352 protein-coding genes, 2 tRNA genes, 1 pseudogene and 1 other annotated feature (1 of these 356 running past the window's edge) are annotated in these 396,883 nt (G+C 44.4%); of the genes and pseudogenes, 174 read left to right on the top strand and 181 right to left on the bottom strand.

Going from position 1 to position 396,883, the window contains the following annotated elements:
* Positions 1 to 183 precede the first annotated feature (183 nt).
* The 14 genes from AC0J2X_RS07700 (at position 184) to AC0J2X_RS07635 (ending at position 8,620) form a co-directional block, all read left to right on the top strand.
* On the top strand, positions 184 to 909 hold the full coding sequence (locus tag AC0J2X_RS07700; RefSeq protein WP_156086480.1) for a hypothetical protein: 726 nt from the start codon (positions 184 to 186) through the stop codon (positions 907 to 909).
* 463 nt (positions 910 to 1,372) lie between these two features.
* Positions 1,373 to 1,879 (top strand): hypothetical protein, encoded by a 507-nt coding sequence (locus tag AC0J2X_RS07695; protein WP_472995922.1) that lies wholly within the window; start codon positions 1,373 to 1,375, stop codon positions 1,877 to 1,879.
* Positions 1,880 to 2,013: 134 nt separating this feature from the next.
* Positions 2,014 to 2,469 (top strand): hypothetical protein, encoded by a 456-nt coding sequence (locus tag AC0J2X_RS07690; protein WP_370244719.1) that lies wholly within the window; start codon positions 2,014 to 2,016, stop codon positions 2,467 to 2,469.
* Between the two features lie 108 nt (positions 2,470 to 2,577).
* Complete coding sequence (locus AC0J2X_RS07685; RefSeq protein ID WP_472995921.1) at positions 2,578 to 2,967, top strand: hypothetical protein; 390 nt, start codon at positions 2,578 to 2,580, stop codon at positions 2,965 to 2,967.
* Positions 2,968 to 3,103: 136 nt separating this feature from the next.
* Entirely contained in the window at positions 3,104 to 3,418 is a 315-nt protein-coding gene (locus tag AC0J2X_RS07680; protein ID WP_472995920.1) for a hypothetical protein, read from the top strand.
* Between the two features lie 132 nt (positions 3,419 to 3,550).
* Positions 3,551 to 3,976 carry a hypothetical protein gene (locus tag AC0J2X_RS07675; protein WP_472995919.1) on the top strand — a complete coding sequence of 142 codons (426 nt, stop codon included), beginning with the start codon at positions 3,551 to 3,553 and terminating at the stop codon, positions 3,974 to 3,976.
* Between the two features lie 108 nt (positions 3,977 to 4,084).
* Positions 4,085 to 4,513: a hypothetical protein gene (locus AC0J2X_RS07670; protein WP_472995918.1), complete on the top strand. Its 429-nt coding sequence runs from the start codon at positions 4,085 to 4,087 to the stop codon at positions 4,511 to 4,513.
* 428 nt (positions 4,514 to 4,941) lie between these two features.
* Entirely contained in the window at positions 4,942 to 5,631 is a 690-nt protein-coding gene (locus AC0J2X_RS07665; protein WP_472995917.1) for a hypothetical protein, read from the top strand.
* A 128-nt stretch (positions 5,632 to 5,759) separates the two neighbouring features.
* Positions 5,760 to 6,650 (top strand): hypothetical protein, encoded by an 891-nt coding sequence (locus AC0J2X_RS07660; RefSeq protein WP_472995916.1) that lies wholly within the window; start codon positions 5,760 to 5,762, stop codon positions 6,648 to 6,650.
* Positions 6,651 to 6,758: 108 nt separating this feature from the next.
* Positions 6,759 to 7,154, top strand: coding sequence for an energy transducer TonB (locus tag AC0J2X_RS07655; protein WP_472995915.1), 396 nt, complete (start codon positions 6,759 to 6,761; stop codon positions 7,152 to 7,154).
* A gap of 115 nt (positions 7,155 to 7,269) precedes the next feature.
* Positions 7,270 to 7,620: a hypothetical protein gene (locus AC0J2X_RS07650; RefSeq protein ID WP_472995914.1), complete on the top strand. Its 351-nt coding sequence runs from the start codon at positions 7,270 to 7,272 to the stop codon at positions 7,618 to 7,620.
* A gap of 129 nt (positions 7,621 to 7,749) precedes the next feature.
* The gene (locus tag AC0J2X_RS07645) at positions 7,750 to 7,971 is read left to right on the top strand and encodes a hypothetical protein (RefSeq protein ID WP_472995913.1); all 222 of its coding nucleotides are present in this window, start codon (positions 7,750 to 7,752) and stop codon (positions 7,969 to 7,971) included.
* A gap of 181 nt (positions 7,972 to 8,152) precedes the next feature.
* The gene (locus AC0J2X_RS07640) at positions 8,153 to 8,371 is read left to right on the top strand and encodes an addiction module protein (protein ID WP_472995912.1); all 219 of its coding nucleotides are present in this window, start codon (positions 8,153 to 8,155) and stop codon (positions 8,369 to 8,371) included.
* Positions 8,372 to 8,374: 3 nt separating this feature from the next.
* Complete coding sequence (locus tag AC0J2X_RS07635) at positions 8,375 to 8,620, top strand: type II toxin-antitoxin system RelE/ParE family toxin (protein WP_462557923.1); 246 nt, start codon at positions 8,375 to 8,377, stop codon at positions 8,618 to 8,620.
* 3 nt (positions 8,621 to 8,623) lie between these two features.
* Here the strand turns inward: AC0J2X_RS07635 and AC0J2X_RS07630 are convergent, their stop codons facing one another.
* Positions 8,624 to 8,749 carry a hypothetical protein gene (locus tag AC0J2X_RS07630; RefSeq protein ID WP_462557925.1) on the bottom strand — a complete coding sequence of 42 codons (126 nt, stop codon included), beginning with the start codon at positions 8,747 to 8,749 and terminating at the stop codon, positions 8,624 to 8,626.
* 944 nt (positions 8,750 to 9,693) lie between these two features.
* Between AC0J2X_RS07630 and AC0J2X_RS07625 the strand changes: the two genes are divergently transcribed.
* The 9 genes from AC0J2X_RS07625 (at position 9,694) to AC0J2X_RS07585 (ending at position 15,339) form a co-directional block, all read left to right on the top strand.
* Positions 9,694 to 10,044: a hypothetical protein gene (locus AC0J2X_RS07625; protein ID WP_278711973.1), complete on the top strand. Its 351-nt coding sequence runs from the start codon at positions 9,694 to 9,696 to the stop codon at positions 10,042 to 10,044.
* Between the two features lie 67 nt (positions 10,045 to 10,111).
* On the top strand, positions 10,112 to 10,522 hold the full coding sequence (locus AC0J2X_RS07620; RefSeq protein WP_156078438.1) for a thiol-disulfide oxidoreductase DCC family protein: 411 nt from the start codon (positions 10,112 to 10,114) through the stop codon (positions 10,520 to 10,522).
* 117 nt (positions 10,523 to 10,639) lie between these two features.
* The gene (locus AC0J2X_RS07615) at positions 10,640 to 11,005 is read left to right on the top strand and encodes a DUF7674 family protein (RefSeq protein WP_156078439.1); all 366 of its coding nucleotides are present in this window, start codon (positions 10,640 to 10,642) and stop codon (positions 11,003 to 11,005) included.
* 635 nt (positions 11,006 to 11,640) lie between these two features.
* A complete protein-coding gene (locus AC0J2X_RS07610; protein ID WP_278711972.1) occupies positions 11,641 to 12,093 on the top strand; it encodes a DUF3291 domain-containing protein in 453 nt (150 codons plus the stop codon).
* A gap of 162 nt (positions 12,094 to 12,255) precedes the next feature.
* Positions 12,256 to 12,525: a hypothetical protein gene (locus AC0J2X_RS07605; protein ID WP_014949705.1), complete on the top strand. Its 270-nt coding sequence runs from the start codon at positions 12,256 to 12,258 to the stop codon at positions 12,523 to 12,525.
* Between the two features lie 392 nt (positions 12,526 to 12,917).
* Positions 12,918 to 13,772, top strand: coding sequence for an acyl-CoA thioester hydrolase/BAAT C-terminal domain-containing protein (locus AC0J2X_RS07600; protein WP_278711971.1), 855 nt, complete (start codon positions 12,918 to 12,920; stop codon positions 13,770 to 13,772).
* 26 nt (positions 13,773 to 13,798) lie between these two features.
* Complete coding sequence (locus AC0J2X_RS07595) at positions 13,799 to 14,167, top strand: MmcQ/YjbR family DNA-binding protein (RefSeq protein WP_278711970.1); 369 nt, start codon at positions 13,799 to 13,801, stop codon at positions 14,165 to 14,167.
* Positions 14,168 to 14,180: 13 nt separating this feature from the next.
* Positions 14,181 to 14,558 carry a DUF3703 domain-containing protein gene (locus tag AC0J2X_RS07590; RefSeq protein WP_014949709.1) on the top strand — a complete coding sequence of 126 codons (378 nt, stop codon included), beginning with the start codon at positions 14,181 to 14,183 and terminating at the stop codon, positions 14,556 to 14,558.
* A complete protein-coding gene (locus AC0J2X_RS07585; RefSeq protein ID WP_014976718.1) occupies positions 14,548 to 15,339 on the top strand; it encodes a PhzF family phenazine biosynthesis protein in 792 nt (263 codons plus the stop codon). Before AC0J2X_RS07590 ends, AC0J2X_RS07585 begins: the two co-directional genes overlap by 11 nt.
* A 157-nt stretch (positions 15,340 to 15,496) precedes the next feature.
* Here AC0J2X_RS07585 and ggt read toward each other — a convergent pair whose 3' ends face one another.
* On the bottom strand, positions 15,497 to 17,254 hold the full coding sequence (gene ggt / locus AC0J2X_RS07580) for a gamma-glutamyltransferase (RefSeq protein WP_278711969.1): 1,758 nt from the start codon (positions 17,252 to 17,254) through the stop codon (positions 15,497 to 15,499).
* A gap of 14 nt (positions 17,255 to 17,268) precedes the next feature.
* Positions 17,269 to 18,033 carry an enoyl-CoA hydratase gene (locus AC0J2X_RS07575; protein ID WP_278711968.1) on the bottom strand — a complete coding sequence of 255 codons (765 nt, stop codon included), beginning with the start codon at positions 18,031 to 18,033 and terminating at the stop codon, positions 17,269 to 17,271.
* A gap of 111 nt (positions 18,034 to 18,144) precedes the next feature.
* On the opposite strand from AC0J2X_RS07575, the gene rrtA reads away from it, so the two are divergent.
* A complete protein-coding gene (gene rrtA / locus AC0J2X_RS07570; protein ID WP_278711967.1) occupies positions 18,145 to 18,735 on the top strand; it encodes a rhombosortase in 591 nt (196 codons plus the stop codon).
* A gap of 201 nt (positions 18,736 to 18,936) precedes the next feature.
* On the opposite strand, the gene AC0J2X_RS07565 is transcribed toward rrtA, so the two are convergent.
* Complete coding sequence (locus AC0J2X_RS07565) at positions 18,937 to 21,432, bottom strand: S9 family peptidase (RefSeq protein WP_278711966.1); 2,496 nt, start codon at positions 21,430 to 21,432, stop codon at positions 18,937 to 18,939.
* Positions 21,433 to 21,609: 177 nt separating this feature from the next.
* Here AC0J2X_RS07565 and AC0J2X_RS07560 point away from each other — a divergent pair, with 177 nt between their 5' ends.
* Entirely contained in the window at positions 21,610 to 22,164 is a 555-nt protein-coding gene (locus AC0J2X_RS07560; protein WP_014949715.1) for a glutathione peroxidase, read from the top strand.
* A 170-nt stretch (positions 22,165 to 22,334) separates the two neighbouring features.
* Here AC0J2X_RS07560 and AC0J2X_RS07555 read toward each other — a convergent pair whose 3' ends face one another.
* Positions 22,335 to 22,937: an FMN-dependent NADH-azoreductase gene (locus tag AC0J2X_RS07555; protein ID WP_278711965.1), complete on the bottom strand. Its 603-nt coding sequence runs from the start codon at positions 22,935 to 22,937 to the stop codon at positions 22,335 to 22,337.
* Positions 22,938 to 23,176: 239 nt separating this feature from the next.
* Here AC0J2X_RS07555 and AC0J2X_RS07550 point away from each other — a divergent pair, with 239 nt between their 5' ends.
* Entirely contained in the window at positions 23,177 to 25,642 is a 2,466-nt protein-coding gene (locus AC0J2X_RS07550; RefSeq protein ID WP_278711964.1) for a CHRD domain-containing protein, read from the top strand.
* Positions 25,643 to 25,752: 110 nt separating this feature from the next.
* Here AC0J2X_RS07550 and AC0J2X_RS07545 read toward each other — a convergent pair whose 3' ends face one another.
* Both AC0J2X_RS07545 and AC0J2X_RS07540 read right to left on the bottom strand, forming a co-directional pair.
* A complete protein-coding gene (locus tag AC0J2X_RS07545; protein ID WP_039225530.1) occupies positions 25,753 to 26,994 on the bottom strand; it encodes a cystathionine gamma-synthase family protein in 1,242 nt (413 codons plus the stop codon).
* Positions 26,995 to 27,091: 97 nt separating this feature from the next.
* The gene (locus tag AC0J2X_RS07540; protein WP_039236099.1) at positions 27,092 to 27,727 is read right to left on the bottom strand and encodes a 1-acyl-sn-glycerol-3-phosphate acyltransferase; all 636 of its coding nucleotides are present in this window, start codon (positions 27,725 to 27,727) and stop codon (positions 27,092 to 27,094) included.
* 241 nt (positions 27,728 to 27,968) lie between these two features.
* Between AC0J2X_RS07540 and AC0J2X_RS07535 the strand changes: the two genes are divergently transcribed.
* The 4 genes from AC0J2X_RS07535 to AC0J2X_RS07520 all read left to right on the top strand — a co-directional run bounded on the left by AC0J2X_RS07535 (position 27,969) and on the right by AC0J2X_RS07520 (position 32,899).
* A complete protein-coding gene (locus AC0J2X_RS07535) occupies positions 27,969 to 28,751 on the top strand; it encodes an NRDE family protein (protein WP_014949720.1) in 783 nt (260 codons plus the stop codon).
* Between the two features lie 147 nt (positions 28,752 to 28,898).
* Entirely contained in the window at positions 28,899 to 30,089 is a 1,191-nt protein-coding gene (locus AC0J2X_RS07530) for an amino acid aminotransferase (RefSeq protein ID WP_014949721.1), read from the top strand.
* A 286-nt stretch (positions 30,090 to 30,375) separates the two neighbouring features.
* On the top strand, positions 30,376 to 32,541 hold the full coding sequence (locus AC0J2X_RS07525) for a S46 family peptidase (protein ID WP_278711963.1): 2,166 nt from the start codon (positions 30,376 to 30,378) through the stop codon (positions 32,539 to 32,541).
* Positions 32,542 to 32,647: 106 nt separating this feature from the next.
* The gene (locus AC0J2X_RS07520; protein WP_014979487.1) at positions 32,648 to 32,899 is read left to right on the top strand and encodes a hypothetical protein; all 252 of its coding nucleotides are present in this window, start codon (positions 32,648 to 32,650) and stop codon (positions 32,897 to 32,899) included.
* Positions 32,900 to 32,979: 80 nt separating this feature from the next.
* On the opposite strand, the gene AC0J2X_RS07515 is transcribed toward AC0J2X_RS07520, so the two are convergent.
* From AC0J2X_RS07515 to AC0J2X_RS07500, 4 genes are all read right to left on the bottom strand, one after another.
* A complete protein-coding gene (locus AC0J2X_RS07515) occupies positions 32,980 to 33,438 on the bottom strand; it encodes a YaiI/YqxD family protein (RefSeq protein WP_014949724.1) in 459 nt (152 codons plus the stop codon).
* A 25-nt stretch (positions 33,439 to 33,463) separates the two neighbouring features.
* Positions 33,464 to 34,225 (bottom strand): SDR family oxidoreductase, encoded by a 762-nt coding sequence (locus AC0J2X_RS07510; RefSeq protein WP_014949725.1) that lies wholly within the window; start codon positions 34,223 to 34,225, stop codon positions 33,464 to 33,466.
* Between the two features lie 76 nt (positions 34,226 to 34,301).
* On the bottom strand, positions 34,302 to 35,069 hold the full coding sequence (locus AC0J2X_RS07505) for an SDR family NAD(P)-dependent oxidoreductase (protein WP_014976730.1): 768 nt from the start codon (positions 35,067 to 35,069) through the stop codon (positions 34,302 to 34,304).
* 76 nt (positions 35,070 to 35,145) lie between these two features.
* Complete coding sequence (locus AC0J2X_RS07500; protein ID WP_278711962.1) at positions 35,146 to 36,948, bottom strand: acyl-CoA dehydrogenase; 1,803 nt, start codon at positions 36,946 to 36,948, stop codon at positions 35,146 to 35,148.
* Between the two features lie 142 nt (positions 36,949 to 37,090).
* On the opposite strand from AC0J2X_RS07500, the gene AC0J2X_RS07495 reads away from it, so the two are divergent.
* Both AC0J2X_RS07495 and AC0J2X_RS07490 read left to right on the top strand, forming a co-directional pair.
* Positions 37,091 to 38,080, top strand: coding sequence for a GlxA family transcriptional regulator (locus AC0J2X_RS07495; RefSeq protein WP_278711961.1), 990 nt, complete (start codon positions 37,091 to 37,093; stop codon positions 38,078 to 38,080).
* Positions 38,081 to 38,342: 262 nt separating this feature from the next.
* Positions 38,343 to 40,589: a TonB-dependent receptor gene (locus AC0J2X_RS07490; protein ID WP_278711960.1), complete on the top strand. Its 2,247-nt coding sequence runs from the start codon at positions 38,343 to 38,345 to the stop codon at positions 40,587 to 40,589.
* A gap of 93 nt (positions 40,590 to 40,682) precedes the next feature.
* On the opposite strand, the gene AC0J2X_RS07485 is transcribed toward AC0J2X_RS07490, so the two are convergent.
* The 4 genes from AC0J2X_RS07485 to AC0J2X_RS07470 form a co-directional block, all read right to left on the bottom strand.
* The gene (locus AC0J2X_RS07485) at positions 40,683 to 41,039 is read right to left on the bottom strand and encodes a hypothetical protein (RefSeq protein WP_069944449.1); all 357 of its coding nucleotides are present in this window, start codon (positions 41,037 to 41,039) and stop codon (positions 40,683 to 40,685) included.
* Between the two features lie 153 nt (positions 41,040 to 41,192).
* Positions 41,193 to 43,355, bottom strand: a complete 2,163-nt coding sequence (locus AC0J2X_RS07480; RefSeq protein WP_278711959.1) for a prolyl oligopeptidase family serine peptidase — start codon at positions 43,353 to 43,355, stop codon at positions 41,193 to 41,195.
* Positions 43,356 to 43,402: 47 nt separating this feature from the next.
* Positions 43,403 to 46,537: an efflux RND transporter permease subunit gene (locus tag AC0J2X_RS07475; protein ID WP_278711958.1), complete on the bottom strand. Its 3,135-nt coding sequence runs from the start codon at positions 46,535 to 46,537 to the stop codon at positions 43,403 to 43,405.
* A complete protein-coding gene (locus AC0J2X_RS07470) occupies positions 46,534 to 47,769 on the bottom strand; it encodes an efflux RND transporter periplasmic adaptor subunit (protein ID WP_014949732.1) in 1,236 nt (411 codons plus the stop codon). Before AC0J2X_RS07470 ends, AC0J2X_RS07475 begins: the two co-directional genes overlap by 4 nt.
* 380 nt (positions 47,770 to 48,149) lie before the next feature.
* Between AC0J2X_RS07470 and AC0J2X_RS07465 the strand changes: the two genes are divergently transcribed.
* Positions 48,150 to 48,458, top strand: a complete 309-nt coding sequence (locus tag AC0J2X_RS07465) for an isoamylase early set domain-containing protein (RefSeq protein ID WP_014949733.1) — start codon at positions 48,150 to 48,152, stop codon at positions 48,456 to 48,458.
* Between the two features lie 120 nt (positions 48,459 to 48,578).
* Here the strand turns inward: AC0J2X_RS07465 and AC0J2X_RS07460 are convergent, their stop codons facing one another.
* Together AC0J2X_RS07460 and AC0J2X_RS07455 are read right to left on the bottom strand one after the other, a co-directional pair.
* Positions 48,579 to 49,505, bottom strand: coding sequence for an electron transfer flavoprotein subunit alpha/FixB family protein (locus tag AC0J2X_RS07460; RefSeq protein ID WP_278711957.1), 927 nt, complete (start codon positions 49,503 to 49,505; stop codon positions 48,579 to 48,581).
* Complete coding sequence (locus AC0J2X_RS07455; protein WP_014949735.1) at positions 49,502 to 50,254, bottom strand: electron transfer flavoprotein subunit beta/FixA family protein; 753 nt, start codon at positions 50,252 to 50,254, stop codon at positions 49,502 to 49,504. Before AC0J2X_RS07455 ends, AC0J2X_RS07460 begins: the two co-directional genes overlap by 4 nt.
* A 371-nt stretch (positions 50,255 to 50,625) precedes the next feature.
* Here AC0J2X_RS07455 and AC0J2X_RS07450 point away from each other — a divergent pair, with 371 nt between their 5' ends.
* The 5 genes from AC0J2X_RS07450 (at position 50,626) to fldA (ending at position 54,552) form a co-directional block, all read left to right on the top strand.
* Positions 50,626 to 52,275 carry an electron transfer flavoprotein-ubiquinone oxidoreductase gene (locus AC0J2X_RS07450; RefSeq protein WP_278711956.1) on the top strand — a complete coding sequence of 550 codons (1,650 nt, stop codon included), beginning with the start codon at positions 50,626 to 50,628 and terminating at the stop codon, positions 52,273 to 52,275.
* 122 nt (positions 52,276 to 52,397) lie between these two features.
* A complete protein-coding gene (locus AC0J2X_RS07445) occupies positions 52,398 to 52,796 on the top strand; it encodes an H-NS histone family protein (protein WP_278711955.1) in 399 nt (132 codons plus the stop codon).
* Between the two features lie 82 nt (positions 52,797 to 52,878).
* Positions 52,879 to 53,658: an alpha/beta fold hydrolase gene (locus AC0J2X_RS07440; protein ID WP_278711954.1), complete on the top strand. Its 780-nt coding sequence runs from the start codon at positions 52,879 to 52,881 to the stop codon at positions 53,656 to 53,658.
* A gap of 124 nt (positions 53,659 to 53,782) precedes the next feature.
* A complete protein-coding gene (locus tag AC0J2X_RS07435) occupies positions 53,783 to 54,001 on the top strand; it encodes a DUF2788 domain-containing protein (RefSeq protein ID WP_012519093.1) in 219 nt (72 codons plus the stop codon).
* 26 nt (positions 54,002 to 54,027) lie between these two features.
* Positions 54,028 to 54,552: a flavodoxin FldA gene (fldA, locus tag AC0J2X_RS07430; protein ID WP_014949739.1), complete on the top strand. Its 525-nt coding sequence runs from the start codon at positions 54,028 to 54,030 to the stop codon at positions 54,550 to 54,552.
* A gap of 99 nt (positions 54,553 to 54,651) precedes the next feature.
* Here fldA and AC0J2X_RS07425 read toward each other — a convergent pair whose 3' ends face one another.
* The gene (locus tag AC0J2X_RS07425; RefSeq protein ID WP_131137408.1) at positions 54,652 to 56,658 is read right to left on the bottom strand and encodes a methyl-accepting chemotaxis protein; all 2,007 of its coding nucleotides are present in this window, start codon (positions 56,656 to 56,658) and stop codon (positions 54,652 to 54,654) included.
* A 315-nt stretch (positions 56,659 to 56,973) separates the two neighbouring features.
* On the opposite strand from AC0J2X_RS07425, the gene fur reads away from it, so the two are divergent.
* Complete coding sequence (gene fur, locus AC0J2X_RS07420; protein WP_014949741.1) at positions 56,974 to 57,402, top strand: ferric iron uptake transcriptional regulator; 429 nt, start codon at positions 56,974 to 56,976, stop codon at positions 57,400 to 57,402.
* A gap of 50 nt (positions 57,403 to 57,452) precedes the next feature.
* Here the strand turns inward: fur and AC0J2X_RS07415 are convergent, their stop codons facing one another.
* From AC0J2X_RS07415 to AC0J2X_RS07400, 4 genes are all read right to left on the bottom strand, one after another.
* On the bottom strand, positions 57,453 to 58,319 hold the full coding sequence (locus AC0J2X_RS07415; protein WP_278711953.1) for a D-amino acid aminotransferase: 867 nt from the start codon (positions 58,317 to 58,319) through the stop codon (positions 57,453 to 57,455).
* Entirely contained in the window at positions 58,316 to 59,263 is a 948-nt protein-coding gene (locus AC0J2X_RS07410) for a 5-oxoprolinase subunit C family protein (protein ID WP_039225493.1), read from the bottom strand. Before AC0J2X_RS07410 ends, AC0J2X_RS07415 begins: the two co-directional genes overlap by 4 nt.
* Entirely contained in the window at positions 59,260 to 60,000 is a 741-nt protein-coding gene (pxpB, locus tag AC0J2X_RS07405) for a 5-oxoprolinase subunit PxpB (protein ID WP_069944456.1), read from the bottom strand. The genes AC0J2X_RS07410 and pxpB overlap by 4 nt, the downstream gene beginning before the upstream one ends.
* 135 nt (positions 60,001 to 60,135) lie before the next feature.
* Positions 60,136 to 60,873, bottom strand: a complete 738-nt coding sequence (locus AC0J2X_RS07400) for a 5-oxoprolinase subunit PxpA (protein WP_014949745.1) — start codon at positions 60,871 to 60,873, stop codon at positions 60,136 to 60,138.
* Between the two features lie 65 nt (positions 60,874 to 60,938).
* Between AC0J2X_RS07400 and AC0J2X_RS07395 the strand changes: the two genes are divergently transcribed.
* The 5 genes from AC0J2X_RS07395 to AC0J2X_RS07375 all read left to right on the top strand — a co-directional run bounded on the left by AC0J2X_RS07395 (position 60,939) and on the right by AC0J2X_RS07375 (position 70,232).
* Positions 60,939 to 61,823 carry a CvfB family protein gene (locus AC0J2X_RS07395; RefSeq protein WP_014949746.1) on the top strand — a complete coding sequence of 295 codons (885 nt, stop codon included), beginning with the start codon at positions 60,939 to 60,941 and terminating at the stop codon, positions 61,821 to 61,823.
* 84 nt (positions 61,824 to 61,907) lie between these two features.
* Positions 61,908 to 62,300 carry an OsmC family protein gene (locus tag AC0J2X_RS07390; RefSeq protein ID WP_014949747.1) on the top strand — a complete coding sequence of 131 codons (393 nt, stop codon included), beginning with the start codon at positions 61,908 to 61,910 and terminating at the stop codon, positions 62,298 to 62,300.
* Between the two features lie 213 nt (positions 62,301 to 62,513).
* On the top strand, positions 62,514 to 63,647 hold the full coding sequence (locus AC0J2X_RS07385) for an efflux RND transporter periplasmic adaptor subunit (RefSeq protein WP_039225481.1): 1,134 nt from the start codon (positions 62,514 to 62,516) through the stop codon (positions 63,645 to 63,647).
* Positions 63,648 to 63,672: 25 nt separating this feature from the next.
* Positions 63,673 to 67,056, top strand: coding sequence for an efflux RND transporter permease subunit (locus AC0J2X_RS07380; protein WP_472995911.1), 3,384 nt, complete (start codon positions 63,673 to 63,675; stop codon positions 67,054 to 67,056).
* On the top strand, positions 67,053 to 70,232 hold the full coding sequence (locus AC0J2X_RS07375) for an efflux RND transporter permease subunit (RefSeq protein WP_472995910.1): 3,180 nt from the start codon (positions 67,053 to 67,055) through the stop codon (positions 70,230 to 70,232). The genes AC0J2X_RS07380 and AC0J2X_RS07375 overlap by 4 nt, the downstream gene beginning before the upstream one ends.
* A gap of 126 nt (positions 70,233 to 70,358) precedes the next feature.
* On the opposite strand, the gene AC0J2X_RS07370 is transcribed toward AC0J2X_RS07375, so the two are convergent.
* Together AC0J2X_RS07370 and AC0J2X_RS07365 are read right to left on the bottom strand one after the other, a co-directional pair.
* Positions 70,359 to 70,703, bottom strand: coding sequence for a DUF3718 domain-containing protein (locus AC0J2X_RS07370; protein ID WP_014976749.1), 345 nt, complete (start codon positions 70,701 to 70,703; stop codon positions 70,359 to 70,361).
* 417 nt (positions 70,704 to 71,120) lie between these two features.
* A complete protein-coding gene (locus tag AC0J2X_RS07365) occupies positions 71,121 to 71,915 on the bottom strand; it encodes a DUF2189 domain-containing protein (protein ID WP_014949751.1) in 795 nt (264 codons plus the stop codon).
* A 272-nt stretch (positions 71,916 to 72,187) separates the two neighbouring features.
* Here AC0J2X_RS07365 and AC0J2X_RS07360 point away from each other — a divergent pair, with 272 nt between their 5' ends.
* The 5 genes from AC0J2X_RS07360 (at position 72,188) to AC0J2X_RS07340 (ending at position 77,344) form a co-directional block, all read left to right on the top strand.
* Positions 72,188 to 73,408 (top strand): pyridoxal phosphate-dependent aminotransferase, encoded by a 1,221-nt coding sequence (locus AC0J2X_RS07360; protein ID WP_014976750.1) that lies wholly within the window; start codon positions 72,188 to 72,190, stop codon positions 73,406 to 73,408.
* Position 73,409: 1 nt separating this feature from the next.
* The gene (gene yfbR / locus AC0J2X_RS07355; protein WP_012519109.1) at positions 73,410 to 74,009 is read left to right on the top strand and encodes a 5'-deoxynucleotidase; all 600 of its coding nucleotides are present in this window, start codon (positions 73,410 to 73,412) and stop codon (positions 74,007 to 74,009) included.
* Positions 74,010 to 74,085: 76 nt separating this feature from the next.
* On the top strand, positions 74,086 to 75,429 hold the full coding sequence (locus AC0J2X_RS07350; protein ID WP_069944459.1) for an anti-phage deoxyguanosine triphosphatase: 1,344 nt from the start codon (positions 74,086 to 74,088) through the stop codon (positions 75,427 to 75,429).
* Positions 75,430 to 75,581: 152 nt separating this feature from the next.
* Positions 75,582 to 76,589 carry a protein-methionine-sulfoxide reductase catalytic subunit MsrP gene (gene msrP, locus AC0J2X_RS07345; protein WP_110288754.1) on the top strand — a complete coding sequence of 336 codons (1,008 nt, stop codon included), beginning with the start codon at positions 75,582 to 75,584 and terminating at the stop codon, positions 76,587 to 76,589.
* 95 nt (positions 76,590 to 76,684) lie between these two features.
* Positions 76,685 to 77,344: a protein-methionine-sulfoxide reductase heme-binding subunit MsrQ gene (locus AC0J2X_RS07340; protein WP_278712048.1), complete on the top strand. Its 660-nt coding sequence runs from the start codon at positions 76,685 to 76,687 to the stop codon at positions 77,342 to 77,344.
* A 22-nt stretch (positions 77,345 to 77,366) separates the two neighbouring features.
* On the opposite strand, the gene AC0J2X_RS07335 is transcribed toward AC0J2X_RS07340, so the two are convergent.
* Positions 77,367 to 77,765: a YqaA family protein gene (locus AC0J2X_RS07335; protein WP_039225474.1), complete on the bottom strand. Its 399-nt coding sequence runs from the start codon at positions 77,763 to 77,765 to the stop codon at positions 77,367 to 77,369.
* A gap of 328 nt (positions 77,766 to 78,093) precedes the next feature.
* Between AC0J2X_RS07335 and AC0J2X_RS07330 the strand changes: the two genes are divergently transcribed.
* From AC0J2X_RS07330 to AC0J2X_RS07320, 3 genes and pseudogenes are all read left to right on the top strand, one after another.
* Complete coding sequence (locus AC0J2X_RS07330; protein WP_039225472.1) at positions 78,094 to 78,504, top strand: hypothetical protein; 411 nt, start codon at positions 78,094 to 78,096, stop codon at positions 78,502 to 78,504.
* A gap of 237 nt (positions 78,505 to 78,741) precedes the next feature.
* Positions 78,742 to 79,383 (top strand): YchJ family protein, encoded by a 642-nt coding sequence (locus AC0J2X_RS07325; RefSeq protein ID WP_278712047.1) that lies wholly within the window; start codon positions 78,742 to 78,744, stop codon positions 79,381 to 79,383.
* 217 nt (positions 79,384 to 79,600) lie between these two features.
* A pseudogene (locus AC0J2X_RS07320) lies at positions 79,601 to 80,887 on the top strand (alpha-amylase family protein); the annotation flags it as partial.
* Between the two features lie 79 nt (positions 80,888 to 80,966).
* Here AC0J2X_RS07320 and AC0J2X_RS07315 read toward each other — a convergent pair.
* From AC0J2X_RS07315 to AC0J2X_RS07300, 4 genes are all read right to left on the bottom strand, one after another.
* Complete coding sequence (locus AC0J2X_RS07315; protein ID WP_014949760.1) at positions 80,967 to 81,941, bottom strand: NADPH:quinone oxidoreductase family protein; 975 nt, start codon at positions 81,939 to 81,941, stop codon at positions 80,967 to 80,969.
* A 74-nt stretch (positions 81,942 to 82,015) separates the two neighbouring features.
* Entirely contained in the window at positions 82,016 to 83,074 is a 1,059-nt protein-coding gene (locus tag AC0J2X_RS07310) for a phosphotransferase family protein (protein ID WP_278712045.1), read from the bottom strand.
* A 49-nt stretch (positions 83,075 to 83,123) separates the two neighbouring features.
* Positions 83,124 to 84,359: an acyl-CoA dehydrogenase family protein gene (locus AC0J2X_RS07305; protein ID WP_014976758.1), complete on the bottom strand. Its 1,236-nt coding sequence runs from the start codon at positions 84,357 to 84,359 to the stop codon at positions 83,124 to 83,126.
* A gap of 11 nt (positions 84,360 to 84,370) precedes the next feature.
* The gene (locus tag AC0J2X_RS07300) at positions 84,371 to 85,057 is read right to left on the bottom strand and encodes a histidine phosphatase family protein (protein WP_039216471.1); all 687 of its coding nucleotides are present in this window, start codon (positions 85,055 to 85,057) and stop codon (positions 84,371 to 84,373) included.
* A gap of 338 nt (positions 85,058 to 85,395) precedes the next feature.
* Here AC0J2X_RS07300 and AC0J2X_RS07295 point away from each other — a divergent pair, with 338 nt between their 5' ends.
* Positions 85,396 to 88,026, top strand: a complete 2,631-nt coding sequence (locus AC0J2X_RS07295) for a TonB-dependent receptor (RefSeq protein ID WP_472995909.1) — start codon at positions 85,396 to 85,398, stop codon at positions 88,024 to 88,026.
* Here AC0J2X_RS07295 and AC0J2X_RS07290 read toward each other — a convergent pair.
* The 3 genes from AC0J2X_RS07290 to AC0J2X_RS07280 form a co-directional block, all read right to left on the bottom strand.
* Positions 88,023 to 89,015, bottom strand: coding sequence for an XdhC family protein (locus AC0J2X_RS07290; RefSeq protein WP_168463336.1), 993 nt, complete (start codon positions 89,013 to 89,015; stop codon positions 88,023 to 88,025). The two genes, AC0J2X_RS07295 and AC0J2X_RS07290, sit on opposite strands and share 4 nt — an antisense overlap.
* A 27-nt stretch (positions 89,016 to 89,042) precedes the next feature.
* Positions 89,043 to 89,720 carry a DsbA family oxidoreductase gene (locus AC0J2X_RS07285; RefSeq protein ID WP_472995908.1) on the bottom strand — a complete coding sequence of 226 codons (678 nt, stop codon included), beginning with the start codon at positions 89,718 to 89,720 and terminating at the stop codon, positions 89,043 to 89,045.
* An 82-nt stretch (positions 89,721 to 89,802) separates the two neighbouring features.
* Complete coding sequence (locus AC0J2X_RS07280; RefSeq protein WP_472995907.1) at positions 89,803 to 90,618, bottom strand: SGNH/GDSL hydrolase family protein; 816 nt, start codon at positions 90,616 to 90,618, stop codon at positions 89,803 to 89,805.
* Between the two features lie 83 nt (positions 90,619 to 90,701).
* On the opposite strand from AC0J2X_RS07280, the gene hemN reads away from it, so the two are divergent.
* On the top strand, positions 90,702 to 92,075 hold the full coding sequence (gene hemN / locus AC0J2X_RS07275) for an oxygen-independent coproporphyrinogen III oxidase (RefSeq protein ID WP_472995906.1): 1,374 nt from the start codon (positions 90,702 to 90,704) through the stop codon (positions 92,073 to 92,075).
* A gap of 2 nt (positions 92,076 to 92,077) precedes the next feature.
* On the opposite strand, the gene AC0J2X_RS07270 is transcribed toward hemN, so the two are convergent.
* From AC0J2X_RS07270 to moaB, 7 genes are all read right to left on the bottom strand, one after another.
* On the bottom strand, positions 92,078 to 93,319 hold the full coding sequence (locus tag AC0J2X_RS07270; RefSeq protein ID WP_110288742.1) for an ATP-binding cassette domain-containing protein: 1,242 nt from the start codon (positions 93,317 to 93,319) through the stop codon (positions 92,078 to 92,080).
* Between the two features lies 1 nt (position 93,320).
* On the bottom strand, positions 93,321 to 94,016 hold the full coding sequence (gene modB / locus AC0J2X_RS07265; protein ID WP_014976765.1) for a molybdate ABC transporter permease subunit: 696 nt from the start codon (positions 94,014 to 94,016) through the stop codon (positions 93,321 to 93,323).
* Positions 94,017 to 94,018: 2 nt separating this feature from the next.
* On the bottom strand, positions 94,019 to 95,257 hold the full coding sequence (gene modA, locus AC0J2X_RS07260; protein ID WP_014976766.1) for a molybdate ABC transporter substrate-binding protein: 1,239 nt from the start codon (positions 95,255 to 95,257) through the stop codon (positions 94,019 to 94,021).
* Positions 95,239 to 95,712 carry a molybdenum cofactor biosynthesis protein MoaE gene (locus AC0J2X_RS07255; RefSeq protein ID WP_014976767.1) on the bottom strand — a complete coding sequence of 158 codons (474 nt, stop codon included), beginning with the start codon at positions 95,710 to 95,712 and terminating at the stop codon, positions 95,239 to 95,241. Before AC0J2X_RS07255 ends, modA begins: the two co-directional genes overlap by 19 nt.
* 2 nt (positions 95,713 to 95,714) lie before the next feature.
* Positions 95,715 to 95,963, bottom strand: coding sequence for a MoaD/ThiS family protein (locus AC0J2X_RS07250; protein ID WP_014976768.1), 249 nt, complete (start codon positions 95,961 to 95,963; stop codon positions 95,715 to 95,717).
* Between the two features lie 164 nt (positions 95,964 to 96,127).
* On the bottom strand, positions 96,128 to 96,607 hold the full coding sequence (moaC, locus tag AC0J2X_RS07245; RefSeq protein ID WP_014976769.1) for a cyclic pyranopterin monophosphate synthase MoaC: 480 nt from the start codon (positions 96,605 to 96,607) through the stop codon (positions 96,128 to 96,130).
* On the bottom strand, positions 96,604 to 97,110 hold the full coding sequence (gene moaB / locus AC0J2X_RS07240; RefSeq protein ID WP_014949775.1) for a molybdenum cofactor biosynthesis protein B: 507 nt from the start codon (positions 97,108 to 97,110) through the stop codon (positions 96,604 to 96,606). Before moaB ends, moaC begins: the two co-directional genes overlap by 4 nt.
* A gap of 124 nt (positions 97,111 to 97,234) precedes the next feature.
* Between moaB and AC0J2X_RS07235 the strand changes: the two genes are divergently transcribed.
* Together AC0J2X_RS07235 and AC0J2X_RS07230 are read left to right on the top strand one after the other, a co-directional pair.
* Positions 97,235 to 98,005, top strand: a complete 771-nt coding sequence (locus AC0J2X_RS07235; protein ID WP_014976770.1) for a HesA/MoeB/ThiF family protein — start codon at positions 97,235 to 97,237, stop codon at positions 98,003 to 98,005.
* 90 nt (positions 98,006 to 98,095) lie between these two features.
* On the top strand, positions 98,096 to 99,214 hold the full coding sequence (locus tag AC0J2X_RS07230) for a M14 family metallopeptidase (protein ID WP_014976771.1): 1,119 nt from the start codon (positions 98,096 to 98,098) through the stop codon (positions 99,212 to 99,214).
* Positions 99,215 to 99,416: 202 nt separating this feature from the next.
* Here AC0J2X_RS07230 and AC0J2X_RS07225 read toward each other — a convergent pair whose 3' ends face one another.
* The 3 genes from AC0J2X_RS07225 to AC0J2X_RS07215 are packed head-to-tail and all read right to left on the bottom strand — an operon-like array spanning position 99,417 to position 101,390.
* Positions 99,417 to 100,352, bottom strand: a complete 936-nt coding sequence (locus AC0J2X_RS07225) for a Rossmann-fold NAD(P)-binding domain-containing protein (protein WP_014976772.1) — start codon at positions 100,350 to 100,352, stop codon at positions 99,417 to 99,419.
* Positions 100,353 to 100,354: 2 nt separating this feature from the next.
* Entirely contained in the window at positions 100,355 to 101,197 is an 843-nt protein-coding gene (locus AC0J2X_RS07220; protein WP_472995905.1) for an aminotransferase class I/II-fold pyridoxal phosphate-dependent enzyme, read from the bottom strand.
* A complete protein-coding gene (locus tag AC0J2X_RS07215) occupies positions 101,184 to 101,390 on the bottom strand; it encodes a hypothetical protein (RefSeq protein WP_472995904.1) in 207 nt (68 codons plus the stop codon). Before AC0J2X_RS07215 ends, AC0J2X_RS07220 begins: the two co-directional genes overlap by 14 nt.
* 117 nt (positions 101,391 to 101,507) lie before the next feature.
* On the opposite strand from AC0J2X_RS07215, the gene AC0J2X_RS07210 reads away from it, so the two are divergent.
* The gene (locus tag AC0J2X_RS07210) at positions 101,508 to 101,936 is read left to right on the top strand and encodes an Lrp/AsnC family transcriptional regulator (protein ID WP_278712034.1); all 429 of its coding nucleotides are present in this window, start codon (positions 101,508 to 101,510) and stop codon (positions 101,934 to 101,936) included.
* Here the strand turns inward: AC0J2X_RS07210 and AC0J2X_RS07205 are convergent.
* Together AC0J2X_RS07205 and AC0J2X_RS07200 are read right to left on the bottom strand one after the other, a co-directional pair.
* Positions 101,933 to 102,379, bottom strand: coding sequence for a hypothetical protein (locus AC0J2X_RS07205; RefSeq protein ID WP_157160418.1), 447 nt, complete (start codon positions 102,377 to 102,379; stop codon positions 101,933 to 101,935). The genes AC0J2X_RS07210 and AC0J2X_RS07205 overlap by 4 nt on opposite strands.
* Before the next feature lie 216 nt (positions 102,380 to 102,595).
* Positions 102,596 to 105,043, bottom strand: a complete 2,448-nt coding sequence (locus AC0J2X_RS07200) for a zinc-dependent metalloprotease (protein WP_014976777.1) — start codon at positions 105,041 to 105,043, stop codon at positions 102,596 to 102,598.
* 456 nt (positions 105,044 to 105,499) lie between these two features.
* On the opposite strand from AC0J2X_RS07200, the gene trhP reads away from it, so the two are divergent.
* The 4 genes from trhP to AC0J2X_RS07180 all read left to right on the top strand — a co-directional run bounded on the left by trhP (position 105,500) and on the right by AC0J2X_RS07180 (position 109,784).
* Positions 105,500 to 106,873 (top strand): prephenate-dependent tRNA uridine(34) hydroxylase TrhP, encoded by a 1,374-nt coding sequence (gene trhP, locus AC0J2X_RS07195; RefSeq protein WP_242514773.1) that lies wholly within the window; start codon positions 105,500 to 105,502, stop codon positions 106,871 to 106,873.
* A 3-nt stretch (positions 106,874 to 106,876) separates the two neighbouring features.
* On the top strand, positions 106,877 to 107,122 hold the full coding sequence (locus AC0J2X_RS07190) for a YfhL family 4Fe-4S dicluster ferredoxin (protein ID WP_014976780.1): 246 nt from the start codon (positions 106,877 to 106,879) through the stop codon (positions 107,120 to 107,122).
* A 118-nt stretch (positions 107,123 to 107,240) separates the two neighbouring features.
* Positions 107,241 to 108,470, top strand: coding sequence for an aminotransferase class I/II-fold pyridoxal phosphate-dependent enzyme (locus tag AC0J2X_RS07185; protein WP_044583865.1), 1,230 nt, complete (start codon positions 107,241 to 107,243; stop codon positions 108,468 to 108,470).
* A 138-nt stretch (positions 108,471 to 108,608) separates the two neighbouring features.
* Positions 108,609 to 109,784, top strand: coding sequence for a saccharopine dehydrogenase family protein (locus AC0J2X_RS07180; protein ID WP_014976782.1), 1,176 nt, complete (start codon positions 108,609 to 108,611; stop codon positions 109,782 to 109,784).
* 74 nt (positions 109,785 to 109,858) lie between these two features.
* Here the strand turns inward: AC0J2X_RS07180 and AC0J2X_RS07175 are convergent, their stop codons facing one another.
* The gene (locus tag AC0J2X_RS07175) at positions 109,859 to 111,040 is read right to left on the bottom strand and encodes a pyridoxal phosphate-dependent aminotransferase (RefSeq protein WP_014976783.1); all 1,182 of its coding nucleotides are present in this window, start codon (positions 111,038 to 111,040) and stop codon (positions 109,859 to 109,861) included.
* A 370-nt stretch (positions 111,041 to 111,410) separates the two neighbouring features.
* Between AC0J2X_RS07175 and AC0J2X_RS07170 the strand changes: the two genes are divergently transcribed.
* The 4 genes from AC0J2X_RS07170 to AC0J2X_RS07155 all read left to right on the top strand — a co-directional run bounded on the left by AC0J2X_RS07170 (position 111,411) and on the right by AC0J2X_RS07155 (position 117,683).
* The gene (locus tag AC0J2X_RS07170) at positions 111,411 to 111,674 is read left to right on the top strand and encodes a DUF7218 family protein (RefSeq protein ID WP_014976784.1); all 264 of its coding nucleotides are present in this window, start codon (positions 111,411 to 111,413) and stop codon (positions 111,672 to 111,674) included.
* Between the two features lie 299 nt (positions 111,675 to 111,973).
* Positions 111,974 to 112,948 (top strand): DUF1852 domain-containing protein, encoded by a 975-nt coding sequence (locus AC0J2X_RS07165; RefSeq protein WP_014949789.1) that lies wholly within the window; start codon positions 111,974 to 111,976, stop codon positions 112,946 to 112,948.
* Positions 112,949 to 113,073: 125 nt separating this feature from the next.
* Entirely contained in the window at positions 113,074 to 114,114 is a 1,041-nt protein-coding gene (locus AC0J2X_RS07160; protein ID WP_014976785.1) for a methionine synthase, read from the top strand.
* Positions 114,115 to 114,842: 728 nt separating this feature from the next.
* Positions 114,843 to 117,683: a TonB-dependent receptor domain-containing protein gene (locus tag AC0J2X_RS07155; RefSeq protein ID WP_472995902.1), complete on the top strand. Its 2,841-nt coding sequence runs from the start codon at positions 114,843 to 114,845 to the stop codon at positions 117,681 to 117,683.
* Positions 117,684 to 117,756: 73 nt separating this feature from the next.
* On the opposite strand, the gene AC0J2X_RS07150 is transcribed toward AC0J2X_RS07155, so the two are convergent.
* A complete protein-coding gene (locus AC0J2X_RS07150; protein WP_472995901.1) occupies positions 117,757 to 118,206 on the bottom strand; it encodes a GyrI-like domain-containing protein in 450 nt (149 codons plus the stop codon).
* Between the two features lie 247 nt (positions 118,207 to 118,453).
* Here AC0J2X_RS07150 and AC0J2X_RS07145 point away from each other — a divergent pair, with 247 nt between their 5' ends.
* The 3 genes from AC0J2X_RS07145 to AC0J2X_RS07135 all read left to right on the top strand — a co-directional run bounded on the left by AC0J2X_RS07145 (position 118,454) and on the right by AC0J2X_RS07135 (position 120,304).
* Positions 118,454 to 119,338: an EamA family transporter gene (locus AC0J2X_RS07145; RefSeq protein ID WP_039225402.1), complete on the top strand. Its 885-nt coding sequence runs from the start codon at positions 118,454 to 118,456 to the stop codon at positions 119,336 to 119,338.
* 119 nt (positions 119,339 to 119,457) lie between these two features.
* Complete coding sequence (locus AC0J2X_RS07140) at positions 119,458 to 119,676, top strand: hypervirulence associated TUDOR domain-containing protein (RefSeq protein WP_014949794.1); 219 nt, start codon at positions 119,458 to 119,460, stop codon at positions 119,674 to 119,676.
* Between the two features lie 28 nt (positions 119,677 to 119,704).
* Positions 119,705 to 120,304, top strand: a complete 600-nt coding sequence (locus AC0J2X_RS07135; protein ID WP_156078484.1) for a DNA-3-methyladenine glycosylase — start codon at positions 119,705 to 119,707, stop codon at positions 120,302 to 120,304.
* 16 nt (positions 120,305 to 120,320) lie between these two features.
* Here the strand turns inward: AC0J2X_RS07135 and AC0J2X_RS07130 are convergent, their stop codons facing one another.
* The 4 genes from AC0J2X_RS07130 to AC0J2X_RS07115 form a co-directional block, all read right to left on the bottom strand.
* Positions 120,321 to 120,656: a hypothetical protein gene (locus AC0J2X_RS07130; RefSeq protein ID WP_156078485.1), complete on the bottom strand. Its 336-nt coding sequence runs from the start codon at positions 120,654 to 120,656 to the stop codon at positions 120,321 to 120,323.
* Positions 120,657 to 120,693: 37 nt separating this feature from the next.
* Positions 120,694 to 121,074: a VOC family protein gene (locus AC0J2X_RS07125; protein ID WP_014949797.1), complete on the bottom strand. Its 381-nt coding sequence runs from the start codon at positions 121,072 to 121,074 to the stop codon at positions 120,694 to 120,696.
* Between the two features lie 39 nt (positions 121,075 to 121,113).
* The gene (locus AC0J2X_RS07120; protein WP_014949798.1) at positions 121,114 to 121,452 is read right to left on the bottom strand and encodes a nuclear transport factor 2 family protein; all 339 of its coding nucleotides are present in this window, start codon (positions 121,450 to 121,452) and stop codon (positions 121,114 to 121,116) included.
* 85 nt (positions 121,453 to 121,537) lie between these two features.
* Positions 121,538 to 122,158, bottom strand: coding sequence for a LysE family translocator (locus tag AC0J2X_RS07115; RefSeq protein ID WP_014949799.1), 621 nt, complete (start codon positions 122,156 to 122,158; stop codon positions 121,538 to 121,540).
* A 259-nt stretch (positions 122,159 to 122,417) separates the two neighbouring features.
* On the opposite strand from AC0J2X_RS07115, the gene AC0J2X_RS07110 reads away from it, so the two are divergent.
* Positions 122,418 to 123,845 (top strand): aminotransferase-like domain-containing protein, encoded by a 1,428-nt coding sequence (locus tag AC0J2X_RS07110; protein WP_156078486.1) that lies wholly within the window; start codon positions 122,418 to 122,420, stop codon positions 123,843 to 123,845.
* 107 nt (positions 123,846 to 123,952) lie between these two features.
* Positions 123,953 to 124,360: a hypothetical protein gene (locus tag AC0J2X_RS07105; protein WP_014949801.1), complete on the top strand. Its 408-nt coding sequence runs from the start codon at positions 123,953 to 123,955 to the stop codon at positions 124,358 to 124,360.
* A 55-nt stretch (positions 124,361 to 124,415) separates the two neighbouring features.
* Here AC0J2X_RS07105 and recD read toward each other — a convergent pair whose 3' ends face one another.
* The 3 genes from recD to recC are packed head-to-tail and all read right to left on the bottom strand — an operon-like array spanning position 124,416 to position 134,242.
* The gene (recD, locus tag AC0J2X_RS07100; protein ID WP_472995900.1) at positions 124,416 to 126,623 is read right to left on the bottom strand and encodes an exodeoxyribonuclease V subunit alpha; all 2,208 of its coding nucleotides are present in this window, start codon (positions 126,621 to 126,623) and stop codon (positions 124,416 to 124,418) included.
* A gap of 33 nt (positions 126,624 to 126,656) precedes the next feature.
* Positions 126,657 to 130,622: an exodeoxyribonuclease V subunit beta gene (gene recB, locus AC0J2X_RS07095; protein WP_472995899.1), complete on the bottom strand. Its 3,966-nt coding sequence runs from the start codon at positions 130,620 to 130,622 to the stop codon at positions 126,657 to 126,659.
* Positions 130,619 to 134,242, bottom strand: a complete 3,624-nt coding sequence (recC, locus tag AC0J2X_RS07090; protein WP_472995898.1) for an exodeoxyribonuclease V subunit gamma — start codon at positions 134,240 to 134,242, stop codon at positions 130,619 to 130,621. The genes recB and recC overlap by 4 nt, the downstream gene beginning before the upstream one ends.
* Positions 134,243 to 134,877: 635 nt before the next feature.
* On the opposite strand from recC, the gene AC0J2X_RS07085 reads away from it, so the two are divergent.
* On the top strand, positions 134,878 to 135,531 hold the full coding sequence (locus AC0J2X_RS07085; RefSeq protein ID WP_472995897.1) for a dUTP diphosphatase: 654 nt from the start codon (positions 134,878 to 134,880) through the stop codon (positions 135,529 to 135,531).
* 159 nt (positions 135,532 to 135,690) lie between these two features.
* On the opposite strand, the gene AC0J2X_RS07080 is transcribed toward AC0J2X_RS07085, so the two are convergent.
* From AC0J2X_RS07080 to AC0J2X_RS07050, 7 genes are all read right to left on the bottom strand, one after another.
* Entirely contained in the window at positions 135,691 to 137,370 is a 1,680-nt protein-coding gene (locus AC0J2X_RS07080; RefSeq protein WP_472995896.1) for an AMP-binding protein, read from the bottom strand.
* Positions 137,371 to 137,591: 221 nt separating this feature from the next.
* Entirely contained in the window at positions 137,592 to 141,764 is a 4,173-nt protein-coding gene (locus tag AC0J2X_RS07075) for an EAL domain-containing protein (RefSeq protein ID WP_472995925.1), read from the bottom strand.
* 216 nt (positions 141,765 to 141,980) lie between these two features.
* The gene (locus AC0J2X_RS07070) at positions 141,981 to 143,369 is read right to left on the bottom strand and encodes a ribonuclease J (RefSeq protein ID WP_456251365.1); all 1,389 of its coding nucleotides are present in this window, start codon (positions 143,367 to 143,369) and stop codon (positions 141,981 to 141,983) included.
* Positions 143,370 to 143,437: 68 nt separating this feature from the next.
* Complete coding sequence (locus tag AC0J2X_RS07065; protein WP_014949810.1) at positions 143,438 to 143,671, bottom strand: DUF2789 domain-containing protein; 234 nt, start codon at positions 143,669 to 143,671, stop codon at positions 143,438 to 143,440.
* A 124-nt stretch (positions 143,672 to 143,795) separates the two neighbouring features.
* Complete coding sequence (locus tag AC0J2X_RS07060; RefSeq protein ID WP_014949811.1) at positions 143,796 to 144,146, bottom strand: DUF2750 domain-containing protein; 351 nt, start codon at positions 144,144 to 144,146, stop codon at positions 143,796 to 143,798.
* Positions 144,147 to 144,218: 72 nt separating this feature from the next.
* A complete protein-coding gene (locus AC0J2X_RS07055) occupies positions 144,219 to 145,049 on the bottom strand; it encodes a LysR family transcriptional regulator (protein ID WP_014949812.1) in 831 nt (276 codons plus the stop codon).
* 126 nt (positions 145,050 to 145,175) lie between these two features.
* The gene (locus tag AC0J2X_RS07050) at positions 145,176 to 145,343 is read right to left on the bottom strand and encodes a hypothetical protein (RefSeq protein WP_014949813.1); all 168 of its coding nucleotides are present in this window, start codon (positions 145,341 to 145,343) and stop codon (positions 145,176 to 145,178) included.
* Positions 145,344 to 145,742: 399 nt separating this feature from the next.
* Between AC0J2X_RS07050 and AC0J2X_RS07045 the strand changes: the two genes are divergently transcribed.
* Positions 145,743 to 146,099 carry a MaoP family protein gene (locus tag AC0J2X_RS07045; protein ID WP_014949814.1) on the top strand — a complete coding sequence of 119 codons (357 nt, stop codon included), beginning with the start codon at positions 145,743 to 145,745 and terminating at the stop codon, positions 146,097 to 146,099.
* 192 nt (positions 146,100 to 146,291) lie between these two features.
* Positions 146,292 to 147,041: a PRC-barrel domain-containing protein gene (locus AC0J2X_RS07040; RefSeq protein WP_014949815.1), complete on the top strand. Its 750-nt coding sequence runs from the start codon at positions 146,292 to 146,294 to the stop codon at positions 147,039 to 147,041.
* A gap of 96 nt (positions 147,042 to 147,137) precedes the next feature.
* Here the strand turns inward: AC0J2X_RS07040 and AC0J2X_RS07035 are convergent, their stop codons facing one another.
* On the bottom strand, positions 147,138 to 147,449 hold the full coding sequence (locus AC0J2X_RS07035; protein WP_014949816.1) for an ArsR/SmtB family transcription factor: 312 nt from the start codon (positions 147,447 to 147,449) through the stop codon (positions 147,138 to 147,140).
* A 184-nt stretch (positions 147,450 to 147,633) separates the two neighbouring features.
* Between AC0J2X_RS07035 and AC0J2X_RS07030 the strand changes: the two genes are divergently transcribed.
* Positions 147,634 to 147,984 carry a rhodanese-like domain-containing protein gene (locus tag AC0J2X_RS07030; protein WP_014949817.1) on the top strand — a complete coding sequence of 117 codons (351 nt, stop codon included), beginning with the start codon at positions 147,634 to 147,636 and terminating at the stop codon, positions 147,982 to 147,984.
* A 56-nt stretch (positions 147,985 to 148,040) separates the two neighbouring features.
* Positions 148,041 to 148,955: a LysR family transcriptional regulator gene (locus AC0J2X_RS07025; protein ID WP_472995895.1), complete on the top strand. Its 915-nt coding sequence runs from the start codon at positions 148,041 to 148,043 to the stop codon at positions 148,953 to 148,955.
* 17 nt (positions 148,956 to 148,972) lie between these two features.
* Here AC0J2X_RS07025 and AC0J2X_RS07020 read toward each other — a convergent pair whose 3' ends face one another.
* Positions 148,973 to 149,578, bottom strand: coding sequence for an exopolysaccharide biosynthesis protein (locus AC0J2X_RS07020; protein ID WP_014976802.1), 606 nt, complete (start codon positions 149,576 to 149,578; stop codon positions 148,973 to 148,975).
* Positions 149,579 to 150,123: 545 nt separating this feature from the next.
* On the opposite strand from AC0J2X_RS07020, the gene AC0J2X_RS07015 reads away from it, so the two are divergent.
* The 13 genes from AC0J2X_RS07015 to AC0J2X_RS06955 all read left to right on the top strand — a co-directional run bounded on the left by AC0J2X_RS07015 (position 150,124) and on the right by AC0J2X_RS06955 (position 160,549).
* Complete coding sequence (locus tag AC0J2X_RS07015) at positions 150,124 to 151,455, top strand: sigma-54-dependent transcriptional regulator (RefSeq protein ID WP_014949820.1); 1,332 nt, start codon at positions 150,124 to 150,126, stop codon at positions 151,453 to 151,455.
* Between the two features lie 16 nt (positions 151,456 to 151,471).
* Positions 151,472 to 151,696 carry a hypothetical protein gene (locus tag AC0J2X_RS07010; protein ID WP_014949821.1) on the top strand — a complete coding sequence of 75 codons (225 nt, stop codon included), beginning with the start codon at positions 151,472 to 151,474 and terminating at the stop codon, positions 151,694 to 151,696.
* A gap of 4 nt (positions 151,697 to 151,700) precedes the next feature.
* Entirely contained in the window at positions 151,701 to 153,215 is a 1,515-nt protein-coding gene (locus tag AC0J2X_RS07005) for a sensor histidine kinase (protein WP_061486032.1), read from the top strand.
* On the top strand, positions 153,205 to 153,657 hold the full coding sequence (locus tag AC0J2X_RS07000; protein WP_014949823.1) for a response regulator: 453 nt from the start codon (positions 153,205 to 153,207) through the stop codon (positions 153,655 to 153,657). The genes AC0J2X_RS07005 and AC0J2X_RS07000 overlap by 11 nt, the downstream gene beginning before the upstream one ends.
* 88 nt (positions 153,658 to 153,745) lie before the next feature.
* Positions 153,746 to 155,830: a response regulator gene (locus tag AC0J2X_RS06995; RefSeq protein ID WP_472995894.1), complete on the top strand. Its 2,085-nt coding sequence runs from the start codon at positions 153,746 to 153,748 to the stop codon at positions 155,828 to 155,830.
* A gap of 230 nt (positions 155,831 to 156,060) precedes the next feature.
* Positions 156,061 to 156,390 (top strand): hypothetical protein, encoded by a 330-nt coding sequence (locus tag AC0J2X_RS06990; protein ID WP_014949825.1) that lies wholly within the window; start codon positions 156,061 to 156,063, stop codon positions 156,388 to 156,390.
* A gap of 4 nt (positions 156,391 to 156,394) precedes the next feature.
* Positions 156,395 to 156,952, top strand: a complete 558-nt coding sequence (locus AC0J2X_RS06985; protein ID WP_472995893.1) for a hypothetical protein — start codon at positions 156,395 to 156,397, stop codon at positions 156,950 to 156,952.
* Between the two features lie 52 nt (positions 156,953 to 157,004).
* Entirely contained in the window at positions 157,005 to 157,262 is a 258-nt protein-coding gene (locus AC0J2X_RS06980; RefSeq protein WP_014949827.1) for a hypothetical protein, read from the top strand.
* Between the two features lie 24 nt (positions 157,263 to 157,286).
* Entirely contained in the window at positions 157,287 to 157,865 is a 579-nt protein-coding gene (locus AC0J2X_RS06975) for a CC0125/CC1285 family lipoprotein (protein WP_014976806.1), read from the top strand.
* A gap of 572 nt (positions 157,866 to 158,437) precedes the next feature.
* The gene (locus AC0J2X_RS06970) at positions 158,438 to 159,082 is read left to right on the top strand and encodes a phosphoribosyl-AMP cyclohydrolase (protein WP_239260713.1); all 645 of its coding nucleotides are present in this window, start codon (positions 158,438 to 158,440) and stop codon (positions 159,080 to 159,082) included.
* Positions 159,083 to 159,197: 115 nt separating this feature from the next.
* Positions 159,198 to 159,893 carry a DUF2490 domain-containing protein gene (locus AC0J2X_RS06965; protein WP_472995892.1) on the top strand — a complete coding sequence of 232 codons (696 nt, stop codon included), beginning with the start codon at positions 159,198 to 159,200 and terminating at the stop codon, positions 159,891 to 159,893.
* A 246-nt stretch (positions 159,894 to 160,139) separates the two neighbouring features.
* Positions 160,140 to 160,316, top strand: coding sequence for a DUF1328 domain-containing protein (locus AC0J2X_RS06960; protein WP_014949832.1), 177 nt, complete (start codon positions 160,140 to 160,142; stop codon positions 160,314 to 160,316).
* Between the two features lie 38 nt (positions 160,317 to 160,354).
* On the top strand, positions 160,355 to 160,549 hold the full coding sequence (locus AC0J2X_RS06955) for a hypothetical protein (RefSeq protein ID WP_014949833.1): 195 nt from the start codon (positions 160,355 to 160,357) through the stop codon (positions 160,547 to 160,549).
* A gap of 83 nt (positions 160,550 to 160,632) precedes the next feature.
* Here the strand turns inward: AC0J2X_RS06955 and AC0J2X_RS06950 are convergent, their stop codons facing one another.
* The 7 genes from AC0J2X_RS06950 to AC0J2X_RS06920 all read right to left on the bottom strand — a co-directional run bounded on the left by AC0J2X_RS06950 (position 160,633) and on the right by AC0J2X_RS06920 (position 169,204).
* Positions 160,633 to 160,851, bottom strand: coding sequence for a hypothetical protein (locus AC0J2X_RS06950; RefSeq protein WP_014949834.1), 219 nt, complete (start codon positions 160,849 to 160,851; stop codon positions 160,633 to 160,635).
* 13 nt (positions 160,852 to 160,864) lie between these two features.
* The gene (locus AC0J2X_RS06945) at positions 160,865 to 163,807 is read right to left on the bottom strand and encodes a DUF349 domain-containing protein (protein WP_472995891.1); all 2,943 of its coding nucleotides are present in this window, start codon (positions 163,805 to 163,807) and stop codon (positions 160,865 to 160,867) included.
* Positions 163,797 to 164,090: a YeaC family protein gene (locus AC0J2X_RS06940; RefSeq protein WP_014949836.1), complete on the bottom strand. Its 294-nt coding sequence runs from the start codon at positions 164,088 to 164,090 to the stop codon at positions 163,797 to 163,799. The genes AC0J2X_RS06945 and AC0J2X_RS06940 overlap by 11 nt, the downstream gene beginning before the upstream one ends.
* Positions 164,091 to 164,417, bottom strand: a complete 327-nt coding sequence (locus AC0J2X_RS06935; RefSeq protein WP_014949837.1) for a zinc ribbon domain-containing protein — start codon at positions 164,415 to 164,417, stop codon at positions 164,091 to 164,093.
* A gap of 266 nt (positions 164,418 to 164,683) precedes the next feature.
* Positions 164,684 to 166,342, bottom strand: coding sequence for an alanine/glycine:cation symporter family protein (locus tag AC0J2X_RS06930; RefSeq protein WP_014949838.1), 1,659 nt, complete (start codon positions 166,340 to 166,342; stop codon positions 164,684 to 164,686).
* 108 nt (positions 166,343 to 166,450) lie between these two features.
* Positions 166,451 to 167,590 carry a M14 family metallopeptidase gene (locus AC0J2X_RS06925; protein ID WP_472995890.1) on the bottom strand — a complete coding sequence of 380 codons (1,140 nt, stop codon included), beginning with the start codon at positions 167,588 to 167,590 and terminating at the stop codon, positions 166,451 to 166,453.
* 168 nt (positions 167,591 to 167,758) lie between these two features.
* Positions 167,759 to 169,204, bottom strand: coding sequence for a glyceraldehyde-3-phosphate dehydrogenase (locus AC0J2X_RS06920; protein WP_472995888.1), 1,446 nt, complete (start codon positions 169,202 to 169,204; stop codon positions 167,759 to 167,761).
* A 191-nt stretch (positions 169,205 to 169,395) separates the two neighbouring features.
* Between AC0J2X_RS06920 and AC0J2X_RS06915 the strand changes: the two genes are divergently transcribed.
* A complete protein-coding gene (locus tag AC0J2X_RS06915) occupies positions 169,396 to 170,280 on the top strand; it encodes a DUF2989 domain-containing protein (protein WP_472995887.1) in 885 nt (294 codons plus the stop codon).
* Positions 170,281 to 170,432: 152 nt separating this feature from the next.
* Here the strand turns inward: AC0J2X_RS06915 and msrB are convergent, their stop codons facing one another.
* From msrB to malQ, 5 genes are all read right to left on the bottom strand, one after another.
* A complete protein-coding gene (msrB, locus tag AC0J2X_RS06910) occupies positions 170,433 to 170,861 on the bottom strand; it encodes a peptide-methionine (R)-S-oxide reductase MsrB (RefSeq protein ID WP_039216559.1) in 429 nt (142 codons plus the stop codon).
* A 99-nt stretch (positions 170,862 to 170,960) separates the two neighbouring features.
* Positions 170,961 to 172,514 (bottom strand): NADP-dependent phosphogluconate dehydrogenase, encoded by a 1,554-nt coding sequence (gndA, locus tag AC0J2X_RS06905; RefSeq protein WP_110288811.1) that lies wholly within the window; start codon positions 172,512 to 172,514, stop codon positions 170,961 to 170,963.
* Positions 172,515 to 172,842: 328 nt separating this feature from the next.
* Positions 172,843 to 174,930: a glycogen debranching protein GlgX gene (gene glgX, locus AC0J2X_RS06900; RefSeq protein WP_156078501.1), complete on the bottom strand. Its 2,088-nt coding sequence runs from the start codon at positions 174,928 to 174,930 to the stop codon at positions 172,843 to 172,845.
* A 47-nt stretch (positions 174,931 to 174,977) separates the two neighbouring features.
* On the bottom strand, positions 174,978 to 177,161 hold the full coding sequence (gene glgB / locus AC0J2X_RS06895) for a 1,4-alpha-glucan branching protein GlgB (RefSeq protein WP_472995886.1): 2,184 nt from the start codon (positions 177,159 to 177,161) through the stop codon (positions 174,978 to 174,980).
* A 158-nt stretch (positions 177,162 to 177,319) separates the two neighbouring features.
* Entirely contained in the window at positions 177,320 to 179,518 is a 2,199-nt protein-coding gene (malQ, locus tag AC0J2X_RS06890) for a 4-alpha-glucanotransferase (RefSeq protein ID WP_039234854.1), read from the bottom strand.
* A 235-nt stretch (positions 179,519 to 179,753) separates the two neighbouring features.
* Between malQ and gap the strand changes: the two genes are divergently transcribed.
* Both gap and AC0J2X_RS06880 read left to right on the top strand, forming a co-directional pair.
* Positions 179,754 to 180,749, top strand: a complete 996-nt coding sequence (gene gap / locus AC0J2X_RS06885) for a type I glyceraldehyde-3-phosphate dehydrogenase (RefSeq protein ID WP_014976817.1) — start codon at positions 179,754 to 179,756, stop codon at positions 180,747 to 180,749.
* Positions 180,750 to 180,937: 188 nt separating this feature from the next.
* Positions 180,938 to 181,789, top strand: coding sequence for a D-hexose-6-phosphate mutarotase (locus tag AC0J2X_RS06880; RefSeq protein ID WP_014976818.1), 852 nt, complete (start codon positions 180,938 to 180,940; stop codon positions 181,787 to 181,789).
* 122 nt (positions 181,790 to 181,911) lie between these two features.
* Here AC0J2X_RS06880 and AC0J2X_RS06875 read toward each other — a convergent pair whose 3' ends face one another.
* The 5 genes from AC0J2X_RS06875 to zwf are packed head-to-tail and all read right to left on the bottom strand — an operon-like array spanning position 181,912 to position 187,536.
* Positions 181,912 to 182,556, bottom strand: coding sequence for a bifunctional 4-hydroxy-2-oxoglutarate aldolase/2-dehydro-3-deoxy-phosphogluconate aldolase (locus AC0J2X_RS06875; protein ID WP_014949849.1), 645 nt, complete (start codon positions 182,554 to 182,556; stop codon positions 181,912 to 181,914).
* A gap of 3 nt (positions 182,557 to 182,559) precedes the next feature.
* Entirely contained in the window at positions 182,560 to 183,513 is a 954-nt protein-coding gene (locus AC0J2X_RS06870) for a glucokinase (protein ID WP_014949850.1), read from the bottom strand.
* Entirely contained in the window at positions 183,513 to 185,339 is a 1,827-nt protein-coding gene (gene edd, locus AC0J2X_RS06865) for a phosphogluconate dehydratase (RefSeq protein WP_014949851.1), read from the bottom strand. The genes AC0J2X_RS06870 and edd overlap by 1 nt, the downstream gene beginning before the upstream one ends.
* Positions 185,340 to 185,348: 9 nt before the next feature.
* On the bottom strand, positions 185,349 to 186,041 hold the full coding sequence (pgl, locus tag AC0J2X_RS06860) for a 6-phosphogluconolactonase (protein ID WP_014979596.1): 693 nt from the start codon (positions 186,039 to 186,041) through the stop codon (positions 185,349 to 185,351).
* Position 186,042: 1 nt separating this feature from the next.
* Entirely contained in the window at positions 186,043 to 187,536 is a 1,494-nt protein-coding gene (gene zwf, locus AC0J2X_RS06855; protein ID WP_014949853.1) for a glucose-6-phosphate dehydrogenase, read from the bottom strand.
* A 284-nt stretch (positions 187,537 to 187,820) separates the two neighbouring features.
* Between zwf and AC0J2X_RS06850 the strand changes: the two genes are divergently transcribed.
* From AC0J2X_RS06850 to AC0J2X_RS06840, 3 genes are all read left to right on the top strand, one after another.
* Complete coding sequence (locus tag AC0J2X_RS06850) at positions 187,821 to 188,672, top strand: MurR/RpiR family transcriptional regulator (protein ID WP_472995885.1); 852 nt, start codon at positions 187,821 to 187,823, stop codon at positions 188,670 to 188,672.
* A 238-nt stretch (positions 188,673 to 188,910) separates the two neighbouring features.
* Positions 188,911 to 190,347, top strand: coding sequence for a pyruvate kinase (gene pyk, locus AC0J2X_RS06845; protein WP_014949855.1), 1,437 nt, complete (start codon positions 188,911 to 188,913; stop codon positions 190,345 to 190,347).
* 195 nt (positions 190,348 to 190,542) lie between these two features.
* Positions 190,543 to 191,451 (top strand): 5'-methylthioadenosine/S-adenosylhomocysteine nucleosidase, encoded by a 909-nt coding sequence (locus AC0J2X_RS06840; RefSeq protein WP_014949856.1) that lies wholly within the window; start codon positions 190,543 to 190,545, stop codon positions 191,449 to 191,451.
* Positions 191,452 to 191,528: 77 nt separating this feature from the next.
* Here the strand turns inward: AC0J2X_RS06840 and AC0J2X_RS06835 are convergent, their stop codons facing one another.
* Complete coding sequence (locus AC0J2X_RS06835; RefSeq protein WP_014949857.1) at positions 191,529 to 191,906, bottom strand: hypothetical protein; 378 nt, start codon at positions 191,904 to 191,906, stop codon at positions 191,529 to 191,531.
* Positions 191,907 to 192,375: 469 nt separating this feature from the next.
* Between AC0J2X_RS06835 and AC0J2X_RS06830 the strand changes: the two genes are divergently transcribed.
* The gene (locus AC0J2X_RS06830; protein ID WP_014976821.1) at positions 192,376 to 193,617 is read left to right on the top strand and encodes a putative DNA modification/repair radical SAM protein; all 1,242 of its coding nucleotides are present in this window, start codon (positions 192,376 to 192,378) and stop codon (positions 193,615 to 193,617) included.
* 16 nt (positions 193,618 to 193,633) lie between these two features.
* Positions 193,634 to 194,440, top strand: coding sequence for a TIGR03915 family putative DNA repair protein (locus AC0J2X_RS06825; protein WP_014949859.1), 807 nt, complete (start codon positions 193,634 to 193,636; stop codon positions 194,438 to 194,440).
* A 121-nt stretch (positions 194,441 to 194,561) separates the two neighbouring features.
* Here the strand turns inward: AC0J2X_RS06825 and AC0J2X_RS06820 are convergent, their stop codons facing one another.
* Complete coding sequence (locus AC0J2X_RS06820; RefSeq protein ID WP_014949860.1) at positions 194,562 to 195,161, bottom strand: BON domain-containing protein; 600 nt, start codon at positions 195,159 to 195,161, stop codon at positions 194,562 to 194,564.
* 400 nt (positions 195,162 to 195,561) lie between these two features.
* Between AC0J2X_RS06820 and AC0J2X_RS06815 the strand changes: the two genes are divergently transcribed.
* Positions 195,562 to 196,545 carry an endonuclease/exonuclease/phosphatase family protein gene (locus tag AC0J2X_RS06815; RefSeq protein WP_014949861.1) on the top strand — a complete coding sequence of 328 codons (984 nt, stop codon included), beginning with the start codon at positions 195,562 to 195,564 and terminating at the stop codon, positions 196,543 to 196,545.
* A gap of 17 nt (positions 196,546 to 196,562) precedes the next feature.
* Here AC0J2X_RS06815 and AC0J2X_RS06810 read toward each other — a convergent pair whose 3' ends face one another.
* A complete protein-coding gene (locus tag AC0J2X_RS06810; protein ID WP_014949862.1) occupies positions 196,563 to 197,111 on the bottom strand; it encodes a hypothetical protein in 549 nt (182 codons plus the stop codon).
* A gap of 555 nt (positions 197,112 to 197,666) precedes the next feature.
* Here AC0J2X_RS06810 and AC0J2X_RS06805 point away from each other — a divergent pair.
* From AC0J2X_RS06805 to AC0J2X_RS06795, 3 genes are read left to right on the top strand one after another with little or no spacing between them, the layout of a single operon-like run.
* Positions 197,667 to 198,650 (top strand): glycosyltransferase family 2 protein, encoded by a 984-nt coding sequence (locus AC0J2X_RS06805; RefSeq protein ID WP_472995884.1) that lies wholly within the window; start codon positions 197,667 to 197,669, stop codon positions 198,648 to 198,650.
* Between the two features lie 22 nt (positions 198,651 to 198,672).
* Entirely contained in the window at positions 198,673 to 199,338 is a 666-nt protein-coding gene (gene gntA / locus AC0J2X_RS06800; protein ID WP_014949864.1) for a guanitoxin biosynthesis heme-dependent pre-guanitoxin N-hydroxylase GntA, read from the top strand.
* 27 nt (positions 199,339 to 199,365) lie between these two features.
* Positions 199,366 to 199,959, top strand: a complete 594-nt coding sequence (locus AC0J2X_RS06795; RefSeq protein WP_014976827.1) for a DUF1989 domain-containing protein — start codon at positions 199,366 to 199,368, stop codon at positions 199,957 to 199,959.
* 31 nt (positions 199,960 to 199,990) lie between these two features.
* On the opposite strand, the gene AC0J2X_RS06790 is transcribed toward AC0J2X_RS06795, so the two are convergent.
* From AC0J2X_RS06790 to AC0J2X_RS06780, 3 genes are all read right to left on the bottom strand, one after another.
* Positions 199,991 to 201,733, bottom strand: coding sequence for a hypothetical protein (locus tag AC0J2X_RS06790; protein WP_061486979.1), 1,743 nt, complete (start codon positions 201,731 to 201,733; stop codon positions 199,991 to 199,993).
* A gap of 109 nt (positions 201,734 to 201,842) precedes the next feature.
* Positions 201,843 to 203,699 carry an alkaline phosphatase PhoX gene (locus AC0J2X_RS06785; protein ID WP_156086537.1) on the bottom strand — a complete coding sequence of 619 codons (1,857 nt, stop codon included), beginning with the start codon at positions 203,697 to 203,699 and terminating at the stop codon, positions 201,843 to 201,845.
* A gap of 452 nt (positions 203,700 to 204,151) precedes the next feature.
* On the bottom strand, positions 204,152 to 205,381 hold the full coding sequence (locus AC0J2X_RS06780) for a DUF4861 family protein (protein WP_472995924.1): 1,230 nt from the start codon (positions 205,379 to 205,381) through the stop codon (positions 204,152 to 204,154).
* Positions 205,382 to 205,559: 178 nt separating this feature from the next.
* On the opposite strand from AC0J2X_RS06780, the gene kduD reads away from it, so the two are divergent.
* The 11 genes from kduD to AC0J2X_RS06725 all read left to right on the top strand — a co-directional run bounded on the left by kduD (position 205,560) and on the right by AC0J2X_RS06725 (position 217,441).
* On the top strand, positions 205,560 to 206,318 hold the full coding sequence (gene kduD / locus AC0J2X_RS06775; RefSeq protein WP_014976831.1) for a 2-dehydro-3-deoxy-D-gluconate 5-dehydrogenase KduD: 759 nt from the start codon (positions 205,560 to 205,562) through the stop codon (positions 206,316 to 206,318).
* A 40-nt stretch (positions 206,319 to 206,358) separates the two neighbouring features.
* Positions 206,359 to 207,204 carry a 5-dehydro-4-deoxy-D-glucuronate isomerase gene (kduI, locus tag AC0J2X_RS06770; RefSeq protein WP_039225580.1) on the top strand — a complete coding sequence of 282 codons (846 nt, stop codon included), beginning with the start codon at positions 206,359 to 206,361 and terminating at the stop codon, positions 207,202 to 207,204.
* A gap of 30 nt (positions 207,205 to 207,234) precedes the next feature.
* Complete coding sequence (locus tag AC0J2X_RS06765; protein ID WP_014976833.1) at positions 207,235 to 208,218, top strand: TRAP transporter substrate-binding protein; 984 nt, start codon at positions 207,235 to 207,237, stop codon at positions 208,216 to 208,218.
* A gap of 2 nt (positions 208,219 to 208,220) precedes the next feature.
* Positions 208,221 to 208,706 (top strand): TRAP transporter small permease, encoded by a 486-nt coding sequence (locus AC0J2X_RS06760; RefSeq protein ID WP_014949872.1) that lies wholly within the window; start codon positions 208,221 to 208,223, stop codon positions 208,704 to 208,706.
* A complete protein-coding gene (locus AC0J2X_RS06755) occupies positions 208,706 to 210,001 on the top strand; it encodes a TRAP transporter large permease (protein WP_014949873.1) in 1,296 nt (431 codons plus the stop codon). Before AC0J2X_RS06760 ends, AC0J2X_RS06755 begins: the two co-directional genes overlap by 1 nt.
* A 146-nt stretch (positions 210,002 to 210,147) precedes the next feature.
* Positions 210,148 to 211,164, top strand: coding sequence for a LacI family DNA-binding transcriptional regulator (locus tag AC0J2X_RS06750; protein ID WP_014949874.1), 1,017 nt, complete (start codon positions 210,148 to 210,150; stop codon positions 211,162 to 211,164).
* A 209-nt stretch (positions 211,165 to 211,373) separates the two neighbouring features.
* Complete coding sequence (locus tag AC0J2X_RS06745; RefSeq protein WP_014949875.1) at positions 211,374 to 212,864, top strand: UxaA family hydrolase; 1,491 nt, start codon at positions 211,374 to 211,376, stop codon at positions 212,862 to 212,864.
* An 11-nt stretch (positions 212,865 to 212,875) separates the two neighbouring features.
* Positions 212,876 to 214,291 carry a glucuronate isomerase gene (gene uxaC / locus AC0J2X_RS06740; RefSeq protein ID WP_069944520.1) on the top strand — a complete coding sequence of 472 codons (1,416 nt, stop codon included), beginning with the start codon at positions 212,876 to 212,878 and terminating at the stop codon, positions 214,289 to 214,291.
* A 2-nt stretch (positions 214,292 to 214,293) separates the two neighbouring features.
* The gene (locus tag AC0J2X_RS06735) at positions 214,294 to 215,835 is read left to right on the top strand and encodes a mannitol dehydrogenase family protein (protein ID WP_069944521.1); all 1,542 of its coding nucleotides are present in this window, start codon (positions 214,294 to 214,296) and stop codon (positions 215,833 to 215,835) included.
* A complete protein-coding gene (eda, locus tag AC0J2X_RS06730) occupies positions 215,835 to 216,473 on the top strand; it encodes a bifunctional 4-hydroxy-2-oxoglutarate aldolase/2-dehydro-3-deoxy-phosphogluconate aldolase (RefSeq protein WP_069944522.1) in 639 nt (212 codons plus the stop codon). Before AC0J2X_RS06735 ends, eda begins: the two co-directional genes overlap by 1 nt.
* Positions 216,470 to 217,441, top strand: a complete 972-nt coding sequence (locus AC0J2X_RS06725) for a sugar kinase (RefSeq protein WP_014976838.1) — start codon at positions 216,470 to 216,472, stop codon at positions 217,439 to 217,441. Before eda ends, AC0J2X_RS06725 begins: the two co-directional genes overlap by 4 nt.
* A gap of 144 nt (positions 217,442 to 217,585) precedes the next feature.
* Here the strand turns inward: AC0J2X_RS06725 and AC0J2X_RS06720 are convergent, their stop codons facing one another.
* Both AC0J2X_RS06720 and AC0J2X_RS06715 read right to left on the bottom strand, forming a co-directional pair.
* Complete coding sequence (locus AC0J2X_RS06720) at positions 217,586 to 218,521, bottom strand: rhamnogalacturonan acetylesterase (RefSeq protein WP_069944523.1); 936 nt, start codon at positions 218,519 to 218,521, stop codon at positions 217,586 to 217,588.
* Positions 218,522 to 218,724: 203 nt separating this feature from the next.
* Positions 218,725 to 221,424: a TonB-dependent receptor gene (locus AC0J2X_RS06715; protein WP_069944524.1), complete on the bottom strand. Its 2,700-nt coding sequence runs from the start codon at positions 221,422 to 221,424 to the stop codon at positions 218,725 to 218,727.
* Between the two features lie 682 nt (positions 221,425 to 222,106).
* Between AC0J2X_RS06715 and AC0J2X_RS06710 the strand changes: the two genes are divergently transcribed.
* The 4 genes from AC0J2X_RS06710 to AC0J2X_RS06695 all read left to right on the top strand — a co-directional run bounded on the left by AC0J2X_RS06710 (position 222,107) and on the right by AC0J2X_RS06695 (position 228,243).
* Positions 222,107 to 223,312 carry a glycoside hydrolase family 88/105 protein gene (locus AC0J2X_RS06710; protein ID WP_069944525.1) on the top strand — a complete coding sequence of 402 codons (1,206 nt, stop codon included), beginning with the start codon at positions 222,107 to 222,109 and terminating at the stop codon, positions 223,310 to 223,312.
* 33 nt (positions 223,313 to 223,345) lie between these two features.
* The gene (locus AC0J2X_RS06705) at positions 223,346 to 224,812 is read left to right on the top strand and encodes a glycoside hydrolase family 28 protein (RefSeq protein WP_069944526.1); all 1,467 of its coding nucleotides are present in this window, start codon (positions 223,346 to 223,348) and stop codon (positions 224,810 to 224,812) included.
* Between the two features lie 13 nt (positions 224,813 to 224,825).
* The gene (locus AC0J2X_RS06700) at positions 224,826 to 226,028 is read left to right on the top strand and encodes a pectinesterase family protein (RefSeq protein WP_069944527.1); all 1,203 of its coding nucleotides are present in this window, start codon (positions 224,826 to 224,828) and stop codon (positions 226,026 to 226,028) included.
* Positions 226,029 to 226,119: 91 nt separating this feature from the next.
* Complete coding sequence (locus tag AC0J2X_RS06695; RefSeq protein ID WP_014976843.1) at positions 226,120 to 228,243, top strand: response regulator; 2,124 nt, start codon at positions 226,120 to 226,122, stop codon at positions 228,241 to 228,243.
* A gap of 52 nt (positions 228,244 to 228,295) precedes the next feature.
* Here the strand turns inward: AC0J2X_RS06695 and AC0J2X_RS06690 are convergent, their stop codons facing one another.
* The 6 genes from AC0J2X_RS06690 to AC0J2X_RS06665 form a co-directional block, all read right to left on the bottom strand.
* Positions 228,296 to 229,183: a WYL domain-containing protein gene (locus tag AC0J2X_RS06690; protein WP_039225312.1), complete on the bottom strand. Its 888-nt coding sequence runs from the start codon at positions 229,181 to 229,183 to the stop codon at positions 228,296 to 228,298.
* A 115-nt stretch (positions 229,184 to 229,298) separates the two neighbouring features.
* Positions 229,299 to 229,910, bottom strand: coding sequence for a PEP-CTERM sorting domain-containing protein (locus tag AC0J2X_RS06685; protein WP_014949888.1), 612 nt, complete (start codon positions 229,908 to 229,910; stop codon positions 229,299 to 229,301).
* Positions 229,911 to 229,921: 11 nt separating this feature from the next.
* On the bottom strand, positions 229,922 to 233,941 hold the full coding sequence (locus AC0J2X_RS06680) for an ExeM/NucH family extracellular endonuclease (RefSeq protein WP_061486054.1): 4,020 nt from the start codon (positions 233,939 to 233,941) through the stop codon (positions 229,922 to 229,924).
* Positions 233,942 to 234,278: 337 nt separating this feature from the next.
* Entirely contained in the window at positions 234,279 to 236,927 is a 2,649-nt protein-coding gene (locus tag AC0J2X_RS06675) for a M1 family metallopeptidase (RefSeq protein WP_156078514.1), read from the bottom strand.
* 226 nt (positions 236,928 to 237,153) lie between these two features.
* Complete coding sequence (locus tag AC0J2X_RS06670) at positions 237,154 to 239,073, bottom strand: methyl-accepting chemotaxis protein (RefSeq protein ID WP_061486055.1); 1,920 nt, start codon at positions 239,071 to 239,073, stop codon at positions 237,154 to 237,156.
* A 205-nt stretch (positions 239,074 to 239,278) separates the two neighbouring features.
* Positions 239,279 to 239,530 carry a hypothetical protein gene (locus tag AC0J2X_RS06665; RefSeq protein ID WP_014976849.1) on the bottom strand — a complete coding sequence of 84 codons (252 nt, stop codon included), beginning with the start codon at positions 239,528 to 239,530 and terminating at the stop codon, positions 239,279 to 239,281.
* Between the two features lie 163 nt (positions 239,531 to 239,693).
* Here AC0J2X_RS06665 and AC0J2X_RS06660 point away from each other — a divergent pair, with 163 nt between their 5' ends.
* A complete protein-coding gene (locus AC0J2X_RS06660; RefSeq protein ID WP_014949893.1) occupies positions 239,694 to 240,098 on the top strand; it encodes a type 2 periplasmic-binding domain-containing protein in 405 nt (134 codons plus the stop codon).
* A gap of 110 nt (positions 240,099 to 240,208) precedes the next feature.
* On the opposite strand, the gene AC0J2X_RS06655 is transcribed toward AC0J2X_RS06660, so the two are convergent.
* Positions 240,209 to 241,117: a LysR family transcriptional regulator gene (locus AC0J2X_RS06655; RefSeq protein ID WP_472995883.1), complete on the bottom strand. Its 909-nt coding sequence runs from the start codon at positions 241,115 to 241,117 to the stop codon at positions 240,209 to 240,211.
* 108 nt (positions 241,118 to 241,225) lie between these two features.
* Between AC0J2X_RS06655 and AC0J2X_RS06650 the strand changes: the two genes are divergently transcribed.
* The 4 genes from AC0J2X_RS06650 (at position 241,226) to AC0J2X_RS06635 (ending at position 246,464) form a co-directional block, all read left to right on the top strand.
* Positions 241,226 to 242,092, top strand: coding sequence for a type 1 glutamine amidotransferase domain-containing protein (locus AC0J2X_RS06650; RefSeq protein ID WP_061486056.1), 867 nt, complete (start codon positions 241,226 to 241,228; stop codon positions 242,090 to 242,092).
* 14 nt (positions 242,093 to 242,106) lie between these two features.
* Entirely contained in the window at positions 242,107 to 243,261 is a 1,155-nt protein-coding gene (locus AC0J2X_RS06645) for an iron-containing alcohol dehydrogenase (RefSeq protein ID WP_014976852.1), read from the top strand.
* Positions 243,262 to 243,326: 65 nt separating this feature from the next.
* Positions 243,327 to 244,433, top strand: coding sequence for an NADH:flavin oxidoreductase/NADH oxidase (locus tag AC0J2X_RS06640; protein WP_014949897.1), 1,107 nt, complete (start codon positions 243,327 to 243,329; stop codon positions 244,431 to 244,433).
* Between the two features lie 147 nt (positions 244,434 to 244,580).
* A complete protein-coding gene (locus AC0J2X_RS06635; RefSeq protein WP_061486057.1) occupies positions 244,581 to 246,464 on the top strand; it encodes a putative bifunctional diguanylate cyclase/phosphodiesterase in 1,884 nt (627 codons plus the stop codon).
* Between the two features lie 146 nt (positions 246,465 to 246,610).
* On the opposite strand, the gene AC0J2X_RS06630 is transcribed toward AC0J2X_RS06635, so the two are convergent.
* Entirely contained in the window at positions 246,611 to 247,282 is a 672-nt protein-coding gene (locus AC0J2X_RS06630) for a nitroreductase (protein WP_014949899.1), read from the bottom strand.
* 229 nt (positions 247,283 to 247,511) lie between these two features.
* On the opposite strand from AC0J2X_RS06630, the gene AC0J2X_RS06625 reads away from it, so the two are divergent.
* The 7 genes from AC0J2X_RS06625 (at position 247,512) to AC0J2X_RS06595 (ending at position 254,738) form a co-directional block, all read left to right on the top strand.
* A complete protein-coding gene (locus AC0J2X_RS06625) occupies positions 247,512 to 249,014 on the top strand; it encodes a catalase (RefSeq protein ID WP_041693780.1) in 1,503 nt (500 codons plus the stop codon).
* 242 nt (positions 249,015 to 249,256) lie between these two features.
* Positions 249,257 to 250,786: a DUF3369 domain-containing protein gene (locus tag AC0J2X_RS06620; protein WP_014949901.1), complete on the top strand. Its 1,530-nt coding sequence runs from the start codon at positions 249,257 to 249,259 to the stop codon at positions 250,784 to 250,786.
* Positions 250,783 to 252,135: a sensor histidine kinase gene (locus AC0J2X_RS06615; RefSeq protein ID WP_014976856.1), complete on the top strand. Its 1,353-nt coding sequence runs from the start codon at positions 250,783 to 250,785 to the stop codon at positions 252,133 to 252,135. The genes AC0J2X_RS06620 and AC0J2X_RS06615 overlap by 4 nt, the downstream gene beginning before the upstream one ends.
* A gap of 144 nt (positions 252,136 to 252,279) precedes the next feature.
* Positions 252,280 to 253,140, top strand: coding sequence for an alpha/beta fold hydrolase (locus tag AC0J2X_RS06610; RefSeq protein WP_472995881.1), 861 nt, complete (start codon positions 252,280 to 252,282; stop codon positions 253,138 to 253,140).
* An 88-nt stretch (positions 253,141 to 253,228) separates the two neighbouring features.
* Positions 253,229 to 254,041 carry a helix-turn-helix domain-containing protein gene (locus AC0J2X_RS06605; protein ID WP_061486059.1) on the top strand — a complete coding sequence of 271 codons (813 nt, stop codon included), beginning with the start codon at positions 253,229 to 253,231 and terminating at the stop codon, positions 254,039 to 254,041.
* Positions 254,042 to 254,089: 48 nt separating this feature from the next.
* Complete coding sequence (locus AC0J2X_RS06600; RefSeq protein ID WP_049586902.1) at positions 254,090 to 254,539, top strand: carboxymuconolactone decarboxylase family protein; 450 nt, start codon at positions 254,090 to 254,092, stop codon at positions 254,537 to 254,539.
* A gap of 19 nt (positions 254,540 to 254,558) precedes the next feature.
* Positions 254,559 to 254,738: a YrhK family protein gene (locus AC0J2X_RS06595; protein WP_014976860.1), complete on the top strand. Its 180-nt coding sequence runs from the start codon at positions 254,559 to 254,561 to the stop codon at positions 254,736 to 254,738.
* A gap of 149 nt (positions 254,739 to 254,887) precedes the next feature.
* Here AC0J2X_RS06595 and AC0J2X_RS06590 read toward each other — a convergent pair.
* The 8 genes from AC0J2X_RS06590 to AC0J2X_RS06555 all read right to left on the bottom strand — a co-directional run bounded on the left by AC0J2X_RS06590 (position 254,888) and on the right by AC0J2X_RS06555 (position 259,376).
* Positions 254,888 to 254,961 (bottom strand) — tRNA-Pro (locus AC0J2X_RS06590).
* A 126-nt stretch (positions 254,962 to 255,087) separates the two neighbouring features.
* Entirely contained in the window at positions 255,088 to 255,792 is a 705-nt protein-coding gene (locus AC0J2X_RS06585) for a hypothetical protein (RefSeq protein WP_472995880.1), read from the bottom strand.
* A gap of 9 nt (positions 255,793 to 255,801) precedes the next feature.
* Positions 255,802 to 256,080: a hypothetical protein gene (locus AC0J2X_RS06580; protein WP_472995879.1), complete on the bottom strand. Its 279-nt coding sequence runs from the start codon at positions 256,078 to 256,080 to the stop codon at positions 255,802 to 255,804.
* 41 nt (positions 256,081 to 256,121) lie between these two features.
* Positions 256,122 to 256,730 (bottom strand): hypothetical protein, encoded by a 609-nt coding sequence (locus AC0J2X_RS06575; protein ID WP_472995878.1) that lies wholly within the window; start codon positions 256,728 to 256,730, stop codon positions 256,122 to 256,124.
* A gap of 33 nt (positions 256,731 to 256,763) precedes the next feature.
* Positions 256,764 to 257,261 carry an RNase H family protein gene (locus tag AC0J2X_RS06570; protein WP_472995877.1) on the bottom strand — a complete coding sequence of 166 codons (498 nt, stop codon included), beginning with the start codon at positions 257,259 to 257,261 and terminating at the stop codon, positions 256,764 to 256,766.
* A 40-nt stretch (positions 257,262 to 257,301) separates the two neighbouring features.
* Positions 257,302 to 257,472, bottom strand: coding sequence for a hypothetical protein (locus AC0J2X_RS06565; protein WP_269351206.1), 171 nt, complete (start codon positions 257,470 to 257,472; stop codon positions 257,302 to 257,304).
* An 892-nt stretch (positions 257,473 to 258,364) separates the two neighbouring features.
* Positions 258,365 to 258,574 carry a hypothetical protein gene (locus tag AC0J2X_RS06560; RefSeq protein WP_472995876.1) on the bottom strand — a complete coding sequence of 70 codons (210 nt, stop codon included), beginning with the start codon at positions 258,572 to 258,574 and terminating at the stop codon, positions 258,365 to 258,367.
* Between the two features lie 244 nt (positions 258,575 to 258,818).
* Positions 258,819 to 259,376 (bottom strand): recombinase family protein, encoded by a 558-nt coding sequence (locus tag AC0J2X_RS06555; protein WP_423083711.1) that lies wholly within the window; start codon positions 259,374 to 259,376, stop codon positions 258,819 to 258,821.
* 478 nt (positions 259,377 to 259,854) lie between these two features.
* On the opposite strand from AC0J2X_RS06555, the gene AC0J2X_RS06550 reads away from it, so the two are divergent.
* On the top strand, positions 259,855 to 260,742 hold the full coding sequence (locus AC0J2X_RS06550) for a BstA C-terminal domain-containing protein (RefSeq protein WP_472995875.1): 888 nt from the start codon (positions 259,855 to 259,857) through the stop codon (positions 260,740 to 260,742).
* A gap of 15 nt (positions 260,743 to 260,757) precedes the next feature.
* Here the strand turns inward: AC0J2X_RS06550 and AC0J2X_RS06545 are convergent, their stop codons facing one another.
* The 3 genes from AC0J2X_RS06545 to AC0J2X_RS06535 form a co-directional block, all read right to left on the bottom strand.
* Entirely contained in the window at positions 260,758 to 262,119 is a 1,362-nt protein-coding gene (locus AC0J2X_RS06545) for a DUF6538 domain-containing protein (protein WP_472995874.1), read from the bottom strand.
* A gap of 159 nt (positions 262,120 to 262,278) precedes the next feature.
* A tRNA-Pro gene (locus tag AC0J2X_RS06540) sits at positions 262,279 to 262,355 on the bottom strand.
* Positions 262,356 to 262,466: 111 nt separating this feature from the next.
* Positions 262,467 to 262,928 (bottom strand): YHS domain-containing (seleno)protein, encoded by a 462-nt coding sequence (locus tag AC0J2X_RS06535; RefSeq protein WP_039236516.1) that lies wholly within the window; start codon positions 262,926 to 262,928, stop codon positions 262,467 to 262,469.
* A 128-nt stretch (positions 262,929 to 263,056) separates the two neighbouring features.
* Between AC0J2X_RS06535 and AC0J2X_RS06530 the strand changes: the two genes are divergently transcribed.
* A complete protein-coding gene (locus AC0J2X_RS06530) occupies positions 263,057 to 263,953 on the top strand; it encodes an AraC family transcriptional regulator (protein ID WP_049586886.1) in 897 nt (298 codons plus the stop codon).
* Here the strand turns inward: AC0J2X_RS06530 and AC0J2X_RS06525 are convergent.
* The 3 genes from AC0J2X_RS06525 to apbC form a co-directional block, all read right to left on the bottom strand.
* Positions 263,940 to 265,376 (bottom strand): SLC13 family permease, encoded by a 1,437-nt coding sequence (locus AC0J2X_RS06525; RefSeq protein WP_061486068.1) that lies wholly within the window; start codon positions 265,374 to 265,376, stop codon positions 263,940 to 263,942. The genes AC0J2X_RS06530 and AC0J2X_RS06525 overlap by 14 nt on opposite strands.
* 138 nt (positions 265,377 to 265,514) lie before the next feature.
* A complete protein-coding gene (gene dcd, locus AC0J2X_RS06520; RefSeq protein ID WP_014979644.1) occupies positions 265,515 to 266,108 on the bottom strand; it encodes a dCTP deaminase in 594 nt (197 codons plus the stop codon).
* A gap of 224 nt (positions 266,109 to 266,332) precedes the next feature.
* Positions 266,333 to 267,439 carry an iron-sulfur cluster carrier protein ApbC gene (gene apbC / locus AC0J2X_RS06515; protein WP_061486069.1) on the bottom strand — a complete coding sequence of 369 codons (1,107 nt, stop codon included), beginning with the start codon at positions 267,437 to 267,439 and terminating at the stop codon, positions 266,333 to 266,335.
* Positions 267,440 to 267,547: 108 nt separating this feature from the next.
* Between apbC and metG the strand changes: the two genes are divergently transcribed.
* The gene (gene metG / locus AC0J2X_RS06510; protein WP_014976866.1) at positions 267,548 to 269,575 is read left to right on the top strand and encodes a methionine--tRNA ligase; all 2,028 of its coding nucleotides are present in this window, start codon (positions 267,548 to 267,550) and stop codon (positions 269,573 to 269,575) included.
* A gap of 343 nt (positions 269,576 to 269,918) precedes the next feature.
* The gene (locus AC0J2X_RS06505; RefSeq protein ID WP_061486070.1) at positions 269,919 to 270,758 is read left to right on the top strand and encodes a mechanosensitive ion channel family protein; all 840 of its coding nucleotides are present in this window, start codon (positions 269,919 to 269,921) and stop codon (positions 270,756 to 270,758) included.
* Between the two features lie 187 nt (positions 270,759 to 270,945).
* Here the strand turns inward: AC0J2X_RS06505 and AC0J2X_RS06500 are convergent, their stop codons facing one another.
* Entirely contained in the window at positions 270,946 to 271,803 is an 858-nt protein-coding gene (locus tag AC0J2X_RS06500) for a class I SAM-dependent methyltransferase (RefSeq protein ID WP_014949915.1), read from the bottom strand.
* A gap of 84 nt (positions 271,804 to 271,887) precedes the next feature.
* Here AC0J2X_RS06500 and gloB point away from each other — a divergent pair, with 84 nt between their 5' ends.
* The 4 genes from gloB (at position 271,888) to AC0J2X_RS06480 (ending at position 276,066) form a co-directional block, all read left to right on the top strand.
* On the top strand, positions 271,888 to 272,679 hold the full coding sequence (gloB, locus tag AC0J2X_RS06495) for a hydroxyacylglutathione hydrolase (protein WP_014949916.1): 792 nt from the start codon (positions 271,888 to 271,890) through the stop codon (positions 272,677 to 272,679).
* Between the two features lie 64 nt (positions 272,680 to 272,743).
* The gene (locus AC0J2X_RS06490) at positions 272,744 to 274,408 is read left to right on the top strand and encodes a lytic transglycosylase (protein ID WP_061486071.1); all 1,665 of its coding nucleotides are present in this window, start codon (positions 272,744 to 272,746) and stop codon (positions 274,406 to 274,408) included.
* Positions 274,409 to 274,488: 80 nt separating this feature from the next.
* Positions 274,489 to 275,520, top strand: a complete 1,032-nt coding sequence (locus AC0J2X_RS06485; RefSeq protein WP_061486072.1) for a hypothetical protein — start codon at positions 274,489 to 274,491, stop codon at positions 275,518 to 275,520.
* Between the two features lie 120 nt (positions 275,521 to 275,640).
* A complete protein-coding gene (locus AC0J2X_RS06480) occupies positions 275,641 to 276,066 on the top strand; it encodes a halomucin (protein WP_231513084.1) in 426 nt (141 codons plus the stop codon).
* Positions 276,067 to 276,085: 19 nt separating this feature from the next.
* Here AC0J2X_RS06480 and AC0J2X_RS06475 read toward each other — a convergent pair whose 3' ends face one another.
* Entirely contained in the window at positions 276,086 to 276,520 is a 435-nt protein-coding gene (locus AC0J2X_RS06475) for an Lrp/AsnC family transcriptional regulator (RefSeq protein WP_014949919.1), read from the bottom strand.
* Positions 276,521 to 276,733: 213 nt separating this feature from the next.
* Here AC0J2X_RS06475 and ctlX point away from each other — a divergent pair, with 213 nt between their 5' ends.
* Positions 276,734 to 278,740, top strand: a complete 2,007-nt coding sequence (gene ctlX / locus AC0J2X_RS06470) for a citrulline utilization hydrolase CtlX (RefSeq protein ID WP_061486073.1) — start codon at positions 276,734 to 276,736, stop codon at positions 278,738 to 278,740.
* Positions 278,741 to 278,862: 122 nt separating this feature from the next.
* Here the strand turns inward: ctlX and cysS are convergent, their stop codons facing one another.
* Positions 278,863 to 280,245, bottom strand: a complete 1,383-nt coding sequence (cysS, locus tag AC0J2X_RS06465; protein ID WP_061486074.1) for a cysteine--tRNA ligase — start codon at positions 280,243 to 280,245, stop codon at positions 278,863 to 278,865.
* A gap of 185 nt (positions 280,246 to 280,430) precedes the next feature.
* Between cysS and AC0J2X_RS06460 the strand changes: the two genes are divergently transcribed.
* The 4 genes from AC0J2X_RS06460 (at position 280,431) to AC0J2X_RS06445 (ending at position 284,304) form a co-directional block, all read left to right on the top strand.
* Positions 280,431 to 280,922: a peptidylprolyl isomerase gene (locus AC0J2X_RS06460; protein WP_014949922.1), complete on the top strand. Its 492-nt coding sequence runs from the start codon at positions 280,431 to 280,433 to the stop codon at positions 280,920 to 280,922.
* A gap of 140 nt (positions 280,923 to 281,062) precedes the next feature.
* Positions 281,063 to 281,788: a UDP-2,3-diacylglucosamine diphosphatase gene (gene lpxH, locus AC0J2X_RS06455; RefSeq protein ID WP_014949923.1), complete on the top strand. Its 726-nt coding sequence runs from the start codon at positions 281,063 to 281,065 to the stop codon at positions 281,786 to 281,788.
* A 113-nt stretch (positions 281,789 to 281,901) separates the two neighbouring features.
* On the top strand, positions 281,902 to 282,516 hold the full coding sequence (locus AC0J2X_RS06450) for an OB-fold-containig protein (protein ID WP_014949924.1): 615 nt from the start codon (positions 281,902 to 281,904) through the stop codon (positions 282,514 to 282,516).
* An 18-nt stretch (positions 282,517 to 282,534) separates the two neighbouring features.
* A complete protein-coding gene (locus AC0J2X_RS06445) occupies positions 282,535 to 284,304 on the top strand; it encodes a flotillin family protein (protein WP_039236487.1) in 1,770 nt (589 codons plus the stop codon).
* Positions 284,305 to 284,381: 77 nt separating this feature from the next.
* Here AC0J2X_RS06445 and AC0J2X_RS06440 read toward each other — a convergent pair whose 3' ends face one another.
* Complete coding sequence (locus tag AC0J2X_RS06440; RefSeq protein ID WP_061486075.1) at positions 284,382 to 285,287, bottom strand: LysR family transcriptional regulator; 906 nt, start codon at positions 285,285 to 285,287, stop codon at positions 284,382 to 284,384.
* A gap of 112 nt (positions 285,288 to 285,399) precedes the next feature.
* Here AC0J2X_RS06440 and AC0J2X_RS06435 point away from each other — a divergent pair, with 112 nt between their 5' ends.
* The 3 genes from AC0J2X_RS06435 to gtfA all read left to right on the top strand — a co-directional run bounded on the left by AC0J2X_RS06435 (position 285,400) and on the right by gtfA (position 288,435).
* Positions 285,400 to 286,155, top strand: a complete 756-nt coding sequence (locus AC0J2X_RS06435; RefSeq protein ID WP_061486076.1) for an SDR family NAD(P)-dependent oxidoreductase — start codon at positions 285,400 to 285,402, stop codon at positions 286,153 to 286,155.
* Positions 286,156 to 286,385: 230 nt separating this feature from the next.
* Positions 286,386 to 286,565, top strand: a complete 180-nt coding sequence (locus tag AC0J2X_RS06430) for an oxidoreductase-like domain-containing protein (protein WP_014949928.1) — start codon at positions 286,386 to 286,388, stop codon at positions 286,563 to 286,565.
* Between the two features lie 373 nt (positions 286,566 to 286,938).
* Positions 286,939 to 288,435 (top strand): sucrose phosphorylase, encoded by a 1,497-nt coding sequence (gtfA, locus tag AC0J2X_RS06425; protein WP_069944553.1) that lies wholly within the window; start codon positions 286,939 to 286,941, stop codon positions 288,433 to 288,435.
* Between the two features lie 212 nt (positions 288,436 to 288,647).
* Here gtfA and AC0J2X_RS06420 read toward each other — a convergent pair whose 3' ends face one another.
* Entirely contained in the window at positions 288,648 to 289,088 is a 441-nt protein-coding gene (locus AC0J2X_RS06420; RefSeq protein ID WP_061486078.1) for a winged helix-turn-helix transcriptional regulator, read from the bottom strand.
* Positions 289,089 to 289,308: 220 nt separating this feature from the next.
* Between AC0J2X_RS06420 and AC0J2X_RS06415 the strand changes: the two genes are divergently transcribed.
* A complete protein-coding gene (locus AC0J2X_RS06415; RefSeq protein ID WP_472995873.1) occupies positions 289,309 to 290,304 on the top strand; it encodes a YhdH/YhfP family quinone oxidoreductase in 996 nt (331 codons plus the stop codon).
* Between the two features lie 64 nt (positions 290,305 to 290,368).
* Here AC0J2X_RS06415 and AC0J2X_RS06410 read toward each other — a convergent pair whose 3' ends face one another.
* Entirely contained in the window at positions 290,369 to 291,130 is a 762-nt protein-coding gene (locus tag AC0J2X_RS06410; protein WP_061486080.1) for a TerC family protein, read from the bottom strand.
* Between the two features lie 76 nt (positions 291,131 to 291,206).
* On the bottom strand, positions 291,207 to 292,220 hold the full coding sequence (locus AC0J2X_RS06405; protein WP_061486984.1) for a zinc-binding alcohol dehydrogenase family protein: 1,014 nt from the start codon (positions 292,218 to 292,220) through the stop codon (positions 291,207 to 291,209).
* Positions 292,221 to 292,319: 99 nt separating this feature from the next.
* Between AC0J2X_RS06405 and AC0J2X_RS06400 the strand changes: the two genes are divergently transcribed.
* The gene (locus tag AC0J2X_RS06400) at positions 292,320 to 293,249 is read left to right on the top strand and encodes a LysR family transcriptional regulator (RefSeq protein WP_170826510.1); all 930 of its coding nucleotides are present in this window, start codon (positions 292,320 to 292,322) and stop codon (positions 293,247 to 293,249) included.
* A 16-nt stretch (positions 293,250 to 293,265) separates the two neighbouring features.
* On the opposite strand, the gene AC0J2X_RS06395 is transcribed toward AC0J2X_RS06400, so the two are convergent.
* The 4 genes from AC0J2X_RS06395 to AC0J2X_RS06380 all read right to left on the bottom strand — a co-directional run bounded on the left by AC0J2X_RS06395 (position 293,266) and on the right by AC0J2X_RS06380 (position 297,588).
* Positions 293,266 to 293,745 carry an invasion associated locus B family protein gene (locus tag AC0J2X_RS06395; RefSeq protein ID WP_039236473.1) on the bottom strand — a complete coding sequence of 160 codons (480 nt, stop codon included), beginning with the start codon at positions 293,743 to 293,745 and terminating at the stop codon, positions 293,266 to 293,268.
* Between the two features lie 53 nt (positions 293,746 to 293,798).
* Positions 293,799 to 295,055: a nidogen-like domain-containing protein gene (locus tag AC0J2X_RS06390; RefSeq protein ID WP_014949936.1), complete on the bottom strand. Its 1,257-nt coding sequence runs from the start codon at positions 295,053 to 295,055 to the stop codon at positions 293,799 to 293,801.
* A 178-nt stretch (positions 295,056 to 295,233) separates the two neighbouring features.
* Positions 295,234 to 296,850, bottom strand: coding sequence for a S10 family peptidase (locus AC0J2X_RS06385; RefSeq protein ID WP_014949937.1), 1,617 nt, complete (start codon positions 296,848 to 296,850; stop codon positions 295,234 to 295,236).
* 150 nt (positions 296,851 to 297,000) lie between these two features.
* A complete protein-coding gene (locus AC0J2X_RS06380; protein WP_061486081.1) occupies positions 297,001 to 297,588 on the bottom strand; it encodes an acyl carrier protein phosphodiesterase in 588 nt (195 codons plus the stop codon).
* Positions 297,589 to 297,770: 182 nt separating this feature from the next.
* Here AC0J2X_RS06380 and miaE point away from each other — a divergent pair, with 182 nt between their 5' ends.
* Both miaE and AC0J2X_RS06370 read left to right on the top strand, forming a co-directional pair.
* Positions 297,771 to 298,547 (top strand): tRNA isopentenyl-2-thiomethyl-A-37 hydroxylase MiaE, encoded by a 777-nt coding sequence (gene miaE, locus AC0J2X_RS06375; protein WP_014976880.1) that lies wholly within the window; start codon positions 297,771 to 297,773, stop codon positions 298,545 to 298,547.
* Positions 298,548 to 298,763: 216 nt separating this feature from the next.
* Positions 298,764 to 299,363, top strand: a complete 600-nt coding sequence (locus AC0J2X_RS06370; protein ID WP_239247465.1) for a Yip1 family protein — start codon at positions 298,764 to 298,766, stop codon at positions 299,361 to 299,363.
* 72 nt (positions 299,364 to 299,435) lie between these two features.
* Here AC0J2X_RS06370 and purF read toward each other — a convergent pair whose 3' ends face one another.
* From purF to AC0J2X_RS06320, 10 genes are all read right to left on the bottom strand, one after another.
* Positions 299,436 to 300,959, bottom strand: coding sequence for an amidophosphoribosyltransferase (gene purF, locus AC0J2X_RS06365; protein WP_472995872.1), 1,524 nt, complete (start codon positions 300,957 to 300,959; stop codon positions 299,436 to 299,438).
* A gap of 14 nt (positions 300,960 to 300,973) precedes the next feature.
* A complete protein-coding gene (locus AC0J2X_RS06360) occupies positions 300,974 to 301,462 on the bottom strand; it encodes a CvpA family protein (RefSeq protein WP_014949942.1) in 489 nt (162 codons plus the stop codon).
* A 160-nt stretch (positions 301,463 to 301,622) separates the two neighbouring features.
* Complete coding sequence (locus AC0J2X_RS06355) at positions 301,623 to 302,240, bottom strand: SPOR domain-containing protein (protein WP_061486083.1); 618 nt, start codon at positions 302,238 to 302,240, stop codon at positions 301,623 to 301,625.
* Positions 302,241 to 302,286: 46 nt separating this feature from the next.
* Positions 302,287 to 303,618 carry a bifunctional tetrahydrofolate synthase/dihydrofolate synthase gene (gene folC / locus AC0J2X_RS06350; protein WP_081334009.1) on the bottom strand — a complete coding sequence of 444 codons (1,332 nt, stop codon included), beginning with the start codon at positions 303,616 to 303,618 and terminating at the stop codon, positions 302,287 to 302,289.
* Positions 303,618 to 304,463 (bottom strand): acetyl-CoA carboxylase, carboxyltransferase subunit beta, encoded by an 846-nt coding sequence (gene accD, locus AC0J2X_RS06345; protein ID WP_014949945.1) that lies wholly within the window; start codon positions 304,461 to 304,463, stop codon positions 303,618 to 303,620. Before accD ends, folC begins: the two co-directional genes overlap by 1 nt.
* Positions 304,464 to 304,772: 309 nt before the next feature.
* Complete coding sequence (gene truA / locus AC0J2X_RS06340) at positions 304,773 to 305,564, bottom strand: tRNA pseudouridine(38-40) synthase TruA (protein WP_014949946.1); 792 nt, start codon at positions 305,562 to 305,564, stop codon at positions 304,773 to 304,775.
* Between the two features lie 204 nt (positions 305,565 to 305,768).
* Complete coding sequence (locus AC0J2X_RS06335; RefSeq protein WP_472995870.1) at positions 305,769 to 310,580, bottom strand: FimV/HubP family polar landmark protein; 4,812 nt, start codon at positions 310,578 to 310,580, stop codon at positions 305,769 to 305,771.
* A 497-nt stretch (positions 310,581 to 311,077) separates the two neighbouring features.
* Positions 311,078 to 312,094 (bottom strand): aspartate-semialdehyde dehydrogenase, encoded by a 1,017-nt coding sequence (locus AC0J2X_RS06330; protein ID WP_156078520.1) that lies wholly within the window; start codon positions 312,092 to 312,094, stop codon positions 311,078 to 311,080.
* A gap of 29 nt (positions 312,095 to 312,123) precedes the next feature.
* Entirely contained in the window at positions 312,124 to 313,326 is a 1,203-nt protein-coding gene (locus tag AC0J2X_RS06325; RefSeq protein WP_156078521.1) for a 4-phosphoerythronate dehydrogenase, read from the bottom strand.
* Between the two features lie 237 nt (positions 313,327 to 313,563).
* On the bottom strand, positions 313,564 to 314,319 hold the full coding sequence (locus AC0J2X_RS06320) for a class II aldolase/adducin family protein (RefSeq protein ID WP_156078522.1): 756 nt from the start codon (positions 314,317 to 314,319) through the stop codon (positions 313,564 to 313,566).
* 176 nt (positions 314,320 to 314,495) lie between these two features.
* Here AC0J2X_RS06320 and AC0J2X_RS06315 point away from each other — a divergent pair, with 176 nt between their 5' ends.
* Both AC0J2X_RS06315 and AC0J2X_RS06310 read left to right on the top strand, forming a co-directional pair.
* Positions 314,496 to 315,185 (top strand): Crp/Fnr family transcriptional regulator, encoded by a 690-nt coding sequence (locus tag AC0J2X_RS06315; protein WP_156078523.1) that lies wholly within the window; start codon positions 314,496 to 314,498, stop codon positions 315,183 to 315,185.
* Positions 315,186 to 315,266: 81 nt separating this feature from the next.
* Positions 315,267 to 316,175, top strand: a complete 909-nt coding sequence (locus AC0J2X_RS06310) for an alpha/beta fold hydrolase (protein WP_139125431.1) — start codon at positions 315,267 to 315,269, stop codon at positions 316,173 to 316,175.
* Positions 316,176 to 316,419: 244 nt separating this feature from the next.
* Here AC0J2X_RS06310 and AC0J2X_RS06305 read toward each other — a convergent pair whose 3' ends face one another.
* The 3 genes from AC0J2X_RS06305 to AC0J2X_RS06295 all read right to left on the bottom strand — a co-directional run bounded on the left by AC0J2X_RS06305 (position 316,420) and on the right by AC0J2X_RS06295 (position 321,048).
* The gene (locus tag AC0J2X_RS06305) at positions 316,420 to 317,643 is read right to left on the bottom strand and encodes a HEPN domain-containing protein (RefSeq protein ID WP_069944558.1); all 1,224 of its coding nucleotides are present in this window, start codon (positions 317,641 to 317,643) and stop codon (positions 316,420 to 316,422) included.
* Between the two features lie 331 nt (positions 317,644 to 317,974).
* Entirely contained in the window at positions 317,975 to 319,189 is a 1,215-nt protein-coding gene (fabB, locus tag AC0J2X_RS06300) for a beta-ketoacyl-ACP synthase I (protein WP_069944560.1), read from the bottom strand.
* 293 nt (positions 319,190 to 319,482) lie between these two features.
* On the bottom strand, positions 319,483 to 321,048 hold the full coding sequence (locus AC0J2X_RS06295; protein WP_069944561.1) for an AMP-binding protein: 1,566 nt from the start codon (positions 321,046 to 321,048) through the stop codon (positions 319,483 to 319,485).
* Positions 321,049 to 321,271: 223 nt separating this feature from the next.
* On the opposite strand from AC0J2X_RS06295, the gene AC0J2X_RS06290 reads away from it, so the two are divergent.
* Positions 321,272 to 322,546: a Kelch repeat-containing protein gene (locus AC0J2X_RS06290; RefSeq protein ID WP_069944562.1), complete on the top strand. Its 1,275-nt coding sequence runs from the start codon at positions 321,272 to 321,274 to the stop codon at positions 322,544 to 322,546.
* Positions 322,547 to 322,549: 3 nt separating this feature from the next.
* Positions 322,550 to 324,610: a bifunctional tRNA (5-methylaminomethyl-2-thiouridine)(34)-methyltransferase MnmC2/FAD-dependent 5-carboxymethylaminomethyl-2-thiouridine(34) oxidoreductase MnmC1 gene (gene mnmC / locus AC0J2X_RS06285; RefSeq protein WP_069944563.1), complete on the top strand. Its 2,061-nt coding sequence runs from the start codon at positions 322,550 to 322,552 to the stop codon at positions 324,608 to 324,610.
* A 125-nt stretch (positions 324,611 to 324,735) separates the two neighbouring features.
* Here mnmC and AC0J2X_RS06280 read toward each other — a convergent pair whose 3' ends face one another.
* The 7 genes from AC0J2X_RS06280 to AC0J2X_RS06250 all read right to left on the bottom strand — a co-directional run bounded on the left by AC0J2X_RS06280 (position 324,736) and on the right by AC0J2X_RS06250 (position 329,136).
* Positions 324,736 to 325,461: a FlgO family outer membrane protein gene (locus AC0J2X_RS06280; protein ID WP_156078524.1), complete on the bottom strand. Its 726-nt coding sequence runs from the start codon at positions 325,459 to 325,461 to the stop codon at positions 324,736 to 324,738.
* Positions 325,462 to 325,471: 10 nt separating this feature from the next.
* Entirely contained in the window at positions 325,472 to 326,236 is a 765-nt protein-coding gene (locus AC0J2X_RS06275) for a FlgO family outer membrane protein (RefSeq protein WP_014976893.1), read from the bottom strand.
* Between the two features lie 4 nt (positions 326,237 to 326,240).
* The gene (locus tag AC0J2X_RS06270) at positions 326,241 to 326,906 is read right to left on the bottom strand and encodes a FlgO family outer membrane protein (protein WP_014976894.1); all 666 of its coding nucleotides are present in this window, start codon (positions 326,904 to 326,906) and stop codon (positions 326,241 to 326,243) included.
* A 385-nt stretch (positions 326,907 to 327,291) separates the two neighbouring features.
* Positions 327,292 to 327,711, bottom strand: coding sequence for a GNAT family N-acetyltransferase (locus AC0J2X_RS06265; protein ID WP_014949960.1), 420 nt, complete (start codon positions 327,709 to 327,711; stop codon positions 327,292 to 327,294).
* Complete coding sequence (locus tag AC0J2X_RS06260) at positions 327,708 to 328,082, bottom strand: VOC family protein (protein ID WP_014949961.1); 375 nt, start codon at positions 328,080 to 328,082, stop codon at positions 327,708 to 327,710. Before AC0J2X_RS06260 ends, AC0J2X_RS06265 begins: the two co-directional genes overlap by 4 nt.
* A 45-nt stretch (positions 328,083 to 328,127) precedes the next feature.
* The gene (locus AC0J2X_RS06255) at positions 328,128 to 328,565 is read right to left on the bottom strand and encodes a GNAT family N-acetyltransferase (protein WP_014949962.1); all 438 of its coding nucleotides are present in this window, start codon (positions 328,563 to 328,565) and stop codon (positions 328,128 to 328,130) included.
* Positions 328,566 to 328,638: 73 nt separating this feature from the next.
* The gene (locus tag AC0J2X_RS06250) at positions 328,639 to 329,136 is read right to left on the bottom strand and encodes a DUF2938 domain-containing protein (RefSeq protein WP_014949963.1); all 498 of its coding nucleotides are present in this window, start codon (positions 329,134 to 329,136) and stop codon (positions 328,639 to 328,641) included.
* A 91-nt stretch (positions 329,137 to 329,227) separates the two neighbouring features.
* Between AC0J2X_RS06250 and AC0J2X_RS06245 the strand changes: the two genes are divergently transcribed.
* On the top strand, positions 329,228 to 329,647 hold the full coding sequence (locus AC0J2X_RS06245) for a helix-turn-helix domain-containing protein (RefSeq protein ID WP_014949964.1): 420 nt from the start codon (positions 329,228 to 329,230) through the stop codon (positions 329,645 to 329,647).
* A 60-nt stretch (positions 329,648 to 329,707) separates the two neighbouring features.
* On the opposite strand, the gene AC0J2X_RS06240 is transcribed toward AC0J2X_RS06245, so the two are convergent.
* Together AC0J2X_RS06240 and AC0J2X_RS06235 are read right to left on the bottom strand one after the other, a co-directional pair.
* Positions 329,708 to 330,196, bottom strand: coding sequence for a GNAT family N-acetyltransferase (locus AC0J2X_RS06240; protein WP_472995869.1), 489 nt, complete (start codon positions 330,194 to 330,196; stop codon positions 329,708 to 329,710).
* A gap of 5 nt (positions 330,197 to 330,201) precedes the next feature.
* Positions 330,202 to 330,933: an SDR family oxidoreductase gene (locus AC0J2X_RS06235; protein WP_014976896.1), complete on the bottom strand. Its 732-nt coding sequence runs from the start codon at positions 330,931 to 330,933 to the stop codon at positions 330,202 to 330,204.
* A gap of 119 nt (positions 330,934 to 331,052) precedes the next feature.
* Between AC0J2X_RS06235 and AC0J2X_RS06230 the strand changes: the two genes are divergently transcribed.
* Positions 331,053 to 332,579 carry an ATP-binding cassette domain-containing protein gene (locus AC0J2X_RS06230; protein ID WP_061486095.1) on the top strand — a complete coding sequence of 509 codons (1,527 nt, stop codon included), beginning with the start codon at positions 331,053 to 331,055 and terminating at the stop codon, positions 332,577 to 332,579.
* 223 nt (positions 332,580 to 332,802) lie between these two features.
* On the opposite strand, the gene AC0J2X_RS06225 is transcribed toward AC0J2X_RS06230, so the two are convergent.
* The 3 genes from AC0J2X_RS06225 to AC0J2X_RS06215 all read right to left on the bottom strand — a co-directional run bounded on the left by AC0J2X_RS06225 (position 332,803) and on the right by AC0J2X_RS06215 (position 335,728).
* Positions 332,803 to 333,486, bottom strand: a complete 684-nt coding sequence (locus AC0J2X_RS06225; protein ID WP_014949968.1) for a DUF1826 domain-containing protein — start codon at positions 333,484 to 333,486, stop codon at positions 332,803 to 332,805.
* A 1-nt stretch (position 333,487) separates the two neighbouring features.
* Complete coding sequence (gene zigA / locus AC0J2X_RS06220) at positions 333,488 to 334,690, bottom strand: zinc metallochaperone GTPase ZigA (RefSeq protein WP_061486096.1); 1,203 nt, start codon at positions 334,688 to 334,690, stop codon at positions 333,488 to 333,490.
* 81 nt (positions 334,691 to 334,771) lie between these two features.
* Complete coding sequence (locus AC0J2X_RS06215) at positions 334,772 to 335,728, bottom strand: GlxA family transcriptional regulator (protein ID WP_061486097.1); 957 nt, start codon at positions 335,726 to 335,728, stop codon at positions 334,772 to 334,774.
* 104 nt (positions 335,729 to 335,832) lie between these two features.
* On the opposite strand from AC0J2X_RS06215, the gene AC0J2X_RS06210 reads away from it, so the two are divergent.
* Complete coding sequence (locus AC0J2X_RS06210) at positions 335,833 to 336,378, top strand: cysteine hydrolase family protein (RefSeq protein ID WP_272492316.1); 546 nt, start codon at positions 335,833 to 335,835, stop codon at positions 336,376 to 336,378.
* Positions 336,379 to 336,410: 32 nt separating this feature from the next.
* On the opposite strand, the gene AC0J2X_RS06205 is transcribed toward AC0J2X_RS06210, so the two are convergent.
* From AC0J2X_RS06205 to AC0J2X_RS06175, 7 genes are all read right to left on the bottom strand, one after another.
* A complete protein-coding gene (locus AC0J2X_RS06205) occupies positions 336,411 to 336,971 on the bottom strand; it encodes an isochorismatase family protein (RefSeq protein WP_231513085.1) in 561 nt (186 codons plus the stop codon).
* A gap of 82 nt (positions 336,972 to 337,053) precedes the next feature.
* Complete coding sequence (locus tag AC0J2X_RS06200) at positions 337,054 to 338,361, bottom strand: short-chain fatty acid transporter (protein ID WP_039236405.1); 1,308 nt, start codon at positions 338,359 to 338,361, stop codon at positions 337,054 to 337,056.
* Positions 338,362 to 338,428: 67 nt separating this feature from the next.
* Positions 338,429 to 342,550: a hybrid sensor histidine kinase/response regulator gene (locus tag AC0J2X_RS06195; RefSeq protein ID WP_069944564.1), complete on the bottom strand. Its 4,122-nt coding sequence runs from the start codon at positions 342,548 to 342,550 to the stop codon at positions 338,429 to 338,431.
* A gap of 266 nt (positions 342,551 to 342,816) precedes the next feature.
* A complete protein-coding gene (locus tag AC0J2X_RS06190; RefSeq protein WP_069944597.1) occupies positions 342,817 to 345,570 on the bottom strand; it encodes a M16 family metallopeptidase in 2,754 nt (917 codons plus the stop codon).
* A gap of 204 nt (positions 345,571 to 345,774) precedes the next feature.
* The gene (locus AC0J2X_RS06185; RefSeq protein WP_014949976.1) at positions 345,775 to 346,068 is read right to left on the bottom strand and encodes a YfcL family protein; all 294 of its coding nucleotides are present in this window, start codon (positions 346,066 to 346,068) and stop codon (positions 345,775 to 345,777) included.
* Between the two features lie 96 nt (positions 346,069 to 346,164).
* A complete protein-coding gene (locus AC0J2X_RS06180) occupies positions 346,165 to 347,328 on the bottom strand; it encodes an ATP-NAD kinase family protein (RefSeq protein WP_014949977.1) in 1,164 nt (387 codons plus the stop codon).
* 13 nt (positions 347,329 to 347,341) lie between these two features.
* The gene (locus tag AC0J2X_RS06175) at positions 347,342 to 348,064 is read right to left on the bottom strand and encodes an elongation factor P hydroxylase (protein ID WP_014949978.1); all 723 of its coding nucleotides are present in this window, start codon (positions 348,062 to 348,064) and stop codon (positions 347,342 to 347,344) included.
* A 154-nt stretch (positions 348,065 to 348,218) separates the two neighbouring features.
* On the opposite strand from AC0J2X_RS06175, the gene AC0J2X_RS06170 reads away from it, so the two are divergent.
* From AC0J2X_RS06170 to AC0J2X_RS06160, 3 genes are all read left to right on the top strand, one after another.
* Positions 348,219 to 348,929 (top strand): DUF8198 family protein, encoded by a 711-nt coding sequence (locus tag AC0J2X_RS06170; RefSeq protein ID WP_014949979.1) that lies wholly within the window; start codon positions 348,219 to 348,221, stop codon positions 348,927 to 348,929.
* A gap of 64 nt (positions 348,930 to 348,993) precedes the next feature.
* On the top strand, positions 348,994 to 349,443 hold the full coding sequence (locus AC0J2X_RS06165; protein WP_014976907.1) for an acyl-CoA thioesterase: 450 nt from the start codon (positions 348,994 to 348,996) through the stop codon (positions 349,441 to 349,443).
* Positions 349,440 to 350,675, top strand: a complete 1,236-nt coding sequence (locus tag AC0J2X_RS06160; RefSeq protein WP_061486100.1) for a retropepsin-like aspartic protease family protein — start codon at positions 349,440 to 349,442, stop codon at positions 350,673 to 350,675. Before AC0J2X_RS06165 ends, AC0J2X_RS06160 begins: the two co-directional genes overlap by 4 nt.
* Before the next feature lie 63 nt (positions 350,676 to 350,738).
* On the opposite strand, the gene AC0J2X_RS06155 is transcribed toward AC0J2X_RS06160, so the two are convergent.
* The 3 genes from AC0J2X_RS06155 to AC0J2X_RS06145 form a co-directional block, all read right to left on the bottom strand.
* On the bottom strand, positions 350,739 to 351,098 hold the full coding sequence (locus tag AC0J2X_RS06155) for a HopJ type III effector protein (RefSeq protein WP_014976909.1): 360 nt from the start codon (positions 351,096 to 351,098) through the stop codon (positions 350,739 to 350,741).
* A gap of 141 nt (positions 351,099 to 351,239) precedes the next feature.
* Positions 351,240 to 353,282 (bottom strand): NADPH-dependent 2,4-dienoyl-CoA reductase, encoded by a 2,043-nt coding sequence (locus tag AC0J2X_RS06150; RefSeq protein WP_069944565.1) that lies wholly within the window; start codon positions 353,280 to 353,282, stop codon positions 351,240 to 351,242.
* A 118-nt stretch (positions 353,283 to 353,400) separates the two neighbouring features.
* Positions 353,401 to 354,240 carry a crotonase/enoyl-CoA hydratase family protein gene (locus AC0J2X_RS06145; RefSeq protein WP_014976911.1) on the bottom strand — a complete coding sequence of 280 codons (840 nt, stop codon included), beginning with the start codon at positions 354,238 to 354,240 and terminating at the stop codon, positions 353,401 to 353,403.
* 137 nt (positions 354,241 to 354,377) lie between these two features.
* On the opposite strand from AC0J2X_RS06145, the gene AC0J2X_RS06140 reads away from it, so the two are divergent.
* Entirely contained in the window at positions 354,378 to 354,998 is a 621-nt protein-coding gene (locus tag AC0J2X_RS06140) for a TetR/AcrR family transcriptional regulator (protein ID WP_014949985.1), read from the top strand.
* A 44-nt stretch (positions 354,999 to 355,042) separates the two neighbouring features.
* Here the strand turns inward: AC0J2X_RS06140 and AC0J2X_RS06135 are convergent, their stop codons facing one another.
* Positions 355,043 to 356,695: a GMC family oxidoreductase gene (locus tag AC0J2X_RS06135; protein WP_069944566.1), complete on the bottom strand. Its 1,653-nt coding sequence runs from the start codon at positions 356,693 to 356,695 to the stop codon at positions 355,043 to 355,045.
* A 214-nt stretch (positions 356,696 to 356,909) separates the two neighbouring features.
* Between AC0J2X_RS06135 and AC0J2X_RS06130 the strand changes: the two genes are divergently transcribed.
* Positions 356,910 to 357,635: a DUF1439 domain-containing protein gene (locus tag AC0J2X_RS06130; RefSeq protein WP_014976913.1), complete on the top strand. Its 726-nt coding sequence runs from the start codon at positions 356,910 to 356,912 to the stop codon at positions 357,633 to 357,635.
* A 28-nt stretch (positions 357,636 to 357,663) separates the two neighbouring features.
* On the opposite strand, the gene AC0J2X_RS06125 is transcribed toward AC0J2X_RS06130, so the two are convergent.
* From AC0J2X_RS06125 to AC0J2X_RS06115, 3 genes are read right to left on the bottom strand one after another with little or no spacing between them, the layout of a single operon-like run.
* The gene (locus AC0J2X_RS06125; RefSeq protein ID WP_014976914.1) at positions 357,664 to 359,103 is read right to left on the bottom strand and encodes a wax ester/triacylglycerol synthase domain-containing protein; all 1,440 of its coding nucleotides are present in this window, start codon (positions 359,101 to 359,103) and stop codon (positions 357,664 to 357,666) included.
* 10 nt (positions 359,104 to 359,113) lie between these two features.
* Positions 359,114 to 359,779 carry a TetR/AcrR family transcriptional regulator gene (locus AC0J2X_RS06120; RefSeq protein WP_014976915.1) on the bottom strand — a complete coding sequence of 222 codons (666 nt, stop codon included), beginning with the start codon at positions 359,777 to 359,779 and terminating at the stop codon, positions 359,114 to 359,116.
* A 57-nt stretch (positions 359,780 to 359,836) separates the two neighbouring features.
* Positions 359,837 to 361,045: a DUF445 domain-containing protein gene (locus AC0J2X_RS06115; RefSeq protein ID WP_014976916.1), complete on the bottom strand. Its 1,209-nt coding sequence runs from the start codon at positions 361,043 to 361,045 to the stop codon at positions 359,837 to 359,839.
* Positions 361,046 to 361,459: 414 nt separating this feature from the next.
* On the opposite strand from AC0J2X_RS06115, the gene AC0J2X_RS06110 reads away from it, so the two are divergent.
* Both AC0J2X_RS06110 and AC0J2X_RS06105 read left to right on the top strand, forming a co-directional pair.
* Positions 361,460 to 362,920, top strand: a complete 1,461-nt coding sequence (locus AC0J2X_RS06110; protein WP_069944567.1) for a DUF3336 domain-containing protein — start codon at positions 361,460 to 361,462, stop codon at positions 362,918 to 362,920.
* 78 nt (positions 362,921 to 362,998) lie between these two features.
* The gene (locus tag AC0J2X_RS06105) at positions 362,999 to 364,432 is read left to right on the top strand and encodes a hypothetical protein (RefSeq protein WP_049587740.1); all 1,434 of its coding nucleotides are present in this window, start codon (positions 362,999 to 363,001) and stop codon (positions 364,430 to 364,432) included.
* Positions 364,433 to 364,660: 228 nt separating this feature from the next.
* Here the strand turns inward: AC0J2X_RS06105 and AC0J2X_RS06100 are convergent, their stop codons facing one another.
* The 4 genes from AC0J2X_RS06100 to fadR form a co-directional block, all read right to left on the bottom strand.
* Positions 364,661 to 365,410 (bottom strand): hypothetical protein, encoded by a 750-nt coding sequence (locus tag AC0J2X_RS06100; protein ID WP_069944568.1) that lies wholly within the window; start codon positions 365,408 to 365,410, stop codon positions 364,661 to 364,663.
* Positions 365,411 to 365,593: 183 nt separating this feature from the next.
* Positions 365,594 to 365,953 (bottom strand): phasin-related domain-containing protein, encoded by a 360-nt coding sequence (locus AC0J2X_RS06095; RefSeq protein ID WP_014949994.1) that lies wholly within the window; start codon positions 365,951 to 365,953, stop codon positions 365,594 to 365,596.
* 176 nt (positions 365,954 to 366,129) lie between these two features.
* Positions 366,130 to 368,307, bottom strand: a complete 2,178-nt coding sequence (locus AC0J2X_RS06090; RefSeq protein WP_069944569.1) for a S9 family peptidase — start codon at positions 368,305 to 368,307, stop codon at positions 366,130 to 366,132.
* 354 nt (positions 368,308 to 368,661) lie between these two features.
* Complete coding sequence (gene fadR, locus AC0J2X_RS06085; protein ID WP_069944570.1) at positions 368,662 to 369,372, bottom strand: fatty acid metabolism transcriptional regulator FadR; 711 nt, start codon at positions 369,370 to 369,372, stop codon at positions 368,662 to 368,664.
* A 430-nt stretch (positions 369,373 to 369,802) separates the two neighbouring features.
* Between fadR and nhaB the strand changes: the two genes are divergently transcribed.
* The 3 genes from nhaB to AC0J2X_RS06070 are packed head-to-tail and all read left to right on the top strand — an operon-like array spanning position 369,803 to position 372,459.
* On the top strand, positions 369,803 to 371,377 hold the full coding sequence (nhaB, locus tag AC0J2X_RS06080; protein ID WP_069944571.1) for a sodium/proton antiporter NhaB: 1,575 nt from the start codon (positions 369,803 to 369,805) through the stop codon (positions 371,375 to 371,377).
* Positions 371,378 to 371,380: 3 nt separating this feature from the next.
* Positions 371,381 to 371,908: a disulfide bond formation protein DsbB gene (gene dsbB, locus AC0J2X_RS06075; RefSeq protein WP_014976923.1), complete on the top strand. Its 528-nt coding sequence runs from the start codon at positions 371,381 to 371,383 to the stop codon at positions 371,906 to 371,908.
* Positions 371,905 to 372,459 carry a GNAT family N-acetyltransferase gene (locus AC0J2X_RS06070; protein WP_069944572.1) on the top strand — a complete coding sequence of 185 codons (555 nt, stop codon included), beginning with the start codon at positions 371,905 to 371,907 and terminating at the stop codon, positions 372,457 to 372,459. The genes dsbB and AC0J2X_RS06070 overlap by 4 nt, the downstream gene beginning before the upstream one ends.
* Positions 372,460 to 372,474: 15 nt before the next feature.
* Here AC0J2X_RS06070 and AC0J2X_RS06065 read toward each other — a convergent pair whose 3' ends face one another.
* The 11 genes from AC0J2X_RS06065 to AC0J2X_RS06015 all read right to left on the bottom strand — a co-directional run bounded on the left by AC0J2X_RS06065 (position 372,475) and on the right by AC0J2X_RS06015 (position 383,206).
* On the bottom strand, positions 372,475 to 372,969 hold the full coding sequence (locus AC0J2X_RS06065; protein WP_014950000.1) for a YcgN family cysteine cluster protein: 495 nt from the start codon (positions 372,967 to 372,969) through the stop codon (positions 372,475 to 372,477).
* A complete protein-coding gene (locus tag AC0J2X_RS06060) occupies positions 372,966 to 373,634 on the bottom strand; it encodes a fumarylacetoacetate hydrolase family protein (RefSeq protein ID WP_069944573.1) in 669 nt (222 codons plus the stop codon). Before AC0J2X_RS06060 ends, AC0J2X_RS06065 begins: the two co-directional genes overlap by 4 nt.
* A complete protein-coding gene (locus AC0J2X_RS06055) occupies positions 373,634 to 374,716 on the bottom strand; it encodes a lytic murein transglycosylase (protein ID WP_069944574.1) in 1,083 nt (360 codons plus the stop codon). The genes AC0J2X_RS06060 and AC0J2X_RS06055 overlap by 1 nt, the downstream gene beginning before the upstream one ends.
* 6 nt (positions 374,717 to 374,722) lie before the next feature.
* Entirely contained in the window at positions 374,723 to 375,019 is a 297-nt protein-coding gene (locus AC0J2X_RS06050) for a YcgL domain-containing protein (protein WP_014950003.1), read from the bottom strand.
* A 120-nt stretch (positions 375,020 to 375,139) separates the two neighbouring features.
* Positions 375,140 to 376,297 (bottom strand): ribonuclease D, encoded by a 1,158-nt coding sequence (gene rnd / locus AC0J2X_RS06045; protein WP_069944575.1) that lies wholly within the window; start codon positions 376,295 to 376,297, stop codon positions 375,140 to 375,142.
* A gap of 62 nt (positions 376,298 to 376,359) precedes the next feature.
* A complete protein-coding gene (fadD, locus tag AC0J2X_RS06040; RefSeq protein WP_069944576.1) occupies positions 376,360 to 378,012 on the bottom strand; it encodes a long-chain-fatty-acid--CoA ligase FadD in 1,653 nt (550 codons plus the stop codon).
* 121 nt (positions 378,013 to 378,133) lie between these two features.
* Positions 378,134 to 378,973 carry an alpha/beta fold hydrolase gene (locus AC0J2X_RS06035; RefSeq protein ID WP_069944577.1) on the bottom strand — a complete coding sequence of 280 codons (840 nt, stop codon included), beginning with the start codon at positions 378,971 to 378,973 and terminating at the stop codon, positions 378,134 to 378,136.
* A 98-nt stretch (positions 378,974 to 379,071) separates the two neighbouring features.
* Positions 379,072 to 379,725 (bottom strand): Slp family lipoprotein, encoded by a 654-nt coding sequence (locus tag AC0J2X_RS06030; protein ID WP_069944578.1) that lies wholly within the window; start codon positions 379,723 to 379,725, stop codon positions 379,072 to 379,074.
* A gap of 343 nt (positions 379,726 to 380,068) precedes the next feature.
* Positions 380,069 to 380,362, bottom strand: a complete 294-nt coding sequence (locus tag AC0J2X_RS06025) for a hypothetical protein (protein ID WP_014950008.1) — start codon at positions 380,360 to 380,362, stop codon at positions 380,069 to 380,071.
* 130 nt (positions 380,363 to 380,492) lie between these two features.
* On the bottom strand, positions 380,493 to 381,209 hold the full coding sequence (tsaB, locus tag AC0J2X_RS06020) for a tRNA (adenosine(37)-N6)-threonylcarbamoyltransferase complex dimerization subunit type 1 TsaB (RefSeq protein ID WP_069944579.1): 717 nt from the start codon (positions 381,207 to 381,209) through the stop codon (positions 380,493 to 380,495).
* Between the two features lie 77 nt (positions 381,210 to 381,286).
* Entirely contained in the window at positions 381,287 to 383,206 is a 1,920-nt protein-coding gene (locus AC0J2X_RS06015) for an ATP-dependent DNA helicase (protein WP_069944580.1), read from the bottom strand.
* Positions 383,207 to 383,458: 252 nt separating this feature from the next.
* On the opposite strand from AC0J2X_RS06015, the gene AC0J2X_RS06010 reads away from it, so the two are divergent.
* A complete protein-coding gene (locus AC0J2X_RS06010; protein ID WP_014976932.1) occupies positions 383,459 to 383,698 on the top strand; it encodes a hypothetical protein in 240 nt (79 codons plus the stop codon).
* Positions 383,699 to 383,855: 157 nt separating this feature from the next.
* Here the strand turns inward: AC0J2X_RS06010 and AC0J2X_RS06005 are convergent, their stop codons facing one another.
* Positions 383,856 to 384,188: a hypothetical protein gene (locus AC0J2X_RS06005; RefSeq protein ID WP_014950012.1), complete on the bottom strand. Its 333-nt coding sequence runs from the start codon at positions 384,186 to 384,188 to the stop codon at positions 383,856 to 383,858.
* A 102-nt stretch (positions 384,189 to 384,290) separates the two neighbouring features.
* The gene (locus tag AC0J2X_RS06000) at positions 384,291 to 385,211 is read right to left on the bottom strand and encodes a cation diffusion facilitator family transporter (RefSeq protein ID WP_472995868.1); all 921 of its coding nucleotides are present in this window, start codon (positions 385,209 to 385,211) and stop codon (positions 384,291 to 384,293) included.
* 161 nt (positions 385,212 to 385,372) lie between these two features.
* Between AC0J2X_RS06000 and AC0J2X_RS05995 the strand changes: the two genes are divergently transcribed.
* The 3 genes from AC0J2X_RS05995 to AC0J2X_RS05985 all read left to right on the top strand — a co-directional run bounded on the left by AC0J2X_RS05995 (position 385,373) and on the right by AC0J2X_RS05985 (position 387,890).
* Entirely contained in the window at positions 385,373 to 386,428 is a 1,056-nt protein-coding gene (locus AC0J2X_RS05995; RefSeq protein WP_069944582.1) for an aromatic ring-hydroxylating oxygenase subunit alpha, read from the top strand.
* Positions 386,429 to 386,475: 47 nt separating this feature from the next.
* On the top strand, positions 386,476 to 386,874 hold the full coding sequence (locus AC0J2X_RS05990; protein WP_069944583.1) for a GFA family protein: 399 nt from the start codon (positions 386,476 to 386,478) through the stop codon (positions 386,872 to 386,874).
* Between the two features lie 320 nt (positions 386,875 to 387,194).
* Positions 387,195 to 387,890 carry a calcium-binding protein gene (locus AC0J2X_RS05985; protein ID WP_069944584.1) on the top strand — a complete coding sequence of 232 codons (696 nt, stop codon included), beginning with the start codon at positions 387,195 to 387,197 and terminating at the stop codon, positions 387,888 to 387,890.
* Between the two features lie 50 nt (positions 387,891 to 387,940).
* On the opposite strand, the gene AC0J2X_RS05980 is transcribed toward AC0J2X_RS05985, so the two are convergent.
* The 3 genes from AC0J2X_RS05980 to AC0J2X_RS05970 all read right to left on the bottom strand — a co-directional run bounded on the left by AC0J2X_RS05980 (position 387,941) and on the right by AC0J2X_RS05970 (position 390,573).
* Complete coding sequence (locus AC0J2X_RS05980; protein ID WP_014976939.1) at positions 387,941 to 388,159, bottom strand: hypothetical protein; 219 nt, start codon at positions 388,157 to 388,159, stop codon at positions 387,941 to 387,943.
* Positions 388,160 to 388,245: 86 nt separating this feature from the next.
* Positions 388,246 to 389,550 carry an alpha-amylase family glycosyl hydrolase gene (locus AC0J2X_RS05975; RefSeq protein WP_069944598.1) on the bottom strand — a complete coding sequence of 435 codons (1,305 nt, stop codon included), beginning with the start codon at positions 389,548 to 389,550 and terminating at the stop codon, positions 388,246 to 388,248.
* A 114-nt stretch (positions 389,551 to 389,664) separates the two neighbouring features.
* Positions 389,665 to 390,573 carry a sulfite exporter TauE/SafE family protein gene (locus AC0J2X_RS05970; RefSeq protein ID WP_014976941.1) on the bottom strand — a complete coding sequence of 303 codons (909 nt, stop codon included), beginning with the start codon at positions 390,571 to 390,573 and terminating at the stop codon, positions 389,665 to 389,667.
* 153 nt (positions 390,574 to 390,726) lie between these two features.
* Between AC0J2X_RS05970 and AC0J2X_RS05965 the strand changes: the two genes are divergently transcribed.
* The 4 genes from AC0J2X_RS05965 (at position 390,727) to AC0J2X_RS05950 (ending at position 393,641) form a co-directional block, all read left to right on the top strand.
* Positions 390,727 to 391,209: a DUF2244 domain-containing protein gene (locus AC0J2X_RS05965; protein WP_014976942.1), complete on the top strand. Its 483-nt coding sequence runs from the start codon at positions 390,727 to 390,729 to the stop codon at positions 391,207 to 391,209.
* A gap of 116 nt (positions 391,210 to 391,325) precedes the next feature.
* Complete coding sequence (locus AC0J2X_RS05960; RefSeq protein WP_257721543.1) at positions 391,326 to 391,595, top strand: DUF6482 family protein; 270 nt, start codon at positions 391,326 to 391,328, stop codon at positions 391,593 to 391,595.
* 180 nt (positions 391,596 to 391,775) lie between these two features.
* On the top strand, positions 391,776 to 392,348 hold the full coding sequence (locus tag AC0J2X_RS05955; protein ID WP_014950022.1) for a lipid-binding SYLF domain-containing protein: 573 nt from the start codon (positions 391,776 to 391,778) through the stop codon (positions 392,346 to 392,348).
* Between the two features lie 303 nt (positions 392,349 to 392,651).
* Positions 392,652 to 393,641 carry a hypothetical protein gene (locus tag AC0J2X_RS05950; RefSeq protein ID WP_232375939.1) on the top strand — a complete coding sequence of 330 codons (990 nt, stop codon included), beginning with the start codon at positions 392,652 to 392,654 and terminating at the stop codon, positions 393,639 to 393,641.
* A gap of 78 nt (positions 393,642 to 393,719) precedes the next feature.
* Here AC0J2X_RS05950 and AC0J2X_RS05945 read toward each other — a convergent pair whose 3' ends face one another.
* The gene (locus tag AC0J2X_RS05945) at positions 393,720 to 394,703 is read right to left on the bottom strand and encodes an MBL fold metallo-hydrolase (protein WP_278711876.1); all 984 of its coding nucleotides are present in this window, start codon (positions 394,701 to 394,703) and stop codon (positions 393,720 to 393,722) included.
* 219 nt (positions 394,704 to 394,922) lie between these two features.
* Between AC0J2X_RS05945 and AC0J2X_RS05940 the strand changes: the two genes are divergently transcribed.
* Positions 394,923 to 395,696, top strand: a complete 774-nt coding sequence (locus AC0J2X_RS05940) for a ParA family protein (RefSeq protein ID WP_472995867.1) — start codon at positions 394,923 to 394,925, stop codon at positions 395,694 to 395,696.
* A gap of 15 nt (positions 395,697 to 395,711) precedes the next feature.
* Here the strand turns inward: AC0J2X_RS05940 and AC0J2X_RS05935 are convergent, their stop codons facing one another.
* Positions 395,712 to 395,951 carry a hypothetical protein gene (locus AC0J2X_RS05935; protein WP_014950026.1) on the bottom strand — a complete coding sequence of 80 codons (240 nt, stop codon included), beginning with the start codon at positions 395,949 to 395,951 and terminating at the stop codon, positions 395,712 to 395,714.
* Positions 395,952 to 396,181: 230 nt separating this feature from the next.
* Positions 396,182 to 396,300 (top strand) — a sequence feature (His leader region).
* 50 nt (positions 396,301 to 396,350) lie between these two features.
* Between AC0J2X_RS05935 and hisG the strand changes: the two genes are divergently transcribed.
* Positions 396,351 to 396,883 carry the 5' portion of an ATP phosphoribosyltransferase gene (gene hisG / locus AC0J2X_RS05930; protein WP_014950027.1) on the top strand. The gene runs 370 nt beyond the window's last position, so the window shows 533 of its 903 coding nt (coding positions 1-533); the start codon lies at positions 396,351 to 396,353; the stop codon falls past the right edge of the window.

Genomic DNA, 396,883 nt, shown 5'->3' with positions numbered 1-396,883 from the left:
GTTTTCTCCCTTGGTTTGGTCGCCTATTAGGATAAACTCTGTTTATGCTGATAGGGAGGAGGCTCAATGATTATCAAGTCAATAAACTCACTCACTTCGTTCGCTGGGACGCATACACGCAGGGCGGCTTCGCCATTATGCCCTACGTGCCTGCGCCCGTTATTGAAAAGTTAGACTTCACGTTTGGAATCTCTTGTCTTGAACATTCTTAGGACTTTATTACCAGAAATTTTCGGTGCTATTTTTGGCATAACCGCGATAGCTTTTGCTTACTTTCTATTTAGCCTTTTCTTTCTAGCAATTGAAGAGTTCAATCATCTTGATATGACAGATAATATGAATCCACTATCAATAGGCGCGATTGTCGCAATTACACTTTTCATCATAAAAGAAGTATTGGAAGCCTACCGTAAAAATGCATCGAAAAATCGGAAAATAAAGGCACTAAAGACAATATTGGCTGAGGAGATAAAACTCAATTATTGGGTTTGGAAACAGATCGAGAGTATAGTTAAAAAAGTTAAAGAAATGCCCCCAGAAACCTTATATCAAATCATTAGTTCTACTTCAGGAACGGAACGATTTGAGTACGTTCGCCCAGATGGTGGTGGCGGTGGTATTTTTGTTCCTGAAATAAAGGACCAAGTCTTTACTCAATTGATTACCGAAATAGCAGAATTAGATGAGGATTTTTATTCCAGGAGCATAGAATATGGTAAAGGAGTTGCTGAACTTCAACATCTTAGACATGGGGTGTTTGACTTCATTCATGAAACTCCAAAGGGAGAACACTATGCTGAAGGTTTTTGCGAGTATGCGTTAGATGAGCTTCCTGATATAAAGGATAAGTTTCAAAAACTTTATATAGAATGCACTGGTGATACAGAGTTACAACATCGCATGAGGTGAAGTCTAACAATCATATTAAGTCGCTTCGCTGGGACAGTAACACGTGGGCTCTGTCGCTTCGCTCGGATTTTAGCCCACGTATTACTGCCCCTTATGTGGGTGTTATAAGCCACGGAAAATTGTGAAATGGATTCTCTTTTTATTTACTCTGCATTAGTCACATACTTAGTACTTAGCATTGCAGTATCAGTATTCTTAGCTAAAAGAGAAGACTTAGACTCTGTTCAAAAAATCGCTCAAATAATTATTGCTTAGTTAATTCCAATCATTGGAGCAGTTGCTCTTTGGCAGTTTAATAAAAGTCAGGATCAACCAACTAAGAAGTATTCTGAATTTGGTGGTGGCAACAGAGACAGTAGCGGAGCTGGGTCAGATGGTAGTCATTAACAATGGCATATAACAACTCAATAAACTCACTCACTGTGTTCGCTGGGACGCATACACGCGGGGCGGCTTCGCCATTATGCCCCACGTGCCTGCGCCCGTTATTGAAAAGTTAGGTATCGCAAGGAAAGCTTTGAGTAAATCTATATCGCAATACAAGTCTGGAAAGGAAAATTTATATTTCTTCTATCGTTTTGTAGTTTTACCGTGGGAATTGGAATGGTGTGATAATAAATTCTTAATGAAAATAGGAGACCTGGATGACTTCTGCTCTCAGAATAGCTTTAGTATTAAATCGTTCGAAAGTACAGCAAAACTAAAACTAGCATTAGATACTAAATTCATCTCCGAAACAAAGAAATATAGTGGCGCTTTTTGGTTTGTAAGAAAAGATACTAAACCTAAGGATCTTCTCAGACATTTGCGAAATAGCTTTTCTCATGGCAACTTTACAATAGGTCAAAGAAATAGACAGAAGTGTATTAATCTACAAAATATGGACGGTAACCATATAAAAGCTAAAGGATTTATTCCTCTCGAATTGCTTAAAAGTTTAGTAGATAGTAGTAGTAAGTGTATGGTCTAACGCGAGACCTAACAATCACATTAAGTCGCTCGCAGGCTCGCTGGGACAGTAACACGTGGGCTCTGTCGCTTCGCTCCAAATTTTAGCCCACGCGTTACTGCCCCTTATGTGGGTGTTAGAAGCCAAGGAGAATCATGGCTCGTCGTTCAGAGTTCAAAGGAATTGTAAGAAACTTTGCTCACATGCTAAATAACCGCAATAACGATCATCTTGGTTACTGGGCTACAGGACAACTATGCTTGCTCGCACAGCAACAGAACATCTCTTCTATATCAATTAATCTGTTAGAAATAGAGCATAACAGCGTAAAAAACCACCTCGAACCTTTTGCTAAAAGCATGCGGAAATCACTCATTAATATGCTGAACTCTCATAAGATTCCCTCATCATGGCTTACGTCAGCTACTGTTAGTTTTAGCTTTAATGAACAATATCAAAAGCAGTATCACTATTGGCGTTCGGCTCTGGGCTCCCCCTATCTGGTAACGTTGGAAATCACGTCAGACTTAGGCAAGGTGTATAAACAAACATTTGGTGGTAATGTAAATCCACACGATCCTCTTAAGGAACAACGGCGTGCAGGCTTCTAACAAAAAAATTAAGTCACTCACTTCGTTCGCTGGGACGCATACATGCGGGGCGGCTTCGCCATTATGCCCCACATGCCTGCGCCCCTTATTTAAAAGTTAGGTGCTTCAATGACATTCAAACCACCTTTCTATGAACAAATACTAGAACTCGCTTTGACTATGACCAGCGAGCCTTCTAAAAAGGTTTACTGGGAAGCGCACAATAAGCTAAGAGACATCTGCGAAACACACAAAAACTCAACTTTGGATCATCCGTTTCAGTGGGAAACTTTGGCTGACTTCACCATTGACAGTGGGGAGCAGTTAACTGCGTATTTTGTGGCTCTTGAGTTAGCACAAAAGTACGAATTGCTTGAATACATTGAATCAGTTGCTACGGAAATCTCAGAGATATATTTGTCGCAAAGTGACAAAGGCCATGCATTGACTTATTCTAAAATCGCAAAGGATGCCAAGCTAGGGCTGCAGTCAGAAAAGGTCAATTCAAGGATTGTTTAAACACGCACCTAACAATCGCATAAACTCGCTCGCAAGCTCGCTGGGACAAAAACACGTAGGCTCCCTTCGCTTCGCTCGGTATTATAGCCTACGTATTTTTGCCCGTTATGCGGGCCGTTATGTGCAAGGAGGCTCGATGAAAAAACTCAGCTTTGAATCAAGTTCTTTTCAACGAGATGAACTAATCGCTTTAACAAAAGGAAAGTTTTTATCAGAAGCGAAGCTAAAAGACTTACACAGTTTTGATGCGATACTTCGAAGACACCTTCAAGAAGCGAAACCTGGTACATTCATACACGAAGATCTAAAGGTTGCCGTAGAAAATACGAAGGCAGCTATTCAAGAAAAAACTACAAAAAAAGCATGGTATGAAAAACCTATTGGGCTAATTGGTATAGGTTTATTTGTTACTATACTTGGTAGTTTGTACGTGCTTCGCTTGTCTAATTAACAATTGCACATAACAAAAAAATTATGGCGCCCGCAAGCGGGCTGGGACACAAACAAGTAGGCGGCTTCGCCATTATAGCCTACCTGTTTGTGCCCCATATGTAGGCATTAGGTAACGGTGTAGGGATTTGACTTGTTTAAGATTGGTTTAGCGTTTTTTATCTTTGGCCTAGGCTCTCTAACAGCAGATGTATTTAGCGATTGGACGCTTTTCTCGGCTTGGATTAACGGCAAAGAAAGTTCTTTTCAAGTGTCCGAGAAAGCTTTTACGGACCCTAATCAAGGGTTTCGCGCCAACGGCCCTGAATTATTCATCCACCACACTAACCCACCAACTGGTATTTTGGTTTACTCGCAAAAACTATTGCCTGCTCAAACCACTGTAGAGTGTAAGCTTTCTGGTAATATCTGCTTTTCAAATACTTATTCAACTCTAAGCTTTCTCAATCAAAGTGTTGTCACTGGTATTTATTTGCATATATTCTTGTTAGCTCTTGGTGTTGGTTTTATCGGTGCTCACTTTCTTCGTAGAAAGCCGTCACCTAACAACCCGCTGTAGTCGGTCGCAAGCTCCCTGGGACAATAACACGTAGGCTCCCTGCGCTTCGCTTGGTATTTTAGCCTACGTGTTATTGCCCCTAAGCGGGGCGTTATGTGGCAAAGGATCATGCAAAGGTACAAAGTAAAACTAAACCTCAAAAGCTTTCATGGTGATAGAGACTTCGAATTTTTAGGTACATGGATTGGGTTTGCAGGTATGCTATTCGTCATAGGCTGCATATCTTTTTATCAATACCCTAGGCCTGCTGTAGCTGATTCTGTTCCAATTGTCGCTGGGGCTTGCTTTATCTATTGGCTAGCTACCCAAATTCGTTTTTTGATTGTCGTCTTTTGTACCTTATCTTTGCTGGCTTCAGTTTTATTTTTAGCTTATTCGGTATCAACAAATATCGACTGCTCTCAAATAATTAATTCACGTCGGCAATTACATTGTGTTCAGGACAATCTCTATCCACGTGTTGCGTTTGCGTATTTAGTTAGTTTATTTTTGGTTAGTTTGTATTACTCAATCGGTTATTTTAAGCGTGCCACATAACAAAACACTCAAGCCTCTCGCTTCGCTCGCTGGGACGCTAACACATGGGCTGCGTCACTTCGTTCCTAATTTTAGCCCATGTGTTATCGCCCCTTAGTGGGGTGTTATGCCGCTCAAAGGATGTTATGAAACCGAGTATTAAAAGCAAAATCCCACTAGCGTTTTTAACCCTTTTATCGATTTGGTGGGGGTATTATTACACATCATCAAACGCTCTCAACGAATACGGAAACGCGAAACATGAGTGGCTGTTTATGCTTGACGCTCTCTTGGTGCTTCCAATCTTGTGCTTCCTTTGCGAATCAGATAAACAAAAAGCGTTACTGAAAGCGGCCATTTTATGTTGCACCTCTGTATACATTGGAAGCTTTAGCATTCCCGAACAAAACAAAGTTATTTTCCATTTTCTCGAAAGTGGTCGTTATTTTGTGTTGGCCATTATTCTTGTTTTAGAGCTTTCAGCACTGGTTACAGTATGTTTAGCCGTTCGCGCTTCGCTTGCGAAAAAAGAAGATCCAGATTTAGCGGTCGCTAATCCTATCGAAAAAGTTTTTGGCTCCTCTTTGTTCAGCTCAATCCTTTCACTCGAAGGACGCGTTTGGAGCTTTGCACTTTTTGCGTCCCAAATACAAAGTAGCGCTTATCGCGGCAATCAGCATTTTTACTACGATAAAAAGGATGGCGCTCACAGCAACCTTTTAGGTTTTATTCTACTTATCGTTATCGAAATTCCTCTCGTTCATCTGCTCCTTCACTTTTTATGGTCAAGTACCGCAGCAAACATTGCAACGGGACTTACTTTGTTTGGGTTAGTATTTTTCTTTGCAGAATACAAAGCCGTCGGCAAGCGGCCTGTTTCAATTCATGGGAATAATTTAATCATTCGTTACGGGGTATATGCGCCCTTTACAATTCCACTGAGCAATGTTTCAGTAATATGCCCAAACAATGCGTTTGTGAAACGCTCAAGCAACGTCAAACGATTCAACTATTCTGGTGTTCCAAATGTTGCAATAAAACTCTGTTCGCCTATAAACGGAAAAACGGACGTGTATTTAGGTGTAAACTCACCGGACAACTTTATCAACAGTGTAAAACATGCAAAAAACGCGGCATAACAAGGCGCTTAACTCGCTCCCTTTGGTCACTGGGACACAAACACGCGGCGGCTTCGCCATTTTCGCGCCGCATGTTTGTGCCCGTTAGCTTAGCGTTAAGAGGCATACATTCACATGGAGAGGTCAATTTGCAAAGTAAAATAGGTATTGTGAAAAACCCATTATCTGTGATTGCTATTTTTGCGGGAATCGCTGAAATAAGTGGAACGATGGTGCTGCCGCGCATTTCTCCAGAGAATCAGGAAACTTTTATTTGGTTTCTAATGACTTTTCCATTTTCCTTGGTGATTCTGTTTTTTATTACTTTAAATTGGAATTATAAAGTCCTTTACGCGCCTTCAGACTTTAAAGATGAAGAGCACTTTGTTCGATTAACAAAAGCTACACCAACAGATCTTATAAATAAGTTTAACGAGGATTTCAGTGACGGCATCATCGATAGTAAAGGTGATATTGCTGCTGATACATTAGGTATTAACTCAGATGCTGCGGATGTTGAAAGTTTTGTCGATGACTCTGTGATGAAGGCGAGTACCGGAAAAATTAGAAATAAAGAAGAAAGGTCAAAGCACAAGGAAATAATGCGTAGTTTATCCAAGTTGCGGTATGAAGAAGGCTATTTAATGGCTGATATGGTCCTAAACAAAATTGAGTCAAAACTTGGGCAAGTAATTGATCGTAACATGGTCTTTGAAAAAGGTGGACAACGTTTTCCTTTTGATGGCGTAATTAAAAATGGTGATAACATTACTGCCATAGAGGTAAAGGTATTAAATAAGAATACATTTAATGCGAATGGGTGGAACAGGCTTTTTTCTAGGTTCGATTCGTTTTATTCATCCCTGAGTGATTCAGAAAAAAGAGGCTTTTCTTTAATTCTAGGTATTGCTACAGAAGATCCTTCAGATGAAATGAAGAATATGTTAGAGAGAAGGCTTGCTAACGCTGAATTCAAGTACTTTTTGAACATTTATGAAGTTGATGAGCTAGCAAAAGAACAAAGTAAAATAGCCTCTTAACAAGCGCTTAAAGTCGGAACGTCAACAGTTGGCTATTGTTCGTTCCTCACAATTTTAGCCAACTATTTCCGTCCGCTTAAGCGGGCGTTATGTACTTTAAGGATGAAGATGAATAAATTTGTAGTTTTAATACTGCTAATTTGGGGCTTGCTTGGCTGCCAGTCAACCGCTCCTACCAGCAATGATAATACGGTCAGCAACTCGGCAGTTGAGAACAGAAGTACTATCAAGCCAATAATCATGATTACGGCTATGTACCCTGACTACGAGTTCCAAAACGGAATTGAAGGTAGCTGTAAAGTATCATTCGATTTAATCGACCAAGAAAAATTTGGTTCTGCGCCAGCAAACGTAAAACCGTTGCAGTGCTCAAACTCTAACTTTCTTCGTGCTTGTGAAAAAGCTCTCACCAAGTGGCGTTTCAAAGCGCTCTCAGATTTGGACAAAAGTGAATCGCCTACAAGTTTGCAATACACCTGCAAGTTTGAATTAGAACGTACATAACAAAAAAATTAAGTCGCTCGCTGGGACACAAACATGGCAGTTGTGTCGCTTCGCTCCGATTATAACCGCCATGTTTGTGCCCCTTATTTGGGTGTTATGTGCCACTGAAACTCAAATGAATGCAGTTATAAAAACTTCAATTCTGGTCTTTACCCTAGCTGTTGCCACTTTAACTATTGGCATAGTTTTAATGCCTAGTGTAACAGTAGAGAACTTAACTAAATTCGAAGTCCTCGAGGCAGAAGTCCATGTACCCAGTTCTGAAATGAATTTTGGACCACTTGGGCCGGGTCAAAAAAATACAATTTATTATTCATTGGGGCAATCCGATGGCACATATGAATATAGATTTGTATTCAAAAATGGCTTTGCTCTACAAGGCAGTTGTGGCTATGTTACTGGCAACGAAGTCCGTAAACGCTTTGAAATCAAAATAAAAAATGGTAACGAGGTTATTTGTGGCTAAGGCACATAACAAACAAATAAAGTCACTCGCTGTCGCTCGTTGGGACGCATACACGCAGGGCGGCTTCGCCATTTTGCCCTACGTGCCTGCGCCCGTTATTGAAAAGTTATGTTTAAGGAGGAACATTCCATGAACCCCAGTTTTTATAAGAAGTCCTTGGCAGTATTGTTAGCTTTATTTTTAGGTTTATCACCGCAGATTGTTTTGGCAGAGGAGCCACCTGTTAAAAAAAGCAAGAGCGGCATATGTCACGCTAAAGGTAGTACTCACTATTCCAAGACAAAGAACTACACTCCATATCAGTCTATGGAGGCATGTTTAAAAAGTGGCGGGCGTCGTCCAAAGCGTTAAACATAACAATCACATTAAGCCACTCGCTGGGACAGTAACACGTGGGCTCTGTCGCTTCGCTCTAAATTTTAGCCCACGCATTACTGCCCCTTATGTGGGTGTTACCCGCTACTTGTAAATCCAGCCTTTCACTTCTCTTTTTTAGTGGTAATATCAAATCATACCCAATGGGAGTTATTTTATGTCTGATGCATTGAAAGTGATGCTTGAAAATATCGAGCAACTCAGTACTAAAGAGAAAGCACTTGCTGCCCACTGTCTTTTAACGGCTATGGATACCAAGATTGATAGCGATGTGGAATCCGAGTGGGTAAAACTTGCAGAATCTCGCAGCGCAGAGCTAGAGTTTGGTGCGGTAAAAAGCATTAGTTGGGAAGAGATAGAAAAGGATCTTAATTAAAAAATGCTACCTGTTCCCTTTCACCCAGAGGTTAAAAGGGAAATAAAAGGGTCGTTTGATTGGTATCAAGAACAGTCATTGGGGTTGGGTCACGAATTTACTCAAGAACTAAAGGAAGCCATCGATTCAGTTAGCTCTTTGCCATCGGCATGGACAAAAATGGGGCGAACTCATCGACGCTTTGCCTTAAGCAGGCTCCCATACTCTATTATTTATAAAATTATCGAAAAAGGGAAATTAGTGTGGTAGCTATTATGCACAACCACCGAAAACCAGGGTATTGGCACGAACGCGGCTAACAATACGCTCAAGCCACTCCCTCCGGTCGCTTGGACGCTGCCATGTGGGCTGACTCGCTTCGTTCGGATTATAGCCCACAGGCTAGCGCCCCTTAGCTTAAAGTTATACATAAACTATGAAATCATCACACAAAACAATTTTTATAATTTTTGTTTCATTTATCCTTTCTTCATTAGTGGACGAATACCTTTTAATTATTCAGGGCATCGAGCTCTTCACCTACCACATTCATACGATTTTCGTAGCAATTTGCCTCTTCATTTGGTCCAAACAACACGGTAGAGAGAATGGGCATACACAGCTCAGAATGTATCCCTTGTTTTGTGCATTAATAGGCTTCATTGGTGTTCCGGTGTACGCCTATAAATTTTATGGCCTAAAGCACGGAACAATTCTTCTATCTAAAGCGATTGTTGCATTAATTGTTACCGTAATAGTTTCTATTGGCGCCACTACCCTTTTCTCAACATTTTATGTATAACAAAAAAATCAAGTCGTAGGCTAAAGCCCACTGGGACGCTAACACACAGGGTCGCTTCGCCATAATGCCCTACTCGTTATCGCCCCTTGTTTAAAAGTTAGGTGACTAGGGATGGTTATGCTTCAAAAATTAAAAATTCTGTTCTTAGGTTTCTTATGTTCGTTACCGTTTTCACTCTTTTTCGGTTATGGCACTTTCTTCGTTTTGTCTCATGTTCAAGAGTTTAGTAACACCAATATTTCCTATCTCGTCGGAACAGGCATATTTACTTTAATTTCCATAAGTGGTTTAACAAATCCAGGGGCATACATAACAGTGTTTAAAATTTTTGGATTTTTTAATGACCTAGGGGATATTGCTAGTGCAATCAGTATCTTTAACATTTTCAAATAACTGTTGTATTGTGCTCAAAGGTAAATCACCTAACAAAAAATTTATGTCGCCCGCAGTCGGGCTGGGACACAAACAGCTAGGCGGCTTCGCCATTATAGCCTGCCTGTTTGTGCCCCATATTTAGGCGTTATGCACAAGGAAGTATTGAATGAAACATAAGATTATTTGTTCACTATTCTCAATAGTCATTTTTACTTCGGGATTATTTCTCGGCGCATATATCAGTACGTCGGCGGGCGCTAGTTCAAACTCTACAGAGTTATATAACAGCATTATTCATCTTTCTTCTGTTCATCAACAAATAGAAAATGGTGAATTAGAAAACGCAAAACAAGCCATCTGTAGTTTCGTCAGAACACGCATCGAATTACTAGAGCTTGGCCATCAAATTCTTAACGAGAATAGGGCCAAGGAAGTAATGGTTCTAAAACAAAGTATGGAGAAAATGTTTTCAAACACATCGCAAGCCAGCACTTCGTTAGCTGAAACTTGTGTTTAACGAGGCGCCTAACGCGTTCCCTTTGGTCACTGCCCCAAAGCTTAGCGTTATATCGCGGGATAGTTCGATGGAAGATGATGATTTAGTTATTTACGATGGGGTGTGTAACTTCTGTAATGGAGCAGTTGCCTTTATTTTGAAGCGCGACAAAAGTGAACGTTTTATATTCTCACCAATGCAATCAGAATACGCTCAAGAAGTTATCAAACGTTACAAAGTTGATACTGTAGGTGTTGATACTTTTATGTTAGTTAAGAACGGAAACGTTTTTCTTTGGTCTGACGCTGCACTAGAAATCGCAAAAGACTTAACTGGGTTCTGGTTTTTATTCGGTGTAACTAAAATCTTGCCGCGTTCTTTTAGAGACTTCTTCTACAGAATTTTTGCCCGCAACCGTATTAAGCTTTTCGGTGGTACAAAGCATTGTCAAATACCCGATAAAAAGGTCTTAGGGAGGTTCAGAGGTCTTGCGATGTAACAAACAAATAAAGCCGTTCCCGTTGGTCACTAGAAGGCATATATACGGGGCCGCTTCGCCATTATGCTCAGCGCATATGCGCCTCTTAGCTTAATGTTAGAAGCTTCTGAGAAATCAATGGCTAAATCAGAAATAAGACGATTCTTAAAAGAGATCCGCACTAAGTTTCCTGACGTTGTTCCTCTTATGGAAAAACATGAGAGTTGGGCGCTTACATTTCTAATGGGAGAGTTCGCAAATTTGACGACTATTTTGTTAAACCAAGGCGACTTAGAAGAAGCACTTGAGCAGTTGCAGTACATGAGCGAGAAACTAGATACTGCAACCGAAGCAGAATTCGAGTACATAGATGTATATTATACAGAGCACTTATTCTGGAAAGGTACCAAAGAAGGTATTGAACGTGGCTGGCCTCTCGTCCCAGATAATCTCAAAAAACTGTACTTGGACTTTCATGGTAAACCACCTAGGGTAGTGGTTTAGATAAGGTTGAGGGAAGTACAATTTTACAAAGTACGATTGATGGCTTTTGTGAAACTCAGCGCTCTAAAGATGTCTTTAAAAAATTAAAACGTTTTATATCCAATAAAGCGATTAAAAAGTCTGGTGTTCTATTTTTCCCTGAGGCTCACGGTAATCTGAGAAATGGTTGGCGATTAACCCCAATTCTAACTGGTGTGCCTGAGTTAGATGTTAAGCTTTAACCTTACAATTAAGAGTGTTTTAAACATAACAAACGCTTTAACCAAGGGACGAAAAACAGCAGGCTTGCGCTCCTTCGTCGCTAATTTTAGCCTGCTATTTTGCGCCAGTTTAGCTAGGCGTTATGCATCAAGGTAAATAATGAATCGAGCGCCCCTTTCAAAAGAACCAGTTAACCTATTTATTCTTTTAAAGATGGCCTACACCGATTCTTTGGGTGCCAATGTGCTGAACAGGCATCTGAGCAGACTGCTCAAGCAACTATTTTAAAATTGGAGCTAACTATTCGTTTTCTCCATTCAAAAGTAAGTTATTTGGAAAATGCGTAAACTAATTCCAAGACAGACACTTCAAAGTACTAGACCTAGTCTAACTTTATAAAACGCGTTCTCTAAGTTAAAAGTCAAGGAGACAATATGCATCTCGCTCAATTGAATATTGGAAAAATCAGGTTTAACTTAGAGTCCCCCGAAATGGCGGACTTTGTAAATAACCTAGACCCTATCAACGCCATTGCTGAACAAAGTCCAGGATTTATCTGGCGTTTGAAAGACGAATCAGGTGATGCCACTAATATAGAGGTAGAAAATACCCCAGATATCATTGTTAACATGTCTGTTTGGGAAAGCGTAGAGTCCCTTAAGAACTTCATGTTCAAGACGCATCACATTGATTTCCTTAAGCGTAAAAAAGAGTGGTTTTTGCCCTTAAGCGAAGCATCTTATGTGCTTTGGTGGATACCGAAGGGTCATATTCCAACCCTTCAGGAAGCTATCACTAAATTAGACCATCTTCGGGAAAATGGAGAATCTCAGGATGCATTTAGTTTTAAAAGTAGTTACGCCAAGCCTGAGTTGGAGAATCATTGATGTTTCCAAGGTCAGAAGGCACACTAGTAAGGATCTCGAACTGGCTGTTGAAATACGTAAGCACGGATCCCGACACGTAGATTCTAATTTTCGCACACGAGTTTCACATCTTAGATGGCTGCCGTGTTCTCTATTAGATAGTTTAATAAGAAAGGATATTTTATGAACTTATCGTTTTTACTTGTACTTTTTATCTCTTTTTTCACAATAAATATCCTACCTTGGGTTCTAGCACTTATATCTAAAAAGGCTTCTGGTAATAACAAGGTCATCTGGTTCTTGATGTCGTTTTTATTATCATGGCTAGGCTTTATCGTTTATTACTATCTTGTGATTAAGCCAGAATGGAAAGCTGAGTTAGAAAGAAAAAAATCAAAAAGAATACTCAGAAATGAAAATGGAATGCCTATTAAAATGTATGAGCAATCTTAAGGTTAAAATTGACACGCATTTTATCAACGCTTATATGTAGATGAACACTAGTGATAGTCTAAATCTATATTTTGAAAATTTACGAAGGAACGACAATGCCTATAAAAAAATGGACTTTACAATACCTAGTCGCATTTCCCTTGCTGGCCACTATTTTTGCCAGTGTTCAATACTTTAAAGGCCAGTCTTTTTCCTACTCTCTTGAATTCGGGGTTACATGGGCTTTTATATCTATTTCTATATTTGCAGCTCGCCGCATTTACAATTTTAAAAAGCGGATCCATTGCGAAATATGCAACGATATACAAAATCATAAGACCATTGAATAATCGAGCGCGCTATTTCAGTTGAGTACTCAACCTTAATTTCATGTTAAAAAAACGGGTAAAAAAATGAAAACACAAACCTTACTTATCTATTTTTTCTTTTCCTTGCTAGTCTCTTTCTCGTGTGAAGCCTCTACGCGCTCGCTAAAAATAGAAGATGATGGTTTTGTTGCTACGTATTACTCTTCAGCGTCACAAGAACGTAAAGTTGGCGTTTTAGTGCTTGGAGGATCCGAAGGCGGCGTGCCAGAAAAGCTCGCTAGTCCAATCGTTGAAGCGGGATTCCCTACCCTAGCTTTAGCTTATTTTAAGGAAGAAGGCTTACCACCAGAGTTAGAGAGAATACCTCTTGAATATGTAATTCAGGCTATGTCGTGGTTAAAATCGCAACCAGAAACCACGCCGGACGACATTATTGTAGTTGGCTGGTCGAAAGGCGCTGAACTGTCACTTCTTCTAGCGTCAAAAGAACCAAGTATTTCAAATGTGGTTGCTATTGCGCCTAGCTCTGTTGTTTGGGCGGGTATTTTGAAAGATTGGAGTAAAGTGCCTGGTTCCAGCTGGACTTACGACGGGCAAGACTTAGCGTTTGCTCCTTTCAACCCGTCGGGTGAAGTTAATGGTTTGCTAGATCTCTATACGCAATCTTTAGAAAATCGAGCAGACAACGGTAAAGCTAATATTCCTGTACAGAAAATCAGCGCCGATGTTGTGTTAATGACTGGCGAAAACGATGAAATTTGGCCCTCGCCTACTATGGCTGAAACAGTTTGTGAAAAAATGAATGCGCGCACTAAACATAAGTGTAAGCACATAAACTACCAAGGGGCAGACCACTTGCTTAACTACGAGTTCTTAAAAGAGGGTAGCGATATGAACCAAACCTTTATTAAGATGCTTACTAATCACAATAACCACTAGTCAGCTTCTTCAATAAATAGAATCATATGACCATTGATGAATTCAATCACTATTGCAAAGCACTCCCCCACACTACTCACGTCGTTCAGTGGGGTAATTCAGAAGTATGGAAAGTAGGTGGTAAAGTCTTTGCTATAGGGAGCATTAGCAAGGAAGGACACCCTGCTTTTACCTTTAAAACATCTGAGCAAAACTATTATTTTCTGGAAGAAAAGCCTGGCTATAGGCCTGCGCCCTATCTCGCTAGTCGTGGAATGAAATGGATACAACAGTACGATTGCGAGAGTGATGAAGATGAAGCGTTAAAATACTATTTAAGCGCATCTTATAAACTAGTATCGTTAGGGTTAACCAAGAAAATGCAAAAAGAGCTTGGTTTAAATCAACCTCAATAAAGGTGCTCACACCATGTTCAAAGCAAAAGGCTTTACGCGCAATATTCGCCCTTATGTAGAAGCTGAACTAGCGCTAGCTCATAGAAAGCAAAACCAAAACAGCCAACAGTGTGCTTTTTCACACTTAGAAAATGCCCACGTTCTTGGTCAAGCCTCTACAAGGCTACACGTTAAAGTACACGTTCAAATGCTTTTGTGGGCAGTGAAACAAGGCAATATTGGTGAGTTTTTTGGTCAACTTTTCAGAATTGCGGGCGCTGCCACAAAAACTGTATTTGGGCTAGTACCTCATGGAAATACAGGTGGCGCTAACGTTAGCCCATTTAAGGCAATGCCAATCAAACCAGACTTAAATACGATCATAAAAAAAGCGCGTTCGAATGAAAATTAAAATTAACGTTGTCGATGCATTTACTAATGTAAGGTTTAAGGGCAATCCTGCTGCAGTAGTTATAACGGGTAAATGGCTTAGCGATGAAAAAATGCAAGAAATCGCTGCTGAAAATAACCTTTCAGAAACCGCCTTTTTAGTTGAAGATGATAATGGCGTATTCACTATACGTTGGTTTTCCCCTGTGACGGAAATCGATTTTTGTGGTCATGCTACTTTAGCTTCTGCGTTTGTCATTTTTAGCGAAAACTACCAACTGCCGCACATCTCGCTTTTCGCCAAGTCGGTTGGGATGATGAAAGTCGTTAAAAAAAGCGACGGATTTATTCAGATGGATTTCCCTAATAGAATGCCCAGCCCTGTCGGTGAAGTGCCTGAAGCGTTACTAAAAGGGCTCTCTATCAAGCCCAAAAGCATTTTAAAAAATAACCAAGCTTACTTTGCTGTTTATTCTAACGAAGACGACGTTTTAAGCGTAATTCAAGACTGCGAACAACTAAAAACACTAGCGCCTTATGATGTGGTAGTGACAGCGCCTGGTACGCAATTTGATTTTGTTTCGCGTTATTTTTGGCCTGCGAACGGCGGTGATGAAGACCCGGTTACCGGTTCAATCCACACTGGGCTAGCGCCTTATTGGGCAAAAGTATTTGGACGATCAAAACTTATGGCTTATCAGGCATCTAAACGAGGCGGCACATTAAAATGTGAGGTGGCAGGTGACCGCGTGCTTATTTCTGGCCAAGCGGTGTCTTACCTTGAAGGTTACATTAATATTTGATGGTTGATTGCCTTACACGAACTAATCGATAAAAGAGAACTCTTCTCTCGAGTGTTACTTCCCGGCACAAACAAAAAAGCGGAAGATATTTAACCTTCCGCTTTCTCTCACTCAACAGCGCATTGCTGCATTTAGTTTTAACTAGGCAAACGCCAAATTAGCGCCCTACTGCAATGCCTTCTCTGCGAGGATCTGCGCCGCCAATTAATTTACCTGATTTAAACTGAATGCCATGAAGACCGCTGTTTAAATCCACTACTTTAACGTTATGGCCGAGTGCCTTTAACGGCTCTTCAAGCTCAGCTATTGGTGTGCCCTTCTCTAACGCAGTGTAGTCATTTCGATTAGTAATTTTAGGAAGATTGATGGCTTGCTGAATATCCAAGCCAAAGTCTAAAACTCCAATTAGGGTTTGAGCGACGTAGCTTACAATTCTAGAGCCGCCCGGCGAGCCTACAACCACCTCTAAATTCCCTTCTTTGTCGAACACCATGGTAGGGCTCATAGCACTTCTAGGACGCTTACCAGGCTCTACGCGATTTGGTACTGGAAAACGGTTTTTGGTTGGCGAAAATGAAAAGTCGGTAAGCTGATTATTAAGCAGGAAGCCTTCTACCATAATCCCAGAACCAAACATAAATTCAATGCTGGTAGTCATTGATACTGCATTGCCCTCTTTGTCTACTATAGAAACGTGTGAGGTATTGGGCAGCTCCATTGACGTACCAAGTGCTACATTCGCATCGGCGTAGGGATTGCCCGCGCGTTTGCGGCGCCACTCTTTATCAACAGCAATACTCTCGGCTCGGCGCTGAAGATAAGCGGTATTAATCATGGCCGCAAACGGCAAGTTAGTAAAATCGCTATCAGCAATGAACTTCTCGCGGTCGGCATATGAAAGCCCACTTGCTTGCGTATATAGGTTGGCAAACTCTACTGAATCCGGTGCGTATTGACTAAGGTTAAAACCTTCTAACATTTTTAGAATTTGATAAACGTTTACGCCACCTGAGCTAGGTGGTGCCATACCGCAAATGCGTTTTTCGTGGTACAAGCCACATACGGGTTCACGTTTTACTGGTTCATAGCTTGCTAAATCTTCCAGCGACATTTGGCCAGGGTTAATCTCCGCATTATTAACCGCTTCCACTATTTTTTCGGCAACTTCGCCTTTCAGCAAATAGTCGCTGCCCTTTTCCGCAATACCTCTTAGGGTTTTAGCTAACTTTTTGTTTTTCTTAACCGTGCCTTCTTTTAACGGCAGGCCTGCCGGGAAGAAATAAGTAGAGCTTGCAGGAAAAGTTTTAAGACCAGGGTGATAGTCTAATGCAACAAGTTTGGCTAAACGCGGCGATACTTTAAAGCCGTCTTCAGCTGTTTTGATTGTATCGTCGAACAGCGTATTCCAAGGCAGCTTACCGAACTCGCCCTGAGCCATTTCTAGCGCTTTTACTGCACCAGGCACGCCAACTGACTTACCGCCTACTACGGCATCTAACCAGCGCATTGGCTTATTACCTTCAATAAACCAATGAGAATTGACAGCTTTCGGTGCGGTTTCACGGCCGTCAAAGGTGTGAAGTACTTTGTTCTTATTATCCCAATAAAGGATAAACGCACCACCGCCAATACCTGACGATTGTGGTTCAACCAGCGAAAGCATCGATTGCACAGCTACCGCTGCGTCAATCGCGCTTCCGCCCTTTTCTAAAATATTCTTTCCCGCCCAAGACGCATAGGGATTTGCCGCTACAACCATATAATCTTCGGCTTCAAATGCCTTTTTCTCTATGTAGCCTGTTGCCGCTTCTGGTTCTCCGACTTCACGTGTTTGCTTCGCGTTCGCACCAAAAATAAAACAGCTAGATAATGCAAGAGTTACCACTGAAGCTCTGAAAAAAGCACTGCGTCTCAAAATATTACTTCCTCTTATTTAAATTTTTCGGGGTTTATTGGGCGTTTTTTAAGAAACGCATCAAACGCTTCTTGAGCTGCGGTTGTGCCCAACGCTTCTAAAAATATATCAAACTCTTCGTTCATTTGTTGGTTTGTTCGCTCTCCGTCACCTTTTAATAGCGCTTTTGTTTGTTTAAGCGAAAATGAAGGCTTGGCGACGAGTTTCTCTACCGTTGTTTGAACCGTTTGATCTATTTCGTGAGCGTCGACAATTTTTGTCAGAATACCAAATTGATAGGCATCAGCAGAGGTAAAGGGTTCGCCCAGCATTAGCCACTCTGCCGCCTTTATATGACCCGCAACCTTAGGCAAAAGATAACTTGATGCATATTCAGGAACAAGCCCTAAGTTGATGAATGGTAGAACAAATCGGGTATCTGGAGTGGCGTAAACAAAATCGCAATGAAGTAAAAGGGTTGTGCCTATGCCCACTGCTAATCCGTGAACTTGTGCAATAACCGGTAAATTACATGCAGCCAAAGCTCGCATAAAGGCAGCTGTTTCTGGCACCTGAGCGTGATCTTGTTGCTGTGCGAAGTCTCCAATATCATTTCCTGCAGTAAAACAATCGCCCGCGCCTTTAATAACCACCACTTTGGTTGAGCCATCGTTCTTAACACCTAATATGGCATTCGCCATTTCTTGATACATGTCGCGTGTTAACGCATTTTTCTTATCGGTTCGGTTAAGTGTAATGGTTAAGCATTGCTGAATTGTTTCGGTAATAATGTAAGACATAATTACTCCTTTACTGTCGTCTTTTTGTTTTGGGCGTACTTCAGTTTTCACCCTGTAGGCAATTTCTGTATCATAGCCAGCAAATTCTAATTTCAAAAATAACTAACACTGATGATGTCACTGCCGTTTTCGCTTAAGTATAGCGCTGGTCCCTTATTTATTGCGCTATGCTCCGTTGTCGCGTTTTTCTTTGAGCCTATGTCTGGCAATTATTTGGCTTACGACAGGTACGCCATTCAAGGTCTAGAAACTTGGCGAATAGTCAGCGGCAATATCGTGCATACCAATGGCTACCACCTACTTTTAAATTTAGCAGGTCTGGCGCTATTGTGGGCCCTACACGGTGAACATTATCGCATTGGTTTGTATTTAAAAGTTTTTGTGTGGTGCTGTTTGGGAACCAGTATTGGCCTTTATTTCTTCTCTCCAGATCTCATTTGGTACGCAGGCTTATCTGGCGCACTACATGGTATTTTCGCATGGGGCGCCTGTGTTGATATTAAGGAAAAGATGAAGTCGGGTTGGCTACTGCTTATAGGTCTAGCCATCAAGGTGGGATACGAACAAATTGACGGTAGTAGTGAACAAGTTGCAAACCTAATTGACGCAAAAGTTGCCGTAGACGCGCATTTATTTGGTGCGCTTACGGGTATCGCAATCTTTTTACTTATGTTCATTACGGCGAAAAAAAATAGAAACTAGAGCGATATAGCGTCACTCTTTTTGCGCATTTTAATTCGTTAAAACAGATAAAATGTGCTGAAGCAAAAAATGAAGATTTAAAAAAAGGCCCGAATTCATTGAATTTGGGCCTTTTTTATAAGCTTTTTCCCGTCCTTAACAGCTACCGCGCTGTGAGCAACTCAGTGGCTCTTAATCACTGGGTTGCACTCGCAGTTTTGCCTATAAGTTTTCTTCGAATAGCTTGTATATACGACGGTATTCATCAAGCCAAGAGCTTGGCTGCACAAAGCCATGTGGCTCTACCGGATAAATGGCCGTTTCAAAATCTTCTTTCTCAAGCTCGATAAGACGCTGTACCAATCGCACGGTGTCGTGGAAAAACACGTTGTCATCAACCATAGGCGCATTGATAAGCAAAGGCTTTTCTAGTCCATCGGCAAAATAAATCGGCGAGCTACGCTCAAAAGCGATGGGATCGATATCAGGCGTATTCAGTATGTTTGCCGTATATGGCGTGTTGTAATGGGCCCAATCGGTTACCGGACGAAGTGCTGCACCTGCCGCAAACAGATCTGGCGCGGTAAACATAGACATAAAGGTTAAGAAGCCGCCGTATGAACCGCCGTATGTGCCAATACGCTCACGATCTACATTTGCATTTTCAACAAGCCAGTTAACACCATCACGCAAATCTTGCACTTCAGGCGTACCCATTTGACGATAAATAGCGGTTCGCCAATCACGTCCGTAGCCAGCACTAGCGCGATAGTCCATATCTAGTACGACATAGCCTTGCTGCACGAGCATGCTATGGAACATGTATTCTCGGAAGTAACCAGACCACCCCATGTGGGCGTTTTGCAAATAGCCTGCACCGTGATTAAACACTACCGCTTTATTTGGTGCCGACTTGTCGTAATTTTCCGGTAAATATACTCGTGCGTAAATAGGTGCATCGGTATGCGACGATTCAATAGCAACGATGTTAGGCACCGCCCATGGAAGTGCATTAAAATCAGCACTGGTGCTTTGCGTGATTTGCTTTGCCACTGTTGTTTCGTTTGCTGGCTTAACGTAAAGCTCTTGTGGTTGATTCACCTTGCTATGGCTTAGCAGCAAATTTTTACCATCAGGGCTAAGTGAGTAGTCTGTCATACCATTCAAATCAGTCATGGTATCGATGGTATTGTCACTTAAATCTGCACGATAAACTTCGTAAAGCCCCGGATGCTCCATGTTAGCTTTAAAGTAGATATAATTGTCATCGCTAGAAAGCGTTAAATCGTCAACAATAAAACGGCCGCTGGTTAGCGCGACAGACTTCTCGCCAGGCTTTTGAACGTATAAGTGAGAGTAACCAGTATGCTCAGACTGATAGTAAAGTGTTTCGCTGTCATTTAGCCAATCAAATGCGTTGAAACGGTAGTTTACCCACGCATCGTCATGAAGCCTATGTTGGTTTTCTAGCGTTTTATTCGCTAAGTCGACCGTTGCAATCCAGCGGTCTTTGTTGTCCCACGCTTCTAGCATGACGGCAACAGCGTTACCGTTTTTGTGCCAGCGAATCGAAGGCTTAGTCCAATACCAGCTTTGCAGTAAGGTAATGTCGCGCGGCAAACGATTAACTTCATAGGTCTCGCCATTGGCTTTCGCGTTTTCTTCTTTTACATCTGCAAGTACGTCGTCATTGTACCCAGGCAAATTAAAGTATTTAAGTTCACTCTTCTCGCCAGTTTTCAAATTAAGCAGCCACAGTTCATGATTTACCGATTCTGCATCTGCAACACGTTGGCGTACGGGTTTCGCGGCAATACGGCTGTCTTCTTGGATATAATGCGGCATGATGTCGCTGTCATCACGAGTCGGCTTACTTTCCGTGGTGGCGACTACTGCAAAGTTACCCGCAGGTGATACGCTAATACCCGCTAGTCGATGCGACTTATCAAAGTAAAACGGCGCAGGTGCTACACTGCTGTTTTCTTTGGCCAACGCTTTTTGAGCGTCGTCTTTTTCTTGTCTGTTTTTGCGCTGTAGTTTGATGTATTCCACCAGCGACTGTTGCTGCTCGGCAATATAATCCTTAGGCGGCTCAACCGCTTTGGGCTCGTCGCTAAACTCCCAGCTTAACAATTCTTCGCGGGTGCCGTTAGATAGGTCTATAGCAATAAATTTGTTACCGCTTAACGCCATTAAGCGGCCATCAGTCATAAATGAAAGCGTTGACAGCGCATTCCCGCCACGCGCTATACGCACGGTTTCACCGTTGGTAAATTGCACATAAACACTGTCTTCAAATGAATAAGCAATTACACCATCATTTCTTACTACACGTTCGTCAAAACGATACTTGTGCAAATCTGACAACGGTGCTTTTACGGCATTTGCAGGGTTTGAGAGTTCAGCAACATAAACATCTGTTAACGCGCTATTCTGTCTTTCTTTTTCAAAAACAATTTTATCGCCATTGACCGACCACCCCATACCTTCGGGTAGCGCGCCCATCCATTGAGGGTCTGACATTATTTGCTTTAAAGTAATTTCACCATTTTTCGCGCTGTTCTGAGGCGCGACATCGGGTGTAACGGTTTGCTGGACAGTGGCAGCAGGAAGCGATGTAGACGCTGCTTGGTTAGATGGTTCGTTAGTCGTGCTTGCACATCCGCCCAACGCAAAAGTAACGCTAGCCGCGATGAGTAAAGAAGAGTATTTTTTCATTATTTTAAGTCGTTGTTATGTAAAAAACGTTAACATTATACGCAGAGCAGTTACTAATGCGCTAACGTTCATCGATTGAGATAGTGAACCAAACGTAAACCATCTGCGTTTATGGTTGTGAAACTGGTCTGTCGGCCTGAACAAAATAACAAAAATTCACTGATGAGGTAAAACACTATGAAAGCGAAAGGTTTTGTACCTGCGTTGCTTGCGCTCAGCTTTTTCACGACTCCTAGCTTTGCGAGCGAGTGCCCCAGCGTACTAAAGTTCATGAAGCGTAAGCTCAACTCACAAGAAACGGTGAATTTGTGTAACGAATATGCCGGAAAGACCCTTTTAGTGGTGAACACAGCCAGCTATTGCGGCTACACGCCACAATTTGAAGGTTTAGAAGCCCTTTATAGTGACTACAAAGACAAAGATTTTGTAGTACTTGGCTTCCCGTCGCACGATTTTAACCAAGAAGATAATGATGAAGGCAAAACGGCAGAACTGTGTGAATTGACTTATGGCGTAAAGTTTCCGATGTTTGAACCAATATCGGTAAAAGGTGAAGACGCCGATCCTATGTATAGAATGCTAAAAACCGCCACCGGCAAAGCGCCATCATGGAACTTTAATAAGTACCTTATTGACAGCTCTGGTAAGCAAATAACCCACTACCCTAGTTCAACAAAGCCCACTGATCCGGCTTTTATCGCTGACATAGAGGCACTCCTCAAAAGCGAATAAAACCGCGAATATCAACGCTGCCTATAGGTCACACCAAACGAGAATCTAAAAGCCGCGCATAAAAAAGCCCCGCGTAACACGCGGGGCAATCAAGCACACTCAACTTGGAACACACTTTTAGCTGAAAACATACTTCCTACGTTTTAGCTAACTGCATTAATTTAGTGTGTTTAGTTGTTGGTTAGTTCAATAATTTTTTCGCTTGCTTCAGAAAAAGCTTTGTTTGCTTGCTCTTCGCCCATGTTAAGTCCTTCAGCGTAAACGAATTTAACGTCACTGATACCAACAAAATTTAAAAAGTGTTTTAAATACGGCGTTTGCGTATCAAAGTCTGAACCTGCATACACACCACCACGCGCGGCAAAAACAGTCGCTGATTTATTTTCTAGCAATCCGACAGGACCTGTCTCGGTATACTTAAATGTTATACCAGCTCTTGCAATACGGTCGAAGTAAGCTTTTAAGCTCGATGGGATGCCAAAGTTGTACATTGGCACGGCTAGCACAATTTCGTCAGCCGCTTTTACTGTTTCAACAATGTCATCAGAGATTTTTGCCAATGCCTGTTGTGATTCATTTCGCTCAGACGCCTCAGTCATCCATGCCTGCATTTCTTCACCTGTTAAATGAGGCAGTGCCAGAGAGGCAACATCCACGCGGTTAATGTGCACAGAACCGTCATTCTCAATTTTTGAAAGGTATTCGTTTGCAAGCTTTGAAGAATTACCTTGGTTGCCATTTAGGCTGGAAAATATAGCCAGTACTTTTTTCATGCCGAACTCCAATATTCGTTGTTTCGATAATATATGGCTATATTACGGCAATCGGGTTGGATGAAAATATCAAAATTATGAAGGCTTCGTTCTATTTTGCAGAACAAACTGCCAAGGAACAGAGTAAATGTGAAATTATTGAAAACATTACATTACGTTAATGTTGCAAGGAGGTTGATCTTCTCTTATTTGCTCAGCGTAACCGAGTTTGCCACAACACAATTAAGAGGATACAAAATATGAGAAGGACCAAAGCGCTCCTTGCATGTTCAATATTACCACTGTTTTTAATTGGCTGCTCGGATGACGACGACGATGTCGTACAAGAGCCCACACCCGCCCCAGAATACGCAAACGTTCGAGTTGTTCACGCAGCATCAGACGCACCAATGGTAAACATCACTGCTAACGACGCCATACTCAACGATCTTGAAAGCGTTGATTACCAAGTTGCTTCATCTCGCTTCGAAGTTGAGACAGGCATGTACGATATTGGTGTTACAGGCATTCTTCCAGGTGAAAACGCTGAAGTGTTGCAAGCTGACGTTACTTTAGAAGCTGACATGAACTACGATATTTTTGCCGTAGGTAATGTTGGCGATGAGTCGTTATCGCTTTTAACAGTGACCAGTATGGAAACCGCAGTTGACGCGGGTAATGCTCAAGTACAGATTGTACATGCAGCATCAATGGCTCCTATGGTTGATATTTATGTTACGGCACCAGATACAGATATCACTGCCGAGCAGCCGCTTGTTACTGCTGAATTTACTGACGCGACAGATTTGATTCAAGTACCCGCGGGCGATTATCAAATTCGTATTACACCGGCCGGTGAGACAACGGTTGTATACGACTCTGGTACAGTAAACCTTGCAGACGGTGCCGATTTGCTTATCGCTGCCACTAATAACGTAGGTACAGGCGATTCACCAGTAACATTACTGGCCGCGGACGGTGATGGAAGCTTCAAAATATGGGATGCAGAAGCAGGTGCTGCTATCCGCGTTGTGCACGGTATCAGCGACGCACCAGCGGTTGATGTTGTAGCAAATAACGAAATAGTATTGGTGGACGGAATACAGTTCCCGCGCACCACAGACTATTTGTCTGTTGCAGCCGGTGACTATCTCATTGACGTTGTAGCCGATAGCGACAACAGTGTTGTGGCAATTGACGATGCTGAGTTGACGCTAGAAGTAGGTATGTCTTATACCGCTATCGCAAACAACGTTTTGGCTGCACCAGAACTTGATGTGCTTGTTGATATGCCCCGCTCCGTAGCGACAGAAGCGAAAGTGCGTATTGTACATGCTTCACCTTCAGCGGGTAACGTCGATATTTACGTAACCGCAGATGGCGAAATTGATGCGGTTGACCCGGCATTTGCCGATATTGCCTATGAGACTGGTGAGCTTGTTGAAACAGGTTACGTAAGTCTTGCAGAAGGTGACTACGTAGTTACGGTTACACCAACAGGCACCAAAACAGCGGCAATCGAAACAGGCGTTTTAGCGCTTGAGAATGGTGAGATTTACACTGCTATCGCACTAGATGGCGCGATGGAAGGTGATTTACCTCAATTAGCGTTGCTTGATGGCCTAGCACCACCTCCACCAGCTTTTAATGCTGACATGACTTACAATGTAAACTTAAGTGGGTCACAAGAAGTGCCTGCCGTAACTACTATGTCTATGGCAACTGCAGTGGTCGAAATTGACGAAGACTTACCTGCGTTTAGCGTAAGTGTTGACGTATCAGGCTTAACGGATGTTACTGGTGTACACGTACACGATGGCGGCATTGGTATGAATGGTCCGGTTGCTTTCCCACTGACTGATGCTGGTAATGGTACTTATGTTCTCGCTGAAACTAATATTTCACCTAGCAACTTAGACGCGCTGACTAGCGGTGAGTGGTATTTAAATGTTCACACTACCGCTAACCCTAACGGTGAAGTGCGTGGTCAGATTGTTCCCGACACAACTGCGGTAGTAACATTCTCACTAAGCGGCAGCCAAGAGGTACCAGCAGTTGACACCATGGCAATGGGGTCTGGCTATGCGCTCTTCGACACCACAAACAACAACGTTTCTCTTGTGGCGGTAACCACTATTGAAAATGCGACTATGGCGCACATTCATACTGGGTTTGCTGGTGAAAATGGTGACGTACTTGTAGGACTTGTGGAAAGTGAAAGCACCGCTGGCGTTTGGATGACAGACGGAAGCATAGCACTAGATGAAGCCACAGCTACGCAACTACTGGCAGGTGGTCATTATGTGAATGTGCATACAGCAGCTAATACTGGTGGTGAAATTCGCGGCCAAATCACACCTGATAATATTGAAGTGTACGGCATCATTGCCAACGGCCTACAAGAAGTGCCTGCAGTAACTACAACAGCAAGCGGCGCTGGTGCATTTACTTTGAATACATCTACAGGTGCACTGTCAGGCAGCGTTACCATTACCGGTATGACAGCAAACATGGCTCACATTCACGAGGGTGAAATGGGCGTAAATGGAGATGTTCTAATTGGACTTACTGCTGGAACCAGCGGTATGTGGTCTGTGCCAGCTAATACTACGTTAACTGCTGAGCAAATGAATGTTATGGCAGACGGAGGTCTTTACACTAACTTCCACTCAGATGCATTCCCAAGCGGTGAAATTCGTGGACAAATTACGCTAGGTTTTGACTAGTCAAAAATAGCTAAACCCATCGTGTTTCAATTATATTGAGACCCAATTAATCTAAAATAAAAAAAGGGGCAAACGCCCCTTTTTTGTGTTTCTCGACAAGAAAATTTTATCTATATGGTATTTAGCGCCGTGTCGAAATCTGCAATCAGATCCTGAGTGTCTTCAATACCTACCGAAATACGCAGCATGGTATCGGAAATACCCATTAACTCACGCTCTTCTGCCGTGTTCTCAAAATAAATAGTAGGCGCAACTGGAAGCGCTAAGGTGCGATTATCCCCTAAGTGCGTGGCGCAAATAACTAACTTCATTTCGTTTAAAAACGCCACTGGATCAGCACCGTCGATAAGGTCAAAACTCAAAATTGCGCCATAGCCGTCGTTTAGGTATTCCCGTGCCATGAAATGCTGAGGGTGGTCGGCAAGACCTGGATAAAAGACTTTAGATACCTTGGGATGATTATCTAGGAACGTCGCCAACTGCATAGCATTATGCTGACTTCGTGATAAACGTAAATCTAAGGTTTCCATGCCTAGGGCAATGGCCGTCGCTGATTGCGGTGCCAATGTAGCGCCTAAATCGCGTAAACCTTTCTTTTTAATTTGCGTAATGCCCCACTGTGCAGTATCTGCAACCTGATAAGCCGGTTTTAGGTTACTAAACTTACTCCAATCATAGTTACCCGTATCAATGACAGCACCACCTAAAACGTTACCGTGACCTGCAATGTATTTTGTCAGCGAGCAAAACACTAACGACGCTTTAACATCTTTAGCATAAAAAACAGGGGGTGGCGTCATGGTGTTATCAACCATAAACAGCATGTGCTTCTCTTCGCAGAATTGACCGATGGCGTGAAGGTCGGCCACCTGTGTCACAGGGTTAGCTACGGTTTCGGTGTAAACGCCTTTTGTGTTTGGCTGGTAAGCTTCTTTGACTTGCTGAATGTCGGTCACATCTGTGTAGGTAACCTGCACACCAAAATCTTTAATGGTTTCAAAAAAGCTTCGCGTATTACCAAATAGGTATTGGCTTACAATTAAATGGTCGCCGGCTTTGAGTAAAGCAAATAACGAGCTGCTTATCGCCGCCATTCCGGTTGAGTAACACAAGGTACCTACACCGCCTTCCAGATCATTAAGCATATTTTGCAGTGCCGCCACAGAAGGTGACGATGAACGAGAATAAACATGAGCAGCTCGTTTACCTTGAAACGCATCGATGATGCCCTGCGCATCTTTAAACTCGAAAAGAACTGAATTAGACGTGCTGCTGTGAACACCACCATGTTCAGGCGTATTTAGCATGCGATCAGAATGAACCTGACGGGTTGTGAATCCCAATTTTGTCACGGGTGAAGCTCCGAAAATAGATGTTTGCGACCGAGCCGAGTGCGCACCAGTACTCTGAGTTGATACGGTTGCGTACTTACCACTTCAATAGAAATGATTATGGCTTTGTAATGCAGTTTTTAGGATATTTTGCGCAAACATTATCATAAAACGTATAAATAGTTTGCATTTGTTCATCTATGTTAGTCACTTTCTGAATAATTGGCCCCAACACAATCATTTTTCTGGCGTAGTCCAACCCAATGACTTGTATAGGAATTTCGGCTTCTCGTGCAATGTGCATAAAGCCTGTTTTCCATGGATAAATGGGGCTTCGTGTACCCTCTGGCGCTAACGCGAGTATTAATTGATCGGCTTCCTTTATCTTATTTGCAATAGACGTGACCACCCCATGCGCTTTACTTCTCTCTATAGGAATACCGCCTAATCTTTTAACAATAGCGCCCAAAGGGGGCGCAAAGATGGTGTGCTTTCCGAAAAAATTAATGTTTAGCTTAAAGGAAAAAACCACGAACAAGCCAATAAAGAAGTCCCAGTTCGATGTATGCGGTGCTACCGCTAAAATGGCTTTTTTCTGATTGATTAGTTCACCTTCTACACGCCAGCCCCTTTTTGTCAGCACCCAAGCTGCGAACGACGACAACCAGTTGGGCCACTTGCGAGGGACATGCTCTCCAACGTTGACACTATTGGCCCGTTGAGAGTGGGTTTGAGGGTGTGAGGTTTCTGTCATTATTATTATGCTCTGCTTACTACACTTAGGTTATCTATTTGCTAATTTATTTTCTGAGGCTTCGAAGTGGAATGCCGTAACGAAAAGCGCTTTACTTTCCATATTGTACCCGCATATTAATTAACAGAGTAAAACGTTGGAGTGTGCGCAGTTTGGCGAAGAGTAATCAAAATGGGTTTGTAACGCAATTGTTAACAATACAGCGTTTTGAATTCTTAGAGAATATGGGCTTAATATAGCTATGTGTATTTTATTTATCGCAAACAATATGCGAGATGACTACCCGCTTATCATCGCTGCGAATCGGGATGAGTTTTACGCACGACCAACCGCGCCGTCTTCATTCTGGAAAAGCCACCCGCATTTGCTCGCCGGACAAGACTTAGAAGCTAATGGAACCTGGATGGGTGTTACGCGTAACGGATATGTGGCGGCACTTACTAATGTAAGGGACCCACACAACATCAATAAAAATGCGGTATCGCGAGGTGAATTAGTCGCCAACTGGCTGAAGCACGACTCAGTCGAAATGAAGTCTGTTGCACAATCACAATACTTGGCAACGCTAGAAAAAACGCGCCACCGATACAACGGCTACAACCTGTTATTCGGAGATATAAATTCGCTTAAGGTTTACAACAACGTAAACAATTCGACCCACATTATCGACACTGGTGTCTACGGTTTGTCTAACGCGGATATTGCCACACCTTGGCCAAAAGTCACGCAGGGCGTTACCGCATTGAACAATTATGTCACCAAACAAAACATCATTAATGATGAAGACTTATTTGATATTTTACGTTACGACAATAAAGCTGACGATGCCTTGTTACCCGACACGGGCGTAGGCTATGAGTGGGAAAAGGCGTTGTCTTCCATTTTTATTCAATCCGAAAAATACGGAACGCGTACCTCTACACTGCTATTAGTAGATAAAAACAATACGCTGACCTGGAAAGAACGACGCTTTTCAGACAAAGGCGAAGCACAAGAAACCCGCGCTTTTTCTTTTTCAATTTAGGGTGTTTTTGAAATGAAACTTTCGTTTACGTTTTCTTTCCTCGACTAATTGAAATATTTTCAACCTTTAGGGGTCGTTTTTTCTACCATCGGTGGCATAATGCCAGCCTGCTATCTTTTGCATACCAACGTAACGTGAGGACATATCGTGTTTGAAGTATTACCCCATCTCGCCCCAGATCCAATTCTTGGCCTGTCAGCTGCTTTTCGTGAAGACACCAACCCAAACAAAATCGATTTAGGTGTTGGCGTATATAAAGATGAGCAAGGTAATACCCCTATTCTTTCAAGTGTCGCAAAAGCGCAAAAAGTGCTTTTAGATACCGAAACTAGCAAAACCTACATCACGCCTCAGGGCAACCAAGGTTTTATCGACGGTATGTTGTCTTTGCTATTAGGTAAGACTAGCCCCGTTCTATTAGCAGACCGCGTTGCAGCGGTTCAAGCTCCAGGTGGTTGCGGTGCATTGCGTATTCTTTCAGAACTACTTGCCCGTTGTAACGACAACGCTAAAGTATGGGTAAGCGACCCAACATGGGCGAACCACATTCCACTTATCGGCTCTGCGGGTCTTAAAATCGAAACCTACCCGTACTTCGATAAAGCGTCAGCAAGCATTCGCTTTGACGCTATGATGGAAACCCTTCGCAAAACTGAAAAAGGCGATATCGTTCTTCTACACGGTTGCTGTCACAACCCTACAGGTGCTGATCTTACTAATGCACAATGGGATGAAGTACTAGAAGTAGCGAAAGAGCGAGAATTCCTGCCTTTCATCGATGTGGCTTACCTCGGTTTTGGTGAAGGTTTAGAAGAAGACGCGTACGGCATGCGTTTATTGGTAGAAAACCTACCAGAGGTTATTGTTGCAGCTTCTTGTTCTAAGAACTTTGGCCTTTATCGCGAACGTGTTGGTTTGGCTGCCATCATTACTGAAGATTCAGCAACCCGTAAAATTGCTCAGGGTCAAATTCAGTCAATCGCACGTGGCATCTACTCTATGCCACCAAGCTACGGCGGCGCGTTGGTAGACATTATCCTAGCTGACGAAGCACTTAACAACGAGTGGGTATCTGAAGTGAACGAAATGCGCGATCGCATGAAATCACTCCGTGCAATGCTAGTTCAAAACCTTCACGATAATGGCTCGCCTAAAGACTTTAGCTTCGTAAACGACCAAAAAGGTATGTTCTCGTTCTTGTGTATTACTCCAGAGCAAGTGCGCGAAGTGCGTGAAAAGCACAGTGTGTATTTTGTTGATTCTAGCCGCGTGAACATTGCGGGCATCAACCAAGAAAACGTAGAAACACTAGCTAAAGCATTGGTATCAGTGCTTTAAGTACGAACTATTGATTCTTAAGATTCGAAAGGCAGGGTTCACACCCTGCCTTTTTTATTGCCTTCAAATTACCCGTCTTCCTATTTCTGCGATGAACGCCCCAACTACGCTGTCAGTGGCGGCTAGTTACACTTTTTAACAAATTCACGCGGTGCGCTATACGCCTTTTAGTAGGGCAAGCCGGATATAATCGTTACACTGTAACAATGTTGACGTACACGTTAACTTGGTATTTATTACGACTGACTTATAACAATGAGATTAACGACAAGAACAAGGATCACCCATGTCTAAAGTAAGTGTATTTTGTCTTTCTGCCGCGCTACTTGGCAGTGCAATGCAAGTAAATGCTAAGGAAGGCATGTTCACGCCAGAACAACTCCCTTCAATTGCCGGCGATTTAAAAGAAACAGGCTTAGCAATCCCTGCTAGTAGTATTAACGACCTAACCGCGTTTCCTATGGGCGCGATTGTTTCATTAGGTGGCTGTTCAGCATCGTTTGTCTCTGACAAAGGCTTGGCCGTTACTAATCACCACTGTGCGCGCGGCTCTGTTCAATATAACAGCACCCCAGAAAACAACTATTTAAAAGATGGCTTCCTAGCAAAAGAAATTGGTGAAGAACTGCCGGCCGCGCCGGGTACACGCATGTTCGTTACGGTCTATTTTTTTGATGTAACCGACAACGTCATTGGCGGTATCAGCGATGACGTTCAAGGACGCGAGCGCTACGACCTCATTGAAGCGAACCGCAAAGCATTAATTGCAGAATGTGAGTCTGAAGCGGGCTTCCGCTGCTCTGTGCCTTCGTTTTTCCAAGGCCTTGAGTATAAGCTAATTAAGCAAATGGAAATTCGTGACGTGCGCATTGCCTACGCGCCTGCTGATTCAATTGGTAAATACGGTGGTGATGTAGATAACTGGATGTGGCCTCGTCATACGGGCGACTTCTCTTTCTATCGTGCTTATGTGGGTAAAGACGGTAAACCTGCTGATTACAGTGAAGAGAACGTGCCGTTTAAACCTGAGCATTTCTTAAAAGTTTCGGCAGCTGGACTTGAAGACGGCGACTTTGTTATGGCAGCGGGCTACCCTGGCTCTACTAATCGCTATGCACGTTTATCACAAGTGTCGTACACGTTTGATTGGTTATATCCCACTTACCTTGAACTGGTAGACGCGTGGATCAAGACTATCGAAAGTGCATCTGAAGAAGGCAGCGATGCGCGTATCAAATACGAAGCATTGTTAGCGGGACTTAACAACTTCCACAAAAATACGTTGGGCCAGCTTTCTGGCGCTAAACGCGTTGGACTTGTTCCACGTCGCGCTGAGCGTGAAGAGCAACTAGCTGCATGGCTTGATAAAAACGGTAAGAGTGAAATGAAGCAAGCACTAGCCGATCTTGATGCGGTTAGTGCTGAACAAATGCAAATGAACAAGCAGAACTTCTGGTACAACAACCTAAGTCGTGCACAACTCTTGTCGTCAGCCCAAACCCTTTATCGCAATGCCATCGAAAAAGAAAAGCCGGACGCAGAACGTGAATCTGGATTTCAGGACCGCGATCAAATTCGCCTGAAAGAAGGCGTAGAACGCATTGAGCGTCGCTTTGATCCGGCCGTTGATCAGGCCGTTTGGCAAAAAATGATTAGTATGTACCTTGAACAGCCTGAAGAAAACCGAGTAGCCGCGTTTGATAAAGCAGTAGGCATTGATAGTGATACTGACGGGAAAACACTTCAGAAGAAGTTAAAGGCGTTTTACGACAAGACTTCATTGACTAACACTGAAGAACGTTTGAAATGGTTAACTGCAAGCCGCGCTGATTTCGAAAATAGCAACGACCCGTTCATTAAACTTGCGGTTGCCCTGTTCGATACCGAGATGGCTATTGAAGATAAGAGCAAAACGCTAAGCGGTAAAGCTGCAGCGCTTCGCCCTAAATACATGAGTGCCATTATTGAGTGGCAAAAATCTTTGGGCAGCCTTGCTTATCCAGATGCAAACAGTACGCTGCGCGTCACTTACGGTAACGTAATGGGCGGCTCGCCAAAAGACGGTCTGATTTACGAGCCGTTTACTCGTCTTGAAGGTATTACCGAAAAAGACACGGGCGAGACACCGTTCGACTCACCTAAAAAACAGCTTGAGCTTATTGAGGACAAGAAATACGGACCTTACAAACTAGACGCTATTAACAGCGTGCCGGTAAACTTCCTGACGGATTTAGATTCAACAGGCGGCAACTCAGGCTCAGCAACGCTCAACGCAAAAGCAGAGCTTATCGGTTTGTTGTTTGACGGTACGTTTGAGAGCGTCAATTCTGATTGGGATTTTGACCCGAAAACAACCCGTACCATCCATGTAGATAGCCGCTACATGTTATGGGTAATGGAATACGTTGACGGTGCAACAAACCTCATCGAAGAGATGACCATCGTTAGATAACCACCAAATAATGGGGTCAGAGTACTTTTCTGCCCCCAAAGAAATGGCAAAAATGGGGGCAGAGTACATTTTCCCCCTAATGCCTTCCGGTAAAAAGGAGATCGTTATGAGGTTACTAATAAGGCTTGTTAGTTTAGCCGTGGCTGCGTACTCGTGTTATAGCGGAGCTGTAACCGGTGAGTGGAAAGCATCTATCGCTATTATTTCGCTATGTGCGTTGATGTTCCTAATTACGTTTATTTCCAAGACTCGCGGCGGTACGCCAGGCTCTCAAAGCGATGGCGCCTCAGCGATATACACACCAAGCAGTAGCTCAAGCTCATCTTGTAGCAGTGATGGCGGTGGTGGAGATTGCTAAAACCCAATGGGGGTCAGAGTACTTTTTTCAGTATTTAAAGTACTCTGACCCCCAAATTAATGTACTCTGACCCCATTATTTTATTTGAGGTTGCGGAGGCCTTGGGTGAGGAGTCGGTCTAGTGCGTTGGCGAAGTTTTGTTTGTCACGTTGAGAGAAGGCTTTTGGTCCGCCTGTGTGTTCGCCACTTGAGCGCATGGTTTCCATGAAATCCCGCATGCCCAGTATCTGCTTAATAGACGACTTGTCGTATTCTTCACCACGGTTATTTAACGCTAGCGCATTTTTTGCCAGTACATCAGCGGCCAATGGAATGTCATTGGTAATGACCAAATCACCGGCTTCACACTTCTCTACTATATAATCGTCAGCAGCATCGAAGCCTGACGGCACTTGCGTTAAGGTTATGTGCTTGTCTGGTGGAACAGACATAGAATGGTTAGCCACCAAAGACAAAGGCAGCTTGGTACGTCTGGCTGCCTTAAAAAGAATGTCTTTGATCACTGCAGGGCACGCGTCGGCGTCAACCCATATATGCATGGTCGTATCTCGTAACTGTATCTAATTACGCTAGCATACCACCATCTACCACCACTGTCGTGCCGGTCGTGTAGGTTGAAGCGTCTGATACTAAATACAATACCGTGCCCGCCATTTCATCTGGGTCAGCGACACGGCCTAGTGGAATAACTTTAAGCGCGTGCTTCAAGATTTGCTCATTAGTTGTTAACGCTGATGCAAATTTAGTATCGGTTAAGCCTGGCAATAATGCGTTTACGCGAATGTTCAAGCTACCGCACTCTTTTGCAAATGACTTAGTCATGCTGATAACCGCAGCTTTCGTTATAGAATAAATCCCCTGCATGTCGCCCGGTGTTACACCATTTACCGATGCCGTGTTGAGAATGACGCCACCACCCTGCTCTTTCATCATTTTGCCAGCTTCAATCGACATGAAGAAGTAGCCACGAATATTGACGTCTACAGTTTTATTGTAGGCGCCAAGATCAGTATCTAAGATATGCCCAAAGTAAGGATTGGCTGCCGCGTTGTTTACTAGAATATCCAGTTTTCCAAAATCGCGCTTAATGACGTTAAATGCTTCTGTAATTTGCTCCATTTCACCCACATGACACGCTAACGCTGTCGCCTTACCACCTGCGTCACGAATTGAAGAAGCCACGGCTTCACAGCCGTCAATTTTGCGGCTTGATACAATTACATGCGCGCCATACTGGGCAAGCAAACGGGCAATAGACTCACCGATACCGCGACTTGCACCTGTAACCAGTGCCACTTTTCCTGTTAAATCAAAAAGGTTCTTCATTGTCATATCCTTAATTCTTGCTGATAAAGTGCTTTGTGCTTAATTTCTATTATTAACGCTTGTTGCGGTGCCTGCTCTAGGCCAACATACCACCGTCGAGTACTACGGACTGACCCGTCATGAATGACGACTCATCACTACACAACCAAGCAATGGCATTAGCAATCTCTTCCGGTTTACCCAAACGCTTCATTGGATTTGCGCCAATAAGCCCTTTTTGGCCTCTTTCATCCAATTTTGATAAAACGCCTTGCACCATAGGAGTATCTACAAAGCTTGGACAAACAGCGTTAATGCGAATGTTCGCCCTTGCGTATTCCACCGCCGCCGATTTAGTAAGCCCCACTACCCCATGTTTGGAAGCGCTGTAAGCGCTAATCATAGGCGCAGAGCGCAATCCAGCTACAGAGGCAATATTGATGATGTGGCCACCGCCTGTCGCCGTCATATGCTTGAGGGCGTTTTTCATGCAATACCATACGCCAGCTAAGTTGACCTGAATATTCTTCATGAACATGGCGTCATCGACTTCAGTTAGCGGAGCTGGAAAATGGTCGATACCCGCGTTATTAATAATTACGTCAATCTTGTCGTTATGAGAAAGCGCCGTGTCGAACATCGCTTTGACCTGAGCCGGTTCGGTAACATCCACTGCCACCGCATAGGCTTTGCCACCTGCAGCAACAATTTCTTCAGCCAATGTTTTGGCGTTTTCTTCGTTTAGATCGGCAATACCGACTGTTGCACCACGCGCACTCAATACGCGGGCCGAAGCAGCACCGATACCCGAGCCGCCACCAGTAATAAGAATATGTTTACCTTCAACATTTGCAGCTACATTCATTAGCTGTACTCCAATTTAGTGAACAAGCGCAACGCCGTTAATTTTGGTCACTGCGCATGCTCTTTGTTTTGAATGATTAAAAATAACTCGCTTTTACGTTGTTACACGTTGCCTCGCGTGAAGAAAGCACTTCAATATCGCGACTGACCAGCGGTAACTCCCAATTTAAGAAGTATTCCGCGGCCGCTAATTTACCTTCATAAAAGTCAGCGTCTTGCTCGCCAGCACCGTTAGCGAGTGCTTGTTCGGCAACATTTGCCTGGCGCAGCCAAATCCAGCTCACCACACAACTTGAAAATACGTTTAAGAAGCAACTCGCATTGGTTAGCAAGACTGGTTGCTTATCTGAGCGCAAATCGTCTGCTGCCTGTTGAATTAAACCACCAAGCTGGTCTAGATAAGGTTTTAATTTTGCAGCTAGTGCCTGCGCTCGCGGTGTTTCTGCGCGCTTCATATCACTGGTTACACGAGAAAGCAGCACCTGAAGACCTTTGCCGTCGTGCTGCCATAACTTTCTTCCAAGCAGATCTAACGCCTGAATACCATTCGTGCCCTCGTGAATTGGGTTTAAGCGGTTATCTCGCCAGCACTGCTCAACAGGATATTCACGGGTATAGCCCGCACCACCTAGAATTTGAATTGCCAAATCGTTGGCTTTAGGGCCAAACTCTGAAGGCCATGCTTTGAACACGGGTGTTAAAAGATCTAAAAGCTGAGAAAGTTCGGCACGTTTTTCGCTGTCAGTTTCCGTTTCCATCTCATCGATGAGCATGCTGCCGTACAAGCAGAGGGACATACCGCCTTCACAGTAGGCCTTTTGCGCTAGCAACATACGTCGCACGTCACCGTGATTGATAATAGGTGTAGGCTCGTCTTCTGGCGCAAGATTAGGCGCAGCGCGACCTTGGGTACGATCTTTTGCGTATTCTAGTGAGTAACGGTACCCGCGATACCCTATCATGGCAGCACCATAGCCCACGCCAATGCGTGCTTCGTTCATCATCATGAACATGTAGCGCAAACCCTGGTGCGGCTCGCCAATCAGGTAGCCGTGGCAGTCACCATTTTCGCCAAAAGTTAGTGCGGTTGAAGTTGTACCTCGGTAGCCCATTTTATGGATAAGACCAGCAAGGGTTACATCGTTGCGCACATCTGGATTGCCTTCAGCGTCGAGACGGTATTTAGGTACAGCAAATAAGGAAATGCCTTTTACACCAGCTGGACCACCTGGAATTTTCGCCAACACCAAATGTACGATGTTGTCAGAAAGCTCATGCTCACCACCTGAGATATAAATCTTGCTGCCTTTGATTCGGTACGTACCATCATCTTGCGGCCTTGCTGATGTACGAATATCAGCAAGTGACGAACCGGCATGGGGCTCGGTAAGTGCCATGGTTCCAGTGAAGTCACCCGCTAGCATTTTTGATAGAAACGCACCTTTGATATCTTCGGAGGCAAAGTGTTTAATGACATTGGCGGCCGCCGCAGTTAAGAAAGGGTAAGCGGTTGAAGATGGGTTTGCCGCTAAAAAATAGCTCGCGCAGGCATTCATCACGGTAACAGGAAGCTGCATACCGCCATCTTCAAAATCGAAGTGACCCGCGATAAAGCCCGATTCTCTATAAGTATCGAAGGCCACTTTTACGTCGTCAATCATAGAGACTTTAGTGCCATCGAATGTAGGCTCGTTTTTATCAGCAACGGCATTATGAGGAAGAAATAACTCTTCTGCCATCTTCTCGGCCATATCAATAACAGCGTTGAAGGTTTCTACATTGTGCTCTTCGAAGCGAGCTTTTTCACATAAGGCTGCGGTGTTTAATACTTCGTACAGCTGAAATTGCATTTCACGGCGGGGAATAAGTTGATCGGCCATGGTGTCCTGTCCTCTACGAAAACTTGTTAACACATTGTGTCATATTCGTTATCGTGCCATCATTGTCATTAATGACACAATAATGGTCAATCACGCCAACAATCACTGAGTTTTATCTTATTTTATAACTCGAATTATTTTTATGAATGACACGAAGTTCACCGTTACCGTACTCGGCTTTAACCAAGCCTTGGCATCTGCCATTACAGGAGCCCTCGATGTATTTGCTTTCGCAGGTATTAGTTGGCAGCGAATACACAACTTACCAACCAACCCTCAGTTTAAAGTACAGTTGGCCAGTCACCATGGGCAGCCTATTCTTTGCTCTAATCAAGTTGTTCTACAGCCCAATATCGCCATCGAAGAAGTCTCACAGACTGATGTCTTGTTAATTCCCACCATTGGTGGCGATATTGATGAAGTGCTAGAAAGCACAGCGCCTCTGCTTGTACATATAAGGCGTCTTCAGAAAATGGGGGCCGACATTGCCGCCAATTGCACCGGTACTTTCCTTTTGGCCCAATCCGAATTATTGGATAATAAAATTGCCACTACTCATTGGGGATATGCAGATAAATTTAAGACCATGTACCCTACCGTAAACTTACAACCTGAGAAAATGGTTACTGAAGACGATACGGTGTTTTGTGCAGGCGGCGGCATGGCGTGGATTGATTTATCTATCTTGTTGATAGAACGCTACTGTGGTCATCAGATTGCGAGCGATACGGCAAAATCCCACGTTTTGGATGTGTCCAGAACAAGCCAAACTATTTATGCCAGCAGTCGTCAGCGACGATTTCACTCAGACAAGGACATTAAAGCGGTACAGTCTTTTCTGGAAAAGAACGTACAAAATAAATGTACGCTAAGCGAACTAGCGCTACGGCATAATATGACCGAACGCACACTTGTACGCCGATTTAAAAACGCGTGTGATATTACACCAGGTCAGTATTTACAGTCGCTGCGCATTGAGCACGCGAGAAAGCTCTTAGAAACCTCCAGTATGCCCTTAGAGAGCGTGATTAGCGCTGTAGGCTATGAAGACCTTAGCTCTTTTACTCGACTATTTAAAAAAACGACTGGTTTATCACCTTCTCAATACAGAGCGAAATTCAAGCGAGGCTAATTTGATTTAGATGGTTAGTAGACTACTTGCACCAAAAAATATCTCTCTATCAAGTTTGATGTTCCATGCCTGTGCACACAGGCTTTTTAGTTATATTCAATCTAACTAATATTGTGCATTTTCGATGAAAAACGCCTTGGTTTGCACAAATTTGAAGTTTTTATGTAAAAGTTTGTGTAAAATGCAGCGCCAAGCATAGATTGTTATTTTTTGTGCTAAAAACACTACAAAAGTATAAATTTAAAATCATCTTGGTGGAAACATGAGAACACACAAAATCGCCACACTAGCGTTAGCCGTTAGTGCTGCGTTCAGCTCTTCAGTTCTTGCACAAGAGGCCGCGACGACAGAAAAAAAAGAAGCCTCACTTGAACAGATTACCGTTACTGCGCAAAAGCGTACTCAGTCAATTCAGGAAGTACCTATTTCTGTTGCGACACTAAGCGGTGAGAAATTCGAAAGCCTATTCTCTGGCGGTGAAGATATTCTTGCTCTAGCGGTTCGCGTACCAGGTCTTTATGCTGAGTCATCAAATGGTCGTGTTGCACCGCGTTTTTATATTCGTGGTCTAGGTAACACCGACTTCGACCTTGCTGCATCACAACCTGTTTCTATTATCATGGACGAAGTGGTAATGGAAAACGTGGTACTTAAAAGCTTCCCGCTTTTCGACGTTCAGCAAGTTGAAGTACTTCGTGGCCCACAAGGTACACTATTTGGTCGTAACACCACTGCTGGTATCATTAAATTTGATACAGTAAAACCAACCCAAGACGTTGAAGGTTACGCGAAAGCAGGCTTCGGTTCATACGGTACAATGAACTTCGAAGGCGCTATTAGCGGCGGCCTTACTGACGAACTTTCTGCCCGTCTTTCTGTATTGTCACAAGAGCGTGATGATTACATCGACAACGCAGCAACAGGTCAAAACGACGCATTAGGCGGCTTCGACGAAAAAGCATGGCGCTTACAGCTTCTTTGGGAGCCATCAGCGGACTTCTCTGCACTTCTCAACGTACACGGCCGCGACTTAGACGGTACTGCTTCAATTTTCCGTGGAAACGTTTTTAATAAAGGCAGCAATGACCTTAACGATAGCTACGACCGCGAAACAGTAAGCTACGATGGCGATCTAGAAGGTAACGGTACAGATAACAACCCACAGTCTTATGAAGGTTTAGGTGCATCACTTAAACTAGAATACGACATGGACGATGTAACCTTTACTTCAATCTCTGCAATTGAAACCGCTGAAGGTTCAAGCCTTGGCGACATCGACGGCGACGCGATTGCTTCACAAAACTTTGTGACTCAAGATAACCTTGACGATCTAGAGCAGTACACGCAAGAATTTCGTTTAGCAAGCAACACCAGCGACCCAATGAACTGGCAAGTAGGTGCTTTCTATTACGACGCATCGTTCAACGTAACCAGCATCGACGGTTTCTTTGGCGCGACTACGGTATTCCATGAAAACCAAACATGGGCGGTATTCGGTCAGTCATCTTACCAAGTTAACGACAAGCTAAACGTTACTGGTGGTATCCGTTACACTCACGACAAGAAGTCTCTTGTGGTTGGCGAACAGAACGTTGACGGCTTTGCCGTTGTTCTAGGCATTGCTGCCGTTCAGGATTACGAAGACATCAACGTAGATGACGGTCAAACAAGCTTTGAGCTTAGCGCGAACTACCGTGTAACTGACGACATGTCTGTTTTTGCTCGCTATGCTAATGGTTTCAGAGCGCAAACTATCCAAGGTCGTGACGTTGCATTTGAAGGTGCACCTTCAGTTGCAGACGCAGAAACGATCAACTCTTTTGAAGTGGGTATTAAGTCAGACCTATTCGACGACACGCTACGTCTAAACGCTGCTGCGTTCTACTATACCGTTGATGACATGCAGTTCTCGGCCATTGGTGGTGGTAACAACTTTACTGCGCTAGTGAATGCTGACGAAGGTGAAGCTTATGGTTTTGAAGTAGACGCTCAATGGCTAGCGACTGACGAACTTATCTTTACTGCTGGCTACAGCTACAACCACACTGAAATCAAAGATGATTCTCTAACGGTTGCACCTTGTGGTACAAGCGCATCTGATGGCTTCACTGGCTACTGTACAGTAACTGACGAGCGCCCTGATGGATTCAATGCAATCATTGACGGAAACCCTTTCCCGCAAGCACCTGAATCAATCTTTAACTTCACTGCACGTTACACTATCCCTATGGGTGATGACGGTGAGTTCTTCGTGTTTACTGATTGGGCGTTCCAAGGTGAAACCAACATCTTCCTATATGAAGCGGTTGAGTTTACTACAGACGACAATTTCGAAGGCGGTCTACGCATTGGTTATGAGAACTTTGCGCACAACTACACGGTAGCGCTATTCGGTCGTAACATAACAGACGAAGACAACGTTAAAGGTGCAATCGACTTTGCAAACTTAACGGGTATTGTAAACGAACCTCGTATTTGGGGTGTTGAGTTCAAGTACACATATTACTAAGACAAGTTAAGTAGCTACTCTCTTCCATTGTAGCTACCTATCTATTTAGTAGAAAAGCGGTGACGTTGAGAAACGTTACCGCTTTTTTATCTGTTACGCCGCCATATGAATATCAGACGTAGGCATTTGTACTAGCTGCTGTAATTTTCTGCACACTTCCACCCAGCGGGCAACTTTCTGGTAGTAGACCTGCTCAATTAACTGCCCTTTTTCATTAAACAAAAAGCTCGCTAATTTCCCCTTATTACCCGGCATATAAAAGTGATGCACGGTAAATTGATGAGACAAAGGGGCATGTACCACCTTTTGATACATACAGAAAGGCAACCCATTTGCACGCTCGTCGCCCCCAGTCAAGCGGCTACGGCGTTGAAACGTGTCTGATCCGAATTCTGCCATAATGCCGTGTTTTGAAATAAGCTGATCAACCGCTTTAATGCCTGTTTGCATAACTATCTCCTAAACGTTGCGCTCTTTAGCGAACCAAGATGAGACTCAAAATAAACCATACTGATATTTATACAGTATATGTCCATTTGTTTAAAATGCAAACAAAAAAGCCGCTTTTTAAAGCGGCTTCTATTTAATAGCAGTATATATGCGCTAGTTGAGAGCGGATTCCAAAAAGGCCCACTGGTCGGCATACCCTTCTATTTGCATCCACGTAGGCGTACCCGCACCGTGACCAGCTCGAGTTTCAACACGAAGTAGAATTGGGTTATCGCAGCTTTGGTCAGCCTGTAGTTGGGCTGCAAATTTATAGCTGTGCCACGGCACAACACGGTCATCGTGATCACCGGTAGTAACTAATGTAGCTGGGTAGCACGTGCCCGGCTTAGTGTTGTGAAGTGGCGAATAAGCATAAAGCGCTTCAAATTCGTCTTTGTTTTCACTTAACCCATAATCAGAGGACCATGCTCGCGCATTTGCACTAGGTGTGTGATAGCGAAGCATATCTAACACGCCGACTGCAGGTAAGGCAGCAGAGAAGAGATCCGGGCGCTGTGTTAAGGTCGCACCAACAAGCAAACCGCCATTCGAGCCACCTTGGATACCCATTTTCTCAGGCGTGGTGTAGCCACTTTCAACCAAATACTCGCCCGCGGCGATAAAGTCATCAAATACGTTTTGCTTATCTAACTTAGTCCCAGCCTTGTGCCACTGTTGCCCATACTCACCACCACCACGTAAGTTAGCTATGGCCAGTACATTGCCCTGCTCTACCCACACCATGCGCGATACTGAATAGCGGGGCAGCAGTGAAATATTAAAACCACCATACCCGTACAGTAACGTTTTATTATTTCCATCTAGCTTCAAGCCTTTTTTATGCACAATAAACATGGGAACTTTTGTTCCATCTTTACTGGTGTAAAAAATTTGCTTTGTTTCGTAGTCATCATAATTAACACCGGTATCGATGGATTTAAATAATGATGACTCGCCGCTTTTTACGTCATACGCAAATACTTGGCCAGGATTTGTGAACCCCGTAAGTTTATAGAACGTTGTATCGGCATTTTTGCTTCCGTAAAACCCGCTAACACTTCCAATATCATTAAACGCAATTTCATCTATTTTCTTGCCGTTTAAATCAAATACACTTACCTGCCCTTTTACATCTTTTAGATACTGAGCAAAAAGTTTTTCACCCAATAGTGAAACGCTCGACAAGGTATCAGATGTACTTTCAATTACGGTTTCCGTTGCTTTAACGCCACCATCGAAATCAACCTTAATAACCTTACCTGTAGGGGCATTTGCTGTAGATGTGAAAAATAACTCGTCGTCATGCTCGCCAATTAGGTCGTAACGGCCATCCCATTTGTCGAAAACCGGAACGAGCTCACTGTTATCATTTACCAGCGATTTAGCATAAACACCATTCGCCTGATATCCCTCGAACACAGAAATGAGCAGTGTTTTGCCATCTTGAACAACCGAGGGATAAGGGTTCCATGTAGGTTTATTGTCAAACGCAAATACCTTTTTGTCTTCACTTTGCGCTGTACCTATTGCGTGAAAATAGATAGATACGGTTTGGCTATCGTCATACTTACCAGCTTCATTTTGGGGGTAACGTGAATAGAAAAAGCCGCTTTCATCGGGCAACCACGCGATATTTGAAAACTTAATGCCTTTAATAGTGTCAGTTAAATCCGACTTCTTACTGGTGTCACGAACGTGAATAGTTTTCCAGTCTGTACCACCGTCAGAAAGCATGTAGGCCAAGAACGAGGCTTTAGGGCTTAGTTCAGTTGACGCCATAGACACTGTGCCATCTTCACTCAATGTATTTGGGTCAATCAGTACTTCAGGCTCACCGTTAACGCCGTCAGCCATATAAAGCACATATTGGTTTTGCAAGCCGTCGTTATAAGAATAAAACAGCTTGCCGTTTACCATATATGGCGTTGAGTATTTTTCGTAGTCCCACAGCGCTGTTAGACGTTCTTTGTATCTTTCTCTAGAGGGCAATTCAGCCAGGTAAGGACGAGCAAGGGTGTTTTGAGACTCAACCCAAGCACTTACCTCTTCGCTCTTTTCTTCTTCTAGCCAGCGGTATGGGTCGCTCACTACAGTGCCATGATAGTTGTCTTGCTGAGTCACAGTTTTGGTTTCTGGATAGTCGGACACTTTTGGCATGCCGCCACTTTGTGATTCACCTTGCACTGAACTAGTAGATTCGGTATACGAGCTTGTACACGCCAAGGTTAAACCTGCTGATGCCGCTACTATGGCAGCGTATATTAGATTTTTCTTCATTTTTATTCCTTAAACGAAAAATGCCGGTTTCAACCGGCATTTTCTATTTAGCTTTCTGTCGTAACTTGCGTATGTTTTCGACCTTTAAACACGCTTTTAAGGTCATTTAAAATAAGGTACAGCGCTGGGACAAGCAGCAAGGTGATCACCGTGGCGAACAAAATACCGAAGGCCAATGAAATAGCCATTGGGATCACAACTTGAGCCTGTAAACTGCGCTCAAAAACAATTGGCATAAGCCCCATAAACGTTGTTAGTGAGGTGAGGATAATTGCTCTGAAACGCTGAGTACCTGCGCTAATAGCAGCATCCATTAGCGACATGCCTTCTTTGCGCGCACGGTTAACGAAATCCACCATGATCAAGCTGTCGTTAACTACAACCCCAGACAACGCAATTATACCGCAGATAGAAAGTACGCTTACCGCCATACCTAATACCAAATGCCCCACAATGGCGCCTACGATACCAAAAGGTATAACCGACATAATAATAAACGGCTGGCTGTACGATTTAAGTGGAATAGCAAGCAAGGTATAAATGGCAAAGAGTGCAAATAAAAGCCCCTGCATTAGGCTGATCATAGCGTCAGCCTGCTCTTTCGAGTTACCTTGAAGCTGGAAGTCCACCTTGGGATACCGCGCTAATAGATCCGGCATCAGATTTTCAATCACATCATTGGTTACTTCTGACGGGTCAAGCAACGCTTTATCCACTGCACCAGTTACGGTTACCGAGCGTTTACCATCGACACGAATAATTGAATCAAAGCCCTGACCAACTGTAAATGTAGCCACCTGCTCAAACGGAATTTCTTGCCCATTTGGCGCGCGGATACGCATGTTTTCAAGATGCTCTATAGAGCTACGTTCCGTTTTCGGATAACGCACCATCACTTTGATTTCTTCATCGTCACGCTGGATACGCTGTACTTCCGCACCATAGAAACCAAAGCGAACCTGCTGACCTAAATCACGCAAAGAAATACCTAGCGCATCAGCCTGAGGTTTTAGCGCGAGTTGAATTTCTTCGCTTCCGCCTGAGAAGGTGTCGTTAATGTCGGTCACACCTTCGTATTTATCCAACGCTTCTTTAAGTTCATCACTTATCGAACGAAGGGCCTTAATATCGCTTGAGCTAAATTCAAAGCTCAGGTCTGAACCACCACCTGGGCCACCCGGAGAGCTAATATTAAACGACTTAACACCTGGGATTTCTGGTAACTCTTGACGCCACATGTCTTGAATTTCAAAGTCTGTCAGCGTTCGCGTTTCACCTTTGGTGAGCTCTGCGAAAATCTCGCCCCCAAGATTGCCGTTATCAAAGGCAATGGCGTGCTTTATAACGTTTTCACCCGACTCTTCAGCTACTTTTTCATCCATACGATGCATGGCCTCGCGAAGCGTAGTCAGTACATTATCACGCTGTTCAAGCGAAGACCCTGGCTCAAGCTCGAAACTTGCAATCATAAAATCGCTAGGAATATTCGGGAAAAATACAAAACGTACAATACCACCACCGAACAGGCCTACTGTGAGGATCAGCATAGCCATAAACACAGCAACCGTGGTGTAGCGATTTCGTACAGCTGTAGCCAAAAATGGCGCGTATTTATTATTTATAAACGTCTTAATACCTTCGCTGAAGAAATCTCGGAACTTTTGAAATCTGTTCGCCTTTTCAGGATCGTATGGCTTAAGCTTCATGTGTACCAAGTGAGCCGGCAATATTAGTTTGGACTCAATGAGCGAGAAAATAAGGCACACGATAACCACCATACCGATGGTTTTCCAAATAATTCCAAACGGCCCAGATACCATCAGCATGGGCGAGAATGCGGCAATGGTTGTCAACACGCCAAATGTCGCTGGCATAGCGACCCTTTTGACGCCCGCTATCACGTTTTCAGTGCTATGGCCTTTTTTGTCTATTTCAGAATACGCCGATTCCCCCATGATAATGGCGTCGTCAACCACAATACCCAGCACAAGAATAAACGCGAACAGGCTAAGCATGTTGATAGACACGCCAACCATATCTAGCGGCATAACTAACAAGGTGCCAAGAAAACAAACCGGCAAGCCCACAATGACCCAAAACGCGAGCTTAATTTTTAAAAACAAAGAAAGTACCAAGAAAACCAGAAGCGCGCCGAAGAACATGTTTTCCAGCATCATGTTGAGTCGGTCAGCTAAGTAGAACGAACTGTCGCCCCACGTATCAGCTGTAATATGCGCCGGAAATTCCGATTTCTGACTCTCAATATAGGTATTAACTTGCTCAGAGATTTCTAATGCGTTTTGATCACCTACCGCACGCACTCGCAAACTAACAGCGGGTTTATCGTCGAATAGCGCATATTGGTTATTTTCAATAAAACCATCGTTGATATACGCCACATCACCTAATGTCACGCGCGTGCCGTTACCGTTTGTTACTAATACAATCTGCGAGAAATCCCAACCAGTATAGGCTTGCCCTTTCGTTCTAAGCAGAATATCGCCATTTTCAGTGCGAATTGAGCCGCCGGGTAAGTCGACGCTGGTTTGACTTAAACGCGCAACGACATCGGCGAATGTAAGGTTGTATTTTTGCAAATCGACTTCCGAAAGCTCAACGGAAATCTCATAATCCCTTGCCCCAACAACTTGAACACTTGAAATACCAGGTAGGTTAGCAATGTCGTCGCGCAAATCTTTGGCAAACTCTTTTAACTCCCGTTCAGACGCGTCGCCGTAAACCGAGAGCCAAATTACGTCTTGTTGTATTTTTTGACGGTAAATAACGGGCTTTTCAGTGTCTGCGGGAAAGCTCGGAATAGCGTCAACTTGTACTTTTACTTCATCAAGTAAAGATTGAACATCATAGTCTTCTTCCACCTGAATACTTACCGTACCCATACCTTCAACGGCTGTGGAATTAAGCTGCTTAATACCCTCTAAGTCTTTGATTGACTCTTCAATTTTAAGCAGTACGCCCTCTTCTACTTCCTGAGGTGCGGCCCCCAAATACGGTACGCGAACATTAATAACGTCTATCTCGAAATTGGGAAATACTTGCTTCTGAATACTGAAGGCACCAAATAATCCGCCAACTACAAGCAACCACATCAGAAGGTTTGCAGCTACGCTGTTACGCGCGAACCAGGCAATAAGCCCTTTATTGGTATCAATACGGCTCATTCGCTATCACCTTCGGTGGACGTGCTCTCTACTTTATCAGTATCTTCGCTAGCATCTGATTCAGCTGCATCAGAAAGCACAGGTTCATCGCCAGGAAGACGAACTTTCATGCCATTATACGGGTTTGGTACGGCACTTCTCACTACCAGGCTTCCATGCTCAATACCAGAACGAATAAACACTTCTTTAGCGGTTGTGCGCGCAACCTCAACAGGCTTTATTTCAATCTCACGATTGTCGTTAACAGTCAGTACGGTATTGTCTAAACGTAAAATGCTACGAGGCAACACCACCAATTCTTCATTCTGACGAGACGTGATTTCTGCCTCTACAAACTGACCAAAACGAAGGGGGGCATTGTGTGAAGATTTCAGATTGTAAGGATCTTGTACTTCTACAATGGCATATACTACCCGGCTGCCCGTATCTAAAATACCTTCTGAACGCACCAGTTTACCTTCCCATGTACGTTTCACACCGCCCACAGAGGCCGTCAACGAAACCGGAGCGCCGTCATTGGATTGTCCGGCAATATTGATAAACATTAAATCGCTGTCAGTAATAGGCAATCTGACTTCTGCAGTATCGGTGGAGTAAACGGTACCAAGTACTGCGCCCATTGATACAAACTGACCCAGGTCAATATTACGTTCAACCACAATGCCATTATAAGGGGCTGTAATTTGCGTTCTTGCCAAGTTGCGTTTTGCGCGCTCTAGTTTGGCTTCTGCAGCTTTAACGTTTGCTTGTTCTTTTGCCAGTTGCGGCTTACGTAAACCCAACTCAGGCGGTGCAACGCTACTTACCGAACGCCATTCTTGCTCGGCTACTTTGCCGCGAGCTATTTCTTCTTGAAGCGCTGCTTGCGCTTGAGCTAATTCAGCCTCTGCAAGCTTAAGATCCGTGCGATAATCATCTTGTTCAAGTGTTGCCAGCACATCCCCTTTTTTGAATGTACCGCCAGCTATAAATACATCAGACAAACTCACTACTTGGCCACTGACCTGCGCACTTAACGCAGTTTTATTTCGTGGAACAACGTTACCCTGAGATTTTACGATAAAGCTCACGGCCTCTGCTGTTGCTTCTTTCGCTTCAACCAAAAAAGCTGGAATTTCCACGGGTACTTGCTCTGGTGGCTTACGTGATTTGATCATGACTGTCGCGGCGATAAACGCGACCAAAACTATGATTAGTGGAATGCCACTTTTCATCAAGATGGAGTTTTTCATTTACTATCCCTAGGAACGAAGGAAATCCACGCGAGTGAAACGGACGCAACGATGTATTGCACTTTCACATACCACCTGATAACCCACGAAAATCTATTATTATTGTTTCAACACTAGTGTACTGATTTGTGGTTATTGTGCCCACTTAAGATTGTTAAATTTTGTGTCTGTTAATTGTTTTTAAAATACACATAAAAATCAGCCGCCCTAATATAAAAAATTATCAAAAGAATACAAAGTAAGATTGATAATTATCAGATTTTCGTTGATTATTTAATCACTCATTGGTTATGAGTTAACCGGCGGTTGTTATTTGAGCTTAGTCTTTAATGCGAAGTAGCCTCGGGAATGATTTCGCTACGTTGAAGGGAAAACACATTATGAGTCTTAAGAAACAATACCTTAAATCAAAACCTCTGTGCAAAGTGACATTTCGACTAAATGCGGAAGCGGCGCAAGACGCCAAAGAAGCAGCGTTGTGTGGTGACTTTACTGACTGGAAATCACAGCCACTAACGATGAAGAAACTGAAAAGTGGAGACTTTACGTTAACGGTGGATTTAGAGAAGGATCACGAGTACCAGTTTCGCTATCTCATCGATGGTGAAAAATGGGAAAACGATTGGGAAGCAGATGCTTATATTCCCTCACCTGTGAGCATAGAAGACAACTCAGTGGTGCGCGTTTAAATTATTGTTCCATTAAAAAACATACCCGTAACTACTCTAGGTATTTTATAACGATTCCCTACAAAAAAGGCTGCGTATACGCAGCCTTTATCTTCATTTTGCTAAACCTTAAAATTCGATTTACAACGAATTTTCCAGCTCTGGAAGTACATCAAACAAGTCGCCTACTAACCCGTAGTCTGCAACCTGGAAAATTGGCGCTTCCTCATCTTTGTTGATAGCAACAATGACTTTAGAGTCTTTCATACCTGCAAGGTGTTGAATAGCGCCCGAGATACCTACCGCGATATAAAGCTGAGGCGCAACAATTTTACCTGTTTGACCTACCTGCATATCATTCGGAACGAACCCAGCATCTACTGCGGCGCGTGATGCACCAATAGCAGCACCTAGCTTGTCAGCAATGCCCTCAAGAAGCTTGAAGTTGTCACCGTTTTGCATACCACGGCCACCTGAAATTACCACTTCTGCTGCAGTTAATTCAGGTCGCTCAGACTCAGTCAGCTCTGCCGATACGAAATCAGACTTCTCGCTCCCCTTAACAACGTCTAAAGACGTAACTTCTGCGCTGCCGCCTGTTGTTGCAGCATCAAATGATGCAGCTCGTACAGTAATCACCTTTTTCGCGTCAGATGATTGTACGGTAGCAATAGCGTTACCTGCGTAAATTGGGCGTACAAACGTGTCTTCACTCTCTACACCAATGATGTCAGAGATTTGCGCTACGTCTAATAAAGCTGCTACGCGAGGCATAAAGTTCTTACCTGTCGTGGTTGCAGCAGCAACAATGTGGCTGTAGTCAGCAGCAAGTTCTACAACTAGATCAGCCGTATTCTCAGCAAGCTGATGCTTGTAAGCAGCATTGTCAGCAACAAGTACTTTTGCAACACCGTTAATTTGCGCCGCAGCTTCAGCTACTGCTTGGCAACCTTCACCTGCGACTAGCACGTGAATATCGCCACCCATTTTCTGCGCGGCATTAACAAGCTTATGCGTTTCAGTCTTTAAGCTTGCATTATCGTGTTCTGCATATACGAGTACGCTCATGAGATCACCTTTGCTTCATTTTTTAACTTGTCTACCAACTCAGCAACATCTGCCACTTTAATGCCACCCTCGCGCTGAGGCGGAGGCGTCACTTTTAGCACCTTAACGTTTGAGTCAAGTGAAACACCAAAATCCGCAGCCGCTTTAACGTCTAACGGTTTGCGCTTTGCTTTCATGATATTAGGAAGCGATGCATAACGCGGCTCATTCAAGCGAAGATCTGTGGTTACTACCGCTGGAAGCGAAAGTGCAACAGTTTGAAGACCGCCGTCAATTTCACGGGTTACATTTACTTTTTCGCCGTCAACAACGACTTCTGACGCGAAAGTCCCCTGCGGCATACCAGTAAGTGCTGCAAGCATCTGTCCTGTTTGGTTATTGTCAGAGTCGATACTCTGCTTACCAAGAATAACAAGCTGTGGTTGCTCTTCTTCAACTACTTTAGATAACAGCTTTGCCACTTGAAGTGAATCAAGATTTTGGTCGGTATCGATTTGAATACCACGGTCAGCACCTAGGGCTAATGCTGTACGTATTTGTTCTTGGCAGCTCTTATCACCAATTGAAACAACAACGATTTCAGTGGCCACACCTTTTTCTTTTAATCGAACGGCTTCTTCAACAGCAATTTCGCAAAAAGGGTTAATGGCCATTTTTGCGTTGGTAAGATCTACGCCAGACTCATCGGCCTTCACTCTTACCTTAACGTTGTAGTCGATCGCGCGTTTGACCGGTACGAGTATTTTCATATTTACCTCAATTGTTGAGTTCGTCGGTGTCTATTACGTTTCATTAATAATTAACTATTAATAATTAAAAACGTATTACTTCACCACGCTTTTTGAAACTTTAACAATGTGCTCTACGTTAAAAAAGAATCCGTGGAACGTACGTTTTTTAAAGGCTAGCCTTAAAACGCCGTTAACACCACGTTTACGAGCAGTTATAATACACTGCCAGTTAACGTTAACGTAAACTGCTTTGCAATGTACTTACTGTTGACGTAAACGTCAACCTGCATTACCTTGCAAAACGACAATTAATTTACATGTTTTTGACACAAAGCATTATTTGTTTCATCAATAGTGCATTATAAAAATACAAACATAAGGAGCCTCCCGTGGAACGAGAATCGATGGAGTTTGACGTAGTCATCGTCGGTGCCGGCCCAGCTGGATTATCAACGGCTTGTAAGCTTATGCAGCTTGCAAATGAAAAAGACCAAGAGCTAATGGTTTGTGTGGTCGAAAAAGGCTCCGAGGTAGGTGCACACATTCTTTCTGGTGCCGTGTTTGAGCCGCGCTCACTAAACGAACTTTTCCCTGATTGGAAAGAAAAAGGTGCACCTCTCAATACACCCGTAACTGAAGACCACATTTACCTACTTAATGATGAGACTTCAGCGAAAAAGTTACCTAACGCTATTACTCCGAAAACCATGCACAACGATGGCAACTATATTGTGTCTATGGGTAATGTGTGTCGCTGGTTGGCAGAACAAGCTGAACAACTAGGTGTTGAAGTATTCCCAGGCTTTGCGGCCTCTGAAGTCATTTACAATGAAGATGGCAGTGTTGGCGGTGTACTTACCGGCGACATGGGCGTGGGTGAAAACGGCGAACCTAAAGACGGCTACATGCCAGGTATGGAACTACGCGCTAAATACACAGTGTTTGCAGAAGGCTGTCGCGGTCACTTAGGAAAAGAGCTCATTTCGCACTTTAAGCTGGACGAAGACAGTTCACCGCAACATTATGCTATTGGCTTTAAAGAGATTTGGGATATAGACCCATCCAAGCACCAGCCAGGGCTTGTGGTTCACAGTGCAGGCTGGCCACTTGACGATGCAACAGGCGGTAGCTATTTATACCACGCTGAAGATAACCAAGTGTTCGTTGGCCTAATCGTAGACCTAAACTACGACAATCCATACCTAAGCCCGTTTGATGAATTTCAACGTTTAAAGCACCACCCCGTATTTAAACAGTACCTTGAAGGCGGTAAACGTGTCTCTTATGGCGCAAGAGCTATCGCTAAAGGTGGGTTTAACTCGTTGCCTAAAATGACCTTCCCAGGTGGTTTACTCGTCGGCTGTGAAGCCGGAACGCTAAACTTTGCCAAAATTAAAGGTAATCACACGGCCATGAAGTCGGGCATGCTTGCAGCAGAGAGTATTTTTGAAGCCATTTCAGAAAATGCTGAGGCACCAGTAAAAGAGTTAACAAGCTTTACAGAGAAATTTAAATCATCGTGGCTATACGACGAATTGTTCCGCTCTCGTAACTTTGGCCCCGCTATCCACAAACTCGGAAATTTCTGGGGTGGCGCATTTAACACGCTAGAGCAAAATATCTTTAATGGTAATTTGTTTTTCACCATGAAAGACGAACATAAAGACTACGCACAGCTTAAAGAAGCGAAAGATGCAAAAGAGATTTCATATCCTAAGCCAGATGGCGTGTTAAGCTTTGATAAACTGTCTTCTGTATTTTTATCTAATACAAATCACGAAGAAGACCAGCCTTGCCACTTAAAATTAAAAGATCCGTCTATTCCTTTGCAGGTTAATTTACCTAAATTTGCAGAGCCAGCACAGCGCTACTGCCCTGCTGGTGTATATGAAGTAATTGAAGAGGAAGGTGAAAAACGGTTCCAAATTAATGCACAAAACTGTGTTCACTGTAAAACCTGCGACATAAAAGACCCAAGTCAAAATATTAAATGGGTAGTTCCGGAAGGTGCCGGCGGACCAAATTACCCGAACATGTAATTTAAAGTATTAGTTTGCTATTTAACGGATATTTTTAAAAAGCGAGCTTGGCTCGCTTTTTTTTTGTGCTACTTTTATTTATTATCCAATAGAAATTAAGTACAACGTATTAAGGTTAATTAATGAGCGATTTTTTAGATATTTTAACCCATGGAAGACGTTTACAAGGTGCTGTTAAGGAATTAAGCATTGAAGAACTTGAACAAATTCAAGAAAAACTTAGCGGTATAATTGAGAAAAGAAAAGAAAAATTAGTAGAACAAGAAAAGCTTGAGAAAGAAAAATTAGAGAAGCTCGCTGCTATTAAAAAGCAAATGGAAGAAGCGGGATTAAATGTTGAAGATCTACAGGCATTAAATGTAGAAACAAACAAAAAGGTTGGCAAAAAACGTCCGGTTAAATTCAAGCTTGTTGATAGCAAGGGTGAAGAACACCTTTGGACAGGTATAGGACGCATGCCTCGCGTTTATAAAGAAGCGCTAGATAGCGGTAAGTCACTCGACGATTACGCCATTAATTAATTGAAATTGTGAATTAAACAAGGCCTGTTTTTACAGGCCTTATTTTGTTTGAACAGCATGTTCAGAAACGGATAAGTATATTGTGAAGTTGAACTACAAACTTTCGGAATGCGCTTCTACCTCTCCCTGGCTGATTCTCATTCATGGACTATTTGGAAATGCCGATAATTTAGCCGGCATTAAGCGCCACTTTGAGTCTAATTACAACGTGATCAGCATTGATCTGCCTGACCACGGTGAATCCCCATGGACATCTTCATTTTCTGTCGACGATGCTGCAAATGCGGTGTTCGATATTATGCAATCGCTTAATATTAGAGAAAGCGCGGTTTTAGGCCACTCATTAGGCGGCAAAGTAGCCATGAGATTAGCCTTAAACCACGGCGACGTTGTTTCTCACCTCATTGTCGCCGATATTGCACCTGTATCTTACGACCATAGCCACCAAACCGTATTTGATGGACTCAAGGCCGTTCCCTTAGATGCAATTCAAAGTAGAAAAGATGCTGAAAAAGAAATGGCTAAACATGTGAAAGAGCCAGGCGTTCGACAATTCTTATTGAAGAGCCTATATCAAGATGAAAATGGCGATTGGAAATGGCGTTTTAATGTCGATGGATTAATTGCCAGTTATTCTCAAATTATTGATTGGGAACAAACAAATCAAACATTTGATGGCGTAACATTATTCATCAAGGGCAGTGAGTCTGATTATATTACGCCAGCCTATCGCGATGAAATAACACGTTATTTTCCCAAGGCTAAAGCACATGTAATAGAAGGCACTGGCCACTGGTTACATGCAGAAAAGCCAGCGGTCTTTAACGCCGTTGTAGAAAGAACGCTCAATAAATCGTCTTAAAGAAGGGTTTTCATCATCATTTAAGATGAGAATGACTATTATTACCTATTTTTGAACGTTTTAGGCTCTTACAGGCGTATATACTGTGATATAGTTGCGCCAGATTTTTTTAAGTAACAACACTATGCTTGCAGAAAATTACGAACTCATTGAGTCCATCATGCTGTATGGCGGCTTATCTATCCTTTTTGGGTTGATGGGTTTTGCTGTACACGATGTACTGCGTAAGAACGATGTGCCACTTATTGGACGAGTGGTAACGTACGGTGTGCTAGGTTTAGGCGCATTAGGGTTTCTTGCGAAGGGCATTATTGAATGGTTTTGGCTAAGCACAGGCGTTTAATTAGTAACGATTAATAGAGGTTAGATATGGCAAGCGTTGGCCTATTTTTCGGAAGTGACACGGGTAATACCGAACATGTTGCGAAAATGATCCAGAAGGAATTGGGTAAACAGCTAATTGATGTTAAAGACATTGCCAAGAGCAGTAAAGAAGACATCGCTGAATTTGATTTGCTTATCTTTGGTATCCCTACGTGGTACTACGGTGAAGCGCAATGCGATTGGGATGATTTCTTTCCTGAACTAGAGCAAATTGACTTCAACGACAAGCTAGTTGCTATTTTTGGTTGTGGAGACCAGGAAGACTATGCAGAGTACTTCCTAGACGCGATGGGCATGGTACGTGACATCGTTGAAGCCAAAGGTGCGATTTTAGTAGGTCAATGGTCAACTGAAGGCTACGACTTTGAAGCGTCTAAAGGCATGGCTGACGACAATCACTTTGTTGGCTTGGGTATTGACGAAGACCGTCAACCAGAACTAACTGACTCGCGCGTTAAAGCGTGGTGTAAGCAAATTCACGATGAACTTTGCTTGGCCGAACTTGCTTAAGCACAGCTGCGAAAAAGAATACAAAAAACCGCTCTGATGAGCGGTTTTTTTTTAATAATTAATCAGCAGCACCTGCTGTCAGTTACGCTAATTCAGCGATTACAGGTGAAACCGCTCTACTGCTTTTCTCAAGCTCTCAGTTTGCGCGTCCAACAACATTGTCGACTCGTTCGACTGGCGCGTGCTTTGCGCACTGGAGTCGGCTAGTGCAACTATGCGGTTCAAACTTTTCGCAACATCACCAAGTAAAACATCTTGTTGTTCGGTATCAGCCACAATGTGTTCGTTAATATCGCTTAACCGCTCAATGATTTCTCTAATACTCTCGACTTGTTGAGATACTTGCTGGGTAATTTCCACCCCTTCTTGCGCTTGTTCACGCCCTGCATTAATCGCTTTTACTGCCTGCGCAGCATCTTTTTGTAAGTTCCCAATCATCTGCTCAATTTCTTCCGTAGAGTCATGGGTGCGGTTGGCTAGCGTTCGCACTTCATCCGCAACAACCGCAAAGCCTCTACCTTGTTCACCAGCTCTTGCGGCTTCAATGGCTGCATTCAATGCTAACAAGTTGGTTTGCTCTGCAATCGTTTTAATCACGTCTAAGATACTGCCAATATTACGAGAGTTGTCGTCCAAACGATTAATTATCTGCGCCGAAGACTCCGCCTGTTTGGCTTGATTACCCACCTGCTGACTGCTTTTTTGTACCAATTGACCAATGTCTGTACTTTGCTTTGTTATATCGCGTAGGGCGTCCATTGCTTCATTAATTTGGGCGAGGTTGCTGCGGCTTTTTTCCTGTACATGTTTTGTATTCGTAGACGTTACCGTTACTTGCTCACGTTGCTTGTCTACCTCAGATAAGCTCTTATTGCCCAGCTCTACGCTTTCTTTTGTAATGTCTATAAGGCGTTTTTCTTGCTCTAATATATTGCCCACTAGCTCTCGTAAACTATCGGTTAGGCTGTTCACTTTTGCGGAAAGGGCAGAAAACTCGTCATTGCCTTCTTGAGGCAATTTGGTGCTTAAATCCCCTTTACTTAGCTGACTTAAGCCTTTATTGATACGGCCAAGGGGCTTGGAAATACTACGGGTTACAATAACCGCTAAAAATATTGCAGCAACCAAGCCCAGTGCCGCGACAATGATATTGCGCACAAGGTTGGCCTGAACAGATTCAAGAATGGCGTTCTGCCCATCAAGAGATTGCTTCTGGACAGCGTCAAACAAAGTATTAATGTCGGCAAGTGCGGTTTCTAACGCTTCTTTTGCTTCCTTCTGAGCTTTCGCAGCTTTGTCTACTTCAGAAAGTTTTTGTCGCTGCAAAGCAATTAATCCATTTGTGCCGTTTACCGCTTCCATCAGTAAACCATACTGTTCGTTAAAAGAAGCTATCGTACCGCCATCATCTACCCCTGTGGCCAAACGATTTACATAGTCTTTATCTACCTGCAAATTACTCAATTGGTATTCTAAATCTTCAATAATATTGGCACTTTGCGTAGCGTTATCGGTTTCAGCCAGTTCAATGAATGAATCATTCATTGTGAGCAATTTATTGTCTATTGCAGTGCCCGCACCAATTAGCGTTTCAATGCTGGGGTTATTTCCCTCTAAATAGGAAAGATCTAGCATTAACGCACTAGCCTCATCAGCCGTCATTAAGACTTTTTCAAGCTGTGCAGCAAGAGCCTTCTCGATATTCATTCGCTCGTTGATAGCGGTATACATGTCGTTACTACTATTAACGTAGGCTAGACTAACGTCGACAGCGTTACTGGCTACCGCGTTATTTGGCATAAGTGAGTTTAAACGAGACAAGTCGTCAGAGAATGCGGAAGATAGAGTATCAAACGTCTCTTTGTTTGCGACTAGCTCTTCTCTATTTTCGACATGATATCCGTTGGCAGTAATCACTGATAAAGATAGGATCTCAGTCTTTACTTTTACCATGCTGGTCTGAACTGGCATCTTTTGCTCTACAACGTCTTGTGCAGAATCTTTTATTCCGCTAAGACCAAAATAGGAAAGAATACTGGTAAGTAATAATAAGCAGCCGAATAAGCCAAAGCCTAACGTGATTTTATTTATAATTGTTAACTGCATGGGCACTTCCACCAAAAAAACATGCCAAAAAATAAAAAGGGTTGTATCGCCTTTTTAAGTTTAGTTTAACAGGATGTTAATTCAATGCATCAAAAGTTTTATTTATTTTGCACATTTGTTAGATAAATCTTGCACTTACAATCTGGTCAGGCCAGACACCATGCGGGCTGTACCGAAGTAACAATTTTTATCGCACCAGGGCAATGGATAAATTTTCAGCGAGAAAACAAAGTTTCCACGGTTTTGCTTTTAAATTGTTTCAACTTACCTATAATAACCACCAAATACTTATTCACTCGTTCTTAGTAGGTTGTAATGGATCAAAATAAAGAATTGAAAAAAGCAGGGCTAAAAGTCACTCTGCCTCGCCTTAAAATTTTACAAATTCTGCAAGAGCCAGAAAACCAACACATCAGCGCTGAAGACGTTTACAAAATCCTTATCGAACAGGGTGAAGAAATTGGTCTTGCTACCGTGTACCGCGTGTTAAACCAATTTGATGATGCAGGCATTCTTAATCGCCACCATTTCGAAGGTGGAAAATCTGTATTTGAAATCAGTCACAAAGATCACCACGACCACCTTGTGTGTTTAAAGTGTGGCAAGGTCATTGAGTTTGAAGATGACATTATCGAAGAACGCCAAGAGATGATTGCAAAGCAACACAAGATGAAGCTAACGCATCACAGCCTATACTTATACGGTGAGTGTACAGACGGTAACTGCGACAACTTACCTGAATAAGTAACAGTTTTATTCCAGCAAAAGGCCCGCTTTAAGCGGGCCTTTTTTCGTTACGCTTTAAACTTGTATGCGTGGTAAGCCTTAATTGCTTTCTCCCACACGTTACCCACTTCCCCTGTACCAATAGGTTTTCCGTCTACTTCAACTACCGGGGCAACTTCTTTGCTTGAAGAGGTTAACCATACTTCATCTGCCTCCAGCAACTCATCTTTGCTAAACCAAGTTTCAGTAACGACCAGGCCTGCCTGTTTAAATGCTTCAATTGCAATGGCGCGAGTAATACCGGGAAGAAGTTCATGGTTTAAGGGGGGCGTAGATATACATCCGTCTTTCACCATAAACACGTTGCATGAACTTGCCTCGGTTATCATACCTTCGCTGTTGTACAAAATAGTTTCGTTAACGCCTGCGTCAACACCTGCTTGGTAGTGCATTACATTGCCTAACAAGGATGTGGATTTGATATGGCAGCGTTGCCACCTTTTATCCTGTTGAAGCGCAACTTTGAAAGGCCTTGCTTCAGATTTTGCTGTGGGCTGTGGTGGCGCTATTTCAAAAGCAAACCCGAATACCGTGGGTGCTATATTCTTAGGGTATGCATGAAAACGTTTTGTATCGGTGCCACGGCTTACGTGGAAATAAACACCAATGTTTCCGCTTTCTATAAACGCTTTGTTTTTTTCGACCAAGCTGGACAAAATGTCTTGCCATTCTTCTGCTGAATAAGGGTTAGCGATTTCAATAGCTTTAAGGCCTTGCGCCATACGCGATGTGTGCCCCTTGAAGCCTACTGCGCTACCAGAATACGTTGGAATGACTTCATAAATACCATCACCAAAAAGGAAGCCTCTGTCCATCGGAGAAATTTTAGCCTCAGAAAGAGGCATATACTCACCGTTTAAAAACGCAATCGTCACAATATTTCTCCTTGTAGTCGGCGACGCCTACTTGTCATCAGTAGCCAGTCTGCCCTTGCTTCTTCTTCATGTTGAAAAACAAAATTCACTTTTTCGCCTGGCACGGCTTGGGCCAAGCGACTTATATCACAGGGGCTTACACAGCCAAGTTTTGGATAACCCCCTAATGTTTGTCTGTCGCGCATCATTACAATAGGCTGCCCGTCGCCGGGAACTTGAATTGCACCTAAATGAATTGCCTCTGAGCGCATGTTTTCTATATCGGCTGTAACTGATTCACCGGTCAACCTAAAGCCCATGCGATCGATAGCCGATGAAACCGTATAGCTGCTTGTTTCAAACGTGCGTAAAGCAACAGCGCTAAAACTCGAAAACTGATACCCGGGAATAACCCGAATAGACTCTAAAAAACCATAGTTGTCTATGTGCTGCCGCGAGAGAGTGCGCATTCTAGCGGTGCTTTTAATTCTGCTGTTAGCTGAAATGTCGATGCAATCGCCATCTTTTAACGCGCATCCCTTACCATCCAACCCACCAAGTTGTTCGCGTACTACCGTACATGCACTCCCTACCGCTTTTGGCACATGCCAATTTCCACCTATTGCCAAATAGGCTTTGCTACCAAGTAGAGCGCTGCCAAACGTAATAGTTGCACCTGCCGGTACATGTTGGCTCTGGTATGTTGCTTTAACGTTTCCATCTACGTCGAGTGACGGTTCCCTGCCAGTCACAGCAATAATACAATCTTCATCAACCCGTAATCGCATTTCACCAATCGCTTCGAAGCATGGCGTACCGTCTAAATTGAAGGCTAGAAAATTGGCCCAATCATAGGCGTTACTATCCATAGGGCCTGATTCACAAAATCCATCCCGTTGTCGCCCTACCCGTCCGTTATCTATGATAAGGCTAAACAATCCTTTACTGAGTACTTCAATTCTCATCGCTCAACCTGCAATCCTGTTCTATATTCCTGTTCAGTAACTGAAACAAACCTAACCACATCACCTGCTTTTAACCGCGCTTCACTTTGCTCATTTTTATGAATGAGCATGTCGAATGCCGTAAGCCCCAATAAATTCCATCCTCCAGGTGATTCACTGGGGTAGACAGCAGTTTGCCTGTCAGCGATTGCAACCGCACCTTTAGGTACGCGTTTGCGCGGTGTGCCTAGTCGCGCACATTTGAGCGCTTCTGGAATATCACCCATATAGGCAAAGCCCGGAGAAAAACCCACTGCGTATACTTTATAAGTCGTGCTAGTGTGCAATTCGATAATCTCTTCAATAGACAGTGACGTTTTCTTACTCACTACACTTAAATCACTTGCATTAGGCGCACCGTACCAAACAGGAATTTCAATCACGGCGCTACTTTCATTCTCTTTTGCTTGCAAAGAGACTGATTGCAGGCTCATGTCTTCAGCGCTTAGATTACTGATGGCACGGTATACACCGTGGCTATCAATTAATGCCATATCAAAAATAATCAACAGGCTGTCATAGGAAGGCACACACTCACGCAGCCAAGCCCACGAATCGCTTCCCTTTTTGCTATCTATCGCTGCCAGCATGTGATGACAGGCATTATTCGCGTCGTCCAGGTTTGCGCCATCAAAGTACAAAATAATGGCGTCTGCACTTGCTGTAACTATTCGCTTAATGCGACCGAAAGCTTGCATCTACTGTCCTTGTTATTTAAACGGCTGTCAGTGCTTGGTTCTGAGTACTTAGTTTTAGATATACCACTCTCAGCACAACAATGGGTAACAGCCTCTTGTATTGTTCTTGTAAAATGTGTTTTTTATGAGGCAGGTTTATAGAAATGTTCTGATTTTCTTTGCAATATTCACCGCCCCTTTAGTATCGCCATGTACACACAGAGAATCCGCTTCTATTGCAAGTGTTGCTCCCGAAGCTGTCGTTACTGTTCCCGATGATATAAGTTGTTTAGCTTGAAGCAATGCGTCGCTCTCGCTTAACACGGCACCTTCGATCAAGCGAGATTGCAGTAAACCTTCATCGGTATAACGCCTGTCTGAAAACGCTTCAAAATACAACGGCAGCCCCCACTCTTGCGCAGCGTCTTTAAGCGCTGCATTTTGCGACGTAGCCTGTACCATTAGCGCAAGGGGCGAATCTAACGACTGCATATTTATTTCAGCTATGCTTTGCATTACTGTGCGCATGACAGCTGTATCTTTCATCATGTCATTGTAAAGCGCACCATGAGGTTTCACATAACTTACGTTGGCCCCGCAAGCCTTTGCCATTCCACTCAATGCACTCACTTGATATTGGATCATAGCGCTGAGTTCATCAGCAGCAATCGCCATACTTCTGCGACCAAATCCCTGTAAGTCTGGATAGGCTGGATGGGCACCTATGTCCACATCATGTTGTTTGGCTAACCGAATAGCCTGCTTCATCACTAACGGATCACCCGCATGAAAACCACAAGCAATGTTGGCCTGATCAATTTCTGCCATAATGGCCGCTTCCACCGGCATAGACCATGCGCCAAAACTCTCACCTAAATCGCAATTTAACTTCATAATGGTTTAGCTCTTACGTTCATTTCAGTATCATGTTACCTGTTCTTTTTAAAAAGTCAGTGCTGATGATAAATATTGGAAAAATTAATACATTACGCGTGGTAGCCCAATACCCTTTTGGCTACGCTTTAGCGCCACTTGTCGAAAACAACGACGAAAACGACTGCGTAATAGAAATAGATGATGCTGAAGAGCTGCAAACTGTGACCCTTGCGATTGACGAAGTAGAAACTTCCCTCGCAGAAGGACAACAGATAGACGTATTTGTAGCCACAGATCAGCGCGGCGATCTCTATGCCACCATGAAGAAACCTTTGATTCAAGTTGGTGAAACTAAGGTACTTAAAGCGGTATCTGCCACTAACTTTGGTGCATTTTTCGACTGGGGTTTAGACAACGACCTTTTAATGCCCAACGACTACCAAGCCCAACCTGTTAATCCAGGTATGTACTATGTTGTTCACACCTTTTTTGATGATAAAACCCAGCGTATTTTAGGTGCTACCAAGCTTCACTATTTTCTAAAGGAAAGTAGTGCCTATCTCAACGAGGGCGACACAGTGCAATGCTTGGTTTATGCCAAAACTGATTTAGGTTTTAAGGTAGTTATCAATGAAAAAAGCTTAGGTCTTATTTTCCATAGCGATGCCTTTAAGCCACTTAAAGTCGGGCAAGCTACTGAAGGGGTAATTAAAACAATTCGTGACGACGGCAAGGTGGATGTAGCCCTTCAGCGCGTAGACAAAGGTGGCCGTGATGCACTTCAACAAGCCATTTTAGATGACCTAGAAGCCCACGGTGGCATTTCTACGCTAACAGATAAGAGTGCGCCAGAAGCCATTTACTCTCATTTTAACGTGAGTAAAGCGGCGTATAAAAAAGCGTTAGGGGCGTTATATAAGCAAAAGAAAATCACGCTTAGCCCAGATGCTGTTCGCCTTAACAAATAAACGCACATGTCACAGCTGCATTGAAGCGCTAAACTGGCCTGTCTTGCAGCTTCCTTTTTTATTTTTATGACATTAGGACAAACAATGAAAGCACGTGTTTCTTGGGATCAAGATTTAACTTTTACAGGAACTACAGACAGCGGTTACAAAACGGTGATGGACGGCAGCGGTAAGGCTGTATCTCCGATGGAATCAGTGCTGTTGGCAGTTGGTGCATGTTCAAGTATTGACGTTGTAGATATTCTTAAAAAAGGGCGCTTTAACATTGAAGCCTGTAACTGTGAATTAGAAGCTGAACGCGCTGAAGAGCCGCCTCGTGTATTTACTAAAATTCACGCGCATTACACAGTGTCAGGTGAAGGCATTAGTGAAAAGGCCCTTGCTCGCGCTGTGCAGCTTTCTGCAGAAAAATACTGTTCCGTCATGCTAATGCTAACGGGTAATGTTGAGATCACTACAAGCTATACTTTGGTTTAATAAACTATAGTAGAACCAGCCTCTTTTTAGCGATTCTCGCTAAGCATTAGTAGAAAAGGCCAACCACTTGGGTTGGCTTTTTCGTTGAAACTGTTTGTTACACTCATAAGTGATTGATATTATTAACAATTAACATTAGTTAACATCTTTGGCATATTAGCTGCTGTATATGGTCATTATTATATAACGACAACTACGTTAGGGTTATTGACCATGGAAACTACAACGCACAGCAACACCTCTTTTTCACCATCACATTCTTTATTACCGTTTTCGCCAACATCACTCAAATTACTTGTTGGAAGCGGTATTGTTGCCCTCTCTCTCTCGATGACAGCATGTTCTGATGCTGATGCCATTAATGACCAAGCCAACGCCACCGAAGTTGAAGAAACCGTTTTTGCTATTCCCGTTGAAACCCAAACCATTGTTACTGGCGACATTACGTCCACTTACGATACAACCGCTATTTTAGAAGCCCGTGAAGAAGCATTTGTGGTTGCGCGAGCATCTGGAATTATCGAAGAAATCTTCGTAGAAGAAGGTGATTATGTTGAAAAAGGCCAGGTACTGGCACAGCTTGATAAACGCCGCTACGAGCTGAACTTATCAAAAGCTTTGGCTGATTTAGCTGGTATTGAAAGCGAACTAGAAAAGGTCAACAAAGTCTATTCTAAAAAGCTTATCAGCGATGACACTTACGACAAGCTCACTTCGCAATTTGAATCAGCAAAAGCATCTGTACGCTTAGCTGAACTTGATTTGAAAGAAGCCACTATCACAGCCCCAATTGATGGATACATTGCAGAAAGGAATGCCAAAGTAGGCAACCTGACTGAATCGTTCCAACGGGAGAGAATGTTCCATATCGTTCAGCAACGTAATCTTCAAGGCATTGTGTATCTGCCTGAAAATGAGCTACCTAACGTAGTGATTGGACAAGGTGCAATGCTTACCGTGGCGGCTTTAGGCGACAGGAGTATCACCGCGAGTGTTGAACGTATAAGCCCGGTCATCGATGCGACCACCGGCACGTTCAAAGTAACGTTAAAAGTACCTAACGAAGATAACAAACTTAAAGCCGGCATGTTTACCGATGTGTCACTTGAGTACGCAACACATGCTAACGCCACGTTGTTGCCTCGTAGAGCGCTAGTTACCATCGATAATAATCATAGTGTATTCGTTGTCGACAACGGCAAAGTTAAAAAAGTTGATATTTCTACAGGCTTTGAAAACAACGAAGTCGTTGAAGTTATTAATGGTTTAAACGGTAATGAAGAAGTGGTTACTGCAGGCCACCAAAACTTGAAAGACAGCGCCCCTGTTGAAGTAGTTAACAGCTAATTCGGCCTAACAAGGAACTCACACAATGCGTATTGTAGATATTGCTGTAAAGCGCCCTGTTGCCGTTAGTATGTTCACTTTTGCGGTATTGCTATTTGGTATGGTGTCGTTAGGCAGACTGTCGGTTAACCTACTGCCTGACTTATCTTACCCTACTCTCACCATTCGTACTGACTACGACGGTGCAGCGCCAGGCGAAGTCGAACAACTGGTTTCAAAGCCCATTGAAGAAGCCATCGGCGTAGTAAAAGGCGTACGTAAAGTCACGTCCACATCGCGTGCAGGCCAGTCTGACGTAGTGCTTTCATTTGCATGGGGTACTGACATGGATTTCGCGAGCTTAGAAGTGCGCGAGAAACTTGATGTATTACAACTTCCCCTTGATATAGAAAAGCCAAGGCTCCTTCGTTTTAACCCAAGTTTAGACCCAGTAATTAAACTGGGGCTGACGGCACAAAGCGATACGTCAAGTTTAAGCGTAGCGCAAATGAAGCGATTACGTTTATATGCCGAACAGCAAGTAAAACGAGCTTTAGAGTCGGTAGAAGGTGTGGCAGCCGTGCGCGTTGGCGGTGGTTTAGAAAACGAGATACACATCCTTATCGACCAGCAGAAAGCCAGTCAGCTGTCTATTCCCATTACCCGAATTATTGACCGGGTCAGTGCCGAAAACATTAACGCGGCCGGCGGTCGAATTGATAACGCAGCCCAAGCGTTTTTGGTCAGAACCCTCAATCAGTTTGAAACACTGAGCGATATCGAAAACCTTTTCATTGGGCGTTTTGAAGGCAGAAACATTCAACTTAAAGACGTGGCAACGGTTGAGAGTGCTTATAAAGATCGTGATGTGGTAACGCGCTTTAACGGCAATGAAGGCATTGAAATTGCCATTTATAAAGAAGGCGATGCTAATGCGGTTAACGTTGCACAAAAAGTGGCTAGCCGGTTAAATGAGGTCAACAACAACTTGCCTTCTAACTACACGCTTAGCGAAATTTATGACCAAAGCGTGTTCATTAAGCAAGCTATAGATAACGTAAAATCAGCGGCAGTGATGGGCGGTATTTTAGCCATGTTGGTGCTGTACCTTTTTCTTAAAGACTTCTGGGCTACCGTTATTATCTCGGTTTCTATTCCGGTATCAGTAATTGCCACCTTTAATCTAATGTATGCCAACGACATAAGCTTAAACATGATGAGCTTAGGTGGTATCGCGCTGGCTGTTGGATTATTAGTAGATAACAGCATTGTTGTGCTTGAAAATATCGATCGCCATAAAAAATTAAAAATGGCTGGAAGTGATAACGCTACAGCTAATGAAAAAACGACGGCAGAAGCCACAGACACTGATGCATCTGCCGCCAGCGAAGGAACAAAAGAAGTCTCTGGCGCAATTGTGGCTTCGACGCTGACCACTATGGCCGTGTTTGTGCCACTGATATTTGTAGAAGGTATTGCAGGTCAGCTGTTTAAAGATCAAGCGTTAACCGTGTCGTTCGCTTTAGCTGCATCGCTTGTTGTTGCGCTCACACTTATCCCTGCGATGGCACATAAGAAGAAAAAGCAACAGCTAGACCACGAAGATGTGTTTACTACACCAGCGCCTACCCCTCCTACGTCAACATTGGGCAAAGTTATGTATTACGTTACCCTGCCAGTTCGTTGGGTATTCAGACTTATCTTTGTATTTTTACCTGCAGCCTTGGTTACCTTGGTGATAGGCGCATGGCATATCGTCAGCAAATTATTAAGCGTTGCGTTTAAACCACTTATCTGGGTATTTAACAAAGGGTTTGACCTTCTCGCTTCTGCTTATGAAAAACTGCTGCGCGTAAGTCTTAAAGCCAAAGCGCTGGTGTTAGCTACTGCCTTTATTCTTGCTGCTGGCGCGATAATGCTTGTACCAAAACTAGGTATGGAACTTATTCCTACCCTGTCACAAGGAGAATTTTCGGTAGAAGTTACCCTCCCTGCGGGCTCGCCACTAGCGCGTACCGACGCTATTATCAGCGAGCTTGCTGCGGTTGCAGTAAATAACAATGATGGCGGCGAAACCAAGGTGCTTCGCACCTATGCCATGTCTGGTACGGGTAGCCTTATAAGCGCCGCGCCTAATCAGGGTGGCGATCATTGGGGCCGCTTAAACATTGTCATGCAGCCTTCGGCGACAGCTGCCGATATGGACGCGGTAAAGCGTGCCCTTCGTGATTACCTAGCCTTTAAACCTCAGGTTCAGGCAACGTTTTCAGAGCCTGAGCTTTTTAGCTTTGCATCGCCTATTCAAATTGAAATTGCGGGTTACGACCTCAATCAATTACAGCAGTATGGCGACGCCATTGCGACCAAGCTAGCCAGTTTTAATAATTTTGCAGACGTAACGACCAGCATTCGTGACGGAAACCCAGAGCTTAAAATAGCCTTCCATCACGCCAAACTTGCTCGCCTTGAGCTTGATGCATCAACCGTTTCTCAGCTTATTGCGGCCAAAGTAGGTGGCCGTGTCGCTACACAGTATAGTGTTGAAGACAGAAAGGTAGATGTGCTAGTAAGAACCCAAGAAAACCAGCGAGATGACATCGCCAGCGTGCGCGCCATTGTTGTTAATCCAGGCTCTGCGCAACCTATTCCATTAAGTGCAGTTGCAGACGTGTACATGAGTGTAGGTCCTAGCGAAATCACCCGCGTTGGACAGCAGCGTGTAGCGCTGGTATCTGCAAATTTAGCCAAGGGTAAGCTTGATGAAGCAGTTGCCGTTGCTAATAAAGTCATTGATGAAACCCAACTTCCTCTATCTTTAAGTGCAACAGTAACTGGACAAAGTGAAGACATGCAAAGCAGCTTCCGTTCGCTACAGTTTGCCCTAGCACTTGCCGTGTTTATGGTGTATTTGGTTATGGCGTCTCAGTTTGAGTCGCTGCTGCACCCTCTGCTTATTTTATTCGCAGTGCCGCTAGCTGGCGCGGGTTCTGTGTATGGATTGTGGCTTACCAATACGCCGCTAAACGTGGTGGTATTTATCGGTTTGATTATGCTGTGCGGTATTGTAGTAAACAACGCTATTGTATTAGTTGACCGTATAAATCAGTTACGCCGTCAAGGAGTAGATAAAGACACCGCTATTCTAGATGCTGCAAAGACCCGCCTGCGCCCTATTGTGATGACCACACTTACTACGGTACTAGGTTTATTGCCTATGGCGTTTGGTTTTGGTGAAGGTGCTGAAATTCGCACGCCAATGGCCATCACTGTTATTTACGGCCTTCTGTTTGCAAGCTTGCTCACCCTCATTTTACTGCCAGTGCTTTACAGCCTGTTCGACGTGAAGAAAAACGTTGCGCAGAAAACGTCTGTTAACACTAATGCGGGCTTTAGTGACGAAGGAGCGATGTCGAAAGGAGGTGTACTATGAGTACACCTTCTCACAACGCTAATAACAGTTCTGAAACCCATACTGAAAAGCGCCAAATAGGTGAACCGAATCAACGCGAGACAGATATAGCTTCACAGCCGCACCTTTCAAAAATTGCAGGTATAGGCGCCTCGCTTGCACGCTTTGCGTTAAATAAGCCCGTTACCATCGGAATGCTGTTTTTGTCTATGTTGCTGTTCGGTATTGTATCTGGCCGCTTATTACCCCTTGAAAAGTTCCCTGGGATTGATATTCCAGAAATGGTAGTGCAGATCCCCTACCCTGATGCAACGCCTGTTGAGATTGAAACCATGATCACCCGTCCGGTTGAAGAAGCTGTTGCTACCATGTCGGGGATAAAGCGATTAAGGGCACGGTCGTACGACAACATGGCTGAGGTCATAGTAGAGTTCGATTGGGATGAAAACCTTAAAGCCAAAAGTATTGAAGCGCGGGAGAAGATTGACGCTATTCGCCACGAACTTCCTGACGATATAGAGCGGATCATGGTGTATAAATTTAACACCAACGATATGCCTATATTTCAGCTTCGCGTATCGAGCGACCGCGACTTATCAAATGCCTACGACTTGCTAGAACGCAACCTTAAGCGTCCGCTAGAGCGTGTTCCGGGTGTATCGAAAGTTGAGCTATACGGCACCATGAAGCGTCAAATTACTATTCGCTTAGATCCTAAGAAAATGGCGGCCTACCAAATAGACGGTACACGCTTAGAGCAGCAGCTTCTAAACGCAAACTTCTCGCTAACCGCGGGCTACATGTACAATAACGGTGAAAAAATTCTGGTTAACCCAACTGGCGAATTTACCGATGTAAACGATTTTAAAAATATGTGGGTTACTCGCAGCGTTCGCTTGTCTGATATTGCCAGCGTGACTTACGAGCTCCCTCAACGCAACGAAGGACGTCATTTAGATCGCACCTTTGCGGTAGGCTTTAACGTATTTCGCGAATCGGGCAGCAATCTTGTAGAAGTTTCCGACGCGGTAATGAAAGTTATCGAAAAAGCCAAGGAAGACCCTGAGTTTACAGGCATTAGTTTATTTGTAATGGACGACACCGCGAAAAGCGTAACTTCGTCGCTGAGCGATTTGCTAAACGCTGGCCTTTTAGGTGCGTTACTTTCAGTTATTGTGCTGTACTTATTCTTGCGCCAGCTTACCACCACCTTAATCGTGGTGCTTTCTGTACCATTCTCAATTTGTATTACCTTAGGTGTGATGTATCTATTAGGTTATACACTCAACATCTTATCGTTAATGGGCCTCATGCTAGCGGTAGGTATGCTGGTAGACAACGCCGTTGTGATCACTGAAAGCGTATTTCAAGAACGCCAACAAGAGGGAGACATTAAGCGAGCCACCCAGATTGGTGTAAACAAAGTCAGTCTTGCAGTCATTGCCGGAACTGCAACCACGGCAATAGTGTTTTTACCTAATATTATTGGGGTAAAAATAGACGTGACTATTTTCCTAGAGCACGTTGCTGTGGCTATCTGTATATCTCTGTTCGCGTCGCTTTTCATTGCTAAAACACTTATTCCCTTGCTGACAACTAAGGTAAAGATCCCTGTTGTAAAAACGCCTAAAACACCGTCCTACATAAAAGGCTATGGTCGTGCGCTTAACTGGATGTTGAAACACCAGGGCGTAACTTGTGTTATTGCTCTGCTTATTCTCGCGTCGACCTTTGTGCCTATGCAGGTGGTTACGTCCGACGATGAGGGTAACGACAACCAAGAGCGTATTTGGCTTAATTACCATGTGACGCAAAACTTCACCTTGGATGAAGTGGAAAAAACCGTAAATAAAATGGAAGCTTATCTTTATGAAAACCAAGAACGCTTTCATATTAAGCAGGTGTATACCTATTTTACTGCTGGTCATGCAGTAAGCGGTATCACACTTAAAGACGAGTTGCCCGTAAGTGTAGGAAAAATCAAGGAGGATATTCGTGAAAATATGCCTTCATTTGTGCGTGCTCGCCCCTCTTTCCAGTGGGATAGCGGCAACGGTGGTGGCGTAAGAGTAACGCTGTTGGGGGAATCTTCAGAAACCTTGCTCACTATTTCAGAGCAAATCATTCCTATTCTTTCCACCATAGATGGGTTGGAAGATGTAAAGGCCGACACGGGATCTACCCGTGATGAGGTTCAAATACGCATAGACAGAGAGAAAGCAAACCGCTTCGGCATACAAGTAAACGATGTGGCTAAACTTATCTCTACGGCACTACGCGGCAGTAATTTACGTACATTCCGCTATGGAGACGCCGGAGAAGTGGCGGTGCAGCTTAAGTTTGGCAGCGATATTCAAGCCTCGTTAAGCGAACTTAAGAACATCAATATTGGGTTTACGCAGGGTCAATCGGTAACGCTGAACATGATTGCAGATTTCTCTGTGGTGCCACAGCTTTCGCAAATTAACCGCAACTATCGTCAAACCGCGCTAGCTATTGGTGCAAATTTAGAGGGTGAAACCACCACCGAACAAGCTCGTGAACGCATAGAAAAAGCATTAGCTAATATCGAATTGCCGACAGGCTATAAGTGGACGCTAGACGGCAGCTTCTCTCGCCAGGATGAAGCCAATGCCGTAATGCAAATGAATATGCTATTAGCGCTTTGCATGATATACGTTGTGATGGCCGCGCTGTTTGAATCGCTAATTCTTCCAACATCTGTAATTACGTCACTACTGTTTTCCTTCACAGGTGTTTTTTGGGCATTCATGGTTACAGGCACATCTATGTCTATCATGGGGATGATTGGCATGCTGATTCTGATGGGTATTGTGGTTAACAATGGCATCGTATTGGTAGACAGAATTAATCAGCTAATTAATGAAGGCTTGTCGCTGTATGACGCAGTGATTGAAGGATGTATGACACGTATCAGGCCTATTCTGATGACAGTAGCCACTACAGTTCTAGGGCTTATTCCACTTGCGATGGGGAGTACTCGAATTGGTGGCGACGGTCCTCCCTACTCACCAATGGCCATTGCAATCATTGGTGGGCTAGTATTCTCAACGCTAACCAGCTTGTTCTTAGTACCACTTGCCTACGTGTTGCTACTAAAGCTTAGGTTTAAAACGCAACGTTTGTTTAAAACCAGTAAAGCGCGTGTAGCCACGTATATTAAAATCGCTAATTAAGGCGCATTTTAAAGCAAAAAATAAGACAAAAAGCGGGTCTAGTTTTCACCATTTACGTCAACGTGATTGACGATGAGTGCAAGCTAGCCCGCTTTTTCTGGATTTATCGTAACCGCAATCAACGCCTTAGCTACGCGACGTTAAGTATTCATGTACGGCATCAGCGTGACGCTCAACTGAAAACTCAATTAGGCTACTGCCATTGCACGTCAACCCTTCTTCAGACGTTACCATACGCAACACTTCACGCTGACTAGCACCAATGCGTCCTACGTTACGTGAAAGACTAGAGCGAAGTACTCTAACGTCATCATTTATCACTGCTTTACAAAACCCTGCGAATTGGGTTTCGCCTACAAAGCGTATGTCTTTTTGTGGTGCTGCGGCAGTTGCGTTAACGCTAAATGCTACGGTTGCAGTTACAGCTAGCACTTTTACCGCGTTGGCTAGTTTCGATTTAACTGGTTTCATGTTTAATTCCTCAATGTGTAGATAAAGGCTTTAATCAAGTTTGTGGCAAACTCTTAGTTTTTGGTTGAACAAAGCTGAACAATCAACAATTCGCTCAACGCCCTTTATTTATGCATCAAGAATTAAAACTTTTCTGTTGAATGATTGTGTAATGGGGGTAAATGTGTGGTAAATCAGTTTGTTACACCATTGTTACTAGGCTAAACCACTGTTTTATCGAGATTAATTTAGATTACATATTACTAATATATCTAGCGATGGAACTTGTAGGAAGAAAGAAATATAAGATTTAAGTATAAAAAGGCCCCTTTTGGGGCCTTAAAACTGTAATTTTAACAAAATATATAATGATAAAGCGCATCTAATGTACAGAAAACCTCACCATTTCCGTAATTAAATTACAGAAAGCGTGGGCGATTACTCATATTTGCGTTCGCGCTTAGTTTCAATGGCATCAATATAAGCATGCCATGACGCGTAGCCGATTATAGGCATTAACACGATAAAACCAATAAACCCGGTTACGTAACCAATCGCAACGGTGGTAAAGATGATCGCCCCCCAAATAAGCATGGGCACCTTATTAAGCCATACTGCGTTAACGCTGGTTAATACGGCGGTAGCAAGGTCAACTTTACGTTCCATCAAAATAGGTTGGGTAAACGCCGTAATGAAAAGCATAGCCAATGTAAAACCCGCACCAACAATTGTGCCTAGCGCTAAAAACGGTAACAAGCTTTCTAAGTCGTTTTCTATATAAGGCGGATAAAGCGCGTGGATTAGCGATGCAACACGCAACCAAAATATCATCATCACCATAAGCAGTATGGCAAAGCCCCACTCGTTAAATGCATTTCGGCGCATTGCGCGTAAAGAGTGGCGTAGCGTGGGCTTGTGGCCTTTTTCCATTTCCCAGCTCACATCATAAAGACCAGCAGCCAGAAATGGACCTACCAACATAAAGCAAACAATGGCGGGTAAAATAACTAAGTGCCAACCTGTCATTTCAACCAAGTACATAATGAACCACGGAATAACCGCGAAAAGAACGCCATAAAACAATGTGAGACCTGGTGCGCGCATAGCGTCTCGTAATGCCAATGACAACCATTTTATAGGGTCGCCAACGTCTAATTCTTTACAGGGAATAACGCGTGCTATACCACTTTGCGTGATTGCATTCTCTGGTGTTTCTTTGAAATGGTGCGACATATTCTTATCACCTCTTCTTGTTAGCCTGTTTGTTACTAACGCGTTTTTTATACACGCCTTACTACTACGATAGGCGCTGAATGAAAAGTTCACAAGCTATTAACATAAATTTTATGCTTAAGTGACAAGCGGATTATTCATCTCGTTATGTGGTCAATAAATAGCCACTTGGTGAAAAAAGTAGTGCTTAAAGCAGAAATACTGCAAAAAGGCCATCGCATATGGCTTTGTATTGCGATAATCTCAGGGTATGTAAATCAACCAGATAGACCATGAAAACTGTATCTCGCTCACATAAATTAGATAACGTTTGTTACGACATTAGAGGCCCAATCGCTGCGCAAGCACGCAAAATGGAAGACGAAGGACACCGCATATTAAAGCTGAATATCGGTAACCCTGCCCCATTTGGATTTGAAGCCCCTGACGATATCGTAAAAGACGTTATTCATAACCTGCCTACGTCTCAAGGATATTCAGACTCGACAGGAATTTATGCTGCCCGTGTGGCCGTGATGCAGTACTACCAGCAGCGCAACATTAAAGACATCCGTGTAGACGACGTTTATATTGGTAACGGCGTATCTGAGTTAATTATGATGGCAATGCAGGCGCTACTTAATCATGGCGATGAAGTGCTTATTCCAAGCCCTGACTACCCGCTTTGGACAGCAGCAGTTAGCCTCTCGTCAGGTTCACCCGTTCATTATCGCTGCGACGAGCAAGCAGGCTGGTTCCCAGATATTGACGACATAAAAAGTAAAATCACCAGTAAAACTCGCGCGATCGTACTGATCAACCCTAACAACCCAACCGGCGCAGTTTACGACAAAGCCCTTTTACAAGATGTGGTTGAAGTCGCCCGCGAACACGGACTTGTTGTATTTAGCGACGAGATTTACGACAAAATTCTTTACGATGAAGCAAAACACACCAGTATTGCTTCACTGGCTGACGATGTTTTTTTTGTTACCTTTGGCGGCTTGAGCAAAAACTACCGTGTGGCGGGCTTTCGTTCAGGTTGGCTAGTTGTCAGCGGCAATAAGCGATTAGCGTCTGACTATATTGAAGGGCTTAATATTCTGTCTTCCATGCGGATGTGCGCTAACGTACCGTGTCAAAGTGCTATTCAAACTGCGTTAGGCGGCTATCAAAGCATTGACGACTTGGTGAAAGAAAACGGGCGTCTTCGCATTCAGCGCGACGTGACTACAGATATGCTAAACGGCATTGACGGTATTTCGTGCGTTAAACCTAAAGGTGCCATGTATTGTTTCGCTAAAGTGGATGAGAAGAAATTCAACATTCAAAACGACGAACAAATGGTGCTGGACTTATTAAGCTCTGAAAAAATTCTGCTGGTACATGGTCGCGCGTTTAACCTGACCGAAGGCACGTACTTTCGATTAGTATTTTTACCGCACAGCGATGTATTGGTGCCTGCTCTGCATCGTATTGGCAACTTCTTTAGAACGTATAAGCAAGGGGCGTAATGTGTCTGATAAAAGTCACTTTTTCGCGCATCTGGCGCGCTTAAAGCTTATCAATCGCTGGCCGCTTATGCATAACGTGCGCACAGAAAATGTGCAGGAGCACAGTTTGCAGGTGGCCATGGTTGCCCATGCGCTTGCTTTAATAAAAAATAAGTTTTTTGGCGGCACACTAAACCCTGATCGTATTGCTACCATGGCAATATTTCACGACGTGTCGGAGGTACTCACCGGAGACCTCCCTACCCCAGTGAAATACTTTAACCCTGCGATTAAAGAAGAATATAAAAAGATCGAAAAAATTGCAGAGAACAAGCTAATTGAAATGGCACCAGAGGCATTTCGAGAAGACTATGCGGCGCTTATTGATCATCACTACCATAGTGAAGAAGAAGCTTTTATTGTGAAAGCAGCAGACGTACTTTGCGCTTACCTAAAAACGCTTGAAGAATTAGCTGCTGGTAACCAAGAGTTTAAGCTGGCTAAGAAAAGATTAGATAAAACCCTTAAAGAATATCATTCTGAAGAGGTGGACTACTTCTTAACGCGTTACGTACCAAGCTTTTCTTTAAGTCTTGATGAAATTACGCAAGACGATATGTGAGCAAGGCGATTAACAGCCCATAAATCACTATACTGACGAATAGAAGTAGCATACACAGCAAGGCAGCGAGGTTTTTTTGGCAACAAGCGATTGGGAATTAGCATTACACGAGCGTCGTTTACCCCGCAGTGAAACAAGAGACGGCGATCACCGCAATCCGTATCAACGTGATAAAGCACGCGTTCTTCATAGCGCCGCCTTTCGTAGATTACAGGCAAAAACGCAAGTGCTCGGTGTGGGGCTGAGCGACTTCTATCGCACTCGATTAACCCACTCTCTAGAAGCCGCCCAAATTGGCACCGGTATTACTGCCCAACTTTGGGTGAAATTTCCAGATATCGCCACGACGTTAGCGCTTGATCCTACGTTAATCGAAACCCTCTGCTTGGCTCACGATATTGGTCATCCCCCATTCGGCCATGGTGGTGAAATTGCCCTTAATTACATGATGCACCAATACGGCGGGTTTGAAGGAAACGGACAAACTTTTAGGATCATCACTCAGCTAGAGCCCTATACCGCCGAACACGGCATGAATTTATGCAGAAGAAGCGTGTTAGGCTTGGTTAAATATCCAAACTTTATCGATGCCCTTCATAGTAAAGGACCTACGCCAGAGCGCCCTGTTTCACTTCGTCAGGTAAAGGCCCACGACTGGCATCCGCCAAAAGGTCTGTTTCGCTGCGATGAGCCCCTATTCGACTGGCTACTTGCGCCATTTAGCAATGAAGATAAAGATGCGTTTATGCAGTTTACTGCAAAACTGAATGCACACAGTAAAACGCAATTTAAATCGTTCGACTGCTCAATTATGGAACTGTCTGACGATATCGCCTATGGCATTCACGACTTAGAAGATGCCATTGTAATGGATATGGTCGACAAGCATCATTTTGTCGAGGATGTAACCACCCCGCTAAAAGCGCTAGATGTACCGTGGCTGTCAGACAATATAGAAGTGCTAACCAATAAGCTATTTAGCGCTGCACATCACGAAAGGAAAAATGCCATAGGCGCGCTGGTAAATAGCTTTATTACAGCTATTGAAATAAAAGGCGTTGAGGGTTTTGCTCACCCGTTACTGGCGTTCAACGCCGTAATGCCTGAACATTTTGCACAAGCCTTGGAGCTTTTCAAACGCTTTGTGTTTAACAAAGTAATACGCCGCCCTGATGTGCAGCTTCTTGAATACAAAGGACAGCTGGTGGTTATGGAGCTTTTTGAAGCCTTTGCATCAGATCCTGACCGCTTACTTCCCGAAAACACCCAAGTTCGCTGGCGTAAGGCCTGTGAGAGCGGCAATGGTATGCGCGTTCTCGCCGACTATATATCGGGTATGACGGATGAATTCGCATCTCGCCTATACAGCAATATCTTTTCACCTAAACAAGGCGGTATTCAAGATAGTCTGCATATGTAGATTGTTTTGTTTTTCCTAATTAGTTGAAATGAAAAGACCGTACTCTCGGTCTTTTTTATTATGTTGAACTTACTCGTTACATTAACGTAGCTAAATGTACTGGGCGAAGTGACGACCATTTCTCATAGTCTTATCATAATTTAGGTGACGTAATGCCAAAACCATTTAAACCCTCAGTAAAATTAACTGATAACGACGTAACCAATGAAGGCGTTTATATGAATCGCCGTTCATTGCTCAAATCTATGGGCTTTGTGGGAGCGTCTACGCTGTTGGCGAAGTCGGCAGGCGCTGCCGGTTGGTTTTGGGAAGATGAAGAAGAGAAGGCAGCGTTTAAGGGAAAGGCGCTGGAGTTTAGTCAGCCCCCTAAGTTTCAAATAACGGAAACCCGAACGCCTGAAGATAAAGTGACCAGCTACAACAACTTCTATGAGTTTGGCACATCTAAAGATGCACCAGCCAAAAATGCGACTGAATTTCAAACTAATCCATGGACGTTAAAAGTTGACGGGATGGTTAAAAACCCCATTGAGCTTGATCACGATGCCTTGACAAAGCGTTTTCCCCTTGAAGAACGCATTTACCGCTTGCGCTGTGTGGAAGCATGGTCGATGGTGGTGCCTTGGATTGGGTTTGAGTTGGGGGCGTTGTTAAAACAAGCCGAGCCATTAATGTCAGCCAAGTATGTGGCGTTTGAAACCCTGTACGACCCTGAGCAAATGCCCGGTCAACGAAGCCGCTTTACCGGTGGTGGTATTGATTACCCTTACGTAGAGGGTTTGCGTCTTGATGAAGCTATGCACCCGTTAACGCTAATGTCGGTTGGTCTTTACGGGAAGACCTTGCCACCTCAAAACGGCGCGCCTATCAGGCTTGTTGTACCGTGGAAGTATGGTTTTAAAAGCATTAAGTCTATTGTGAGAATTCGCCTGACCGACAAGAAGCCTCCTACCACATGGAATCGACTGGCCGCCAACGAGTATGGCTTTTACGCTAATGTGAACCCAAACGTGTCACACCCAAGGTGGAGCCAGGCCAGCGAGCGTAGAATAACCACAGGTGGGCTACTCGCCAGAAATCGCATCGACACCCAAATGTTCAACGGTTACAGCGAAGTCGCGCCGCTATACAAAGATATGGACTTATCCCGTTATTACTAGTTGTAACTTTATGAGGCCACAACCAAACAGCTAGTCATTCATATCAATATCACTTAACTAGAGTTTTTAAACATTATTATTAAGTTGTTCATTTAATGCCGTTAAGAAAAAAACCATTTCGACTCTCTGTATGGCAGCGCCGCAGCCTAAAAGGTCTTATTCACCTTTTCACATTGGGCTATATCGCCTGGTTGTTTTTTGCAGGGGTAACCGATCAGCTTGGTCCAGACCCTGTAAACACGCTCATCAATGAGACTGGAACCTGGGCAATTCACTTTCTTTTACTAACGCTTACTCTTAGCCCACTTGCTAAATGGCTACCAAGCCCAGAACCGATGCAATTCAGACGTATGATTGGCGTATATACCTTTGTGTACGCCTTTGCACACCTGCTCACATACATTGTGTTTGAAATCCAGCTTGATATGGCACTAGTGGCTAGCGAGATAGTAAGCAGGCCATACATCATTGTTGGCATGGCAGCGTTACTTCTTCTTTTTGCTCTCACCGCTACGTCGTTCAAGCGTATCCAGCGCAACATGGGAAAAAAGTGGCAGAAGCTTCACAACAGCATTTACCTGATCCTGCCCCTTGCACTACTTCATTTCAGCTGGTCGCAGAAGACGTTTTGGCAAGAGCCCGTTTGGTATTGGATGATTGGACTGATATTAATGAGCCCAAGAATGAAGCAGTGGTATGTGACGTATCAGAAGAAAAGTCAAAAGAAGTCGAGAGGCAAAAACGCAGTGGCGTGAGAAAACTAAAGTCGAAAACCTTTTAAACAAGTACGTAAAGCAGCGCAGCATAACGCGCTGTTTTACTAAGCGTTACCGCAAGAATAAAAAACCAAAACGGGCTTCTAAGTACACCTGCTACTAAAGTAATAGGGTCGCCAATAATAGGTACCCAGCATAAAAACAAGCTCCACTTCCCCCACTTTGTAAAAGTGTAGCTTGCACGGTTAAACGCCGCTTCGCTCACTTTTAACTTATCGGTCGCAATTTCTTTTCCGAACTTGAAGCCCAATGCATAATTAACCACCGAGCCGAGTACATTTCCTAACGAAGCAACAACAAGCAACAACACCCAGTTCAAGCCACTACTGTATAAAGCACTAAGTACAATTTCAGAACTAAAAGGCAATATAGTGGCAGCCAAAAATGCCGATAAGAACATTCCCAAATAGCCTAAATGTATTAATGCGCTCAACGCTCCTCCATCTATATACAGTAGTTTTCTATGTAAAATTCGCGCGCATCTTACCTTAATCGGAGTATGAATACTTCCTTCAGAATTCGATAGCACAAAAAAACCATTATCTTTTATGTAGTTACTGAGAAAACACCATTTTGTGTGAAAAAAGTACAACTAAATACTTGCCAAAGCCCTCCTTTAAGAATACTGTATACACATACACACTGTATAAGCAACCAGTACAAGTTAATAACAATATTCCCGAAGTTCGAACTATGAACTTCAGGGCAAATGCATAAAGGGTTTTACTATGAACACATCTTCAGTTTCACGATTTAATGCTTTGCGCGCTTCGGTTTCAAATGTTGTTCAACTACCTTTGCCGATAGAAGGGTTTCCAGGCGAAAAACAAGGTAATGGAAAAGGAAGTAACGACAAAGGTTGGAATTATCTGCTTTCAAATACGGTGTCGTTTTCTAAATCTGTAGATCACGCTATCCGTATTCAAAAACCTGAAAAAGAAAAAATGCCCGAATGGATCAGTAAGCTGATTACAGGTGGCCAGTGTAAAACACTGTATGTGGAAAACATTGATTTAGACCTTCAACCAACCGATAGTGAAATGATCAGAAAGCTGTGTGAGCTTTACTCTGTCAGCCTGGTGAATGTACGTGTTAACAGCATTAATGACGAACAAAACGTAGCATTAGGTCCTTGGTAATACAAAGCCTGTTTATGCTTACATTTTACGTTTGCCTGAGTAGCGGTGCGTAAACAAAACCTAAATATTTATTTTCATACAACTCTTTGGCGTGGAATCTCTGACATGTACCCTTTGGCATGGACCGCCAAGGAATCTTTGAATATCGGCAACATTTACGTTTAAAAAAGTTGGGGCTCACGCAACTTATACTTATACTGTAGCGCTTTGTTTTACTCTTAAACTGCGAGTTGTCTTATGCGCTGCTACTGTTGCTCATCAAAATCCTTCGACGAATGCTGCGAGCCTTTTATTAAGGGTGATAAACACCCTAGTTCTGCAGAGCAACTTATGCGCTCCCGTTTTTCAGCCTACGCTACAGCGCATTATCAATATATTCTTGAAACCTACACCAAAGAAAAGCAGCAGGGTCTTTCTGTAGAGGATTTGGCGCAAAGCGCACAAGGTGCGACATGGTTCGCACTTAAAGTTCACCCCACTCTAGCGGCTAGCTCCGTAGATAACTCCGTAGATAGCTTGGTAGGTAACTCGGTCAGTAGTACTGAAGATAGTTCGATAGACAGTACTGTACATGCTGACGCTAAAGTCGAAGCAGTAACCAACGCCGAGGCAATCTCTAAGACTAATTTAAAGTCCATCTCCAAGCTCATCTCTAAGCCCAATAATGCCATTGTTGAATTCACTGCTTACTATTTTGAAAATAAAAGCATGTATCAGCTTCACGAAACGTCGAATTTTAGTGTTGAAGACGGTAAGTGGCGTTATCACGACGGCGTATTACACGACGACTGCGGCAAAATTAAATACGGGAGAAACCTACCTTGTGTTTGCGGTAGCAACAAAAAATTCAAACAGTGCTGCGCAACTAAGAGCCGCTAACCCAGTGGCAATAGCTAACCTTACCCCCTTCCCTGCGCATCTTGATTGTTCATCTTTTATCTCGCTCCCACATAAAATAGGACACACTATGAAGATGAAGAAACATGCGGCAGGCGTTTTAATAGGCGCAGCACTGAGTACATTAAGTTATCAAAGCTATGCCGACGTTATACTACACGCATTTAACTAGACCTACGACGACGTCGCCGCAAAAGCCCAGGAAATTGCGGACCTTGGTTACACCAAAGTACTTGTTTCGCCTGCTTATAAATCGACAGGTGACCAGTGGTGGGCGCGATATCAACCACAGGACTATCGAGTTATTGATAATCCACTTAGTGACACTGCTGACATTCAATCGATGGTTAATGCATTAACTGCCAAAGGTGTAGAGACCTATGCGGATATTGTCTTTAATCATATGGCGAACGAAGCATGGAAACGTTCAGACTTAAACTACCCCGGAAGTGAAGTACTACAGCAATACTCATCAAATCAGGGATACTACAATGGCATCACATTATTTGGTGATGTAAGTAGCGGCCTTTTTGGCGGTGGTGACTTCCACGGTACGTATGATCAAGGTGGTCCTAAGTGCATTAGTAACTACAGCGACGTGGGCGATGTTCAGTACAATAGATTATGCGGCGCCGCGCCAGATCCTGGCTTGCCCGACCTAGACCCCAATAATTGGGTAGTAGCCCAGCAAAAAGCGTATCTTCAGGCGTTAAAAGACATGGGTGTAACCGGTTTCCGCGTTGATGCTGCAAAGCACATGACCAACTATCATATCAACGCGGTGTTCGACAGCAATATAAAAAACGGCGTGCATGTTTTCGGAGAAATAATTACCACGGGCGGTGCAGGCTCTAGTGAGTATGATAACTTCCTTGCACCTTATTTATCAGCAACAGGTCACTCGGCCTACGACTTCCCGCTTTTCGCGCAAATACGTAGTGCATTTAGCTTCGGTGGTTCGATGAATGCCTTAGTTGACCCAGGTGCGTACGGTCAGGCTTTATCAGGCGACAAGGCCATTACATTTAGTATTACCCACGACATCCCGCTAAACGACGGCTTCCGCTACCAGTTACTTGACCCTACCGACGAACATTTGGCAAATGCCTATGTACTAGGGCGTGACGGTGGTGTTCCATTACTGTACTCAGATAACAATGAAAGTGGTGATAATCGTTGGGTAGATTTGTACAAGCGTGATGACATCAAGGGTATGGTTAAATTCCATAACGGAGTTCAGGGCAGTGGCATGCAAGTTGTAAGTCATAATGACTGCGTTATTTTCTTCAAGCGTGACCATCAAGGCGTTGTGGGTATTAATAAATGCGCAGACGGCCAAGATATGTGGGTAGATACATCTACGGACAATTTGTGGTGGTATAGAAATTACCGCGATACGTTAAGTAATGATGTGCAATATATTACAACTCAGTGGCACAAGTTCTATGTACCAGGAAGAAGCGCCCGAATGTGGCTTATGGAATAACCCACTGTTAACAAGAAAAGCCTGAACATCGATTGTTCAGGCTTTATTGTTAAGTTACCCACGTGTCAGGCTTGTAGGATCAGGGCACAAGTACCATCTTACCTTTCACTTCCCGGTTCATTACCTTGGCCATGGCTTTCGTTGCTTGTTCTAAGGGTAATGCTTCATCTACGACCACCTTCACCTTACCTTGCACATACCAAGTTAAAAGCTCTTGCATGTTTTCCGCAAAGCCTTTTGGATCGTGCTGAGTAAACGAGCCCCAAAATACGCCCATAACCGAATAGCCTTTTACCAGCGCTAAATTAACCGGGAATTTCGGGATCTCACCGCCAGCAAAGCCAACCACAAGTAAACGACCTTCCCATGCCATACTGCGGCTGCAAGCGTGGAATGTGTCACCGCCAACGCATTCATAAACTACATCGACACCTTTGCCGCCTGTGACTTCTTTCAGCGTTTCTTTGAGATCTTTTTCTTTGTAGTTAATTAAAACGTCTGCGCCATACTCTTTAGCAAGCGCCAGCTTTTCTTCTGTTGAGCAAACTGCAATCACTTTAGCGCCCATAATCTTGCCTATTTGCACTGCTGCTAAGCCAGTACCACCCGCTGCGCCGGTTACAACCAGTGTTTCGCCTGGCTGCAGTTTTGCGCGCTGCTTTAACGCGTGATGTGCTGTCGCATGCGCAGTTACAAGAGCAGCCCCCTCATTAACATGGATGGGATCAGGTAACGGCATAACATGAGTGGCAGGGATCAGCGCTTTTTCTGCGTAACCACCTAAGTTAGACAACGCAATAACTCGTTGCCCTTCTTTTAAGTGGCTTACGCCCTCACCTACTTCAGATATGGTGCCTGCCACTTCATTGCCAGGAATAAACGGGAAGTCTGGCTGCATTTGATACAGACCTTGCACCAATAGTCCGTCTGGAAAGTTCACCCCTGCGGCTTCAACATTTACGACTACATGCCCTTTTTTTACTTCTGGGTCTGCAACGTCTTTAAATTGAAGTTCTTCAAGTGGTCCAAAAGATTCGCATACAATTGCTTTCATACTGTCTCCAGTTGCTTTGTTCGACGAGCACGCTATTGATAGCATGACATGTCATTAAATACGTTATATGGCGTTTATTCGCTTTGGTGAATGGTTTGGTTCGCAATTTGCGCCAGAGGTCGCACCATTGCGCCTAATTGCATAGCCTTCTCGCTTGACGCATTGCCATCGTGTGCGCGTTTTACCACGCCTTGTAAAATAGCGGCTAAACGGAAAAAACTAAATGCGAGGTAAAACGTCCAGTTGCTAATGCTATCAATACCTCTTCGCTCGCAATACGCATTGATATATTCTTGTTCACTTGGAATGCCTAACTGCTCTCTGTCTAAACCACCTAACCCAGCTGCGTGCGCAATGTCAGAGGGAAGGCGCAACTGCATACATTGGTAAGCCAAATCGGCATACGGATGCCCCAACGTTGATAATTCCCAATCAAGCACCGCGACTACTCTCGGGTTTTTAGGGTCAGACATATCAAACATCATATTGTCTAAACGAAAATCGCCATGGACCAACGAGACTTGACCATCATCTTTTGGCAGGTTGGCCTCAAGATACTGAATAAGACTTTCAATTTCTTCAACATGCTCAAGTTCAGATGCACGATACTGCTTGGTCCACCTGCTTAGCTGACGTTCAAAGTAGCTGCCAGGCCTTCCATAATCGCGTAAGCCTGCGCTTTCAATATCTACACTGTGAAGCGCTGCAAGCACCCGGTTCATTTCATCATACATGGCACCACGAGTAGCAGAAGACGCTATTTCAGGCAGTGCGCTATTCCAGAAAATGTCACCTTCAACATAGGCCATAATGTAAAACATGCTACCGATTATGCTGGCATCTTCACATAAATGGTACGCTTTGGGCACAGGCACTTCTGAGCCCTGCAACGCATTGATAACGCGAAATTCTCGGTCAACTGCATGGGCCGATTTCAGTAATTTGCCCGGAGGTTGACGGCGTAATACATAAACGCCGTTATCCGTAGTAAGCTTAAACGTCGGGTTCGATTGCCCACCCGCAAATTTCTCAGCGCTTTTTACGTGCCCAATACTGGGGCACGCAGAAGATAAATACGAATTCAGCACTGCTAAATCTATGTCATGTGGGGCTTTCGCATTGTCTTTAGACACCTTCACTCCTTACCCGTAATTGTTTGTATTGTTGATTTACAACACTGACTTATTCAGCGACTGCTTTTTCTGCAATAAGATTACGACCTAACTGCATCATGTGAACCTGATCAGGGCCATCTGCCAGCTTGATAGTACGCGCATAAGCGTACATGGCAGACAATACGAAATCTTGGCTTGTACCTGCAGCGCCGTGCATCTGAATGGCTTGGTCGATAACGTTACAGGCCATAGTAGGTGCAACTATCTTGATAGCAGCGATAAGGTCGCGCGATACTTTGTTGCCATAGCGATCCATCTTATCAGCCGCTTTCAACGTAAGCAGACGCGCCTGTTCAATATCACAGTGCATCTGCGCAATGCTTTCTCTAACCGATTGCTGTTTTGACAACGGTTTGCCAAACGCCACTCGGCTTTCAACTCGTTCACAGGCCATATCGAGCGCGCGCTGTGCACAGCCAATAAGGCGCATACAATGGTGAATACGGCCCGGGCCTAAGCGCCCTTGTGCGATTTCAAAACCACGCCCTTCACCAAGCAGTAAGTTTTCTGCCGGTACACGTACGTTTTCAAACAAGACTTCAGCATGACCAATAGGCTCGTCGTAATAGCCCATTGCTGCCATTGGGCGAACAATAGTTACACCCTTGGTGTCCATAGGAACTAAGATTTGAGACTGCTGCTGGTGACGAGGCGCATCGAAATCAGTTTTGCCCATTACAACCATAATCTTACAGTTTTCATTCATAGCACCGCTGGTGTACCACTTACGGCCGTTGATAACGTATTCATCACCATCGCGCTTAATGGAAGTTTCGATGTTAGTCGCGTCACTTGATGCCACTGCAGGCTCTGTCATAGCAAAGGCTGAGCGTATTTCCCCGTTTAAGAGAGGCTCTAACCACTGCTTTTTCTGACTCTCGTTACCGTATTTTGCCAGCACTTCCATATTGCCGGTATCTGGCGCACTACAGTTGAAGATTTCAGAGCTAAACAAAACTCTGCCCATTTCTTCACAAAGTGGTGCATACTCTGCGTTAGTCAAGCCCGCGCCATATGGCTTATATTCTTCAGGTAAAAATAGATTCCAAAGACCCGCTTCTTTTGCACGCTTTTTCAATGTATGCATCATTTCAGGCGTTTTCCAACGACCTTCGCCATTGTTGGCAGAGCCATTTTCTACGGCGTGAATGTATTCCTTTTCAATTGGATACACTTCTTCTTTCATAAACGCTTTTAGTTTTTCTAAAAGTGCTTGGGTCTTTTCATTATATTCAAAGTTCATAACTGCCCCATTTAGCTGTAGGTAATGGCGTGTAACCTGTCAATCACATCCAGGTGAGGTACGCTGTTGAAGTTATTAAGGTGAACGCCTCGCGCATTGGCAAAGCATTGAGAAAAACTGGCATTTCGGATCTGCAAATTCATATTCACAACGGTGGCCGCATCGTAGCCAAGAATGTGTTTGAGCATCATGGCAATTGCACCGCCAGAACTCACAACGAGAACACGCTTCGCATCTATACTTTGAAGGTGCGTGAGCATACTGTGAACTCTGTCTTCGAACTGACCCCATGTTTCATCAAGGAGTTCATGCGCCAATTCGTCTTGCGACCAGGCAAGCATTGCTTTTTTTAGCAATCGGTAATATTCCGACGGCGAAGCACCTTCAGGTACTTTTGCTTCTGGGTAGCGTGTTAAATAGGCGGTAGCCACTGCCTGAAAATTGAATTCATTCAGTGCGCTATTCACTGTAACTTCAGGTAGCGTATAGTCTTCAGTAGCAATACCCGAGGCAATACCTTCTTTGGTTTCGTGATGCCTAACCATGTCGCCAGAGAAAACTGCATCAAATTCAACATTGCGATGCTTGAAATAGTCACCAAGCCAAATGGCCTGTTGCCCACCCAGTTCACTAAGTTTGTCATAGTTCGCTTTGCCAAAAGACGCTTGACCATGTCGCACTAAATAGATGTCTGTCATACCGCTGCCTGATGTTATTAATATGTTAACTTTCAACCAACATACTAAGGAAAACAGCGATATAAGTTTAATTGATATTTTGAATGAGTATGCATCATGTGAAACTATTCACTGCCAAACACCTGTTCACTTTTTGCACGTTGCGAACAAAATTTGACATGATAGCTTCAAATGCGTGCAATATATGTTCATTAGATTGTATAGTGAAAAAGCACGACACGACGTCATAGGGAAGTTGGCGTATTTAAGATGTAAAGGACTGTACGCATTTGGACGCGACCTTGTCGTGATTAATTTTGTTTAAAGCCCACCGCTTTTGAAAAATAAAAAGAACCAAAATGAAGTCACTTACACACGCTTTGTCTTGTAATAGCTCAAGCATATCTACACCCCAAAACGCCATTACGCGTTGCCTGTGTAGTTCGCCGTTTATTGCCTCTATTGTCTCGTCGACACTTGCTTTGGCTCCCCACGCTCACGCCGATGAGAATGCTTTATCTACTCCGCATGACAAAAAGGCGCTGGAACACATTGTTGTACAGGCGCAAAAGACCAGTCAAAACTTGCAAGATGTGCCCGTTGCGGTCACTGCGCTTTCAGGTCAAGACCTAGTTGAAACAGTTAGCCGAGATGTGTTTGACCTGCAAAACTACGTACCTGCCTTTGGCGCGTTTCAAAATCAAAGCGTAACAAATTCAGGGTTTTCAATACGCGGCATTGGCACGTCTTCACAAAACTTCGGCTTCGAGTCTTCGGTGGGTTTATACGTAGATGGTGTGTACCGTGCACGACAAAACGCGTTAATAAACGACTTAGTCGATATTGAATCCATAGAAGTGTTGCGTGGGCCACAGGGCACACTATTCGGAAAGAACACCGCCGCTGGCGCAATGACGTTAACGACGGTCGCACCTTCACACGACGAGCTGGACGGCTTTGCCGAAGCCATCATCGGCAATGATAACTTAGTTCGTTTAAGCGCTGGCTCGTCGTTTTCGCTTATCGACGATATTCTTGCCATGCGGGTTTCGGGTTTTAGCTCTCATAGCGACGGCTTCATTACCGATGAGCGCAGCGGGCAAACCCTGAATAACCGTAACCGTTCTGCGATAAAAGCACAGTTGCTTTACACTCCAACAGATGAAATTAGCGTGCGACTTATTGCTGATTACGGCGAGCTAGACGAACGATGCTGCGGCGCACTTACTTTTCAAAACAACATTCAGGCTAATGACATAGCGGGTAAATTCGGCACTGATGCACTGCTGCTACAACCGCCGTTTAATGCAACTATTTACGGGCGCGATAACTTTTATGACTATAAAACCTCGCTGTCGCAAACTCCCCTTTCAAAAATGAAAGACAAAGGACTATCAGTTCAAGTAGATGTGGCTTTAAACAAAGCATGGGATTTTGTGAGCATAAGCGCGTACCGCGCGTTTGACAGCTTAGATACGGTAGATACCGACTTTTCTGATGCGGACCTTCTTACTGCCACTAACGACGCCAAGCAGCAGTCGTTTTCTCAAGAAATTAGATTACATTACACCAGTGAAGATGTGCGCGGTTTAATAGGTGTTTACTATTACAGCCAAAACTTAGATCTAACCTTTGATACTACCACGCAAGATGATTTTAGTGCGTTCTTTAATGCCGCCGCGCCCGATCTGCTGCCTTTGGCTAACGCCATCAACGAGCTATCTGCAGTTACATCAGGCTTTATTGCGCCTGCTGCAGCACCCGCGCCGTCCGGTACTGCTTTCGCGCACAGCGCCTATCAAGAGCAAGATAGTATTGCTTTATTCTCTCAGCTGGATTGGCTGTTAAACAGTGATTTCACCTTAACAACGGGCTTACGCTATACCCGCGAAGAAAAGTCGATTGTCGGAGCCTACGATGAGCAAGGGCCTGGTATTGACGGACTAACTCAAGACCCAGCGCAATGGCCTAATGTAGGTCGTGCTGTATTTGGGTTACAAAACATCGCTGCTGCGTTAGCGGCGGGACAAGCCCCTACAGCACAGTCCCTTAACGCTATAGCACCATTTCAACAAGCGGGCTGGGGATATTTTTTCTTGGGATCTGCAGCGGTCATGCCGCGCCCTGACTTAAACGAAGAGCTTGATGATTCACAGTTAACCGGCACGGTAAAACTGGCTTATCACCCTAATGACAACACGCTAACCTACGCTAGTTTTGCGACTGGTTACAAAGCCGGCGGTACGAATACCGACAGAATCTTACCTTCGCTTAGCCCGCTTTTTGATGCTGAAAAATCGCGAAGTGCTGAAATAGGTATAAAACACGACTTTGAAGAATACGGCGTGCGCGTAAATGCTGCGGCGCACTATACACAAATTAGCGACTTTCAGGCGACGACCTTTACCGGAACGGGGTTCAACCTGCAAAATGCGGGCGATATCATAGTAAAAGGCATAGAGCTTGAAGCCACATGGCTAATGACAGAAAGCACCGAATTACATGCAGTTGCGTCGCGCACATTGGCGAATTTTGATGAGTTTAAACGCGGTACCTGTTGGGTAGCATACACGTGGCACACGGGCATTGACGACCCGGGCCGTGTGGAGCCAAACGACCCGTTCTGTTCAAGAGACGGTGACCGCGTAGGCTTCGAGCCTCAGAACTCACTGTCTCTTATGCTGAATCACTATTTCGAAGTTGGGAATTATCCTGCCTCCGCCAGTATTGACTACCAATACACGGGCGACGTATTTCTTGATGATGCGAACGACCCGTACAAGTACGCTGACGACTTTTCATTATTTAACGTTCGCGTAAGTTTCACTATCCCACAATGGGATAGCGAAATTATTGCGTGGTCGCGCAACGTTTTCGATGAAGAGTACGTTGCACGAAGTGGCTTTGATGTACCCGTACAAACCGGAAAGATCATGGCCTACCCAGGCGCGCCTAGAAGCTTTGGCGTTACCTTCAGAAAGTCTTTCTAACGCTTTAAATGCGTAGGTTTGGTATGAAACACCGCATGGCACTGAGCAATAACAGACAGCGCTATATGCTCTGGTAGCTCACCACCAATGTCGAAACCAGCGGGGCTTGCGAAATACTGAGTAAAGTTGGTATCGCCAAGCCCGGCTAAATCCATAATTTCCTGCTTACGGTGCAGTGGCCCGAGCATTGCCGTATAGGTTAACGATTGCTTGCTTAGCACCTGCAGCGCCTTTGCATCAATTTCACGGTGATGGGACATAAGCACTGCTGCTTGAACGTTATGTTCGCCCATGTGAAGACGTAAGCCTTCAGTAGACGGGTCTTCAATCAAGTAATTTACCTCGGGAAAATGTTCAAGTCTTGCTTGTGCAGGCCTTGGATCCCAAAGACTGACTAAATAGCCCTGCAAACTAGCAAGCTTAGTCATAAAGGTAGCGTCGTACCCACCTCCAACAACAAGTAGGTGGATAGGCGGCAGCATCAAAACCGACAACATGCGCTTGCCATCAACGGTGTCTAGCACAGCTTTTCTAGGTTTAGCAGAATGGTCTTCCAATTCCGTGCAATCACCCAAAGTGCCGTCTACCGCGCAGCGCCACTCACACGCTTTTCCGTTTGATAAGCTTTTGCTAACCACATCCAACGATAAATACTGGTTACTCTCGTTAACTGGTACGAGTGCTAAGTGCACCACACCGCCGCATCCAACACCAAGTTTAAACGCGATGTCTTCTTCATCTTCATCGTCGTAAACCGCGGTACGACTAACGCCGTCGGCCATTACTCGCTGGGCTTTTTTAACGATGTCACTTTCTAAGCAGCCGCCGCTTAATATACCTAGCTGATGCCCTGCATCACTAAACAACATCATGGCGCCTGCTTTGCGGTAGCATGAGCCTTCGGTTTTAAAAATAAAACCTAACACCCACTTATGCTTGTTTTTAAGTGGAAGCCACTGGGCCAACAAATGGTTAACGTGATTACTCATAACTACCTCTACACCCGTTTAACCTGCTTATTGCTGTGATGCTGCTTGGGCAATAAATGCAGCCAATGTTGCTGGCTCTTGTGCCCCGGCTACGCCCTGATTACCAATGACAAAAGTAGGTACACTCTGAATACCACGCTGCATCCAAATAGTTTCCTCCTCACGCACTGCTTGCGCGTATTTTTCACTTTTAAGCGCTTGTTCAGCTTCAGACTTATCAAGGCCAATAGTTTGTGCCAACGTTACTAGAACACCTAGATCATTAATGTTTTTACCGTCTGTGAAGTAGGCTTTAAATAAGGCCAGCTTCATTTCTTCTTCAAGACCGTTTTCTGAAGCAAAGTGAATAAGTTGGTGAGCCTTAAACGTGTTCTGCATGCGAGAGTCGTCAGTAAAGTTAAACGAAAAGCCTAATTGCTCGCCCGCTTCTACTAACCGCGCTCTGTTCTGCGCGCTTTGCTGCTCACTAATGCCGTATTTTTCCATTATGTGCTCGCGAAGGTTTTGCCCTTCTTCTGGCATATTGGGGTTTAGCTCGAAGGGGTGAAACTTAATATCCACTTCAATGTTATCAAGGGTTTTAATGGCTTCTTGCAAACGCTGGTACCCAACAATACACCATGGACATACTACGTCAGAAACCATATTAACTGTTACACTCTGCATACCGCTCGCACTTTGTACACCTTGCTCACTTGCTGCCATGATAGGCCTCGCTTTATTGAATTTATGAAGATATAAGGGCTTAGATAAGGTTACAAAAAGAAACTTCAACCCCACACTGCGATTATTTCGTCGCAGTTACATCAGTTTCTGCTGTGACTTTTGTTGTCGTGCCCATTGTGGTGCTGTAAAGCGTGGAAAGCTTTTCAAGGGCTGAGTGTGCCCATATTTCATAGCCTTTAGTGGAGGGATGAAAGCCATCTTCTGCCATCAAACCACTTTGCTGAATATCCGTCATAGTTCCGCCCACATTAAGTGCACTAACATATAATATGTCTGCGTTAGCCCGGGCTGTTACGCTATCAGCCAAAGCTTGGTTTAGTAACCACGCGCGGTAACCTAATAGTGCACGCAAAGGTTGCGGAAGCGCAGGAAAGCAATGAATTGGCGGTAGCGCAGTAAACAATATTGTTTCGCCCCCAAATTTATCTGACAGTAGCGTACTAATAGCATCGATGTTTTGTCGCCACCGTTTCAACGGTACAAATTTGGTCACGTCGTTAACACCAACAGAGACGAGCACCGACGAAAAGTGCTCGGCAGGCATTTCATGAAGAAGCTTGAGCACATCTTCACTTTTAAAACCTGTTTTAGCATTCAACGTCACTCGCGTTGGCCCATGCTTAACAAGGTTTGAGTACAGCAGACCTGTGAGTGCCCCCATTTGCGTCGTTGCACCAACACCAGCGGCAGCAGAATCGCCTATAACCAAAACGTTATTAGTTAGCAGCAATTTACTATCGGCTGAGGCTAATACCCGCTCGCCGTCGGGCTCTGGCAGTACAGCGGTCTTCTTCCTCACCCACAATGCTTGAAGCAAAATGACTGGAAGAAATAAAACAATTATCAGGTTTAAAACCAAAACCTTGAAGTAGATCAAATCAGCCTCCTAAGCAATCCATTAAGCTTTAACCATCGAATTGAATTCGCGCCTAGATATCTACATATAAGTGCAGAGCCAATATGACAATAATTGCCGTACAACACCGTCCCGTATCAACCATTACCAAATATGCGTTGAATGCTCCTCGCTATACCTCTTACCCTACTGCACTTAAATTTGAACCGCTACAAGATGACATACTTCCACAAGCACTTGCAGTGTCAAAAGCGCCGGCAGTAAGTCTCTACGTGCACATTCCATTTTGCAAAACGCTGTGCTACTACTGTGGCTGCAATAAAATGGTGACGCGTCACAATGAAAAAGCGGACGAATATTTAGATTACATAGAAAAAGAAATCCTGTCTAAGCGTTATTTAACTGACGGCAGGCGTGCAGTTTCTCTGCACTTGGGTGGCGGTTCACCCAGTTTTTTGAGCGAGACTCAGCATACTTATTTAATGTACCTGCTTAAGAAACACTTTACCTTTGAAGCAGGTGCTGAACTGTCAATTGAGTTAGATCCCAGAAATATCGATAAACGCTATCTTCAAAACTTAAAATGTCTCGGCTACACACGCATTAGCTTTGGTTTACAAGATACTGATTACAATGTTCAGAAAACCATAAATCGTGTACAAAGCACATCTCACATTGCCGATTTAGTATTCGAGGCTCGGTCGCTGGGTTTCGACTCAGTCAACTTAGATCTAATTTATGGTTTACCGAATCAGTCAATTGAAACGTTTTCATCAACCATCGCCGCAACAAAAGCCATGATGCCAGATCGTATTTCGCTTTTTAGCTATGCACACCTTCCCGAGAGGTTCGCAGCGCAGCGTAAATTTGCTGAAGAAACACTGCCAAGTAGTGAAGAAAAAGCGGCGCTTTACAAGCTTGCCGTTAACAGCTTTACAAACATAGGTTATGAAATGATTGGTCTTGATCATTTTGCCTTAAGCAAAGACTCACTGGCTATTGCGAAAAATAAAGGCGAGCTTCACCGCAACTTTCAAGGGTATACCTTACGTGGCGACGCCGACCTTATAGGGTTCGGCGTATCAGCCATTAGCACGGTAGGTAATGCCTTTGCGCAAAATGCTAAGGAGCTAAAAGAATATTACCATCGCTTAGACAACCACCTGCCCAATGCGAAAGTCGGACTGTCATTAAGTGTCGACGACCTTATTCGCAGAGACGTGATTTCTAGCTTAATGTGCAATTTAGCGGTAGACAAGCAAGCAATTGCCGACAAGCACCACATCATTTTTGATGAATACTTTGCTTCAGCCTTAAACAACCTTGAAGAACTTAAAGAAGACGGGCTTATCGAAACAACATCTCGGTATATTCGAGTGCCAGAGTCTGCTCGCATTTACATTCGGGCTATTTGTGCGCGTTTCGACGCTTATTTGAACGCAAGTGAAATACTCAGTAGCTACTCCAAAGCCATTTAAACCTAGGGCAATTTAAACCGCGCAATCACTTGCATCCCTACATCAAGCTTAAGACGCGATAGAGAGATACAGCTAATGCTGGCATATAGGGTTTGGTTACTGCCTAGTACATCAAGTTTTAACAACACTTTCGCGCTGTTTACGGTCGCTAGCTTTTTAGAAGTTAACTTTGTATCTGTGAGTTCTGTATCGGCGTTATTTTCTGGCTCGTTCAGGGGACTGAGTGGATTCGCCACGGGTTCGATGCTAGATATAACACATGGCAGCGCATTTAAAATACTGATTGTGCTGGCATTGCCAAAGTCAGCAATATTGGTATCGATACTTACATCACAGGCTTTAACTGCAAAACGAACAAAAACTTTTTCACCGCTTTGCTGAGGCAAATAGGACACTGATTCTGCAGTGACGAATATCTCTTGCCCCGCTACCTCAACGCGCTCAATACCGTTTTCCGACTGGCACTGCTCATTGCCTTGTAAGGTTAGAGCATTTTGATCTTGTTGGGTTTCGCTACCGTGTTTGTAGCTGACAACGGCGTTTTGTGACTGGTTGCTGTCATGTGCTTCGCTTTGCGCAGTAACTTTAAATCCCTCAAGTACGCTAGACGGTGTCGCAAATCCCTCTTTTGCGAATACTTGAGTCAACACATCGAGCGTTTTTCCACAAAGCTCGGTGCGGCCTTGGTCAATAAAAACCAACTCATCGCTGAACAAGGCAAGGTCATCTAAATCGTGAGAAATCACAAGGCATATGAGCTTCCCCGACACACACAAATTGTTCAAAAACTGGTAAATTTTGCGACGGGTAAAGATATCAATCGCGCTTAGCGATTCATCTAGCAATAACACATCTGGTCCATTGACCAACGCACGCGCAATCGCGACCCGCTGCGCTTCGCCGCCAGAAAGCGCTTGAACTGGCTTATCAATTAAATGTTCGCAATAACAGCCGCGCAAACACGCATCGATAGACATTGCATTAGGGCTTGCGTGACGCTGCGCAAGGGCTAAATTCCCGCGCACATCGGTATGGGGAAATAGCATGGGCTGCTGAAAAACGATGCCGACCTTTTGAGAGGTCCACGGCGTTTGCACTTCTGCGCTTTTTTCTACGCCAGCTAGGGCGCGAAACAAGCTGCTTTTTCCCGCACCTGATGGACCGGTAATCCCAATGAATCGGCTTTGCGGCTGCAATGAGATTTGTGCGTTAATGCGATTAGAAAGTCGCGCAGATATTTGCATGTTAACGCGCCTCATCACTTCGTGCGACACCGTTAAAACGATAGAGCGCCGCAAGCATCACAAATGAAAAAATAAGAAGGGCCAACGCAAGGTTGTGTGCACTGTTATATTCCAACGCTTCTACCTGTTCATATAGCGCGATAGACAGCACCTGAGTTTCTCCAGGAATATTGCCACCTATCATTAATACTACGCCAAACTCGCCTATGGTATGTGCAAAGCTTAAGCCTAATGCCACCACGATGGGCGCTTTGCTTAAAGGAAGCACTATTTTTATAAACGCTTCAAAGGCCGAAAACCCCAGCGTTTTTGCTACATCTAAATAACGGTTATCCAATTGTGAAAAGCCGCTGTACAAAGGCTGCAGAGCAAATGGTAGGGAGTAGATGACAGACCCCAACACCAAACCTTCAAAGCTAAATGCTAAATTGCTCCCGGTTAGGCTTTGCCATCCCTGCCCCAACGCACTTTGCGGCGAAAAAGCAATAAGCAGATAAAAACCCAGCACAGTTGGCGGTAACACCAAAGGCAACGCGAGTATCGACATCACCAAAGGCTTAGCTTTGCTCTGCCATTTCGCTAAAAACCACGCTAGCGGCAATGCGATTAACAACAGCAAACCACTGGTTATAAAGGCCAGTTTTAAGGTGAGTAATATGGCTTCAAGTGTCGATGCCCCGAAGAATTCTGTGAGCATACTTAGTTACCGACGCCCGATGCAATGGTAGGTTCATAGCCCCATTCAATTAAGCTGTGCTGCACCCCTTGCGACATTAAATACTGTACGAACAGGCTGGGTGATGACACTCCATTAGCGTCACTCAAACGAAACGCTCTGGTTGTCTCATTGTCGCCTTTGTGAACAGGCTCATCAACTGGCGCTGTCACATTTTTAATTGGAAGTGGCTCGAACAGATTCGGTGATAGTGTAGCTACCGTTTTACTGTTAACCACCAACGACTGAATGATGGGTTGATACAAGGTTTCAGGTACGGGGACGATAACCGTAACAGCATCGGCGCTTTTGGTATTCACAACACTGTTAAAATTAGAAGGCAAATTAGAGGATAAGTCTGCGGGCAAATCTAAGGCCAATGAGTACGCAACGAACGCCCCTTTCACGCTGCCCGTGGTGTAAAACTGCAAGGTTTGTAGCACGTTTTTACCCATAACTCTGTGAGGTAAAAACTGTTGCCATAAGGATAAGTTTTGCAACGCCTGTTGCGCAGCATCACCATAGGGAGCCAGTTTAGGGTTTGCGATAGCTACCTTGTTTTGAGGGTTTTCCATTAATTGAACAAGCTGCCTCGACAAGCAATCGGTAAGCTGAGCGTTTATTTGTGCAGTTGTGTCTCCAGTAGATGAGCGCGCGATTTGCTCGCAATTCCTTTTACCGGATGTTTCACGTGATGCCTCACTTGATAAGTCGCCAGCATAGATAAACGCAAGCTTGCCTTTAGCGTAATCCACCAGATTGCCGTGGTGAACTACGTTGTTATCCACCAACGCTTGCGGCCTAGCGCGATCTGCAGATAGAAACACGTCGAAGCTAGCACCATGTTGAATTTGCGCATACAAAGTACCGCTAGAAGATACCGTTACCGCGACATCTATGCCGGTTAGCTCAGTAAACTGCTCGGCAATACTCTTTAGCGGTTTTGCAAAGTTTGCCGCAACGGCTACGTTAATTTTTTCGTCGCGCTTGAAATTTACTGACTGGTTTTGTTTTTCGGCACTAATAACGCTCCCTTCATTTACATTATCATTTGCCGCTTCAAAACTACCCGCATGTGCTGCAGAGCTGGAAAAAAACGTAACATCTGGGACTACACTTGCACTTGCACTTGCGCTAACACTTACCAAAATAAGCATGGCCAAGTTAACAAAACTTGAAAGTCGCATTGCTAAAGAAAAGAGCATTACTTTTTGCGCATCCACTTAAGTGCCGCTTTATCGTCAGATGCTTTCGCCTCAACCCATTCAGATTTATCGCCCTTAAATTCTTTTTTCCAAAGCGGTACCGACTGTTTAAGCATATCCATTAAGTAGCAGGCAGCGTCAAACGCCGCCTGACGATGGGGAGCGGCGGCACCTACCCATACAATTTGTTCGTTGTTGTGTATGCGCCCTACTCTGTGCAGTGCGCCAGCACTGTTAAGTGAAAAGCGTTCGCTCGCTTGTTCAACAAGAAGCATTAACGCTTTTTCAGTCATACCCGGGTAATGCTCTAATTCGATGCCGTCTATGTCGCCAGCGTTATTAAAATCTCGCACTAGCCCAGTAAAAGTAACAATCGCGCCGGTGTTGCCGCAGGCCTTCTCATCTGCCGACTGTTTTAGCCTAGCGTAAAGCTCTCCTTGGTCGAAATCTTCAATTTGAACTAGCGCGAACATAGCTAGCCCCCTGTCACAGGTGGAAATAGCGCCAGCTCATCACCGTCGCTAAGTACTGTTTGGAGATCGCAAAGTTCTTGATTACAGGCAGTAAGCACACTGCCCTCTAGTGCTAATGCCCACTTGTCACTACGCGTTTTAAGCTGCGATATCACGGTCTCAATAGTGCTGTTCTCGCTTAGATTAAGCGCGATATTGTCCTCTCCCGTAATCTCTCTGGTTTGTGCGAATGTTTTTACCGTTACCTGCATGCTTTGCCTGTTATCTACGTTGTTAAGGTTGCTTTGTGCGCGCTAATTAATCTTTCCAAGCCTCGGAAATACGTTGAGCCTAAAGTGCGTTGCGTCTTGAATGCGTGTACGCTTTATGCACGTCATTGTCTAGCTCACTGGCCTTTCACTGGCCTTTGTGAAAACTAGGTGTCGGACCGCCAATGGCCTGTCTTACCGCCTTTTTTCTCCAGTACCCGTACCCCTTCTATGTGCATGCCAGGGTCGATGGCTTTGCACATATCAAACAAGGTTAACAGCGCCACATTTACACCCGTGAGCGCTTCCATTTCAACGCCGGTTTTACCGCTTAGCTTACAATAGCAGATGGCTTGAATTCGGTTTTGGTCGGCCTGAATGTCAAAGTTTATATCCACCTTTGACAATGCCAATGGGTGACAAAGAGGAATAAGATCGGCGCAGCGTTTCGCCCCTTGAATACCCGCTACACGGGCAACAGCAAATACATCACCTTTTGCAATTTTTGATTCAGAGATTTGGCGAATAACGTCTTCGCTTACGTATAAAAAACCTTCTGCTGTGGCTTCTCGCTTGGTAACGTCTTTGTCGCTAACGTCGACCATATTGGCTTCACCGCCAGCGTTTAAATGGCTAAAGGTACTCATGCTTCTACCAAATGCTTCACAAAGTTACACGGTCTAAAGTCGGCATCAAGTTGGCTAGAAATAATTTTTTCCCACGCCGTACGACACGCGCCTGTTGAACCTGGCAGGCAGAAAATAACCGTATTATTAGCAAAGCCCGCTACTGCGCGAGACTGAATGGTTGATGTACCAATCTCTTCATAGCTAATTTGGCGAAATAGCTCGCCAAAGCCGTCAACTTCTTTGTCGAACAATACACTGATGGCCTCTGGCGTTGAGTCGCGGTGGGTGAAACCTGTACCACCGGTAATTAATACGGCGTGAATGTTTTTATCGGCAATCCACTTCGACACCACGGCGCGCTGTTGATAAATATCGTCTTTCACCAAGTCGCGATCATAAAGGTTATGGCCAACCGAGGTAAGCGCCTCTTTCAAGTAGTCTCCCGACTTGTCGTTTTCGAGGGTGCGCGTATCTGAAATAGTGAGTACGGCAATATTAAGGGGTTGGCTGACAACTGACATATGAAATCCTAATTTGATATGCGACATTTTGGCGGTTTTTGATAAAGTACCAGCCAAAATACTATTTGGTAATCACTTTATAAGGGTGCATGCCATGAATTCAACAACTAAGTTGGCATAAACTATGTCTAAAAGCCTAACTAATCAGCAGGCTATGCGTTATAACCGCCACATTGTGCTTCCCAAAGTGGACCTAGACGGTCAAGAAGCGCTGCTAAACGCCAATATTTGTATCATTGGTATTGGCGGGCTTGGCACCGCGGCCGCCACTAACCTTTGCGCCAGTGGCGTGGGCTCTCTTACACTTATCGACCACGACACTGTTGAGGCCACCAACCTGCCAAGGCAAACCTTGTTTAGCGAACAAGATGTAGGAATAAGTAAAGTAGAGGCGGCTAAAGCGCGGCTTACTGCAATAAACAGTGACTGCGACATTACCGTAATGGCAGAACCGTTTTCGGCGCCCAGCTCTACTCAGCTTTCACCAGCATTAAAACAAGCCATAGAGCGAGCTGACGTTGTGCTAGATTGCACCGACAATACAGACTCACGAGATTTAATAAACCTATTTTGTTTTAAACTAAATACTCCGCTAGTATCGGGCGCAGCCATTCGCTTTGAAGGCCAGCTTTTCGTAGCTATACCCGGTGAGAGCCGCTGCTATGCATGCTTACGGACGCTATTTGAATCGCCCGATTTAAGCTGTGTAGAGGCAGGTATATTCTCGCCAGTAGTAAATATTGTTGGTACTTACCAAGCTATGCTTGCCATGCAAGTATTGATGGATTTCGATAATATTCCTAAAAACACGTTAATGACGTTTGATGCTCTGTCGCACGAGTGGCGAAACTGGAAGCTACCTAAAGGCGTAGATTGCGAGCTATGTGCTTGTTAAGTTTATGTGAATTTGCGGCATGAATTCTAAAAACGTGATTAAAAACAACAGATTAAAACAAAGAACAAGACAGAAAATAGGTTGATTTAAATGACAACCCAAGTAGTGAAAAAACACATGGTAGTGGCGCAAAACGCGTCTGGACGTAACATGAACGTGCCAATTTATCGAATGAAAGGAGCGCGCCCTGGCCCCACCGTGTATATTCAAAGTTCTATTCACGGCGCAGAAGTACAAGGTAACGTGGTTATTTACCATCTCATTCAGCGCTTAAAAGACATGGATATTTGCGGCGAAATTATCCTAGTGCCCAACTGTAATCCCATTGGTACTAACATTAAAGCCGGTGAGTACACATTAGGCCGGTTCGATCCTGTGAACGGCACAAACTGGAACCGCGGCTACTTCTTCGATAAGGATGCAGTTGAGCATTTCGCCAAAACAGTCACCCGCGAAGAGTCTATTGAAGGCATAAAACAACGTTTTCGTGCTCACTTGTCTAACGCTATCGACAACAAGCTGGCTGAACCATGGGGCCTAGGACTAGCGCAGCAGCTTAACCTAAAGCTACAGCAAATGGCGGTCAACGCCGATTTCGTACTAGATCTCCACAACGGCCCGGTGTCTACCCGTCACGTTTATATTCCCGAGTACGCCAAAGACAGTGCTAAGCTGTTTAACATTCCCCATTGTATTTTTATTCCAAACGTATTTGCGGGGGCGTTGGACGAAGCGACGTTCTGCCCATGGTGGACACTGCAAGAAAGCATAAAAACTAATTTAGCGCGTGAGGTAAGCTTTAACGTTGAAGCGTTTACGCTTGAAATGGGTAGCCAAGAAGTTATCGACTTTAACGAAGGTAATATAGACGCCACCAGTATTCTTAGCTACTTAAACGCCAAAGGCGTATTGCACGAATGCGATGTTAAACCGAAAGTAATGCAGCGTTTAGGCGTGTATTTAAAAGACTATAAAACCCTGTTTACTAACTGGGGCGGCATGGTGGAGTACATGGCGAAACCAGGCCAAACGGTGAAGAAAGGCGAACCACTGGCGCAAATTTTAAATATTGACGATCTGGATACCGACAACGGCAGCAGGACCTTAGAAGCGCCTTGCGATTTGATCCCTATTCTACACTTCCCGTCGGCTTCGGTATTGAGTGGAACCCAGCTTTACAAGGTGTTTACTAATTATCGGGAATTGTAGGTTTTATCTACAAATAGATACGATGCGAACTTGGTTGCAACAAATTGGATTAGAGTTTGTTGCAACCGCCCTAAGGGAGTGCTTTCTCGCTGATTCATAAAGCAGCTACAAAGCGCACCTTTTTCACGAGAAAAATTGGCGAACTACGCAAGGGTCAATAGTCCGTTTTGCTAGATTCACTGAATATTTAGCAAGATAAAGCTTAGTTAATCCTATTTAGTACAAATTCGGCAATTTTTAAATCCTGAACTGCCAACCCCGTTAAATCTACAACCGTTGTCTCTGTTGCCATCGTTGGTCGCCTCCCCTTTGCGATTTCTGCTCCCAACTCGAACACTTGATGTTCACCGATAGCGGATGCACGAAGTGCTCTAGATACCTCACCACGTGTTAAACTTTGCTTTTTACTGTCCACAATAATTCTGGTGGCATTCACCAAAATATCTGTATCCAGCTCCTGCTTCTCGGGTGTATCGGAGCCAATTGCAATTATTAATGTTCCTGCTTGGATCATATTCTGGCTTAGTAACGGTCGGGAAGACGGGGTTGTGGTAATGATTAGGTTTGACTTCTCGGCCAACGACTCCAAGTGCTCGATAAGCTCTACATTATAACCTTCGACTTGCATGGACCGGCAAAAGCGTTCAGCAGCTTCCGTTGAACGTCCCCACACTATAATCTTTTTACATCCTGTCACTTGACTCACTCGCTTCACCTGAAGACGTGCCTGAATACCAGTGCCTACTACCCCAATGGCAGAGACCACGGCAGGAGCAAAATACTTGGCAACAATGGCGCCTGCAATTGCAGTACGATGGTCGGTTAAAATACCTTCATCTTGCAGTAAACATTTGGCTTCACCTGTTTCGGTGGAGAACAGCATCATCAAGCCGTTGCTGGACGGCAAGCCTAATACACTATTGCCATAAAAGCCTGATGCAACCTTAATCACATAATGAACTCCAGCCTTGAGGTAACCGCACTTAATATGTACTTCACCTTTCTCAAGCACTAGTTCACTTACAGGCGGGATGCACGCTAAACCTTTGGAATAGTCAACAAATCCACTTTCAACATCAAGTAATGGGTCGAATTGCCTCAGCACGGTCAGAATTTCAGATTTAGTGACAATCTTCATGTTTACACCCCATATTTGTGCTTCACATAATGACTAATTCTCTCCAACCCTTTTTCTAAATGATCGCTAGGCGCGCCTATTCCTACTCTGAAGTAACCGTCTAAGCCATACACATCACCAGGTAAAATAAGCACGCTCAATTCTTGTCTAAACTCGTGGGCCAGTTCAGTCGAGTTAACTGGTAAATCATAACGAATAAATGCCATACCTCCTGCCTTGGGCGGTACAAACGAGGCCCAGGAATTTTCATCGACCCTCTCACTAATTCTATTTAGATTATCTATTAAGAATTCTTTACTGCGGGTTAATACCTGATGCCGAAAGGTTGGTTCTAGCACTATATTCGCTACATATTCGCTTACAGCACTAGTGGTGATGCTGGTATAATCCTTACACTGCCACGTTTTGTAGATGTCGTCGGGTAGCCCAACTAGCCATCCTAGGCGTAAACCAGGCATCGCCATAGCTTTTGACAAGCCGCAGGTAATAATCGCCTTGTCATATTCATCTGCAAAACTAGGTAGTTCATTTCCATCAAACTCCGCACCTTTGTATACCTCATCAGCATGGATATAAATGTCGTGCCGTTTTGCAAAGTTCACCAATTCCTGTATTTGTTCAAGAGGCAGCGTAGATCCCGTTGGGTTGTTGGGATGACAAATAGTGAGCATCTTGGTGTTAGCCGATATACTTTTTTCTAGCAGTTCAAAGTTTGGTAGCCAACCGTCTTGTTCCAATAATGGAATTTCGACGACCTTCACCCCTAACGACTTAGCCCACCCAGCTATTTGCATGTAGTTAGGAACAATAACTATTAGCTCATCGCCTTTTTCAAGTAAGCTCATTACCATTAGTCCAACCGTATCCAAGTTCAATACTCAATAGCTCTTGTTGCTGCTCCTGATTGAGCAGTTCGTTTAATCGATATGGGTGAACACCGCTATCAGATAGGTTCAGTTCAACTAAGTTTTCATAGAGTGATTGGATTCGTTCAAGTGTAAATTCATCGATTTGCATGATTTGTCTTCTGTAGGTCAATTGATACTGCTCAGTGTATGCTTGACCTGCTAAGCGATGAATAACACAATAATTGAATTTCGCGCATTTAACTTTGTAAAACAAAGGAAAAGGCTGCGTTTACTTTGGAAAAATAAGATGGACAAGATTAACAGAAATATTCTACATATTTTGCAGTCTGAGGGGCGTATCTCCTTCTCGGAATTAGCGAAACGTGTCCACCTTTCCGCCCCCGCGGTTGCTGAACGCGTAAAGCGATTAGAAGAGGAAAGCGTAATTACTGGCTATACTGCAACAATCGATAGCCACAACATGGGATTAGCTATTACAGCCATGGTTCAAGCCCGTGTATTTATTGGTAAGGAGCCGCAAATACTAGCATTTATGAAAGAACGGCTAGAAGTCGTTGAAGGATACAATGTGACGGGTGAACGCGCCTTCATTATGAAAGTAGCGACAGATTCAATGAAAGCACTAGACGGCTTTTTGGAAGATCTATCAATAATGGCAGAGTCCAATACAATGATGATATTGTCCAGCGTGACAAGGAAGCCGCTCACAATTTAAGTACAATTTATCCCATTCAAACCAATATCATGTTTAAACTCTCCACGTCCGTTAAACACACCAAAACCAACATCGGTTGCTTTAAGCTGTAAATCTAAAACCCAGTCTGTTTGTTCAATTGGTTTTAATTCAAAACGGTGTAAAGGAAGTGGGCATTTTAAGTAAAAGTTATGATAAGCCTTTCCCAAAGCACCTTGGTCTAGGGTATGCACGTAAATAGTGTTTTTGCCTATTTCAAATTCTTTATGAAAGTAGTCTGTATTATCGGTTAACACCATATCCATTGCGACGTCAAAAAAACCTAGGTTAACCTGAATAAAAGCCACTACAGCGATAAAAATGTTAAGGATGTTAGAAACCCATTTATTTTTGAACAAAAGCTTAAGTGCACCTTTCTGCTTAAAAATCAGGTAAACACCTGCACATACCGCTATCAATTTCACCCAGGCTACCATATCCCCGACCTGTGACATGAGCTTTGGGGAATGGTAGTTCATCCCCCACAAAACACTCCCATTAACGCTTTCAGCTAAAGGTATGAGAATTAGCAGTAGCCCAACAAATACAGGAATACGCCGTACCGCAGCATCCCTGTGCGGCATTGACGTTTTTTTACTACTATGGTTATGCATCAGCAGCGTCCTTGGTAGCAGCGCATTTTAAATCGGCGAACCTGGCGGTAGCGGCTCTACTTCAAAGGTACTTGGCCATGCCTTACTTGCCCAATAAGTATCGAACTGTTCTTTCAGTATTTCATACTGATTATCGTCGGCTTCATCGTCTAACCATTCGCTGAATTCAAGAAGAGCAAGTTCGGCCTCCATTCTTACTTCAGGCGCTAGCTTTTCATTAGTAACCGCCTGCATAACAGCGTTCAACGCCACTAACTGTAACCGTTTTGCTAGTGGGCTTTGTGACTTATTTTTATACCAGTGAACGTTAAGTATTTGCTTCACCAGCATAGAAACGCCTACTTTTTTGCGTCGGTCATTAGTGCTTCTTGTTTGCCACTCTAAGCGGTTTAAGCGCTCTGGGTGCAATAGTAATTCAAACGCAAAGTTAGATGCAGAAGCGGCCGCAGAAACAGGGTCTAACATTAACCCCATTTTGCCCTTAAAGTGCTCGCGAGTAATATCGTCGCCATACGCTGTCGGTGGAATAAGGGCGAGTACCGATTCAGGTATCGTCAGGTAATCAGCGGTAGTGGCCGTAATTAACTGCTGCATAGCGCGTTGCTGCACTGCAGACGCTACAAACTGTTGGCCCTGTGCTTTGGTATAGTCACCTTTGCGTTCGTATTCATACACTAAGCCGCCGACTTGCTTTGCAACGGCTTCTAACTGATAACGGTGGAGTAAGTAAATAGGCACTAAAGCATTTTCAAGAGAGGATAAACTGCTATTTGGGCTTAAGGTGTCTAAACCTAAATTGGCTAACGCCAGTTCGCGTACTTGTGAAATTTCATCGAAAGCATCTAGCGGATTGCTACCGTTTTCCCACATATGGCCGTTTGCCGATGCATGGCGACTACTGCGGGTATCGGGGTCTGACTTAAAACTTAAACCCTCATTACGGCCTTTTACGATAATTTTTGCCAAGGCTTCAGTTGCCTCTACGTCGCTGGCAAAATCTTGATAGCCATACGCTACGGCGTGAATATCCCATGCGCCTATGCCTTTATCATACGCGCCTTCCAAGCTAATTTTGCCGTTTTTAATACTAATTTTGGGGTGAGGATAATCCATTACCGACGCACGGTTATTTTCACTTGCCGCAAAGTTGTGGGCTATACCCAATGTGTGCCCTACTTCGTGGGCTGAAAGCTGCCTAATGCGGTCTAGAGCCATTTCTTGCTGTGCAGTGGTGTCGGTGCTGCCATCCTTAAAAGGACTGGTTAGGCCAAGGGCAATTAAATAATCTTGTCTTACACGCAATGAGCCGAGCGTTACGTGACCTTTAATAATTTCACCAGTGCGCGGGTCGACAACCGACGACCCATAAGACCAACCGCGCGTTGCGCGATGTACCCAGTTGATTACGTTATAGCGCACGTCCATTGGGTCGGCACCTTCGGGCAATACTTTCACCTGAAACGCATCTTTGTAGCCTGCGGCTTCATAGGCTTGATTCCACCAGCTCGCCCCTTCTTTAAGCGCGGTCATTACGGGTTCTGGAATACCAGGATCTAGGTAATACACAATAGGCTCTACTGCTTCGCTCATTGCAGCATGCGGGGTTTTCTTGTTTAAACGATGGCGGGTAATAAAACGCTGTTCAGTAGGCTCGCTGATAGGCGTTGAATAATCAAAGTAACTGAATTTCCAGTAGCCCGAGTACGGGTGGTACTCTCTGGGCGTGTAATTATCGTCAGGCAGAGCCACAAACGAATGATGCAAGTGCACCGACAAGCTTTCTGGGTCGGGCGTAACTTGCTGCACGTATTCGCCTGGCTTCTTACCTGCAAAGGTGACTAAAGCCTCTAATTCAGTATTCTTTTCAAAGCCCTTGGTTTTAGGTAAATACACGCCGCTTCGCATGTTATCTACGCTAAAACTGCCTTGGTTAGTTCCCGCTAAGCGATTGCCAATGCCGTGAATATCGCTTAACAAGAACGGTGTGTAATCTATTAGACTGGCGCTGTCGTTTTTGGCTACCAGCGTAAAACCTGCGATAACCGAATCAGCAAAGGCTTCATCAATGCTCTGTTTCTCAGCGTCGCTGCCATGGGCTGCTCGGTATTTGGTGTTGTGCTGCTTTAATAAAACCTTGTTGCCAAATTTTTCAAAGCTTACTAAACGCGTATTGCCTAGCTGGCCGCGATCAAGGCCAATGTCGTTAGACCCTACGCCATAAGGCAAACTGCTTTGAAACAGGTATTCGGCGTGGGCTGTTGGCACCGCCAAGTAAACTTTGTCGCTTTCATCGTCATAGTAAACAGGAATTAAACCATCTTTTTTGGTCATATCGCTGGTGAATTCACCAATGCTTGGCAGCGCAGCCAACGCGGAAGACGTAGACACGACAAAAAATACCGTAATCGCAATGGCCGATTTACCCGATGCTTTCACTTGTCGCGCCGCTTTATGAAAAATGTTCAATTGCAGCATGCAGTTAGTCCTTATTATTGTGAATTTCTAGCCTACCCTATGTGGTGGGTTTTGCCCATGGTAGTTCATCGTTTAATGCGCTCTTTTTGCTTGTTATTTAGCTGTGAACAGGCTTGTTTTTTCCTACCGAAGGTAATGCACCAAAAACGCAACTATATGGAAGAAAACAGCTGGCATTGACTCTGCTCAATTGCCGTTTAAACATTCAAAAACATGAGCGACACCAAATTATTTGATCTTGGTCAACACCAAGCTTTATTTGAGTTGTAGAGGTATTTTACGGCTTATAAAATCCGCCGCCTTGTTTAAAGCGTCTAGTAGCGGTTTTTATCTATGACTTCAAAATTATCACCTAATCGCAGCTCTTCTAACCTACCTGAAGGCTCAGTTTCAACATTGCCAAACCAAACGTTAATCGCGCCAGAGTTGCTTGCACCTGCGGGTAGCTTACGCAACATGCGCTACGCTTTCGCCTATGGCGCTGATGCTGTTTATGCTGGGCAGCCACGCTACTCGCTTCGCGTAAGAAACAACGAATTCAGCCTTGAGAACTTAGCGATAGGCATAGAAGAAGCACATGCTTTAGGTAAAAAGTTCTATGTAGTAAGCAACATTGCTCCGCACAACAGTAAGCTAGGTACCTACCTTAAAGATATTTCACCAGTAATTGCTATGAAGCCCGATGCGTTAATTATGTCAGACCCAGGGCTTATTATGATGGTGCGCGACGCCTTCCCTGAAATACCTATTCACTTGAGTGTACAGGCCAATGCGGTGAACTACGCCACGGTGAAGTTTTGGCAGAAACAAGGTATTGAGCGCGTTATTTTGTCTCGAGAGCTCTCTTTGGAAGAAATTGAAACTATTCGCGAGCATGTTCCAGACATGGAGTTAGAAGTATTTGTGCATGGCGCGCTTTGTATGGCGTATTCGGGGCGCTGCTTATTGTCTGGATATATGAATAAACGCGATCCTAATCAGGGCACTTGTACCAATGCTTGTCGATGGTCTTACGATGTTAAGGCAGGCGAGGAAAACGAAACTGGCGACATCGTTCTAACCAGTGAGATTAATAAGGCAGTTACAGCACCTCAAGTGGTAATTCCTACCCTTGGTGAAGGCACGCCAAGCCCCAAAGTGTTTATGTTAGAAGAAAAGGAAAAGCCTGGAGAACTGATGCCAGCTTTTGAAGACGAACATGGCACCTATATTATGAATTCTAAAGATTTGCGTGCCGTGCAACATGTTGGCAGGTTAACCCAAATGGGCGTGCATAGTTTAAAAATAGAAGGCCGCACTAAATCACATTACTACTGTGCCCGAACCGCTCAAGTCTATAGAAAAGCAATTGACGACGCGGTAGCAGGAAAGCCTTTTGATAGTACATTAATGGGAAGCTTGGAAACTTTAGCTCATCGAGGTTATACCGAGGGTTTCTTGCGTCGCCATGCGCACCACGCGTATCAGAACTATGAGTATGGCCACTCAGTCAGCGATAAACAGCAATTTGTTGGTGAAGTGATTGACCGTTGTGAAGAGTCTGGCTATGCAATTATAAACGTTAAAAACAAATTCTGTGTAGGTGACTCGCTTGAGTTGATGACGCCAAGCGGCAACATTACCTTTACGCTAAATGAGATGCTGGATAAGAGAAACCATTCTATTACGGATGCTAAGGGTTCAGGACACCAAGTAAGAATACCGATACCCAGCGATGTGTCTCTAAACTTTGCCCTACTGCTGCGAAATTTAGATGAAGGCATTGATACCCGCAATCCGTTTCGAAAAGCTCCTAGTGCAGTAACACCCGAAAACGCGAGCGAGGCATAATGCATGGCACTGCTTATTCTTGATAGCTGCATTAACTGCGACATGTGCGAACCCGAATGCCCTAATGCCGCTATAAGCATGGGTAATAAAGTGTATGAAATAGACCCGTTACGCTGTACAGAATGCGTGGGGCATTACGATGCCCCTACTTGCGTAGCGGTATGCCCTATCGATGTGGTTAAGCCCGACCCGAACAATAGAGAGTCACTAGACGAGCTGGCCGAAAAGTTTGTTCGTTTAAATAGTTAGCTATGAAGTAAGTCAGCGAGTTAATTGTACTTCTCGAAGAATTCCCTTGAATCATGACCAAGAGTGATCACTAATTGCGGTACAGTTTGAATTGGCACTTACTAATAAGGGTTTTATTTTGAAGTTTGCCTCTCGCGCTACGGCGATCTCTCCGTTTCTTGCTATGGCCTATGGCGAAAAAGCCACGGCACTAGAACAGCAAGGTAAAGATGTTATAAGACTTAATTTAGGCGAGCCTGATTTCGGCGCACCCGCGGCAGTGCTCGCCGCAATGAAAGAAAGCTTAAATGCCCCAGTTTTTCCCTATACCTCGGCGCTGGGCATGCCTGAACTACGTGAAGCCATTGCACGCTTTTATGAAGTTAAACATGGCGTAGCGGTAAGCCCTTCTAGAGTGGTCGTGACCGCTGGGGCTTCTGGCGCTTTACTTTTGGCAAGTGCTGCCTTGGTTGAACCAGGCGACAACGTGATATTGGGCGACCCTTCTTACCCTTGTAACCGACGTTTTTTAAACGCATTTGGCGCAGAGGTAACGCTGGTACCAACACGCAGTGAGGATAACTTTCAGCTAACCGCAACAAGTGTTGCCGATAATTGGAAGCACAACACGAAAGGTGTACTTATTGCCACACCTGCCAATCCTACTGGTACGGTTATAGATGCAGAAGAGTTGACTAAAATTGGCGAGTACTGCAAATCCAAAGGTGGCTTTTTAATTGTTGACGAAATTTACTTGGATCTATCGCTTTCGGCTGATCTTGATGTACGCAATGATTCATTCGCTTCCCAATCGACCTTGGGCAGTGATACCAAACTTCAAACCGTACTTGCCAATGCACAGCTTGAAGAAACAGTGGTCGTAATAAACAGTTTTTCCAAATATTTTGGCATGACCGGCTGGCGTCTTGGCTGGTGTGTGGTACCTGAAGCGATGACGCCCATCGTTGAAAAGCTCGCGCAGAATTTGTTTATTTGCCCCTCTACCCTATCGCAAAAAGCCGCTCTTGCGTGCTTTACACCAAAAGCATTGGCGCAATGCGAGCAAAACCGCCATACGCTGGAAAAGCGTGCTTCCCTTGTTTTTAGTGCACTTGAAAATATGGGGCTTGGTTTAGATGCAAAGCCTGACGGTGCGTTTTACGCCTACATCAATATTAAGCACACAGGGTTAAGTGCAATTGAATTTTGTGATGCCCTACTTTCACAACATCATGTAGCGCTTACGCCGGGTAATGATTTTGGTGAGCACAATGCCAACCATTACGTAAGACTGTCTTTCGCCACTAGCATTGAACGCTTGGAGGAAGGGCTTTCACGGCTAGCTGAGTTTGTAGAATCATTAAGCTAACGCTTTTTTATGCTCACCATTTAATTTCGTGAATAGACAAATATTACCGAAAAAAATGATAGATATGGGTGCTTGTGCGTATATTGAGTAACGCATATTGATGACACGTGTCGAAACGAAATAAAACAGGACAAAACAATGAGTAACGAACGGGAATTTGATGTAGTTATTTTCGGTGCTACAGGTTTTACGGGTAAGTTAGTAGCTGAATATTTTCAGGCTCAGTATGGCAGCGACAGCAGCGTTAAGTGGGCGGTCGCAGGCCGAAACGAAGCTAAACTCAACGGCGTAAAAAAGGAGCTAGGCATTAGTGAAAGCGTTGCTAGCATTGTAGCCGATGGTGATGATGACGACGCGCTAGATGCGTTGACGAAGCGCACAGCCGTTGTACTTACCACTGTTGGTCCGTATCAAATTTACGGTGAAAAGTTACTTTCTGCATGTGTCGATAACGGCACCGGCTATACAGATCTTTGCGGTGAGCCAGCCTGGATGCACCAAATGATCAATAAATACGAAGCGAAAGCTAAAGAAACCGGCGCAAACATTGTGTTCTCGTGTGGCTTTGACTCTGTGCCTTTTGACCTTGGTGTGTACTACCTTCAAGAACATGCCAAAAAGCAAACTGGCGATCTCATTGAATATGTAAAAGGTCGCGTTCGTAAAATGCAGGGCACGTTCTCTGGCGGTACGGCTGCAAGTTTAAAAGCGACCATGGCGGCTGCGCACAAAGATAAGTCTGTCATGGCGGCACTTATTAACCCGCACTCATTAACCGATGGCGCGTCAAATCAGCCACAGCCCGATGGCAATAAACCTTACTTCGATGAGCAGTTAGGCACATGGGTTGCACCATTTATTATGGCGGCCATCAATACTAAAAACGTTCATCGCACGAACTACCTGGGCGGATATAGCTACGGCAAGAACTTTCAATATGATGAAATGATGATGACTGGCCCAGGTGAGAAAGGTGAAGCCATGGCGAATCACGTTGCCAAAGATAAGTCGCTTGCAAGTGATGATGGCCCTAAACCAGGTGAAGGCCCGAGCAAAGAAGAGCGCGAAAATGGCTTTTACGATGTCATGTTTGTGGGTACCGCTACCAATGGTGATATGCTAGCCGTATCGGTAAAAGGCGACAAGGATCCAGGTTACGGCTCTACCAGTAAAATGATTTCAGAATCTGCCCTTTGCTTGTGCAAAGACGTTAGTTTATCTGGTGGTTTCTTCACACCTGCGGCAGCACTTGGTAACAAGCTTATCCGCCGTTTAGAAGAAAAAGCAGGCTTAACGTTTGCTATCGAGAAATAGCGATTCAAAAAACGAAGGCTGAACACAAATTGCGTTCAGCCTTTTCTCTCTGCGCTAGGTGTTATTGTTGTTTTTTAAGCGAGTACCGCTTTTAATGCTTTAACGCACGCGTCAGTTTCTTCAGGTGTCCCTACGCTAATACGTGACCAGGAGTCGTACCCAGGCCACGTGCGCCCTACAACCTTTATACCTTGAGCTTTCATCTTTTCTGCAAATTTATCGTGCGGCATGCCCGTATCCATGTAAATAAAATTCCCTTGTGGATTTGGCGCAAACGGCTGCTTTAACTCTTTAGCTACTTTTACTAACTTTTCACGCTCAGTTTTAATGCGTGAGCGCATTGTGTTTAAGTTCTCATGATCATCCATACTTGCCATACCCGCTACTAATGCCAAGTAATTCACACCACCCATGCGCAGCATACCGCCCATTGTTTTAGCTTGCTCAGCAGGCATGATGGCGTAACCGAGACGCTGTCCCGCCATGGCGTGAATTTTAGAGAAGGTGCGGCAAATCACCACGTTGTACCCTTCAGCTACTAGCTTCGATTGCACATTAGCGGGGTAAGCATCAGACATTTCAATGTAGGCTTCATCGATGAAAACCTGTGCTTTCTTCGATACACGTTTTGCAAAAGCGGTAAGCTTCGCCGCATCTACCATGCTCCCTGTCGGATTATTTGGATTACATACGTACACAGCAGTCGTATCTTCGGTTACTGCTGCTTCAATTGCATCTAGATCAAAAGTCATATCATTGGCTAACGGCACGTAGGTCACGTCTGCCCCCATAAACTCAGCGCCCCGTGGTACGCCTTCGTAGGTTGCCATAGACGTTACCAGTTTATTGCCGTTTTTGGTGATCCAGTCCGCATAGCCAAAAAGAATAGGTGAAGATCCATTCGTAATTACGATTTGCTCAGCAGATACGCCTTCTTGCTCAGCAATTTTTTGCGCTAACACTTCAACCGTAGCGTCGGTATAACGCGCTAGGTTTAAAAGCTCGCTTTGCATTGCCTTTGCGGCTTTTTTTGACGGCCCAAAGGCATTTTCATTCGACGATAGGCGAATAAGACCATCGTTTACATTTGGGGTAGCAGACGGGAAGTGTTCAGTTTGCATACCTGCGGCACGAAGGTCGCCCATAATACTGTCAACGCTGGTCGTTAGCGCTACTGCTCCTGCACATAATCCCACTGACTTTAACCAATTACGGCGTGAAGAATTCACGGTGCTCTGTTGTTCATTTTTATTCATATTTCGCTCTGTCTTCCGTCTACATTCACTTTAGACTAAAGGCTTAATTTTAAACGCGCAATAGCATAGAAACGCTAAACCATTGACATAAATGCACTTTTTACGTGCATATGGCGCACTAAAATTGACAACATAAGAAGTTTTAACGCGTTAAGCCGTTACATTGCGGTGCAGCGTTATTTTGTCGTTTTTGGCGTTTGCGATGAATGACATTTTTTCTGATGTTAAAGGCGCAGCACTCTCTCGCTATTGGTTCTTCGCACTTGAAGCCTGCCTTTTAAACGACTGTGTAATCCATCTATATAAATACAAAGTAAGAATTACGGCGAAACATTCATCGATTACTCAGTATGCAAAACAGGAGTTAAATATGGCTAAGGACCACGGCAACCAAATTAAAAACGACGACACTTACGAAGCCCTTCGCGACGAAGGCTACAGTAAAGAGAAGTCGGCGCGCATTGCCAATGCGCAAGCCAATAGCGAACAAACCCCTTCTAAAGATGGTGGAAAAGGCAAAAAATACGAGGATCGCACTAAAGAGGAACTGTATCAAAAGGCCAAGGAAGTCGGCATTGAAGGTCGCTCTAACATGAGCAAAGACGAATTAATTGATGCGTTACGCAATCATTAGTGGCGGATAGACCGCCACATACAAAAACTGGTCACTGTGGCGGTGATGATTACGTTTTATCAGACACGCATAATTTGTGCATTTCGTGGCAAACCTCAACTTCAAGTAAAGATCTACCGCCTCAATAGTAGGCGACTAGCTCTTCGCCCGCCCAATACATGACAATATTTCATGATAAAATGAAAATAAGTCATTTTTATTCATAGTTAAATCAACGTATAACGTGTTCATAGCTTTTACAGCAGTCTCACTACTCGGTTTAACTTTAGGAATAGAAGCGCATTCTCATGAACAACAACGTGAACACAGATTTCTCTTTTACTATTAACAGCGTTCAGTTTAATGAAGATTATCGCCCTTCAGACAACACACGCATCACCACCAACTTCGCCAATTTAGCTCGTGGTCAACGCCGCAAAGAAAATTTGCGCGATGCACTTAGCATGATAAACAACCGCTTTAATGCACTGGCTAGCTGGGATAATGAAAGTGGCGATCGCTATGCTGTCGAACTTGAAATTGTGTCGGTAGATATCGACGTTGAGGGTAACGGCAACACATTCCCAACTATCGAAATCTTACAAACCAATATAATTGACAAAAAAACGGGTAAACGCACTCAAGGTATTGTGGGAAACAACTTCTCGTCTTATGTTCGCGATTATGACTTTAGCGTTCGTCTATCTAATCACAATCGTGGACAGTCTTCGTTCAGTGTCCCTACCGATTTTGGTGATCTGCACGGAAAGTTGTTTAAGTATTTCGTTAATTCAGAAGCCTATAAAGCACATTTTTCAAAGCTGCCGGTCATTTGTTTAAGCGTTTCCGACAATAAAACCTACCGTCGAACAGAAAATCAGCACCCCGTTTTAGGCGTTGAATATCAGCCTAATGAATCATCACTAACTGAACAGTATTTCAAGAAGATGGGCTTAAACGTGCGCTATTTCATGCCACCAAACAGTGCTGCTCCTTTTGCATTTTATTTCTTTGGTGATTTGTTAAACGACTACACCAATTTAGAACTTATCAGCACTATTGCTACGATGGAGACCTTCCAGAAAATTTATCGCCCTGAGATTTATAACGCTAACGCCCAGGCAGGTTTAAGCTACAAACCAAACTTGAAAAATAGCGATCACTCAGTGACTCGCATTGTTTATGACCGTGAAGAGCGGACTCATCTAGCCGTTGAACAAGGCAAGTTCGTAGAAGAGAACTTTATAAAGCCTTATCAACACAAGTTAGCGCAATTCACAGCAAGCTATGCCTGATCCGTTCATTTAGATACTTGCGATATTCAAACCGCACATGTTGCGACTACAAAACTATGATAAGGGCAGCACGTTCTGCCCTTCGCGCATCCATACAAATTATTGATTAGAAGAAAGCGAATCACATGAAAAAACTACTCCCCACTTCAATTGCAGGCAGTCTTCCGAAACCATCGTGGCTTGCACAGCCTGAAACCCTGTGGTCGCCGTGGAAGCTAGAAGATGAAGCATTAGAGGAAGGCAAAAAAGACGCGCTTCGCGTTACGCTTCAGGAACAAGCCCTATCAGGCATAGATATTATGTGTGACGGTGAGCAAACTCGTCAGCATTTTGTAACTACTTTTATTGAGCACCTTGACGGTGTTGATTTTGAAAACCGTAAAACCGTACGTATTCGCAATCGCTACGACGCTAGCGTACCTGTCGTTACCCATGCTGTTACACGGCCAAAATCAGTGTTCGTTGAAGACGCAAAGTTCTTAAGGAGCCAAACCGATCAGCCTATAAAATGGGCGTTACCTGGCCCTATGACGATGGTTGATACGCTGTACGACGACCATTATAAAAGTCGCGAAAAACTTGCGTGGGAGTTTGCCAAAATACTAAACCAAGAGGCAAAGGAGCTTGAGGCTGCTGGTGTTGACATTATCCAGTTTGATGAACCTTCGTTTAACGTATTTTTCGATGAGGTCAATGAATGGGGTATTGCCGCATTAGAAAGAGCCATTGAAGGGCTTAAATGCGAAACTGCGGTGCACATTTGCTACGGATATGGCATCAAAGCTAATACCGATTGGAAGAAGACATTAGGCTCTGAGTGGCGACAATATGAGGAGAGCTTTCCTAAGCTAGCAAAATCTAATATTGATATGGTTTCTCTGGAGTGCCATAACTCCCATGTACCCATTGAACTGATCTCGCTTCTTAAAGGCAAAAAAGTGATGGTGGGCGCTATTGATGTTGCAACTGACACAATAGAGACACCAGGAGAAGTAGCAGCTACATTACGTGAAGCATTAAAGTACGTGGATGCCGACAAACTCTACCCTTGTACAAACTGTGGTATGGCCCCCCTTTCACGACAGGTTGCTCGAGGCAAGCTTGAGGCGCTCAGCGCTGGCGCTGAAATAGTAAGGCAGGAATTAGCTCAGAAGCTCAGTGCTTAATACGCCTCAAAACTTTTGTTAAGCAAGAGCATTTTGAAAGCGCACTAAAGCCCACATCAACGTGGGCTTTTTTATTTCTAGCGGTTCAAAACCGTATCAGCGTTATTCTCATCTATTCGACCTTATTTAAGTTTAACTCCCTTACATTATTTATAGTTTCCACAGAATCAAGGATAATTAAAAACATCATTAAGAAATAAGAGAGAAAATATAACACATGGAGAAGCAACGAATATTTAACTTATGAGCAACATTAGCAATTACCTGATTTAAAACAGCGACAAAACAACTATTATTCACGTTAAAAAAAAGAAACTTTAATACACACGGTTTAAATTTACTCAGTTAGTGCAATATACGAGCAAAAACCTTCTAACTCAAAATTAACCAAGCAAATGAAAAACAAGATGAAAACCGCTCAATAAGCGCTCTAAAAAGTCACTTTTCGACCACATGGTCAATATAAAAACAATTATTGAACATAATTAATACAAAAATTAAAAATATTAATTAAACCTACTATTTATAAATTCTTTAAAATTAAGTTAACTCTTTCATGGCCAGAATTTAATTCACCGCAAAAAATTGATTTATTTAATACTAGATAATTAGAATGCGCGCCATTGCGACATAAGTAAAAACTACGCATGCAATTTGGCTAGCCCTTGCCTATTTACAGGGCATTAACCAACAACAAGCACGTAAATCTAATTCACTAGGAACAATCCATGAAAAATATTGCAACTGCAGTTCAGTTAGCATTAGCAGGAAGTGTCGCGTTGACCTCAGGCAACGTTCTTGCACAGGACTCAACTAATGAAAGCGCTGACGTTGAAAAAATTCAGGTCACCGGTTCTCGTATCTCTCGTCAGGGTGCTATCGCTCCATCACCAGTAACAGCCATTTCTGGTGAGTCACTTCTTAATTCAGGTGCGATGAACATTGGTGAGGTGCTTAATGAGCTTCCTTCACTTGCAAACACATTCTCATTAGGTAATTCAGGTCAATTTATTGGAACTGCTGGTCTAAATATTCTTGACCTACGTGGTATGGGTACTGACCGCACATTAGTATTGGTAGACGGTAAACGTCACGTATCTTCTTCAGCAGGTTCTGCAGCGGTTGATACCAACACCATCCCTACTTCGTGGATTGAGCGCGTAGAAATCGTTACTGGCGGTGCTTCTGCGGTTTATGGTGCAGATGCAGTAACTGGTGTTGTTAACTTCATTCTTAAAAAGAACATTGAAGGTTTCGACGTGAGTGCGACGCAAGGCTTTGCACAGGAAAACGGTTATAAGAACGATAAATACCAAGCATCATACGGCTTTAACTTCGACAATGATCGCGGCAACATTGCTTTTGCAGCCGAATACAGCTCACAAGAAGCTTTAGAGGCCCTTGACAACCCTTGGACTGCAACGTCGTATCGTAATATGAGCTTTGAAAGCATCATGGGATACGAGCGCAGTGATGACCAGTTAAATTCAACGGCATTTCCTGACAACTTTTACACTGCTAATGCGGGCTACTACACACTAAACAACTCTGGCGTTTTTGGCGGCAACTTTCAGACTTTCAACGCTGACGGTTCAATTCGCGAAATCTACACCGGTGACCAAGTAGACGGTGCGTTCTGCGCAAACTGTGATTCGTTTAACCTGCGCCAGTTTACGCAGCTTCAGCCTGAGTTTGATCGTACTAACCTAAATGTAAAAGGTAACTACGAGCTAAACGACGACACCACAGTGTATGCACAGGCTAAGTACGCGCGTACTCGTGCAATTACAATGGGCCAGCCTGCTTTCTTCTATGGCGGCTCAGAGACAACCATTTATCGTAACAATGCCTTTCTAGATGATAGCGTTGCCGCATATATGGATGAAAATGAACTAGACAGCATTCAGCTTAACCGCATGATGACTGACCTAGGGCGCCGCACCGAAGCAGACGAGCGTGAAACTTACCGCTACGTGCTAGGTATCGAAGGCTACATTGGTGACGAGTGGAACTACGAGGCATTTGTAAACTACGGCAAAACTGAATTAGAGCGTGAGAACCGCAACAACCTTGTTTTGCAAAACTTCGAGAATGCACTTAACGCAATAACTGACGGCGATGGAAACATTGTTTGTGCGTCAGGTAGTGATGACGGCTGTGTACCGTTGAACATTATGGGCTTTGGTCAGCCTTCACAAGAAGCAATTGACTACGTCAATACTACATCAGTTGGCACAAGCAAAATTGAACAATACAACGCTGGCGCAACCATCGCAAACTCTGGTATTTATGAATTACCTGCAGGATACGTTGGCTTTGCAGCCGGTGTTGAATATCGCAAAGAAAAAAGCGAAATTGAAGAACCTGATAATGCAGCGGGTACTTTTTTCAACACTCTAGGTGAAGATAAAGGCGATTACGATGTATCAGAAGTATTTACTGAAGTTACTATTCCACTACTTGCCGATCTCCCTGGCGTAGAAATGCTGACATTTGATACTGCGGCGCGTATTGCCAACTACTCTTCGATTGGCAACGCGAAAAGCTGGAAGCTTGGTCTAGATTGGAAAGTGTATGAAGATTTACGTCTACGTGCGACAAAATCATCTGCACTACGCGCGCCGAACATCGGTGAACTTTATGGTGAAGCAAGCCAAACCTTCTTCCGCGTAGACGATCCTTGTCGTACAGACAACCTTGCTGACTTAGCCAACGCCGACCAACGCATTGCAAACTGTGCAGCGTTAGGTATCCCTGCAGATTTCAACTCTGATTACGACTCAGCAACGCTAGAGGGCGTAAACGGTGGAAACATCGACTTGCAAGCGGAGAGCTCAATCTCTAAAACACTAGGTGTTGTCTATACTCCTAGCTGGTTTGAAGGCTTTACCGCTACTGTTGACTACTGGGAAATCGAGCTGACAGACGCGATTTCGTCTATTGACGGCCAAACAATATTGGATCGCTGTGTTGACTCTGAGTCGGGTATTAACAACGTATACTGTGGCCTTATCGACCGTGATGGAACTACCGGTGAAATCACTCAGATTCGTAGCTATGCATTGAACATCGCGGGTCAAGAAGCCAAGGGTATCGACTTCGAACTAGGATATGATTTCGACGCGCTAGAAGGCGCATTCCGTACTAGCTTGATTGCGACTTACCTTAAAGACCGCAAAGAATTCCCATTCCAAGATAACCCTGAGGTATTCTATCAGTACGCAGGTACGGCAGGTGAATCTGATTGGCAGGGTGTATTCACCATCAACTATAGCCGTGGTGATTGGGAAGCAAGCTGGAAAACTCGCTACCTAGAACGTTCAAGCCTTTACGACAACCAAGAGTTAGCGCGTAACCCAAATCCGAGCAACCGTATGGAACTGCCTTCATACGCTGTGACTGACGTGACCGCGGGTTACAACTTTGCTAACGGTGTTAGCCTAACCGTGGGTATTGATAACCTGTTTAACCGTGCGCTACCGACAGGCACGACAGGCACGGGTTCAATAGACGGCGCGTACGACAACATTGGCCGCTTCGGATACGTTACCGTAGCGTACAAAATGTAATTTACGTAATATTGAGCAATGATAAAAACGGCGCTTATTAGCGCCGTTTTTTTATTATAAAGTTAACATGACGTCATTTTATCGCTATATAGACGTCTATATGGTTGCCATTCACATAGTGCTCGAAGTCTATTGAAAACGTCCTTTCATACTCGGCACCTCCTTCTGTGAAATAGCGCCAAATATCGCTCCATGCATCAATGGCAATTTGCGGCATTTCACCTTGTCGCGAAAAAACGAGGTACTTTCCTGCGGGAATAGTGATGTGCTCAATCTTTAAGTGTTCGGGCACTGAGTCACCGTCAAACCCAGCCAACACGGAAAAGTCACCGGAATGATCGGATTCGTAGTTGAAATACACGCCATACACTCGCTCGCCGCCTTTATAGTCAACAGCTATAGAATTATCAAACCTTTGCCAAAGTGTGGGTATCTTTCCCAGTGGTGAGAATTCAGTGTGATTATTGGTAATCACCGAAAAGCCTTTAATATTTATCGGTGAAGAGAGTTGTCGCATTTCCATGTCTTTATTCCATTTATTTGTGCGAGATAATCATGATACACGCTTGTGCTTTGCCCACCATTCAGATCTTGGTTATTTCACTTACTTTTTATGTGTATTCTAACTGCAAAGTAAAAGGCTCATTGGTTTAAAACAATGAAACTAGCTGTTATCACCTTTTAATTTTCAATACTTTCCCTTATCAACGAGCATTTCAGTTTTAGAACAAATATAATCCGGTTTTGTCTCATCCAGGTTGCAATATATTGTGAATCAACGTTTTTTACTTGCCATAGTCGCAGTGCTTTTGGCGATGGTAACCATACAGTCTGGTGCATCGTTTGCGAAACAACTCTTTCCTATAGTTGGCCCTGAAGGCACCAGTGCTCTTCGTGCGTTTTTCGCCGCGTTGGTGTTAACAGTAATTTTTAGGCCTTGGAGAGCGCGCTTAAGCGCGAAAGGATGGCGTAACGTTATTTTCTACGGCGCTTGCTTAGGCGCAATGAATATCATCTTCTATCTTGCGATTGAGCGTATTCCCCTTGGCATAGGTGTTGCGCTTGAGTTCACCGGACCATTGGCTGTGGCATTTTTTAGTGCCAGAAAAAAGAGAGACTTTGCTTGGGCTATTTTAGCCGTTGCAGGCGTTTGTTTGCTGCTTCCCGATATTGGCGGCGCGTCGGCCGAGAGCTTAGATCCCGTCGGCGTTATTCTTGCCCTTACAGCCGGAGCGTTTTGGGCCGGTTATATCGTATTTGGAAACAAAACAGGCAACGAAGGTTCTGGCGGTATTACGGTAACATTAGGCATGCTAGTGGCCGCTATCTGTGTAGTGCCTATTGGCGTTGCAAGTCAAGGTATCGCCTTACTCTCGCCACAGGCTATTTTCATCGGGTTCGCTGTAGGCGTATTCTCGTCGGCTATCCCGTATACGTTAGAAATGAGTGCAATGCGCAATATGCCTAAGCAAACCTTCAGCATTATGATGAGTGTTGAGCCTGCCGTTGCAGCCATAGCGGCGTTCATCATTATTGATGAAACCCTCACGCTTTCACAATGGTTTGCAGTGGCTTTAGTCGTTATTGCTACCGCCGGGAGTTCAGCTACGCAAAAACAACTACCCAAACAAAAACAAATTGAAACCCTTTCCTAGGGTTTCAAACCTTCTGTACTTTTTTACCATCCTTATTTTCCCCCTTTTTGAACTCAGGTCTTATTCTTTTCGTTAAACAAATTAAGTTAATAGTTGATTTAGTGGCTTAGGGAATAATTATGAAACATTATGCGGTAAACACAGAAGTAGAATGGGAATGGGGAAACGGTAGTGCAACGGGAAATATCAGAGAAAAATTTACCAATGATGTAGAGCGCACGATTAAGGGTTCGTCGGTAAAACGAGAGGCTAGCGACAGCGACCCAGCATATCTCATTGAACAGGACGACGGTAGCAAAGTGCTAAAATCTCACAGCGAAATTACGAAGTCGTCTTAATTTGTTGATTAATAAACCTAAACGAAAAATGCAGCGTTCTTTTTTCACTGATAGCGATGTCGTCAATATAGCGAAGTCGCTCATTGGTAACTTCCTGTTTAGTAACGTCGACGGCGTACTAACCGGGGGAACGATAACAGAAACGGAAGCCTACCGTGGTCATCAGGATCTTGCCATGGAAAAACACCTGTTGCGGCGCCCTTCTTCGATATCAACACTTAAAAAGCAAGGCGGCGTTGCTTACATCTACACCATTTATGGTTCTCACAGTATGTTGAATATTGTTACAAATGACGCTGACCACACTGATTCAGTTCTGATCCGAAAAATTAAGCCTACAGAAGGTGTAGACAAAATGCGTGAACGTCGCGGCGTGAACACATCATTGCGTAATCTATGTGACGGTCCAGCTAAGCTGACACAAGCTCTTGCGATAACACCTGCGCTTAATGGTGAGCCTGTAGTGAATAACACTTTGATTTGGATTGAGGAAAGTAACCATGCCATTGCTAGTAAACATATCACTAGTTCGCCTCGCATCGGCATAGACTACGCAAAAGACGATCAAACCGGTAAGCTAGGTGAACGGGATGACACAACCTTGCCTTGGCGGTTCACGCTTAAGTAGCGCACCTCAATTGAAACTACTTCGCAAAAGCGAAAGTCAGCTTGCAGTCGATGTATTTGAGCAATTTGTTTACCACCCTTGGCACGGCAATATCACCGTTAGCAATTTTTGATTCAACATAAATATCGCAGTCATCATATTGAATTTGCTGGCGAATAACGTAATCGTTGAGTTCGTCAAACAGGCTTTCTTTTAACGGCACCATGCCAATGAACGCACCTGAGCCTTTTTCATCTACGAATTCTTCACGCTTACTAAAGTAAGCGCCTTCAATTTCTCGTTTTAGCGTATACGCCTGCATGGCATCTAATTTTGTTAAGCGAAAGTGCACACTTATTTGGGGTTCTGTCACTGGTATTCTCGGTTTTTCTTGAAGTTTATCCAAATGGCTACTGCTTTATTTCCACTTTCCAAGGCGGGTTCACTCTATTCTCTCCTGCCCAGTACAGCTTTATTTTGTTGCCAGATGGATCGCTTAAAATGGCCTCTTTCCAAAGGTAGCGCTGCTGCGTTGGCGGCTGCTCAAAACGAATACCTTTTTCCACAAGAGAGGTATACAGCTCATCTAGCGCCTCGTGTTCGAAGTAGATCACACTGTGATTTTGAGCACTTTCGCTTTCTAAAGAGAGCGAAAAAGTAGACGAGCCTTCAGGACACGTGAATCTGGCATAGTGCGGTGTATCTACAATTTGAGTGAACCCAAGTGTAAGGTAAAACTCCACCGCTTCGACCATATTGGTAACGGGTAACGTAACTTGGTTCAATTCCATGAAGACCTGCTCCTTGTATTTGTATTGTTTGCGCTAGATTTAATCGTCGCGTCCTAGATAGGCGTGAATAGCGGTGATTTTGCCGTTTTCATTAAATTTCAAGACATCAACAACAAACAGTGTTTCAGACTTATCCACTACAATTTTAAGCTCACCACACACCATGTTCTCGTTTGCCATAGTAGACAGCACATCTATTTCTATCGAATCAGCGTTCTCAAAGTTCTTACGTGTTTCATCAACGGCTAACCGTTTACCTTTTACAGAAATTTTCCAGTCCCTTAATGCAATGTCATCCGCAAACATATCGGAAACACTGTCTAGGTCCTTTTGTTCATAGGCTCTTAAGTATTGAATAAAGACTTCGACCCACTCCATTTTACGTGTTCCTTTTATCAGTTTTTTAAAAGACATCAGCCAATCGGTTTACACCCAAAACGCCAGCGTCCAGTTAATATAACCGTTACACTATCAAAAATAACGTGGCTGCTGTGGCCGCGCCCATTGTAAGATTAAACTGCCGTCTTCGAGTTGGCGAACTCAACCACACGCGTATTTTTGCGCCTACCGCTGCCCAAAGCGAGATGCTTGGAAAACCAATCACGGCAAAAGCGGTAACAATCGCAATACCAGATTGAATGTAGTGCTCGCCAGGCAGTGAAAACGTGCCTACGCTAGCTAACGCCATCATCCATGCTTTAGGGTTAATTAACTGAAATAATGCCCCTTCCCACCACTTGAGCGGCCCTTGGCGTTTGGTCGATTTAATTTTGTTTTCTACTAGGCCTACTGGCTCATCTACGGGACCAGTGGCAATTTTAAATGCTAACCATAACAGGTATGCCACGCCAAGTACTTTTAGCACACTGTACAGTACGGGAAATATGTTGAACAGCGCACCAATGCCCAGCAGTGTGCTTATCATTAGACCTGCAACACCAATTACAATACCCAGCATGTGCGGCAGCGAACGTTTATAACCGTATTGTGCCCCAGAAGCCAATAGCATCATATTATTCGGGCCAGGCGTTACCGTACTGATGAATGCGAATGTCGCAAGCGCGATGAGTAAAGATGTTTCCATGACAGTCCTTATGTGTTGAGGTGAGCAATGCGTTTCTTTAAAAGAAAGGGGTCGGTTAACCAAACGCTTGTTTTTCACCAACACAATACAATCATATTTTTGTATGCATCATACCCAAATACGCTTAAAAACAGCCATACAGTTTAGTCATGGTAACGTCTGTATGGTAGTTATTTCACCAATCTGTATGGTTAAAAGCTCCTGTCAATTAAGATATAGTTATCTGTATGCAGATAACTTCATAAGAATAAATATTGCGATGACGCTTTACGAAACATTAGCCAATGAACTTAAAGCCCAAATCGAGCGTGGTGTTTTTGAGGTGGGGAACAAGTTACCTTCGGTTAGGCAGCTGTCAACGGAGCATAAAGTAAGTATAGCTACCGTGCAGGAAGCATATCGAGTGTTAGAAGCGCAGCAACTGGTAGAGGCAAAACCTAAATCAGGTTATTTTGTCGCCCGTAGTATCTTAATAGATAACACCCCTAGCATGACGAAGCCTCCGCAACGCCCTATGGATGTGTCTCAATGGGAAGATGTGCTAGACACTTTGCTGAATACCTTCAATAAAGATCATGACGCTAAAACCCTGTGCCAGTTTCAGCATGCCATGCCCAACATGACTGCCAAAACCCTTAAACCGCTTATAAAACGCCTGCATGAACTCACCAAACATCGAGCCTTGGACGGCATGATATACGGTGACGTAAAAGGTGATGAAACTCTGCGAAAACAGCTAAGCCGATTGGCCGCAGCATCTGGCTGTGTGTTGCAAAGCGACGAATTCATTGTAACTTCTGGCTGCCAGGAAGCCTTATCTGTGTGCCTTCGCGCAGTGGCGAGCGCCGGCGATGTGATAGCGGTAGAATCCCCCGGATTCTACGGTGCTATGCAAGCTATAAAAGGCGCTGAATTAAAAGCGTTAGAGATCCCCACCGACTCTGAAACAGGACTAAGTTTAGAGGCATTAAAGCTAGCGCTTGACCAATGGCCGATCAAGACTATTTTAGTCGCCCCAACGGTAAATAACCCTCAAGGATTTGTTATGCCTGAGGCGAAAAAGAAAGCGTTATATGAATTGGCCAGAGAGTACGACGTAGCCATTATAGAGGACGACATTTACGGCGATATTGCCTACGCCTACCCTCGTCCAAAAACCATTAAATCGTTCGATAAAGATGGGCGCGTTTTACTGTGCTCCTCGTTTTCAAAAACGCTAGCGCCTGGTTTTCGCGTGGGTTGGATAGCGCCGGGAAGCTATAGAAATAAAGTGCTCCACGTTAAATATGTCAGTAGCTCTATGTGCCCTACTCTACCCCAATTAGCTATAGCCAGTTTCATTGAGCAAGGCGGTTATGACAAACATATTCGGGCTATGCGTCACCATTACCTAAGTGCACGAGACGCACTACGTTCAGACATTAAGCGTTACTTTCCCGCCGACACCTGTATTAGCTACCCTCAAGGGGGCTATGTGCTTTGGGTAGAGCTAAACAGCCGTTATGACTCCGTGAAGCTGGCTGACGAAGCCAAGCGAAAAGGAATTTATGTCGCGCCAGGGCAACTATTTTCGGCAACAGGTAAGTATCGACATTGCCTGCGTTTTAATTTCATTGATAGTACGCAGGCTGCACGCACCGAAGCTATTCAGCGTCTTGGTGAGATGCTTGTTGCACAAGAAGCCTAATTTTTTATACAAAGTGCGTAAACCCAAAGGCAGTTGATCCACATCAACGCAGGCTAGCCGTAAGTCCACCAAAATAAAACCATCCAAACTAACCTGTGAAACTTTGTATGCTTACGTTAGTGAATAATACAGATGCGAATGATGACATTGTGCCTGAAGCACACGGACTATACCGTCTGCATTTAAAGCCTAACACGCAAATGGCGATAGAGAATAAGCCCGTCTTCGGTGCGAATATTACGCTACATAGCAGCGTATTGAGGCACGATAATTTTGTGGCAACGCCAGATAATATATTAGGTTGGCTGGATCACTGCGGTTTGTCACACTTTGCCGTGAAAGCCGAGACCGACAATTCAGAAAGTGAAGACACGTCTGTACTTTTGCCTTCACAGTTTTTAAATGCCGAAGGCGGAATTTTGCGTGTAACTGCCCCCACTCGCATTTATCTAATCAGCAAAACCCCAATTGATATTAACAAACGCGGCCTGTGCCTTTTTACGCCAGTAAAATAACCACACAGAAATGTACTCTGACCCCAAAATTTTTGGGGTCAGAGTACATTTTATTTTATTCAATTTCTGTGGTGGCGTTTGATGTGCTCTCTAGGTGCAGGCTAATCGCTTCAGACAGCCCGGAATAACGCTTATCCACCCGTTGAACCATGTGGCTAAATGTAGCGGTGTCAGAGATGATTAAGCAGCCGTCTTTAGCACGGGTTAACCCTGTGTACACTAGGCCTCGATGAAATAAGTTGGCGGCTTTTTCGCTATCAGGCTTAGGTAAAATAAGCACAACATGATTAAACTCAGAGCCCTGAGATTTATGTATGGTCATGGCGTACACAGTTTCAAACTGCGGTACTCTTGATAGCGATATGCTGCGCAACGCTTGCTTTTGCTCTAGCGTATTGTCAGCACTGTCTCCCGCATTTGCCGAAGCTTTCTGACTTGAACCGTTTTGACCCGAAGCTTGGCTATCCTGGTAAAACCACGCATATAGCTTTCCTTTGCTGTCAGGCCAGATTACACCAACCTCACCGTTTGATAGTCGTTGAGGATGATGATTCTTTACAATCATAATGGGCTGACCTTGATAGAAATGGCCTTCCCGCTTTCTGATTTTGTGCTTGATAGCATCGAACACCAAATTATTCAGGCCTTCTACGCCCATTCCGCCCTTGCGGACCGGGGTTAGCCACCTAACCACATTCAGACGATTAAGCGCCTCTTCGGCACTGCCAGCATCAAAAATAGGCAGGAAGCTTTCTTTGGCCAACTGGTGTAAAACACGGCCGCTAACCTGGTGCTCTGGCCATAGGTGAACGCCAGATTGTAGGCGTGATGCAGTCTTTGAAACAAGAGTTGAATCGATATTTGAGTTGAGGCCAGCAGTTTCATCATTGTCACTAGCCTTGTCGGTAATAGCGGCAAGTGCACCGCTTGCATCACCTCGCTGTATGGCCGTTGCAACTTTTGCCACCTGCCCTTTGAAGCGCTGCGGTGCTTGCAGAGTTGCTACATAGCTTTTTGCCTGCTCATCAACAGGTAACAGAGGCAAATGCGGGCACAGCGTAGCGATGTGCTGACGCATTAACGATGGCACGCCACCTAAAGAAAACGCGTTGTCATTGCTGTTTAAGCTATTTGTACCATTTGGCACATTCGCATTTTCGTCAAAACTTGCTGCCTCGGTACTAACTAGCTGCTCTAACACGTTGCCAAGCTCAACTGCTGGAAGCTGATCGGCATCACCGATAAAATAGAGTCGCGCATGGTCTGGTAACGCTCGTACGATGCGCGTCATTAGCGCTAAGTCGACCATACTTGCTTCATCGACAATGAGTACATCTGCTGCCAATTGATTGTGCTGATTGAACTTAGTCGATACACCGTGCTCGCGCAATCCTAGTAATCTATGTAGCGTCACAGCATCGGTAGGCACGTTGTTAAGCACTGTGTCGTCCAACTTGCCGCGAAGCCCGTCTATGCTGTTCATGATAGATTCGGTCATACGCTGTTGCGCTTTACCTGTAGGCGCTGCCAGCACAATTTTTAAGTTTTCATCGCAAGCCTGTAGCGCCAGTAATAAGCGCAATACAGTATAGGTTTTACCTGTTCCTGGCCCACCGTTTATAACGCAAAAGCGCTGCATTAGGCTTTTCGCCACCGCTATTTGCTGCCAATCTTGCCGATCGGTTGTTTCGGTAGGAAAGATTGCGGGCCAAAGTTGCTTTACTTTTTCGCTAGCTTCATCACTTAACGGCGTAAGCGCCGCTCGTTTTACAACATTTCGTGCTACTTCTTGTTCAAATTCATAGTAGCGACGGCTGTACAGCTTGCCGTTGCTATAGACAAACAGTTGAGCCACCTGCTCGTTACTCAGCGCGCTTTTTACAATTCTAAGTAACGGTGTTAGTTGTGGCACGTCAACACCTGCTTTGGGCGCTTTTTCCTGCTCTGTTTGTTCTACCGGCGACTTAGATGCCCCAACCGCTCCGTTATTGCTATGCACATTTGTTTCGGCCGCCAAGACTGCTTCTTGTTCTGCTACTACCTCTTTAAAAAGCGTCGTACCCGCTATGTCTCTTAGATAGATACAGCTGTGGCCATTGCGCTGCATATACGACAAGTATGCTAAGATCCCAGCCCAAATAAACTGTTCTTCTTGCTCCAGTTCATCAATAAAGCCAAATTCTTTTGCGACAAATTTGTCGATCGCCTCGATGCCAAACAAGTTATCAAAAAATGACGGTACAGAGTGTTGATTGCTTTTCATTATTTTCCTTTGCTTTAGCCTCTATGATGTTGACTACTCGTCATCGAAACTAAACTGCTGCTGACCCGAAGACGTTTGTTCCAAAGGCTGGTGAGAGCTGCCAGCATTCGAAGAACTATCGCCTTGCTGGGCATCGTCTTTGCTCGCAAATATCCCGTCTAATCGGTTGAGTACAGACGATGGAACATCAGTATAAAATACCCCTTCCCCGCGCTCGTTTTCTGGGTGCATACCGCGTAGATACAAGTAATACACACCACCAAAATGCATATCTGGGTCGTAGTTAGGCAGCGTATTCTTTAAATAGCGATGTAGCGCCAAGCAGTAAATTAAGTACTGAAGGTCGTAAAGGTGATGCTGGTTGTTATGAAACAGCGCTGTTGGCGTGTAGCTATCTAGAGTATCGCCAAGCCAGGTTGACTTGTAGTCTGCCACATAAAACTGACCGTCATGCTCAAAAATCAAGTCAATAAACCCGTGCATCATTCCCTGTAATTTTGCAGTAATAAGTTGTGGCGCTGTTTCCACTTCACCACCAATAACGTCAGCCACGTTTTTTCGATGAGTCGCGAGTACTTCACGAAGCTGAGTCCATTGCGTGTCGTTCATTGGAAAATAGAATTCGGCTTCGCGCAGGGTTTGCGCTAAGGGCAAATCACTCATACTTAGCTGCATATTGGGATACAGAGGCGTCTGTAGCGCTTCTTCTAACCATTCATAGAGTAGCGGCGTTCGCTTTTCATCTAACCCGAAGCGGTTAACCAGTTCCTTACCCGTTTCTTCCCAATCGGGCGCACTAAAGTCACTGTGCTCTAGAATATCGTGAAGTAAATTACCTGCGCTCGCACCTTTTTCGAGGGTAAAACGCAGATCATTTTTACTTATCGTACTTTCAATACCTGCCGAGGAATTGATGTCTGCATCAATTGAGCCCATCTCACCCACAAGAGTGTCGCTTGCATACACTTCTTCATCTCGAATGGTTTGAAGTACGGGCACACTAGGAAGGGTTTGACTCAATGGCTCTGTTGATGCGCCGCTCTCTGCTGCTGTGCCTGTTTCAACGCTTTGGTTAGCACCAACCGTGGTTAAACGGCTCATTGCTGAGAATGAATACAGTCGCCATTCTTCGCTTGCCGTGCCAGTAAATTGCAACGCGGTAAGCTGAGGTAACTCATCTTCTTGTTCAAAGCCAGTATACACTTCCTCAAACTCATCACCGTCGATATGGCAGGCATGGGACGCTTCTTCTTCAGCAACACGGTTTAACACACTTGACCAATCGTTGTTGCTGCCATCGCCACCTACACCAAGTGCTCGTGCTAATGCGCTTCTTTCATTGTTAGTCAGCGGTACAACGCCCATGTAACAGCGATGGGCAGCTCGTGTTACCGCCACATAGGCCAGTCGCATGTCTTCCGCTTCACTCTCACTTTGAACGCGAGCTATCGCCTGTGGCGTCTGCCCAAGCTGCATTTGCAAATCTTGTTTTTCTTCGTCGTAATAAGTAAATATTTGCGACGTAGTGTTGCCGTTTTTAGCGGCGTCTCTGTAGCCGGTGGCAAAAGGAACAAACACGATGGGGTACTCTAGCCCTTTCGAGCCGTGCTGAGTAATAAGTCGAATAAGTTGGCTGTCACTTTCAAGGCGCAAAGTAAGCTCTTCATCGCTTTCAGGCTTATGAATTTGCTTATTCAACCAGTCGAGTAGCTGCTCTGGGCGCTGGTGAGTAGTGCTAGCTTTTTCCAGCACTTCGGCTAGGTGTTGATAGTTAGTAAGGGCGCGTTCCACGCTGTCAGCATGAGGTTGATAGCTATCTTGCATTAAATACAGCAGCACACTCATGCACCCTTTTTGCAGCCACATATCGCGCAGCGACAATACCTTGTCGATAGCCGCATCCCACTGCGCGTCATCTTCATGGTACAACAGTTCAATAAGTGATTGGGCACTATAACCCCAAAGCGGTGACGCCAAGCTCGACGCCACTTTACTGGTGTCGTTAGCATGCCAAATACCGTTGAGTAACCGCAGTACATCTTTGGCTTCGGCACTGGCAAATAAGTTACTGCGATCGCTTAAATAAACACATGCCAAGCCTTTTTGCTGCAGTACACTTTTGATAGCGCCAGCTTCGGTCCTGTCTTTCACCAAGATAGCGATATCCTGAGGCTTCACCGGCGCAGTGCCACCATTGGCGGTTTGGAAGTGCGCTTCGTTCAATAAGCGGTAAATCTCCTGCGCAATCCATTGAGCCATTTTGCGGCGCATAATGTGGGCGTTTTCTTTGTCGTCCAAACACATGCTAACGTAGTTCATTGCGCTGCGTTTCGTTACAGCACTTTCCATTACACCGCTCTTCATTACAGCACTTTTCATTACATTGTCTTGTTCGGCAGGATCGATAAGTGGCGTTTTTGCCGCGGCCGCTTTAGGCGTAAATTCCACAGGGTTGTATTTGATGTCAAAGCCAAACACGTCGGTGGGTTTATTTGATGCCACAGGCGCACCATAAAATAACCGATTATAGGCCTTAACCATTCCCTCTACCGAGCGCCAGTTGGTATTCATCACCCAGCGGTAATCTGCCTGCCTACCCGCTTTTAAATAGGTAAAAATATCGCCACCGCGAAAGCGATAAATCGCCTGCTTGGGGTCACCTATCATTAATAACGCACTTTCGTTAGCATTCTCAAGATTAGGATAAACTGCGTCTAAAATCGCGTACTGCTTTGCATCGGTATCTTGAAATTCGTCGATAAGCGCTACGGGAAATTTTTTGCGAAGCTCAGGCACTAGGGTATTGTTCGGCTTCACCACTTCGTCGGCGAGCATGCGAATAAGATCGTCGAAGTCGATAACGCCAAGCTGTTTTTTCTGCTTTTCAACGCGGGATTTGATGAACGAAATAGCTTCAACCACCAGCTTGAATACAGGCACCTTACCAAACGCTTTGTCTTTCTCACTAAATGCTTTTTTAAGCGCCCCTGCAAAATCTTTTATAGGCGTTAAGATCTCTTTTACACCAGATGAATTTCGCGCATATCGGTTACCTTTAACAAAGGCTTCCGCTTCGGGCGGCGGAAGATAATAACTTTGTTCATCCACGCAAGAACGCAACCAAGCTTTAAGTGCAGTCAATTCCTGAGGCCGCTCTTTTTTATGGGCCGGTGTTTTGATGAGCTGTTCTACCAATAGCCCTTCATTATCCTCTACGCTTTGAAGTAGAGACTTCACATAGGCTAAAGACGTGTGCGGCGCTTCATCTAGCTGCTTTTTACACGCCGCCTCAATATCCTCTTCACTAAGCAATATTGGGGTCAGAGTACTTTTAATGCTGGCGTTAAACTCTCGCAGCAGTTTTTCAGGTGTATGCCAGCCAGACTCTGCCAGTAGCCTAAACTCGTCCTCACTTTTGCTAATTTTTCGAATGAAGTCTTCGGCAGCTTCAAGGTATAAGTCGCTGGTGTCATTGCCCAAATTAAGCGACATGGCAAAGCCGCTGTTAAATGCTAATTGGGTAATAACATGCTGACAAAAGCCGTGAATAGTAAACACCGAGGCTTCATCAAGCTCCAGCTGCGCCGCTTTTAAAAGTGCCAAACTCTCGTCAATATCACAGCTATTAAATAAATACTGATAAACTGGGTCACAGCCACTGTCTATTTCATTGCCGTTATCTTTGGCTTGCTGCCAAATAAGGAGGGCTTCTCTTAGTGTTGCCGCAATACGCCCCTTTATTTCTTCGGTCGCGGCTTTGGTGAAAGTCATCACCAATATTTCTTTGACGGTAAGCTTTTTTTCAAGCAATAGACGCAGATACAAGCGCGTAATATTAAAGGTTTTACCTGTACCAGCGCTGGCCTCAATAAGGTGGCGCCCTTTAAACGGCATAGCGACTACATCGAGTAATTGCGCTTCAGTGCCGCTGTGGTCGTCGGTTTGCGGCTGAGATTGTTCGTCTATAGGGTTATCAGAGGATGTAGGGTTGTAACTCATAGCTTCTCCTCCTGAGACGCATTGTTGACCATGGCGAGCAGCACAAAAGCACTTAAATGCGGTATATCATTCCAACTCACGCCCTGAGGAAACAACCAATTTAAGTAAGGGTTGCTTGCCATATCGGCGCTGAACTGCCCGCTACTTTGCTGCCAGTCGGTTAATGCTCGCTGTAACTCTATCGTGTTAAAAAGTGCAGCGGCTTGATCCACCGCCTGTTTCGCTTTTTCATGTTTTTCATTTGTCGTTTCGCTAGCTACAGCGTTGTCTTTATCAGTGAACGGGCACATCTCGTCAATTGCATGTTGTACTTGGCTAAGTATCGCTTTGTCGGTTTCACTAGTCCCGTCCGCACTCTCTAGTAACGCATGCAGAATGTCGGTAATCATCTCAGGCTTTATGCTTTCCACTACAGGCTTAGTGTCTGAATTTCTGGTTCCGGGCATAAAAGTACCGAACAAACTTAAATGAATAGGTGTCGGCGCCGTGTAAACTGCCATATAAAGCTGTTCAATAAACAAAAGTAAACGCACAGCAGTTTCCCGGTCGTAAGCGGGGAAGCGCTGCTTTTTCAAAATGGTTTCGCCCTTTTCCCAGGCACACGAATAGATATCCAGCGGATAGTTGCTGTAGCTGGTTTCTTCATCGCTACTTGAAAAAACTAATTGTGAGATGAAGAAACCCAAAGCGCGATGTGCGTCAATCTTGCCTGCACAAAGCTCGACTAGCGCGTCACTGCCTAATAAAGCCGATGAAGTAAAGGTGATGTATTTGCCTTGAAAGTGCGCTTTCTTAGGCTCCGCGTCGTGAGGGCCCATTGCCTGACTTAATGCCAATGCCCCTTCTTTCCACATGTCAACTTCATCTCTGGCAACGGGGTTATTGGGAATATCCCCTCTAAGCGACGCAAAAGTGATCACTTTTTCGCTATAGGAAAGAGAGGTGACATCATCTTTCTCTGGCGCAACGCGCTCTGCAGACGAAAAGATAGCGTCGAGCACTTGGTAGCGCAGCAGCGCATTGGTTTCAAACGGCTCGCTATTTTCAAGTAGCGTAAACGACTGGGACAGATTCACACCCAGCCGTTGTACGGAAAAATACTCCAGCGGATCTTTGAAAGCTCTCGCAATTTGAATACCTGATAAACGAAGCGATTGCGTTGATAGTGCGTCAGATGATGGCGCTAACGTTGCCGTATCCGCATCATTGGTAGAGTCATTATCTGCTTCATCGGTATTTAATTTCGTTTTTTGTAACGCGTCAGCTAACCGTAACCACCCTGTTTCGTAGCTCGGCAAGGTTCCCGTGAACCCCTCTTCACTGAACGGGTGTAGCGGCGCGTTAACGCTGTACTTTGATAAATCCAGCGCGTAGCTGTTTGCTAACATATCCATGAACTCAGCCAATACTAGACTGGGTTGCCGCTCACTGTTATTGGTAACGTCGTTCCCTTGGTAACTTAAATATAAGCTGTCTCTGGTGGAAATAATGGCTTCTAGGAATAAATACCTGTCTTCCAAACGCCGTGAGCGGTCACCAATTTGGCGGCCAGCACCTGCCATTAAATCGAGGCCAAGTGGGCTTGATTTTCTGGGGAATTCACTGTCGTTCAGGCCCAAAATGCACACTTTTTTAAACGGTATGCTTCGCATGGGCAGCATTGAACATACCGTAACCTGACCGGTCATAAAGTGGTTACCAGCATCTGGCGACGAGAATCGATTGAGTAGCAGGTCGCGAACCTGACGAAGGGTGAGTTCGTGTTCATAACCTGCCTCTTCGCACCGTGCAGCAAGATCGGCAGCAACTTTGGCAATAAGATCCCAACTTTGCTGCTGCTCTTTTATCGGCATAAAACACGTATCTCTAAGCGATATTAAGGCTTTAGACCACTGCGCGGCCGTCCTTGGGGCTGTTAATACTTGGGCAAACTCACCCAACAGCGCCACAACGTCAATAAGCTTGCCTAGCGTAAGCGCACTTTGTCCTTCAACGTCGGGAATAGTAAGTAAGTCACTAACAATGACTTCACTATCTGGTGCCAGCATGCCCATAAGTAACCGGCGAATTCCCCACCACCAGCTGTAAGTGTCGTCTAGATCAACGCCTTCTGAAACGGCCGTTTTATGGGCACTATTAAGACCCCAATGAATATGAGCTTGTTTTAGCCATACCACCATTTGCTCTATATCATCTTGGGATACTGAGAAACGCTTTTGCACTGAATCTAGCTGCAGATAATCCATAATGTCCGACACACCAAAACGGCTATCGGGCAGCTGTAACAGCGCCATAAATGCCGCAATCAACGGCTCTGCATCCATTGGACTTCTATCTGCAATGGTACAAGGAAGCCTAACCTGCCCACTGCCAGCCAAAGCCTTAGTACCTATTCTGTGAAATACAGCATCAACAAAGGGCGCGTAGTTTTCTATGGCGGGACACATCACAAGAATATCTGATGGGGTGCGGGTTTTGTCTTGAGATAACCAGTGTAACAAGTGGTCGTGTAATACCTGCACTTCGCGAAGTGCGGAATGGGTACACATGATAGTAACGCTATCGTCTTTTTCTCTTAAATCATGAGCAAGTGGCTTCGGTTGAGCGGCCTGCAAGATATCCTTGTGAATATACTCGAGTAGACCACGAGCATTGTCGCTGCCAGCGTTATCGTTTGTTTCTTCAAAATCCGGTGAATCAAACGCACTAATCTCAAAGGTATCCAGTTCAGTGAGTAAGTTGAATAGCTCTCTGCCCTGTTTACCTAAGTTGCCAAGCAGCGGGTTTGACTGATCTTCTTCCATCCATTTTTTAAGGCCTTCTAACCGCAATAATTTCGCCTGTTCGCTACTGCTTTTCGCTTCCCCCCAATAATTAACGCTAGGATTTAAATGAAATATATGAATATTAATGTGCTGCGCGAGGGCGTCAAAAAATGCGATAAGCTGTGGGGCCATAGTATTAATAGCAAACACTATCACACGATCAGGCAACTTGTTCGTTGGCTCGCTTGGTAAATGACCAGCTTCCAACGCCTCTAAGGTCATTTGATGCAAACGTGCAGGATGCAGCGGTTGCTCTTTGACCAATATGCGCCAAATTTCGCTTTGCCATATCTCCATGTCATCAAATACAGCGCGTTCGTTAGCTTCCCATTTAAACAACCAGTCCGGGCGGTACAACAAGTATTGCTCGTACACATCGGCCAGAGCGGTAGCTAGCTGAAGGCGCTGTAACCCCTGCTCTTGTTCACTTCCTGCATTTTGCCAATACCGGTTAACTTGCTCGAAGGCTTCTGCGCTCATCAGCGAGCCATCTTGGAGAATATTGTCGATTCGCCATGTCAGTACTTCACGACGATAGGGAGATTGCTTGGGTACTTTGTCCTGTCCAAGTACGGTACGTGCGGTATTCCACATAAAGCGTACTGGTAAAGGGTAATCAATATTCATTGCCACGCCGTGTTCTGTGGCAAGCTGCATGCTGACCCAGTGCTGCATTCCCGGGCTTTCAACCAAGATGGTTTCTGGCGTAAATACACCCATGGGCTGCTGACGTAAAAGCGTGGTGAGAAGAAAACTTAAGTGTTCTAATTTATTAGAGGGATATAGCGCAAGCAATCGAAAAATCCTTTGTAGAACGTGCTTTTAGATACTGTGCAAAGACTGTACAGGTATCGTCGACCTTATAATTTAGTGTATCGCATTGGGCTCAGTAGTTAAGTTATTTCTCCAAAATTTAGATAAGCAAATGTCTTATGATAATAAAACAAATACTGGGGGCATGGCGAAATCAATACCCGGAGAGTTCTAAGCAAAGTGATAGAGGGATCTGGCGCAGTAAATGAGTACAAAGAAGCGTGTGTGGGCGATTTTCAGACAAAAAAAACCCACACAGACCTCAGGACACGAAAAATCTGTATGGGTAAGGTTTACGGTCTACTCAGTAACAACGTGAATAAGCGTTGCCTGGCACTCATTCACGTTAGCGCTACTGAGCAGCACTGTTAACGATTTATGTTTTGCAGGTTGAATGCCAACTTTTTAAACCTTAAATATCAACAACTTAAATAAAAGTAGAAAACATGACCAATAAGTCATAGTTTTACCGTGGTGCAAGTGCACCACAAGCAAGCAGACATTAAAGAAAGCGCTTTACTCTCGCCGTCGTAAATTTAGCAGTTTCTCCCGAAGCGTCATTCAAGTACAATTTCGCCTTTACGAAACGCAACACAATTTCACGGTCAGGAGCAACAATGTTAACCGCGCAACAACTCGCCACTATGCTTTCTCTTCAGGATAAAATGAACGCCAAAGTAAACCCAGACTGGCTAAAAGCTGGTTACGGATACTTACGTGCAGCAATGGTAGAGTCAGTTGAAGCAATTGAACATCACGGCTGGAAATGGTGGAAAGCACAGCAAAAAGACTTGCCACAGCTTCAAATGGAATTGGTGGATATCTGGCACTTTGCACTAAGTGCCTGCATTATTGAATATAAAGGCGATATCGCTGAATCTGCAAAAAGTATTGCTTCTGAACTGGCAAGTGGCAACACCTTAGTGACTTTTGATGGCAAAGACTACGACGCGTCAAATCTGTCGCTTCTTGATAATTTAGAGCTCATGACGGGCCTTTGCGCCGCCAAACGCTTTAGCGTGCCACTATTCATGTTCATCGTAAGCCAGTGTGAAATGTCAGCTGACGAACTGTATCGTCAGTACGTAGGTAAAAATGTACTCAATTTTTTCCGCCAAGATAACGGCTATAAAGAAGGCACTTACGTAAAAGTGTGGGAAGGTCGTGAAGACAACGAGCACCTGGTAGAAGTAATGGATGCCCTAGATTTAACGAAGCCAGAGTTTAGCGACTTAGTGTATGAAGGGTTACGCTCTCGCTACCCTTCTTAAATCGACCATTGCGTTTCATTTGACGCGATGTAGCATCGCTGTAGTGCTTATAGCTCAACACAGTTTCAACGCTTATTGCGTCTCCTTCTGATAACAAAAAGCTCTGTCATAGACAGAGCTTTTTTAATTATTGCCAAAGCAAAAGACTCAACGACGATTTTACGCGTCAACCCAAACTAATTTGTCGCTATAGCTACCTTGGATAATATCAACAAAGCGGTCTTCTAAAACATGACGCTTTACTTTGAGCGTCGGAGTCAGCAAGTCGTTTTCGATGCTCCATTCGTTTTTCATAATGACAACGCGATCCATAACTTGATGGCTTTCCAGTTTTGCGTTGATAGCTTCGAATGTTTTCTTAAGGCTTGCTTCAATGCCCGCTTTGTCTTTTTTCTGCGCTTCTTCGCTAAGCACTAGCAAAGCCACAGGTTGAGGCAAATTAGTCCCCGTTACACACACTTGCTCAACAATAGGGTTTTCCATGAATTTTGCTTCAATCGGCGCTGGCGTAACATACTTACCCTTCGCGGTTTTAAAGATGTCTTTTAAACGACCAGTAATTTTAACGTAGCCATCAGCATCAATGACCCCTTTATCGCCAGTGCGCAGATAACCATCCTCAGTAAAGACTTCAGCCGTTTTTTGTGGTTCCAAGTAGTATTCCAGCATATTGCACGGCGACTTAACTTGAATCTCACCTTCTTCTGACGTGCGAATGTCTACGCCGTCGTATGGCTTGCCGATACAGCCGATTTTATCATGACGGAAAGGTACACTGCCGGTGCCATAAGCACTGTTCTCGGTCATTCCCCATCCCTCAGAAATGTAGATACCAATTTTCGCGAACCATTCAATGACTGCTGGTGCAAGTGGCGCTGAACCGCTTGCCCACAAACGTGCGTTATTAATGCCCAAGCCATCGCGAATTTTCTTCGCAACAATTTTGTTCAAAATTGGAATTTTAAGCAGCGTATCCAGTTTCTTCTGCGGCATTTTCGCTAACACGCCCATCTGAAACTTTGTCCATAAACGCGGTACCGAAATAAATAGCGTTGGCTGACAGTGACCTACATCCCGTTGGAAGGTAGTTAAATCTTCTACAAAGTGAATTTTGCCACCACTGTAGTAGCTTGAAAGCTCGACCAGTACACGCTCTGTAATATGCGCAAGTGGTAAGTAGCTCATTGTGCGATCGTTTTGGTTAATACCCAATTGATCGAGCGAGCGACGCGCTGCCCAACAAGCTGTATTGTAACTGTGCACCACCCCTTTAGGCTGACCAGTACTACCAGACGTATAAATGATTGTCATCAAATCATCCATATCAGGTACAGGCGAGTCTGTTATGGGCGCGATATCCATAAACGCTTTCCACTGTTGCTTAGTAGCAATGTTTGGATAAGGAAAGGCAACCGTTAAATATTCTGAAGGAATAGAGGCAACTTGTTCCGCAGTATTATCTAGTTTTCCAACGAACAATAGCTGTACGTCAGCATGTTTCAATACATACTGGACTGTGTCTGGACCGGCTGTTGAGAAAATAGGTACCGACACGTGACCTGCCATCATAATGCCCAGATCAGCGATAAACCACTCAGCACAGTTTTTTGAAAAGATACCTATACGGCTGCCTTGCGGGAAATCGAATTCACGTAAACGTGCTGCCACTTTTCTGGCTTGTTCGGCGACTTGCTTCCATGTGTAGTCGTGGTATTCACCGTTAATAGGCTGGGTGAGAAATACGTCGTCCCCACGGCTTTGTTCCCAGTGGTACAACATACTTAATGGCGATGTTATTACTTCCGTGGTGTTTGCGTTTGCTGTCATGTCTAGCGGCATAAGTCACTCATATGTTGTTATAATGTAGCTCATTTTTACAATGATTTCACAGACTTCTAATAAGCCCTATTTTTTATTGAAAAACAAGCTTTTTAAACAAGCGTTTACATTCTATGCGACGAATAACAAGGCTTTAGAGGCTAAATTTAGTTTTCTTATAGATTTGGCTTTTGAATCTTTATGGTCTTATCTGTTAGAAAAACGCGGTAAATATCGACGTTTTACCACGCTTTAAATAACAGCGGTACAACTTCCTCGGCGGTACAAGGCTTGGCGTAGAAATAGCCTTGGTGGAAATAACACGCTTTTCCAATCAATTCTTCTGCTTGCGCTTTTGTTTCAACGCCTTCCGCAACACAACTCATATTCAAGTTATTCGCTAACGTAATGGTTGTTGTTACCAGCGCTTCGTTTGCATTACCCGGCGCCATTTCGTTAACGAAGCTCTTGTCGATTTTTAATACCGACAACGGATAACGCTTTAAATAGCTTAAAGACGAGTAACCTGTACCAAAATCGTCAAGGGCTAATACAAAACCTTCTTTCACAAACCGATTAATCTGTCTTAACGCATTGTCACTGTCATCCATCAATACGCCTTCGGTAATCTCGAATCGAAACGCTTCTTTGGGTAGATTGAACTCATCAAGCAGGGTTAGCACACCGGTTAAGTCGAATTCAGTTTTGAAGTGAAGTGCAGATAAGTTAATAGAAACAAACCCCGTGAAGCCTTGGCTATACCAGGACGACAAGTCCTCTGCCGCTCTTCGCATTGCCTGTCGTGTAACTTCTATTATGTACTTCAATTCTTCAAGTACCGGTATGAACTGATCGGGGAAAAGAGGCTCGTTATCCAGTTTTCCTCGCAGCAGTAACTCAACCCCAATAGTGGTATTGGTTCTGGCATCTATAATTGGCTGATAGTGATTGAAGAAGCAGTCATCTGAATAGGCACGTTTTACTTTATTTTCAAGCTGTAAACGCGTTTTGGCACGTTCATTCATATCTGTCGTAAAGTAGGTAAAGCCGCTTAATGCGTCCTTCTTCGCCGTATACATGGCCACATCAGCCTGCTTGATAAGCTCAGCAGGCTCAGAGGCGTCTTCTGGATAAAACGCCACGCCAATACTGCAAGAAACACGAAGCACTTCCTCTGCTAACGATATAGGCGTTTCTACTGACTCAATGATTTGGGCCACGAATGAGCTCAAGTCGTCATTGGCATTAACTTCCTCAATAACAATAACGAATTCATCGCCACCTAATCGCGCAACGGTGCCCGACTCAGCCACAAGGTTTCGCATTCGGTTGGCTACAATGCGCAGCAGTTTGTCACCGTAGTCATGCCCAAGTGAGTCGTTAATACCTTTAAATCTATCCAAGTCAACAAACATCACCGCCACACGATGCTCATGATGACGGGCAAGCCCAATAGCATGCTCCAGTCTGTCTAGCAGCAATGTTCTGTTGACCAAGCCTGTTAAGCCATCGTAGGTCGCGATTTTCAGAAGTTTGCGCTCAGCATTTTTTTGTTCTGTGATGTCGGAAATAACAATCAGGTAATGCTCTGCAGTATTACTTTCGCCACTTACCGCTGTTATATCAATAAGCACGTCGTAGCGCTTGCCATCAGCACCATCGATCACGGCCTCGTCTTTCCAAAAATCCCCTCCCTGCATTTCCGGTAATTTGCCAGAAAGGTGTCTATTCAACGTTGGGTAACGCAAATAAAGTCGTGCCAACTGCTTGGGTAACGGCTCTTTACTATTAAAGCCGAACACGTGTTCAAAAGCTGGGTTCGCGGCAACTAAACGCTTTTCTTTATCAAAAATTAAAACCCAGTCTCGAGTTTGTCTAAAAGCGTCACTGAATAGCGTTACCTGCTGCTGAGCTTTTTGTAATCTAAACAGTTGGCGTTGACGGGAGAGTAAATATGCTACGAATAAACTCACGATGAGCGCTGCGTAAATAGTATATGCAAGCGGTGAACGCAGAGGCGCATGTGGCATATAAAGCGTAATTTCAGCCGGTAGCACGTTATAGTCGAAACTACCTGGCGTGGGGGCAACAGAAAAAACGTAGTCACCCGGTTCTATGTTGGTAAAGGTTATTTTTGCATCGTCAGTCACGCCTTCTGTCACGACGCGATCACCGTTCAACAGCTTGTAGTAGTACTTTACTTTTCCTATGCCTGACATCGCTAATGACGAAAAATGGATTGTTAACCCATAATCTTCATAATCGAGATCGAAATGATGTCCACTTAGGTTTTTAAGCGGCTGATTAAGCACCCTATTGTCTACGGCAACTTCCGTTATAGCAGTTTGCTTACTGAGCAAACTTCTTCCAACTTCCAAGCTTTCCAATTGCGATGCAGAGAAAACCACAGCGCCGCTCGTCGAACCGTAAGCCAATCGACCGTCCTTAAGCTTAAGCGAAGCCCCCTGGTTAAACTCAGAAACACTTAGCTCTCGTCCGTAGATAAAGTTCTTGATTTGGCCGGTAGACGGATCGTAATTGTGTAACCCTTTGTGCGAACTAAACCAGATATTGCCTGCTTCGTCTTTTTGCAGCCCGTAAACAATGTTTGATAATAAAATATTCGATTCATTTAGGTTGTACAACGGCTCAAACGTGTCTGCGTCTATACCAACCAACCCTACGCCACTGTATGCAAGCCACAGCACACCCATATCGTCGATAACCCACGACGATATAGAGCGATCTCGGCCACGCTGTAGCTCTGAGAATCGATAGACCAATTCATGCTGAAACGTCTCTGGGTCGATCAACCACAAACCACCTTCGGTAGCAAAAAATAATCGATCATTGTGGTAATGAGACTGCCCCAAAAAACCCAATGAAAAATTTATGTCAAAAACACGAGGGTCCAGCTCTAAAGAGGAAATTTCTTTTTCGTCCACGTCATACTTTACAAAACCTTCGTTGCCAATAAAGTACAAATCCCCTTTATCTGAAAGCATCATTCCCGTGCCATACGCATCAAATATGGTGTCATCGCCACCTTTTAATACCTCTGGCCGGTTAGCCTCCCCTGTTTCCATATCAAACAACCGTATTCCGTTGTACGTATTGAGAAACAATTCGCCACTTTGCGTTGGAACAATTTTGTCTACGGCTCCTTCACCGATAATCGCTCTTTCACTTTTTGAATACAGATACTTCTCAGACTTTTTTGTCGAGAAATCATAGTGATTAAGCCCATTTTCTGTACCTATCCAAATTTTATTAGGCTCAGTCTCGGCAAACGACCACACCACATGGCTAGTCAAAACGCTAGCCTCACCTGCTCGTTCATTCTGGATGGCAAAAATATCCGCACTTTTCACACCGAAATACAACGCGCCAGCATAGACTGAACTTAACCAGAGGTTGTCAGATTCATCTTTGGCAATGGCGATAATTTTTTTGTTTGAAATTTCGGTGAAACCGTTATGCGGCTCTAAGATGTGTTCGTATTCCCAACCACCTGCTTTTTTGCTCAGCTGATATAGCCCTTTATTAGTGCCCATCCAAAAAGCGTCGTCTTTGTACTGAACCAACGTCCACACGTTTCTGTCGGATACGACCTGTGTAAAGACATGTTCTTTTTCACCCTGAACCTGCTTGAGAAAGTCTTGTTTCTGAGCAACAAATACGCCCAAAACCGTTGAAATCCACACCCTATCCTTATCGTCTAAAAGTAGAAACTTTGCATTGGCGTTATCGAGGTTTTCGGGAATATCCCCCAGGTAATCAAGTCGACGTAAAGGCTGTTCTAAATTGTTGATATTTTTGACGTACACCCCCGATGTAGTGGCTACCAGTAAGGTGTCTTCAACGGTGATTGCCGCCCGGATGCTTTGGCTGTTACCCAACAGCGGCTCAGGGAGCTTTGCTATTCGCTCAAGGGTTTTAGTTTGCGTGTTAAATTTATGCACTTCTTCTGTCAGTGCAATGATAAGGTGCGTGTCATCTTGCCAATGAAAGGTTTCCGCATGTTGCACAAAACCTTCAAAGTCGTGGTAGTACGTTGGCTCTAATTGCACCACATCCTGAGTGGCTAAATCGAGATAATAAACTCCTCTGCCGTACACGCTAAACCACAACGCTTCAGTACCTTGAAGGGCAAGTCGATAAATGGATGAGTCTATAAGAGAATTGTCTGGACCTGCTACTCGTTTAGTTCTTACTCCATCCCAACGAACCAAACCACCTTCTGTGGCTATCCACACAAAGCCATCTTCGTTTATAACAATGTCGTTGACGATATCTTGCGGAAGGCCATTTTTGGTCGATAAAGACTGAAAGACGGGATTAGATAGTCGCGGTGAGGCCACCGCTTGTAGGCTTACAACTAAAACCAGCAGTAAAAGATAGTTGAAATATCTCATCAAAAATGGGTCGCACGTTTTAAATTTTTATTATAAACCCAATTGTAACAGAATGTTTTAAACTTGGGCAGCTTCTAAAATGAGGTTTTTATAAACGTGAAGGAAACATCTATCGCATTGATAAATAAATATTAATTTTTCTAAAGCGTACAATATGAACAAAAGCAAAAGGCGCGTCCGACTAAATACACTTAGGGCTATTTCGATATTTTTATTTTACTCTTGCTGTACAGGAATGCGACCAACTGGAACAACCTGTCTGCGAATGCTTGGCTGTGGCGCTAGCCTGTACAAATCACCGTTCTGCCCTACATAGGTCTTTTTAATACCGCACGCTTTAGCAATATTTGCATGTGCTTGAAGGTGTTGATGCTCGCCGTGAACCGGAATAGCTATGGTAGGTTTTACCCAATGATACATGAGCTTTAATTCTTCTTCACAGGGGTGACCGCTGGCATGAATTGGCAGCGTGCTATCTTCACTGTGAATAACCGTTACTCCCTTTTCCTGCAGCGCTTTACTTAGTCGGCCTACACTTTCTTCATTTCCAGGAATAACTATCGAAGAAAATAGCACAGTATCCCCTTTGTCTAAACTAAGGTGAGGGTGAGTGTCTTTTGCAAAACGCGCCAGCGCGGTATTTTTCTCGCCCTGGCTGCCTGTCGCTACGGCTAAAACTTCATGGGGGGGAAGATAACCTAAATGTTGGGGATCGGTCACAGGTAAATCGTCTGGCCAAATGCCCTGTTGCTTGGCAATGCCGTACATGTTCATTAACGAACGACCGTACAGCGCCATGTAGCGCTTAGTTTTCTTCGCGACTTTAGCCAGCGAAATTAGCCGTGCTATATTGCTACCAAAGCATCCTACCACCGCTCTCCCCTTTAACGGCGCGATAGTGCTTAATAGGCCGTCGTAACAATTTCTCTCTGAAATTGAAAAGCCCGGTTTTGTTGCATTGGTAGAGTCTCCAACCATGGCAAGAATATTCTCACTGCCTAGTCGCTTGTAAAGGCTAACGTCAAAAGGTAAACCTGTTATGGGGTTGGCATCAATTTTCCAGTCTGCTGTATGCAATACTGTGCCTACTGGTGTATTGATTTTTAGTGCGAAGGGTTCTGGAAGCGAATGAGTAATGGCTAGCCAGTTAACGCTAAAAGGCCCAATTTGCTTGGTATCGCCTGCATCGACTTCAATAATGGCAATACGGTTAGCCAATTTGCTCCTTGCAAGCTTTCGCCTTAACACTTCGGCGGTAAAAGACGTAGTATAAATTGGCTTTTGGAAACGTTCCCAAAGGTAAGGAATTGCGCCTACATGATCTTCATGGGCGTGGGTAATGACAATGCCAGCCAGTGCTTCTTTTTGTTTAGCAATAAATGAAGGGTTCGGAGCCACAACGCGATGCGTAGTGGCTTTGAACGTATTCTGGTTAGACGCTTGGCTGACGCCTTTGTAGGCAGGTACGAGAGGCTCATCAAAAGAAACCCCACAGTCAACCATTAACCATTGACCATCGTGACCATACAAATTGAGGTTCATCCCAATTTCGCCCGTTCCGCCTAACGGAAGAAACCACAAATCATCAGCAGATGGGTGCAACAAAACGGCTATTACCTTTTCTCAGAGCATTGAATATTAGTTTGACGTTTAAATCTATGAGCGCAGAGCCATCATTCGTGCAATTCAGCATTAAGTTGGTCTATCACTTCGGCCCACGCAGCGTCTTCAACAATGGCATCTTTCAAAAATGCAGACTGACTTTCATTCCAATAAGGCGCTTCATGAAGATGTTGGCTCTTATTCAGCCCTCGATGTGTTTCAAAAAATTCAGCAATTTCTTCGTCTGAACTTCCTAAACCTAGTTGGCTGAATAGACTATTCATTGTGGGTTGCTCAGTAAACATAACGCCTCCTTGGGTTATCAATTAAGGGCACAATAAACGCCAGATACGTTGTACCCAACTAACTTTTTTATGCCCCATTTGCTTACTGGATAATTACCCTTTGTCTTCCCCTTGAGATCACATCTTAAAGGTAGTCAGCGAACTCTTCTGGCGTAATCACCTCTCCTTCTTCAGCAGGTACAGGACATACAATGACCATTAATTCATCTTGCGTCATGCCCGGCACCCACTTAGTCAAAAACTCTTCGGTGCTTAATTCCATCGCTTCACAGTGTGCCCAGTCTTCGGTTGCCCACAACAGTGCTAACTCAGCATCAGGCCAAACCGGAACACCATCTTCTTCATCAGTAGTTAGCATTACGCAGCCGTGCTCATCTTTAAGAATGAAGAGTTTCTCTTCCGCTTTAATTGTTGCAAGGCTTGCTTCTAGTCGTTGAAATGCGTTTTTTTCCAATAAAGGATGTAATTGTGACATAAGTTTCTCTCTTTAATTCTGCGATTCACATGCCTTTAAATTAGGCACCGTGGGTAAATTTATTGGCAGCGGTTAACACGCTTTAGACACGCTTTCTATTATCTCTGCTAGACCCACTCGTCTGACTTGCTTCATGCTGTGCACATACACCTTAAACGATACGTTTTCTAACGTTTCAATTCTGGTCACTATCACACTACCGGGTAACTGACTCTCAACGTTGGTCGGTAATACGGCAATACCACCTTCGCTCTGTAAATTGTTGAGCGCAAGATTCAACGAATTGGTTCTTAACTTTGCATCGCGAAGTTGAGGGTAAGCAGTAAGCAACCAGTCTCTTGCCTTAGTTCCCCAATCAATAGCCACAAAATCTGCTGCATCAATAGTCTCAGACGCTTGTCCAATTCTATATAGCGCCAAATCCTGCTCTAGCAATACATCACTGTTTACTTCTTCAGATTTCAACGGTTCAGTGGAGAATGATAAGTCTGTCACCCTTTCGTGCAATTGTCGCGAAAGGGTATCTAACGTAAGAACTTCAGCCTTTACTGACCAATCGGGAAACGAGTTGTGTAGGTGACTGAGCATCTGAGGCAATAACAGCTCGCTCGCCAGCTGTGTTGCGCCGCAAACAACATATTCAGAGGATTGAATTTGGAGCTCTTGTTTTGCTTCGTTTAGCGTTGCGCATAATTGCCTAGCGTAAGGCAGAAGTTTCTCACCAGATTGAGTGAGCTGTATACTGTTGCGTTGCCTAATAAAAAGCGTGGTATGAAAATACTCTTCAAGTAGCTTTATGCGCGCACTGACTGCAGATTGAGTAAGGTAAAGGTTTTCAGCCGCTTTACCAAAGTGACGAGTTTTTGCCACCTCTATAAAGGTGGTGAGAAAGCGTATATCCATGCTTATTGTACAACCGAATCAAAGTGGGTCTAAATTGACACAGATAATACGGCAAGTAAACACAAAAGCACAGAAGCGCACCGCTATAAACGGTACGCTTTATTAAAATTTCACCAACTCGCTGAATTAATACTCTTCTTGGTGCAGGCGACGCTGTTTGTCACGGCGTTGCAGGTCACGCTTCTGCTTTTCCTTTACAGTACTTTGACGTTTGGAATTTGGCTTTTTAGCGTGAAAATCTTCCTCTTCTACCGAGTCCCATTCATCACGCTGGTAACGATAGTCTTTACTCATTGACTTCTCTGGGTTGTTAACACACCTCAATTATTATCTTAAGCGACAAAATAGAAAACGAATTTTAATCATCGTAGCGACAAGAATTTTTGATTATTCCCATCAGTGATTTTCATAGACTTTTAACGTCCAACTCATTTACGCTCGTGTAATAGCGACGCCCGTTGCAGGGCCAATAAATAAAAACTTACATTTTACTTTAATTTCAAAAACTTAGGCATATCACGCTTGAGGTTATCCCCTCGCACTTTCTGTATACTTTTCAAACGTAATCTTAAATTTAGTGTTAGATTTTATACCGTTAAAAATTTTTTATTGATAAGAGAAAAATCTTTTGTTTTATCTTCGTTTTTAATTATCTTAAAAGTGCGCTGAACAAAACATTACGTTGGGTACAACATGAAAAGTTTAGCTATTCGACAATCTGCAAAACCTTATATTGACCGTCAGAAGTTTCCATACGGTTTTCGTAAATCAGGTGACTTCAGTATTACTGAAGCCGATCTTCTAACCCACTACGGCAAAACACTGCTAGGACTTGAAAGTGGCGAATTGTCGCCTGAAAGTGATGATGAGAGACATTTCGTCGAATTCGTTACAGGTAAAGTTGAAGCTAGCAATAACCTAGAAAAAGCCTGGGCGAAATACGTCAGATTAGCAAGGGGCAAAAAGCACTTCTACACCCTTCACAGCAGTGCGAGTAACCAGTCAGACTATGATGAAGATTACTCTGATGAAGAATTCGATGTAGCATAATGCTACAGCATTACTAAAAAGCTCGCTCCGGCGAGCTTTTTTGTTATTGAACAAATGATCTCAATCAACTTCAGACAAGAACAAAATGAAGAAACATTAAGGACTGTCTACACTTAGTAGTAATACAGAGTGATGTGCAGTGAATCATGCATTTCATTCTGAAAAACGAGCCCATGCAAAGGAGGCGCAACGATGATCATCAGTTCAAAACAGCTTACTCACTTTTCTATTCATGCCCTTGATGACAAAGTGGGCGGCATCCGCGATATCCTTTTCGACGACGAAACTTTCACTGTTCGCTACTTGGTCGCAGATACCAATACTTGGCTACCGCTTAGCCGTAAAGTGGTGATATCACCTATATCTGTCAAACAGTTAGATGAAGATAGTGAGTCTGTTCATATCAATATGACAGTTGATACATTAAAAAACAGCCCCTCTATTGACGAACATAAGCCTGTGTCACGTGAATACGAAGAAAATCTCTTCAAATATTTTGGTTACGGATACTATTGGATTGGACCAGGAGCTTGGGGGGAGTTCGCACATCCAAATGAACTGGTCGAATTACAGCGCGCTGAAGAGTCTGAAACTGAAAACCCGAAAAAGAGCACCAACCACCTAAGAGCAGTGGGCGAAGTTGGTGGATATGAAGTTGCTACAACCACTGATAACGTTGGCCACATCAGTAACTTCGTCATTGACACCGAGAGCTGGAAGATAATCATGCTAGTGGTAGATACCAACAACTGGCTTCCGGGTGGCAAACATCTCGCACTTCTACCTAGCGATATCGAAAGTATCGACTGGGCGGCGCACAGCGTAGTAGTCAATTTAAGTCACGACGAATTGGTTGATAGACCTGAAGTGGAAAGTGAAAAAATATCTGAAGAAGGCTATGTGCCTATGCTTTGCGAGCAACTGAATAAAAACGGAAATTAATAACCGAAGAATGTCACTGTTGGCGATTTTTAGTTAGGAACTTTACAATGTCCGTTGTTGAAGGCGGACATTGTAGCTTAGGATACAAAAAGAAGATTACTCGCAGAAAAATTCGTACATCAAAGCAATCAAACGCTTGACGCGCTCGTCTGCTAAGCGGTAGTAAATAGTTTGACCTTCCCTTCTTGTGGCCACCATTTTTGATTCTCGCAATAAAGCAAGATGCTGAGAAATCACTGGCTGCGAGACGCTAACAACTTCGAGAAGTTCGGTTACCGATTTTTCCTCTTTCAGCAACGAACAAAGCACCATAAGGCGTGTTTTATTCGCGAATTGCTTTAGGAAGATCTCGGCTTCCGCAGCGTGTTCCATTATATCATCTGAACCTATTACCATATCCTCGGACATAAGCACTCTCTATCTGTAAAGTATTTCGGCACCAATTTAGCCATTTACTATACTAAAGTATAAGACATTTTGCCGACCTGCCAATTTATGCGACGAATCCCTGTATTTTACATTGTTTTATTACGCTGACATCAATATATTAGATTTTACTTATTTTAACCAAGTTTAGGCAAAAAGGAAAAGTATGCTTATAGATATGAAGACTCGAATAGAAAACATAGACGATAACTTACGCACTGTATCTGCGGAGCAAGCGGCCAGTGAGTGCCGAAACAATAGCGGTATACTGATTGATGTACGGGAGAGTGCCGAAGTTGCCAATCAGCCCGTACCTTCTGCGCTTCACATACCACGCGGCGTGCTCGAAATGAAGGCACTGGAACAGTTTAAAGATGCTTCAGCGCCACTTTATATTCACTGTGCGTCGGGCATTCGAGCAAAACTAGCAGCAGAGCAACTTATAAAAATGGGCTATGAGAACGTTTCGGTTGTGACATGCCCTGTACCCACGATAAACCAAGCAAACCGAAAATGACTTCTTAACCACGTGTATGCTATAAGTATCGTTAATTAAGAGTTTTAAGGCGCTGTATGCTGAAATCTACGTTAGAACAATGGCGAATGTTCAAAGCCGTCGTCGATGCAGGCGGCTTTAATCAAGCTGCTGATGAAGTTCACAAAAGTCAATCGAGCGTTCACCACGCGGTTCAAAAGCTTGAAAACGCCATTGGTGTGTCGTTGTTTGAGAATATTGGACGTAAAGTCCAGCTTTCGCCGCAAGGCGAACTTATGTATCGCCGTGCCTCTTTTTTGCTGAGCGAAGCACACAAGCTCGAGGCCGTTGCCAATAGCCTTCAATCTGGCACAGAAACAACTTTACGCATAGCGGTGGATATTATTTTTCCGTCTGAATTGCTTTATAACGTGCTAGCGAAAGTTTCTGCTGAGTTTCCGCTGCTTCGTATCGAGATAGAAGAAACTGTGCTCAGTGGCGCAAATTCACTTTTGAGCAATGGTAAAGTTGATTTAGGCATCTCTCCTTTCGTATTTCCAAATGGTTTTAGCGAAGACTTGTGCGAAATTGAGTTTGCAGCTGTCGCTCACGCCGACCATCCACTACACCAATTAGATAGAACGCTCACACTGGAAGACTTAAAAGCGCATCGTCAAATTGTGGTAAGGGATTCATCCGCGGAACGTAAAGCTGATGTGGGCTGGTTAGGTGCAGAGCAACGCTGGACCGTAAGCCACGTTAGAACGTCATTAGATATTATTGCTCAGGGGTTGGGTTTTGCGTGGCTGCCTATAGCAATAATTAAAGATGAGCTTGAAGACGGTACACTCGTTCCCCTTCCCCTGGATAATAATGCAGCATTGCGTAAGGCGCTCCTTTATCTGTCTTTTGAAGACGGCGATACGTTGGGGCCAGCTGCCCGTGCTTTTATTGGTGAACTACGATATCAAACAATGAACCTTCCATCGTCAGATTTTATGCTCGATTCGTAAACTGAGTAGTTTGACCATCAGCTTAGAGCGACTGCAAGGCGTTCAAATCCAAGTATAAAGCCAAATAGCGATAATGAAACACCAACTAACGCCACAGCACCATCGTCTGTGGCCATGCCTATTGCCATAATAAAAACAGCAAAAGCGGGAATAAGGCCCATAAAGGGAATAAGCTCCAGAGGAATCATTACAAGTCCGCAACCTGCACAACATAATGCGATGAGTGATCTGAACACAGGCTGGCGCATGAAAAAACACCGAGGAACTAAAAAGCGGTCTACGCGTACTGCATACGGTTTAACCTTTTCGACAATGTAGCGAAGCTGATCGGCGTCACAGTTTAGTTGCATCACTTTTTGCGGTAACCAAGGATGCCTACGACCGAGTAAAATTTGCAACGCGATGAGTAAAATTGTCCCACCCGCTAAAGATGGGATCCCAGGGATGGCCCCAATCGGTGTGCAAGCGATAAAAGATGGCAGCGCCAACATTGGTCCAAAGCCTCTTTTCTCCATCACATCCCAAAACTCAGCAAACTCGAACGTATCTTGTCTTGCTCGCGGCTGCATTTTCCCCAACAACTCGTACAAGGTCATTGATCTTACAGCTGTTTTTCCCCACATCTTCAATTCCTTTGATATCACCTTACCAGCGAACGTCGCATTAATCAGACGGGCTCCTCGCCTAATTAATATACATTTCTTGCACCTACTCGATTTGCCATAGTGAGATTGCAAGTAACCTTAGACAGGCAAATCGTGCGAAAAATATGCCATCGATTGCATGTGACGGTGTGTTGAAGACAGGAATACTTTTTGCAAATGCCCCTGATAAGTAGAATAAAATCACCTAATAAAACAAAGACAGATATAGACATTCTGTACTTTAGTGCGATGTGTACCGCTGATCGCAAAGAGTTGATAAATTAGAAGAACTAGCGCAACCGACTATCCCTGGCATCTAGGCAAATGTTCAAGATTTCCGGGTTGCTTGAAGCGCTTAGATATTTTCCGATGCGCTTACGCTTTATCAATTTAAACCAGCGTATAAATAAACTTTAAATATGCGCTTTAGCATTCAGTTGTTAGTAGCGTATGATAAAACTATAACATTGATTCTATTCCATATTTTTTCTGGATAGGAAACGAAAGAAGAGAGGGACATCCACGTGCTTACCGTACTTTTAGTTGATGACGACGCCGAGTTCACAGAAGTAGCTTGTACTATCATCGAATTTCTTGGCCACGAAGTACTTACCGCTGCCACACTCAAAGAAGCCCGCGACTGGTTAGAGAAAGAAACCTTTGACCATGTACTGCTTGATTTCATGCTACCCGATGGAAGCGGCGCGCACTTGTTCAATGAATTAGATGCACTTCCTAAGCGCCCTCGCGTTACTTTGATAACGGGTCACCCTTCTGTGAAAAGCGTGATAAAGGGTCTGTGTGGCCCCACGGTCGACTACCTTGTTAAGCCAATTCAACGGGAGGAAATAGAGGCCGTATTAAGTCAAAAGCCAAAAGAAAAAGCACCTGCACAAGAAAAAATAGAGAAACATTTTGACTTGCTGATTGGTGAATCACCAATTATGAAAGAGCTCTACAAGCTGATTTCTAGAGTGAGTAAAACCAGCGCTAACGTAATGCTGCTTGGTGAAAGCGGTGTAGGTAAAGAAGTGGTGGCTGCCGCAATTCATCGTGCTTCAGAAAGTGAAGGTCCCTATATTGCAACCAACTGTGGTGCATTCTCAAAAGAACTAATAGGTAGCGAACTTTTCGGTCACGAAAAAGGAGCATTTACCGGCGCTGTAGGACGTAAAGAAGGTGTTTTCGAACAAGCTGAGGGCGGCACGCTCTTTTTGGACGAAATCACAGAAATGCCCATTGATATGCAGCCCAACTTACTCCGCGTTTTAGAAAACAAGGTTGTTATTCGTGTGGGCGGAACGAAGACCATCCCGGTGAGCTGCCGCGTTGTATCTGCCACGAACCGAACAATGGAAGAGATTGCGCAAAGCAAAGTACTGCGCGAAGACATCTACTTCAGACTTGCGGTGTTCCCAATCACCATTCCTCCGCTACGTGAAAGAAAGGAAGATATTCCATTACTAGCAAAAACCTTTATTGCTGAATTCAATAAAGATAATGGCTCGCAATTTAAGTGGGAAGATAGTCAACTCGATACGTTACAAGCCTACGACTGGCCCGGTAACGTGCGTGAACTAAGACACTTTGTGCATCGCGCTGCCATTATGAGCGACCCTGAAAAGAGTGAGATTGAATTACCAAAAACCATTGAGTCACCATTTGCTCAAAAACAGAGTACGACACCGGCACTTCAAGCCGGTAGAACCATTGAAGACGTGGAAAAAGAGCTAATTTATGCCACGTTGGAAAAAGTGAATGGCAATAAGACCACCGCAGCAGAAATGCTGGGAATTAGTACGAAAACGCTTTACAACCGTCTTCATGCATATGGTGACTTAAGTAAAGACGACTAAGTAAGAGGTATTCGGCATGACTAGCGAAGAATTTTCTCGACTAAGTGTTTATGTGCATGATGCACGCAAACCATTAAACAGAATATCAATGCAAGCTGAGCTAGTAAAAATGGCATTAAACGGTGACGTTCCACCTGAAAAGGCATTGGTGGCGTTGGATAAAATAATAAGCAGTGCTAAAGACTGCAGCCATACTCTTGCTGAAATGACATCAGAGTTAAGTGGCAATGTTTCGGATTAAGTAAATGATTACTAAAGTATTGTCTTCACTATACAGTTGGATAATTTTAGTTGTTCTGGTCATTATTGTAATAACTGCTAATTCATTTTACGTAGTTAGTACATTGAATGACCTTTCTGCTCTGGAAGCGCGGCTGTTCACTACGAACCGTGTTATCAATGCAGTTAACCGCCTTCACGTTGCTGTACTTCGCGTGGAGTCTGGTCAGCGCGGCTATATGCTAACTGGCGATGAAGAATATCTTACCGACTACACCGAAACGTTAAGCGTAATCGGCGAATTAATGGATGAGGTAGAAGTAAGCTCCTTCTCTTCAGATATTAACGACCAGTCCATCCGCATCGAAGAACTTTTGTCTTTAACCAAAGCAAAAATCAATGAAGTCATTGAAGTAGTTGAGCTGTATAAAGAAGGGAAAGAGCAACAAGCTGTCATTTTAGTGAATAGCGATAAGGGTATAAAACTCTACAAACAGTTTGAAACCTTATTTAGAGAAATCGACGGTTCAGAACGAGATATGCAAGGCACGCATTTAGCCAACTTAATGAGCCTAAGAAGGGACTCCGTTAATACGCTGATCATTTCCTCTGCAACGACTCTGCTACTGATTATTACGGTATTTTTATTGCTCAAAATAAATTCCCGTGAGCATGAGAAATACCAAGCTGACTTAGAGTCTGTTAACGAAGATCTAGAATCTCGGATAGCAGATAGAACGCAAGAGTTAAGTGTTTATTCAGACGAATTAGCACGAAGTAATAGAGAGTTGGAAGATTTTGCCTTTGTGGCGTCACACGATCTTCAAGAACCATTAAGAAAAATTCGGGCATTTGGTAACCGCTTAGAATCGGGTTACAACGATGTGATAGACGAACGAGGCAAAGATTACCTTGCGCGCATGCTCAATGCAGCAGAGCGGATGTCCATGCTTATTTCAGACCTTCTCGCCTTTTCTCGCGTTTCCACACGAGGTAAAGAGTTTGACGACGTTAATCTAGGCACCGTAGTGGATAGCATCATGGGCGATTTGGAAATCGCTATCGATGAAAAGTCTGCGCAAATAAATGTTAGCGATTTGCCGACTATTCGCGGTGACAAATCGCAATTAGAGCAGCTGTTTTTAAACTTAGTGTCTAACGCACTGAAATTTCAGAGCGAGGGCGTGAGACCAGAAGTAACGATATCTGCAAGGGACGCGACGGAAGAAGAAACGAAAGACATTCTGCTTGCTGAAGAATATGACTGGACAAAAATCACCGTATCAGACAACGGTATAGGGTTCGAGCAATCGTTTGCTGAAAAAATATTTGCCCCTTTCCAACGCCTTCACGGTAGAAGTGAATACAAAGGTACGGGGATTGGGCTTGCCGTTTGTCGTCGTATTGTAGAACGGCACAACGGTCAAATAACCGCAGTTAGTTCTCCCGGAAAAGGGGCAACGTTCTCGATAATAATACCCAAAAATAGTGAACCGTTTGGTTCTAGCAACAATAATGGAGAAGCACACAATGACGCGTAAACAAACTCAGCCTATCAATATACTTATGGCGGACGATGACGAAGACGACCGCCTACTTACGGTTGACGCGCTCAAAGAGAGCCGCGTTCTAAACAATCTGTTTTGTGTTGAAGATGGCGTTGAATTATTAGAGTTTCTTCGACATGAAGGTAAATATACAGATCCTGCATCGGCACCGCGACCTAGTCTTATTTTACTGGATTTAAATATGCCAAGAAAAGACGGTAGAGAGGCGCTGCAAGAACTGAAAAACGACCCCAAGCTTCGCAGTATCCCAGTGGTAATTCTCACCACCTCTAAAGAAGAGGAAGATATGCTTCGCGGTTATGATCTAGGTTGCGCATCTTACATTACAAAACCAGTGAACTTTGAAGGATTGGTTGAACTAATGCGCGCGCTCGGACGTTACTGGATAGAGTTCGTAGAATTACCACACGAGTAAACAAATAAGGGTTAGTTGAATTTTTGACAACCCAAACATGTTACTCAATAAAATTTCAAAAATACCGCATCGGTAAACGAGGTACTAGATGTCAGAGGTAATAAAAATTTTATTGGTAGAGGATGATGAAGATGATTACTTCTTAACCTCTGACTATCTAGCGCAGTGCGAGTCACCTACGTTTGAGTTGACGTGGGTGACGAATAGCTTAGACGCAGTAGAGGTACTAAAGACACAAAGTTTCGACCTGTGTTTGTTAGATTACTTACTGGGTGCTGAGAACGCGATTGATGTACTGGGTGTTTTAAAATCTAACCAATTCAATTTACCCGTGGTGATACTTACCGGACAGTCGGATGCTACGGTGGATGAAATGGTCATGCGAGCAGGTGCCGCAGACTATTTACAAAAATCTGAAATTGAATCACCGCGGTTTATGCGCACGATTAGATACGCCATGGTTCGCCGTGACATCGAGAACGAGCGAATTGAGCGGAACAAAGTAGAGCAAAAGAACAAGGCCAAAGATAAGTTCCTTGCGCATTTAGGGCATGAGCTGCGCACCCCCCTCACCTCTATTCTTGGCTACACCGAACTGCTTATAGACGATGCGAGAAACAGCCCTTTTCAACAAGAGTTATCTATTATCCACTCTAATGGCAAGCACCTGTTAAGCCTACTCAATGATTTGCTAGACATGTCGCGGATAATGGCAGAGAAACTTGAACTCAACATTAAGGAAGTGAACTTAAGCGCGTTTTTGACGGACATTCACTCATTAATGCGTTTGAATGCCAAAGACAAAGGACTAAGCCTTAACGTTGTTTCAAAAACAAAAATACCAGAGTTTATACACACAGATCCTACCCGCCTGCGTCAGGTATTGTTGAACCTTATTTCGAATGCCGTGAAATTTACCGACAAGGGCAGTATCACACTTACCATCTCTCTCGACGAGCCGTCTGAAAACGATTCGAGTCAAACACTGCTGCGATTTTCTGTAGATGATACAGGTATCGGCATGCCGCCTGATAAGCTCATCAATATTTTTCAGCCTTTCGAACAAATAGAAGATGTAATGCGCGCCAATCATGGCGGAGCAGGACTTGGACTTGCCATTTGTAAAGAGCTTGTCACTAAACTGGGCGGCGACATTGATGTTAAGTCTCGTTTAGGAGAAGGCAGCACATTTACATTTGATATAAACCCTGGCGATGTTTCTGAACAGCCTCGTATAGATCTTGAATTAGGCCAAATTCAACCTGTCGAGTCTAGTAGCATCAATTTAAACGTGACTGGACGCGTATTAATTGTTGATGACTTGCGAGAAATTCGACGGCTAACTGGTCACCTTGTGAGTCAATCTCAAGCTGATATTAGCTACGCTGAAAATGGCGTAAAAGCACTGGAAGCCGTGTTGCAGGCGGATGAACACAACCAGCCCTTCGACCTCGTTTTAATGGATATTCATATGCCAGTGATGAATGGCATAGAAGCCCTGCATGCGATTAGACGACATGGGCAGGATATCCCAGTGATTGCCGTGACAGCAGCAAGCCGCAAAGGCTTAAGAGAATCGTTAATTCGCGAAGGGTTTAACGACGTAATTGGAAAGCCCATTGACCGGTTTGCACTGGCTAACTTGCTTTCGCAATACCTTCCGCCAGGTAATCACGTAACATTTACCAACGTGGAAGCCCAAGTTGCAGACATGCCAATGAACAAGCCGTATGCTCCAGAGGACGAGACCGCTTATCGAGGGCTTGCAAACCCTGGGCAAGCAGAGCAGAAAATCCAGTCTACTGATTCAAATGGTAATTCAGATCAGCCTGCCAATAAGCACATACTTGTGATTGAAGACGATGAGGATGCGGCGGAGTTACTGCAATTGTTTCTTTCCCACTTAGGTCATACGGTCACTACTCAGTACAGCGGTGCTGAAGCATTACAGGCTGCAGAAAATCAAAGTTTCGATCACATTCTTATGGACCTTACCCTTCCCGATTATAACGGTTACGACTTAGCGAGTGAGCTCAAGCAAAAGCTACCAGATGCCATCCTTACTATTGTAAGCGGTCACGAAGCGGACTCCGAAGCGATGACAACCATAGGGATCAACAGTGCATTGCTCAAACCTGTCACCAAAGACGATTTAGCCTCGGTAGTGGGCTGAAAAGTTAATTTTATCGCTGCCAACCTGTACCGAATGTCGGAGGTTGAGCAGCGCATCATCAAGACCAAGAAAATATTACAGACGTAAGACACAACAGTGTGTGAGACTTGCACATAAGCACCTCACGCAACAATAGAAAAATAAAAATAAGCCATATAAAACAGTAAGATAATAGTTTGGTATACCAGTTGCAGCTATCTATGTGAACCCAAAATATTAAGGAGAGTATTATGGCTACACAAGCTTCAGCTAAATCGCAAACAGTTAAACGTAACGGTACAAACGGCGTGGCTGAGCCGAGTCACCCAGTAACGGATCAACTGAAAGATTCTCTTCATGCGTCAGTAGACAAGTTAGCAGACAGTGCAGGGATTGCAGAGGAAAACATTCGTCGCACTGCGACATCGTCTGCAGAGAACATGTCAGCGAGAAAGCGTCTGGCACAGCAAAAATGGCAGGCGTCGAAAGTACGTAGATATGCCATTGAGAACCCAGTAGCGACAGCGGGTATCGCTTTCGCAGCAGGAATGTTAGTGACGTCACTTTTACGTAAGAAGTAATACGATGACTGTACCAGATTTTCGAAAAGCAAATTTCAATTTGTGCACAGAAAATCCTTTTCGCCTGACGCCGCCCGCGGCGCAGGCGAATCCTAATGTTACAAGCAACGGTGACAATGCTAACCCTGCATCAGCAACCTCTGAACACTCTGAACAATACAAGTCAACACAACAGAACAAGTCAACGCAACAGAATTACCCGGATCCATCGTTTTCGGATATCTTCTCGGCATTCTCCGAAGCATTGACCCAGCGAAAAGCGCAGGGTTTGGCATTTCTAGAGCTCACTAACAGTGAATTGATGCTCATTAAAAAGAGTTTCTTTGTTACAGTCTTTGCATGTCTAGCGGCATTTGCAGTGGGCACTGTATGTTGGCTCATTTTAAACATCGCCATTGGCGCTATACTTCATAGTGTGGGCGTTAGCTATGTGGTAGTTCCACTCCTGTTGTTGGTGTTCAACAGCATTGCGGCCTTTTGTTTATTTAAGCTTGCACAAAATGCATTCAATTACCTGAGCTTTAGCAGACTCATACAAACGTGGCGACGGGTTTTCGGATAGTGAAAATGCTTACCATTGCGTAAAAAGCCACCGCCAATAGTGAGGAAAAGCGATGAACATTTTTTTAAAATCGAATATGAAAGATATAGCACAGAAAGAGCATGCTTATTTTTCGCAAAAACATCATGCAGATGTTGCACTTACACAAGCAAAGAGGCAATGTAAACTGATGATGGGAAAGCCTGAAACGTTGCTTGGCATCGCAACCCTTGGCGCATACAAGGGTGCGGTAGATGCAAAACCCAAAGCAAAACGCAATCAAGCCCTAATGGCAATAAGTAGGACTGCGCTATTGTCGTTATTTCAATGATCACAGTATTAAGGAATATGTGAGATGAACAACAAAAAAAATATGAAGAAAAGTCGTTTGACGCTTGCCTGTGTTGGTGTGGCGTTTAGCCTTGCAATAGTAGGTTGTTCATCGACCCCTGTAGCAGCCCCTACCCCTTATAAGTCAGCGAGTTCCAAAGCTGCCTATGGCTATTCGAGCGAAAAAATTTCTGAGAACGAATACAAGGTTCTTTTTAAGGCAACAGACAAAACTCCTGCTGATAAAGTACAGCAATATGCCCTTTACAGAGCAGCGGAAATTGCTCAAAAGCAAGGCTTTACCTATTTAGCTATTGTTAAAACCAACGTGGATAAAAAGCCAGTTGTTGCGCGAGAAGTTATGGCGAACAAGGAAGAGCCCGTGGCATTTCAAACAGACAGGCAGTGCACTATGTCAGGCTGCGATGAAGTGGCACAGCCTATGGCCGTCCCAAGCTCAAACGACGTTGTGAAAACTCAAATTAACGACATCTACTTTACTATTGATGTAATGATGGCGAATGATAAAACGCGTCTAGGTAAAAATGCTTTTACTGTCTTAGAGGTACTATCAGAGCCTCTAGAGCCAAAAAATGGCAACTAGCTGAGCGTTTTGCCGCTCACTTATGCTCTAAAACATCAGTTTTAATAGAAATGCTTTTCAGGCCCTAGTTGCAGTTACTGAAAAGCATCGCTCAAACACATGAGAAAAACCGTAATATGTTTCAAAGCCAACAACCCGTGCACTAGTCTTTATTACTTTTCTGTTGTGGCTAGCAGTCCACTGGCTAACTGCATTCTTCACTTTTCTACAAACTTGGGCGGTGTCATATTCGTTTCTTCTTGAAAGAGTCGATGACACTGCTGCTATCACAGCCCTTTTCTCTAATTTAAAGCCTCTAATCTATAACCTCTAGCCTCTAGACTCTAGACTCTAGACTCTAATTTATAGCTGTTATCCATTCTTCTGAAGTGCTTCCTGGATTTTTAATGGCCCGTTAATCTTCTATTAATGTTGTAAAAAAGTCTCCGTCATCATAGCTAGCTATCATTAAACACATGAACTGCAGAGCAGATTTATAAACCTCTAGCAACAACGTTGTAGCGGTACTGCTCTAGGCAATTAAATCAGGTAATAGCACATATTTATTTTGCAAATGACTAAGGAGTCAGGCGATGAGAAAGCTAAGCACGTTAATGACAAAAACTACTCTTGTAGCAGCTACAGTAATGTTGGTGACTGGTTGCAGTGCAGTGGCAAAACCGCAGATGGAGCATACAGCTAGTTCGAATGTTCCGGCGTTAAAAGCTAAAGCACTCGACAACGCATTACTTTATTCCGACGAATGTATTACTGAGCGAGAAGTGGTAACAGCACAAAAGATGTGGGGCGACGGCATAGTGCGAATTGGTGCAGTATTTAGCAATGATGGTGATTACTCTGGCGAAGCCGCAGATTTCATCCAAGCTATGTATGGTTACGATTTAAGCAGCGTACTGTTTAAACCAACGCTTGCAGCTAACGACCAGTTCCGTTCAAGCTTCGATGCTGCGCTTTCATACTTTGTTGGCGGTAATGACGCTTACGAAGAGGACAAAGGCTTTGCAATAAAGCCTTACACAAACGTGAAATTCGATAATGTGGGTATTATCAATAACAGCTGTCGCATGGCGGTGGCGATGGGTAACTACTTCTTTACCGATACAAAAGGTGGCGAGACGAAGGTGGAATACACGTTTGCCTATGTCAAAGATAGTGACGGCGACCTGCGTATTGTTGCTCACCAATCTTCGTTACCTTACAACCCAAACGGTAACTAAATAGGCCATTGCCCCTCCATTCTTAGGAAGTGTGAGGGGCGAAACACTCTCCCTTTACAGGCAAGGCGTTCCTTCCCTTTCGCATTGCTTTTTTTTATTTTCAACGAGAAAAACTATGTGCGCAAAACGAATTATGACGCGTTGCGTCTTACTACTTGTGATGGCGATGACAGCCGGCGTTAAGTCACACGCCGAGTCAGATTTTCAATCTTGGAACGCCCTCGCACTCACTGGAGATGCCGATGATAAAGGTAAATGGCAATTTTGGTTTGACGGTCATTTACGCTTTAAAGACGACGCATCTCGCCTTGGCGTTTCTATCGTTCGTCCCGGTGTCGGCTACAAACTATCAAGCGATACGACCTTGTGGCTGGGTGTTGCAAGAGTAACGATAGACTCAGACAACGGTTCAATTGAAGAAGACAGGGTGTGGCAGCAAGCCACGTATTCATTAAGCAAATTTATGGGCGGTACCATTTCAGGTAGAAGTCGTTTGGAGCAGCGATTCAGGAGCGATGAAGGCGATGATACAGGCTATAGGTTTAGACAATTTATACGGTGGTCGAAACCTTTAAATGAGCAATGGTCAATAGTCGTGTGGGACGAGGTATTTTTGGCTTTGAACGACACAGACTGGGGCCAAAATAGCGGGTTTGATCAAAATAGACTTTACGTGGGACCGGCCTATCACCTCAACAAGAAATGGCGCGTCGAGATGGGATACTTACATAATCATATTGCGTCGCCAGGCGCCAATTCAGACGCCATAACAAACCACAACCTTGCTCTCACGTTCTTCGGAAGCTGGTAAGGATCAAAGAATAACTCCAGCCAAAGGCCCTTAACACACAAAGAGTAAGGTTGGGTGACTAGGGCCTTACTCAATCATGTAAAAAATGCATTCGTACGTGTAATCGTGACGTTAATTGCCTGCAGATACGGCGTGACAACCAGAGAAAAATTAAATTATATCAATATATTTCAATAACTTAAAAAAAAGGCACAAAGATAGCATTAGTTAAAGTGAAAGTAACGGAAGCAATACGAGGATTTAGTTATGTTAGGTTGGGCAATCACATTTTTTATCATCGCCATTATTGCAGCAGTTTTTGGTTTTGGAGGCATCGCAGGTGCAGCAACAGGTATCGCACAGTTTCTTTTCTTTGTGTTTATCGCGTTGCTCGTAATCTCACTTATCGCAAATGCGTTACGTGGTAGAGCACCAAGAGCCTAAGAGTTAGAAGTATTTTAATAGGAAAAAGGAGTAAGGATATGTTTTCATTTAAAAACTTATCAAAGGTACTAGTAGCATCAGCATTTGCACTATCACTAGCAGCTTGCGGTGACGGTGAAGCGGAAGACGCAGGCGAAGAGCTAGACGAAATTGTTACCGATGCAGGTAATGCCGTTGAAGACGCTTGTGAAGATGTGAAAGAAGGCGTAGACGCTGAAGATAAAGACTGTTAATCACGTTTTTATCAAAAAAGGGCCAGACAATTGTCTGGCCCTTTTTGTATTTACAGTCGACGTGGTTTGACCTAACTGGTTAGTTAAGACACTTCTTCACCACCTAACTCACGAGCAAGATCGTCTAGTGTAGATAGCGTCGAATCAAATTCTCCTACGCCGTAACGGTATTTTACACTCACGTGATGATCCGTACGCCCGAACTTCACTCTTAACCCTTCTGCGTCAATATGCTTCACGGTATTCAAAAAGCGATAGGCAGACATTTCTGTTTCAAATTGAAACTCAACACTGTTTTCCATTTAGGCTTTCCGTTTAAGCAACAATTTCAGGATGAGTATCAATAACTGAAACAACTCGTTGCAGCAAATGGTTATCTTCTTCGCTTATCGAGTCGTATGATAACCAGTCAGCAAGAATGTCGGGAGCTGTTGCCGCTTCGCCTTGTTCCAACTTAGATGTCATCATTTGTAGCTGTACGCTAGAGCGTATAGATGCGTCTGCATCTGGGCTTGGCATACCAGTTGCGACTTCTAATGCTACCGTTAACCATTGTCTATCGTGCTGAGTTGTTTTATTTCCAGTTGACTGACCCAATATGCTTGACCAACGCTTCCCTAACGTTTCCGCTAGAGATTGCTCATCACCACTTCCCTCACCTACACTTAGCTGTAGTAAAGAAATCAGAGCCTGAGCTCGCGCCAATCGGGCTTGAGATTGTGCATTTTTCGCTTGCGCCGCGCGCTTACTTTCAAGTGAATCAATCTTTTTATCTACTTTCGTACGTTGCGCTCTAGGCAAGTCGGTTAACTGAGCGCGAACGTCGCTTATTGATTGACTGAACGTTGCATCATCGCTGTTGATGTCAACAGCTTCCACTTGCTTGAGTAGCGAATCTACTAACGCGTTAAATGCATTATTCTGTACTTTCCGCTCGGCTTTTAAACGTTCAAATACGGTGTCATTGGCAGCCTTAAATTCTGCCCACAACTTACTCTCTTCACGTTTACCTGCATGGCCTACTTGCTTCCATTGGCTTTGTAATTGCTGAGCCTTGTCGGCAGCGCCAGCGACATCTTCTTCCGCAGCAAGTTGACAAGCTTGGGTGACTAACGCACGCTTTTGGGCTTGGTTGTCACTTTGCCATTGATTTACTTTTGCCTGAATGGGCGATGATACCGCCTTCCATTCTTGCTTCAGCTGTTCATAAATTTCACGTTCAACCTGACCTGCAGCGTGCCACTGTTTAGACACTCTATCGAAAACTTTCACTAACTCGGCTTCCGGCATGTTAATGTCCATTGCCTTAACCGTAGCGATAATCGACATACGCTGTTCACGCGCAGCAGCCCGCTGTGCATCTAACTTCGCATAATGCGCTCTACAAGGCTCGAAGGCCTTTTCAAGTGCATCATCGAATTGCTGCTGTAACAACGCGTCATCACTACTTTCTTCACTCGTTGACGATGACGGTGTTAGTGATAACCATTGCTTACGAAGATACTTAATGGCTTCACTTCTTTGCTTAATATTTTCTGCATCAGCGCTGGCTAACGCTTTTGCTTCCTCTACAAGAGCGGGTTTGCGCGGCGCAGCAAGGTAATCCTGCCATCCTTCTAAGCGCGACACATCACCAGCGGTTTTTTCAAAACGTTTCTCTACATACTTTTTCGCTGAACCAGGAAGCGCAGCATAACTTTCCTGAAGCTTTGCAAATTTTGAAATAGCAACGCGGAATTTACCCTGAGCAATTAAGTTATCGATAACGCTAATGTGCTTTCTAATGTGTTTTACTTGCTCGTTTTCTTTGGATTTTTGAGCACGCTCTTGGGCATTTACACTGCTTGTCGCTGCGTTGAAACGTTTAGACAACGCCTTAGGAATGGCATCGATTTCGCGACTAAGCGCTTTATACGCTTGACGTGCTTCGTCAAACTCCGCTTTAAGAGCCACTACACTACTGCTTTGTAATGCGTCGCCACCATTTACCTGACTCAAATCCTCAGTCGATGCGCTAGCTTCTTCAACGCTCACATCACGGGTATCTTTGTCCGACTCGCTATCGCTTGCCGAAACGATCTTAGCGGCAATGTCTTCAAGCGCCTGAAGTTTTATCAGTAGCTTTTGGCCGTATTGCTGCTGCATAGAGAAGCGATCAAGCTGCTCGTTTAGTTCGTCGACAGAGCGCTTAATCTGTGTAATTCGCTTATCAGTTGCAGATTCATCATCGAGACGCGCTAGCTGTTCGAGCGTTGCTTCAACACCGCGCACGCTTTCATTAACCGTAGCAACATCAGCAAGCGTCGCTTCACAAAGCCTGTTATTGTACAACCAAGCTACCTGCTCCTTGGCATAAGTAAGCTGCTGTTCGCACAATGCTCTGGTATTAGCACGTTGCGACGCTTGTTGCTTCTCTTCCCATGCTGGGCGGATACGGCTTAAATATCGCTCGAGCTGCTCACCTATACGCGCGCGCTTTTCTTCATAATCAGCGCGTTCTTCTGAAGTGAGTAAGTCAATTTGAGCAAACAGCCCAGTCAATTCGCTCTCAAGTTCGTTGCGCTTTTCATCAATGGTTTCTACATCTGATTTGTCGAGTAAAGCCTGATATTTTGAAAGTCCCAGAGTGAGCTGCTTTTTAAGCTCCACTGGGCGCTTTGCAGCCTCTTTGATAGCATCAATACGTGCATTAATCTGCTTTGTAAGCGCATCATCTAACACTTTCTTAGCTAGTTTCTGTAAATCTGATACGTCTGAATGGGCGTTTATTAGCAGGGTTTGCAGTTGGGGACTTGCGCCTTCTAAAAAAACAAACTGGGTGAAAGATGGCTTCGCTACTTTTTCGATTAGCGCGTTAGCTAGCGCATCATCTTGTAAGAGCGTAGGCTCTTTCTTCAACATTTGCGGTACTAACTGCACCACCAAATCGGCGTTGGCTGTTTCAGTTAAAAAAGAGAATATCTCTTGGCGGGAGAGTGTGACATCCCCCTCGCCTAACAAAGCGGCGTTTACCTTTTTCTCCGCCGCTTTTTTAACGCGAGACTGCTTGGCAATTTGTGACATTTTAAGCCACAGCACAAAGCTATTAAGCTTTTCGAGTGCTGCTAAACTGACATTTGCATCTTCGTCATTAAATGCCAGTTCGTGAAGAATTGTTTTTTCCTGTGCCTTGTCGGGAGAGAGACTCTCGATTGCCTGCATCCGTTTTTCAGGCTTTGGGCTTTGGTGTGAAGGCGCAAATATACGACTAAATATCATCCTGTTTAAACCGCGCTATTGTATTATTATCATCCTGCTCATCGCGTAACGAGCGTTTAAAGTCGGCTTTACTTTTATGTACGATTTCGCCGCTTTCACCTACTGTCATATGCTCAGAGGACTTTTCTATTTTTGCTTGATACAGCATAACAGCCTGCATACTGCTTGCTTTTTGCTCTTCGTTTAAAGGAGTGCCATCTGGCCACTTACCTGTTTCAACAGCCTGACGCAGACGCTCGTAAATCTCCGGCGTCATGCTGGCTAAAAGTGCTTCTATATTCATTTAGGAAAAACGCTTAATGTAAACAATACGCGCGCGGTTTACTAAGTACCAAACAAAGCCAACCACTGCGCCCAAAATAGCTAAATTATGTTGCAAATCACCTGGGCGTGTTCCGCCCCAATACATGAAGCCAAAACTCGCAACGAATATCAGCATAGCAAGAAGGGATTGGTTCTGGATACTGGCTAACTTTTTAAATCTTTGTAAGCTTTGTTTGCGCTCTATATCTTCAGAGGTCGCATCACCGATTTTAAAGTCACAGTGAGGACACGTCTTCGCTTTGTCAGACGTTTTTTTGTTACACGAAGGACAGTCAACTAATGCCATATGTTGCTCCTGTTTATTGGGTGCGAAATGGAAATGCGCAACTCGCTATTGAGCGTAGACGCATTTATACGCGGATGGGTATCATACTTAAGTTCATCACAACAATGAAGTCGATTCTGTGGATTAACCTTATCGCCATAAAACAAAAATGCGCAGGGTGTTAACTTTTATACAAAGTTCACCGCTACGCATTTTTACCTGATAGCCAAGTTGCATTTCCCTTCAGTGAAACTCAAGAGGGGGCGATGCTTTAGGCAATACTCACCTTATTTCTTATGTCGAGACCAGTAGTCGTTAACCGTTTCTTTCATCTCTTTGCAAAGCAACATGATGCCGAACAAGTTTGGCAAGGTCATTACCACGATAGCCACAGCTGAAAGTGCCCAAACTAATGTGGTGTCAGAGAATGCAGCCCAAACGAAACCGGCGACGTAGATGACGCGATACGGCATTACGGAGCGAGGACCGAACAAATATGTCATAGCGCGATCACCATAATATGACCAAGCGATGGCGGTTGAGAACGCAAACAGCATAAGCCCAATTGACACGATATATTGACCGAAATCGCCAAAGAAACCGCGAGTAAAGGCAATGGTGGTGAGCGCTGCCGAGTGAACCAGTGACTTACCGCTTACTTCAAGGTTCTCTTTAACCGGCTTTCCGTCGACAATCTTAAGCGTGCCAGTAAACAAGTCTTCACTACCTACTGCATACTTCACGTCTTCTGCTACAGACCTAGCGTTAAGCAGTGTAAAACCATCGCTTACAGCCGTGCCGTTAACAACGGTAATTGAGCCAGTATAAGGCTGTACATTGTTACCTTCAATTTCATTCAAGTAACCATATAGTTTGTTTACGTCATCCTGATTCGAGTCGTCGTATTGACCTGCAACAAAGTACATGTCTGAACGATCGAAGACGTTTTCGTGTTTTTCTTTCCACACGCCCGACGACAGAATAACCAAACCCGTTACGGTACAAATTAGAATAGTGTCGATAAAGGGTTCAAGCAGTGACACCATACCTTCTGACGCAGGCTCTTTCGTTTTTGCTGCTGCGTGAGCGATAGGTGCAGAGCCTTGACCCGCTTCGTTTGAAAACAAGCCTCGGTTAACCCCACGGTTAAACGCATAAGCTAACGAAGCTCCCAAGAAACCGCCTGCGGCAGCTGAACCAGTAAACGCATCACCGATAACTGCGGCAAACGAAGGCCCAATGTTGTCAAGATTAGCGAAAATAACCGCTAGCGCACCGATAAGGTAGATAACAGCCATAACTGGAACAACACGCGCTGTAAACGCGGCAATGCGTTGGATACCACCAAGAATGACCAAGGCTAGAAGAATACCCAGTACACTACCTACCATCCAAGGCTCGAAGCCAAATGTTGCTTCGATACTTTGCGCGATACCATTACTTTGAGGAAGGTTTCCGGTACCAAATGAGCTGACTACCGTAGCAACAGCAAATGCAACCGCTAACCACTTCATGTTTAGGCGACGGTCCATGTAATACATAGGGCCACCGGCCATGGTGCCGTCTTCTGTCTTTACGCGATATTTGTGCGACAGAGTAACTTCAACGAATTTTGTAGTCATACCTAAAAAGGCGGTTACCCACATCCAAAATAGTGCAGCGGGGCCACCAAGGAAAATAGCGAATGCAACACCTGAGATGTTACCTGTACCTACGGTACCAGACAGTGCGGTAGTTAGCGCGCGAAAATGGGTGGTGTCGCCTGGATCGCTTTCTTTATCAAACTTACCGGTAACAACTTGCCAAGCATGTTTAAAGAAACGAATTTGCGGAAATTTAAGATAAACCGTAAAGAAAAGACCTACGCCTAACAGTACATAAGGAAACCAGAACGCGCCTCCTAAGAATCCATCGAGCATAGTTAGAAAACCATATAACCCTTCCAACGTTATTCCCCTTTTTTATTATGTTTAATTGTTGTTTTATTTTAATAATTAAAAGGCCTCTTTTTGTCGAGGCCTTTTTGCGGAAACTTTCGCTTCCTTATTTTTATTTTATTGCTCTGATGCTTTTAGCTTTTTAACAACTGCATTCACACCAATAAGTAAATCTTCACCTAATTGACGGCTACGCTGTACCGACCAACCGTAGATATCGTCCGGTACATCTGCATTGTCTTTAAATGGCATTTCCACCGTATATGCCATACATTTGAATTTCTCGCCCACCGCATTTGACGCTACGGTTAAATTAGCCTTGCCTGGCTCATCTTTATCGTAACCAAATTCATCTTGAAACTCTGGCGTAGCGTTCAACAGCGCATCTTTAAACGTATTTTCAAGCATTTTGATGGTGTCATTGTAGCTAGGGTTACCTTCACTTCCTGCGACAAAGTTGTACGGCAATGCCTCATCACCGTGCAAATCAAGATACATGTCTACACCAATTTCGCTCATTGCATTCAGTACGTAAAGTACTTCTGGGCTTTTTTCTTGCGAAGGCGTTGCCCACTCACGGTTTAGATTGGTTCCTACAGCATTGGTACGCAGATGACCACGTGCGCTGCCGTCTGGGTTCATGTTTGGCACAATGTAGAAAACAGCATTATCAAGCAACTGTCGCGCCAAACCATCTTGCTCGTCGAGCAGACGGTAAATAATACCTTCGGCACACCACTCGGCCATGGTTTCGCCAGGGTGTTGACGTGCCGTGATCCAGACTTTTTTCTTTTCTGGTGTTTCTTCACCGATAACCAGCATAGACATATCACGGCCATCAAGGGTAAGGCCTAGGAATTTGTGCTCGCACTGTAGTGACATCTGCGCGTCGTGTACAAGATCGAGATGACGTTCATAGCTGTAGGGAATGAAATACGCGAAGTATACGCTTGGCTGTTCTAGCGTTAGTGAAAACGTAAGATTGTCACCGTCAAATTCGCTAGGAATTCTAAACCAAGTTTGACGGTCGTAAGACGCTAGAACGTTATATCCCTTCCAACCTTCTGGATACGCTGACTTAGCCAGATTACCAATCGTCATTGTGTGAGTTACAAAAGTTTCGCCCACTAAACGAAAATGGAACCACTGAGCAAATTCAGATTGGTTGTCGTTGGGAATGGTTAGACGGATATCGTCTGGTGATTGTGCGCTAACAACTTCAATGTTACCGCTGTCGAATTGACTGGAAATATGCATAGACTGTCGTTTTCCTCATTATTTGAGCGCTAATTTAGCATAGACGTAAACACAAATTCCACGCACACAGCGGGTTTTGTACTATCGAAAGTATACAAAATGTTTACACCATCAAAAAACCGACCACTTAGGTCGGTTTTTTATACAGTTAATTAAACTGCGTGTTGCTTAAAGCGGCAACGTAGGGAAACTAAGCCCTGCCATATCACGAACTACACGTAGTACCTGACAGCTGTAACCAAACTCGTTGTCATACCACACGTATAGTGTCAGGCGGTTATCTGCGGCGATGGTCGCCTGAGAGTCAACCACAGACGCAGCGCGAGAGCCGACTAAGTCTGTTGATACAATCTCTTTACTTGCCGTGTAGTCAATTTGGTGTTGAAGCTTTGAGAACAACGCGGTATCGCGCAAGAACTCGTTAACTGCAATGCGCTCCACCGGCGTTTTAAGATTTAGGTTCAAAATCGCTAGCGACACGTTAGGTGTAGGTACGCGGATAGCATTACCGGTAAGTTTACCTGCCAGTTTCGGGTACGCTTTGGCAACGGCTTTCGCAGCGCCCGTTTCGGTAATAACCATATTAAGTGGCGCACTACGTCCACGACGATCACCTTTGTGGTAGTTATCGATAAGGTTTTGGTCGTTAGTGTAAGAGTGAACGGTTTCAACGTGACCGTTTTCAATGCCATATTCTTCGTCTAGCGCTTTAAGTACCGGCGTTATTGCGTTGGTCGTACAGCTAGCAGCAGATACAATTGTATCTTCTGGTGTTACTTCTTCGTCATTTACACCGTGTACGATGTTCTTGATGTCACCTTTACCCGGGGCAGTAAGAATAGCTTTCGCTGCACCCTTAGCTTTAAGGTGTAGGCCAAGGCCATCGCGGTCACGCCAAATACCCGTGTTGTCTACGATGATAGCGTTATCGATACCATATTGAGTGTAATCCACTTCATCTGGGCTGTTGGCATAAATGACTTGAATGTATGAACCGTTTGCTTTTAGCGCGTTACGCTCGTGGTCAACTGTGATGCTGCCGTTGAATGGCCCATGCACTGAATCGCGGCGCAGTAAGCTTGCGCGTTTTTCTAGGTCGCCATCGCGCCCGCCACGAACCACAATGGCACGTAAGCGAAGCTTATTGTTTTTACCCTGGCGTTCAATAAGCAAGCGAGCAAGTAAACGACCTATACGGCCAAAACCATATAGTACAACGTCCTGAGGTTTCTGATCGTCCTCTTTATCGGCAACGTCGTTTAGTTTTTCGTTAAGGTAGGCCGTAAGGTCGTTGTTGTCGACCGCAGAACCGTAGTGAAAATCAAAAGCCAATTTACCAATATCAATTTGTGCAGGAGCAAGCTTCATGTTGCTCAAGGCTTCTAAGATTGGATAGCTTTCGCGTAGGCGTAGCTTAATACCTTCGTGCAGACGCACTTTGCGGTGCGCTTTAATAACATCAATAGCACTGGCGTTCAGTAGCGAGCGTCCATAAACCGAAATTTCAACTGCCTTATTGCGATACAATTTACCAATAAGGGGCAACATCATTTCTGCGTATTCCTGACGCTCTTGCCAGCTGCTTTGTAATTCCTGCTCAAACTGTTGATTCATGCTTCTGCCTTCATCGATATTAATTTAACGGTGTTGTCATTGTTGTATGCGCGGCCAATTTTTTGTGGCACAAACACACATAACTAATCCTAATTACGCGTCAGCTTTTTATTATTTTTAGGGTACACTAGGTGAGTTTTCGCCTGACGGTGACGAGCAGTATCTTAAATAAACAAGCAAGGAAGACCAAATTGTTGATAAGTTTCAAAACCTCTATGAAAACTCGTATAACAGAGAGTTTATTTAGTAAGTTTCCAACAAAAGGTTATGTAACGACGGTGTGGCTGGCAGCAGCGACAACACTGACGGGTTGTGGCGATCTTTTTGAACCTACTATCAGTGAAATTTGTGAATCTCACAGCGAGATTTGCTTAGATTTGAGTTTGGATGCCCGTTGTCGCGGCGAGCGAGCTGAGATTATTCGCTTGCGTTACTACAATCAAGATTCAAAAGACGACGCTTACAAGTACCCTCTTCTTCTAAACTTCGAAGAGTATCTCACCTGCGTCGAAGAAGTGCAGCATATCGAACACGTTAAACGCAAAGGCAAGGAAGCGACACGGCTAAAAGGCGTTATTACTGCTCAGCGTGAAATTAAACGCCTAAGCCGCGAGACGAAAGACTCCCTTGATCCTTACCTTTCTTACTATCACTGGACACGATATAACGACAAAGAGGCTTTTCATCGCTTTGAGCGCTACGCTGCCAGCAACCGTGTAAGCGATCCAAAGCTACTGGTCGCACTGGCCTCTGTTCAAATTAAAACAGACCAAAAGCGTACTATTGAAACCTTATATCGCGCGCTAAGTTTATATACAGATAGCGACGACATTGATATCAGTATTTTCTACTCGCTTGCTTCAATGGGAATGGATATGGACAACTATCGCCTTGCCTATGTTTGGTATGGTGTGGCTGAAGCCTTCGATGAGAGACTTAACGACACTCAGCGTGTTCAACTTGGACAACGCTATGCCCTTCCAGTAGGTATTCTAGATAACATTGTTGATGAAATAGTCAGTAATTTGAATAGCGCGACCTTCAACGCAGATTCATTGAAACTGGATAAGCTCTAATTTTTTGAAACTCAATTACACAATTTCATTGGTAAATAATTAAAAAAACCGCCGTTTATGGGCGGTTTTTTATGATTGGATCTCTCTACTTTCCACATGAGGTCAAAATTTAATCAGATGTTTACCTTAATCAAGCGCTCACCTAGGGCTTTTTAACCTTTAATTTGTGTATCATCTTCGCCTTTAAAGGTCATAGATAGCGAATTTACGCAGTAGCGTTGACCCGTTGGCGCAGGACCATCTGGAAATACATGGCCTAAGTGCGAGCCACACTGCTTACAAAAAATCTCAACCCTACGCATACCGTGACTCAAGTCTTCTCTGTAATCTACATTACCGTCATCAAGCTGCTTATAGAAAGAAGGCCATCCACAACCAGCATCAAATTTAGTATCTGAGGGGAAAAGTGGCGCTTCGCAGCACTTACACACGTACAATCCATCTCGCTGCTCGTCTAGCAATACTCCAGTGAAAGGTCGCTCAGTACCCGCTTCGCGGCATACATAATATTCCTCGTCAGTGAGCTCAGTTTTCCAGTCTTTTTTAGCTATTGATGCGTTTGCTTTTTCATCTGTCGACATAACTTACCTCTTAAAACAAAAAAGGTGTATTTGAAAACAAATACACCTTTCGATAGTTTACGCTCAATTATGAGCGCGTGTAACACTATTTAGTTCATACTATTTTTTGATAGCGGTTTGCGGACGTGCAGGATCACTCCACTCGATGTGATACTTTTTACCTGCTGGCTTATCTACACGCTGATAAGTATGTGCGCCAAAATAATCGCGCTGGCCTTGCAGCAAATTAGCAGGTAGCACGGCTGTGCGATACGAATCATAATAGCTAAGAGCCGACATCATTGCAGGGCAAGGCACGCCAGCCAGTGTCGCCTGTGCAATTGACTCACGCCAGTCAGCTTGATACTGCGTAATTTGTTCCGCAAAGAACGGGTCCAATAGCAAGTTGGCTAAGTCTTCGTTATTCTCGTAGGCCTGAGAAATAGACTGAAGAAATACGGCGCGAATAATACAGCCTGCACGCCATATTTTCGCTATTTCACCAAACTCCAGTGTCCAGCCGTGTTCTTTGCCTGCCATAGCCATTAACTGGAAGCCCTGTGCGTACGCACAGATTTTAGAGCAATAAAGCGCTTGCTCTAGCTTGTTGATGATCGACATTTTCTCATTATCGCTGAACGATGGCGCATCAGGGCCAGCAAGAACCTTGCTCGCAGCTACACGCTCGTCTTTCAAACTAGAAATACTGCGCGCGAATACCGCAGAAGTGATGGTCTGTGCCGGACTACCTACCTGTAATGCGCTTACTGCAGTCCAAAGGCCTGTACCTTTTTGACCTGCTCTATCTAAAATCACATCAACCAACGGCTGCTGTGTTTCTGGATCCATTTGCTCAAGAACTTCAGCACTAATTTCCATCAGGTAGCTATTCAGCTTGCCTTCGTTCCAGCGACGAAACACCTCTGCTATTTCAGCTGGCGCCATATGTAGCGCTTCGCGCATAACATGGTAAGTTTCGCAGATAAGCTGCATGTCGGCGTATTCGATACCGTTGTGCACCATTTTTACATAGTGCCCGGCTCCAACCGGACCGATGTAGGTCGCACATGGTTCGCCTTCTAACACTGGTTGACCTGGCGTATGGCTTTCTAATGGTTTACCTGTTTCTGGGTCAACCTTTGCAGCAATAGCTTTAAGAACAGGCTCAATGCGTGTCCATGCATAAGGGTTGCCTGAAGGCATAAGAGATGGCCCGAAACGAGCGCCTACTTCACCACCTGACACGGCGGTAGAGAAGAAGATAAATTTACCTTTGTACTGCTCTTCACGTGCTACAGAGTCTGTCCACAAACTGTTGCCAGTATCAACCACGATATCGTCAGCGTGAATTCCGGCGTCAATAAGATGATTGCAAACGTGGTCAACAGGATCGCCAGCAGGCACAGAGATAATAATAAGATGCGGGGCTTTTAACTTGCTTAAAAGCTCGGTGTAAGAACTGCAGCCTTCAACACGAGGCTCAGTATTTTCAGCTCTTTCGCTTGCGTCTTTGGCAAGAATAGACTCAACTTTGTTTTGGTCTAAATCGAAACACGCTACACGATAGCCATGGTCCACTAGGTTCATGGTTAGGTTACTACCCATCACCCCTAAACCGATAAAACCAATATCACACGACTTGTCTTCGTGCGAATTACCACCTTTCTTTTGCATAGGAACACCCTCACATTTCAGATGGCTGCGCATGATACCACCTGAAAGAATAAAGAACAGTCTAAGCTAACAATTTAGTGCGCAGTGGTGTAATTGTCACCAGCGGTAAACATTAACGGGTTTTGTAAGCTAGTTTAGCCGAGATTTTGGCACGCATTCAGCACCTGTGTTACGCGCTCTCGCCCATGCTGTATGAAATTCACACAAAGGTAAAGACTCTGTTTCTTATTCAGCTAACGTGCACTGAGTTTAGAGCCGTTTAGCGGTACTCTTAAATTCTTTAAAGGCATCCTTAACCAAGTATAAGGTCGTATTGTAAGCCATTATTCTATCCAGAGAACTGAGAAAAACTGAACAACGTTAGCGATTTGCTGGCCTGTAAAAACACCTTCTGAATGCAAATTGAAGGCTGTTCTTCAAGAGAGCTGTAGCGCGTATCCAAGTGCATGGTCCACCCTCCCCTGGGTATGACAGAAGGTAGGTGAAAACGCACGTCGCTTTCACTTGCATTAACACACAAAAACCAGTGCTCTGGCTTCTGGTCGCCCGTTACACAACCTTTTATTTCCACACCAAACGCTTTGTTATGATGCGCATTCCAATCTTCAGACGCTTTGTCAGAACCATCGGGCTTATACCAATTTATTTCTTTTACATTTCGTGAGAGCGTAAACGTATCATCGTGCAGCTTTAGTTCGCTTAACAGTGAAGAGGACTGACGCAAACGGATCACATATTGGCAGAAGCTAAGAAAATCTTGCTTGCGCTTGTTTAATTCCCAATTCATCCAGCTAATAGGATTATCCTGACAATAGGCATTATTATTGCCATTTTGGGTGCGGCTTAATTCATCGCCACCAAGAATATGCGGTGTACCTTGCGAGAAGATCAGAGTTGCAAAGAGATTGCGCTTTTGACGCTCACGCATAGCGAGTATCTGCTCGTCATTCGTTTCCCCTTCAATACCATAATTGGCAGACAGGTTGTGTCCATGGCCATCTCGATTTTCTTCTAAGTTATCGAGATTGTGACGTTCGGCGTAGGTCACCATATCATGCAGCGTGAACCCATCGTGATATGTCACGTTATTTACCGACGTACTGATATGTCGATGGCCTTTGTGAAATATATCTCGTGAGCCCATTAGACGGGTAGCAAAGTCCGCGGTAACGCCATCGTCTCCACGCCAGAAGGCGCGCACCGTATCGCGGTATTTATCATTCACCTCTAACCATGGAGAAGGAAAGTTACCCACTTGGTAGCCGCCAGGCCCAATATCCCAGGGTTCGGCAAGCAATACCCTCTCTTTTAGAACAGGGTCGCTACTAATGGCTCTCAGCAGCCCAGATTTTTTACTATATTCTTGTGGCTCTCTTCCCAAGCATACTGCTAAATCGAAACGAAAGCCGTCAACGCCAATTACGGATACCCAGTGGCGCATGGCATCTAAAATAAGTCCCATCATAAATGGCTGCGCGGTATTTACCGTGTTACCACAGCCAGAGTGGTTGGAATAAACCAATTCTCCGTTTTTCGTTTGCTCTAATAAGTACGCTTGGTAAGGGCAAAACCCCTTATAAGAAAGAATAGGACCGCCATTGCCTGCCTCTGCTGTATGGTTAAATACCACATCAACAATAACCTCAAGTCCGGCAGTATGATAAGCATCTACCATAGACTTCAGTTCAGCAAGCGCATCTGACACACCGTAGCGTGGTTCAGGTGCAAAGAAGTTAACCGGGTTATATCCCCAATAATTGGTTAAGCCTTTCTCTGTAATAAATGGTTCAGGCATGAATGAACACAACGGCATAAATTGCACCGTGGTTATGCCTAATGCTTTGAGATGCTTGATGACACTCGGATGGGCAGCACCGATAAATTTGCCACGGTGTTCTTTAGGTACATCGGGATGGAGTTTTGTGAGCCCTTTAATATGTGCTTCGTAAACTACTCGCTTGTGTTTCGGTATAACAGGCGCGCTAACATGACTCGGCGCATAGTCATTTTGATCAATTACTATGCACTTGGGGATCATAAACTGAGAGTCGTGTTTGTATTGCCTAGCGTCCCATTTTATTGCGCGACTAATTTTCTTGGCGTAAGGATCGATTAGCAGTTTGTCGGTGGGTACCGCATGTAACCCTCCCTCACCGCGTTCTACGCGATAACCATAGTATTGTCCTGCGCTAACGCCGCTGTAACGACCGTGCCAAACATCACCAGTTTTCTCAGGCAAAGGATGCTCACTCACCGCCTCTTCTGTGTCACTATTGAAAAAACACAACACGACCGCCTTCGCATCGGGCGCGTATACGGCAAAATTACAACCATCTTGTGTAACTGTTGCGCCAAGTGGATATGCCTTCCCCATTCCACTTTCTACAATTAGTGCGGTGTCTCGAATTTCGTTCACTTCGTTCTCAATTTATCTCTTCACTAGGGCGTGTCGCTCTAGTCGGATTAATCCACATTGGCAACATAAAATACCGTGGCTAGCGGCGGTAACGTGATTTCTGCAGAGTGAGTACGCTCATTCCAAGGTATGGGTTGCGTATTTACAGTAGAAGCAATGTCGTAGCCACTACCCCAATATGCACCATCATCAGTGTTTAGTGCTAGCGTTAGCGTGCATGCATCATCTACGCCTATTCTGAAGTTCTGACGTGGCACAGGCGTAAAATTAGATACCACATATACTTTTTGCTTCGCATCTTTTGACATGCGAACAAATGAAACCACGCTTTGGTCTGCATTATTGTGGTCGAGCCAAGCAAAGCCCTCTGGTTCGTGGTCTTGCTCGTAAAGCGCTGGCGTAGACGTATAGAGGTGGTTGAGCGCCTTATAAAGCGCTTGAATGCCTTTGTGTTTTTCGTAATCGAGCAATTGCCAGTCTAAACTACTGTCATGGTTCCATTCTCGTGCCTGCGCAAGCTCGTTCCCCATAAAGTTAAGCTTCTTGCCGGGGTGACCGTACATAAAGCCCGCGTAACAACGCAGGTTAGCGGCTTGCTGCCATTCATCGCCAGGCATTTTGTGCAGCATACTGCCTTTGCCGTGTACCACTTCATCGTGCGAGATAGGCAGCACAAAGTTTTCGTCAAACGCGTAAACCATGCTAAAGGTAATATCGCCATGGTGATAGTTGCGATAGGCGGGGTCTTTAGCGATGTAGTGTAATGAGTCGTGCATCCACCCCATGTTCCACTTAAAGCCAAAGCCCAAACCACCATCAAATACTGGGCGAGAAACCTTGGGAAACGACGTTGATTCTTCGGCAATTGTCATGGCGTCTGGGAAGTGCTTGTACACTTCTTCATTCATCCATTTCAGTAAGCTGATGGCTTCGTAGTTTTCGTTGCCACCATCCACATTCGGGATCCACTCTCCGTCATTGCGTGAATAGTCGAGATAAAGCATGGATGCCACTGCATCAACCCTGAGTCCATCAACGTGAAATTTGTCTAGCCAAAACAGTGCGTTTGCAACTAAAAACTGACGAACTGTGTCTTTGCCGAAATCGTAAATGCAAGAATTCCAATCCGGATGCCAACCTTTCCTCGGATCTTCATATTCATAAACACAAGAACCATCAAATCGCGCCAAGCCATGGCCGTCTTCCGGGAAATGTGCAGGTACCCAGTCGATAATTACGCCTATACCTGCTTGGTGAGCCTTATCAACAAAGTATTTAAATTCATCTGGGTTCCCAAATCTACTCGTTGGTGCGAACATTCCCACGGGCTGATAGCCCCACGAACCGTCGAAAGGAAACTCGGAAATAGGCAGCAATTCAACGTGAGTGTAACCCATATCGCTGACGTAGCTTATTAAGTCATCGGCCAGCGCTTTATAAGTAAGATAGCGCGCATCAGTTTCAATACCCGGGCGCTTCCAAGAGCCAAGGTGCACCTCATAAATGCTCATAGGGCTGTTGTATTTATTCCCCTTTCGCTTTTCCATCCATGCACTATCATTCCACTCATAGTTATTGTGGTTGTAAATTTTCGAAGCATGAGAAGGATACTGCTCTGCACTGAAGCCAAGTGGGTCAGCCTTGTGCGGTAGGTCGTGGCCGTGTGCATCTTTAATATGATACTTGTAGCGCTCTCCCTCTGCGAGTTCTGGCACAAACAGTACCCAGTATCCCATGGAGGTCTTTTCCATAGGATGCGTGCGCCCATCCCACTGATTGAAATCGCCAATGAGCGACACCGTACTCGCATTGGGCGCGAAAACGCAGAACCTGACACCTTTTATCGCATCGCCTTGTGATGAAGTGAGTGTCAAAAGTTGCGCGCCCGCTTGCTCATACAAGTTTGAAGGCTTGCTATCGATGTAGTGTACCGCATGATACGCCTGCTCGGAGAATTGATAAGGATCGATATAGCCCTTATCGTCATTCAAGCCTTCGGCGATAACGCGATAAACCTCACCCTGATATTCTTTAGGCAGCGGTGTTTCAAAAAGTCCATTTTTGGAAGTAACGGTTACATTTGCTAGCGCTGCATTCTCCCATTCAATCGTTATCTCGCTGACATTAGGACGCCAAACGCGAAGTACCGACTTCTGCTGATTTTTAACTACACCTAAATGGGAAAACGGCTGAGAACATAATACCTGTTCAAACTGCTGCGCTAATTGCATTCGCTACTCCTAGTAAAAACCCGCATGGCAGCGGGTTGAATTGTGAGCTTAAATGCGTTGTATACATTTAAGCTCTATCAAGTACCGTCTTGGTACTTTATCTTACTCGTTTAAGTTACCCAGGCAACCGCCTATTATCATTTCTTTGATAATGGCAATTAACCCTGGCTTGCTTGCTTTCTGGCATGAGTAAGTTTAGACGCCAACTCATTTATATCATGTCTATCGAACATCGACTCGATATTCTCTGTGAGTTTTCTTCGCCAGTTTGGATACTCGTCAAAAGTACCAGGAATATTGACCGGCTTATCCATTTCTAACCAGTCTTCCAATTGCAGGCTCAACAATGCGCTCGAGCCACCTGCCATGTGCACCTGCATACCGTTGTTCAGTTCGCGATTCATACCCGTATGATTAACATCGCGGCCTACATTGTCGCCAATTGAACCGTGGCCGTGCAACGTATCAAGTATTGCCTGTTTATTTTCATGACGATCCGCATAAAGCGTTTGAAGGATTTCTTCTGTTGGATAAAGCCCTATTTCTTTGCCTAGCTCTAAATCTAAACAGTGCCAGTAACCAATCAGCGTTGGCATATCGTGAGTAGTCAACGTTGACATAGACTGAACAGGGTAATGGCTAGGTGAGAAGAAACCGCCGTCTTCCGCTTGTTCGAAGAAAAATACGCGGTATGAGTACACGCCATTATCAGCAAGCTTGCTGCGAATTTCTTCTGGTACAGTACCCAAGTCTTCACCGATAACCAGGCTCTGATTGCGGTGACTTTCTAACGCTAGAATACCGAGTAAATCGTCTACAGGATAATAAACATAGCCGCCATCTTTTGCGTTATCGCCTTTCACAACCCACCATAAACGCAGCAACGCCATGACGTGATCGATACGCAATGAGCCTGACGACGCCATGTTAGACGCAAACAGGTCAATAATGGGCTGGTAACCCTGTTCATACAGCTTACGAGGGTCCATAGGCGGCAACCCCCAGTTCTGGCCTAGTGGGCCCAAGATATCTGGTGGAGCACCTACACTTGCGCCTGTGCAGTATAGGTCTTTGTTACCCCAAATTTCCGCACTGCCTTCACTAACGCCTACCGCCAAGTCGCGATAAAGACCAATGGTCATGCCTGCATCAGTAGCTTTGTTGCTTGCAAGCTCAAGCTGTTGGGCGGCAATCCACTGTAGGAACAAGTAAAATTTGACGTCTTGTTCGTTTGCACTCTTAAACTTAGCCACGGCTGGGTTGTAATAGTCTTTGTATTCTTGTGGGAATACCGGCCATCCCCAGCTGTCTTTACCTTCAGCTTTTAGGTGCGATTGCAGGGCGTCGTACACCGCTAACATATCTAAGCTTTCACCGCCCGCTTCTACGAAGGCTTTAAACGCCTTATTTTGCTTTGTGCTTTTACGAAGGTATTTGGCATCGTAAACATCAAATACTGCTTTAAGCGCAGCCAGTTTCACATGGGCGACTGCCTCGTAGTCTACATGTTCTACGTTACGTGCATGTTCAAGCGTGGCTTTAAACTCATCACTGCTCACTACCGCTTGTACTGATGCATCGTCATACCCGTCAATGGCAGTCACATCGATATACAAATAATTAAGCCAGCGACGTGAGCTTGGCCCATAAGGCGAGCACGCGTTGGGGTTTGCAGGGTAGAGCGCATGAATAGGATTAAGTCCGATAAAGTCTGCGCCCACACCAGCGGCTTTTTCAATAAGCAGTGCTAAATCAGAAAAATCACCAATCCCCCAGTTCTTTTCACTGCGTACACAGTAAAGTTGAACGCTCAAGCCCCATATTTTTTTGCCTTCTTTAATTTCGTTTGGCGTGTAGCACGCTTCTGGAGCCACAATTAAGCGAGAACGCGCAAACTCATCGTCATCAGCGCTTAAGGCTACATCGTGATAACCAAGGGGCAAATCTAAAGGCAGTGTTACTACGTATTCATGAAACTCTACATCGTCGATATGCGCCATCGTCGTCATTTCTTGGTCAACTGGCGTAAATTGATGAGTGAGCACGTCACCATTTTCACAGGTGACCGTGAGCGTGTGATCATCGTTCACTAACTCGATAGGCAAACGAACAGCTAGATTAATTTCTTGGGTATTGCGAACCACTTGAACAGGATTTAACGGCGACAACCATACCGACTTTATATCTTGTGTAATTTGTGACTGAATTTTTTCATCACTGCTGGTGTCATAGCCAAGTGTGTTAAGCAGTTTTGCTTTACTTGATTCTGCGATGGTTGCTGGCTTTCCCCATGCGTCGACGTATTGGGTTTCAATTCCCCGCATTTCAACCAGTTGTTGCAGAAGTTGTTGTGTCATGGTGTGTCATTCCTGTTATTCGGTAAAAGACGCAAAGCAAATTAAGCATAGTGCGTCTACAAACAAATTTTTAACATTATTCTAGAAACAAGGGCTTGGCGATATCTGAATACGATTGCAATAGCACTTATTCGTAATTTTGCAACACTTTGGCTTTTTATTTTGCTAATTATGGCATTTTGATCCATACTTTACGTAATTTATTTTCATTTTATTTAAATAATCGGGGTACGTTATGACAATTCGCATCGGTATCAATGGTTTTGGCCGTATTGGACGCCTAGTAATGCGCGCAGCAGCAGAGCGCAACGACATCGAAGTTGTTGCAATAAACGACTTACTAGACACGGACTACATTGCTTATCTATTGAAATACGACTCGACTCACGGTTTATTCGACGGTGAAGTTACAGTAGATAACAATAGCCTAGTTGTAAACGGCAAAACTATCCGCATTACATCTGAAAGAGATCCAGCTGCACTTAAGTGGGATGAAGTAGACGTTGACGTGGTTGTTGAATCAACAGGTCTGTTCCTGACTAAAGAAACTGCCGCGAAGCACATCGAAGCTGGCGCGAAGAAAGTTGTTATGTCTGCACCTTCTAAAGATGACACGCCTATGTTCGTTATGGGTGTAAACCAAGAAAGCTACGCTGGCGAAACTATTGTTTCAAACGCGTCTTGCACAACTAACTGTCTTGCTCCTCTTGCCAAAGTGCTTAACGATAAATTTGGTATTGTAGACGGTTTGATGACAACGGTTCACGCAACAACTGCAACACAGAAAACGGTAGACGGTCCTTCAATGAAAGACTGGCGTGGTGGTCGTGGTGCTGGTCAGAACATCATTCCATCATCAACCGGTGCAGCAAAAGCAGTAGGTAAAGTTATCCCTGAGCTTAACGGCAAGTTAACAGGTATGGCTTTCCGTGTACCTACACCAAACGTTTCAGTAGTAGACCTTACTGTAAACCTTGCGAAGCCTGCTAGCTACGATGAAATTTGTGCAGCAATGAAAGAAGCTTCAGAAGGCGAGCTTAAAGGTATCATGGGTTACACAGAAGATGCGGTTGTGTCTAACGACTTCCTTGGCGACGCTCGCACATCGGTATTTGACGCCACAGCAGGTATCGCACTTACTGATACATTCGTTAAACTCGTTTCTTGGTACGACAACGAATGGGGCTACTCAAACAAGGTTCTAGACCTTGTGGCTCATATTTCTAAGTAATTAACTTTATTAAGCGAAAATAGTTAAACTATTCACGCTAAAGTTGAGTTAATCTAAAGGTGTAAACACGGCGTTTGCACCTTTTTTGTTTTTCGTGGTCGTAAACACGCATAATAACGATATTCCAGCGACATACGCTTTCCCGTCGCTTACCCTTTGTTGTTTTCTTATTAGTCCAAGGAGGGCTTATGCCACCTGTGAGTTCAGTTACCGTTAGTGAGTCTAATGGACTTACCTTTTTAGACGTAGATAATGCGTTTGCCTCTGCGCGTATTAGCCTATTTGGCGGTCATATCTTGTCATATGTGCCTAAAAGCGATGGCAGAGAGCGTCTTTGGGTGAGTCCCCATGCTTACTTGAACGGAGAGCGACCTATTCGCGGTGGTATTCCGGTGTGCTGGCCTTGGTTTAGCGATGATCACGGTCGAGAAAAAGGTGCCCTCCCCGCTCACGGCTTTTTGAGAACACAAGTGTGGAAGCTGATTCATTCAGAAGATACAGAAAGCGGAACAACGATTACGCTTTCGCCAAGCTTTACCCGAGCAGAAGGGTTTGAGAATGATTGTAACGTGACCATGGTAATTACCGTTGGTGAGACGATGGACGTTGCGTTAACTACAGAAAATACGGGTGTTGTACCATTCGAATTTAACTGTGCGCTACATACATATTTCCACGTTGACCACATTCAACATACCCAAATAACTGGAATTGAAGGTCAATATAAAGACAAACTTGACGACTGGGGACTTAAGACGACACCGAGTCCTTACACCATCACAGGCGAAACGGATCGCATTCATGTTGCGCCGATTAAAACGGCAGAAATTGAAGTCGAAGGCAACGCGTTCACGGAAGTGGTATCCGACGGCAATGACTCTTTGGTAGTGTGGAACCCGTGGTTAGGCGCAGCGTCTATTTCAGACATGGACCCCTTTGGCTATAAGCATATGTTGTGCGTAGAAACATCGCTAACTCAGGGAAAGACACTGTCCCCCGGTGCTAGCCACACACTGAAACAAACTATTGTTCCGAAGTAAATTATTTGAAGTGCAAGCGCAATTTCGCTGACACTTCGAAAGGTAGACAGTCGCAGTTCACGATCAAGAGATATAAAAAAACCTGCCAATGAGCAGGTTTTTTCATTTAAAGGTTCAGCAAATTACTGTTTAGCACCCGCAACAGCTTCTTTTGCTAGCTGCGTAATACGCGCCCAGTCACCTGATTCAATTGCGTCGTCAGGGGCAAGCCACGAACCACCTACACATTTAACGTTGTTAAGCGCTAAATAGTCATTGTAGTTGTTTGGACCAATGCCACCCGTTGGGCAAAACGTCACATCAGGGAAAGGACCACTGATTGACTTAATGGCTTTAACGCCACCTGAAGCCTCTGCTGGGAAGAATTTCATGTGGGTATAACCCGCATCTTTACCCTTCATCAAATCAGAAGTTGAAGAGATACCAGGGATAAGTGGAATTTCTGAATCCATACCCGCTTTTAGCAAATCAGCCGTCATACCTGGGCTAATTGCGAACTTAGCGCCAGCTTCAACTACCGCTTTAAGCTGCTGGGCGTTAGTCACGGTTCCAGCACCAATTAGCGAGTCAGGCACTTCTTGTGCAATTCGCTTAATCACGTCAATAGCAGCAGGGGTACGTAGCGTTACTTCTAGTACTTTAATACCACCTTCCATCAGCGCTTTTGCCAGAGGAACCGCTTTTTCTACGTCATTGATTACCAAAACAGGTACAACTGGACCGGCCGCAAAAATTTCCTCTGGAGAGTATTTCCATTTCGTTGTCATAATTTAGCTCGCTGTATTTTGATTCAGATATGCAGCCGCACCCAATAAACCATGATCAGGTTCTGCAATTAAATAGGTGGGAATGTCTTTCACGTAGTGCTTCATTTGCCCTTTCGCTTCAAAACGCGCTCTAAAATCGCTATTTTGAATAAATTCAGGGAAACGGTTAGCAATGCCACCACCAATGAAAATGCCGCCCGTGGTTGCCATGTTAAGTGCTAAATTACCCGCAAAGCTTCCCATAATTCGGCAGAATTGGGTAAGCGTCGCTTCAGCAATTTTACAGGTACCGTTCAGCGCAGCGTCAGTAATTTGAGCCGGCTCGGTAAATACAACTGGTGCTGATGCGTGGTTTGCTAGCGCGGTGTAAATATTATGCAGGCCGCGTCCAGACATTACTTCTTCAGCAGAAGCACGTCCTAAGGTAGATTGAAGGTGACGCCATACGACAACATCGGTTTCATCTACCGGTGCAAAGTCTACATGACCACCTTCACCGTCCAGCGTCTGCCAGCCCGTTGAGGTCATTGTAATATGCTCAACACCCAATCCTGTACCAGGTCCAAAAACAGCGATATTGCCATTTTCTTTCGCAGTGCCTTCGCCAATTTGTACCACTTGCTCTTCGCCCAATACAGGCAAAGAGTGCGCTACGGCAGTGAAGTCATTGATAACGAACAACGCGTCTAGTTTAAGCTGAGAGCGAAGTGCATTTTGAGAAAATGCCCAGCTGTGATTCGTCATCTCGACTTGATCGCCCAATACTGGACATGCAATTGCAATACAACCTTGCGAAAAGCTGTATTCCGGCATGTCGCTAAAGTACTGCGCAATAGCAAGGTCTATGCTGGCGAAATCATTACACATGTATTTTTTGATGTCGGCTACACCTGACTCGGTTACCCTTGCAACACGAATATTCGTACCGCCAACATCAGCCACAAACTTCTGGCTCATTATGCTTGCTCCTGCGTGTAAAACAGTGAACATGCACCCTCTTCTGCACCCGTCAGAATAGCGCGCATACCCGCAAACATTTCACGTCCCATTCCAACGTGATGCTTAGCTAAGTTCGCTGGCGCTGCTTCACGTGCAGCTAGTGTTTCATCGTCCACATGCAGTGTTAGTGCACCAGTTTGTGTGTTTAGCTCAATAATGTCGCCCTCTTGCACTTTAGCAAGTAGACCGCCTTTATAAGCTTCTGGAGTCACGTGGATAGCTGCAGGAACTTTACCTGATGCACCAGACATACGACCGTCAGTAACTAGCGCCACTTTAAAGCCGCGATCTTGAAGCACCCCAAGAGGTGGCGTTAAGCGGTGAAGTTCTGGCATACCAATCGCTGAAGGACCTTGGAAGCGAACAACTACAATGCAGTCTTTGTCTAACTTGCCAGACTTAAACGCGTCATCGAGTTCAAACTGGTCTTCAAACACAACCGCTGGTGCTTTGATATTACAGTGAGGCGTGCGAAGTGCTGAGGTTTTAATAACACCACGACCAAGATTGCCGTCAAGCACACTCAAACCACCATCTGGCTTAAACGGTGCGTCAACAGTTGCTAGCACTTCTTTATCAAGGGATTCAGTTGGGCCGTCTCGCCATTCTAATTCGCCGTCTTTAAGCACAGGCTCTTTAGTGTAGAAGTCTAAGCCTTCACCACAAATAGTCTTAACGTCGTTATGTAGTAGACCCGCATCAAGCAACTGTCTAATTAGCAATGACATACCACCTGCTGCAACAAAGTGGTTAATGTCAGCTGAGCCATTCGGGTAAATGCGAGTAAGAAGAGGCACAGCATTAGAGATGTCTGAGAAGTCGTCCCAATTTACGATGTAACCTGCAGCGCGTGCTACCGCAATAAGGTGCATGGTGTGGTTAGTAGAACCACCCGTAGCAAGAAGACCTACAAGGCCGTTCACAATGGCTTTTGCATCTACAATGTGACCAATTGGCGTATAGTTGTCGCCAAGGTCAGTTAAGCGTGTTGCTTGAACCGCAGCCGCTTTTGTTAGCGCGTCGCGCAAAGGTGTTCCCGGATTAACAAACGACGAACCCGGAAGGTGCAAGCCCATCATTTCAACCACTAGCTGATTCGAGTTTGCCGTTCCATAGAACGTACAGGTACCCGCAGAGTGGTAAGATTGAGATTCAGCTTCAAGCAACGCGTCACGCCCTACTTTACCTTCGGCAAATTCTTGACGAACACGGGCTTTTTCTTTGTTTGGAAGACCCGATGGCATTGGACCTGCTGGCACAAAAACGGTTGGCAAATGACCGAACGTTAGTGCGCCCATTAATAGCCCAGGAACGATTTTGTCGCAGATACCTAGCATCAGTGCGCTATCGAACATGTTGTGAGAAAGCGCAATGGCAGCCCCCTGAGCAATGTTATCACGGCTCATTAGGCTTAAATCCATGCCAGACTGGCCTTGTGTAACACCATCACACATAGCAGGTACGCCACCTGCGAACTGGGCTACGCTGCCTACCTCTTTCACTGCATCCTTAATGAGCGCAGGATACGTCTCGTAAGGCTGGTGCGCTGAAAGCATATCGTTATACGCAGACACAATTGCCACGTTGGCTTTGGTCATTGAACGAAGATCTGATTTTTCGCTTGTTCCACATGCTGCAAAGCCGTGAGCAAGGTTACCGCATGACAACACACCACGGTGTGGTCCTTGACGTCGTGCACTCTCAATTTTTTCTAGATACGCCTTACGCGTTTCTTTACTACGCTCGATAATTCGTTGCGTAACTTCAGCAATTTTTGGATTCATGTTTGTCTCCTATGGCGCCCACATCAAAGTAACCGGCGCGCGGTTAACTACGGCGGTGATGGGCTTTTGCGCTTCGGTGGCATTTTCAATAGCATCAAGTAAGACTTGTTTTTTCTTCTCGCCTGTTAAATGCAAAAAGATATTACGGCTATTGAGTAACGCTGGTAGCGTTAATGAAATACGTTGATGAGGTGCTGTTGTAGGTTGAACAGCGATGCAGGTTCTGCCGCTGCTCATATCTAAGCCGTCAAGTACTTGTTCAGAGCAAGGGAAAAGCGATGCAGTGTGACCATCTTCCCCCATGCCAAGAATCAATGCATCAAAAGGTTGTGACATGCTAGCCAGATTTGACTCTGCGGCATTTACGCCTTCGTTTGCATCATCAGCATCGCTTTTCAATTCGATAAAACGAGCTGCTGCGGCTTTATTTTGAATTAGATTATTTTTGACTAGGCTGGTGTTGCTGGCCTCGTGGCCCTCTTCAACCCAGCGCTCGTCGGCAAGGGTGATATCAACCTTATCCCACTCAAGTTCGGTTTCGCTTAGTTGTTTAAAAAGCGCCAGCGGTGTACGACCACCACTAACGACAAGGGAAGCTCGACCGCGAGTTTTAATACCTGTTTTTAAAATGCTGACTAAGTCTTGCGCAAATGCATCAGTCAGCGCATCAGGTGTTTCAAATGATAGAGTTGTTAACGCCATATTACTTTTTCTTCCCTGTTTTGCTCTCGTACCAGCTGCGATTTTCGCGAGCAAGAAGACCTATAGAGTCTACCGGCCCCCACGTACCTGCTTGATACGGTTCTGGCGGCTCGCTCGATTGCTTCCACGCTTCAAGAATTGAGTCTACCCACGTCCAAGCTTGCTCAATTTCGTCACGACGAACGAATAGCGCCTGATTACCCAACATAACTTCAAGAAGGAGTTTTTCGTATGCGTCAGGAATACGCTCATCGGCAAACGCTTCAGAGAAACTTAGGTTTAACTTGGATTTTTGTAGATCCATAGAGCCTGAGCTGGTTAAGCCAGGTACTTTATTCATTACGGTGATTTCTACACCTTCGTCTGGCTGTAGACGAATAACGAGCTTATTGGGTGGGAGATTCTTGAAGCTGTCACCGAACAAGTTGTGTGGCTGACGCTTGAAGTAAATAACAACTTCACTCACCTTAGTTGGCATGCGCTTACCTGTGCGTAGGTAGAACGGCACACCAGCCCAACGCCAGTTGTCAATTTCCGCTTTAATAGCAACAAAGGTTTCGGTTTTACTTTGCGTATTAGCACCTTCTTCTTCAAGGTACCCAGGCACTTCTTCGCCCTTCACGAAACCAGAGGTATACTGACCGCGTACTGTGCTGTCATTAATATTAAACGAGTTAATCGGACGAAGCGCTTTAAGCACTTTCAATTTTTCGTCACGAATGCTGTCAGCGTCGAGCGTTGTCGGAGGCTCCATCGCTACCAAGCTTAGAATTTGTAGCAAGTGGTTTTGCACCATATCTCGCATTTGACCCGCGTCGTCAAAGTAACCCCAACGCCCTTCAATACCCACTGACTCTGCAACTGAGATTTGAACATGGTCAATGCAGTTGTGGTCCCAGTTAGTAGCAAAAATAGAATTGGCAAAACGCAGTGATACTAGGTTTAGTACTGTCTCTTTACCAAGGTAATGGTCAATGCGGTAAATTTGCTTTTCGTCGAAGTATTCTGCAACTTGCTCATTGATCACTTTAGACGATGCCAAATCGTGACCAATTGGCTTTTCTAGCACAACGCGAACGCTTGAGTCGATAATTTTGCAGCTATGCAGGCCACGACAGATATCACCGTATATCGCCGGTGGCGTCGCTAGATAACACACCATGGTGCGGCTTGGGTCAACGTGGTCGTCTAATACGCAATAGCTTTCAACGTCCTTCATGTCTACGCATGCATAGTGCAAACGCGCTTTCATTTTTTCCCAAGTGGCTTCACACAAGTTCTTCTCGCCAAACTTGATTAGGTTGGCATGAACTTCTTCAATATAGGCATCCAGCTCCATTTCTTGACGCGCAACACCCACAATAGTGGTGTCTGGGTGCATCAAGTTTGCTTTTTCAAGCTGATATAAAGAAGGCAACAACTTGCGTCGTGAAAGATCTCCCAGTGTACCGAAAAGTACAAAATCACAGGGTTCGTAGGAATTATCCAATACCATATTCGTCGACCTTTTAAATGTATGTGTCCGCGGCGTATTGTACAGTTATTTACAACACTAACGACTATTTTTACCGTATAGTTAACACCAAATGTAGTAAAATTACAACTTGTACCAACTATAGGATCTGAATCTTTACTGTTTCCCTCAGTTTACCCTCATTTAACCCGATTGAAATAACAAAAATTGTCAAAAAATTACATTTTTCTTGTCACAGACGTCACATTGAGTACTATTACGGGTGTACCTTACAATAAATTGTGCTAACTAATTGCTATATCTGTATGAACATTTTAGAAAAAATCACACAAAACCAAGCGGCATTCAGTAAATCTGAGAAAAAGGTAGCTGAAGTAATTCTAGCTAACCCACAAACGGCCATTCATTCGAGTATAGCAACCCTCGCTAAGATGTCGGATGTTAGTGAGCCTACCGTAAACCGTTTCTGCCGAAGACTTGATACTAAAGGCTTCCCAGACTTTAAGCTGCATTTAGCGCAGAGCCTGGCTAACGGCACGCCTTATGTAAACCGCCATGTTGATGAAAACGACAGCCCAGACGAATATACCAATAAGATATTCGAGTCGACCATGGCGTCCCTGGAAGTGGCGCGCCAATCTGTGGATGTGAACGTGGTAAATCGCGTTGTTGATTTACTTACACAGGCACAGAAAATTTCATTTTTCGGCTTAGGCGCTTCAGCTTCAGTGGCTCACGATGCACTAAATAAGTTTTTCCGCTTCAATGTTCCAGTGGTCTACTTTGAAGATATTCTGATGCAACGCATGAGCTGCATGAACTGCTCAGATGGCGATGTTGTTGTATTGATTAGCCACACGGGCCGAACTAAAAGCTTAGTAGAAATAGCGCAAATTGCCCGCATGAACGACGCTACTGTAGTAGGAATTACCTCAGCAAATAGCCCGCTGGCACAAGAATGCAGTTACGTGTTATCGCTGGAAGTACCAGAAGATACTGATATGTATATGCCTATGGCCTCTCGCATCGCGCAGCTCACGCTAATTGATGTACTGGCAACCGGCTTTACACTGCGCCGCGGCAACAAGTTCAGAGAGAATCTGAAGCGAGTAAAGGATACGCTGCGTGGTTCACGTTATGAAAAGCGTGGTGAGTAATTTTCTTCCCACGTGATCAAATAAGAACCACTTACCGTAGCAAAATTGGTTCAACAAATAAGCGAAAACGCCTAACTGGTCGAGCCAGTTAGGCGTTTTTGTTTATTTCATTCACATTTTTGTCAAATTCAACTATTATTCTGTAATAAAATTACGTAAAGCGATTACAGGCATACCGTATAAACGCGTAGCCTATCACTCTTTGTCTTTTCTAACTTAGAAACAGCGACGGAATCACATGACCAGAAGAACGAAAATTCTTGCCACCCTAGGACCTGCAACCGACTCACTTGAAAAGATTCAGGCACTTATTGCCGCAGGCGCAAACACTGTGCGCATGAACTTTTCACACGGACAAGCCGAAGACCACATTGAACGTGCAAAGCGCGTTCGTCAGGCGGCAAAGAACCTAGGTAAATACGTAGCGATTTTAGGTGATCTTCAAGGTCCTAAAATCCGTGTTGCTCGTTTTGCCGAAGGTGCAGTTCGTTTAGAGGTTGGCGCAAAATTTATTCTAGACGCTGAATTAGGCCGCGACGAAGGTGATATTAATCAAGTAGGTATTGATTACAAAGCGCTTCCTGATGATGTATCAGCAGGCGATATTCTGCTTCTTGATGACGGTCGTATTCAGCTTCGAGTAACTGGCGTTGAAGGCCGCAAAGTGATTACTGAAGTAACAGTAGGCGGCAAGCTTTCAAACAATAAAGGCATTAACCGTCAAGGCGGTGGTCTTTCTGCAGATGCACTTACCGAAAAAGACAAAGAAGACATTAAAACCGCCGCGAAAATTGGTGTTGATTACCTTGCAGTGTCATTTCCTCGCAGCGGCGCAGACTTGAACTACGCGCGAGAACTTGCCGAAGCAGCTGGCTGCTACGCAAAAATTTGTGCAAAGGTCGAGCGTGCTGAAACGGTGGCGTCTGACGAAGCCATGACGGATATCATCAGCGCTTCAGATGCGGTAATGGTTGCTCGTGGTGACTTGGGTGTAGAAATTGGCGATGCGGAACTTGTTGGTGTTCAAAAGAAACTGATTGCCCGTTCTCGCCAGCTCAACAAGGTTGTGATCACCGCGACGCAAATGATGGAGTCGATGATTGACAGCCCTATGCCTACACGTGCAGAAGTAATGGACGTTGCGAACGCTGTACTAGACGGCACTGACGCGGTAATGCTTTCAGCTGAAACAGCGGCGGGTAATTTCCCTATTGAAACAGTTGCAGCTATGGCTCGTGTTTGTGAAGGCGCGGAAACACATCCTAGCGTTAAAATTTCCAAGCACCGCATGGATCAGCAGTTTTCTTCTACTAGCGAGTCAATTGCTCTGTCTGCGGTTTACGCCGCGAACCACTTGCCAAGTGTTAAAGCGATTGTAGGTTTAACTGAAAGTGGAACTACACCAACGTTAATGTCTCGCATTACTACATCTCTGCCAATTATTGCGATGTCTCGTCACGAATCAACGCTTAACACGATGGCGCTTTGCCGCGGCGTTAAGCCGGTTTTCTTTGACTCTTCAAACAGTGAACCTGGCAAATTGAAGTACGATGTCATTGCATCACTTAAAGAGAAAGGGTTAGTGAAAAGCGGCGACAGTATCATCCTGACTTACGGCGATGAAATGGAAAAAGTGGGCGCGACCAATACCCTTAAAATCGTAGAAGTCGAATAGCAACGTATACACTATTAAAGCGAAGCAAATGCTTCGCTTTTTTTTGCCTGTAATTTACTAAAGCAGTGGTAAGCTGACGCTTATAATAAGAACACTCAACTAAGTCAGTATCAAAATTACAAAAAACATATCCAACAAAACAACGAGAATTCGTTAACACTCCTCGGGACAACAACGACAAAAATAAGGATAGACATGCAGCTCGTTTTCAATCACTACACACGTTTTTCAGCAATTATAACGCTCTTGGCACTTTTCACTCATAGCGTATGGGCAAATACACAGCACGTACACACCATGAAGCGTGTAGAAGTAGCTTCACAGAACGCTCCGTTACAGCCAATAATGATTCAAGGCCCCATGCCCATTGAAGCCGAATACTTTGCTGCGCTTTTGGATAACACTACAACAGAGTATTCAGGTAATGCGGTATTCTATAAAGGGACACTAGACGGGTATCCCATTGTGGTAGCTAAAACCGGTAAGGGTTTAGAAAATACAGCGGCCGCCACCGCCATTGGCATAGAGAGATACCACCCTCGCCTTATCATCAATCAGGGAACATCAGGTGGCCACGATCCTTCCTTAAAAGTTGGTGATATTGTTCTTGGCGAACGCAGTATTAATGCATCCAATTTTAAAACGCCTAAGCTGGCTCAAGGAGAAGGTTCTCATCCGTTTAATTGGCTACCGATGGATCTTATGGCGTCAGAAGGCAGCGCGGGAGAAGGAAGTAGCGCTAAGGACGCAGAAAAGTTGCGTTATTATTTAGGAGACAAACAGCTCATCAACCTAGCTCTATCGCTAGCCAAGCAGTACAAACGCGGGAACGTCGTTAAAGGAACGATTGGCAGCGGTAACTTTTGGAATAACGAGTTAGATCGAATAGCATGGCTCCATAAGAATATGGGAACGAGTGTGGAAGAAATGGAAACCGCTTCTGCAGCGCAGATTGCACATGCCTACCACGTTCCCTTTTTAGGTATTCGCGTATTGTCGAACAATATTACCAACCATGGTGAATATGACCCAACCACGGCCAAAGATTGTCAGGCCTTTGTTGAAAAAGTGGTAAGAGCTTATATTTCTGCGCTGTCGGAATAAAATTGGAAAACACTCAAACGAAAAACGCGCCCTACATTGTAAAAATGTAAGGCGCGTTTTCATGTATAACCTTTGTATTAGATTGCTTGAGCGGTATAAGTTTCCGCATCTTGACTAACATCATTCGCGTATTGAGTAAGATGATGATTTAGAATATTTTCGGCGCGCTCAACAAACTCATCACGCTTAAATTTCCAACCTCTTAAATCGGCTTGCTTAGCCTGTGCAATGTAGTGCTCTAGACGCGTTTTTCTCAATAGATGTGCCTTTTTCGACAAATCAAATTCTACCAATGAGAAGTTGCGCTGTACTTTTTGAATATCCATGTGAACGGGGCGCTGTTCGTCATCAGCTGATGCTTGGCTTACGGATAGCTTTCCTTGCCCAATTACACCGACTATAACAATGATTGCTGATACCACTAAGCCTGAATAAACCCACTTTAAAAAGTTCATGCCCCACTCCTTGAACGATTTTGCACTTGTATCGATAAGCTCGCTACAATCCACTTAATTAAAACTATTTATCACCAATGTATTGAGTCATTCGACTTTTTAAGTTTCTAGCTTTCACGTTGCAGCAGATGTTTTCTGCCTGACAATACATACTTTCGTCTATTCAATACATCAAGTAATTCACTCATATCTACTTAACCATATGCACCTTCCGCACCATATAGTTAATCTTTGTTTTTCAGTAATTTAGACCAACCCAAAACTTATACTAAAGTTGTATAAGGTACTTTCTACACACAGCAAGATAAAATTTTCCTTTCAAATTTAATAAACTCACTCCCCTTAATACTGTACACTTATACAGTATTAAGATATACCACAACAAGCAATGTACTGGACTGGTATGGAATCTTGTTTTTTTTCAGACCGTCTACCACGTACATTTGCCTAGAGAAAGTGACCATTTGCGATGCATGACAAACTCATTCAAAAACTCGAAATTCTTTCAGATGCCGCTAAGTATGACGCTTCTTGCGCAAGTGGCTCCGCCGGTAAACGAAAAGCAGGTAAAACTGACAAAACAGGAATAGGTTCGCTCACAGGAGGGTCAGGGATATGTCACAGCTTTACCCCTGATGGACGATGCGTATCATTACTTAAGATCCTAATGACCAACTATTGCATATACGATTGCCATTACTGCATCAATAGGGTGTCTAGCAACGTTCAACGAGCGCGTTTTACCGTTAAAGAAACGGTTGATTTAACGCTTAATTTTTATAAGCGTAACTACATTGAGGGATTATTTTTAAGTTCCGGTATTGTCGGCTCTCCTGACCTGACTATGGAGAGCATGGTACGCATCGCGAAGTCTCTTCGCATTGATCACGGATTTAAAGGATACATTCATCTTAAGACCATTCCGAATGCATCTCCTGAACTACAGGCTGAAGCTGGCTTATATGCCGATAGGCTAAGTATAAACATCGAAATGCCGACACAAAATTCGTTGAACAAATACGCCCCGGAAAAAGACCTTGGTGAAATTCACGGTTCAATGAATACATTGAAAGACAAAATAAATGAACACAAAGTAGATAAAACCTACTCGGGTAAACGCCCACCTCGCTTTGCTCCTGGCGGACAGTCCACTCAGATGATCATAGGAGCCGATGACTCAAATGATAAAGTTATCCTTGGCACGAGTGTCAAACTGTATGGTCAACAAAAATTGCGGCGCGTTTACTATTCTGCATTTTCGCCCATCCCAGATGCGTCTGAAGTCTTGCCTCTTAAACCAGCCCCACTTATCCGTGAACACCGACTTTATCAGGCCGATTGGCTCCTGCGCTTTTATGGATTTGGTTTAGATGAAATTGTACACAACGACATGCTAGATATGGAGCACGACCCCAAGCTTGCGTGGGCGCTACGCAATCGCCACATATTTCCCATCGATTTAAACAAAGCTGACAAGCTACTTTTATTGCGAGTTCCTGGACTGGGAGCACGCACAGTACAAAAAATTTTGGCTATTCGACGTTACACAAAGCTTAGCTGGTTCGATCTCACAAAAATGCGTTTACCCTTACAAAAATTAAAACCGTTCATTACTGTTAGTGATTATTCCCCCGCTATCCATTTGCTCGATAGCAGTAACTTTGAACAGCAATTTAAACAACCAAAACAGTTTGAATTGTTCAGCGCCTAATCTAATTGGTACTACAATGAAAAAAGTAACAATTTCATCAGTGCCCGGATACGACGAATGGCGAAAAGCATCGAGAGAATGTCTAGCCCAACACATACCTCCGGAGAACGTTACATGGCAAACTTCGCAATCTAACCAAGACGACTTGTTTGCCGTGACCGATTCGGCCAACGCTATTGGTGAAAGCCAAACGAATTTCAGAATTCCCAGATCAGTTTTAACGCTGTTGAAGTATGCGTTATGCCACCAAGCCCCCGATCGTTTCGCTTTATGTTACCGCGTTTTATGGCGAGTAGTTTTCGAAAACAGAAACCTTATTCACTTAAAAACTGACGAAGATGTGTTGCGTCTCAACGTGCTGGCTAAAGCAGTAAAACGCGATGCATATAAGATAAGTGCTTTTTTGAGATTTCGAGAAGTTGTACTTGACGGACAAGAGCATTTTATTGCGTGGTATGAACCAGAACACTTCAGCTTGGAATTGAAGCTCGATTTTTTTCGGACTCGTTTTAAAAATATGTGTTGGTCAATACTTACCCCTTATCGAGCTGCGCATTGGAATACTAAAACACTTGTTTTGGAAGATAATCCTGACCCAAGTATTATTCCAAATGATGACAGAATTGAAAAATACTGGCTTACGTATTATGCAAATATATTTAATCCTGCCCGCGTAAAAACAAAGGCAATGTTAAGTTCAATGCCAAAAAAATACTGGAAGAATATGCCTGAGACGTCGCTTATTAACGATATGATACGCCACTCGGATGCTAGAGCACGTAAGATGATACTAAATGGAAAAAAGGTGGAGAATGGTGAATGAGTCCTCCTGACAAATATTAGCAGCTGTGCTTCCTTTGTTTATTGCGATTTGAAAAGCTCTGTAAAACGTGACCAGAAAAAAAGGGGCCGAGGCCCCTTTTTTGTGTAAAGCAACAATGATATTAGTTCATCGCAGTTTCAGTAACTACACGAAGGTTGCTTTCAACATCTTTTACGTCAGACGCATTCTTGGCAATTTCCACAGCTAGGTCACGCTCAGCATCAGAATCAACGTCGCCAGTCAGTGTTACTACACCGTTTTCTACGTCAACATCGATGTCGAAACCTGAAATATCGGTATCCATAAGAAGACGAGTTTTGATTACTGTGGCGATTTTGGCGTCAGTTAACTCGCTTGTGCCTTCGTCAACAGTATCTTCCATGTCATCTGACATGTCGCCTTCCATATCTTTGTCAGAGACAACCGTTAGCTTGTTGTCTACAGACGTTACACCATCAATATTCGCTACTAGCTCTTCCGCTAGCTTTTTATCAACAGAGTTCTCAACCTTACCAGTAAGAACGACATTACCGTTTTTAACGTCAGTGTTAATGTCGAATGAATCAAGGTTACCATTGAACAACAGCGTTGCTTCTGCTTTGCCATCAATCCATGCGTCTTTGGCACCTTTCTCCCATTTGTTGTCTGTGTCCATGTCACCTGCATATGCAGCTGTAGTCAAAGTTGTAGCAACAATCATAGAAATAAGTGAACGTTTCATAACATTTCTCCTTTGTCGAAACTCGTAGATAGTCATGCCAATTCCTTGCCAACAAAATAAGGCATTGTTTTATATGATAAATATTAATATCCAGGGCTAGTTAAGTAAGTTTTGTTTTGCAAACTTTGCCTTTGTTTGAGAACTTTTTACTTAATTTTGTTAATGCCCAAAACTCGTCAACTTCACTTAACAAAAGCACCTATCAATTGTACTAAGGGATAACTTTTTGTCGTTGGCCGCCGCTAAGTTGCAGTGATACTTAGGTTAAACTTATTTCACAAAGCTGCCGTAGTTATAACGATTTGTGTCGCTTCACTAGCTATAGTCATCAATTTAGTTTTGCAGACAGAAGCAACAGGTGGAGTGTTTTTCGTTAATTAAACTCAAGGACCAACTAGACATGGATACTGCACTTACTGCTGTTTCAGTCTTATTTATAGCCGTAAGCTGGGCCCCTTTGCTTCCTTCTTCTCATTGGTTAATAAGAGTGTGGGAATTTCCGCGACTACAAATAGCAGCTATCATTTCTTTGTTAATTGCTGGGCATATTTTTGAATCAACCTATTACGCACAGATAGATAGCCTAGCAGTAATTATTGTCGCTGGATTAACAGTTAGCCTTATTTATCAGGTTATCTGGATCATTCCTTATACCCCTCTGTATAAAAGAGAAGTTAGGCACGTCGAGGTGGAGAGTGCGAGCCAAAAGCTAAGTGTTTTATCAAGCAATGTGTATATGCCTAATGACGATTTTCGCAAGCTCATTGAACATGTACGTAATAAGCAACCTGATTTTCTCGTAACGTTGGAATCTAATGAGAAGTGGCAGAAAGGCATCAGTGAAATTGAATCTGAATACCCGTATCGTAAATTTTGCCCACTCGAGAACCTCTACGGTATGCATCTTTATAGTAAGCTTCCCTTTGAAGAGGTCTCATTGCGATTTCTAATAGAAGAAGATGTGCCGTCTATGAAAGTTAAAATCAATCACCACGGACAAGATGTCACGCTATATTTTCTTCATCCAAAACCACCAAGCCCAACAGAAAACACGTATGCAAAGCCCAGAGACGTAGAACTTACTGTTGTGGGGGAAGAAATAGCTGAAACAGAGGGCCCTATTGTCGTCGCTGGCGATCTTAACGATGTAGCTTGGTCACCTACTACCAGAAAGTTCAAGAAAATAAGCGGACTTTTAGACCCACGAGAGGGGCGCGGTTTTTTCAATACATTTCACGCGAAATATCCTTTAGTGAAATGGCCGTTAGACCACGTATTTCACTCGGAACATTTTGCATTGGTCAATATAGAGAAACTTGAAAGCATAGGCTCAGACCACTACCCGCTTTATACCGAACTAGCGCTAATCACGGACAAGGAGTAATACTCAAGACTGTAAATCTAATGAGAGCTACGGTGTTTGACACACCACATGAGGCTATCACACGCCTCTTCACGCTTTTTAAAATGGGCTAGCCCTATTAGCTTGTTATCCCGAGGCCAAACCGCTTGGTTTAGCACCTCTTGATCTTCTGCCGATAGTTGTTCGCTATCTAACACAATCTCAACCGCTTTTTTGTTGGGTTTTATTAATGTGGGGTTAGCTTCTTTGACCAGAGCAGAGTTCACACAAATATACTCTCTCTTAACAGGGTCTCTCACCACGCCGATGTAGTTGTTGTCACAAATTATAGCTGGCCAGCCTTCCGTTATTCTGCTCTGTCCAAACATTACGAGTGTAAAAGCAACAAGAACGAAAAGTGTTAAACCGATAAATTGAGCGCTCAAATCTGGTGCTACGCTTACAATAACGCCGACAACAGCTGCGAAAAATATCCAGCCGCCAAATACTCTGCGCATAGCATTTGGTGAGATACCAGATATAACATCAACCACCTTTAATGATTGTTTGTCATAGTGTCGAATAAATACAGACGATTGTGATTCCACAGCCTTTGTCCACCAGAAAAAATACGAAATTCAGAAATTAATACGTTACAAGTAAGGCTGAAGATTTACCTACACTTTGAGTGAGTAAAAACCAATAATATGAGATTAGTTCTACTCGAAAGAAAACGTGTTAAGCAATATTTGTAGGAATATTTAAACTATTGAATTGTAATGTTTAACCTACTAACCAAGCATATCAAAATATGTGGGAACGGCAAAGCAATTACGCGCTAGATGCACAGTAAAACAAGACTTATGAAAAGAAGCGTCATGTTAATCTGCAAATTAGAACAGACCACCAAAAATTAACATAAAAAACTGCTGTTGGCCTCCATACATTCGTTTGTAAATTTTTCTCTCACTTTGCACCTCTTGCTTGCCTTGGCGCTCAACCATTGCTGCAAACACTCAAAAACAGAACTTGAAATTACACTTTTTATCAAAAAATCAATAATTTACAAAACAGGAACACTCTTTGCTTCTACGAAAGTATAACGTTCAACGTTTCATGTCGTCGTTATTACAGGTTCAACAAATTAGAAAGGGAGGAAGAGTATGCGTTCACCAATAAGTGCAGTAACTATTGTTAAGAGCAGAACTGAGAAACTGGCCAATTTGATTACTCAGTTAGAGCAATGCTCTCCAACGCCAGATGAGCTAGTCATTGTTTGGATGGCACCTCCTTCTGATTTGTCACTCGTACGCAGTGACAAATTCGACATTGTTCACAAGTTTGTGACTCAAGATGCTCTTCCGATAGCGAAAGCGCGCAACAAGGGTATGTCAGCGGCCAAGCACGCGAATTTAGTTTACCTAAACGTAGACGCAGTTATTGCCCCATCGCTTTTTAGAGATGGCTTGCTTGCGCTTCGTGACAACACCGTAGTGTTCACATCAGTGGTGTTTTTACCCAACGAGCGCTGTTGTAAGCCCTACCGACAAATTTCAAAAGATGAAAAAGAAATCGGTTATTTAGCAAGTAATGACGACACGTTACCCGAAGACGACAATAACGAAATACCTTCAAGAGATCAGGAAATTAATCATGGAAAGTTTAGTGACGATAGTATTTGTTCTACAGTGTTTTTTATTCGTAAGGCAGACTTTCAGAAAACCGGCGGCTTCGATGAAGGCTACGCGGGTTTCGGACTAAACGACGAAGATTTCTTCACTAACTGTAGGGCATTAGGGTTTTCGTTAGAGCAATTGCCCACGCGAACATTTGCACCACACCGGTCTAATTATCAATGCCCGATAAATCACCTTTTAGACTTTGTTCATAATGCACAGCGTTTTCACTCGAAATGGGGATTTTACCCATGTGTCAATGTATTGAACGCGTATGCAGACCAAGGTTTTATTAATGCTGACTTCAAGCAAAACGGCATTAAAATCAAGCACCTCCCCCAGCAGGTAGAGGAAGACAAGGCGGACGCGCCGGTTGAGCAATTAACGGTAACCAACGCCCAAAACAATGTTGAATTTACGTCTTTTCATTCGCCGGAGAAAGGCTCTGACCTTTTGAGCACGACCGCATAAAACGCTTTCAGGGAGATATGGAATGTCTTTATTGAAACCGAATCTAACCGAGCGCTTTTTGTCGTTTGTAGGGGAAGCCGATTTCCCCTGCGTCGGAGCCAAAACAGCCCTCAATAAAAGCCAAATTCATGTGAATCAATACGACGATATTCGCTGTCCTCTCAATGAGACAGATATGTTGGCGTCAATTCACCAATTTGTAGAGTCGTTTGATCTTGAACGGGACATGTACTCCTCTTTGGTCGCAACTTTTGAGCTTCCAGATACGATAAGCGAAACTGAATTTGATCGGGTTTTATGGGAAAAATTGCAGCGTTTACACGAGATTGACGCCTGTTTAAAACCTTGGGATAGTAAAGTATCAAGTGACCCTCATAACGCTCAGTTTAGCTTGAGTTTAGGCGGAAAGGGTTTCTTTGTAGTTGGACTGCATCCAAATGCATCAAGAAAAAGCCGTCGATTTCCCTACCCTGCCATCGTGTTTAATTTACACGAGCAATTTGACATGTTGAGAAAGCAGAAGCGTTTTGAAGCATTCAAAGACCACATTCGTAAACGAGATACCGCGTACTGCGGAAGTAAAAATGAGCTACTCGCAAACCATGGTGATAGCTCAGAGGTATATCAATATAGTGGTGTAAAACATTCCGAAAACTGGGAATGCCCGTTCAAGCGGATTAAGCACTAAACCTAAATAAAAGGGACAAGTCACATAATGTTACAAACTATACAGCCAAGAAGCGGCACTGCATTTACTATGAAAAAAGGGGAAAGACTTAAAGTTATTGATCCAGAAGGTGAACAAGTGGCCGACCTCTATGCGTTCAATGAACACGATAAAAATGAGTTTATCTCTTCAGGACGAAGTTTAGATTACAATGAAAGCATCCAATTCAAAAAAGGCAGCTTGCTATACTCTAATCAAAGTAACGTGATGTTCGAAATTATTGAAGACACTGTAGAAGACCATGACTTTCTTTTGACTCCTTGCAGTGTTGACACGTTTAAGCATTTTTATCCCAATGAAGAGCCTGTACCTGGGTGCCACGGCAATTTAGTCGCGGCTTTTTCAGAGTTTGACATCCCAGAGCATCACGTTTGTACCACATTCAATACCTTTATGAATGTGGAGGTAGACGCCAAGGGTAAAATATCTGTTCTTCCTCCTAAGTCTAATGCCGGTGATTACACAATATTTGAAGCAAAGATGGATCTAATCGTAGGGTTAACCGCGTGTTCAGCGGGCGAGTCAAATAACTTCCGTTACAAACCGATTCAGTTTGAAATTTTACCCGCGGCTAACATCTAGCCGCGAGCGTTATCTTCTAAATAAACAAGCGCTACCGAGCTTCTGCAATGGCGCTTGGCTTTTCTTGTTGCCAGTTAAGTCGCATATCCCACTTGAAACGATGTTCAGGCTTAAGCGGTGGCTGTTCGGCATCAATAGTGCTTAACACATTAGTCGCCTTAGTCAGCGTTGCGTCGCGACCGAACAAATAGCTTTGCTCTTTCACTATGGTCAAATACGCTTTGTTCAACGCATACGCGCGCTCTGGTGAAGGAGTAATGATGTCGTACACTGACTTGGCACGTTGCACCTCTTCCACCTTGACCATGCCTTTTTCATCAAACCATTTGGCCAGCATTTCTCCGTTTTGACGGAACTCATCGCCACCGCCCACGCGCTCCATGTAAGTGAGAAACTCGCCTTTTTCCTCGTTGATATTTGGCACATCTTCAATTTCACGCAGGTCTATATAGCCCCACCCCGCTTGTCCGGGAACTTTCCGTGCAAATGAAAATGTTTGGTCAAAGGTTGACCCTACTGTTTTGTGACAGCCGTTACAAAACGCAAGCTCTTGAGCGTGCTGTGCACGAAGTTCGCCCTGCTCATTTTCAATGAAGCCATTAATTGTCCAGCCAAAGCCGTTGTCTATTCCTTTTTCACCTAAGTAGCGGGTTTGAGGCAGCTTTTCAAAATGCTTATCTTTTGCTTCCGCATAATAGGCAGATGCTAAGCTTTCTCTGCTTCTGAACATATGCTTTTTCATGTAGCGCACTTCCTTCATACGCGGCGCGTTATAAATATGCCCGTTTTCATCCACGCCAATGTAGCGCACGGTATGTAAGAATTCTGTACCTTCGGGGTAAAGCATGTGCGCTAGCGGAACATTGCTTGCGTCGCCAACATAATGCGACAAACGAGCGATTTCAGTCACTAAATTGGTGAGTTTTCCGTCTTGGTTTACGTCAAGGTTCAACGCTAATTCGTTGACCGGCGCCACAGTTAACGTATCCAGCTCTTTAAGTGCCATTTCAACCAAGCTTAAGTTTAATGTATAGATAGCCTTATTATACTTGCCTTTTAGCGTTTGAAAGCTTTCAGGAAGCCTGATCATAGCATCGCCAGTTGACCCGTTAGTCGGCCAAAAAGTACTTGGGAAAGGCTTGTAATTATACGACACCCATCCACTGCCATCTTTAGCAAACCCGTCGCCATCAAATGCCTTATCAGCGGCGCTCAAATTTTCAATACGCATGTAGTCTGGCATGGCGTCATTGTTAAGCGAAGCGGTATAGTTGTCTTGCGCTATATATTTTTTAATCGTGTCATCATCAATGCCCGCAATTAGTGATGTACGGTCAATAAACAGGTTTTTCCAGCTGTTTGTTAACCCTACGTCAGAAAATTCGTAGTTGCCCTGTAACGTGCCATCGCCCATTTGATTAGGACGCTTTTCCATTGAATCGTAACTTTGGTGGCATGCATAACATGGGTTGTTAACACCTTCTGTTTTGGTGTAACACTGGGGAGGAATAACCGATTCAGGGTTATACACTTCATCGTGTTCAATATATGCCAGAGCGGGAATAGCATCGCCTTCTTGATAAGGATAAGCGTGGGTACTGTCGGTCTTTTCGTGAGTAGAAGTAGGCAGTTGTGTGTCAACTGTAAAGCTTGTTGAGTTTTGCTCATAGTTTGACTGATTGTTCACGTCAGTACCCGTGTTATCAGTGCATCCTGCACTGATAAGTAGTGAAAGCAGAATGCCTACACCTGAAGTTATTTTTAACATTTTCATAATCATCACAACGGAAAAATCCGGGTACGTAGGGCCTGTTGACCTTTGTTGTACACCAAAGGTTAACAGGCCCTAGGTACCCGGAGTATTTTTAAATTAAAAAGAAAACTTACTTATCTGCTGGCTCATACATCCACAGCGTATTGTTTTCTTGGAAACCGTCTTCACCGATAAGAATACGGCCGTCGTTCATCACCACTACGTTATCTGGTTGAGAAAGCTGTTCAACGTCACAACGCTCGGCGCCAGTTAGGCTTGAACGGTACGTACCGCCCATCACCACAGGTTCAATACGAGAGATGTTATAGCCTTCTTCAAGCTTGGCACGATAAACACCACCACAGTCTTTAACGCGGGCTGAAAGCTGCATATCGCCTTCACCGTCAATCATTGTGTTGTCGATATCAGCGATGCCGATGTAAAGGTATGCATTCTGTACCACTTCACCTTCGATAGTATCTACACCTTCAACCGCTTCCTTTGCGCGTTTCTGGTTGATTGAGATACCTTCCAGTTTTCTCCACTCTGCGGTAGCCCCTTTAAGACGGGCCGCTGCACGACTCTCTAAGAACGCTACGCGGTTATCCATTGGCTGTCCTGCTGTTACGCTAGAGCCACCTTCCTCTACCGTTGGATAGGTCGCATCGCCATCAGCCCATGCTTGAACGTCGGCCATAGTAATGTAAGAACTTTGTCCATCCACGTAATCGTCGGTACCAATACCATTGTATTCATCAATCCACGCGCGAATAGTCAGGTTATCACCGCTAGCTAATTCCACCCATTCAACCGCAAAACCAGTTGTCGCAGGATCATTCTGACCTGCGTCCTGAGTGAGCTTAGCGCCGTAAAGTGTACCTGCCGATAAGTCTTCAGCTGTGTCTGCGACAAACTTAAACAGTACGCCACCCGTATCATCTTGAGAAAGGTAAACCGTTTTTCCGTCAGGCATGACCGTTGAGTTCTCATGCTCGTAACGGCCCATGGCGAAATGCTTAACAACAACCGGCTCATCAGCCAACGGCTCTGTTACTTCCGCAATGTAGCCATAGTTGTACGGGTTTGGCGCATCTGGCGCCGTCATTTGCCACATACGACCTAAGCGCGCATCTGTAGAAACGGCCTCTGGGTTATTCCAGCTTGGTGATGTTGTCGTATCCACCGCCGAATCAACCACCCACTCTTCTGAAGTAAGCGGTGTACCCCAAGGTGACATTGAACCAAAGCAGTTTGCCGCCGTTCCCCACACTGGCGAGAAATCCAGCATCATGGCTTCAGTTACTTCCCACATACCAAACTCGTCTTTTTCAACTTTCATGCGGCTCATACCGCCAGGAAGCTCTTCCCAGTTCGAGAAAAGGTAACCTTCGCCTTCGGCGGTTGAGATGAAGCCGTTAAAATCAGGCATGTCATTTTCAAGAACCAACTCTTCGCCATCCAACGTGTAGATGTGACCTAAGCCTTCTGGTAGGTCAGTACCGAAAGTGTCGCCCGTTTGTCCAAGTACTTGATATTGACCAATGGCAGAAACCACCAGCTCTTTTTCTTCATCTGAGCTTGGTACAGGTGAATTTGGTAATGTTACTGGCAGATTGTTGAAGTTAGCACCTGCAAGCACGCCCACTGTACCGGTGTTGATAGGCATTGCATTTACACTGGTTGTCGCCGCATTAGTGCCAGACGGGTGCTGAACGTTAAAAAATAAATCGCCTTCGTCTGTTAAGAATATACCGGTCACTTCTGCACCAAGTGGAACCGTAGCAATACGTGTTAGCGTACCTGCACTATCACCTTGAGGACCTTGATCGCCCACCGGGCCCTGATCTCCTACTGGGCCTTGCTCACCTACAGGGCCTTGTACACCGTCTTCGCCATCGTCACCTTCCAGTGAACAGGCAGTCATCCCTAGTGTTACAGCCAGTGCTATCGCTGAATACTTAATTCCACGAAGAGTTTCGCTTTTCATTATAGTTCCTTGCTTATACTTGTTTTCGATGTTGAGTGGAGGTAAGCAGAAGACTCACCTCAGTAAACGGTCTTAGCGGGCGAAAGTCTGGAGGACATTTGTGACATTCCGGTGACAGTGAATTGACACCAAAATGAAGCTTTATTGACACAAGGGTCTGAAAAAACGAATAAAACAAATGCGAAGATTTACGAAGGCGCTGTAATCATTGGGATTATTGAATGCTCAATCAAGAAAACCTAAACCACTCAGTCAGTTTATGAATTATTTGTTTCACAATACTGGTCAGAGCTTTGTGCCCGTGAACACAACAGCACATAACTGCTTGAAAGTTGGATGGGCTAAAAATGGAAAAAGAGGGTAGTTGAAGAAGGCAATTAGAGAAAGACATAATATAAGCTAACGGGCTACGCATTTCGCTACGGCCCGCTAGCCTGGTCGCTAAGTAATACTTAATTTAAGACGGTAAGAGGGTGATTATACATCTTTAATTTATTAACCAGATAATCTTCAAACTGCTTTGCAGTTTGTACATCACTGCTGCGCTTAGGCCAAACCGCGAGAATTTTATAGTCTAAAGCGGTTAAAGGTTTGAACAATACAAGGTGGTCATGTTCACCCTCGAATACCTTTTCGACCTGATCTAACCGATAAACAACGGCCAACCCTAAGTTGTCATTATCTGCCAAGATACTTTGCGTTCCCCAAGTCGCTACAACGCCCCACTCACCACGCTCGGCTTTAATCACCTGCATTCCATCATGCGCCACTAGACCTGCGACAATATTATCCGATGGCTCTGATACAGAAACGCTGATGTGGGTTGTGGGGTCAAACGCATCAATTCGATAGTGCGTGGTAACGTCGATGCTGTCCGCTTTCGCATCAGACGATGACCACCCTTCGTAGCCAACGTCGAACTCAGCCCGCAACTGAGAATTCGATACTAATTGGTATTGCGTATTCTCTACATGCTGAAAATGCATAACTGTCTGCGTTGAGGAGTCTTGGGTTTCTTGTTCTGTTAATCGACCTAGCGCACCCACGCCCAACGATTTACCAACTTTAAGCGCGTCTCCACCCCACGAAGATAAATTATGATAGCTATCGTAGCCGTCTTGCCCCACCTCAGGTAATACTACACTGTCGTTCGCTTTAACAAAGACATCAATAGCGTTACGCCAATCAAGATAAAGGCGATAGCCCATTTGATCAGACTCCCAGCCTGGTCCCTCGTAACGCAAAAAGTAAGAATGATCGGTCAATTGCGGAGGCGATGTGAATGAGGTAACTTCTTCAAAAGAAAAACCCTCAGCGCTATATACTGCGTCTTGCCAATCTCCTCCTGTTCTTACGGAAAGTTCAGCGTGCGCCCGGTCTTTAAGGTTAACATTCGTAGCTTGCTCAGGTGGCATAAGTTCCAATGACGCACTACTCCCTGGCGCAATAGATGCTGCACCTAGTAACACCGCTTGCCCTACGCTATTCTCAATCCATTCTGACGGAAATTGCTTTAACTTCCACCCCGAATATTGCGGGGGCAGAGATACTTCAAAAATTTGATCGCCGCTACCACCGTCTGCCGAATTTTTCACCTTAACAGACAAAGCCGAATTTATATCCCCTTGTGAGCAACTTGCCAATAATGGCATCAAAATTAGACCTATCTTACTAAATTTCATCACTTTTATGCTCTCCATCGGTTGTTAACGCATTTAACTAATTAACGATATTTATAAACAATATATTGACAAATGCCACCGGTGGCAATTATTTTAAATTTTGTTAACGAGATTTTTCAATTTAGTATGTCGATAAAATTCGTCATACCCATGAACCATTTAGTGAAAGGTAAATTACATGGTCAACTTTAGCCTAGAAGGTAAAACCGCATTAGTGACCGGAGCAAGTCGAGGTATAGGCCAAGCGCTTGCTTTAGCACTCGCCACTTCTGGCGCCTTCGTCATCTGCGCCAGTTCTCGACCAGGTGGATGTGACGAGACACTACGTAAAATTCAAAGTGAAGGTGGTCAAGCCATGGCATTAGATGCCGACCTCGCTGATGCCGACGCGGTAGTTAAACTTGCTGAAGATGCGTTAAGCATTAAAGGACACATCGACATCCTGCTGAATAACGGCGGCACTATTTTCAGAGCACCAGCAACCGACTTTCCTTTTGACGAGTGGAAAAACGTGCTTGCTGTCAACATCGATTCAGCTTTCCTACTTAGCCAAACTATTGGCAAGACGATGGTAGAACGGGGACAAGGCAAAATCATCAATATTGCATCAATGTTAAGTTATACAGGTGGCATCACCGTTCCTGCCTACACAGCGAGTAAACACGCCATCGCGGGTCTTACGAAAGCGCTAGCAAACGAATGGGGCCAATATAATGTGCAGGTGAACGCTATTGCGCCAGGTTACATCAAAACCGATAACACCCAAGCACTGCAAGATGATGAAACGCGCAGTGCTGAAATTTGTGCCCGCATTCCAGCAAATCGCTGGGGGGAAAGTGATGATTTAGCAGGTGCGGCGGTATTTCTTGCGAGCGCAGCAAGCAATTACGTAAACGGCCATATCCTTGCTGTCGACGGCGGCTTTCTAGCACGTTAATTAACGAATGGGGGATACAGCCATGAGCGATAGAAAAGACATGAGCAAGAAAATAGATACCCGATATGCTATCGGTCGTAAAGAGGCTAATGCTTACAACACGCAAGAATTGCGTGACGCATTTTTAGTCGACACCCTAATGACACAAGGTGAAGTCGTATGGATATACACCCACTACGAACGCTTTATGCTTGGAAGTGCCGTACCGACAACGTCAGCGCTAACGCTAGAAACCATTGAAGATCAGTTAAAGATGCCGTTCTTTACCGCCCGTCGCGAAGTCGGTGTAATTAATATCGGCGGGCCTGGAACCATTACTGTTTCAGGCACCACTTATCACCTAGATAATGAAGAGGCCTTGTACATCGGACAAGGCAATGAAGAAGTCATTTTTGAGTCGGACAATGCGTCCAATCCTGCCAAATATTACTTAAACTCGGCGCCGGCTCACCACGCCTATCCCTGCAAAAAAATAGGCAGCACAGATGCAAACATCCTTCACTTAGGCAGTCAGGAAACCTCCAACAAGCGTGATATCAAACAGTTACTTATCAATACTGTTGTCGATACTTGTCAGCTTCAAATGGGACTAACGCGTCTGCACACAGGCTCCGTCTGGAACACCATGCCAGCTCATCAACATGACCGACGCAATGAAGTGTACTTTTACTTTGATATGGATAGCGAAAGCCGCGTATGTCACTTCATGGGCGAACCTCACGAAACTCGCCATATTTTTGTAGCAAATGAAGAAGCCGTGGTATCGCCACCTTGGTCCATTCATTGTGGTGTAGGTACTGGAAGCTATGCATTTATCTGGGGAATGGCAGGTGAAAACCTGGATTACGATGATATGGATAAGTTTCCGCCTTCACAGTTGCGTTAAGCAGCCCTGCTCTAAATAGGTGTAATGATTATGTTGCGGTATATAAAACTCACACTGTCAGCCACGGCCCTGTTGCTAACCTCGGCGTGTTCGCAAAATGAACTGCAAGGCGAAGTCACCGTATTGCGCTTGGGGCATACGTTGGACACTCAACACTCAGTACATAAAGCAATGGAATATCTTGGAGAGCGCCTAGATTACTATTCTGACGGTACAATGAGTGTGGTTATTTACCCAAGCAGCCAGCTGGGAACCGAGAGGGAGATGGTAGAACTGCTGCAGATTGGCTCACTCGCCATGACTAAGGTGTCGGCAAGTCCTTTGGAAGGGTTTGCTCCCGAAATGAAGATTTTTAGCATTCCTTACATTTTCCGCGATAACGAACACTTCTGGCGTGTATTAAACAGCGATTTAGGCGATGAGTTGCTATCTGGTGTTGAAGACTTTCGACTTAAAGGTCTCGGCTATTACGATGCGGGAAGCCGCAGTTTTTACACCAACGACAAACCAATAGAAACACCAAGCGATCTGAACGGACTCAAAATTCGCGTGTTGAACAGCCCCACTGCAGTAGCAACAGTTCGCGCACTTGGAGGAGCTGCAACCCCCGTTGCCTGGGGAGAACTGTACACTGCGCTTCAGCAAGGCGTTGTAGACGGCGCAGAGAATAACCCGCCCAGCTACTACCTTTCACGTCATTATGAAATTGCCCGTTACTACAGCCTTGACGAGCATACCAGTGTTCCAGACGTCATGCTGGCATCGCTGCCGGTATGGGAAAGTTTGAATGAACAGCAGCAAACGTGGCTAACCAAAGCAATGGAAGACTCTGTTGAATACCAACGCGAACTTTGGAAAACATCTACGCAAGCCTCTTTAGAAAAGGTAAAAGCCGAAGGCGTCACAGTTATTACGCCTGATAAAGCACCTTTCGTCGAAGCGGTAAAGCCTTTTCATAAGAGCTTTGAAGACACGCCAATTGGCGACTTAATTACGCAAATAAAAGCGATGTAACAATGACAATAATACGCCTCATCGATAAAGCCTTAGCCGGCACCCTTATTATTGCCATGGTAAGTATTTTACTTACCGTAATTTGGCAAGTGGTCTCACGTTACGTACTTAAAGACCCTGCTTCGGTCACCGAAGAGTTGTCTAGGTTCATACTTATTTGGATTGGCATCTTAGGTGCGGCCTACGCCTATCGCCAAAACGCGCATTTGGGGTTCAACTTAATTGTTGAGCGTCAGTCTCGTAAAGTGAAACGCCTTCTACTTACCTGCGTTGAAGTCATTGTCATTATCTTCTGTGTTTTGGTGATGGTTTACGGCGGCGCTGAACTAGTGTCTCTTACATTAGAGCTAGAGCAAATCTCAGCAGCGCTAGGTGTGAAAATGGGCTTTATCTATAGCGTGCTTCCCTTATCTGGAGGCCTTATCATTGCCTATGCACTGGTTAACATTACTGCACTTTGGCGAAACAACAATAAGGAGTCAGCGTAATGGAACTGACCGGTATTATCTTAGTCGTCGCCTTTTTTGTACTCCTTCTTTTAAATGTTCCTATTTCAATCAGCATTGGTGTAGCCACGCTGCTTGCTATGGTAATGAGCATGGACATTGCTCCGGCTACCATTACTATTGCCCAGCGTATGGCAGGTGGTCTTAATAGCTTTGCGCTCTTGGCAATCCCATTTTTTGTTTTATCTGGCCTTATCATGGGACGCGGCGGGATAGCCAAGCGATTAATTGAATGTGCAATGGCGCTTATTGGTGCGCTTCCCGGTGGTTTAGCCTTGGTGAATGTTGTTTCCTGCATGCTGTTTGGTGCAATTTCAGGGTCTGCAGTAGCGACTACGTCTGCTATTGGCAGCTTCATGTTGCCCGAAATGAAGAAAGCGGGCTACGAGCCGAATTTTAGCGCAGCGGTCACTGCCGCTGCATCAACTACGGGAATGTTAATTCCGCCAAGTAATATCTTAATTGTATACGCAATCGCTAGCGGTGGCGTATCCATCGCCGCCCTCTTTATGGCTGGCTATATTCCAGGCATTATGGTGGGTCTAGCGCTCATGCTGGTGTGCTTTATCTACGCAAAAATGAAGGGATACCCCCTATCGCCGCGGCTTCCTATTAAAGTAGTTGTCGAAAAAACTATCGCAGCACTCCCTTCCCTATTCCTCATATTCTTAGTGATTGGCGGCATTGTGGGCGGCGTTTTTACCGCTACCGAAGCTGGTGCCATTGCGGTGGTTTACTCATTGCTGTTAGCTGTGGTGTTTTATAAAGAAGTGGATGCGAAAGCCCTACCTGATATTTTCTTGAAGGCGGCAGAAACGACGGCAATTGTAATGCTGCTTATCGCGGCCTCAACAGCGATGTCTTGGCTATTGTCGTTTGAGAACATTCCGCAAACCTTAAGTAACGCACTGTTGTCGATAAGCGATAACCCATTACTTATTCTTCTCTTAATCAACCTATTGCTTATCGTAGTTGGTGCATTCTTGGATATGACACCTGCCGTACTTATTTTTACGCCCATATTTTTGCCGGTGGCCTTAGAACTTGGAATGAGCGAACTGCAATTCGGCATCATGCTCGTACTCAACCTGTCTATTGGATTGTGCTCACCGCCCGTCGGCGCCGTACTTTTCATTACCTGTGCCATTGCCAAAACCAAACTTGAGAACATCATTCGACCGCTAATACCTTTATATGTGGCTATGTTTGTCGTTCTTATGCTAGTTACGTATGTCGCATGGTTCAGCGAAGCGCTACCACGTGCACTAGGATTTTAGTAAGGTAGAATCATCAAAACTGAAAAGTGTGGTCAGGCGTAGTTTGATCACACGAACTTTCACTTTTAAGTAACAAAAACGTATTACCCGTATTTGTATGGTAATATCGGAAGTAACGACATAATAGCGCGGAAAAACAGAGAATTATGAACAAGCGCCCGACTATCAATGATGTTGCAGCCCTAGCAGGTGTATCAAAGCGTACCGTGTCACGCGTCATTAACGGTGCGACCAATGTGGGAAAAGCAACACGTGAGCGCATTGAAGCGGTCATTCAAGAAACGGGGTTTGCCCCTGACAAACAAGCGCGTGGTTTAAGTACTAGCCGCTCTTACTTGATAGGCTTGATTTATGACAACCCCGATGCCTTGTATATAGACCAAGTACAAAGAGGCGTGTTAAGCATATGTTCTCAAAAGGGTTATGAGTTAGTTGTACACCCTTGTAGTTATAATGCCGAAGGTTTTGTAGAAGACTGTATTAACTTTGTGCGTCGTTCAAACATAGATGGTGTCATCATATTGCCACCGGTATCCGAATCGAAGTTATTAGCCGACGCGCTGCAACAAAAGAGTATTAACTATGTGCGAATGGCGTCAGTAGATTTAGATGACCATCAAAATATCGTAGTGAGTGACGACAGAGCTGCTTTAAGTGACTTAGCGCGCTATATGGTTTCACTAGGCCATAAAGACATTGGTATCATCAGCGGTCCGCAACAGTATTATTCCTCAAAAGAGCGTTTGGAAGGCTTTGTTGAAACGCTTAACGGCCTGGGTGTCGATGTACCTAAAAACAGGGTAATTGAGGGTAAAAACAGCTTCGAAAGCGGTATAGAATGCGCGCGTCAATTGCTTATTCAGTCACCACGAGTTAAAGCTATTTTTGCAAACAACGATGAAATGGCAGCAGGCGTATTGAAAGTGGCTCATGAAATGGGAATAACCGTACCTGACGAACTATCCGTCGCGGGGTTCGATGACAACTTACTTGCTGCCCGCGTAATCCCTGCCCTTACCACTGTTCAACGTCCCGTTGGCGATATGGCAGCTATCGCAGCGCGTAAAATCATCGCGCATATCGAAGGCAGTGAAGTTAGTGAAACCGAAACGTATCTGGTCAAACCTCACCTAATTATTCGCGATTCAATCAAAAAAGTGTGATTTTTTACAATGAAGTGTTGCTAACACTTCTTTTTCGACCTATTATGCCACCGGTGGCACGACAATAAAAAAGAATGTTAAAAATAAACAATTTGTAAACAGAGCGTAAAAAGCAACGTTTTCTAATCTATCGCTCTTTTTAAGTACACAGTGCTTATTTAACAACGCTTGGCAGTTAAATAAGCCGTAAAGATAAAGCAGGACTTGTAATGGACGTTAAAACACAACTAGTTAAAGTGCATAATAACGATAACGTTGCGGTTGCAACCTGCCCTATCGTGGCTGGCACTTACATCGCTGAATATGACATTACAGTTAGCCAAGACATTCCTGCTGGCCATAAAGTTGCCTTAGTTACCCTGTCAGACGGTGGCGACATCGTGAAATATGGTTTCAGCATTGGTGCTGCAACAAGCCAAATTAATGCTGGTGAACATGTTCACAGCCATAACGCAAAGACTAAGTTAAAAGGCACTGAACAATACGTTTACGCGCCGTCAAATACCGCTTCAAAACAAAACCATCTTACTTCTGGGTTACAGTTCATGGGCTACAGAAGAGAAAATGGAAAAGTGGGTATTCGCAATGAAGTATGGATCATCAATACCGTAGGCTGCGTAAATCGAACAGCAGACCGTATTGCCAACGAATGTAATCGTCGTTTCGCTAGCGAGTGCGACGGATTCCGCGCATTTACCCACCCTTTTGGCTGTTCTCAGCTGGGCGATGATTTAGATGACACGCGCACTATCTTAGCCTCTCTCGCATCTCACCCGAACGCTGGTGCGGTGTTAATTGTAGGCTTGGGTTGCGAAAACAATCAGCTTAAGAGTTTACTGCCTCACGTTGATAAACCGGCAAATCGGGTTCGCTTCTACAACGCACAAGAAGTGGTAGATGAGTTAGAAGAAGGCGTCAATGCGGTTTATGACTTGTTAAAAGTAATGGCTAATGACAAACGTGAGCCTATCGACGCTAGCGAATTAACCTTAGGCATGAAGTGTGGTGGTAGCGACGCTTTTAGCGGTATTACTGCCAACCCAACAGTAGGGCGTGTTACCGATTTAATGTGTAATCTAGGTGGCTCGGTCATTTTAACCGAAACGCCAGAAATGTTTGGTGCCGAACAGCTCTTAATGAATCGCGCTAAAAACAAAGACGTATTCGAGGCGTTTAACTCGCTGATTGATGAGTTTAAGAACTACTTTATCGCCCACAATCAACCTATTTACGAAAACCCGTCTCCAGGCAATAAGGCAGGCGGTTTAACCACGCTAGAGGAAAAGTCTCTCGGCGCGGTTCAAAAAGGTGGAACGTCTACTATTCAGTCTATCTTGCAGTATGGCGAGCCCAAGCAAGATAAAGGCCTAAGTTTATTACAAGCACCTGGTAACGATGCCGTTAGTTCAACGGCGTTGGCAGCATCGGGGGCACATATCGTTTTATTCACCACAGGCCGAGGCACGCCCCTTGGTTTTCCTGTACCCACAGTCAAGATATCGTCAAATTCAGATATCGCTAATAAGAAGCCACATTGGATAGATTTTAACGCTGGACAAGTTCTAGAAGGCGTCTCTATCGATAAGTGTGCCGAAGCGCTACTCCAACATTGCTTGGCAGTGGCATCTGGTCAACAAACCTGCAACGAGAAGAATGGCAGCCATGAGATTGCTATTTGGAAACGTGGCGTCACCCTCTAAAAGAGAGCGTTATGGAATCGATATTATTACATGAAGATAGACTTTTTCCTGCCGATGAAGCAACCCGAAGTGTTGCAAAAGCGCTGTATAAGGAAATTCGAGATCTCCCTATCATAAGTCCACATGGCCATACTGACCCACGTTGGTTTGCACAAAACAATAATTTCACCAATGCAACCGAGTTGTTTATCACCCCTGATCACTATGTGTTCAGAATGCTGTATAGCCAAGGTATTAAATTAACCGATATTGGTGTGCCACGTTGGGACGGCGGCGAAACGGAACAGGATCCACGTAAAATCTGGAAACTTCTGGCAGATAACTACCATCTATTTGCTGCCACACCATCGCGTCTGTGGTTAGACACTGTATTTCACGATGTATTTGGTTTGCGAGAGATGTTGTGTAGTGACAACGCAACGCATTATTACGACCACATCACTGCGCAGCTTCAAGGGGATGACTTTAAACCCCGTGCGCTGATGGACCGCTTCAATATTGAAGTGATTGCTACCACCGAAGGCGCGCTTGATGCCCTTCCCCATCACGCAGCGATTAAAGATACACCGTGGGCAAAGCGGGTTATCACCACCTTTAGACCTGATGATGTAGTCGATGCTTCACGCGAAGATATTGTTTCAAACATTGAGAAACTTGGTGAACTCACCGGTGAAGATACTGCAACCTGGCAGGGCTACCTGAACGCAATTCGTGCACGACGTGCCGTCTTTAGAGGACACGGTGCAACAGCAACAGATCACGGACACCCAACGGCGAACACAGCTGATTTAAGTGAAGCTGAGTGTATTGCTTTATTCGATAAAGTAAGAAGTGGAAACAGTAACGCTGAAGAGCAAGAGCTATTTAGAGCGCAAATGCTTACCGAATTAGCGGGAATGAGTGTAGAAGACGGCATGGTGATGCAAATTCACCCTGGTTCGTTTAGAAACCACAACAGTCAGCTCTTTACACAGTTTGGTCGCGATAAAGGCCACGACATTCCAATGCAAACAGATTTTGTTAAAGCGCTTCGCCCGTTACTCGGTAAATACGGTAACGAGCCTAACCTCGACATTATTCTATTTACATTAGATGAAACCACGTACAGCCGTGAATTAGCGCCACTAGCGGGCCACTACCCTTGCCTGAAACTTGGTCCTTCTTGGTGGTTCCACGATAGCCCTGAAGGCATGTTGCGCTTTAGACATCAAATGACAGAAACCGCAGGTTTCTTCAATACCGTTGGTTTTAATGACGATACGCGCGCGTTCTTATCTATCCCTGCACGTCATGATGTTGCCAGACGCATTGATTGTCGCTTCCTTGCACAGCTAGTTGTGGAGCACCGCATCAGTGAAACAGAAGCGGCCAGCATTGCAAGAAAACTCACTTATGATTTTGCTAAACAAGCGTACAAACTGGGGTAATCATGACAAAGCCGTTATCAATTTCAACGCTACCTCTTTTAAGTGACAGCGTAAGTAAACCAAATTACGATCTGGAAGCAACCGGTTGTGGCATTGTGCATATTGGTCCAGGTGCCTTTCACCGTGCGCACCAAGCGTATTATACCGAAAAGGCGCTGGCTTATGGCGGTGACTGGCGCATTCACGGTGTGTCAATGCGCAGCGCATCACTTAAAGAAGCGTTGAGTACACAAGACAATCTCTATGCGTTGTGTATTGTTGATAACGAGCCTGAAACCCGCATTATCGGCGCAATTAAAACCCTGTCTACATTAGCACATGATCGTGAAGACATTGTTGCTGCGCTGGTAAACAAGCAAACTAAAATTGTGACGCTTACCGTGACAGAAAAGGGCTATTGCCTTAATGCGCAAGGTCATCTAGATACTGATCATCCGGATATTAAAGCTGATTTAGTCACGCCAGAAACACCGGTAAGTGCAGTTGGCCTAATTGTGCAAGCGCTAGCACAACGTAAGCAGGCAGGCTATGCAGATATTACCATTATCAGCTGTGACAACGTGTCAGACAACGGTAAAAAGCTGCAAAAAGCGGTGACCGAGTTCGCCAATAAAACGGATGAATCACTCGGCCAATGGATCAGCGAGAACATCGCCTTCCCCTGCACTATGGTTGACAGTATTACGCCAGCAACTGAAGACAGCTTTAAAGCCAGCGTTGCCGCTGAGCTGGGTTTAACTGATAACTGGCCTATTCAGCGAGAGGCATTTACTCAATGGGTGGTTGAAGATAATTTTTCTGGCCCACGACCTGCTTGGGATAAAGTTGGCGTTACTTTTACTCATGATGTGAGCTTCTTTGAGAAAGCTAAGCTTCGCATTCTAAACGGCACACATTCAACACTGGCCTACATAGGGTTATTGCTTGGCAAGGAAACCGTATTCGACGCAATGCGTACCCCAGCCATAAAGCAACTGATTCAAACCATGTTGAAAGAAGAAATTGTTCCGTCTCTATCCAGTGATAACGAGAATGCCGATAGCGGAACACAAGACTTCGATCTGAACGCTTACGCACAAGACATTGTTAAGCGCTATGAGAATAAGCATATTCGCCACCTGTTGTCGCAAATTGCTTGGGATGGGTCACAGAAAATCCCATTTCGAATTCTCGACACAGTACGCGATAACCTAAAAGCAAAACGAAATATTAATTTGCTCTGCAGTGCCGTTGCGGCCTGGTGCCTATTTGTAAACAACAAGGCACGTTTAAACGAAACTATCACCGACCCGCTAGATAGTATGTTAAGGGCTACAGCAAAATCGGTAGACTTTCAGGCAATAGAACTTGCAAAAAAATTGCTATCACTTGAAACCATGTTCGCCGAACTGTCGGTAAACACTACGTTCAAAGAAAAAGTGCTCGAAAAAGTTAATCAGCTGCTTAACATTTTATCGCACGAAAACAGCAACGAAGGTCAGCAAGGTTCTGCTCCCACTACGTTAACAGAAAGTTCGCTAGATTCACTAAAAGGAACCGCGTGATGAAAAGTACCTTTTCCATGCTTAAAGGCGCCCCATTACTCCCTATTATTCAGCCTAAATCTATTGACGAGGGGCTTCACCTAGCAGAAGCAATTGCAAATAGCGGCCTGTGCAACATAGAAGTAGTGAAACGCAGCGACGCAGCATTTGAAGCCCTGTCAGCCATTAGAAAACAGTTTCCTGAACTCGTTGTGGGTATGGGCACATTGTTAAATCGCAACCACGTATTTGAAGCGTTGGATGCAGGCGCGCAGTTTTTGATAACGCCCACGAGCTCAGAGACATTGCTCGATACACTGATTGCGTCTAATGCACCCTTTTTGCCAGGTGTCGCTACGCCTGCCGATATTCTTTTGGCGCACCAAAAAGGCATTCGCGAAATGAAGTTCTTTCCTGCGAGTCTTAGCGGCGGAACACCTTTTCTTAAAGCTATTTCAAGCGTATTTAGCGATGTTTCCTTCTGCCCTACCGGCGGCATTAATGGCGACAACGCGAATGAGTATCTCTCGCTTGGCAATGTAAGAGCAGTAGGCGGTACATGGATGATGCCGAAGGCAGCCATTGAAGCAAAAAATTGGCAAGCTATAACTTTGGCATGTCAACAAAGCCTAACATTGTTTGATGAGGCTGCGGCATGAGCATAGTTGATACCAACCAAAGAATGGTTATTTTTGGCGAGTGCATGGTAGAGCTTCGAAGCACTCAGCGTGAGTCATCAGTTAGTACGCGCGATGAAAACACAGATAATAATCTGATGGCGAAAAGCTTTGCTGGCGACACGTACAACACTGCGGTTTATTTAAAACGCTGCTTGCCTTCATCTTCCATTAGTTACTTAACGGCGATCGGCGCAGACTTTTTAAGCGATGAGCTGCTGTTTAAAATGGGTGAGCACGAAATTAACACTGATTTAGTGTTTCGCTCGTCGTCGCGTAACCTTGGCCTGTATATGATCCGCAACGACAACGAAGGTGAAAGAACCTTTGCATATTGGCGTAACCAATCTGCAGCAACACAGACGCTCAACATTATGAAGGGCGCTGAATTTGCTTGTGATTGGTTTTATTTGAGCGGTATCTCTATTGCCATTTTAGATGACGAACAGCGCGCTACACTTTTCGAACTGATTTCGTCCCTCAAGGCCAAAGGCAGTAAGATTGCCTTTGATCCTAATTATCGAGCTCGTCTTTGGTCATCTCAAGAAGATGCCAAATACTGGACGGGTAAGGCATATGCTGAAGCAGACTTGGCGTTCCCAGGTGCAGACGACCATTTAATGCTGTTTGGCCACACTAATGCTGATGAAATATTTAGCTATTTAGCCGACAAACAGATTGAAGAAATCGTAATGAAAAACGGGGCAGTTGGCGTTCATATACTCCGCCAACAAGAGCAATGTATTGTGCCTGTTGAGCGTGTTGAACAGGTGGTTGATACAACGGCTGCTGGCGATGCATTTAATGGCGGTTATATGGCCGCTCGACTTGCAGGTAGAAAACCTGTTGAGAGCGCGAGCTATGGGGCAAAAGTGGCAGCTACTGTGATTACCTACCCCGGTGCCATTATATCAGGTGATGCCTTCACTAATCACATACCGTCGCTATAGTCGGTATGTGACATTCCTCTTTCTTTTCTCTTCTATTTCCTGCCATTGTAACCATAAGCAAGCACGCTAATTAAGATAAAGGCGATCCCCCACTAAAAAACGCGGCACGCCCGCAATAACGCGCCACTTCATTTTTATGTGAGCTTACAACGTGTCTCGATATACGTATTTTGCCAGTGGGTGCGCTGTCGCTTTTAGCTGTCGCACGAATATTTGCGCCATTTTCGCCGCGCCCACAACGTTCAAGTGAGTGTCGTCCGTTTTGCCTTCAGGGTAGCGCGCATATAAGTCGGCGGGCACCTTAATGAAGTAATGGTTGCTTTTAGGCTCGCCTACCTGAGCAAGAAAATCGCAAGTTAAAGCGTTCATAGGAATAAATGGCACGTTATTTTGTGCTGCCACTTTCTTCGCTGCATCGGCATACGCCAGCAACGTCCGTTTTAATACACCTTCCTCAGTGAAATGACGCCTGCAGATACTACTTGCGATAATCACTGATGCCCCTTTTGCTTCAACATCCTGAACAAACTGATTCAAGTAAGCTGGATAAGCATTTTCCGGGTCGGCATAGCGAGCAGGATCCGACTGTTTTTGATCGTTATGACCAAACTGAATAGCCACAAAATCACCTTCAGACAGATCGGATAACAGAAGCTGCCAGCGTCCCTCATCTACAAATCGCTTTGTGCTTCTGCCGTTAGCCGCGTGGTTTTTAATATTAAGATTGGGCAGCATGAATTCAGGAAGCAATTGCCCCCACCCACGCTCTGGATATGACAACATAGGCTTGTCTGACATGGTTGAATCGCCGACAAGATGTAGGGTAACTGGCTTTTTGTAGGGTGGAGCTTTTACAGCCTCTTCACTGCCTTTATTAGTAGCGCTTTGGATTGAAGCATTTTGGGAACCCGAACTGGTAAGTGCATAAGCGCTAGATTGCGCCGCGTAACTAATGTGAAGTGTACTCGTGCCTTGCTGGTCTGCCACTGCAAAAGTACTCGATACAACAAAAACGCTCGCAAGACTGTAGCGCAGCGCGTTGAATATTTTCCCTGTGGTGGGTTTACTTGAATTTTTCACACCTTTTCTCCTTTTCAATATTTCTATTGTTGCGATGCAAATTGCTCAAAAAGTGAAGTAGAGGCGTGCTGAATTCCTCCCTGCCTACACTTTTTGCACATAAAAAAGGCCATCATTACGATGGCCAAACACACCCGTCTTCACGGAACACAACATTTAATTATTATCTCAGGCCGGCCAACATAATTGGCCGGCCTGTTTTTTTACATAGTATAACGAGCACCCAAGAAGAACTGACGGCCCGTGTGGTTGTACTCACGTACCAAGTTCAAAGAGCCATCACCCGTGGTAAACAAGCGCTCGTACTCATCGGTAAGGTTAATGACTTCAAAGGTCAACGTTAGCTCGTCGTTTACGTTATAAAATGACGAGAAATCTACCTGCGTAGGTCCTGTCGTACCGTGCGCAACGTTACCATTGCTGCCAGTAAAGTCTGTCAGGTAATCGTCGCGTTTGTTAACTGACACACGCGCACCGTATTGGTCTGTTTCGTAATACACCGTAAAGTTGTACGATGTTTCACTCATACCTTCGATGTCGTCAGCGTTAACGTGAGTGTAGTTCGACACGATACCCATGTTTTCGAACAGGCCTGGTAAGAAACTTAGCGGCTGCTGATAAATTAACTCATAACCGCTTACACTTCTGTCTTCAGCGTTAATTGGACTGCTATGCTCGTATGGAATAGTGCGAGGGTCTAGCGCAATTACAGGGTCAAACTGTGCATCGTTGTCGATAAAGTCGTAGTAAGCACTGTCGACTAAACGCTCTTCTGATGCGCGAACAATCCAGTTATCAATGTCTTTGTAGAACACTGTTGCTGCTAGTAGCGCTTCGTCATCGAAGTACCATTCAACACCAAAGTCAACGTTGTTCGACGTAAACGGATCAAGGAATGGGTTCCCCACGCTCACCGAGCCGTTAATATAATCAAAGCTTGGGTTACCAGGGTTTAATGAGTTCAGGCTTGGGCGAGTCATAGACTGTGTTAAGCCAAGGCGAACAACTACGTCATCAGTTGCTTCAAGTGCTAAGTTAACTGCTGGTAAAAAGTTATTGTACTCGTTTTCGATTTGTACCGTTTCGCCTTGAATAAAGCCTTCAGAGGTTGTGGTTGTTTTCACATAACGCACACCGTAATTAGCGCGAAGTAACATGTCGGCAATCTCATAGCTCGTATCAAGCTCAAGATACATTGCTGATGTTTCTTCGCCTACTTGCCAGCTTTGTGCAGAACGCGGTGTCCAAACCACATCTAACAATTGGCTATTAATAGCGTCAAAGTCGGCAACAAGGAACGGGTCAAGAGGGCCATCAAAACCACTTCCGAAATCGTCTACCGGCATAATTTCAGCAAAACCTACTGCCGAGTCTTGATCCGGGAAGCCATTTATTTGCTCTTCACTGTAGGTTACAACACGGTCATTGTAGGCAAAGCCAGCCTTAATAGTGACTTCATCACCTAAGTATGTCGCATCAAATTTGACCGTGTCGTTTTCGCGCAATACATCAGTAGCACGTAATCGGCCATCGCTTAGATTATAGTTGCTTGCATCGTTAACATCGTAACCGTAAGTCACTTCTGGCGCGTTGCTGTTATTGCTAAAGTCAAAGCCGTAGCTGGTTTCTTCCAGCAGCGTCATATTGTAACGATATTGCTCTGAACGAGCGTCAGACTCTGCAGTACCTGCCATCATATCAAGTTTAAGGTTTTCACCAATAAACCACTCGCCAGAAATTACAAATTGGCTAAAGTCTGTAGTTGATTCCTGTAAACGGCTTTCAATACGCGATTTGATACCGTCGTACGTACCAGCCAGCACCTGTTGACCATTAGGATGAATAGTAATAGAGGTAGGCGTAATTTCTTCGAATGTACTTCTGAACATGTGGAAGAAGTTATACATGGTACGGGTGTTATCAAGCTTGGACACTAAACCGTCTAGCGTTAGTGTGAAATTATCTGTTGCAGCCCACTGAATTGAACCGGTGAAGCCTACACGCTCTTGATCATTACCAAAGTAGTCAGGTCTAGGTAAACGAGGAGTCCATAAACAATTAATCGGGTCTACCGACTCACCTTCATACTGGCAATCATCTACGTCAGGTGTACCGTTAACAACCGTGTTTGATGTATCGCCAAAGATGCCACCACCATCACGAACTGGAGTAGTCCAACGAACTGTACCAAAACCTTCCTGTCTTACTGTACGCTCTGAGAACGCTGCCGAGAAAAGCACACCGACTTTGTCGTCAGCGAAACGGTTGCTGATCATGAAAGCGGCGCGAGGATCGGTCTCTTCTGTAATGCTGTTATAGCCGCCTTGAAGAGATGAAACGAATTTAAAACCGTCGTAATCAAACGGCTTTGCCGAGTACAGATCAACCGTACCTGCAATGCCGCCTTCTTCCATAGAGGCGGTAGGAGATTTTTGAATATCTACGCGGTTGAACAATTCAGAAGCGAAAATGTTAAAGTCAAAGCCACGTCCACCGTTTACACCGCCACCTGAGTCAGTGCCATCTGTACTTGCTGGCACTTCCATGCCATTAAGTGTTGTGCGGGTAAATGAAGGGCTCAAACCACGCAAAGTAATTTGGCGCCCTTCTCCACCTTCACGAGAAATGGCTACGCCGGGTACACGTTGAATTGACTCAGCAATATTTAAGTCCGGGAATTTACCAATGTCTTGCGCAACAATTGATTCTTTACTGTTAACTGATGTTCGCTTTTCCATCAGTGATTTATTAAGTGATCCACGAAAGCCTGATACTTCAATGACTTCCATATTTTGCGCTTCGGTTTCACTGGCTTGTTCGTCTGTGGCTTCTTGCGCATGAATATGTGCGCCTGACAACGCTAGCGTAACAAGAACAGCGAGTTGCTTTTTCTTTGGTAACATTGTTGTTTCTCCGGTTTTTATATTTATAAGAGACGCGCATACTGACAAAAGGTGAAGATGCTTTTGAAACGTGTGTGAACTATTCAAAATTTACACAAATTCAACATTTATCGTATTTAACCATTTCACTTCCCTTTATGCCACCGGATAACATTTTGGTGATTAATACCGTCAATGCTTTACATTTATCCGATAGCACGTCTTGGCTGTTAAGGAAGCGAAAACGCGTCAATTCTAATTCATTCTCTATAGTGGTCTCGTAAACCACCAAAACCTTGAATGAGAAGAGTTGCAGGGTACAGCTATGTTTTCTAATTAACGCAAAACTTCTCTTCGGCAATAATGTAAACCTCGAAAACAACACTCAAGCTTTACATTTGATTTACATCCTAAACAGTTATGCTACCGGTGGCAACAATTTTGTTGAAAAAATTTACAATAATTAGAAAATTGATATGCAATGATGAAAGAAGAAGAGATTAATGAAACTAACCCAAGCAGGATAAATATTTCAATTAAAACATTTAAATACAGGCATTTACGTTATATCTACCACTTTTTCGACGCGTAAAATAAAAGTTAAAAAATGTAAATAATTCCGTTGACATATGAGCAAATAAAAACCATTATGCTACCGGTAGCACAGAGTGTATTTACAATGTTATAAAAATAAGGGTTTGTTATGCTAAAAGGTATTCTACGCGCAGCTTCCGTTGTAGCTTGCACGGCGTTTGTTTCTTCCGCTGCTAATGCAAATGATTGGGTACAAATGCCTCTCGACAACACACAATCATGGTCTATGAGAATGATAGAGTCTGAGATGGTGCGTTTCCCAGAAGCTTGGCAAATCGATTGGGATGAGAAGCCACAATGGGATTACGTTCACGGTCTCAACCTCCTTGCCATAACAGAAGTCTATCAAGAGATTAAAGATCCCCGTCTCCTGTCTTATGTAAAAGGTTACTACGACATGTTGGTTCAACAAGACGGAAGTATCAAAACCTATGATATCAATAAGTTTAATATTGATATGGTTAACCCTGGTAAAGTGCTGTTTTTCCTCTATGAAGAAACCGGCAACCCTAAATACAAAAAAGCCGCTGACCTACTTAGAACGCAGCTTACTACTCACCCACGTACCGAGCAAGGTGGCTTTTGGCATAAGAAACGCTATCCAGACCAAATGTGGCTTGATGGCCTATACATGGGGGCCCCCTTCTACGCTGAATACATTGTTAAGTACGGCGATATGAAAGAGCTAGACGACGTATTTTTGCAATTTGAACTCATTGAAGAGCACCTTTACGACGAAAAAACAGGCCTCCCCTTACATGGCTGGGACGCATCTAAGAAGCAAAAGTGGGCTGATAAAGAAACAGGTCTTTCTCAACATCACTGGTCACGTTCGCTAGGTTGGTATGCTATGGCAATGGTGGATGTGCTAGAAGTTGTTCCTGCCGAACATCCAAAAACACCGTGGCTAAAAGCGCGCTTTAAAGCGTTTATCGACGCTACGCTTACCTATCAACATAATTCAGGCACCTGGTATCAGGTTACTGACTTGGGAAGCCGTGAAGGAAACTACCTTGAAGCATCAGGTACAGCAATGTTGACCTACGCTATGGCTAAAGGTGCAAGCCTTAAGTTTCTTCCTGATGAATACAAAGCTCACGCAGAAAAAGGGTTTGCTGGACTCCTTGATCAAATGATTTCGGTTAATCCAGATACTAACGTTATCAGCCTTGAGCAAGTTTGCGCTGTTGCTGGTCTTGGTGGAAATCCATATAGAGATGGTTCATTCGACTACTACATGAGTGAGCCAATCAGAGCAAACGACGCGAAAGGTGTAGGCCCATTCATTCTGGCTGCACATTATTTGAATAAGTAAAAAGCGCTAAATTGTAAATAAAAGGGGTATATGATGGTCCGACCTAACTCACCGAATGCCAGACGTCACTTCTTAAAGTCTGGTCTCGCCACCACTGTTGCAGCTTCTGGGATGGCTGTAGGTGTTCCTACATTCCTATCCGGATGTGCAAATGTGACCGAAACGGGAAGGACTCAACGCCAGTGGGACGCCGAAGCAAACCTTATTAAAGGGATGATAAAGCGCCCCACCTTTGCAAAGCGCGAAGCTAATGTTACCGACTTTTTAAATGAAAATGGCAGTGACTTTAAGCAAGCGTTACATGCAGCTATCGACCAAGTCGCACGCCAAGGTGGTGGCAAAGTGGTTGTGCCAAAAGGCGACTGGCTATGCACCGGCCCAATTCACTTACAGTCGAATATAAACTTGCATATTGAGGCAGGCGCAACAATTCGATTTTCTACCAATCCTGATGATTACAAACCATATGTTTTTACTCGCTGGGAAGGTATGGAGTTAATGGGTTACTCCCCTCTTATTTATGCTTTTGAGCAAAGTAATATCGCAATCACCGGCAAAGGTACGCTTGACGGTAGCGCTGCGAAAGACAACTGGTGGCCATGGAAAGGTAAGTGGAAGGCTTCAACATGGGGTGACGATCCGGTTGAGAACCAAAAATATACCAGAGACACGCTGCAAGAAATGGTAGAAAACGGGACACCCGTTAGTGACCGCGTTTTTGAAAATAATTACCTGCGCCCTCCGTTTATACAACCTTACCGCTGTGAAAATGTACTTATCGAGGGTGTTACCATCCTGCGCTCTCCATTTTGGTTAGTTAACCCTGTGCTTTGCAAGAACGTCACCGTTAACGACGTGTACTGTAAAAGTTTCGGCCCAAATTCGGACGGGTGCGACCCTGAAAGCTGCACGAACGTTCTTATCTCTAACTGTACATTTGATACAGGGGACGATTGCATTGCCATTAAATCTGGACGCAATGCAGACGGCAGAAGGGTCAATGTTCCCTGCAGTAATATCGTCATAGAACATTGCGAGATGAAGGCTGGCCATGGCGGTGTTGTAATCGGCAGTGAAATATCCGGCGGTGTAGAGAATCTCTATGCTCAGCATTGCACCATGAGTAGCCCTGATTTAGACCGCGGCATTAGAATTAAAACCAACAGTATTCGGGGTGGCCACCTAAAAAATCTAAACTATCGCAATATCGATATTGGGACGGTGAAAGACGCTGTTGTCGTGAATTTCTTCTACGAAGAAGGTGATGCCGGTAACTTCCCTCCACTACTGGAAGATATCACTATAGAGAACTTGAACGTTGCGTCAGCTAACCGGGCCTTTGTGCTTCGCGGGTATGACCATACGCCTATTTCTGGGTTGACGTTGAATAACATAACGATAAAACGTGCGCTTAAAGATGCCGTTATCGAAAACGTTGCGCATCTTTCAATAAACAATGTGTTTATTAATAGCCAACCATTTAACAAGCACGGGCTGTAGAAGAATAAATACTATGGAATTTAATAAAGCACGTGTCAGTCTTAGTTTAGCCTTTGTGTTGCTGGCAGGTATACTTTTCAGTGGATTAAGCGCGGCAATGCCAGCAACAACGGATGTAGTGGTAGCTAAATCACGTGACAGTGACGATGACAGTGACGTAACTAAGGACGCTTTACCTCATTTTAACTCTGTGTCCCAAGCTGTTACTTATATCGCGTCTCACAAGCCACAAAAAGATAAAGTATGGACCGTCTTTATTAACGAAGGCGTTTATCGAGAGCGTGTCGTCATAAACGTTGATAATGTTCACTTTGTGGGCCAGTCGCAAGAAACAACGACTATCGTTTTCAATCGGTATGCAGGTCAACAAGTCGCAGAGAATTCTCAAGAAAAATGGGGAACTCGTCGCACTGCCACTGTGGAGATTTTAGGGGATAATATCACTCTGGAAAATATCACTATCACCAATGATTTTGATTATCCCGGTAACGAGGTCAAAGCAAAAGACGATCCTACTCGATTATCAGGTACGCAGGCAGTAGCGCTTAAAACCGATGTGAACTCAGATCGCACTTACCTTAAAAATGTCGCACTTTGGGGTTACCAAGATACCCTCTATTTAAAAGGTGACCGCGCTCTGATTGAAGGCGGAACAATAGCAGGACATATTGACTTTATTTTTGGTGAGGGCACCGCGTTTTTTGAAAGCGTTTCTATTGTTTCCCGTACACGTTATTCTGGCGGTGATAGCGAAGGACTAACAGGCTACATTACCGCCCCAAGCACTCATTTACAGCGTCCTTATGGGTTAACGTTCAATAACTGTAGGCTTGAAAGAGAACAAGGCGTTCCAGATGAAAGCGTGGCACTGGGAAGGCCTTGGCATCCTACAACCACCTTTTCAGATGGCCGATATGCAAACCCTTACGCTGTAGGTAAAACCACGTTTATCAACACCTATATGGCAGGTCATATCATCCAAAAGCGCTGGACTACTATGGGTGGAACTACGCCATCAGGTACAAAGAGACCATTTAATCCCCACACAGAAGCAAGATTTTCCGAGTACCAATCTCACGGAGAAGGTGCTCCTAAAGCAGTCTCCTCACCAGCAATAAACTCTCATTTTCTGAATGATAAAAACGCGGCTTTTTACACTAAAGAGGCGGTATTGCGAGGCTGGGTGCCTAATAACATCCCGAACGATATTAAATAGAGCAACATAAGCGTAAGTAATTTGCTCGGCACATTGCGTAACCACTTGGTATCTATTATCTTTTAGTTATCACTGTGCCACTACTACCCTTATGTCTATACGTGTTCGTTATATCGTTGCGTTATTGCTAACCGCTACACTCGTCACTCTTTCTTTTATTGTTCTGTACGAATTAATCAGTGATCAGAAGAAAGATGCTGAAATTATCAATATCGCGGGTCAGCAACGCATGCTTTCACAGCGTATTGCGTTGCTCACCTCTACACCAAACATTTGCGAAGACAGTGAAGAGCAAAGGTATTTGGCGCAATCGTTAGCACGTTTCAAACAAAATCATCAACAGCTTGTGTCACTCGATAACCTTCCCGCCTCTATCTCTAATACTTACTTTAACGAAGGCCAGCTCGACAACAAAGTAAACCGATACATAAAAAGCGCCGATCAAATTTTAGATGCAGCACAGTGTCAGCCCACTACGCTTTTAGATATTCAAGCGCTGACATCGCTATTACAACAGCTTGATTATGTCGTCGCGCGGTTCGAGCAAGACGCCACTGCTAGAGTAGATGTGGTTCTTTCGATTGAAGTTTACTTATGGCTAGCCACACTCGCTCTATTATGTATCGAAGCAGCATTCATCTTTTCCCCTATGGAGCGCACCGTTAAACGGTCATTTGCCAAACTAACGAGCTTGAAAGAGCAAGCGGAAAGTTCGGCTGATGAGGCTCGTAGAGCAAGCAAAGCAAAATCAGAGTTTCTTTCAAGCATGAGTCACGAACTTCGTACACCAATGAACGGCCTGTTTGGCATGATCGAGTTGGCCATAGACAACCCTGACAAAAGCAACATCTACCTTAAAAAAGCCAAAACTGCTGGTAGGCAACTCCTTGTGTTAATCAACGATATTCTCGATATATCAAAAATTGAAGCAGGCAAAATCAAAATTGAACAGGCGCCAGTCGACCTATTACAAGTCTTGGACGATGTGGTGTCGTTACAGCGGGTTTACTGCCAAAGAAAAGGTCTTGAATTTCATTACTTAAAAGACCCTGACCTACCTCACGTAATTAAAGGCGATATCACTCGTATTTCGCAAATTCTGCACAACTTGTTAAGTAATGCAATTAAGTTTACTGAACAAGGTTCTGTCACGCTAAAGGTCACCTATACCAAACGCCCAAATGGCAATTATTTAAGCTTCGATGTTATTGATACCGGCATTGGTATCGAGTCATCAAAGCTTGATAATATCTTTAAGAAATTTGAGCAAGCCGACCAATCCACCACCCGTGAGTACGGAGGTACAGGGCTAGGGTTAAGTATTGCGAAGCAGTTGGCGAAACTCATGCTCGGCGACATCAATGTAACCTCATTTGTAGGCCAAGGAAGCACCTTCAGTTTTACTATGGCAGCGGAAGAATCTCAGTTGCCTGACATTAACGTTGAACCCAGTGCTAATTTGCGCTGTGCGATAGTTGATGATTTACAAACCAGCCGCGAATATTTTGAGCATGTCGTTACCTCCATGTCGATTGTGCCCCAAAGTTATGATAGTGCAAAAGCCTACCTATCAGACAGCCCACTGGCTTTCGACGTTATTATTCTTGATTTGTCTATGCCAGAGATGAGCGGGGTCGATTTGCTAGAACAGTTGAAGGCGATGAACCCAGATAAATTTCCTAAAATCATTCTTATCTCTGCTGAACTGGAACGACTAGAAGATGAAAATGATGTGTCTGAACTTATCTGGCGCACGCATGCTAAGCCCATTAATCGTCGAGAACTTGAGCATGATTTAGGAAGGTTAATTGAGACAAAACCCGTATCTCATAATGATGTTAAAGAAGGTAATAAGAAGAAACGCATACTGCTAGCTGAAGACAACGAAATCAATGCCGAAATCGTGAAGACTATATTGCAGTCAGAAGGCTATAAGTTCCTGCATGTTAAGAACGGAAAAGATGCCGTAGACGTGGGCAAGCGACATCAATTCGACCTTATTTTGATGGACTGCAATATGCCCGTCATGGGAGGTATTGAGGCATCAACAATATTACGCAAAGCATTGGAGGTTGACACTCCAATTGTTGCGCTCACTGCAAACGCCTTCGCAGAAGACAAAGAAGAGTGCTTGGCTGCCGGCATGACTGACTTTTTAGCCAAGCCTTTAGACAAAGACACACTACTGGTTTGTATCAAGAAATATATCGGTTAGCTGCATGTACTAACACTCAACAAGGAGCTGTTTGGCAGGCCACTTCCACATTTTATACGGTATAGGGTTCTTGCTCTGCAATGTACCCTGGCGCGATGGCTAAATTGTCGGTATTCGCAAGGCTCTGCTGATTCCTAAGCCAAAGTTGATACTCTCCGGTACGTAAGCTTGCATGTTTTGTACAATCAACATTCCAACGTCTAAGCAGGTATCCCGCCATGGCAGCCCGTACTTCCAATGTAAGCACGCCTTCTTCCATGGCGTAATCAAGCTCTATTGCGGTGGCATATTTAATATTCTTAGGATGCGGCACAATTTCAAGTGAGATAAGTCGCCCCCACTCTTCATCACAATCTATGCATTCATGGGTTTCAGGTTCTGCTTTAACCGTTACCTTACTAATTCGAGTTAGCACAAAATCTCTAAAACTTTGTGATTTTCTGTCGAATGCGCGAACATGCCAGCGTTGACCATTATCAACAATACTGTGAGGCACTAACTCTCTTGCACCACTGCCGCTTGAAAGCGACGTATAGATTACGCTCATCGCCTTTTTGTTCACGATGGCTTGTACCACTTTCGCCACCACAAAGATATCAGGAACATTAAGTGAAGATGCACTTTCAACAGGGAAATGTATGTCACCGATCGCATCGAATCCATCTGATATGTCGTTGGCAAGTTTCACAAGGGTTCGCTTTGCATCGTGTTCAAAAACTGGAATAAAGTTTTCTGTTTGAAAGTAACGTTTTTCCCTTGGATCGTAGACTAAGTTATCAGGGGCGAGCTCTTTGTATAGCGTAAAGTCACGAGAACCAGCCGATAGCCCCACTTCAAAACGATTTATTAAGTCTTGGCGATGAATAGCCCCTTTAAACAAAAGGCAGAAATCGATATACGCCAGTCGTTGGCGTTGAGAAAAAGAAATGGTTTCTAACATGGTGCACACTTATTGTATTTTTATTCAGTGTGGTTTATTTAAAGCCGTATGTAAATAGCAATAGAAATAAAAAAGCCCAGCACGTGGCTGGGCTTAAACTTTTAGCCATTAAGGTTTATGACTTCACACGTTTGCGAGCGAAAAACATACCACCTAAAGCCAGAAGCGAAAGCGCGAAGGTACCTGGTGCAGGTACTTCTGCAATACTGAAACTTGCGCTACTCACTTGTATAGGCGTCAGCTGCCCCCCTTGAGAGCCTTGAAAAATGTAAGAACCTGACAACCCATCAATTGTAATGTCACCAACAGACTGTGCGATAAATTGCACGGTGTATAAACCAATCACTGGTGTCTGCAGTTGATAGAACAAATCAATTTGTTCCAAGTAAGCTAGTGAACCTATCTCTAAAATTCCCCCCGGTAGAAAAGGAGGTAGAAACATCTCTAACACTGGGTTCCCCAAGCTGCTAACTGAGCCAAAAGGATTTAACGTAGAAGCGCCAATAAAACTCAAGAGCGAATCGTTAAAACCAATTGTCGTGTTATATACATCAAACGGTTGAGGAAACGGTACGATACCTAAAAAAGCATCTTCATTAGAAAAGCTTACCGTCGCCGTGATAGTTTCTCCTACTTGATAAATTGATTTATCCGTAGAGATTTCAATTATTGCGGCATTTGCATTAAAAGTAGCAATTGCCAATACCATTAAAATAATTTTTTTCATTTTCTTTCCAACTACTGAACTGCACATGCGGTACGTGTACACATAGACATTAACGCGTATAAATCGTAGATATTTAATCTGCCGTCATTGTTAAAGTCGTGCTCTTCAACCGTCGCTTGACGTTGCAGAAGCAAGGTGTAGAACGCCACAATATCGGTGTTGTCTATGTCACTATCGCCATCAAAATCACCAATTACTGGCTCCGGCTCACTCGTTTCAGGGAAATCCAGCACAACAATTACTGGATCGTGATCTGACGAACGATAAGCATCAGCTCCGTAATAGCTAGAAAGCTGTGTTTCTGACTTATATTCAACGTTGTAGTCGAAGACACGAGGCTCATCAGCATTGATATGCCAAACCGTTGCGTCTGCCACATACTCAGTCAAAGTTGAGCTTGATAGCGCGTGGTCTAAGTAACCCATTTCGCCGCCGAAGCTATAAGAATAAGCACTTTCGCCGTGGAAGAGGTTCACCAAGTTGCTGTAACCGGCGTCTTCGAGAGCAAGAATTGGATCTTCTTTCGCATAAGCATTTAGGTCACCCATTACGATAACTCGGTCAGACAAACCTTCACTGTTTTGCACAAGCGCTGTCAGCCCTAACGCAGCTTGGGTACGTAGCTCGTTCCAGCAGCCTTGTCCATCACCTAAATCAGCATCATTACCTGTTGCACTGCCACAGCTTCCTTTTGATTTGAAATGACTTACCGCGAGCGTAAACGCTTCGCTGTTACTATTTACGCTAAAGGTTTGTAACAGCGGCTGGCGGTTACCGTAGTCAAAAGGAGCTTCAGAGGAAGTAACCGCTGCGCCTTGTGGTGTGACCGTTGCAGGCTTATAAATAATACCTACCGCAATTTCATCACCACCAAGTAATGATTCAAGTGCTACATAGCTATACACGTCACTACCAAGTTCAGCATTTACGCTATTTACAAGAGAAGCAATGGCAGAATCACTCCCGTATCCATCGTTTTCGATTTCTACTAAGCCAAGTACATCTGCGTCCATCGCAACGATGGCTGCTACTGTCTTCGCTTGCTGGCGGGCAAATTCATCTTCTGAGTCTGCACCACGAGAGGTAGGGAAGTTCGGACCATTAAAGTAGTTAAGCACGTTAAAGCTAGCCACTTTGACATCGCCTTGTACGTCTAACTGGGGCACATCTGTTCTTGGGTTTGTGCGTACAGTTTGAAGAGCGCCAACTGGAATTAAGTTATAAGCACCAAATGCGTAGTGCATTACACCTTCCAGGCCTTCTACACTGTCGCCTAAACGCAGAGGATTCGCATGAGATAAACCTCCAACTGGGAAAGGAATATCGTCAGCATTTTGTGCGCTTGAGCCATCATCAACCAAAAATGTGTTGCGTGCATTCGCTTCAGCCAAGGCAATAGCTTCACTTGAACCCGCGGCATATTGGTTTGTAGGGATCATCAGGCGGCCTGATGACACGTTGAATTGCCCATATCGACCAAGATTGTAAACGTCTGTCACGTTCAAAGTTTGCTGGAATTGAACCTGCATACCTTCAAGTGACTCTAGGTTAACACTCTCGTCAAATGGCATTTCAATGCTTGTCGTTAGTATATCAGCACCTGCACCTAGCGTTTCAGCATTGGCGCTTAGTACAATTTCTGTAATGCCATTGTATTCTGCCACTGCACCGTTAACACGCACAGCGTCACCAACAGATGGGTATTCAGTGAAGGTTGTCGAATAGGCAAATACACCTTCAGACGTCGCAGCATTGCCATCAGAGTCGGCGGCTTCTTCTTGAATAAAGAATCCGTTCATTTCCGGCACAACTTTAGTCACTACTGCCTCAACAACAACGTCATTGCCTGTAAGTGGCGAGGTATCGCCTTCGCCTTGGATAGCGCTAATTAAGACTACTTCACCAACTGGGTCAGTTGGGTCTGTAGGATCAGTTGGGTCGGTCGGGTCAGTTGGATCCGTAGGCTCGCTAACAGATCCATTGTGCGAACCAAAATTGTTAAGCGTATCTTTTGGTAGGCTATCCCATTCTTCAAGGGTAAACGCTGGGTTGCGGTTAGGGTTGCCTGCCGTTACTGAACTCTTGCGTACCAAAGTAACGTCTTTACCCCAGTTAGTTTTAACGCCGTACGTACCTAGAGCATCAACAACCTGACCGTTAGCGACGAGCTCAATGTAGTCATCGCCATTGAAATTAATCACGAAGCTGCTAATCGTTGAGCCGGCAGTTAACAGTGCATCTGCACTTCCGTGAGCGAATGTTGCTACGCCACCTGCTGGGATTGTGCCTTCAAGTGCTAACACTTTACGGTCAGCATCTGCGGTCTCACCATTGGAGAGTAAAACTAACTCATAACCCGCTAGACTTACCGGTTGTGTCGAGCTATTGAAAAGCTCTATACCTTTATTGAAACCGCCACCTTCGATGTATTCTGAAATGTAAATACTGCTGGTAGAAGGTGTTGTGTCACCGCCGGTATCACCACCTGTGTCGCCGCCGGTATCACCACCCGTGTCACCGCCAGTATCACCACCTGTACCATCACAACTCTCGTTGAAGATAAGTGAAGCAAGTTCAGGTTTGTCAATAAACGGATTTCGGTTTCCTTGGAATTCATAAACGCGCTCGTTACGACGACGTTCGAAGTCATCCACTGGATCACTTTCATGCCACTGAAGCAATACGCAAAGCTTACCAAACGCGGCTTCGCTAGTAGAGGTAAGGCGATTTACTAACACTAAGTCGTCTTCGGTATCACCAGCTGTATTGCCATCGTAACGCACGTCCATGTATAGCATTGAGCGTGCTACATCACCTTTTACTGCGTCACGAGGCTCAAAAGAGTCATCATCAACTCGGTTTAACGGAGCTTCAGAAAGCACGCTATCACTAAAATCAAAATCTAAGTTGCCGCGCGAGCTATTTACAGAAATATCGGTAGGACGCAGGTGCAGAATATCGCTGTATGCCGTTAGGCTTGAGCTAGGAAAACCATGGCTCTTAGCCCAAACATGTTCGCGATTCCAATTGTCTGGGTTGGTGCTTTGACTACCGCTACCGTTGGTAAACTTGCCTTGTGATATGCCTTTGTAGAACAAGATAACGTTATCGGTGTTAGCAGGATCTTCATCAGTGTAAGTGAGTGCTGTCCACACTTCTGAGTAAGAAAGCGTACGATGACCATTTTCAATGATGTTATGCGCCGTGTCTTTTAACGTTTGCGCACTTTCACCGTTTGCAATAGCTATGTCGAGAGCTGCGTAATAGTCAGATGCAACAAAGTCGCTGGCTAGGTTAACTGCTTCCAAATCAGGGCAGTTAAAACAAGTACCACTTAAGAAAAGAAGTTCATTTGAAGGTTCACCGCCGTTGTCAGGGTCACCGCCAGTATCCCCGCCATCGGTAGTTCCATTTCCACTTACTGAAATACTGTCTAAATTGAGATATTCGGTACCCGAGTTGTTAGCCATGGCTACTTTCAGTTCTAAAGTGCTTCCGCTACCTATCGTTTCGGTCAGTGTTGCAGAACCAAAGTCTTCCTGTACCGTATTCGTTGCCCCTTCTGAAAGCGTAATAAGCTCGAATGCGCCACCATCTAATGAGTAAAATACATCGATGTAGTCTGTCGACTCAAAATTTCCACTTTGAGAAAGCACGGCATTTATGGTGATATCACCGGCACCAGATATATCGATAGACTCGCTCAACCAGACTACTTCACCGTCAGTATCACGTGCTTGCATTGCGCCGCTTTCAACACGGAACCAGTCTGAAGTGGCACTTAGCTCACTCGCTGACACGTCTACTGACCAACGATCAACACCTTCAAGATCAACAATTGCTCCCGCTGGGTCTGAGCCAGTTGCGCCCTTGCCTTGCAGTTCATTTGCTTCGAAGTCCTCTTGCCATACTGTATCTGCAGAGGCATTAATAGAAACAACGCCTAACGACAATGCGCCCGCCAACAACGCGTTGACTACTTTAGCTGATTTCCTCAGCTTATACTTTTGTGTGTTACCCTCATGAATCATTTTGCTTTCCGCTTTTTTGTATAAGGAAGGTATAAATTCTTATACATACGTATATACAGCAAGCACTTAATAAAAATAATAATATAAACGTCACAAACGTTAAAAATCAGAAACTTAGACGTTTAAAATAAACTTACTTATTGATTAACTCTGCTGAACTTTGGTACAGGGAAAGTTGATTTGTCACAATGCGTAAATGTTTCAGCTTTGAAATATTTTAGTGACTCGCCGTGGTGCATGTTACAGTTTTATGCACAAAAAAAGAGCGCCTAGTGGACGCTCTTTCAATCATAACTTTAGGACAAAAAGCTCTGGGTAAACGCCTTTTCGTTGTTGCCTATAACTGCTCGTTTAAGAAGGCGTTAAAGTCTGCCTGAAATGCAGATTTCAGCCGCATACACTGTTGAGACTCGTCCTGCATAATTTCGACACCGCGTGCCATTCCTTGATAAGTCTCGCTAATTGGCGCGTAGAACGCATTGGCCATTTCTAAGTTTTCAGCCGAACAGGTTGTTGAAACAAATTCCGGCATTCTGCTTACATGGTAATCAGGCATTTTTGCTAGTAGCGCGTCTTTATTCTTACTAAGCCACTCATACAATAGCGTATGATCGTCTAAGTTACGTGCTACTCTCACCACCATATACATGGTATTTGCAGGCGTAATATCATCGGTAAGCGCTAAATCTAACATTTTAAAGACGGTTGCTTTGTCTTCAAAGTACATCGAATACACCAGCGTGCTTTTCACGTTTGGCAACTGTGCTTTTTTAAATGCCTCTACAATTGTATTAAACCATGTGCCCTGCTCGCCTTGTTCACTATTTCGCGTAGCAATTTCAATTGCTGTACCGGCAATACCGGAAGGAACACTGCTAGTATCTGCAAGGTACTGTTTCGCTATTTTAACGCTTTGTTCAACAAGTTGATCATTGTTCGAATGAGTACCCAGTAAGCTGTATATCTGGTTACGCAGGCGAATGACATCTGCGTTATCCTGCTCACTTTGAGACAAGGTTAGCTTGTTTAACAAAGGCATATAATTTTGATTTAGAAGCTTTGCATAGGCGGCTTTATTGTCTTCATTTACTAAATAACTAAACTCAGCTAACACGCCAACAGCCGCACGAATGACCGCAGGGTCATCATCTTTTGCCAAACTATTAAGCACCTTCATCACGCTGTCTACACCTACTTGATCTGCGTTTAACAGCGCCTGGTAGTTGTATAGCACATTTTTCTTTTCACGCTTATTTAGCGCGTCAATGTTATTTAGCAGTGCGTTTAGCTGAGCTGGTTCAATTGACCAACGGAAGTAACCTGTTGCATTGTCATTAGGGTATACCCAGTCTGCTTCAGCAAGCTGAGGTAAAACTGTGGTTTCTTTATCAATAAAAACCACTTCGTTTAGTATTTTTCCGTTTGATTGATAAGTCAGCTTTAATGGAACTGCCCATGTCTTATCCTCCACGGTCGCGCCAGCAAGGTGAAAACGGGACTGGGTTAATTTGCCATCTTTTGAAATATGAATAAGTGGGTAGCCCGGCTGTTCCAAGTAAGCTTTCATCATGGCGCTTAAGTTGAAATCAGACACTTCATCTAGGGCGCGCCACAAATCATCTGCTACGGTATTACCCCAAGCATGGGTATTCATGTAGTTTTGAACACCTTCACGAAACTTTTCTGTACCAATTAGCGATTCAATCATTTGTAAAATTGACTCACCTTTTGAGTAGTTCAAGCCCAACCCATCCATCACATCTGGCTGACTTTTCACTACCTTTTTAACAGGTTTCACCGTGGGACTAGCATCTGCACCAAATGCTCCCTCTTGTACTATGCGATCGGCGTAGTTCAACTCTGGATACAAGGTTTTCATGGTATGGCTTGCAGCCCAAGACGCAAACGCTTCGTTCAGCCATAGGTCATCCCACCACGCCATTGTTACCAAGTTGCCAAACCATTGGTGAGCAAGTTCATGCGCAATAACATTTAGCGGTCGTGAACGCTCTGTGACGCTTGGGTTATCTTCTAGCAGTAACAAACTATCGCGATAGGTAATTAAACCTACGTTTTCCATTGCACCGTGGGTAAAGTTGGGTACGGCAACAAAATCCATTTTTTTATAGGGGTACTTGATACCGAAAAAATCTTCTAGCGAGGCTAGGATTTCTGGGATGTGTTTGATAACAAATTTGGTTTTATCGGCATACCCTTTTGGAACGTATATTTTTCCTGGCACCGACAGCCCAGAAATTTCAGCACTATCAAAGGGCCCTACGGTATAGGCAATAAGATAAGTCGGCATGGGCTTAGTTTTTTCAAACACTACGGTTTTAATCCCGTTTTCCACTGTCACCTTTTCAACAGGTGTATTACCCACAATTTCCTGATGTTCGGGAGAACTGATGGTCATTTGATAAGGAATTTTGAAGTTTGGCTCATCAAAACTTGGAAACGCTTTTCGCGCATGCATATCTTCAAACTGGGTAAATATATAGTTGGTCTCTTCAAAACGTGACAGATACATGCCATCTGAAGACGTGTTCACTTTCCCTTCAAACGTAATCTCTAACGTATACTTCCCAGGCGCAATCTCATCTTGCGATTCGCCCCAATTGATGTCGTATTCTCCAATCGTAACATTTAGAGGAAAGCTGCTGCTTCCAGACACTAAACGTGCAGAAGTCACGGTCAAATCTTGCTGATAAAAGCCCACTTTCTTAGTTGGGGTTTTAACCGTTATATCAATATTCGTTTTTCCAGAATATGTAGGGTTGTCAGGGTCGATATTTAAGTGAATGTGTTGAAATGTGGGAGCGATTGTTGACGGTAAGCGGTATTCAACATCAGCAAGTGTCTTTTTCGCGGGTGATACGACTGCAGATGCAGTTTGCGCTTCTTGCGCCACTACTGCCGTTGTCGATAGCGATGTGAATGCAAAAACACTCGCTACCACACCAGCTAGTGTAGATAGTTGTTTCATTATGGTTTATCCATGTTGTGGGAAAATCCCTATATTCATCCATGGGTAAGAATAAATATCAAAAAGAGCCTTAGCAATCTAAAGCCCTTTTGGCATTGGTTCAAATTGTTACTATTCATGTCAACCGCAAGAATTGTGCATTTCAGCGTACATTGACTCTGGCGATATATCTTGTTTCTGCTTCGCTGCCTGCTGACAGCCAAATCGATTGAATAAGCCAGTAACTCTAGAAATGGTATCGTCGCAACTGCATTTGCATTTGCTTAACTTGCTGAACTAAGGCTTCACAGTTATCTACCACTTCTTTTGCATAGGTAGTATTGGCATTGCCCACCTGTTGAATACTGCTTACCCCTTTATTCACATCGTTAGCAACCTCTGTTTGTCCTTCAGCCATTGTGGCAGCGTCTCGGTTTAACGTTGTGATGCGTGCAACAGCGTCAAGCGCCTGCTTTAACGAATCGCCAGCATGTTTTGTGGTGTCCACGGTTTTATAGGCGGTTTCTTTATTTTGCTGCATTTTTTCAGAAGCCACGCGGCTACCTTGCTGAAGGCGTTCAATCATATTGCGAATTTCTTCCGTGGAAGACTGCGTTCTGCTTGCTAGCGAGCGGACTTCGTCAGCGACAACGGCAAAGCCACGTCCCTGCTCACCAGCGCGAGCCGCTTCAATAGCTGCATTGAGCGCAAGTAGATTCGTTTGCTCTGCGATATTCCTGATAACTTCCATTACACCGCTAATTTCTTCACTTGCCTGAGCCAACTCAGTGATAACCTGTACTGACGCGTCCACATCGCTTGCCTGAGACTGGATGTCTTTAATGGTTTGCGCCAAAACGCTTACGCTGTTTCGCGTATCTTGATCGGCAGCGTGTGCCGCTTCACTTGAACTGCGAATGGTTGACGACACAGTTTGTGCATTCTGCTGCATTAACGAAATGGCGTTATTAATTGACTCCGTTTCTCGGCTAAGTTGTGAAACGGTATCTTTGGATTGCAACGCTGTTGCATTTAACCTTTCTGACTTTGCTAGCATGTGGTCGGTGGCTTCGTCCACACTCTGCAACGTGTCTTGTAACTGGCTAAGAAGCCCATTAAACGCTCTTGCCATGGTGCCAAACTCGTCGCTTCTTGATGCCTGAAAACGGAACGTTAAATCTCCCTCACCAGAAGACAAGTTGTTTACTACCCCAATGAATTCTTCAAGTGGCTTGCCAACAATATACTTAACGAGCAACCAAATGGTGATCAAAATTCCCACGCTCGCCAATACGATTTTAAGTACAACAACCAACACAGAGCTTCGAACCATAGCCGATTTTTCTGACGTCGACGCCACTAATATAATATCGTACCCCCAAGGCGAAAACGGTACCACTTCTACAACCCAGTCATCATTAGGTTGAAGGGCGTCGGCCACCTGCCGATCATTCACATGTGCGGAATGCATGCGAATGTTACCTTTTGCATCACGAAGGGCAACAAAGCCTTCTTTTAGCACGTGACTTTGCTTAATGGCTTGCTCTAAGACGTTAAGGTCGGCTGAGTATCCCACATACCAGATGCCCACAACGTCACCACTGCTGTTAAACATTGGCTCGTAACCTGTTAAATAAGGGCTACCCAAAATATCAACCGCACCGTAATACGCTTCCTGCTGATTAATCTTTTTGATCGCCTTGCCATCAGGGGCCAACTTAGTGCCAATCGCCCTCTCGCCATTTTTAATGACATTGGTACTCACGCGAATATAGTCGTCTCCTGTTTTACTAAAAAGCGTGGCGGTGCCTCCCATTACGCTTGTCAGGTTATCGACCAAATCGAATGTGTTGGCTTGCTCCGCATTGCCCAACCTTAGCTGCCGAGCCTGCGTATTTTTAACGATAACAATATCGGTTTGATTGGGTTCACCGATTGCCTCACCTCGTTGTTTAAGCAACGCCATACTGCTTTTGACGCGTTCAAGCATGATAGAGTCAGTCACAGTAAGAATATTCACTAAACGATCGGCGGTGTTCTTCTTTTGCTCTTGAACAAGGGTTGAAACATTTGAGGAAGTGGTGATAACCGTTGCCACGGCAACAATTAAAGCGAACAAAGCGATAACAGCAGAAATAGAAAATAGAAACTTTCTTTGAATGGACATTTATCATCTCGATGTGTAGACGTTTAATACAAAGCCATTCCGTTGCGCTTTCTAACCTCAGCCTTAAATTTTTTACCAAACAGCACAACGGCTTGAGGCTGTAATCCCTTTATATTAATTTAGGCAAAAATTACGTAAGAGCAAATTATCCAAACGTTTATATTTTAAAAAAGTTGTCCAATTAACAACCGATTATCAGTCTGTGCTACTTCATGGTCACCTTTGTGCCAACAATTTTCAGGGCCGGTGCACCTCGAATTAAGGCATTTCTTGCAAACTGTGCGTCACAAGAAGGACATATTCCTTCTTCATGAGTAAAGTCCTCAACTATTCTCTCTTTAAAGCATTTAACCAACGCGCCTTTGCCGCCTTTTCGATATTTAAATAGCTGGAATTTGCACTTAGAGCAATAAATTTGCACGGTTCTGACCGGCCCTTTTGCGTTAGGTTTTGCCATAATTTCTCTTTGTATGTTTTAGGATCCTTCAAATTTCACCTTTTGTCGAAATGCGACAAATTGTAAATCTCGGTTATACTTTCGTGAGGGCGCGTTGCCCTTGGGTACAAACCACTAGCATGCTTGCCTCGATGTTAGCGAGTTAAGAACGAAGGTAATATCAATGAAGATAGTTGCAGCCCTGTGCTTTTTAATGTCTGCGCCGATTTATGCCGGTACAGCCGTGATAATAAATGCCAATAACAATTCTGGGATCGATATCGATACCGTCAAGAAAATATATTTGGGGAAAGTAAAAGCATTTCCCGATGGAAGTCGCGCAATTCCCCTTACCTTCGAACAAGGTAATAATATCAGAGACGCTTTTAATAATAATGTGCTTGGAAAATCTGAATCACAATACTCTGCATTCTGGTCGAAGCTTGTGTTTACTGGCAGAGGCACACCACCTGAAATGATAGCAACTGAGGATGAGATGTTAAATCTTGTCGCGACCAACCCCAATACCATAGGTTTTGTGGATGAAGGTAAAGTTGATGGCACGGTAAAAGTTGTCGGTACATTTTAGGGCCTGCTGTTGTTTTATATTCAGCAAAGACCAACAAGCCCTGTTTATTTAAACTAGGAACAAATGGCGACGCCTTGTCCAAATGCGTCGCCCTTTTTAGGCGTCTAGCTTCAATCAGGAAGTGTCGAAAGATAGTTAATGTTTGCAAAAGCCATTATGACACCTTTGGCGAAGTCGACCCTAGGATGACGAAGCGCTCCCTTTTTCCACACTAAATAAACATCGTTTTCTGGGCCTGGCTTGCCCAGCGCGACCAATTCGCCTTTTGCAATACCTTCTTTACATAAGTAGTCAGGCAAAACGGAATAACCAATTCCCGCTTTGATAATACTACTTATTGCTCTTATATCGGGGCAAACAGCCGCGACAGGCGACTCACACGCGGCATTAAATACCTCCGAAAAGTATCGCCGAACAAGCGGTAACTGTTCATCATACGTCACTACTTTATGTTGGTTTAGTAGCGCTGCCGATATTTCTCTTTCTCCCAGCAACTTTCCCTGCACACGGTTCATCACTAAGATTAAGCGCTCTTTATCTAACTTCTGATATTCATACATCGCATCAGTGGGCTCAGAGGCCGTAATGGCAAGTTCCGCTACATCGTTCTCCAACAAATGATAAATATTACTTTTGTTGCCGGTATGGATCACTAAATTCACTTTATCGGCCTGAAGCAAGTTAGCGAGTGCCGGACCTGCCACCAGACTGAGATACTCCGCAGGGCCTGCTAGGTGTAACGTGCCGTGATCGGTGGAAGCACGACTGCGAATAGAAGCCACTTTCTGCTCTAACGTATCAATGTGACTGGCGACCTGCAGCGCCAAGTCATCAGCGATAGCCGTTGGCTCAACGCCTCTCGCTTTTCTTATGAACAACTCTTTACCGACAATATTCTCCATGGCTTGTATGTGAGAAGTGACCGCTGGCTGAGACATATGAAGGCGAGCTGCAGCACGTGTAATGTTGCCGCTTCGATAAACTTCTACAAAGGTTTTTAACTGTGTTAAGTAAGACATAATCCCTACCCATCAGATTTTTGATGACTCGTCACAATTTATCTGACTTCTCGATGTAAGCCAACCTCTCTAAGATACACGCACTTTCTAATGCGACAGGAGCTGCAAATGAAATCAGCATCATCAATTTTATCGCTCGCCATTATTGCGGGTTTATCACAGTCGACCTATGCGGCAGACGTTAAAGCTGCGAATGCCAGTAAAGGCGAAATACTTGTACTACTTTCAAGTGAAAATGTAATGCAACTTGCAGATGGAAAAACAGAGCCTACAGGCTATTACCTTAACGAGTTTGGTGTGCCGGCAAAAGCATTGGTAGACGCAGGCTACAAACTGGTATTGGCCACGCCAAAAGGCAATGCGCCATCTGTAGATAAAAAGTCAGTAATACCGCAATACTTTGATGGCGGCGAATCGCAAATGCGAGACATTCAAACGTTTGTAGAGTCAATAGAAGGCATTGATGACACGCTGTCATTGAGCGAAGTGATTGGACAAGGGCTGGAAGAGTTTGAAGGCGTATTCATTCCAGGCGGTCATGCACCGCTTATCGACCTGGCAAACAATCCTCAAGTGGGTGAAATTTTGTCTCACTTTCACAATGAAGGAAAACCTACTGCCGCTATCTGCCATGGCCCAATCGCCTTACTTTCTGGGCAATCTAACCCGCAGGCATTTGAACTGGCATTGAAATCCGGTGAGCAAGCCTCATCTGAGAGTTGGATTTATGATGGCTACAAAATGACAATCTTCTCCACACCGGAAGAGGCCTATTTTGAAAGCACGTTAAACGACGCAACGTTATTGTACTACCCAGCAGACGCCATGGCGCAAGCGGGTGGCAAGATGGAATTCAAAGAAATGTGGGCGCCCAATGTAGTAGTAGACCGTGAGCTTATTACAGGCCAAAACCCGTTTTCTGATGAACTGTTAGCTGAAAAGCTTTTACAACAGTTAAATTCACAATCTAATTAAGGACAGGCAACACTATGCTTAATTTTACGTTTAAAAATCAAACCGAAATTTTGTTCGGCAAGGGGCAACTAAGTGAAGTGTCTTCACGTTTGCCGAAACAAGCAAAAGTCCTCTTCCTCTACGGTGGCGGCTCAATTAAGAAAAATGGTATTTACGATAAAGTAACGACTGCACTAGCAGGTGCTGAAGTCATTGAATTTCAGGGTGTTGAACCAAACCCAGAATTTGAAACACTGATGAAAGCTGTGAATGTCGCCCGTGAAAATGACGTGAACTTCATTCTTGCGGTTGGCGGTGGAAGTGTTATTGATGGCGCGAAATTCGTAGCTGCTGCCGTTAACTTTGCAGGCGATCCGTGGGACATACTTGTTAAAGGTGCTGCATTTGAAAATCCATTACCTATTGGCGCAGTACTTACTTTACCTGCGACAGGGTCTGAGAGTAACGGTAACTCGGTAGTAAACAGAAAAGAAACGTCGCAAAAACGCGCGTTTTCTTCTGAAACAGTTCAGCCTGTTTTTGCCGTACTTGATCCTGAGTTCACCTATTCACTACCACCACGTCAAGTATCGAACGGCGTGGTTGATGCTTTTGTTCACGTGATTGAGCAATACCTTACCTACCCTGTAAACGCACCGCTTCAAGACCGCTTTGCAGAAGGAATTTTACAAACCTTAGTTCAAGAAGGTCCTAAAGCGTTAGCGACGCCTGAAGATTACGATGTGCGTGCAAACGTAATGTGGTCAGCAACAATGGCGCTTAACGGATTAATCGGCAAAGGTGTACCGCAAGACTGGGGCACACATATGATAGGTCACGAACTTACTGCGTTACACGGTTTAGATCACGCCGTGACCCTAGCAATTGTTCTACCGTCGTTAATGTTCGTGCAGCGTGACAAAAAGCAGGAAAAAATTCTGCAGCTAGGTGAGCGCGTGTTTGGCATTCAGGAAAATGACAAAGAAAAGGCCATCGACTTAACCATAAAAGCGGTTCAGGACTTTTTTGAAACTATGCAGGTTAAAACCCGCCTGTCAGACCACAACATTGAAAAGTCTGCCATTGATGGGCTAATCGAGAACCTTGAACGCAACGGCTTAACAGCGCTTGGCGAGCATGGTGACATCGATCTTGCTAAAGCCCGTGAAATTCTAACTCTTGCGGCATAACCCCTAGATTTTAAAGCACTCAGCCTTCGCTGAGTGCTTTTGTGTTTATTTAAAAAGAGAGAAATATGACTGCATTATTTGAACAATTTTCGTTAAAAGACGTGACGCTTCGCAATCGTATTGCTGTGCCTCCTATGTGCCAATACTCTGCAGAAGATGGGTTTACAAACCAGTGGCATGAAGCAAACTACCAGTCATTTGCCCGAGGCGGTGCTGGATTGGTTATCGTTGAGGCAACCGCCGTCTCGCCAGAAGGACGTATCACGCCAAATTGCTTAGGTATTTGGAAAGATGAACACGTTAGTGGCTTAAAAAATGTTGCTGATCGTATAAAAAGCCAAGGCGCTGTTGCTGGAATTCAAATTGCACATGCCGGGCGCAAAGCGAGTGCTAACCGCCCTTGGGAAGGTGATGACCACATTCAGCCAAGTGAAGAAAAAGGGTGGCAGCCTATTGGACCTTCGGCAGAAGCCTTTGGGGCACACTTACCTGTTACGCCTACAGAAATGACCAAAGCCGATATTGAGCGTGTTAAGAGTGACTTTGTGAAAGGTGCCCAGCGCGCGCTTGAAGCTGGATTCGAGTGGCTTGAACTGCATTTTGCCCACGGTTATTTGGCTCAAAGCTTTTTCTCGAAGCACGCCAATAAGCGTACCGACGAATACGGCGGTGATGCGCAAGGCCGTGGTCGATTCTTACTTGAAACACTGAGCGCAGTGCGCGCGGTTTGGCCTGAAAACCTACCGCTTACCGTACGCTTTGGCGTTATCGAATACGATGGTGATGACGAACAGACGTTGAGCGAGTCTATCGAACTTGTAAAACAGTTCAAAGAAATTGGTACTGATTTCGTTAGCGTTAGCGTTGGCTTTAACACGCCTGATGCGAATATTCCTTGGGGCCCGGCTTTCCTTGCTCCAATTGCTAAAAAGGTACGTGATGAAGCCGGGATCCCGGTTGCTACAGCTTGGGGAGTAGACACACCAGAGCTCGCCAACGATACCATTGAAAACCAACAACTTGACGTTGTTATGGTAGGTAGAATGCATCTTACTAACCCACACTGGTCTTACTTTGCAGCGAAAAAGCTAGGCGTTGAAAAACCATCTTGGGTAATGCCTGCACCATATGCACACTGGTTGGAGCGTTACGCACCATCAGACGAAAGGTAGTTATTTACTTTACGGGCAGCAGTGTTTTCGAGCACTGCTGTGTTTTTCCTCGTCTTTTGCCAATAACGTATAACGTTGCGTCTCTGCACTTGCTTTTTTCCAAGTTAGGTTTAAGGTTGCTATAAACCTCCTTCAAGATTTGGAAGAATGCAGGTTAAAGATTTTTTTTCCTCATCAGCAAAGCTTGCTGATCTAACGTCACTCCGAAGGCGCCGTGTCATTCAAATAAGCGCGGTAACAGGCTTCGGGCTTTTCGCTTCGTCTCTGGTCGCGAGAGGCATAACTTTTGATATCTTTTTACTGGGCTTGTTCTCATTAATCGTCACTGGCTCGCTCGCATACAAGTATTACGTTACCACCAGCAGTTACCTACTTTTAGGCGCTATGTCGTCAATGCTGTTTGCCCTATCCGCAACAGGTGCAGGCGTATTTGATATCGCCATGATTGGCTACCCTGGCGTCATCATATTTGCGGCTTTATTAGGTGGAATTGCCCTATTTGGCACCGTTTTATCTTTAGTGCTTCTACAGTGCATTACGCTTACGTGGTTGATAATGCACGATGTGGTAACACCAAACCCGCCTATTTTGAGCTGGTCTCATGTGCTTTTCATCATGGTTATTTACGTTATTACGGGCTTCAGCGTTTTTATTTTGATACAGGATATTCGTCGGCTTATGCAGTCACTGCAGCAAGAGGTGTCTAAAGTTGAGCAAAATAGAGCACATATCCAGCACTTAGCACATCACGATCCGCTCACAAACTTGCCAAATAGGATTTTGGGCGAGCGACTTTTCAACGAAAAGCTACGAGAGAGTGAAGAAAAAGGGCTTCAGCTCGCGCTGCTGTTCATAGACTTAGACAACTTTAAACCCGTGAATGACGCTCTTGGTCATGCTGCGGGCGATCGGTTTCTTCAAAAAATATCTCAAACCATCACCGACCACCTATCCACAAAGCAAAGTTTAATACGCTTCGGTGGCGATGAGTTTATTGTGTTGGCGCCAGAAATATCAGACAAATCTGAAATCGATGACTTATGTAAGAACTTAATTACGTGGTGTTCGAACGAATTCGAAGTGCTGCAAACCAAAGTGGTAGTATCGGGTTCAATTGGTGTAGCACAAGCGCCTTATGACGGAATTAAATTTAAACAGCTGTGCCGAAAAGCAGATATTGCAATGTACGAAGCGAAACGCAACGGTAGAAATAGATACGAATACTATGACGTTCGCTTTGACGAAGAAAACGATGAAAAATTCACACTTATTCAGCGTTTGCGCCCGGCCGTGCATGCCAATGAATTCGAGGTGTACTACCAACCGTTGATAGACCTTGCCTCTAACAAGGTTCAAGCAGTAGAGGCGCTTTTGAGATGGCCTCAGAAAGACGGATCAATGATATTCCCCGACAAGTTCATACCTTTAGCGGAAAGCAGTGGCTTGATCATCCCTCTTGGTGCGTGGGTGTTAAACCAAGCTTGTGAATTTTGCGCTAAACAGCATGAAAACGGTCATACTAATCTTACGGTTGCCGTAAACTTATCCTTCGCACAATTCAAAGATGGTACGCTCCCCGCTGTCGTTGAGCAGGCCTTACAAAATTCACAATTAGCACCGCAATTTTTAGAGCTGGAGCTAACTGAAACCATACTCGCGGATGAAAATGGCACCACTGGCGAACAGCTCGAAGCGATTAAATCGTTAGGCGTGCACTTTGCTATTGATGATTTTGGTACCGGTTACTCTAATTTAAATTATCTACAGACATTTAGCGCTCGCAAACTCAAAATAGACCGCATTTTTATCAACACCTTGGGCATTGGGGAAAACGACGCACCTTTAGTTGCAGCAATAATCAGTATTGCCGACAGCCTTGGCATGAAAGCGGTAGCTGAAGGTATTGAAAGTAAACCCGCTTTAGAAAAGCTAATAAAAATGGGATGTGACTTGGGGCAAGGCTATTATTGGAGCAAGCCACTCCCCGCGCCCGAGGTAGAACGATTCTTAAGTAATCATCCAACAAAGTAACCACTTAAACTAAGAAGTCGGAAATGTTTCGTTGTGAAGGCGCTGTTTTAGAAGCTGATGATATTTCAAACGGACGTTTTCATGCCGATGGCTTAACGCAGCATTGGCTTGCTGAAAAAATAACAATCTGCCTAAATCGAAAAACGCTAAAACCCGTGATACGTCACAAACTCTTCGTTGTCGGCGCGAGTTGAGCGAACCTCGTTTGCAGCGAACTCTGGGTCTGGATAGCCCAAGGCTATGCAAATCATAATGGCCTCATCATCAGGGATGTTAGCGTGCTTGTGTACTACATCGGACTGCATAATGCCCTGACCATTGATAACACAACCAAGCCCTAAGTCCCATGCAGCTAGCACAATGCCATACGCCAGCGACCCTAAACCAAACTGCGTGATCCCTGCTGGCTCTAAAGCCTTGTCATAGGTAAGCACCAAAGAAACGGGCGCATCAAACTGCCTAAAGCCGCGCATCATCCAATCCATACGCTTTTCCTTGTCTTCTCGGGTTATTCCCATTACGTCAAACAGCTGTATGGCTACATCAATTTGACGCTGACGGTGAATCCCCTCGTAATCCTCTTTGTATGGAAAGTCTCGAACGTGCGGTTTACCTTCAAGTGTATTTTTGGTGTTGCCTTCACGAATTTTATCAAGCACGTCGCCTGTTACTGCATGAATTTTCCAGGTTTGCGTGTTATAGGACGATGGCGCCCACTTCGCTGTGTTGATAATCGCGTCTACTGTTTCCTTAGTAACAGGCTGTTTAGTGAACCCTCTAACACTCTTTCTTGATGCTGCAAACTCGGCAAAATTCATACACTTCCTTAAACGCGGTAATTGAACTTGTTAAGTTAGAGTAAACACGACGAGTTTGCTCTTCAATAGGTGGCAAACCTAATTCAGATTGTTTGTTTTTATAGATATATATAGAAGTTTGTAAACCCTTTCATTTAGCAGTGCGTAGCAAAAGCATGTCATGAGTCAGGCACACATGATGTTTATGGAAGTTTGGCTTTCAAAAGAAGCATACGAAAGGAGTTTTATAATGGCTAAGAAACCGCAATTAACCACGTCGGCAGGCGCCCCCGTAGTAAGTAACGAAACCACTAAAACAGCAGGAGAGCGCGGCCCCGCCCTCTTACAAGATTATCAACTAATCGAAAAGTTAGCGCATCAAAACCGCGAACGAATTCCAGAACGTGTCGTTCACGCGAAAGGCTGGGGTGCACAGGGCACATTTACGGTCACGCACGACATTACCGATTACACATGCGCTGACTTATTCTCAGAAGTGGGCAAACAAACTGAAGTATTAAGCCGGTGGTCTACGGTAGCAGGAGAATCAGGCGCAGCTGATACCGAGCGTGACGTGCGAGGCTTTAGCTTGAAGTTTTACACACAACAAGGCAACTGGGATATGGTAGGTAATAATACTCCTATCTTCTTCATTCGCGATGGATACAAGTTCCCTGACTTCATTCGTACGCAAAAACGTCATCCGAAAACTAACCTGCGCTCACCAGAAGCCATGTTCGACTTTTGGGCTGCACAGCCAGAAAGCGTGCATCAAGTTACCATTTTAATGTCGGACCGTGGTATTCCGGTGTCACCTATGCACATGAACGGCTATGGCAGCCACACTTTCAGCATGTGGAATAAAGAAGGCAAGCGTCATTGGGTGAAGTTCCATTTCAAAACTCAACAAGGCATTAAAAACTACACCAATGAAACGTCTGAAAAAATCATTGGAAGCACTCGGGAAAAGTATCAGGAAGAGCTATATAACGCCATTGAAGAAGGCAATTTCCCAAAGTGGACAATGTACATTCAGGCCATGCCAGAAGAGGAAGCAGGACAACAAAGCTATAACCCGTTCGACCTAACCAAGGTGTGGCCGCACGATGACTATCCGCTTATTGAAGTTGGCGAACTGGAAATGAACAGAAATCCAGAAAACTACTTTCAAATGATAGAAAACGCAGCATTCAGTCCGTCAAATGTTGTCCCTGGTATTGGCTTTAGCCCTGACAAAATGCTTCAGGCTCGCATATTTTCTTATGCTGATGCCCATCGCTATCGTTTGGGCACACACTATGAAGCACTCCCCGCTAACGCGCCGAAAAATAGCAAGGTAAACCACTATCACAAAGACGGCGCGATGCGCTTCTTTACCAATGATTTTGGTAACCCTGACGCCTACTATGAGCCCAATCAATACGAAGGTCCGGTGGCTGACTTTTCAGTGAAAGAGCCCCCGCTTCGCATTGATGGAGACGCTGATAGATATCATCAAGATGAAACAGATGTGGATTACGTGCAGCCGCGAAAACTGTATGAGATGTTTTCTGATGATCAAAAAGAACGGCTGTATAAAAACTACGCTGCTGCAATGGGCCCGTGCTCAGATAGCGTAAAAGAGCGTTGGTACGCCGTGCTAGAAAAGGTACATCCAGACTACGCCGCAGGCGTACGAAATGCGGTAGAAAGCTTAGATACCGACGTAAATACGGTACCGATTACTGAAAATACCCCTATCGAAGATAGCTAAACGCTATTGTTGTAAGGTATCGCGGCCCAGCAGTTTTCTCTTACTGGAATCTGCTGGGCTCCACAATTTAACAAACATGGCATATTTTTAATACTTGCCTAAAACACATCTAACTGATGATAAAGAGACTTCTGTCATCAAAATATGCTCATTGAACTTTAGAACAAAACTTGTCGAGTAAGTTTGCGAGATTGAAAATTGTGGCTTACGTTTAATGTATCTAAACGTTTATAGCGCTATGTATGTCGTTATTTAAGAAGTCAAAAACAGAACAATCCACCTCTCGCCAAGCTCCATGGAAAATAGCCATAATCGATGATGAAGAAGGCGTACATGAGGTCACTAAACTCACTCTGCGGAAATTTAATTTCGAAAAACGCGGGGTTGAATTTCTATCAGCTCACAGTGGCGCTGAAGGCCTAGCACTTTTCAAAGCAAATCCAGACATCGCTCTCGCTTTCGTTGATGTGGTGATGGAAACTGACGATGCGGGTTTGAATTTGGTTGATGCCATTCGCAACGAGCTCAATAACCATACCGCCCGCCTTATTCTGCGAACAGGTCAACCTGGTCAGGCGCCGGAAGAAGAGGTAATCAGGCGTTACGACATAAACGACTACAAAGCCAAAACTGAATTATCATCGCTTAAACTTAAGTCTTGTGTGTACACAGCAATAAGGTCGTATCGGGATATTCAGACTATTGAGCAAGGTAAGCGCGGTATGGAAGACGTTTTAAAATCCTCGTCTTCCGTTTTAGCAAGCCAGTCTTTAGCCCAATTTGGCACCGCAGTGTTGAAACAGACACTTACACTGCTTAACCTAAACAACTCTGTACTCTACTTGTCTACTCAGCACACCGACTTATATGGCGATACGACCATGACGGTGCTAGGTGCCAGCGGCGACCTAGTTGGATTATGCGAACCTGGAATTTCTAGCCGAATTCCTGAAACCATCGAAGAAGAAATCAAACAAGTCTTAGAAAGCAAAAGTCACTATCAGTCTAAAGATTTATTCATCGGCTACTACCCTACTGGAGAAGATAGCCACAACATCTTGTATGTTAAATTAGATCATCCACTGGATGCTCTGCAGCGCAAGACCTTAGAGATGTTTGCCTCTAATGTGGCGGTAATATTCCAAAATCTCACGCAAAAAGAAGACATACAAAAAACCCAAAAAGAACTCATTATGGTGCTTAGCGACGCAATCGAAATGCGGAGTAAAGAGACCGGTGGCCATGTGAGAAGGGTCATTCTTATGACCGAATTTCTCTCTGAAAAGCTTCACATGAGCCGAGAGTTTATTGAGACCATACGGTATTCAGCCGCACTTCATGACGTGGGTAAAATTAGCATTCCTGAAACTATTTTACATAAGCCGGGCAAACTCGACCCAGAAGAATGGGAGATCATGAAGACCCATGCACAAAAAGGCTACGAGCTACTTGCGGGATCTGATCGCATCGTTGCTAAAATGGGTGCCATCATTGCGAAAACGCATCATGAGCGGTGGGATGGTCAAGGTTACCCTGAAGGTTTAGCTGGAGACGACATTCCCGTGGAGGGTCGTATTATGGCAATTGTCGACGTTGTCGACGCATTGCTATCTAAGCGCTGCTATAAACCGGCATGGAGTCCTCAGGAAGTAAAAGCCTATCTTCATGAGAATTCCGGGAAACAATTCGACCCGCTAATCACCCACATTATGATAGAGCACTTCGACAGGATCCTTGAAATCAGAGCCACAGAACCGGACGAAGATGAATGAAAGAAACGCTAGAATTAATCTTATTACGCGTTAGCCAAAGTGCAGATATTGATAAAGGTGAATTAGACGTTGCTTCTAGACTTATTATCAACTCGGTGTGTGAGGGTTTGCAAATTACTCGAGCTGGCATTTGGTTGTATGATGAAATGCAAACACTGGTCCAGTGCACATTGCTCATTGATAAGGGTAATGACCTGGACCACGAAAGCTTAGTACTTACCCGAAAAGACTTTCCTCACTATTTCGAGGCGCTAGATTCAGAGAGAACCATTGCGGCCCACGACGCATTAACAGATGTTGCAACATTTGAATTTGCAGAAGTGTATTTAACGCCGCTTGGAATTAGCTCTATGCTTGATGTCCCTATTCGCCACCGCGGCAAAATGATTGGGATAATTTGTTGTGAACACCAAGGCAAAGCCCGTGAATGGCATGCCGATGAAGTTGTATTTGCGGCATCACTGGCAGACCTTTACGGGCGTGCAGTGAGTGCAAATGAGCGCGCAGATTACGAGCAGAGGCTAATTGAGGCCAACCAAACCCTTGAGCAAAAAGTAATAGACCGCACGGCTGAACTTGAGGCCGCACAAGAAAAGCTCGTCGAGTCAGAAAAAATGGCGGCGTTAGGAAATCTAGTCGCAGGCATTGCTCACGAAGTTAATACGCCGTTAGGCATTGCACTCACCTCCGTCAGTAACTGCAAAGAAGAACTAAAAGACATCTATCGAGACTTCGAAAACGATGAATTAACCGAGCAGGGTTTTAAAGACTTCGAAGCTATTTGCTCTGAAGGGCTAAACTTGGCTGAAACGAGCCTGATGCGGGCAGCGAATTTAGTACAAGACTTTAAGCGCACTTCTGCTGACCAAACGTCGTTAGAAATAGAAGAAATTGCATTAGACGAATATATCCCTAGAGTCTGTAACCCTTTAAAACCCATGCTTCGCAAAGAACAAGTTGAGCTAAGCATAGACGTTACGCCCAATTTAGTGATAACCACCTGCCCAGGTATAATTGCCCAATTGCTAACAAATTTAATATCGAATGCTCAGCGTCACGCTTTTGGTCCATCGGTAAATAACGACGTGAATAGAGTGAGTGTGAGCTGCAGTAAAAATGCCAAAGGCATTGTGATTAGCGTACAAGACAATGGCAAAGGCATACCAGAGGCGCTTCACAAGAAGGTATTCGAGCCATTTTACACCACGGCTCGTGATAAAGGCGGTACAGGGCTGGGCCTAAATATTTTATACAACTTAGTACGACAAAAATTTAACGGTGAGATTGACTTAACATCAACCCCTGGAGAGGGAACGAAAGTAACCGTCTGTATTCCGGTTGAAGACTAGCGTACCTCTCATTTTCCACTACCTATACCCTGCGTTATAAATTCCCTGTGCAGCGCGCGACATTATTAAAATGTCGCCCTCACGACAGACGTGAAATCAAAGGCTGGGCAAGCTAAATACAAAAACATAACAAGGCATGTAGAAATGCAACTTTCACATTGGCGAAGTTCCGGCCACTTTTTAAACGTCGACGGTCAGCAAGTTTTTTATAAAACAGAAGGCACGGGACCAGTACTATTACTCATTCACGGATACCCCACCGCAAGTTTTGATTGGGCTAAAATATGGCCAGCACTTACAAACAAGTATAAATGCGTGACGCTCGATATGCCGGGGTTTGGTTTTAGCGATAAGTCACCAAAAAAATACTTAATTAAAGAGCAAGCAGACACGATAAGTGAGGTAATAAGACATTTAGGTATCACAAGTGCCCATGTTCTATCTCATGATTACGGTGATACGGTTGCGCAAGAAATGATGGCGCAGCAACTGGAAAACGACCTTGCCTTTCGCATCGAATCGCTGCACTTACTCAACGGTGGCCTTTTTCCTGAGACACATCGTGCTCTGCCCATTCAAAAGCTGCTGCTCTCTCCAATTGGTGGTCTAATCATTCGCTTTTTAAACAAAAATGCAATTCGAAAAAGCATGCACAACATATTTGGCCCAAACACACCTCCTTCAGATCAAGACATCAATGATTTTTGGATACTTATCAGTACAAATAATGGTCACCAACACATGCACTTGCTTTTGGACTATATGAAGCAGCGTAAACAATACCGAGAGCGCTGGGTAAGTGCACTGCAAAATGCCAATGCCCCTCTTCGACTAACCGCAGGTATGGCTGATCCAATCTCTGGCGCGCATATGGTGGCGCGGTACAAACAACTCATTCCTAATGCAGACGTAATTGAGCTCGATCAAATTGGGCACTATCCGCAAATTGAAAGTGCTGAAGCCGTGGTGAACTCTATAACCAGCTTTTTAGGTCGCTACCGCTAATTAAACGTGAAACTTTGTCTTGATACGGCACGCGACAGGGGTAATATAAAGCTTCACTGATTTAACTCTAGACTCGCAACCAACGTTTATGGACGCTTCAACCAACAACGAAATTATTCCTGCCGCTAGCTTTAAGCAGATTGATATTGGTTTCGTGACCCCTGCTGTTTCCATAAAACGGTTTGTACAATGCATATGGGTGATTGATAACCCAGAAGGCTCAGCTACAACCCTAAACGAAAAATTTTATCCCGATGCAGGTGCTAGTTTGACTTTCTATCTCGATCAAACTAACTGTGAAGCGCAATTGTTTTACCATACTCAGGTCTGCGCCATGCCGTGGGAACTGGCTTGCAGACAAATAAGTGTAAGATTTAGGCCCGGTGCCTTGAAACACTTGTTCGGTTTAACCTTTGATGACAGTAAAAACCAACAAATCGACATCGCGTTGGCTATGGTTAAGCAGCGTGATTCCTATCAACGACTGCAAGCCTATCTTATTGGAAAAACTATTAGCCAGCAGTGCTTAGCAATACAGTACTGGTTGATTGAGCTAGCAGAAAATACTGATGGAGCCTTTCAGAAATGGGAGCGCATGCTTTATCAGTCGATGAATTTACTGGTGCCCCCACAACATCTTGCCGATCAGTTCGGCGTCAGCCGAAGAACGCTGGAGCGCCAATTTCGCACTAACTTTGGTTTCTCGCCAAACAAACTGTATCAATTTGCTCAAATACGCCATGCTCGATCGTTATTAACCTCAAATTCTGAAGCGCTGAGCCACGTCGCATTGGCATGTGGTTACTTCGACCAAGCGCACTTTACGCATTCGTTTAGTGATTTCGCGCTGGAAACGCCCCTTCAGTATAGAAAGCGAAAGTTGTCGCAAATTTACAATTAAGCGTTTTGCTTAGACTTTATAGTTCTCCGCAGTTTAAAGGAGATCACTATGAAAAAACGTATTACACAATCTGAGCTATATTCTGAATATCCCCATATTCTTGAACACCTCACAGGCTTGGTTAAGCCTTCAGTCAAAAGTACTTTAAGTCATAAACTCATACATTTAGTTAAGCTTCGTGCGTCACAAATTAATCAGTGCGGCTTCTGCCAACACATGCACGCCGAAGAAGCGAGAGAGTCTGATGAAAATCAGTCAAGGCTTGATGTATTGTCTGCATGGAGAGAGCTAGATTGTTTCAGTTTTGAAGAGAGAACAGCATTAGCGTGGACGGAAGCGTTAACGCTTATCCACTCTTCCACTATTACTGAAGAAATGTATAACAGTGTAGAAAGCACCTTCGGAAAAGAAGGGCTGATAGAACTCACGTCTATTATTCTGCAAATTAATAGCTGGAACCGTATTTCAGTAAGCCTTCAGTTTCAACCTTCTATTTAGTAGTAAGGAAGACGTGAAAATGACTATCATGAAACAAGTACAAAATAACAAATTGGGTGTAGCCGCCTGCTTGTGCTTTTTTTGGGGAAGTACCCTTTTCTTGCCAGCCTTCAGCAAATTTGCAACCGCTGGAGTATGGTTATTTATGGCGGGTTCTCTATTGATGCTTTTAGACATCTTGAGCATTAAAACCAACTAGGCTTTGCGCTAATAGTGTTTAAGAGTGTATATACAACTATGCACTCTTTTATTGAGCGAAATTTACTGCTGTATATTGGTACAAGAAAAGTGAGTTTCGATTTTACTTTGATATATATGGCATAAGCCATTGAATGGGGAGAGAGAAGTTGGTCGGTGTGAGAGGATTTGAACCTCCGACCCCTGACACCCCATGACAGTGCCATAAATACATGCCCACACCCCTTATTTCATAGGCTTAGTAGAATAAGATGCCCCCAAAGGTGACCCTCTAGGTGACCCTAACTACCTCGCCCAAATTAATTTAAATATTTTTTTGAGAAACTTTCAACTGAACAATAAATGAGCGACTAATAGAGCTTATAGACTCTCATATATTCACTCACTAAGTCTTCAGCTAACGAGAAGTCACCGCTAAGCGCCCCCATTACAGCTTGGTTATACAACTGACTAATCTTCTTACTCTGTCCAGCCGCATAACCTACCCACTGTGTAAGGTGCTCGGTGTCGCTAATACCAAACTGTGTACCAGCGTACTCTTCAAAATCTTCGTACAGTTCTTCAGTAGCACTTTCCACCTCACGTAAAGCTGCACTCTGAGTTACCCCATAAGCTTCAGCAAGTGAGGCAATACCATTACCATCGACTTCCTCACCATTGAGCAAGGCGGTAACAGAGTCGATTACACCTGAGCTACCAAGCTCCTGTTCCACTTGTTGAAAGGTAGTTATTGTATTCTCTGATGTATGAGCTTCAATGTACTGCTCTTCGTCTTCGCTTTGCTGTATTGGCGCTTCATAGTCCTCGTAACTTCCGTTTAAGATTGACCTATCCACCAACCCAGCATCAATCATGTGCCTTACTTGGCCAGTTACACCACCAACAGTAACTAGTGAATCAAGAGAGGCTTCTGATATATCCAGAGGCATTCCAGTTTGCGTTGTTATAGCAGTGAGGCTTAAGTCTTGCTCTTCTTCGTGGTGAATTTCTTGTGCTGTTAATTTTCCTATTTCCTGCTGTGTTGTCTCACAGTAGTCTTCAAATTCGATTGTCATTACTATCCTTTATAGTTGTAGTTTTAGTTTGATTGTTTGTTGTGGTTTTAACGTGTTGCCTTTGGTTAGTTCAGTGAACGCAGCTACTACCGTCATGTAGAACTCTGTGTCTACCCACATGGCGTAGGCGTAGAGTGCTTCAAGTGTTGCTAGGGTTGCTCCTCCATTCTTGCCTTGGCCTAAAGTTGTCTGCAAATTTCCCGACAAAGCTAGATGCGCTTTTACTTTGTTACGCCATTGGCTTGGGGCTTGGCTAGCCTTACTACAAATAGCATTGAGGAAGAGCAAAGCGCCTCTTTAAGAAACGCTTGCTTCCTAATTGTCTCTAACTAAAGTGCTTCTTTAAGCAGCTTTTGGACGCTCTCTAGTTCTTTCTCGATATCGGCATGGCGAGTGATAGTGGACTTCGCTGATTCAAGTTGCCTTTCACGTAGCCCCCTTTGGTCTTGTGTAAGCATCGACTTGTTCTTAAGGTGTCTTTCACAAAATTCGATTTCGTCATGGGCTTGAGTTAAGTTAATGCGCTCCAGAGAGGCGATAAGCTCGCTACGTCTTGCCATTAGCTGTTCAACTGTCGGCTCTGTAAAGTCAAGAGCTGGTTGTTGGGAGTTCTTACGTAATGAATACGATTCCTTTAGTTCATCCCACGACTCGCTAGCAAAGGCTGTACGCTTATCATTTGACAGCAACGCTATATCCCAATACGCAGCTTTCATCTTGTCTTTAAAGTCAGTCACTGCGTTACGCAACGCTTCGTTATAAGCTCTAGCCTCTTCTTGCTTACGTCTAGCTTCTACAGCCTCTTCGGTGTAATTAATCTTGGCACTGCTAATCATTACCTCTGCTTGCGCTGGTGAATACAAGCTTGATAGAACTTGAGTAGTGAGCGCTTCTAGGGCATTTACAGTGTCTTTTAGTGTCTTCATTTCTGTGGTCATTTGGTTTTGTCCTTATTGTTTGTGTTTATTGGTTTAGTGTGTGGCTAGTAGTAGTGCTTCGTTAGCAAGTTGGTCAGCTAATATGTTCCCGTAGCAGTCGCTATGCCCTCTTACCCACTTAACTACTACAGTAGGCTTCGCTTCTTTTAGAGCATCTATAATCAGCCATAGGTCTTTGTTAACTACTGGCTTCTTGTTGGCTTTACGCCAGCCGTTAACCTTCCACTTAGGAGACCATTCGTTATAGCCACGAACAGTTAGCTCGTTATCTGAATGAATTACATCGTTAGGCTGAGCAACTTTGAGAGCTTTAATCAGTGCTAGCATTTCGCAGCGGTTGTTAGTCGTGAATATCTCATGTTCTTCTGGTCTCACTGCTTCTTTGAATTGGCTGATTACCTGATTAGTTGGCGTTAGCACAGCCACTCCAATACCTCCCAATGTACAGCCGTTCTGATTATCTGGAGCTGCACCATCGGTAAAGATATGGCGTACAGTTTCATTCGTGATAGTTGGTTCTTGATTAGTCATTAGTGTTCCTTTGTTGGTTGTTTAGTTTTGATGATAGTGATTAGTCTGGTTGGCTCAGGTACTGCTCTACGCACTCATTAATGAGCTTGTTAGCACTGAGCTTTTTATCTGATGTAGCTTGTCGCTTTGCTTGGCGTTCGCGTAGTAGTTGAAGCGCTTTGTCTGATAGCTTCACACCTAGATTCTGTGTGTTAAGGGTTTTGTATTGCATGGTGTTACCTCTTTAGATTTTTTGGAAAACAGTAGCCGTACGCTGGTGGCGTAAAGCTGCTTATGGTTAGGCTTTTAGAGTTTAAGGAAAACGCTAGACAGGGACTTACACGCGAACACTTACAAAAAAAGGTCGTGAGAAGTTATGAGTCTGTCTTAGGTAGTGAATACATGGATGGTTAGTTGTAATAGAGCTGGGCATAACCACTAACTACTGAGTAAACAAATAGCCCTAGTTACATAAAGGAGTGAACTGTAAAAAGGGCTAGGTGTACTAACTAACAACCATCTAATGTGTATATGTAGGGAGGAGTGGGTAAGTCTAGCTTAGAGCTTAGCTTATAGTTCTTATTACTCTCTTCCTTCTAAGGTCGGACAGTCAGCATACTGTTGATTCTACTGAGTTTTTACTAACAACCATCTAATGTGTGTATGTAGGGAGGAGTACTAAGGCTAACTGTAAGTCTAACTAAGTGTTGACCTTAGATTCTTAGACTGAGAGTTGCCCCCCTACCCCCCATAGATTTGATGGTGAGTAGAGGTATTCGCTAAAGAAATTGGTTCGTTGACCTTGAGTTCATTAGACCTGTCACTTGCCCCTGAGCCTAAGCCCACCACTACAAAGCTAGTGACTGAGTTTTGATGCTTTGTAATGTCCTGTGAATAGCCAAGTTCTTTTGTTTCGACTTTTCTATTCTATATGTCGGACAGTCGCAAGCCCAGTAAATACAAGGGCTATAGAGCTTGCGCATTTTATAGGCAACCCTCACATAGTGAGTTGATTACTTGGTTATGTCAGTTGTACCTCTAAAGCTAGGAACTTAGCCATTCATAGCGCCTGTATAGATCTGTGAGAAGCCTTAAGGCGCTTGAGGACTGATTGTATAGCCTAACTACTTGGTAAGCTCTGAGAGGAGTACAGATCGAAATGCTGGCTCTGCTTTCACTATGGCAGCAACCAAGTCAGCTATATGGTGAACAGTATCTTCCATATCGCTAGGTTCTTCATTGAATCGTTTTGCTAACTCAGCTGTTTTGTATTCATGCTGTGCTAGTGCTGTATCAATTGCATCGTTCATAGTTCTTAGTGTGCTTTGAGTCATTCGTTTAACCTTACTGCTTGAGAAGAGGCGGCAACGATACATAGTTCACCCATTGGTTTCAACACACGAGAGCAGCCATAAGCTAATGATAAATAACAAGTATAATCACTACTGACTGAGCTAACAGTTACAGCTGAGAATAGGCTTAGAGCTGCTATATACTTGACCAGTCACTTACGACTATAAGTTTTTTTGAGGCGAATAAGCGTTCGGCTAGAAACTAAACAGATGATAGTGCTTAAGGTTAGCTTGTAGCTCTCTCTTTCTTCACAGCTTGAACAGTTGAAGGTGAAATATTGAGTTGTGTTGCTATCTTACGAATACTCACGCCTTCATCTAACAACTGACTTACACGTTCACGGTCAACGCTTTGCGGTCTGCCCTTATACTTGCCTTCCTTCTTCGCTATGGCGATACCTTCACGCTGTCTTTCTAACATCATAGAGCGTTCAAACTGATAGATACCGCCAAGCATAGTGAGCATTAGGTCTTGCATTGCGTCATTCGCATCGGCCGTGAAGGTCATATTCTCTTTGTAGAACTTCAAGGTAACGCCCTTGGCTTTAAGCGACTCCACCAGTTCTAGTAAATCACCAACGTTTCTAGCCATACGTGATATGTCGTGTACGTGAACAATGTCACCAGCTCTCAAGTGTTCGAGCATAATCGTTAGCTGTGGTCTGTTCTTGTCCTTGCCTGAGCATTTATCAGTGTACACCTTGTCCAGCGTTAGCCCTTCAAGCTGTCTTGCTGTGTTCTGGTCTACTGTACTAACGCGAATGTATCCAATGTTCTGACTCATGCTACTGCTTCCCTTAAGTGTGTGGTTTTATGTCTAAGACGTTCAAATGCTAACCGTACCAATAATCAAAAGTCAACCTAAAACCATACAAATAACTTATCTAAAGTGTACCAATCAAGTGTACTGCTATGGATATACCCTGCTGGTACAGTGCTTTTGGTTGCAGTGAGAGTTAGTTACAGGAGCGCTTGGGAGGCTATAAGGTTAGCTTGGCTGCTTGAGGATATAATTGACTGGCGCTATGTGACCTACCGTGTGTGCTTTCTTATTGCGTTGAACGCTGGTGGTTTGTGGTGGCTAAAGAATTGGCTCTAGTAATGCTGTGTGGCGCATACCCCTACGGGGGGAACTCTAAAATGCTGATTTCGATTAGATGGTGTAACATTTTTTGTTAAAAAATAGCCACTATAGAGGTTTAATTAAAGATACAACTTATGTACAGTGAGATGAGGATAAAACAACATAACGCGAGATAAATATGAAACAAGGAAGTTTGGAGCTAATTCCAGTAGCTATAAAAGAAGTGGAAAATATAAGCATGGGTGTTTTGCCTAACGGTGAAACATTTCTTTCATTACAAGGACTAGCAAGGTTTTGTGGTGTAGCGCCCAGTAATATCATACAGTTAGCGCAAGACTGGAAGAAAGGTGAAGCGCAAACAAAACAGAGAGGCATTATAATAAGTCAGCTCATACAGGAATGGACAGAGTCTGACGAAATACCTGATAGCTTATACGTTGAAATCGAAAATCCATACGCTATGAGCAGCGCGACACATGCTGTCCCCGAGTCAATCGTAATGGCGATAACTGACTACTACGCCCACAATACTCAATCTCCAAAACAAGAAGCAATCTTAAATTTTAGAAGAGCAGCAAAGCATGGCCTACGCTCTTATATATATGAACGACTAGATTACTCTAAACAGGATGTATTGGAGAGGAGCTGGGGACTATTTAAAGAAAGAGTACTTCTAAATGAAACCCCTCAAGGCTACTTCACTATGTTTGATGAAGCCACAGGCATCATTGCATCACTAATTAGGCACAAAATCCCTGTGGACGACAGTATCATGCCAGATGGCTCTCTTGGTATCCATTGGGGTAAATACTGGACTAGTAATAATCTTGAGTCTAAGTATGAACCAAGAATCAAGATTAACCATAAGTTTCCCGATTCTTACAGACAGTTAGACCCTCTGATAAATGCTTATCCTATTTCAGCATTGTCAGAGTTCAGGCAATGGTTTCAAGATACTTACCTACCCGAGAAGTATAGTAAATACATCGCAGGAAAGGTCAGTGACAAAAATGATGTTTCTTTGTTGCTTGAAGCAGTCTTACCAAAGGCGCTACCTGAACATTAATAAATAGTGACTAAACTAAACCTTGAACGCAACTAGGCAATCAGCCTCGTGAATCTTTTCAACATACTGCCACAGTTCGTCCTTGTTCTTGTACTTACTATACAAGCTGTAGGTCAAGGACAACTGTTTGTGCCCTGCTAGCTTTGTAGCTATATCTTCAGGACAACCTATCTGCTCAAGTGCTGTAGCAAAGTGGCCTCTAAACGAGTGTAAGCCAGTCTTATACCCTTCTACTTTGCCAAAGCCTTTAGTCAGCTTACCGAACTTAGAAGAGATACTATTGACTGCCTCCTTCGCGCCTATCTTGGCTTCACCAACTTCAGGGAATAACCAAGGTGAACCACCAGCTCTCGCGATTGCTTGCTCTACTAGTGTTCGGATAGCTGGAGATACAGGTACTATGCGCTGAGCATTAACTGTCTTACCCTCCCTAACCTCGAAGAACAAGTCCCCCTCTACAGTAACAAACTGTTCTTTCTTCGCCAGCGCAAGCTCACCTAGTCTCGTACCTAGAAAGGGCAGCAGTCTTGGCAGCATGTGTAATGTATACGGATATAGCCATGTGGGGCTTTTAAGCTTCTCGTATTGCGTGCGCTCTAGGATTACCTTCAGTTCATCATCAGTGAAGTTGCGGTAATGCAGTGGCTTCGCTTTTTTCCTGCTTGCTTCTACTTTCGTGTTTAACCATGGATTCTCGCCTTTGGTACGTTCACGAGTAAGCGCCCAGCGCCATAGCTCTTGTAGTTTTGATTTGTAATGAGTAACCGTATTGGCCGATTTACCTGCCTCAAGCAAAGCATCGATGAAAAGCTGAGCTTGTCCTGAGCCTATATTCGATGGCAGGTCATCGCGCCCTACAAACGCATTGAGAGCCTTAACGTAAGTAGCCATTGACGATATGTACTTGTCATTCTTCTTATCGACCGCAAATGCTGCCCACTCTTCAGCCATTTCCGAAACTGTAGGTTGATAGTCTGATGGTATCTCACCTGATTTGGCGGCACTCCATGCTGCTTTAATTGCTGGGCTTTTAGCATCTTCCTTGTTATCTACAAGCAACTGAGGCTCAGCATCTTCCATGGGGTTATAGGACTGTTCGTGAGCAACTTCTGAATCACGCTCTTGATACTCTTTGCGCCACTCAGAGTAATACTTAAAGAAAAGCGCCTTGTCTGAGTTGCCGCGTTTGATGTGCGCAAGCTCTAGCTCTATCTCTGCATTGATAGCATTGCGCTTAAGTATTGCTTCTTGGCGATTGCTTGTACCTAGTGAGTACTGAATCTGTGCCTTACCGTATTTTTCTCTTAGAAGTTGAGGGGTTTTTCTCCGATAAAGAAACAAACCAGAGTCTTTTCTTCTGAGATACGTATCGTCCATTAGTTAAAACCATTGCCAAATCAGCTGCTATTGAGCCTTGAGGTGACCCCAAAAGTGACCCTATTAGTGACCCTATAGAAGCTTGTATATGAATTGATAAGAGAGATTCTGAGTGATAAAACGCTTGTAAGTCAAGCCACTCAAGGGTGAGAGAGAAGTTGGTCGGTGTGAGAGGATTTGAACCTCCGACCCCTGACACCCCATGACAGTGCGCTACCAGGCTGCGCTACACACCGACCGAAAGAGCCGACAAGTCTACTCAATTTCAACGACTTTGCAATGTAAAAAAACCAAATAACCGCCTAAACGATTATTTGGTAATCAAAACCCATCTAAAACGAAGCTTATTACAAGTCGTCTGCACTTACATCTTTGATTTCTGGCCATTCTTCATTCGCCTCATCTATATGAGTAGGAATGTTCTTGGCCCATGCTTTGTATACACTTTCGTCTTTATTCACGTAAAGTACGCCATCAACAATTTCAAACGCTTTGCCGTTTATTTCGAATTTCTTACCAAACGTTGCGCCGTAGGCACAAAAGCCGCCATACGCTGGTGCGTATTTGTCTGGGTTGCTTACAAACATGTCTCTATTTTTCTGCGATGAAAATCGGTAAATAGCGTCGTTGTGGACAGCCGTTATAGTCGCTTTACCCAGCACTGGCTTACCTTCAGTAAAATAAGCTACAGCGTCGTGCCCGGCTAAAATAATTCCGTTTTCGTCGGTCTCTGTATCAACGCCAGCGAATACCGCGCCACTAGCAATTAGTGAAACTGCAAATAAACTACCTTTTAAGAATACTCTCATGCTATTTCTTCTCCACATTGGTGTTTCGAGTGTTTTCACACTATCTCTGTATAAGTTCGAAGAATATGGTACGTACTTCGGTCTTATACAAACATGCTCCAAACGCTTAAATACTTGTCCAAAACACCATGAAAAATTTAGAAAGCCTTTTTGACCAACTTCAAATAACCACCAATGTATTTCACAACGGACAATATTGCGGTAACTGGCAAATTGACACTTCTGGCACCGGCTTTATTAATTTTCACGCCGTAACTCACGGTCAATGCTACTTACACCGTAACGACGACGGCCCAGTTCTGTTAGAAAAAGGCGACATGGTTTTACTGCCTGTTGATAGCCCACACCTTTTAAGCCCTACAAAAACTCACACTTACAAAAATGTTAGCGCAAGCTCTATTCCTGTTAGCGAGAAACTAGGAGCTGAAGGCCCGGTGCTACTTTGCGGTTACTTCGAGTATCAGCACCCTTTAATGAGAGTAATAACAAAAGAACTGCCAGAATTTTGGATAATTAAAAAAGCATCAAAAGAAAGTAGAGTGCTACATGAAAGTCTGCAGTTACTTATCAGCGCGTCGTTAGAAGTGTCGGACTCAACCTTCACTTCGTCGGTTCTGCTAAACAAAATCGCTGAGGTTGTATTCCTTTTGATTGTGAAGCATTTAATGAGCAAGTACTCATCAACCTTAGGGGCTCTACTGCATCCGGCCATAGCAAATAGCCTTCAAGCGCTGCATAACGCGCCTGAACAACATTGGAACGTAGAAATGCTGGCGAGTATTGCGAATATGTCTAAATCTAACTACGCAGCAAAGTTCAAAGCCTGTGCAGGCGTAACTCCAATTAAATACCTAACGCAATGGCGCCTGCGTTGTGCCTGCACAGAAATAATCCAAAGCAACAAGCCGTTAATTACCATTGCAAACCAATATGGTTACGAAACGGAAGCTTCTTTTTCAAAGGCTTTTAAAAGAGAGATTGGAGTGTCTCCTTCACAAAAGCGCGTTCAAGCTAGGCCAGCGTAACGTAACACACCCCAGTTACTACCAGTGCAACTAACACGTTTAGCACCACACCCTCTCTGGCCATAGTTTTTATGTCGAACTTTTCCGTTGAGTATGCAATGGCGTTAGGCGCTGTAGCTACTGGCAGCATAAAGGCACAACTTGCGCTTATAGCCGCCGGAATCATAAGTAATTTAGGGTCAACACCTACCGCTAAACCTGCTGCTGCCAATATTGGCATTAGTAATGTAGATGTTGCTGTGTTTGAAGTAATTTCAGTAAGAAAGGTTACAAACAAGCAAATGCCCAGTACAAGTAGTAAAACGGGTAAGGTTGCAAGCCCTGTTAACCATGAGCCCATTAATACGCTTAAGCCTGAAGACATAAACGCTTTCGCGATACAAATTCCACCAGCAAAAAGTAATAGCATACCCCACGGAATATCATTCGCGGTTTTCCAATCTAGCAGCTTGTCGCGGTTGCCTTTTGCGTCTACTTCACCGTTATCATTGCCGCTATTGGTGAAAAACATGGCGGCAACACCCGCAACGGCTATAGTGCTATCACTGATAGTAGTTACCCCTATCCATGCAGTCCAAAAAGGTCTGAATATCCATGCCAATGCTACCGTACCGAAAATGGCAAGTACGCGCTTTTCGGCCTTTGTCCATGCACTAGGTACAGGTAAATCGATGTTTCCCACTTCTTTAATACCGCGCGCTAACCATAAGGCCATAATAGGTACGCCTAGTATTACTATTGGTACGCCTGTTTTCATCCAGTCGATAAAGCTGTATTCAATACCTTGAGTCTCTTCATACACGCTCATGAAGATAATATTAGGTGGCGTCCCAATCGGTGTGCCTACCCCGCCCAAGCTTGCCGAATAAGCAATACCAAGTATTAGCGCCACGCCAAATCGCGGGTTGTCTACTGCATTGATAATAGCGATAGCCATTGGCAACATCATTAACACCGTGGCGGTGTTACTAATCCACATACTGAGTACTGCTGTTGTTAACATGAAGCCCAGCACCAGCTTGAGCGGGCTGCCGCTGCCCGTTATACGTAGCATGTAAATGGCGAAACGCTTGTGTAAATTGGCGCGTTCCAACCCCTTTGAAAGCATGAAAGCGGCCATTAGTAGAATGATAACGTGGCTTCCGAGAGCAGAAGCAGCTTCGCTGTGAGACAACACACCAAATAGCGGGAATAGCGCGAAGGGTAAAAGCGAAGTAGCGGGAATAGGAAGCGCTTCGGTTACCCAAAGTACTGCTACAAAAAGGGTAATCGCAGCGGTAAATATAATTTCGCTGGGCTGATTTACAGCCCACAAGCACATACCGCTTAGAACAGAGGCGATAAACGCGAAAAGAATAATACTGTTCTTGCGTGTTGGCTGTCGTTGTTGAGTATCTGAAGAAGGTTCAGGGTTTGTGTGCATTGCGCTTCCCGTTACTAATCGCTTTATTATAAGTGCTAGGGCCTTAGCTATTGGCCCTTTTTATTGCTCTTATATTTTCTATCAGTAATTAGCGGGAAACGCACGAGGCTTTTCCAAAAAAGTGGTATTTAAGTTGATTCACTTACTTTCGTCGTCAGACGAGATTCGGCTGGCTACTGCGCCTGCTTGGCCTTTGTATTTAGCATCAACTCTGGCGTTGTAAGGTTTTTCAGCTGGCGCCGATAACACCTCAAAGCTAAGTGCCCCTATTTTCATTTTAGGGCGAAGCGCCAGCGGTAACTTACCACTGTTGTAAAACTCAAGAACGATATTGCCCGACCAGCCTGGATCTATTCGATGCGCGGTCACGTGCACCATCAAGCCTAAACGCGCAAGCGAAGAACGCCCGTCTAACCAACCTACGATGTTGTCAGGCAAGGTTACTGACTCGTGGGTAATAGCAAGCGCCAGTTCCCCGGGGTGTAGAAAGAAGGCTTTACCCTCTTCTAGTTCAATTTCATCGCTCATTACGTGGTCAAGCGCTTCTTGAACCTGTGCTTTTGGCCCACTTAAATCGATATACGGCGCTTGGTGATCTTCAAACACGCGAAATTTATTACCTAGGCGGATATCTACCGTTACACCACTTATTTGATCGTAGCTGGGTGTAGGGTCAATTTTAATTTTTCCATCTTGCAGATGTTGGTAGATATCGCGGTCGCACAAGCGCATGGTGTATTCCTCATTTCGTTAGGCCGCTATTATGCGTATGTCACCGCATGCATTCAACTGCTCAAAGGCTTGTTTTATCTGCTTTTGCGCAATTTTTGTATAGTTTTATCAAATTTTAAATTTAAGCAATCGAACCTGGCTATAGTTCACCTTTACTACACCTGTCTGAATTTACCTATCCGTTGCGCATTCCCGACATTTGTTACCTAGGCATTTCAAGCTAGTTACTCTTTACCAACAATGCCAATAGGGTTGCCTTTAATGTGTTTAACTGCCCCTTTGCGTGGCGCAACAGTAAGGGCCAATTGCATAGACAGTGCGCGCGCTGCCTCGCGATAGCTTTCACTCAATGCACTTTCGGGCGAGGTAATTAACAAAGGCGTGCCGGCATCGCCATGCTCGCGAATATGAATATCAAGCGGTAGCTGTCCCAAAAGCGGCAGTCCGTGGCGTTCGGCAAGCGCCTCGCCCCCGTCTTTTGCAAATACATAATCTTTAGTGCCACAGGCTCTGCATTGGTAATAGCTCATGTTTTCAATAAGCCCTAATACAGGTACGTTCACTTTTTCAAACATGCTTATGCCTTTTTGGGCGTCGGCTAGCGCTAAGTCCTGTGGCGTTGTAACTACAACAGAAGCGGTTAGTGGAACTTGTTGCGCCATTGTCAGTTGGATATCGCCGGTACCCGGTGGCATATCTACAATTAAGTAGTCCAGCACGGGCCACAAGGTTTCATCTAATAATTGTTTTAACGCCCTGCTTGCCATCGGCCCACGCCATACGGCGGCGTCTTCTTGAGGCACTAGGTAACCAATGGAGTTCGCCACTATTCCATGTGACATAAGGGGCTGCATGTGCTTATTATCTTCGCTTTCAGGATGTGCATCGGGATTACCTAACATAATGGGAATTGATGGCCCATAAATATCGGCATCTAAAATCCCAACTTTCGCGCCTTCCTGCATAAGTGCAAACGCTAAATTAATGCTGGTTGTCGATTTACCTACGCCCCCCTTGCCTGAAGCCACTGCTATGATGTTTTTAATGTTGGTGACCGGCGCTACTTCTGTTTCTCCACTTGCTACGTTATGTTTAAACGTAAGCTGGTCATCGTCAAGCTTCCCTTTAAGTTGGTTAAGCACTTCTTGTTTAAGCGGGTCTAGCTGTGTAGCAATACAGAACGGCAAGGTAACTGTTACACCGGCATCTTCATTTTCTGGCTGGCTAAAAGCACACCATGGCAAGGTATCTTCAACATCTAACGAAAAATACTTGGCCAAAATTACAGCAACTTTTTGAGTTGCCGGCTCTGCTTTGCGAGAAAAGAACATAAAATGCCTTACTAGTAGTAGAATTGTGTGAATTACGTAATGCAAAAAACGCGGTTTTCCGCTAGTATTTGCAGCCATTTTGAAACGCAAAGAATCAATAACGTCATTATGTCAGAAAAACGCCGAATTCTGGTAACCAGTGCGTTGCCATACGCAAATGGCTCTATTCACTTAGGTCATTTGCTAGAACACATTCAAACCGACATCTGGACTCGTTTTCAGCGCCTTCGCGGAAACGAATGTTACAGTGTTTGCGCCGACGATGCACACGGTACGCCGGTTATGCTTAAAGCCCAAGAGCTTGGCATTACACCAGAAGAAATGGTGGCAAGAACGCGTGCTGAACATCACCAAGACCTTGTTGATTTTCACGTTGATTACGACAACTACTATGTAACCCATTCGCCAGAAAACAAGGCGCTGTGTGAAGAAATTTACACCCGTTTAGATAATGCGGGCTACATCAGTAAACGCACTATTAATCAACTGTTCGACCCTGAAAAAGAAATGTTCTTGCCGGATCGTTTCGTTAAGGGTACCTGCCCTAGCTGTGGCGCAGAAGATCAAAACGGCGACAGCTGTGACGTATGTGGCGCAACGTATAGCCCAACAGAAGTAAAGAACCCGCGCAGCGTTGTATCGGGTGCTACACCAGTACTGCGTGAGTCTGAGCACTTCTTCTTTGACCTGCCAAAATTTGAAGGCATGTTAAAAGAGTGGATCCGCTCAGGTGCCCTGCAGGAAGAAATGGCGAACAAACTACAGGAGTGGTTCACTGAAGGTCTTCAACAGTGGGACATTAGCCGTGATGCGCCTTACTTCGGCTTTGAAATTCCAGGTGCGCCGAACAAGTTCTTCTACGTGTGGGTAGATGCACCTGTTGGCTACATGGCTAGTTTCAAAAACTTCTGCGATCAAAATAACTTGGAGTTCGATGACTTCTGGAAAGCAGACTCAGAGGCTGAGCTTTATCACTTTATTGGTAAAGATATTACCTACTTCCACTGCCTGTTCTGGCCTGCGATGCTAGAAGGTGCGGGATACCGTAAGCCTACTGGCGTAAATATTCACGGTTTCGTAACGGTGAACGGCGCGAAAATGTCAAAGTCGCGCGGTACGTTTATTAAAGGCCGTACTTACCTTGACCATCTGAACCCAGAATATCTGCGTTACTACTTTGCGTCTAAGTTAGGCGACGGTGTTACCGACATCGACCTTAACTTTACTGACTTCGCACAAAAAGTGAATTCAGACCTGGTAGGTAAAGTGGTTAACATTGCAAGCCGCTGTGCAAGCTTTATCACCAAGCGTTTCGACGGAAAGCTGTCTGACAATGTGATTGAGCCAGAGCTTATTGCAGAGTTCCAAAACGCGTCAGAGAGCATTGCTGCACTTTTCGAGAAGCGTAAGTACCACCAAGCCGTGCGCGAAATCATGGCCCTTGCTGACAAAGCAAACCAGTTCATTGATAACAATGCACCTTGGGTAACCATTAAAGACGAGACTAAGCAGCAGTTCACACACGATGTATGCTCGCTAGGTATTAACATGTTCCGTCTGTTGGTGATTTACTTGAAGCCTGTGCTTCCTGTACTTGCAGAAAAAGCAGAAGAATTCTTAAACGATAAGTTCGACTGGAATTCACTGCAAACCCTATTGAAAGGCCACGCCATCAACAAATTCAAGCCGATGATGCAGCGTGTAGAAATGGAGAAAATCGACGCCATGGTTGAAGATTCAAAAGAAAGCCTAGCGCCAGCAGCACCGGCAATCGACCCAGACAGCCCGCTTGCTAAAGACCCTATTAGCGACACTATCTCGTTTGATGAGTTCGCCAAGGTAGATTTACGTATTGCGCGTATCGCTAAAGCTGAACACGTAGAAAAAGCCGATAAGCTTCTGCGCTTAGAGCTAGATTTAGGCGGCGAAACCAAGCAAGTTTTTGCAGGTATTAAGTCGGCCTACTCGCCTGAAGCCCTAATTGGTAAGCACACGGTAATGGTGGCGAATCTCGCTCCTCGTAAAATGCGTTTTGGCATGAGTGAAGGCATGGTATTAGCAGCGGGCCCTGGTGGCGACGAGCTATACATTCTTGAGCCGCACGAAGGTGCAAAGCCGGGTATGCGTGTTAAGTAAGCTGTAAAGCGCCCCCTTAAAAGTAAGGTGACATTCAGCGCTATAACGCGACGGGATGTCACCTTTTTTATTGGGCGGTCAAAGCAGCGCTTAGATTTATAAAGCAAAAATCATATAACCAGAATCAAGGTGCAAGCACGTAACTTGGTATGCTAATAAGCCTTATCATCCTACACTCCTCACTCACTAATTACTTACCCACTCACTAACCTTATCTGCATAAGGCAAATCGGCTAGAAAATTCTTGTCAAAAAACAGCGCAGTTCCGTTCGGTTTGAATCAAGGCGATCTAACCCTCTTTTTTTAACGTAATCAACGTGGTTAATTAATAAAAGAGGTATTTATGGAAGATTTCTTCGGGACTAATATCGATTTATCGGAATTAACCGAAAAAGCTATTTCACTGGTGATGACTTACACCCCCAAATTATTATTGGCTATTCTTACTTTGGTGGTGGGTCTCTGGTTAGTGAATCGTTTTGTAAACCTATTAGATCATCGGCTAGGTAAAAAGGACCCCACGTTAAATAAGTTTCTGTGCGGACTTATTAGTACGGTGCTAAAAGTAATGCTGTTGATTTCAGTTGCCTCAATGATAGGTATTGAAACCACCTCATTTATTGCCGTCGTGGGTGCTGCAGGTTTGGCCATTGGTCTGGCACTACAAGGCAGCCTGGCGAACTTTGCTGGCGGTGTACTAATACTGATTTTTAAACCCTTTAAAGTGGGTGACACCATTGAAGCAGAGGGTCATTTAGGCTCAGTGTCAGAGATACAAATTCTTTATACTGTACTTAACACTTTTGACAATAAGCGCATTGTTATTCCCAATGGCAGCCTATCTAATGCCACGTTAATTAACGTTAGCGTGTATGATAAACGCCGTTGCGACATGACATTTGGTATAGGCTACGATGACGATATCGATAAAGCAAAGAAGGTGTTGCAGCGCCTGTTCGAAGAAGATGAGCGCTCGTTAACCGACCCTGCACCAAGGATTTGTGTAGGCGGATTAGGCGATAACTCAGTCGATTTGATGTTTAGACCGTGGGTCGCCACAGATGACTTGTGGCCTTACTATTGGGATATGCAGGAAAAAGTTAAAAAAGCTTTTGATGAAGAAGGCATTAGCATCCCATATCCACAGCGAGATGTGCACCTCTATAAAACGAGTGACGACTAACGTCTCAGTTTGGAGATAGCGTTCTATGCTATCTCCAATTCCCCTTTCAAACTTGCGTAAAAACGCGAAAGCCATCCGTTTTAGTTACAACATCTTGGTAAATATAGAAGATGGTTAGCGTCTGTCGCTGCTTTCAAGTTAAGAGCGTGGCGTGCTCTCTTTGCACATGGCATACACATTAACAATACTAGCGCAGCGTGCGATTCATCGTAGAGGTCCTTACACTGGCGCCCACCGCCGAAAAACGCGGCTTCAAATTGCGTTTGGGTTTTATTGCGGTCATGGGTATAACCCGCTTTTTCGCGAGTATTACGTACACCGCACTGCACCATGGCAAATAAGATGCTAAATAGTCTTGAAGCTTAACCGCCCCTTTCCATTTTTGTTGAAAAAAGAGCGTTGAAAACATCACTTGACGTTGTTCAACAATTTCAAATCCCAGCAGCTGAAGCCAATCTTTAATGCGATAGGACGTAAAAAAGCGTGCATCGTGTAAGATATTTCCGCGCTTAACAGGTAGAAATTTGGCAATTCCGGCGAGGCTTAAGGGGTTAAAGCCACTTATGATCACATAACCGTTTTGTGTAATAACGCGGTCTACTTCTCTTAATATTTCGTGAGGGTCTTGCGCAAAATCTAATTCATTAGCAAGTAGAAAGCCATCAATGCTATTTTCGGCGAAGGGTAAGCAGTGCGACTGCCCCACTACCGTGTTTTCTCTACTTATTTTCGGTTCGCGTTTATCACCGCCTAACGATATACCCGATGCATTGTGATTGGGAAAGCCCTCTTTTGTTTCATTGTGGTGTGGCCGCTCGCTAGCTAGGTCACTAAACGGAACGTGATTGATGTGGTGTCGGATTGGACTAGTGTCGAGATTTATATCGGCACTTAGCGAGCCTAGTTTGGCAAAGTGATACCCAAAAATTCGCTCAGCATAATCGCTACAAACTGCATTGACCGCATGTCGAATGTGCTCTCCCGCGGGGAAATCATTCCAATTTGTAGGGTAGCGTGGCGGTTTGGCTTTAAACGCCGATCTCATTAACACTGCGCGCTCTTAGGTTGCTCTGCTCTTCACAAGTCCCTATAGTAACGCATAATTCTACCTACACAAGCAGGTACTCTTATGACGGCAGAAACACTTCCTTCAGGCGTAGCCATTCATCCTATTCCCGCTTTTACCGACAATTACATTTGGTGTATTTATAACGAGAGTAGCGCTATTGTTGTCGACCCAGGTGATGCTGAGCCAGTACTGACCTTTATTAAAGCCAAAGGCTTAACGCTGAGCGCAGTTCTCATCACTCATCACCACAGAGACCACACAGGTGGTATTGCTAAATTAGTATCTGCAGTACCAGATTTGCCAGTTATTGGCCCAAGAGGCAATCACATAAGAGGAATAACTAAATCTGTTTCTCAAGGCGATACTGTCTCGCTACCTGTTTTTAAAATGGCGCTGCAAGTAATGGAAGTGCCAGGTCATACCCTTGATCACATTGCTTTCTTCGGGCATGGCGCATTGTTTTGCGGCGACACGTTATTTTCAGCAGGTTGCGGACGATTGTTTGAAGGTTCGCCAGAGCAAATGCATCATTCACTGAATAAGTTAAAGCGACTGCCCGACACCACGAAAGTGTTCTGTACACATGAGTATACTCAGGCTAACGTCCAGTTTGCTTTAGCCGTAGAGCCAGACAATAAAGCGCTGTGTGACTACGCACAGTGGGTGGCAGAAAAACGCGCTCAAGGTCAGCCTACACTACCAAGTAATCTCAAAGAGCAAAAAAACATAAACCCATTTTTACGGGCTCATGAACTTTCTGTGAAAACTGCTGCCGAAGCCTATTGCGAAAATAACCTGGCTGACGATGTAGCGGTATTTGCTGCAGTTCGCCGCTGGAAAGATGAGTTTTGATGCAAAAGTAAGCCGATTATCGTAACATGGTCGGTTTGCAGTGCTCCACGAGGTTTCTTCATATATGCAGTTGAAGTTTTTCCCACTGTCGCCACTGATATTGGCGCTAGGTTTAACGGGTTGTCAGTTAACCGATAATAATAACGACAATGCACAATTAGAAAGTAACGAAACCGCTTCGCTAGAAGCGTGCAGTGAAATTCATAACAACGAAGAAGCCATTTCTGATTGTGAAATTGCAAGAGACGGTGTTATTGATGTTGTTCACCCCAATGATGATACGCTAGAAGAAGGCGCTGAGCTTACCGATACACCGGATATGCATACGCAGGCGGTCGTTACTGACGTATGGGAACGTGCAAGTGCGAATTTCGCCTTACCTATCCCTGACGACAAACGCATTAGCGCACAGCGTAAATGGTACCTGAAGCACCCAGAGTATATGGCTCGCGTTGTAAAACGTGCCAAGCCTTTTCTTTATTACATTACCGAAGAAATTGAAAAGCGCGACATGCCGATGGAGCTTGTGCTTTTACCAATAGTAGAAAGTGCTTTCGATCCCTTTGCTTATTCCCATGGCCGAGCGGCTGGTATGTGGCAGTTTATTCCTGGCACAGGCAAGCGCTTTGGTATGCAACAGAATTGGTGGTATGACGGACGTCGAGACGTTGTTGCTTCAACACAAGGTGCACTTGACTATCTAACCTATCTAAACGAAATGTTTGATGGTAATTGGCTGCACGCACTTGCCGCCTATAATAGTGGCGAAGGCCGCGTTCAAAGGGCTATTAAAGCTAACAAACGCGCGGGTAAACCTACCGACTTTTGGAACTTAAATTTACCCAAAGAGACACGTGCTTACGTGCCTAAATTGCTTGCGCTGGCTGATATTCTAAAAAATAAAGATGAATATGCGTATGCGTGGCCTGAAGTTGAGAATGTAGCGGTTATCGAAGTTGTTGATATCGGCTCACAGGTCGATTTGGCGTTTGCCGCCGAACTTGCTGGTATGTCTTTAAAAGAACTACACGGGTTAAACCCAGGGTTCAATCGTTGGGCAACGTCACCAGAAGGACCACATAGATTAATACTTCCCCTTGATAAGGCTGCTGCGTTCTCTCAAGCACTGGCTAAAATTGATCAAAAAGAGCGATTGAACTGGGTGCGCCACTCGGTGAAGCCCGGCGACAGCTTAGGTAAAATCGCTAAGCAGTATCACACCACCGTGAAAGTTCTTAAAAAAGTGAATGAGCTAGACTCGTCCATAATCCGCGTGGGTCAAGCGATAATGGTACCAGTAGCACTTCAAGAACTGGACAGCTACACATTATCTCAGGAACAGCGTCTAGCCAGCTTGCAGAACGGCAACACGTCTAAGCAAAAAGTACGTCATACCGTACAATCTGGTGATACGCTTTGGGATATTGCTCGTAAGTACAATATAGGCACTAAACAGTTAGCTAAATGGAACGGTATGGCCCCTGGCGATATGCTTCACCCTGGCAAAACCTTAGTTATCTGGCAGGAAGGTAAAGCGCAAGACGGTGTTACCAAAAAAGTGACCTACACAGTAAGAAATGGCGATTCGTTGTCTCGTATCGCCAGCAAGTTCAATGTTAGAGTAAGCGACATAGGCAAGTGGAATTCACTTAATACCAAGCGCTATCTACAACCTGGTCAGAAGCTAAAACTTTATGTAGACGTAACAAGGTTGAACGCATCAAGCTAACCTTTAATACTTAAAGTTCAATACTGTTCATGCCTAACTGCATTTACGTCACGCTTTAAGTCAGAATACAGGATAAGGAAATGCTAAGAATTAACCGAGAAAATTTGCGAAACAGTCATGAAACGCCTTGGTTAATCTTAGATTTAGTCATGTTAGGTATACTTTTTGTGAACCTAACATGGCTCATTTTCGACGCCTTATACGCCACCGACTTTGTCTATGGTCTATTGGGCACGTATTTTCCCGCTTTTCTTAGTGCTTACGATCCCGTTCACAACAACTTTCTGTTGGTCGACTTGGTGTTTATCGCCATTTTCTTCAGCGAATTTTGCTTCCGGTGGGTTGTAGCTATTGTGCGTAAAGAACACTTACGCTGGTATTTTTTTCCGTTTTTGCATTGGTACGATATCATAGGTCTAATCCCTACTGGACCTACCCGCCTATTTCGTTTCTTGCGCATATTTTCTATTTTGCACCGCCTGCACAAATTCGAAATCATCGACTTAAATCAAACCGCGGTCTTTCGCTTTTTTGCGTTTTACTACGATGTATTTGTCGAAGAGTTAAGCGACCGAATTGTTGTAAAAGTGCTCAGCGATGCGCAAAAAGACATCTCTGCAGGTTCGCCTTTATTAGACGATATCAACGCACAGGTACTGGCCCCCCGCCGTCCTGTCATTACCCAATGGATGGCTGGCGTTATCAACCATTTAGGCCAGTCAATTCAAAGCGAAGAGCACGGCGAGGTGATACGGGAGCACGTGCGCAAGAGCGTGGGTAAAGCGGTGAGAAGTAATGCACAAGTTTCTTCCCTGCATTACCTACCTGTTATCGGCAAAACCATTGAAAATACGTTGGAAGAGTCAGTCACCGATATCGTGACCACATCGCTAGTTAATCTGTTAAGCGACTTAGACGCAGAGCGCATCGACCATTTCATTTCAGTCGGCATGCACAACTATACCCCTACCGCCGATGCACTTGATAAAGAAGTACTTAACGTTGTAAACGAATGCTTAGAACTGGTGAAAGAGCACGTTGCACAGCAGCGTTGGAAGTCACATCTCACCGAAAAAGAATCAGCAATCCCCACTGGCAAGCCCGAAATTTAATTAATTTGCAAAGCGGTTGAGTCAAGGTGAACGCTAGCCAGTATTCTGTTCAGCCATTGTTCATACAAATAAGCTAATATAAAGTCCTTATGAATATAATTATAACGATTAGAGGGACTTATGATGAAAATTAAACGCTGCCGAACGTTCAGCCGCTCATTTAACCACGCAATACTAGTAATTTGTATAGCGGCATTTGCTTCAGGCTGTATGGTGATCTTGCCGACCTCTTCTATTTCCACCAACCAAGAACCTGAAAAAATAGTTGAGCGCATTGAATACAATGCAAACCGATGCTGGTCCACACTGCATCAGCCAATCCATAGCGATATAGTCGTAAACACGTACACAATACAAAACGGCTACAAACTCACGGCCAGTCGTAAAGAAGGGAGCACCCCGCAATATCCTTTTTTACACGTCACCGTTACCCACTCAACCTACGGCAGCGAGGTATCTGTTCGAGAAGGTGAGTTTAACTTGGGCACAGACTTAAATTTAAGTGATGATGTAAATCGATGGATAAATGGCGACAATAGCTGCTAAGACTGATAAGGCGTACACACTATTTTTCAGTAGTAGACAGAATAATACTCGTCTCACTATTAAGCACGCCTTTAACGCCGCGCACTTCTTTTAAAATGCCATCTAAGTGCGCGAGACTTTCGGCAGTTATAACAATAAGTAAATCCCAATTTCCGTTTGTAGTATGAAACCGCTCAACACCATTCACCTGCCTAAGCTTACTAATAAGCTGTGTTGTACTAAGCCCTTCAAGCTCGACTGACATAAGAGCTTTTATTTTGTCTGGTTGCAGCTGCTCGTTTACACGAATAGTAAAACCGTCGATCACCCCCGAATTTACTAACCTGTCGATTCGTTTTTGCACCGTATTTCGCGATAACGAGAGTACTTCAGCTAGCACGGTTACAGGTGTTCGCGCATCGCGCTTCAATATATCGAGAAGCTCGCGATCTTTCGCATCTAAATCTACATACATAGCTATTTCCCCAATAGATAAACAAATCGTCGAGTCATTAACTCGTTCTCCAAGACTAATTAGCAAAACGCATAATGATAAAACTATTGAACATTATGCTTAAACTAAATAACAACTTGCAACACCTTGAGCATGGTTAAGTGAATTCGCCAGAGAATAAAATACACGCTCTTTTCAGTGGAAATATTTCAGCTAAGGGCTGTAGGACGTTATATGCAAGCCAGTCACATCAGAAACTCACGATTAACTACACCAAATTCCGTTTTAATGGTACGACCCTGTGCCTTTCGCCCCAACGAACAAACAGCCAAAGACAATAGTTTTCAGAAGCCACTTGTATCGACGGGAAAAAATAGAGCGGAAATATCAAAGAATGCGTGTGCGGAATTTGATGAGATGGTTCGCACTTTACGTATGAACCACATAACGGTAGAGGTGTTTGAAACAGAAGGGGAAAACACGCCCGATGCCGTATTTCCAAATAATTGGTTAAGTACACATCCCAACGGTTTGCTTGTCACCTACCCTATGTACTGTGAAAACCGCCGAGCGGAGCGTCGTGACGATATTGTCAGTTATCTGCAGCAACACTATATCGTACAGCAAGCTAAAGATTTATCTTTCTTTGAAGAAGACGGAGATATTGTTGAAGGTACAGGGGCTATGGTGATCGACCATGTAAACGCGCTAGCCTATGTTTGCCTATCCCAACGAGCCAATAAGAGAGCTGTAATATCGGCGTGTAAAGCTATTGGTTTAACGCCTATATGTTTTAGCGCCTTTGATACTGCTGGTACGGCGATTTACCACACCAACGTAATGATGTGTGTGGGCAGTGATTTTGCCATTGTTGCTACTAGCATGATAGAAGAAAGCGACAAAAATGTGGTGCTTTCAACACTTAAGGAGACAGGTAAAAACGTCATCGAAATTAGCGAAGAACAAGTGAATAGTTTTGCCGGAAACTGCCTAGAGCTTTTGAATAGCAATGGAAAACGTTTATTACTTATATCAGACACTGCTTTTAGTTCAATGAACGAAGAGCAACTAGCTTTACTACCCAGCGATCTTACTTTACTTCCCATCGCAGTGCCTACTATTGAAATGGGAGGAGGCTCCGTTCGCTGCATGGTCGCGGGTATTCACCTTGAGTGTAAAACGATTGGCGCTGAACAAACTACGACTAATAACATCAGCTTTGACACTCGCGTGAGACTAGCAAAAGGTGATGACTTGGAAGGCTTGCTTGCGTTAGCTGAAGCTGCATCGCCAGGTATGACAACCTTCCCACCGGATAGAGCAACGCTTGATAACAAATTAAAGCGTTCCATTAGAGAAGAACAAAAACTTATGCGTCAAGAGCGTCCAGACTACCTTTTGTTTGTATTGGAGGACCTTCGAACTGGCAAGCTTATTGGTACATCTGCAATTTTTGGTGAATTAGGAAAAGAAGACAGTTTTTATAGTTACAAGCGAGAAAAAGTCGCACAGCGAAATAAATCACTAGGCGCACACTACACCCACGAAATACTGCACCTAAGTCACCATTTTGAGGGGTACGCGGAAGTGGCATCACTCTACTTACTGCCTGAATACAGAAAACACTTCAACGGAAAACTACTTTCAAAAGTACGCTACCTTTTTATGGGTTTACATCAGCATGTATTTCCAAAGCAGGTCATGGCCGATCTACGAGGCTATGTAAATAAGGATGGGGAATCGCCTTTCTGGAATGCCGTCGGACGTCACTTTTTTCCTATGACATACGCTGAAGCGGATTTATATGGTGCCGTAAACGGAAATCAATTTATTGCTGATTTAATGCCCAAACTTCCGCTGTATGTAAATATGTTACCCAAAGAGGCTCAGTCGGCTATTGGTAAACCACATAACGACGGCCAACCCGCTATGGCAATGCTAGAAAAAGAAGGGTTTAAATTCACGAACTACATCGATATTTTTGATGGTGCGCCAAGTATGGAAGCTGAAGTTTTAAGCCTAAAAACTGTCAAATCAACAAGGCAAGTAAGAATAAAAGTTTGCGAAGGTACAAGGCGCGGCACCGAGAGTAAAATGAAGCTTATCACCACGTTGAGCCAGCCTTTTTATGCAATGATGGCAGAAACCGAAGAACAAGACGAAATAGCTGCTATCTCTCGCAAAACAGCACAAGCATTAAACGTTAGCTCGGGAGATACCATTTTACTTTCAGATGTTTAGCCTCGTGCGTATATCCAAAAACCGCTGTTCAATGATGAAAACTCGGTGTGCGCTTTAAGCTTAACTAAAAAGAAAGCCCGCAAATGCGGGCCTTCATTCTGTTAAAAAGTATGGGCTGCTAATTACGCTTTACGCCACGTAGTACCGCTTGGGCCATCTTCTAACACAACGCCTTTTGCGTTTAACGCATCGCGTGCGGCATCTGCCGCTGCCCAGTCTTTGGAGGCACGGGCATCGTTACGCTGTTTAATTAACGCTTCAATTTCAGCCGCTTCGTCGTCATTGCCTTCACCGCCTTTCAAGAAGGTGTCTGGATCACTTTGAAGTATACCCAAAATTGCGCCTAGACCTTTAAGAACAGCAGCCAGTTTACCTGCTTCTTCTACATTATCTTTTTGGCGGTTAAGCTCACGTGCCACATCGAACAACACCGAAAAGGCTTCAGGTACGTTTAAATCGTCGTTCATTGCCGCTTCAAAGCGCGTTAGATAGCCACCGTAGCTCAGATCAGTGCTTTCATCTACTTCAACACCACGAAGGGCTGTATACAAACGCTCTAGGGCGGCCTTCGCTTGAGTAATATTGTCTTGAGAGTAACTTAACTGGCTACGGTAATGCGCCGACATTAAGAAGAAACGCAATGTTTCTGAGTCGTGCTCTTTAAGCACATCGCGCAAGGTAAAAAAGTTACCCAATGACTTAGACATTTTTTCGTCATTAACCTGTACCATACCCGCGTGCATCCACACGTTTACGTAAGGTGTGTCATACGCACAGCACGACTGAGCCACTTCGTTTTCGTGATGTGGGAACGTTAAATCTGAGCCACCGCCGTGAATATCAAAGTGCGCACCAAGATGCTTATGATTCATTGCAGAACATTCAATGTGCCATCCCGGACGTCCCTCGCCCCATGGCGATTGCCATGCCGGCTCACCAGGCTTGGTGGTTTTCCACAGTACGAAGTCTAGCGGGTCGTCTTTTCCTGCCGCCACTTCAACACGAGCACCCGCTTTAAGCTGATCTAAGTCTTGTTTGCTTAACTTGCCATAATCTTCGTACTTGCTTACGTCGAATAGTACATCGCCGCTTTTAGCTTGATAGGCGTAACCTTTGTCCATTAGTCGCTGGATAATTTCAATGATCTCATCCATATGTCCACTTACTGTCGGCTCGACGTCTGGCTCTAGTAAGTTAATCGCCGCAAAGTCTTCGTGCATCATGGCAATAGTGCGTGCAGTTAGCGCCTCAAAGCTTTCGCCATTTTCATTGGCGCGAGCAATAATCTTATCGTCGATATCGGTGATATTGCGCACGTACTTCACATCTAAACCAAGGTGGCGCATGTAGCGTACTAAGACATCGAAACTCAGGTAAGTACGGGCATGACCCATATGACTTAGGTCATAAACGGTAATACCACAAACATACAAACCCACTTTCCCTTCTTGAAGCGGTACAAACTTCGCTTTTTCACGGGTTCGGGTGTTGTAAAGATGTAGCATGTCTATATTTCCTATTTGTCATAATTTTTCGGCCGCAAAGTTTAGCACTGTCACGATTTAAATGGTACAAGCCTTTTGCAACGATATGGCTGGGTTTTGCGATAACCGTCTCTTTGCGCTAACGACTCGTTTTGCGCTAAAATGCCGCCACTTTATATGTATGCTAACACACAGGACAAACCACAATGGTTACGTTAAAAACAAATTTCGGTGACATCACCCTAGAGCTTTTTGAAGATAAAGCGCCTAAAACGGTAGCTAACTTCATTTCTTACGTTGAAGACGGTTTTTTTGATAACACTATTTTTCACCGTGTAATCAACAACTTCATGATCCAAGGTGGTGGTTTTACGCCAGATATGGATCAGAAAGACACAAAAGACCCTATTGAAAACGAAGCGGACAACGGCGTAGCAAACGAAGTGGGTACAATCGCGATGGCGCGTACCCAAGATCCACACTCTGCGACGGCTCAGTTTTTTATTAATGTAAATAACAACGACTTCCTTAACCACTCTAGCAAGTCTGTCAATGGTTGGGGCTACTGTGCATTCGGTAAAGTAACTGAAGGTATGGATGTTGTTGAAAAAATTAAAGCCGTTAAAACCGGTAACAGCGGCTATCACCAGGATGTTCCTGTTGAGCCTGTTATCATTGAAAAAGCGACTATTTCTTAAATAGCCGCTGACATCTATGCTTGAATAGCTGTCTCAATAACGCCTTGGCCAATATGATTTTCAAGACATACTCAAGGCCTTGAGTTAAATACAAGCCGCGTTACTTTAACGCGGATTTTTAAACCACAATAAGAAGATTTATGTCGTTCACCTACTTCATTGCCGACTTGCACCTAAGTGCTGACCGCCCTGACATTACAGAATGCTTAATGCGCTTTTTAAAAGAAGACGCGATTAATGCTGATGCACTTTACGTTCTTGGTGACTTGTTTGAAGTTTGGATTGGCGACGACAACGTTACTCCATTTAACACTGCCATAGCATCAGCTTTCAAGGCAGTGAGTCAGCATTGCCCTATTTACTTTATTCACGGTAATCGCGATTTCGCCATACGTGAAAAGTGGCTATCAAAAGCCGGCATGACGTTATTAAACGAACAAGAAGTTGTAGACTTATACGGCACACCTACCCTGCTTACTCATGGTGACGAACTATGCACTCGCGATGTTGCTTATCAAAAGTTTCGCAAGAAATCCCGCGGTTGGTGGTGGCCACGTTTAATGCTTGCACTTCCTTTATGGTATCGACAGCGTGTTGCCGATAACGGTCGCAAGGAAAGTAAGGCTAAGCAGCAAAATCTTAAGCCAGATATTATGGATGTCACGCCTGAAGAAGTGGTGAAAGTCATGGAAAAATGGGGCGTGCAGCGCATGATACATGGCCACACACACAGACCCAACATTCATAGCCTTACAGCAAACGGCAAGCCTGCAACTCGTATTGTACTTGGCGATTGGTATGATCAAGGCAGTGTATTAAAAGTTACTGAAAATGATGTGATGCTGCAGAAACATAACTTCAGTTAGCCCCCATCATTATTTGTTACAAACTAGCCGAAAGTACATGTGTCAGACGCTGGCTTAATTTTTGTTCTGTGGTATAAAGAATAAAAGCAAGTTAGTCATCATGGATGGTGTAAATGACAGATGTTCTTCTTTCCCCTACAAACTTCTGGTTTAGCATTTCGCTTATAGCCGTTTTCTTTATTTTCATACTAGAACTTGTTAGCACTATTTTTGGTATAAGCCTGTTGGGGTTAGGCGATGATTTTGCAGAGTTTGATGGCGATGGGTTTCTTAATACCTCGTTTGCCAACTGGCTTAATATTAATAAAGTTCCCTTTCTTATTTACCTGGTAGTACTTCTTACTCTATTCGGTTTAGTTGGCTTGATGGTTAACGGCTTAACAGCGAGTGCACTCGGCTATACCTTGCCAGCTTTCCTATCCGTTCCTCTTGCATTTGTTATTGGCGCATTCGTAACAGCTAAAACCGTAAAGGTAATTTCAGGCTTGTTGCCTAGTGTAGAGTCTAGCGCGGTTAACAGCGATGACTTCATTGGGTCTGTGGCCGAAATCACGATTGGAAAAGCAAGCCGAGGCAACCCAGCTGAAGCAAAGTTTACCGACCATTATTCACAGCCTCATTTTGTGTTAGTAGAACCTTTCGAAGATGAAGAGTTGTTCGCACAGGGAGAGCGCGTCATTTTAGTTCAGAAAAAACAACACAGCTGGTTAGCAACCCGCTACCTATAACCTAAAAGAGATAAAAGTATGGATACAATTCAACCATCTAGCTTGCCGTCAATACTCTTTATTGCCGGTGCTATTGTTGTAGGGCTTATCGTTATTGGCCTTATCTTTGCCAAACTTTACACCCGCGCGACGAAAGAAACAGCGTTCGTAAGAACCGGTTTAGGCGGTGAAAAAGTCATTAAGGACGGTGGCGCTATCGTGCTTCCTGTCGTTCACGAAATAATTCCAGTAAATATGAACACCCTTCGTATAGAAGTGGAAAAAATTCAAAAAGACGCGCTTATTACCAAAGATCGCATGCGTGTTGATGTTAAGGCAGACTTTTATTTACGCGTGGCCCCCAATGCCAATGGCATATCAATGGCTGCGCAAACGCTAGGAACGCGCACCACTCGCGCTGAAGAAGTTAAAAAGCTAATGGAGTCTAAGTTTGTTGACGTACTACGTGCCGTAGCTGCTGAAATGAGCATGACCGAAATGCATGAACAGCGTGCTGACTTTGTACAAAAAGTTCAGCAAAGCGTGGCTAACGATCTTGAAAAGAACGGTCTTGAGTTAGAATCGGTAAGCTTGACTGGTTTTGACCAAACCGACCTACAGTTTTTCAATGAAAACAACGCTTTCGATGCGGAGGGGCGTGCACGCTTAACGAAGATCATTGAAGAAAAGCGCAAAGAAACCAACGATATTCAACAAGAAAACCGCATTTTCATTGAACAGCGTAATTTGGCTGCTGAGAAACAATCGCTAGAAGTGAAACGAGATGAAGAAGAAGCTCGCTTAGCCCAAGAGCAAATTCTTGCCTTTAAACGTCAGGAACAAAAAGCAGAAATTGCTAAGCAGCGCGAAATGAAAGAACGGGAAGAGCGCGAAGCAGAGATTGCTAAAAACCGTGCTATCGAGGCTGCGGAAATTGAAAAATCACGGGAAATTGAAACCCAAGAAATTGCTAAGCGTCAGGCATTAGAGCAAGCGCGCATTCGTCAGCAGCAAGAAGTTGAGGTTTCTGAGCAAATTAAACAAATTGCCGTTGCGACAAAATCTGAGGAAGAGTCGGCCGCGCGTGCTAAAGCTGCTGAAGCGGAAAAAGCTAAAGTGGAAAAAGTGGAAGCAGTAACCACAGCGAAAATGGTGGCAGAAGCTGAGCGTAAGAAGCAAATTGAAGTTATAGACGCGCGTAAAGAGGCAGAGCGTGAGGCTGTGGGCATTACCGTAGAAGCACAAGCTAAGAAAGAAGCAGCTGAAAACTCTGCTGCCGCCATTCTTACGGAAGCTAAGGCTGCTGCCGATGCAAAAATGCTTCAGGCTGAAGCTGATGAGAAAGTGCTTGCTGTTGAAGCACAAGGTAAACAAGCGCTTTATGAGGCTGAAAATACGCTTAAGACCGAGCAAATTGAGCTGCAAAAAGCCCTTGCCATGCTCAAAATATTGCCTGAGCTTGTGGCACACGCCGTTAAGCCACTTGAAAACATAGAAGGTATTAAAATTCTTCAAGGCTACGGCCAAGGGAGTGGCGTGAAAGGCGATCACACCGTTGCTACTGCTGGTAGTGGTTTAGCTGAACAAGTAACGCAAGCCGCACTAAGCTATCGTGCTAACGCCCCACTGGTAGACTCTATGTTGCGTGAAGTGGGCTTGGTCGATGCGGAAAAAGGCACATTAGATGATTTGGTAACAGGCAACAGCGACATACTGACCAAGGCCAATGCCGTAAAACCTAAACCTATTGTGGCAGCACCAGAAAACCTAAATGGTAATAAAGCGTCGGAAGAGCTTCCAGCTGATTAATGCTCATTGAGCTGATTAATGCTCATTGAGCTAGTATTTAGCTAGCTAATACGACACAACTTCCTAAGCCCTGTAATTCAACAGGGCTTTTTGTTTTCACTTAATTTATCAACTAACCATTCTGAAAATACTTTTAATCGAAGTGGCATTTGTCTTCTAGAGGGGTACAGGAGATTTACCGGCATCGCCTGGGCCTCGAATTCAGGAAGCACACGAATTAGTTTTCCTTCTTTCAGCTCTGACTCAACCCCCACACTTGGAATTTGCGCAATACCTAATCCACTTGCGCACGCCGCAAAGTAGGCCTGGGTACTGTTAACACTTAACAAGCTTTGCATTTCGACACCATGGAGTTCTCCACCTTTCATAAATTCAAATTCTGGTGTTTTGTGACTTAGGGTATGGGAATAATCAATAAGCTTGTGATTAGCTAAATCTTCCAGCGACTGCGGTATGCCCCACTTCGTCGCATAATCAGGACTTACACAGTTATAAATTGGATAAGTTAAAAGGCGACGGGCAACCAAACTGCTATCCGCTAATGCACCAACCCTAATCACACAGTCAAACCCTTCTTTAATAAGGTCAACTTTACGATCGACACTGCTTACTCGCAACGTAATCTTGGGGTAAGTAGAGATAAACTCACCTAAAATGGGAAGCAGAATATTGGTTGCAAATCGGCTTGGCATATCGATACGAAGCTCGCCACTTACGCTGTCTGCTGAGGTTAAGAACTGTGATTGTAAGGCGTCCCATTCACTCAATAAGGCAATACTTTGCGGCAAGAACGTTTCTCCATCAGAGGTGAGAGAAACGCTTCGCGTACTTCGGTTAAAAAGGCGTGTGCCCAACTGCTTTTCGAGATTTGTTACCGCTTGAGAAATACTCGATTTCGGTAAACCTAGAAGTGCAGCCGCCGCACTGAAGCTTCCCAATCTCGCGGTTTCTACAAACCGTGTAAGCATATCGAACCTGTCCATCTTTCGCCTATTGTTCACCAAATAAGAACAATGTTATCGCTTTAGGTAGGTTTTTCATACCAATTTTAGTCAATATAATCGTCTACGAATTAACCAACAAAGAGAGATAACAATGGCGATTGCATTAATAACAGGTGGAAGTCGAGGTCTTGGGCGTGCTGGCGCATTAGCACTGGCGAAAAAAGGGATAGACGTTGTTATCACGTATAACACTAATGAAGCAGCGGCCGATGAGGTTGTTAAAGAGATTCAGAGCATTGGAAGAAAAGCCTGTGCCCTGCCCCTTAACACTGCCGCCTCGCATTATTCGTTCCCGGAATTTCTGGTTACGCTTAAAGACGTCCTGAAAAACCAATTTGGCAAACAGGCTATTACCTATCTGGTAAATAACGCCGGCGTTGGTCTAAATGCTTCTTTTACAGAAACAAGTATAAAACAGTTCGATACGCTATTTGATATGCATGTGAAGGGACCTTATTTTTTAACCCAAACACTGTTACCTGTTGTTGAGGATGGCGGAGCAATACTGAATGTTTCCTCTGGCTTGGCAAGATTTTGCTTCCCAGGATACAGCGCCTACGGTATGGCTAAAGGAGCCATAGAGGTCATGAGTCGTTACCTGGCTGCAGAGTTAGGAGCCCGTAAAATTAGAGTAAACACCCTGGCTCCAGGTGCCATTGAGACTGACTTTAGCGGTGGCTATGTTCGCGATAATAGCGAAGTCAATAATGCTATAGCCTCTCAGACCGCTTTAGGCCGCGTTGGCCAACCCGAAGATATAGGTGGCGTTATGGCAGCGCTATTAAGTAACGATAGTTATTGGATTAACGGCCAAAGGATTGAGGCATCTGGTGGTATGAAGTTGTAACACCATAAGCATGATGGCATTGATGTCAGCTTTTACGTATTAACGAAAATAGGTTAAACGCCTTTGTAACCTTTCAAGCTGCAAAGGCGTATCATAAGGAGTAACATACACAGGCAAAGTTGTATTCTCTGCGCTTAAACATTAGGTTTGGACGTGAGGATATTGTTAAGCCTTGAAAATATTATCTGAGATTTAGATATTTTTAAGGCAGAAAGTCGAGGATAAGTGCTATGAAGTCGCTACCCGAAGAACCAGAGAAACCATTAAGAGACGATTGTTGCGGCGGAGGTTCGTGTTGCCCATGTATTTGGGACGTATACTACGAAAAGCTTGCTAAGTGGAAAGAAGCAAAGCGAGAATTTGACGAGTTAGCGAATAATGAGTCATCAGACACAAGGTCTCCAGACTAGCGGTCCGTACTCGTATTTAAAAATGCCCTGTTCGCTATTTTCTACTATTGAACAGCCCTTGAACGAGCTACCCTGCCTTAGAACTTGCCTAATTTAAACCGCCGCATGAGCGTTCGACAGTTCCATTTTTTAAACTTCTCATTTACAAATTTCTATTCTACTGCTATTTTATCTTAATCGATTAAGATTTTGATTTTCTGTGAGTCTCAACCAAATTTGGTCAGTCAATAGCAGAAGATTAAGAATTAAGCTAAACCCGTTACATGGTTAATTTTGAATCTGCCAGACTGGTAGTGCTTAATTCGTAGTAATGTGTGCTCGCGATACGTAAGAGAAGTACGAGCAAGCGCATGCTGAATTTTGGAGAGTTATCATGTCTATACGCAATGGCGTTCAACTAATCACCTATGCAGACCGACTAGGCGATGGCAACATCGAGAGTCTAACAAGCATACTTCAGGGCCCGTTAGGTGGCCTGTTTACGGGTGTTCACATCCTTCCTTTTTACTACCCTTACGATGGTGAAGACGCGGGTTTCGATCCTATCGATCATACCTTGGTCGATGAGCGCTTGGGCGATTGGGACAACGTTAAAAAGCTTGGCGAATCGGTAGATATCATGGCCGACCTCATTGTTAACCATATGTCGGGGCAAAGTGAAGCGTTCAAAGACGTGCTGAAAAACGGGCGCGAATCGAGTTATTGGCCGCTGTTCTTAACCAAGGAAGATATTTTTAAGGGCAACGATCAAACGCAAATTGACGAACAAATAGCACAAGTGTTCCGCCCTCGACCCACACCGTTTTTCAGCGATTACGAGGTGGGCACAGAGACTGGTAACCCTGAAACCGTGCCGTTCTGGACAACTTTTACCTCTAATCAAATTGATATTGATGTGGAGTCACAGTTAGGCAAAGACTACCTATCTTCTATTCTTCAGTCGTTTACTGAAAGTAATGTTGATCTTATTCGCTTAGATGCGGCGGGCTATGCAATTAAACGCGCAGGTTCGAACTGCTTTATGCTTGAAGAAACCTTCGAATTTATCGAAGAATTATCAAACCGCGCACGTGGTATGGGCATGCAGTGTTTGGTCGAAATACACAGTCACTATCAAACTCAAATTGATATTGCTGCGCGTTGCGACAGTGTTTACGACTTCGCTTTACCTCCGCTTGTACTACACACCTTGTTCTCTAAAAATGCAGAGGCATTGGCATACTGGCTTTCAATTTCGCCACGTAACTGCTTTACCGTGCTAGATACTCACGATGGCATCGGCATTGTTGACGTGGGCGCGAATGGTGACAAACCAGGCCTGCTTACCGCAGATGCGATTAATTCGCTCGTTGACCAAATACATGAAAATTCCAATGGCGAGTCTAAAAAAGCCACCGGTGCCGCTGCAAATAATGTAGACCTTTACCAGGTAAACTGCACATATTACGATGCGTTAGGTAAAGATGACTTCGCTTATTTGGTTGCACGCGCCATTCAATTTTTTAGCCCGGGTATCCCTCAAGTTTATTACGGTGGCTTGCTTGCTGCGCACAATGACATGGCGTTACTTGCTAAAACCAATGTTGGCCGCGACATCAACCGCCCATACTTGTCTACTGCCATGGTAAAAGAAGCCGTTGAGAAGCCAGTGGTTAAAGGCCTTATGCAGCTTATTAGGCTAAGAAACGAAAGCGATGCTTTTAACGGTGTATTTGACGTGAGTTACATCAACAACGTATTCGTGCTTTCGTGGAAAAACGGCAACCATGCGGCGTCACTAAACGTGAACTTCAGCACCATGGATGCAACAATTCATACGGTGGATAATGGTGAAGAAAGCGTGTTGTCAATCAACTCGCTACTTGCTTAAAACGCAATCTTTAGCGATAGTTTAGCTACTTAGCGCTCAGCTATTCAGGAACTAACACGTGCCGTCAATGCGCTTAAACGCATTAGCGGCACGTAAACCTTGGATTAGCCATTACGATTTAAGTATTACAAGCCCCACCAGAAGAACTGGTATTGTTGTGAATTAACTCAGTACTCGTTTACCTAAACGACGTATTATTTTGTGTTGGTGTTTTATCTGTAGTCGTCGTTATACGCCCTACCCCAGTCACATAGCTGACGTAAAGTTGGCTCTAGTGTACGGCCTAAATCGGTAAGAGAATACTCTACACGAGGGGGCACTTCAGCATACACTTTCCTGTTTACCAACCCATCACGCTCTAACTCTCTGAGTTGCTGTGTAAGCATTTTCTGGGTAACGCCTTGCAATCGTCTACGCAACTGACTGAAACGTAGCGTTTTATGGCAAAGGTGCCACAAAATAACCCCTTTCCATTTACCGCCTATTATCTCAAGGGATACTGCTACGCCACAAATGTATTGATTTGAGCCGTTCGTATTTTCTACAGCATTGGGCGCATTATCTTGTTTCTGGCTTTTTAGGACGGCGTTATTATCAATGTCTGATGTCACATCACTTTCCTCTGCCACTACACTGTTCAAAGTTGCGGTCATACTACTCCCTCTTAGAGTAATTACGTTCATATTCACTACGTAAAAGGCTTTATTATTAATGTCAGCATTGATGTCAGTGGTCTTTGTTAAATCGAGCAAAGGGTTTACATCACGCCAATAGTATTTTTTAGGGTACTACCCTACTAAAAAGTGCATACTTGCGCAAAGTTTATATATCGTCACAATGGGTAGCGTAATCATTCGACTAACGGAGACAGGTATGACATCGTTTAAAGCCTTGCTCGTAGAAAAGCAGGAAGATAAATCCTTCACGCGCAACGTAACGCAGCGCTCACTTGATGACTTGCCTGAAGGCACGCTACTCATTAAGGTGCATTATTCATCGCTTAACTACAAAGATGCACTGTCAGCCACCGGCAATCCAGGTGTGAGCAGAAACTTTCCTCATACCCCAGGAATTGATGCAGCAGGCACGGTGGTATCGTGTGGTGACAATCGCTTTAAAGAAGGAGACGAAGTTATTGTCACCGGATTTGACCTCGGCATGAACACCGCTGGAGGCTTTGGCGAATACATCAGAATTCCAAGTGAATGGGCGGTAGCTAAGCCAAATGGACTTACGTTGAGAGAGTCAATGATCATTGGTACCGCAGGTTTTACTGCAGGACTATCGGTACAAGGCTTGGTTGAACACGGCGTGACTCCTGACAAAGGCGATATTCTAGTCACTGGCGCTACAGGAGGCGTGGGCTCTGTCGCTGTTGCCCTGTTGGCCAAAGCTGGCTTTTCGGTTGTGGCATGCACCGGAAAAAAAGAGCATGAGTCATTTTTAAAGACACTTGGCGCAAGCAAAGTGATAACTCGCGACGAACTATTAGAAAACAAAGAACGCCCCATGCTTAAGGAGCAATTCGCTGGCGCCGTTGATACAGTAGGCGGAGAGTATCTAGCACAGGCAATCAAAGCTACGCAATATGGCGGCGCGGTGACGTGCTGCGGTCTTACGGCTGCTGCAGATCTTAACGTGAGCGTATTTCCATTTATCTTGCGAGGCGTTTCATTGCTTGGAATCGACTCTGTGCAGTGCCCAATGCCTCCAAGATTGAGGTTGTGGGACAAGCTTGCTAGTGAATGGAAGCTAAACTGCCTTGATAACCTTACCGAGGAAGTGACTCTTGATGCGGTAAATGAAAACATAGACGTAATCTTAAAAGGGCAGGTTTCTGGCCGTACTTTGGTTAATGTTCAAGGCTAAGTACATAAAAAGAAGGCACCTTAATATGGTGCCTTCGGTTTATCTGACTCGCCCCGACGAGCAACTAGTTTCCGTCGTTACTCATTTTTTTAGACAAGTGAATGGTGCTGACCTGCTTTGCTCTTCGCGAGCGAACCTTAATATTCAGAATTTCTACAATAAACGAGAACGCCATCGCAAAATAAACATACCCCTTAGGTACATGAACATCAAAGCCTTCTGTTATTAAGGTAAAGCCCACTAAAATCAAAAACGATAAAGCCAGCATTTTAATGGTTGGGTTTGCATCCACAAAGTCGCCAATCGGCTTTGCAGCTACTAGCATCACTGCTACTGACGCAACAATAGCAATAACCATGATGCTCAAATGTTCAACTAACCCTACTGCTGTGATAACAGAGTCGAGAGAAAAGATAACATCGAGCACCGCAATTTGAACCAAAATTGAGAAAAAACCAGAAGCTGCTACTTCCGTAGTTGATGCTTCGGTCACCTCGAAACTGGCATGTATTTCGTGGGTTGATTTTGCAATAAGAAAGAGGCCGCCCAACACTAAAATAATGTCACGGCCAGATATTTCATTCCCAAAGAGGCTAAATAACGGATTAACTAAGCCCATTACCCAAGCCAAACTAAATAGCAATAACAGTCGCGAGCCCATGGCTAAACCAAGGCCTATTTGACGTGCTTTATTTCTTTGATGTTCAGGTAGCCTGCCCACCAATATTGAAATAAAGATTATGTTATCAATACCAAGCACTATCTCTAATGCCATTAAGGTGCCTAATGCCACCCAAGCTTCTGGACTCGCAAGCCATTCAAACATTTGCGCTATAAACCTTAGCCAAAACCACCTAATTTAGCGCATAGTATTACGGAATATCATCTCAAGCACGCTTTCTTTAGAAGCCCTCTAGAACCAACTTACCGATAGCTCGCCCTTCTTCTAAAATCTTGTGCGCGTCGATTAAGTTAGCAGCGTTAATTTTACCTAAGTGTTTGCCAACGGTAGTTCTAATTTTGCCTTCGTCAATAAGCGATGCTACATGAGCAAGCAGACGGCTTTGCTCTGCCATATCGTCGGTTTCAAACATTGAGCGCGTAAACATGAACTCCCAATGAAGTGACAAGCTCTTCTGCTTTAGCTTGGCTACGTCAAGACTTTCTGGGTCGTCAATTAGCGCTAGTTTGCCCTTTGGCTTCATAACTTCAACAAAGCTTTCAATGTACTTGTGCGTATTATTTAAACTTGCGACATGAGTCACTTCACCAATGTTTAACGCCTTGATTTGCTCAGCCATAGGCTTGCTGTGATCCACTACGTAGTCGGCACCTAACTCCTGAACCCAGCTTTTTGAGCTTTCACGCGAGGCAGTGGCGATCACGGTAGCCCCCGTTAGTACTTTAAGCAATTGCAGCATAATAGAACCCACGCCACCAGCTGCGCCTACCACAAGCACAACCTCATCGCTCTTTTCACTTTGTTGCCTTAGAGCAAGATGCTCAAACAACAATTCGTATGCTGTGATTGTGGTTAGAGGAAGTGCCGCAGCATCGCTGTCTGACAGAGACTTAGGCGCTTTACCGACAATACGTTCATCAACTAATTGAAACTCTGCGTTTGAGCCGGCTCTGGTAAGGTCGCCAGCGTAGTAAACTCTGTCACCAACTGCGAACTCGGTAACATCAGCGCCTATATCAACGATTTCACCTACTGCATCCCACCCCAGAATTTTGGGATCACCTCCATTAGGATTAACGCGATGACGAATTTTATAATCGACCGGGTTGACTGCTATCGCACTTATTTTTACAAGTAAATCTCGACCCGACGCGCTGGGCTTTTCGATGTCAATATCCACCAGTGCATTAGGCTCATTAATACCAAGTGAGTGGGTATAACCAATAGCTTTCATCATTTGTCTCTCCTTTGAGTAATATCATCATCATACTCTTGATTAAATTTGGATAAACAGCACAATAAAAGAAACATTATCAAATAGTTTTTGAAAGCCATGTTACTCGACGACTTGAATGTAGTGATAAAAGTTGCTGAATTTAGAAACATTACTGCAGCAGCGACACATTTGAATATGCGTACAGCAACCGCAAGTGCTGCGGTAAAACGCGTAGAACAGGCCCTTGGTGCCGAATTATTTGTTCGTACTACACGCTCACTACGCCTGTCGTCTGCGGGTGAAAGGTTTTTGCCAACGTGCCAAGAAGCCATGTCAATGCTGGCTAATGCCAAGCAGAACTTAAAGGGCGATACAGGCGTGATTGAGGGCGAGCTTAGGTTAGGTTTATCGTCTGATTTAGGCCGAAATGTGATTGCGCCGTGGCTAGATGACTTTATGGATTTGCATGACAAAATAACCGTAAAGCTCAACCTGAGTGACAGCAACATTGACTTTTATCGCGATCCCGTCGATTTAGCGCTAAGGTACGGTACTCCAACCGATGCGAATGTATACGGTTTCAAAATTTGTGATGTACCAAGTTTACTTGTTGCCTCCCCTTCTTATATCAGCTCTCATGGTGCCCCTGAAAAATTTGGAGACTTGCAAACACACAACGGACTTTTTTACCAACTACACGACAAGGTATATAACGAATGGGAGTTTTTTCACAAAGGGACACCGCTGAAGATAAAAATGCGAGGCAACAGAACCGCAAACGACGGAGAGATAGTAAAGCGTTGGGCCGTTGCGGGTAAAGGTATTGCTGTTAAATCTGGCTTAGATGCGTGCGACGACATTTTAAAGGGTCGACTTGTAACCTTGTTGCCCGAATATCAACCTAAACCGAAACAGCTTTGGCTGATTTGCCCTAGCCGCCAATCTATTACTCCAGCAGTAAGACTATTCAGAGATATGCTGAAAGAGCGCTGCGCTGAATGTTTAGCGCAGCTAGCCGCATTCAGCGTATCAAAATATCAAAAATAGACGAGTATCTGTGCATTTACTTTTGAATACTTTGATTTAGCTGTGCGTAAGCTTCCTCAAAACCTGTCAACGATATGGGCAAGGTAACTTGCTGGTTTTCAGATTTTTGAAACGCTATTAGCATAGTCTGTCCATTGTGCATTTGTTTCAAAAGCTCATTGTCGATTTTCACTATACTTTGGCAAGACTTCTCGTCACAGCCTGAGAATGGCACTTGTATGGATGCAAAATCGTCGATTTTTACTCCTACACCATTTTTTGTGAGTGTATTTTTTGGAAGCTTTATTTTCAATACTGGAAAATCTTGCGAATAGGAGTAGTCAACGTTGACGCCCAATAGCACTTTTTTTGCTTCTTTGTCTTTGGCAACGAGCTGGCTAAGCGTACACACAGACGAATCATTACATAGCAAACTCCAACTACCAAAGTCACTTGTGGTTACAGCCCATGAAAAAAACGATGCAAGTACTAAACTAACTGCTACTAAATATTTCACTTTCACCTCTTAGCAAAACGGGGAGCGCACGCTCCCCCTCTTTTATGACAACTTTATTGCTTCCGCTTTCTTATAACAAGCGTAGCAAACATTGCACTTAGCATTAGAAATAGAGTATTGGGTGTTGGCACAGATACAGGATCAGGTACAAACACAGTAACGGCATTCTGGTTCATATTAACAACGCCAGAACCATCGAAAGTGAGGCCGGTTACAAATGCGTCCGGCGTAGGCTCGAGCATATTCGAAACATCAATTCCCATAATTCTGAAGCGGTCAACTGGGGTATTGAAGTCGTACTCCTCACCACCAGTGATATCTGTGCCTGTATCGAACCAATCCATCAGAACATTGTCCCAAAGAAATAGGTCAAACATGTCGTCGTCGTAACCTTCAGGCAAAAGCACTGACGCGATGTTTGGACCACTATTTACAATATAGTCATAGCCTACTGCCACATCTGGGTCGATGAATACAAGTTCATCTGGATCATCGATAGAGAATTCAAATTCATAGTCTGTCGGTGTTTCTGGATTAACAATTGGCAATATAGGGTTTTCTGGAGTATCACCCGGTAGTACGCCATCGCGAATAGCAAACTTCCAAATACCAGGCGTGCCCGTGTTGCTGTTACTTTCGTCTATATCAGCGATAGCGGCGGTTTGAGACCCCGGCACAGTGAAAAAGTTTTCCCCATCTCCCGCGTCATAACCCGCTTGTGCTGGAACGCCGTTTGACGCACTACCTGAAGTCCAGCCGATATCTTCATATCTAAACTCAACGTCGAAATTTCCCGCACCTGTGTCTTCCCGATCAATTAACACTAATTGGAACGTGTTTGTGGGGTTACTGTTTTGACTGTAGTAACCAACATCGTTCCATGTCACTACCAGCGTGTTTTCATTCGGTGAACCGATAAACACGTCGCCACACTCTGCACAGCGCGTATCTACATCGCCCCAAAATGGCGCGATCATTGGCTGGTTGCTTATGGGGAAGGGTCTTGGCGTAAAGGAGCTCACGGTGCCATTGAAGGTTATATTACCGTTATTGTTAATGAAGAATCTATCGTATGAAGTACCAAAGAAATTTACGCCACTATCGAAGGCAAGCGATTCAAATGCGTCAAATACGATAGCGCCCGATGAACCGTCGTCGTTACCATTCATCGCTAAGTTACCAAATCCACTTTCAGTAGAGCCTTCCCAGCCGGAAAGGAGCACTGAAGCATTGGCTGTGGTGCTTGAGATTGAGAATGCTAGCGCTGCGCTCGCCAACAGGGATAATGAAAAACGCGAAGACTTTTTCATGTATACGTCCTTGTAGTTTATGTTAATAAGAATTTCATTATTTAGCAGACCCGATTTAGCAAAGTGTAAGCCAAATCTAAAATAGCTTTTAAATACAGAAGCTTAAAAAATAAATAATGAATTAGTTTAATATAATGTAAAAAAACCTGACATCCTTGTCTTTAGATTTTCAGACGTACTATCGCTTGTATTCAGCAGGTATGCCTTTGCCTGGTGTGCTCATTTTAATAAACTCGCGTAGGTCTTGGTTGGACTGTTTTAAGTCGTCGCGACGCAGATACATCATGTGGCCGCTGCGATATCCCTTAAAGCTCAAACGGTCTTTTAAATTGCCACTTTGATCGAGCTGCCACATCGTATACTTGGCATCAAAGTAGTTCGTTGCGCCGTCGTAATAGCCAGCTTGAATCATCACATTCAGATACGGGTTTTGCGCCATGGCTAATCGCAAGTTCTCACCCGATTGATTATTGCTTCTATCCCACGGGTGCACGTTTCCAAACATGTTGTACTTAATATCAGTTTTGTAGTTTAACTCTTCACGCAAATAGTAATTAATAGCGGGCGTGAACGAATGAAGCCATGATGTTAGCTCAGCCCAATAGTCAGGGCGGTCGCCGCTTTGCTTAGCATCTATACCTAAATAGCGGCTGTCTAAACGACCTAGCGTCTTCCCTTCGTCGCGCAGTAAGTCTTTCCAGAAAAATGCAGTGCTCACGTCTAAGTTGTTTTGCGCAATAGACGCTTCACTTAACCCAGAATAGCGTGCCATTTGCGTTAACACATCTCGCTTTTCCGTTTCACCAATGAAGCCACCTTTGGCCAGAGCAGGAATAAGCGTATTGATGGTGAAGTCTTCAACTTCAGGCAATAGCTCAGTAAGATCTTTGTTTTGCAACGCGGGTTCAAGCTTATTGTGATACCACGCCGCGGCAGCAAAATAAGGCAGTCGATTAGCGGCTTTTACCGGCCCGTTGCGCTCTATACCAATATCGGTTGGCGATACAAGCACAACGCCGTTTAAGTACATCCATTGGCGATTTTGAAGCTCTAATGCTAATCCTGACACACGCGTCGTGCCGTAACTTTCACCGATAAGATATTTAGGTGAACGCCAGCGATTATTACGCGTTACAAAAGTATTCACCCAGTCTGCCAAATAGCTAATATCGGCATTTACACCAAAGAACATTTTCTGCTGTTCATCTTGCGATGGCATGCTGCCGTCAGCTTTAGGCAGCACGCGGCTGTACCCTGTATTCACTGGGTTAACAAACACAATGTCAGCCACATCCAAAATGGAGTAAGGATTGGTTTGAACACCATAGGGCTGAACTGGATAGCCTTCATCGTCAATATTAAGAATACGAGGGCCTGTGTAGGCTACATGCATCCACACTGACGCAGAGCCTGGACCACCGTTAAAAGAAATAATAAGCGGGCGCTCAGTATTCTCTTTTACGTCAGTGCGCTGATAGTAAGTGTAAAACAAAGTGGCAACCGCTTCGTCTTTACTGTTCCAAACCGGTTGAGTACCCGTGGTAGCACTGTACTTTACGCGCTTGCCTAGGATTTTAGTTTCGTGCTCTGTCACTACACTGCTATCAATTTTTATTGAACGAGCATGGGCAGATGCGCTTTCTTCTTGCGCTGAAGCACTGGTAGTTAAGCTTACAAAAGCAATTAAGGCTGCCGTTAACCATGCTAGGGTCGCGTGCGATTGCGCTTTGTGTTTATTTTTACCCAGACTTAATAATACGGGCGATGTATTTCTAACTAAGGATTGAATATTCATCATTATTATCTTTGAGTGTCGTTAATTTTATCTTTTTTGTGTTGTCTTTGTATTGCACGCTTTACTATATCGCTGTTCACATGACAGCTTAGCAATGAACGACAAAACGACCAATTTCTTCGATACATTTCTGTAACACGGTTAAGCCTTTCAAATATTCTCAGGGCCATTGATTTTTATGTGTGTAATGAGTTCAGGGAAAAACGTTAAGAATCTCGCTTCAATCTCGTCTCTGTTCGCATTAATATCATCCACAGCAAGATGAAACGTGTTGGGAAAACGAATACGTTTAGCAACCACAGTAATCGCCTTAGCAATGCCCTCTTCCTTAGCATAACCTTCAAACCAGTCATGGGTTATCATATGCCCGACACTGTGCTGCATCGTTCTTGGCATAGTGGGCAATCGCTGTTCTAACAATGCGAAACTTTGTTCCCTGAATTCGTCAAAACCCTGTGTTGTAAACGACGCCCAATGTTTAATTAGCAAGTGATCGAAGTAGATATCCAGCGCCACAGGTGCAAAGCGCCGACGACTTTTATGAAATAACGCCTTTGCTGCTAAGACGCTGGTATGACTGTCGGTGAACCTATCGACTTCATAGTGGTTTTTAAGACCTAGCCGTACCGCTTGTCCAAACTCTTTAATATCAACACCCCGCCTGAAATCACCGAGTAGGTTACCGAATTGAGAATCGGCAGTTGGTCGGGCTAAGAAAAGATGGGCAAGATAATTCATTTTGTAATTTATTGGCCTCTATTTTAAGTTGTAAGGGCTTGTAGGTATCAAGTAAAATTACGGTTCAATTCAGATACGCTGAATTTTGTGCTTTTATAAACCGAAACTGCCGAAACTAGCGTTGGCAGCAGCCAAATTCAAATGTAACTGAAAAACCGTAGCACTTAAAATTGAGTTTCAACATGTCTGTAATTTCCACTTCTGAAGTCACGTCTCTACTTTCACCAATCAATGCCTTTTTACATTGCGAGACGCCACAGTCGTGGATAGACGAAGCGCAGAAAGAGGAAAACCTTCGCGTTATCCTTACTGACCACCTAATTTGCGAGCTTAAAGCGGCTCAGTCGGCTATGTACCTACTTCGCCGCTATGTAGCCGATGAGGAAACCAGTAAGGTATTGCTGGGCTGGTTGAAACCTTACGAAGACTTCACTTACCGCCACGAAGGCGATTGGCAATCGCTTAATACTAAGCACCTTTCCAAAAATGTATTTAACACTGAAGGGCTAGACCCTTTTAAAAAAGACATGCTTGATAAAATGGTCATGCTAATTAAAGAAGAGCTTCATCATTTTTACCAAGTGCTAGAAATTATGCACGAGTTGGGGTTTGAATATAAGTCGGTAACATCCAGTCGTTACGCCAATGGCTTGTTGCGTCACGTACGCACTTACGAACCTGAAAAGCTTGTCGACAAGCTCATTTGTGGTGCCTACATTGAAGCGCGCTCCTGTGAACGCTTTGCCAAACTTGCGCCGTATGTTTCCGAAAATTTAGGCAAGTTCTATGTGTCGCTGTTGCGCTCTGAGGCCAGACACTTTGAAGACTACCTAACGCTGGCTGGGCAAATCGCTAAAACCGATATTTCAGAGCGCGTTGCCCACTTCGGAAGCGTTGAAAAATCGCTGATTGAAAGCGACGATGACGAATTGCGTTTCCACTCAGGTGCACCACGCTAAAGTTAACGCTTTGCATCCGTTTATAAATTAATCAATTTATATTGACGGCTTAGTCATTCTGCTGCACACTCAATTTGTAAACATATTGTTAACGGCAGTGTTTAGCGCTTTGCGCTGTGTTTGTGTTTCCTTGGTTTTACGGTTAATCCGTGTGTTCTCCCTGCCTCACAACAATATTTTTTAAAATAATAACGTTGGTGAACAAGGCAGGACTTTATGATTTTGAATCATTTAATTGGTATTTACACTCATCCAAAAGAAGAGTGGCAAACCATTGATACCAAACACGAAACCTATTTTTACGCGCTTACCCATATCGCTTTTATATCTCTCATTCCATCACTCGTGGCCTATTATTCCAGTGCCCATACTGGCTGGAGTATCGGCGCAGGTGACATAATTCGCCTTAGCGAAAATACCGCCATTATGATGGGTATAGGCATGTATTTTGGATTAATTGCAGGCGTGGTCGCATTGGCTGTACTTATTCATGAGTTGGCTAAAGCGTTTGATGCGACACCAACTTATACGCAGTCGCTGGAACTTGCGGCCTACACGGCTACACCGTTGTTTATGGTGGGCATCGCAGGTCTTTACCCAGAACTCTGGGTGGTGATGACGGCGCTGTTAGTCGGTATTAGCTATTCGGTATACCTGCTCTATTCTGGCGTGCCAATTTTGATGCATATGCCAGAAGATAAAGGGTTCATTTACTCAAGCTCGGTAGTGACATGTGGGCTAGTATTGCTCGTTATTCTAATGACAGGTTCGATATTGGTGTGGGGACTGTACGGCGGACCGGTATTTGTTCACTAGCCTCTTACTTTAAAAGCATTAAAAAAGCCGCTTCAAAAAGCGGCTTGTTGTTATATCAAAGAGCGTCTTACATTAATCAGCGGCATCAATATTATGCACATCAAGATTGCTAAGCTCTGCTTGTATCACTGGCGCTTTTCTCGAAGCTTCACCGCGCGACATATCAATTCGCTCAAGATACTCTTGGTCGATATCCGCAGTAATATAGTTACCATCAAACACTGACGTTTCAAAACGCTGAATGGTTTCGTTCTCTTCGCGAACGGCATCTACCAAGTCAGAAATGTCTTGGAAGATAAGGCCATCTGCTTGGATAAGCTCTGCAATTTGATCGATTTCACGACCATAAGCAATCAGTTCGTTTGCCGATGGCATATCAATACCATACACATTTGGGAAACGAATTTCTGGAGCAGCTGACGCAAAGTATACTTTCTTCGCACCTGACTCACGCGCCATCTCAATGATTTGACCCGATGTAGTACCGCGCACGATAGAGTCATCGACAAGCAGTACACTCTTATCTTTAAACTCAGATGAGATTGCGTTTAGCTTACGGCGTACTGATTTTTTACGCATGGTTTGGCCAGGCATAATGAAAGTACGGCCAATGTAGCGATTTTTAACAAAGCCTTGGCGATATGGCAAATCCAGTGTGTTCGCGATTTGAAGCGCCACATCCATCGACGTTTCAGGAATAGGAATAACCACGTCGATATCCAGATCTGCCCATTCGCGCTTAATTTTTTCACCTAGCTTACGGCCCATGTTTACACGCGATGCATAAACTGAAATGCCATCTATAAAGCTATCTGGGCGAGCAAAGTAAACAAACTCGAAGATACACGGAGAGGTTACTGGTTTTTCGGCACACTGTCTGGTGTGCAGTTGACCTTCTTCGGTAATGAATACCGCTTCACCTGGCATTACATCGCGCACAAACTGGAAGCCAACAGCATCAAGCGCAACGCTTTCAGATGCCACCATCCATTCCTCACCCAGCTCGCTCATACGCTTACCGAGTGCTAGAGGACGAATACCGTGCGGGTCGCGAAACGCTACAATACCTTGGCCGATGATCGCCGCAACGACTGCGTAGGCACCACGAATTTTCTTATGAACTTTCGTTACCACTTCAAAAATGTGTTCGGCACTTACGCTTAAACCTGCTACCTGCTGCAGTTCATGCGCAAGAATGTTAAGCAATAATTCTGAATCTGAGGTGGTGTTGATGTGGCGGCGTGCAATGCGGAATACTTCTTCCTGTAGCTCATGGGCGTTGGTGAGGTTGCCGTTATGAGCAAAGGCAATACCAAACGGCGAGTTCACATAAAACGGTTGCGCCTCTGCAGAGCTTGATGTACCCGCGGTAGGATAGCGAACATGGCCAATACCCATGTTGCCAGAGAGCCTCTTCATATGACGCGTATGGAAAACATCTCGAACCAAACCATTTGCCTTACGCAAATTAAACATATTTTGGTCGATAGTCATTATGCCTGCGGCATCCTGTCCACGGTGTTGAATAACCGTTAGACCGTCGTACAGTGACTGAGCTACGGGCGTTTTACCAACTATTCCGACTATACCACACATGTGCGTTACCTATTTCAAGCGGGATTTAAGAAACTGGAGGAGTCTTTCACATAGCTGAAAAACCACTCAATGATGACACCAAACTCTGGAATGAGTACCGATGCTTGCCACCAATCTGAGGAAGCTGCACCAGTAAAGGTATCCATAAAAAAGAGCAATGCGCTAACTATAAGCACGCCACGCAGTGCGCCAAAAACTATACCGAGGGCCCTATCTGTTCCAGACAGCCCAGTTGCCTGAACCAATTGGCTAATCACGTAATTGATCATGCCGCCAAGAATGAGCGTGGTGACAAACAATGCTGCAATTGCAGCACCGTTTTTTAAGTAAGGATCGTCAATGGCTGTGAAGTAAACGGCGAGGTCAGCGTAGAAATTGCTTGAAATAAAGAGTGCAGCAAACCATACCACTAACGAGATGGCTTCTTTAACAAACCCTCTGATCAGGCTTATTAAGGTAGATACCGCAATGATACCCAGTATGGAAAAGTCTACCCAGTTCATCGTCTCTTTATTGCGTTGATGTTGCTTTTTATCGTAAAGCAACGAGCCTTTGGCGAGATGGCGCGCATTCTAACAGAAGATAAAAATATTACTAGTCTGTAATACCAATCCCTGTTGCTCTGTCCGTGCTTAATTCGACAAGCACCAGGAACAATGCGCACTATTCAACTTTGAACGTAGTGACCTTACCTTTAAGACTCGTGAGTTCCTTTAAGTGAGGTAGTGCCGATTCCAGTTTTTTCTTGTCTAAATCTGGGCCAACGAAAACTTTATTAAGCGGGCCAGAACTGGTTTGAATTTTGCGACTAAACGCACGATACCCAGCCTTTTCCAGTTTCGTCAGCAGTGCCTTCACGTTTTTCTCGTGTCGGAAGCTGCCAAGTTGAATAACCCAACCAGCGTCATCGTCTGCGGCACTTTTTGTATTAACCACCGTTTGGCTTGCTAGATTGTCTTCTTCAAAAGTTTTCACCGCTGGCGCTTTTGCGGTAGTGGCTTCACCTGCACGACCACTTTCCCCTGTGCCAGAAGAATCCAAATCATCATCTAATGCCGTTTCATCTTGAATTTCAACCGCTGGCACCGCAGCTTTCGCCACGCGCTCTGATGGAAAAGATTCTGGCTCTACGATGGGCTTTTTAGGCGGATTAGCAGGTACAGAGACAAAAGGTTCTCTGTTTGTTTGCTTTTTGCCATCAAGAAAGTCTGGTAAAAAGATTACCGCTAGGGCGACAACAATAATTGTCCCCACCAGTCTATTCTTTAATGCCGATGTCACTGTGCTCTCCTGCTTGAATACACGGTTTTACTCTACAAGGCGCGTGTTAGTTTTGCTCAGCAAGCACGTCTGCTACGGTAACAAAAGAACCAAAAACGAGAATAAGTTCACCAGTTTGATAATCTGCAAGCGCGCGCTGATATGCCGAGGTCACGTCCTGAAACGTGTCTATATTCTCTATGGTTGTGCCGGCATTAACAAGTGCATTTTCAAGTACTTCTGCCCTGCAGCCCCGAGGACCACTCGTTGACGCTACGTACCACTTGGCATTAAGTGTCGCCAGTGGCGCTAAGGTCTCTGCAATAGACTTATCTTTTAGCATGCCCACCACAACGCGCATTTGGCTTACATCGTAACGGTTTAGCCAATCTTGCATAGCTGTCGTCGCTTGTGGATTATGGGCAACGTCTACAACTACTAACGGGGAATCACTGATAGTCTGCTGGCGCCCCGGCATGGTGGTGTTCTCAATAATATCTCTTACCACGCTTTCTTCGGGCAGCAAATCTAGTAGCTCCAGCGCGGCCAACGCTGTACTCGCATTTTGAAGTGGAATTTTAGGGTAAGGTAGCGACGTATAACTATTGCCCTTCCCTTTCCAGCTCCACTCACTGTAATCACTTGCTACCACTGTTTCGAAATCTTGTGTAGCCCAACGTACGTTAGCTTGTAGCTCGTTAGCCACATCGTAAAGCGATGATGGAGGAAACAGCTCACCAACCACTGCGTTGCCGCTTTTGCGCATAATGCCCGCTTTTTCCCGAGCAATTTTTTCGCGGGTATTACCAAGCCAATCTTGATGGTCAAGATCGATAGTCGTAATAACAGCTAGATAGGGGTCAATAATGTTGGTGGCATCCAAACGTCCGCCTAGGCCCACTTCAAGAATGACCACATCAACATCCCATGACTGCATCATTTTCATGGCAGCCAGTGTACCGAACTCAAAGTAAGTTAGAGTAATAGGTTCGCCACCCGTGTCTTTTCGCGCGCTTTCAACAAACTCAAATGCATTCACAAATTCATCGGCAGGAGGTAATTCACCGTTGTAACGCACGCGTTCACGATAGTCGGTTAAATGGGGTGAACTGTATACCGCAACACTTTTTCCTTGCGATAGCATGGCCTGTTCGAGTAAGCGACACGTTGTGCCTTTACCGTTAGTGCCTGCAACAGTAATAACCAAAGACTGGCTAAGCGAAAGTCCCATGGCATTGGCCACCGCTTTCACTCTGTCTAGCCCCATATCGATGGCGCTAGGATGAATAGATTCTAGGTAGGATAACCACTGGCTCAGGCTTTTTTGCGAAGATGAAGACGCTGAAGCGTTTTCTGCGTGTGGCGCTGAGCCAGTATTTAGATTGTTTTCGTTATTCACTAATTCTTATAATGCAACTTAACCAACAGGCTGTGTAATCTATCACGCATATCTCTGCGGTCAACAATCATATCAATTGCACCTTTCTCAACAAGGAACTCACTGCGTTGGAAACCTTCAGGCAGCTTTTCTCTTACTGTTTGTTCGATTACGCGAGGACCCGCAAAGCCGATTAGCGCTTTTGGCTCGGCTACGTTTACGTCACCAAGCATTGCCAAACTTGCAGATACACCACCCATTGTAGGGTCTGTAAGTACACTAATATAAGGCAGGCCTTTCTTACTCATTTTAGCAAGCGCTGCAGATGTTTTAGCCATTTGCATTAGCGACATCAGTGCTTCTTGCATACGCGCACCGCCACTAGCACTAAAGCAAATAAGCGGCATATCGTTTTCTAAGCATGCATTAACAGCAGCAACGAAGCGAGCACCTACAACCGATGCCATTGAGCCGCCCATAAACGCAAACTCAAAACACGCAACCACTACCGGCATACCTTTTAGCTTGCCCTGCATTACCACTAGCGCGTCTTTCTCGTTCGTTGCCTTTTGTGCAGCAACGATACGGTCTTTATAGCGCTTAGAGTCTTTAAACTTAAGTACGTCTTGCGGCTCGTGCTCTGCACCTAACTCAACGCGATCGCCATCATCTAGGAACGCATCGATACGGCGGCGTGCCGTAATACGCATGTGATGGTCACATTTAGGGCAAACTTCCTGAAGTTTTTCCAGTTCGCTCTTATACAGCACTGCTTGGCATGAACCACACTTCGTCCAGATACCCTCTGGTACGTTACCTTTGGTTGATGTTTGCGTGCGAGGAAGAATTTTTTGAATCCAGCTCATGGAAATTGAATCCTTTGTTTTTTGTTTGCCGACCGTGACGATTGATGTTTGTTCATACTTGTGGCCAACAACACATTAATTTTTTAAGTTTCATACTGTATTACAAAGAAAAAATACGTAACACAATAGAACAGCTACCTAATATAGCGCGCTATTAGACCACAATACAACGAAATGGAAAAAACAAAACTGGTCTTAGAAGTTGGCAAGGGATGATTTGAAGATACATGCTTCAATACAACCTGAGTTAACTGCTAGATGATGTGCAACTAACTCAGATTGAAAAATTTAAAGACGAAGGTAGATAGATTAGGCCTCTGGAAGGAATAGCGGCCCTAAAGGCGGTTTAGGCAAACCGTGCTCGTCAGGGTATGTGACGTCAACCAAGTACAACCCATTTGGCTTCGCCGTAGCTGCAGATTTACTTCTGTCTTTCAGGCTTAACAAGTGAGCTATCCAATTTACATCTTGCTCCCCTGCCCCAATCTCAACAAGCGCGCCCGTGATATTGCGAACCATATGATGCAAGAAAGCATTGGCGCGAATATCGATAATAACGTATCGCCCTTGGCGATATACGCTTACATCAGTAACGTTGCGAAATGGCGTTTTACTTTGGCAAAGCGCTGCGCGGAACGAGGTAAAGTCTTGCTCGCCTAGCAAGGCTTGTGCGGCAACATGCATTTTTTTCTCATCTAATTCGCGGTGAATATGGGTAACACCGGAATGGAGAATAGCAGGACGCATTTTCGCATTATGAATAACGTAACGATAGCGGCGATGGGTAGCAGAAAAACGTGCATGGAAGTCATCGCTGACGTTCTTTGCCCAGGTAACAGCAACAGAGTTAGGCAGATTCGCATTTACGCCGAGTGTCCAAGCGCGCTCTGAGCGTGGTGCATCACAGTTAAAGTGAACCACTTGCCCAGTAGCATGTACACCAGCATCGGTACGTCCAGCGCATTGCACTTCAATGGGTTCGTTGGCTACTGTCGATAGTGCCTTTTCAAGATGTTCCTGAACACTTGGTACTTCACGCTGGCGTTGCCATCCGTATACAGCAGCACCGTCGTATTCAATCCCTAAGGCAATTCGCCCCATATCTGTATTACCCCGTTTCTGAAAAGGCGCTAAGTGTAGTCATGTCGCTTGCAACATGCAATGCCGCTAATACGCAAAACTCTTTTAGGTCATAGAAAATAAATGTACATCACCTAAAACAAAAACGGCCTGTATATCTTGTAAATATACTGGCCGTCCAAAATCTCAAACGAGAGCGCGGTTATGCGCATAGGAGCAAACTACTTAAGCAATATTCGCTAAAATCGATGCGGCTTCCTGTTTTTGCTCTTCGCTACCCTCTTTCATTACTTCTTCAAGCAACTCTTTTGCAGCGTCCACATCGTCCATTTCAATATAAGCGCGAGCTAAGTCCAGGTTAGCGTTCTGCCCTGCGTCTTTATCTATATCAATCACCGTATCTTCATCAGATACACCTGTGAAGTCAGATAAACTTACATCAAGATCTAGCGCTTGGCTATCTGGGTCAATAGCGTCTGCATCATCGCCATCGTCCATTAAAGCCTCTACATCAAGGAAGTCTTCTGGTGGCGTTTGCGCGTCACTTTCACTGTCGACATCACTAAGTAAGGCGGCAAGATCTAAATCAGGGTTATCGAGTTTAAGATCATCCTCTTGAGCCTTTTCAGTCTCAACGGATTGAGCCTCTTGTTCGTACTCTTCAATTTCAGTTGGCGTGGCAATATCCAATTCCACATCATCTGGAATTTCAAGGTCGTCTAATGCAAGTTCCGAATCATCTTCTTCAAGGGCGAAAGTATCTTCGTCGTCTTCTTGCTCAGACTCAAAAGCACCATCTTCGTCTAGCTCAAAGGTTTCATCTTCTTCGTCTAGTTCAAACGTATCATCGCTTTCGTCGAATCCAAGGTTGTCGTCACTCCCTTCTAACTCGAATGTGGCTTCATCATCTTCCTGCTCAAGTTCGAAAGTATCTTCACTCTCTGCTGAAGATGCTTCTGGATCCTGACCGTCGTCATCACTTTCAATTTCACTGGTGTCGACATCACTTGTATCAACAATAGCGTCTGACTCAAGACTTTGAAGAAGCTCATCGAATTCCGCACTGTCAAGATCGTCAAGAATCTCGTTGTCGTCTACATGATCGTCGTCATCGGAAGCAGACAGCCAGTCGTCAAGGCCAGGAACATCGTCAAGTTCGTTAAAGTCTTCTTCGCTGTTCTTATCTGAATCGCTTTGGTTTAAATCAGTTTCTTCAGGTGAACTCGATTCTTCAGCAGAACTAGATTCTGATGATATTTCGTCACCTTCATCTTCACCGTCTACTACACCGTCAATTTCTTGCTCTAATTCAAAGCTTTCTACTTCGTCATACGCAGCGTTTAACAGGCTGTCGTCGTATTCATCACTGTCTTCTGCTGAAGCATCTTCCGCTGGCTCTGTTGGCGCTGAGGGCTTTTCCTGCGCTGATGGCTCTTCCGTATCCATCTGACTGAACGAAGGAATATCATCCATCATCTGTCTTTCAAACGCTTCAATAGCGTCATCTAGTGGATCGTCTGACGTTTGCCCTGCCTTTTCTTCAGCGTCTTCATCGACAGCGTCGAGCTCTGGCTCTAAGCCTGTTTCTGGCTGTAGTTCTGCCTCGGCTTCCGTTTCTAGCTCTACTTCATCTTCCGAGTCGGTTTCAGGCTCAGCTTCGAATTCTAGCTCTGATTCTGGCTCTGGCTCAGATTCAAGTTCCGCCTCTAATTCAGGCTCAATCTCAGTGTCTTGTTCTGCATCTACTTCAGTGCCAAACTCTGGTTCACCTTCGGCTTCCGCCTCTAGCTCTACTTCATCTTCCAAGTCGGTTTCAGGTTCAACTTCAGTTTCAGGTTCAACTTTTTCTTCTGGTTCCTGGTCTTGTTCTGTTTCAGAATCAATATCCTGTTCTACTTCAGATTCAGATTCAGCTTCAAATTCTAGCTCTGATTCCGGCTCCGGCTCAGATTCAAGTTCCGTTTCTAGTTCAGGCTCAATCTCAGCGTCTTGTTCTGCTTCTATTTCAGTGCCAAACTCTGGCTCTGAATCTAGTTCTGACTCTGGTTCACCTTCGGCTTCCGCCTCTAGCTCTACTTCATCTTCCAAGTCGGCTTCAGGTTCAGCTTCAGTTTCAGGTTCAACTTTTTCTTCTGGTTCTTGGTCTTGTTCTGTTTCAGAATCGATATCCTGTTCTAATTCAGATTCAAGCTCAGGCTCAGCTTCAAATTCAAGCTCTGACTCCGTCGCTGGTTCAGACTCAAGTTCCGTTTCCAGTTCAGGCTCAATATCAGCGTCTTGTTCTGCTTCTACCTCAGTGCCAAACTCCGGCTCTGAATCTAGTTCTGACTCCGTTTTACCCTCGGCTTCCGTCTCTAACTCTACTGCATCTTCCGAGGCGGCTTCAGGCTCAGCTTTTTCTTCTGCTTCTTGGTCTTGTTCTCTTTCAGAATCGAAATCCTGTTCGAATTCAGATTCAGAATCAGCTTCAAATTCTAGCTCTGATTCCGGCTCCGGCTCAGACTCAAGTTCCGCTTCTAGTTCAGGCTCAATCTCAGCATCTTGCTCTGCTTCTACTTCATCTTCAAAGTCAGCTTCTCGCTCAGCTTCTGCTTCTGACTCGCTCAAAGCTTCAGGTTCGAACTCTGAATCTGTTTCATCATCAGGTTCTATTTCAGACTCAAGCTCAGAAAGTAGCTCGTCTGTCAGCAAATCTACATCTTCACTGCTTTTAGATTCTTCAGCTTCTAGTTCAGCAAGTAACTCATCAGTTAGCGGGTCGCTAAAATCATCTTCGCTAGCACCTTCTTCATCGCTTTCAGGCGTTTCAAGGTCTACGTCTTCATCGTGAGCTTCAGGACTAACTTCAGGCTCGCCATCTAACTCTGCTTCAAGCTCTGCAAGTAGTTCATCAGTAAACGGATCGTCAAAATCACCTTCCTCATCGGATTGAGTAGGTAACTCGCTAGAAGCGCTTTCATTAAGCTCTTCATCATCTGAGGGCAGTTGATCCGCTGAAGGCATTTGATCCGCTAAAGGCTCTTCAGCAAGCTCATCTTCCGCCTGTAGCTCAGCAATAAGCTCATCGGAAAGAGGGTCACTGAAGTCCGCGTTAGTTTCGATTTCGTCGGTGACTATTTCGTCTAAATCGTCGGTAATGGCATCAAGACTCTGAATAGACTGCGGCGACGGCGAAGAAGTTGTTATTTCTTCCTCAAGATCATCCTCGTCTTCGTCATCTTCTTCACCTAGGCCACCCATCATTTCGATTTGCTCAATTTCATTTAACAAATCGTCTGTGATTTTATCAATTTCTTTATTTTGCTGATTAATCTCGTCGTCGAGCTTGCTTAGCATATCCTCATTGATAAGGTCGTCATTGCTGTCTAGCTCATCAGTAAGACCTGCATCAACGCCGTGCTCTTCTAGCAAATCGTCAATACTGATTTCAGGCTTATCGTCCTCATCTTCTACGGTTGGCAAAGAAGAAACACTTTCTGTTTCTTCGTCAGCGTCAGATAAATCATCAACTGAGCTGGCAAGCAACGCGTCGATATCGTCTTCATCAACATTGTCAGATTCAGCGGTTCCATTGACCTCAGCCAGTATGTCGTCAGGGTCTATGTCGCCCGACTCATCTAGCTCATCACTCTCAAGTTCTGCCGCGTCTTGGCTTTGTACATCATCAAGCAAGTCATCAATGTCAAAATCATCGGCATCTGTCGATGCAGCCTCGTCAGCAACTTCCGTCTCTGGCTCGCTTTCATCGGCAGCATCTTCATCAAAGATGTCGTCATCCCCTGACAGGTCGAAGCCTTCAAGGTCGTCAGTGTCGTTTTCGTTTAATACTTTATCTGACAGGTCATCGTCATCAAACAGACTATCTAGTTCACTTTGATCAAGCTCATCATCGCCAGCTTCAAACAAGTCATCACTGCCATCGTCTGGCACCAACATGTCGTCTTCAAGGTCGGCGAAGGTTTCTAGTTCGTCATCTAGGCTGTCTTCTAAATCTGAGGTAAGTACGTCATCAAGTAGGTCGTCGTCATTGAACAAGTCATCATCTGACAACTCTGCTTTATCATCAAAGTCAGGGGCCAGTGCACTTGAAAGATCGCCAATGTCAGAATCAGGTACCGGCACTTCATCGTTATCGGCTGTAATCGTAGGTCCAGCCGCAGGCGCTTCGTCAGGCTTACTATTACGTTTTAGCAGCCACATGATAAGACCACCAACTAACAATAGTGACAGAATTGCCGAGCCTATAATTAGACTGAGTGGGCTGGTAAGTGCGCTTAAAAAAGAAGACTGCTTTTCTGCTTCGCGCTGCGCTTGCTCGGCCTTGATCATGTCGAGCAATTCTTGCTGAAGCGCCACTTGTATATCTAGTTGGCTCTTAACATCACCTTCGACTTGCCCACGCAAGGTTTCTAGTTCGCCATTAACGGCCTCAACACGCTCGTACAAACGTCTGTTTTCGTTAAGAATCGCTTCAACATTTTCCAGTGAGGCTGCAAACTGCATACGCAGTTCGTCAAATTGTCGGGTTTGCTCCTGATCTAAGCGAGTGATTTTCTGCTCAATATCAGTTTGGGTTTGCGTCAAGTCTTGTTGATTGACTAAAGGCGATGCAGGCTTGATATTTCTTACGCTACTGCCGGGCTTATTAAGCAATTCAGCAAATGCTCTATCATCCTGCTCAGCGCGCATCTGGGCTTTTTGCTTATCAATTCTGGCAATATAGCGCTCTGATGGTAGCTTTAATACCGCACCATCAACTAATAAATTTAAATTGCCGTTTTCAAATGCGTTTGGATTGAGCTCGTAAATGGCGGTCATAACCTGATATACGCTCAGGTTATTGTTTTGGCGATAGCGCTCAGCAATGCGCCATAGGGTATCGTTGGCGTCGATGGGCCCATATTCCAGGCCCGAATACTGATCAGTTGCGTCTTTGGGACCTTTTAAGAAGGTAGCGCGTTCTTGTGCATCTACAGTGATAATAGGGCCAGACAAACAAAGTGTTAGTAAAAGTAAGCCCGTCAAATGCAATTTCATAGCAGTCCTATATGCCCTCAAGCGTCTTTACCACCCGAGACGTATGGGCGGATTTTCTAGCCAATCAGTACGGAAGAAAATATTGGCTTTTATTTTTATTCTTAAGCCACCTTGAAACCATTAATAATCAAGCCAGCGTTTTACAGTCTTTTTGAACTTAGCAGTAAGATTTATTTGCGCTTTATAGAGTTCTTACCCTTCGCCTAAGTATCTGACTAAGTATTGTTTTTAACGTTGTTCTATTCCTAACTTTACAAACTATAAACCAGTTATTAAGGGTGATCTAGTTAGACAGTAGTATTGAAGCGCTCTAATGCTCAAATTTTCGCTAAAAACCGTCATTCAGTAGCTTCGAGTGCTGTCTTTCTATCCCGTTGAACAGTGCTGCTTCATTGCAACAGGCATTGCCCTTTCATTGCGTATCGGCAAGCACAGAAAAATGTTTACCTTTTCCTGTGCTTATCCGATTAATCAGAGGCTGTGTCTCTGTAGAGCATTTACAAGTAGTCGCGAATAAGTGTCTCAGCAATTTGAATGCTGTTTGTCGCTGCACCTTTGCGAATGTTGTCTGACACCACCCACAAATTTAAACCACAAGGATGAGTAATATCATTCCTGATACGCCCTACATGCACAATGTCGTTGCCGCTAGCGCTGCTTACTTGCGTTGGGAATTGCTCATTTCCGTCGTAAACTGTTACGCCTGGCGCATCGGCTAAAAGCTCTTTAACATGCTGCGCATCTATTGGCGAACGTGTTTCAAGGTGAATGGCCTCAGCATGTCCGTAGAAAACCGGCACGCGCACAGCCGTCGCGTTTACCAAAATACTTTGATCGCCCATGATTTTTTGGGTTTCCCACAGCATTTTCATTTCTTCTTTGGTGTAGTCGTTTTCTTGGAATACGTCGATTTGAGGTATGACATTAAAGGCAATTTGGCGACTAAACGACTCTGGCTTTACTTCACGTGCGTTTAGCAAACCTGCGGTTTGTTTAGCCAGTTCTTCCATGGCTTCTTTACCTGCACCAGAAACTGACTGGTATGTGCACACGTTAATACGGTCAATACCAACAGCGTCTTGAATAGGTTTAAGTGCAACCAACATTTGAATGGTTGAGCAATTTGGGTTCGCAATAATGTTTCTATTGCGAAATTCTGCCAGTGCATGGGCGTTAACTTCTGGCACCACAAGTGGGATATCTGGCTCGTAACGAAACTCTGAAGTATTGTCGATAACAATACAGCCTTCCTCTGCCGCTAGCGGAGCAAATTTTGCAGAAATGCTGCCTCCAGCTGAGAAAAAGCCAAATTGCACTAATGACCAGTCGAAATCATCAGCATCTAATACTTCAATGTCTTCGCCTTTAAACGACACGGTACTACCTGCTGAACGTTTACTGGCAAGCGGATACAAACGGTTTACCGGAAAGTCTCGCTCTTCTAATAGTTCAATCATGGTTTGGCCCACTAAACCTGTGGCGCCAAGTACCGCTACGTCAAACGCTTGCGACATAATGCTTTATGCTCCTAATGTAAAAAAAACTAAACCAGACTTACGTGAAAGCCCAGTTTGGTGAATGTGTCTTGGATTTGCTTACTGGTGTTTTTTGGCAAGTGTAACGCATAGGCGCTGCACTCGCGACGCACTCTGTATTGCTTGCGCAATGTAGAGAACGTATTTGCTATGTGTGTCTCTGGCGTTTCATTATGGCCTGACGCAAACGCGTTTCGCGTTATCTCATCGTCAATAGCTACATCATACACATTGTGGAATACGGCAATGAGATCCTCAACCGACAACCGCACCGCCTCAGGCGAATTTAACGCAACTTTGATCGGATTGGTTTTCTCTAAAAAGTCGCTAAGCACTTTGTCTGGGGCTTTGCCCACTACGTCACAAATTTGCTCGTAAATCATTTGCGTACCGCGCACTTTGCCTTCTACAGAGTGCCCCGCGATATGTGGTGTAACGAACCAAACATAGTCAAATAATGCTGTATTTATGGCAGGCTCATTGTCGAATACGTCGAGTACCACCGTTGGCGGTTTTTCACCTCGAAGTACGCTAAGTAGTGCCACTTCATCAATAACCTCACCCCGGCATGCATTTATAAGCAGCTGGTTTGACGTTAATCCTTCCAGAAACGCTTCGTCTATCATCTGATATGTAGGATATTCGCCGCCTTTAATAAAAGGCACGTGAAGCGAGATAACATCGCACTTTGCTATTTGCGCTAAGTCTACAAATGACTGACCGTTATGCTCCTTCTTACCAGATTTTGCTAGCGCTTGCTGTAGCGGTGGGTCATACAGACAGTGTTTAACGCCAATTGCCATTAAAATTCTTGATAATGCAGTTCCCACATTACCAGCACCTACTATTCCCACTGTCGCATTATATAAATCGAGCTTTTGGGCTTTTTGCGCGTGCAGCAAAACACTCAACACGTACTCGGCAACCGCTACGGCATTACAGCCTGCTGCACTGCTATGCATAATTCCCACCCTATCTAAATGCGTTTTATCTAGATGATTGGTCCCCGCTGTTGCCGTAGTAACAAACTTAAGCTTGTTAGCGCTGGTCAGCAGTTCAGGGGTAACCTTGGTGGTAGAACGCAACGCAAGAATATCTACATCGCGCAGCATTTCAGGCACAAGAGATTGCCATGCATAGGATTCAACCTCACCTACGCTATTAAGGTAATCGGTACCAAACGGAATGGTGTCTTCAAGAAGTATTTTCATGGCGCTAAGTGTACCTTAACTTAGGCTTTTAGTAACCCAGCGCCCCCGATTTATCTTGTCGGTGATTTGTTTAATTTACGTCATTTTGATGAACGTTTGGCCGCAGTATAAGAGAGACGGCCGAAGTTCATACAATCTTTTAAAACGGGAGCGCTTAAAGCAAAGCGCTTAAGCTCTCGTTTTTTGTCCACCTCATCCTTTGCGATCGTGGTATTGGATAACGTTAACTTTAAATAGTTACTTGTCGTAACCAGGGAAACGGCGTTCAACACGTCGTTTAATACCCGGCCAAGCTAACGAGCCACCAGCCTGCCGGGTGACTTGATCGGCCTGTGTACGAATGCCATCTAAAATTGCCGAATGAATTGGAATAAGCGGTTTGCCTGTGGCCTGCGCTTTTAACTGAATTTCACAGGCGCGCTGCATGATAAACATAAACAAGAATGCATCGGGAATATTGTCAGCACAGGTTAAAAGCCCGTGATTGCGCAAAATCATAAATTGGGTATTGCCTAGGTCGCGAACCAGCCGTGCTTTTTCTTCTGGGTTTAACGCCACGCCTTCGTAGGCATGATAGGAAAGCGACGCCAGCGGAAAAAGCGACTGTTGCGAGTATGGCTGCAACCCTTCTTCTAAAATGGATACCGCCACGCCTTCTGCTGTGTGCAAATGCAACACACATTTGGCATCGTCTCTAGCCTCATGAACAGCGCTATGAATAGTAAAACCTGCCGGGTTAATGTCGTATTCACTTTCCATTACTTTGTTACCGTGAAGATCAACTTTAACCAAGCTTGATGCAGTAACTTCATCAAACATTAAACCGTAGGGATTAATCAAGAAATGGTGGTCAGGCCCAGGAACACGAGCAGAAATGTGAGTAAAAATAAGGTCGTCCCAACCATACATAGCGACTGCACGATAACATGCGGCTAGATCAACACGGGTTTGCCATTCTTCACTGCTAACTTTCGACTTTACTGAATCTGTCATAGCTTTACTCTTTTAACGTACAAATTAATTTCATTTGAGGCGGGTGAGCCCTAGGTGGAAGGCTCGATACCTTGAGCGTTTCAATGAAACTTCCACTTACTTTTTCTTACCGCCTACATTACGCGCAGTAATTGCTATACACTGTCGGATATACGACATTGTAAGAAATTTGTTAAATGGAAAAGTTTAAACCTGTTCTCGCTAGCTCTACTTGGTTTGGCGCGATCCCACCCTATTTGCAGGAAGCCATGTTCGACAAGATGCGCCTAAAACACCTAAAAGCCGGGCAGCAACTGCATGCCAAAGGTGAAGACGGTGTCGGTTTTTACGGCGTATGCGAAGGCCGTTTAAGAGTTGTCACTGTGGGCGTGGATGGTCGCGAAATGCTATTTGCGCTACTGGGCCCCGGCACCTGGTTTGGTGAGATATCGATGTTTGACGACCTCCCTCGTACTCACGACAACTTCTGTGAGACAAATTGCACGGTGGCGATTATTCAAAAGAACGCGTTTAAAGCACTGCTTGAGCAATATCCTGAACTCTACCCGCATTTTACTCGCCTTTTATGCACGCGAGTGCGCAGCGCTTTTCAGTTTATTGACTCAAGCGCAGGGCTTAGCCTTAAGCACCAGCTGGTAAAACGGCTTTTAATGCTTACCACCAGTTACGGTCAGCATTTGCCCAAACATAACGCGATTACACTTACCCTTTCGCAAGAATCTTTAGCGCAAATGATAAATAGCAGTAGGCAAACGGTGAACCAGTTATTAGGTGAACTTCAACAAGAAGGTTTGGTAAAACGGCATTACGGGAAAATCACTATTCCCGAGCCAGATACCTTGTTTAGTCGTTATCAGTTTATTTAACCGAAATAACTAGCTGAATTGCTAAAGAACTTGTGGAATATTAATAAAGTCGTGGAAACGCAAAGAAAAGGAAAGTTCGCGTTGAAAATTTTATCTGCCAGCATAGTTTTGCTTTTATTAGTCGGTTTTCTATATCAGTCATATTCAAGCTATGTCGATTCCACCTCTTTTGACAAGCGTGGAGAAATGATAGATATCGGTGACTATAGCCTGTATGTCGAGGACATTGGAACAGGAAAAGTTACCGTAATTTTTGATGCTGGTATGGGTGATGACTCATCAGTCTGGAACAAAGTAGCAGAGGAAGTCTCACAGTTTTCTCGGGTTATTACCTATGACAGAGCTGGACTTGGGTGGAGTGAGGAAAGCCCGCACGATAGAGACAGTAAAGTCATTGTCGCTGAACTTCACTCGGTTCTAAAAGACAAAGATATTACTGGACCAATTATCCTTGTAGGCCATTCATTTGGTGGGGTTAACATGCAGCGCTATGCCCTTACCTATCCTGAATATATAGCCGCTTTGGTGTTGGTAGACTCTGCCCATGAAGATCAGATAGAGGAGATGCCTCAAACGAATTATCTTCAAAAATACCTTTTCAAATTTGGAATGTGGGCAGCCCCTGTCGGTATTCCCAGGTTGTACCTTTCCAACATTAACCCAGAAGAAAAAGCTAAAAAAAGTACAACCAAACATCAATATACCAGCTTAGATGAAGCCGAATACTTTCCAAGAAGCCTTAGCGAATTAAATGAGTTAACGCCTAACTATGGCGATATGCCCTTGGTGGTTATTGCGCGAAATAAAGCGTCTTCTGAAATAGATAACACGAAAGCTAGAGACCTGGTATGGGCGACCTTGCAAGAAAACATTGCCACGCGCTCTACCAATAGCACAATTATTTTTTCAGGGGCGCGTCAGCATTCCATTCACAAAATGCAGCCTGAAATTGTTATTGAAGCTATCCAAACATTAGCCGAAAGCCTTTAACTAATACGAGAATTACGTAGCGAAACGTCTTCTGAACATTTTCTGAAAACCTAGTAATGACACAACAGATGTCCACTACTACCAACGTGAGCTTACGGTTTTACTAAATCGTATATGGATTTGCACCTGATGGGATATGTTGAGGACCTACATTCGACTGCATCTTTGAGGTCTGCTCAAGACAAGGAAAAGACGGTAAAAAAAATCGCTAGTAGTAATCTATAGAGTCTGTTGGTAATCATAATTATCGAAGTAAAATTAACTCTTTATCGAGATCACTTATCCCACCAAGCTCAATAATTTCCAAAATACAGAGTGAGAGTATTTTTGAAGTCTCATTTAGAATTCGTTTTGGCTCAATTTTACCTATGTCCCTCACCTTGTACTCGTCTTTAATTTTGGCATTATGTACCGCATCAGAACGGATACTGTAAAATGCTTTGAGTTGATTATAATTCTGTACCCTTTCTTCATAGACATCTGAAGATAATCTTGAGCCTAAAAGGCGCACTTGAAGGGAAAGTTGTTCTGAGCTCTCACTTTTGGTCAAGATAGACTCTGCGCACATTCCTAAGTCTATAGCAGCATCAACGGTATCGTTAACATTCATAGCTGATGTTTTGCGTTTAATTGCTAGTTCTATTGAGCCCTGAGTCGCTTCTGGCAGCCTCTCAAACTTTTCAAGCAATATCTGCAAACAGTTCTTATCAATCAATTGGAGTGTTTCTGAGTAAAATGGTCTTTCAACCTGCAAAAATGTTGTTTCATTGCTATCTATAAAACCTGAGCAGGGGGTCGATTCTTCAAACACGCACCACTCCTTCTTTATACAAGCCGCCACCTTTCTTGTAAAAAGTGACAGAAAAAAAGACTTTAAAAGATGACTCTGACTTATCTCAAAAAGCTGATCTTGTGTAACACTCTCAGTGCCTTCGTAACTGCTAAAATTTAAAACATTGCACTCGACTCTCGTCACAATGTAAGCAGGTACCTCACCATGAAAATCCCTCGACTCACCGCGCCAACATAGGTTCATCCTTTCACGTACGCCTTCAGGTAACCCTTCAAATGTACATAAGTACGTTCTCTTATCAAAATAGTATGTTTCACTGGGCATTACTCCCTCGACTAACGATATAACGTATAGAGGCACTATGGGTTTTTCTATAAAATCGAGAAATAATTGAAGTGAGACCTTTGCTCCGACATTGTTAGCTTTGGTACACAACCACTTTGCAAGGTCGAAAGGCGATACTGATTTATGGCTATTAGGTGTCCCCCAACTCCTTTCAAAAACTTCAGAGTAATCCTCTTGGAGAATATCCATTAGTTTTATAGTATGTTTTGAGAAACCTTCTCTTATAAGCCAATCCCGCCACGCAAACATTGGACTTACTGATGATTTAAAGTGTTCGTCCAAACGACACAGATCGATGAGGTTTATTAATTCCTTGTGAGAAGTCTCCATTCTGATTCCATCAAATTGCTTTTTTCAAACTATCCCAAAATCTGCTTTTCCCCACAAGTAAAGTTGGCTAAAACAAACATGCTAAAACAATTAGACCACAATTCACTCTTTGTCACCGCGTGATCACAAATGTGTCAATGACTGCAATACGTAGAAAGCCTCAAATTACAATCACTTATGCGGCCTCTTCTAAAACCGCAGGTTTAATCAAAAAAACAGCAACAAAAAAGGGCGTAAACACAAGCACCCACGGTGCTCAGGTTTACGCCCTTTTGTCTTTTTTGAAACTCTTAACTGAAGCTAAAAAGCTTACTGGTTCAAGCGGTTTTAATTAACCGTTATAACGCTGCATAACAAGCGTTGCGTTAGTGCCGCCGAAGCCAAAGCTGTTAGACATAATAGTGTTTAACGTTGCTTCACGTGCTTGGGTAACAATATCTAGCCCTTGTGCCGCGTCGTCCAGTGTGTCGATGTTAATTGATGGCGCAATAAAGTTATGCTCCATCATCAACAAGCTGTAAATAGCTTCGTTTACACCCGCAGCTCCTAGTGCGTGACCTGTCAGTGACTTGGTTGCACTAATAGGTACGCCCGCTTGGCCAAACACTTCTTGAATCGCCGCAAGTTCCTTCACGTCACCTACAGGCGTAGATGTGCCGTGGGTATTCAAGTAATCGATTGGAGCATCGATATTTTGCATTGCCATTTTCATACAGCGAATTGCGCCTTCACCCGACGGCGCAACCATGTCGAAACCGTCTGATGTAGCGCCGTAACCTACTACTTCGCCGTAGATTTTTGCGCCGCGTGCAAGCGCGTGCTCAAGTTCTTCAACAACAACCATACCGCCGCCGCCTGAACTTACAAAGCCGTCGCGTGCTGCGTCATAAGTACGTGATGCCACAGCAGGATTGTCGTTATATTTAGAGCTTAGTGCGCCCATAGCGTCGAATTGGCTTGATAGTGACCAATGTAATTCTTCACCGCCACCGGCGAATACTACGTCTTGCTTACCAAGCTGAATAAGCTCTAGCGCATTACCAATACAGTGGGCACTAGTTGCACACGCAGAGGCAATTGAATAGTTCACGCCACGAATTTTAAACGGTGTCGCTAAGCAAGCCGATACCGTAGATGCCATACAGCGGGGAACCATATATGGACCAACACGCTTAACGCCCTTTTCGCGAAGAATATCAGCAGAAAGCACTTGGTTTTCAGAAGACGCGCCACCTGAGCCAGCAATAATACCCGTGCGCTCGTTTGAAATGTCGCTTTCTTCTAAACCAGAGTCTGCAATGGCTTGTTGCATCGCCACGTATGCGTAGCCTGCCGCATCGCCCATAAAGCGCATAGCTTTACGGTCAATATGGTCTTTCAAATCGATGTCGATGTTGCCCCAAACTTGGCTGCGAAGGCCCATTTCGGCGAACTGTTCCGAAAATGTAATTCCAGACTTACCCGCTTTAAGTGAAGCAAGTACGTCTTCTTTATTTACGCCGATGCTTGATACGATACCAAGACCGGTGATAACTGCTCTTCTCATAGTTTACCCTTTGCGTTGTTGCGGCTTATGGTAACGATTTTGAATGGTAAAGTGGTCTGCTCTGCCAATTGCCATACTCAAATTATCCAAACTTCAGCGTTGCAATACCTGTTTCAATTCTGGGCTTGTGTGTATAAACAGGTAGTTTCCCACTTCCCTTCTTTTTCGTTTCTGCCGTCTTTGTCTAAGCTTTCTTGTTCAGAATATTTCCAATGTAGCACGAATGCACAGGGTCATGACCAGCGTTAATTTATACCTTCATAAAACCTTCAAAATAGCTTTAGCGGTTTCTTTTATTGACAAAAGTGAGCTCTAAGTTTGTTCTTAAATATTTTACCCGTATCTTCTCTAGGCAGGGCATCGAGTATTTGCAACATTTTAGGCCACTTGAACCGCGCCAGTTTGCCATCTAAATACCCATGTAGCGCATCAATCGACAGCGCATTGCCGGGTGAGCATTGAACAGCCACCACCACTTTTTCACCATACTCAGCATCAGGCACACCGAATACCGCACAGTCTGCAACCTCAAGCATTTCGATGATGACGCTTTCTATTTCAGCAGGAAATATATTGGCGCCACCTGAGATGATCATGTCTTTTTTCCTATCGCAAATATATAAGTAGCCATCTTCGTCCACATAACCCATATCGCCTAATGTCGTGAATTCACCAACATGTAAGTCGCTTTGCGTGCCCGTAGTATTGGTATATTTGAATGGCGCGAACATGGAAAGGTGCGCATATATAACGCCAACACCACCTACTTCGCACTCCTCTTTATCGTCGCTCAGTATTTTAATCGCGGCACCGGGAATGGGCTTACCCACAGAATTTGGCTTATCTAATGCTTCTTGAGATGAAATTAGGGTCATAAAGCCTAATTCACTAGCACCATAAGATTCATAGAAAATTGGACCAAACCAGTTAATCATTGCTTCTTTCACATCGCTTGGCAGTGCGGACCCGGTTGATAAGGCAAATCGCAAACTTGAAGTGTCGTATTTGCTTCTTATCGACTCGGGTAGTTTAAGTAGCCTCACCATCATAGTGGGAACAATATAGGCGTGAGTCAGCTTAAACCGCTCTATGTCTTGTAAAAAGCGTTCGGGGTCGAATTGAGGCTCAATGTATACATCAATATTACCCGCTGCTAAACAGCAGAGCGTAAGCGCGTGTGGTGCACTGTGATAAAGCGGTGCCGAGACGAAAAAGCGATCACCTATTGATAGCTGCATTAACGCTTCAGACAGCCCTTTAAATATTAAATAAGGGTCTGGCCGCGTTAGGTCTTCATCTCGCTTAATACCTTTGGGTTTTCCGGTGCTGCCAGATGTGTAGGGAAACATGCCCTTAAAGCGTTTTGGCGGTTCATCGTGGCGCGTTGCGTTTGGGGCAGCTAATAGCGTATCAAGACACTGGTACTGTTCCCCAGTTTTCGCCTCTGATGCTAACAGTGAATTATCTGTTAAATGATAGCGCTCTAAAATGCTTTCCGGCGTTTTAATCGTGTATATCACTGACAAGGTGGAAACTTGTAATAAGGTTTGGCGGTCATTCTCCCCCTTTAATAAATCGCGATGAGCGAACAGCACTTTAGCGCTGCAGTCGTCTAAAATAGGCAGAAGTTCGGCAACAGGGCTGTGCCAATTAAGCAGAACATAGCGCGAACCCACATATCGGCATGCCTCAACTATTTCAAATATATCGACATGGTTTCGCATAAAAATAGCTACCACATCGTTATCGCACACACCTTGCTCAGCAAGTGCACGTGCTATGATACGTGCACGATCATCCATTTCGTCTCTAGTGCGTTTGCAAATGCTTTGACCACATTGGTGAAACACGCCCGCCATACCTTCTCCCTGAACTATCTTCAATAGACTTAGCGCTAAATTTAACAAAATATTTACAACAACAATTAAATAAACGTATTGTTTTTACTGATAGATTGTTATTTGCAGAAGCAATATGAAAAGAAGAGTTTTAAGCAGGCACAAACTTTTGCGGAAAAACAAAAAGGTGACAGGTAGAATACGCGGCCAAACGTTCGAAATTTAGATAAACCTGAAGATTGCTGTGTTATTAAAAAAGCTAAGACCTCTTGCTCTACGTATATTCCAAAGTGCGGCACCCCGACTTTCTTTCATGGTGGCTGCCTTTATCATTGCTTCTGCAGCGACTGTCTCAGCAACAGCTACGCCTATCGCCCTCCCCGCGCTACCAGAGCCAGTTTCAAACAATGCCGTAGCTTCTGTAACCATAGACGACACACAATATGTATTTAGTTTTATGGGACTGGGCAAAGGCAAAACCCATAAAGACGTGCACAACCGTGCTTGGCAGCTTCCTATTGATAGCAAAGATAAACCTTTGCAGTGGCAAGACCTTCCCCCAGTTCCATCCAGCCTTGCACTAAAAGGTCGTTTGGCTTCCGTAGCAGTGGGCGTTAATGACAGCGTTTATATTTTTGGCGGTTACACGGTTGATGAAGATCACAATGAAATTAGTACGCCAGATGTATATAAATACGCTCCTGTAACTGGGGAATATACGCTATTAACGCCTATGCCCGTCCCTGTTGATGATGCAACTGCTTTAGTCTACCAAGACCGTTACGTGTACTTAGTTTCTGGCTGGCACAACGATGGCAACGTAAATCTTGTGCAGGTTTACGATACGCAAACCGGCCAATGGCAACAGGCGAGCCCTTTTCTTGGCAATCCGGTATTCGGGCAAGCTGGCGGCATCGTTAACAGCACTATGGTAATTTGTGACGGCGTATCAGTAACACCTCACAGCGATAAACGCCGCAGCTTCGCGCCAGAAACAGCCTGCTTTAAAGGTGAAATTGACAAGGAAAATCCATTCAAAATTGATTGGCGTACGCTTGACCATCCAACGGGTACTGCACGCTATCGCATGGCGGCAGCGGGCGATAAGGACACCAGTAAAATCTATTTTGTTGGCGGCTCGACTAATCCGTACAACTACAATGGCATTGGCTATAACGGCGAGCCTTCAACTGCAGATGACGCCATCTGGATCTTTGATATTGCGGAAGAAACCTGGGTTATATTAAAAACAGATGCTGAAGTGCCTACAATGGATCACCGCGGGTTAATTAACGTTAATGGTTCTTGGAGCACCATTGGCGGTATGCTTGGCGCACAGCTCGTGACCAGTAAAGTAATCCCGCACTTTTCAACACTCGCAGAAGTGTCTTGTTTATCTAAAAGGCAGGCTAGCTCTGACGTTTCAAAACAAGCATCGGATGGGCAAGCTATTGAAGTAGTGAAAACTGCTACCAATTCAAAGTGCCAACACAGAAACGACATAAACGGAGAAAAATAAACAGTGAAATCTAAGCATGCACAGGTTCATTTTAATGAGAGCGGTACGCCTGTCGCCGACCATTTTGACGACGTTTATTTTTCTAACGACAGCGGAATTGATGAAACCCAACACGTTTTTGTTGCAGGCAACGACCTTGCTGAGCGCTGGCAACAGTGGCGCAACCCTACTTTTGTCATCGCCGAAACAGGTTTTGGAACTGGGCTGAACTTTTTGGTCGCCATGCGTGCCTTTAACGAATTTAGAGCAGCGAACCCTGATCATCCGTTAAAGCGCCTGTATTTTATTACCACGGAAAAGTTTCCACTGCCTCAACAGGATATGCAGCGTGCGCTAGAAGCTTTTCCTGCTCTTAAAGACGAAGCGCAAGCACTCGCCTCACTTTACCCCATGGGCCTAGAAGGTTGTCATCGCCTTCATTTTGATAACCATTCAACCACACTCGACTTGTGGATTGGTGATGTTCACGAACTTCTACCTCAGTGGCATTCCCCTGTAAATGGCCTCATCGATGCCTGGTTTTTAGATGGTTTTGCACCAAGCAAAAACCCTGATATGTGGACCGATGCTCTGTTTAGCCAAATGGCTCGCTTGTCAAAAACAGGTACAACATTTGGAACCTTTACCGCCGCAGGCATCGTAAAACGTGGGCTAGCTGGTGTGGGTTTTACCATTAAAAAACGCAACGGTTTTGGCCGTAAGCGCGACATGTTGACCGGCGTTTTTGACCAAGACCATGAGAATGTGCAGCATAAACTTCGCCTGCCTGCTGGCCCCTATTACAGGTACGTTAACGGCAGTTTAGATAAAACAAGCAAAGTCGCAGTAGTAGGCTCCGGCCTTGCAGCAGCTACGGCATGCCTGGCTTTAGTAAAACGCGGCATTTGCACTACTTTGTATTTTGATGGTGACACCCTTGCAAGCGGCGCTTCTGGCAACCCGCAAGGCGGCTTTTATCCGCAGCTCCATAGCGAAGCAAGTATTGCCAGCCGCATTCAGGCGCACAGTTTTTTGTATGCTAGACAAGCCTACGACCATACTGTTGAACATGCAAAAGTCTGTGGCCTAGCCGACGTTGCCCACGATTTCTGTGGCGTTATTCAACTAAGCTTTAACGACAAGGTAGCAGAACGTCAAAATAAACTGGCAGCAGCCGACGTATGGCCTGAAGCTTTGATTAAGCCGGTGAACAGCAAAGAAGTGAGCGATATCGCTAACCTAGCTCTTCCCTACTCTGGCTTATACATTGGCCTCGGTGGTTGGCTTTCTCCTCCGCAGCTAGTTACTGCCATGATTGAAGAAGCACTTCAAAGTGGCAAACTCACGCTGAAACCCAATCATACTTATGTATCTCATGAAGCAGTTGAGACAACAAAGCAGCAGGTGCAAATTCGTTTTAATTTAGATAGCGTTGAGAATGAAGAAGTTATTACTGCCGATCACCTTATCCTTGCCCTTGGAGCAGGTGCGGTAAACGCTAGCGATTTTGACAGCCTGTCCCTTCGCCCTGTTCGCGGCCAGGTTGAAGCTATTCCCACCCAAATGCCAATTGAACAGCTTAACACTGTGTTGTGTCACAAAGGCTATATGACACCTGTATTCGAAGGTCGGCACGCGTTAGGTTCAACCTACGTTAAAAACGACTTAAGTACCGATGTGAGAAGTGACGAAACTGAAATGAACCTCGCCACACACGAACAGGCGCTGGCAAACACCGACATCGTGCAAGCATTACAACATGACGGTAAAGCCAGAGCGGCTACGCGTTTAGGTTCACCCGACCACCAACCTGTTGTCGGTGCACTACATAATTTTGACTCATTAAAAGAACACTACACTATGCTAGGCGTGGGCAAACCGTTGACTAGCGCGCCAGTGTTACCAAGCAGCGTAGTTTCCACCCTTACTTGCTTAGGGTCGCGAGGGTTAACCACAGCGCCTTTAATGGCAGAGGTCTTGGTGAGCAGTCTATGTAAGGAGCCGCTACCTTTAAGCAACGATCTGCTTAATGCTGTAAACACAAGCCGCTTTATGACTCGCGAAGCAATAAGAAGTCAGGGTTAATAAACGGAGAGGTCTTTGTGAAACTTCTACTGTGCCTAGACACAAAAGATCGGACGTTTAGAGGATTTAAAGCGAACATGAAAGGAATTCGCTTTGAAAAAACAGAGCCCAGTGGAAGTAAATGGCTAGTTTACGCTAGCCATTTTATTTAAATCCATCACGATAAACGCAGGAATGTATACGTTGGCGCTTGCCACCACTTGTTTATTTTCCAGCGACACGATACGGGCGTTTACGCGGACGCCTCTGTCATCTTCAATGATAGTGCCTGTTACAACATGGTCCATTTCAACCTGTTTAGCGAGTGCAGTACCATCTCGAGTAAGTACGAAATCGCCAATTGGCGTTACGGTAATGCCACCTGCAAGCTTAAAGTCGACAACCGCTAACCCAAAGTCTTGTAGCTCGGCTATTAGATACTCTGAAAGCTGATTGCCTAACACGGTGCTGTCGCTCAACGACTGATTAAGCCTCACAAAACTCGCCACACCCACCATATCTTGCTGCGTAAGACGGGTTGCATTGTCCATTAACTCCATCGCAAGTTGCGAGGCGTAATCATTTAAGCGCTTGTGCGTTTGTGAAGGGGAATAGCCATGGTGTAGTGGGTCTTTATAGCCGGGTTCGACTTCCACGTGCTGTTGATATTGTCTATCGCGAGAATCTGGTGAGTACTCCAGCCCTGAACGGCTTGGTACAGGTACTGGCTCGGCGTGATGAGTAATTTCACCGTCTTCACCTAGCCAAAATGAGCCAATAGACTCTGTGCTAGTGCACCCTGTCATACATACACTCAGCATTACGCCAACGGCTGCCCAACTGCTTGACACAAGCTTCTTTGTATACACCATGCTGAAACTCCTAGCCGCGACTTAGCTTAACGCCATCGCGCATACCGTTTTGCTGGCTACCGTCACTTGGAATAAGTGCATCTACTACGTAGAACGGCACTAACATTTGCGCAGTTGCCACAACTGCGCGCGACTCCATGCCCAAAATACGAGCGTTAACTAACACGCCACCTTGGTGCTTTGTCATCGTTCCCGTTAACACGTATTCAATAGGAAGGCTGCTGCTCAATTCCAGATAGTCTCGGCTTAATACAAAATCGCCATCGTCAGTAATGCGAATATATTCAGTGGCTTTGAAGTCGATAACCGGCACGCGGAATTTATGCAGTTCGTGAACAAAAGATTCCGCCATCTGACGACCAAGCAAATCTGTTTTCTGCAAGTCAGTATCTAGCAGTGCGAAATGGGTTACACCAATAGGTGTCTTGTTATTCACATATTCCATATTGGCAATTAAGTCTTGCGCCATGTTCTTCACATAGTCGCCAATATGCTTGGTTAGAGGTCGACCTTTATACGCGCCCTGTACACTCGAATACAAAGGAGGTTGACCGATAGCGCCGTACGCGTCCATACCCTGAGACTGGGTATCAGTGGTATTTTCAACTGGCTTTGAGGGAGCGCGGTCGGCGGCAGTAATATCAATCACGTTCATGGCCGGGCGCTGAGGCGCTTGTTCGGCTACCTCTTCTTCCCCCATCATCATAGAGCACCCGCTGACGCTTAGCAGTGAAGCACAAAGCGAAAGCGCCGCGTATTGATTTCGTCTTTTCATGGGGTTACCTCGTACCTTCAGTTCTGTATAACTTGCCGTTTCTGGTGGTTACTTGTTCTTCGCGCCAAAACAGTTCGGCAGGGAAAAAGCGTGTTGCTGCAGCGACAATGTTTTTATTTCTAGCGTTGATAATTCGAGCGTTAACCACCGCGCCAGACTCTTGATACACCATAGTGCCGGTTATATAAAAATCGACGCGCTCAATGTTGGAAAGCTGGTCGATATCGCGGGTTAATACTCTGTCGCTTTCGTTACTAACAATTATATCGTTCGAAAGCTTAAATTCTTGAGTAGAAAAGCCTCTTTTCGTGGCCTCAGTAATCATTCCCTGTTCAAGTTGATGGCCCAACAACATTAGCGGATGTTGGTGATCGGCACTGTATTTCATAGTATCGGCAGGTACAAAGCCAACTACCGCATAGCGAGACTGACGTGCTGGACCCACATCAGCAAAAAGTTCGTTTGCCAACATATAGGTATGGTATTCCACATTCCCCAATGCCGATACGTCGCTGGCATCGGTTTGCGCAAATTGACTCTTAGGTTCGTCAGATGAAGAGCAACCAGAGAGTAAGCCCAAGAGAAGCGCGGTATATGCCAAGGCTTTCGCGACTAAGCGACCATTTTCTGTCAGCAAAGCGTGAGAGACAGGTTTTGTCATACTTTTCATTACACATGTCCAGTGAAAAACGTCAAATTTCTATCGGAAAGAAGCAAAAACTCATCGAAAAACAGTGATCAGCTACTACGCAAACCGACATTTTCAGTGTCTTTAGACAGGCTTTTGCAAAATTCACACCAAAGAGAGACTACAAGTAGCATTGAGAACGCTACTTTTAAGCGTGTTAGATAAGGCGGCTAATTTCAGGGAGATATAGTTTTTCAGTGCTGAAGGAATTTAATATCCATCGCCATCCAATTCATGAAAAGCGGAGGCGACTTGCCGCCTTAGGACAGAAAGCTGCCGATAATTAAATAGGCAATGATCACAATGCCAAGTGATTAAAAAACTTGAGAACTCCCGGGACTCTCATGCCGCGTTAATGACCAATTAGCTAAATAAACCTGCACATGCCTAAACCTAAACTTTCACCGTCACGAGGTTCAAAACCGAATTTAAGATAAAAACTTTCCTTACCATGCGCAGCCAACAAGCCAATGGTTGCGCCAGGTGCGCAGCAAGACTCCAAATGTGCAATCAACGTGTTCATTATTTTCGATCCCAAGCCTTTATTCTGATGTCCTGGATGAATAATGACGTCTTGAATATAAAAATACATTGCGCCATCGCCAATCACCCGACCACAGCCTACAAGGTTGCTGTCGAGGTAAATTGTTGCCCAAAACAACGAGGCATCAATACTTTTTTGAACAACCGATAAACACGGGTTACTCCATCCAATCAATTTTCTCAGACTGGCAAAGTCTTCAGCTGACGGAGGACTTTCTTTAACGGTGTAATTCGTATGCATCATTCGTCATTCCGCCCCTCGTTTTCGCAAAAGCTACCTAATTCGGTAATGTGAAGTAGTTCGCCCGACGGGCCCCATAGATAGAAAACACTTCCCCAATGTTGTTGCTCAATTGATGAAATTTTCGTTTTATGTAACGAGCGTGAGCACAAATCAAAAGCGTCCTGAATGTCTGCTACACATATTTGTAGCATAAAGTTATTCGCCAATTCAGGATTATAAAAGCGCTGAAGAAAGAAGAGACAATCACCATTCTCAAACAGTGTTAGGTCTTCATTTACGTATGAAGCATTAAATCCAATCTCAGAATAAAATGCTTTAGAAATATCGTAGTTTTTGCTTGGAATAAAAGTCTTAATATCTATGACGTCCATATCTTGAGATCCCTCGCATTTCGCTGCTTTAAATTTAAGTCGTGGCTAAATGGCAATAACAGCAAGCATGTCTTCGCCATCTTCATCTAACCCCACCTCTTCGAAACCAAAGCTTGAATAGAAGGCTTTGGCGACAGGATTTTTGGGGTTATAGCATATCTCTATCTGTTTGAGCTCAGAAGTTTGCTTTATAAGCGTGATAGCTTGAGATAAAGCAACTCTGCCAATTCCATTATTCTGATGGCTCTCATCAATCATAAAGCGCCAAATGGACACTTTGGTTGGCGTTTCCTGAACCCACATCAAGAACCCTACGGGCTGGTCGTTGCAATAAATGGCTTTGCAGGTATGGTTCTCGTTGTAGAAAGACTCTACCAACGACCACATATTGCACGCTACAAACGCTTGTTGATCATCAGCCACATCCAAGTCACAAACCTGCTCATAGTTAGATTTGTTTATTTCTTCCAGTGAAATTTTCATCCTATCTTCTTATAAATGCACGCTGCTTTCTTGCCATTATAAGCTGAAGTTCACTCAAGTCATCATTAGTCGTTTATAGCCATATTGATAGTAAAGGCCTAATTAACAAAGCCGAAAGGTACAGCCCAACGCCAAATACGACGTGATTAATAATACTGTGTAACCGAGCGGTATTAGGGTTAGGCGTTTTCGATGCGGCAATACCAGCGCCCATACCTGGCTGCAATATAAAGAACGGTGCAACGACCGTAGCGATACCGAGCGCCACTGCTGGACCTAGCGTCGGTTCGAACAACCAAGACTCTCCGCATATGAAAATAAGCAGTGCTGCATAGGCAATTCCAATTAGGTAATGGGCTGTCCACCCAATAGTACTTTCCCCGTGAACAGCATGGGCACTTGAAATAGAAGTATGACGTAACTGCCCTTTTCTCATGTGCCCTATCCAGCGCCCCACCATGCCCCAATTGGTAGGGGAAATACCAAACAATTGCTTTCTCAACAAGGCCCATAAATCCATCACTAAAGTAGCTCCAATACCTATCAGCAAGATAAAAACAATACTTTCCATATTCACTCTCAATAACTAGTTTCAATTAACATGAGATGCTAGCCTACAACTTCAAGTTAACTTTAAGTCAAGCATTCCTTTGGGAAAAAGTATGGAAATATCTCAGGTCGCCAAAAAGTCAGGAGTGTCGGCATCAACACTGCGCTTTTATGAAGAAAAAGGCCTTATCAAATCTATTGGTCGACAAGGTATACGTCGCGTATTTAGCTCAAACGTACTAGAGCGCCTTGAATTAATCGCACTAGGCCGCGCAGCAGGTTTTTCGCTGGAAGAAATTTCTGGGATATTAGGAACCAATGCAAAGCCTGATATAGATCGCGATCTACTACTTAAAAAAGCGAACGAATTAGATGAAACAATCAAAAAATTAGAAGCAATGCGTGATGGTCTGCACCATGCAGCTGCTTGCACAGCACCGAGTCATTTGGAATGTCCGAGGTTTCGTCGATTGATGAACCTTGCAGCCGCAGGGGTGATTGAAGGCGTTGCCGCGAATAAAGCAGTAAAATAAAAATCCGTATCAATGGAAACCACTCAGCGCTTTGCGGGTACTAAAATCACCATCGCAGAGCTACCTCAAAATGGCAAAAATATGGCTATCGTAAAACCGTCCATTTTTAAAAATGGCGCGTTGCAATATCGCTTCTTGCTTAAACCCTGCATCTAACAGCAGCTTTTGCGAAGCAAGATTGGATGAAAATACGCAGGCAAAAATGCGCTCTATACTTGTGTTTGAGAAGGTAAGGGCGATAATTTGGCGCAGCGCGTCACGCATAATCCCTTTTCGCCAATGTGATGAACAAAGCCAGTACCCGACCTCTCCGGCTCTTTCATATTCAAAGTTTCCTGGGTTAACACCAATACACCCTACTAACTCGCCGTCGTACTCTACAGCTCTTATAAAACCCTCTTTGCTCCCCTCTTGAATCCACCATGTGGCATCTTCTTTTGTATAAGGGCTGGGAATTTTTGTCGACAGAAATTGCGTGACCGACGGTTGATTCGAAATATCTACCAGTCTACCTACATCGCTCATTTTAAAATCTCTGAGTGTTATCACGCGCTTTACTTCCCACCCGCTAAATCAATAAACGACCCTGTAACATATGAAGACTGAGGTGATAGAAGCCAGGCTATCGCCTGTGCGACTTCATCTGCTGTACCGCCCCGCTGCATAGGAATTTGTGAGCTTATCCGTTCTACTCTGCCAGGTTCACCACCATCGGCATGAATGTCTGTTTTAATAAAACCAGGCCGGACGCTGTTTACACGAATGTTCTTCGCAGCAAGTTCTAATGAAAGCCCTTTAGTAAATGAATCCATTGCCCCTTTCGACGTCGCATAGTCGACGTATTCAAAAGGAGCACCAGTACGAGAGGCAATGGACGAAACATTAACGATTGCGCCCCCTGCAACGTTTTGTTTTACAAAAGCCTTCGAACACAAGAATGCGCTAAGCACATTGGTATTAAGTACTTTAGTGAAGCGCTCTGCGGTGACGTTAATTAACTCAGTTTTGGTGAATAAAACACCCACATTGTTAACCAGGTGCGTTATTTCACCCCATCGGACGTTCACAGTCTCAAACATGTTCAGCACTTGCGTTTCATCTGAAACATCGGCTTTATGAGCAAATGCAACGCCACCGTTGTCAGCTATCGACGCACACACGCTATCAGCTGCGTTTTTATCCGAAAGATAATTTACGCAAACTTTATAATCGCTACTTCCCAACAATTTAGCAGTCGCGGCACCAATACCACGACTAGCACCTGTGACAATAACTACCTTGCCCACAATTTGATTCCCTTAACTGGCCATTGAACGTGGCGCTAATTTTATAAGACTAACTTACCAGCTAGTTCTGGCTTCAGAAAGTCTTATTCACCATTGACACATAAACAGAAAACTTCACAATGGTTCTACTTTATATTCACTCGCGATCATTAATGCTGTACCTTTCTGAATTTCAAATAAAGCTTTCTAATCAATACATTACTCCTGCATTTTCGCTAGCGCTCTGTACTGAAAGTGCGCCGTCGCACTTCCTTATCGCAGGTAGAAACAGTAGCGGAAAGTCACTCTTAATTTCCGCGCTTGCCGGTAATGGGAAGGTAGCAAGCGGTAGTCGTGAATGTACTTCGGTTGTTGCAGAGGTATCGGTTTTTAAACAGCAAGCGATAATTGAAGAAGAAAAACAAAAAGACAGTGCAGATATTTTAGACGTAATAGCTGAGCCAACACAGGTTCGCGAACTATTCGCACAGACTAATGAGGATTATCAAAACCACCCTTATTACGACGAACTCGCCTCTGCGCTTAGAATTGAGCATTTGCTAGATAATGGGTTTCTTTCACTTTCAACAGGTGAAACCCGCAAGATTATTATCATGTTGGCATGGTTAAGTAATGCCTCTATTATTTTGCTTGATGAACCCTTCGAAGGTTTAGATGCTGAAGCGATAAGCGCATTTAGTCGCTTTCTTGTCTCTCAGCAGCAAGCTTCTTTAGTACTTACCGCCAACAAACTCGCAGATATTCCAAAGAATATGCAAGCCCAGTTGATTGTCATGGATGACTTGGCTATTACGTGGAAATCTGAAGATAAACTTAACTATGACGGTTTGCGCTCAGAACTAAGCACCTGGTTTGCACTAGAGTCTGATGATATCGATGTTCCCTCAGCCCTTAACGCTAAAGACAAACACGGCGATGACCCCAATCGCAATAACCGAAACCTCAATGATCAAAACAGTGAGTTAGATTCACTTCCTCATACCTTAATTCAGCTTAAAGATGGATTCGTGCGCTTCGATGAGCGAACCGTATTTGAAAAGCTTAACTTTACGCTTAACAAAAATGAGCATTGGCAGATCACTGGTCCAAATGGGTCAGGCAAAACCTGTTTGCTTCAAATGTTTACCGGTGATAATTCCCATTGTTATACCAACGATTTAACAATGTTTGGCATAAAACGTGGCACAGGCGAAAGCATATGGGACATTAAAAAGCACATTGGAATTATGTCGAATGCGCTCCACATGCAGTACAAAGTGAATGCAAGTGTTGAGCACGTTATCATTTCAGGCTTTCACGACAGTATTGGTCTGTACACTCGCCCCACGCTAGCGGAACGCATGGTGGCAGAGCAGTGGCTTGAAGTACTGGGTTTGAAACAGAAAAAGAACTCGCCGTTTCAGTCGCTGTCTTTTGGTGACCAGCGATTAGTACTTATTGCACGTTCTATGGTTAAGCACCCCGCCGTGCTTATTTTGGATGAACCTTGCAATGGTTTAGATGACTTCAACCGACAGAAAGCGCTTAAGCTTATTGATATATTGGCTAGGGCTGGCACAAGTACACTGCTGTATGTGAATCACCATGCAGAAGAACGCATTCCTAGCATTCACAATACGTTAAATATAAAAGACTATAATGTTTAAGGGTATATGTTGAAAACCTTGGCTTTTCAAGTTTTCGCTAAAAAGGTGTGGCACTTGCCTGTAAGACAATTAGCCTTAAAGCTGGAAGCTTAAAAGCTAATATTTAAAAATATTAGCGAGGCTAGGTACCGAGAAAGAAAAAAGCGCTATCACAAGGGAAAACTCATGGAAAAAGTGATAGCGCCGAAGTAACCGAGGGTGAGGTACAATAAGAACTTAAAAACTACATGGGATCCAGGGTAAGCAACACGCGATGAGTACCAGGTATGACTTTGCAGGACCGATGCACGGCGGCAAATTCTTCATGGCCCTGCCACGACTTACCTTTAAGTAAACCCACATCAAACGCGTTCATTTGCCTAACGCTGCTCTCTCGATAGTGCTGGCCCAACCTATTCTTAGTAAGCCCTTGTGTATTCGCGTCGTTAAGACCAATCATTTGGCGTGTAACCACACTTTCTTTCGGCAGCCACTCTGTACCTTCGCCTAAATAAGTATTCACCAACCGAACAGGAATATTGTCCACATGAAAGCTTGGGCACATTGCTGATGAAAGGGGCACTAACCTTACGCCCACACTGTCACAGTCAAATAGCGTGGTGAGCATGTCAGACAGCAAATAAATATCGTCAATGGCAGCCTGCTTTCCGGCACTATTTCTTCCATCAGGTAAAAGCTTTGCGATTTCCTCTTTCAGTGATATTAAAGAGAAAACACCGCGAATCCCCATTCCTAATGATTTAAAAATGTCGTCATAATATTGCGAGATGAGTGGCGTTTCGGGCCTTGTCCATATGGCAACGCTAATACCTTTATCAAAGATATCGCCCAACACCATAGCATCGGCGCTTGAACGCCAAGATTCGCTGTGTTCAAAGGAAGTAATGTGGTCTTGTAGCGCCTGCATATTAGTGCTCCCACGCAGGAAATGGGTCAGGCATTTCAGCCCAAACATGATGACCTTGAATAAGCTGTTCGTCTGTTAACAAGCAACTATCTAACCGCTCGATAATGTCGTTTTTATTAAGCCCTTGCCCAATGAACACCAGCTCTTGACGCATGTCACCGAAGGGCTCCATCCATTGTTCTTCAATCGCTTTAAGGTATTCAGGGTCTTCTGGCCACTGCTCTTTGGGTACGGCTTTCCAAAATAGTCCAGCGGCCCCGTATCTCGCCATACCGCCAGCTTGGCTCCAGCTGCCCGCTAATTGAGGGCGTGTTGCCAGCCAGAAGAAGCCTTTTGAACGAATTAATTTACCTGCAATGTCTTTACTATGAATAAAATCATAAAACTTTTGCGGATCAAACGGACGTCGCGCTTCGTACGAAAAGCTGCTTATACCAAACTCTTCAGTCTCTGGTACGTGCTCGCCACGCATTTCTTTCAGCCAACCGGGCGACTGCTGAGCACGCTCGAAGCTAAATCGCCCTGTGTTCAGCACTTTGTCGAGGGGCACTTTTCCATGCTCGATCGGAACTTGAATAGCCTCGGTGTTGAGGGTTTGCAGAATACTTTTAAGGCGCGCCAACTCTTGTTCAGAGACTAAGTCGGTTTTGCTTATTAGCAATATATCAGCAAATTCCACTTGTTCGACCAACAAGTCTGCCACACTTCGCTCGTCTTCCTCCCCCAAGCTCTCACCCACTTCGTTGAGAAACTTAGCTTCGTCATAGTCTTTAAGAAAATTCAATGCATCGACAACGGTAACCATCGAATCGAGGCGTGATATTTCCGACAAGCTTTTACCGTCTTCATCGGCAAACGTGAAGGTCTCAGCTACAGGTAAAGGCTCCGAAATACCTGTAGACTCTATTACCAGATAATCGTATTTACCTTCATGCGCTAAACGCTCTATCTCTTCAAGCAAATCTTCTCGCAACGTGCAGCAAATACAGCCATTGCTCATTTCAACTAGCTTTTCTTCGGCTCGATTAAAGCTAATTTCATTTTTCACCGTAGCAGCATCGATAGTGATTTCACTCATATCGTTAACAATAACGGCTACTCTTAATCCATCACGATTATTCAGAATATGATTTAGAACCGTGGTCTTACCAGCGCCTAGGAAGCCCGAGAGTACGGTAACGGGAAGCTGAGTTTGAATTGACATAACGACTCGCTAAGTTTCATTTTAAATCTCGAATTTAATAAATGTTATAACATAACAATTAAAATGAAAATAACGATATGATTAATTTATTGCAAAACGCTTGCGGTATTCCACCGGACTAAGCCCATACTCTTTACGGAATATCTTCCTAAACGCATTGACGTTTTGATAGCCCACGTTGAATGCAATATCAGCAATGCTGCGCGTTGATACTTCAATTTGCTGACAAGCATGATGAAGTCTCAGCTTCTGCAGATAATCGATGACTGACATACCTAACGCTTGCGCAAATCTTCGCTGTAAGGTTCGCTGACTAACGAAAGTGTGGCTAGCTAAATCGCTAAGAGAAATTGGCTGACTGTAATGGTTTGCCAAGTAATTTTGCGCTTTAACAACGAGAGCATCGCCATGATCTTTTTTAGGTGAAAACTGGTGATAAAAGCCTTGCTCCCTGTAACCTGTATCCACCACCATCTCTTTAGAAAGATTCAAGGCAATGGTGGGTGAACTTAAGGTCGATATGATTTCAAACACAAGATCAATCCACGCCATTCTCCCGCCAGCTGTTATTACGCCCTCCCCGTTTACCACGATAGCCTTAGCATCTAGTTTTGCTGTGGGAAAGGCTGCCATGAAGTGATCGGCAATTCGCCAGTGTGTAGTACACACTTTGTTATCTAAAAAGCCCCCTTTGCCTAGAATAAATGCACCTACGCAAGCAGATGCGAGCAATGCACCTTGGGACTGCATGACTTCCATATAGTTAATGAGTGATGTGAAGTCATGCTCAAAAAATGTTTCACTAATGCTTGGCGGCAAGATGACGACATCAACTAGTGCATTTGAATTCAACTGTTCCGCTTTGTAAATACTCGCGCTAAATGCCACATCAGCGTTGATTTGCTCACACATCGTATTTGCTAACTCTAACATCTCAACGATGCCGTAAAGCGCAGATTGGCTTGCGGTTGGATAGTTTATTACTGCTATTTTTATTTCTTTCATCGTTTCATTGTCGTTCTGTGAACGCTGTCGCATTTGGCGCGCTTTTTGTCATTATCGTCACTCTCTATTACACGTGAAAATCTGCAAAATAGTCAATATCGAGTAAGCACAACTTAAACCGTGCTAGAGACTATTTCTTGGAAAAAGAGGGTAAGACCGTGGTTAAACAAGCACTTATTGTTATAGATATTCAAAACGATTACTTTCCTGAAGGGAAGTATCCTTTACACAAACCAGAGCTTGCGATGCAAGAAACACTTAAAGCGATGGCTATTGCAAAGGAAAAGAGCATTCCGATTATTCACATACAGCACCTTGTGCCTGTTGAGGCCGGAGAAGGGTTGTTTTTCTATGAAGGATCTCATGGCGCTGAAATTCATAAAGAGGTGATAGCCGCTGCCCCGGATGCACCAATCATCACAAAGCAACACGCCGATTGTTTTGAGAACACCAATTTAGAAGAAACCTTACAGTCATTGGGCGTGGATGAAATTCTTCTTGCAGGTATGATGACGCACAACTGCGTAACTCACACAGCATTATCACCAGCTGCTGCCAAGTATTCCCCCAAAGTCATTGAACCTTGCACCTGCACGCGTGACGCCATTGGTCATCTATTGGCGCTGGATTCTATGCAAGTGCGTGGTATTGACATTGTATCGATAGAAACCGCATTCGCTTAGCTCCGACTTGTTTCGCTCATCACGTTGTTCGACTACTTGATGAGCGCTAACACTTCTCGGAATTTTGGATGTTGGCATGATTTTAAAAGGCCAAAAAGTGTCATCTCAAAACTGCTGATCCGTGCGCCCTGCTCACGCATATTTTGGATGGCGAGCACAGCATTTGAAGACTCTCTTGAAGAAATGCAGTCCTGTATTACTTCCACAATGTGATTATTTTCCAATAAACCCGTTACCGTTTGATAAACGCATACGTGCGCTTCAATTCCCACAACCAGCCATCGACTTAATTCCATTTCACCAATGTACGCCAGTATTTCGGACGAGCACTGGTCAGTACCTGCTACTGCGTTAAAAGTAAATTTCTTAAAGTGAGGATCGCTTGCGACATGAGTTTCAATTTCAGGGACCGTTCTCTCCAAGCCATCAGGATTTTGCTCAAGTACAACTACGGGAATATTGAGCAATTTACAACACTGTATTAGCTTTACTGTTTTGCAGATCATTGTCTGGCTATCATTGACTTTTCGAGCCAGCGCGCCCTGAACATCTACGATCAACAACCCTACCTTTTCTTCGTCTAAATGCATCATTCACACCGCTTGTATGTTAGTTGTGGCTTCACATTCGGCTCTTTTCGCTTTGTTTTACGGCGTTAAATTGCTCTCGAAATCCTCACACAAACCGCAATACCAAGGAAATAATGACACCGGTTACGATAAGCTGAACTAAGCAAAAGCCCATAATGTCTTTGGCTTTCAGGCCAGCTATGGCAAGTACGGGTAGCGCCCAAAATGGCTGAATCAAATTGGTCCACGCATCACCCCACGCTACCGCCATGGCAACTCTATTTATTTCGGCTCCAAGTTCAGCGGCAGCGGGCAAGATTACTGGAGCTTGCACTGCCCACTGACCTCCCCCCGAAGGCACAAAAATATTAACAATGCCTGCGCTAATAAAACTCCATACTGGCAGCGACTCTGCAGATGCAAAGCTAATCAGCCATTCTGACATGGTTTGGGCCAATCCTGATTGAACCATTACCGCCATGATCCCCGCATAAAATGGGAACTGTATAACAATACCACTACCGCCCTGAACGGCTTGCTGCAGGCTGTGCAGTACATTGCGTGGTGTACCGTGAAGGACAATAGCGAGAAAGAGAAATAGCGTATTAACGATATTGAGATTAAGCCCGCCCCCTGAAACAAAGTAGTTAGTGAGATAAGCAAGCCCTGCAAAGCCTACCAGTAACCCAAGCACCTTGCTGTTTTCAAGTTTGTCGGCGGGCCGCTCGTTTGTTGCCGAAGGCAAAGCGTCGTCTTTTAGCTTGGCGCTATCGACAATAATGCTTTCAGATTCAGGCGGTAACATTAAACGATTAACAAGAGGAATAATCACGAACATGATTGCCAATAACAGCAAGTTAAACCCACTGAAAATAGTCTCTCCAGTGCCAACTACGCCAATCTGTGCTTCTGAAAAATGACCCGGCGTTGCAATAGTTAAGGGCACAGAGCCCGCTAAACCACCATGCCATACAATAAAGCCTGAGTACGCGCTTGCCACCAATAACCGATAATCAACCGACACTTTTCTTGCTAAGGCTTTAGCGAACAACGCGCCTACAACAAGACCAAAGCCCCAGTTTATCCAGCTTGCGATAAGCGACACCAACGTGACCAGCACAATGGCGCTCCCAGGGCTTTTTGCTAAGCTCGCAAGCCTTTCAAGTAAGGCTTTTACTAATGGCGTGCATGCCAACATAAACCCAGTGACTAGCACCAAGAGCATTTGCATTGAAAATGTGAGCAGCCCCCAAAATCCGTCCCCCCACTGTTGAATAGTGGTAAGTGGAGACTGATTTTGAATGACCACTGCAAACGCAAACGTAATTAGGGTGAGTAATAAAACGAAAATGTAGGGGTCAGGAAGATATCGTTCGACGAGTTTGACGAAGGGTTTTGATGCTCGGTTTAGCATTAACGCTCTCACAATATGTTAAAAACTTGTTGCATATTAACGCGTTTATTTCCCCGTTGGCGAGGGTCTAATTAACTTTGTTGAGCCAGTGCTGTAATGTTGAAGTTACTTTATTGTGCTCTATGGGTTTGGTGAGGAAATCATCCATACCGGCTTTCATACACATATCTTTGTCGCCCTGCATAGCATTCGCCGTCATCGCTATGATGGGTACACGTTTGTAAACTTCGCCGGCTGCACCATAGCGAATAAGCTTGGTTGCTTCGAACCCGTCCATTTCCGGCATTTGGCAATCCATGACAATTGCGCTGTAATGCGCCTTTAGCTTGCTGCTTTTTAACAGTTCTAACGCTTCTACACCGTTGTTGGCAACGTCAACCACATACCCTTCGCTTTCTAGAACATTGGTGGCCACTATTTGATTAATGGCATTGTCTTCTACTAACAAGATTCGATAAGCATTATCATCAGAGGTGGACTTTGCGTTTTCTTCAGGTGATTGAACGTGCTGAGTGTTGCCTTCGATAATATGAACCGGATCATCCTCCCGTTTTTTAAAGCGTGGTTTAGCTTCATAGTCAGATGTATTTACTGATTCCTCTACAATTCGAATTAAATCTGAAGAGGTCAGTGGCTTAGGAAGACTCTCATCAACGTCTACTCCGCCATAGACAACAGAGCTCTCCATGTCGCTTAGCTGTGTCATTAATACCAAACGCGTATGTTTTGTTCTGGGGTTATTTAAAAGTATCTGGCCGAAGTGTTGTGAAAACTCCTCCTCTTCTGCTTTCTCCAGAAATACAACATCAATGGGTATTGCCGGTATCTCTTGCTCGCTGCCTTTCAAATATAAGCTAATCGCTTCCTCAATCGAAGATGCGGTCAGCGTAAGCAGTCCCCAAAGTTTCAGCTGGCTTTGCATGGCACGTCTTGTTGAAGCATTGTCGTCAATAATCAGGCAACACATGTCTTGTTTAGCAAGTTGAGGGCGCACAGCGTTGCGTTGCTCGGCGTAGCGAATTTCGCATGTCACATCAAAACGGCTGCCTTTGCCAAGCTCGGTGGTAACACTTATGTCTCCTCCTAACAATTGGCATAGCTTTTTGGTAATGCTCAACCCAAGCCCTGTTCCGCCATAGCGTCTAGTTGTAGAAGCGTCGACCTGTGTAAACGCATCGAACAAGTGAGGTAGTTTTGACGCGGGAATACCAATGCCCGTATCTGCCACCGCAATGTGCATAAGCGCAGTATTCTGATTGTTAGTAGGAAGCAATTCTGCCGTGACAGAGAGCTCTCCCTGCTCGGTAAATTTAACGGCGTTACTTAAAAGGTTTGTGAGGATTTGTTGAATTCGGCTGGGATCTGAGTTTATTTTCGACTCACTGACCTTTGACAAATCTACAACAACATCCAGCCCTTTTTCTTGCGCTAAATGCGCGACCGATTGAGCAATGCTCTCAATCAATTCCCTTACATCAAATTCGACGGACTCAATCTCGAGCTTATCCGCTTCTATTTTAGAGAAATCCAAAATATCATTAATCAGGGCCAGTAGAGAATTAGCGCTTGAGCTTGCGATGTTGACGCGCTGTGATTGCTCAGTAGTTAGGTTGCTTTTCTTAAGCAGACCCAGCATCCCTATCACGCCGTTCATTGGCGTTCTAATTTCATGGCTCATATTTGCAAGGAATTCAGACTTCAACTTTGTTGCTTCTTCGGCTTGTTCCAGCGCTTTTTTCAAATCGTTGGCCTGAGCTTTCAACGAGGCTGTTTTTTCTGAAACTTGTTGCTCTAACGCCTGAACAAAGCGCTTCTGCTTGGTAATTTCTGTTTGCTGTAAGTGGGTTCTTAAGTAAATGATCAACAGAACAATGCCGAGTAAAAACGCAATGTAAATGCTGTATGCCCACCATGTTTTCCAAGGAGCTGCTGCTACATGCAAATTAACCGACATGACTTCGCTGCCCCATTCACCATTGGGCTTCATTGCTTTGACCAGCAATGTATAGGTGCCGCCATTTAGGTTAGTAAATGAAACGTTGTTGTGATTTCCGATATCAATCCACTGTTCATCGTACCCTTCTAATTTGTAGGAAAAATGAGAACGCTTGGGATCAGAGAAGTCTAGAAGAGCAAAGTCTAATGAGAAGAAATAGTCTTCGTAGGAAAGATTAATATCCGTAACGTAGGATAGTGGCTTATCAAGGCTTACTGCTTCGCCCATTTTGTTGAAGCCAGTTAGCACAATTTTAGAATCGACCAACTCAGACTGTCCTGGCACATACTCAAAGTATTCAATACCTCGCTGGCTACTGGTAAAGAACGTGTTGTTAGTGGCTCTAAGTAAACTGTTTGAATAGAAATTCTGACTTACAGCCCCGGCAGTGCTAGTGTAATTAATGGCACTTTCAGTAGCCGGATTAAAAAGAAAGATCCCTTTATTCGTGGTAAGCCAGAGCTGGCCCTCGTCGCCGTCTGCAATCGCTCTTACTAAGGTAGCGGGCAACCCTTTCTGCTCCCCAAACCACTCGAAGGATTTCGATTCGGGCTTATAAAGGTTCAACCCCCGTTGGGTTGCAATCCAAATTTGGCCGTTTTTGGTCTCATGAATATCTTCGACAATGCTGCCCAACAGACCTGCATTGTGATCTTTATTGTATTCAATCTGAGTGAAAGTATTGTCCTGAATGGACCATAAATTTACGCCGCTTCCAGTGCCAATCCACATATTTCCTTGAGAGTCATTAACAATGGCGTGAATCTCTGGGTGAGCTAAGCCGTCAGTCGTTGAAAGATGCTCAAAGGCGCCAGATTGCACGTTGTATATATAAACACCATGCTTGTAGGTACCTATCCATACATTGCCTTCGTTATCTAGCGCTAACGCTCTGAATTCTCTGAACTGGCGATATTTGCTGTTTTCTCTGGGATATTCTAAGCGACTTACATTTCCATTCTTTCTGTTAACATGTGCAATAAAGTTGTCTTGTGCCACCCAAATATTGCCGTGTTTATCGGGGACAATAATAGGTCGTTCTATAACTCCCCTATTTGAATATTCACTGTCTTCTTTAAATACCGAGTCAAATTCCTTTTGGAGTATTTGCTCTTTCACTTTCCATGTATAAATTTCAGCATTTGCTGTAGCAATCAATACATCGCCACTATTTTTGAAGGTATCTAGCTCAATGCCACTGGGTGAAACCAATGAGTCACTATTGATCTGCTTGATTTTACGGCGAGGAGATAGTTTAAATATGCCGTGAACTTCACTGGTTACCCATTTTGTTTTAGTGTGGTCTTCATATATTATGCGAAGTCCGTTGTCATAGCCGAAGTCCATCTTCTCTACGTAATTTCCCTCACCTGTATGTCTATAAAGACCCGTGGTGGTCACAAACCAAATGCACCCTTCGTGATCTTCAATCATTGAGTTCACTTGGCCTAATGCTTTGCCGTCTCGCGTAGTTTGTGCAAGGAACACGCCTGAACTTGGAAAGAAAAGAAAAGGGCCTTCCTGAGTCGCCACATAGAATTGGCTTGACGACGTACGCAGCAAGCTACGTATTTCATTGGCTCCTGTTGCAGTACGATTATCAGGGTCGGGAAAGAAGTGTTTGGCGGTGAGAGTTCTTTTGTCTAGCAAGTTCAAGCCAAAACTGGTGGCTACCCACAGGCTGTTGTCATTATTATCCATAATGTCCCAAATGCGATTATGAGACAGACTGTGGTCCTCATTGCTTTTCTTCTGAACCCTTTCGAATTCCCCATTTCCTAGAAAACGATTTAAACCTTGATCATACGAACCTAGCCAAATTTGGCCTGTTTTGTCGTGGAAGAGTGATTGGATTCGGTTTGAAGATATGGAGCGAGGGTCGTCTGGATCATTCAAGTAACGAGAATAGCGACCTGTTGTTGGGTCGTACTTGTTAACTCCACCTCCCCACGTTCCAATCCATATATTGCCCTCTGCATCCAACATCAAATTGCCAGCGTCGTTGTGTGATAGCCCTTGGCTAGGATCGCTGTCAGACTCAAACAACGTGACTCTACGACCGTCGTAACGCATTACACCGTTTTCGGCAGTACCAAACCACAAAAAGCCTTGGCGATCTTGGATAATGGAATAAATCTCTGATGAGACGAAGCCATCTTCGGCAGTTAAAAGCTCAACCGAATACTCATTCATCAGCTTGTCTGCATTAGATGGATAAACACAGGGAACATAAAACAGGCAGAGAAGAGCTATTGCAAACAAGCGCACTGGTGCAAGTACAGGATTTGTTATGCTCGCAAAGAAGGCATTCTTCAAAGTGGAATCAAGACATTAAATTAAACTTTCTTAACCATAAAGCATCTATTGAACGCAATCTATTCTACAAAAGACGCATTTGTCACATAAAAAAGGGCCGAAAATGATATCGGCCCTTTATCTCTTGGTTAATTATTTACCAATTACAGTGAATTCATGCTTTGCACGCTAACAGGCCCGAGCTGAGCCGCTTCAACTTCTGCTTTAATCTTCTCGGCATCTCCGATGATTATCCAGGTTAATTTCTCTGGGTGCAGCACTTCTTTCGCCGCGTTACTCAAATCGTCTAAAGACAAGCTGTTGTATTTCTCGACCAAGGACTCTGGGTAGTTATATTGTCTGTTAAATCTTTCACTCGACAGTAAGCTATACAATACCGCGTTAGCCGTCTCAAATTGACCTGGCAAAGAGCGAACTTCGTCTAACCGCGCCCTTTCAAGTTCATTCGCCATTGGCGGTTTTTCACCTAAGTAAGCGTTAAGCTCTTTCTTAAGCTCAAGCAGTGATGGACCTGTTTTATCGGTTTGCACCGGCGCATAAACCATAAACGGGCGCTGTCCCCTAGCATCTTGCAGGAAGGTGTACGCGCCATAAGACCAGCTTTTATCTTCACGCAGGTTCATATTAACGCGAGCAGTAAAAGCACCACCTAAGGTTAAATTCATGGCATTAATTGCAATATTATTGTCAGCCCCTGTTGGTGGCGCTAAATGTGCAGCCAGAATAAGCGACTGTTGTGCACCAGGGCGGTCGATAATAATCGCTTGGCCTTGCTCAGGCATTGACGCTTCAGCAATTTGCTTCGCACCTTTGCTACCTTCTACCTTCCATTTGCCAAACTCTTTCTCAAGCATGGGTTTAATGGCACCTAACGTGGTGTCACCAACAACAAAAATTGTCGCATTGTCTGGGCGTAGCCACGTATTTTTAAAGTTAACAAGGTCATCTCGCGTAATCGCTTGTACGTCTTGTTCTGTTCCGGTACCGGTAAACGGAATACCGTACGCATGGCCTTCACCATAAATAAGAGGCGGAAGTAACGTAAGTGCAATACTTACAGGGCGCGTTTTTTGCTGTGCAATATTACTTAATATAAGCGCTCGTTGACGTTCAATCTCTTCCTCTTTGAACGTTGGTGATTTCAAGATATCCCCCATCAGCGCCAAAGAAGGCTCCATGTTCTCTGTTAACATTGACATGGTAACTGTGGTGGTATCTAGGTTTGAGCCGGCGTTTAAATCAGTACCCAACTGCTCAAGCTCTGCCGCAAGCTCCAGCGCGTCATATTTTCCCGCGCCTTCGTCAAGCATCTGTGTGGTGAAGCTCGCAAGTCCTAACTTGCCACCCGCATCAGCAGCGTAACCTGCGTCGAATTGCACCGCAACATTCACCAATGGAACCGTAGAGCGTTTTGCAAATACTACCTTTACACCGTTAGAAAGCGTAGTTTCTGTCACCTCAGGAAAGCTCAGTTGAGTCTCTGCATCGATTGAAGGCAAGCCAGAGCTGCGGTCAACGCCTTCGGTAGATGCTGTGTGCTCAATAAACGGAACAACCGTGATTTGATGCCACCCTTCTTTTAGCCATTTATTCGCAGCCGCTTTAACCCCTTTAGGAGTAGCCTGTCCTAACTCACTCAATTCAGTTTTGAAGTAGTTAGGGTCGCCAGCAATGAACTCACCACTAGCAAGCGTATCGGCTTTACCGCCAAAGCCCCCAACCTCTTCAAGCCCGCGAATAATTGAAGCACGTCGCTTAGTCGACACCAATTTAACTTCGTCTTTGCTTGGACCTTTACGCAAAAACTCGCCAATGACTTTATCTATTTCTTTTTCCACTGTCGCAACGTCAACGCCATCTTTTACGTCAACCGTCACACCAAAAATAGACGCCATTTGTAGCTCGTAGTTAAACACCGAGGCATTGGTAGCAATTTGTTGGTCGTACACCAGTTCTTTGTAAAGGCGTGAGTTTTTACCATCGCCCATGACACTCGCGGCAATGAACAAATCGGTTGCGGTTGAAGAGGTATTTTCAGGTGAAACCCAAAGGCGGTAAATGCGCGATTGTGGCACCTTGTCTTGAATCACTTCTCGGGTATTTGCATTGCGCTTGGGTACCCATGCTTCCCATTTAGACAGTGCTGGGCCCGGCTCAATATCAGCGAAGTACTTGTTAACCAGAGGTTTGGCTTCTTCTGCGTTAATATCGCCGCTTAGCACCAGTATTGCGTTATTCGGTCCGTAATATTGGTTAAACCAGCCTTTAACGTCGTCTAACGATGCGGAGTTAAGATCTTCCATCGAGCCAATCACCGTATGATGGTAAGGATGCCCTATGGGAAATAAGCCTTCAAAAATATGCGTGAATACGCTTCCGTAAGGCTGGTCTTCGCCCTGACGTTTTTCATTTTGTACAACGCCACGCTGTTCGTCTAATTTCTCTTGTGTCACCGCACCTAACAAGTGCCCCATGCGATCAGATTCCATCCAGAGAATACGATCTAGTGCAGGTGTCGGAACGGTTTGGAAATAGTTAGTACGGTCAAAGTTTGTGGTACCGTTTAATCCTGTTGCCCCAGCTTCTTGTAACGGCCCAAACCATTCATCGTCATAGTTCTCCGTGCCGTTAAACATTAAGTGTTCAAATAGGTGCGCAAACCCTGATTTGCCGTTTGGTTCGTCTTTTGAACCCACCTTATACCAAACCGCAACGGCAACCACTGGGGCCTTGCGGTCTTCATGAACAATTACCGTTAACCCATTATCGGTAGTGAACTTTTCGTAGTCGATATTGATATCGTTTTTAGCAAACGCTGAGCCAACCAGCGTACTACTTACTGCCAGCACACCTACACTTACTTTTAAGCGCTTGGTGAGATGCTTAAGTACAGTCATTTCGTCATCCTTAATCTTATTATCTGTGCTGAACACCAAAATGTGCCAGGCACCACAAAACGGCTTTACGCCGATACTAAACATAAATCAATTTGGTAGTTTATAAAGAGTTACGATGCAGAAAACTGTAACGGATTGTAAAAGAGAGGATAAACGACGAACGAAGAAAAATTGATAGGGGAAAAGTAAGGAAGAAAGTCGCAATTATATTGCGACTAGCCGTGCCCAAAGCGCTTTAACTTGTTTAGCGTCTTCACTTTCTAATTCGTTGTTGGCGAATGCGCTATTAAGGCTTTCGAGCATTTTATCATTAAGCATCGCAACCGTAGCATCTTCTTGCATTTCTAACTGGCGAGCCTCTACTGCAAAGTGACCTTGCAAGTAGCTGGCTATAAACAATTCGTCATCACTACCGTGATTTACCACGTCATCAAGCGATGCCTCAATATCTGCGATGGCGTTAACGACACTTTCTGGTGCTGCAGCAGGTGGTAACACGTCTTACTCCTTCCTGTTTTTCAATATCAAATCTTAGTTCGAGATAAACTCATTTTTTATGGCTATACATGTGCTGTGTTGTATCAAACTGCGTCTTTAAACAGCTTGGCAAAGTACTTTATCTTTATACCCAGTGATAACCGTGAACGCGCCTGCGAGTTCAGCGTCTAGCGTTGCATCGCTTGAGTCTAAGCGAAGCGGCTTACCGTTTAATGCCTGTAGTTTTTGTTTAGTGGCAACAACGAGCATATTCTGCTTGCCAATTTGACGGATAAAAGCAGGGCTAAGCTGCTGATTTCCGCGACCTAATATGTGGCCCTGACCACCGATCACCGTCAAAATGACTTTAGTGGGCTTGTCATGAGTCAGCGCAATCAGTTCGCTCGCAGTAACGTCACTTGCGATTAGCTCACCTTGTTTAACCACATCCACACCTAACAAGGTATTTTCTAGGCCAAGAAAGTCCATGACCGCACCTACGGTGGAGCCGGATCCCATGACAAAATAGGTGTCAGGCTCATCGTCAATAATTTCACCAACATAAGCGGCAATGTCGTCAAGCACTAAGGCCTCGTCCTCTTTCCCGCCCATTTTTACTGCTTGAACATAAGTGAGCTCTGCGGGTACGCGCATTTCACCATAGTGTTTGGCAATAACTTTGCCCTCGCGAAACGCGTTTTCGTCAATATCACGTACTTCGGCGTCCATTTCACTCACAAGCTCGCCTGCGATCATCTGACTTACTACCTGCCCTGCCGCTGACGGCGACACGCAGTAAACGCCAGAGTGAATTTTGCAACCTGCAGGCACACCTAGCACGGGCACCTGTGTGCCAACTACGCTACAGATATTACGGGCTGTGCCGTCGCCACCGGCAAAAAGCAGTAAGTCGACGTTGGCGTCCACCATTGCTTTAGCTGCACGCTCTGAATCTTCGCCCTCGGTTTGCACGGCATCAGCCGTGTAGATTACCTCATAAGGAATACCTAGAGATTCACAGATTGTTTCACCCATATCGCCCGATGCTGTCACGACGGTAAATTGCCCAGATAAGGCTTCTAGAATGCTGAGCGCTTTCGCCATTTTTTCGTTGGCTTTTTTCTCTGCTCCCATAGCCAGTGCTTTTTCGCGAATTTCTGCACCGTCGCTGCCTTTAAGCGCGAGTGCTCCGCCTATGCCGGCAAAGGGATTTACCACAACACCCAATTTGAATTTGGGTTTGTTATCAAACGTTGATTGGCTAAGATCAGTATGATTCATTCGGCATCTACTCCTATCCCGCCACCCAATTTGCTTTTAGCGTATTTTTTGACGTGTCTGTTACCGTGCTATTTATTACGCTGCTACATGAACCTGACGACTTACCTTTACCAAACGTAGATGACAGCGCATTAATAAATTGTTCAGCCCGAGGCGGAAAGCCCTCAGATTTATAGCGCTCAAGCTGAGCGGCTACGTTTCGCGTAAAACCTTCTCTGTCGGGCTCAGCGCCGTTTAAGTTATCCGTGCTTACCTGAAACTTTCTTCCTGTTGCTTCTGTAAACGCCCACTCGATGGCCTGGGGCTTAATTTCTACTTTTTCGAAGTCAGCTTGCTGTGATGCATCGCGGCCATCTGGGCAATACCAGTAACCGTAATCTTCTAATAGTCGACGCTTTTCACCCGCAATACACCAGTGCGAAATTTCATGCAAAGCGCTTGAAAAAAATCCATGAGCAAACACGACTTGATGATAAGGTGTTGCGCTGTCTGCTGGGATGTAAATGGGTTCGTCATCACCTAAAACCAAGCGCGTATTAAAATCTTCAAATGTCGAATTAAACAACGCGATTAACACAGGTACATCAACGTCTGCTTCTGAGTGATCCGACCCCGTAGTCGTTTCTCGGTGCATGCCCGGATATTCACTTTTTAGGCTTTCAACGTTTGAGCCTTTAGTATCGGTATTTTTAGTTTCAGTCTTGGCAAACAATGCGTGATGACTTGCGATGTTCATGGCGGCTAATAAATTCTACACAAAAGAGCTATTTCAATGGCGGTGGAGTATACCAGTAAAACTTTGTCTTCTCACTTGAAAGGCTCGCTTGCTTAGGTCAATCTAGGTTTACAACAACGAATTAGCCACACTATCTCAACAGGGAGTTTGTCATTTGGCGCAAGAGATAATTAAACATATTCATCGGGTCAATGCCCTTCGTGACTTAGCCAATCAGTTGGGTGTAATGCCTATCATTCATCAATTGCAACACTGGCAATGCGAACGCTTACTGGTCACTCACGACGATTTAGCACAGCAAAAACGTTACCAAAAAGCCATGGCTTTTTTTGTAGATGAATTGTACGGGCCAAAAGATTTTAGCCAACGGGACGCCGATTTAGTGCGAGTTATTCCGAAGCTCGCAAAAGTATTGCCTGACAAAGCTATGAACGCTATGGACGACGCATTGTCGTTAAATGCACTATCGTTCGATTTGGATATGGCGATGGCTCAGTACTTACAAAGCCAATTTCCCGGAGAACCTATCAACCGAGATAACTACGCTTTGGCGTATCGTAATGTGGGCAGAATTGAGGATAGAAAGCATCAAATCGACATAATTTCCCATTTGGGCGATCAACTCGCAGACGTTATAAAAATTCGTGGTATAGGTATGTTAATTTCACTGTCCCGTCGTCCGGCTAAATTAGCAGGATTACTCGCATTGCATGAATTTTTGGAACGAGGGTTTGATGCGTTTAAAGCGATAGGTGACGTGCAGAGCTTTATTGACCCCGTATTGGTGAGAGAAAAAGCGATAATGCAATTATTGTTAAGCGATGATTTAACGTTACCTGAAGATAATCCCCTGCCTGTGGTATGAGGCACAATGCCTGAACGTGAAGAAGCAGAGTAGATTAAAGCAAAAATATGAGTAAGGAAAAGATTTGAGCACCCCAACGCTTAATTGGATGTTAGACGCCCCCTATGTGCAGCAGTGGCATATTGATGATACGCACATCGACCACTATCAGCACGTTAATAATGTGGCGTACCTGTCGCAGTTAGAAAGCCTAGCATGGGCCCATTCAAACGCGCTTGGCTTGCAGTTTGCCGATTATCAATCGCTTAACCGTGGCATGGTCATTAAGCGCCACGAGCTAAACTACCACCTGCCAACACATCTTGGAGATACGTTAGAATGCGCTACATGGATAGTGCATTGCGACAGCAAACTTACTTTGAAACGCCAGTTTCAATTTATCTGCCCAAAGCGAAACAAAACCGTATTTGATGCTATGACCACATTCGTATGTGTTAGCCTTGATACTGGCGCCCCAAAGCGAATGCCTAAACAATTCGTGGACATCTATGGCAAAGCGTGTGTGGCGCAATGAAAACGTGGCTAGCGATAGTGCTTTCGCTCTTCCTTATTGTGTCGTTAGGCATAAACGTTTACCTATGGCTTAGTTTAAAGCAGCACAATGATAAAGCTTATGCACTAGAGGCCAGTTATGAACACCGTTTAGATAGTGACAAGCAGCTAGAAACCCAAGCACAGTTGGTGGATGAAACTCAGGTAAACGAAAAAGCTGAGCCCTTCAACAATGAACGCTCTCCCGCCAACTTTTCACCTATGACAGGCACTAAAACGGCACCCAACGCACTTGACGATCTACGCACCTCTTCACCACTCGTTAATCAAGAGCAATTAGAGTCACTGACTACCCTACTCAATAACGAGCAATACGCGTTGCTCGCCACTGAATTAACAAACCTTTTAAAATATGACCCGCTCAACGAATCTCTGTTGTTGCTAGAGGGTGAACTGATTGAGTTAACCAAGCCTCTTTCAACGGCCATAGTGCACTACTACGACTTGGCAGAACTGCCTCTTTCAACTGAAACTCTCTCATTTATTGACGCAAAAATTGCCACTTTGTATCAACAGGCGCAGACGCAGTTAATTCAAGACGAACAATGGGAATTGGTTGCCAGATTAAATGAGCCACTGTATCAACGCATACCTGACGCTAGGCACTACACCCTTAATTTGGCTGAAGCGTACGCTTATCAGCAAAAGCTTACGTTAATGGAAGACGTGCTTGCTGCCCTTCCATCAAACGACAGAGACGCGAATATCATTCGCAATAAAGCCTATGAAATGCGCGATATTGCCAACGCAGACGCTACGCCGAACAAGAGTGAAATAGAGCCAACAGGCGCTGAAGCCGCACGTTATCAAACCCGTGTAGCCTTAGAGCGCATTGGCGATCAATATCGCCTTGATGTAAAGGCGCTTAACCAAAAAGCCACCATGATTTTAGATACGGGTGCCAGTACCACCGCAATAACATCGCGACTCTTTGCGCGTTTAGGCCGTATGCGAAACCTCACGTTCATTGGTAACTTCAACATTAGAACCGCGTCAGGAACCATTGAAGCCCCTCTGGTACAAATACCCCGATTTTACTTTGCTGGCTACGAGTTCAACGATGTTTCTGCCATCGTGCTGCCCGAAGTCGCTCTACCCGATGCCGACGGATTGTTGGGAATGAACGTTCTAGGTCAGTTTGACTTTGCAATAATGCCCCAGTCTAGTGAGTTGATTTTGACAGAGCGTGATTAATGCAGTCTGCACAAGGGCGAGAGCTTTGCGCCTCTCGCCTTTTAGCCTTAATAGCGTGATGTATTAATTTTGCAATTTAACTAAAGGAAATGTCTCAAACACCACCTCTTCATGCCCCGTTTTCATAAAATTGCGGATGTTGGCGTGATCGCTACCGTTGGGATTATCGAGTACGTCTTCTCGATAAAAACGCCCAAATAAGGCTAGGGTTTGCGCTTGGTTTAGGTTTAAATGCTGACCGAGTGCGAGCAGTTTGCAAGAGCCATTGTTCTGATTGGCTTCGTTTTTCACGTCACCATTAGTGAAAGCAGTGGGCGTGAAAACAAACGCGCTATCAACGAGCGTGATAACGTCGTTAAATTCGATAGTATCTGGGGAATTAGTGACTGCTTGAACTAAGTCTTGGGTGCTGCTGTATGCCATGTTTATCTCAAAAAAAGAAAACGATAATAACAGGTCTATGTCATTACAAAAGTCCACAACAGGTTCAGTTTTAATATATACAAAAAAAGCGCCTCTCCATGAGGCGCTTATAATGCTAACAAGGTTGGGTTTACTAGCTCGTTAAACCGCAGCGCACACGCGCGTACCTTGGTCGATGGCCCGTTTTGCGTCTAGCTCTAACGCTTCATCAGCACCACCAATTAAGTGATAAGGCATGTTTAAGCCTTCAACGATATCACGCATCGGCTCTTGGCCTGCACAGATGATAATGTTGTCTACCGGCAATACTTGGCTGTTACCATCAACCGTAATATGTAGCCCTTCGTCATCAATTTTATCGTAGCTTACACCTGGGATCATGGTCACGCCTTTGGCTAGTAGACCCACTCGGTGTGCCCACCCCGTTGTTTTGCCTAGACCCGCGCCAACTTTGGTTGTCTTGCGCTGCAACAGGAAAATCTCTCTTGGCGATGGCTCAGGCTGCGGCTTAACGCCTTCGATGCCCGCGCGAGCAGAGAAGGTCATATCAATACCCCACTCTTTCATAAATGCAGGAATATCTTGGCTTGGCGTTTCTTTGCCATGAGACAAGTACTCAGCGGTATCAAAACCAATTCCACCAGCGCCGATAATGGCCACTTTATTGCCAACGAGTTTCTTTTCCTTCAATACTTCGATATAGGTCAGCACTTTTTCGTGCTCAATGCCTTCAATCGCTGGCGTACGCGGCTTGATCCCCGTCGCAATCATCACTTCATCAAAAGCTTCGTCGTTTAGCGCAGCCGCATCAACATAAGTATTCAATTTAAGGGTAATGTTTTTATGAAGCTCGATTTGGCGTTTGAAATAACGCAGCGTTTCGTAAAACTCCTCTTTGCCTGGAATTTGTTTGGCGATATTAAATTGACCACCAATTTCACTAGATGCATCATAAATCACCACGTCGTGACCGCGCTTGGCAGAAGTCACTGCCGCTGCTAATCCCGCTGGGCCTGCGCCTACCACTGCAACACGCTTTTTGGTTTCTGCTGGTTTTACGTTAATTTCAAGCTCGTGACAGGCACGAGGGTTTACCAAACAGCTAGTCATTTTGCCGTTGAAAACATGGTCAAGGCAGGCTTGGTTGCAGCCAATACAGGTATTAATTTCGTCGGCCTTATTTTGCTGGGCTTTGCGCACAAAATCAGGGTCTGCCAAGAATGGACGTGCCATAGACACCATATCAGCATCGCCGCGAGACAGCACTTCTTCAGCCACTTCAGGCGTGTTGATACGGTTCGATGTGATCACTGGAATTGAAAGCGCCTCTCTGAATTTTGCGGTAACCCACGTAAATGCCGCTCGCGGTACTTTAGTGGCAATGGTTGGAATACGCGCTTCGTGCCAACCAATGCCGGTGTTAATAATAGTTGCACCGGCTTTTTCAATTTCTTTGCCAAGCTGCACGACTTCATCATAAGTAGAGCCACCTTCCACCAGATCTAGCATCGATAAGCGATAAATAATGATGAAGTTCTTACCTACCGCCTCGCGCACGCGGCGTACCACTTCAATAGGCAGACGGATACGGTTCTCGTATTCGCCCCCCCACTGATCGTCACGGTGGTTTGTGCGCTTTGCAATAAACTGATTAAGGAAATAGCCTTCAGACCCCATGATCTCAACACCATCATAACCCGCGCGCTGGGCTTGAGTTGCGGCTGTAATGAAATCTTTAACTTGCTTCTCAATCTCGTCAGCTTCAAGTGCCTTGGGCTTAAACGGATTAATAGGCGCTTGTACCGCAGAAGGTGCAACAAGCTTAGGGCTATACGCATAGCGCCCCGTGTGCAGAATTTGCATACAGATTTTACCGCCAGCAATGTGCACCGCGTCAGTCACTTCTTTGTGATTTTTCACTGCTTCGTCTGTATCTAAACGAAACGTTGACGGATGGGTAGCACCCTCTTCGTTTGGTCCTATACCACCTGTAACGATAAGCCCTACGCCACCTCTGGCACGTTCACCATAAAATGCCGCCATACGTTTATGGCCGTCGGGTAATTCCTCTAAGCCTGTATGCATAGAGCCCATTAGCACGCGGTTTTTAAGGGTGGTGAAACCTAAATCTAACGGACGAAATAAATGAGGGTAAACGGGATGATCGGTAACGGTCTGATTCATGATACATTCCTGAAAGTCGTTTTGGCTTGGTAAAAGCCGTTAAAAAGCCTGTTTAAATATTCTTATCTAATGCGCTCTTTCTCTGAAGGCGCTATGTAATTCAACGAATTACATAAACTTACGAATTCATTTTCTTAATGGCTGGGTGCAATGGCGGATATTCTGGCAGCGTTTTGGTTTTCTGTGCTTCCATGGCTTTAAACACATCTTCCATTTGGAACATGCCCGCTTGCCATGTGGCCATATAGGTCAAGCTCTCTGCCACCGTGTGTTCTGCCGCGTAGTTAATCATAGTCTTAGTGCCTGAAACTGCTAACGGCGAATTCATTGCAATCTGCTGCGCTATTTTCATCACTGCGTCTAGCAATGATTCTTGGTCGTCAAATACCTGATTTACAAAGCCAAGCTGCTGCGCTTCTGCTGCACCAAAATTGCGACCTGTATAAGCCAGTTCTTTAACTATGCCAATGGGAATGAGTTTTGGAAGTCGCTGAAGCGTGCCGACATCGGCTGTCATGCCTAATTGGGTTTCTTTAATAGTAAAAAAAGCATCTTGTGTGCAATAGCGCATGTCACATGCACTAAGCAAATCTACTGCACCACCAATTGCCCCGCCCTGCACGGCACCAATAACCGGCATACGTGCCTGCTCTATGGCGGTAAAGCTATCTTGAAGCAACATCACCATACGGCGCATACGCTCTGCTCTGCGCGACGGGTCGCCCTTAAAGTCTTCTTTCATATTCAGGAACACCGATAAGTCCATACCGGCAGAGAAATGCTTACCCGTTGATGAAATAACAATGACACGGGCGTTGCCTTCATCGTCTATTTCACGAATAGCCGCTGGCAATTCGGTCCAGAACTCTGGGATCATGCTGTTCATTGCGTCGGGGCGGTTTAGTACTACGTGGGCAATATGACCCTCTTGTTTTACTTCTAATGTAGAGTACTTCATGGTTTGCGCTGTCTCCTTGGGCTGTTCCTGTTAACAAATTTGTAAACTAGACAGCGTCAAGATAAAAGGCTATGTTGACAGTGTCAAGATAAAACGTTATCTATTCGTCTCAATTTGAAAATGGAAACATCGGGTTTATGGCTAATGCAGTACAAAGCTACCATCACGGCGACTTGCGCAGCGCACTGATAGAGGCGGCAACGGCGCGTCTGTCTGAATACGGCGTTGATAGTTTATCTCTCAGAAAGCTGGCAGAAGATGCCGGAGTGTCACGTACTGCGCCCTATCACCATTTCAAAGACAAGAGTGCGCTTTTAAGCGCCATTGCAGCCAAAGGCTTTAGCGATTGGCATACCGCAGCTAAACGAATCTTCGAACAAGAAGACAAAACACCGCAGGCACGTTTCCGCGAATTTGTGCACGAATACATTGGCTACGCTGCCGACAACCCAGAGATGTACGAATTGATGTTTGGTCGCACAATTTGGCAAAACCAAGCGGCGACCAACGATCTGAAAGAGGTTGCATTTCCCTGCTTTCAGTTTCAGGTGACGATGACGCGCTATTGGCAAGATAAAGGGCTTCTCCCGAATAATCAGGATGCGCTGAGACTCGCACAGGTTACTTGGGGCACGTTGCACGGGATTGCACGATTGCTCATTGATGGTATCTACGCTGACAGCAGTCATATCGAGGAAATGTGTGATTGTGCAGCAGATTTGTTTATGCAAAAGCAAATGGATGCTTATAACGGATGAATTGCCAGAGCGAGACGAAGACTCGCTCGTAGCACTTTTTTTAGTTACGCCGATTCCGCTTTAGCCATAGATATTGGCTGGCCTTCGTGCGTCGCTTTAATAAACTCAGCAGCACGTTCAGCAATCATGACGGTGGGCGCATTGGTATTGCCGCCAATTAGGCTGGGCATCACAGAAGCATCTACCACTCTAAGACCTGCTATACCTCTTACCCGCAATTGGGTATCAACCACTGCCATCTCATCGTCATTACTGCCCATTTTACATGTACCAATTGGGTGATAGATGGTTTCAGCACGCTCACGTAAAAACTCTAAAATTTCTTCATCTGTTTGTGCTTCTACCCCAGGATATAGTTCACTGCCTTGGAACTTGTCGAAGTCTGGTGCAGATAGCAGCTTGCGGGCAATGCGCACACCTTCAATCATGATTTGCTGATCTTCCTCTGCAGTCAAATAATTGGGGTCAATAAGGGCTTGATCAGCAGGATGGTTGCTTTGAAGCGAAATAGTGCCGCGGCTTTTGGGGTATAGACAGCATACGTGAAGGCCATAACCGTAACCAAAAGCTAACTGTCTTCCATGGTCGTTTAAAATTGCCGGTAGAAAGTGAAACTGAATGTCTGGGCCTTGTGTCGCTAAGCTTGAGCTAACAAAGCCACCTGCTTCGGCTATGTTGGACGAGAAAATACCTTTGCGCCTAAACGCATAGTCTGCGGTGGCTTTTACGTAGGAAGGTAATGCCCCTAATGCCACGGCATAGCCCTCTCTCGCTTTACAAGTATATTGTACAATTGCATCAAGATGGTCTTGTAAGTTTTGGCCCACACCAGGCAAATCTTGCTGAACAAAAATCCCCTTTTCTTCTAGCTCTGCTCTGGGTCCTATACCTGAAAGCATCAGAAGTTGTGGTGAATTAATCGCGCCGCCACACAGGATAACTTCGCTTTTAGCAAAATAGCGATTTACTACGCCTTTTTCACGTACCTGAACGCCAATTGCACGCCCCTCTTTTAACAGCACTTTTTCGGCTGCGACTCTAGTAAGTACAGTTAAATTGTTGCGATGCTTGGCCTGCGTTAAATACCCCTTCGCCGTTGAACAGCGTTGCCCGTTGGCCTGTGTAACATGGTAATACCCTAACCCTTCCCTGTCGTCTCGGTTAAAGTCGTCGAGCTGTTGATAGCCTGCAATCGACGCTGAGTTGACAAATGCGTCTGACAGCACGCTGGTATGCCTAAGCTTGCTAACATTGAGTGGGCCGCCTGTGCCGTGGTATTCATCAGCACCTTCTTCAAAGTTCTCAGAGCGTTTGAAATAAGGCAGTACATCATCAAACGACCAACCTTCAGCCCCTTCTTCGTTAGCCCAGCGGTCGTAGTCTTCTTTTTGCCCGCGAATATAACACATCGCATTAACCGAACTGCTGCCGCCCAAGGTTTTACCGCGGGGCCAGAACAGTTCTCTGTCATACATCTCTTTTTGGGGTGCTGTGTGATAACCCCAGCCAATCCCCTCAAATCTACTGAGTAAAGACAACCCAAACGGGATATGAATAAGCGGATTAGTGTCCTTTGAGCCAGCCTCTAATAGCAAAATATCTAACGCGGGGTTTTCTGATAAACGGGTGGCAAGCACCGCGCCTGCGGAACCGCCGCCTACAATAATGTAATCGTATTTGCTCAGTACTTCGCTCATTTCGCCAACTCCTTGAGGGCAAGACTATTAAATGTTAAAAAAACGTTGTGGTACGACCAGATTACCAAACAACACTTCGCCAAGAAAAGACTTAAATTGTAAGATTTAAAAAATCTAATAATCCTGATAACTTAAGTGCTATATCGAAGTAGCCCCTACTCTGAAAAAACTAACAACAAGCCACCGCCTAGTAGATTTAGGCTAAGAATGAACGTTGACCAAAAACCTATCGTTTAAAGACAAATGTAAAGTCTACCTTGCACAATGGCTTGTGAAATGGGGCAAGCTGACGCACGACGACTTCACGAAATCAGAGCTTCATGACCTCGTAAAAGGCAGCTTTCCTTACTCATTCACTTTCGATATCCCCATGGGAACTGGCACGGTTACCGTGCTTGAAGGAAACATCACGCTAGATAGTGAAAGCAACCGTATTGGTCTGCAGTGCCTCGCTGCGCTTAATATTGTGGTTGCCACCACGACTATTTATCGCGCTCATGTTGTATTTACCGTGTCAGCTTCACCCTATTACGACAAAAATATGAGTACACTCTATTTGACAGGCGTCGCCACTGACAGCGTCACCTTAGTTAACGATGATTACGCGTTGATTAAAGACACGCAATTTCTGATGTCGCGACTCTTCCCCAAAAGCGTTAATTCTTTGCTTGGTGGCTCTTTAAAATCAGCGTTATCACTGTTTAGCGCCGGCACATCCGATATGGCTGCAGACTATCTAAAGGTCTATTTATCTGGCTCGAAACAAGCAGTGTTGGACTACCACATCCCTCTCATTAACAACGCCATTAAAAAGCAAATTAAGCAGGAAGACTTAAGCCATACCATGCGTAACGACCATTGGCGCGAGGTTCTGTTCTCAAAAGCTGGCCAAAACGTGCGTGTAGAAGACGACGTACTGCGCTTTTACCTCGTTGAATGACAACGCATACTGTTTGGAACAATGCACGCTAGTGATCTGACACAATAGAAACAGGGACGGTATCCACCTGTTCACCAATATCGTCGATGTTTAACCTGGGATCGTCCACACTTGCTTCAAGCATATCGAACGCCTCTTTGACGTAGCGCGCTAACGGCTGTAGCGATTCAATATTTTTATTGCAGCACACTAATCCCACATTTGCCGTGCCTGCATATGTCATAAGCGTAATATTTACCCCGCCACCAGGTGTCATGGTAGAAATGGGGTAACAAGCCAGAAGCTCTGCATCTTTTAAATACCGCGTATCTTTTGGCCCAGGTACATTGGAAATTAAGATGTTGGCAATGGGTTTGACTACGCTAGATAGCCTTAACCACTCAAAGACCAGTGCAAGCGATTGAATCACAATGGTATAGCCGCTAAATGCTGCGGGCCGCGCGTGCTGCGCTGCATGTTTTACAATGCGATGATTCACTACAATTTGGCGCAAACGTAAATAAGGATCAGTTTCGCCGTGAGCAAGCTGCACCGGCACAATAGCTATCTTATTGCCCGTGGTTTTCTCTCCGGGTTTACGCAAATTAATTGGCATATTGGTGAACAAGGCTTTTTTAAATACTTGCCCGTGGTCTTGCAGCAGTTTATGTACGCCAATATCGAAGGCACATAGCAACACCTCGTTTGCCGTAGAGCGCGTTCGCCTTGCCAGGGCTTTCACACGCTTAAAGTCTAAGTCCATGGTAGCCACAGCCCTTCCCGCTTTCACTTGTCCAGTCAGCACTGTTTTCGTACCAGTGAAAGGAATAGGCATATAGTGTGGGTTCACTCGCAGCACTTTCATGAATATACGAATAAAGATAATTAGCAAATCGAGCGCGGTTTTAAGCGCGTAACCCACTCCCACTAAGCGCTTATAAAAGCTCACAGGCTCTCTGCGCTTATGGCGCAGTCGTTTTACTGCCCATACTGGTGTGAACTTAGTCTCGTGAGAGTTTGATACATATCCCGCTTGGAACCAGCGCACTAATGTTGCCCCATCGCCATACATATGATGAACCCGCGCATAAATAGCAAACGTCTCGCTGTTGTCATCAAAGATGAAATGGTATTGCCAAAGGGGCTTGTCGGGATCTAACCGCGAAGCATGTAATCTTGCTACAAACGCATCGAGTGCTTCGCGGTTTGTAACATCAGCCACACGATGAATTTGAACATGATAATCCATGTTGAGCTTTTTTACCGGCGCAAACCCCACTGGGTACCCCAATACCGTTTTTACCGCACAGTTGAAGGGAGAAGTAGCACGGGCAAAGCTTCTTATTTCTTGGAATAATTGAAGGACATATTCGTTACTTTTTGCCCCTTTAGGTATGGCAAGTAGCTGCAAGCAAGCTACGTGTTTTGGATTCTCGTCTGACTCGGTTATCCAAAATGACTTATCTAAGAAACTGAGCGTTTTTGCCATTACTATTCCTTTACGCGAAGTCGAGGGGTGACGGGGTTGAGGCATCTCTCATAAAGTCATGAGAGTCGAGCATCTGTTCTAACTGCTGTTTTTGTTCATCGGACAGTGCCAACCTTGGCAATACGCTTACCATCATTAGCGACAAGGCATGATAGCGCTGCATCGTACTATCCATATGGCTGTTTAATTCATCAAATTGACAAGACTGTGTGATGATTAAGGACATTAAATCCACCATAAGTGCCCTGTCTGCCTTTGAGGCAATAAGAATGTCTCGTTTCGATAGTGACTCAAAAAGAAACGCTAATTGCTTATTTAAGCTAGACAATATGTGCTGTCTAGGACGCACGATACTAGGATATTTTTCTGCTAAGTCAGCCGGGCTACGGTAGAAAAAGCGAAACACATGAATACTGTCTATAAGCAAGTAGAGGTAATACATAATTTCTTCAGGATGAAGTGTATCAAGCTTTTCTCGGCTTAGTATCTTCTGCATCTGCTGTTCATGCATTTTCATCAACGCGTTAACCAGGCTGTCCTTGCCTTTAAAGTGGTAGTAGAGATTCCCCGGACTAATATCCAGCTCAATGGCGATATCAACACTGGTAACGGTGTTTTCGCCGTGCTCATTAAATAAGGTTAGCGCGGTGAGTAGTATTTTCTGCGCGGTTTTCATAATTTAGTTCAATCCTTTGCCAACCCAGTGCGTTAATTTTTTTATTCGTGAAACACGCTACATAAACACCAGATAGAGTTGAGCAATACCAGCTACCATACCTAGAATAGCGCCGGTTACGATGAGCTTCCACTCATCCTGTTGATAAGCTGGGCGCAAAACGCCTTCAAATTCTTCAACACTTAACGCCTGCATGCGCTCACTTAAATCGTGCCCAATCTGCATAGCATTATTAGCGTAATCAAACGCATAAAGCAGATACTTATCAGAATTATCAAATATCTGACGCACCGCTAGTGCCTTCATTTTATGGTAATTTTCTGACCCCACACCCAACGCAAAATACGGTTGCGCTATAGCAACATAGCGTTCAATAGCGTCGTTGACATGAAGCTCAATGAGTTCTAAAAGCTGGGCTGAGCCTGAACCATGCAAGATTACATGGGTGATGTTTTTAGGCGTTATAAGCTTTTCTTCAATAATGTTTGAATAGACTTCGGACACTTCTTTTTGGCGCTTTAAAAACATACCTTGAATAGTAATAGGCCCCAGTTTTCTTGGGCGTTTGGGTTCGAATATGATTTTGATAGCAATCCAATTAGTGGCATAACCCACAAGCAGCCCACCTAACGGCAAAATCCACCATGCTTGGTAGAAATACCAAAGTAGCATGGTGGGCAAACCAAACAAAAAGCCAAAATAGAAGCCGGAACGCACAATAAACGGAAACTCTTTGCTGCCTGCCGTTAAGAAAATTTCATTAACGAGCTCGGGCGCATTCACCAGCTGCTCTACCACCAGCTCTTTAATATCTAAAATTTCTGAGACATTGTGTTGAAAGTCGTCCACCATTTTATGAACCACATTAGGAATGTCGTTTTCGATGCGTTGATAGACTAAATTTTTGCCCTGTACAGGCAACGCAGCCCAAAGTTGAGGCGCAGATTCTGCCATTACATCGTTAACGACTTTGCGAATAACTTGACTTAAACGCCGCTCAATTGCTTTAGTGAGCTCGTCTGCGTCTAAACGCTGTGCTAACTCTTCAACACTAAGCAGTTTGCCTAGCACTAGCTCAACCTCAATCTCGGCCATTTGGCGGCGCTTCGCAGGAATGAGTCCCTGCCACCCTAAGAAAGGCTTAATACCAACAAACTCAATGGGGTAAAACATCATTTTTACCGCCAGATAGTTAGTTAGCCATCCAACAATAGCGCTAATTAGAGGAATTGATAGCAGACTTAGCGTTTCAAAGTTCCATTCCATACTACGAACATGTGGTCCAATTTATTATTTTCTCTCTCAGGCTACTGAGTGCTTATGAAATGGTCAATGTAAAAAGTGAAATTACTGCTAATTGTTGATTGAAAACAGCTAAATGAAAGTCTAAGAGTTAGAACGTTTGACCTTGTGTGATTCACCTAAAGTGCATCAGTTTTCTCAACAACAAACGATTAGGTAGTGAATTCTAAATTTACACCATACACTCAAAATAGTGTATGAACCGCTGTTCTCATGCCCTTGCTTTGAGTCTTCGTTATATGGACATTTAAAGACCTGTAATTTTTGAGAACTGCGTTCTAAGTGAAAACTATCGTTTTGCTGGTGTTTTTCGGGTCAGTGTACTTTTTCAAATGAGTAGAAGGCACAGCCCTCATCAATCAAAAATAGGTACTCGTCATGGCAGTATTCGACTTGCGGTTAAAAAAGCTTGAACATGAAATCGAGCATGCAGGCAATTATGATGAATATGAGGCCGCGTGCTTAGCGCACGATGCATTGTCTGGTGCTGAGGAATGGAAAGCCGAAGACGCTAGCGATGACTACGACTACAAACTAATTCGCAAACGAGTTCAGCGCCTACAGCTTGCCAGAGGCAAAGGCGATTTACATGCGCTTATGTCGATTCTGCACGAGGGGCTACACGGCAATTTAGGCAATATTGCCAACCCCGTATTACTTACCCAGTGTAAAATAGGCACTAAATATCTTATTGAACAGTTTATTGACGAAGTGATATTGGCGCTAGAGCAAATTTATCACGCCGATGAGCACGATGTAGACTTTTACGAGAAACTGTCATTTTTTGAAGAGACTGCACACGCCTTCGGGCGCAGCTGCCTTATGCTTTCAGGTGGCGCAGGCTTAGGCTTTTTCCATGCTGGCGTGGTTAAGTCATTAAACGAAAAGAATTTGTTACCTACCGTAGTGTCTGGCTCTAGCGCTGGTTCTATCATCGCAGCCATGTTGGGTACACGAACTCACGACCAATTATTAGAAGCACTCAGCGCCGACTTTATTTACGAGACTTTTAAACACTGGCGAAGCTTTGCCGGTCTTGGAAAGAAAGGGCTATTTGATAGTTCCGTGCTCGAAAATGCGCTGATTGAACTTTTCGACCTTACCACTTTTGAGGAAGCCTTTAAGAAAACAGGTCGACACATTACTGTGACGGTATCCCCTGCCGACCTCCATCAACATTCGCGCTTGTTAAATGCTAAAACCTCACCGAATGCAATTATTACTCAAGCGGTACGTGCATCCTGTGCAGTTCCCATCATTTTTAGCCCTGTACAGTTAAGAGCGAAAACGCCTTCGGGCGATATTGTGCCTTATATTCCCAACCGTCGTTTTGCCGATGGCTCATTAATGGCCGACCTTCCCTTCGAGCGCTTAGCGAGGCTATATGGCGTAAATCACAGTATCGTGAGCCAAACAAACCCGTTGGCAGTGCCATTCATTTCCGCAAACCGCATTGACCCCAACTCGCTGTGGGACATGTCTGCGCGCCATCTTGGCCAACTAGCGAAAACTAACAGTATTTTCGCCATTGATATCATTGAAAGGTTAACCGGTAATAAAAGTGCCAAATTGGCTATTCATAAAGTTCGTTCTATCATTGATCAGCAATACGTAGGTAACATCAATATTTTACCCAAGCGCCAAATTAGAAATTTATCGCAGGTTTTGTCTAATCCAACGCGCGAAAGCATCAATCAGTTGATCGTCAGTGGCGAACGGGCATCATGGCCGCAACTTCATGTTATTAAAAGAAATACCAAAATTAGCGAAAATTTACGGTATCATTTAGGCCAATTGAAAAAACGTGAGGCAGTAGAGCTTGGGCACGAAGTAAGATAGCGTGTGCGTCGCTTGACCTGTCTTGAATTGCCAATAGCAAAGTAATGGCAATTCGCAGCATCTTTTGAAAGGAAAACGGTGAGCGCACAAAGCCAAAACCCCGACAGCATTTACACGCAGCAAGTAAAACAACTAATCAATATGATTTATCCTCAAGAAACGGGCTACGGTTCGGTGTTCGAGGATGCGAGTCACTATTTTTCGCTTACCCCCTCTCTTGAGCAGCACATTGAAGACTTGAAAGCTCAGCTTAAGAAAATTGAGGGAAATAAAAACAAAGAGGTGCTTGCAGAGCAACTGACCAAGCAAATAACAAACAGCACTGAAAAGCTTGAAGAAGAGCGTCTGGCAAGGATAGAGCGGCTTGACGCTGTAAGCACCAAAATTATTGAGCTTTGTGAGGGCGATAACTGGCAAGAAACACAACAGCTCAGCGCTAAGTTGCTTGGTACACTTATGCTGCTCACACGAGGACCAGAGGGCAACTTTGCGCGTGTGCACATGCGCTTCAAACCGCTCTACAAAGCGGTGCTTACACTGCGCTTAGTCGATAGACTGTTAGAGCACGACACGATTGCTCACAAATATCTCTCGAAGTATCGCGAAGCTGCATCCCGGTTTCGTGGGAACCGCTATTGGCGCGATAAATGGAAAACTGAGCTTGGGCGACCGCTAATAACCGCAGCGTTACTTCAAGATATTGGCCTGCAAAGCCCTGCCGCACTCACCATCTTGAAAGGGGAAAATGGCGATCTAGACGAATTTCGTTTGCTGGAAGAGTCGCAGCGAAAGGATCTTCTGAAGCTAAACTATCACTTCACTTTAAAGTACTTGTCTGAGGGGTTAGGCCTACCTAAGTATGTAGGAAACAACAAAGAAGAAAGGGATCGCTTTGTTCAAACTCACAAAGAAGCCAATGAATTTTTGCAGCAGCTGGTAAAAGATGCATTTGTGTCGAAAACGGGGCTGGGAGAGATTGTAAAGATCCCTCAAATTTATGTTTCGATTGTGCTTTCAACTAAGTCTGACTACTCACGTATGAGCTTGCCTAAAGGCTACATGCTCATTGAACAATTAGCGAAGAAAGGCGGCTTAAATAAGCAGTTAGCGCAGGACTTTGTTGAGCTTGTGGGGTATTTCCCACAAGGGTTCGGCATTACCTACATACCGATGAATGAGAAAGGTCATGAAAAGGACCAGTACGAATGTGCAATAGTGATTGGCCTCAACCCTGCAAATCCAGCTGAGCCTTTATGTAAAGTGGTAACAAGAAATCAGAAGTACATTACCAGCGGTACGCAAGAAATCATTCCCAAAGGAAGAAACCTTTATTTCCCAGCTAACCGCAAGAAACTCATGCGCGTAGGGAAGGACAGATTAAGTGAAATTATGAGTCAATTGTCGAGCAACTTCACTCCGGACGCACTTGACGATTTAGTACCGAGTTTCTGGGAACCCTATGACTTCTTTGGTTTTAAAAAGCATCAGAATTTGTGGGCGAAAAATAAATAGTGGGCTTAGTTACGTGAAGTTTGTGATGGAAAAATTGAAGTTTCACTTCAATAAAAGCTCATAGTACAACTTCTACAAAACACCTCTCAAGAAAATGTAAAACTAAACTCAGCTACAGCTATCACTATGTCTATCTAAAGCGTTTCTGGACGAAGCTGCGCCAATTAACCACATATGTAGTTAATTGGCGCTCATGCCGAAAGCGAGGTTTATCTTTAGGAAGTGCTTTTATTCGTCGTTCTTGGTTGTATCAGTCGCGCTCTTAGTCGACGTTGCTTCTGCACTAGCCGCTTTCTTTTGTGCCGCACTCTTAGTAGTTGTCGATTTGGCCGCAGTACGCTTATTAGTTGTTCCCGCAGAAGCTTTTTTAGTCGTACTTGATGATGCAGGTGCCGATTTGGTTGTATTGGCTTTGCGAGCACGAGAAGTTGAAGAAGCGGTCGAAGACGACTTTGTCGATGTACTCCTCGTTGCTTGCGTAGACTTTGATGAGGTATTCTTGGGCGCTGCAGTCTTGCTAGCAGCGCTTTTAGCCTCGGCTTTTTTAGCAGCCTCTTTTGCTGCTAAAAGGGCTACCTGCTCTACAAGCAAGTCAACTTTTGCGCTTAATAGTTCAAGCTGCTGCTCTTTTTGCTGGCGCTTCTGGCCGCCTGAGAATGCAGAAAAAAGCGGCGTTGACGCCACTAATTTCTGAGCAGCATCAACCAAGGCAAAGGGATTAAGTGTTCGTCTTAACTCGCTTTCAACCTCAAGCCCTTTCGCCTGCATCGAATTTATGGTTTCTTGCGTGTCATCAATTTTCTGACTAACAACGCCTGCAGCGTGGTCTAATTTCGCCGATAACAAATCTGAGCCAGCGTAAAGCCAACCAAATAGAGGTGACGATTTAAGAGGTGAAGTAGCAGTACCGTTAAGTACTGATGAATCTTGATCGACTGTCGACACAGATTCTGTAGATGGAATTTTTTTGTTGCTCATAACGCCTCCAATACGGAGATTTACTAAGCATGACAGCATAAAACGGTTTCTACAGTCATTGAACTTTGTAAAAATGCTTCGCTGTCACTCAATTGCAGCTTTTAAAACGCGCTTTCAGCACTGAAAAGCTTATGAAAACTGCATGGAGGGCACCACAAAATGGTGCCCGGAAGGAAAACCGTTTTACTTGCTGGCAGCTAGCTTTGCAACCGCTTCAGTCAAGGCATCGATTTTTGCTGAAAGCTCTTCGATGCGCTGATCAGCTGGCTCTGAATCAAGGCCAAGCTTCTTGCGCACGTCTGCAACGCGATTTTCAACATCGTTAGTCGTAGATTTGAACTTACTTTTTGCGTCTTCTTCTAGCGTTTCGCCCTTTGTCACTAGCTCGTCAAACATTTTGTTCGCTTCTTCGCTTAGCTTCTCGTAGCGCCCCTGCGCTTCTTCAACGCTCTTACCATAAGCGCCTAGGCCTGCTAACCAAATTTTACGTGCCATTTCTTCGGCTTCGTTGATTTTACCTTTAATTGTGTCAGTAGTAGTCATGTTCAGCTCCTATGAATGCTAAATGAGAGTGTATTTCAACACCATGGCTTTACTTTACGATTAACAATTAGAATCCGCATACTAAAAACACAAAAAACATAAAAATGCCCGAAAAAGCGCTAACTTGTTCGGGCGAAATACCAGAGGAGACTGGTTTTAAAAAGGTGAGTGTAGAGTTAGAGAGGAACACCTGCGAGATGCAACACAAACACATATTCAAGCGCGGTAGACTCGAATCGTTTGAAACGTCCTGAAGCTCCACCGTGACCCGCTTCCATGTCGGTTTTGAAAAGCAATAAGTTTTCGTCTGTTTTGTATTCTCTTAGCTTCGCCACCCACTTCATTGGCTCAAAGTACTGCACTTGTGAGTCGTGTAGTCCGGTTGTGACCAACATATGTGGATAGTCTTTCGCTTCAATCTGATCGTAAGGCGAGTAGGAAAGCATATAGTCAAACTCAGCTTTGTTGGCTGGGTTACCCCACTCGGTATATTCACCGGTAGTCAGCGGAATAGACGCATCGCTCATTGTAGTCACTACATCAACAAATGGAACGTGCGCGCTCACACCTTGATAGAGTTCAGGTGCCATATTTACGATTGCGCCCATTAATAAGCCACCCGCGCTGCCGCCCATAGCAAAGACGCGGTCTTTGTCTGCGTACTGCTTTGCCACAAGTCCTTTTGAAACGTCAATAAAGTCAGTAAAGGTATTTATTTTCTGATGCATTTTGCCGTCTTCATACCACTCGCGCCCCAACATTTGACCTCCGCGAATGTGTGCGATCGCGACAACAAAACCTCTGTCTATCAAAGATAACCAGCTGCTTCTAAACGTTGGGTCTACAGTCGAACCGTATGAGCCATAGGCGTATTGATATAATGGATTGGTGCCGTCTTTCTTAAACTTATCTTTGCGATAAACTATCGAAACGGGAACCGACGTACCGTCTCTCGCTTCAATCATCACGCGCTCAGAGGCATAGAGAGAGGAGTCAAAAGTGTCAGATACACGGGTTTGTTTCATCACCTCGCTTTCAAGGGTATCTAAGTTGATATCAATGATAGAACCAGGCGTGGTCAACGAGCTGTAATAAATTCTAAGCTTATTGGTATCCATTTCAGGGTTTGCATTAAAATACGCACCGTAAATTGGATCTTGAGTTGGAATAACTTTCTCTTCGTTTGTCGTCAGATTGTGAACGACTAAGCGCAGCATCCCGTTTTCTTTTTCTTTAACCACTAAGTGGTTGTTCATTACTTCAATACTTTGAAGGAAAACGTCTGGACGATGTGCAATCACTTCTTGCCATTTCGACACATCGTTAGTGGCGTCTAATGGTGCTTTCATCACTCTAAAATTCTTCGCACCAATATTAGTCAACACAAAATAACCGTCACTCGCTTTTGCTACACTGTATTCTTGTCCGTCTTCAATGGGCAAGAATACTTTTGTTTGAGACGTTGGGTTATTCGCATCAATCAAAGTCACACCTGTTTTTTCGGTGTTGTCATGGTGAATGTATATGACACTATCGTCTTTACTTTTACTGATATAGGTATAAAAGGTAGGGTCGCTTTCTTCATAAACTAAAACATCTTCGCTTTGAGACGTGCCCAATTTATGGCGATAGACTTGGTATCCTAAAAGAGTCTGCGGGTCTTTCTTCACGTAAAAGAGGTGGGTATTATCGTTCGCCCAAACTACACTTCCAGACGTACCTTCTAAAATGTCATCAAGCTTTTCTTCACTCTCTAGGCTTTTGACATACACAGTGTAGATGCGTCGGCTAAGCGTATCTTCAGAATACGCAAGCAACTTGTTGTTGCTGCTCACCGCGTAACTGCCAATACTGAAATAATCATGCCCTTCAGACATTCGGTTTGCATCAAGCAATACTTGCGGTTCAGCGTCAAGTGAAGGTTTTCTTAAATAAATAGGATACTCGTTTTCACCTGAGTAGCTGGTGTAGTACCAGTAACCATTGTCGAGAACGGGAACGGTTGAGTCGTCCTTCTCAATCCGAGACACGAGCTCCTCATAAAGCGCTTCTCGGTTTTTCTTAAGAGGAGCCAAAACAGTCTCAACATAGCTGTTTTCTTGTTCTAAATGGGACAATATCTCTTCGTCGGTGCGGGAGTCATCACGCATCCAATAGTAATTGTCATTACGGGTGACACCATGCGCGGTCATTTCATGCGGCACTTTTTTCGCCACAGGCGCACTTACTTGAGTATTTAGCATAACGGATGGCGCTGCACTTTCAGCTACTTGTTGAGGATTTTCAGTTTTGTTTTCGACGCCACAGCCTGCTACCAAGCCACCTGCGGCAAGTGCTATCCATAGATATTTCATTATTATTCCTGTTGTGCACTTTTATTGGCGCTTTGTTTACCGCCAAGCGATTGAAGACAATCGACTTTTGATCATTGAAGATTTAAGAAAGCAGCTAAACTAAGCGAAGTTTATAAGTAAAGTGAGTATATATAATTACGATTTAGGGTCTAGCGTTACTTAACGCGAATGAGACTAAGTAAGGGTTAAAATGTTACAAGATATGTGAAACTGTGTTTCATCGCTGTAAATTCACCAACGAGCGTTAGTAGAAAGCGATAAAAAAACGCCGCATATTCAGAAATAATGCGGCGCTTTTGTTGTTTATTGTAAAAGCCGTCGTATGGAAACCAACAGCCTTTGGCATCCTAGTGTTTAGTCGACCAAATCCTTAGGCATGTCATCACGAATAGCAAGCCACACCTTTCCACTTTCTATACCGTACTTTCTAACTACTACAGGGACACGGTCGTATTCGCCTTTCTCAGCAACATCAAGCAAGTCTGCGTAATACTTGTTTGCCACGTCGCGTGCTTGTTGGTGCGAGAAGAAATAGCCACCAATACGCGAGTACAAACCACGGAAACCGTTCATCATCAAAACAAATACGTTATTGTTAGACGCTAACGCCAAGTCATGTGACATTTGATAGTCGAACTGGGCAAAAGCTAAACCTTCTTGCTCCACATTTTTATAACGGGCAATAATTGCAGCAGACTCTTGAGGGTTGTTTCGAATTGCGCCTCGAATGAAAACCGCACTTAAATTAGTGCGCGCTGCTAATAAATTATCAACCAGTTCAGGGATCCCTTCTTGGTCTAAACGAGCGAGAGTTTCTAAAATGTTTAACCCACACGTTTCCCAGAAATTGTTAACCTTGGTCGGCTTGCCGTGTTGAATTGTTAACCAACCATCACGAGCTAGACGCTGAAGTACTTCACGCAGTGTAGTACGCGTTACACCAATTAACTCAGAAAGCTCTCTTTCTGCAGGCAAAATGGTGCCAGGTGGAAATCTTCCACTCCAAATAGATTCAACAATATATTCTTCGGCGAATCCAGCTGGACTCTGTGCCTTATAAATCATAACTAATCGCCTGCACGTTATTGTTATTTTGCAACTGATTGTACCAGATGCTGTTTTATTATCACAATGAATTATGCCTCGTCCACTAAAGGTTTTAACAACTTGTTAAAATTAAAGTGTTATTTCAAACACCATTAAACACTGCTTGTACATTTTATGTTCGAAATATTACGTATTTTCAAATTCAATGATAACTATCATAAAAAAAGTGATAAATATTCAGTGACTTTCACATGGTGGGGTCTGTGAATTGCTTTCTCAAGACGTTAATATCATGTACGCTTAATTTCCGACTATAATGACAGCAGCAAAACCGCGGTAAGGCGAAATAAATCGCATAGCGCCAGCAGTTTATGTATGCAATAACCGGAACTACACAGTATAAAGATGCGCAAAAATGCGTGCTTTGTTGTAAAAGGAACAGGAACTCATGCAAACCTCAATGATCGCGGCGATCTATAAGAATTTCCTGGGACATGCGCCCGACTGGTATAAAAAAACCATTATTGCCTTTCTCATTGTTAATCCCTTCATCTTTATGGTGGACCCATATGTAGCGGGCTGGACGCTTGTAATCCAATTCATCTTTACCCTAGCGATGGCATTGAAATGTTACCCGCTTCAACCAGGAGGCCTGCTGCTCATCGAAGCGATGTTTATAGGCATGACATCGCCTGGCCATATGATGCATGAGATTGAAGTTAACTTAGAAGTGTTATTGCTACTGGTATTCATGGTAGCGGGCATTTACTTCATGAAAGACCTGCTTATGTACTTGTTCACCAAATTGGTGATTAAGGTTCGCAACAAGCTAATTTTATCCCTATCGTTTATTTTTGCATCTGCATTTCTATCGGCGTTTCTCGACGCATTAACGGTTGTTGCAGTAATAATCAGTGTAGGTCTGGGCTTTTACTCTATCTATCACAAAGTAGCGTCGGGCAAGGAGTTTCATTCTGATCACGACCACACAAGCGACGACGAACTGGGAAGCCACGACTTAGAAGACTTCAGAGCTTTCCTACGCAACCTTATGATGCACTCAGCGGTAGGTACTGCCCTTGGTGGTGTTATGACCATGGTAGGCGAACCACAGAACCTGATTATTGCAGACAAGGCTGGCTGGGACTTCGTTGAATTTTTCATCCGTATGGCACCGGTTACTATCCCAGTATTTGTATTTGGCTTGTTAACTACCGTCGTGTTAGAAAAAACCGGAATGTTTTCTTACGGTGCAAAATTACCTGCAGCGGTAAGACAGATTTTGGTCGACTATAACGACCATATGGACAAGGGCCGCAGTAAGCGTGAAACCGCTAAACTGATAGTACAAGCGCTAATTGGTGTTTGGTTAATTATTGGCCTTGCTACGCATATGGCGTCAGTGGGTCTTATCGGTCTGTCAGTAATTGTACTTGCTACTTCAATGAGCGGTGTTATCGAAGAACACGCACTTGGAAAAGCGTTCGAGGAAGCACTGCCATTTACCGCATTACTTTGCGTATTCTTCGGTGTAGTAGCCGTTATCATTGACCAAGGCCTTTTCCAGCCGGTAATCCATTGGGTACTGTCGTTTGAAGGCGAAACTCAAATGGTTATGTTCTATCTTGCTAACGGTGTGCTTTCGATGGTGAGTGACAACGTGTTTGTGGGCTCTGTTTATATCACTGAAGTCACAGCGGCTCTACAGGCCGGTCAAATCACACGTGACCAGTACGATATGCTTGCTGTAGCAATCAATACGGGAACCAACTTACCCAGTGTGGCAACACCAAACGGTCAAGCTGCTTTCCTATTCTTGCTGACCTCAGCCATCGCGCCACTGCTTCGTTTGTCGTACGGCCGTATGGTTATGATGGCATTGCCATATACCATCGTGCTGACCATCGTTGGTTTGTTAGCAACTTACATTGGACTTGCTGATGCTACTCAGGTGCTTTACGACATGCACCTCATTGAACACCACACCGCTGCTGAAGCGGGTGCACAAGCGGTAGGTCACTAGTCTATGCGCGGAATCATTCACAGCATTAGCCAATGGGCAGAGCACAAGTCTTCATGGCTTGTGCTTTTCGCCACGTCATTGGCATTAGAAATTGCTGCGCTTTACTTTCAGTATGGCATGGGTTTAAAGCCGTGCATTATGTGCATTTATCAACGAACCGCCATGTACGGTATTGTGTTGTCAGCACTTATTGTCGTTATTAAAAACAATGGCTTTACACGCATGCTTGGTTTCGCTGGTTGGGCTGTATCTGCAGGATGGGGCTTCTTAATTGCCAAAGAACACGTTGGCATTCTCAATGCTGCGAACCCATTTTTTGCCAGCTGCGAAATTGTGCCAAACTTCCCTTCGTGGTTACAACTTCACGAGTGGCTACCCGCTGTATTTGCTGCTGAAGGTGACTGTTTAGAAGATTCGTGGCAGTTTTTGTCTATGGGAATGGCTGAGTGGATGCAAATTATTTTTGCTGCCTACTTTGCTGTGTTCGCTATTGTGTTTGCATGTCGATTATTGGATAAGAAACCCTTTTGATCGACTTATCCATTCTACCGTCTCGCCTACCTCCGATACATACGGAACAAGGCCCCATTTCCATTCAGCGCATTGCAGAGAAACACTGCTATGCGCTTTGTGAGGCTGGACAACAGTCTATCCATCACGTAAAACCTTGGTTTGGTTCAGCGGTTTGCCCTGTTACGCCTGCACTGTCCAAGCAGTGCATCACCAACATGGAAAAGGCACGAGATACAGGATATGGACTTACCTACTTACTAATCCACGAAGAAAAATGCTTAGGTATGGGCATTATCAACCACATTCACCACACGCACCTTACCGCTAATCTTGGCTACTGGCTAAAACCAGACGCGTGCGGAAAAGGTTTAGCTACCGCGATTTGTGAAGCCTTGAAGAAGCTTGCGTTCTCTCAAATGAATTTGCATCGATTAGAATGCTTTATAGAGCCTAACAACAAGGCAAGCATACGTGTGGCAGAGCGAATTGGTGGTACAAAAGAAGGGCTTTGTCGCAAACGCGTATTCGGGCGCGATGCGTTGCTTTATGCGATTGTTAATGGCGATTAACGCGCGTTCTGCGCGTTAATCTAAGTCTTCTAAAGGCCAAATGGCTATATAGTCTTCAAAATTATTTAAATCCACGTCGGTTTCAAAAACAGTCTTATTGCGTACCGACATTCCCTTTGCGTGCATCACGTGTTTCTTCCCCTTGTTTAACAATGGGTGCCACGATGGTATGCCCCTTCCCTCATAAAGGCGACGATACGTGCAGCTATTAGGCATAAAAAAGATATCCTTCAGATTCTCTTTTGTCAGCTTCACGCAATCAGGCACCAGCTCTGTACGCCTTTCATATTGGGTACATTCACATTTTTTTGTGTTCAAATACGTACACACAATATTGGTATAGTGAATCTTCTCATTATCGTTAATGTGGTCGGTCACTTCGTATTCTTCTACCGCGTCATCATCGATAAATTTTTGCAAACAACATTTACCACATCCATCACAAAGTGATTCCCATTCCTTTTGGGTCATCTCCTCTAAAGATTTGGTTTCCCAAAACGCTGCCGTCATTCTGCTATTACCTCAGTTTCCACGGTTAAATGATTGTCTAGCGTTGCAATAATCGTATCTTGTGAGCAGAGCTTACCTACCCCTTTGGGCGTGCCTGTAAGAATCACGTCGCCGCTGTCTAACGTAAATATAGATGACATATGGGCGATAAGTGGTATGATTTTGTGCAGCATCAGTTCGGTATGTCCCTGCTGTCTAATCACCCCATTTATGGTTAAGGTAAAACGCAGGTCTTCCAAGTTTTCTATTTCACTTAACGGCACAAAGCCAGACAGCGGTGCACTGTTGTCAAAAGACTTCGCTCTTTCCCAAGGCTGGCCTTGCTTCTTAAGCTCGGCTTGAACCTCGCGAAGGGTTAAATCGAGACCAAGTCCAATACCCCATATCGCGGCTTTTACGTCATCTACACTCGCATTCTTCAATGATGATTTTAGCAGCACAGCGACTTCAAGCTCGTTGTGACACTCGCCTTTGTCGGTAGGAATGGCAATAGGCTTCTGCATATAACATAAGGCAGCCTTTGGCTTCATAAACAGCAAGGGTGCTTCAGATACGGTAGAATTCATTTCTTGAATGTGGTCGAGGTAATTTCTACCTATACACACTACTTTACTAACGGGTAGTGATATTTCATTGCCTTGAGAATCGATGTGACGATAAGCCATTAGTAACCTCGTTTTATCCGCTCTGATAAATACCCAACCGAAACGCCAAAGTAAGACGAGCGGTTCCACTTCATCAGTGTGTGAAAATTGTTATACACCAAGTAAATTCGGCCTTGCTCACCATCTGGCATAATAAGCGATGCACTGATTTCTGCATTGGGGAGTTCATTTCCGTTGTAGCGCTTGACGCCATTCTGCTGCCAAAAGGCCAACGGCTTCATGTTAGATTTCGCTAACCCTGAAAAAGGTACTGGTTTGGTTAGTATTACTTGGCGTCCCCACGTACCTTCACTATCCCAACCTTCAGATGATAGATAGTTGGCGATTGACGCAAATACGTCTGCCTTGGTCCCCCAAATATCCTTTCTGCCGTCGCCGTCGTAGTCCACTGCGTAATTTAGAAAGGATATGGGCATAAACTGTGTTTGTCCCATCGCACCGGCCCAAGAGCCTTTAAGCGCCTCTACAGAGATATGCCCTTCATCTAGAATCTGAAGTGCCGCAAAAAAATTGTCTTTAAACAGCTTTTCTCTTCGCCCTTCATACGCCAAAGATGCCAGTGCAGACAGCACATTAAAGTTGCCCTGAATTTTACCAAAGTTAGACTCGTTACCCCACAGCGCAACAATAAAGCGTGCCTGAACCCCGTATTTTTGAGCAATTTCGTCAAGCAGTACTTTGTGTTCATTGTACTGCTCAACCGCCTGCTTTACTTTCCAGTCGGGTACTCGCGTTGCTAGATAATCATCTAACGTAATTTTTTTCTCTGGCTGGCTTTTGTCAGACTTGACGACCGTGGGCCTGAAAGTAATGTCAGCAAACGCCAAATCTAACTTAGTCTTATCTATGCCCTTTTCGGCCGCTTCTTTTTTCAGTTGAGCAACGTAGCTTTTGAAGGCCGTCTCACTAAGCCCACTGTCATTACTTGGCTGATTTTCGGTATGAACTGTCAGTGAAAAGCTTAAGGTTATACTCGATAAAACTAGGGCAATATTGCGCGGTTGAGGAAATAAACTACGATTTTTGCGCTTAGCTATAAAGGTAATTCGGCTAACTAAGCGGTTTAGAGTCTTTAATAACATGGATATTTAAAACTTCTTATCGGGTGTTTTTGACAGCCCAAGAGATTCACGGTGTTGCTCTAGCAAATTATCTTCTTTTGGCGGCATTTGAAGGTAAAAACCTTTTTCATTAAGCTCGTCGATAAGCTTTTGCTTGTCAACCAGGCCAAGTTTCTCGCGCTTTTCTAGGGCGATGATAGTCACTAGCTCTGGGCGACCAAACTTCGCCATAAGCGGCTCTGGCACGTCTTCAAAATGGTCTTTCTTTGGCACGTACAAATACATGCCGTCTTTCTTTCGCGTTTTATAAACTGCGCATAACATAGAATTTTTACTCTTTCTTAATTCGTTTGTTTAGTTCTTTTGGGGTCACTATGCAGATTTAATTGGCCAGAGAGCATACACCTCTCGCCAATACTGCTCACCCATATTGCTTTTAAGGCACTATTGGGCTGGAGCGTCGCCAAGTAAGCGGGTTACGTGAGAGCGAAACAATGGCTCTCTCCACGTTGACAGTACATCGGGCATTAGTCCCTGCACGCGGGTCTCATCAACCGAAAACCAGTACCATTTTAACAGTTGATTCAGCTGTTTTTTAGAGGCAATAACGTCACTATTTACAGCATTGTCTTTCGCTATCTGGTCGCTGATAACTTTAAGCTCGGCCAGCGTTTTTTTGTACTTGGCGATATCAATTAACCGCAGCACAACCGGAAGTCTGAGCTTTTCTGGCGTTTGCGCGTACTTTGCTCTTGCCTCTTCAATTAGCGTGATGATGGTGTCGCCGTAGCGGCGTACCGACTGATGATTCACGCCGTTAATACGCGAAAGGCCAGATTTACTATCGATAAGACGCTGCGCCGCTTCAAACAAATGCCCTTCTTTGAACACAAAGTTTAGGGCCAGATCTTTTTTTCGTGCGGTATTCAAACGCCATGCCGCTAGAGCCTGTAATACAGTGAGCTGTTCGCTGTTCAATCGCCAGTTATTCTTAATGCTTAAGTACGCAAAATCTTCAGGCATTTGAGCACGCTTCTTATCAACTAGCAAAGCGATCTCTTGATAAATCCAGTGCACTTTCCCCGCCTCTTGTACTTTACTGGCTAACTGTTGGTAGCAAGGCAGTAAATACAGCACATCATTCGCTGCGTAGCTCAGCTGCGCTTCACGTAGTGGTCTGGCTAACCAATCGGTTCGCGACTCCCCTTTGTCCAAACTGATATCACACAGCAACTCTACAAGCTTTGCATAGCCAAGTGACGGACCCATGTCCAAAATACTTCCCGCAAGCTGCGTGTCGAACACAGGCGTTGGTTCGGTATCAAAGGCGGTAAGGAAAGCCTCAATATCTTCAGAACACGAGTGCAGCACTTTCACGACTTCGGTATTCTCCATGAGATCGATAAACGGCTGCATATTGTCTATGGCGAGCGGGTCAATGAGTACCAGCTGATGGCCATCGTAAAGCTGTATTAGGCCTAGATGCGGAGTAAGGGTTTTCGTTCTTACGAATTCGGTGTCTAAGGCTACCGCCTCTTGACGCTGTGCGGCAGTGCACACTTTTTCGAGTTGTTCAGATGTTGTAATTAATTGATATTGCATATTTTTGCACAGTAATAAAAAAGCCGGCTTACGCCGGCTTTCACAAAACTATTTCAACGAAATTAGTCTCGAAGCTCCCGACGCAGTATTTTACCTACATTGGTTTTTGGTAAGTCGTCTTTGAAAACAACTTGCTTAGGCACTTTGTAACCCGTTAAGTGATTACGGCAATGCGCGATAACGTCTTTTTCAGTAAGTGAGTCGCTGTTTCGAACTACAAACAATTTCACCACTTCACCACTGACTTCATGAGGAACCCCAACCGCAGCTGCTTCAACAATGTTTTCATGCATTGCAGCCACTTCTTCAATTTCGTTAGGAAACACGTTAAAGCCTGAAACTAGGATCATATCCTTTTTACGGTCAACAATATAGAAGTAACCTTCATCATCTACCGTTGCGATGTCACCTGTGGCTAACCAACCGTCTTTTAGAATTTCTTCTGTTGCCTCTGGTCGGTTCAAATATCCTTTCATTACCTGAGGGCCTTTCACCCACATTTCACCAGGCTCACCTTTTTCAACAGGATTACCGTCGTCATCAAGAAGCTTAATGTCTGTAGAAGGAACAGGCATACCGATTGCGCCTTTATAAGCTTCAATCTGTGGTGGGTTAACCGCTACCACAGGCGAACACTCTGTTAGCCCATAGCCTTCAAGAAGCACAGTACCGGTTACCTTTTCCCACTTTTCTGCTACAGGGCGCTGAACAGCCATACCGCCGCCTAAACCAAACTTAAACTTGCTGAAATCAAGTTCGCTGAATCCAGGCGTATTTAACAGGCCATTAAACAAGGTATTTACACCAGGTAAAATGGTGAACGGATATTTGCTAAGTTCGTTTACAAAAGCCGGCATGTCACGTGGGTTGGTAATAAGCAAGTTACGGCACCCGTATTTAACGAACATCAAGCAGTTCGCCAGTAGCGCAAATATATGGTAAAGCGGAAGCGCGGTAACAACAAAGTCTTCGCCTTCTTCAATCACTGTTTCTAAGATACCTGACACTTGCTCTAAATTCGCCACCATATTGCGATGAGTAAGCATGGCACCTTTAGAAACTCCAGTCGTGCCACCTGTGTATTGAAGAAACGCTAAATCGCCGCTATCAATATCTGGGCGTTTATATTCAAGAGATTGCCCTTTTTTAACCGCCGACATAAACGATGTCGTTTCAGGTAGATTAAACGAAGGCACCATCTTTTTAACGTACTTCACTACTGCGTTCACAATCCAGCGCTTAGGTGCCGGAAGCATATCGCCTAAAGCAGTCAAAAAGACTTCTTGCAGGTTAGTATCTGTAATGACTTCTTCTAAAGTACACGCGAAGTTTTCAACGATAACGATGGCTTTCGCATTAGCATCATTTAGTTGGTGCTTTAACTCACGAGCTGTATAGAGAGGGTTTACGTTAACCACAACCATCCCTGCGCGCAGAATACCAAACATGGCAACAGGATATTGAAGAAGGTTGGGCATCATAATTGCCACAGCATCACCGCGTTTTAGTCCGCTTGCCTGCAAATAAGCAGCAAATTGAGCTGATAAGGTATCTAACTCTTCAAACGTGATTGAATGCCCCATATTTATGAAGGCTTCTTTATTTTTGAACTTCTTTACCGACTGCTCGAAAATGTCTACTACAGATGCGTAACGATCGGCATCAATTTCTGCGGAAACGCGAGGGTCGTAATGCTTAAGCCAGGTTTTTTCCACCAAAACCTCCTCTACTTTATTCTTATACTATTTTATAAGCGCATGGGGAGCTGCACTTATATAACTGGTCTGATAACTTGCGAATAGTATAGGATGTGTAAAAAAAAATAAACGGCACAATTTACAATTGCTCAACAAAATGACGAATTAATACCCCTACATCGTCAGTATTTTCCATGTGAATATGGTGACCGCCTACTAATTGTTCGTATTGCGCATTTAAAAACCACCCCTTGCGATTGGGGAAAACAGTCTCAAGGTTTTTAAAACTGTTAGATGCACCAATAAAAAGAATTGGGCATACAATAGCACGCATTAGCGATTCTGCCTGCTTTTCTGTGAGTCTTAGTGTAGATTTTGTACGAAGCTTCGGGTCGCTCGACCAGAAGCAATGTCCCCCCGCATCTTGGGTTAAATTTCTCGATAAAATAGAACGCGCGTGTTCGGCAGGAATATCGGATACCTTGCACCTGGCTTTAACTGCGTCGTCTAAATCAACGATTCGCAGTTTATTTCGCGACTTCGCGTGACGACTCACTATTGCGTCACGCATTTGTGCTGCGGTTGTTTCTTCAGTTTCGGTAAGCGGCCCACAAGCATCAATACTTATTACAGCAGTGACTTTTTCCGGAAAAAGTGCGGCGAAAAGGCTCGCTAGTATTCCGCCGAGAGAGTGTCCTAATAAAATGACTTCTTCCCACTCTTGAGATTCTATTAGCGCATAAAGGTCTTGCAGGTAATCAACTTGATTGTAATGTGCGCCTAGTGCACGGTGACCAGAACGACCATGACCAGCTAAATCTAGCGCAATAAAGCGGTGAGTTTGAAGGTATGGCGCTAACAGCCGTAAGCTCTCTGCGTTATCCAAGTAGCCGTGTAAACCAAGTACGACTTTGCCGGCACCTTGATTATCTAACGCAGCTAAATGTAATGCCCCAATGTTAAATTCTGTTTCAATCATCTTTCATCCTTTGCGGCAATAAATCGCCGCGCGCTTTCCATGACCGTCCTAAAAATAAAAAAAGGCGGCAATATTATGCCGCCTCCATGATGAGATTTTTACTTCGCTTTATCCTGCCTTACGGGCTGTATCGTTGCCTTTGTCTTGCTTCGTGTAGACTTAGATTTAGAAGGAAGCGTGGCCTTGCTCGGCGCATTTTCGTAACGAATTACGCGCGTTCGATTAAAATGCGGATACATCCAAGGGCCATTGAAGCCATAAAAAGGTGAATACCAACCTGTGTGGTAATTGAAGAAGTAAGTATTTACATCATAAACCTCTTGCTTCCTCCACATGTGGTAGTCATCGGCAATGATCGTCGGATAAATGTAGGGCTGCTCACCCACCATGCCCGCAGTTGGAGCGGTAACTGTACCTAGAAACGTTGCCGCACGCCCTTCTTCAAAAACAATTGGGTCGACGAAGCCATCAATTTGTACTTTGAATCGACCCGACGTCTCTCCATTTGTTGAAGGCTTGCCATAATGATTTAGCGGAAAATGAGCGAGTTCAATGAACGTTTTGTTGGGCTTATTTTCAACACCAACAATCATTCCTCCCCATCTGGCCTTTTGGCCTTGCGCGTTCGCCCCCGACGTGACCGCTTTCGAATAGCTAACTAGCTGCGTTCCTTCAGGCACTTCTATGCTATCTGGGACTATTGTGCAGCCCGCAAATAAAAAGACTGTAAGTAAAACTAAATACCGAGACATCGACGAGCTCCTATAAATCCTAGAAAATGCTGCGTTTGAATAAAAGTCAGTCTACAAGCACTGGGTTGTTTAAAAAATACAGTGAAATTTCGATTACAACCCGCCTCTACTTTCATGTATCTCTTTATGAGAAAAAGAAAAACCGAATACCAACAACCAAACATTAGCATTTATACGAATGGACAACCACTGCCGTTCAAACACTATGTCGCTTAAATGAGATAGATCATCCCAACCAACAATTTGTAGAGTATATACGGTAGGCTTTTGTTCAAAATACACAGCGGGTTTTAACAATTTGTTAAATTTATCTACGGTGTGAATTATGGTGCTTGGAATTGAACTACGCGTAGATGTCCACGCCGAACATAGATTGAATAGACTCGCGTTGCTGCTGCTTTTCAAAGCTTGTGTATGACGCTATGGCATTTTGAGAATACGTGTTGCCATCTTCACGAATAAATTGTTGGTACGCTTTGGCGTTATCCGTTCCCTGTTCGTCGGGCGCAACAACAATCGCCCTAGCAGACGATTCGCTTTGCCCTTTACTTTGCTGTTCAGGGTCTTTGTTAATTTTAGCGACACGGCCTTGCGAAGGTTCGGAAGACGGTACGGCGAAATTATTATTGATAATCATACAAAGTTAACTGAGGCAAGAATCATACCATTGGGAAGCGAGCTTTAACCTTAAGACTCGCCCCTCTTTTCCCCGTTGCTCGATTTATCTTATTGTTAATAATGGGCGCCCAATATTCGGCGGCGTGTCGTTACTCTCTGCCTGGTAATTTTTTCCACGTTACTTTATCGCGCAGATATACAGGTTCTACATTCACAGCGTCAGATACTTCGCCTTTACTATGTGCATCTATTGCAAGTTTAAGCATGTATTGCGCGTTTGGAAGCGTGATGTCAGACGCTACCTCACCACATACTTCAGACTTCCAGTTATCAAGCTCCTCGTAGGCAGACCAGCCGGTGCCAGCTGCAATTACAGCCGCGCCGTTTTCTTCTCTAAGTACTTTTAGCTGTTCAATAGCCAATTCGGGCGGACAAACTTGCTCTTCAGTGCAAAGTACAAGCCCATTTTGCGACTGAGAGTAAACCGCGAAGTACACTTCACCCATACGCGCATCAGACGCGACGGCAATCAATGCATCTTTATGCTGAGTTTTAGACGCTACTTCAAACGCCATAGCTTCGAGCGTACTCACGCCCGCTACTTTTAAGCCTGTCCCTAACGCTAAACCTTGAATCATTCCCGTCGCTATGCGAACACCGGTAAAGCTGCCTGGGCCTCGACCAAAAGCCAGTAAATCTAGGTCGCCCAGCGAAACCTTTGCTTCTTTTAACACCTCATCGACCATGGGAAGAAGTCGCTGACTATGCTGCTGAGGGCATATCTCGAAACGCGTTATGACGGTGTCTTTGAATTGAAGCGCAACCGAACAAGCTTCGGTTGCGGTATCTATAGCTAAAATGTTCATGTTTATCTCTTATTTCATATAAGCTGAAAAGGGGCTAATGGCGTAATACACGCTTACCGCTTTTTCAGTGCTTTAACTTAGGCTTCATCAATGCCGGCTAAAAATTTTTCCACTTCGTCCAAGCTTCTTGTTCTTTTCATATCTGGCAAGCTTCCGACGAAGGTTTTGGCGTAAGGCTTCGTCACTAATCGATTGTCACATATAACCAGCACGCCTTTATCTGAAGGATCTCGGATGAGTCTTCCCGCGCCCTGCTTTAACGTAATAACAGCTTGGGGAATTTGAATAACACCAAACGGGTTTGCTCCACGTTTTTTTACATCTTCCATACGGGCTTGAAGCAGCGGGTCATCAGGTGACGCAAAGGGCAGCTTATCAATCATCACGCAAACCAAGTCGTTGCCGCGCACGTCTACTCCTTCCCAAAACGCGCCTGTGCCCATTAATACCGCTTTTTCATCTGCAAGGTACGCATCCAGCAATGCTTGCTTGGTGGTAGTCCCTTGCACCAGTAGCGGATTATCTATCTCATCTTCTAGCTTCTGCGCAATTTCTCGAAGCATAGCGTGACTAGTAAACAACAAGAAACATCTCCCGCGACTTGCTTTGATTAGCCGTTTGGCTGTTTCTAGCAAAGTTTCGCGCATAGCGTAGCTGTTTGGTTCTGGTAAATAGCGGGGCACGCACAGCATGGCCTGTTCGGGATAATTAAACGGGCTATCTAATCCTAACGTTTCTGCGTCTTCTAAGCCCATGCGGCGCTGAAAGTGATCAAAACCGCCGTTTACCATTAAGGTTGCCGAGGTAAAAATCCACCCGCGCGGCGGCGATGATACGAATCGTCTGAATTTAGCAGCAATTGATAAGGGCGTTAAATGCATAATGAGATGGCGCTGAGTAGTTTCATACCACAAACTTACATTTTCTTGCTTATTGTCGCTTAACGCATCTAACTGCTCTCTTGCAGCCACAACACGTTCGTACATGTTGTCTAAATCTTTATCGCGGCCAATATGGAGTTTACACACTTCATGCAGTACACCTAGCGCTTCGGCCAGCTTGCCCACCTGCATGCGCACGTCGTCACGGTCTAACGCCTCAGCCCAGTTGCCGCGTTCAGCCGTATCCGGGAACAATAGCCGTAAATCAGAGGCAATCATCCTGCATTTGTCAGCCGCTTTATCTAGCTGCCCAGCATCTTTTAGCACTGTTCTGAACAACAGCGTGATATCTTTCGCAATATCGTGAATTTGTCTTGTCGAAAGTGACTCGCCAAAGTAATCGCTGGCAATATCGGGAATTTGATGAGCCTCATCAAAAATAATCGCATCAGCTTCTGGAATAAGTTCGCCAAACCCTGTGTCTTTCAATGCCATATCAGCAAAGAAAAGGTGGTGGTTTACCACAATAATATCAGCATCCAGCGCCTTTCTGCGCGCTTTTACCAAGTAGCAATCTTCATAATCTGGGCAATCGCGGCCCAAGCAGTTATCCACTGTAGAGGTAACCAGCGGTAAAACACGGGCATCTTCGGGAAGGGTTTTAAGCTCCCCCATATCACCTGTTTTCGTAGTACTAGACCAACGTTTCACTTCTGAAAGCTGACCCAATACCTCTTTTTCAACGAGCGTAGAGTTGCCGCTGTGCTGCGCTACACGGTGTAGACAAAGATAGTTTGAACGGCCTTTTAACAGCGCAGTTTTTCGCTTGCTGCCTAAGGCCTTTTTTACCAGCGGTAAGTCGCGGTGAAATAGCTGCTCTTGTAAGTTTTTAGTCCCTGTAGAAACAATGGCTTTTCCGTCGCTCAACAATGCCGGAGCGAGATAAGCGAAAGTCTTTCCCGTTCCCGTACCTGCCTCTACTATTAAACTACCTGTGGTATCAATAGCGCGCTTAACCGCCTTTGCCATTTCAGTTTGAGCTTCGCGAGGTACAAACCCCTTGATAGCACCTGCAAGGAGGCCATCTGAAGAGAATACGTTATTTATTATGGGCATGGTTTAAGCGCTGTCATTACTTTTCTACTTTAGGCCGCGCATTATGCCAAAAAGCCTATGGAATGCCCATTAAAGGTTTGCATTTTAGCGTCAGCATTTGCTACCTGACGCCTTTTAGAGTCAAAGCAATTGTTAAATTTTTGATGAAAAGAATTTGTCTTCTAGAACAAAAAAATTAGCTTTTTAATCTTAACACTTAGGCGCAATATCCAGCTCGTAAATGTTTATACTCAACTATTAAACGAGGTAATTATGAAAGGTTTACGCTTTATAGGTTTAGGCTTAGTAGGTTTAAGCGCAATGGCGTTCTCTGTAATTGCAGCTGCATCAGACGAAGCACCTGCAGAGCTGGTAGCGGAATTAACTCAGTTCTGTAAAGAAATCGCTGAAGAAGAAGGCACAAAAGGCAAGTCGGAAGACGTATTTGTATTAGAGTGCGTAAATGATGAGCTAGAAGCTGAAGGTTACCAGAAACTGAAATCTTTAAACTGATCTATTAAGGTGAGTTACTGATTCACTTTAACTGAATGAATGATAAAGCCACGCCAGAAATGGCGGGGCTTTTTTGTGCTCTGCATTTGAAGTGCCTTTTCGAGTTCCCTAGCATTGTATATAGCAATGCATGCAACGGTGGCTTTAGTTGAAAGCATCAGCGTTCAAAAAATGCATCAACCAAATCGGCGAGCGACTCCTCTAGCTCTTCTTCGAAAGCATCGATATCAATACCAAAGCTATCCATATATTTAGCCGCATTGTCACGGGAAAGAACGGCATTTTTTATCTGAAATTCAAGCTCGGGCAGTGTCTTGTCGTAGCGGGGCTTAATGGTCCATCGCAAACAATGACCATGGTTGTCTTTTAGCCTTTTTTTGGCAAATACACAAAACTCCTCAACGTAGTCAGCACCTTGCGGCCCAAGACATCCCGGTTCTATGCGGTACATTACCAGCAGCTTTTTATATAGCGGAAGTCGCGTTTCCATCACATCTTCAATTAGCTTAAAGAGTTGATTATCGGAAAGTTTGGAGGATTTTGCCAGCCAAGTAAGAGGAGAATGCGAGAAATTTCACACTCCCCCGTATCATTACTCTGCAAGCTCAGGATCTTTTATGAACAAGATGTCCATGATGATTGCAGGATCCCACTCGCGCATTTCTGCTTCGCATTTCAGTCGAATTTCGTCTAACTCACTTATCGTTGCAATCGAGAATGCGTCATCCACGATAATGTGGACTAACAGATAGACATCCCTACCCCGCTTACTAATTCGCACTTCCACATGTTCGTATGGGACGTCAGCCAACGTTTTTTTGAATTTTTTCTCGATTACCGCCGAGATAGCTTCAGGCGGCGCTTTGTTAATTACTTCATTAAGGCTTTCACGCAAAATCTTAAAAGGCACCGGCAACATTGCCGAACCAAGAATAATCAATAAAACAGGATCAACGTACGGCGACAGTGTTCTATATTCCGTCAACTCTAACGCGTAGGCCAAAATAAAAGCGAACAAGATAGATGCACTTAGCACGCCGTCTATCATCCAAGTGTGAGAATCCACTTTTACTAAGTCGGACAGTAAATGCTTACCTTTTGCTCGCATGTACAGAGAGATACTAAAACAGCCAACCGTTGCCACAACACCGTAGACCATACCAATACCATACTCAGCTGCGTGCCCACCTGCTAATAAACTCTGAACAGAGCTCGCGACGGCATACACACACGTGGCAATGATAATAAGCGACTTAAACATGTTTAGCGTAGGTTCAATTGCCGTGTAACCAAAATGAAACCGGTCATCGTCAGGACGTTGAACCAAATTGGCCACTTTAAGCGTTAGCATTGACATAACAAAAGCGATTAACGAGTACGCGGCATCAAATAAAATAGCGCCTGATCTCGTTAAAATGGCAAAACCAAGCGCAATAATGACAAATGCGCCGGCAATATAAAAAGAAAGCGTTAATAGACGCTTTTCTTCAAGGTGATGGAAGCCAATGTCCATGAAAATCACTTCGAAATTAAGGTGCGCGGATTCTACTCCGATATTTTAAAAAAAATAGTGCTTTAAATAAAATATTGCTATTTTTTTAAGCAATTCAGTGATACATAGCGCCTATATTATTTCGACTCAACGCACTGCGTTTTTAGCACCTGTTTTAAACTATGAAAATCGTTACCCATCCTTCTATAAAAAGTTACTTTGATGCTGATGAAAGCCGGCAGGAAGTCGAGCAGGCATTCTCTCGAGGGCTTGCTTATGCGGGCCATTCCCTAATGGTGCCAGGGAAGTTTAGCTATCAAGTACTGCCTCACTTTAACGACCGTTATGTGTTATTTAATCAGGGTGAGAACTATGAACTTATATCCAATGTTTGCTTACATCGACAAGCTCAACTTCTTGAAGGGCAAGGCCGGGCACGCAGCATAGTTTGTAAACTCCACTGCTGGGGCTATGACAATACAGGTCAGCTTAAAGGTGCGCCCCACTTTAAGGATGCCCCTAGTGGTCAGTTGAAAAAGGAATCACTGTCAGTGTGGAACGGTCTTCTATTTCGAGGGCGATCTCCTAATATGGACTTATCTGCCCTTGGGCTTGAGGACTATCTCGACTTTACCGATTTCTTTTACGCCGGTTCTGAAACCACGGAATATCAATTTAACTGGAAGACATTCATCGAAATCTATCTAGAGAACTATCACGTGTACTCCATGCACCCTGGGCTTCGCCAGTTTGTTAAACCCGATGATTTAGAATGGTCGTTTGGCGATGATTTTTCAGTTCAAAAAGTTGGGCTAGGCGACCAGCTTACCAAGCGCACAACACCGCGTTACAGAGAGTTCCAAGACGCATTATTGGCACGATTTGGGCAAACACTTCCTCGCTTTGGCGCAATATGGTGCTTTTTGTACCCTAATATTATGATTGAGTGGTACCCAGATATTATTGTCGTCAGCACGATTTATCCCAAGGGTGCAGGCGCATGTGTAAACCACGTTGAATTTTATTATCCCGAAGCACTTTATAAAGATATGCCAGACTACTTTGCAGCGGAAAAAGCGGCCTATATGGAAACAGCGGTAGAAGATGAAGAAGCCTGCCTATTGTTAGAGAAAGGTCGACGTGCACTTTATTTATCAGGCGAAGAAGAACACGGTCCCATAGAACCGTTTTTAGAAGCAGGCGTGGCGCATTTTTACGATTGGCTTGCTAAACAGTAGCAGTCTTGGTGCTTTAAATAGTGTTATTTCACAAAAAAGGAGTTTTGATGAACAATTACAAAGGGTCTTGTTTGTGCGGTTCGGTAACTTTTAAAATTGAGGGTGATTTTGACAGTTTTTATCTGTGCCACTGCAAACATTGTCAAAAGGATACAGGTTCGGCCTTCGCAGCCAACCTGTTTTCAAGTTCGGCTATATTAACTTGGGCATCGGGTGTTGACGCTGTAGTCAACTTCACGCTCGAGAACACGCGTCATAGCAAAAGTTTCTGTAAAATTTGTGGTTCAGCCCTTCCGTGTACTCAACTCGGTGACATTCTAGCCGTACCCGCTGGGTGTCTGGATACGAAACTACTAATTAAACCTACTGCACATATCTTCGGCGTAAGCAAAGCTGCGTGGGAAGTAAGCTTAGAAACCATCACAAAATTCGAACGTTTACCGTAACAAACATTGAGTACTCATTCGAAACCTAATGGCTTTATACTAAACAAAATTCGCTGCTTGAATAACGGCAGCTCGATTGTTGCTCGCATTCACAACATTCTCCGCTTAACGTGTTCCGTTTTTGTCAAAAATAGCGAGTAACTTTTTCAGAAAATTCTATAGTTCTCACAATTCCGCCTGTTGTCACCCAACCATTCAAAAAACATAAACCAATGATCTAAAAACATTTTATTGAAATGGCATATGCTGTGAATAACTCCATGTGAATACTCTCCTCCGTTTTTAAGCAGTATGGAGGCCGAAAAACCAAGGAGTTAGATATGAAAAAATTAACAATTGCTACACTAATCAGCGCCGCACTTTCTACTGCCGCGTTTGCTGGCAATGGTATCGAAAAAATAGACACCACATTTGCCGATTTGGATAACGATGACAACGGCTATATTTCACGAGAAGAAGCTGACGACGATGAGATTTATGCGCACTTTTCCAAAATTGATACCAATTCAGACATGCAGCTTTCAATTAAAGAGTTCAATGCTCATGTAACGAAGCACCCTCAACATTTCGATGACGACGTGCTTGCAACGGTACAATCGATGAAAGAGAGTATGGGTACAGAAGGTACAATGGAAACGGAAGTAAAAGTTGATACTGATGTCGATGAAGTGGTTGCCGCGACGAAAGACAAAAGGCTGACTCACGAACTAAGAGCTAAGACTGAGTTGAAGGCTAACGGAAACTTAGAAAAGACAAACGTTGACAAAGTCGCTGAAGATACTGTTGTTCACGATAATACGGTTATCGCAGATGAAGCGGTCATTGCGCGCAGTAAATTTGAGATGATGGACGCTAACAGCGACGGTAAGCTTACTAAAGCTGAAGCCTCGCGAAGTGGTGTAACACGTGATTTTGATAATATTGACGCAAATGACGATGAATTAATTACGCGTACGGAATTTAAGCGTTATCAGAGTAAGTCTGAAAGTAACTCAAGTGATAGTTCTGAAGAGTAATGACTAAGTTGTACTAGCTCAGATTAGATCTGAGCTAGATTCTTTAGCATCTAACTTTCGGGTGTTGACTTAATCACTTCCTCGATTTCACTGTTACCACTCAAGCGTGCGAGATCAATAAGATAACCTTTTTCTAGCTTATCCAAAGTGTGTCCTTCAAGTCGCGCTTTTACCTCTTCAACATCACCATTGGCAATAGAAGTTTTAAGCGCTGCATGATTATTTAACGATCGGTCTTCTGTTTTTTCAGCTGAATCATTCGCAGTCATAGTTCATCCTTAATTTTCACTTAGTAAAAAAAACATTAGTGCTTTTTACCTTTTGTAGTTAAAGATGACACTAAACGATCACACCGTCATGCCACCCATATCTCGAACTGCCAAGGCGTGAGTTTACACACTGAATCAGCTCCGAAGGTTTTCTTTTCGTCGCGCTCCCAGTGCGCATACTCACCTTCAAACAATGGTTCTTCAAACGTTACATCAAGCTGCTCATTTGAAAAATTAATCGCAACGAACACTTTTTCATTTTCATTACAACGTACAAAACTAAAAACCTTATCCATCTTAGAGTTTGGCACCTGTATCATTCTTGCCCCGTACTCTCCGTTCCCTAGCACGGTTTTGGACTTTTTAAGAGCAATTAGCTTACGGTACAAGTTGCCTATTTCATGTTCTTGCCAGTGTATAGGATCGTGCTCAAAGAACGCTAAACGCTTGGTTTCCCCAGCTTCTTGCCCGTTGTGAATGAGCGGCATACCTTCACCTACCACAGACAACGCAATGCAGGCTTCAAGCGCATCACCAAATTGTTCGCGCTGAGTGCCATCCCAGGCATTTTTATCGTGATTGCTAACAAAGGTCATTCTGTAAGCGGAGTGAGGCCAGCTGCGTTCGTTCCACGAATAATACTTGCGCAACCTATCCAGCGAACATTGTCCGTGTGCGAGTTCGTGTAGCGTCTCGTTCCAACTCCATGCGTATGTCATATTGAACGCATTTTCGTGAAGATCTCGATTCTCCCATTCAGCCAACATGAAGACTGGTCTGATTGCGCTTAGCGTTTGCACTGCTTGCTGCCAAAAATCGTTGGGGACATACCCCGCTACATCACAGCGAAACCCATCAATGTCGAACTTTTCAACCCAATAACACAACGCGTTAATCATGTATTTGCGAAGGCCAACGTGTTCATAATCAAACTCTATGATATCGCTCCAATCCCACCACGGAGATGGACGAAAATCTCCTTTGTAGTCTTTGGCGTACCACTCGGGGTGCTGTTCAACCAAAGGATTATCCCACGCACTGTGATTTGGCACCCAGTCTATGATGACTTTTAGCGAAAGCTTGTGCGCTTCATCCACCAGCGCTTTGAAATCCTCTTCGCTACCAAATTCAGGGTTAATGGCCAGATAGTCTTTTACTGCATAGGGGCTACCAAGCTCCCCTTTCCTGTTTTTTTCCCCAATAGGATGTACAGGCATTAGCCAAACAATATCAGCGCCAAGTGATTTAATGTGGGATAACCCCTTTCTCACTCCTTCAAAATTACCTTGCTCTGAAAACTGTCGAGTGTTGACCTGATAAATAACTGCGTGAGATGACCATTCTGGCTGAAGCACGTTATATCGTTTCTTTGGGACAGGATTGATATCCATATTATCTTTCCTTATCGAGATTAGCGTTTAGAAAAAGAATGTGGTTCTGCGTCGCGTTACTTTTAGGCTTTAAACTGAGGTGAGCTAAGCTGTTAACTGCCGCAAGCTCGTGGCTTAAAGAATAGGTAAACTTGTAACACCTAAAATTAGTACCCAAATACCGAAAAAAAGTTTTAGACGCTGAACCGAAAATGCTAAAACAACAAACTTTGCAATCGTTCCACCGACTATTGCACCTGCCCCAGCAAACAAAACAACCTGCCATACCACAGACTCGCTTATAAAAGCGTGATATGGCAATGCAGACCACACAGTAAAAGCCGACAAGATAACCGCGCTGGCAATAGACAAAGTTACATTAAACCCTCGAATTATGAGGTAAACAGCGACTAACTCTCCTACTCCTACCGAAAGCCACGCGGTGATAATGCCGCCTAAAAAACCAATGAAAGGTAAAAGCAAAAGATCTTTCGTATGTAAGTCTTTTTTGAAATGGGTACGCTTCATTAGCGGAATAGAAGCAAATATTGCGATTGCTAATAGAATAGAAAAACTACCAAAAGCGATGTGAAGGTTATTGGCCCCACCCCACAAATGCTCTAGAAGCCTTGTACTTTGAGAAGAATACTGAGCGAATCCTATGCCGCATATTGACGAGGGAACCGTTAACATCAGTACACTGGGTAATGCCTTCCAATACTGATCATACTTGTGTTGGTGTTTATAATACGCGGCCCAAGTTAGTGCCCCCGCGGTCATACCACAGCATTGGATGGCGAAACTCGTTGCCACAACGCTTTGCGCAGAAAATGACAGGTAGTTAAAAAACGGAACGAAAACCACGCCACCGCCAGCTCCAGTGGCATTCGCAAATATAGCACCAATAACGCCAAGAACGCTGAAAAGCCCGAACTCTTTAACAAGCTCAATAGGGGCTGGTTGCGCTAGCAAACTGCCGATCCATAAAAATAAAAGTACTATCAACGCTGTTTTACCAGCGTTTTGCTTGATGAGAGAAATCACATACGTCCTTAAGGCAGAAAATACGGCAAGTTACACGGCATGACTTTTTTAAGTACGCAGCCAACTAGCACCTGTACAATTTTCAAACTATTGTTATTCAACTACGTATAAGGTTTTACTTACACAGATATCATATACAGCATTTTAAAAAACATGGTTGAAGTATCTACATTTGAGCATCAGGTGCAACTGCATCTTTCGCCAAACCGCTCAGCAACATGGCAACAGACAAAGCACCTTATTGCAGCTTTTGCCCTTTTTATCAGCTCGATAGCTATTGCTTGGTCACTGGCCGGTGCGTGGGTCATATTACCTTTTGCAGGATTGGAGGTCGGGTTACTAACGCTGATTATGTATTTAGTTTCTAAAGCGACATACCGCTGGGAGACGCTCTTAATTTCATCAAACAGCATTCAAGTCACTAGCTCAACCGGTATAAGCATAGAATTCTTCCGCCCTGATACGTCCTTGTACTATAAAAAAGACTTGAGCTTAAAATGTGCGCCACAGCTTGTGCTACAAGCCCCTCTGCAGCAATTTGAAGTGGGATCATTTTTAAATTTAGAGGACAAAGAGCGTGTCCATAAATGTATGCAAAAGGCAGGGGTCGCAGTATGTTCGAATAAGTGGTGGTAATTCGTGTTGCTTTGAAATGCAACCAATGCGTAAGGCTCCTTATCGTGCATGACACAAAATTAATGATCATTGTGGCTATTTTCGACTAATTAGATATAAGACGCAGCGATAACGAGTTGCGACCTAATGAGGGTTACACTATGAACTTATACATCGAGTCACTAGAAGGCGGCAATTACCTCGCATCAACCGGTATGGGCGCCTCACGCACCTTGGTTCGCGACAACAAGTCACAACCTAAAACGTTTCACTGTTTGAACGAGATTAGGGAGCATTTTGACTCTCAAGCCTTTGAGAAAGTTTGGCTCCGTCAAAGCACACCGTATGAAGAAATGGTTGGTCAAACCGATCATCCCGGTGCGTTAGAGCTTGAAATTGAGTGGTAGCGACTTGCAGGTGTACTAGCAAGTAAGACCAATAGTTTTCAATGTTCAATGCACCACTTAGCACGTTTTTTGCGTACAACTAATGTGACGTAAATTAAAACGGTATTTTATTGAATTAGAAACAGTAAGAATGGTCTTCTTCTGTAGTTAATAAAATACCTACATGCTAAGGAGAATTGCATGAAAATAAGTAAGTTAGCTATAAAATCTGTGTTTGTGGCTGCCGTGTTAGCCTTGACGGCGTGCGCTTCGATGGGCGACGGAACTGTTGCTGAAAAGCGACAAGCTATTTTAGATATGCAAGATAACGCGCTTGCCCGTCTTTATTCTGAAAAGCCCGATACGCGCTCTCAGGTTAAAGACGCTGCCGGCTACGCCGTATTTACCAATGCTAACATCAACGTATTCTTTGTGGCGGCGGGCACAGGCTACGGTGTTGTAAACAATAATGTAACCGGCGCAAAAACCTATATGAATATGGCCGAAGGTGGCGTAGGCCTTGGCTTAGGCGCAAAAGATTACCGAATTGTTATGGTTTTCCACACACAAAAAGCGATGAATCACTTTATTGAAAATGGATGGACCGTAGGTGGTAACGCGGATGTAGCAGCGAAAGCTGGTAACAAAGGTGCATCTGCAGAAGGCGAAGGCTACTTGGGTAACGTCACAGTGTATACTATGACTGAAAGCGGCCTTACATTACAGGCCACTGTTAAAGGCACGAAATTTTGGGTAGATAAAGAACTAAACTAATTCTGCCCTAACTACTCCTAAACATATTAGCGATTAGCGCTCCAACACACGAAGGCCTCTTGAATGCAAGAGGCCTTTTTATTTTTTCTGCACAACTGCCCGCTACCGCTCTAAATCTTTAGGCTGTCTGAATCACAGTAATAAGCAGTGTCGTGTTCCCCATAGCATCTCTTACCACCGCCGTGTATACGAAAGTCTAAATTTAGGGGGAAACCCTCATAACTGAATTGAACACTCGTGACTACGCTTTACTTGTAAAAGGCTCGCTTAGCAGCACGCTAAGCCATAAACGAGGGTTTCATCATGCAACCACAAAACAACAAAGTGATAAGAGCAGTAGTAAGAACGATATTAACGAGCGCATTGTTCGCTTCGGCGACGGTAGGCTTTTCAACTAACGCGGCAATAATAGGCAGCAGTTATGGGAATGCAGTCCATGTCGATCTTTCCATTACAAGTAATATAGGAGGTATGGTCTCTGCAATCGCTAACTCAACTATCAACTTAGCTCATACCAGCGGTAGTGCTCCTGAAAATTATTCTCAGATTGACACTATCATTGGCGCAAGCGCAGATGCTTCGGGTACGTTGGGCAGCCCCATCGACGTTACAGAGTTTGATGGCGCGCTATCCACCGCCATTATTGAAGGCGAATCTCAATCGTCTTTAACGAGTTTTGTTCCGGCAAGCTTTTTTACGTCAGGCCGCGGAACCATAAACGACCTTAATCTTGACTTATTTTCAGACTTACTTGGAATAAGTGGCTTTTTAACGCTAAGTGCTGATGTACTTTCCACAGTCTCGCAAATTGACGGAAACGCCACGACCGGCTCAAACGTGAATCTATCTACAGCAGGTTCATCAGACATCGTGGATGTGGAAGTGAATCTTTGGGGAAATACCGTAACGGCTACTGCACTTGAAAATCAGTCTCTCTTTGCAGGTTTGAATATCGCTGACTTTGGCTTGGGAATATTTGTTAATGAAGTCGAAAAGTCGTGTTCCAACACCTCTTGCACAGAATCACGCAACGCGGTTAGAGTATCTTTCGATGATTTCTCACTAAATGCATTTTACGATGCGCTATTCCCTGCTGGCGGGCCGTTAACCGGGCCTGTGTTTAACTTGACCAACAACCCTATTGTCAACGGCGAGATCATTTTAGCTAGCTCGTTTGCTACAACCTCTTCTTCAACTGAGGTAAGTGCACCCTCTACGTTTGCAATTTTTATTTTCGCAGTAGGCTTATTGAGTGCAAGAAGATTTAATAAACACAAAATGCTACAGAAATAACGTTTGAAAATCTCAAGGCAGAAGGAGCAAGTCTACGGTTTCTCTCTTTCTTGCCTTGAGAATCATATCGCTCACATTTTACTGAGCACGGTTTTCCTCAATCTGCATCCACTGTGCTCTTGTACAATTCTCGAGAAGCTCAAATGCTTCAACAACCACATCTTCTCCTTGTATAAATGGATGTGCCTGATTATCTTTCCTATCCGTTAACGCCTTAAGCTTATCTCTTGTTCCGTCTCTTCCAGGGTGATTTGACAAAAATACATCAATATTTTGTTCTTTCACCAACGCTTTCATTGTATTGGCCGAGTTTGTATAAGACTTTATTCTTGCGACATCCGGACCATAATTGAGCCCTGTGCCGCCCCATAATACAGCGCGATGCCGCTCATCTCCATCGATCACAGGGAGAACGATAGTAAGCGTACCCGGTGTGTGTCCTGGCGTTACATAAAACGCTAACTCAGTGCCATTCACGTTGAGTACATCCCCATCTTCAATCAGTAAATCTTTTTCAGGTTTTGCTCCCCAGCGATAGCTTGCAAACGCGTCGTTTTCTAACACGTGCCACTCAATTTCACTCATCACAATACGTGGACTATAAACTGATTTAATCAGCCCAAAACCACCGTAATGATCGCCGTGTCCATGAGATATGATTAGATGGGAAATCGGCTTATCTCCCAACCCGAGTGCCGAAAGTCCGTTAAGGATATAATGTTGAGCTTGTTGGTTATTATTTAGCGCGTCTACTAAAACTATACTTTCGCCCGTATCAATTGCCCAACTTGCTACGTTGCCAGCGCCGACATAATAAAGGTTATCGAAGACCTGTTGAGGTGGAATGTGACGACGGACTTTAGCATTTCCTTTTACTTCGCTAACACCATTACTGCGCTTGGATCTCTCGCGCCGATTTTCGCTAATAACGAACATATTCCGCGGCTCTTGACTAATATCGCAAAGACTCGCCAATCCAGGAAAATGCTTAGCACTTTTCAATCCTTTATCCGCGTAATATTGCGCAGTGTATACATCGGCTGAGTAAGTATTATTGGACATCCAAACCGCCAGAAGCATTATTGCAAGCTGCCATACAGACTTTTTTATATTAACCATAACGCTTTCCATTCTAGGTATATAAAACCACGTTGTTTTACGATGTTGATTTTTTCACTGTTTGGGACAACTGTATTCAGTTTGCATTAAACCATAAACAATATTTTGCATAAGCACTTTTAATTGGGCATATTTTAAACACAACTGACGAAGGGATTTCTTATGATAATCGTGGTGTTTAATCAAAAAGGCGGCGTAGGCAAATCGACCATTAGCACCAATTTAGCTGCGCAAAGCGCTAAGCTGGGTCATAAGACCTTATTGGTAGACTTAGACGCTCAGGGAAATAGTACTCACTACGTGGGATTTAACGCCAGAGAACAAAGCCTTACCGTGGCCGATATGTTCAAACAAGTAGTTGGCATTTTCAGAACAGCCATGAAGCCTAACGCGTTCGTGCATGCAACGCCTTATGAAAACCTCTTCGTTATGCCTTCTTCTCCTGCGTTGGCAGAAGTCGAGCGAGAGCTCGAGTCACGATACAAAATTTTTAAACTTAAAGACGCGTTAAAGGAGTTAAAAGACGAATTCGACAACATTTTTATCGACACGCCTCCTAATTTTAATTTTTATTCTAAAGCGGCACTTATTGCTGCTGATGGCTTTTGCGTCCCCTTTGATTGCGACGACTTCTCGGCACAGGCGATTGAGCGTTTACTTGAAAATGCAATGGAACTAAAAGAAGACCACAACCCTGAACTGCGTTTGTTGGGTATTGTTGTTAATCAATTCAATAGCCAAGCAAAGCTTCCAAGAGAGTTAATTGAGACACTTAAGCAGCAAGATTTGCCAGTGTTAGAAAGTTATATAAGTGCCACGGTAAAAGTGAAAGAGTCTCACTCTAAGCGAATGCCGCTGCCTTTCTACTTACCTAAGCACAAAGTGACGAATCAAATTGCGGCTTTATTTGAAGAACTCAATGCGAGCAAAACCTAACGCTAACAAGTTTCGCTAAACATCAATATCAATATGCTTAAGCCCACCCTCGCTGTTACCTCGCTCTTTATCTTTCGAGTTTTCAGCTGATTTTTCGATAATCTCAGTTCGCTTCACGTCTTGAAACTGATCGCGCTCTTCTTCACTGAAATGCTCGGACTTTTTGGTCTTTTGCACTTTCTTCACGCGGTCGTCCGTCTCAATCGGCACTTTTGTGTTGCGAGGCAAAATGGGAAACAGTAGATCGTTGCTCATACGCCCTCCAGAAGTTTGCATTTGTCTCTATAACTTATCGGCAACGAGTTGCCTAAAATTACGGTTCAAAACTAATTCATAACGAATTGTTTTATTATATACACATTAAATTAGAGTTAATGTGCCAAAAGAGTTCACTTTAGCCTTGCAAATCCTAATTCAAAACGCTAATGTTTCAGCCGTTCGAAATTAGGAATTAAAATTTTCAAAATGATTAACTGCGCGACGAAACATCACCATCACCACAAAGCATAACCTTTCAGGTTCGTGCTGGAAGGTCTATGTATCCTTCCAGTGGCGCAGATAAAACAAATTCTCGACCCTCGGAAGGAAACTTCCGGGGGTTTTTCGTTTTAGGCGCAATCAAAAGTTAAAACACAACGTGTAAGGAACGTTTCAATGAGTAACAGCAAAAGACTTCGAATTGCCGTACAGAAATCAGGTCGATTGAGCGATGACAGCATTGCCCTACTGAAAGCTATAGGCATTAAACTCAATATTCGTGATCGCCTGCTGATTGCGCATTCTACGAACCAGCCTATTGATTTGCTTCGCGTGCGTGACGACGATATTCCAGGTCTTGTTATGGATGGTGTAGTAGACCTAGGTTTTATTGGCGAAAATGAGCTAGAAGAGAAAATGCTAGAGCGTAAAGCTGCGGGCAAGCCATTCGAATATGAAGTATTGCGTCGTCTAGACTACGGCGGCTGCCGCCTGTCTATTGCGGTACCTAATGAGATGGATTATCAAGGAATCCAGTCGCTAGAAGGCAAAAAAGTAGCAACAACTTACCCCTACCTACTTGAGCGCTACTTCAAAGAACAGGGCATAAATGCAAAGGCTGTAATGCTACAAGGTTCTGTGGAAGTGGCTCCACGAGCAGGTGTAGCTGACGCTATCTGTGACCTTGTATCTACCGGTGCAACCCTTGA

This window comes from Alteromonas sp. R7, assembly GCF_055755235.1.
This window is presented reverse-complemented; position numbering and strand designations above follow the sequence as displayed.

Excerpts from the sequence above, each read along its gene's own strand:
- AC0J2X_RS07495 (WP_278711961.1), top strand. The coding sequence starts at position 37,091 with ATGAATGACACGAAGTTCACCGTTACCGTACTCGGCTTTAACCAAGCC.
- AC0J2X_RS07490 (WP_278711960.1), top strand. The coding sequence starts at position 38,343 with ATGAGAACACACAAAATCGCCACACTAGCGTTAGCCGTTAGTGCTGCG.
- AC0J2X_RS05945 (WP_278711876.1), bottom strand. The coding sequence starts at position 394,703 with ATGTCCAATAATACTTACTCAGCCGATGTATACACTGCGCAATATTAC.
- AC0J2X_RS07285 (WP_472995908.1), bottom strand. The coding sequence starts at position 89,720 with ATGGCAGCAAGTGAGCAAGGTGTACAAAGTGCGAGCGGTATGCAGAGT.
- AC0J2X_RS07115 (WP_014949799.1), bottom strand. The coding sequence starts at position 122,158 with ATGGAAACATCTTTACTCATCGCGCTTGCGACATTCGCATTCATCAGT.
- AC0J2X_RS06625 (WP_041693780.1), top strand. The coding sequence starts at position 247,512 with ATGGCTAAGAAACCGCAATTAACCACGTCGGCAGGCGCCCCCGTAGTA.
- glgB (WP_472995886.1), bottom strand. The coding sequence starts at position 177,161 with ATGCAATTAGCGCAGCAGTTTGAACAGGTATTATGTTCTCAGCCGTTT.
- AC0J2X_RS06825 (WP_014949859.1), top strand. The coding sequence starts at position 193,634 with ATGAAAAAAGTAACAATTTCATCAGTGCCCGGATACGACGAATGGCGA.
- AC0J2X_RS06980 (WP_014949827.1), top strand. The coding sequence starts at position 157,005 with ATGAACATTTTTTTAAAATCGAATATGAAAGATATAGCACAGAAAGAG.
- AC0J2X_RS06460 (WP_014949922.1), top strand. The coding sequence starts at position 280,431 with ATGGTTACGTTAAAAACAAATTTCGGTGACATCACCCTAGAGCTTTTT.
- AC0J2X_RS06525 (WP_061486068.1), bottom strand. The coding sequence starts at position 265,376 with ATGCACACAAACCCTGAACCTTCTTCAGATACTCAACAACGACAGCCA.
- AC0J2X_RS06870 (WP_014949850.1), bottom strand. The coding sequence starts at position 183,513 with ATGAGCCAGAAGTTTGTGGCTGATGTTGGCGGTACGAATATTCGTGTT.
- AC0J2X_RS07065 (WP_014949810.1), bottom strand. The coding sequence starts at position 143,671 with ATGTTTACTGAGCAACCCACAATGAATAGTCTATTCAGCCAACTAGGT.
- AC0J2X_RS06430 (WP_014949928.1), top strand. The coding sequence starts at position 286,386 with ATGAAGTCGCTACCCGAAGAACCAGAGAAACCATTAAGAGACGATTGT.
- AC0J2X_RS06120 (WP_014976915.1), bottom strand. The coding sequence starts at position 359,779 with ATGAAAACCGCGCAGAAAATACTACTCACCGCGCTAACCTTATTTAAT.
- AC0J2X_RS05975 (WP_069944598.1), bottom strand. The coding sequence starts at position 389,550 with ATGGATATCAATCCTGTCCCAAAGAAACGATATAACGTGCTTCAGCCA.
- AC0J2X_RS07400 (WP_014949745.1), bottom strand. The coding sequence starts at position 60,873 with ATGAAGTTAAATTGCGATTTAGGTGAGAGTTTTGGCGCATGGTCTATG.
- AC0J2X_RS06255 (WP_014949962.1), bottom strand. The coding sequence starts at position 328,565 with ATGAAAATTTCACTGGAAGAAATAAACAAATCTAACTATGAGCAGGTT.
- AC0J2X_RS06140 (WP_014949985.1), top strand. The coding sequence starts at position 354,378 with ATGGCTAATGCAGTACAAAGCTACCATCACGGCGACTTGCGCAGCGCA.
- AC0J2X_RS07230 (WP_014976771.1), top strand. The coding sequence starts at position 98,096 with ATGACAACCCAAGTAGTGAAAAAACACATGGTAGTGGCGCAAAACGCG.
- AC0J2X_RS06420 (WP_061486078.1), bottom strand. The coding sequence starts at position 289,088 with ATGACCGCAACTTTGAACAGTGTAGTGGCAGAGGAAAGTGATGTGACA.
- AC0J2X_RS07680 (WP_472995920.1), top strand. The coding sequence starts at position 3,104 with ATGAAAAAACTCAGCTTTGAATCAAGTTCTTTTCAACGAGATGAACTA.
- AC0J2X_RS07640 (WP_472995912.1), top strand. The coding sequence starts at position 8,153 with ATGTCTGATGCATTGAAAGTGATGCTTGAAAATATCGAGCAACTCAGT.
- AC0J2X_RS06725 (WP_014976838.1), top strand. The coding sequence starts at position 216,470 with ATGAGCATAGTTGATACCAACCAAAGAATGGTTATTTTTGGCGAGTGC.
- AC0J2X_RS06705 (WP_069944526.1), top strand. The coding sequence starts at position 223,346 with ATGGTCCGACCTAACTCACCGAATGCCAGACGTCACTTCTTAAAGTCT.
- AC0J2X_RS07500 (WP_278711962.1), bottom strand. The coding sequence starts at position 36,948 with ATGGCCGATCAACTTATTCCCCGCCGTGAAATGCAATTTCAGCTGTAC.
- rrtA (WP_278711967.1), top strand. The coding sequence starts at position 18,145 with ATGATGTCACTGCCGTTTTCGCTTAAGTATAGCGCTGGTCCCTTATTT.
- AC0J2X_RS06330 (WP_156078520.1), bottom strand. The coding sequence starts at position 312,094 with ATGTCGCAAGCGTTTGACGTAGCGGTACTTGGCGCCACAGGTTTAGTG.
- AC0J2X_RS07270 (WP_110288742.1), bottom strand. The coding sequence starts at position 93,319 with ATGCAAATATCTGCGCGACTTTCTAATCGCATTAACGCACAAATCTCA.
- AC0J2X_RS06820 (WP_014949860.1), bottom strand. The coding sequence starts at position 195,161 with ATGAAACGTTCACTTATTTCTATGATTGTTGCTACAACTTTGACTACA.
- AC0J2X_RS07555 (WP_278711965.1), bottom strand. The coding sequence starts at position 22,937 with ATGAAAAAAGTACTGGCTATATTTTCCAGCCTAAATGGCAACCAAGGT.
- msrP (WP_110288754.1), top strand. The coding sequence starts at position 75,582 with ATGCCAAAACCATTTAAACCCTCAGTAAAATTAACTGATAACGACGTA.
- AC0J2X_RS06500 (WP_014949915.1), bottom strand. The coding sequence starts at position 271,803 with ATGAGATCGGCGTTTAAAGCCAAACCGCCACGCTACCCTACAAATTGG.
- AC0J2X_RS06260 (WP_014949961.1), bottom strand. The coding sequence starts at position 328,082 with ATGGACGTCATAGATATTAAGACTTTTATTCCAAGCAAAAACTACGAT.
- AC0J2X_RS07480 (WP_278711959.1), bottom strand. The coding sequence starts at position 43,355 with ATGAAGAAAAATCTAATATACGCTGCCATAGTAGCGGCATCAGCAGGT.
- AC0J2X_RS07575 (WP_278711968.1), bottom strand. The coding sequence starts at position 18,033 with ATGTCTTACATTATTACCGAAACAATTCAGCAATGCTTAACCATTACA.
- AC0J2X_RS07030 (WP_014949817.1), top strand. The coding sequence starts at position 147,634 with ATGCTTATAGATATGAAGACTCGAATAGAAAACATAGACGATAACTTA.
- gntA (WP_014949864.1), top strand. The coding sequence starts at position 198,673 with ATGTCTTTATTGAAACCGAATCTAACCGAGCGCTTTTTGTCGTTTGTA.
- AC0J2X_RS06785 (WP_156086537.1), bottom strand. The coding sequence starts at position 203,699 with ATGAAAAGCGAAACTCTTCGTGGAATTAAGTATTCAGCGATAGCACTG.
- AC0J2X_RS06090 (WP_069944569.1), bottom strand. The coding sequence starts at position 368,307 with ATGAAATATCTATGGATAGCACTTGCCGCAGGTGGCTTGGTAGCAGGC.
- AC0J2X_RS06150 (WP_069944565.1), bottom strand. The coding sequence starts at position 353,282 with ATGAATCAGACCGTTACCGATCATCCCGTTTACCCTCATTTATTTCGT.
- AC0J2X_RS06680 (WP_061486054.1), bottom strand. The coding sequence starts at position 233,941 with ATGATTCATGAGGGTAACACACAAAAGTATAAGCTGAGGAAATCAGCT.
- AC0J2X_RS07220 (WP_472995905.1), bottom strand. The coding sequence starts at position 101,197 with ATGAGCTTACTTGAAAAAGGCGATGAGCTAATAGTTATTGTTCCTAAC.
- AC0J2X_RS06710 (WP_069944525.1), top strand. The coding sequence starts at position 222,107 with ATGCTAAAAGGTATTCTACGCGCAGCTTCCGTTGTAGCTTGCACGGCG.
- AC0J2X_RS06920 (WP_472995888.1), bottom strand. The coding sequence starts at position 169,204 with ATGAATCAACAGTTTGAGCAGGAATTACAAAGCAGCTGGCAAGAGCGT.
- AC0J2X_RS06975 (WP_014976806.1), top strand. The coding sequence starts at position 157,287 with ATGAACAACAAAAAAAATATGAAGAAAAGTCGTTTGACGCTTGCCTGT.
- AC0J2X_RS06135 (WP_069944566.1), bottom strand. The coding sequence starts at position 356,695 with ATGAGCGAAGTACTGAGCAAATACGATTACATTATTGTAGGCGGCGGT.
- AC0J2X_RS07370 (WP_014976749.1), bottom strand. The coding sequence starts at position 70,703 with ATGAAACCAGTTAAATCGAAACTAGCCAACGCGGTAAAAGTGCTAGCT.
- AC0J2X_RS06415 (WP_472995873.1), top strand. The coding sequence starts at position 289,309 with ATGACATCGTTTAAAGCCTTGCTCGTAGAAAAGCAGGAAGATAAATCC.
- AC0J2X_RS06295 (WP_069944561.1), bottom strand. The coding sequence starts at position 321,048 with ATGGCGGGCGTGTTTCACCAATGTGGTCAAAGCATTTGCAAACGCACT.
- AC0J2X_RS06265 (WP_014949960.1), bottom strand. The coding sequence starts at position 327,711 with ATGATGCATACGAATTACACCGTTAAAGAAAGTCCTCCGTCAGCTGAA.
- AC0J2X_RS06780 (WP_472995924.1), bottom strand. The coding sequence starts at position 205,381 with ATGAAATTTAGTAAGATAGGTCTAATTTTGATGCCATTATTGGCAAGT.
- AC0J2X_RS07105 (WP_014949801.1), top strand. The coding sequence starts at position 123,953 with ATGCTTACGTTAGTGAATAATACAGATGCGAATGATGACATTGTGCCT.
- AC0J2X_RS07060 (WP_014949811.1), bottom strand. The coding sequence starts at position 144,146 with ATGTCACAATTACATCCTTTATTGGAAAAAAACGCATTTCAACGACTA.
- AC0J2X_RS07040 (WP_014949815.1), top strand. The coding sequence starts at position 146,292 with ATGATCATCAGTTCAAAACAGCTTACTCACTTTTCTATTCATGCCCTT.
- AC0J2X_RS06995 (WP_472995894.1), top strand. The coding sequence starts at position 153,746 with ATGTCAGAGGTAATAAAAATTTTATTGGTAGAGGATGATGAAGATGAT.
- gtfA (WP_069944553.1), top strand. The coding sequence starts at position 286,939 with ATGTCTATACGCAATGGCGTTCAACTAATCACCTATGCAGACCGACTA.
- AC0J2X_RS06390 (WP_014949936.1), bottom strand. The coding sequence starts at position 295,055 with ATGAAAAAGTCTTCGCGTTTTTCATTATCCCTGTTGGCGAGCGCAGCG.
- eda (WP_069944522.1), top strand. The coding sequence starts at position 215,835 with ATGAAAAGTACCTTTTCCATGCTTAAAGGCGCCCCATTACTCCCTATT.
- recB (WP_472995899.1), bottom strand. The coding sequence starts at position 130,622 with ATGAGTTACAACCCTACATCCTCTGATAACCCTATAGACGAACAATCT.
- AC0J2X_RS07325 (WP_278712047.1), top strand. The coding sequence starts at position 78,742 with ATGCGCTGCTACTGTTGCTCATCAAAATCCTTCGACGAATGCTGCGAG.
- AC0J2X_RS07550 (WP_278711964.1), top strand. The coding sequence starts at position 23,177 with ATGAGAAGGACCAAAGCGCTCCTTGCATGTTCAATATTACCACTGTTT.
- AC0J2X_RS06275 (WP_014976893.1), bottom strand. The coding sequence starts at position 326,236 with ATGAAAAGACGAAATCAATACGCGGCGCTTTCGCTTTGTGCTTCACTG.
- AC0J2X_RS06380 (WP_061486081.1), bottom strand. The coding sequence starts at position 297,588 with ATGAATTATCTTGCCCATCTTTTCTTAGCCCGACCAACTGCCGATTCT.
- AC0J2X_RS06180 (WP_014949977.1), bottom strand. The coding sequence starts at position 347,328 with ATGAATCATACTGATCTTAGCCAATCAACGTTTGATAACAAACCCAAA.
- AC0J2X_RS07650 (WP_472995914.1), top strand. The coding sequence starts at position 7,270 with ATGAATGCAGTTATAAAAACTTCAATTCTGGTCTTTACCCTAGCTGTT.
- AC0J2X_RS07305 (WP_014976758.1), bottom strand. The coding sequence starts at position 84,359 with ATGAACTTTGAATATAATGAAAAGACCCAAGCACTTTTAGAAAAACTA.
- modB (WP_014976765.1), bottom strand. The coding sequence starts at position 94,016 with ATGCTCACAGAATTCTTCGGGGCATCGACACTTGAAGCCATATTACTC.
- AC0J2X_RS06230 (WP_061486095.1), top strand. The coding sequence starts at position 331,053 with ATGGTTCTACTTTATATTCACTCGCGATCATTAATGCTGTACCTTTCT.
- AC0J2X_RS07085 (WP_472995897.1), top strand. The coding sequence starts at position 134,878 with ATGTTAACCGCGCAACAACTCGCCACTATGCTTTCTCTTCAGGATAAA.
- AC0J2X_RS07210 (WP_278712034.1), top strand. The coding sequence starts at position 101,508 with ATGGACAAGATTAACAGAAATATTCTACATATTTTGCAGTCTGAGGGG.
- AC0J2X_RS06880 (WP_014976818.1), top strand. The coding sequence starts at position 180,938 with ATGCCACCTGTGAGTTCAGTTACCGTTAGTGAGTCTAATGGACTTACC.
- AC0J2X_RS07690 (WP_370244719.1), top strand. The coding sequence starts at position 2,014 with ATGGCTCGTCGTTCAGAGTTCAAAGGAATTGTAAGAAACTTTGCTCAC.
- AC0J2X_RS07670 (WP_472995918.1), top strand. The coding sequence starts at position 4,085 with ATGCAAAGGTACAAAGTAAAACTAAACCTCAAAAGCTTTCATGGTGAT.
- apbC (WP_061486069.1), bottom strand. The coding sequence starts at position 267,439 with ATGTTCTTTTCTCGCAAAGCAGAGCCGGCAACTCAAAAAGTTGCTGTA.
- AC0J2X_RS06005 (WP_014950012.1), bottom strand. The coding sequence starts at position 384,188 with ATGGAAACGCGACTTCCGCTATATAAAAAGCTGCTGGTAATGTACCGC.
- AC0J2X_RS07080 (WP_472995896.1), bottom strand. The coding sequence starts at position 137,370 with ATGCCGCTAGACATGACAGCAAACGCAAACACCACGGAAGTAATAACA.
- AC0J2X_RS06100 (WP_069944568.1), bottom strand. The coding sequence starts at position 365,410 with ATGAGCAACAAAAAAATTCCATCTACAGAATCTGTGTCGACAGTCGAT.
- AC0J2X_RS06325 (WP_156078521.1), bottom strand. The coding sequence starts at position 313,326 with ATGAAAATACTTCTTGAAGACACCATTCCGTTTGGTACCGATTACCTT.
- AC0J2X_RS07590 (WP_014949709.1), top strand. The coding sequence starts at position 14,181 with ATGTTCAAAGCAAAAGGCTTTACGCGCAATATTCGCCCTTATGTAGAA.
- AC0J2X_RS07375 (WP_472995910.1), top strand. The coding sequence starts at position 67,053 with ATGAGTACACCTTCTCACAACGCTAATAACAGTTCTGAAACCCATACT.
- AC0J2X_RS07455 (WP_014949735.1), bottom strand. The coding sequence starts at position 50,254 with ATGAAAATACTCGTACCGGTCAAACGCGCGATCGACTACAACGTTAAG.
- AC0J2X_RS06435 (WP_061486076.1), top strand. The coding sequence starts at position 285,400 with ATGGCGATTGCATTAATAACAGGTGGAAGTCGAGGTCTTGGGCGTGCT.
- AC0J2X_RS06560 (WP_472995876.1), bottom strand. The coding sequence starts at position 258,574 with ATGACTCAAAGCACACTAAGAACTATGAACGATGCAATTGATACAGCA.
- AC0J2X_RS05955 (WP_014950022.1), top strand. The coding sequence starts at position 391,776 with ATGAAAATAAGTAAGTTAGCTATAAAATCTGTGTTTGTGGCTGCCGTG.
- AC0J2X_RS06630 (WP_014949899.1), bottom strand. The coding sequence starts at position 247,282 with ATGAATTTTGCCGAGTTTGCAGCATCAAGAAAGAGTGTTAGAGGGTTC.
- AC0J2X_RS07610 (WP_278711972.1), top strand. The coding sequence starts at position 11,641 with ATGCATCTCGCTCAATTGAATATTGGAAAAATCAGGTTTAACTTAGAG.
- AC0J2X_RS06600 (WP_049586902.1), top strand. The coding sequence starts at position 254,090 with ATGAAAAAACGTATTACACAATCTGAGCTATATTCTGAATATCCCCAT.
- AC0J2X_RS07335 (WP_039225474.1), bottom strand. The coding sequence starts at position 77,765 with ATGTTCTTATCGGCATTTTTGGCTGCCACTATATTGCCTTTTAGTTCT.
- AC0J2X_RS06440 (WP_061486075.1), bottom strand. The coding sequence starts at position 285,287 with ATGGACAGGTTCGATATGCTTACACGGTTTGTAGAAACCGCGAGATTG.
- AC0J2X_RS07135 (WP_156078484.1), top strand. The coding sequence starts at position 119,705 with ATGCAGCGTTCTTTTTTCACTGATAGCGATGTCGTCAATATAGCGAAG.
- AC0J2X_RS06670 (WP_061486055.1), bottom strand. The coding sequence starts at position 239,073 with ATGTCCATTCAAAGAAAGTTTCTATTTTCTATTTCTGCTGTTATCGCT.
- AC0J2X_RS06700 (WP_069944527.1), top strand. The coding sequence starts at position 224,826 with ATGGAATTTAATAAAGCACGTGTCAGTCTTAGTTTAGCCTTTGTGTTG.
- AC0J2X_RS06490 (WP_061486071.1), top strand. The coding sequence starts at position 272,744 with ATGCAGTTGAAGTTTTTCCCACTGTCGCCACTGATATTGGCGCTAGGT.
- AC0J2X_RS07120 (WP_014949798.1), bottom strand. The coding sequence starts at position 121,452 with ATGGAGTGGGTCGAAGTCTTTATTCAATACTTAAGAGCCTATGAACAA.
- AC0J2X_RS07290 (WP_168463336.1), bottom strand. The coding sequence starts at position 89,015 with ATGAGTAATCACGTTAACCATTTGTTGGCCCAGTGGCTTCCACTTAAA.
- AC0J2X_RS07435 (WP_012519093.1), top strand. The coding sequence starts at position 53,783 with ATGCTTGCAGAAAATTACGAACTCATTGAGTCCATCATGCTGTATGGC.
- AC0J2X_RS06400 (WP_170826510.1), top strand. The coding sequence starts at position 292,320 with ATGTTACTCGACGACTTGAATGTAGTGATAAAAGTTGCTGAATTTAGA.
- AC0J2X_RS07540 (WP_039236099.1), bottom strand. The coding sequence starts at position 27,727 with ATGACAGAAACCTCACACCCTCAAACCCACTCTCAACGGGCCAATAGT.
- AC0J2X_RS07315 (WP_014949760.1), bottom strand. The coding sequence starts at position 81,941 with ATGAAAGCAATTGTATGCGAATCTTTTGGACCACTTGAAGAACTTCAA.
- AC0J2X_RS07255 (WP_014976767.1), bottom strand. The coding sequence starts at position 95,712 with ATGTTCGCGCTAGTTCAAATTGAAGATTTCGACCAAGGAGAGCTTTAC.
- gloB (WP_014949916.1), top strand. The coding sequence starts at position 271,888 with ATGACGGCAGAAACACTTCCTTCAGGCGTAGCCATTCATCCTATTCCC.
- AC0J2X_RS07330 (WP_039225472.1), top strand. The coding sequence starts at position 78,094 with ATGAACACATCTTCAGTTTCACGATTTAATGCTTTGCGCGCTTCGGTT.
- msrB (WP_039216559.1), bottom strand. The coding sequence starts at position 170,861 with ATGTCGACAGATGAAAAAGCAAACGCATCAATAGCTAAAAAAGACTGG.
- purF (WP_472995872.1), bottom strand. The coding sequence starts at position 300,959 with ATGTGTGGTATAGTCGGAATAGTTGGTAAAACGCCCGTAGCTCAGTCA.
- AC0J2X_RS06065 (WP_014950000.1), bottom strand. The coding sequence starts at position 372,969 with ATGACGGCAGCGTTTTGGGAAACCAAATCTTTAGAGGAGATGACCCAA.
- AC0J2X_RS07445 (WP_278711955.1), top strand. The coding sequence starts at position 52,398 with ATGAGCGATTTTTTAGATATTTTAACCCATGGAAGACGTTTACAAGGT.
- AC0J2X_RS05985 (WP_069944584.1), top strand. The coding sequence starts at position 387,195 with ATGAAAAAATTAACAATTGCTACACTAATCAGCGCCGCACTTTCTACT.
- AC0J2X_RS07395 (WP_014949746.1), top strand. The coding sequence starts at position 60,939 with ATGATAAATATTGGAAAAATTAATACATTACGCGTGGTAGCCCAATAC.
- AC0J2X_RS06945 (WP_472995891.1), bottom strand. The coding sequence starts at position 163,807 with ATGATATTTAGTCGTATATTTGCGCCTTCACACCAAAGCCCAAAGCCT.
- AC0J2X_RS06060 (WP_069944573.1), bottom strand. The coding sequence starts at position 373,634 with ATGGCTTATCGTCACATCGATTCTCAAGGCAATGAAATATCACTACCC.
- AC0J2X_RS06635 (WP_061486057.1), top strand. The coding sequence starts at position 244,581 with ATGCAGGTTAAAGATTTTTTTTCCTCATCAGCAAAGCTTGCTGATCTA.
- truA (WP_014949946.1), bottom strand. The coding sequence starts at position 305,564 with ATGGGGCGAATTGCCTTAGGGATTGAATACGACGGTGCTGCTGTATAC.
- AC0J2X_RS07000 (WP_014949823.1), top strand. The coding sequence starts at position 153,205 with ATGACGCGTAAACAAACTCAGCCTATCAATATACTTATGGCGGACGAT.
- AC0J2X_RS06735 (WP_069944521.1), top strand. The coding sequence starts at position 214,294 with ATGACAAAGCCGTTATCAATTTCAACGCTACCTCTTTTAAGTGACAGC.
- AC0J2X_RS07235 (WP_014976770.1), top strand. The coding sequence starts at position 97,235 with ATGTCTAAAAGCCTAACTAATCAGCAGGCTATGCGTTATAACCGCCAC.
- AC0J2X_RS05965 (WP_014976942.1), top strand. The coding sequence starts at position 390,727 with ATGGTTGAAGTATCTACATTTGAGCATCAGGTGCAACTGCATCTTTCG.
- AC0J2X_RS07585 (WP_014976718.1), top strand. The coding sequence starts at position 14,548 with ATGAAAATTAAAATTAACGTTGTCGATGCATTTACTAATGTAAGGTTT.
- AC0J2X_RS07515 (WP_014949724.1), bottom strand. The coding sequence starts at position 33,438 with ATGCATATATGGGTTGACGCCGACGCGTGCCCTGCAGTGATCAAAGAC.
- AC0J2X_RS06715 (WP_069944524.1), bottom strand. The coding sequence starts at position 221,424 with ATGTTACCAAAGAAAAAGCAACTCGCTGTTCTTGTTACGCTAGCGTTG.
- AC0J2X_RS06765 (WP_014976833.1), top strand. The coding sequence starts at position 207,235 with ATGTTGCGGTATATAAAACTCACACTGTCAGCCACGGCCCTGTTGCTA.
- AC0J2X_RS07125 (WP_014949797.1), bottom strand. The coding sequence starts at position 121,074 with ATGGAATTGAACCAAGTTACGTTACCCGTTACCAATATGGTCGAAGCG.
- AC0J2X_RS07110 (WP_156078486.1), top strand. The coding sequence starts at position 122,418 with ATGACGCTTTACGAAACATTAGCCAATGAACTTAAAGCCCAAATCGAG.
- accD (WP_014949945.1), bottom strand. The coding sequence starts at position 304,463 with ATGAGCTGGATTCAAAAAATTCTTCCTCGCACGCAAACATCAACCAAA.
- AC0J2X_RS06940 (WP_014949836.1), bottom strand. The coding sequence starts at position 164,090 with ATGAATATAGAAGCACTTTTAGCCAGCATGACGCCGGAGATTTACGAG.
- AC0J2X_RS06610 (WP_472995881.1), top strand. The coding sequence starts at position 252,280 with ATGCAACTTTCACATTGGCGAAGTTCCGGCCACTTTTTAAACGTCGAC.
- AC0J2X_RS07075 (WP_472995925.1), bottom strand. The coding sequence starts at position 141,764 with ATGAGATATTTCAACTATCTTTTACTGCTGGTTTTAGTTGTAAGCCTA.
- AC0J2X_RS06200 (WP_039236405.1), bottom strand. The coding sequence starts at position 338,361 with ATGCTAAACCGAGCATCAAAACCCTTCGTCAAACTCGTCGAACGATAT.
- AC0J2X_RS07625 (WP_278711973.1), top strand. The coding sequence starts at position 9,694 with ATGAAACATAAGATTATTTGTTCACTATTCTCAATAGTCATTTTTACT.
- AC0J2X_RS06190 (WP_069944597.1), bottom strand. The coding sequence starts at position 345,570 with ATGACTGTACTTAAGCATCTCACCAAGCGCTTAAAAGTAAGTGTAGGT.
- AC0J2X_RS07035 (WP_014949816.1), bottom strand. The coding sequence starts at position 147,449 with ATGTCCGAGGATATGGTAATAGGTTCAGATGATATAATGGAACACGCT.
- kduD (WP_014976831.1), top strand. The coding sequence starts at position 205,560 with ATGGTCAACTTTAGCCTAGAAGGTAAAACCGCATTAGTGACCGGAGCA.
- nhaB (WP_069944571.1), top strand. The coding sequence starts at position 369,803 with ATGCAAACCTCAATGATCGCGGCGATCTATAAGAATTTCCTGGGACAT.
- AC0J2X_RS07635 (WP_462557923.1), top strand. The coding sequence starts at position 8,375 with ATGCTACCTGTTCCCTTTCACCCAGAGGTTAAAAGGGAAATAAAAGGG.
- cysS (WP_061486074.1), bottom strand. The coding sequence starts at position 280,245 with ATGCTACATCTTTACAACACCCGAACCCGTGAAAAAGCGAAGTTTGTA.
- AC0J2X_RS06655 (WP_472995883.1), bottom strand. The coding sequence starts at position 241,117 with ATGTCTTACTTAACACAGTTAAAAACCTTTGTAGAAGTTTATCGAAGC.
- AC0J2X_RS07655 (WP_472995915.1), top strand. The coding sequence starts at position 6,759 with ATGAATAAATTTGTAGTTTTAATACTGCTAATTTGGGGCTTGCTTGGC.
- AC0J2X_RS06665 (WP_014976849.1), bottom strand. The coding sequence starts at position 239,530 with ATGGCAAAACCTAACGCAAAAGGGCCGGTCAGAACCGTGCAAATTTAT.
- AC0J2X_RS06950 (WP_014949834.1), bottom strand. The coding sequence starts at position 160,851 with ATGGAAAACAGTGTTGAGTTTCAATTTGAAACAGAAATGTCTGCCTAT.
- AC0J2X_RS06360 (WP_014949942.1), bottom strand. The coding sequence starts at position 301,462 with ATGAACTGGGTAGACTTTTCCATACTGGGTATCATTGCGGTATCTACC.
- AC0J2X_RS06370 (WP_239247465.1), top strand. The coding sequence starts at position 298,764 with ATGATTTTGAATCATTTAATTGGTATTTACACTCATCCAAAAGAAGAG.
- zigA (WP_061486096.1), bottom strand. The coding sequence starts at position 334,690 with ATGTCAATTCAAACTCAGCTTCCCGTTACCGTACTCTCGGGCTTCCTA.
- AC0J2X_RS06475 (WP_014949919.1), bottom strand. The coding sequence starts at position 276,520 with ATGTATGTAGATTTAGATGCGAAAGATCGCGAGCTTCTCGATATATTG.
- AC0J2X_RS07600 (WP_278711971.1), top strand. The coding sequence starts at position 12,918 with ATGAAAACACAAACCTTACTTATCTATTTTTTCTTTTCCTTGCTAGTC.
- AC0J2X_RS07525 (WP_278711963.1), top strand. The coding sequence starts at position 30,376 with ATGTCTAAAGTAAGTGTATTTTGTCTTTCTGCCGCGCTACTTGGCAGT.
- AC0J2X_RS06160 (WP_061486100.1), top strand. The coding sequence starts at position 349,440 with ATGAAAACGTGGCTAGCGATAGTGCTTTCGCTCTTCCTTATTGTGTCG.
- dsbB (WP_014976923.1), top strand. The coding sequence starts at position 371,381 with ATGCGCGGAATCATTCACAGCATTAGCCAATGGGCAGAGCACAAGTCT.
- AC0J2X_RS07620 (WP_156078438.1), top strand. The coding sequence starts at position 10,112 with ATGGAAGATGATGATTTAGTTATTTACGATGGGGTGTGTAACTTCTGT.
- AC0J2X_RS06305 (WP_069944558.1), bottom strand. The coding sequence starts at position 317,643 with ATGGAGACTTCTCACAAGGAATTAATAAACCTCATCGATCTGTGTCGT.
- AC0J2X_RS06850 (WP_472995885.1), top strand. The coding sequence starts at position 187,821 with ATGAACATTTTAGAAAAAATCACACAAAACCAAGCGGCATTCAGTAAA.
- AC0J2X_RS07365 (WP_014949751.1), bottom strand. The coding sequence starts at position 71,915 with ATGTCGCACCATTTCAAAGAAACACCAGAGAATGCAATCACGCAAAGT.
- AC0J2X_RS06690 (WP_039225312.1), bottom strand. The coding sequence starts at position 229,183 with ATGTTAGAAACCATTTCTTTTTCTCAACGCCAACGACTGGCGTATATC.
- zwf (WP_014949853.1), bottom strand. The coding sequence starts at position 187,536 with ATGGTATTGGATAATTCCTACGAACCCTGTGATTTTGTACTTTTCGGT.
- AC0J2X_RS06410 (WP_061486080.1), bottom strand. The coding sequence starts at position 291,130 with ATGTTTGAATGGCTTGCGAGTCCAGAAGCTTGGGTGGCATTAGGCACC.
- AC0J2X_RS07200 (WP_014976777.1), bottom strand. The coding sequence starts at position 105,043 with ATGCTGCAATTGAACATTTTTCATAAAGCGGCGCGACAAGTGAAAGCA.
- AC0J2X_RS07645 (WP_472995913.1), top strand. The coding sequence starts at position 7,750 with ATGAACCCCAGTTTTTATAAGAAGTCCTTGGCAGTATTGTTAGCTTTA.
- AC0J2X_RS06875 (WP_014949849.1), bottom strand. The coding sequence starts at position 182,556 with ATGACAACGAAATGGAAATACTCTCCAGAGGAAATTTTTGCGGCCGGT.
- AC0J2X_RS06555 (WP_423083711.1), bottom strand. The coding sequence starts at position 259,376 with ATGAGTCAGAACATTGGATACATTCGCGTTAGTACAGTAGACCAGAAC.
- AC0J2X_RS06225 (WP_014949968.1), bottom strand. The coding sequence starts at position 333,486 with ATGCAGGCGCTACAAGACCACATTACTTCCTTTGAACACAGCGAATCT.
- AC0J2X_RS07360 (WP_014976750.1), top strand. The coding sequence starts at position 72,188 with ATGAAAACTGTATCTCGCTCACATAAATTAGATAACGTTTGTTACGAC.
- pgl (WP_014979596.1), bottom strand. The coding sequence starts at position 186,041 with ATGGCGTTAACAACTCTATCATTTGAAACACCTGATGCGCTGACTGAT.
- AC0J2X_RS06320 (WP_156078522.1), bottom strand. The coding sequence starts at position 314,319 with ATGACAGATTCAGTAAAGTCGAAAGTTAGCAGTGAAGAATGGCAAACC.
- trhP (WP_242514773.1), top strand. The coding sequence starts at position 105,500 with ATGCGCTACGCTTTCGCCTATGGCGCTGATGCTGTTTATGCTGGGCAG.
- AC0J2X_RS07520 (WP_014979487.1), top strand. The coding sequence starts at position 32,648 with ATGAGGTTACTAATAAGGCTTGTTAGTTTAGCCGTGGCTGCGTACTCG.
- AC0J2X_RS07055 (WP_014949812.1), bottom strand. The coding sequence starts at position 145,049 with ATGGATATACGCTTTCTCACCACCTTTATAGAGGTGGCAAAAACTCGT.
- AC0J2X_RS06035 (WP_069944577.1), bottom strand. The coding sequence starts at position 378,973 with ATGATTGAAACAGAATTTAACATTGGGGCATTACATTTAGCTGCGTTA.
- AC0J2X_RS07295 (WP_472995909.1), top strand. The coding sequence starts at position 85,396 with ATGAAGTCACTTACACACGCTTTGTCTTGTAATAGCTCAAGCATATCT.
- AC0J2X_RS06315 (WP_156078523.1), top strand. The coding sequence starts at position 314,496 with ATGGAAAAGTTTAAACCTGTTCTCGCTAGCTCTACTTGGTTTGGCGCG.
- AC0J2X_RS07425 (WP_131137408.1), bottom strand. The coding sequence starts at position 56,658 with ATGCAGTTAACAATTATAAATAAAATCACGTTAGGCTTTGGCTTATTC.
- AC0J2X_RS07175 (WP_014976783.1), bottom strand. The coding sequence starts at position 111,040 with ATGAATAAAAATGAACAACAGAGCACCGTGAATTCTTCACGCCGTAAT.
- AC0J2X_RS07155 (WP_472995902.1), top strand. The coding sequence starts at position 114,843 with ATGAAAAATATTGCAACTGCAGTTCAGTTAGCATTAGCAGGAAGTGTC.
- AC0J2X_RS07190 (WP_014976780.1), top strand. The coding sequence starts at position 106,877 with ATGGCACTGCTTATTCTTGATAGCTGCATTAACTGCGACATGTGCGAA.
- AC0J2X_RS06955 (WP_014949833.1), top strand. The coding sequence starts at position 160,355 with ATGTTTTCATTTAAAAACTTATCAAAGGTACTAGTAGCATCAGCATTT.
- AC0J2X_RS06830 (WP_014976821.1), top strand. The coding sequence starts at position 192,376 with ATGCATGACAAACTCATTCAAAAACTCGAAATTCTTTCAGATGCCGCT.
- uxaC (WP_069944520.1), top strand. The coding sequence starts at position 212,876 with ATGGAATCGATATTATTACATGAAGATAGACTTTTTCCTGCCGATGAA.
- AC0J2X_RS07380 (WP_472995911.1), top strand. The coding sequence starts at position 63,673 with ATGCGTATTGTAGATATTGCTGTAAAGCGCCCTGTTGCCGTTAGTATG.
- AC0J2X_RS05995 (WP_069944582.1), top strand. The coding sequence starts at position 385,373 with ATGAAAATCGTTACCCATCCTTCTATAAAAAGTTACTTTGATGCTGAT.
- AC0J2X_RS07045 (WP_014949814.1), top strand. The coding sequence starts at position 145,743 with ATGAAAAGTTTAGCTATTCGACAATCTGCAAAACCTTATATTGACCGT.
- pyk (WP_014949855.1), top strand. The coding sequence starts at position 188,911 with ATGACCAGAAGAACGAAAATTCTTGCCACCCTAGGACCTGCAACCGAC.
- metG (WP_014976866.1), top strand. The coding sequence starts at position 267,548 with ATGTCAGAAAAACGCCGAATTCTGGTAACCAGTGCGTTGCCATACGCA.
- recD (WP_472995900.1), bottom strand. The coding sequence starts at position 126,623 with ATGAAAAGCAATCAACACTCTGTACCGTCATTTTTTGATAACTTGTTT.
- AC0J2X_RS06055 (WP_069944574.1), bottom strand. The coding sequence starts at position 374,716 with ATGTTATTAAAGACTCTAAACCGCTTAGTTAGCCGAATTACCTTTATA.
- AC0J2X_RS06175 (WP_014949978.1), bottom strand. The coding sequence starts at position 348,064 with ATGAACATCGCAAGTCATCACGCATTGTTTGCCAAGACTGAAACTAAA.
- AC0J2X_RS06695 (WP_014976843.1), top strand. The coding sequence starts at position 226,120 with ATGTCTATACGTGTTCGTTATATCGTTGCGTTATTGCTAACCGCTACA.
- AC0J2X_RS06115 (WP_014976916.1), bottom strand. The coding sequence starts at position 361,045 with ATGGAATGGAACTTTGAAACGCTAAGTCTGCTATCAATTCCTCTAATT.
- AC0J2X_RS06640 (WP_014949897.1), top strand. The coding sequence starts at position 243,327 with ATGACTGCATTATTTGAACAATTTTCGTTAAAAGACGTGACGCTTCGC.
- AC0J2X_RS06155 (WP_014976909.1), bottom strand. The coding sequence starts at position 351,098 with ATGGCATACAGCAGCACCCAAGACTTAGTTCAAGCAGTCACTAATTCC.
- AC0J2X_RS06385 (WP_014949937.1), bottom strand. The coding sequence starts at position 296,850 with ATGAATATTCAATCCTTAGTTAGAAATACATCGCCCGTATTATTAAGT.
- AC0J2X_RS06550 (WP_472995875.1), top strand. The coding sequence starts at position 259,855 with ATGAAACAAGGAAGTTTGGAGCTAATTCCAGTAGCTATAAAAGAAGTG.
- AC0J2X_RS06245 (WP_014949964.1), top strand. The coding sequence starts at position 329,228 with ATGGAAATATCTCAGGTCGCCAAAAAGTCAGGAGTGTCGGCATCAACA.
- miaE (WP_014976880.1), top strand. The coding sequence starts at position 297,771 with ATGTCTGTAATTTCCACTTCTGAAGTCACGTCTCTACTTTCACCAATC.
- AC0J2X_RS07250 (WP_014976768.1), bottom strand. The coding sequence starts at position 95,963 with ATGCAGGTAACGGTAAAAACATTCGCACAAACCAGAGAGATTACGGGA.
- AC0J2X_RS06805 (WP_472995884.1), top strand. The coding sequence starts at position 197,667 with ATGCGTTCACCAATAAGTGCAGTAACTATTGTTAAGAGCAGAACTGAG.
- AC0J2X_RS06595 (WP_014976860.1), top strand. The coding sequence starts at position 254,559 with ATGACTATCATGAAACAAGTACAAAATAACAAATTGGGTGTAGCCGCC.
- fabB (WP_069944560.1), bottom strand. The coding sequence starts at position 319,189 with ATGAGAAGAGCAGTTATCACCGGTCTTGGTATCGTATCAAGCATCGGC.
- AC0J2X_RS05935 (WP_014950026.1), bottom strand. The coding sequence starts at position 395,951 with ATGAGCAACGATCTACTGTTTCCCATTTTGCCTCGCAACACAAAAGTG.
- AC0J2X_RS06530 (WP_049586886.1), top strand. The coding sequence starts at position 263,057 with ATGAAAAATTTAGAAAGCCTTTTTGACCAACTTCAAATAACCACCAAT.
- AC0J2X_RS06970 (WP_239260713.1), top strand. The coding sequence starts at position 158,438 with ATGAGAAAGCTAAGCACGTTAATGACAAAAACTACTCTTGTAGCAGCT.
- AC0J2X_RS06000 (WP_472995868.1), bottom strand. The coding sequence starts at position 385,211 with ATGGACATTGGCTTCCATCACCTTGAAGAAAAGCGTCTATTAACGCTT.
- AC0J2X_RS06485 (WP_061486072.1), top strand. The coding sequence starts at position 274,489 with ATGCTAAGAATTAACCGAGAAAATTTGCGAAACAGTCATGAAACGCCT.
- fldA (WP_014949739.1), top strand. The coding sequence starts at position 54,028 with ATGGCAAGCGTTGGCCTATTTTTCGGAAGTGACACGGGTAATACCGAA.
- AC0J2X_RS06750 (WP_014949874.1), top strand. The coding sequence starts at position 210,148 with ATGAACAAGCGCCCGACTATCAATGATGTTGCAGCCCTAGCAGGTGTA.
- AC0J2X_RS06755 (WP_014949873.1), top strand. The coding sequence starts at position 208,706 with ATGGAACTGACCGGTATTATCTTAGTCGTCGCCTTTTTTGTACTCCTT.
- AC0J2X_RS06050 (WP_014950003.1), bottom strand. The coding sequence starts at position 375,019 with ATGTTATGCGCAGTTTATAAAACGCGAAAGAAAGACGGCATGTATTTG.
- AC0J2X_RS06405 (WP_061486984.1), bottom strand. The coding sequence starts at position 292,220 with ATGAAAGCTATTGGTTATACCCACTCACTTGGTATTAATGAGCCTAAT.
- AC0J2X_RS07300 (WP_039216471.1), bottom strand. The coding sequence starts at position 85,057 with ATGACAGACATCTATTTAGTGCGACATGGTCAAGCGTCTTTTGGCAAA.
- AC0J2X_RS06650 (WP_061486056.1), top strand. The coding sequence starts at position 241,226 with ATGAAATCAGCATCATCAATTTTATCGCTCGCCATTATTGCGGGTTTA.
- AC0J2X_RS06270 (WP_014976894.1), bottom strand. The coding sequence starts at position 326,906 with ATGAAAAGTATGACAAAACCTGTCTCTCACGCTTTGCTGACAGAAAAT.
- AC0J2X_RS06615 (WP_014976856.1), top strand. The coding sequence starts at position 250,783 with ATGAAAGAAACGCTAGAATTAATCTTATTACGCGTTAGCCAAAGTGCA.
- AC0J2X_RS06790 (WP_061486979.1), bottom strand. The coding sequence starts at position 201,733 with ATGAAAATGTTAAAAATAACTTCAGGTGTAGGCATTCTGCTTTCACTA.
- AC0J2X_RS06840 (WP_014949856.1), top strand. The coding sequence starts at position 190,543 with ATGCAGCTCGTTTTCAATCACTACACACGTTTTTCAGCAATTATAACG.
- AC0J2X_RS06215 (WP_061486097.1), bottom strand. The coding sequence starts at position 335,728 with ATGCGACAGCGTTCACAGAACGACAATGAAACGATGAAAGAAATAAAA.
- fur (WP_014949741.1), top strand. The coding sequence starts at position 56,974 with ATGGATCAAAATAAAGAATTGAAAAAAGCAGGGCTAAAAGTCACTCTG.
- AC0J2X_RS06935 (WP_014949837.1), bottom strand. The coding sequence starts at position 164,417 with ATGGCATTAGTTGACTGTCCTTCGTGTAACAAAAAAACGTCTGACAAA.
- AC0J2X_RS07615 (WP_156078439.1), top strand. The coding sequence starts at position 10,640 with ATGGCTAAATCAGAAATAAGACGATTCTTAAAAGAGATCCGCACTAAG.
- AC0J2X_RS07010 (WP_014949821.1), top strand. The coding sequence starts at position 151,472 with ATGACTAGCGAAGAATTTTCTCGACTAAGTGTTTATGTGCATGATGCA.
- AC0J2X_RS07485 (WP_069944449.1), bottom strand. The coding sequence starts at position 41,039 with ATGCAAACAGGCATTAAAGCGGTTGATCAGCTTATTTCAAAACACGGC.
- AC0J2X_RS07510 (WP_014949725.1), bottom strand. The coding sequence starts at position 34,225 with ATGAAGAACCTTTTTGATTTAACAGGAAAAGTGGCACTGGTTACAGGT.
- AC0J2X_RS06480 (WP_231513084.1), top strand. The coding sequence starts at position 275,641 with ATGATGAAAATTAAACGCTGCCGAACGTTCAGCCGCTCATTTAACCAC.
- AC0J2X_RS06025 (WP_014950008.1), bottom strand. The coding sequence starts at position 380,362 with ATGATTATCAATAATAATTTCGCCGTACCGTCTTCCGAACCTTCGCAA.
- AC0J2X_RS07150 (WP_472995901.1), bottom strand. The coding sequence starts at position 118,206 with ATGGAAATGCGACAACTCTCTTCACCGATAAATATTAAAGGCTTTTCG.
- AC0J2X_RS06795 (WP_014976827.1), top strand. The coding sequence starts at position 199,366 with ATGTTACAAACTATACAGCCAAGAAGCGGCACTGCATTTACTATGAAA.
- AC0J2X_RS06450 (WP_014949924.1), top strand. The coding sequence starts at position 281,902 with ATGACAGATGTTCTTCTTTCCCCTACAAACTTCTGGTTTAGCATTTCG.
- AC0J2X_RS06535 (WP_039236516.1), bottom strand. The coding sequence starts at position 262,928 with ATGAGAGTATTCTTAAAAGGTAGTTTATTTGCAGTTTCACTAATTGCT.
- AC0J2X_RS06620 (WP_014949901.1), top strand. The coding sequence starts at position 249,257 with ATGTCGTTATTTAAGAAGTCAAAAACAGAACAATCCACCTCTCGCCAA.
- AC0J2X_RS07560 (WP_014949715.1), top strand. The coding sequence starts at position 21,610 with ATGAAAGCGAAAGGTTTTGTACCTGCGTTGCTTGCGCTCAGCTTTTTC.
- AC0J2X_RS07180 (WP_014976782.1), top strand. The coding sequence starts at position 108,609 with ATGAGTAACGAACGGGAATTTGATGTAGTTATTTTCGGTGCTACAGGT.
- AC0J2X_RS07170 (WP_014976784.1), top strand. The coding sequence starts at position 111,411 with ATGGCTAAGGACCACGGCAACCAAATTAAAAACGACGACACTTACGAA.
- AC0J2X_RS07460 (WP_278711957.1), bottom strand. The coding sequence starts at position 49,505 with ATGAGCGTACTCGTATATGCAGAACACGATAATGCAAGCTTAAAGACT.
- moaB (WP_014949775.1), bottom strand. The coding sequence starts at position 97,110 with ATGTCAGTTGTCAGCCAACCCCTTAATATTGCCGTACTCACTATTTCA.
- AC0J2X_RS06815 (WP_014949861.1), top strand. The coding sequence starts at position 195,562 with ATGGATACTGCACTTACTGCTGTTTCAGTCTTATTTATAGCCGTAAGC.
- moaC (WP_014976769.1), bottom strand. The coding sequence starts at position 96,607 with ATGAGTACCTTTAGCCATTTAAACGCTGGCGGTGAAGCCAATATGGTC.
- AC0J2X_RS07020 (WP_014976802.1), bottom strand. The coding sequence starts at position 149,578 with ATGTGGGGAAAAACAGCTGTAAGATCAATGACCTTGTACGAGTTGTTG.
- AC0J2X_RS06645 (WP_014976852.1), top strand. The coding sequence starts at position 242,107 with ATGCTTAATTTTACGTTTAAAAATCAAACCGAAATTTTGTTCGGCAAG.
- AC0J2X_RS07025 (WP_472995895.1), top strand. The coding sequence starts at position 148,041 with ATGCTGAAATCTACGTTAGAACAATGGCGAATGTTCAAAGCCGTCGTC.
- AC0J2X_RS06660 (WP_014949893.1), top strand. The coding sequence starts at position 239,694 with ATGAAGATAGTTGCAGCCCTGTGCTTTTTAATGTCTGCGCCGATTTAT.
- AC0J2X_RS07685 (WP_472995921.1), top strand. The coding sequence starts at position 2,578 with ATGACATTCAAACCACCTTTCTATGAACAAATACTAGAACTCGCTTTG.
- AC0J2X_RS06835 (WP_014949857.1), bottom strand. The coding sequence starts at position 191,906 with ATGAACTTTTTAAAGTGGGTTTATTCAGGCTTAGTGGTATCAGCAATC.
- AC0J2X_RS06195 (WP_069944564.1), bottom strand. The coding sequence starts at position 342,550 with ATGAATGAGTATTCGGTTGAGCTTTTAACTGCCGAAGATGGCTTCGTC.
- AC0J2X_RS07140 (WP_014949794.1), top strand. The coding sequence starts at position 119,458 with ATGAAACATTATGCGGTAAACACAGAAGTAGAATGGGAATGGGGAAAC.
- AC0J2X_RS06565 (WP_269351206.1), bottom strand. The coding sequence starts at position 257,472 with ATGCAATACAAAACCCTTAACACACAGAATCTAGGTGTGAAGCTATCA.
- AC0J2X_RS07695 (WP_472995922.1), top strand. The coding sequence starts at position 1,373 with ATGCCCCACGTGCCTGCGCCCGTTATTGAAAAGTTAGGTATCGCAAGG.
- AC0J2X_RS07465 (WP_014949733.1), top strand. The coding sequence starts at position 48,150 with ATGAGTCTTAAGAAACAATACCTTAAATCAAAACCTCTGTGCAAAGTG.
- AC0J2X_RS06685 (WP_014949888.1), bottom strand. The coding sequence starts at position 229,910 with ATGAAAAAAATTATTTTAATGGTATTGGCAATTGCTACTTTTAATGCA.
- rnd (WP_069944575.1), bottom strand. The coding sequence starts at position 376,297 with ATGCAATATCAATTAATTACAACATCTGAACAACTCGAAAAAGTGTGC.
- AC0J2X_RS07410 (WP_039225493.1), bottom strand. The coding sequence starts at position 59,263 with ATGAGAATTGAAGTACTCAGTAAAGGATTGTTTAGCCTTATCATAGAT.
- AC0J2X_RS06575 (WP_472995878.1), bottom strand. The coding sequence starts at position 256,730 with ATGACCACAGAAATGAAGACACTAAAAGACACTGTAAATGCCCTAGAA.
- AC0J2X_RS06010 (WP_014976932.1), top strand. The coding sequence starts at position 383,459 with ATGAAAGGTTTACGCTTTATAGGTTTAGGCTTAGTAGGTTTAAGCGCA.
- AC0J2X_RS07385 (WP_039225481.1), top strand. The coding sequence starts at position 62,514 with ATGGAAACTACAACGCACAGCAACACCTCTTTTTCACCATCACATTCT.
- AC0J2X_RS07535 (WP_014949720.1), top strand. The coding sequence starts at position 27,969 with ATGTGTATTTTATTTATCGCAAACAATATGCGAGATGACTACCCGCTT.
- AC0J2X_RS06585 (WP_472995880.1), bottom strand. The coding sequence starts at position 255,792 with ATGACAATCGAATTTGAAGACTACTGTGAGACAACACAGCAGGAAATA.
- AC0J2X_RS07225 (WP_014976772.1), bottom strand. The coding sequence starts at position 100,352 with ATGAAGATTGTCACTAAATCTGAAATTCTGACCGTGCTGAGGCAATTC.
- AC0J2X_RS07340 (WP_278712048.1), top strand. The coding sequence starts at position 76,685 with ATGCCGTTAAGAAAAAAACCATTTCGACTCTCTGTATGGCAGCGCCGC.
- AC0J2X_RS06335 (WP_472995870.1), bottom strand. The coding sequence starts at position 310,580 with ATGAAATTGCATTTGACGGGCTTACTTTTACTAACACTTTGTTTGTCT.
- malQ (WP_039234854.1), bottom strand. The coding sequence starts at position 179,518 with ATGACACAACAACTTCTGCAACAACTGGTTGAAATGCGGGGAATTGAA.
- AC0J2X_RS07565 (WP_278711966.1), bottom strand. The coding sequence starts at position 21,432 with ATGAAAAAATACTCTTCTTTACTCATCGCGGCTAGCGTTACTTTTGCG.
- AC0J2X_RS06675 (WP_156078514.1), bottom strand. The coding sequence starts at position 236,927 with ATGAAACAACTATCTACACTAGCTGGTGTGGTAGCGAGTGTTTTTGCA.
- AC0J2X_RS07475 (WP_278711958.1), bottom strand. The coding sequence starts at position 46,537 with ATGAGCCGTATTGATACCAATAAAGGGCTTATTGCCTGGTTCGCGCGT.
- AC0J2X_RS06015 (WP_069944580.1), bottom strand. The coding sequence starts at position 383,206 with ATGCCCATAATAAATAACGTATTCTCTTCAGATGGCCTCCTTGCAGGT.
- AC0J2X_RS06760 (WP_014949872.1), top strand. The coding sequence starts at position 208,221 with ATGACAATAATACGCCTCATCGATAAAGCCTTAGCCGGCACCCTTATT.
- fadR (WP_069944570.1), bottom strand. The coding sequence starts at position 369,372 with ATGATTTATAAGGCACAGAGTCCAGCTGGATTCGCCGAAGAATATATT.
- pxpB (WP_069944456.1), bottom strand. The coding sequence starts at position 60,000 with ATGCAAGCTTTCGGTCGCATTAAGCGAATAGTTACAGCAAGTGCAGAC.
- AC0J2X_RS07505 (WP_014976730.1), bottom strand. The coding sequence starts at position 35,069 with ATGAATGTAGCTGCAAATGTTGAAGGTAAACATATTCTTATTACTGGT.
- AC0J2X_RS07050 (WP_014949813.1), bottom strand. The coding sequence starts at position 145,343 with ATGAGTAAAGACTATCGTTACCAGCGTGATGAATGGGACTCGGTAGAA.
- AC0J2X_RS06250 (WP_014949963.1), bottom strand. The coding sequence starts at position 329,136 with ATGGAAAGTATTGTTTTTATCTTGCTGATAGGTATTGGAGCTACTTTA.
- gap (WP_014976817.1), top strand. The coding sequence starts at position 179,754 with ATGACAATTCGCATCGGTATCAATGGTTTTGGCCGTATTGGACGCCTA.
- AC0J2X_RS06125 (WP_014976914.1), bottom strand. The coding sequence starts at position 359,103 with ATGGCAAAAACGCTCAGTTTCTTAGATAAGTCATTTTGGATAACCGAG.
- AC0J2X_RS05980 (WP_014976939.1), bottom strand. The coding sequence starts at position 388,159 with ATGACTGCGAATGATTCAGCTGAAAAAACAGAAGACCGATCGTTAAAT.
- AC0J2X_RS06570 (WP_472995877.1), bottom strand. The coding sequence starts at position 257,261 with ATGACTAATCAAGAACCAACTATCACGAATGAAACTGTACGCCATATC.
- AC0J2X_RS06030 (WP_069944578.1), bottom strand. The coding sequence starts at position 379,725 with ATGTCTCGGTATTTAGTTTTACTTACAGTCTTTTTATTTGCGGGCTGC.
- AC0J2X_RS06925 (WP_472995890.1), bottom strand. The coding sequence starts at position 167,590 with ATGCATATTTCCAGTCAATTCGACAGCGGTAACATTGAAGTTGTTAGC.
- AC0J2X_RS06110 (WP_069944567.1), top strand. The coding sequence starts at position 361,460 with ATGGCAGTATTCGACTTGCGGTTAAAAAAGCTTGAACATGAAATCGAG.
- AC0J2X_RS06605 (WP_061486059.1), top strand. The coding sequence starts at position 253,229 with ATGGACGCTTCAACCAACAACGAAATTATTCCTGCCGCTAGCTTTAAG.
- AC0J2X_RS06095 (WP_014949994.1), bottom strand. The coding sequence starts at position 365,953 with ATGACTACTACTGACACAATTAAAGGTAAAATCAACGAAGCCGAAGAA.
- gndA (WP_110288811.1), bottom strand. The coding sequence starts at position 172,514 with ATGCAAAAGAAAGGTGGTAATTCGCACGAAGACAAGTCGTGTGATATT.
- AC0J2X_RS06445 (WP_039236487.1), top strand. The coding sequence starts at position 282,535 with ATGGATACAATTCAACCATCTAGCTTGCCGTCAATACTCTTTATTGCC.
- kduI (WP_039225580.1), top strand. The coding sequence starts at position 206,359 with ATGAGCAAGAAAATAGATACCCGATATGCTATCGGTCGTAAAGAGGCT.
- AC0J2X_RS07005 (WP_061486032.1), top strand. The coding sequence starts at position 151,701 with ATGATTACTAAAGTATTGTCTTCACTATACAGTTGGATAATTTTAGTT.
- tsaB (WP_069944579.1), bottom strand. The coding sequence starts at position 381,209 with ATGAACATTTTAGCTATAGATACCGCAACCGAAGCTTGTTCGGTTGCG.
- AC0J2X_RS06745 (WP_014949875.1), top strand. The coding sequence starts at position 211,374 with ATGGACGTTAAAACACAACTAGTTAAAGTGCATAATAACGATAACGTT.
- AC0J2X_RS07595 (WP_278711970.1), top strand. The coding sequence starts at position 13,799 with ATGACCATTGATGAATTCAATCACTATTGCAAAGCACTCCCCCACACT.
- hemN (WP_472995906.1), top strand. The coding sequence starts at position 90,702 with ATGACAATAATTGCCGTACAACACCGTCCCGTATCAACCATTACCAAA.
- AC0J2X_RS07605 (WP_014949705.1), top strand. The coding sequence starts at position 12,256 with ATGAACTTATCGTTTTTACTTGTACTTTTTATCTCTTTTTTCACAATA.
- AC0J2X_RS06985 (WP_472995893.1), top strand. The coding sequence starts at position 156,395 with ATGACTGTACCAGATTTTCGAAAAGCAAATTTCAATTTGTGCACAGAA.
- AC0J2X_RS05990 (WP_069944583.1), top strand. The coding sequence starts at position 386,476 with ATGAACAATTACAAAGGGTCTTGTTTGTGCGGTTCGGTAACTTTTAAA.
- AC0J2X_RS06280 (WP_156078524.1), bottom strand. The coding sequence starts at position 325,461 with ATGGTGTATACAAAGAAGCTTGTGTCAAGCAGTTGGGCAGCCGTTGGC.
- ctlX (WP_061486073.1), top strand. The coding sequence starts at position 276,734 with ATGCAAGCCAGTCACATCAGAAACTCACGATTAACTACACCAAATTCC.
- lpxH (WP_014949923.1), top strand. The coding sequence starts at position 281,063 with ATGTCGTTCACCTACTTCATTGCCGACTTGCACCTAAGTGCTGACCGC.
- AC0J2X_RS06545 (WP_472995874.1), bottom strand. The coding sequence starts at position 262,119 with ATGGACGATACGTATCTCAGAAGAAAAGACTCTGGTTTGTTTCTTTAT.
- dcd (WP_014979644.1), bottom strand. The coding sequence starts at position 266,108 with ATGCGCTTGTGCGACCGCGATATCTACCAACATCTGCAAGATGGAAAA.
- AC0J2X_RS05940 (WP_472995867.1), top strand. The coding sequence starts at position 394,923 with ATGATAATCGTGGTGTTTAATCAAAAAGGCGGCGTAGGCAAATCGACC.
- AC0J2X_RS07470 (WP_014949732.1), bottom strand. The coding sequence starts at position 47,769 with ATGAAAAACTCCATCTTGATGAAAAGTGGCATTCCACTAATCATAGTT.
- AC0J2X_RS06990 (WP_014949825.1), top strand. The coding sequence starts at position 156,061 with ATGGCTACACAAGCTTCAGCTAAATCGCAAACAGTTAAACGTAACGGT.
- edd (WP_014949851.1), bottom strand. The coding sequence starts at position 185,339 with ATGAATCCAAAAATTGCTGAAGTTACGCAACGAATTATCGAGCGTAGT.
- AC0J2X_RS06505 (WP_061486070.1), top strand. The coding sequence starts at position 269,919 with ATGGAAGATTTCTTCGGGACTAATATCGATTTATCGGAATTAACCGAA.
- AC0J2X_RS06960 (WP_014949832.1), top strand. The coding sequence starts at position 160,140 with ATGTTAGGTTGGGCAATCACATTTTTTATCATCGCCATTATTGCAGCA.
- AC0J2X_RS07160 (WP_014976785.1), top strand. The coding sequence starts at position 113,074 with ATGAAAAAACTACTCCCCACTTCAATTGCAGGCAGTCTTCCGAAACCA.
- AC0J2X_RS07390 (WP_014949747.1), top strand. The coding sequence starts at position 61,908 with ATGAAAGCACGTGTTTCTTGGGATCAAGATTTAACTTTTACAGGAACT.
- AC0J2X_RS05950 (WP_232375939.1), top strand. The coding sequence starts at position 392,652 with ATGCAACCACAAAACAACAAAGTGATAAGAGCAGTAGTAAGAACGATA.
- AC0J2X_RS06205 (WP_231513085.1), bottom strand. The coding sequence starts at position 336,971 with ATGATGCATTTAGACGAAGAAAAGGTAGGGTTGTTGATCGTAGATGTT.
- AC0J2X_RS06965 (WP_472995892.1), top strand. The coding sequence starts at position 159,198 with ATGTGCGCAAAACGAATTATGACGCGTTGCGTCTTACTACTTGTGATG.
- AC0J2X_RS06145 (WP_014976911.1), bottom strand. The coding sequence starts at position 354,240 with ATGAAGTACTCTACATTAGAAGTAAAACAAGAGGGTCATATTGCCCAC.